Below are 461,373 nucleotides of genomic sequence, written 5' to 3' on the forward strand. Positions count from 1 at the left end.
AATGAGTAGTATCTCCTTGGGAAACCGGCTATACCGATGTAGTGCAGTGGAAAGAATACCAGGTATACTCCCACAAACGTCATCCAGAAGTGGATAAATCCTAGCCTGTTGTCCATCATTCTACCAAACATCTTTGGGAACCAGTGATAAACACCAGCTAACAAACCAAAGAACGATGCACTTCCCATCACCAGGTGAAAGTGAGCCACCACAAAATAAGTGTCATGTAATGAAATATCTACTGCAGAGTTTCCAAGAAATAGCCCTGTAAGTCCACCTGATATAAAGAAAGACACCAGACCTATAGAAAAAAGCATTGCCGGGGTGAAAACTATGTTTCCCTTCCAAAGTGTGGTGATGTAGTTAAATGCTTTCACAGCGGATGGCACCGCGATGATCAATGTAAGGAACATAAAGATAGATCCGAGGAAAGGGTTCAGGCCTGTTACAAACATATGATGCGCCCACACAATAAAGGATAAGAACGCAATAGCCAGGATAGAACCAATCATGGCCCTATATCCGAAAATAGGTTTCCGTGAGTTGGTAGAGATAATCTCTGAAGTGATTCCAAGTGCAGGAAGGATTACAATATAAACCTCAGGGTGTCCCAAAAACCAGAACAAATGCTGATAAAGAATAGGGCTACCTCCTACATTAGGAAGTGCCTCACCGTTGATATATATCTCCGACAGGTAAAAGCTTGTCCCAAAAGAGCGATCAAAAACCAATAGCAAAGCCGCAGCTACAAGTACAGGAAAGGATAACAGACCGATTACAGCAGTTATGAAGAATGCCCAGATGGTCAATGGCAAACGAGAGAAAGCCATGCCTTCTGTCCTCATATTGATGACAGTCGTGATGTAGTTAATTCCACCAAGTAAAGTTGACACAATAAAAAACACCATTGAAATCAACCACATAGTCATACCTGCCCCTGAACCCTGAATGGCCTGTGGCAAGGCACTCAATGGCGGATAAACCGTCCATCCCCCGGCAGCAGGTCCAGTCTCAAGAAACAATGAAATAAACATTACGAGCCCTGAGAGGAAGAAAAACCAATAGGACAACATATTCATGAAACCTGAAGCCATATCTCTGGCGCCAATTTGAAGTGGAATCAGGAAATTACTGAATGTCCCACTCAAGCCCGCAGTTAACACGAAAAACACCATAATGGTCCCGTGCATGGTAACAAGTGCCAGATAAAACTCTGAATCCAATTTTCCACCCTCAGTAATCCATTTTCCAAGAATTGGTCTCAACCAATCCAACTGCATTTCAGGGAAACCCAACTGCAATCTGAAAATAATGGAAAGCGCACCCCCAATAATGGCCCAGAAAATCCCTGTAATCAGGAATTGTTTGGCAATCGTCTTATGATCAGTGCTAAAGATGTATTTGCTAATAAAACTCTGCTCATGATGCTCGTGATCGTCATGTGCCAAATGTTCTTCTACTTGAATGTCTGCTACTGACATGTTAATTCTTTTTAATATGTACTGCTAACAACTGAATTTCCAACTTTTTGTATTCCGGCATTGTCTTCAATACCCGATGCTATTCTGGCCATTTCCTGCAACTCATCAGGTACCTGAGAAAGGTAGTCGGCATTCTGTTTCAACCAGGCATCCTGACTAGCATACCATTTTTCATATTCCTCAGGCTCCAGTACCTCGATTAAATATTTCATAGCAAAATGGCCCTTCCCACATATCTTATTACATACCAATTCATAGTTAAACTCAGGGTCTCCAGTCTCTGTACGCATTTCCTCAGTAGTCTTGGTGGGCACAAACCAAAACCTGGTAGGCATACCCGGCACGGCATTCATTTGCAACCTGAAGTGGGGCTGATAAACACTGTGTATCACATCTCTTGCCCGGATCTGAAGCAGCACAGGCTTTCCTTTAGGAAGATACATTTTGGTCGGGATGAAATCATCGAAAGAGGCTCTGTCACTGAAATCAATTCCCACCTGATTGACAACATCTATTTTCTTATAATCATAATCTCCCAATTTCTTGTCAGCGCCACCATATCTGATCGCCCAGGAATACTGATATCCCATCACTTCGATTACCTCCGCACCTTCCGGAGCTGGTCCAGTGATATCCACCCAGGCTTTCCATCCTGAAATAATCAGAATAGCCAAAACAACCGCGGGAACTGCTGTCCAGATATACTCGAGTTTACTGTTATGAGGGTAGAAATGTGCTTGATTACCTTCTTTGTGCTGATACTTGTAAGAAAACCCAAATAAAAAGATTTGCGTGACGATAAAGACGAAACCAGTAATGGCCATGGTAATCCAAAACAAACGATCTGTTACCACTCCATGCTCAGAGGCCAATGGCAGAACAAAACTCTCATCCAGACCGCCGAAAGAATAGTAAAAGAAACCTACTATTCCCAAAACCAGAAATACCACAAGTAAACTTGCCTGAAGCTTGTTACTGGCAGGTACCTCTTTCTTTGAGTCCCCCTTCACTATCCCAACCAAGGTAAATACCCTGAAAATAGAGATCAGGATGCCCACAACCAAGATAACCGCTAATACTATGATCAAATTCAACATATCGAATTACTTATCTTATCTCTGATTTTTTAAATATGATGATGTAAACTCTCCTCTAACATTGGGTGATTTTTGGCATACAGTGGCGCTTTAGCCATCTGATTCAAAACCACATAAATAAACGCACCTGAATACACGAACATTAGACCAAGCTCAAGAAATCCAAAGCCCCCGTTACCCTTAAGCGTTCCGGGAGTAATCATTAAGTAAAAATCGAGCCAATGTCCAATGATAATGACAGGGGCCACTACCTTAATGAACCTCGCATGTCTCTTGGCATTCCTTGTCATCAATACAAGGAAAGGAAAGAAAAAGTTTACGATCAGGTTAAGGTAAAACAACGGCGCATACTGTCCATTCTTCCATCTCTCCACATAATAAATGGTCTCCTCAGGAATGTTTGCATAGTAAATCAGCAGGAACTGCGAAAACCAGATGTACGTCCAGAAAATGCTGAAAGCAAAGATAAACTTTCCAAGATCGTGAATGTGGTTAGCATTCACTATGCTCAAGTACCCCTTGTCCTTTAACAAGACCACAATGAAAGCGGTTAAAGCCAATCCTGAAACCCACCAACTCGCAAAGTTGTACCATCCAAACATGGTACTGAACCAGTGTGTATCTATAGACAAAACCCAGTCCCATGCAGCCATAGAAGAGGACACCGCAAAGAAAATAATGAATATGGCAGACAATTTCCTCATCTGATACCATTTCTCTGTACCACCTTCTAAGTCTTCCTGATAAGCCAGGTTTTTCAACTTAGCAAAAAGCACGTACCATACGCCAAAGAAAATAACCATTCTGGCGAGAAAAAACACAGGAGTAGATCCACCGTGAAGTGGCCAGAAAAAGTAAGGTCCCTTACCCGCGATAATCGAATCGTAGTCCGGAGAGGAAGGATCATACAAATCATGATGAGTCCAGTGAAACAAATCGTGACCAGCCACCAAATAAGTTGCCAACATCAGAAGGCCGGCAAATGGAATCCACGCTCCAAATGAAAGAGGAATTCTCTTAATACCAGCAGACCAACCGGCCTGAGCAGCATATTGAATGGCAAAGAACAACACCCCAATGAGTGCTATTCCTGCAAAATATACGTTATTGATCCAAAGGTTCGCGTAGAGCCTCTGAGTCCAATGGAATGCATGACCAGCCTCTCCTTCCAACTCATGGTGCCCTCCACCCATAGATATAGAGAAAATACCCAGGAGAGCCAGAACAGCTCCTACTGCTATAAATATGAATAGATTCTTCTTGGTCTTTGCTGTAAATTCAAATGTTTCCTCAGCCATATCTAAAATGGATAAAAATCAGTTTTTTATTGTTGTTGCAGAGTTTGTACATAAGTAGTGATCTTCCAGCGATCTTCCACACTTATCTGAGACGCATGAGCACCCATACGCCCTTTACCGTTGGTAATGACCCAGAATATATGACCCGCCTTTTTATCCTTCACTGTTGCCGAATTATAAGAAGTTACCCCCTTATACACTTCACCAACCAGTCCGTCACCCTGCCCCTTTTCACCGTGGCAGTGCTCACAAAACCTTAGATAAAGAGCCTTTCCCTCTTTCAATGCCTCTTCACCAAAAGGATTGGTCAGTACCTCTTCGGCCGTGGCATAATCATCAGCCGCTATACCATTAGAAGCGATATAATCACCTCTCTTAATGGTATTGGCCACCGGTTCCCTCATAGTCATCTTGTAAGGATTATATGGGTTTGAGTTGTAAAACTCCCCATGTTCATCCTCAGGATTTGAATCCAACCAACTTCCCTTGCTCTCATCCGTGATTTGTGAAAGTGGTTCGTAGGGTGTAGAGTGATACATCTGTGGGGCATATTCCAACCCTGTGTCATCTACACCTGCAGCACATGCCCCTAACATGGCAGTAACCACACCTGCAACCAATATTTGATATGTATATTTTAACATCTTCATTAAAGTGTTTTCAGATTCACTTCAGAAGCTCCGCTTGCTTTTAAAAGACTGCTGATAGCTGCTTCTTCAACTTTATTTTTCCCAAGATCTATTGCCACGATGTGCTTATCGTCAGTAATGCGCTTGTCAAATAATTTCGGCTTTCCCCAGGGTTTCAGGTTACTAATAATCATGAAAGTACCCACCATCCCAAAAGAGGCCAACAAGACAGTCAGCTCAAATGTAACCGGGATAAAAGACGGGATTGGGGCATAGTCCTTACCCCCAATGATCATTGGCCAATCCACTGTCATCATTCCTAACTGCATGGTGAGGGCCAATGACGTGCCCAGCAAACCAAAAAGGAACGCCACAACAGATAATCTGGAACCCTTGTAACCCAGCACATCATCAATACCATGTACCGGAAATGGTGAATAAACTTCATGAATTTTGACTCCTCCTGCACGCACCTGTGTGATCGCCTTTAGGAGAACGTCTTCGTCTTCATATACACCGACTATATAATTGCTTTCGTGAGCCATTATGCTTTTTTGTTTTCGCCAGTTGCTTTAATAATACTTTTTACCTCCGCCATGTTGATCACAGGGAAGAACTTCGCAAACAGGAAGAACGCCGTGAAAAACAATCCGAAGGTGAATACATATACCCCTACATCATACATAGTTGGGTAAAACATTGCCCAGCTTGAAGGCAAAAAGTCTCTATGCAGTGAGGTTACGATGATCACGAAACGCTCAAACCACATCCCAATATTTACGATGATAGAAATCACAAATGTAGCTGCCAGGTTAGTTCGGATCTTCTTAAACCAGAAGAGCTGCGGAGAGATCACATTACAGGTCATCATGGAAGCATATGCCCACCAGTATGGTCCAGTAGCCCTGTTGATGAAAGCGTACTGCTCTGCTTCAACTCCAGAATACCAGGCCATGAAAAACTCTGTGATATAAGCCACCCCTACGATAGAGCCGGTAATAATGATTACAATGTTCATCAACTCAATATGCTGAATCGTGATGTAGTCCTCTAACTTATAAACCTTCCTGGTTATCAGGAGAAGTGTTAATACCATGGCAAATCCTGAGAAAATTGCACCCGCCACAAAGTACGGAGGGAAGATGGTTGTATGCCAACCAGGAATTACTGAGGTCGCGAAATCAAAGGATACGATCGTGTGTACTGAAAGCACCAGAGGTGTTGCCAAACCAGCGAGCACCAACGCTACAGTCTCATATCTCGACCAGGTCTTTGCTGCTCCATCCCATCCAAAGCTCAATGCACCATATACTGCCGCTGAAACTTTATTAGTGGCTCTGTCTCTGATGGTAGCGAAATCAGGAATCAATCCTATGTACCAGAAAACAAGAGATACAGAGAAATATGTTGATATCGCAAACACATCCCACAAAAGAGGTGAGTTGAAGTTTACCCAAAGAGACCCGAAAGTATTAGGGAGTGGTAACGCCCAGTAAAAGCCCAACCATGGTCTTCCCATGTGAAGAACAGGGAACATAGCAGCACAGATTACTGCAAATATGGTCATTGCCTCAGCTGCCCGGTTGATGGACATTCTCCAACGCTGACGAAAAAGCAACAGAATGGCAGAGATCAAAGTACCTGCGTGACCAATACCAACCCACCAAACGAAGTTGGTAATATCCCAGGCCCAACCTACAGTCTTGTTCAATCCCCACATTCCAATACCTTCCCATAGGGTCATGGCCACAGCATATGCTCCTATGGTCAAAGTACCAAGCGAAAGGGCCATGGCAAACAGCCAAAGCTTCGCAGGTTTTTCCTCTACTCTTCCGGCAATGTCCTCTGTAACGTCGTGTACTGTTTTTCCACCCGTAACTAAGGGCTCTCTAATTGCTGATTCTGCTATCATAGGATATTATGCTTCTGCTTTTTCAGTTTTAGACACTTCATCTTTATTTCTGACTTTAGTCAGATACCAAATATTTGGCATCACTCTTAATTCTTCCAATACGTGATAAGCTCTTGGCTCTCTCGCTTCCACACTCTTCTCATTCTGCTTGATCTGAAGCATCTGAGAAATACGGCTGTTTGGATCTTTCATGTCACCAAACACTAAAGCCTCTGAAGGACAGGCACTTGCACATGCCGATACCACTTCCCCATCCTCAGGTCTTCTTCCGTTTCGTTTGGCTTCAAGCTTTCCTGACTGGATTCTCTGTACACAGAAAGTACATTTCTCCATCACCCCTCTGGCCCTGACCGTCACATCCGGATTCAATACCATCTTGCCCAGGTCATTGTTCATGGCCATGTTCTTATCGAACTGCTTGTTATCGTGGTATTTGAACCAGTTAAATCTTCTTACTTTATAAGGACAGTTGTTTGCACAATATCTTGTTCCAATACATCTGTTGTAAGTCATTTGATTCAGCCCCTCGCTACTGTGCGTTGTAGCTGCTACCGGACATACCGTTTCGCAAGGTGCATTATTGCACTGCTGGCACATCATTGGCTGGAAAGTTACCTCAGGGTTTTCTGAAGGATCCTCCATGGCCTTGCCCTCAGTGGCATCAGAACTATAGTATCTATCGATTCTGATCCAGTGCATCTCCCTTCTGTTGAGCACCTCTTGCTTTCCTACTACAGGTATATTATTCTCAGTTTGACAGGCAATCGTACACGATCCACAACCTGTACATGAGTTTAAGTCAATCATCATCCCCCAATGGTGATTAGGGTATTCATGTCCCTTCCATAGGGAAACTGCGTAAGGCTTCTTATAGCCCTCTGCGGTAGCTATTTTAGGGAAATTTCTTCCAGCCTGATTGTCTTTTTGATAGTTCTTTAGGAGGGTTTCCTGAATCACAGTCTCACGCCCCATATAGGTCTGGTGTGTCTGTGTTTGAGCGATTCTATAAGGTGTACCTGTTGGCTCAGCGCTCACGCCTGTGGTGACCACAAAACTGACAGTTCCTTTGCTCACAGTACCAAACTGATAGGCGTTTACTCCAACACCATCAGCCACTTTTCCTGCTTTGGTTCTACCATAACCAATGGCCAAACCAACCGTTCCATAGGCCTGACCTGGCTGTGGAAGCACAGGAATCTCAGCGGTGACACCATTTGCGGTGAAATTCACCTTTTGAGTAGACATGTCTCCGATCTCTATTCCCCACTCTTCTGCCTGCTTAGGTGATACAGTTAGATAGTTATCCCATGTAGCTTTGGTAATTGGATCAGGCATCTCCTGCAACCAGGGGTTGTTGGCTTGAATACCATCTGCCACACTGCTATTTTGGTAGATTACCAACTCCAGCCCGGCATTATCAAGTGAATATGAAGCACCAATGGCAGACGCCACTGAACTTACCGCCACATCAGCAGATGCTGATTGAGCTTCACTCTTAATTTCATATACACCATCGTGCAAACACTTGTTCCAAAAGGCATCGAAGTTGAAAAACTCAATGCTATTGGCCTTGGCAAATACGTTAGAGTTCCAGGTTTCACGGACCAAATCGTAATAAGAACCCTCTTCACCAGCCCATGTCATAAATGACTGCTGTGCCTGTCGTGTATTAAAGATATTTTGGATTGCAGGCTGCGATAAACTAAAGAATCCAGTGACAGGCTCAAAATCATTCCAGGATTCAAGGAAATGGTGATCAGGTGCCTGGTATTTCACCAATGAAGAAGTTTCGTCAGTCCTATCACTGGTAGAAACGGCAAATTTAGCCTTGGCTAGACCGGCTTCAATTTGAGCCCCTAGTGGATGGTCATAAACCGGGTTACAGTTGTAGAAAACCACACCGGCCACAGAACCAGCATTCAATTTATTAACGAATTCAGCAAACTGAGCATCGTTTCCTTTTCTCAGATTCACGGATTTTGATATATCAAGAGTAGCACCGTAGTTGCCCAGCAAGTTATTAATGGCAATCACCATCAGCTGCACGTTGATGTCATTTGATCCACTCATCACCAAAGAGGCACCCTGAGTCTTCACCAAATCGGCTGCAGCCTTAGCCAACAGCTCATTGTCAACTTTAGTAACATTAACCTGGCCTGCTCCCATCTTTGCGGCCACGGCATTATAAAGATTAGCCACATAAAGTCCCTCCTGAGAAGGCTTAATAGCTACGCGATAATCCGCGTTGGCCCCTGTCAGGGATAAGTTTGATTCAAAAGCATAAGCTCTTGACATATCCGTTTTATCCTTGGAGAGCTTACGCCCCGCCGCAAATTGCTTGTTGTTAGCTGTCCTGTTTGGCCATGCTCCCAGGAAGTCTGCTCCGAAGGAAACCAAAGTTTTGGCTTTAGAAAAGTCATGATATGGCATCATTCTGTTTCCAAATGCTGACTCATAAGCCGAAAGCATTCCACTAAATGATACCTGATCGTAAGAAACATGTGTTCCCCCAAATTTCTCCGCCAGCTTACTAATAGTAGCCTGAGTGGACGGCGAAGCCACAGAATTACTTACTATGGTTAACTGACCATTGGCTGCAGCAAATTCCTTTGCCAAAGCACTATCCAAATCAGCCCATGAAACTTTTGCTCCATCTATTTTAGGGTCTGTAAGACGCTCCTGATCATAAAGTGAAAGCACAGAAGACTCTACCTGAGGAGTAGTACCACCACCACTAATGGATGATAGTTTGTTTCCTTCCAGTTTAATAGGTCTTCCCTCTCTTGTCTTCACCAATACACTGCAATAATCACTTCCACTGACGTAAGTAGAAGCATAGTAATTAGGAAGTGTGGGATCAACCGCTACAGGTTTCTTTACATAAGGAATGGCCTTTTTAACAGGGGTTTCACAGGCTGCCAATGACACTGCGGCAATACCAAAACCCATTAGCTTAAGGAAATCTCTTCGAGATGGCTCGCCACCGTCTTCACCACTGATTGGCAAATACTCCGGGAACTCCTTGTTAGCGTATTTTTGAAACTCAGCTTTGTTTTGAAGCTGCTCTAATCCTTTCCAGTATTTCTTAGTTTCCTTCATATTGATGGACTAATCTTTTTCAAGCTAGGTTGATTAATAATGACATTTTGAACACTCCAGACCTCCAATGTCCTCTACTTTAAGAGGTTCTTTGCTATGCTCAGCATGCAACTCCACTAACTTGGTGTAGTATTCGTTATCTTTTGTATTGACTTCAGTTTCTCTGTGGCAATTGATACACCACCCCATGGTAAGGGTTGAATATTGGTAAACAACATCCATTTCTTCTACAGGACCGTGACACGTCTGACATTCTAATCCACCTACTTCTACGTGCTGTGAGTGGTTGAAATATGCCAAATCAGGAAGGTTATGTACTCGTACCCACTCAATCGGTTTGGTATTGTCACCATACTCTCCGGTAGAAGGGTCATAATCAATGGCCGCATAAATCTTTTGTATCTCTGGAGACTCTGTCTTAATAGCCGTGTGGCAGTTCATACAGATATTTGCTGAGGGAATGTTGGCAGCTTTTGACTTTCTTACTCCGGTGTGGCAGTAGTTACAATCAATTTCAAACTGACCTGCATGAATCTGGTGTGAAAATGCAATTGGCTGATTCGGCTGATACCCCTGCTGAACGCCAATGGTAAACGCTCCATCGATGGCTGTCTTCAGTAAGAGGGCCACGAAAATGAACACCACAGACCCAATCACGAAATCACTCGTTAGTACTTTTTGAATGTCCGTTTTCTGATTAACCACCTCAACATCCTCAGGCGCCAACTCTTTCTGATCTTTCAGATACTTGGTCAGTACAGAGACCATCAATCCTAGCACAATGAGTATCAACACCAGCACAACCACCAATACAACCAGTATAGCAGTCAAATAGCCGGAAGAAACAGAATCTCCCTGACCCTGGGCCACCTCGCCGGTACTACCACCCTCTGCAGTCGCCACAGGTGCAGGCTCCTTATTTGATTCAACTTTTATATAAGAAAGGATAGAAGTGATTTCCTCGTCAGAGAAAGGATAAGCCGGCATAGCCGTCTTGTTGTATTCCTGCCATATCTGCACGGCATACTCATCACCACTTTGTATAAGCTTCTGTGAATTTCTAATCCAACTGGTCAACCATTCTTTAGATTGTCTCTCATGCACATTCTTAAGCGCTGGGCCTATCACCACGTCATTGATGGCATGACACTGGGTACAGTTGGCCTTGAATATACTGGCACCGGCAGACGCCAGGGCTTCATCTGTGGGAATACCATCTGCATCACCACCACCGGCTGCATCTTGCGCCAGTGCACCAAATGAGAAAAATAAGAAAAATGTGTAGGTGAGAGAGATTAAAACAAATCTGGTTGCTTTGGACATGGATTGTTTCTTTGTCAACATGTATTTTCTGCTGTTCTAAATCAGACGGGTACAAATGTAATACCGTGGGTACGTATTTCAAAGGCAGTTTTGCAACCCAGATGGCATTATCTCGTATGTGGATAACTTATGTTGATAAATTGAACTGATTATCAGCCCATTAGACCCCTCAGGAGACTAAAAAAAGTACTATTTAGAATCATTATAAATAAATTGATTGCTAACAATCATCTATTCAACGATTTTATCAATGTAGTCTGAATTTAGCAACCCTAAAGCTCCCATGTATTTCAGCTTAAATTTGACCCAATCTCCCACCTGATAATTTCGCTTGGTACTGCCCAGATCAATCACGATCATGTCAGAGCTGGCGCCGGTGATTTTCACACCCTTTTCCACAGGTATTAAGAAGTCTGTGGAGATATCGAGTAAGCCCAGATCCAAAATGGCGCGATAACTGGTTTTGCCATAATCCTCTTCATTGATTTCAAATTGTTCACCGGAAGGGTTAGTCGCCAGATCGCCTGAGGGCACTTTAGGTTTTTCAATCAATTCAATGATTTGGGCATGTAGCATGAAAACATCACTTTTCATGCCTTTGACTCCTTTGTTCGTAAAGAGGTTATTGCCAAAATACAACATCTCCCCTATCCTGAAATGATTGATTCCCTTGGGAAGTTGTCGGTTTAGTAGCAAAGGAAAAACTACCGAAGTACCCCCTGAAACCCACTCAATCTTACGGTTGAATTTGGCTTCAATCAGCTGTTTATAAAGACTTAGCTGAATTAGTTTATCCTGAGAGGGCATGACACCATACAAGCAATTAAGATTGGTACCCAAACCCACAACCGTGATATTAGGAAGCTGAAAGATCTGACCATAGAACTCCAAAAGCTGATCACCGAGAACACCCTCTCTCAGGTCTCCCATTTCGATCATAATAATGATCTTATGGAGCTTATTCTGACGTCCAGCTTCCTGGGAAAGCAGGCGAATGGTAGAAAGCTCCGTATTGAAGCTTACATCGGCATACTTAATAATACTGGGAATTGCCTTCTTTGCCGGGGGCTTAATATATACCGTTTGAATGCCTGTATCAATCTGCTTCACCGTCTTGAGATTACTCACTCTGGAGTCATGAATCTCACGTACTCCCAGGTCTACTAGTTCCTGTATATAGTTTTTGGTCCCACACAGAAGCTTTGATACAACACCCCACTCAATGCCTTCGGCATCCAGTCTGGAGGCAATGTACTGGTAGTTGTGTTGCAGCGATTTTCTCTTAAGCTTTAGATAAGCCATTGGTTGGTATTTGATTAGTTAACGCTTTGTTAGTAATGACTGTTCTGGGAATATTGCGTGGGAGTCTGGTGAGGAGCTCATAATTGAGTTGATCACTCAACTCTCCAAATGAAGATACCGAGATGGAATTATCCCCCTGATCTCCTATTAACACCACTTCGTCGCCTTTTTCAGCTCCGGGACATTCGGAAACATCCACTATTAATAGGTTCATGTTCACGATACCCACCACAGCCAGACGCTTACCTCTGATCAATACTCTTCCCTGATTACTTAATGACCTGGCATACCCGTGACTATAGCCTACAGGTACCGTTGCTATCTTCATATTTTCTGATGCCATAAAGGTAGTTCCATACCCTACAAATTCTCCGGTATTAACCTCCTTCACATCCATCACCTTACTCTTCCACTTCATCACTCGTTTTAATGGGTCTTCGCGAGAAGACACGTGCTTGATACAGTCAATAAAAGTTTCTTTGCTGGGCCAAAAGCCATACTGCAAAATACCTATCCGAACCATTTCCATTCGGCTTTTTGGGTAGGAAATGGCAGCAGCAGAACAAGCCGTATGCTTCACCAAAGGCTCCAGACCTGTGCCGCGGAGCCATTTATCCATTTTATTAAATTTTTTGATCTGATTCTTGACCCGTAAGTAATTGGCGATACTTTCTGCTCCTGCATAGTGTGTACAATCTCCCATTAACTCAAAATGGCCAAGGTTCTTTTTCAGAAACTCAACTGCCATCACAAGGTCCGTTTTATTAAACCCCGTACGATTGAGGCCAGTTTCAAACTCAAGATGTATTCTTGCTCTCTTACCAACCTTACGGGCTACTTCGATGGCCTTTTCCAGCCTATCGAGCTCAAACACAAAAAACTCCACCTCATTGAGCACAGCCCATTCGAGCTCTGCGTTATCCACAAAACCCATAATCATGACCTGAGACTTATGCATGCTGATGTTGGTCACTTCCAGAGCTTCGTCCGCACTAAAAACCGAGAAATGATCCACCCCCAGGGTTTCGGCCATCGGTACGAACTCAAAAATTCCATGTCCGTAAGCATTTCCCTTGACCACCGACGATAACCGAACATCATTACCAATGATCTTGCGGATATAACCAAGGTTATTGGCCAGGGCCGTCTGGTCAAGTTCTATTTCGGATGTTGCGAACATTTGTTTAGTCCTGAAGTTGTGAAATTATCTCTCTGAAAATAATCATTCCTGTTTGAATGAGCTCATCGGGAAAATCATAATCCGGGTTATGAAGTGCCGGACAATCTTTACCTGAGCCTATTCCAAACATGGCGCCGGGAAACCGCTCTGTGAATATCCCAAAATCCTCTCCCCATTTGAATGGAGTGGCACGCTGTTCGGTTTTCAACCCGCCAGCTACAGCTGCTCCCTTTATTGCAGTGATAACCCTTTCGTGATTAAAGTTAGCAAAGAAACTCTGAGTCCACTCGATCTGAATTTCAAGCTTATGAGCGCCAGCCACTTGTCTTGCAATACGCTCACATTTCTTTTCGTGCTCCCGAATGACCTGGTTTTCCCAGGCACGCAGTGTGAAATGCAACTCTCCGTACCCTGCCGAAACTCCGTAAGCCTGGTCACCCATGGTGGTATAGATAGGTGTTGCTATCCGGAAGTCATCGGCATTCAGATCAGGCTGGTTTTCTTTGAGTATCAACTGGGTGATTTCAGCCATTGCCAAGGCCGGGTTAATACCAAGTTCTGGTTCTGCTGCATGTGAAGTTTTGCCATTGAGTTTGATCACTATGCTATTTGCAGCAGCTGTGAACGTGCCGGATCTCCATACTACGGTGTGCAAATCATACCCGGGCAGGTTATGCAAAGCCACAGCATAGTCGGGTTTGATCGACTCAAACAAGGGGTCATTAATAATCCCTTTCGCTCCTGCTCCATTCTCCTCTGCCGGTTGAAATAACAATATCGCATCCCCTCTTTCCGGACGCTCCAGTGAAAGTTGTCTCGCCAGAGCATATAAGATGGATGCATGTCCATCATGTCCACATTTATGACTTACACCCTCATTGCGTGATTTGTGCTCAAAGTCATTGATCTCCTGAATGGGTAAAGCATCAAAATCTCCTCGTATCAATACGTTTTTTCCAGGTTCCTTCCCCCTGAAAATCGCAGCTATACCATAATGCTTAAAAACAATGAGCTCATCGGGCGAACAATCTGATTTTAACCTTTCAATCAAATGACGAGAAGTATTCTCTTCGAAACACGACAACTCGGGATGCTGATGAAGGTACCTGCGCAGGGATTTGGCCTCATCAATAATGTTGTGTTGCATTTGACTTACTTGGTTAACCGCATTTCGAGATATTTATTGGTAAAGCCCAGTTTCTCATAAAGACCTTTGGCCGGATTATCAGGCTCCACGTGCAAGGCTATATTTCCTTCTGCAGTGTTTATGGCTTTTTGCATCAGAGCCTTGCCGTATCCTTTCCCTCTTTTTTCTCTGTGGGTAGCAATATAAACAAGGATGTTTTCGGGTATGTAACCATCCATCCCCGTCTTATTGACCACCACAGCGCCTACTATTTCACCCTCGTCTTTCCCTACCAAGACAAACCCTCCTGGAGTAATTCCGGTGCTGAGTGAGTAGTTAATCGCTTTCATGATATCTTCCTTTTTGTCACCGTATTGATCCAGGTGGTTAAAAAGAAAGTCCCTTACCTGCTCTATCTCTATCAGGCCCACTGTATCCGATGGGCCAAGTATCTTGATCTCTAACATATATGTAATTGGTTATTGTTTGTTTTTGAATTGATTGATCATCACAAAGGTAATCAGTGACAGACCGATCCCATAGATATTGGCATCCAGACCTAAAGGCAAATCACTACCCATTAAAATTAACGAAATAGTAGTACCCCCGCCTATCAGCATAGAAAAGAAAGCAGCATTGGCACTGGGCTTCTTCATAAAAAGACCTCCTAAAACGGGTATGAACAAACCTGAAACCATAAAAGCATAAGAATAAAGCATAAGCTCAAGAACGCTCTGCATCATGGAGGCCAGCAGTACAGCAAAAACACCAATCCCTAGAGTAATGATTTGGGACAACCGCAGAAATTTCTTTTGATCGGTGCCATTGTAGCCAATAATATCAGTCACAAGGTTACCGGATGAGGCCATCAGGCAGCTATCTGCCGTGGACAGGACAGCAGAAAAATAAGCCGACATCATCAGTCCCATCAATCCGACGGGAAGGATGGTTCTGAGGAGCATAGGCAAGCCAATTTCAGCATCCATACCAATAGCACTCTCATACCCAAGGTAAGCAAACATCCCTGATTCAGCCCCTACCCTGGCAAACATCCCCAGGAGCACACCCATGAGCGCCATAACAGGCCACTCAAAAAGACCAGCGATGTACCATGCCTTTTGGGCAGCCTTTTCGCTCTTACAGGCATAGATCCTTTGATAGAGTGTCATCCCCACAAACCAAATCGGTATGATAGTAATTCCCCAGTTGACCATATCCTGCCATCTGATATTGGTCAATGAGAGAAACTCGGCAGGCAAAACCTCCCTGATTTTTTCATAGCCCCCAACACTTACATACCCCAACGGTAAACCTATAAACACCAGCCCGGAGAGAAGCAGCGCCCATTGGATGGTATCCGTATAGATGACGGCTTTGAGTCCCCCCATCACCGTATATACTACAGCAATGACTCCCATGATCACCAATGCGCTGGTCAGACTAAGATCTTCAAAAGTCGATGATGCCAATTTAGCTCCGGCCAAGAGCTGTGAACTTGTGAATCCGGCATAGCCTATAGCAGAAATGATCCCCGCGAGTAGGGCAGTTTTTTTATCATAAAAAATGCTGAAAATCTGAGGGAACGTAAATAGCTTTTTGAACTCAGGCAATGCACTAAGCTTTGGAATGAGGATAACTGCCGCCAACCACGCGCCTAATAAGCCTGTAAAAAGCATCCATGACCCAGACAAGCCCATGGTGAAGCCCAGCCCACCCAAACCAATGGAAAACCCACCACCTACGTCCGTAGCAACGACCGAAAGCCCCACATGCCAGGAGCTCATGGACCGGCCACCTACATAATAATCTTCTGTGTTCTTATTCTTTTTGAGGAAAAAGGCTCCTACCCCCAGCATTGCAATCATGTAGACAATAAATACCAGGAGGTCTATCCAGTGGATGCTCAAAACAATTAGTAGTGTTTGGGATTAAAAAAATGTACATCTGCTACGAAAGCAACTCAGAGTATTGCAAAATGTTCGGATCAATCACAATTATCTCTTCTCTGCGCAAGGTAATCATATAATGCCTGATGGATATCCGGTCTCACGTTGAGCTGATAAATGGCCTTACTTTCCCGTGAAGGATAGACGCGATTTGAAAGAAAAACGAATAGTAAATCATTCGCAGGATCAGCCCATACCAAGGTACCGGTATACCCCGTGTGCCCGTAGCTTTCGAAAGAGGCCGATTTTGCCACACTACTAATCAATGAGTCATATTCCAGAAGCGGTTTATCAAAACCCAAACCTCTCCGGTTTCCCTTATTGGAATACTGACAGCTTGTAAAATGGTCCACTGTAGCTGGTGTCAGGTATTGCTCATCGTTCAATCGGCCATTATCAAGCAGCATCTGCCACAAAGTAGCCACATCTTCCACTGCTCCAAACAATCCTGCGTTGCCTGAAACCCCTCTCATCAAAATGGCACCCTCATCATGTACCCTGCCGTGAATGGGTTCATACCTAAAGAAGGAATCAATTTCCGTAGGTACAATTCTGTCCAATGCAAATTTCTCCATTGGATTAAATGTGAGGGTACTCAGCCCCATAGGTTGGAAGAACATCTCCTGCAAATAAGTCTCAAATGGCATTCTGGTCAATCGCTGTACTATCTCCGGCACCAGATAAAAGAACAAGCCCGAATAGACATAATGTGGCTCCTTATTCACCGGTGCCTTCCTGATGTACTGCTTGATTCTTTTATAAAATGCATGATGAAGATACATTCCATCCGCGACCATGTAGGGATAATCTTCTGACTGGCTGCTTGATATAGTATGTCCCTTATAGCGACCGCTATTCTTTCTGATCTCTTCATAAAACTTGATCCAGCTCTGTAGCCCTGCCTGATGAGCCAGACACTGCCTCAGCGTTACCTTACTCACCTTTCGCCAGCCCAATCCGTCCACATAGTTATTGAGAGGCTCATCCAAATCTATCAGCCCATCATCATAAAGCTTCATCAAAGCCAATGTAGAAGCCATCACCTTGGTCACGGAAGCCATATCAAAAAGATCTGAAGTATAGACCGCATCAAGACTGTCATAAGTCTTATGACCATATGATTTTAATAAGATTGGGTTTCCCTTGTGTGAAGCGTACACCACACACCCCGGAAAAGCTTCCTGCTGAATTGCGTTAATTACAATCAAGTCAACCTTTTTTTGTAAATCTCCCAACAAATCCAAGGTGTCTTGTTGACTAAAACACTGATTTTGAAAAAAAATTGATAATAAAAATAAAATGATTGTTTTATATGCCATTTACGTGCTTAATTTTAAGCCTCAGAGAAAGCGAACTTATGGAAAATCACAAACATTTTGTAATTGATTTCGATAGCACGTTCACCCGGGTAGAGGCTTTGGATGTCTTGTGTGAGATCTCCCTCAGGGGTCAACCAGATGCCCAGGAGTCACTGGCGAAGATCAAAGAAATTACCGATCTGGGCATGGAAGGCAAAATATCCTTTCGGGAATCTCTTGAAAACCGATTGGAAATTCTCAGAGCACACAAATCTCATTTACCCGAATTAATCGCGAGACTGAGCGATCAGGTCTCCGATTCATTCCAGAGAAACAAAGAATTTGTAAGAAAATACTCCGGTCAAATTTATATTTTATCCAATGGATTCAAAGACTTTATTGTCCCCATTGTAGAGCATTTTGGGATTACCGAAGACCGGGTTTTTGCCAATGAATTTACCTATGATGAGGAAGGTAATATTGTTGGATTTAACAAAGAAAACCTGCTTTCTGAGAATAACGGAAAACCGAACAAAATACGTTCAATGAACCTCAAGGGTGAAGTATATGTGTTAGGTGATGGCTATACTGATTACGAAATCAAAAAAGCCGGAATCGCGCACAAGTTTTACGCCTTTACAGAGAATGTAAGAAGGGCCAATGTGCTCCAAAACGCAGACCATGAAGCGCCTAATCTAGATGAATTTTTATATGTAAATAAAATGGAAAGAGCACTCTCCTATCCCAAAAGCCGAATCAACGTATTGTTGCTTGAAAACATCCATGAGCATGGGATCAAGAAACTGCAAGAAGAAGGCTACAATGTCAAAGTGCATCCGGCTGGGATGGACGAAGACGAACTCATCGAAGCCATTAAGGATGTGTCCATACTTGGCATCAGGTCCAAAACACAGGTGACCAAAAAAGTACTTGAAAGTGCCAACCGACTGCTTGCCGTTGGGGCTTTTTGTATTGGTACTAACCAAATAGACCTTATTACTTGTCAGCGCAAAGGTGTGGCGGTGTTCAATGCTCCTTTTTCCAACACGCGCTCTGTGGTAGAAATGGCCATTGCTGAACTTATCATGTTGATGAGAAACCTTCCTGATAAGTCGGTTTCCATGCATCAGGGCAAGTGGAACAAATCAGCCAGTGGGAGTTTTGAAGTGAGAGGAAAGACACTTGGTATCATCGGTTATGGAAATATAGGTGCTCAACTTTCCGTAGTGGCAGAGTCCATTGGTATGAAGGTGCAGTTCTTTGACCTGGAAGAGAAGCTGGCACTCGGTAATGCTGTACAGTGCAAAAGCCTGGAAGAACTACTGGGCAGTTCCGATATGATCACGTTGCACATAGACGGCAGAAAGGATAACAACGGATTTCTTACTGAAAAGCACTTTTCTCAGATGAAAGACGGAGTGATCTTCCTCAACCTTAGCCGTGGGCCTGTGGTAGATATAGCTGGCCTGAAAAAATATGTACTGAGCGGTAAGATCAGAGGGGTAGGTGTGGATGTGTTTCCGGAGGAACCTTTGAGTAATGACGATGAATTTATTTCTGAATTACGGGGTTTACCTAATACCATACTTACTCCACACATTGGTGGGAGTACTTTGGAGGCACAGGAAAACATTGCGGATTTTGTGCCCGGGAAGATCATGGAGTATATCAATACAGGATCGACAAGCAATAGCGTTAATTTTCCGAATATTGTATTGCCTATGCTCAAAAATGCGCACAGGTTTATACATATTCATCGAAATGAGCCTGGAGTGCTGGCGAAAATTAACCATGAACTGGCCGCTCACAACCTGAATATTGTGGGTCAATACCTGAAAACAAATGAGGAAATTGGTTATGTAATTACGGATATCAACAAAGATTATGATGAGGAAGTAATTAAAAATCTTAAATCCATTAAGGAAACCATTAGATTCAGAGTTTTATATTAGTTTAGTCAGATATTTCAATAAAACCTAAGTCCCAATCCGCAATAACCGTTGTAATTAGTAAATTCGTGTTGTAGATTAGTTGCCAATGAATCACCATTCACCGCTTTGGAAATCGATATCATCTTTAAAAGACCTCAATCAAGTGATTGAAGGCTCCCGGCTGAAGCCAGCAATGGTTTTTAAGCACAGGGCCTCATCTCCTGAAAGTATCGAAAAAAAGATAGAGCTAGAAAATGGCTGGAACATATCCAGCGAGATGATAGACGTTTATCTTGTCGATGATATGAAATCCAAAGACGTCTCCAGAGAAATTTCAGAAATAGCGGGCATCAATCATGAATTCCCCCAGATTGTGCTATTTGCCGATGGCGTGACCATGTACGATGAATCACACGACATGATCAGCGTGAAGAAAATCAAACTCGCACTAAAAATCGTCAACAGAACCTTCAAGTGGATGGAGACCAGGGCATAAAAAAAGCTTTCGGAAACCGAAAGCTTAATGCCGTGAAGATCGTGTTGATAAACCCCTAAATAATAAGGATTTGAGCTGTGAAATAGGTCAAAGATCCACTGTTGTCCTGAAACCTTTCGATGACGAGGCCCTGATGGAAACCAACAGGGTGAGGCCCAATTTTGCTACCCCACTTGGCTCGGTATTGTTTTAGTGTTAGGTTTAAAAACAATATTACCTTCAATAGCGAAACAAACTTAATCAGTACTATTTCAAATTCTCAATGCAACATAAGATTTATTTCACACCGGGACCGTCACAAATTTTTTATACGGTAAATGACCACATGAAAGAGGCCTTTCAGAAGGACATTATGTCTATCTCGCACCGCAGTGCCACTTTCCAAAACCTCTTTGCTGAAGTAAAAGCCGATCTCAAAAGCCTGCTCAACGTTCCCGACAATTATGATGTCTACTTCATCTCCTCTGCCAACGAGATCTGGGAAAGAATCATTCAGAGCCTTGTCGGCAAGACGTCTCATCACTTCGTGAATGGATCCTTTGCTGAGAAATTCTATCAGTTTGCCACCGACTACCAAAAAGAGTCTACCATCACCCGAATGAGTGATGGTGAGGATTTTGATCACCTGGAAGTGCCGGAGAACACTGAACTTATCTCAGTCACACTCAATGAAACAAGCATTGGATACGCTTTCGATGCTGAAAGAATTTACCAACTGCGGGAGCAGTACCCGGATAAACTCATCGCTGTAGATGGCGTAAGTGCTTTTCCCGCTGTTCCCTTTGACTTTTCTAAAGTAGATACGGCCTACTTTTCTGTGCAGAAATGCTTCGGATTACCAGCCGGATTAGGTGTCTGGATTGTGAACCCCACGTGCTACCAAAAAGTGGAACAGCTCAGAAAAAGTGGTGTTGTTACGGGTAGTTATCATGATTTGCTACAGTTGAAAGCTTCAGGAGATAAAAATCAGACCCCAGAAACGCCCAATGTTTTGGGAATTTTCCTATTGGGAAAGGTGGTCAGGGACATGCTGTTCAGATCAGCCAGACTGATCCAAAATGATACCACTTACAAAGCCACCCTACTCTATCAGGCCATCGAAAAGTCGACGATACTGAGCCCATTTATTACCCACAAAATCAATCAATCAAAAACCGTGGTGGTAGCTAAGTGTGAGAACGGAAACAGTGACATTCTTGCCCGCTTCCTTGAACAGGGATGGGTCATAGGCAAAGGGTATGGTTCATATAAAAATGACCAAATACGCATTGCCAACTTTCCCGTTCATAGCAAAGAACAGATAGAACAGCTATCTGATTACATCAGTAAGACCTAATTTTCTTCTTAAAACCTTTCGATCAAGGTGATTATTCAGTATTTTATTGCGAAAAAGATTTATAAAATCATAAATCATTTTGAAACTTTCTTTCGTTTATAAGAATTGATAAATTGATTTCGATTTAATTTTGCACCCCAAGTCATCGCATTATAATATGTATAAGTACAATAAAATACTTGTAGGCCTCGATCACACGGAAACAGATCTGGATTTAGTGAAAGCTGCCTCAGATGTTTGTGAGTTATCCGGATCAAAGGTTGTCTACTTTGTAAATATCATCAGAGACATTAACCTGCCAGAGAAGCTCATGAAGGAGTTTCCTCACATTCTGGATCAGGCCATTGAAGAAAGGCGAAAGGACCTTCAGAAGACTGTTCACGATTATTTCAAATTCGAAGGTGCAGAGGTTGTCGTTAATGTGATTGTGGATCAGGGGCAGGTAACCAAAACCTTACTTAAGCATGCTTCTACTGAGAAAATAGATCTGGTCATTCTGGGCAGAAAAAATGAAAAAAAGGGTGGCGGAGTGTTGGTGAACAGAATTGCACGCCGGGTAGGTTGTTCGCTCCTCATTTTACCAAAGGGCTCTCAGTTTAGTGTAAGCAACGTTCTTGTACCCACTGACTTTTCGGCTTACTCCAGAAGTGCGTTGGAAAAAGCGACCATGTTGGTGAAAAAATCAAAAGCACCGGGCAAGATCATCGTTCAAAATGTCTACCAGGTGCCAGTGGGCTATCACTACACTGGTAAGAGTTTTAAGGAGTTTTCCGAGATAATGAAAGATCATGCCAAAAATGATTTCGCCAAGTTCACTCAAAGCATGAAATTGGACAAGGTGAATATGGAACAGATCTACACATTAGACAAGGATGAAGACATCATATCTGACATCTACAAAGCAGCCAAAAAGATTAAAGCCAGTCTCATCATCATAGGGGCAAAAGGCCGTACAGCCACTACTGCCCTCTTTATTGGCAGCAAAGCAGAAAAACTGATTCATGTGGATGAAGAAATTCCAATGCTGGTGGTAAGGCCGAAGGGTAAAAATGCCGGCATCATAGAATACATCAAGGAGCTTTAACAAGCTCCTTTTTTTTATGCCCTTAGTTTATCCAAAAGCACATTTAGCTGTCTCGCTTCTTCCTCCGAAAGGCTGACAAGTCCATCCTCCCACCTATCCATATCCAGGTCGGTTCTTGCCAGCAAATCAAGGCCCTGAGAAGTGATAATCACATCCACAGCACGCCTGTCATTCGGGCACTGCCTTCTAGCCACCAACCCTTTGGATTCAAGCTTATCCACTATTCTTGAAGCATTGGAGCTTTTGTCCAGCATCCTTTCTATAAGTAGATTGATGGTGGCAGGTTTTGGGTGCTGACCTCTGAGTATTCGCAAAACATTAAACTGTGGGGTAGTCAGGCCATAAGGCTTAAATAGTAGAACCTGTTTCTGGCTCAGCCAGCTGTTGGTATACAGTATATTTATGATGGCTTTACTCAACTCGCTTTTAAACTTCGACTGTTTGATATCTTCTCCTATTCCCATTTGGCGGTTAATTAACAACTACATTTAATGTAACGACATTTAAATTAAGGTGGTTCGATGAAATAAAAAAATCAACAGAAAAATTAAACCATCGGTTAATTTTAGACTCTAAACGGTAAATCACCTTTAGCCTACCTTGGAAGACTCCTTTATCATATCTAAAATTCAGGATCCCGAAACCATCAATTATGGCTTCAATTTACTGGTCAAAACCTACCAGGAACGTGTGTATTGGCATGTCCGGAAAATGGTAATCGATCACGATGATGCCGATGACCTTACCCAGAATGTCTTTATCAAAATCTGGAAATCACTGGGTAACTTCAGGGAAGAGGCGCGCCTGTATACCTGGATCTACAGGATAGCGACCAATGAATGCCTGAATTTTCTGAAAAAGAAAAGGCGCAAGTTTATGATCCCCATCCACGATGTGGCCGGGGAACTCTCCAATAAAATCGACCAGGGAACCTATATTTCCGGAGATGAAATTCAGCTCAAGCTTCAAAAAGCCATCCTGACTCTGCCTGACAAGCAGAGACTCGTTTTCAATATGCGGTACTTTGATGAGTTGAAATTTGATGATATAGCGGAGATTACAGGTACATCCGTGGGGGCTTTAAAAGCGAGCTATCATCTTGCTGCCAAAAAAATTGAGATTTTTTTAACTGAGCATTAAACCTTTGACAAACAAGAGCATCTAACCCTAAACAATGAAAAACCAACTGGACCATATCAACAAAACGCCACTGCCATTTGAGGTACCTGATGGCTATTTTGATCAGCTACAGGACAAGATCAGTGAGAAGGTCAGTCAAGCCCCGACTGCCTCGCCTATTCGTTTTCAGTGGGCCCTTGTGCCTGCCTTTGTTGTGACTGTCTTGGTTTGTTTTGCCATACTCAATACCGCTAATGAACCTGACAGGTCTTCCGATTTGCTTGCTTCCCTTACCAATGAGGAGATATTTTTCTACCTGGAAAATACAGAGATTTCGGAGGCTGAGATTGCCGCATTGAGCACTGAGCCCGAGACCTTACTGCGGGGCGTCAACATCATGGATCAAATGGATATTGATGAAGATGACTTCAGCCAATTGATGGAGCATTACGATTTGGATGATAATATATCACAGGACATTTAACTTATAAGCGATTATGAGACAGTTAATAACTTTAGTATTCATTCTCACTTCCATCGGGTTATGGGCACAAAGTCCCTCTACCATGGAGCGTGTGGAGGCCGCCAAAATAGCCCTGATCACCGAACGACTGGAGCTCACGCCAGAGCAGGCAGAAAAATTTTGGCCGATATACAGGGAATTTTCGGAACAGCAGCGAACCCTCAGAAAGGAGTTCAATGACCTGCGAACCAATCACAATCCTCAAACAGCATCTGAAGAGGAAAACAAAAAAATGCTGGAAATGGGGATGCAGATAAAAGAGCGTCAGCTTGGCCTGGAGCGCACGTACTCCGAACGGATGCAACAGGTAATCACCACGCGCCAGCTCATGAGCCTCAGAAAAGCCGAGGATGATTTCAAAGAAATGCTGATGAAGCGAATACGCGAGCAGCAGGGTCAGCGTGACCAAATGCGGCAGGATCGAATGCGCAACAACGATAATATGCAGCGAAAAAGAAATAATTAGCACCTACCCTACCTGATCTTTTGATAAAATACTTACTGACCATATGTCTGGCAATAACGGGGCTGCAACAGGCCTATGCACAAAGTGACTCACTCACCTGGGAGGAGAAATTTGCCCTGCTCGAAGCAGAAATGGACTCCATGTCGATTTTTTATCTTCTGGATAGCATTCTGAGCAGCTCCCCTCTGAAATACTCGGAGTTCAATGTTCGCATGAGCTACAACAGTAATGTGCTCAATGCCGGCCGAAACTATGGTGTCAATCAGCACAGCATTTCTCCCGGAATGTCCTATTATCACAATACCGGGTTATATGCTGATTACTCTGGTTTTTGGAACTCACAAACTACTCCCGAGTATAACCTTTCCATCTTTTCATTTGGCTATTTAGGTACCCTCAGTAAAAAATGGAGCTACTCCATGAGCTATGAAAGGTGGTGGTACCATGAAATCGAAAGTACCGGGCTAAATAACAACCTTGGTGGTAATATCACCTACCGAAACAAGCTGATCTATGCCACTATGGACTACAGCCTCCTGTTTGGAGAAAGGTTAGCCCACCGGCTGATCGGAAGCCTCTCCGGCAGCATTAGTTTGGGTAAATGGGCGTGTTTTAAAAGCATCAAATTATTACCCTCCATGTCCTCCATTTTTGGCAATTCACTGATCACGACCCGGTTCGAGGGCAACGTCATTGATGAATTCAGGTCCAATCAGGTACTCAGAACCAGTTTCCGTTCGGAAGAATTTCAAAGCTATGCCAATACGGTCCTCTCTGATCAGGAAAAGGAAGCTTTGAGGCAAATAAGAGAGAACAGAAACCTTACAACCAGAGAAAAAATTGGCCGGCAAATGAAAATATACCTTAGCAATGATGACGTATTGAACTACCTCTACTCCCTACTGGATACTACGGAAGAAAAATACGGAATCATGAACTACAGCTTCAGTCTGCCGCTCATGTTGGTCACCGAAAATTTTTCATTCCTTATTAGTTATACCTACAGTATCCCTGTCCAATTGCCCGGTGAAGACTATACGCTGGATCCTTTAGGCTATTTTGGAGCTTCTGTGATTTACCGGATTCCTTTCAACTATAAATAGAAAGATCAACTATTATTTGAAAGTAAATGCCCTACCTTTGCATCCCGTAACATCACCAAAGATCAAAGTAATTCAATGTCCAAGGTCAAATACATTTTCGTTACGGGAGGCGTAACTTCTTCGCTGGGAAAAGGAATCATTTCAGCATCTCTCGGCAAACTTCTACAGGCAAGAGGTTACTCAGTAACCATCCAAAAATTCGACCCTTATATTAATATTGACCCTGGCACCCTCAATCCTTACGAGCATGGTGAATGCTATGTGACGGATGATGGCGCAGAAACAGATTTGGATTTAGGTCATTATGAGCGTTTTCTGAATGTTCCTACTTCACAAAATAATAACGTCACTACGGGAAGAATCTATGATAATGTTATCCAAAGGGAACGAAAAGGTGAGTTTCTTGGAAAAACCGTGCAGGTGGTTCCTCACATTACAGATGAAATTAAGAATAACATCTTCAAGCTGGGTGAAACCGGCAAATATGACATCATCATTACTGAGCTGGGAGGTTGTGTAGGTGACATTGAATCCCTCCCCTTTATAGAAGCCGTGAGGCAGGTGAGATTTGAGCTTGGGCCTACCAACTGTATCTCCATTCACCTTACACTGGTCCCTTACCTCAAAACTGCAGGAGAGTTAAAAACCAAGCCCACACAGCACTCCGTAAAGGAACTTCTGGAAGCCGGAATACAACCAGACATCCTGGTGTGCCGGTCTGAGTACTCGCTCACTCCCGAAATCAGAAAAAAACTCGCCCTTTTCTGTAACGTACCGATCAATTCGGTGATAGAAGCACTGGATGCCGAAACCATCTATGATGTACCCATCCTGATGCGAAAAGAAAAGCTGGATGAGCGTGTACTGGCCAAATTCAAGCATTCGTACAAAAGGGAACCCAAAATTGACCAATGGAAAGAATTCCTTGGTAGGTTAAAGAACCCTACCAGTCAGGTAAGAATAGGCCTTGTGGGTAAGTACGTGGAACTAAAAGACGCTTATAAATCCATTGCTGAGGCTTTTGTTCATTCAGGAGCTGAAAACGAGTGCAATATTGAGATCGATTGGATTCATGCTGAGGAAGTAGATGAAGCCAACGCTAAAAAGCTATTCAAAAACCTTGATGGTATTTTGGTGGCACCCGGTTTCGGTGAACGCGGAATAGAAGGCAAGATCACCACGGTAAAATATGCTCGAGAGAACAAAGTTCCCTTTTTTGGAATTTGCCTCGGAATGCAATGTGCTGTAATAGAATTCGCCAGAAATGTACTAACCCTAAAGCAGGCCAATAGTACAGAAATGGACCCCAAGACCAAGCATCCAGTCATAGACTTGATGGAAGATCAGAAAAACATCAAAAACATGGGCGGAACCATGCGTTTGGGTGCCTATGATTGCAATGTGAAAAAAGGAACAAAGGCTTACAATGTCTACGGACATACCAAAATCTCCGAAAGACACCGACATAGATATGAATTTAACAATCAGTACCTGGAGCAATTTGAGAATGCCGGCATGATTGCCTCAGGAAAAAACCCGGACACCAACCTGGTGGAGATCATGGAACTGAAAGACCACCCGTGGTTCATTGGCTCGCAGTATCACCCCGAGCTCAAGTCCACTGTGGCCAACCCCCATCCCCTTTTTGTGAAATTCATTAAAGCTGCCATTGCACACCGAAAAGAAAAAGAAAGCATTTAACAAACAGAACTACGAGTAGTCAAATAAATTTATGGACAGAAATCAATTAACAGGTCTGATTCTGATGTTGGTGTTTATCACCATCTATTTTCAATTTTTCGCACCTGAGCCAAACCCCGAGCAAATCTCTCAACTCAACAAGAGCGATTCCTCACAAATCATAGATGACCCACAACAGTCAGCAATCAGTCAGCCCGGCACTACCGTACTTTCAGATAGTGCCAAAACCCGCCTGAGTGAAATGAAATTTGGCCTCTTCTCAGCAGCCGCTGAAGGGGAGGAAAAAGTCACTACCATTGAAAATGAGAAAATGATCGTTTCGTTTTCCTCAAAAGGTGGAGTGGTCAACAAGATCATTCTCAAAGACTTCAAGGATTTCAGAGGAGATCCACTGGTGCTGATAGACGATGCCCATGCTGCCCAGCACATTTACGTGGATCATTTGTCGAGAAAAGTTGATCTGTCTGAATTATACTTTACTGGAAGAGGCAAAAGCAACGTCACCAAAGCCGGGGATACCACAGTGCTGGAGTACCGACTTACCCTACCTGAAGGACAGTCTGTTACCTACAAATACACCATCCCTGGAGATGGCTATGAAATAGGCATGACGGTTGTTCAAAATGGACTGGAGTCCATTATTGGTCAGCAGGTGAGTTTCGCCTGGAACCAGCGTGCAAACAGGCTTGAAAAAGACTTCAAAGACGCAAGAAATCGCACCACTGTTAAGTACCGCTTTACAGATGGAGATGTAGACGAACTCTCTGCCACCTCTACGGAAAAAGAGGAAGAAACTATTGATCTGGCTACCAACTGGGTGTCATTCAGACAAAAATTCTTCACCAGCGCCATCATTTCGGCGACTCCATTCACCAATGGACAGGTAAGCAGTTACACCGATTTTGAGGATACCACATCAGTGAAAAACATGGCCATGACCATGACTCTGCCATACGCAGACTTCATTGGCAACAACTCTACCTTTAAGTTTTACTACGGACCAAACAACTACGCCATTCTGAAAGATGTCGCTCCGGACTTTTCAGAAAACGTAGATCTCGGATGGAGCATCCTTTCATGGATCAACAAATTTGCCATCATTCCGATCTTTCATTTTCTGGAGCAATACATTTCTAACTATGGAGTGATCATCATCATCATGGTGATCATCCTGAGAATAGTGCTGGCACCCCTTACTTACAAGTCGCACATGGGTATGGCCAAAATGCGGGTAATGAAGCCAGAACTGGACGAACTCAAAGCCAAGCACGGTGATGATGCTCAGAAAGCTCAGCAGGAACAGATGGCCCTTTACCAAAAAGTAGGAATTAATCCATTGAGTGGCTGTATCCCCATGCTATTACAGATGCCGATCCTCTTTGCCATGTTCTATTTCTTCCCTAACTCCATAGAGCTGAGGCAAGAAAGTTTCCTTTGGGCTACTGACCTTTCTACCTACGATAGCATTTTGGACTTACCTTTTGTAATTCCATTTTATGGCGATCACGTCAGTTTGTTCACTCTGCTGATGACTGCTTCTACCATTCTTTACACCTGGTCAAACAGTCAAATGACCACCGTACAAGGTCCCATGAAGTCATTGCAGTACATCATGCCGATCATGTTCCTGTTCTTTCTGAACAGCTACTCATCAGGTCTTACTTTCTACTATTTTGTTTCCAACATCGTCTCCTTCGGGCAGATAGCACTCTTCCGTAAATTCATTGATGAAGATAAGATCAAGAAAGTACTGGATGAAAACAGAAAGAAGAATGTAAATAAGAAGAAATCTTCCTTCCAGCAAAAGTTGGAAGAAGCCATGAGGGCTAAAGATCAAAAGAAAAAACCAGGCAAAAAATAAAGCCGGGTTAACAACTCTTTCGAGCAGGGAAGTCACTTAATCTCATGGTTAAGTGATTTTCTTTTTTCAGTGGAAAATTTACCGAAAGTGATATGAGCCAGGTTTATCCACAATTTGGCACTGCCAAAAAAGTAATCAACCATTTATACACAATTGAAATGTTAATTAATTGATTACTAACCTACTAAAGCTTAACACCGGGGGATGACGACTTTTTCTTTCTGGGCGCTATCTTTATCTTGTCTTTATGTTAAATATATTTGTGCGCTTTCTCTTTTAAGAAGGCGTGTAAAAGTTTCCAATTGAACTATGGGTAAAATTATTGCGATAGCAAATCAAAAAGGAGGAGTAGGTAAAACAACCACAGCCATTAACCTGGCTGCCAGTTTAGCCGCCCTCGAGTTAAAAACCTTAATAGTAGATGCTGACCCTCAGGCAAATGCTACCTCTGGTGTGGGTAAGAACCCAAAAGAAGTAGAAATCAGTATATATGAGTGCATGGTAGATGGCGCCGATGCTGAGAAAAGCATCGTGTCTACGGACATCAAATTCCTTGACCTGCTCCCCTCCCATATTGATTTGGTTGGTGCTGAAGTGGAAATGGTGAGTGTTGCTCAGCGAGAGGGCAAAATGAAGGAAGCTTTGAGTAAAGTGAAAGAGAAGTATGATTATGTGATCATTGACTGCTCTCCATCACTCGGCCTCATTACCGTCAATGCACTGACAGCCGCTGATTCAGTGATTGTACCCGTGCAATGTGAGTATTTTGCCCTTGAGGGGTTGGGGAAACTTCTCAATACCATCAAAATCATTCAAAACAGGCTTAATCCTGAACTGGAAATAGAAGGCATCCTGCTTACGATGTACGATCTCCGTCTCAACCTGTCCAATCAGGTAGTGGAAGAAGTGAGAACTCACTTCAAGAGCATGGCATTTGAAACACTGATTCCCAGAAACATCAAATTGAGTGAATCTCCCAGCTTTGGAGTGCCTGCCATTTCACATGATGCGGAAAGTAAAGGTTCATTGGCATACCTGAACCTGGCTCGGGAAATCATGCAGCGAAACGAAGTAACGGCATAACAGGAACATGACAGATAAAAAGTGGAAAAAGAAAACCGGACTAGGTAGAGGTTTAGGTGCGTTGCTGGAAGATTCCGAAGAAAAGGAAAACATCAGCGGATCCGGTGCCACCATCAGAGGAGCCATCAGTGAAATACCTGTTGATCAGATAGAAGTCAACCCATTTCAGCCCCGTACGGATTTTAATGAAGAAGCCCTGGAAGAACTGGCCGAATCTATCCGTGTACAAGGCATTATTCAGCCCATCACCGTTCGTGCACTTAGCGAGAATGAGTTTCAGCTGATCTCGGGAGAGCGTAGACTGCAGGCCAGTAAAAGAGCCGGATTAACGGCCATTCCAGCGTATATCCGTACCGCAGATGATCAACAGATGCTGGAAATGGCGCTGATTGAAAACATTCAGCGAGAAAACCTCAATGCCATTGAAATAGCCCTGAGTTACCAGCGTTTACTCTCCGAATGCGATCTGAAGCAGGAGGAGCTTGGAGACAGAGTAGGGAAAAACAGGACAACAGTCAATAATTACCTGAGATTACTTAAACTACCGCCAGACATCCAGATCGCTCTGAGGGATGGGAAAATCTCTATGGGACATGCCAGGGCCATTGTAAACATCGAGAATGTAGAACAGCAGTTGGCCATCTTCAAAAAGGCAGTCAACGAAGGGCTGTCGGTCAGGAAGGTAGAGGAACTCGTAAGAGACCTGAATTCTGAGAAGAAAGAAACACCAAAACCCAAGGAGCAAATTAATCCTGAGATCGCTAAATTGCAGGACAAATTAACTACACACTTTGGAACTAAGATTCAGGTCAAAGCAGATAGCAATAACAAAGGAGAAATCAAGATTCCATTTATTTCAGCAGAAGAGCTGGACAGGATTCTCGAATTACTCAATGTGTAACAACCCCTTGAAGTACTGGCTACCAATGGCGCTGCTATTGGTAGCATTTGGCAGCAATGCGCAGCGCAACCGGGCAGATTCACTTTTTTTGAATTCTGACCTCAGCCAGATAGAAACCATCAAAACCGTTTCTGAACTCGATCCCAACAAAGCAGCGCTTTTATCAGCCGTATTGCCTGGACTGGGACAGGCCTACAACAATCAGTACTGGAAAATCCCCCTGATCTATGGCGGTGGTCTGATCTTCGGTCATTACATCAATTACAACAATCAAATTTACAATGAGATGCGCAATTCACTCATTGCCGAAGTAGATTCAGATCCCAACACCGTCAACCCATACAAAGACAGGTTTCAGGAAACCGCACTCACCCGAAATAGAGACGCATTCAGGAGAAACAGGGACCTGCTTATTCTGATTGGTGCAGCCTTCTACCTACTCAATGTGGTGGATGCCCACGTATCTGCTCATTTGAACGAATTCGATGTGAATGACAACCTTTCTCTGAAAGTATCCCCATCTATTCAATCAACTCCATTATTTTCGCAAGCTTTAGGCTTTTCAATCTCACTAAGTATAAAATAATGCGCATCGCACTGATAGGATATGGTAAAATGGGCAAGTCCATTGAGCAAATTGCCAAGGCGAGAGGTCACGAAATCAGTTTCATCATAGACCAGGAGAACCACTCGGACATCCACAAGATATCACCTGATAATACAGACATGGCTATTGAGTTCTCACAGCCTTCTTCAGCTTATGATAACATTACCACCCTCCTTTCCAATAAGGTGAAAACCATGGCCGGTACCACCGGCTGGCTGGATCGGTATGATGAAGTAAAAACACTCTGTACAAGTACCAATGGCACTTTCCTCTATGCTTCTAACTACAGTGTAGGGGTCAATTTGTTTTTCGAACTGAACGAATGGCTGGCCAACAAGATGAGCCAACTGGAAGGATTTGTGCCGGAGATGGTGGAAGTGCACCACACGGAGAAAAAAGATGCCCCAAGTGGCACCGCCATTACCCTTGCTGAAGGTATTCAACAAAATGACCCCTCCGTAAAAAAATGGGTCAATGAGCCTTCTCAGGAACCCCAAACGCTGGGTATACTATCCAGAAGAGAAGCCAATGTGCCAGGCACGCACACTGTCACCTATCGTTCGCCACTGGAAACGATAGAAATCACCCATATAGCACACGACCGGAAAGTTTTTGCGGAAGGTGTAATAAAAGTAGCTGAGTGGGCAACTAACCAGACCGGAATCTTATCAATAAGAGAGTTTTTAAATAATCGATCATAAATGTATCTCAACGACTTTAGCCTGTCATTCACCCTGATTTTCGTAATCGGATGGTACTTACTGCAATCAATTGCTTATTACAAGTTTTTTGAAAAGGCCGGACAACCCTCATGGATTGGTTTTGTGCCTTTCTATAACTACTACGTTCACCTGAAGATTATCGGAAGGCCCTCATGGTGGCTATTCCTGCTCTTTGTGCCGGTGGTTAATTTCTTTATTGCACTGACCATCCACCTGGATTTGCTCAAGTCCTTCGGCCGATATTCATACAAAGATCAATCCCTTGGAGTGATCTTCGCTCCTGTTTACATGGTTTACATTGCCTTTAGCAGTGCCACCTATGAGGGTAAGGCCACAGAAATGCCCAAGAGAGTGCGCACGGTAGGTCAGGAATGGTTCGAGGCGATTGTCTTTGCTGTCTTTGCTGCCACTTTTATCCGATGGATTTTTATGGAAGCCTATGTGATCCCCACTCCTTCCATGGAGCGTTCATTATTGGTAGGTGATTTCCTTTTTGTAAGTAAGATCAACTATGGCCCAAGAACACCAAAAACACCCCTACAGATACCACTCACCCATGCCAAAATCTGGGGGACAGAAATCCCGTCCTACATAGAAGCCATCGAGCTTCCACAGTTCAGGCTGCCCTCTTTGGGGAAAGTGGAGCGTAATGACGTGGTGGTATTCAACTATCCCGTGAACGATACTTACAACCGAAGACCGGATGGAGATTTCCATCCACTTGACTTAAAAACGCACTACATCAAGCGCTGTGTCGCCATTCCCGGAGACGAAATAGAGGTTAGATCAGGTCAGGTATACCTCAACGGTGAGAAAGGAAAAGATCCTGAGATGATGCAGCACAAATACTTTGTAGAAACAGATCAGGTGATCAGGGATCGGGTATTCAGCAACTACAATATTTGGGAATATGGTCCTGCCGTTACCCCGGAGGGCAAAAAAGGATATGTGGTGCTTACTACAAAGTATGAAGCTGAACAGCTCACCCAGCTCGAATTTGTGAAATCTGCTGAGCCCATGTTCATGAATAAAGAAAATGCCGAACCACGAATCTTTCCGGACTCCAGGTACTTCCCCTGGAATGCAGACAATTTTGGGCCTCTGAAAATACCTGGGCGCGGTTTCACTATTCAGGTAGACGAATACAGCCTGGCCAAATATGGTTCTACCATTCAGGATTACGAAAATCTGACTGACGTTGAAATTGATGAGGACAAGCTCATCATTGATGGTCAGGAGGTGTCCGAATATACCTTTACCAAAGATTATTACTTCATGATGGGCGACAACCGACACAACTCTGAGGACTCCCGTTATTGGGGCTTTGTGCCGGAAGATAATGTGGTAGGTGAAGCTTCGTTTATCTGGATGTCTATGGATGAAAAAGGATCGTTCCTGAGCAAGATCAGATGGAGCAGATTATTCAATGTGATCGAATAATAATGCCCTGAGGTGTTTTAATTAACAAAAGATACTGCATAGGTTGGGCTCTTGTGTTAACTTAGGACCTTTTCTCAAGCTCTTGCGAAGAGTACCCTAAACAAATGATATGCTCGAACTAGCTAGTATTTTTGTGCTTGGTATTTTTGCTCAGTGGCTCGCCTGGAAAATCAAGCAGCCTGCCATATTACCGTTAATCTTAATAGGTTTAGCCATCGGGCCAATAGCTTCCCTCTTTACAGCGGACGGGAGCAAGTTGATAGACGGTGATGCTATTTTTAGTGGCGACCTGCTTTTCTCTTTCGTTTCTATAGCCGTTGGAGTCATCCTGTTCGAGGGTGGTCTGACTCTCAACCTTAAAGAAATCAGGAGCCTGGCCGGTACTGTCAGAAACCTACTCATCATAGGAGCCCTTATTACCTTCATTGGAGGGGGCGTATCTGCTCATTATATCATGGGCTTAAGCTGGCAGATGTCCTTTCTATTCGGTGCCCTCATCATCGTTTCGGGTCCTACCGTAGTGATTCCGATCCTCAGAAATGTACGGCCCAATACCAACGTGAATACCGTGCTCAAATGGGAAGGAATTCTTATTGATCCGCTTGGCGCCTTAATCGCGGTGTTGATGTATGAATTCATTCTATCTTCCAAGCATGGTGCTGACTACCCTACTGAAGTGTTTCAGGACTTCTTCATCACCGTATCAGCAGGCATAGTTTCAGGTGGACTTGGTGCTTTTTTTCTATACTCTCTTATCAAAAACAACGCATTACCGAGCTATCTCCAGAATGTATTTACGCTTGCTTTGGTAATTTTCACCTTTGCAGTATCGGAGATGATTCACGCTGAGGCAGGCCTGATGGCGGCCACGGTGATGGGAATTGCGCTCGCCAATGTGAAGCTGGAAGAGCTAAAAAAGATCCTTTCGTTTAAAGAAGACATCAGTGTGATTCTTATCTCAGTGCTCTTCATTTTGCTCTCTTCCAGGATAGACATCATTCAAATAGAGAAACTAGGTTGGGAGAGTCTGATTCTCTTCCTGATCATTATACTGATTGTGAGACCCCTGGGGGTTTTATTGAGTACCATTGGCTCCCACCTCAACTGGAGAGAGATCGTCTTCATCTCATGGATCGGCCCTAAAGGGATTGTCGCAGCGGCCGTGGCTTCACTCTTTTCTCTTGACCTGATCAAGGGCGACACGCAAATAGACCCAAAAGAAGCGGAGCTACTGCTTCCTCTCGTATTCCTCATTATCGTTGGCACCGTGGTGCTACAAGGCTCTTCTGCCAAGTATGTGGCTGCGCTATTGGGCGTGAAGCGTGCTGAGCCAAAAGGTATTTTAATCGTGGGTGCCAATGAGCTCGCCCGCAAGGTTGCCCAGGTCATTAAAGACCATGGTACCTATGTGCTGCTCGTGGATACCTCAGCCCCAAGTATCAAAGAAGCCAAAAAAGCAGGACTAAAAACCCTTCAAGCCAACATTCTGTCTGATCAGATCTTTGATGAAATAGACCTTTCCAAAATAGGCAAGCTTGTTGCCATGACGTCCAACTCCGGGCTTAATGACCTGGCCTGCACATGGTTTGAAAAGGAACTTGGTGAAACCAATGTATTCAGGCTGGCCAGCAAGGAAGAAACAGATAACACTAACCTTCCGTTACCTAAAAATGTTCTATTCAATGCCCGGGTTGATTTTGTTACATTGGTTCAATTGATCAGGGTGAAAAATCCATTCTCCGAGATGTCTTTTGAAAGTCAGTCTGAGTATGAGGATTTTAGAAAGGAGTATGCTAAGAGGATGATTCCTTTATTCTTAACCGGAGAGGGGGATGAGTTTCAGTTTATCACAGGCTATACCAGTAAAACTGACAAACTTACCTCGCTCGTGTATGTGAAAAAACCCAACTTTGATTCGGAAACCGTAGCGGATGACGATGAGGATGTTGAGTACATCCAATCATAGAAGCTATTGGATAGGAACCGGGGTGAGTAAATAGGCTATTAATCTGATCAACATGATCATACCGACGATAAATCCCACGAGCATCATGCATCCCGGTAGTGTGTTTTTTCTTTCCCGACGCCCCTCGAGATGATCGTAGTAACTCATATCACCAATTTATAGATTCCTTTCCATTTTTAAGCAAATAATTATTCGCTTTTGAGAACGGTTTACTACCAAAAAATCCCCGATGAGCGGAAAATGGTGAGGGATGTGGTGATCTGATCACAAAATGCTTTTGAGAATCAATGATTTCTCCTTTTCGCTGGGCATAAGCCCCCCATAAAATGAAGACCAGCCCAGTCTTTTGCTCAGAGAGCAAACGAATCACAGCATCCGTAAACTCCTCCCAACCTTTATTTTGGTGCGAGCCGGGCTGGTGTGCCCGAACCGTGAGTGTAGCATTCAGCAGGAGAATGCCTTGCTGGGCCCATCGTTCCAAACTTCCATGAGGGGGAATGTCTTTACCTAAATCTCCTTTCAACTCCTTAAAAATGTTCACGAGCGAAGGAGGCATAGGCACTCCCTCCCGTACTGAGAAACACAGCCCATTGGCCTGGCCTGGTCCGTGGTACGGATCCTGCCCAATGATAACCACTCGGGTATCTTCCACAGGACAAAGGTCAAAGGCATTGAATATATGCCCTCCAGGAGGATAAATCGTATGTTTTTGATACTCTTCTTTTATAAATCCGGTAAGTTCTTTGAAATAACTCTTGTCAAATTCTGTTTTTAATAATGACTTCCATGAAGGTCCGATTTTTACATTCATATGACTATCTGAAAACTTTCTTTTGATTGATAGTAAATTAAATGAGAAATCTTATAAATTTCTCTCCGAAAACAAAGCAATGACTACTGATACTACAAAAGGAATAAAGGTAACGGTTGATACCGAATATCAGCAGGAATACTCCAATCCCGTACAGCGTCATTATGTGTTTACTTACCAGATCACAATAGAAAACCTAAGTGATAAGACCATACAGCTCCTTTCCAGACACTGGGACATCATAGACCTTACCTTTCCAAAAAGAGAAGTGGAAGGTGAAGGTGTGGTAGGAAAGCAGCCCATCCTGGAACCCGGTCAAATGCACCAATATGTATCCGGGTGTAATCTAAAATCCGGCTTTGGTAAAATGTATGGGCATTATACCATGGAGCGCCTGGTGGATGGCAAACGATTCAAAGTAAATATTCCTGAATTTGAAATGGTTGTTCCATTCAAATTGAACTAACCCACTTGGCTTCCCCATTTTTCACTTTCATACAATATCTGAAATACAGATCTCGCGGACTCAATGCCCATGACCTGCACTCCCCTTTTGTCTTTGAACTGTACAATAAGGTCATTCGGAAGAATGTGAAAGAGCAAGAATCCGCCCTAAGGAAACTCAGGAAACAGATCACCAACTCAGATACTCAGATTGATTACCAGGATCCGAAAACAGGAGAACGGCGGCAAACTACCGTGAGAAAACTGGCCAGCAGAGTGGCCTCCAGGCATTCTTTTTCATACTTTCTCTTCAAGCTGATCAACCACCAGCAATACGAAACTGTACTGGAGACCGGCACATCCATAGGCCTGAACACCCTATATATGGCTCAGTCACAGGCCAGTAGTATATGGACCTTGGAAGGTTCTCCTGAAATCGCCCGCATCGCTAAAGGTCATTTTGAAGCCATGGGCCACACACATATCCATCAGGTAACTGGTCACGTGAGGGACACCTTTGTGCCAAGCCTCAGGGAGGCGCAACCTGATTTGATTTTTCTGGATGCCGATCACCGATCGGAAACCATCACATTCTACCTTGATGCCATTCAAAAATACTCGCCCGACACCCAGTGCATCATCCTTCACGACATTCATTGGTCTCATGACATGAGCAACAGCTGGAAAACCATCGTTGACGATCCGGCATACTCTCTGACCATTGACCTCTTCCAGGCCGGAATCATATTTCCACATCACCCTATGAAAAAGCAACACTTTGTGTTGAAGTTTTAAGGAGCGCAAGCGATTATTATTTTCGGGCCTATTCGCCTATTTTTGCGTGCAAATCAAAAAACAGCGATGGAAGTACAAAACGAAAATAGCACCCCACAGAGCAATCCGAAACCAAAAGACAGAACAGCCCTGTTCATTGGGTTAATTGTGGCATTGCTGGGGGTTCTGGTATTTTTATATTATAGCAATAACACCCTGGAGCAGGAGAAAGAAGCGCAAGCCCTCGAACTCAACAAAACATTGCTTCAGTTGGATAGTATTTCCAGTCAGTTGGACAGTAAGATCCTGACCATTTCCCAACTTGGGGGAGAAATAGACACACTATTGAAAATCAAGCAACAGCTGGAAACAGAAAAGAAACAACTCCTGACCAATCAGAGCAGACAAAAAGACCTGATGGCCTCCCTGAAAGACAGAGTAGACGGCTATCAGGAACTCCTGCTAGCCAAAGATGTGGAAATAGAAGAGCTGAAAAAACTCAACGATGAACTCCTCACGGAGAACGTGGAACTCAAAACAGAAAAACAGCAGCTGAACGAATCCATCCAGGAAATCAACAAAGCCAAAGAAGAACTGGCCGATAAAGTGGCCTTTGCTTCGAGGCTGAAAGTGGAAGGCCTCAAAGTATTTGCAGTAAGTGATGGTGGTAAAGAACGCGAGGGTGAATTCAGAAGCCGGCAGGTGGATCAGTTGAAAATTACTTTTACAGTAGCCGATAATAAAGTGGCTCCCATTGAAGGTAAAGACCTGCTGGTAAGGATCATAGCCCCTGATGGAAACGTACTATTTGATGTCACCAGAGGCTCAGGCTCATTTATATTCGAAGGCCGTGAGCTATTCTACTCTGCCAAACAGGAGATTCTCTATGACAAAAACAGCCAGCTAGTCACCGTCTTTTACAAAAAAGGAAGCGAATACGTCACGGGCAGTTATCAGGTGGAGGTCTATACGGATGACTACCTGATGGGCAAAGGAAGCTTTTTGGTGAAATAGAAAGGATCGTCGACTGTTGACAATTCGCCCTTATTCATTGCGCATTAGTATTTCTTTCCCTACTTTTGCACTTCGAAAAATTTTAGTTATCTATTTAACATTATTATGAAACGAGATTACGAGACAGTATTCATTTTAACTCCCGTTTTGTCTGAAGCTCAGATGAAGGATGCTGTCGAAAAGTTCAGAGGTGTTTTGAAAGATAGCGGTGCAGAGATTGTAAATGATGAGAACTGGGGTTTGAAAAAACTGGCCTATCCTATCAATCACAAGAGCACAGGCTTCTATCACCTTTTTGAATTTAAGGCAGAAACATCCGTAATCAACAAGTTGGAGACAGAGTATAGAAGGGACGAGAAGATCATGCGATTTCTTACCACCGCTCTTGACAAGCACGCTGTGACTTACAATACGCGAAGAAGAAAAGGAGAATTCAACAAGAAAAAAGAGGAAGTAGCATCATGACACTACAGAACGAACCGATCAACAGAGAGCAGAAAAAAGACAAATACTGCCGATTCAAGAAAAGTGGCATCAAATACATCGACTACAAGAATCCTGATTTCTTGCTAGCTTTTGTAAATGAGCAGGGTAAACTTCTTCCAAGAAGAATTACCGGAACAAGTCTGAAATACCAGAGAAAGGTTTCTCAGGCCGTTAAAAGAGCAAGACATCTTGCTTTCTTGCCATATGTTACAGACTCTTTAAAGTAATAGTGAGATGGAGATAATATTGAAAGACGACGTAAAAGGAGTAGGATACAAAAACGATATCGTGAGCGTAAAGCCAGGATACGGAAGAAACTATCTGATTCCTCAGGGTTTTGCAATCATCGCTAGCGAAAGCAACAAGAAGATGATCGCTGAAAATGTAAGACAAGCAGCTCACAAAGCTGAGAAGATAAAAAATGACGCTGAAGAAATCGCCAGCAAACTTGGAGACCTGAAATTAGAAATCAGAACCAAAGCTGGAGAAAGCGGGAAAATTTTCGGTGCTATCACTGCCCTTCAGGTGGCTGATGCATTGAAAGAAAAGGGATTTGATATTGACAGAAAGAAAATCAGTCTGGGCAGTATCAAGGAACTTGGAGAACATTCTGCTGTCATCGACCTTCACAAAGCTGTTCATCACGAAATTACCATTAGTGTAATCGCTGAATAAGCACAGTCATCAGAAGATACGAAAACCCTGATTTCGAATAGAAATCAGGGTTTTTTTGTTTTATTCTTTCCCTAACTTAGCTACTGTGTTTACCCTACCCTTCCAAATACCAGAAGCACCACATAAGATCAAGCTGAAAGATTCTATTTTCAGTATCGGCTCTTGCTTTTCGGACAACATTGGGGATAAACTCACCGCACACAAGTTTGATGTGGTCACCAACCCTCTGGGAATCCTGTACAACCCCTTTTCCATTTTCAAAAACCTCCGGCTCCTGCTCTCCGAAGGGCTGGACCCGGATAACTTCATTGAAGCAGGCGGCGTTTACTTTCACTGGGATACCCATAGTGCCATCTCCGGAACCGGACTGGATTCCTTCAAAGCTCTTCTGGAAACCAGAAGCCTCACCTCCAGACAAAGTCTGACCAGTGCTAACTGGCTGATCATCACCTTAGGTACCATCTATGTGTACAAACACCTGGAAAGCGGTAAAATAGTCGCGAACTGTCATAAGATTCCGCAGCGACATTTTGAGAAGTTAAGCCTCAGCCAGGCGGAGATTGAGGAGGATTTTTTCCAAACCATGGAACTGATCCGAACCATCAATCCTGACATAAAAGTAATCCTCACCGTGAGTCCTGTACGCCACATCCGGGATGGCCTCATCGAAAACAATGTGAGCAAAGCCACGCTTCTTCAAACCGTCAATAACATTGTGAAGAAGGATCCAAATACCTACTATTTCCCGGCTTACGAAATCCTAATCGATGAGCTTAGGGATTATCGTTTCTACAAGGAGGACATGATCCATCCTACCGATCAGGCCATCCATTACATTTGGGAGCGCTTCATCGGGGCTTGTTTAGATACGGATGCTATTGGTTTTATCAGTGAATGGACCAAGGTCAAAAAATCATTGGAGCATCGTCCCTTTCATCCTGACACCAGCGAGCATCAGCGTTTTCTCAGGTCTACACTCAAAAAGCTGGAAGGACTTAGCAGGCGTGTAGACGTCTCCGGTGAAATGGAGCAGATAAAAAACCAACTGACTCAGTGAGCATGAAGGCACACATCTACAGCTCACTGGTGATCAGCCTCTTATTCATTAAGTGTACCCAGAATATGACACAACAAGAAGAAACAACCCAGGAATACGAATTCACCAACCACCTGATTAACTCTACCAGCCCCTACCTCCTTCAGCACGCTCACAATCCGGTGGATTGGTATCCATGGGGGCCAGAGGCTTTGAACAAAGCGCAGGAAGAGAATAAGCCCATCCTGCTGAGCATCGGTTATTCCTCCTGTCACTGGTGCCATGTGATGGCCCATGAGAGCTTCGAGAATAAAGAGATTGCCAGGCTGATGAATGAGCGGTTTATCAACATCAAGCTGGATAGAGAAGAGCGACCAGACCTTGACAACATCTATATGGATGCCGTACAGGCTATGGGCCTGCGCGGTGGCTGGCCACTGAACGTATTTCTCACTCCAGATCAAAAGCCCTTTTACGGAGGCACTTATTTTCCCCCTGATCAGTGGAAAAAGCTCATCGTCTCTGTCAGTGATGCCTATGTACACAAATATGATCAGTTGTATGAATCAGCGTCACAGTTTGCAGCCAATATAGATCAGAGTGAGGCCGAAAAATACGGGCTTACAGAAGGCGGCGTGACCCTTACGTTATCGGATTTTGACAGTACTTACACCAGTCTGAAAGACAAATTTGATCCGAAATGGGGAGGAATGAACCGCTCACCAAAGTTCCCAATGCCGGCGCTGTGGAACTTCCTGCTCACCTACTCTCATATCAGCGGGCAATCGAAAGCTGAAGAACATTGTCTCTTTACGCTCGATAAAATAGCCGCCGGTGGCATATATGATCACGTCGGCGGTGGTTTTTCGAGGTACTCTGTAGATGGGGAATGGCATGTTCCTCATTTCGAAAAAATGCTCTATGACAATGGTCAGCTACTCTCTCTATATGCCAACGCCTATAAGCTCACCGGCAAAAGCGAGTATAAACAGGTCCTAATCGGCACGGCTCAATGGTTGGAACGAGAGATGCTGGATAGCAATGGAGGTTTCTATAGTGCCCTGGATGCGGACAGCGAAGGTGAAGAAGGTAAATTCTATGTCTGGACTTTCGACGAGGTGAAGGAAATGGCCGGTGATGATTTCTCAATCATTGCAGAATACTACAATGTCACAAAAGAAGGCAACTGGGAAGAAGGAAAAAATGTCCTGAGAAAGTTGGAAGAGGATAAGGTGCTCGCCGCAGAACTCAACCTTGACCTCACCAATCTCAGACAGACGGTTGACCGGTTCAATCAAAAGGCCCTAAAAGCCCGAAGTGGTAGAATCAGGCCCGGGCTGGATAATAAGCTCATCGCTGGATGGAATGGACTGGCATTAAGTGGTTTATGCCAAAGTTATCAGGCCACTGGTGACAACATTTTTGCCAAACTGGCTACTGGAAATGCGGCCTTTATCAGAAATCATCTGGTGACTAAGGATGGGCTGGTCAGAATATATGGGCTCGATACGCGAGGGTACCTGGAAGATTATGCTGCCGTTATCCAGGCATTCATCACTTATTACGAGACCTTCTTTGATGAAACTTATCTGAACCTGGCCCAAACAATGACAAATCAGGTGATTAGTGAGTTTTACGACCATAAAGAAAACCTATTCTACTACACGAGCAATCAGGCCGAAAGCCTCATCGCCCGTAAGAAAGAGATTTTCGACAATGTCATTCCAGCTTCCAACTCTATTATGGCTGAAAACCTGCAAAAACTAGGGCTGATGTATGACGATGAGTCATATAAGAAGATGTCTTTTACCATGGTCTATCAGCTCAATAAGCTCATTAGACAGGAGCCCGAGTACCTCTCCAACTGGGCATCTATTTCCTTGCTCAGGCTTAAGCCAACTGCAGAAGTGCTGCTGGTGGGCGAGCAAGCCCAAGAACAGGCTCTCCAAATTCACAAAGCCTATCTGCCCAATAAAATCCTCATGGCCAGCACCAATGGCAGTACCCTGCCTCTATTTGAATACAAAACCGCAATGAATAATGAAACGACAATCTACGTGTGCTTTGATAAAGTATGTAAGCGGCCGGTGAATAATATTGATACTGCAATGGCTGAGATTCACGATCGAAAATGATATGTTCACTCACTCACAATTCAGTTTCAGCCCCTAAAGAACTTTTATGTCTAAGGGATTGCCTAATTTAAAGCCACCAAACCATCAACCAACTACAATGGTCTTATATCAGGAAGAAAAAAAATATGTTGATAGTCTCCGAAAAAGTCTAGTAGAGGATAAGGAAATTTCAACTGAAAAAATTGAAGAGTTGCTCAATAAGTTTGAAGACATGATGGAAATGACCAGTGTCAGCATCAAAATGATCGATCGTCTGATGCAGAACTATGACAAACTAAAGCAGCAAAACGGAGCTGCCCCAGTAACCGTAAAAAACCAGTAAGCCCTTTCTAAAAAATTACCCTCGCATGCATTTCTGGTTTAGATTTGTATGATTGAGCTACCTTGAAGTCATATTACCTCTGCCTCTTCCAGGCACATTCACTTACAGATTTTCTGATTTACTTTATCCGAACCCTCAAATTGGGGCAAGAGTTGTCGTGCAGTTCGGGAAACGAAAAATCTACACAGGCATCATCCACAGCGTTCACGACGAAACTCCCACCAATTACAACCCCAAGGAAATCCTCGATCTGGTAGATCAGGAGCCGGTACTCACCCTTCAACAGCTTCAGTTTTTCGAATGGATGAGCAGTTACTACATGTGTACGCTCGGTGAGGTGATCAATGCTGCGCTACCTGCAGGGCTCAAAATCTCCAGTGAATCCATCTTATCTCTCCACCCTGAAACGGTGATTGAGGATTTGGACTTGACCGAAAAGGAACAATCGATCATCAATCACCTCCTCTCTGGTGATATCAAAATGAGTGAGGTCAATAAAATTCTGGACATCAAGTCACCGTACAACCATGTCAAAAACCTGAAAGAGAAAAACGCCATTCAGGTATTTGAGCAGGTAAAAGACAAGTACGCTCCGAAAAAGGAAACCTGGATCAGGCTCTCAAAACCCCACGCCACCGAAGACGGACTAGACAGCCTGTCTGCGGAGCTGGAGAAGAAGACCAAGCAGTTGGATGTACTACTGGCCTACCTGCGCCTTGTTCCCCTGTTAGAATCGCCCTCCTCCAATGAGCAGGGGATCAGTAAAAAAGAGTTAACCCAATCAGCTATCAGCCCATCCTCGCTGAAGACGCTTATCAAAAATGGGGTGTTCGAGGAATGGGAAAAAACAGTCTCACGATTGGATGGAATGAAAACATCCGGTCCTCAACAAATCAACCTCTCTCCTGCTCAGACACAAGCCAGAAAAGGTATTCTGGAGTCATTTCAATCCAAAGGTACGGTGCTGCTCAAAGGAGTGACCGGAAGCGGTAAGACCGAAATTTTCATTTCCTTAATCCAGGACATTTTGGAAAATGGCGGGCAGGTTCTGTACCTGCTACCCGAAATTGCACTGACTACACAGATCATTAAGCGACTCGCCAAGGTCTTTGGTGATCAGTTTGGTGTATTTCATTCCAGGTACTCGGATAACGAGCGCGTAGAGGTCTGGCAAAAAATTCAAAAAGGCGAATTCAACTTCGTGGTGGGCGTGCGCAGTGCTATTTTCCTGCCCTTGAATGACCTTTCGCTCATTATCGTAGATGAGGAGCACGAAACCTCTTTCAAGCAATACGAACCCGCACCACGCTACCATGCACGTGATGCAGCTATCTACCTGGCTTCCATCTTTCATGCAAAGACCCTGCTGGCTACAGCCACTCCCAGTCTGGAGAGTTATCATAATGCCCTGGAGGGTAAATACGGGCTGGTCAGGCTGGACGAAAGGTATAATGAAGCGATACTGCCCAATGTGACCCTGGCCAACCTGGTGAAGGAACGAAAGCAGCGAAAGATTAAAGGCAATTTCAGTTCGGTCCTGATAGAGGCTATTGAAAGGGTACTTGAAAAAGGTAAGCAAGCCATTCTTTTCCAGAACCGGCGTGGCTATGCCCCCTACCTCACCTGCCAAAACTGTGGATTCATCCCCAAGTGCCCGCATTGCGACGTGAGTCTCACCTTTCATATTCACCAAAACCTGCTGATCTGCCATTATTGTGGGCACAAATCAGAAATGCTCTCTTCCTGTGTTCAGTGCAATTCTCAAGAGCTGAAAACCATGAGTTTTGGCACTGAGAAAATCGAAGAAGAACTGCAGCTGCTGCTTCCCAATGCCCGGATAGGCAGAATGGACCTGGACACTACCCGAAGCAAATACAGCTATCAGAAAATCATCGATGATTTTGAGCGGGGAGACATAGATGTGCTGGTAGGCACACAGATGGTGAGCAAAGGCCTCGATTTTGACCATGTAGAGCTTGTAGGCGTATTTGATGCTGACCGAATGATCCATTTCCCGGATTTCAGGTCACACGAGAGGGCCTATCAGCTCATCCATCAGGTTAGCGGCCGTGCCGGACGCAGAGCAGATCAGGGTCATGTGGTCATCCAAACCAACGATCCGGAACAAGCCATTTTTTCACACCTGAAAAGACAGGACTATGAGAGCTTTTTCAATCGGGAAATCCTCGAACGTCAGCAATTTCATTACCCGCCCTTTTACCGGATGATCCGTATTACGTTTAAAGACAACGAGAAGCAAGTGGCTGGAAATGCTGCTCAATTCTATTCGAAACAGATACGTAAGCAGCTGGGTGATATGCGTGTGATAGGCCCGGTGGAGCCTATGATTGGTCGGATCAGAAATCAGTACCTGTTCGATATTACTGTAAAGTTTGAAAAACATGGACTCAATCTGACGGCCTTAAAAGAATTCCTGCTTAATTCGCGTAATATGCTGCTCAGTCAGCAGTTATATAAAAGTGTGAAAGTGATTTTTGATGTAGATCCGGTATAGATGAAGCAAAGCTTTTATATTCTTATTGGTTGGATGATCATGGCGTATGCCTGCGATCCATGCGCTGATTGTGGCGAGCCATTGCGCTATGACCCCACAGTGAAGATGGTCTTTATTAACCAGGACAGTGCAGATGTCCTCAATGACAGCATTCAGTTCAACAAAGACTCTATCACCACCAATACAGCCTTGCGCAAAGTTAACACAGACTCGTCACGAGTACTTCAGGACTCCCTGCTCATAGTGGACACACTGGTGGCTGCGGGTAAGGAAGAGTACGTTGAGGTTCAGACCCGGTTCAATCAAACCATCGATAGCCTCAAGATCGTTTCAGACAGTCTGTCCTCCTACTCCAAGCAGCTCACAGCGATCAATACTGAGCTCACTAAGATTCTGACTGTGATCAATAAAGGTACGGTGCAACTCCAGCAAACCAGCATTCTGGAAACCGGAGCAGCACTAATTTACGAAGACTCGATGACCTCTTTCAGGCTACCATTACTCCTCGCCAGTAGTCAGACGAGCTACCAGATCACCATCGATGGCATCGATTATGCCATTGCTTTCACGTATGAAACTTTCGAGTCCATTGATAAAGCCCGGGTGGCTAAGGTAAGTGCCGGGAATTTAGCTGTTCTGTCGCACTCCTTTGATTCATTAACTTTAAATTGCCCGTCTGACTGCATAAGTGATGATGCGACCGTTACTGTATATTTCTAGTTTTTTACTGATTTGGCAATGTTATAGCCAGGCAGACTCCGTAGCTGTGGACAGTCTACAGGAGGAAAAAGTGCGTTTTATTCAACCCTCGTTCAGTTTTGACTATGGGAAAGCGCTGGTGAGGGCAGCTGGATTTGAGCAAAAGTATGAAGGGGCTTTTACTCTGCTTTTCTTCGACAACTACTACCTCACAGGGGAAATTGGGACTGGAGATCTCGAACCCAAAAACGGAATTGAAAACGGGAAATACCGGTCAGAAGGTGATTACTTCCAAATCGGTGGCGGATACCTGAAAGCCATCAACAGTACCAGCAAGCTGGGGTTGGGCGTACGGTATGCCAAAAGTAATTTTAACGACCAGGGAGAGTATTATGTGGAGAGTCAGTCAGGTAGCCAGGATGACTATAGCGAACGATTTGAACGAAAGCAGCTGGAAGCCCGATGGGTGGAAATGGTCCTCACCTCGGAGAGCTTTGTCAGGTTCAAGAAATCAGAACCTGAAGCCAGGATCAACCGACTGTTTTCACTCGGATTTCATTTGAGACTCAGGGTGATGTCCTCCTATGATCGTTATTCTCCCATTGATGTGTATAGTGTTCCCGGGTTTGGTCGTACCGTCAATAACCCCAACTTGGCCCTCAACCTGTTTTTAAAATTCACACCTTTTTAAGAGATCATTATACCCACCTTACCAAGACACTAAGACCGGTAAGAATCAAATATCCCATTCGTCATTGAGCAGGCGAATGGCATGGTGTCCGGTGAGATCAAACTGACAGGGTACCAATGAAATGTAGTTGTTGGCAATGGCCCATTCGTCATTATCCTCCCCCTTATCGTGATTCACAAAGTTTCCGATCATCCAAAAGTACTTTCTCCCATGAGGATCTACCCGCTGGTCAAATTCCTCTTCCCATCTGGCATTGGCCTGACGACATACCTTAATCCCTTTTATTTTCTGGTTTTGGTGAGCCGGTATATTTACATTGAGGGCTATCCCTTTAGGAATTCCCCTGGTCAAGGCCTCGCGGGCAATCTTCAGAATGTATTCGTCCACATGAGACATCTCCGCATCCGTGTCGTAATCACAAAGTGAAAACCCAATGGCCGGAGTACCTTCTATGGCAGCCTCAATGGCCGCACTCATCGTACCCGAATAAAGTACGCTGATCGAGGTATTACTACCATGATTGATACCACTTACTACCAAATCGGGCTTTTTATCTTTCAGCAGATGATGCTTGGCCAGCTTCACGCAATCTGCAGGAGTGCCGCTGCATTCGTATGCCGGAATCTGATCTCCAAACAGTCGGTTTTCGGTGAGTCTGAGCGTATCCCCCACGGTAATGGCGTGTCCCATGCCGGACTGAGGACTGTCTGGTGCTACCACCAATACATCGCCAATCTGAGCCATCAGGGTTACTAGTTTCTTAATTCCATTGGAGGTAATGCCATCGTCGTTGGAGACGAGTATCAGTGGTTTGGACATGTAGTCTGTTTTTATATAGCGTTGTAAAAGGCTGTAATCCGGATGAGGTCTCTCAATTCATCTGTCTTCAGTCTGTTTTTCTTAATGAAGCTCTTCACTTCTGATGAATGCTTAGACATGATATTCATCAAATCACTTTTTTTGCCCAGGTAGAGATCTATCTTTCCATCCTTATGGAGAAAATAGAAGGTATAGTGCACCTTATCCTTTACAAAGGACCCACCCCAATACGCTGAGCTATTGGAGACACTTTCCTGCACGATGGCCTCTCTGGAAAGCAAGGAGAGCGGCCCTTCATACAAAACCTCAAAGATGATAGGAATCTCATAGTTGTAGTTGACATTATAGGGAATAGAATAGAACTGACGGTAGTTATCCACTATTTTGTCATATATCTCAAAATAGAAAACCTTATGACTACTGAAGGTTTTCACCACATTGCCCTTGATCAACTGCACAATGTTGGCCTCCATGTCATATTTAATCAATCCCCGTACCGTATCATCCTCTGTGGTGATCAGGTAACCGTCATGCCATACCTCGGACGAAAACTCCTGTGCGTGGCTTACAAACCCGGCAGCACAGAAGGTCAAAAATAAAAATAGTCTCCTCATCAACAGTTATTTTTTCAGAATCTCGTGCCCCATTTTATCCCGCTTGGTTTCAAGGTACTTTTGATTGTGGACATTTGGAACAACCTCTATAGCTACGTTCTCAACAATTTCCAGACCATAACCCATTAGACCGATGCGTTTTTTTGGATTATTTGTGATGAGTTTGAGTTTGGTCACCCCCATTTTCCTCAAAATCTGTGCGCCAACACCGTAATCCCGTTGATCCATATGGAATCCGAGCTTTTCATTGGCTTCCACAGTATCCAGCCCTTCTTCCTGGAGCTTATACGCTTTGAGTTTATTTAATAGACCAATGCCGCGCCCTTCCTGATTCATGTAGAGCACCACGCCCTTGCCTGCCTTCTCTACCATTTGCATGGCACTGTGTAGTTGATTGCCACAGTCACACCGATAGGAGCCGAAAATATCACCAGTCACACATGAGGAGTGTACCCGCACAAGCACAGGCTCATTTTCCTCCCACTCACCTTTGTAGAGTGCCAGGTGGGTCTCATTGGTGTTCTTTTGCTTGAAAGCCTTCAGGCGAAACATGCCATGCTCGGTAGGCATATCTACAGCAATCTCCTCTTCCACCAGGGACTCATGTTCCATCCGGTATGCAATCAGGTCCCTGATAGACACGAGTTTCAAATTGAATTTATCAGCGATAATCCTGAGGTCCGGTAGACGGGCCATTGTACCATCTTCCTTCAGTATCTCCACCAGCACGCCCGATGGGTGAAGTCCCGCCAATCTGGAAAAATCAATGGCGGCCTCTGTATGCCCTGTTCTTCTCAACACGCCACCTTCTTTGGCTTTCAGCGGGAAAATGTGTCCTGGTCTGCCCAGATCTTCTGGTTTGGTATCTTCATGAACAAGTGCCTGAATGGTCTTTGATCGGTCGGAGGTACTAATGCCGGTGGTGGTCCCATGACCGATAAGATCCACTGACACGGTGAAGGGGGTTTCATGCACCGCCGTGTTCTTTCCTACCATCAGGTCCAGACCTAATTCTTCACATCGTTTTTCCAGCAAAGGCACACAGATCAAACCCCGTCCCTCTTTGGACATGAAGTTGATGATCTCTGGGGTGACTTTCTCCGCTGCACAGATGAAATCGCCTTCATTTTCACGATCTTCATCATCTACCACGATGATAATTTCGCCATTCCTGATGGCTTCTATTGCTTCTTTTATTGGGTCAAGAAGTTGCGCTCTACTCATTCTAATTTATTTTCAGTCAATCTTAATACAAGTTATTTTACTGTGACGTTCCCCAGAAATTCCGCCAGACTCATTTCTATTTTTTTGAGTCCGTTGATTTCGTCCAGCAGAATGTCAATATCATCTTCATTGGTCGCTTCCTTTAGTTTTCTGTTTTCCTCCTCTATCAGGTGCTGTACGATCCTGAACTTCAACCTGAGTATGTTAGAATAGGTAACGTCCCTCAATTGTTCTTCCTCTTTGGGAATATATATCTGAAATTTCTTCTCCCAGTTCTCGCTTACCTCGTGTTTTGAGGTCATCAGGTTCACCACCTCGCGTTTGATTTCCTCTGTGCCATGCTGTATGAGATAGTCCCCATCAATAATGGCTCCTTCGTTTAGCTTCTGTTTGAAAATATCAAGGATACTTTTATACACCGGGTTGGTAAATTGGATTTCCTCTACCTCCGAAAGAAAGTATGAGATCAAATCTTCATCGACCAACTCGTGATTGGTGAAGTGACTCTTTCCGTAATTCACCAGGACCCGGATGCTCTCCTTCTCCTGAAGCTCTATGACCTTCATGATATCGAGCTCCTCCGGTGCCTCTGGCTGAGCCATCAACAGGTCCTGAGGGGTCAGGTTTTCACCTGCCTGATATCCCGTCTTGTCCTTGTCCCGGTTAAGCTGGATCAGGATCTTGTTTTGCTCCGCCACCAGCACTGCCTCAGCAATCCCCAGCAGGTCACTGCACTCCTTCAGATACACGGTCCGCTTTACGGGATCATCGATCTTAGTAATGGACCGTACAATGTCTTTGATCAACCCGGCTTTTTTAACCGGATCATCTTTGGCTTCAGCCAAAAAAAGCTTGGTTTTAAAGCGAATAATATCCTGAGATTCACTTTCAATGTAGTGGCTAAAAGCACTGGTACCCAACTGCTTGGCATAACTATCCGGATCTTCTCCTTCAGGTAGTGCCACGGCACGTACATTGAGGCCTCCTTCCAGCAACATATCTATCCCTCTGATGGATGCTTTGATACCAGCAGCATCGCCATCGAAGATTACGGTGACGTTTTCTGTATATCGTTTCAGTAGTTTAATCTGCTCTTCGGTGAGGGCCGTACCCGAAGAAGAAACTACGTTTCTGACTCCTGTCTGATGCATGGAGATCACATCCGTATAGCCTTCTACGAGGTAAACGTTGTCCTCCTTTCGGATGTCCTGCTTGGCTTGAAAGAGCCCGTAGAGAATTCGGCTTTTGTTGTAAAGCTCGGTCTCCGGGGAGTTGATGTATTTGGGTTGTTTTTTATCCTTGCCCAGCATTCGGGCTCCGAATGCCACCACTTTACCTGATACATTATGTATAGGGAAAATGACCCGGTTTCTGAATCGATCGTAGACCTTTCCCTCTTCCTTTACTACAATCAGGCCAGCTTCTGCGAGCAATTCCTGTCGGTACCCTTTGGCCGTAGCGGCCTTCAGCAAATGATCCCATTCACTCAGGGTATAGCCCAGCTCAAACCCTTTGATGGATTCGTCGGTAAATCCCCGCTCCTTGAAATAGCTCAGTCCGATGGATTTGCCTTCCTCACTCTCCCACAAAAGCTCCTGAAATGATTCTTTGGCAAAATTGAGCAGGATATAGAGACTATCCCGTTTGTTTTGAGCCTCCTGGGCCTCGTCGCTTTGCTCCTCTTCTACGATCTCAACACCGTACTTCTTTGCGAGATATTTCAGCGCTTCCAGATACGAAAGGCCGTCCACTTCCATGACAAAAGTGATACAATCTCCGCCCTTGCCACTGCTGAAATCCTTAAAAATACCTTTGGAGGGCACCACATAAAAAGACGCTGTCTTCTCGTTGGTGAATGGACTGAGGGCCTTGTAGCTACTTCCGGATCGCTTCAGGGTAAGGTAATCACCCACCACGTCCACGATATCCATGCGGTTTTTTATCTCATCGATGGTAGCAGGACTGATCATAGGTTAATCTTCGCAGTATCAGAGTGATTTTTCAAAGCACAAATCTAAGGCTTTACTCTGAAACGAAACGGCCTATTCCGCAAGGCTTATTGTGAACAGAAAGACAATGCTGAATCACAGGATCGCTTGCCCTCCTGATAGATGATATGCGTTTGACGATGGCGTTCATTCAGGACATCACTTTCCAGAAAATCATCGATCATACCAATATATTCGTCCTGAATGGGCTTACTCGCCCACTCATGTCCGCCTCCACAGTCCGTCACGAGATAATACTGCTGGTCGAGGGAGCGCAAACGCTCTGCCAGAGTATATGAGCCTGCGAGCATCATGAATCCGGTCTCATTTGCGTCACAATAATGATGTGGTGCATTGCCGTAAGGCACAAGATTGTCGCAGGTGCCATGAAAAAATGCCGTGGGGATGGCTGTTTCTTTGGTGATCCACCGGGCATCCAGAAGTGCACCGGCCATACTGATCACTCCTGCATATTCGAAGTTTGAAGGCAGTATACCTGCCATGGTCTCCTTCCAGTAAGCCGCATGGACTACCGCCTCGGCACCGGCACTACTTCCAACGATCACTATGCGAGAAGGGTCAATTCCAAACTCGGTCTGTCGATCAATCAGATACGCGACGGACTGGTGGATGTTTCTAGCTGCCTCAAATATGGTATTGATCTTATTCTGAACCGGCTGGTCGCAGCTAAAGGACTTGCCTTTCATGGTGAGGTGATAAGACATGGTAGCCGTGACCCACCCTTTTGAAGTATAGCGCTCGCAAAAAGCCAGATGACCAGCCTCATCCCGCTTTCCTCCGGAGAACCCCCCTCCATGTACATAGATCAGCAAGGGACTAGCCTCTGCCGCACCCTTCGGCGTAAACACATCCATGGCCAGCGTGTCTTCATAGACTACCGTTTTCTTTTGAAAGTCTGAAGCTGACTGAGCACTGAGAAAACAAGTAGTCAAAATAAAAACTGCAGCTAGAAAGTGTCTCATAGTTCAATAGGTACCTCTGTATATGTGATCAAATCGTTTTCCATGATCAGGCTTTAGTGGCATGGACTCACCTCCAGTTTCTGACAACCAGGTAAAGAGTGCTTCCCTCAACCCTTTCGCCACTTCCGCATAATCTTCATTTCTGATCAGATTATTCATTTCATTCGGATCGTTTTCAATATCGTATAATTCATTGATATCCCAAACTCCATGGTAGCGAATATACTTATACTGTGAGGTGCGCACTGCATGCACTGTTGGAGTTTGAGGGAATGGCCGCTCCCAGAAGTACTCATAATAGACCGTATCTCGCCAGGGGATGGATTCCTGATACAGTAGCTTTTTAAAAGAGCTCCCATCCATATGCGCTTTGGTCTCCAGACCCGCCAGGTCCATTACTGTAGGTCCCACATCCACATTTTGAACCACCTCTCTTACCGCGGATGCGGCCGGGATACCTCCACCCATGGCCAGCATCGGGACCCGCATGGATTCTTCGTAGGCCTGTCGCTTGTCTATGAGCCCGTGTTCGCCAAATGAGAACCCATTATCGCCCATGTAGATCACCACGGTATTCTCCAGTAAATCTTCTTTTTCCAGGTAGTCGAGTACGGTGCCTATGCTTTCATCTACAGAAAGCAACGTTTCGCAATAGCGTTTGTAAAAGTCCTCAAAATTGATCTGACCATGGTACATATAATCCACTCCATGCCAGCTATTGCGCTGTGCCTTGGCCCAGTTGGGTAGATCCTCATAATTGTACTCGTCCGCGGAGACAGTACTTCGTTCGTGCCCGGGAGGAAACATGGTGGGTGGGTAAGCTACAGGTTCATTCTCATATTTTCCAATATGCCTTTTAGCCGGCTTAAAATCGGCATGTACTCCCTTGTGAGACAGATATAGAAAAAATGGCTTTTCCTGATCACGATTGCTTATAAAATCAATGGCATAGTCGGTCAGCACATCGGTAACGTAAGCTGAATCCCCATGCACCTGATCCTGACCGTTGAAGTTGATGGTGGGGTTATAATAAACACCCTGGCCTTTAAAACTGGCCCAGAAATCGAAGCCCGGACGCTTGCCAGAATGATGCTCACCCATGTGCCACTTGCCGATGAAACCGGTTTGATAACCCGCCTCCTTCTGGAGGTACTCAGGGAAGAAAACCGTCCCCTCGGGAATCAGCGACTGATTGTCCACGACTTTGTGGTTATGGGCGTATTGTCCTGAGAGGATACTGGCACGGCTGGGTGAACACAATGAGGTACTCACAAAGGCATTTTGAACATGCGCTCCCTCTGTGGCCATTCTGTCCATATGAGGGGTCTCCAAAAAAGGAACCTTCCCCATGAATCCTATAAAATCATAGCGATGATCATCACTGAGAATAAACACCACGTTCTTACGACCCGCAGGATCTGGTTGTGGGGTGGTCTGTTCCCTCTGGCTACATGCTGAAACAATAACAGCCAGAAGTACAAGGTTAAAAGCTCGCTTCATTTTTTTCTTCTTTTGTGGTAATGTCAAAATACCCACCACCAGAAAAAATCGTCATAATCGCCGGCACAAGACTTATTCCCAGAAGTCTGATACCTTTAAAAGCGAATGGGTCAATGCTTCCTGAGTGGTGGGATTTTCTGAAGTGTGAAGAAGTAACAACTATGGGAATATCATTATCAATTTAGTTCGTCCAATTAATTTTCTGCCGTTGTACCTCGCTTGAGTTGGGGCCTGTCATGATCTCAAATTCACCAGTTTCCCAGGTGAAATCTAAATCCGAGTTATAAAATTTCAGGTCTTCAGTAGTCACCTCAAAGGTGACCATAACGGTTTCTCCCGCAGGAATTAACACTTTCTGAAAACCCTTCAGCTCTTGTATCGGACGGGTGATACTTCCCACCAGATCCCTGATGTATAACTGTACCACTTCTTTGCCATCCACCTCACTGCCATTGGTGACAGGCACAGACACCCGAAGTACCTCCGGCCCTTTTAGTTCCTGAGAAGACAGGGTCATTTCACCGAATTCAAAAGTGGAATAACTCAACCCAAACCCAAAAGGATACAAGGGTTCATTGCTTACGTCCAGGTAATTGGATCGAAACTTCTGAAACCACTGACCTTCCGCCAGGGGCCTCCCTGTGTTCTTGTGATTGTAATAGATAGGTACCTGCCCGATATTTTGAGGGAAAGTGGTACTCAACTTACCCGACGGATTCACCTCACCAAAAAGCACATCAGCTATGGCCAACCCACCTTCACTTCCTGCAAACCATGTGCTCAGAATCGCCGGGACGCTTTCAGACTCCCATTTGATGGTAAGCGGTCGGCCGCTTTGCAACACAAGGACCACCGGTTTACCTGTTTTCAGGAGTGCCCTAAGCAAGTGCTGCTGGCTCTCGGGTATTGATATATCTGATCTACTGGAGCTCTCACCGGACATCTCAGCAGATTCACCCAGCAGGGCTACAATTACGTTCGATTTTTGAGCAATGGCCAGCGCTTCATTGATGAGCGCTTCTGCGGAACGATCATCTCTGTACGTGGGCTTCCCGAAAATACTCACCCTGGCCTCCAGTTCAGCATCTTCATAAACGTTGGCACCCTTAGCATACAGAATATCCGTATTAGCTCCAGCCACGGTTTTCATTCCCTCCAGAAGTGAAATAGATTTGGAGAAATCAGCCGCCACACTCCAGGTTCCGGTCATGTTCTCTTTGTTACTCGCCAATGGCCCGATTAAGGCAATGGTACCGCCCTTCTTCAGCGGCAACACATTGTCTTCGTTTTTCAAAAGCACCAATGACTGAGCGGCTATTTCCCGGGCAACCTTCCTTTTTTCAGCAGTGTAAATCTCCGTCTCCGATCGCTGAACGTCACAGTATCGATAGGGGTCTTCAAAAAGGCCAAGTTCAAACTTCGCCCTCAAAATTCTCCTGCATGCTGCATCGATCTGTGCTTCCGTAATGATCCCCTCCTCCAATGACTTTTTGAGTGTTGACAGAAAGCCCTCGCCTACCATATCCATATCTATTCCGGCTTTCAAAGCCAGGGCAGACACCGTTTGCAAGTCGCCCATGCCATGGTCAATCATTTCATTAATCCCTGTGTAATCCGTGACTGAAAAACCACCAAAACCCCACTGCTCTCGCAACACCTCCGTCATCAGCCAGCGATTACCTGTTGCCGGTATCCCATCTATTTCATTGAAAGAAGCCATGACACTCCCCACACCAGCGTCCACAGCGGCTTGATAGGGTGGGAAATATTCGTTGTACATTCTCACGCGACTCATATCCACGGTATTATAATCGCGCCCTGCTTCTATGGCTCCGTATAGGGCGAAATGCTTAACACAGGCCATCATGGTGTTGTATGAAGAAAGGTCATCACCCTGATATCCCTGCACCATCGCCCTAGCCATCAGAGATGCCAGGTATGGGTCTTCGCCTACTCCTTCGGATATCCTACCCCATCGTGGGTCACGGCAGATATCCACCATGGGAGAAAAAGTCCAGGAGATGCCATCGGCAGTGGCCTCCTGAGCAGCTATTCTGGTAGACTGCTCGATTAATTCCATGTCCCAGACACATGATAGTCCCAAGGGAATAGGAAAAACAGTCTTATATCCATGAATCACATCCATTCCAAAAATCAACGGGATTTTAAGTCGGCTTTCTTCCACAGCTATCTGCTGGGTTGCCCTGATCTTTTCTACACCGCTGATATTAAATAAACCGCCTACCTGTCCGGCCTTGATCTTCGGCACTATTCCTGTATTGGAAGCCAGCCCTGTGCTGATGTCACCTGCCCCGGGAAGGTTAAGCTGTCCTATCTTCTCATCGATGGTCATGAGCTTTAAAAGAGAGTCTATCTGAGCCTCATAGGGCTCAACTGTTCGTTGCTGATCAGGTGCGGAGCACCCGCCCAAAAACAACCCTACCATCATCATCCCAAGCACTAATTGATCCCTCATTGTTCTCCTTTGGTGTAAAAATGTGTGTCTATTTTTCATACTCAAACCCTAATTTCTTCAGGCCATCCTGCACCTCTGGTGCAGACATGAACAAGTCCCAAAGCAGTCCACTCCTGTAATTTTCAATCATCACCGGGATAGGCCCCTGATCGATGGCCAGATACCTGGGCAGGTACCAGTCGGCGCTAAAACTAAAGGCATCATAAGGTCCATATTTCCCCACCAGAGAATCCCGCTCCGGAGCATACAAAAACTGCAACATCTGCATGCTCTCCTTAGGTGTATAAGGAAAAGAAGACAAGGCAGCGGTGGGCGAAATCACCCCTAAATCTGCTCCCGGTCTGTGTCCGGCGTAGCCCTTCATGGAATAGCTGGAGGTCATTCCCCAACAGTTCTCACCATACCCTTCATATTTTTCAGGATTTTCCAGGCAATATGCATAGTGGATTTTCGCATGATTCTGATTGAGCGGCCAATATTCTCCATACTGATCCTTGAGCCCTCTCGGATCCAAACCCAGGTAAGAGTAATGGGCCCAGAACAGTGGCCCTACTTTACTCTCATCATGCTCATAATGATTGAGCACCAGGTCATACCCGTAATAAGTTTCGTTTGATTCAATGCCCCCATCAAGGGCCCAGCCCTTGTGATACACGTCTGGTGTCACCGGGTGTGTGGGTGAAGAAGCTGCCAATACATACATAATCAACGCTTCATTGTACCCACCTACCGGAAAGTTCATCTCCCAACCATAGTTGGGTGACCAGTGCCAGTATAGAACACTCTCACCACCTTTGGTGTGCCAATCCCACTCTACCTCTTTCCAAATAGTATTGATGCGCCCGGCAATGGCCTTTTCACGCTCATTGCCATCTTTGAAGTACTGCCGGACTGCCAGAAGTCCCTGTATAAGAAAGGCTGTCTCTACCAAATCTCCACCGTCATCCTTCTTGCTGAAGGCCTTCGTTTTGCCGGTATCACCATACCACCAATGCGGATACACGCCATGGTAACGGTCGGCAGTTTCCAGGAAGTCAAGAATTCGTTCATACCTGCGAACAGCCTCCTCCCGTTCAATGAATCCGCGCTCAATGCCAACCAATATGGCCATAACACCAAATCCGGACCCGCCGGAGGTGACCACATTTTCATCATTGCTCGGGTAAATACCGTCCATGTGGACGCGCTCCCGGGCCAGGCCAGAGTTAGGCTCCGCTCCGTCCCAGAAGTACTGAAAAGTCTGATATTGCACTTTGTCCAAAAGAGAGTCTTCGGGAATGAGTGTGGTGACCACCTGCTCCTTCTGTCTGGAGCTGCACGCACCCATGAATACGAGTCCTATGAGTGCCCCTATTTTTAATAAATTATTCATAGTTAAATCCAAGTTTATCAAGTCCGCTTTGCACCTCAGGTGCAGACATAAAGAGATTCCAGAGTAAGCCTGTACGATGATTTTCGATCATTACGAGAATAGGTCCCTGGTCAATCGCAATGTATGAAGAGGCTGTCCAGCCTTCCGAGATGTTGAAAGCATCATAAAATCCATATTCGCCCCACAGCTTATCCCCCAATATGTAATAAAAGTGCCTCAAGGCTTCCATCGACTCCTCCGGGGTGTATGGAATAGAGGAAATGGCCGCTGTGGGGGTAATCACTCCCAAATCATTGTCAGGGGAGTGGGCATTGTACCCTTCGTGATTATCACTGGCGGTAAGTCCCCAGCTTTGTGCCGAGTACCCGACGAAACGTTTCGGGTTGGCAATACAGTAGGCCCTGTTGATAAGCGTGTGATTCACATTCTGGTCCCAGTAGTTGGCATACTGGTCAGTGAGGTTTCGCGGATCCAAGCCCAGAAAGGAATAATGCGCAAAGAAGAGGGGGCCACCCTTATCTGACCGCAGATCCAGCTGATATCCATAATAAGACGCTCCGGAGCTATTCACCATGGCACCATTGCGGGCCCACCCGGCAGTATATACCTCCTGATCAATGGGATACGTGGGTGAAGCTGCCGCCAGTACATAGACCATGAGGGCTTCATTCCAGCCGGAAATTTTGTGATTTTTCTGCCAGCCTACATTGGGAGACCAGTGCCAGTACAGAACATCCTGCCCATCCTGGGTATACCAGTCCCACTCAACCCCCTCCCAAAGGGAATTGATCCGTGCGATCAGATCGGCTTCTTCTGGATTGCTACTGTCCAAATACTGCCTTACCGCCAGAAGGCCCTGCACCATAAAAGCGGTCTCTACCAAATCGCCACCGTCATCATCACTACTAAACGGGATGACATTTCCTGTGGTACCATTGAGCCAATGTGACCAGGCACCATGAAACCGGTCGGATTCTTCATCCAGAAAAGTGATTATTTTATTCAGGCGAGTCACCCCCTCCTGTCGGGTAATAAAGCCACGTTCTATTCCTACGATAATGCCCATCAGTCCAAAACCCGAACCACCGGAAGTAACCGTTTCTCCACTGGTGTTACGCTCCCTGGCCAGGCCACTCACCGGGTGACCAAAGTCCCAGAAGTACCTGAAAGTCTGCTCCTGTACTTTGGTAAGCAATGCTTCGTCAGAAATCTCAGGAAATTTCAGTGAAGAATCTAATTCAGTGTAAAATGGAAGCTGGTAGCTTTCAAATTTCTTTCCGGAAACCGAAGTGAGTGCCGAAGAGATGAAAAGGGAATACCGCTCATAGCCCTCCAGGTTTTGGGTAACCGTCAGGGTAAAGGTGCTATCCGAGCCGCCATTTGCAACGTTGAATGCTGCCTGACTACTGCCACCAGACAGATTAATATTGTCTTTGAGTGATTCTAAATCCAAGGGGTCAGAAAACGTCAATTGAAAAACCGGTTGACGGCTGATGTTGATAATTCTTTGATTCTGATCAGGTGATGCTCCATCAATAGTAATACCTGATAGTATCATGGGTGGATTTTCTGTGAGGAAGATCACCTCATATCCGGGGAACGTTTCCCCTTCCGCTCCTTTAATGTCTTTGGAAATACTCAGGGTATAGGTAGAATTGATAGCCAATTCCTCAGTGTGAGCCATCGAAACTGTTTTATCATTATCCAGCAGGGAAAATACCAGCTCAACAGCCTGATCATTTTCATCGATGAGGGATATACTGGTTGAAACGGTGGTCTCATTCAGGGCATGAGAAAAACTGAGTAGGATACTCTTATCCACAGGTTGGGGAGCCTCCGGGTTGGACAGTAAATTACTTATACCGATCCGCAAAGCGGTCAATTGCATGGTGGCAGGTGTGACACCCCCCGGGGAGTCATCTCCGCAGCCAGCCAGACTGAAAACAAAAAGGAAAACTAACATAAGACCCGCGCCTGCCCGCATACCTTTTTGTATCATGATGTGAAATATTTTATGATTCTCAAATGAATCCATGAATCAGCAAAATGCTCATTGAAGAGCCAGATAGAATTATCTCAAAAAAGAAAAAAAGAGTCAGGAGCCTATGAGAACGACTCCTGACTCAACCACTATGTAACCACTAACCTAATTAAGGCTTTTCTGCATTGTACAGTTCAGCTACCTGAGTAGCAGAGAAAGATGCATGGAATACACGCACATCATCCATTTGTCCTTTGAAGTGATTGTTATCAGGGAAACCAACAGGGTTTGCCCAGTCATCTGTAATCACTCTGTTTTCGCTGCCCTGGATAAAACCAAAGGCTAATTTGTTGCCGGGTGCATCGTTGCCATTGTAAGCCACTCCTACTGCATTGTAAAGGGCATGAGTCTCACCATAAAGGTTGAAGTCCTGGCTCTTTCTCAGCTCACCGTTGATATAAATTGCACCAATTTTGGTTGCTGCATCATAGCTCACAATAACGTGCGCCCACTTGTCTTTGATGATAGCAGCCAAACCACCTGACGCAGATACGTCCTGATCGAAAGTCCATCCTTGCCATCCAAGGTTACCTGTGGTAGACCACCAAAGATCCTGTACGCCGGTAGTTCCTCCTGAAAGCGCATAAGTAGAGGCTAACTTGCATCCGCTGTAGTTGCCAAAGATTTCAAACTGGAAACCATTCCACGCACCTAAGCCCATTACAAACTGTCCACGGGTTTCGTCATTGTCGTTCACATCAGATCCGTCAGACTTAATCCAGAAGCTCAAGGTAAAATCATCGGTATCCATCAGCGCATCCGCACCTGGCACCTGGATCAAACTCTCATCACCGTCGAAAGAAGCGGTACTCTCTGCCTGACCGAATCTGTCAGTAACGTAGGTAATCTTAGTACGGCTATCCGCGTCGAAAGCACCCATTTCATCTGTATCATCTCCGTCAAACTTCCAGTAGGCTACCTGTGCATCGGCATTTGGCGGAGTAACCTCAGCTACACCACCTGTGGCAAACGATCTGCTGGTGGCTAGAAACTCACCGCCATCAGCCGCTACGATAGCGCCAATAGAAAGCGTATAGTCCGTGCCTCTTGCCAACTCTTCTGTTGCGGTTAGGGTCACTGTAGCGCCGCTGGCAGCTACTTCTGCTGCCACACCACTGATAGAAACTGTAGAAGCACTTACTGTGGCCGCGTCCACTTCTTTATCGAAAGTAAGCGTAACCACTAAATCAACAGGAACACCACTTGCTGAAGTGGCACCATTCAAATCCACGCTGGTCGCTTCACCTGAAAGTACATCAGTACCTGTAGCACTCACACTCACAAGTGCCAGTGCACTCGGACCTTCGTCATCTCCGCAACTGATAAAAACCATCGTACTGGCCAACAGCGCCAGAACCATTAATAATTTCATTGTTTTCATACTTACTTCATTTTAGGTTTAATAATCCTCTTTTACTTCTATTTACTTGTCATTGAATTCACTTAATAACCTTCATTTTGGGAAATCCTTCCTTCTGAAATATCCACTTCAGATTGGGGGATCGGAAAGAGTTCGTTCTTGTTTTTCACAAACCCCAGCGGCCCCAGGATGGTTTCCGCCCTATTGGTGCGCACCAAATCCCAAAACCTCAATCCTTCAAACGCCAGTTCATAGTTTCTCTCATTCTCTATGGCCAACCGAAGAGCAGCCTGGTCTGTCACAGTAACATCAGGCAGAATGCCAGCATTGCCCCCTCTGGCACGTTCACGCACCTCATTAAGGTATTCCAGCGCTTCAGCGGGCTTATTGTTTTCATTAAGTGCTTCAGCAGCCATCAACAGTACGTCAGCATATCGGATGATTCGCTTGTTATGGCCAAATGACTCATTGGTACCAGGGCCGGGATGCCATATCTTTTGGTTATAGACCTCTATTTCTACAATGTCCCCATCCACTCTGGTGGTATCGGGAGTGGAGGCGTCTCCACCGGTCTCCACACCATCCAGTACTTCACCCAGGAAAATAATACTGGCTTCCATCCTTGGGTCATTGTTGGTTTGCATCATCACTATCCACGGGTAAGCTGGTCTCCCAAAACCCCACCCACGATTGGGCGTTCCACGGATACCCATGGTGTTACCATACTGATTGCCCCCCTGATCAAATGGGAAGGGCAACGCTCCAATCTCAAAGACTGATTCCACCCCAAACTCATGATCATGACTAAAGGCATCGGCAAAGTTTGGTTCCAACTCGTATTGCGCAGATGCAATGACTTCCAGTGCATATTTCTCCGCATTCACAAAGTCACCATTAAAGAGGTACAGTCTGGCCAACAAGGCCTTGGCTGCCCCTTTGGTGGCGCGCCCAGCTTCGTCTGCTGAGTATTCCGATTTTTCAGGAAGAAACTCCGCAGCATGTAGCAGGTCAGGATAAATCACCTGGTTGAAAATTTCCTCTGCAGAGGTTTTACCCAGATCAAGGGCCGGATCCGTCACCAGTACCAGGGGTACTGCCCCAAAGCCCTGAACCAGCTGAGAATAAAAATACCCTCTTAAAAACCTGGCCTCTGCCACGATCCTCGCTCTGAGGTCTTCATCCATCACGATGGCCGCATTAGGTACCTCGTTAATTACCAGGTTGGCTCGGCGGATCGCCTGATAGAGCGTTTTGTACCACCTGTCACCAGAGCCTTCTGTGGCCGTGTGGGAAAAGTTATCATACGGAGCAATGGCCGTACCATCTCCGGGGTTACTTCCCTTGGTCATCTGATCGCTCATGATGTCCAAAAGTGGAAAACCACCTGTATGGATATTCCAAACACGAAGGGAGTTATACACTCCGTTTACCGCCAGTACGGCATCAGATTCTGACTGGGGAAAGGTGCCGGCAGTCAGGCTACCCAGCAAAGGCTTCTCCAGGTTCTCTTCACATGCAGAGAAGAAAAAAACAAGACTTATGAATGTATATTTTAAAGATTTCATCGCTTAAAAAGTTAAATTCAGTCCCACACTATATACTTTGGTAATGGGATAAACCCCCTTGTCAATAACCCCATCCAGGGCACTGGATGCTCCCAGATCCGGAGAATATCCGCTGAATTGTGTCTTGGTGAAAAGGTTAGTACCACGCACATACACTTTGAGTGACTGTGCACCCACGCTATTCAAAACGGCCTGCTGGAAATTGTAAGACAGTGTGACTGTCCGCAATCGCAGGTAAGATCCATCCTCTATGAAATAATTGGAAGGTGTGTAGTTGGTCCCTCCGGAAACGGCTCTGAAATTTTCATTGGAAGGGTTGGAAGGAGTCCAGTGATCCAAAAATCGGGTTTCATAATTGAGCAGCGAAAACCTCACTGCCTGCTTGCCATTGTAGATATCTACACCCGTTTGCCCTTGAAAATCCAACCCCACTCTAAACCCTTTGTACCCAACCTCTGTATTAAATCCATAAACCAGCCCGGGAATCGAATTCCCCAGCATGATCCTGTCATCTCCATCCAGTATACCGTCTTCATTGGCATCCCGGTAGATCAAATCACCAACCGTCTGCCCGAAAAGGTGCGGTGTGGCGTCCACCTGCTGCTGTGTCTGGAATACGCCAATGGCATCATAGCCATAGAAGAAACCAATGGGCTGGCCCACTGCGGTTCTCGAAACCTGCTGTCCGTTCCCAAGATCACCCGCTACAATGAGTGAATCCACACCAATGTCCTGCCCAAGCTCCAGCACGGTATTCTTGACAGTTGATCCCAAAAATCCGAGTTTGTAGTTAAAGTTGCCAATATCATCCTGCCAGTTCAGACTAAACTCAAACCCTTTGTTCTCCACAGAAGCCACATTATATACAATCTGCTGGAAAGCTCCGAGCCCTGAGTACCCTATGGGCTCCAGGTTGACCAGAATATCATTGGTTGTTTTCACGTAATAATCCATTTCGGAAACCAACCGACCACTGAACATATCAAAGTTTAATCCTACATCAAACTGTACGGTCTCTTCCCATTTCAGATTGGGATTACCCCCGGTCGCGTAAGCAGCCCCTGATACATACTGTTCGTTTTGTCCAAACACCGCCCCGAAATCCTGGTCGATTTGTGGAAACTGAGCATCGTAGCTGATCTTATCATTTCCCACAATTCCCCAACTTGCTCTCAGCTTCATGTTACCCAGAAAACTTACGTCAGGAAAAAATGCCTCTTCAGATAAGTTCCAACCAAGTGCCAACGATGGAAATACGCCATATCGGTTGTTAGGGCCAAACTTGGAAGAACCATCCCTTCTATAAGTGGCGGTAAACAAATACTTGTCCATCAAACTATAATTGAACCTGAACAAATAAGACTGGATGGCTGAATGGGAAGCATTGTTGGACACGTCCTGCAGCAATGGATCGCCATCAGAAGCGTCGATGTACCAGAAGGATTCACCATCACGGAGCAGGTTTTGAGCAGAACCCGATAAGAATTCAGACTTCACTCGCTGGGTGGTATAGCCCGCCACGGTATTGAACCGATGGACGCCGATCTCCTTCACATAAGAGATGGTGTTTTCCCATAGAATAAAACTGTTGTCATTATATTCTTGTGAAATATCGCTGGTCTCATTTTGCTGCAAGGGAGCTACAAAGTATTCAGGTGTGAAGCTCTTGTTTTTGCTCATGCCCAGTGAAAACTGCAAACTTGACTTCACCGAAAACCCATCCAAAAAAGCGTACTGAGCAAAAACGTTTCCGACACTCTCTATACTCTTATTGACATTATTGGTGTATTCGATGGCCGCCAGTGCATTTCCGCCACCCTGCACCTCAGCAAATATTTGCTCTCCGGTCACGGGGTCTGTGGTATAAGGCGCATCAATAGGCCACGCGCGTAGTGCCGTATTCACCACTCCCGGGCTGTTCTGTTTTTCTTTGAGTGCCACAGAAAGGCTGAGTCCAATGTCTAAATTCTTGGCTATTTCGTAATTGGTATTGATTTTGGTGGTAATCCGCTCCAGGCCTGACTTAGGTAAAATACCCTCCTGGCCGAAATAGCCCAGTCCGAAGTAATAATCCACCTTCTCATTCGCTCCCCCAAAAGAGAATGAATAGGATTGAATGGGCGCATAGTCATTGTATATCTCATCCTGCCAGTCGGTAGTAGGTAGCTGATCCACATTGTATGGGCCAGGTTCCGTCAAATCAATGTCATTGACATACTGACCAAACTCTTGACCATTCATCAAGTCAATTTTGTTGGCAACCCTCTGCCAACCCAGCTCTGCGCTAAAATTGATTCTTGGAGCGCCCTGCACTCCCCGCTTGGTGGTGATAATGATCACCCCGTTACTTCCTCTGGAACCAAAAATGGCGGTAGCCGAAGCATCCTTCAGTACTTCCACTGACTCAATGTCATTGGCATTCAGGAAGTCCAATGGCGTACCTGATCCACTGTTATCTGAAACTCCTTTCTCAATAATCACTCCATCCACCACAAAAAGCGGATTGTTGTTATTGAGCGTGGTAACCCCTCTTAACCGCACCACAGGTGTAGCGCCCGGGTCTCCACTGGGACTCAAAACCTGAAGTCCTGAAACCTTTCCCTGGAGGGCCTGCACAGGACTCGCATTGGGCACCTTAAGTAAATCCTCCCCTTTCACTGAAGCCACGGCTCCCGTAAGGTCACTTTTCCTCACCGAACCATACCCCACTACCACTACTTCCTCAAGTTCAGAAAAATCTATATCCAGAGAAGTGTTGATCACACTTTGGTTATTCACCCGAATTTCTCTGGACTTATAACCCACATAGGTAAAAACCAAAACAGCCTCCGAACCAGAGACCATCAGTTGGTAATTACCATCTAAATCCGTCACCGTGCCATTGGTGGTACCTTTCTCAATGATGGTGGCTCCAATCAGCGGCTCCCTGGTCTCAGAATCGAGGATTGTTCCGCTAATTTTAAAATCCTGAGCATCCACATAGCTGGATGTGAAAATCATTGCGATAATGACAATAAATAGCTTAGTAAAGTGCCTCATATTATAAAGTTGTCAATGAGATAACGATTGCATCTATGCAACTTTAGAGGTTTTTCCAGCTATTTCAAAAAAATTATCATTTTCATATCTAAGAATAATCCAATAAACATGAAATTAATATCCCGCAGCTCTTTAATCAATATATCGCTTTAATCTCATGAAAAATATTTTGATATAAATTCAAAACCAATTTACGACATATGATGGATCGCTTTAATCACAACCATAACCCCATTAAAAAATTCTTGATTTTATACAATAATTATTTTTGGCTTGGAACGAAATCTTCCAGGTTTTTAAAAATTTCGTGAAGGGCGCGTTTTTCCTCTTCTGTCAGCCCCTTGATTCGTTTCTTGAAATCCGAAATAGTGTTTTTCCTCAATTCTAACCTATCTGAGAATTCCACCAGCGAGTACTGGTCTTTGTTGAAACTGTCGTAGAGTATATAGAATGCTTTTTCCAGAGGAAATTTGATGCCATGGAAGAGCGTCTTGGTAGTAGGCGACTCCTGATAACCGCATTTGGTGCATCTTCTGCTAAAAGGGGCCGACCCCTCACTGTACACCGTGTTTTCACATCTCGCACAACTATAATTACTCCTCCATTTAAAATTACTTAGTGCACGCAGACAATCGTTTTTGTCCGAAAAGACCTCAACAAACTCTTTATAAGTGAGTTCCTTATTCTGAAGACGCTCCATCTGTATGGACTTAATGTTATTTCTAAGCCTCCAGTTATCCAGATCCAACAGGGAATTGATTTCAGAGATCTCCACTTTTTGTTGTGAGAGCAGCGTGTTTTTTTCCTTCAGCTCTGCAGTACGCTGCTCCACCAGTGACTCCAACTGAGCATTCATCCGATCCTTCAGCTTCGCATTCTCCTCATGCTGTAAAATGATTCTTTTGTGGGCACGGTCCCGGTTTTCTTTCAAAATCCTCACCCGATCGCTCAAAGCGAAAGAAAGGAAGAGCATTTCAAAAACAAAACAAATATGAAGACTATAGTAAGTCAGAGTGGTGAATGGGATTAGTGAAAGCATGAGCATGGCCTTGAGAATAAACCCAAGGAAGAGCACTCCGAAAGCGACGATAAAAAAGCGAGCCGGTTTGTATCCTCTGTTGAATACCGAGATGCTCCCTGCAAAAATGATGATCAGCGGGATCAGTTCAATGTTTCGATTCTGGAATATGGAATGATCAAAAAAGAGCGCGTAGACAAAAAGAAGGATTCTTAACCCAAACACCACATTTAACAGGTTATTGATTTTTGGAGCCCTGATTTTGAGGTTTAGAAATTTCTTGGAGAATAGGATCGCCCAGAAAATAATGGCAAACAGAGAAACCCCATGAGCCACCTGATTCCATTCGGGACTGTTGCGCCACAGGTATTGATACCCCACCCCATCCACACTCATGGCAAATACCCCCACACTGATGATGTAAAAAGTGTAGTAGAGGTATTTGATCTCCCTCATGGCCGAATAGATCAGCATGTTGTAGAGTGATATTATCAGAATCATCCCATAAAAAATGCCGTAGAGGTAATACTCCGCCAGGGCATACTCCACGAATCGGTTGTAGCTCCTGATGCCCACCCTTATATCCGCATACTCATGACTCACCACCCTGAAATAAAGGAGATACTCGCCAGATCCGGTCAACTGAATTTCAAAATTCTTGTGGGCCATGGGTTTTTCCTGAAAAGGAAGCATATCCCCCATGGTGTATTCCTTGAAAGCCCTCCCTTCATGGCTCAAATAGACCTGCAGGGTATCAATGGTCTGGTCAAAAAACTCAAGCAGGTAGTTGGTCTCGCCTTCAGGGATGACCAATTTTATTTTCATCCAGTAGGCCGAACCGGTGTTATAATCCTGAGGAGTAAAATTCAGGTTCTTGTTGAACTTAGTTTGAAAATCTGTGGCTGACACATCCTCAAAGGTGAGGGTGGTAAACCGATCTTCGTAAAACTCTATGTCCCTGATTTTTAGTTGCAGCTCATGTGTTCCCGGAGCGATCACAACGGGTGTAGCATAAAGAAGTAAATGAAACCACAAATAAATCATATCATCGGTGCTATGGAAACTTAAAGATAACCAACAAGAATTTCCCACAATTTGTCCTCTGTCAAACTATTTCGGGCAGAAACGCATTAATGAGGAGAGACATAAGTTTGAGGTCAGAAATCCCTTGATTAACATTGCACCTGAATTAAGTTAGGTAATGGAGATAAGCAGAGACAATATATTAATTGCGCTAAGTGAAGTTCAGGATCCGGATCTGAAGAAAGATCTGGTCACACTGAATATGATTCATAACATCCAGGCAGGAGAAAAAGCGATCAGGTTTACTGTGATGCTCACTACCCCCGCCTGTCCCCTGAAAGAACTTATCAGAAAAGATTGTGAAAAGGCCATTACCAAACACTTTGGTGAGGAAATCACCCTTGAGATAGAAATGTCAAGCACAGTGACCACCGTCCGGCAGAATGCGCCCATGCTTCCCGGCGTGAAGAATATCATTGCCGTGGCTTCTGGTAAAGGAGGCGTGGGTAAATCCACTGTAGCGGCCAACCTGGCTGTAGCACTGGCTAAAACCGGAGCCTCTGTGGGGTTGATTGATGCGGATATCTTTGGCCCATCGGTCCCCACCATGTTCAATTGCGAATTTGAGCAGCCAAGTGTGACACAGGTGGATGGTCAGAATAAAATCATACCCATCGAGCAGTATGGTGTTAAGCTAATGTCCATTGGCTTCCTGGCACCGCCAGAAAATGCTGTGGTTTGGAGGGGGCCCATGGCCAGTTCTGCACTGAAGCAATTTCTGGGGGATACCGTTTGGGGAGAACTGGATTACCTCCTGATCGACCTTCCTCCAGGCACCAGTGACATTCACCTTACCCTTGTGCAGAGTGTACCCGTCACCGGAGCCATTGTAGTCACCACTCCTCAAAAAGTGGCCCTCGCAGATGCCCAAAAAGGAATTGCAATGTTCAGACAACCCCAGATCAATGTACCTGTTTTGGGGGTCGTGGAGAACATGGCATATTTCACACCTGAGGAACTTCCCGATAATAAGTACTATATTTTCGGTGAAAATGGCGGCAAGCAGTTGGCTGATAAATTCAATATCCCACTGCTTGGACAGATTCCTCTGGTGCAGAGCATCAGAGAAAGTGGGGATGCAGGCTATCCGGCAGTACTCAAAGACGATGTGACTGCTGATGCATTCAGGAATTTATCTCAATCGCTGGCCCAGCAGGTGGCCATCAGAAATGCCTCAGAAGCAAAGACTAAAAAAGTAGAAATAAACGTTTAAAACATGGCTAATCTTGAATTATTGGAAAAAATAGAGTCTGCACTGGACACTATAAGACCGTATCTGGAAGCCGATGGTGGTAACGTCAAAATACTCGAGGTGACTGAAGATCAGATCGTCAAACTTGAACTTTTGGGCAATTGTGGCTCATGCCCTATGTCCACCATGACCCTCAGGGCTGGAGTGGAAGAGGCAATCAAAAGAGCAATTCCTGAAATCAGAGGAGTTGAGGCCATCAACATTACTACCCCGGATGATCCCCGTGCCAAATTACCTGAAACCATGATGTAAAATGCGGGGGGTTCTACTGTTCTTGCTGCTGTTTTCCTTTGGCATAAGTAAAGGACAGGAGAGATGTGCGACCAATCAGCTGAATGCCAATGTTAGAAGAACAGAAGTTCAATCTGACTTTGAAGGCTGGCTAAAAAAGTGTATTCAGGAAAAGAAAGCACTGCAATCTGTTTCCGCACAAAGAGCCACTGTGTATCAAGTCCCTGTTGTTTTCCACATTATACACGATGGTAGCCCGGTAGGCTCTGGCTCCAACATCCCCGATGACAAAATACTTGAGCAGCTGCAAATCATCAACGAAGATTTTAGCCGAACCAATGCTGACGCCTCTGAAACCCCTGCTGAATATCAGAGTGTGGCAGCCGATGCAGAAATTCAGTTTGTCCTGGCCAAACAGGATCCTGAAGGTCTGCCGACCAGCGGAATCGTGAGGCTTCAGGGCTCCAAATCCACCTACAGCCCCTCAGAGGATGCCTTGCTGACCTCAGAGAGCTACTGGCCACAAAATGACTACCTGAATATCTACGTTACCGATCTGAGCCAGGGCAACCTCGGCTATGCTCAGTTCCCGTTTTCCAACCTCCCGGGCATCGCCTCGGAGCTGGAAAACTACAAGTCTACGGATGGTGTGGTGCTGGATTATGCATGGACCGGTATCAATGAAAACACCGGCAGCTTCGATAGCAAAGGGCGTACCGCCACCCACGAGATCGGTCATTACCTGGGTTTGCGCCACATTTGGGGCGATGGAGGCTGTGGGGTCGATGATTTTTGTGAAGACACGCCACCTGCCTCAGGCTCATCCACAGGTTGCCCCAAAGATAAAATCTCCTGCGACACCAAAGACATGATCCAAAACTTCATGGACTATACAGATGACGTGTGCATGAACCTTTTTACCACCTGCCAAAAGCAGAGGATGCACACCGTACTGGAAGAAAGCCCCAGAAGGGCTTCGCTCCTCACCTCTCCGGGCCTGCTGGAGCCTGTACTCACCAATAACGACCTGGGAATACGATCGGCTATAGCTCCCACCCAATCTCAATGCGCAAGTACGGTAACTCCGGGAATTCAGGTGAGAAATTATGGCCTCAATGCCATCACTACTTTCAGGGTGGCTCTTTTCCATGAGGGCACTCTGCAAGAAACCCTCAGTTCAAACGTACCATTAACTACAGGCGAGACAACGGAAATCAATTTTACCCCTCTGTTTTTGAATGATCAGGAGGCTAATGAATTCACCTTTGTGGTCACTCAGGTAAATGGCGGCCCCGATGGAAATGATCAAAACAACAGCCTTACAGTAACCATTGCTCCGTTTCTCCCTAAGGTGGTTCCGTTTTTTGAAGATTTTGAGGCAGGCAACAGTTACTACAAGATCACCGAAACCGGAGACCAGTCGGCATGGACCTTCACCACAGCACCTGACTCCACACCTTCCAATCAGGCGGCAGTTCTTCCTTTTTACAATCAAACCGCCAATTTTGGTTATCAGGATTTCCTGATCACGCCCACCCTTGATTTCTCAGCACTCACCTCTGTACAGCTGGACTTCAGCTACGCATACGCTTCCCGTTTTTCGGAAAACCTGGATGGGCTCATTGTGTTGGTTTCCACCAACTGCGGGCAGGATTTTCTTCTTCAGGACATGGTATTTGAGCGCTATGGCAAAAACCTGCGCACCGCTGGCACCAGCGATTTCAGCTTCATACCCGATGAACTTTCCGACTGGGAAAGCGTCAACCTCAACCTGACGAAATTTGCAGGTGAAGAGCAGGTACAAATAGCCTTTGCAGGGGTAAATGGTGGGGGCAACAACATCTATCTGGACAACATCTCAGTGACGTCAGCAAACCTGCTGGCATATGATATAGGAATCAAATCAGTGGAAAACCTGCCTGTGGTAAGCTGTGAGCAATCGGCTTTCCCGCTGGTGGAGATCAAAAATTATGGGTATGAAGATGTCAGGGACATTGAGTTTCAGGTGGAAGTGAATGGGGTTACTTTTATGGAAGAATTCCATGACCTTTTCTTACCTTCCGGTCATTCAGAAACCTTTATGGTGAACACCTCTGAGTATATGGCAGAGGGCTTCAATGAGTTCATCTTCACCATTAGTCAGGTGAACGGACGGCAGGACGAACAGGCCGCCAATGATCAGAAAACTTTTTACGGGCTGGTGAATGACGCAGAAGACGCCATTCCCGTACAGGAAACTTTTGAAAATCAAAGCTGGATTGTTGTGGATCCTACAGGAGTTCCCCTATTTGAAGTATTGCGCGTGAATAAGGACACCGTGTTGGCTTCTATGAGCTATGGCAATGAAACCATCAGTAAGAGTTACCTGATTTCACCCACCCTCCAAACCGGCCCTTACAGCCAGGGGGCAATTCGGTTCGATTACTCCTATGGTCAGCGCACGGGATTTAATGACAACCTGAAGGTACTTCTGTCTTTGAATTGTGGAAAAACCTTTGAAAAAGAGCTCCTCAGCCTCAACTCTGAGCAGCTGGCTGTGAAGGTAAGCAACACCGAATGGGTGCCCGAATCAAGAGAAGACTGGAAGACGGCCTTTATTGATATCACTGAATACATGAACTGGCCGGAGCTCCGGATTGCGCTGGTCTTTTCCAACGGCAATGGCAACAGACTCTACCTGGACAACATCAATGTGCTCACCTCTAATGACCCGGGACTCCCTGAGTTTCAGAACCAGGTGCAACTTTATCCCAACCCTGCTACCACAGAGTTTAATGTCGCCTTTAACCTTCCAGACAAACAAACCATCAACCTCCAACTCATAGATATCAGTGGCAAAGTGCTCTTCGATCAGAACTTTAGCAACATCATCAATCAAACGATCAATCTCAAAGCACCGTCTCAAAGTGGCTTCTACATTCTTCATGTAAGTGGTCCTGATATTAGCTACACCAAAAGATTGTTTATCAGACAATAGAAATCCCAAATCAGGTTAATTTTACCGCCCATGAGGATAGGAATTATTTTTGGAGGTCAGTCTCGCGAAAGAGAGATTTCATTTGCCGGCGGACGTACCGTCTACGATAATCTTAACAAAACGCTTTTTACCCCTGTACCCATTTTCATAGATAGTCTGGGCAACTTCATACTACTGGACTGGCAATACCTCTACAAGGGTACAATCAGGGATTTCTATCCATCGGCAGAGCACCTGCCCCCCAGCCCCCATTTCTTTCAGGTATACGCCGAGTCGCTGCTGGAAGAACCAGATCGCCTGGAGAAAAGCATGGCAGCTGTCGGACAAAAAATTACTCCGGATGAGCTGTCAAGGCATATCGATTTTGCCTTTCTTGCCCTGCATGGGCCTTATGGTGAAGATGGAAACATTCAGGGCATTCTGGAGTGGTATGGAATCCCCTATTCCGGAGCAGGCATACTGCCCAGCAGTATCGGTATTGACAAAGAGGTGCAAAAACGGGTCCTGAAAACCGCTGGTTTTGAGACACCAAAGAGCACCACCGTAGAACGTTCCCTGTGGCTCACCAGCAAAAATACAGTCATTCAAAACCTGGAGCAGGAGTTTACCTACCCGATGGTCATCAAAGCACCTCACCAGGGCTCCTCCATTGGTGTGAGTATTGCCGAGGATCGAGTTACGTTACAGGCAGGGCTCAATCGGTCATTTTTTATAGAAACCATTGAGATAGCAAGTTGGAAAGCAAAGTCAGATGAACAAAAGCGCAACCTCCTGATCACATTTACAGACATACGGGAGGGTCTCGGGTTTCCTGTGCTGGCCGCCGGACAAATGGTTTATCACCCTGAGAAACTATGGCAGTTGCTCGATCAAAGCGAAGAAGCCAACCTGGAACTGGAGTCTCCCAATGGAGAGGCGCTCGTACTGGTAGAGTCATTCATCGAAGGCCGCGAGTTTTCGTGTATTGTCATCGAAAACGAGGCTGGCGCCCCAATGGCCCTGCCCCCGACAGAAATCAAAAAACGCACGGATCTCTTTGACTACCGCTCCAAATATCTTCCTGGAATTAGCCGCAAGATCACTCCCATAGACCTGCCTGAGCAGGACATTGTGAGGATCATGAGGAAATCAGAGGCCCTTTTCACGGCGCTCCACAGTCAGGTATATGCCAGGATCGATGGTTTTTTTACGGCTGAGGGTGCTATTTTTCTGAATGACCCCAACACTACCTCGGGGATGCTGCCCTCTTCTTTCTTTTTTCATCAGGCAGCAGAGATCGGTTTCAACCCCTCACAGTTTCTTACCTATATCATTTCCAGAAGTATCTCCGCCAGACTCAATGCTGGTAAAAAGATCTATCACCTTTTAACACTAGCACAAACCCTGCAGGCCAACCTGCTGCAGGCAGCGGCTCATCAGGGAGAGAAGATCAAAGTGGCAGTGATCATGGGTGGTTTCTCTTCCGAAAGACACATTAGTGTGGAAAGTGGACGAAACATTTACGAAAAGCTGGCATCCTCCGGTAAATACCTGCCCATTCCGGTTTTCCTGACCGGTGATGAATCACAGCACCTGCTTTATCAGTTACCGATCAACATCATGCTGAAGGACAATGCTGATGATATCCGTGAGAAAATCACCCAACACACTGAGGTCACCCATCCGGTAATTGCTGGGATCAGAAAAAAAGCCCATCACCTGATGACCCAGTTTGCCTATGAAGAAGCGCTGCAGCTGGAGTCGCTCACCTATGACCAGCTGGCTACCCGGGTAGATTTTGCTTTTATTGCTTTGCATGGCAGGCCCGGAGAAGATGGTGCGGTGCAGGAGCAACTGGAGCTGAGAAATGTCCCCTACAATGGCTCTGGAGTGGATAGTTCCAGAATCTCCATTAATAAATACGACACTAACGAGCTCCTCAGGGCCAATGGCATCCTGGTGGCCGATCATATGCTCGTCTATCAGGAAGACTACCAGCAAAACCCTGAAAAAACCATCGAATCCATCACTTCGCGATTCAGTCTGCCGCTCATTGCCAAACCGGCAGATGACGGGTGCTCCTCTGCAGTGAAAAAGATCAAAACCCGGGCGGAATTGGAGGCTTTCGCCGAAATGATGTTTAGAAGTGAAGAGGCCTTTCTTCCGCAGCCCATGAAGACACTGAACCTGAAGGCCAACGAAGAGTTTCCTCAGAAAAACTTCTTCCTTGTAGAGTCCCTGATCAGTGCTGAAGGAGCGGATAAATTTCTGGAGATCACCGGTGGCATGCTCACCCGGCTACAGCCAGATGGCAGTCTCCACTATGAAGTGTTTGAACCTTCTGAGGCCCTGGCTTCCGGGGAGGTGCTTTCCCTTGAGGAAAAATTTCTTGCCGGTGAAGGTCAGAACATTACCCCCGCCAGGTTTGCAGACACTCCTGAGGGATATGCCACCATTGCCCGATCCGTAAAAGAGACCCTGGAGAAAACAGCACGAACCATTCAGGTAGAGGGCTACTGCCGGATCGACGCTTTTGTGCGAATCACAGGGCAGAAAGTAGACACCATCATCATAGAGATTAATTCGCTGCCAGGAATGACCCCTGCAACCGCCATTTTTCATCAGGCTGCACTCAATAATATGAAGCCTTATGAGTTTATAGACCAGATCATTCAATATGGGTTTGCCAGACATCAGGTGGAAAAATGACAAGCCCTCAATGAAAGATTTACAGTTTGTTTATCTTCGATTTTCAACAAGACCAGAACGTATAGCTATTTATGTCCATTTTTAAAGTCGACTCCTGGAAAGACCTGGCGCTTCACGCTTTCATTATCGTTGGTTTGGGGGTTGTTTTCATCTTCATTTTCTTTTTCATGTATCTGCCTATGAGTACCAATCATGGGGAAACGATCACCGTACCAGATGTGCGCGGCATTACAGTGGATGAACTGGATGACTTTCTGGGAATCCGTGACCTTCGTTATGAAGTGACTGCAGATTCCGGGTTTTCTGCCAACATGCCACCATTGGCCGTCTTGAAGCAATTTCCTCAGCCCAATGCCAAGGTAAAAGAAAATCGAAAAATCTATGTGACCCTCAATGCCGAAAGGGCACCGCTGGTAAGGATGCCTAAACTGGTGAGCGGATCGGTGAAAAATGCTCAGCTCGTACTCAAGACTTACGACCTGGAACTGGGAGAGATCAGGTATGTACCAGACCTGGCCCTCAATTATGTACTGGAACAGAGAACTGATGGACGTGAGGTACTGGAGGGCGAACGCATACCAAAAGGCTCCGTTATTGACCTGGTGGTGGGTGATGGACTCGGAAAGCAATCCCTGGAATCACCTAACCTTATCGGGTTGGATCTCGAAAGTGCGCAATTTGCCATTGTGGGCTCCGGATTAAAAATAGGAGAAACGAAGCACGAGAAGGAAGGTGTGGCCGTTATAGAAACCGAAATGGAAGACGGAACTTTCACTTACAAAGAACAAAGGGTATCACCAGGGGCAGTTTTCAAGCAACAACCTAGCGCCGGAGTACGCATGCGCCTTGGCCAGATGGTAGACCTCTGGGTCTATAGCCCGGACTCGTTAAATACCAATCCTACCCTACTGGATCAATAGTGCGCATCTACCTCTATAGCATCCTTTTCACGCTGGCCTGTGTAGGACAAGCCCAGTTTACGATTAAAGGCATTCAAAATGCCAATCATCGTCAGCTCCGTTCGGCCTCTGAGCATTCACTGACCTTACCGTTTTGGGATGACTTCTCCACCTCGGATGGCACCCCGGATACGCTCCTGTGGATTACAGGTGGGGACGTGTTTGTAAATGCCACCCTGGCTCAAAACCCACCCACCTATCGGGTGGCGACGTTTGACGGACTGAAAGGAAACGGCTTGGCGCACGACATTGCCAGCGGTTTCAGCGGACCTGCAGACAGCCTTATTTCTCAGCCGATTGACTTAAGTCAGATCAGTAATTTCAAAAAAACCACCGTCTACCTCAGCTTCTACTGGCAAGCCCGAGGCAACGGCGAGATTCCTGACGAAAAAGACTCCATTCGTGTGCAGTTTGCCACCGTGGACTCGCTGTGGGTGACGCAATGGGCACAGGTCGGGGGGCTCGAAAATGCATCCGATTACTTTCAGCAGGTGATCATCCCTGTTTCAGGTAATGAGTTTTTCCACGAGCGGTTTCAGTTCAAATTTCAAGCTTTCAGCAGCCTGAAAGGCCCGTTTGATACGTGGCACATCGATTATGTCTACCTCAATCAGGACAGAAGTGAAACTGATCTTTCGCATTTCGACAGGAGCCTCTCCGGAAGTGCATCACTTCTGTTTTCACCCTACTATGAAGTACCGGCAGATCATTTCTTCCGAAACCCTACCAAATACCTGAGTGGACAAAGTGTACTGGCTACCAACCTCGACGCAGAAACGGCCGTGGGCCATCCGCTGGATTACTACTATCAACTGGAAAACCTTACGACGGGCGAGGTTTATGATTTTACCTCCATGGGCAATGGCGGCCTGGGTGGTCTCGATCCGCTGGAATACAGAACCGTCCTGGGACCTTCTGATATAGCAATTGAAGCTTATAACACCCCACTGGACTCTCAGGTGATGATGTCTACCTTTTATTACGAAACGGGCGACAAAAACCTGTTTGAAGTGGTGAATGGGTCAGACACGGTGTTTCTTCCTGTCAACCTGAAAGTGAATGACACCATTCGTACCCGATACACCCTGCACAATCACTACGCCTATGACGATGGTACGGCAGAATTCGCCGCAGCTATCAATCTGCTAAAAGGTCAGGTAGCGGTTAAATTTGCTCTGGAAGAGGCCGATACACTCACTCATGTGGACATCTACTTTCCTGACATTGCACCAGACCCATCGGGAAGTTCCGTGGACATCCTGGTTTGGGACCGCCTGGACGATGCCAGGATACTCTCCAGGCAGCCCTATACCATCCAAAGTCCAACCGGACTCAATGAATTTACCCGAATCAAACTCAGTCAGCCCGTGCTCACCAGAGATACTGTCTACGTAGGTTATCAGCAGTTTACGGACAATTACCTGGGCGTGGGCTTTGACAGAAGCAACACCATTGCCAGCAATAATATCTATACCAACGTGACGGGCGTTTGGGAGCAAAACACCCGACTAAGTGGGGTACTCATGATTCGTCCGGTCTTTGAATTTGATTCTACTTTTATCCTCAGTACTCCTACTCCCCTTGCGGAGATCACAGCCTATCCCAATCCCTCCACAGGTACGCTCAGCATTAATGGGAACTTCAATCAACTAACTATTTTCAACCTTTCGGGCCAGGCGGTCTATTCATCTGATAAGCGGTCATCCTATGATCTTTCATTTTTGGAGGATGGGATATATTTGCTAAAAATAAACAGCAAAAATTCCATTACCACCCAAAAACTGATCATCAGGAAATGAATGACATTACCCCGGAAGAATTAAAATCGAGACTCGAAAAGGGCGAAACCCTACCCCTGTTCGATGTGCGTGAGGATTGGGAGTACGATGAATCCAATATTGGCGCCGAGCTTCTCCCACTTGCCAGCATACCCCTCAGACTCAAAGAACTGGAACCCCTGAAAGCAAAAGAAGTGATTGTACACTGCAAAAGTGGATCCAGAAGCCATCAGGCCAAAAAATACCTTTCCAAGCAAGGCTTCAGACAGGTGAGATCGCTCATCGGAGGCATAGAAGCGTACCTAAACAACCAAAAATGAAAAAATTACTTATCACCGCATTGATTGCAACAAGCTTCACTGGTTATGCCCAATATCCTTGTGAAAACGGCCTGGCAGACGGGGCCTACCCCTGCAATCAAATCACCCTCATGGGTCGCCTGATTCCCGAGGAAATAGATGCTGTAGAGCATCATGGTAACTTTCTCAATGACATATGGGGTTGGACAGACCCAGACTCAGGAAGTGAATATGCACTGGTTGGATTGGTAGATGGAGTAGCTTTTGTGGACGTGACTGTCCCTACTAACCCACTTTACCTGGGTAAGCTGCAAGAGAGCGCCACCTCCAATGGGCGAGTGAGCAGAGTTGGTGATGTGCAGCACGGAAAATCGAGCTGGCGAGACGTCAAAACTTTCAATAACCACGCCTTCATCGTAAGTGACCTCAATGGAGCACATGGCATGCAGGTATTAGATCTGACCAAACTCAGAGGGCTGGATGGCAGCACCGCCGTAAAATTTAAAGCAGATGCTCAGTATGAAGAATTCGGTTCGGCACACAACATAGTGATCAATGAAGCAACCGGGTTTGCCTATGTGGTTGGGATATCAGATGGTGGCACCAAATGCAGTGGCGGTCTGCACGTGATCGACATCAATGACCCGAAGAATCCTAAATTCGAGGCTTGCTTCAGCACCGACGGATATACCCATGATGCCCAATGCGTCATCTATCAGGGAGCGGATGCAGACTATCAGGGCCAGGAAATATGCTTCAATTCCAATGAAGACACGTTTACCATCGTGAATGTGGATGACAAGGACAACATGTCCATGATTAGCCGCACCGGATATGATCGGGTTTCATACACCCATCAGGGCTGGCTCTCAGAGGATCATCGTTTTTTCCTGTCCAATGACGAGTTGGACGAAAACGCCCATGGATTTAATCCGCGCACACTCATATGGGACATAGAAGACCTGGACGCACCTGTACTCCTTGGCGAATATTACAACAATGCAGCGGCCATTGACCACAACCTCTATACCCACAACGGACTCGCCTATGAATCGAACTATTTTAGCGGCCTGAGGGTGCTGGATATGGCTCAGGTGGCTGACGGAAAACTGCGGGAGCGGGCATATTTCGATACCTATCCGGCAGCTGATGTGATTGAGTTCGGAGGTACCTGGAGTAACTACCCGTATTTTGAAAGCGGAACGATCATCGTATCAGACATGAACAACGGATTGTTTGTCCTACGGCTCGATTTGGACGATGACATCATAGCCACTCACCCTGGCGACAAAGAGGGTTGTGAGAATGAAGAAATCTCATTCGTGGTGGAAGCAACCGGAAGTGGCCATACCTATCAGTGGCAGTGGTTCAACGGCACAACATATGTGAATCTGGGTGACGACAATCAAATCAGTGGGGCTCAAACCAATGAGCTCAAAATCATGGCTCAAAACAACTACGAAGGAGATATTCTGAGGTGTAAAATCACAGATCCAAATGGTGCACTTCACTATTCTTTTCCCACCTCATATGCCATCAAAGGCGAGCCGCTGGTAGTTGCTTTCAACTTTACGGAGACCACACCCGGCACGGTGCAATTCACTAACGAGAGCAGCGGAGCACAATCTTACGCCTGGGACTTTGGAGATGGCAGTACCTCCGATGAGGAAAATCCCACCCACACTTTTGAATATGGCGTGTTTAATGTGACCCTCACCGCGACCAATGAGTGTGAAACAGCGGAGCTTACGAAGGAAACATTTGTAGTCACTGGTCTCGATGATGAATCAAAGTATTTCAATATTTTTCCAAACCCTTCATCAGACCTGGTCAATGTCTTCAGTCAGGAAAGCGGGATGCTGGAAATCCGGGACAGCTCTGGCAAGCTTTCACATCAGCAAGCCATTACACGGGGAGCCCATGTCATCGGACTCAATCACCTGCGCCATGGGCTTTACTTCATTTCGATCCAGACACCTGAAGCCTTCGTGGTGAAGAAACTCATCATTCAGTAAGCAACTCTGGTATCTCCAATATAAAGGGCTGGGGGCTAAAGCATAAAATGAATATGATCAATGCTACCCAGCCCAATAACTTCCTTTCTGCAGAGAGTGGGGTATTGTCGAGTACGGGAGGATGAACGACCCCCATAAACCTGCCCAATAGTAAACCAAACAAAAGCCAGCCGCTGTATCCTTCCCACTGAAAGAGGTAATGCACGATAAACTGAGTGGTAAACATAATGGCAGCGAACATCCATCGATCCTGTCTGCTCTTGAACATACTGGCCGCACAGATAAACAGAAAGTATAAATAGGCCACCATCAATATCAGAAAATGCAGGGAACTCTCCAGCCCCACATCTGCCAGGTCCTTCATGGTAATGAGCCCAAGGCCTGCGTAAAACAGGAAGAGCGCAAACAGTGCCTTTGATACCTTTTCATGCCGCCTGGCCCCTATCAGTCCAAACAGGATATGACCACCATCCAGCTGTCCGATGGGTAACAGGTTGAGTGCGGTAAAGAACAATGCGAGATATCCCGCCAGTAAAAAGGGATAGTGAATGATTTCATTCTCGTGGGGCATTCGCTCTGGATCCGCTACATATTCCTCAAAAAACCAGAAAATGGCATTCGAGCCAAAGCGAAATGTGGCGGTGCTGTCATTGTCATAAACATGATCGGCATAGTCCAGTCCGTACTGTTCATACTCAGGATGCACCTGATAGATGTACTCTGGTTCCGGAAGATTGGCAAAACCATACCAAATCACTCCAATAGCAATCACAAAACCAGCCAGCGGACCGGAGATTCCCACATCAAAATAGTGTTTCAGGCTGTAGATATGATCCTTGATGCGAATGAAGGCCCCCATGGTACCAAAGGACGGGGACAGGATGAACCCCAGCCACATGGGGATGTAGTATGGAAGAGTGACGCGGATATTGTGATGCCTGGCCGTGAAGTAATGACCAAACTCGTGAAAAGTCAGAATGAGAAGAAAAGGGATAGAAAACTGAAAGCCACCCATGAATTCGTCCCAGGTCATCAATAAATCATCATCCACCCACAACACATATTTGGAGTACATCCATTCTGCACCAGCCAGTGTGGTAGTGATGATCGTCAGTAAAAAAAGCGCTATTTGAATGAGGAGCTGCTTGTGTTTTTTAATCATGAATGAGAATTTCGAATATCTGATCTGGGAACTGTACCTGCTCGGCATTGATACCAACCTGTCTGGCAGCCTCTATGTTTTCTATTTTATCATCCAGGAAAAGCGATCGTTGCGGATCAAGGCCCTGTTCTCCTATGATAAACTCATAGATGTCGGCATTGGGCTTCCGGTAGCCAATCAAATGAGAATAATAGGCTGTGTGAGCAAAGTCCTTCATGGGTTTGCCCACCAGATTCATCACCATAGCGTCGAAGTAGCGCTCATGCATGGCATTGGTGTTGCTGAGGATGAGCACGCGGTGAGATTCCATGAGTTTTTGCATCAGCTCCAGGCGACCGGAGGATATCCCTTTGATCATCAGGTTCCAGGCATATTCAAAATCCGAAAGGGAGATCTCAGAGCGAAAGAGTTGATTGATCTCATGAACAAACTGCGCATCATCGATCTGACCGGTTTCATAGCGGTACAAATACGGAGAACCGACGATCAGCTCCCTCAGGTCCCTGCCACGACCGTTGGTCAGTCTGGAAAACTCCGCAATGACGGCCTGGGGATCCAGATCCACGATGACCTCTCCCAGGTCGAAAATAATTGTGTCAATTTCTGATAGTCTCTTTGGCACTTCGTTGTTTAATTAGCGGCAAATATCTAATATTGCACCTCCAAAACAAAGGCAGTCGTAAGGCTGTTTTTTGTTACAGTGCATCAAGCCGAAAGCGAGAAAGTGCTGGTTCGAGCTGACATCTCGGATAGAAAAAAACTGTAGGGCCTATAGCTCAGTTGGTTAGAGCACCTGACTCATAATCAGGTGGTCCCTGGTTCGAGCCCAGGTGGGCCCACAAAAACCAGCTTCCATATTCGGGAGCTGGTTTTTTTTATTATGGCTAATTTCTACTGTTACATCATTTACAGCCGTTCTTTGAATCGATTTTACATCGGTGAAACCGAGGACATTGATTTGAGAATTGATCAACACAATAGTGGTTTCTATAAGCACGCTTTCACCACACAAACTCAAGATTGGGAGTTGTTCCACGCCATAAAATGCACAGACAGAAAACAAGCACGGTTGATCGAACTTCATATCAAAAAGATGAAAAGCAGGAAGTACATCGAGAACCTGAAAAAGCACCCGGAAATAAGTGAAAAGCTCAAAATCAAATACCAATAGGTCCCTGTCCCGATAGCTATCGGGACGAGCCCAGGTGGGCCCACATTGATCATCAGGCAGTTACGTTTTTCGTAACTGCTTTTTTTATGCTTTTTTGGCTCACGGTATAGTCAGACGGTATAGTTGATCTGCTGAAACACTCCTCTCTCAAGCAATACCATACAGTAGATCGTATTTTAACACGACGAACAAAAAGTGATATTTTTTTGTATTTATATAAAATATTTAAGCACTTTGCAATCACAAACTCCCTCAGCAGATATGGCAATTGCTATTAAAAGCATACCAACTTTGGAAAATCAAGCGGCACAATCTTTTGTTAAAAAGGCTGAAAGTTCTGTGCAAAAGAGAGGTACCGTCGATTTCAGCAAGCAGATCAAGTCTGCCAGCAACATTCTCGCAAAGGCGCAATTAAAGTAATACCACAGTGAGTTTCCTTGAGGATCACTGTACCCTGCGCTTACTCAATCAAGAATTATTAGATACCTGCTCTCCATTCATCTGCGATGATGCTGATTTGAATGACTTCTTTATTAATGATTGCATTGCCTACAATAATGAGTTATTAGGCCGCACCTATTGCTTCACGTTGGATACAGACCCGTCTCAGATTGTTTGTGCTTTCACTGTTTCCAATGACAGCATAAAGGCCAGGTTGTTACCAAAACCCTCAAAGAATCGATTAAACAGAAATGTAAACAACCAAAAAAGGGGTTTAAAAAGTTATCCTGCGGTTCTCATTGGACGTTTAGGTGTAGCTCAATCATTTGAAGGGAGAGGAATCGGCAAGGAGCTAATGGATTTCATCAAAGCCTGGTTTATTGATGGTGCCAATAAAACAGGATGCAGATTTGTGGTAGTCGATGCTTACAATCAACCGAAAGTACTGTCATACTATAAAAAGAACGGCTATCAATCGCTCTTCCACTCTGAAGAGGAAGAAAAAGAATATTCCGCCATTCAGAGTGATGATCAGCTGGAAACCAGGCTACTCTTTTTCGATCTCATTCTGTTGATTAAGTAACCAGACATGACTCACTTCAGTTTTTGCGTAAAAAGCTGGCTTCTACATCCATACACATATTGAAGATGACACCTAAGTATTTCGGAAAAGTATATCTTTAACACCAACACCGGGAAGAATCCCACTCCAACCCTTCATTCACATGCAATCAGAAGAAACTGACCAGAAAAAAGGATTTAAGTATCTACTAAGGGAATTGATCGTTCCAAAAATCGAACGAATTTCAATGATCATCCTCCTGTTGGCACTTGTTTTCAGATACCTCCAAATTGGTGAAACCGCCGCAATGATCGGTATAGGCCTCACCACCCTGGCGGTGACCTCCTACCTGTACGCATTCCTTTACAAAACCGAAGGCCTGATGGAGACCCTGTCCATTAAACTGGGCCACATTGCCTGTGCGGTAGCGATCGTCGGCATCATGTTTCGACTCATGCAGCTGCCGGGTAGTGCGACCATGCTCCATATAGGCGCGGGTTCCCTCACACTAGGTGCCATTTTGGTGGGCTATCAATTGGCCACCAACCACACGAGTATGATGAAACAAGCCACCACCAGGTATTTGATTGTGCTGGTGCTTACACTGATCATAATTTTCCTTTGAGTCGTGCTCCACTTCGGAACAAAATCGTCACAGTAAAAGGATATAAATTAAGCCTTGAGTAATTGTATCTGCAAACACTATTTTACTCCCACAACCCCACCAAAGTCACATCCTTACCGTCTGAGGTCAACGAATAAGTAGCCACCTCCCCCAGCCCCAGAAACTTAAATCGCAACCCCACCAACCGGCCCATGGTTTTCTGATACGCCGACTGATACACTACCTCTCCGCCTACGGAAACAACCACATTCCTATCTTCTACTTCTATAGCCACCTCGGTAAAGTCCGACAGGTCTACACCAAACGCGGATAGGTCATTGGCCTTTCCACTCAGAAAAACATCATTGAGCATGAGGTTATTATCGGAGCTGCATCCCACCCTCGAAAAAGGAATGATCATGGCGCCTTTAGTGCCCAACACGTACACCCCAACCGATTGGCAAACCGCCCATTGATCATCATAAGTATTTCGCAGGGTGGCCTTCAGTGTGAAGTGATCCCCTGAGACTTCTCCCAGATCATCTACAAAGTGATATACTGTCATCAATGGATCTTTGGACCCTTTCACTTCAGTACCGATCTCCTCGGGATAAAAAAGCTCCTTCTGGTCGCTCATACCGAGCCTGAAGTATTTAGGAACGGGAGTGTACTCCACCGTCCCAATCCACCCATTGCTTTTCAGAAACAAATCATGCGATGCGACCACTTCATCGTCGATCAGGAGTTTGGCCCGAAAGTAACCCGGGAAGTAATAAATACCCGTCGCCTGCTGCTGGTCATCTGAGATGCTGATGGTCCTGGTAGGATCCCAATATTGCTGGATATGGATATGGTCAGATTGCACTCCCTGGAGATCCAAATCAAAGACCACCGAATTCGGGTAGGTCCTGGCCAAAGTCCTGCTGGAGAACGTAATTCCTTCCGGAAGCTCCTCCGCGCCGGGTCGTTTATTACCGATCAGTACCACAGTCAAAAGCGCCAATAAAAACCCGGCTGTCACGTACAGTGACTTTTTAGGGAAATGAGATTGCTTCTTTATTTTTCGGGAAGAATTCTGCTTGAAATCACGCCAGTTTTCATAACCACAAAACTGCGATAAGGTATCCAGTGTGCTAATGCTAGGCACACTATCATGATTGACCACTCCCCAAAAGCGCTTGAGCGTAGTAGCACTGAGCATGACCTGACACGCTTCAAAAACCTTCTCGCTGAGTTCAGAGAATACACTGCTATGCCAGTCCAATCCCGGCCCCCAACCCAGCTTTTGCTCGATTTCTGCTTTTAGTCGGCTCACTTCGTCACTATGCAGTACGGTCTTTCTCATTAGGTTTAAAGTTGGGCATTATTCACTTCCTGAACAATCATGAATCATTATGAACGAACTTGCTCCCGAAGGGTTTGTCCGTCATCCATGCTCCATCGTATCTAGTGGCATGAAACAAAACTTAATCATAACCCTCGCCCTATTGGGCCTTGCATCAATAGGCAACGCCCAAGTGATTCCCCTGGATACAGCACTTTGGGAAATCAATGCGCAATCTTATGTGCTGGAAACCTATAAAGGTCAGCAAGCCATCTACTTACAGGGTGGATCCATGTCCCCAAAGGAGGTCACTTTCCTCAATGGTACCATCGAATTTGATATCTACCTCAAAGAAGAAGCGGCATTTCCCGGAGTGAATTTTCGATCGGTGGACAGTGGAGACATGGAGCAGTTTTACCTGAGGCCCCACCTGCCCGGCAAGCCTGACGCCAACCAGGCGGCACCCGCTGTGAAAGGCGTAACCCCCTGGCAACTCTATTTCGGACCTAAGTATTCGTTTCCTTATGACTACAAATACGATGATTGGACCCATGTGAAAATAGTGGTGAATGGCGATAAAGCCCAGGTATATATGGATTATTCCGAAAAGCCACACCTGTCCTGGGTGCTGTTTCATCCCGCGCAGCCAGGTCAGGTGGTTTTTCGTGGTGGTGGCGCCTCAGGTATGCACCTGGCCAATATGAGTATTAATCATAATGAGTATGAACTCCTGGATTTCAAGCCCGGCATAAGGGAACCCATAGAAGGACTCGTACCCGCCTGGCAGGTATCTGATATGTTTGAGGAAAAACTGCTGGCAGACCCTGCGAGTCTCCAACAGCTGATTGCAGAGCGGAAATGGGGCGGCACCATAAAAGTGGAAGAAGGCGCTGCTGCAAACATCTCCAGAGTACAAACCCTCTATGACGGCTCACCCGGGGAGACCGTCCTTGCCCGGATCATCATTCAATCAGAAAAGGACCAGGTCAAATTATTTCACTTTGGGTACAGTGACCGGGTGGTGGCTATACTCAATGGCCAGCCCATCTACCGTGGCAATAACAGGTGGCACTCCAGGGATTACCGCTATTTGGGCACGGTCGGGTTGTTTGATGCCATCTATCTAAACCTGAAGAAAGGAGAAAACACCCTTTTAATGGCCGTATCTGAGGACTTTGGGGGCTGGCTGATCACGGGGAAATTTGACCACCCTGATGGTGTCATCGTCAGGGAGCCCTGAAAATGCGTGATGTAAAAACCGGCTCATGGCCCGCCTGCCGCTCAGGAATGACGTCCTTTTCTATGTCGTCATTCAGGTTTTGGACAAAGCTTAGCAATGGACAAATCCAGGATGCCCAACTCAGTGACCTCTATCACGTGCTATGCGACGCACTTAATTGCCGAGCAACATATATTTCGAGGAGAGATAACAAAAAAAGCCATTTCGATAATCGAAATGGCTTTTGCAACACGTTATAGCGTCCTTTCAATACCTAATGTTGGTATTTGAGTACGATCCTATGTTTAGATACCTGACCTGACTTATCCAATAGTTCGATCAGGTAAACACCGGCATTAAGGTTTGTTAAATCAACTTGAGCGCTTGTATCTGTAAGCACTAACCTGCCAGAGGTGTCAAATATTTTCACTTCCTCCACCTCTACTCCCATGATATTGAGCATCCCTTTTGTCGGGTTTGGATAAACCACAAGACCAACGTGATCAACTCCGCCCAAAATCAAAGGCTCCTCTATATCGATCAAACTGACCGTGATAATACCTGATGAAGTCAGGGTGCCATCAGACACCTCCAAAGTCAATACAAAAGTCGATTGGGTTTCAAAATCCAACTGAGAGGCATCGGCCACCGTCAATTCTATTCCATTCTCAATGGCAAAAGCGCCTGAGGCATCTCCATCTGTAATTGATATGGTCAAGTCGTCAGACTCAGGATCAGAAACCTCCAGAACACCTACTAGTGTTCCTCCCGGCGACTCCTCATCTACGATAAAACTTGTCTCGACAATAGTCGGGGCTTCATTTACATCCACTACACTGATTGTCACATTACCCTGAGTGAAAAGATCACCATCAGATACCGTCACGTTTAGCGTGAACTCCGGGTTGATTTCAAAGTCAATCACTTCAGCAGTAGCCACGGTCAGTTCGCCCGCTTTACTCAGGTTAAAAGCATCATTCGTATTTCCCGAAGTGATGAGATATTCCAACACATCACCCTCAGGGTCATTAGCGGCTAGTGTGGCTACCACTATGCCTACCGATACATTCTCATTAATGGTAAAAGCTTGATCAGACAGTGAAGGTGCCAGATTACCATCGTCAGTTACGGTGATCGTAATGTCCACAGACCCAGTGTTGCTGCCATCAGAAGCCTCCACCCCAATCAAGAACTCCTGCCGGGTTTCAAAATCCAGGGCCTCCGCACTATTTACCGTCAGCTCCCCTTCACTACTAATCGCAAAAGCGTCATCTGAATTTCCAGAGACAATGGCCCAGGTCAAAGGTTCGTCCTCCGGATCAAAAGCCGATATGAATCCTAAAGAAGCTCCTGTTGTCGCGTTTTCCGCTACGGTGAAGGTACCTGCTGAGAGCACAGGCTCTTCGTTGACATTCACCAGCTCAATGGTGATCAATCCGATGGCTTCTGAATTTCCGTCGCTTACAGACACTTCCAGTTCAAAAACTGGAGTCGATTCAAAATCCAGAGCTGTTCCATCCAACACTCCCATACTCCCGGTAGATTCGTCAATTTCGAATGCCCCAAGATCATTCCCGGATCGGATAGCAAAGGTAATCAGATCGCTTTCCGGGTCAGTGGCCACCACATCGCCTACCAAAGTTCCTGCTACGCTATTTTCATCAAGGGTAAAAGTCTGATCAGCTATTTGAGGAGATTGATTCGCAGGATTAACTGTCAAAGTAAAACCGGAACTTGCCGTATTATGCTCGGCCTCACCATCATCTGCTGTGACGATAAATTCCTGAGTGCCAAACGCACCAGTCACACTGGTAATCGTGATAGCTCCTGTTGCAGCATCGATCGCCACGTTTGCAAACTCAACTGAAGCCGGCTCCATGGAATAGGTTACCATTTGCTCCTCTTCATTGGCTGGTACAGCTCCAGGTGTCACGGTGACCATCTCAGTACCAGTAAAGTCCTGCGCTAAGTTTACATCTCCTGATAGCGCAAATACAGGCGCATCATTGACTGAGGTCACCTCAATAGACATGGTAGACGAACTGACACTAAGGGTGCTCGCATCACCTACTGTGAAATCAAATGAATCAGTCCCAGCAAAGTCTGCTCCACCGAAGTATTCCAATCGCTCAATGTCCGACACAAGTATCTCCTGATCAATAGAAACCAATTGCCCATCTAGTGACAACTCCCCATATGTTGGTAACAAATTGATTTGAAGACGGGTAAAGGTGGAACCATTTCCACTGGAATAATTAAAGTCATCAGCGGAAAAGGTCAATATAGAATCTTCCTCTACCGTCAGGGTGTTGTTTTGTGAGAGTGGCCCATTGGAGATGGAAAACTTTCTTCGCTCAGCAATGCTCCATTTCCCCAAATCATCCCTCACGCGTATGGAAAGCAAATAATCACCTTCCACTAAATCACTCACCACTATTTCCAGCTGTTCATCAATGGAAGCGCCATTCGCACTCAGGTCTAATGCCATAGCCTGACCCACACCGGGATCATCACCGATAAAATACTCCGCACTTACTATGAGCTCAGAAGTTGTCGCTGCTGAAGGTTGTGGCATGATGTAAAGCGTACGTGAAAAGGGAGTCCCCCAGGCACCCTGATCGTCTTTTACCCTAACCACCAGCTGGTGAAAACCAGCGGATAACGAAGAAACATCAATGGTTGTGATCAAATCCAGGCTGTCGCTGGCACTTACATCTATACTTATCCCATTACCCACCCCCGGGTCATTGTCAAAAAAGTACTCAATGCCAGTCACTGTACCATCCGTACCCCCTGTACCCTCAGCGATATCCATCAGGTAGAAAGTCCGATTGAAGTAACTGCTCCATCGTCCCAAATCATCCTGAGTCCTCACCATTAGCTGGTGAAACCCGGCAGATAATGCGGATAAGTCTATACTTTCCACTATCTCTACTGCGTCCGTAGCAGTAAATGAAATTGGGGTGCCGTTGCCAACTCCCGGGTCGGTATCAAAAAAGTATTCAACATACTGTAACTGAACATCAGCCACTGCCTCATGCGCCACTGAAATGAATGAGGACTGGCTCAACGTTCTTGATCGATTGTCAGCGTCCGTCACTGTCAGACTTACCTTATAGGTACCTGGTTGCGAATAAGTATGGCTCGGGTTGGCTAAAACAGAAGTTGCTCCATCTCCAAAGCTCCAGGCATAATTCGTAATACTGGCATCAGAGCTGGACTCGCTGGAAAAAACAACATCCAATGAGCCCGTTCCCGAATGGCTATCTACGGAAAAATCCGGGAATAGCACCTCACTATACAAGGCATCCACTTCTGCCGCACTAACAGATCTGTTGTAGATCCTGATGTCATCAATGGCTCCTTCAAAAGGATAGCCAACAGTGATGGCCCCAGAACCCAAAGCAGGTTGGCTCACAGCTTGTTCTGCTTTCAGATCACCATTCAGATATGCACTCAGGGTGGCCCCATCATAAGTCAAAGTAGCCATATGATAAAACCCTGGTTTTCCACTATTTGTGGTCATGGAGGTAGTATTCCCACTTCCATCCGAAGTGGTGAATTTTAACCCCTCATTGACGGCTGAAATGGTATACAAAGTACCGGCATCAATCATGGTACCCAGATCCAAAACTCCTGAATCATCATCGAAACCATCTACAATATTGTACCAAAAAGAAATGGTAAAAGACGAACTTCTCAAAGCTGCGTCGGAGGAGGTTAAAGCCGCGGCTACACTGCTCCCATTAGACCCTTTCGAAAATCTCCGGGTATTGAAAAGCCCAAATCTATCTGAAATCTCATAGTTGTTGCTTCCATTGGCGTAAATGCCATCGTATCCATTTCCTGACGCATCAGTCATGTCGCCTTCCATTTTGTAATGAGCCGTCAGGCCATTGTCAAGGTCAACCTGGGCAAAGGCATTTTGACCTGTCATTACAATTAGGAGCGTCAGAAAACCCAGTTTTCTAATAACTTTCATCACTATGTTGTTTTAAGTAATTACTGATTATTTGAAACTCTGGCTTTCAAATCTATTTCTATTGAACTGCCCTCTGGCACTGCTGCCGAACGAATATTGAAATCAGTTATCTTAGGAATCCGACTCTCTATCACAAGCACATTTGGCACATCTCCCGCACTTGGAAATGGATATGGACCTCCGAAAATCCCCATTTCAGTACCGTCTGATCCTGCACCCTTACAGGGAGAATCCTCCGCCAGCCTGTAATCATAGCTGAAATCAAGCGCATATTCAGGAACATCCACAAACTTCGGATTCACATTCTCAAGATTGTTACCAGTGCTGTTGGTTCCGTAATCAAAGGTTTGTCCCCCCTCGCTGGTCAGCACCAGGTTGTGTGTTAGTGCCATATTGCTGGCGCCTCCTGTGCCCCTGCCCCACAGAATATTGTTGCTAAAGACGATACCGCTCGCCTGGTTGACGATACCTACACCACTAAAAAACACATCATAGACCTGATCGCTCCCGATAAAAAGGTTGTTGATGAAAATCTGAGGGCCTTTGACCCGTGCTACCCCACCTGTGAAAATGTTATTTGCTACGAGTAGATTACTACCGAATGGGTAGTCTCCATATACACCGTTATAGTTTGGTGCATAACCTATGTTATCCAGAATGTTGTTGTAAATCTTAATGTTACTAAAGTAGCTGAGGTGAACCGACTCACATCTATTTCGGGTGAATGTCACATTGGTGAGCGTGTTGCTCTCAGTGCCCTCAAAGCCCACTGAAATGTATCGGTAGTTTCCACTTGCTGTGGTTACCACTCCATTCACATAAAAGCCTTCAATATGCGATCCTGAGGCATCCAGATCTAAATCCGGATTTTCATTTTTAATGATCATGTGGTTGACGTTGGTCGTAAAACCAAACTGAGCATCTTCTGTGGATTGGTAGCCAGCGCCGATCAACACCAGCCTTTTGTTTAAAGTAAACCCATCATAAGTAGTTTCTGATCCTGCAACTATTATGGTATCGCCCACAGCCGCATCGTCAATGGCTACCTGAATACTTGAATACAGCGCACCTGAATGTTCATTGTTATCTACCGTAATAACTGTGGCCAGTGAGGTGAAAAATCCTATGAGAACGAAGCAAATGGCCAAAGAATATTTAAATAATTGATAGGACAGATTGTGTTGAGCTAAATACATGTAAGAATGGTTTTATTTAAAGGTATGAATATGTATGGCAAAAAGAGTGAAATAAATATTCAATACCTATACCTTAAATTCGGTATTAGCCCTAAAAAAAACGGTAGTGTATAGCCCAAGCACCAACGATACGCCGAGCAACAGTACCTGGGGGTAAAACATCTCAAAAATCGCCTTTTAAGGTGGCCTATCGGCCCTGTCATGTTGATCTCCTGCTAGCCTGCCGAACCAGAAGATTCCGGCCCAAAACACGGCCCTAAGTCAGATAAAATAAACAAAAACAGACACCCCATAAAGACCCCCATTGGTGGTTGTTAGGCTGTTGTCTTCCCACCACTGTGTCACGTCCTCAATAGCTCGATCTAATACTTTTTCTAAACAGTACTGTTTAATTAATAATTCTAATATCTTTGCCCTAAACACTACCATTTTATAGTAATGCCTAAAATTGTTGCAGATAGAATAGATTGGATAAAACTGGGGTTTATACTATTCGCTAAAGATGGTATTTCTGGAATTGTGGTTGATAAAATGGCCAATAAACTCAAATGCAATCGATCTAGCTTTTACTGGCATTTTGATTCCAAAGAGAAATTCATTGATAAAATCCTCACGTACTGGATAGAAACGGATACGAATCAGATTATAGAGCAGACTCAAAAAATGAGTACTGCAGAAGAAAAATTCAAAGTCCTTATTGCAATTACTTTTAAGTCAGACCCAAATATAGATTTCATATTTCATCTCAAACGATATGCGATCAGGCGAAAAGACATTCAAAAAACAATAGACGAAATTGATGAACAAAGAATCAGCTTCGTGTCCTCAATGCTGGAAGATCTTGGATATGCCGAAGGTGAAGCATTGACCAAGGCCAAAATCTTCTACAAGTACTTAATTGGTTATCATGAAATGATCAAGTATAAAAAACAGCATAAAAACTACGTAGCAGACGTTTATCATGAACTCAAGCACTTTATAAACATATGAATAAAGCAATTTTCACAAAACAGTTACTGTTCTTCACACTCATCATCATCCAACATTCAAAAATTATGGCACAAAACGAATACACCATTCAGGCAGATTTTCAAGGATCAAAAGAAGTGGTATGGGAAGCCATTACTGACTTCCAGTCTTATGATAATTGGAACACAGTTCTCATGATGGAAAACAACGACCAGTTGGAAGTTGGAAAGAAGTTTAAAGTCACGATTATAGATGAAAAGGGCAAGCAATCTCAATTTAAAGCCCAGGCGCTAACCAATGAGCAATACAATTCTTTTTCCGCCAGACAAGTTATGCTTGGGAAATGGTTTTTTTCAGCCACCCATTATTTTATTGTGGCCCAAAAAAATGAATCCGAAACTACCCTGACACAGACCTGGAGATTCAGTGGTATTCTTTTTAGACCATTTAGAAAGCTCATATTTAATCAACTTGACAGGTTCAACCAAATGAATGATGACCTCAAAGAATATCTCAAAGCTAATTTGAGGGAAAATGTGGGTAACAATGGATAAAAAACATAAGGTTGATCTGTCATCCGAAAGTTTGTCGATTTCTGGCAAGTCTGCCGAGTAAAATATAAATTCATATAGGTTTTGGATCATTAGATTAAGGAAAAGCAAGGTGCATTTCAGTCCCTACGTTTTTTATCTAGGATGGATACTTTGGAAGCACCCTCTTGCCGGGCGCGGCAAATTCATTAGTTTTATCGGAACTTGCCAAGCCTGGGGCCGCGTAGACGCACTCCTGCTATTCGTTACACTCCACCCTCTTCAGGTCGTAGAAAGCTCATCAATAAAGTTTACTTTCAACGAAACTTTTTCTAAATTAGCTGAGTTTACATAAATATAAACTTGATGATTCAGCGATTTGAGGTTGAACTCCTTGAACAGGCTTATGAATTCCTAAGAAAACTTGACCTCAAGCACCGAAAGAAGATTATTCCGAATATGGATCGGGCTAAACTTCTATACCGACCCAAAACTGTTTAAGAAGCTTGACGGAGAGATCTGGGAATTCCGAACTTTATTCTCGGGAAAGCAATATCGTTTGCTCGCCTTCTGGGATAAGACCAAACAAACTGAGACGCTGGTTTTCGCAACTCATGGATTCATCAAGAAAACAAGTAAGGTTGACAAAAAGGAAACTGATAAAGCTGAACGAATTAGACAGCAATACTTTAAAAGTAAGGAGTCATGAAACGATACACACTTGAACAAACAAAGGACGACTTAATTGGGAAGGTTGGGACTCCTGAACGCGACCAGTATGAGTTTGAACTCAAATTGGAACTGATTGGAGACATGATCCAACATGCCAGGAAACAGCGCAACCTAACTCAGCAACAGCTAGGCGAACTCATTGGAGTGAAGAAGGCACAAATTTCAAGGCTTGAGAACAATACAGGGAATGTAACTATCGAAACGATTCTCAAAGTATTCAACGCTCTTGAAGCAAAGGTGAGCTTCAACGTTAAAATGCTGAAAAGTAGAATAAACGTGGCGTAAACGGTGTGTAACATGGACTGGCTTGACGAACAAGCAAAGAGGGAAATGCTGGATGACTGGCTATAGCAGTTGCTCCGAATGCGGAACTGTCAACACATTGCGATGGCCACACACCTAAAGAAATCGAGAGGTATGATTAAGGATAAAATAAAAACTCAAAAAGGTCTGGTGAAAAAGCTGAGGGCAATAAGGGACAAGTTCAACAAAGACATTCAAGACATGACCCTGGAGGAGGAGCAGAAGTATCTTGAAAAAATGTCTGCTCAATGGAAGAATTCCCCGCAATCGGACAGACTGCCGTAAGTCAACCCTGATATGCTAACAGCAGCTCCTTCGGCCCTCTTGGTATTTTTCCAATGTCTTTTGCCGCATAGGTCCTCCGACCTGAGGAGAAAACACTTCCAGTGGGTAAACCAACGGTGTGGATCGAAACGAATCATAACAGGGTGTATGAGCGCATGTGCAGAGGTTTCCATTTACTCCCTCCGTTTTTCATCAATCCACTAAATTTCATTCCGCGCTTCTGTCTCCAACTGCAAAATATTTTCAGAGTTTGTAATTTCTGGGCTGGACAATCCGTCATATTGGGCAGAATTAAAAAAGTAATTCATGAAAGACGAGTTTACAGATTTGCTGTATCAGAATCAGGGAATAGTCCATAAAGTATGTAATATCTATTTTAGAGATAGGCTCGAAAAAGAGGATTATCATCAGGAACTTATCATTCAATTATGGAAGGCTTTTCCTAGTTATCATGGTACGGCCAAATTTTCTACGTGGATGTATCGGGTTTGCATCAATGCAGCCATTGACATCATGCGGAAAGAAAAATTTCAACTGAAACAAGTAAAGTTATCTGAGGTTGAAATCGATCATATATCCAGTGCGGATGATACCAATCAAACCAATAAGGAAAAATTGTACAGCGCAATAGATAAGCTATCATCTATTGATAAAGCGATCATTGCCTTGTACCTGGACGAGTATACTTATAAAGAAATCTCTGAGATGATAGGTATTTCGGTCAGTAACACCGGAGTTAAAATACAAAGAATTAAAACGCAAATTTTAAAATCATTTGAAAATGGAAACCATTGAATTAAGAAGAATCTGGAACACGCTTGCCAAAGAAAAATTAATCGACAAGGATTTGGCCAAGGAGAATATTTTGGAAATCATCACCCAAAAAAGCAATGGAGTCATCAATAAACTACAAAGAAAGCACCAGCTTGATTTTAACCGCTACCTCGGTGTTGTGATCTTCATGCCGTTTGTCATATTATTTCTGATTCACCGTGATAGCCAGGGCCTGCTTACACATGGCAGCTCAGTGCCAGGAGGCCCGTATGTCATACCATGTCTCATTGAAGCCTTCATGATTTATGCGCTCTGGAGCATAAAAAGAAATATAGATTTTATGAAGCGCACTTACAATGCCGGCACATTGAAGGAATCCCTGGTGAAAATGAAATCCTATTTTGAAACCATAACAAAGAAGAGGACAGGAACAATATTATTGATGGCAATTTTGGCATTTATTGAAGTGGACACATTGATTAGAATGGGGGGAATCGAAAACATGAATTTTTCGCTTAATGGACCATACATCTTTGAATCCTACTTTTCGGTTTTCATAATACTTTTGACCATTTCTGTACCTTTTATCGTCAGACTGGACATCAAAAGATATACTGACCTTCTGCGCGATTTAGATCAAACACTTGAAGACCTGGATGAGAAAGAATAATCAGTGTATAGCTATCCAAATCACAACAACATAAGGGAAGCGAAAACTAATTGAGGTGTGGCCGTGCCTTCGGCCCCCTCTTACGCCTATGGGTGATTGAAGAAAGTGATGAAAATCAGATACCCAATCAACATGTTGCTAACGTCAGAGGTTTTGGATGAGAAAGCGGAACACAGAAAGGAAGGCGCTATATTTAAGGAGGAAACATAGGATCAGGACATGTATAATTTCTCATATTTCAAGGAAAAGGACAGAGCAGCCATATTGGATTTTGTTGAGCACAATCCGTTTGCATTTCTAACCGGTAGTAGCGCATCTGGCCATCAGGTGGCGACACAAATACCCATTCTCCCCGTCATGCGGGACGGTGACCTGATATTGCAGGGGCATATCATGAAGCGCACGGATCATCACAAAGCCTTTTCTGAAAACCCTAACGTGCTGGCCGTTTTTACAGGCCCACATGCTTATGTGAGTGCCTCCTGGTATTCCTCTCCTCAAATTGGTTCTACCTGGAATTACATGAGCGTCCATGTAGCCGGGAAAATGGAGTTTATGACTGATGCCATGCTGGTTGATTTTATGAAAAAACTGACCCTGAAGTTTGAAGGCGGGAATACCCACTCGCCCACATTTTACGATAACCTTTCAGATACATATTTGAATAAAATGATGCCTGCCATTGTGGGTTTTGAAATCAGAGCAGATAAAATCGACAATGTATTCAAGTTGAGTCAAAACAGAGATGAAAAAAGTTATCTGAATATCATTGCCGAGCTGGAAAAACAAGGTGGAAATAGCCTGCTCATGGCCAATGAAATGCAAAAGCGAAAAGAGGGATTATTCCCTCCGGGATCAACCTGGGATCCTAATCAATTTGATTCATGACAGTATCCGGAACCGCACGGCAAACAGCACTATCGAGCCCCTGACGTGCCCCTTGCGATCTATTGTAAATGATGGCAAGAAGTGTTAGTTTGTTTTAGCTAAAACCTAAGAGGGAAAAGTCCAGCTACAATTGTAAAACCATGATTAACAGGTTAAAATTTTCGATAGAGATTAAAGCAGAAAAAGCTGCGATCTGGGATGCACTTTGGAGCGATCGCTCCTATCACCAATGGGCCGGCGTATTCGCTGAAGGAGCTTATGCCATCTCCGAACACTGGGAAGAAGGCAGTAAAGTGCTATTCCTCTCACCAGATCAAAGTGGCATCTACAGCATCATCGAAACACACATTCCAAATGAAATAATCATGTTCAGGCATATCGGAAATGTGGTAAATGGAAAAGAACAACCCATTGATGATGAATCAAAAAAGTGGTCGGGAGCCACAGAAGTTTACACCCTTACTGAAAGCACCGAGACAAACACCCTGACCGTTGACATTGATGTCATGGATGAGCATTTGGATTTTATGTCAGAACGAATGCCCATAGCGCTGGAAAAGATCAAGAAGAACTGCAGCTAACACTCCCCTCGTTGGGGTCAACGTGCGAGATACAGCCAGCTGTGATCCCCCTCCCCGCTCAAATCCCTCCGCTACTACCATGATCCCCTATCACGTCTCATGCAACCTATTGCGAATGAGGTGAAGAAGTGTTAGTTTGTTACATTAAACTGAAAGGCCTGCTCCGCTAGTGATTACTTACTTCCGTACCACGGCCCTAAGTCAGATAAGGTAAACCAAACCATACACCCATAGCATAAAGCAGGCATCAGTCACTGGTGGTTGTTGGGCTGTTGTTAGTTGCAATATAGCTGCATGAAAATACTTCCACTCCTTCTTCTGTTTTCTCAACTTGTAACTCTCTGGACTCCATGTTTTGGTCAGAAGGATCTCCCTTTGAATTTCAATGATTCTTATATGCAGCCTCAAACGGATTTCAGGGCAATTAAAACACTCAGAACCTACAGTAAAGGAGATTATGAGTCATTACAAACTCACCTTTTTAACCTCAAGGGACTTAACTACAGAACTTTCAGTCATTACAAGGGGGAACTACAAAGTTTTACTCAGCTAAGCTATGACAGTCTGGATAGATTGATCAATATTGAGGAACATGGTCGGTGGATAGGTAACGACAGAAACCGAATTTGGGATAGCACTAAAGTGAGTTGGACAAACAAATACCTATATGACTCACAGGGCAGAATTTCAAAGTGCACTAACCTTTGGTTTGACGACAATCAAGAAGGGATAAGTTTCGTAGAAATGAGCTATCAATACAATGACTTAAATAAGGTCATAGTTGAAACTGAAACCTGGAAAGACTTGGACTCTTCTTCTATCCGCATAAGATTCGAACCAAATAGTGACATCATCTCTGAAAATCAGAACTTCCCAACTGTGAGTATCAATAAACGAATTTTTGAGTATGGAAATCAAGAAGATTTGATCAAAAGTTATAGTGACAATGAACTAAAGACTGTTCAAAAAATTCAGAGAATTAGTGATCGACTGCATATCGAGTATTTGCTAAACACCGAAGGTGATACTCTAAGATTTACCAAGATATTATTTGATCAAAACGGTCGTAAAATTTCCGAAATTGATTCGGGAGATTCAGATATATCTCTTTTCGGAACTTATGGAGATGGGGGAAGTTGGTCAACTAGAACGTTTACATACAACCAGTACGGGCTCTTAGAAAGAAAAATTTTCTCAAGCGGAGGCGAAGGGCTTTCACTGTTCATTGACTATCAATATTTAAAAAAATAAAGCAACTAACAGAGGTAGCTGTTGCGTAACTCATTCTTCGATGAGAATCACAGATTTGACAATTCAAAAACAGTTGAAATTTGGAGTTTACGAGGGTTTCGAAAAGTTGAATGTCACTATTTTAGTGCTATTAGCAAGCGGAAGGCATACAATCGCTAGCTAATCGGTGTAGACCATGAGCGGAACGAAAAAACTAGACTCCTTTGATCGCAGACGAGCAGGAATGCTGGACTTGGCAACCTGGATAGTTGTTCTGAACGGCCTAACTGTTCTGCTGTTTGGGCTAGCTTCTGACGAAACTGTGATACTCGTTGCTGGCTACCTGAACGCATCAACATACATCCTTTTTATTTCTAAAGACATATTTCAAGGACACTCTGTTTTCAAACTAAGTCACGGAATTCAAATTGTAGATTCTCGGACCGAACAGCCAGTAACTGAGCTGCGAACCGTACTTCGTAACTCAACGCTAATTTTGCTCTTCCCTATCGAATTTCTGGTAGCTGTAGTATCTCCTCAACGAAGAATTGGTGATTTGATCGCAGGAACCAAATTGGTTTCAACAGACAACAAGCAGAACGCTATCGAACGCATACGAACATTCCAACTCAGTGAACTAACAAAACCGAAAATCATATCTTTCCTGGTTGCAACTGGAATAGCGCTTTTATCATTCCAACTCTTGAAATATCTGATAATGAAGGCGTGAAAAACACGTTCTGCAACAATGTAAAGGCATGTGCATACGTTTCTACTGACTGAGGTAAGGGATCCGGTGTAAGATGGGTAACAAACATTTATGAAGGCACGGGAGATACAGCCAGCTACGATCCCCTCCCCACTCAAATCGACCCTTACTGCCATGATCCCCTATCACGTCTCATGCAACCTATTGCGAATGAGGTGAAGAAGTGTTAGTTTGTTACATCAAACTGAAAGGCCTGCTGCGTGAGTGATTACTTCCTTCCGTACCACGGCCCTAAGTCGGATCAAATAAACCAAAACAGACACCCATAACATAAAGCGGACATCAGCCACTGGTGGTTGTTAGGCCCTTGTTAGCATTAACACATTGATCGAATATAACTTCAAATACAAAGGTTTTAACGAAAGGACTTCCGTAAAAAGAGTTGCTCTGAATACCATTTCATATTTGTTGATTTGGTTATATGAACAGAAGTGGTTTCAAAAAATGAAACTGAATCGCAACTGGATGATTAGGTCGCATATACATGAAAAGGAAATTGACAGAAATATAGCAGCATCCCTAACTGACAAATTAGAACCAATAGAATTAGACCCTTTTCAGATTACCCTACTAGATGTTTATCCAACTCACGATCAGAAAAAATTTAAAAAACGTTTTGCATCGTTTCTCAATTCTCATAAACGTTATGGGTTTGAGAGTCAACCGGAAAGAAAGCTGGCTGAACTGATCGACAGCTTTGACTCATATAAGGGGATTGCTTGGGGTTCTATTTTTCACAATGATTTCAAAAATAACAATGAACTGGATCTTATAGACAGAGTCCAATACTCCTACATAAAAGGACCCTCTTCAAGTTTCTTAATACTTTTTAGAATCTCTCCTAGTGACATATATAAGAAACTCTTTAAACAAGCCCTGGAGATTGAACCCTACGATCAGCACACTTTTGAATATTATAACCTAACTCAAGCCTGGCGTAATAAAAGAATATTAGCAACCATTGCAGGCAAGCCCGTCTACCCCAATAAATATGTAACTAAAGTATCGAATGAATTAAAGTTTCAATTTCAAAAGTTGGCTAAGAAAGGAGTAGGAATGGGCACCTACACATGTAGCAAGAAGTATTTATATCCTTCAATATCAATTTATGAATATTCGGGAGTTACTGACCTTACCAATTGGAAGAATTTAGAACCGTATTTAAGAATAGGCTATCGAGATTTATACAAAACAAAGGACTCTCGATATGCTGTTAATTATCCCTATCCGGATCTTGTTAAAGAACCTAGCTATGACGTTATTGCTCTCTATCCCAAACTGGATGAAGAACAAGAGAGGAAGGATAGTTGGAACACAACATACAATCTATCTAGGCTTCTTGTTGATGGCATTGCCGCCAACTGGATGTTTACAAACGAGTGTGTTAGACATAGAACTCAATTGTCAACTCTTGATAGAAGTATTAGCAAATATTCAAACTCAAAACGAGATTCAGTTTTTCTAAAAAGAACATTGTATTTGAGCAAAAAACTGACTTACAGATGGTATTCTTTAAATCGGTTCGGAACAGATTTTAGCCATAGAGTTTTTAATAGGTATCATGACATCCCCGACTATTTCAACGATTCATTAAAGAGTATTAAAGGTGAAGAATTGACTCTAACAAAAGAAGTAACCAAATCGACCAAATATATTTTCGATGAGACTATGAAGACATATGACAACTTGCTTTCATATTTCAAAGTCTTGAGCCAGGATAATCAGACTAGAAGTTCTATGCGGCTTCAGGCAATATTACTGATAATAGCAATTATTGGAACTATATTGGCGCTAGCAACATCCGACTACATCATGCCATTTCTTAAACCCGTATTAGAAAAATGGCTAAATATTAAATTTCCGAAATAAGATAGACGAAAATAATGCTAACAGGTACTATCATCCATAAGCTAACTGAGTTATTTGCAAGGGCTAGACTGAGAGGATTAGGCTTGTCTCCAACCAGCGAGATACGGCTGGCTAGTTACCCACCTTCCCCCACCTCTATCCCCCTATATATCCTCGAAATCCTCCCTGGTAGTACCCGCACTGAAGTGTCGAATGTTATAGGTAAAAGTGAGCATGAAGTAGCGCTCCAGCACTGTGGACTGCTGATCTTCTATGTACAGCTCGGTAATATTTCTACGGGCGTTGTTGTTTTGCTGCAGCAGGTCATATACGTTCACACTGATCTCAGCCAGGTCATTTTTTAAGAACTTGCGCCCGGCACTCATGTTGAGCAGCATAGAGCTGTTGTCATAGCCCTCAGAGAGTCCGGTATTCAGCTGATGCCGCAGATCTGCCCGGTAGACAAACCCACCCAGAAAAACCCAGCGGTATTTTAAATGCGTGGTTTGATTGTAGAAGTTATTGTTAAGGGAAGGGCGCAGGGAGTTCTCCGCCACATGATAGCTGGACCTGGTGGAAATGTTGAAATCCAGGTTCTCGCTGATATTGGTATTGAGCGACACCCCAAGCCGGTAGTTCTGGGCATTCGAAAAGTTCAATACTTCGTTCACCATCCCGGGCTTTCGGGTGAAGTTCACTCCGCCATTAAACCTGATATTGGACTTGAGTACCTCCAGAGGATTTCCATAGCTCATATAATACCTAAACTGATAATAGCCATCCACATTGGCAGGTCTTGTAAACTGTGATCCTGGCTCCAGTATGACGCCCTCAGCCACCTCCTGAGGCTCCTCAGCTATGAAGGTAGAGTTGGTGATCAGGTTTTGTGCGAAGGATGATTCCACAGAAGCATATAGGGATTTGCCATTTTCCGGATCGCTCGACCAAAACCGGGCCCTGGCCCTGTGATTGTAGGTCTGGTTGAGGTCCGGGTTTCCGGCACTGAGTTGCAGCGCATTGGAATTGTCGATCACGTCCTGCAGGTCGCCTATGGAAGGCTCTCTGGTAGAAGTGCGATAACTCAGCTCTATGCGTTTGTCTTCCGATGGCCTGTAGTCCAGTCGTGCGGATGGCAGCACACTGCTAAATCCTTTTTTCAGATCCGTCTCACTGGGAAATACCTGATCGTTATACATGTTGGATCGCTGAAACTCCGTTTCCACCTGTAATTTTAAGCCTTCAACCTTCCACTGATACCCCAGTTCAAACTTCTGCCGCAGGTATTCACTCTTGAAGGTGTTGCTCAGTGCGGTATCGAGGGCATTGTACTCACCGGACGCATTGGCATCATAGGTCAGCTTATCCGAGTCGTCAATGCGGTCTCCAATTTCATACTCCAGCTCCATCATGCTGTGCTGGCCCAGTGGCTCGGTATAGGAGGTTTGCACCTCCCATGAAATGCCCGTGCGGGAGCGGGTTGTCCGCTGGTCAAGTATGCCCAGGCTGTCACTTTCATTGAAAAACTGGTTTTCGGCGTACCGCCTGGACCGGTCCTCATTGGTGTGCCACCCGGTGTGTAACCGGGAGGTGAAACTACGCCCTTCTTTGCCAAACTTCCGACTATAGTAGAGGTTATTGTCATAATCATAGTCCTGATAGCTGGCCGTGGCGGTATTGTCTGTCGCATTGATCGGGCCGGAACCGGAGGTCGTTTGGCCTAAAAAGTTATTGATGCTCTGTTCATTTCTAAAAGAAAGATTCGGGCGCATCAGCAACACGTTCTTGTCATTGATGGTATACTCCAGTTTTAAACCAAGTCGGTGGGCTGTATTCAGCCGGTTGGTATAGCGATCTTCAGCGTAAATCTGGCCGGAATCTGATGCCAGGGCATAATCCCTGAGCCTGCGCTGCGTTTGTTCATTTTCCTCTCTGGAAAATTGATAATTCCCGTTTAGCTCAAATTTTGAAGTCAGGTTATCGCTAAAGTTAATGCCCAGGTTATTGGTTTTGATCAGCCCATTGGCATTGATGTTATCACCCATGCTGCTGGGATCTGCGGAGTAGTTGGTCGTATTGATGTTGTTACTCAGTCCGGTGACGGTGATCCTCCGGTCATTGTTGAAAAAGTTCACACTGGCTCCGCCCTGGTAGGTGTTTCCGGTCCCCACTCCTATGGTGGATTTACCAAACTGCCCTACCCGCCGACTGGGCTTGGTAATGATGTTGATCGTCTTTTGCTGGGCACCATCATCAAAACCACTCAGCGCAGCTTTGTCGCTCTTCTTATCGAAAATCTGAATACTGGCCACTACCTCCGCAGGAAGGTTCTGAAGGGCCGCATTAACGTCCCCACCGAAAAAAGGCTTGCCATCTACCAGGATCACCTGAATATCCTCGCCATTGGCCTGCAGCTTACCATCCACGGTGCTGATGCCCGGCAATTTCTCTATCAGCTCCTGACTGGACGCATCAGGAGCCGTTTTGTAGGCCTTGGCGCTAAACTGTGTGGTATCACCCTTCTGCATAGACGCCACGGGTTTGCCCACGATCTCCACGGCCTCCAGCACCTTGGTGTCCTCCACCAGAGAGAGCATGCCCATGTCAAGGTTCTTACTCAGGTCTATTTTTTGATACAGGGTCTGATAGCCAATAAAGTCAGCCTTGACGAGATACGTGCCCGAACCAAGTCCGCTGATTTTGAAGTGACCCTCATAATCAGTGATGCTCCCCTTGATGATGGCTGAATCGCCCGGATTCTGAACCACCACTGTGGCACCCGGGAAAGTGGATTGATCTTCGTGGCTTTGAATATGACCACTGAGGGTAAATTCCTGCGCGAGGAGGAGTGGGAAAATAAAGCAATTGACCACAATGAAAATGAGGTATTTCATGGATTCCTTTTCATTTTTATGTGCTGACAAATCTGTCGGCATCAGTAATACATCAAAATTGGGGTGGGGTGATTAAGGGCAACGGTCATCAGAGCAGGCCCTGATACAAAAAACACTGAAACAAGTCATGTTATTGTGTTTTCAACACAAAATTAAGGGAACAATCTGAAGAAAACCTGAAGACGTGTGGCGAATACAATTATCACCCCTCTAAAATTCCCTGCTTCGACTGACATTGCGTGTGTGGTGGAGGTTCACTATTTTTATCCCATGGTCAGAGTACACATGCTCTTCAGACTTACACACCGCCAAAATGAGAATATCACAGTTAGTCACTGCCCTCCTGCTCCTATCTTGTACCAATAACAACCCAACGAACTCCTGGACGGTAACCCGACAGCCTGCTGAATATGAAGAACTGGATGCCATCTGGCTGATATGGCCGCCTACGGAGCATAAGAATGGCGAATCGGTTCAAAAGGTCACTATCTCAGTGATAGAGGCACTCATCGATGACCTGAACATTATCGTCACCTGCGGGGATAAAGACCTCTGTGATGAAGCCAGGAAGATCCTGAATTCACGGTTTAAGGAAAGTCAAAACCTAACCATTCGGGAAGTCCCTTCGGTGGAGATATGGGCCAGGGATACAGGTCCCACATTTGTGGAAACAAGTGATGGAAAGCACGCCATTGCCGATTTTAATTTCAACGCCTGGGGATATACCGACACCCTGGATGTGGACACTAAAACCGAGGAGTTATATGACACCCGTGTGGCGGATCTCCTGCAGATACCTGTCATTTCGAGTTCCATGATCAGTGAAGGTGGCAATCGTGAGGTGAACGGACGGGGTACTCTCATGGTAGCAGAGCGTGTGGAGCAAGGCCGAAACCCCCACCTGTCCAGGTCGCAAATGGAAGCAGAGTACAAACGGCTTTTGGGTGTGCAAAAAGTCATTTGGCTCAAACGAGGACTACAGGAAGATGATCATACTTTTTTGGGGCCATTGAATACCGCAGAAGGAACGAAAGCCTATACCGTAGTGACTACCAATGGGCACATTGATGAGTTTGCCCGGTTTGTCAATGATTCTACCATACTATTGGCCCAGGTGGATAGCTCAGCATTCGATGACCCCATGGCCCTGGAAAACCACCAGAGACTGGAAGAAAATTATCAAATCCTTTTGGAGGAAACGGATCAAAATGGAAACCCGTTCAACATCATCAGGATGCCTCTCCCCGAAACGGTCTTTGACAAAATGGCCCCCGGGGATTACGTGTATGATTACATTAAAACACTCGATTACCAGGACGGAACCAGCTTCCCGGATGGTGATACCATTACAGTTGTTGCGGCGGCCAGCTACCTGAATTTTCTGATCACCAACACCGTAGTGATCGGACAAAAGTACTGGCGTGAGGGTATGTCCGATGAAACCAACCTGAAAGACGAACGAGCAAAACGAGTGCTGGAATCGATTTTTCCAGACCGTAAGATCATCATGTTGGATGCCCGAGCTGTCAACCTGGGTGGTGGAGGAATTCACTGCTTCTCCATGCAACAGCCGAAACTGAAACCAAAAGGATAAACCAAAAATGGACTGCAAAAAATATAGGATACCTTCTGCGCTGCCCCTTGCAATATTGTTAGTATCCGGAATGTGCGGTTGCGTATCCGTGAATCAGCAGTTGCAAGACAGTCAGACGGAGAAGCTCAACCACCATGAACTCAATGATTTAGTCACCGGTAAGGATGAGTTCAATGAAACGTTAAACCCAGAGGTGGATCAGCGGGATTTTCCATATTTAGGCACTGAAGCTTTTGAATCCATGATGGGTAGAAGTTTTCAATCGCCATACACCATCCCCGGTCTGGGAACCCTCCAGGCTGGCCGCTATCTGGAACCAGAAATCAGGAATAACTTTTACCCATACGATGACGAACCTTTCGAGATTCTCCAGGACAACCTGCTGTTTACCATCAACTATGGAGGTGGAGGCGCAGATACTCGCCTTGTGGACTTTCAGCTAATATGGAATGGGGAATACTACCTGACCGACAACATTCCCACGGTCGATTTAGTCTTTTCATTCAAAGACCTGAACCATGAGAAGGCCAATGTGTACAGGTATTTGCGCTTCGACCTGGCGCCCCTCAAACTACCCAACGAACAATTGCTCTATATTCACTTTTTAGGCTCAGATGAGCTCATTCCCTATCGGTATTGAATCCTTATGAAAGCACCTCTCTTCCCATGTCCACGCACCCAATCATAGGCATATTTAATGCCATCGCTCCGCTCAATACGGAGATTCAATCACGCCTGGAGCAAATGATTGTCCACCAAACGTTCCCAAAAAATACTGCCCTGCTGGAGATTGGAAAAAAGGCTCAATCCATGTTCTTCATCCATAAAGGGCTGGCCCGGGCTTACTACTTCCATGATGGCAAAGACGTGACCGACTACTTCGCCACGGATGGGCAGTTCATTGGGGCGGTGCCCAGCCTTTTTACCGGCGAGCCGAGCAAAAAAGGGATTCACCTCATCGAAGAGTCGGACATCTATCACTTCACGGCGGTTGATTTTGAAAAGCTCTGTGCCGAATACCACGTGATTGAGCACATCGCCCGACGAATTACCAACTTTGCGATGATCCAGGAGCAGGAACGCATAGAAAGCCTGCGTTTTTACACCATGAAGGAGCGTTATGAACTCATGGAAAAAAAGTACCCTGGCATTATGAACCGATGCCCACTTCATTACATTGCCTCCTACCTTGGCACCACACAAGTGAGCATCAGCAGGATTCGTGCAGGCATCCAGTAGTTTTTTAACATATGTAAAGAGGTCTTCATTTTGGGCTGCTCAACTTTGTCACTATGAAACACCTCACCATCACCATCATTGGAGGCGGGATCGCCGGGCTGTGTACGGCCCTTGCCTTACAAAACCGCGGCATTCGAGCCGAAGTATTTGAAGCCAGTCCGAAACTGGAACCTGTGGGTGCCGGACTGGGGCTGGGTGCCAACGCCATGCTGGCTTTTAAAGAACTTGGTATTTATGATGATGTGGTCCGCATCGGCCGGAGCCTGCCATCATTTACCCTCTATGACCACCTTGGAAAACGCATTTCTCATACGTCTTTTGATCCCCATGATACCATCGGGAGCTTTACCATTCACCGCGCCAGCCTACATGAGCTGCTGCTCTCCCGGCTAGACCCTGCACAGATACACCTGGGAAAAAGAGTGGTGAAATACAATCCCGGAGACTTCTCCGTTGGCCTTACTTTCGACGATGGCAGCACGCACCTCACCAACTACCTGATCGTGGCAGATGGCATTCACTCCACCGTGAGACAAGCACTGCTACCAGCCTCCCTGCCACGCTACTCAGGCTACACCTGCTGGCGGGCAGTTATCGACAATCGCACCCTGGGTGTAGAACACAGTTCGGAAACCTGGGGCCCAAAAGGGCGCATCGGACTGGTACCTCTGCCAGATGATCAACTGTATTGGTTCATCTGCATTAATGCACGGCAAGGAGCCCTGAAACACTATGGGGTGAAGGAACTGTTTGACCAGTTGGGCCACTATCACGCACCCATTCCCGAGGTTTTGGCGGCTACAGAAGACCGGCATTTGATCCATAACGACATCATAGATCTTAAACCCCTGGACCAATTTGCCTTCGGGCGAACCGTCCTCATCGGGGATGCTGCTCATGCCACCACTCCCAACATGGGCCAGGGAGCATGCCAGGCCATAGAAGATGCAGTGGTGCTGGGCCAATGTGTGGAAAAGCTCACAGATACAGAAGAAGCCTTCCGGCTATTTGAACAGCGTCGGCTGAGCCGTACCCGATGGATCGTGGATACCAGCTGGCGACTAGGCAAAGCTGCTCAGTTGGAAAACGGGCTGCTGATTGGGTTGCGAAATGCTGCCCTCAGGTGCCTGCCCCCCTCTGTGAATAAACGCCAGTTGGAAAAACTAAAAGTCGTGGATTTTATGGATCAACACTGACCATGAGGGAGCCTGACTCATAGGATGGATGATCGGCCTGCTCATCCTTCCACACGGCGGTCTACGACCACCTGCTGCTTTGTCACCCTGAGCTCCGATTGCTTTGTCACCCTGAGCTCCGTCGAAGGGTAAGACAAAGCAGCAACCGAGTTCAAATGTGAAAAATACCCAATGATACCTACTCGTTATTCTGCCATGGGACGAATACTATTGGTGGGTAACATGTAAATTTGCCACACACATCCGAATGTGTCCAATTTTTGAAAAATAAAGCCATGTGGGAGCAAAATGTTTAGGCATCAGGGGAAGAGCAGAACCTTAAAACAAAATCTGCGAATTGCTTCTGTATTGTCTTTTGTGGCGGGGATCGTAAATGTGACAGGGTTTCTGTCCTTCAACCAATTGACCACTAATGTCACCGGACATTTTGCACTGTTTATCAATGATGTTGCCCATTTTGACTTCTGGCGTGGGACCATCTATTTCCTCTATATTTTTGTCTTTCTTATCGGCTCTTTCATATCCAGTTTTCTGATCGAACAATTCAACAGAAGCAAAAAGTTAAACGTCTTTGTATTACCCACCATTATTGAATGTCTGATCCTGGTTTTAATTCCCGTCTTCAGCCACCTTTCAGAAATAAAATATCCTGATTTGGTGATTTGTGCGCTGCTCTTCGCCATGGGGGTTCAGAACTCCTTTGTCACTAAGATCTCCAGTGCTGTGGTGAGAACCACTCACCTGACCGGACTCTTTACGGATTTGGGAATTGAGCTGTCGCAGCTATTTTTCCCTAAGTCTTACCCCAATAGGGGAAAAATCAAATCCACCATGAAACTGCGGGTTTACATCATCTCGTTTTTCTTTCTTGGCGGCCTGATTGGCGGCTATTTGTATTCAAGGATGGAGCTGGGCCTGGATACGCTCATTTTCGGAGCGGTGATTCTGGTCTTCAGCCTCTTTTATGACGGCTTGAAATACAAGGTCATCAGAAACAGAAGGAAATACCAACAAAGAAAAACTGCACAACTGAGCAGTGAGGCAGTGCACTAGAAGACAGCCCACTTCCCTTAAAAATAATACTTGACTTGGGATGGGTATTTTCTAACGCCTGGCGGATATTTGGCTCGAACTTGAGATGCAGGATTTTCTAAATATTTAAATACTTACCAACCCTATGATCTTTATCACCCAACTTATCTATGTCATCGAAGGTCAGGAGGCGGTTTTCGATCAGTTTGAAAGCATCGCCATCCCCACCATCCTCCAATACAATGGTCGGCTTCTCCTCAGGGTGAGACCTGATGACCAGGCCATCATAGAGCAGCACATTGACAAGCCATATGAGATCCACCTCGTGGAGTTCGATTCAGAGCAGGATTTCAAAAACTTCATGCAGGATGAAGAACGAAAGAAGTTTCTCCACCTCAAGGAGCAATCCATCAAAGCCACAATACTGGTGCAGGGCATCAGGCTGTGAGATGCCTCACATCCCTGCCGGGGGCTGGTGAAAGGCCACCCTGTTACCCTCCGTATCTTCAAAGTGTGCCACAAACCCATACTCCCCTATGCTCGTCTTAGCATTGAGCACTTTTCCACCAGCCGGCTCTATTTTAGGCAGCACGTCATCAATCTCGGCTACTCCAAAATAGACCAGCGAGCCCTCATAAGAGGGCACGTAAGATTCGGCTTTGATGAGGGTACCACCCGATCCGGGTTGAGAGGGCCGGGATGGAAACCAGGCCATAACAAAATTACCAAAGTCCCTGAGGTCCAGTTTTTGGTCAAGGATGGTTTCATAAAACTTTTGGGCCCGGGCCATATCTGTGACAGGGATTTCGAACCAGTGGACAGGATTGTTCATAGTCGTGGATTTTACGTTAGATCAATTTACTCAAACGGTGTGAAAAAGCAGAAATCAATCGCAATTGACCAAAAGCCTTGATTTGGATCAATGTTTAGGAAGCTAATCCTTCCCAATTTTGTAAAAAAAACAAATATGAAGACCCTGTCAGAAGACCTCATCCAGGACCTAATAGAGCGTACCAGACAAACACTCAATGCCACAGAAATCCTGAAGCAGGAGCCATTTAACCTGCTGAACTGGAAGCCGGCACCGGAGCGCTGGAGCGTGCTGGAGTGCATCGAGCACCTCAACCTTTACGGCGACTTTTACCTTCCTGAAATCGCCCGACGCATTCGCGAAAGCCAGAAACCCGCCGAGCCTTACTTTAAACCTGGCCTGCTGGGCGACTACTTCGCCAAGAGCATGCTCCCCAGGGAAAAGCTGAATAAGATGAAAACCTTCGCTGATAAAAACCCCAATGCGAGTGACCTGACCATAGACAGCATGGATCGGTTCATCAGCCAGCAAAAAGAACTACTTGTGCTGCTGAATAAATCACGCAGTGTCAGCCTCAGCAAAACCAAAACCGCCATCAGCATTTCCAAACTGATCACACTCAGACTTGGAGATACGTTCCGGGTGGTGATCTATCACAACCAGAGACACCTGGTACAAGCCAATAAAGTACTGAACTTACAGGCCCAGCCGGAAGTGGTCAAAGCCTGACCTGAAGCCAAAAAAGCGCATTTACATGCGCTTTTTGCCTTTTCCGTTTATCAACCCCCTGCTCATACCAAAGTAGCCGAAAGCGTGATTTTAGTATTGAGAAGCTTGGAAATCGGGCAAATCTCCTTGGCCTTTTCGGCGATCTCCTGAAACTCAGCAGCCGAAATTTTACTCACCTTACCCTTCAGTTCCAGGTGACTCAGGATGATGGCACCATCTTCAAAAGTGATTTTGGCAGCCGTATCCAGGTCCTCCGGAGGAAAACCCGCTTCACTCAGCAAAAAACTCAACTGCATGGTGAAGCACCCGGCATGAGCCGCACCTATCAGCTCTTCAGGGTTGGTGCCCACCCCATCTTCAAACCTTGTTTTAAAAGAATACTGCGTATCCTTCAGGGTGGTACTTTCTGTGGAAATGGTACCCTTTCCATCTTTGCCTGTTCCTTTCCAGTTGGCACTGGCGTTTCGTGTAAATTTCATATCGTGGTTATTTTTAGGTTATTAAAATCTCTTATCTGTGAAAGATACAATTTCGCCAATTGTTTGATCAGAACATCCATTTCTCCTCGATTTGTGTAAAGCATACACCTCCAAAAGAAAGAATGATGATATTTAATCTCAAAAACAGAAACATATAAATCTTTCCTCCGTATCTCTATATTATCTCACAAATAGAAACATACCATGAAAGGATACCTTGGCGAATTTGAAGAGCTTGTTTTACTGACCATAGCCAACCTGGGCAGCGATGCTTACGGACTGGCTCTGATCAGGGACATTAACGAGCGTGCCGGTCGCAACCTGAGCATGGGCGGAATGCACTCCACCCTCACACGACTGGAAGAAAAAGGCTACATCACCTCATACCTCGGTGAGCCCACCAATGAGCGTGGAGGACGAAGAAAGCGATACTTCGAACTGACCAGTAGTGGCATTGCCAGCCTGAATGACATGAAAGCGCTCCGTGACGAACTCTGGGCCAATGCCAAAGTGAACCTTTCTATATGAAAAATCAGCAACCACCCTCCCCGCCTCGGTTTGCCCAAAGGATCTTCCAGTGGTGGGCCGGTACCGCCGACACAGAAGACCTGCTCGGCGACCTGGATGAACATTTTCTTTACAACCTGCAATCCAGAGGAAAGCGCAAAGCACAATGGATATATGTCGTGCAGGTATGCTCACTCCTATTTTCCTATGCCCTCAGAAAGCGGAAAAGCGCTGCCTCCTACTCTACCTACTACCCTAACAACTCCCTGGCCATGCTCCAAAACTATTTTAAAATAGCCATCAGAAACTTTCAGAAACAGAAGCTCTTCACAGTCATCAACATAGTGGGCCTGGCACTGGGCATGTCTATCTGCCTCCTGGCACTTTCCATGTTCGTATCCATCTTCAGGTTTGATGAGTTTCACGAGAAGAAGGATCGTATTTTTCAGATCAACACTCAAATAGCCGACCGAAACCAAAAGGACCTGTATGCCTCCACTTTGAATGCCGTGGGTGATTATATGGAGGAAAAATATCCCTTTATAGAGCAGGTCATCAAGATCAGGAGCGGATTCAATCCTGAAATACACCATCAGGGTAACCTCATGTCTTTCCACGGCTACTACGCCGGACCATCCTTTTTCCAGACGTTCAGTTTCCCGCTCATCAGCGGAAATCCAGCGACCGCACTGGCGGAGCCTTTTAGCATTATTTTGACCCAGTCCGTAGCGGAAACGCTCTTCCGGGATGACAACCCCATGGGTAAAACCCTAGAAACAGCCACAGGCACCTACCGGGTCACCGGAGTGATGGCCGACCTGAAGCAAACCCATTTCTACTTTCAGGTGCTTACCTCCCATCAGACTTATGAAATGCTGCATGCCGGGGCCAACCTGCAATCTGACTGGAAAACCTATCGCAACAACTATGTCTACGTCCTACTCCGGCCTAATACCTCGCCGGAAACACTCAATGATGCCCTGGCTCAGGTGAGTGCGAATGCCTCAGCATTCAACCCCAACGAAAGCATCACGCTGGAATCAACGGCCCTACCTCAGATCATTCCTTCCTGGAACATCAGCAATGGACTGGGCGTTGGTTGGGACCTGCCCACCATGATTTTCTTCATGGTGCTGGGCCTGCTCATCCTGATGCCGGCCATCTTCAACTATACCAACCTCTCCATTGCCCGCGCACTTAAGCGGGCGAAAGAAATAGGCATCCGAAAGGTAGTGGGTGCCGAGAAAAATCAAATCAAAGCGCAGTTTGTCGTGGAAACCATCCTGCTCACGTTCCTGGCACTCATTGGTTCTATTTTTATTTTCAAGCTCATTCAGACGGAATTTCTCACCATGATCATGGGTGCGGATTCACTGGATACTTCTCTCAGCCTGTCTGTACTTGCTGTATTTATCCTTTTTAGTCTGATTATCGGGATTGTGGCAGGGATCTTCCCGGCGCTGTACTTCTCCCGGCTTAATCCCATTCATACCATCAAAGGGGAAATCAAAAGCAGGTCCGGTGGCGTATCAGGAATCAGAAAGGGGCTTTTTGTCTTTCAGTTTTTCGTCTCGCTGGTCTTCATTATTGGTGTCGGTGCCATCATCAAACAATACGCCTTCGTCCTTAATTACAACCACGGATTTCAGTCGGATCATGTGCTGGCCGTCCCCTTTCAAAGCATTGACAAACAGGTGGTCATTAACGAGTTCAGGACTCATCCGGATGTAAGTGCCGTAACAGCGGCCTCCAACCTGCCCGGACTCCGGCTACCCATCACGGTTGACATCACGCCCAATGAAATCGATACCCTCACTGTCAATCAGGTCTTCATAGGCGAGGACTTTATAGAAAATATGGGCATGACCCTCACATGGGGTGAGAGTGGCAACAAACAGCGGTCCACTCAAAACGAGGAGCTTGTGTTGGTCAATGAACAATTCATCCGCTCTACCTCTGTGTTTGCTGTTCAGAAGGATTCGCTCATTTTCTCACTTGCAGATGGCACCCGGTGCCGAATCGTCGGGATACTGAGAGATTTCAATTTTGAGCCACTGAATGAGCTTATTCATCCCCTCGTCTTCAGGTATTCACTCGCAGAGAGCAATTTTGCCCTCCTTACCGTTCATTCTGCGGACATCAAAAAGACGATCAACGAACTGGACGCCATCTGGACAGGCATCGACCAAAATGCTTCTTTTGAGGCCTCTTTTCTGGACGATAAAATTGAGCAGGCTTACTACTTTCTGGTCGTACAAATAAAGATCTTCGGGTTTCTGAGCGCTTTGGCCATCGTTATTTCCTGTTTGGGGCTGTTGGGGATGGTCTCCTACACCACCGAAAATCGCACCAAGGAGATTGCCATTAGAAAAATCATGGGCGCCTCCAACAAGAGTCTTTACTATACTCTTACAAAGGATTTTGTGAAGCTCATCCTCATCGCGGCAGTCATCGCTATTCCTTTCTCCTACTTCTTTTATGACATGGTATTGTTAAGGATCTTTCTCACCTACAGCGATGGACTGGGCCTGACGGAAATGGTTCTAAGCATCGCCTTTCTCTTTCTGGTTGGCTTTGCGGCCATTTACTGGCAAACCTTCCGCGTGACCAGGGATAACCCCGCTACCAATCTGAGGCATGAGTAGAAATTTTAATCCAAAGAAATCATCCACCTCACCATATCCGTGAAGATCGAGCGCCAATAGGCTTCATTGTGCTGCATATCTGGATGTACAGCCGTATGAATCTGATCTTTTGAGAAACCGCGGGAATCGAGCTGGTCAGCGACACGCCTCATATTGATGGCAGTGGCGGCCTCCTCAGCACCTCCTGCTGAAAAGTACAGTCGCGTCTGCGGATGAAGCGCTACGGTATCGGTAAAATCAAATATCTCTGGGTTAAACCAAAAAGCTGGTGACGGAGCACCCACCATTCCAAAAACTTCCGGATACTTCATGCCGGCATAGTAGGAAATCAGTCCACCCAAAGAACTCCCCACTATGGCGGTATAAGTGGCTTCGGGCTTTGTTTTGTAATGGCCATCAATGTATGGCTTCAGGGTGTGGATCAGAAAATCCACATAGGCTACACCCTCTCCTCCACCATAATCCGCATTGCACCATGGGGCATATTCATCTATTCGTTTATCCCCGCCATTGTCAATTGCCACCACTATCGCAGAAAAATCTGCCTCCGCATAAAGTTGGTTAAGGGCTTCATCCACTCCCCACTCTCCTGAGAAAGAAGTGGCTGCGTCAAACACATTTTGCCCATCCTGCATGTAGATCACTGGGTACCGTTGGTCTCCCGTGTGGTAATTAGGAGGCAGATAAACCCAAATCCTCCTGGACCTGCCAAGCTGAGGAATATCGAAATGATCATCGATGATCGCCACATTGGAAGCCCGGGTGGAAACCACCTCATCGAGGGGTTGATCCGACAGATCTTCCCAGGAGCCAATGCTAACCAAAACTGTGTCCTGCAATCCTGAGAAAGTATAACTCCTGTTTTCGACTTTTGCACCAGTCAGATCACCTTCTACTTTTGACCAGCTACCCCGGGTAAACTTAAACGCAATGCTACCTGTACCCTGAAGCTTGATGTATGGCCGATCATCTCCCTTCAATAGATAATCAGAATCGGCCGGATTCCAGCCATTAAATGAGCCTACAATATAGATAGTGTCCTCCGATGGGTGATTGTCCGGTAAGCTTTCAATGACAAATGTAACCTGCCCTGAGCCTGTGAAGCTCACAATCAAATTCATCAGGAACAGAAAAATGCTTAAGCGCTTCATTCAGAACATCTTTTCAAAGCACTCCTTTGGTACTTGGGAGGCTACTCATTTCATCAGGATTCCGCTTAATAGCCATTTTGATGGCTTTGGCCCAGGCCTTAAAAATCCCTTCAATTTTATGATGCTCGTTGTCTCCCTCCGCCTTAATATTGAGGTTGCATTTGGCTGTATCGGAGAAGGACTTAAAAAAATGCATGAACATCTCCGTAGGCATCTCACCAATTTTCTCCCTCTTAAACTCCGGCTCCCATACCAGCCAGGGACGACCTCCAAAATCGATGGCCACCTGAGCCAGCACATCATCCATAGGCAGCAAAAAGCCATATCGGTTAATCCCCTTTTTATCACCCAAAGCCTTCAAAAAGCATTCGCCTAGGGCCAGGGCTGTATCTTCTATGGTATGATGCTCATCGATGTGCAGGTCCCCTTTCACATTAACCGTTAAATCCATACCCCCGTGCTTACCCAACTGATCCAGCATATGGTCAAAAAAACCAAGTCCGGTTTCAATGGCCGTATTTCCCGATCCATCCAGATTGATGCTGATCAAAATATCCGTCTCCCTGGTGGTTCGCCTCACCGAGGCCTTTCGGGGGTAAAGAACCAAATATTCATAGATTTCTTTCCAACTGGTGGTTGTCAGTTCTGCATTGGTTACCGCTTTATCAGCGATATGAATGGCCTGACATCCAATATTTCTTGCCAGCTGAACGTCTGTGGTTCTATCGCCGAGCACAAAGCTGTTTTTGAGGTCATACGAACCGTCGAGGTACTGCGTGAGCATGCCGGTTCCAGGCTTACGGTTAGGGTGATTATCCTTTGGGAAATGTTCATCTATATGTACGGAATCAAACTTAATTCCTTCACTCTCCAGGGTGCGCATGATCAGGTTATGCACCGGCCAGAAAGTATCTTCAGGAAAAGCATCTGTCCCGAGACCATCCTGGTTAGTGACCATGGCCAGCACATAGTTGGATTCCGCCTGAATTTTTCTCAGGTAAAAAAACACATCCGGCAGGAAATTCAGCTTGTCTATGTGGTCTATTTGTTCGTCTGCTGTCTCGGCATTGATGGTGCCGTCCCGGTCTATAAAAAGGATTGGTCTCATGGGTACAAATTAAATGAACTAATTGTAAAACTGATTGCGCCTAAATTCCCGTAATTCAATGAGTCTCTAGGCAAATGAATGAAGCAATTCCAGCAGCCTATGGTTTTCCGCCGGAGTCCCGACCGTAATCCTCAGGCACCCTTTGCAATGAAGCTCCCTGGTTCTGTTTCTCACGATCACCTTGTGGCTGATCAGGTAAGCAAACAGCTCGTCTGAGCGATCGAACCTAACCAGCAGAAAGTTGGCATGGCTGGAAATTACTTCCTGTACCAGGGGAAAATTTAATAAAGCGGTCTTCAGCTTATCACGTTCCTCCAGCAGTACATTCACCTGACCGATCTTTTTCGCTTCATGAGCCAGGGCCTCAAGTGCCAGGGTTTGATTGGCCAAGCTGAGGTTATAGGGCGGCTTAATTTTTTCCAGCATGCTGATCACAAAGGGATCCCCCATAGCTACCCCCACCCTGATACCGGCCATGCCCCAGGCCTTGCTTAGGGTCTGAAGGACCACCAGGTTTCGGTGATGCTCCAGCTCCGCAATCCAGCTTGGCTCAGAAGAAAAATCAATATAAGCCTCATCCACCACCACAATCCCCGGAAAGCTCCTGAGAATATCAAAAATCACTTCTCTGGAAAGAAGGTTACCCGTTGGGTTATTGGGTGAGCACAGAAACAACAGCTTGGAACTACCGTTCCAAACCTCCTTGAGCTCTTTAAGGTCAATCTGAAAATCAGGAGTAAGCGGAACCAATACATTCTCCACGGCATTGATGGCTGCACTCACGCTGTACATCCCATAAGTAGGTGGCATGGTGATGACATGATTCTGTCTTGGCTCACAAAAGAGCCGGATCAGTAAATCAATAGGTTCATCACTGCCATTCCCGAAAAATATTCGATCTGTGCTGATGCCTTTAATCTCGGACCATCGCTGTTTCAGGGCCTTGTGATGCGGATCAGGGTATCGGTTGTAAAACGCCTCGGTGGCAGACCCCAGCGAGTTCTCATTGGCATCCAGGAAGACCTCAGCCTCCCCTTCAAATTCATCTCTTGCCGAAGAGTAAGCTTTCACCTCCTTCAGGTGATCCCTTATCAGGTTTTCTGGTGATCCCATCTTCTCTCAATTTATTTAATCTGACAGTAACTGCATTTTTGTGCGCATCCAGTAACTCGGCCTCCGCCATGCGCTCAATGGTAGGACCTAAAAGTAAAAGCCCCTCTTTGGTAATGCGCTGATAAGTAATGTTTTTCACAAAGCTATCCAGGGACACCCCACTAAACGACCTGGCCCAGCCGTTGGTAGGCAAGGTGTGATTGGTGCCTGAAGCATAATCCCCAGCAGACTCAGGCGTATATTCTCCTACGAATACAGAACCTGCATTCACCACTTTTTCAGCCATCTTTTCAGCCTTCTCAATACTGATAATGAGGTGTTCGGGTCCATAATCATTCACAATCTTTAACGCCTCCTTCTTCCCTTCCACCACAATAATGGCACTCTTGGCCAAGGCCTTCTCGGCAATTTTCTTCCGACTTAAAGTCGCCAGCTGCCTCACTACCTCGTGATTGATCTCCTCAGCCTTTTTCAGGCTGGTAGCCACCAATATCACCTGGCTATCGGGGCCATGCTCTGCCTGTGCCAGTAAGTCTGAGGCTGCATATACCGCATCAGAATTCTTATCCACTACCACCATGACCTCAGAAGGTCCTGCTGGCATGTCGATAGCTACGTCCTGCTTAGCCAGCATCTGCTTGGCCACAGTGACGTACTGGTTTCCAGGGCCAAAGATCTTATCCACTTTGGGAACAGTAGCCGTGCCGTAACCCATGGCCGCAATGGCCTGGGCACCACCCAGCTTCAATACTTTGCTCACCCCCACCAGCTGTGCAGTATAGAGCACCACCGGATTAATCTTACCCAGTCGGTTGGTAGGTGATGAAATGATGATCTCTTCGCATCCGGCTATTTTTGCCGGGATAGCCAGCATCAGCACCGTAGAAAACAACGGCGCTGACCCTCCGGGAACATAGAGGCCAACCTTCTGAATGGGGACCGAACGCCGGCTGCACATCACGCCAGGCATCACCTCCATCACCAGTTGCTGCTGACGCTGCGCTTCATGAAATTTCTTCACATTCTGATAGGCAATCTGTATGGCCTCCTTGAGCGTGGCGGGCACTTCATCAGCCGCTGTAGCAAACTCCGCCTCCGTGATCCAAAGATCCTCCAACTCTACATGATCATACTCAAGGGCCAGCTTTCGCAAGGCTTTGTCACCACCTCGTTTTACCTTTTCCAGAATAGGTTCAACCACTTTCTCTATCTTGGAAAAGTCATAGGACGGTCGCTGCAGTATCTCTACCAGTTGCTCGCCCTCCGGGTTTTCGTAAACAGGGATCATTTGATCATTTTTTCAATTGGAACGACTAATATACCTTCTGCACCCGCTTCACGGAGCTTCTCTATGTTTTCCCAAAAATCATCTTCGTTGATCACCGAATGAATGCTGCTCCATCCCTCCTGCGCCAATGGCAATACCGTAGGGCTACGCATTCCGGGCAGCAGGCTGATGATTCTGTCCAGTGAAGCATTCGGAGCATTCAGCAAAACATATTTATTGTTTTTTCCCTCCAGTACGGAGTTGATCCTGAAAATGAGCTGGTTCAGCAACACTCTTTTTTCGTCGCTCAGCTTGCTATCGGCTACCATCACGGCCTCCGATTTCATCACGGTTTCTACCTCCTTCAGACCATTGCTGAGTAAGGTACTTCCGGAGCTCACAATATCGCAGATTCCCTCTGCAAGTCCTATACCCGGTGCTATTTCTACTGATCCGCTAATCTGATGGATCTCGGCGGTGATCCCTTTAGTGTCCAGAAACTTCTTCAGGATATTGGGATACGAAGTGGCGATATTTTTACCTTCAAAAAATGAAATATCAGAGTATTTCTCCTCCCGGGGTACTGCCAGAGACAGGCGGCATTTGGAAAACCCAAGATGTTTGACAACTTCTATTTGCTTCTGATACTCTTCATGAACATTTTGACCTACGATACCAATATCGGCAATTCCATCCTCCACGTACCCCGGAATATCATCATCCCTGAGGAAAAGGAATTCAATGGGAAAATTAGAAGATTGTGCCTTCAGCTTCTTGGCACCATTGTTAAACTTGATACCACATTCTTTGAAGAGCCTCAATGAGTCTTCGCTTAGTCTGCCAGATTTTTGAATGGCTACTTTTAGATTCGACATAAGGAAAATTATGAAATGAAAAGAGTTTGTATGAAGGATATATGCGCAATTGATCTTATTTACTCAGAGAGAGTATGCCTTAAGAGCAATGATGGGGGTGATGATGTAGCGCGTATGTCATGGCAGCAAATGTATAACTGAAATCTTGATAAAATCAATAGTATATAAAAAAACCCCGTCGATGCGGGGTTATTTTTTCATTAAGCGTTGTCCAATCCAAAGGTCCAAACAGGCACCTGAGAGTGATTGACCACATCTTCAGCGATGCTCCCTGCCAGAAAATGCCCTACTCCTCTTCTTTGCCGCGTACCAATAGCAATCAGGTCTGCGTCGATATCTTCAGCAAAGGCAATCACGCCATCTTCTTCATTAGAGTAGTTATAGCTCTCGTGCGTGAAGTTTTCAATCCCAAACTTGGAAATAAAGTCTTCCATCTGCTTCCTGTCGTGCCGGGTGGAAGTGAAGCTCGCCGGGGTATTGATTTTAACCAGCCTTAGTTTCGCTCCAAACACTTTCTGTAGCTTCTTCACATGATCCACAAATGAAACAGGTACATCATGATAGTTGGATGCCAGCACAATGTCTTTTATGTCGTTGGCACTGGTGGCTCTTGCAATGGTGATCACAGGGCATTTGGAATAACGTACCATCCGCTCGGCATTGGATCCTACAAAAAACTCCTCAGCTCCGGACGAACCGGATGTACCCATCACCACCAGTTCAATATTAGAAGTTTTGATTTCCTCAGAAATTTCCTTGAAGGGCTGACCAAGGACAATCTTGTATTTCAGGGTAATGTCTTTATAAGTGGAATCCGCCATAATGGCCTCCATTTTCCCTTTTACAGTATCAATCAGCATTTTGATGTAAAGGCTCTCCATCGGGTCGTGTCCTACAATCCCCATGGTCTTGATGGTATCAGGAGTAGGTTGCTCTATGACGTTGATCAGGGTAACCTTACAATCACTGCCCTTCCTAGCCAACTCAGTAGCAAAGTTAAGTGCATGGTGAGCGACATCTGAAAAGTCATATGGTACTAGAATATTCTTCATGGCCTGCTTTTGATTATTTTAAAATTTGGATTTGATTCTAAGTTAATCAAATCTCGGTGTTTTACAATTTGATATTTATCAGCTAAACACCACCTGACCCAGCCCAAACAATATGACAAAAATCAGTGTGGTTAAAGCCAACTGCTTCAAAAACGGGTCAAGGCCCTGGGATGTTTTCATTATTTTCACGGCTCTGGCATTGGAATAGAGCATGGGGAGTACCAAAAGAAAGAGAAAGGAAAACCCCCTTGGGTTAACAATAGCCACATAAACGCAACTGGATATCACGGCCATACTGAGCAGAAACCAATGATACAAAACGGCATTTGACCTGCCAATCCTTACCGGAATGCTATACTTACCCGCTTTTTGATCTGAATCAATGTCACGAATGTTGTTCACATTGAGCACTCCCACAGCCAGCAGACCACAGCTCAGAGCTGGCAGGAGGATCAAAGAGTCCAAAGTATTTGCATACAGGTAATAACTACCGCCCACTCCCACCAGACCAAAGAAAATGAGCACAAACAAATCACCAAAGCCCGCATATCCATAGGGCTTTTTGCCCACCGTGTATTTGATGGCTGCTACAATAGCCCCCAACCCCAGAATGAGAAAAATGATGATTTCAGTCCATCGGTCGCCAAAAGACAGAAAGATCAGCCAGAGGCCTGAAAACAGGGAGAGTAAGGAAAATACAATCAGCGCCCTTTTCATTGCGCTCAAAGAGATCAGCCCGGATGATACGGTACGTTTCGGGCCAGTGCGCTGGACTCCGTCTACACCGGAAGTGGCATCACCGTAATCATTGGCCAGGTTAGAAAGCACCTGCAAAAACAAAGTGGTCACAAGGCTCCATATCAGAATAGGCCAGCTAAAACAGCCATTAGCAGCTGCAAGAAAGGCACCCATAAAAATACAGGAGAATGCCAACGGAAGGGTCCTGAACCTAAATGCCTGTAGCCATGCTTTGATCTTTTTCATACGGTGTATATGTTCATCACATGCGATCTGGTACAGCGATTCCTAACAGGCCCATCGAGCGCTTGATCACCTGAGCTACCGATTTAGAAAGGGCAATTCTCAAACCAACCACCTCTTTTCGTTCTTCATTGAAAATGGGTACCTCCTGATAAAAACCATTGTACTCCTTGGCCAGGTCATAAACGTACTGAGCCACCAGTGCAGGAGAATAGTCCCTGGCAGCGGCCGCTATTGTTTTGGGGAAATCTGTGAGTTTATGAATGAGCTCCAACTCTCTCGGATGAAGGGAAATACCGGCAGCGTCAAATTCTGTAGACACCTCCAGAGTCCGTGCTCTTCTCAAGATCGCCGATATACGTGCATGGGTATATTGAATAAATGGACCTGTGTTTCCCTGAAACTCAATGGACTCTTGCGGATCAAACAGCATCCGCTTTTTGGGATCTACCTTTAACAGGAAGTATTTGATCGCTCCCAGTCCCAATGTCCGATAAAGTGCCTCGGCTTCCTCTTCTGTAAGTCCTTCAATTTTACCCAGCTCTCTGGTCTGACGCTCTGCGGTATCAAACATCTCCTGCATGATGTCATCCGCATCTACCACAGTCCCCTCACGGGACTTCATTTTGCCCGTTGGCAGGTCTACCATCCCATAAGAAAGATGATACAGCCCGTCTGCATAAGGTCTCTGAAGTTTCTTCATGATACTAAAAAGCACCTTGAAGTGATAATCCTGCTCATTGCCCACTACGTATACAGATTTCTCAAACGGAAAGTCATCATGTTTGAGCTCACAGGTACCAATGTCCTGGGTGATGTACACCGAAGTGCCATCTCCGCGCTGCACCAGTTTTTCATCCAACTTTTCATCCGCCAGATCCACCCATACAGAGCCATCTTCCTTGGTGAAAAACACTCCCTTCTCCAGTCCTTCCTGAATGATGTCCTTGCCCAGGAGATAAGTCTGTGACTCGTGGTAGATCTTATCAAACGAGATGCCCATGGTCTGATACGAAGCATCAAAACCCTCAAACACCCAGTCATTGAGTTTTTGCCAAAGGGCCACAGTCTTTTCGTCTCCGTCTTCCCACTTCTTCAGCATCTCCTGAGCTTCCAGAATCAATGGCGCTTGCTTTTTCGCCTCATCCGGATCCATTCCCTGATGAACCAGCCCCTCTATTTCTTTCTTATACTCCTTATCAAAAAGCACATAATACTTCCCGATAAGGTGGTCACCTTTCAAACCGGAGCTGTCGGGAGTCTCTCCATTTCCTAACTTTTCATAAGCCAGCATGGACTTACAGATGTGTATGCCTCGGTCGTTCACCAAATTCACCTTCATCACCTCACATCCGCTGGCCTCCAGGATTTTGGCTACAGAATCTCCCAAAAAGTTGTTTCTGAGGTGGCCCAGATGAAGGGGTTTATTGGTATTGGGTGAGCTGAATTCCACCATCACCTTTTGCCCATTTCCGGCCAGGGTACCAAAACGCTCATCCTGATGAATCTTTTCGAAAGCAGACAACCAGGTGGCATCGGATATTGAAAGATTTAGGAACCCTTTTACCACGTTGTAGTCGCTGACCATCGAAGTATGATTTTTGAGATACTCACCTATCAGCTGACCCGATTCCTCAGGTCCTTTTTTGGTTTGCTTCAGGTAAGAAAAAGTCACCAGCGTGTGCGTGCCTTCAAATTCCTTTCGCGTGGGCTGCAGCGAAAAGCTCTCAACATCCAATTCAAATTGAAATAAGCTTTTGAATGCTGATGCGATTTCCTGCTTTAATTCCTTCTCAATTAACTCCATTCTTGTTTTTTATTTCTTCGGCAAAAATACCTCTGCCATCATACATCTGGCGCTGCCTCCACCCAGGCACTCAATGGTATCCAGAGAGCTGTACAACAGTTTTCCGTGTTGGCTCAACTGACCCTTCTGGGCTTCATCCAGAGACTTAAAAGCCGACTCTGACATGACGATGTATCGCTCATTTTTATCATTTAATACCTGAAGCATGTTCCCTGCAAACCGCTCCTTTTGCTCTTCCGTGATAAAAATCACTTCCTTTCCGGTGTTTTCAAAAGAACGAATCACCGCACTCTTTTCCAGTTCATCATCGATGCTCTGAGCACATATAAGCGCAAAGCCCTCACCCAGGCACATCATTACATTGGTGTGGTAAATGGGCAAGCGCTCACCGTTTACGGTCTGGTTGGCCTGAAAAGAGACAATATCAAAGCCGGTGTGCTCGTGAAAATCCTTCAAAACATCAGGATGAGTACGCTCAGAAATGGCTGCGTAAGCGATCTTATGCTGGCGGTCGAGAATCAAACTTCCAGTGCCCTCCAGAAACTTATGCTCAGCCTCCCAATCCAGGTAACCTGAAATGGAAGTGATGTTGAATTTTTCGCCCAGATCAGCCAGCAGGTCATCCCGTCGCTCCAGTCGGCGATTCTGTGCATACATGGGATACAGAATCACCTCTCCCGACTCATGGAAACTCACCCAGTTGTTAGGGAAAATAGAATCAGGGGTTTCGGGCTCCAGTGTATCATCAAAGACGATCACCTGTACACCTTCAGCACGTAGCTTATTTACAAAGCTATCAAACTCAGCCAGGGCATTTTCCTGAATCTCCTCCTTTGATAAGCCCGCAATGGTTTTTTGGTAATAATTATTCACTGCCGTCTGCTCGTTCATATGAAAAGCTACCGGCCGTATCATCATCAGGGTATTTGTAATCTGCTTGCTCATTTTCTTCTCAGAGGTAAAGTAGAACATCTCAACAGTCCTTCCTGCTTGGCGATTTCCGCATAGGGAATCTCCTCCACCGTCATCCCGTGACTTCTCAGCCACTGATTCAGACGGGTGAAGTTTCGCTCGGATACCACCACATTCGGGGCTATGGAAAACACATTACTCATCATGTGGTACATTTCCCGCTTGCTGATGTGAAAAAGGTTTTCCATTCCGAACAAATCTACCAAATACTGATAGTCCGACTCCTGTCTGAACCCTTCTTTGTGGATGATGGCCTTGTCCTTCCCTACCGGCTGAAAGCAGCAATCCAGGTGGAGGGCATTATCCTCAGCAATGGTATTGGATTTATTCAGATCAAACTCCCTGACGATCTTATCCGGAAAAAAATCCTTCAGAAACTGAACGCCTTCCATATTGGTCCTGGCGGTAATAAAGCCGGGATAGTCGGGGCCTTTATAAGTACCCACAAACAGATGATCTCCGTGAACCATCACATCACCACCTTCCACGTGCACCTCCGCCGGAGGTTTGATCACTTTATCAGGATCCATTTGGCCGATGACATATTCAATGGCTTCCAACTCAGGCTCCCTATCGGGAAGAATATTGGATTTGAAAAAATAATCATCCACCACAAAGGCAATATCTCGTGCAAATATCTGATTGAGGTCGACCCGTAATTCCGGGCGATAAACCTTCACGTTGTATTTTTCAAATACCTGCCTGAAGGCCTCCATTTCAGGAACCATATCAGTCTCCTTTGGATAGGTTCCGGCCCTGATATGCTCAGCAGACTTGGGGTCATATGCGTCTGCTAAATTGGGGGTGCCGCCGAAACTATCCGCTATGCCTAAAATCACAGCTTCAAGGGGTGAAGTTTCGTCTTTAATGTTTAGCTTGATCATGGGGTCATGTTGTAAAACAAGACCGCAAAGCTAAATGATCGAAAACATATTCGGCAGACATCAATTATTAATATTGTTAGGGGTGAGAATTGTGATTTTTTTGTGATCATTGTGCCTCTTTATTTAAAAGACTGAATTAATCCGAAATGAAAAGCTACTCTGATCTAATTGAGCAAACCTTCTACTTCCCTACGAAAGAATTCCGTGTGGAGAATAACCTGCTCTGGTTTCACGATGTAAACCTGATGGAGATCATCAATCAATATGGCACGCCCTTAAAGCTGTCATACCTGCCTAAGATCAGCGAGAACATTCAGTTTGCTAAGAAGATATTCAATGACGCCATTCAGAAAAATTCTTACGATGGCACTTATCGGTATTGCTATTGTACCAAATCCTCACATTTTCAGTTTGTGCTGGAAGAAGCATTGAAAAATGACATTCACATAGAGACTTCCAGTGCCTACGACATTCCCATCATCCGAAACCTCAATAAAACAGGACTCCTGAGTAAAGACCGGATGGTGGTTTGTAATGGTTTCAAAAGGCCCCTCTATCTGCAATACATTTCTGAGCTGATCAATGATGGGTTTGAAAATACCGTCCCTATATTGGACAACCTCAACGAGCTGGCGCATTATCACCAAAACATCAAGGGAGATTTTAAAGTAGGAATCCGCATTGCCGCCGACGAAGAGCCCAATTTTGCGTTCTATACCTCGAGGCTGGGCATCAGATACCACGACATTGTGCCCCATTACAAAGAAATGATCGCCGGATCAAAGGCCAAGTTGAAGATGCTTCACTTCTTCATCAATACCGGGATCAAAGACAGTGCCTACTACTGGAGTGAACTGAGCAGGTTTATCTACAAATACTGCGAACTAAAAAAGATTTGTCCTGATTTGGACACTGTGGATATTGGTGGCGGGTTTCCTATCAAAAACTCGCTTGGTTTCGAATTTGACTATGCCTATATGGCCGATCAGATTGTGGCCAACATCAAGTGGATTTGTCAGAAAAACCATGTGCCTGTACCTAATATCATCACAGAATTTGGGTCATTTACTGTGGGTGAAAGCGGAGCTACCCTGTACTCCATTTTGGATCAAAAACTTCAGAACGATAAAGAGCTCTGGTATATGATGGATGGCTCGTTCATCACGCATATGCCGGATGTGTGGGGGCTGAATGAGAAATTCATCATGCTCCCGATCAACCACTGGGACAATCCACACCATCGGGTAAATATAGGTGGACTCACCTGCGACAGTCAGGACTACTACGACTCTGAGGCTCATATTGGGGAAGTTTTCCTCCCCCGGATAGACGATGAAGAAACCCTGCATTTTGGCTTTTTCCACACCGGAGCTTATCAGGAGTCACTGGGCGGTTATGGTGGGATCCAGCATTGCCTCATCCCTGCACCCAAACATGTCATCATCCGAAAGGATGCCGACGGACAGGTAACCTCTGAGCTTTTTGCACCAGAACAGGAGAGTGAATCAATGATGAAAATTTTGGGATATACGAAGGGGTAATTCTTCTATATTTTGTTTTATTTGAGTAAACGTGTTTTGCCTCAAAGTATTTTTTGAGACATGGCGCTATGTTGTCCCCTGTAATTTAATTTGTAACGTGCACAAGAACCTTGTCATCATACCAACCTACAATGAGAAAGACAACATCCGGGACATCACATCCGCTGTGATGGACCTGGCTGTTCCTTTTGACTTGTTGATCATTGATGATGGGTCTCCAGACGGCACTGCTGAGATCGTACGGGAACTCCAGGCACAATGGCCGGATAAACTTCATCTGGTAGAACGAGCGGGTAAACTTGGGCTAGGCACCGCCTATATCAGGGGTTTTCAGTATGCACTGGATCATGGTTACGAGTATGTCTTTGAGATGGATGCAGACTTCTCGCATAATCCCCAGGACCTCATTGCACTCTATCGGGCCTGTGCAGAAGAAGGAGCGGATATGGCCATAGGTTCACGATACATCAAAGGTGTGAACGTAGTGAACTGGCCTATGGGCAGGGTACTCATGTCCTATTTTGCCAGCATTTATGTCCGGTTGATCACCGGCATTCCGATCATGGACACTACAGCCGGCTTCAAGTGCTATCACCGATCGGTACTGGAAACCATCGACCCTGAGAAAATCAGCTTTATAGGCTACGCTTTTCAGATCGAAATGAAATTTACGGCCTGGAAGCATGGCTTCAGGATTGTAGAAGTGCCCATCATCTTTACTGAGCGGGCCAAAGGCAGCTCAAAAATGTCCAAGGGAATCTTCAAAGAAGCAGTTTTCGGAGTACTGGAAATGAAGATCAGGAGCCTTTTTAGAAAGTACGAGCCCCATCGGAGCTTAAGTCATTAGGCCTAGTCAAACCGAATGGACTTAATCGGATTGATCCGGGAAATCACTGAAAGTGGAATAAACAAGGCGAAAGCCGTCATAAGGACCACAAAAAGGTTCAGTAAGATAACCGCCATGGGATCAAACTGAATGGGGACATGGTTCATGTAATAATTGGCCGGATCCAGCGGAATCACTTTGTACTTATCCTGAATCCAGCAAAACGAAAGCCCGAGTAAATTCCCCCAAAAGACTCCCCTCACAATTAATCCCAACCCATTAAAAAAGAAGATCCTCCTGAGTAAGCCATTGGCAGCTCCCAGGGACTTCAGCACGCCAATCATCTGGGTACGCTCCATGATGAGAATCAAAAGGATGGACACCATATTGAAAGCTGCTACAAACAGCACAAGGCTGAAAAATATGACCACATTCCTATTGAGCAACCTCAGCCAGTCAAATATCTGCACATACTTATCGCTGACCTTGTCTACATAGAGGTCTGAGCTGGTCTCGTCAAAAACCATCCCCTCAGCGTCATCCATCGTCTCAGGATCGTCCAGGAAGATCTCAATACCTCCGATTGTATTTTCTCTCCAACCATTGATACGACGTACCAGATTGATGTCCCCCAAAATGACTTTTTCATCAAAGTCCTCAAGGCCGGTCTCATAAATACCGGTGATTTTCAGGTTGCGGTAGCGGGGTGGGTTTTGAATGAAAAAGACAAGCACCTCATCTCCCACTTTCAGACTCAGGTAGTTAGCTATTTTAGTACTCAGCGCCACCTCTGTACCATAGCCCTCCTCCGGGAATTTGGGAAAATGACCGTCGACCATGTGCATGGTGAATGCAGAGGTATCGAAGCTTCTGTCCAGCCCTTTGAGGATCACTCCCTGTACTTCGTCATTGGTTTTGAGCAAGCCGGCTTTGTACGCATAAGTTTGCAGATAATCCACTCCTGGAAGCGCCCTCAGCCCATCCATCAGGGAGTCTTCCACTACGATGGAAGAATTCTCAAAAGAAGTGGACAGGGTGTACTTGCTAATGATCAGGTGTCCGCTGAAGCTATAAATCTTCTGCTTGATGGTATCTTCAAATCCCCTCAGAATCATAAACGTACAGATCAGCGCCGCCAGGGCCACCGCAATACTCACCACAGCTATCTTATTGATCACCGTGGAGAAGGATCCGGTCTTATTTTTGGAGATACGTCTTGATATAAAATATGGAAGACTCAAAGATGACTATTTTTGACTGTGCAATATTACAAGATATCTATGGTCAAGCAGTTTTTGGTACCGATCTTTTTACTTTTCTTCCTTTCATGTGAAACAAAGTCTCAGGAGACCCTTCAGATTCTGTCCGGTGCCAGCCAGCTGGACCAGTACCTGCCGCAGCTTGCGGGTAAAAAAATCGGACTTTTTGCCAATCATACCTCACTGGTAGGCCAAACACACCTTGCCGATACGTTGCTGGCGCTGGGTGTCCAGATCAGTACAGCTTTTAGTCCGGAGCATGGTTTTTTGGGCAACAAACCGGATGGTGAAAAAATCGAAGGTGAGCACACCGATCGCTTCAAACTAATCTCACTTTACGGTGCACATCGCAAGCCAACCAAAGAACAGGTAGCATCATTGGATCTGCTGCTCATTGATATCCAGGATGTGGGGGCCAGGTTTTATACCTATGCCAGCACCATGACCTACCTGATGGAGGCCTGTGCCCGTCAAAATATTCCGGTGCTTATCCTGGACAGGCCCAATCCCAATGGGAGCTACGTCGATGGTCCCGTTCTGGATACCGCTTTTGCTTCTTTCGTTGGAGCCCATCCAATCCCAATCGTCCATGGCCTTACACTGGGTGAGTTGGCTGGTATGATCAACGGAGAAGGCTGGCTGGGCAACGGGATCACATGCGACCTGAGGGTCATTCCGGTAGCCAATTGGGACCATAGCATGCCTTATAGCCTTCCCATAAGACCCTCTCCCAACCTGCCCAATGACCTGGCCGTGGCACTTTATCCTTCCCTGGCCCTGTTTGAAGGTACGGTGGTCTCCGTGGGGAGAGGCACCGATCATCCGTTTCAGATGATTGGACATCCACACTACAGTGACTCCAGTTTTTCTTTTACGCCCGCTCCAAATGAGGGCTCCAGGTACCCTCCGCTAGAAGGTGAAGAATGCTATGGCCATAACCTGACAGATGAAAAGACCACCTACGAGTTTACCTTGAAGTACCTGATTGAATTTTATCAAAACCTAAACGGAAAAACGGAAAAGCCTTTTTTTAATGACTACTTCAAAAAACTCGCAGGGACCAGCACGCTTCAAATGCAAATAGAATCAGGCTGGACTGAGCAGGAGATAAAGGCCAGCTGGGAAGAGGAGCTGGTGGCTTACAAGCAACTCAGAAAAAGATATCTCCTGTATGCTGAATGAAACCTAGTGATAGCGGGTCCAGTTTTTGGCTTGAATGGCGGCTCCATGATTTTCAATCAAATCCACCCAATATTTATCTGCCTCCACACTCCGGGCAATAGATGAGGCCTCTTCAGAAGCCTGGAGTGACTCTTCAGGCCGGTCTTCCAGATAGAGCATCCAGCTATACTTGTCCCAGGTGATGAAATCTGTGTCCCGCTCCACACTGTACTTTAAGTTGAGGATAAAATAGCGCTCACTTCTATCCATACCAAACCTAAAAACGACTGTTAATAAAACCGCCAATAATGCCGTGTAATGCGTAACAACTAACCGCTGTTTCTTGCTGCTCACGAGGTATAGCATCCATAAAATAGCCAAACCAGCCAGCAGGAGTACGTAATCATGGATCGGGAAAAACTTGATCACACAAAGTAAAGCGGCCAGCGATAGTATGCTCGTCAGTCTGCTGGTCAGCCTCTTTGGCACATTCTCCCCGCCCCGGATAGCCCCCAGCAGCGATAACAAAAGGCACCCCAGGCCCAAAAGCATGAGGACAGCATTGTGAGGTATATGGAAGAATTTTAAAGCAAATCCTACGGAAAAAATCAAAATACCAGGCAACTCTAGTCTTCTCAAAGTCATCATGGCTGGTCAGTGGAAGCTTTGTACATTCTAAAGAAAAGGAAAGGCAGGAACCCAAAACCAAACACAAAAAAGCTCAGCCCCAGAATCACTCCTGCACCCATCAGGTGGGTCAATTTCATCCATAAAGCCACCATGAAAAGGACAAGGGAGAGCACACCAAAAATCCATTTGAGCCTTTCTGAGAGCACCTGAACAGCTAATTGCTTATATCGAATCACGATAAGCATAGGGAGAAATACGAATAACATTCCACACATGCCCACGGACAGCAAACCTGATGCCCCAGATAAATGCAGCAGTTTGAAGAAAGTCCCTGCCGTTAGTGACAGTGCAAAAACAAACCCCGAAATGTAGGTAAATCGCTTCATGTTCATGATTTTGTTATAGTTAAGTAAAAAGACAGTTTCTCTTTGAATCTCTCCATACCCATTCGGAGAGGTCTGATTGAATGCACGCCCATAAGCCTCCTCAAATGATACTCCCCGGCCCATTTCTATTTCCACCAGGCAACACATGTGATCTATCAGATCATCGCGCAACTCCACACTTTTCACATGGGCCTTTCTGATTTCCTCTGCGATAAAATCTACTTGCTCCTCACTGATCATGGCACTAATCCCGGGTTAAACTCATTGAAAATCACTTTCTGAATGGTCAAAATAAAATCCTTCATCTCAGCCATTAAAACATCCTTCTCCTTCTTCCCTTTGGTAGTGAGGTAATAGTATTTGCGTACGCGCTTGCCGATGCGCTGCTCCTCATACCCCAGAATTCCATCTTTGAGAAGCTTATGAAGTGCCGGATAAAGGGAGCCATCCTTGAGGAGGATTTTACCATCTGTAAGTGCCTTCACATGTTGAGAAATCTCATATCCGTACATCCGGTCATTTTCCTCGAGCAACTTCAGTACCATCACCCCTATTGTCCCTTTTAGCAATTCCTTTGAATACATAGGGTTAATATACATAGATATATGATATATCAAAATATGATTTATTAGAAATTTATTGAATCCACTAGCTTTGTCGTGATGAAGGATAAGTTGAGAATTGTGTTTATGGGTACGCCTGAGTTTGCCGTACCTGGCCTGAAAAGACTCGTAGAAGAAGGTTTTGACGTAGTAGCTGTGGTCACGGCACCTGACAAACCCCAGGGAAGGGGTAAAAAACTGGGCACTTCTCCTGTTAAAGATTATGCAGTCAGTCAGGACATTCCCCTGCTCCAACCTACCAACCTGAAAGATCCCGCTTTTCAGGAGGAATTGAAGAGCTACCGGGCAGATGCACATATAGTCATCGCCTTCCGCATGCTTCCTGAAACCGTATGGAATATGCCTCCGCTGGGGTCTTACAACTTACATGCATCACTCCTCCCCGATTATCGCGGTGCGGCACCCATCAACTGGGCCATCATCAATGGGGAGACAGAAACCGGAGTGACCACCTTCAAGCTACAGCACGAAATAGATACCGGAAACATCCTTTTTCAGGTAAAGGAACCTATTCACCCAAACGACAATGTAGGCTCCCTTTATGAGCGCCTGATGAATATTGGCGCTGAGCTGGTCGTGAAAACAGGGCGGGCACTTGAAACAGGTGATTACCAGTTGAAGCCACAAGAGACACCTGAAGCAACCAAACACGCGCCCAAAATTTTCAGGGAAGATTGCGAAATAGATTGGGACAAACCATCAAAGGAGGTTCGAGACTTCATTCGTGGCCTTAGCCCATATCCTGCGGCATGGACCACCCTGGATGGTCTCACTTTCAAAATCTATGGCGCTGAGCTATCGCCGAGAGCATATCAGTCTCCTCCGGGCACCTTTGAATCAGACGGAAAGTTATATCTGGACGTGGTTACTGCGAAGGATACCCTTACGCTTACTGAGGTTCAGCTTCAGGGGAAAAAACGAATGAGCGTGGGAGAATTTCTGAGAGGATATCACTGGACCACCCCTTTGTCCAGCTAATCTCAACGAGCTATTCCAACAAACCGTCGATAAGAAGTGTGGTTATCGCCGTGTTTACTTTTCTTTGAACCTGAGTCACTCATTATAAAGTTATTTATGATCATTTCCATGATAGCCGCTATGGGCACCAACCGGGCAATAGGGAAAGACAACGACATCCCCTGGCACCTGCCGGATGATTTTCAGTATTTCAAACAAACTACCGCAGGTCATCATGTGATCATGGGCAGAAGAAATTTCGAATCCCTTCCTCCCAGGTTTCGTCCCCTACCCAACAGACCAAATGTGGTAATTACGCGCAAAGACTTTTTTGATGCGGAAGGCGCGCAAGTAGTCAATAGCCTGGAAGCAGCTTTGCAAATAGCGCGTGAAAACCACGAGCCGGAGGCATTTATCATTGGAGGCGGCCAAATCTATCAGATGGGTCTGGCGATAGCGGATAAAATCTACCTTACGGAGATCGATGGTGCGTTTGACGGGGATACTTTTTTTCCTGGATTTGACCATGACCTCTGGAAAGAAACGTCCAGGTCACATCATCCGGCAGATGAAAAGCACAAGTTTGCTTTCGATTTTGTAATTTATGAGAAAAAGTAACATTATGGACGCTCACAAAAGACTTCTCGCCATCCTTCATATCGTATATGGAACTATCCACATACTCATCTTTGCATTTATCAGCCTGTTGGCCAATACCCTTCTGCCCTTCATTCTGGCAGAGATAGGTGACAACAGCGAAGAAACGATGCTTCTGGTAAATGGCATAATGCTGTTAATCAGGAGTGTAATGTTCGTGCTATTTGTGATCGTACCCCTACCATCGATCATCGGCGGTATTGCACAACTCAACAATAAGCAATGGGGACTGACTACCATGATGGTTTCAGGGTGTCTCTCACTTTTCAATATCCCCATTGGGACAGCCCTGGGAATATATACCATCTGGGTGTACCTGGAAAACAAAAAGACTAAACCGGAATGACCAAAATAAAAGGCAAGGTAATCATGATCACAGGAGCTTCCTCTGGTATAGGTGAGGCTGTGGCCTATCAAATGGCCGAGATGGGCGCCAGGCTGATTCTTTCTGCGCGAAGAAAAGAAGAGCTCGAGCGGGTAAAATCCGCATGTAGTCACCCCGAAAATATCCGCATTTTACCATTGGACCTGGCAGATGCTTTCGCCATCTCTCAAAAGGCAAAAGAGGCAGAATCATTTTTTGAACGGGTGGATATTCTGGTCAACTGTGGGGGGATCAGTCAGCGAGATAAAGTCATCAACACCAAAATGGAAGTAGACCGCCAAATCATGGAGGTTAATTATTTTGGAACCATTGCCCTCACAAAAGCGCTGCTGCCAGGAATGGTCAAAAGAAAATCAGGCCATCAGGTGATCATCACCTCTGCGGTTGGGATCGTCAGCACCCCATTCCGATCGTCGTATGCTGCCTCGAAGCACGCATTACACGGTTTTTACGATGCCTTAAGAGCAGAGCACTATGCAGACGGGCTCAAAGTGAGCATCATTTTACCTGGCTATGTAAAAACCAAAATCAGCTTCAATGCGTTGATGGGGGACGGTAGCAAACAAGACAAAATGGACGATGCCCAGGACAATGGACTCACACCCGAGGAATGTGCTGCTAAGATCATTAAAGCCGTTGAGCAGGACAAAGAAGAAGTTTATATTGGAGGGTTCCGGGAGGTCACAGGGATCTACCTCAAACGCTTTCTGCCTGGCCTCTTTTCCAAAATAATAAGAAAAACTGCTGTCACTTAATACTTTGATACGCCGCCCAACATACTGGTTAACACTCCTTCTCCTCCTGATTTCCACTCACGGTCAGGCCCAGGAGAACAATGTAATGCCGGGAGTACTGTATATCAAGATAAAGGCAAATGCATCGGCAGCAGAACCAGCAACAGACCTGTTTCATTTTTCTCAAATGGAACACCTGAAATCCTATGCTCCGCTCAGAAAAAATGCAACCGGAGGACGGCAGCAACCCTCCATTTTGGATGGACTCTACAAAGTAGAGGTGCAGGAGTCTACCAACATACCTGCACTGTGCGCTTCCCTTTCGGAATATGCCAATGTGGAATACGCTGAACCTGTCTTTCGCGAAACCCTGCTTTATGTCCCCAATGACCCTGAATCCACCACGCCCAACCAGGAATATTTGAGTGTGATCAGAGCCTTTGAGGCCTGGGATGTGACCAAAGGATCAGCTGATATCGTCATCGGAATCTCAGACACCGGACTTAACCTGACTCATGATGACATCAAAAGTAAGCTCTACACCAATACCAGTGACCCCATCAATGGCCTGGATGATGATAACAATGGTTATGTGGATGATTTTCAGGGTTATGATTTCGCTGACAATGATAGCTTACCCAAATGTGATGATAGCTTTCACGGTAACCGTGTGGGAGGCCTTGCTGGTGCTGCCACTGATAATGGTTTTGGTATTGCCGGAGTAGGCTTCAATACCATGATCAGTGCTCTTAAGGTTTACAGCACAGATTTAAAATTCATTAATTCAGGGTATGAGTCCATTCTATACGCCGCAGATAATGGCTATGATGTGATCAACCTCTCTTGGGGGGGACCTAACAGCTATAGTCAGGCCAATCAGGACATCATCACCTATGCGGCGGTGGAGAAAAATGTAGTAATTATAGCCGCTGCAGGCAATACCCCGGAGGACATTCGCTTCTACCCGGCTAGTTATGACCATGTACTTTCCGTAGCTGCCAGCAACCTGGATGACACCAAAGCTTCATTTTCTACCTACAATTATGATGTAGACCTGATAGCCCCGGGAAATACCATTTATTCCACAGACAGTGGCAATGGTTTTGCAAAAGACAATGGCACCTCGTATAGTGCCCCCATGGTGGCCGGTGCTGCAGCCCTTGTGAAGAGTGTTTTTCCAGACCTGAATGCCCTTCAGATCATGCAGCAACTCCGGGTCACCTCTGATGCGGTCTACACTATCGGCTCCAATCAAACTTATGAAGGTAAACTGGGATATGGCCGGCTCAACGTCAACAGGGCTGTACGGGAGGATAGCGCCAAATCCATAAGACTCGAAGATGTATCCTATCACAATGGAAGCGGGAATTACGCCTTTTTCGGGGATACCATAGCCCTCTCGTTCAACGTGAAAAATTACTTGTTCCCTGCGGATAGCGCCACACTTACATTTACTTCCGGGTCATCATTTGTAGACATCATTCAGGAAACCATTCACCTGGGAGCAATGAATTCACTGCAATCAGACTCCATCCATGAAAAGATCTTTGTGGTCCATGAAGATACTCCCCCCGGCACGGACCTTGAAATCAAGGTAAGTTTGGCTGATGGGAGCTATACGGATTTTCAATACATTGAATTAACCACAGAGCCGGATCGACTCGACCTGAACAATGACAAATTCTCTATCACCCTAAGTGGAAATGGCGATCTCGGATTTATCTCGGATGGCTTTTACGATGGAGTGGGATTTCAGTGGGATGATCAACTTATCTCCGCGAAAATGGGAGTTGCGGTATCTCTGGATAGAGATCACGTTTCAGATAACTACCCAGACAGCATCTATACCAACACCAAGGCCAATGATTTTGTGGCCATCAGCCCGATCAGGTTTGCTCACCAGACTACTCCAGACCTACATGCCACCAGCACCTTCAGAGATGACTCAGCCTCTGCCCCGCTTGAGATGGTTATGCAACAAAATACGCTAACGAATAAGGACGCTAATTTTCTGATTCAGGAGTATCGCCTCATCAACAATTCAACTGAAACAAGAGAGGGATTGGCCTGTAGTTTCTATCTGGACTGGGAGATATTTAATACCATGCAAAACCGATCTTTTTACAATCATGAATCCAAAACCCTCCTGACGTATAACCTGGACAGTTCTGTGGTGGTAGGACTTAGCACCTATTTCGATGGCTTTCCCTGGAGTCAATCGTTGGATCTGGATATTTACGATGGAAACGAGCAAGATGTGCAGATGCATTTCACCGACAGTGTGAAATACGCCTTGGCCAGAGAGGTTCGTTTTGACAGTGCCGGATGGCTGGGGAATGGCAACAATGTCTCTGTGATGCTCACTCATGATTCCATTGATCTCGCCCCCACCAGAAGCCGAAGAGTCACCTACATCATGGGGTTATCACACAGTTTTGATGGACTTGCTGCTGTGATGGATAGTGCCAGGCAAGCATACGATGCCTACCTGAAACAACCAGTGCTTTTGGAACGGTATGTGAGTTGCGAAGGAGCTTCGGTGTCTGTTGCCCCTTCATCCGGGGAAACGTTTCGTTTTTTCAGTGACCCACTCGGTGAAAACATAATCGGTGAGGGAGACACCCTGAAAACCGGCTCCATTACCAGTGACACTACTTTCTACGTTGCCAGCCTGGACTCAGGTTATGAAGGGAGCCTGCAGCGAATAGATATCTCTCTATTGGAACAGATCGCTGATTTTGAAATGTCCACCGACACACTCTTCCTTGATAACCAGGTCAACTCTGTCACTTTTACAGATTTGAGCTTCGACCCTGCTTCCTGGTATTGGGATTTTGATAATGGAAGCCAGATTAATACCCAAAACCCTACGGTCTACTTCAGAGACCCCGGTGTATACACCATCTCTCTCACTATTGAGACAAACTCTGGTTGTACTCAAACCATCACCAAAGAACTACTGGTAGCCAACAGACCCCCGCTTCCTGACATTGAGGATCAGCTGGTTTGCACCGATCAACCCTTCACAGTAACCGCTGCAATTACTGACAGCATTGCGGTTTACCTCAACGACAGTACCTCCATCCCCCTGCAGGAGGGTTCATCTATCACCTTTGAGGGAGTTTCCACAGACACTGCCTACTACTTCACCAATACCTCCGGGCCATTTGAAAGCTTAAGAAAACGGGTGAATATCAGCATTAACAATGCCAATGCAACATTTGAATACCTGCCGGATACCATCAATGAAGCCACGGGGGTCGTCTTCATCAACACCTCCATGGAATCCGCTTCGGCTCAGTGGCATGTGGATGGGTTGCTGAAATCTGAGATGGATACTTTTTACATGGAAGTAGAAAAAGCCAGCTACGAGTTAATACTGAGCATCACCAACACCACTGGTTGTACCCATTCAAATGAAAGCACAGTAACCTTTGCCACCTCACCCCTGCCTGTAGCATCGGATCAGGTGATCTGCACGGGAAGTGATCTTCTGTTGAAGCCCTCTAATGGCACATGGTTTGCATTTTACGCAGACGAGACACTGTCTCATTTGATAAGCAAAGGGAATACACTGACGATTGCTGAGTTGACAAAAGATACCGTCATCTACCTTACTGGTCTCGATAGTATCCTTCCGTCTGCCGCCATACCGGTGGAAATAACCGTAGGCTTACCACAATTCAGGATTGTTGCCAATCCTGACACGCTGTTCCTTTCTGAACGTAGCACCACCTCATTTAGCGCAGATAATAGTGAATTGATCAGCTGGAACTGGTTCATCGACAATTCACCCACTGAGGTAACCAGCAATCCTATACTCTATTTTGACACTGAAGGTATTTACGATATTGTATTAAATGCAACGGGCCCAATGGGATGTGTCAATAGTGATACGCTGAAGTATCCGGTGTATCGTTCCAGACCCGAGGTGGCTCTGGGCGTGAGCAACGAAAACCAGATGATTTACCCCAACCCGACTACAGGAAATCTTTTTATTGTGGTGACTGCTCCGACAGAAATAACGATTAGTGATATCTCCGGGAGAGTCATTCAAAAGGGCCAGATAGAAGCCAGTACTCAGATTGACCTGCACCATCTCCCCAAAGACATTTACCTCATCACGCTCGAATCTCAAAAGGAGATCAGCTATCATAGAGTCGTATTGAAATAATCACATTGATTATAAACAAAGTATAAAAATTGCCATTCAGCGTGTTGAGCACCCTGTTCATCGAGTTAACCCACCTCCCTACCTACTATTTCGCTCTCCCGGCCCTGTATAGAGGATATTTGTCTCATGAAAGGACTTATTCTGGGCATATTTATCATCATTCTTCCCATTACTGCATTGGCACAAACCCGCACAATTACCGGATCGGGCGAATGGAGTGACATCACCAACTGGGATGGACTGCTGGTGGGCGGAGCATTAGATGACAATGACGATGTGGTGATGAATGATAACATTGACATCACCATTAAGAACGGTGAGTCCTATACCATTGCTTCTTTAGATGTTTCTAAAGATGGATCATTAACCATTGAAGTAGGCGGAATACTCATTGTCACGGGGTCCGTGAATGTAGACAAAGACTTTACGATCAATGTTTTGGGAGACTTTACAGTCGACAATGACCTGATCGTTGCCAAAGACCTGACCATGAATGTAGGTACGGATGGAAACTTCAATGTAGGGGGTGATGTGACTCTGGCGAAAGATGCGTCATTGGATATTTTAGGGGAGATGACTGTAGCCGGTAGTCTGACATCTGCCAAGGATGCTACCATCAATGTTGGTTCATCCGGAATTTTAGATGTGGGTGAAGAACTTAACCTGGGTGCTGGGTCCGTGATTACTGGAGTCGGCCCGGTGGTAGCAGGCAGTTGCACCGGAGCCGCTTGTGAAGATGGGCAACTCAATCAGCCTGTCCTGCCCATTACGTTGGGAGCTTTTGAGGTACATAATCAGAATACCTCTGTATTGCTCAAATGGACTACCCTGAGTGAGCTCAACTTTGAATACTTCGAAATTCAGCGTGCAGATGCAGGTGGAACATTTGAGACTATCGGGGAAGTAAGTGGGCATGGTGACTCCAAGATTGCCATTGACTATTCGTGGGTGGATGAAAACCCTCAAATAGGGATCAATTACTACAGACTGGTGTCTAAGGATTATGACGGCTATACAGAAGTATTTCCTGCAACCCAGGTTGTTTTTGAACCCGCAGATCAGGAGTTGGCCATTTACCCTAATCCTGCAAGGGCTGGCCAGCAAATCACGATAACCGGCATTTCTATGGAAGTTGTCAATGTCAAACTGTACAGCTCCACCGGTAATATGATCAAGGAGATCACAACCAGTACAGGAACCTTCGAAACACCTGGTGAAGTAAAGTCCGGGATATACCTCGTCAGTCTTGAGGTGAATGGGCTTCAGAAAAGGATGCGACTTATTATCAGATAGGAGTATTCTACTACTTGACTACAAACCTATTCGTATAGGTATCACCTTCGGAGGTTTGCAACCTAAGTATGTACACACCGGAAGTCAATTGGTTAACATCGAGCAAATAGGTATTCATCGTATTTTGCTCAGCGTGCCCTACTGACATCAGGGCTCCTCCCTTCATGCTGTATACAGTTAGATCATGAATGTAAAGAGGTTGGTCCGAAGTAATGTTCAATTGACCATTTCCCACCACGGATGGGTATAAAGAAATCTTATGCTCAGGTAAAACACCTGATGCTTCTACCCGAATGGGCTGAAAGGTCTCTGATACCCCATCAAAATCAACCTGCTTTAACCTGTAATACTCCACAGCTGCCTGAGGTTTTTTATCAACGTATTCATATTCCAACAGTCCATCGTATGTACCATTTCCTACAAGTGTAGCTATCTGGTAATAATCGATGCCATTTTCAGATCGTTCGATCGCAAAATAATCATTATCTATTTCAGAAGCAGTGGCCCACTGAAGGACGACTCCTGATGATACCTCTGCCCTGAAGTACAATAATTTTACCGGGAGGGGTACATCCTGATCTCCATTTACATAATTAGCTACCTCCTCAAACTGAGAGCTATTCTCAAGCGCGGTTAAGTCGCCACTTTCTCCCGTATTATTGCCAGCCATATTGCTGGTACCTGAGGTGAATACACTCCCAGGCCCGGTAATTACCCCGTTATTCCCATCGGCAGTGATATTTCCCATCACCACCAATATCCCCCCCGCTCCTATATCCACCCCGGCATTATTCTTACCCATTTCCAAATCACCAAAAATGATCAGCACCTTCCCAGCTCCTATACTAACTGCTGCATTGTTCTTAGTTATGTTGAAAGTAACATCTCCAAAAACGATGAGGGTATCATTTACAGTAAGAGATCTTCCATTATCATTGGCAAAAGTCAGACTTTGATTAGCTGCATCTGATCCCACGGTGACGTAAGAGTTGACGATTGGGGTACCCAAGCCAGTGAATCCTGGAGAAGAAGCGGGTGCCCATGTGGCATTACTTCCCCATGGCCCATCAGCTGTACTTGTTTGGGCGGAAGCGATGTTGAACATCGCAAAACTGATGCATAAGCAACAGATGTAGTATTTCATAACAGTCGGTGGACTAGTGCTTTCCCTAGGTGATTCACTTAGACATCAGTATGTGATTCCCGCAAAACTCTTCTAGGTACTTCACGCAATCTACGACTAAAAAGGCCTCACTGGATTTTATTGATTCATATTTTCGACGAAAGCCTCCATTTAAGGCATCAAAAAACCCAGTTTTTCAAGAAATCAACATCTATTTCCTTTTTGATTTAATATATTAGGCAGTTACACACTATCATCGTTCTTCAAATATCTGCTGCAAAATGCTCCTTTGGGTTTTGTCTTTCCTCCTGATTGTTATTGTTTCTATCCTTTCTATTGGCTACCGCATCGGCGCACCGGGTTATTCAGGCCCTGAAACCAAACACTTTAATGGTGAAAAATTCGTAAACACCTCTGGCGTTCAGGCAAAAGGTATGATCGAAGCCTTCAGGTGGATGGCACAAAGAGACCACGGGCCCTGGACCAAAAACTATGAAACAGAGGTCGGGCCCAAACCCACCACATCATCAGAGCATCTCATTATTACGTTCATTAATCATAGTACTTTTTTGATTCAGTGGAATCACCTGAATATTCTGACGGATCCCATCTGGAGCGAACGTTGTAGTCCATTTGGCTTTGTCGGCCCACAGCGAATGCGCCCTCCCGGTATTCACTTTGAGGATCTGCCACATATAGATGCAGTACTCCTCAGTCACAATCATTACGACCACCTGGACGTTCCTACCATTAGGCAAATTCAATCCAAATGGTCCCCTGTGTTCATTGTTCCTTTGGGTGTGAAAGCTCATCTGGACCAGTTAGGAATACAAAATACCATAGAGCTTGATTGGTGGAAGGAGACCAATATGGGCATTACCATCCGCTCAATGCCCGCCCAACATTTTAGCGGACGAGGTATGTTCGATCGGGACAAAACCCTCTGGTCTGGTTACCTGTTGGAGCACGAGGGGCGAAAAGTATATTTTGCCGGTGACTCTGGGTACGGAGACCTCTTTAAGGAAATCGGCAAAAAAGAGGGCCCCATTGACGTGTCATTAATACCCATAGGAGCTTACCTCCCCACCTGGTTTATGTCTCCCATACACATTTCTCCAAGAGAAGCTGTAAAAGTGCATCAGGATGTGAAATCAACAGTGAGTGTTGGCATGCACTTCGGCACCTTCCCCCTGGCCGACGAAGGACAAGGCAAAGCAGAAGAGGACCTGATCCTTGCATTGGAGGAAGCGGGGGTCAATCAGGGTGCGTTCATTATCCCTGAAGAGGGCAAAGCCATGAGTTTTTAATTCTTCAGGTAGGTCTCCCAAAAACCAAAGAGCCAGTTTCCTGCGGCTTCCTTATCATCGCTCCTGAAGAACTCCTTGATACCACTCAGCAGCTCATCTCTGCTGATCAGATCATCCTGATTGAGGTCTAATTTAGTGAAGGCTCTGGCCGAATAACGAATCTCAATGCGGTAAGCCATGAAAAGGTCAATGTATTCATTCAATGAAATGTAGCCGTCCCCATCCAGGTCAAAAAGATTGAAAATCTCGCGCATGACTTTGTTGACATGCTTTTCGTAAAGTTCTTCATCACCATTCACGACCACCATATCTGCAAATTCGATCCATTCTTCAATGGTTGCATGGCTCTCATCAGATTTGCCTATAAAATTGCGAAAGGCCGTCCAGGTATTTCTGCATCGATCGATACTCGCTGCATACTCAGGTGTACCTTCTTTGAAACCCCATAGGATGCTCAGGTTTTCTCCAATATTGAGGAAATCAGCCTTTTCAAGGGTCCCGCTTTTATCAAAGTCCAGCACATTGAAGTAGTGAACCAGTTTCTTTTCCTGCAGGGGTGTTAGCATAGCTTTTTCATTAATCTTGTTGGGCAAAAACTTTCTTTAAGAGCTCAGTGGTTCTGGCTCCCGGATTTGCCCGAATCTCTTTTTCTTCTTCCGCCACCAATGTGAACAATCCATCCAGTGCCAATGACGTGGCGTATGATTCCAAATCAGGGTTTACTTTGTCCACGAACGGGATTTTATTGTAAGTATTGATGATATCTCCATAATACTTGGTTGCACTGGTCTTATCCAAGGCTTGCTTAATCACAGGCTGAAATTTAGCAGTCAGCTGGGCTGATGTTTTGGCTTTCAGGTACTGCGTGGCCTCATTATCAGAGCCTTTCAAAATGCCCCAGGCATCCTGCACGGTCATTCCTTTAATCGCATCCACAAAAATGGGCTTGGCTTCCTTTGCTGCTTCTTCCGCGCCCCTGTTGAGGGTCTCTACAAACTTATCCACCTCACTACCCAGCCCAATGCTCCTCAGCTTGTCCTCTACCCGCTGTACGTCCGGAGGAAAAGGGATTTTGATTTTAGGATTTCCAAAATAACCATTAAGACTGGAAGCTTTGCCCGTACCGCTGGTTACGCCCTTCACCAAAGCCTCCTTAAGGCCTGCTGTCACCTGCTCTGTAGTCAGCTCATCTGTCTCCAAATAATCCCCCAGCGTCTGCTGAATCTGCTGAACGGTACATCCGGTCAGAAAAATAATTGTGATGTATAAACAAACAAGTCTCATTGATCAAAGATTATATATTTTGCGTCCTTAAAAGTAACTCAATAAGCCAGAATATATTGGTACAAATCAATTCCCTATGTCAAAATATGCAGAAATCATCTCAATCGGTGATGAAATCCTCTACGGCCAGACGTTAGATACCAATTCGCACTGGATCAGTGGGCGCCTGGATGAAATTGGCATTAAAGTAAGAAGGAAAATCACCATAGGTGACGAACGCGAAGAAATCCTCAACTGTCTGAAAGAATCCTCAGAAAGGTCGGACATCATTTTGATCACTGGCGGACTTGGACCTACACGGGATGACCTCACCAAACCTTTGCTGGCGGAGTACTTTGGGGTAGGCCTCAAAATGAATAATGAGGCCTTCGAACACATACGCACCCTGTTCGAAAAAAGAGGTCGGGAAGTAACGGAGCTCAACAGAATGCAGGCCGAATTACCCGAAAATTGCATCAAGATTGATAACAGACTGGGCACCGCACCAGGCATGTGGTTTGAAGAAAAAGGTACGGTCTATGTCTCCATGCCGGGTGTTCCCTATGAAATGGAAGCGATGATGAACGATATCATCCTGCCCAAACTCAAAGAAAAATTCTCCGGAGGGGTGATTTACCATAAAATCGTCAAGACCGTGGGAATAGGTGAATCTGCACTGGCTGAGAAAATCACCGATTGGGAAGACCACTTACCCAAGAGTATCAAATTGGCCTACCTTCCCACCTTTGGGCAGGTAAAACTGCGACTGACAGCTCTTGGTTCGGACAAAGGCGTTCTTGAAAAACAAGTAGGTCAGGAAGTTGATAAATTGATTCCCCAGATTGCCTCATACGTCTATGGATACGACAGTGATGAACTTGAAAAGGTAGTGGGCGATATTCTTCTGAAAAACAATAAAAGTATTGCTTTCGCGGAAAGCTGTACCGGGGGCTACATCTCCCACCTGATGACCAAAGTACCGGGCAGCTCCAAGTACTACAAGGGCAGCATCGTTTCGTACGATTATGATGTGAAAGTGAATTCACTGGATGTGGACAGAAAGGTGATGGAGGAAAAAGGTGCGGTGAGTGAAGAGGTGGTTTTACAGATGGCTCGCAGTGTCAGATCAAAGCTGCAAGCGGACGTTGGAATCTCTGTAAGTGGCATCGCAGGCCCCGGAGGAGGCACCGAAGGAAAACCTGTAGGAACCGTCTGGATCGGATACTCTGATGAGCAAAAAACGATTGCGAAAAAATTTAATTTCTCTAAAGACCGCAATGTCAATATAAAATTAAGTGCCTTATGTGCCCTAAATATGTTCAGAATTAACTTTCTGGGGAATTAACGGAATTATTTAACTTTGTATCACCCAAAAATGAACAACAAACAAAATATTCTATGGCGCTAGTAGAAATGGTAATGCCCAAAATGGGCGAAAGTGTAATGGAAGGTACCGTCCTGTCCTGGCTTAAAAATGTAGGCGATCCCATTGAGGAGGATGAGTCTATTCTGGAAGTGGCTACCGACAAGGTAGATACCGAAATTCCCTCTACTCATGCCGGTGTGCTGAAGGAAATTCTGGCTCAGGAAGGAGACGTGATAGAAGTGGGTAAACCCATAGCCCTAATAGAAACAGATGCAAGCGCTGCCAGCACCCCATCGGCATCAGCACCTTCTGAAGAAACACCGATCGTTCAGGAAGCAGAGAAAATCATGGAATCTGCCATGGCAACTGCCTCTGCTGCAGAAATACCGGTCAAGTCAGGTGATAAATTCTATTCACCACTCGTACGGAGTATTGCAAAGGAAGAAGGCATCACTCTTGCCGAACTGGAGAGCGTGCCCGGCACCGGCAAAGACGGACGAATCACCAAGCAAGACATATTATCCTATGTGTCCACCAAAAAGGCTGGCAAAGCCCCTGCTGGCGGCACAAATGGCCAAAGTAAACCAGCTACCCCCAGGCCTGCTCCCGAGCCCATGCCCGTCACTGTAAGTGGGGAGGATGAAATCATTCAGATGGATCGCATGCGCAAAATGATCGCAGAGCGTATGCTGGCGTCCAAACAGATAGCCCCGCATGTCACTTCATTTGTAGAAGCTGATGTGACCGACATGGTATTTTGGAGAAACAGGATGAAGAATATCTTCAAAGAACGGGATGGACAGACCCTTACCTTCACTCCCATCATCATTGAGGCCATCGTGAAAGCCATCAAGGACTACCCGATGATCAACATACAGGTAGATGGAGATAAGATCATCAAAAAGAAAAGTGTAAACATAGGGATGGCCGTGGCCCTTCCGTCTGGCAACCTCATTGTGCCGGTGATCCACAATGCCGACCAGCTCAACCTGGTGGGGATCACCAAAAAAGTGAATGATCTGGCGCGCAGAGCCAGAGAAAATCAGCTGAAGCCGGACGACCTGCAGGGAGGCACTTACACCGTATCCAATGTGGGTTCTTTTGGTAACGTAATGGGTACACCCATTATAATGCAGCCTCAGGTAGGTATATTAGCCCTGGGTGCCATACAGAAGAAGCCTTCAGTCATAGAGACTCCTCAGGGTGATTTCATCGGCATCCGGCATAAAATGTTTCTGTCCCACAGCTACGACCACCGGGTGGTAGACGGTGCCCTTGGCGGGATGTTTGTCAGAAGAGTCGCAGACTACCTTGAGGGATTTGATAAGGATCGAACAATTTAGCACTCAGGTGCCTGATGTTGAAAAGGCACCTGCTTTATATTTTGAATGAGCACATTTTATGCTCACCTTGCCCAGAGTTTTCATCGTTCATCTCCCTGGTGGAGATGAGCCCAAGTGAACCTTCTGTGTTTTTATTGAATTACTATTAGAAAAGGAAAAGAGAATGTCAACAGCATCAAGCGAACCGCGAGTTTTAAATAAGCCTAAGATCAAGAAGGAGATCAGCTTTACGCTTATGCATTTTATTCCATTTGCAGCGCTGCTCACCGGTGCCACGCTTTTTGACTGGATGATATGCATCTTCTTGTATTTTTTCAGAATGTTTTGGATTACAGGTGGTTATCATCGGTATTTCGCACACAGATCTTATAAAACTTCGCGATGGTTTCAGTTTGTGATCGCCTTCATGGCACAGACTTCAGCTCAGAAGGGAGCGCTGTGGTGGGCAGGGCATCACCGCGTGCATCATCGGACCAGTGATACTTATGATGATCCTCATTCGATGAAACATTACGGTTTTTGGTACTCGCACGTGGGTTGGATCATCGGACCTGATTACAAAGAAACCGATTATAAGATCATTGGAGACTATGCCAAGTATCCCGAGTTGGTTTGGCTCAATAAGTACTATTTGGTGCCTCCCGTGGTACTTGCCCTAACAGTGATGGCCCTTGGGGGAATCGTGAATGGTGGCGGCATTGAGATGATGTTTACCGCAGCAGGGTTTTCCACTTTGTTCATTGGTTTCTTTCTGAGTACTGTGGTACTGTATCACGGTACTTTTAGCATTAATTCCATCATGCACAAGTTTGGCAAGCAGCGATATAAGTCCAATGATGAGTCTAAAAACAGCTTATGGCTGGCCCTCCTCACCATGGGCGAAGGATGGCACAACAACCATCATTACTATGAAACAGCGGCACGTCAGGGCTTTTTCTGGTGGGAAATTGACATTACCTACTACATCCTGCGGGTTTTCGGTTTTCTGGGATTGATCTGGGACATCAGAGAAGTACCTGATCACATCAAATACTCCAAAGACAAAGAAGAAGCCAAAGAGCTGGCCAAGAAAGCAAAGGCAGCTTGATATTTAGGGACAATTTGAACAAAAAAGGGTGGTCATTTAAGCCACCCTTTTTTACTGATTAAGTAAGAACTACAACACTAATATTAATACTGTCTATTTCAGAAAACGATATCGATTTCTCTAACATTTAGGGAGTCAAGATTAAAATCAAAAATAGCCTCACCAAACTCCAGATCTCCATCCACAGTAATAATGAGGAAGTCATTTTTAACCCCATCTACACTGACCATTTTCTCTATAGAAGTGCTATCACTACTGCTATTAACGTAGTGTAGGACGGCATGAATGGTCAGCTCACATGGTATGAAGTATCCCTTTCTTGTCTCATTTTTTCCAAAATACAACGAGCCGGAATGTTCATCAAAAACTTCAACATGATAATCATAGAAGAGAGTCTGCACGTTTTCAGAATAGTTCACTTCTACTTTAACAGAATTAAGTCCCAGGTCAACCTCGACATGAGTCAAAGAATCATCTCCGATTGGAAACCATTCAGAATTACCCACATAAGATGCAGCATCAAATGCCGGTAATGGAATGCTATCAGTATAGGCATGAACGTAATAGTTTCCTACTTCGAGCTCAACACTATCCGGTACATCGCCAATACTCGCATATTCAACATTCTCCCCACCACTGAGAGAAATAATAGAAACATGGGCATCAGTGTAGTCCTCTGTTTGTCGACCATGAGATATATCAATGTCTGGTTCTCCCATTGCGATGGCTAAAAAACCATGATTATCTAGCTCAGTAACTGGCTCAATCCTATCGGATTTTGTACATGATTGCCATAGCAACCCGCACATCACGAGGTAAAATGTGTGTCTTTTCATTAGTTTAACATTAGGCGTTTGTTTAAATAAAGATAGGGCTTAACCGTTGCAAAAAAAACACAATACTGTTACTTCTAAGTGAAGACTCTTTCAAAAATTCCTATTAAGAAACAACCACTTCTTTCATAACTTTATCTCTCCTTATGGATTAAAGAAGCATGGCCCACGATCATCACCATTCTCATGACCACTCTACAGGCAAGATCCGAATTGCTTTCTTCATTAATTTGGGGTTCTCCATCATTGAGCTGATCGGGGGACTTTATACCAATAGTGTGGCCATTCTCTCCGACGCCCTGCATGATCTGGGTGACAGCATGAGCCTCGGCGTGTCGTGGTATTTTCAGAAGGTAGCCAGAAAAGGACGTAACAAAGAATTTAGCTATGGCTACAGACGCTTCTCCGTACTTGGGGCAGTGATCAACTCGCTCGTGTTGGTAGTGGGCTCTATCCTCATCCTCACAGAGGCCATCCCCAGGCTCTTTGATCCTGCAACTCCCGATGCTCAGGGTATGATCTATCTGGCCATTGGAGGAATCATCGCCAATGGGTTAGCGGCTTACAAACTGCACGGGGGGCATTCTTTGAACGAGCGAGCAGTATACTTACATCTGCTGGAAGATGTGCTGGGCTGGGTGGCTACGTTGATCGCCGCTATCATCATGCTCTATAAAGACTGGCCTATGGTAGATGCGCTGCTGGCCATATTCATCTCAGTATTTATCCTATTCAATGTGTACAAAAACCTGAGTAAGGCCCTCAAGATCATTTTGCAGGGGACACCCGAAGAAGTAAACCCCAAGCGCATCGATGAACTGCTCAGGGAAATACCCAAAGTAAAAAGCACACATGACTGCCACATCTGGTCAATGGATGGTCAATACCACATTTTATCCATTCACCTGGTGGTAGAAAAATACAATAACCTGGCTGAGCTCTCTGCAATCAAAAGCCAGGCGAAGGAGCTTCTCCGGAACGAACACATAGATCACGCGACGATCGAGTTTGAAACGGAGGACGAAAAGTGTGATCCCTGTTAGTGCTTCCTCCCCTCAACACAAACCGATCTTTGATAAGTACCATCTCCCAAAGTAATTGATCAGAGGGTTTCGGATTACCCCAAATTTCACACTATTTTAGGCGGTCAACCTTAAATCATCACCGTAAAAATCCTATGTTTTCAACTCATGCACTCTCTGATTCTTTTCTAAGTACCAAAAGACAAGAAACAGACCCACTGGCCGACCAGGTAGTGTCCACCATCATTGATGAAGGTTTTGAAGAAAGAATCAACGAAATCTTCTATACCCTGGCCAGAAACGATAGTTACACTCCCGGGTTGCTCAGCCACTTTCCCGATAACATACAGAAAGTAGTCGGCGATTATTTCTCGGAATCGGCTAAACTACCTACCTGGGCAGATGACGAACTGATTGCTAAAGGACAGGAGGTATTTGGGATGTACGGCCCAGAGGTTTTCATGCTTTTGAATGTAAAGTCTCTGCCCATGTGCTACACCTGTGCCAATGGTGCTCAGGTGCTGTTCGATACAGGTAGGCTCGTTGAGAAAAAAGGAAACATAGACCCTCTGGTGCGACGCCTCATGGAAACTGCCCAGATGGTGGTGAATGTACTCGAACCAGGGGGCCTGGCACCCGGAGGAAAGGGTATCGTTACCATTCAGAAAGTACGGCTCATTCATGCCTCTATCCGGCACTTTCTCAAATCAGAAAAGTACAATCCTCAGGGATGGGATACTTCTCGTCTCGGAGAGCCCATCAATCAGGAAGACCTGGCTGGCACTTTGATGTCCTTTTCGCCCATCATATTGAGCGGGCTAAAATCACTCCACATCAACCTGACCGATGAGCAGATAACAGGCTACACACACTGCTGGAAGGTGATTGGCCATATGATGGGACTGAATGACGATCTGCTGGCCGATACTTTTGAAGACAACTGGACCCTGGCCTGTAAAATACTCAGCCATCAATCGGAAGCTTCCCCACAGGGAAAGGCCCTTGCAGCCTCCTGCATGGCATTTATCCAGCACATGATACCGGGTACATTATTTGATGAGGTTCCTGCCTATATGATTTGGTACTTTTTTCAGGATGTGGAGAAAGCCGTCGGGAAACCGCTTTCAGGTATGATTGGCATTCCCGATCACGCTGACCTCAAAGATCATTTGGTCATGAGAATTTCTCAAATCATTATTGGCGGTATCAATAAAGCCGAGCATTCGCACGTCATCAGCAAACTGACAGAGTCATTTAACAAACTCCTGCTACAAGGCTACCTGAAACATTACAATGAAGGCAAGAATGTCCGGTTTTTCATCCCGCCCTCCCTCCAGGCCAACTGGGGTGTGAACGAAATCTAAATCAACTTAAAATGATCACAACTAACAAAAAACTTACCTGGTTCATCGTCATCACACAGGCCATTTTGATGGCATGGTCTATCGGTAGTTCAGTACTTGAGGCAGGACCCCTGTCTGCTTCAATTATCTCCTACGGCCTCTTTGGCCTATACATTCTATACGCGGTGATCACCAAAGACAGTACCCTGAGCCGGCTGATCCTCTTTGGTTTGGCCGCCGGGGTTATGGAGTTAATTACGGATCACTATCTGGTAGACACCATCAATAGCCTGGTATATCCCGGCAAGGAAGCAATGATTTGGAGCTCTCCTGCTTACATGCCTTTTGCCTGGGCCAATGTGCTCATCCAACTAGGTTATTACGGATTACTCCTTTCCAAATGGAAAGGCTGGCTGGTGGCGTCAATAATTCTTGGGGTAGCCGGTGCCATGTACATCCCCTTATATGAGCACCTGGCAAAGGATGCCGGGTGGTGGTGGTATCATCCCAATGCACCCATGATTTTCAATGCTCCTGTTTATGTGATCATCTGTGAAGGGTTGATCTCCCTGTCCTTACCCCTCCTATTGACCCGTTCATCGAATAAAGGAGCAATCTCCGCCAGCGTTCTGGGGATCATTTGCGGGGGGTGGATATATTTGAGTGCCCTCATTGCTTACTGGATAGGAGGATAAAGCCCCGTCATGAAGATTTTAGAAAGAGCATCCAAGATAGCCGAAGGATTTAATTCCTCAATTTACCAATTGAGCGATGACACCTATGGCCGGGAGGTTATTCTAAAAGTAATGAAGGAGGACTTCAATTACCATCCCCACTCCTCCCAGTTATACAATGAGGACAAATACCTCCGGGGCGTAAGTACGAAGGGCGTGAGAGGCTCTATCGATCTGATTGAAGATAGCCAGACACCCATTCTGGTACTTGAGTACTTTGATGGTATTTCCCTGAAAGACTGGGTGAAAGAAAAACCACGCACTTTTATCGATTGCCTGAAAGTGGCCATACAGATCTGTGAAGCCCTACACGAGGTACATAGCCAGTATAACCTCATCCACAGAGACATTAGCGCCCATAACATCCTGATCAATGATCAGATGGTGACCAGCATCATCGATTTTGGGTTGGCCATCAATGTGGGCACCAAATTGAACATCAAAGGGATGAGCGATCAGCTGCTGGGCACCCTCCCTTACATCTCTCCTGAGCAAACAGGACGTGTCAACCATGCGGTGGACTATCGATCGGACCTGTACTCTTTAGGGGTGGTACTTTACGAACTATTTACCGGCCAGCTGCCCTTTAATGCAGCGGATCCTCTGGAGCTGATTCATGCCCACCTGGCAGTTGCTCCTCAGCCGCTAACAAGCATCAATCAGGAAATTCCCACGGTCTTCTCTGACATCATTCTCAAACTCTTATCAAAAGATGTAGAACGAAGGTATCAGTCAGCAAGGGGATTGCTGGAGGACCTCAAAAAGTGCATGAATCAGGTGGCGCTCAAGGTAGAAATACAACACTTTGCACTGGCACAAAATGATGAGTCAGGAAGGTTTCTCATCCCCTCCAAAATCTATGGGCGCGAGGTACAAATCGCTCAGCTACTCAATGCGGTGGAAAGCATGGGCACAGGGCAAAAGGAAGTTACCCTTGTTTCCGGGAAATCCGGAACAGGAAAGACCTCATTGCTCTATGAGATTCACAAACCCATCACCCGTAAGAAGGGATACTTTATCAAAGGAAAACATCAGCAATTTCAAAAGGACAGACCTTATCAGGCCATCAGTCAGGCCATCAACTCTTTTTTTTCGCTTATCCTGTCTGAAAATGAGCAACGACTGGCTCAATGGAAGCATCTGCTGCAAGAAGCCCTGAAAGATCAGGGGAAACTGATCACCGACCTCATTCCACACCTGGAATTAATTATTGGTAAACAGGAAAATCTTCCCGTGCTAGGCATCAATGAGGCGCAAAACCGTTTCAATTATGTCTTCACCCAATTCATAAAGGTACTGGCCACCAGGGAACATCCGCTGGTACTTTTCATCGATGATCTGCAATGGGCAGACAACGCTTCTCTGAAGTTGATCAGGAATATGGTCACCGATAGGGAGTTGTCGCACTTCTATTTCATCGGTGCATACCGCGACAATGAAATAGATTCGAAACATCCCTTCAACGTGATCTTTAGCGAACTCCCCAAGCTGGGAGTGACCATCCAGCAGATCCACCTCGATGATCTATCCTTCGCGGATACCCAGTCCATGATCATGGATACCTTCTCCTGTAATGAGCGAAAGGCGAGAGAACTCACCCATATCGTGCAGACAAAAACTGCCGGGAATCCATTTTTTGTCAATCAATTCCTGAGGGCCATCTATGAGAAAGGATTGATCACGTATCGCCATGGTACTGAAGCAGGCACTGGAAGCTGGGAATGGGATCTTGAGCAGCTGGAAAGCACTAATTACACTGAAAATGTGGTGGACTTCATGGTGGATAAGCTCCGCAAAATGAACCCGGGGACTCAGCAACAACTTACGCTGGGAGCCTGTATCGGAGATCGATTTCACCTTAAAACACTCAGTTACATTCAGGATCCCGGCAGCAGGGATATGATGGATGACCTCTGGCAGGCCGTCATAGAGCAGTTGCTTTTTGTAGAAGAAAGTCACGGGGATGTAGCACTGGTCTCGCAGCTCAAAAACCCCGAAGCTGACACCATGCTGACCTATCGTTTTGCTCATGACAGAATCAGACAGGCAGCATACGAGCTGATTCCCGACAAGGAGAAAGCAAGGGTGCATCAGCGCATTGGTGAACTGCTGCTTCAAAACATTGATCTGGAGAAACACAGTGACCAGGTATTTGAGGTGGTCAATCAGCTGAACAGGGGTATCCGAAAGAAAGACGACTCCTACAGGATCCGGCTGTGCGAACTCAATTACCTGGCTGGCAGCAAGGCGAAAGCTTCGTCCGCTTATGAGTCTGCCATCGACTACCTGGAAGCTGCACTCAACGGATTAAAAGATACCGACTGGCAGGCAAAACATACACTTCTTTATGCATTGCATCTGACCACCATGGAGACTTACTACATCCTTGGGCAATACAATCAGATGGAAAGTATTGGCGATTTGCTCCTCACGAAAGCCACTTCCAAAATGGAGTTCCTTCAGGTCCACAATGTGCTGGTGCAGTCTTACATTGCCAGGAGTAAGCATCTCGATTTGATTACTTATGGACTATCCATCCTGAAAGATGTGGGCATCAATCTTCCCTCCAAACCAGCTGACACTGATATACTGATAAGTTTGGTGCAGACCAAACTCAAATTGATTGGAAAGAAAACCGGGTATTTTGAGGCGCTGCCCGAAATGCAGGATGAATTCATGGCCTTGGCCATCAATATGATGACAAGCATAAGCACGGCCTCCTACCATAACTTCCCAAAGCTCTTCCCCATTGTCATCCTAAAATCCATCCGCTTATCCATCCAACATGGTAACTCCATTGACTCCATTCCATTTTACGGTGGTTATGGCACCATTTTATGTGGAGTACTTGGGGACTACACTACAGGATATGATTTTGGTCAATTATCACTGACCCTGCTTCAGAAATCACCTCGCTACAAGACAGTGGTTCCCAAGACACTGGTGATATACTATGGCTTTATCAATCACTGGAAAGATCCTCTGAGAGGTGCACTGGATCCGTACGAAGAGGCCTACCTGGCAGCTATGGAGATTGGTGACAATCAATATGCCGCCAGCGCAGTATTTCTCAAGGCTTGTACCGGGTTCCTCTCAGGACTCAGACTGGAAGAGCTCGCGCCTGAAATACAGTATACTCTGGAACGGATGCCTTCCCTGAAGCAGGAAAGCTATCATCAGTACATGAAGATCGTTTTCCAGGGCATCCAAAACCTGCATGCAGGATCAGACGACCCCTGGGAGCTGGAGGGCACTACCTTTAGCCTGAAGGCTTTCATGGCAAGTGATTACAAAAAAGAACTCAGAGAAGACGACACGGCACTCTTCCACATTTCATTCTATCAGCTCTATCTCAATTTTCTATTCGGAAGATATGAAGAAGCCTTTCAGGGAGTGATTTCCACAAAAAAGTATCTCGAAGTGGTAGTGAGTACAGCGTATATACCGGTCGTGAATTTTTATGACTCGCTGGTAAGACTCAAACTTTGTAGCAACGCCACCCCTTCCCAAAGAAAAAAGCATTTGAAACAGGTAAAAGCCAACCAGAAACAAATGAAGCGTTGGTCTGAGCATGCACCTGACAACTACCTCCACAAATACTTACTGGTAGAAGCCGAAATCTTATCCGCCACAAGCTCCGACAAACCCGTCTCAGCAGCCTATGATCAATGCATCAAAACTGCGGAAGCCAATGAATACCTGAATGAACTGGCCCTGTGCTATGAGCTGGCGGGTAGGCATTATGAGCAGCGCGGCGATGAAGAACTTCAGAGTCACTACCTCGGCAAGGCATTGAAGACCTACCGAAAATGGGGCTCCAAGGCCAAAATCAACCAGCTGAAGGCTGAGTTTCCTTACCTGGAGGAACGGAAGGACAGGTCCATTCACACCACCTTTACCGAAGGCTCATTCTCCTATGGCTCCCTTAGCGGAAATAACCTGCTGGACCTGGCTTCTGTGCTGAAAGCCGCCACCACCATTTCCAGTGAGATCAAGCTCAGTAAGGCCATCCCAGCCCTGCTGAATATACTCACCGAAAATGCCGGTGCCCAGTCCGGTGCCTTTGTGCTTTTGAACAATGACGTGCTGGAACTCCATGCGAGAAGTTCAGTGGACGAGGAGGCTAAAATGGTGCCGGTGCAAGAAATATCAGCGGTTGCTGATTTGCCCATTTCCGTGATCCAATATGTATGGAGAACACAGGATACCGTACTCCTCGACCATGCCGAAAACGATGAGCGCTTTCATCAGGATGAGTACCTTCAGACCAATGCCGTAGCGAGTATCTTATGCATGCCGGTAATCCATCAGCAGGCCCTGTTGGGGATCATCTACCTGGAAAACCGCCTGACCAAAGGGAGTTTCACAGCGGAGCGCACCGACCTTCTTTCTTTGCTTTCAGGACAAATAGCCATCACCCTTCACAACGCCCTGCTGTATGACCTGCTGGAACAAAAAGTAGATGAACGTACCCGTGAAATCGAAAAACAAAAGAATATACTCAACCACCAAAACCTACAGCTAACGGAGCTAAACGAAGAAAAGGACTTTCTGATCAGTGTGGTATCCCACGACCTGAGAAACCCTTTGCATTTGATAAAAGGATATACCAACCTGGCCTTAAAAAATAAGGACCCCAAAGAAACGGAAGAGTTTCTGGGGTATGTGATTGAATCCAGCAATCGCATGGAAGGGTTTATCAGTCGCATTCTCAATGTAAGTGCCATCAATTCCAGGGAAATCAATGTCACCTACAGTGACGTGGAGATGGTGGCCCTGCTGGAGCAAGAGGTGAAAGTTTTTGATTCAATGGCCGCTGAAAAGGAGATTGACTATTCCTATCAAAGCATTGAATCACATCTCGATACAGCCATCGATCCGGGATATTTCAATCAGGTTATTAGTAACCTCCTGTCCAATGCCATCAAATACACGCAGCCCAAAGGCCGGATACAGGTACGCCTGGAGCTCATAACCGGGGGTGACTACTACCGCATTTCCATAGAAGACAATGGACAGGGAATCAGCACCCGTGACCAGAAATTGCTATTTAGTAAGTTTCAAACGCTGAGTGCTAAGCCTACGGGCGGGGAAGAAGCCACCGGACTTGGTCTGGCCATTGTGAAGAAATATGTAGAAGCCATGGGTGGTCGCATCTGGTGCAAAAGTGAATATGAAGTAGGCTCACAGTTCTTCGTGGAGTTTCCGGTAGACCGAAACTGACAATTCTTCATTGCTACTCCGATTTTTCATTTCACCAGGTACTTTGCGCAATACTCTCGTTTAGCCGGTGACCAGTTTCCCTGAAAAATAAACTCACACAAATCAATGTGGCAGGCGTATATTTGCACCTCGTTCTATGTCTATTGTACGCAAGGTGAGAGCGGTCGAACGGTTGTTCGGGCGCCTCGATGAGGAGATTAACCAGTTTCGTGCTGGTACCGGGGTGCATTGCATCTCAGGATGTGGGAAATGCTGCACCAAGCCTGACATTGAAGCCAGTCCGCTTGAATTTCTGCCCCTCGCCTTCCATCTTTTCCTTACGGGAAAAGCAGAAGCCACATTGGAACAAATCGCACAGGAACAATCCCCCATTTGCCTGGTTTATTCACCTCTGTCAGTCGTCGATCTCACCAAAGGCAGCTGTGGAAACTATGCCTATCGTGGCCTCATCTGCCGACTCTTTGGCTATGGCTCCTCCAGAGACAAGTTTGGAGAACTGAAAATGGTTACCTGCAAACTCATCAAAGAGCAGCAGGCAGAAAGTTACGAAAAGGCCGTAGCCATGCTCGCTCGGCATGAATATGTGCCGGTCTTCTCTGATTACTACAAAAAACTCATGCAAATTGACTTCCAGCTCGGCAATCAGATTCTGCCCATCAATGAAGCCATCAAAGAAGCCATAGAAGCGGTGCTACACCATTATGCTTACAGGCCTTTTCCCAGAATAAAAGGGGCGGCTTAAAACTCCGCTTATAGCGGAAAGATTGGCCTATTCCTTTGTAAAAACTCTGTTCATTTGGTAGTTTCACCACAAATGTCACCTACCATGAAACATCTGATACTCCCATTCTTTTGCTCAGTTATCGTTCTGGGACTAGGACACACGCCCTCATTTGGGCAATACAGTTCTTCCTCCTCTGTCAAAATAAGCGCCGGTACCGTATACGACAAGGAAAGCGGAAGACTACTGAGTGAAGAGGAAATGATGGAGCTAATGACCAATGGAAATCCTGCTTTTGAACCTCAGATGGATAAATACGGGCGGGCAACTACCTTTCTGATCGATACGCCCAATCCCTATGCTCAGGTAAGCATGAGGGACATCTCCCGGCGTCCTCAGGTCGGGGACATTGTGCCCACATTTGTCATGAACTCCATTACTGGTGACCCAACTCGATTTAGAAGAGCTTAGTGGCTCCTTCGTTATCCTTCATTTTCAACTCACCGCTAATCCCCCCATATTCAACCAATCAAGATTCGAAGCATTTGACGCTCAGGTCACAGCCCTTAAAAAGAGCATCCCTTTAGAATCAATCACCATTTTTCAAAGTGGTCAAAGGGAAATAGAATCCGCTCTTGAACCGGGCCAATATCAAAATCAAATAGTCCCTGATGGCAGAGGGTTTGCCATGCGGTACCAGATCGTTGATTATCCTTCTTTTATACTCATTGACCAGCAAGGCCGCTTAAGGGGCTATTATGGAGGTAGTGAATGGGAAAAGTTGAAATCAGCGTTAGGCAAAGATTAGATCATCCATACGGGTTACTTCACCACCAGCTTTGAACTGAAGGATTGACCTCCTTCACTCCATGAGACCAGATATACTCCTGCCGGAAGTAACTCAGGAAGCACAAAGCATCCTCCTTTGTTTTGATCAATCACCCGAATAATGCCACCACGCATGCTGCGAAGCACTACTGATATCCTCAAAGTCAGTTCAGGACTGCACCATATTAGATACCATTAGCTTGTAGTAACAATGACATTATAGCATTATTTTCCTTAAGCTGACCTTTAAAAACAGAGGACACTGTAGCACTCCCCAAATCCTCAACACCACGACATGAAATACAGCTGTGTGTGGCTTTCAGCACAACACCTACATCCTCTGATCGAAGTGTGATTTGCAACTCCTGTGCTATTTGCATGGTCAACCGCTCCTGAACCTGGGGTCTTTTTGCATAAAAATCCACGAGTCTGTGAATCTTTGATAATCCAATGACAAACTCTTTTGGTATGTAAGCCACATTGGCAAATCCCTGAATTGGGATCAAATGATGTTCGCAAAACGACGTAAATGGAATATTCAATTCGACCAATGGGGTCTTGTAATTGTACTCGTTTTTAAAAACTGTAATTTTAGGTTTGTTCTTGGGGTTAATCCCTCTAAAAACCTCATTTACATACATTCTGGCCACTCTGTCTGGTGTTTCTCTTACACTATCATTGGTTGGGTCCAGTCCCAAAATATTAATGATCTCTGCAACCTTCTTAGTAATGAGCTCGATTTTAATGTGATCCTCAACATCAAATGCATCATCGCGCAGTGGATTGCTAACCACTGCGTGATGATTGTTGATGTCTTTGGCAATTGTTGCTACTCCATTCAACTTCTCCATATCAGTTACCGACTTGATCAGAACTGCTTTCTGACAGTTTCGCCAAGGAAAAAGCTGCAATGGCCATTACCAAATCCCTTACGGCCACATCTACATAACTCCAGCTAGCAATAAGTGTCAGCGCAATAGCTACCAACCAGGCCGAAACTACGTAAGCACCTATTTTAGTTTTGGTGAATACCAGAATTCCAGCCACAACTTCTATGACACCAACCACCATCATAAATGTTGAAGGTTCCAAAGGGAGCATCCCGGCAAATCCTTCGGATATATACTGACTCCAATTGGTTAAGAGATTGGTAAATTTGTCTAGTCCTGCTACAATGGGTACCAGCCCGAAAGTGTACTTCAACACATTTTTAACAAGTAGTAAGTTCGTATTCATGATTTTAAATTTTGATTGTTTGTTAATCTGTTACACCCATTGGATAGCTGACTCCAAAAAAGGATACAGTATTTTGTATCTTTTTTAGAGTTTCGGCATCTAAAAAGCAAACGAACTGCAAAATGGAAGCTCTAAACATCAACGATTTCAGTAATCATAAAATAGAAGATGCAGACGTCATAAAACGCATACTGGGAGGCGAAAAGGAACTATATGAAATTTTGGTGAAGAGAAACAACCAAAGACTCTATCGCGTAATCAGAAGCTATTTGAAAGACGAAAGCGAGATAGAAGATGTGATGCAGAACAGCTATATCAAAGCGTATAGTAAGTTGTATCAATTCAACCTGGCATCTCAATTCTCTACCTGGCTCATTCGCATTGCCATTAACGAATCCCTCACAGCTCTGAAAAAGAAAGGAAAAACACTGTATTTAAATAATCAGGATCTGAACATCAATAATGACCTCATTCTGGAAATTCCAGACCATAAACAACTCAATCCTCAAGAAAAGATGGCACAAACCGAAACAAAACGTCTGCTGGAAAATGCTATTGACCATTTGGACCTAAAATACAGAACCGTTTATGTGATGAAAGAGATAGAAGAAATAAGCCTGAAGGAAATTGCCACAACTTTGGACATCAGTCTTGCCAATGTGAAAATCAGGTTGCACCGTTCCAAAGAAATGCTCAAAGAAACCTTATTCAAACTCTCAAATACCACAGACATTTTTGAATTCGGCTACAGCAGATGCGACAGGATCACTGAAAAAGTAATGAGAAGCATATAGCAATTGATGTACCTACCTTCCCGGATTATGCCAACCATGGAAAGAGCTCCTACTGGTCAGCCCTTCGCTGGCCCCCTCTGGTGATCCAAACCATATAGATTCCCTGATTCAAGGCAGAAAGATCCACCCTAACCTGACCCTTAAAGAATGGTCACCGTTGTACTCAGATCGGCCTTACCCTCACCCTATTTTCTGAAACTTTGCCTGGCTCAATGCAGTCTTGACGCGCTTACCCGGCAGAAAACCCACCTTCACTCCGGTAATGTCGCGGCTGGTCACCTGTGCAGGCAGCTCCCGGCCCACACCAGAGACATGAAGGCTAAAAACCCCCAGTCCGTCAAGCTTTACACTGTATCCGCCCAGGAGTAACTCCGGCACCAGATCAATGAGGGACTCTACCACGCCCACCACATCCGCAGCATGGAGGGTGGACCGCTCACTGATCATTTCACATACGGCCCTCAGGTCTGCTGACTGCCTGTTGGTGACCATTGGATAATAGCGTGGTGTGTTCTCTCCGGCCATGCCGCCGGGTTTCTTGGATACTACTTTGTAGGAAATAGCCATATTATCTGATCGTTTAGTGGTTTTGACAGGTGAAGTTTGTCTGCTATTGCGGTACTTCCGCTAAAAATGACGCATTGTTTTGGGTAAAACATCGTTATACTTTATTATTTAGATACGTATCTTATAAAATTTAGATACGTATCTCATATAAATTAGATACGTATCTAAAATTATTTTAATACGTATCTTTTTAATAAAAGCACAGCACAAACCAACCACCTGATGCTGATGCGTGAAGTAAATCATGCTGTCCTCTTATCCCAATCCACACTAAAAAAAGCCCCTACCAACATTTGCATGTCAATAAGGGCTCTTTTCAGATCAAAAGCAGGATAATTACTTCACCACCAGGCGCTGTGTTATCCGCTGGTCCCCTCTGGTGATCTGTACCAGGTAGATTCCCTGATTCAAGGCAGAAAGATCCATCCTCAGCAGACCGGCTACGAGTTCCATCTTTTGCATAGCTCTACCCTGCAGGTCAGTCACCACCAGCTGAGCGCCATGCCATTCGCTGCTCACCTCCACTGTCGCCAGTCCCTTCACCGGATTGGGATAGAGTATTACCTGAGGTGTGGCAGGTACTATAGCCGCAGTGCGGGAGCCGCCACCGGGAGCTGTGCCCCATACCAGGGTGTTATTTTGATAAAGAGTGATCTTGGAGTATTCTACATAGCTACTGATGGTACCATCAAATGAGTAATCATTGGTCTCATCGTGGTTTGACCAGTCGCTTTTGTTGATCCTGAGTTTAATATTACCTGAATCATCATTGGCTGCCAAACTGCCCGCTCCGCTATCAAAAGTCACTTCCAGGTAGTAGTCAGAGCCACTGGTATTCACAAAAGCACCATTCACATTGGAGGTACCAATACTCGCATAGTCACACGTAAAAGTGGGTGTAGCTGTCCCCTCCATTGTAAAATAGTAACGCAGCTTCAGGTCGGTATAGCTCACCGCGGCACTTCCGTCATTGACTATTATCACATAAGGTTTGATCTTGTTATTGGAGGTATTGTCATCACCACACTCGTAAAGCACGCTCAGATCACCGCTACTTCCCCCACCCCCGGAGCTATTGACGGTGATGCTCACTGAAGAAGAAGTGGTGGATGCACTTTCATTATCTGTGGCTACGGCAGTCAGGCTATAACTCCCTGCAGCCACCCCGGACCAGGTCACAGCATACGGACTGGACGTATCAGTGCCTATGAGGGTGCTGCCATGATAAAATTTCACACTGGCCACCGAGCCATCGCTATCACTGGCAGAGGCCGTGATCGTCACATTGTCACCAGCTGTGTAGGTAGCTCCACCTGAGGGTGAGCTGATGCTGACAGTCGGGGGCTGATTGCCTCCACCCCCACAGCCGCTGTACCACGACGGGCAAGAGGTGGTAGAAACGCCGGAGTTGTACATATCACCACTCGGATTTCTGGTATTGTTCCAGGCGTGCACATCTGAGGTGCCTGAGTATGCTTCCACGATGTTATCAGATGAGGCATCCATATTGAAGGTATTGTCATGCACCGCATGCTCATAGCAGGATAAGCTCACACTCCTGTCGATGGCCGCTATACCTTTTGTGATGATCGACTCCCCGTTCTGATTGAAGGTATTGTATCGCACATAGGTTCTTGTTCCTTTCAAATCAATGAAGGAATCGGCATAATTAGCTCCAGAGATTCCGCTTCCGTCTATGGCGTTGTACTCGATCACCGTTTCCTGGGTGCCCTCCTTAATGTCAAAAGCCTCAGCCCTCACATCCGGACCGATACTGCAGTTTTTGACTGTGGTATAATCCACATAGGGATCGTAAGAACTCCAGGAGCCTTTGTCGGTACCAATGTATATGCCCTCACCAAATCCGGCGTTGACATTGCCCGTATTGTAAACCGAACAACCGTCTATGGTCACGTGATCTGACCCATCCCGGATGTGAATGGCTTCATTGCCCACATTGTGAACCGCACAATTGATGGCCTGGCTGTAATTGGAGTTATCAAAGACCAGCCCTTTCTGACCATAAGAGATCTCCAGATCTTTCACGACCCAGTAATTGCCCTCAATCCGGAGGACGGTCTTGCTGCTGATTGAATTTCCCTTCAGGTGCGCTTTATTGGAAGCGGAGGCACTCCTGATGGTAATCGGGTTGGCGGCGGTGCCATTGGCACCCCCATAATAGTACGCTGCATTCACCGAGGCGGAAGACTCATAAGTACCCGATGCAATGATGATCTCATCACCCGCCTGAGCATTGGCCAGTGCATTCTGGATTTCGCTGACGGTGCTACAGTTGTACACCGTGGCATAAGTCAGTTGATAACTGGCCACCATCAGGGCCAGTGCAAAAAGTTGTTTTAATTTCATAATCTTGTTTTTAGGTTGAAATACTTCGGTTGGTTTGCGCAAAACCATGCTCAAGGTAGAATTTGCCTAAAAACAATCGTTCGGAAAGAGGGCGACAATGGTACATTTCGGATACCGGGAAAGGCCGTACTAAATGGTTGCCAAGGATAGAAACAGGCTATTGCCTGATTTTTCAAGATTCAATGGAAACCAGCTTTAGCGTTCAGAAAGGCCTTGCAAAAAGAATTTGAAACAGATACTTTTATAGCCATTAACCATGGTACATAGGGCAGTCAGAGATACGATTCATACCTCTAAATGGACTCCGTTCTTGGGATTCTTACATCTTTAATACATCTATTTAATCAGTCTTCTGTGAGACCGTGTCAATCTGAACATTATCGAAGGGTAAGACAAGACTTTGGCTCATTGCGGGTATTCCTACGTTTAAGAACAATCTGATAGAATATCCGTAACTTTATCCTATGGACTGGCGTGACAGCATTATATCCGACAATGCCGTGCTTTTAGGCAAACCGACGATCAAGGGAACCCGTATTTCTGTAGAACACATCGTTGGGTTACTTGCACAAGGGTGGACAGCACAACAAATTCTAGAAAATTACCCTCGCCTGACGCATGAGTCTCTGCAAGCAGTGTTTTCTTACATTCAAGAATGTTTGAAAGACGGACTGCTGCATTCCAACGCTTAGAATTCCCTACATTGAGATTTTTAGCCAACGAGAACATCCCTGTTTCAAGCATTACTTACCTAAAAGCTCAGGGTTTCGATATAACTGCTATTGGCATTGACAATCCAAGCATAACTGATGAACAGGTCATGCAAATTGCCATAGATGAGAATCGAACCATCGTCACCCATGATAAGCGATTATGGTGAACTGATTTTTAAATACGGTTACAAACCACACTCAGGCGTTATTTTCATTCGATTTCAACCCAGTGAACCACTTGAAACAGCTAAAATAATTGAACACATTACTTCCAATATCGATATTTCATTCGAAAGAACCTTAACCGTCATAGACTCCAACTCCATAAGACAAAAAAATATTAAAGCCTCAATCTATGAATTACCCGCTTCGGGTTGGCCCTCACAGCTCCAACAGAAAAGCATCAATGGCCTTGTACAACCGCTGCAGCTCCTGGTCGGTAATAATATAGGGCGGCAGGATGTAAATCACATTTCCCAAAGGCCGCAGCAGTAAATCCCTGGCCATAAAGAAATCATAAATTTTCTCTTTCAGGTTACTGGTGTAGCCCGCGTCATCCGCATGCAACTCAATCGCCAGAATGGTGCCCAGATGCCGGATTTCCCTGACCTTATCATGAAACCGGAACTGCTCCCTGTAGGCCCGGTGAAGCTCAGCTATTCGCTGAATGTCCTGCTGGCAATTTCTCTTCAGAAGCAGTTTCATACTGGCATTGGCCACCGCGCATGCGAGGGGATTGGCGGTATACGAATGCCCGTGAAAAAAAGCTTTGGTCCGATCTTCCACATTAAAAGCTTTCACGATGCGTTCATTCACAGCCGTGATACCCATGGGCAAATAACCGCCCGTGATCCCTTTGGAGAGGCAAAAAAGATCTGGATCATTCTGGAGATAGTCACAGGCAAACATCTTACCTGTGCGCCCAAATCCGGTCATCACTTCATCTGCAATGCACACCACCTCGCGCGTTCGGGCAATGCTGATGAGTTCATCCAGCACCTCAGGCACATACATCTGCATCCCGCTTGCCCCCTGTACCAAAGGTTCGAAGATGAACGCGGCCGTTTCATCCGTGACAAGTTCCTTCATCCTGGCAATGGACTCTGCCCCGTCTCCCTTGGGCAAAGGCACGAAATCTACCTCAAATAATAATTCATTGAAAGGAGCAGAAAACAGATTCCGTTCGGCCACCGACATGCTGCCGAATGTATCTCCATGATAGGCCCCCTCCAGCGCAATGATCTTCCTGCGGGGCTTTCCCTGATTGTACCAGTATTGCACTGCCAGCTTAATGGCTACCTCCACAGAGGTACTCCCATTGTCAGAAAAGAAAATCTTATCAATGGATTTGGGCAGTATCCGTTTGAGTGTTTTGGAGAGGTCCACCGCCGGCTTATGGGTGAACCCGGCGAAAATAACATGCTCCAGTCGGGCGGCCTGCCTGCTCAGGGCCTTATTGATTCGCTTATGACTGTGACCATGAATATTCACCCACCACGAGGACACCGCATCCATAATCTTGCGGCCATCCTGGGTGTACAAGTACACACCCCTGGCCTTTTTGATCCCTATCGGCTTATTTCCTGCCAGTGGAGAAAAGGGGTGCCAAATGTTCTTACGATCGGTTTTTTCAAAATTATTTAGTCCCAGCATGCGCTTAGCTTTTCAGCGTATTTCTTTACAATGTCCTTATTCACTTCTGACTCCTGCTCCACTTTCAACAACTGCCTGTACCCGGTTCTGAGCAGAATTATCCTTTCACTCTCTTCGTTACCCGGACCATTGAAAATGATCCCCTTCACCCGATAACCCCGGCTCTTGATTGCCTCGGCTGTGAGTAACGTATGATTGATGCTCCCCAGGTACAGGTTAGACACCAATACGATTTCAGCATTCAGATGTGGCACCAAATCCAGGATCACATCCTGATCATTCAATGGCACCATCACCCCGCCGGCGCCTTCTATGATCAAATCCCTATTGGAAACAGGCGGTATGATGTGATCAATAGTGATTTCTACTCCATCGATGTGTGCGGCAGCATGTGGTGAAGCCGGGGTTTTTAGCAAGAAGGCCTCCCGGTAAAATTGGCTTTGCGCATTGGTGACCAAAGACCTGACGGTCTCTGTATCCCTGGGCTCACCGGATTGGATGGGCTTCCAATAGTCGGCATGCAGCATCTCAGTCAGTATGGCACTCACCAGGGTTTTCCCACTATCCGTCCCTATGGCCGTCACAAAGTAGTTCATGAAGCGAAGTTAATATGCAAGTCCTTATATCCCCTACTCTTTGTGGTGGTCTAAAACAAACCCCGACAGGAAGAATGAACAGACTCATTAATAGTGTTTTATCAATTTCAAAGTCGCAAACTCAGCTTTGGTCTTTGGTAGTACCCCTGAAATCAATAATTTCACCAAAAAATAAACATCATGAGCAAGCCCAACTGGAAAGTAGTCAGAGAATTTGAAGACATCACCTACAAAAAGTCAGGTGGCGTGGCACGCATTGCCTTCAACCGCCCGGAGGTGCGTAATGCCTTCCGACCTAAAACTGTAGGCGAGCTCTATCAGGCTTTTTTGGATGCCCGTGAGGACACCTCCATCGGGGTGGTGCTGCTCTCAGGAGAGGGTCCTTCCAAAAAAGACGGAGGATGGGCGTTTTGCTCCGGTGGCGATCAAAATGCACGCGGACACCAGGGCTACGTGGATGATGACGGAATGCCCCGACTCAATATCCTGGAAGTGCAGCGCCTGATCCGGTTTATGCCCAAAGTGGTGATAGCCGTGGTGCCGGGCTGGGCTGTGGGGGGCGGACACTCTCTGCATACCGTATGTGACCTCACACTGGCCAGTAAGGAACACGCCATCTTCAAGCAAACAGACGCAGATGTGACCAGCTTCGACGGGGGCTACGGCTCGGCCTACCTGGCCAAGATGGTTGGTCAGAAGCGAGCCCGTGAAATCTTCTTTTTAGGAAGAAACTACTCTGCACAGGAAGCCTTTGACATGGGCATGGTCAACGACGTGATTCCCCATGATGAGTTGGAAAACACTGCCTATCAGTGGGGGCTTGAAATCCTCCAGAAATCCCCTACTTCTATCAAAATGCTCAAATTTGCCTTTAACCTGACCGACGATGGCATGGTGGGGCAGCAGGTTTTTGCCGGAGAAGCTACACGTTTGGCTTACATGACAGACGAGGCTAAAGAAGGCCGAAATGCGTTTTTGGAGAAAAGAAAGCCTGACTTCAAAGACATCAAGTGGATCCCATGATCCACCAGTCTCAGTTTACACCAGCTCACTGAGCAAGTCCGTCAACCGAACAATCTCTGCTTCTGTATTGTGAACATGCAGGCTGATCCTCAATCGTTCTGTGCCTCGCTGTACAGTTGGTGACAGGATGGGTCTTACATCCAGGCCAGCTTCCTGAAGGCTCAGGGAAATCTCACGGGCCCTCTTGTTGCTACCAATCATCACCGGCTGAATAGGTGTGTGACTCAAAGATTTGGGCCAGAGGTTCCTGAAAAGATTGATTCTGGACTGCAACTCATCCTGTAGGACCAGGTGCTGACCAAGGTACCGAAAGCTCTCTTCTATGGCCAGCACACTGTGAGGTGGCAGAGAAGTGGTGTAGATGAAAGGCCTTCCGAAATTCACCAAATAATCCACCAGCACCTTTGCTCCGGCCACACAGGCGCCATGCACCCCCATGCCTTTACCAAAGGTGTAAACCCGGGCAAAAATCCGGTCGTGCAGGTTTTCCTGAACCAACAATCCCGATCCATTAATTCCTGACACACCCGTGCTGTGGGCTTCGTCCACGATCAAATAAGCCTCGTACTTTTCGCAGACTTCCACCAGTTCAGCCAGGGGCGCCATGTCTCCGTCCATCGAAAAGACCGTTTCCGTCAGTACAAAGACCCTACCCTTCGCTCGCTTGATTTTAGCTTCCAGGTCATCCAGGTCGTTATGAAGAAAACTCACCGTTTCGGCCCGGCTGAGCCAGGCACCTTCTTTCAGGCATACATGCGATAGTTGGTCATACAAGATGGTGTCACCTTTTTCGGCCACCGCAGATACCAGGGCCTGATTGGCGGCATAGCCTGAATTAAAAACCAGTATAGACTCGGCTTTGAAAACATCCTGAAGATACTGCTCCACTGCTTCATAAAATCGATGGTTGCCAGAGAGCAGCCGACTGCCAGTGCCTCCATTAGGAACGGATCCTTCGCGCTGCATTCTTTCACTGATCCGGGCTGCCAGTGTTTCATTTTGAGATAGTCCCAGGTAATCGTTGGATACAAAATCAACCAATCCGGCATTGCCTCCCAGCGTACGAAAATTACCCTTTTCAATTCTGTCCTGAAGTTTTTCTTTTAGAAAGTCCAATGTCATGTCTGCAATTTTGTAAATATCTATCTTTGACCCTCAATGCGAAAATTATTCATTACTATCATTGCTCTGTTGCTCATTCTCGAACTCTCCGCACAGGGCAAATCTCAAAAAAAATACCTCACCTTCGATTATCAACTGGTCGTGGATAATGATGCCTTCACCTTTGACCTCACACAAGATCAGTATTACAGCAGCGGCATTTTTGGAGCAGTCAGGGTACTTAAAGACAGCATCTCCAACGCCAAGGTGATTCAGTCCTACCAGATCAACCACCGGATGTACACGCCCAAATGGATCGGATGGGATAGCCAAAATCAACTTGATCGGCCATACGCTGGTATGATATCTGCCTCTATTTCCAATGAATATTACTTTCACTCTAATCAATACCTGAAAGCCCAGTTGGAGCTTGGCTGGCTGGGGCCCGGAGCTTTGGTGGGTGAAACCCAGGCCACCTGGCACAGATGGTTTGGCATGCCACAGCCTTTGGGTTGGAAATATCAGATCAATAACACACCCATCATCAACCTCCACCTTACATACATAAAGCCGCTTTACTCTTCATACAACTTTGAACTGACCAGCGAAACCAATGCCAGTGGTGGCACCGTCTACAACAACATCAGGCAGGAACTCATGGTCCGTGTAGGTGAGCTGAAGCCTATCCATAAATCTGCTTATGTGAGTTCGTCCCTCGGCAACAAACGAATCAAACTCCCTGAACCCAAAATCAGTGAGATTTATTTCTTCTACTCGCCCGGAGTGGAATATGTGTTTTATAACGCCACATTAGAGGGGAATTTCATTGGTGAAAAATCCATCTACACCGTGGATGCCATCCGATGGGTGTTTCAACACCGCGGAGGGGTGATGCTCAGCTGGCCCAGGTTTGATCTGGGCTTTATTGCCTACTGGAGGACACAGGAAAATGAAACAGCCACCCGACATGATTATGTAGGGGTCAGACTTAATCAACGGTTCTAAACCTCAAGAACTATCTTGCCGGACACACGTCTGTTCAACAAATCTTCGAGGGCTTTTTTCGCTTCTGCCAGCTGATAAGTCTTGGTGACATTCACAGTCAGCTTACCTTCCGAAAACCATCGGAGGAGCATCAGCACGTTTCTCCGGTTGTCAGCCGGAGCATTTCGCCAAAAGGCTCCCCAAAACACCCCCACAATAGCAGCACTTTTGAGCAGTGGCAGATTAAAAGGAATGGCTGGAACCTCTCCCGAGGCAAACCCAACCACTAAATGCCGCCCACCAGGCTTCAACGTGCGAAATACCATTTCGGCCTGAGCCCCACCAACCGGATCAAAAATCACATCCACCCCACCCAGCTGTTTGATTTGTTCTTTCAGTTCTTCACCGGGAGCCATCACCTGATGGGCTCCATTTTTCAAACAAAATGCTCGCTTTTCCTCCGTGGAAGCCACTGCAATAACCTTACTCCCAAATACGCGTCCTAGCTGAACTGCCGCTGTACCTGTACCACCAGAAGCTCCCAACACCAGCAGCGTTTCACCTGGTTTCATCATGGCCCTGTCCTTCAAGGCATACAAAGCCGTGGCATAAGACTCCAAAATCACTGAAGCATCCTTCATGGATAAGTCAGGTGGTATAGGATAAGTGTTGCTCCCCTTGGCAACTGCCAGCTCCGTGAAACCACCCCACCCCATGGAAGCCATGACACGGTCCCCTACCTGCACATGATCCACCCAGGTACCTACAGCGACCACTTCACCCGAAACTTCCTGACCCGGAGAGAAAGGCAAATCCGGCTGAAACTGATACTTACCCTGTGCGATCAGCACATCGGGATAATTGACCCCACAAAATGCCGTCTTGATCATCACCTCGTCTTGTCCAAACCTTGGGAAATCGATCTCTTCAAATGTCAAATCAAACGATGTGCTGAATTGATTGACAAGGATGGATTTTGTAATCATAAGATATTGAGTACGGTTTCCGGAGGGCGGCCTATCGCGGCCTTTCCATTTTTGATCACAATAGGTCGCTCGATGAGCTTGGGATATTGTATCATAGCGTCAAGCCATTCATCATCAGACAATGTTTTCCCTTTAAAAAGCTCCTTGAATTCAGTTTCTCCCTTCCTGATGAGCTTTTCAGGAGTAATCCCCAGCATATTGACAATTTCCGACAGCTCAGCCTTTGTTGGGGGAGTATTCAAATACTCTATGACAGTGGGTTGCTCACCTTTCTCTTCCAGCAAGCTCAGCGTTTCCCTGCTCTTTCGACACCTCGGGTTATGAAATATTTTGGTCATCTTTGGGTTCATTTTCTTCAACCCGAAATTTAGTATAATTACACCTCCGTCAAAAACATTACGCATGAAAAGCCTACCCCTGATTTTACTGCTCTCCTTTACGCTGGTGGCCAGCCACCTCACAGCGCAAAAACTCAAAGTAAACGATGTCCCTGCCGCCACCTCCGCCACAGACCGATGGCAAGGCTTTTTGCAGAGACAACGTCTTATGGAAAACTCCCTGGTCAAAAACCTTCCCTTCAGAAATATCGGCCCCACTATCATGAGTGGAAGAGTGGTTGATCTGGAAGTGGACCCGCAGGATCCCACTCACTTCTATGTGGCTTACGCCTCCGGTGGACTCTGGGAAACAAAAAACGAAGGTGCCTCTTTCAGTCCTTTATTTGACAATGAAATCGTCATGACCATTGGCGACATTGCGGTGGACTGGACTGAGAAAATCCTCTATGTAGGTACAGGTGAAAATAACTCCAGCCGCTCCTCTTACTCGGGTTATGGATTATTTAAATCCACAGACAATGGCCAGTCCTGGTCACATCTGGGCCTTCCCGAATCACATCACATTGGCAGAGTGATTGTACATCCCGACAATCCGAAAATGCTCTGGGTAGCAGTTTTGGGACCGCTATACTCCTCCAGTGAATCATCGGGGGTGTACCGAACGGTGGATGGTGGTGTTTCATGGGAAAAAACCCTCTATGTAGATAAGAAAAGCGGTATTGTAGAATTGATTTTAAATCCAAGAAATCCTGATGAACTCATTGCTGCTGCCTGGCAAAAAGACCGTAAAGCCTGGAATTTTGAAGAATCCGGCAAAGGATCGGCCATGTTTAAGTCCACGGATGGTGGCATCACCTGGCTCAACATCTCCTCAGGAGACAATGGTTTTCCTGACACTGAAGGTACAGGCAGAATTGGTTTGGCTTATGCTCCCTCCAACCCCGAGATCGTCTACGCCATACTGGATAATCAGGACCGTCGCGATGAGGATGAAAAGGAAACCCATACGGTGACCAAAAACCTACTCAGAAACACAACAATTGATGCCTTTCTGGCTCTTACAAATAATGAGCTGAATGATTTTCTGGATCGGGAGAACTTCCCTGATGAATACAATGCCGTGGACATCAAAGAAGATGTAAAAAGTGGCAAAGTCAAACCCCAGGACCTGGTGTCTTACCTGGAGGATGCCAATTCGCTTCTTTTCGACACCCCGGTAAAAGGTGCAGAAGTGTATCGATCCGATAACGGTGGAGAGACCTGGAAAAAAACACATGCTGATTACATCGATGCCCTGGTATTCTCCTACGGTTACTATTTTGGACAAATAAGAGTGGACGGTCAAAATCCTGATATCCTGTATACCATGGGAGTACCCCTGATCAAGTCGACAGATGGAGGTAGCACCTGGAGCATTACCGATATGGAAAATGTGCATGCGGATCATCATGCACTTTGGGTCAACCCCTCCAGACCAGGCCATTTGATCAACGGAAACGATGGTGGGGTCAACATCTCCTATGATTTTGGGGAAACCTGGGTCAAATGTAACTCAACCGCAGTAGGTCAGCTCTATACCGTCAACGCAGACATGGCGGAGCCCTACAATGTATATGCAGGTCTTCAGGACAATGGGGTTTGGAAAGGCCCGAGCAACTATACCTACAGCAGAAGCTGGCTGGAAGAAGGAAAATACCCCTATGAGCGCCTCATGGGTGGAGACGGCATGCAGGTGGTGATAGATACCCGAACCAACGACCTGGTGTATACCGGCTATCAGTTTGGCAATTACTTCAGAATCAACACATCCACCGGAGACCAAAAATACATCACCCCTAAACACAAGCTGGGAGAGGCTCCCCTTCGCTGGAACTGGCAGTCACCCATCCTGCTCTCCAGTCACAATCAGGACATTGTCTATTTCGGTAGCAACAAGTTTCATCGGTCCATGAACCAGGGTGAAGATTTTGAAACACTCTCAGATGATCTGACCCTGGGCGGCAAAAAAGGTGATGTGGCTTATGGCACACTCACAAGCATTACCGAATCACCCATAAGGTTTGGACTGCTGTATGCGGGCAGCGATGATGGACTCATCCACATGAGTAAGGATGCCGGACAAACATGGGAGAAAGTTACCACAGGCCTTCCCACCAACCTCTGGGTGAGCAGGGTGAGCGCATCGGGCCACGCTGAAGGCCGGGTATATGCCAGCCTGAATGGGTACCGCTGGGATCATTTTGATGCCCTGATCTATAGCTCCGATGATTATGGAAAAACCTGGACACAAATCGGTTTGGATTTGCCCAAAGAACCTGTAAATGTGATCAAGGAAGACCCGGAAAATGAAAACATTCTCTACGTGGGCACTGATCACGGAGCGTATGTCTCTCTGGACAGAGGTCAGACTTTCATGGCTTTTGCCGAAGGCCTCCCCGCCGTGGCGGTTCATGACCTGGTGATCCACCCCAGAGACAAAGACCTCATACTCGGTACCCACGGGCGTTCAATCTATGTAGCTGATATTGAATCTTTGCAGCAGCTACCCGGACTTAATGATCATGTCAAAGTATTTCCGATCTCCGAGAAGAATTTTTCCGAAAGGTGGGGCACCAAAGGGAGCTGGCATTGGGATGGCTATAATGAACCCAAAACCGTCATAGAAACATATGTGAGCAACGGAGGCACGGCTACATTGGACATTTCCATGGATAGCCTGACTTTGAAATCATGGACTGCTGAGCTGGACAGGGGGCTGAACTATATAGAATATGATTTCACGTTGGACAGTTCACAGGTCAAAGACTTGCAAATGAAGCTGGAATTGGAAAACACTTTGGAAGCAAGAGACAATGGCAAGTACTATCTCCCCGCAGGTGAATACACACTCACTTTGGCCACCGGTGAACTGAAAACTTCAGCCCCTTTGAAGGTGAATCCTCCAAGGGAAGCACCTAAGAGAAAGGGCAGCGAATAGCTGCCCTGATGTTTGTTTTCACTATGAAATAGTCCGTTAGTACCCGACCTTCACCACAGGAAAAACCCGCCTGGTATGCTGGCCACGCACGGTGACAAAATACTTACCCGGACGTAGCTGATAAGTCTCCCAGTCAATCTGCTGGTCTTTGGAGATACTTCCCCTGTAAATGGACTCAATATGCTTTCCACTGATGTCTATCAAATCGATAGCCACGGGCTCCGCCACGGTATCCACTTGGATGGTAGCCCTTCCATTGAGTGGGTTGGGATAAACCAATAACCCCCGGCCTTCCGGAGATTGAGCGGCCAGTGTTTTTTCACGTTCGCCTATGATAGAGACCGTCTCAAAATCTCCAAATAAAAAATCCTGAGTGGATGGAGCCCCCAACCATTGCTCCAGCACAGAAGCGTAAATTTGTCGAAAATCAAACTCCCATTCGAGATTGTCATCATACTTGGAATTACTGGAAATAGTAGGGTTCGTACCCGTAACCCCTCCCATCACGGCATTTCCAAAAAAGAACATCGGAGCGGCAGCACCGTGATCTGTGCCTAAGCTGGCGTTGGAAACAATGCGTCGTCCAAATTCTGAAAACGTCTGTCCAATTACTTTATCATCTGTTCCCTGCATTTCCAGGTCTTTCATAAAGGCCATAATACCATCATTCAAGTCCTTGAGGAGCGTGGCATGCTCGCCTTTTGTATGATCAGATCCCTCTACCTGAGCGTCATGCGTATCAAAACCACCCAATCGCACCATGTACAATGGAGTTCTCAACCCTCCGGCAATCAGCCGAGAAACAATCTTCAGTTGCTGTGCAATATACGTTTGCGGATAGGTCGCCTGATTTTTCACCTTGGAAGCCGCCGTTTTCACTACCTCCCCATATTGTTGGGATTGCTTGGCAATCAGTCGCACATACTTCAATTTTTCTCCCGCGGGTGTGTCTGGCACCTCACGCTCTTCATTCTCTATCAGGTCATAGAAAAAATCCGGGTCGCTAATAACCATGCTCATGGAGGACTGAGGGCCCTGAAAAAGCAAAGAGCTGCCATAGCCAATCTCAATCGACAATGGATCAGTCATGTCGACATTGGGGAAACTCTCAGGGTAACCGGGATAGGAATCACTCAAAAAGCGTCCTGTCCACCCTGAATTGACCAACTCATTAGAATCTGAAGCACTCATCCATATATCGGTGGACCGAAAATGGGAATAGTTTTGTTGTGGGTAGCCCACATTTTGAATGACCTGAAACCTGTTCTCTTCATATAAAGATTTCAACCCATCAAAAGAGGGATGAAACGCCACATCAGCATCTGAAAGGGTCAGAAGCTTGTTCTCAGGCATAATCACATGCGGTCTTACTTTGTTCAAAGCAGAAAGCTGATCCATGGGGATGATGGTATTTAACCCATCATTTCCGCCTTCCAGAAATATCATGACCAATACGCGATCGGTATCGGCAGCCATTCTCAATAATGAGGTCAGGGAATTGGGTCCTGGCATGCGGAAGCCCATAGCACCCAGTACACCTGGTACCGCCAGAGAATGAGAAACGTGTCTTAAAAATGATCTTCTTCTCATAATAAATCTACATTAGCTGGGCTTCTCCCAATTGTAACAAATGCTGAAAAGTGGGTTTCAGACGATTTTCAACTACCATTCTGTACTCATCATCTTCAGGGTTTTCCATGAGCTCACCCCAGGCCGTGGACCAGTAGCTATCCGTTTGCTGGCCGGACAATAAAATGCTTTTCAAATTGTCCAGCATCTCTGTCTCCAGTTCCATTCCCAGCAAGAGCCTGCTACTTTCCCTGAGCATCTGGTTAGGATCTTCCGGGTGATTGAGTCCACTGATGAATTTGATCAGATCTGCGGGAATCTGAATTCCCTCCTTGATCCAAAATCCCCAATAAACCAGTGAATCGCTTGCAATCGCGCGGTTGGCAATGGTGTCTGTAGTCAACCAATACTTATCGTAAGAGGGCATCTGGTAATAAGCCGGCCACCCCGATACGCTCGGTGGATCGCCTATTTCCATACCCAGATTAGCCATATTCCATAAGAAGCTGTTATGCTGTGTATAGCCCAGTAACAAATCTTCAGCATTTACACCCTCTACTTCCAGTGTTCTCCATAAGCCCAGGATGTACTCTGAAGGGCTTTTGATGATGGCTCCCCGATTGGCTTCATCATGAAAATGAGCACTTTTGAATAGCGCCTCGAGTACGGGCTTTACTTCATAATCATTGGTTCTCAATATATCAGCAAGGGGCGCTATCACCTGACTTTCAGCCGCGTCATCTATCTCCGGATACACGAAAAACTGATACAGTCGTCTGCACAGGTAAAGAGCTGTTTCGTTGTTATCAAAAATCATATCCAGCAATTCATCCAGCTCCTCCGCTCCCGCCTCTCCGGTTCTGCCCAGTATAACCCTGTTGCCATAAAATGCTGAAAACTGTTTATTGCCGGTTTCATGAAATGGGCTATAGAAATAAGACGGCAAAATCCCAGACTCTTCAAACTCCTCCCAACGGACCACCCATCCGGTGAGCACACGGGCCGCGGACTGCACATCCTCTTCTGTAAAGTTGGCATTTGGACCCTTGCCAATACAAAATAGCTCCTGAAGTTCACGCCCATAGTTCTCATCCGGAGCTTCCTTGTTATTGAAAGTGCCGTTCAGGTAGAGAAGCATGGCCGGATCTAGGGTCAGTTCTTTGATCATCGTTTTGAAATTGCCAAAGAGGTTTCTTCTGAGCATCTCAAAATAGCGGTAGCTTAACTTGGCGTAGAAAACTCCCCAGGTTTGTATGGGCAGTAGGTTATGCCAAAAAAGAAGCATTTTCTCCTCCAGCGTAGTGTCCTGATTGAGCATATTCTTAATCAGCCACCCTTTGAGTGAATTGGTCCTGGGTCCTTCATATTCATCACCATGAGCGGCATTAACCCAGGTTTCGCCAAAGGCAATCTCAGGGTCCACTACCCCGTTTTCAGGATCATTGTAATTGTTCACAGGGAGCGTCACATCCCCTTTGGTCAGCAACAGGTCAACAGCCTGTGATACGTCCAAACCAGAAAGTGCTTGTAAATCACTTTGTCTGGTTCCAAAAAGTGTTCTCCTGAGTAAATGAAGCTTCTGCACATCACCCCATTCCCCGGTGTAAACCTCCAAACCTGTAGCCAGGGCACTGCGCCTGGGCGAAGCAGGATGATTGGTGTCCAACAATACAGGTGGCACTTTACGGTACTTCGCCAGTAGCTCCTGATAGTTTTTTGGTAGATAATTCCTATCTTTTGAATTATTCATAGAAATTTTTGTATTCTTTAAAACTAATCATTTCCTCCTTTATAGTCAAAATCACTAGATTAACTTTAAAATCCCTTTGATCATATGTTCATTCATAAGATAGTAATCCCTGGGCTCATTTTGGTACTGTATGCCTGCCAATTTCCCGAAAAAGAACAAACCAACCTGCAAACACCAAAGGCTCTGGAGTATGATTCGCTGCTCGCCGCTGAGGTAGGTGCAGATGACTATGGTATGCGGTCTTACGTCATTGCCAATCTGGTAGCGGGCCCGAACAGAAGTCAGGATTCTCTGGAAGCCTCGCGCCTTCAAAGAGCCCATCTTGATAATATCACCCGAATGGCTGAGGAGGGTACCCTGGTACTTGCAGGCCCTTTTCTCGATGATCAGGAGATACGCGGCATCTACGTTTTTGCGGTGGAAACCATAGAAGAAGCAGAAGCACTGACCAGCACAGATCCGGCCATTCAGGCTGGTAGATTAAAAATGGAACTGAGGCCATGGTATGGCAGTGCGGCGCTCATGAAACTCAAAGACCTACACACTCAGGTAGCTCGGAAAAAGATCTGAGGATTAACAAAATGAAAATATTTCGACACATCTGGGGATGAAAATAGTATGCTTGCATAATAATTTTATCTAACTTTATGTGTTCCATAAAAATGAGAGATTGGAATTAAATTACACATTAAACAAAATCGAAGAAGATGATGATGAAAAATTCAATTAACCCATTGAAAGTCCTGGCTTTGCTTGCCGTAGTAATTGGCCTGGCATTCACCACCAGCTGTGGTGAGGATGAACCTTCATGTACTGAAACTACCTGGTATGCGGATGCCGATGCGGATGGTTTGGGTGATGCCAATACCTCTGTAAGCGCCTGTGAGCAACCAACAGGATATGTAGACAATAGTGATGATGACGATGACACTCAGGGTGAACCTACCAAGACCATCTGGGAACTTGTACAAAGCACTGAAGGTCTGGATTCACTCGAGAAGTACCTGGGTGTTTATCCTGATCTGGTAGCTACTCTGGGTGCAAGTGGTACTTTTACCCTATTTGCTCCAAACAATGATGCGTTTGTCAACTTGCTGGCCACTCCTGGATTCCCAGCTCAAATAACTTCCATCAATCCAGATATTATCAAAAATGTACTGGCTTATCACATTTCGGTGACTTCTTACCTCAAAGCAGATTTGACTTCAGGCAAACAGGTAACCACACTGGCTACTGGGCAGGGTGTAGATGTGAATAGCACAGATAAAGTTGTGGTGAATGCAGATGGAACCTTGCTTACAGGTTCTTCTAATGCTGCCATTGCCATCACCAGCGCAAACAAAAAAGCAACCAATGGTGTGATGCACGTGGTAGGATCTGTATTGATACCCCAAACAGTTGGCGCACAGCTGACTCCTATCCTTGGTACCAATGCAGGTACATTGCTATTGGGTGCTGATTTCTCACTGCTTGCTCAGGCAATCTTCAAAGCTGATACATTTGCGGCTCAAAATTCTGCAACTACGATCTACTCCATGCTTTCAGGTAATGCCACGCATACAGTATTTGCTCCAAGTAATGGAACCTTTGAAGCCGGAAGTATTACTGCTGCTTCATTTACTGCACAGCAATGGTATGGCATTATCACCACCCATATTGTTTTGTCTGAAGTGCTTTCTTCCAACATGACTCAGGGTGCACAGTTCTCTGCAGCTTCAGGAGCTACCTTGACCGTGTTATCAACTGAGGCGCCTACTGATCCATCAAAAGGTATTTTGACCGGTATTGTCATTGATTCAAATGGTGATACCACCCCAGAGGCCCAGGTGGCTGTACCTGCAAGTGCAAGCTCATCACTGGTTACCGCTAATGGGCGTGTACACGTGATTGCCGGTATATTGACACCTCCGCAATAGACCAAATCAATTGAATTTATAAAAAAAACCTCCCTGATGACTCAGGGAGGTTTTTTTATGTCTTGTCATATTGCTCCAGCCGTTCTCCACACTTAGTGCAGTAATTGGATTGACGTTCATTTCCTGTAGTACACCGCCCACAAATCTTATCTTTGATAGACCCACGACGCTCTACCTTATTGATTTCAGAAGTCATAATCCCCGTGGGCACCGCCAAAATCGCATAGCCCGTAAGCATCAACATCGTGGCAAACGACTGCCCAAGTACCGTATGAGGTGCAATGTCACCGTATCCCACTGTAGTCACCGTCACCACTGCCCAGTAGATACTTCGAGGTATACTGGTAAACCCATTTTGTCCACCTTCAATGAGGTACATCAGCGTGCCAGTGATCATCACCAAAGTAAATACCGCTCCCATAAATATCAGGATCTTGCGCTTGGCCCCTTCCATGGCCTCACCTAGCACCCTGGCTTCATTGATGTATCTGGTGAGCTTCATGATTCGGAAGACTCTCAGCAACCGTATCGCCCGGATCACTACCAGGTAGCTACCGCCTGTCACAAACAAACTAATATAAGTCGGCAACAAGGCGATGAGGTCTATCGCGCCAAAAAAGCTAAAGACATACGTCTTTGGTTTTTTACTGATAAAAATCCTCAGCAGATATTCGATGCTGAAAATGATCGTAAAGGTCCATTCGAGTATGTAGAATATCTCTTCAAACCTGATTTTGATATCCCTTACACTCTCCAGCATGACCACAACAATACTGAGTACAATGGCCACAAGCAGTACTAAATCAAAAGCCTTGCCTGCCGGTGTGTCGGTACCAAACACGACGACATAGAGCTTGCTTCTCAGTCTGCTGAAATGTTTAAAATCCCCGTTTTCCATATCCTAAATATCGCAAATCCACTAAAAAAGCCCTATCCAAATGGAAAGGGCTTCGGTTAGATTGGTGATAAAACCGTTTAGTTCATTAATTCATCAAAACTAATGGACACATAATAGATGGAACCAATATTGGGTCCTCCCAGACTTTGAATATAGTAATTATTCAGCACATTGGACCCTCCAATTTTCAAAATTGATCTCAGATTATCCAATTTTAAAGAAACCTGGGCATCCAGGGTGCCATACGATGGCACTGGCCCCCGGGCAAATGAAGACTCCCATCTGAAGGCTTCCTGCCATCTGTAGGTGACATTGAACCCAAATACATCGGTCACTTTTCTGTTGCCAAAATTGACATTGAACTTGTGTTCAGGCGTATTGAAATCATTCAGCACATTTTCATCATAGCCGCTGATGAACTTGCTCCAGGTATAGTTTCCCCCCAACTGATACCCCTTTACCAGGCTATAGGTCAGACCTACAGCCGCTCCATGGGTAGTCACTTTGCTGTCCAGATTGGTATAGATAGAAAACGCATTGTCTGCGTTACTTCTTAAAATGGTGAGATAATTGGGTTCGCCCTCGGTATCCTTGTCAGCTTTTACTACCAACTCCTGTGTGATAAAATCTGAATAACTATTGTAATAATAGACCATGTCCACCAACAGTTTATTCTGGATGAGGCTCTTATACCCCACCTCTATGGACTTTACCTGCTCGGGCTTTACGGGACTAAAATCTGTCCGTCTCACCAAAGCGGTGGCCGCCTCCGACATCTCCTGCCCGGCAAAAATATTGTTTCGAAATGCGTTCACAGAGGCCCCAGAGTAGTAATAGTTGTTTTCAGGATCAGGGAGGTACTGCTCATAAAACTGCGGTAATCCACCCAGCAATCTGCTGGAAAGCACATCCAGGTTGATGTATTGACCCTGGGTAGTAGGGAACCTGAAACCAGTCTGTACCGAAGCCCTAATATTGTGAGTTTTATTAAATGTAAATACCCCTGAGATTCTTGGATTTACCTGTCCTTTGAAGTTTTCGTTTTTGTCATAGCGCACAGACCCTGAGAGCTTGAAGTTGTCAGTAAGCCTCTTACCCGCCTGAGCATAAACGCCATATTCTTTAATAGCGATTTCATTCCCTACAGTATCCGGAAAAATAGTGCCCTTAGAGCCCAGATCATAGATTCGGAAACTGGCGCCCATCTGGAGCTCCATGAAATCAATCTCATTTTTAAAATCGTACTGCCCTTCTGCATGATACATGGCAGACTTATCTGCGAAACTTGGGCCATTCGGAATGGTTCCTTTGAGCGCCTCTTTCTTCACATCTTCAAAAGTAAGCGTATTGCCTTCCCCGTCTGTCACTGTGCCGGTTTTAGGGTCCATAATGTATCGATCATCCACTGTAGACCGGGCAAACTGGTGAGCCATCTGCTGCACCTGAAGCCGCTCAGCGTCACTCAATGAGGCAATTTCACCCGGCTCATAACCCTGATCACTGATAGAACGAAGGTACTCTATACCATAATCCACCAGATATCCCGTGAGGTCACCCTTCCCTTGATTCTCAAACGGGTTAAACCCATTGTGATAATCTCCGAAATTATAACCAACCATCAGGTCATTCACTCTCTTAGCTAAAAACTCGGTGATATAGGAGTCTCCCGAATTCTCAAAGGTGCCGTAGGCCCGAAAGAAAAAATTGTCTCCACGCAGCTGCAAACGATGTTGCTGGATCCCAAAATTGGAAAGTGAATAACGTTGAGCACCGGTATAGATACTGGTACCAAAACCTGCATTATACAAGTAACTAAGCTCCATATTATCAGTGATCCTGTAGTAGAGACCAGTATTCACTTTCATATTTTCCGCACCATAGTTGATTAAATCCACTTCCTTGTAAGGGGTAATCGTGGCCACATGGTTGGGCAGATCCCCGGCATTCATGTAGTTGGAAGCAAACCTTCCGTTCTCAAACTGAGTGGTTCGTGCAATGGTACCAAACGCCGCACTAAACGGGAATATGGCCAGGTTAATACCTGCCTCATCTCCATGGAAGTGCAGCCTGTCAGCCCCCGGATTTTCACCACCAACAGATGCCAATGGATTGAACTCAGCATTCCGGTCAGAAGCGTCCGTCCCATGCCAGTCATCAGCTTTGGAGTAGCTACCGTTAATCTTAAAAGCGAATTTGTTATTAAAGGCTTTTGCATAGCGAATGGAAGCCTCTTTCATGAGCGCCGGCCCCTGGTCTGCGGAGCTACCCACATGGTTCACTCCTGTTTTCACAAAAGCACTGGCTCCCTGATAATCAAATGCATTCTTACTATTGATAAGCAGCACACCATTAAACGCACTTGGGCCGTACAGCGCTGACGAAGCCCCTGGAATCAATTCTACACTTTCTACATCCAGTTCAGAGGGTCCATTAAGGTTACCTATCGGAAAATTAAGAGCGGGCGCCTGTGTATCCATCCCGTCTATCAGTTGTACAAATCGGGTATTACCAGTATTCCCAAAACCTCTGGCATTGATAATCTGAAAATTGATACTACTGGAAGCCACATCCACTCCCTTCAGGTTGGCAATTGCTTTGTAATAAGTATCTGACGAGGTATTTTGAACAGCAAGTATGTCCATTTTCTCAATACTCACGGGAGATTGGAGTATGCTCTCCTCCACACGTGAGGCGGAAACCACTACCTCCTGCCCCAGCATGAAAGATTCCGTGAGCTTCACCTGAAGGTTTGAAATAACCGCCTGATCAATCTCTATTTCCTGACGCTCAAATCCCACGAAGGAGATCACCAAAGTCACCGGAGGAGGTGAGGTGATTTTCAAATTGAAGTTTCCCTGAACATCGGTAATGGTACCCAGTACCGTCCCTTTTACCAGCACGTTTACTCCGATAAGTGCTTCTCCTGTTCGGTCGTCTGTCACCTGACCAGCGATGTTAACCTGACCGTATGCATGCATACCAATTAAACAAAGAAGAAGGAAACTCAGATAAAATTTGATCCTAGAAAGCGTCATTAGGGTAGAGGTTAATGTAAGTATGATAGTAAAAGCTAATATTAGATAAAAATATCAAGATTTTCTCCCTAAAACCATAGGTATTCTGATCAAACAAACAATTTCGGGCATAAAAAAGCCTGTTGGTGTCAACAGGCTTTACCTTCATATCTCTTTCGTATTCTTTCTAACCCACCTCATCCTTCAGATGAGTTACAAACCGGTCACAAAGTGCATTGAGCTCGGATGACATGTATTCATCTCCGGTGCTGTTCAGCACAGACTGAGCTAACCCACCCAGGCAATCGATGTAGAACCGCTTCATGTCTTCCACAGGCATGTCCTTAGTCCAGAGATCTATCCGCAGTGTGTTTTTGGTCTTTTCATCCCAGAGTGACAAGCTCATGGATTTCGTCTCAGAAGCTCCCGGCTGATCCTTTTCGTCTGCATCCCAGGTTATTTTTTCCGGGATGTTCTGGTCATCCAGCTCCACCGTAATATTGATGTCTGATTTTTTCATTCAGGTAAACTATTTTTAAAATCTTGGTATGTAAATCCGCTCTCGGTAATGTTGCCGGTATCGCACGCCAGCTTATCCGCTTTGGCATTGATATCGGCTACTCTGTTGTCAGGAGAAGGGTGGGTACTCAAAAAAGCAGGCGTGCTGCCCCCCTGCCCTTCATCCAATAACTTTTGAAAGAAACTGGCGGCACCATTACAGGCGTAATCTGTATTGGACAGGTACTGCACCGAAAAATCGTCTGCTTCCGTCTCAGCGCTTCTGCTAAATGCTAAAATAGCTCCGGTACCTGCAATCTGACCAGCCACCTGAGCCAGCTGCGAGGCATCCTCACCCAGGGCGATGCTCAAAAGAATCTGCACCCCATAGGTCTTTTGTAGCTGCTTGGAGCTGTGCCGCTGATCCGAATGAGCGATCTCATGGCCCATCACTCCGGCCAGGTCATCGGCTGTTTCCAGGTATTTAATCAACCCGGTATACACATAGATGTAACCACCCGGAGTGGCAAAAGCATTGAGCACATCATCCTCAATGATGTGTAGTTTCCAAACAAACTCGTCTTTGTAGCTGACTTTACCCGAATTGAGGATGGCATTTTTCATGCTCTCCAGATAGGCATAAGCCTCCGGATATTCTGAGGCTGACAATATATTGAAACTGGTATCTGAGGCAATCTGAGCCGCCACCTGTGCACCCAGCTCTTTGTCTTGCTCTATCGAAAAAAAACTGACGTCTCCATTCTTATCGCAGGCCATCGAAAACAGCAAAAGAAATAAGACCAAGGCTCGGGATAAAATTTTCATCGTTCTCATAGTTACTTAAGGAAGGCTGGCTTTAAACTGCGTATAATTCATACCAGTCTCTTTGATGAGGTCCGTGCTGCACGCTGCTGACTGTGCGGTGGCATTGATGTCACTCACTCTGCTTTTGGGGCTGGGGTGCGTACTCAGAAACTCCGGTGTACCGCCAGCTTGCCCCTGATCCAAAAGCTTTTGGAAAAAAGAAGCGGCTCCATTGCAGGCATAAGGGGTATCACCCAGGTACTTCACAGAGTACTCATCGGCCTCTGATTCGGCACTTCTGCTAAATTTCAAAATAGCCCCAGTGCCTGCCAGCTGTGCTGCAATTTGAGCGAGCTGAGTTGGTTCGTTGCCCAGTGCTATACTCAGAAGGATGTTTAACCCATATTGTTTTTCCAGTTGCTTGATAGAATGCCTCCTGTCGGCATGTGCAATCTCATGGCCCATCACACCTGCCAGGTCATCTGCTTTTTCAAGGTATTTGATCAGGCCCGTATAAACATAGATATAGCCTCCTGGGGTGGCAAAGGCATTAAGCACTTTGTCATCCTGAATGATTTTCAACTCCCAGGCAAACTCCCTTTTGTAGTCGATATCATTACTGGCCAGTATTTTGTCTCGCATGGCATTGAGGTATTGGTAAGCCTGAGGATATTTACTCTCAGATAAAACCGGATATTCAGCAGGGTTGCTGGCTATCTCCTGGCTCACCTGCTCTCCCAACTTCTTGTCATCCGAAGGGGCAAAAAGCAAAGAAGTGACTTTTCCTCCTGAAGCTACGCACCCCGACAAGAGGACCATGATGATCAACGATGCGTTTAACTTTAGTACATTCATGTCTGTTGGTTTAAAATCCGAATTGCTTCTAATTTATCCAGGGAGAGTTGTTCTTTCAATCGTTCAATGCTTTCAAACTTTCTCTCCGACCTTAATAACTTAATGAACTCAATAGTGAGGCGCTGATTATAGATATCTGCATCAAAATTAAACAGATTTACTTCAATCCTTCGCTCCTCACCAGAAACTGTAGGTCGCTGCCCAATGTTTAGCATGCCCTGGAATTTCTTTCCCTCAAGGCTAACCAATACGGCGTAGGCCCCATCGGCAGGAATGAGCTTGTAAGCCTCCGGTACATCAATATTAGCGGTAGGAAACCCAATACTACGACCTATCCGATCCCCGTCTTTCACAAAACCGGAGAGACTATAGGGTCTTCCCAAAAAATCATTGGCAATGTGAATGTTGCCCTCGGCAAGGGAGTTTCTGATCAGCGTGGAGCTCACACCCACATCCTCAATGTCCTTTCTGGAGATCTCCTTTATGGCAAAACCATACGCTCCTGAATGTTCCATCAAGTAGTCAAACCCCCCTTCCCTGTTCTTCCCAAACCTATGGTCATGACCAATCACCAAAAGTTTGGTGTTGAGCTTTTCCACAAGAACCTGTCGGATGAATTGGTCCGAAGTGAGTTCCGAAAATTCTTTGGTAAAAGGTATTTTGACTAAATAATCAATTCCATTCTCAGCCAGCAACTCCACCTTTTCTTCAAAGGTGGTTAGCAACTTAAGGTCTCCGGCATCCTTTTTCAACACAAATCGGGGATGTGGCCAAAAAGTAAGCACGATGCTCTTTCCTCCTTTTCTCTTCGCTTCGTGGACGATTTTTTGAAGGATTTTCTGATGTCCCACATGTACCCCGTCAAAAGTGCCACTGGTCACCACAGCATACGCCGGCGCTTCAAACTGAGAAAGATCATCAATCAGCTTCATAAGCTCGAACTTTGGCAACAAATGCTTCCAATTCCTCAGCATCACTCACCTGATACTCACCAATACTGGTTCGCCTCAAACTTGAGAGGTGTCCCCCTACTCCAAGTAACTCACCAAAATCACGAGCGATGCTACGGATATAAGTTCCTTTTGAGCAACTAATATGAAAATGGACATTAGCACCCTCCACCTTGAGCAATTGAAACTCATGAATGGTAATGCTTCGGGGGTCCAGCTTTACTTCGATATTCTTTCTGGCCTTCTTGTATGCCCGTTCGCCGTTTACCTTCACAGCAGAGTGAGCGGGTGGCACCTGCTCTATGGGGCCTGTAAGCTTCAGCGCAGCACCCTGAAGGTCTTCCATAGTCAAGTGACTAATATCAGCCTCAGAGTCAAATTCAGTCTCCAGGTCATAAGATGGAGTGGTTTTTCCTATGGTGATGACTCCCTCATAGGTTTTATCCAGGCCCTGTAGCTCATTCAGCTTTTTGGTGAACTTACCTGTGCCGATAAGTAGTAAACCTGTAGCCAAGGGATCGAGTGTCCCTGCGTGCCCGATCTTCTTGACTTTAAGTGCGTAACGCAGTTTTTTCACCACATCGAAAGAGGTCCATGTGAGTGGCTTATCTATAAGCAGTATTTGTCCTTCTGTGTAGGCATTTACATCCATATCTGAGAAATAATGGCAACAAGTCCGATGACCAGACAATATGCCGCGAAGTAAGTGAGTTTACCCTTTCTCACAATACCAATCATCCATTTACAAGCCACGTAGCCAGCCAGAAATGCTGCCAGAAACCCCACCACCATGGAGGGACCAGACAGCCCCTCGTGAGCCGCAGGTGCTTCAAAGTAGTCCTTCAGCTTCAGCATGCTGGCTCCCATAATAGGAATAAGCACCATCAAAAATGAAAAGCGGGTGATTTTGTTCTTTTCAACCCCCAAGAGTAATCCGGTTGCTATGGTGGCACCGGACCTGGAAATACCGGGTAAGATGGCCACGGCCTGGGCCAGTCCAATGATGAGGGCGTATGCTTTGCTCACCGGTTTCTCGTTATCCTTCTTAAAATGAGAAAAAAACAAAAGTGCAGAAGTAACCAAAAGCATGCTCCCCACCAACAACAGATTGCCAGTGAAAAGGGCTGTAATCTCATCTTCAAAAAACACACCCACAATCCCAACAGGAATCATGGAAATAATGATTTTGAGGGCAAAATCCCAGGAATCATTCCAGCGAAACTGAAACAACCCTGCAATGATCTCTGCTATATCCTTCCTAAAAACCACTATGGTACTCAATGCAGTGGCCGCATGTACGATCACCGCAAACAGCAGGTTCTCCTCTGATTTCACCCCCAACAACACGGTGCCCATCTCCAAATGCCCGCTGCTGCTGACTGGTAAAAACTCAGTTAATCCCTGAATAACTCCAAGAATTAACGCCTCAATCCAGGTCATAGGCTATTATTGGCTATCTGATTCTGATTTCTTTGATTTGTAAAAGATGGCTACAAACTCAATCAGGAATCCAAGCATCACCACTATGGGTCCAAGTGTAAGGCCCAGAAAACCAAATCCGTAAGGCTCACTATCGGAGGCCATGATGAAAAAACCCAACACCAGGGTCAGTACGCCCGCGAGCATGATGATATAATTGGCCTTTTGAAAGGCGAATTTATGTTGATCTGACATAAGCTAGTAAAGTTCGTCTAATGACATTTGTAAATATTTTTTGACTGCCCGGTAGGTACTTAAAAAACCTACGGTAATTCCAAGAACGATTAATCCCCCGAAAAGTATTCCTAAACTTTCAAAATCCTGGAGCGCTCTGATATCTTCTATCCGCTGGTTGGCATACATCATCAGCGCCAGCAGCATCAATGATGAAAAGAGTCCTGCAAGAAAACCATACCAAATGGAGCGTCTGAGGAAGGGCTTTCGAATGAACCCGGACGTGGCTCCCACCAGCTGCATACTGCGAATAAGAAAACGCTGGGAAAACAAAGCTAATTTGATGGTATTATTGATGAGAATAACGACCACAATAAGCAGAATAGTAAAAAAACCAATCAGAATCACTCCAATCTTGGCTAGGTTTTCATTGATGCTTTCTACCAGAGATTCTACATAGGACACTTCGTAGACGCCGCTCATCTTCTCTATGTCCTTTTTAATCATCTTCAGGGAATCTGCAGACTGGTAATTCGTTTTCACATTGATGATCAGTACATCTCGGAGCGGATTATCTCCTAAAAACTCTTTGAAGTCTTCTCCCGTATCTTCTATGAACTGTGTAGCCGCTTCGTCTTTCGTAACAAGCCTTATTCTGGGCTCGTTGTTTTCTTTGATCACATAGTCCTTGGAACCGATGGTGCGATTGATCTTACTCACCTCTCCTGTGGAAATCTGCTTATTCAAAAAAACCTGCAGCTCTATGTTTTCCTGGATAATGCTGGTCAGCTTATTGGCATGCAGAGCCATGAGACCAAATAGTCCGATCACAAAGAGTGCCAGCGTGATGCTAAAAGTAACACTCACGAAGGGATAGCTCCCTAATTTCCTTTTTGTACGGGTTTTCTGTTCCATCCCGCCCCAAAACTAAATAATGTAACCCGAAATGCAGAGAATGCTAGAGCTTATTGTTTCTGACTATTTCCAACTCCTGAAGAAGCTGCTGATCCGCAATTGGAGATAGCTCCTGCACCTTGTCGCTGACAATGATGGAATAGTACTCCTGATCATAGTAGAGGTATAGTTTTCGCTCCGTGGGTCTGTTGATTTCTATGATTTCGTAAGGCGCGCTATTGAAATCTCCATACAGGAAGAGTTTCCCGTCGAAATACTTGTATTTGATGGTTTCGGAGTTGCGTTGAATGGTCTCTACACTAATTGGACTTTCGTTTTCGGGAGAAAGGACGTCCATTTCCGTCATCTCAGGCAGGTTGGCATCCTGAACTTTCAACCCTTTCTCTTCACTCAATTCGCCCAGATCCGGCAAATCCACCACTGGCAGGAATTCAACTTCTTTTTCAGCTGATACTTTTGATTTCTCGGATCCTCCGGATTCGATTTTCTCTTCAAAGATGTTACTCTTTTCGGCCACTTTCTTAGAAGGTTCGGCTGTAACACGTGTTTCCTCCACACCAGATAACTCCGGGAACTCAAACTGATAAACCTCCGACTGCTCGGGAGTATTAACCTCCATAGGCTCCAAAGCCACTTGCTCAGGAGTCAGATCCTCATTGCCAGTGAAAACCAAATAGGCAGATACACCAATAAGTGATGCCACAAGCACCCCTCCGACACTTTTCAGTACTGTGCTACTCCCCAACTGGCCGATACCCATCCAGCCTGACCCCACTTCAATGGCATTCAGCCTGGCTTTCAATTCAGCCTTTCGATACTGTGAGATGCCTTCTACAACAGATTGTTCAAAACGAACCTGTTCCATCAGTTCAGGGCTATTGGACATTTCTGCTTCGAATGCGCTGCGTTCGGATGAACTGAGCTCATTTCTTAGGTAGCTATCTATTTGGTGCGGCGTTGGATTCATTAATCAAAAAAGTCGGTTGTGGTATATCGTGCTTTTATTAAACTATCTAATTTCTTCTTACACTTATATTTTTTGGTCTTGGCTGTATCCGTGTTAGCAAAATTCAACTTTTCCGCTATATCGGTCATGTTCAGACCATCAAAGTAATAATATGTTAATATTCTCTTACAGGTATCGCCAAGTTCACTAATACATTGCATGACTATTTTATATCGCTCATTCTCGTCATGCCCCTGAAACTCTTCGCTATCCACCTCTTCGTTGGATAACCTGCTCTTCCTGTCTAATTCCTTTCTCCACTGGTTCAGACAAATACTATAAAGAAAGGTGCTAATCTTTGAAGTCAGCACCAGCTTCCCACTAATAGCCTTTTGCCAAAATGCCAAAAGCGCCTCCTGATAAACATCCTTGGCTTCTTCTTCTGTACCATTGTTTTTCAGGACGAGATTAGTCATCATCCTGTAGTACTTCTTATACAGATAGTCAAGGGCGGTTTCGTCTCCTTTTGCAATTTTCTCAAGAATCTCACTATCCTTCATAGCATCAGGAGCTCGCGCTCTGTCATTAAATACCTCATTTCGTAATAAAGTAACCGCATTGTCGATGAATTGCTCGTTTCTGGCTGTAAAATTAGTGATTTACCCCACTAACCCTATCAAAAGGTCCTCGCCAATTGCAAAAACCTGATCTCCTGCCTTGGCGCGAATGGGGTGATTTCCTGTAAATTCCCCAAAAGCCGGAAGTAATCCATGATCCTGCCCAAAGTAAAAACAAGGTAAAGTTACCCCTTGCCTGGCCAGTCCGCTGAGCCTGATGGATGGGTGTATATGGCCAGAGATGTTGTAAGCTTTGGACTGACGTGTTTCATGGGTGAATTCGAAGGGTCCATGCAGGTATTCTTCACACAGCTGAACTTTTGTCCTTTCATACTGAGCGTGATCCAAAATGTCGTGATTCCCCAAAATCAGGATCTGTTCGAGGTTGGAGTGAAAATTGGACCAGTGGGTAAAATCCTGCCACTCCTCGTTTTGGTCGCTGTGAAAAAGATCACCAAGAAAGAGTATGCGTTGGGGTCTGTAGCGTTCAATCAAGGAGTTGACCCGTTGGAGGTCTGAGATGTGAATCTGCGAGGGTACTGGGATTCCGTGTTTTCTGAAATGTCCGGCTTTGCCCAAATGCAGATCGGACACCACAAGTGCTGAATGATCCTCCCAGAAAATGGAACGGTCACAACTCAACACCAAGGATTGTCCCTTGTGGTGAAATGGATATTCGGAACCTTTTATTTCCAGATCACTCCGCATAAGGGAGCCAGGTCTGTGTGCGGAACAAAAACATGACGTATCCGCGCACCTTGAGGGTCCCCTCCTCACTTAACCATATTTTGCAATCATATACATTACCACTCTCCGGGTCCAGAATCTCTCCACCACTGTACTCCTCGTCATCCTGATCATACCTGAGTCCATTGATGATTTCCATTCCGATAATTTTCTGGTTTTTGCGCTGCCCGGGGCACACCTTACAAATGGGATCCTGCTCCTCATCAGGCGATCGGAACAAGCGAACAATAGAGCCGAAAATCTGCCCGTTTCGCTCTTCTATTTGCACGATGGATCGCGGCTTTCCGGTTTCGTCATCTATGGTTTTCCAAAGTCCGGTTGCGGACTGAGCCTTCACTGTGAACAGGCCAAAAAAAAGGAGTAAAATGAAAATGGTTCTCATATTCAGGATTTTCCGCAAAGTAATGAAAATACCCTATTTGGCCGCCGCACGCTCCAGTTGTATTTGCATTTTCCGGATGCGATCGGCCAGCTGCTCGGAGGTCAGTTTTTGCCTGCGAAACATATCCACCAGTATAGGAAAGGCAAACGGTGTAGGCTTATCGGTCTCCTTCAGGACGATGGTTTGCTGGTTGATACGTCGGACGGCCTCAAAAAGCCGGGAATGCTCCAGCTGCAATGTCATCACCTCCTCCATGGACTGACGAACAAGCAGATTCCCCTGGTCGTACTCTTCAAAGACTTTGAACAAGATACCGGAAGAGGCCTGCAAATGACGGGATTTAATGTTTTTGCCAGGGTAACCCTGAAAGATAAGCCCGGCTATTGTAGCCACATCACGAAACTTTCGCTGAGCCATCTCAGTCATATTGATGGACTCGTAAATATCGGGCATCAGGTTTTCTTCCGAAAAGAGGTCTAGTTCAAGGGCCTCCTCTATGGGTATTTCCTGATCTGATAACATTTCAAACCCATAATCATTCATAGAAATGGAAAATGAAATGGGCCTGATCCGACTAATCCGCATGGCGATGACGCCAGCAAGCACCTCGTGAACAAACATTCCTTCAAATGGAAAAATGAAGATGTGATGACCAAACCGGGTTTTGGTTTTCTCTATGAGGAGCTGATCGGAAGAGGGAATCATAGACCATCGGCTTTGAAGGTCCAGAATGGGACGAATGGTTTGCATCTCGACAGACGAAAAATCGCCCCGAATGGCCCCATCCAACTTCTCTCTGATTTTGGATGCCAACATGGAAGAAAGGGGTAACCGACCTCCCATCCACTGAGGGGTGAGTCCGCTTTTCTTGTTGGATTTCCGCACCAGCACGGTCAGGTCTTTGATTCTCACAAACTCCAGGTTTCTGCCCGAAAACCAAAATGTATCTCCCGCATTCAGACGTGACACAAAACTCTCCTCTATGGTGCCGATGTACCCTCCGGTAATAAACCTGACTTTAAGGGCAGGATCACCCACTATGGTCCCTATAGAAAGCTTATGTCGGGTTGCGGCCTTCTTATTCATGATTTTGTAAACCCCATCATCGTTGTATACCCTGGCAAATTCATCATACTGCCCTAATGTTTTACCTCCGGTAGTGATAAAATCGAGGCACCAATTCCACTCCTCGGCGGTCAACAACCGATAACTATACGTTTGTCGCACCTCTTCCAGTATCTGAAGTGGCCTGAATCCCCCGCTCACTGCGAGGGTAACCAGGTACTGCACCAATACATCCAGACTCTTTTGCAAGGGATTTCTACTTTCAAACATTCCCTCTGCTATGGCCTCCCTTAGGGCTGCACCTTCTATAAGTTCCAGGGAGTGTGTGGGCACAAAATAGATCTTACTGGTAGCTCCCGGTTGATGGCCACTACGCCCGGCCCTTTGAAAGAAACGCGAGACACCCTTGGGCCCACCGATCTGTATGACAGTGTCCACTGGACGGAAATCTACGCCCAGATCAAGACTGGAGGTGCACACCACCAATTTGAGTTTTTCTGCGTGAAGGGCATCCTCTACCCACCCCCTGATGTCATGATCCATGGAACCGTGATGCATGGCAATGGTACCCGATAGTTCTGGCGCAAACTTGAGAATGGCCTGATACCAAAGCTCCGTTTGAGAGCGGGTATTGGTAAAAAGCAAGGTGGTTTTGCTCCTGTGAATGATCGGAAGAATTTTGGGTAGTAGCTTGGTGCCCAGATGACCCGTCCATGGAAATTTTTCCACCTCATCGGGTAATACAGACTCCACCTGCACCTTCTTATCCAACCGGGATTTAATCACCACACCTCGCCTGTAGCTGTCTTCGCCCAAAATCACACGCTTGGCCTGGGGCAAATTGCCAATGGTGGCTGAAATCGCCCAAACCTTAAGCTGTGACTCAGTGAGGTGTTTAAGCCTGGAAATGGCCAACTCCGTGGCCACCCCACGTTTGGTCCCCAGAATTTCGTGCCACTCATCCACTATGATGGCCTTTACTCCTTTGAAGAAATTGGGGTAGTCACTCTGACTTAGTAAAACATGAATACTTTCCGGAGTAATGACCAAAGCCTGCGGGGCAATTTTCTTTTGCCTTTGACGCTCTGTGGTGGTGGTATCTCCGGTTCTCAGGCCAACTGTCCACCGAAGACCCATGTCATCACAGACGGTTTGCATGGCACGTTGTATATCCTTGGCCAGAGCCCGGAGTGGGGTCACCCATAAAATCCGCAACTCAGGAGTGACCTCTGAGGGATGATGATCCCTGAGAAACTCCAAAATACATGGAATCCAGAGTGCGTACGTTTTTCCACTACCGGTTGGCGCGTTGAGTAACCCACTCTGACCACTGAGATAAGCCTGCCAGGTCTCCTTTTGGAAGGCAAATGGCTCCCATCCCCTGGATTTAAACCAGGAATGTGCGGGTTCTAATTCACCTTCCAATATACCTTTTGCTCAGAAATGATCCGGATGCTCAAAATCTCTGTCCAATCAGTGGAATATCCTTCTTCCGCATGATCAGGAGTAGTAAACAGCTGATAAAAACAGTAAGCGCATAGTAGAACAGCCGTCCATCATCTCCCAACACCTCAATACCGAGAGAAGTCAGGTGGAAAAACAAAGCTCCCGAGATGACCCCCAGACCCAATATGGCACCATATGCCCTATATTTTTGGGAAAGTAAAAGGACACCTGCCAAAAGTTCCACTATTCCAGAAGCATACCTTCCCCAGGGTTCCATGCCCACCTGAGTGAAGATATATACACTCTCATCGCTCCCCGAAAACTTGTAAAAAAGGGTCTGCAAAAGCAGAAACGCTGCCAGGATACTCAGCAGCCATTCGAAAAGTATTTTCATATTGAACTTGAATTAGTGATAGGATAAGATAAAATAAATCCCCTTCATTCCCTCAACCCGGGAACAAAAAAAAGCCCCCCTCAAAATTGAGGGGAGCTTATCACCAACCTAACCTAACTAAAAAGTTTCTTCAGAGCTAAGATCATTTTCTGATGTTAAACTCTGAATACTTATTAGCTATAACTATGCCAAAAATTAAACTTCTGTAAAATTTTCCGGGAAATATTCAAACAATGTATAAGCCATTAATCGAAATGACTAAAATGGCATCAACGAACGTCTTCTTTCTCTCAGAACGAGGAAAAAAGTCTCAATTTGACAATGAAATGGTCTTGAGGGGACGACTAACTCAGTCGTAAATGATGTGCTCAGATTTCTCTTCTGTGAGTAACCTCTCGAAGATTCCTTGTAAATGATCAAAATCCCAAGGCTTGGAGATATAAGCATGGATCCCAAACTCTTCATTCGCTTCCTGCAGATCCTCCTTCTTCACAAACCCGCTTAAAATGATTCTGCGGATAGTACCGTCGTGCTCATATACTTTTCTAAGAAAATCAGTACCGATCAACTCGGGCATCCGGTGATCTGACACGACTATGTTGATTTTATTCTCCTTGATGATCTCAATACCTTCCAGGGGACTATCAGCTATAATCACGTTGTAAATTCTTCGAAACGCAGACTTGAAACTTCGAAGATTCGCCCGCTCATCGTCTACGTACAGTACCGTATATTCTTTTGATTGTCTCATGTTACCCTAGAAAGCACCAAGATAAATCAACTATCGCTTAGTTAGAGATTTTTTTGCGTGATTGGGACTTTTTCCTGAATGAAAATGTCAATTTTCATCTGGTTTGGTTTGATTGTTACGTGAACAGGAATTTTCAACGTCATTTCAAGCCACCTGACCACTGGCCTCCGATCTGGTATTGCGGTTTTTTCGGTGAACGACAAATGACATCATCGATCCGAAAATAAGCCCACCCGCCGTAATGGCATCATAAAAGCTCCTTGAAAAAGAAAGTCCCAAATAGTGTTCAATCAGATAACCAATGAAAGATCCGGACATTCCTGTCTCCCCCAGCGCACGTTTGACATCCCAGTGCCAATCGGTAAGGGGGCAGTAACCAATCACTCCTTTATACAAGCCAAGAAGCATCCAGGCCAAAAATGTAAGCAGTAGCGCTGTTATGTGTGCTTTCCGGGTTTTGGAATGAGCCCAACCAAACAACACAAACAGAACAAATGCTGAATGAAAAACGGTCAGAAAAGTATCTAAATACTGTAGCATGGAAGCGTATTATCTAAAAGCATGCCAAATCATTCGTTAGTCCTGCTTGAGCAGGATCTCCAGTGCATTCAAATTTCCGTCTATGGGCTCAGAAATGGTCAGACCAAGAAGTTGGGCAATAAAAGGATAAATATGAATATTTTCCACGGGGGGCATTTCCAAACCCGACTTCAACTTTGGGCCCGTGGCGTAAAAGATCGCACCCATATTCTCGTCGGTATAGGGATTGAAGCCATGTGTGCCGCCGGTGACCGGCATGGGTTTTTCCAAAATGATCGTAGGTGCATCAGTTACGAGTATAAAATCGCCAATCCGGTCATTATTTTTAAAGGATAAGTATTCAGGGATGTTTTTTCTCGTATACACATTCATATTTGGCACCTGAAGCAGCTGATCATAAAGTTTCAGCCTTTTGGTACTGTCTGGTTGATAAATCATTGGTGGAAAGCTGTAGGAAACCTGTGCATCATCAAGATCCACCACCTCCGGCAGCACAATCCCATGACTAATGGCTGACATGCCATGATCTGAAACCAGCACGACGTGAACCGGCAAATTCAATTGATTCAAAGAATCCATAAAATCTCCGATAAGGGAATCCACTTTCAATACCGCCTCTCCTGTTTTGGGGTGGTCGGGCCCGTACTTGTGCCCTACATCATCTACGAGTGAGAAATACACTGCCATCATGTGTGGACGCCTGGCCTCCGGCAACCTCAGCCAATCGAGCACCTGACGCAGCCTGTATTCATTGGGCATGCTTCCGTCGTAGGCATAGTTGTAGGTAGGTTTTACTCCGCGGACAGGTGATTCCGCACCCACCCAGAAGAAGCTCGCAGAAAGCATCCCCTGCTTCTCCGCCAATACCCATAAAGGTACACCGGCGTACCAGCTCGCATCCCTGACCGCCTCCCTATCCCACACATGATACCAGGCTTGCCTTGACCTGCTGTAAAAGCTGTTTCCCACCAGGCCATGGTTGCCAGGTAGTAATCCTGTGACGATGGTGTAGTGATTAGGGAACGTCTTAGATGGGAATGAAGGCAACAATCGTTCTGATTTGACGCCTGAATCCCCTAGCTTTTGTATGTGCTCAGCGCCGTACTTCTTGGCATAATCAAATCGAAAGCCATCAATGCCCACAAGCACCACGTACGCCTGCTGCAGCGCCCAGTCACTGTTATATCGATCTATGACCTGCTGCTGAGCCTGAGCATCCTTGTAAGAGATTCCCTGTGCCTGCGTAAGCAGGATGGTACCTAATACTGAAACATAAAAAAGGAATGATCTTTTCAAATGATGCTTTCTCTAAGTGGGTTCACCAAAGCCCCTTTATTGAAAGGTGCCCGGATGTCTGCAAAACTCCGAAATATTATGCAGTTACAAATGAGTCAAGAGTAATTTTACAGGAGTGGTCCCATAAAAAAATCCTCCTGATCTGATATCAGGAGGATTCTAACTACAGTAACCACTAAAAAATCAGGAGAGATCGATAAACTCCTTCACTTCAGTTTTTATTCTTTCAGACTTCACCCTCAGAGCGGCAGGTGATATATCCACCAACTCCTTCAGCGAATCATATAATTCGGTTTTCCGCGCCAGCTTCTTTTCAAATTCAGCAGGATCCAACTCCGGTGACTCTTCCCGCTTCAGTTCTGAAAGTGTTTTCTTATCCTTTTTTAGTTCCTCTTTCATCAGAGGCATCAGCTCCTCTATGGCCTCTCTGGCCTCATGAAAGTTCCTCCCTTCTATCGCCTTTTCCAGCTTTTCGGAGAGTAATTGAAAATTCGCTTCTTCTCCTCCACTCAGACAAAATGCAGGAAATGCATAAGTCATGAACATGAGGGCAACGGTAATTAGACGGCTGGATTTTCTCATACTTTTTTCGATTATATCCTGCACAAATATAGATAAATTATTTAAACACCTATAAAACAGTCATTTAGATATAACTAATTAAAGTTATAATTGTAATATTCAACCTAACACACTAGCATAAAGGGCATAAAAAAAGCCCCGCTTGAATATCAAGCAGGGCTCTGACTTATTTACTACTTTAAAATCTTAGTCTAATTCTTCAATCTTCTTTTCTATCTCCTCCTTAGAACCTTCCATAGTCTCGGTAGAGGTGTTTTCACCGTCAGTGATGGTGATCTCGGCTTTCATATTAGCTTCATCCTCACCTTCCACTTTTACCTTTACCTCTTTCCTGATGACCACCTCATCTACAATTTCAGTAGAAGTTTTGCTATGGGCACCAGCACCGTGAATCTCACCCAAAATAGGCGCAATCACCAATCCAACCAGACAGGTTAGTTTGATCAAAATGTTCATAGATGGTCCTGAGGTGTCTTTGAATGGATCACCAACAGTATCCCCGGTTACAGCAGCTTTGTGAGCCTCTGATCCTTTGTAAGTCATCTCCCCGTCGATCATCACTCCGGCTTCAAAAGACTTTTTAGCATTGTCCCAGGCACCGCCAGCGTTGTTTTGGAAAATAGCCCAAAGCACACCAGATACGGTAACACCAGCCATGTAAGCACCGAGTGCTTCTGCCTGCATGAAGAAACCAATCAAAATAGGTGTAATAATAGTGAGCGCCCCCGGGAGCATCATTTCTTTGATGGCCGCTTTAGTTGAAATGTCGACGCATTTACTATATTCAGGCTGCCCTGTACCTTCCATGATACCCGGTATCTCTCTGAACTGACGTCTCACCTCTTTTACCATTTCCATAGCTGCTTTTCCTACCGACCTCATGGCCAGCGCTGAAAACACAACCGGAATCATGCCTCCAATAAACAATGCTGCAAGGACTTTCGCTTTGAAAATATTGATTCCATCTATTCCTGTGAAGGTCACATAGGCAGCAAAAAGCGCTAAGGCGGTCAACGCTGCAGATGCAATGGCGAATCCTTTACCAACAGCCGCTGTGGTATTTCCTACCGAATCCAATATATCTGTACGCTCACGGACTTCCTTAGGAAGTTCACTCATCTCAGCAATTCCACCCGCATTATCTGCTATTGGTCCGAATGCGTCGATGGCCAGCTGCATGGCTGTGGTAGCCATCATGGCAGAAGCAGCAATACCAACTCCGTAAAATCCTGCTAACTCATAGGCTCCCCAGATCGCTCCCGCAAAAAGAAGTATAGGCGCAAAAGTGGAAATCATCCCTGTAGAAAGTCCGGCAATGATATTGGTAGCTGCACCAGTAGATGAATTTCGAACAATGTCCATCACCGGCTTTTTACCAAGACCTGTGTAGTATTCGGTGAAAAACGAAATGGCCGCTCCCACGAAAAGACCAATCAATACTGCATAAAAAACATTGGAAGAAGGAATGTCAATGACTCCCATCCCGAAAAAATCCATCTTCATGTTTTTAGGAAGAAGGATATCTATCACGAAATAAGAAGCAATACCTGTAATAATGATCGAACTCCAGTTGCCTTTATTCAGTGCTGCCTGCACCTGAGGCTCCTTGGCATTTTCATCTTTTACACTGATAAACAAGGTACCGATAATAGAGAAAATAATACCTAATCCGGCAATGACCAATGGAAGGAGGATAGGCCCGATACCGTTAAAAGAATCCTCTATGGATCCACCCATATCGCGAATAACATAATTACCCAACACCATGGAAGCCAATACCGTGGCTACATAAGAGCCAAAAAGGTCAGCACCCATACCGGCTACATCTCCCACATTATCACCCACATTGTCGGCGATGGTGGCCGGGTTTCTCGGATCATCCTCTGGGATTCCAGCTTCTACCTTACCAACAAGGTCAGCCCCTACATCAGCAGCCTTAGTGTATATACCACCGCCTACTCTTGCAAACAAAGCAATGGACTCTGCGCCTAACGAGAAACCAGCCAGCGCCTCAAGTACAATGGTCATGTCATCGGTATTGGTCCACTGACCACCCATCAACCAGCCAAACAGGAGGATAAATAACATACTCAAACCAAATACAGCCAAACCAGCTACACCAAGTCCCATGACGGTACCACCTGTGAAACTTACTTTCAGTGCTTTTGATAAACTGGTACGCGCTGCCTGCGTGGTCCGCACGTTCGCCGAGGTGGCAATGCGCATCCCAATATTACCAGCTACGGCGGAGAATATGGCCCCGATAACGAATGCCACCACGATGAACCAATGTGTGGTTTCCACCAGGGCTGAAATCACTCCTAACAAGACACCTGCAATCACCACAAAAATGGCCAGGACCCGGTATTCAGCACTCAAAAAAGCCAGGGCGCCTTCCTTAATGTGATTGGCGATGGTTTGCATTTTTTCTTCGCCTGCATCCTGCTTATTGACCCATCGTGACTTCACGATCATCACTAGGATTCCTATCAATGCCAGTACTGGCACTGCGTATATCAAATAACTCATATTGTTGTATTGGTTTTTAAAAAGATGTGCAAAGATAACCGACTCGTGAAATTATAAAAATGTAAAATCAGATAGGTTTTTTTGGCCATTCATTGCCGCTAATCCAATTAATTGAGGGGATAATTTGGTTGAACCACAATCGGCAAGGTTCAGTGCCAGACAGGAACAGCTCACAACCCTGTCTGAAGATAACAGGAGCTCAAAGAGGGCGTAAAGAAGACATCCCTCCATCTACATGCATAACCTGCCCGGTCACCCTTTGAGCAGCGTCCGACAGCAGGTAAATGACCGTACCAGCCAGCTCCTCAGCGGTACTGATCCCTTTTAATGGATGGCGTTCTTCGGAGGCTTTTCGCTTTTCATCTGTAGAAAGTAGGTTTTGGGCCATCGGGGTATCCGTCAGACTCGGTGCTATGGCATTCACTCTGATCCCTGACCTGGACCACTCAGCCGCCAATGACTTCACGAGTCCTTCTATGGCCCCTTTGGATGCTGCTACTGAACTGTGAAAAGTCATGCCCTGAACCACGGCTACAGTACTAAAAAGGATCACACTGGAACGCTCCGCGGCTCTGAGATTCCTGAGACAGGCCTTCAGCACCTTGACCGCTCCCAGAACGTTAATTTCAAAATCTCGCAAAAAGTCGTCGATCTTCAAACTTTGAAAAGGCTTAAGGTGGATGCTACCCGGGCAGTATACCAATCCGTCTAACCTGTCCGGCAAACCTTCTATGACTGAGAAATCCGACAAAACATCCAGCCAGATATCGGTTACTCCCTGAATCCGACTGGACGATCTGGAAACATTATAGACTTCAGCTCCTTGCTCCCGGAGCTTTAACACCGTGGCTTTGCCTATGCCGCTGCTACCACCCACCACCAGCACATTCTTCCCGTCAAATGTTCCCATGGGAGTCAATCACCTTAAATCGGTTTTGGCATTGATGTAATTGAGGAACTCCGTTTTTATATTCTGGTCTCTAAACTTGCCATCGAAGAACGCCGTCCCGGTCATGCTATTGGTATCGCTCACCCCCCGGGAGCTCACACACATATGTGTAGCATCCAACACCACAGCCACGTCATCAGTCATCAGGATATCTTTCAGCTCATTGGCTATCTGCATAGTAAGACGCTCCTGCACCTGGGGTCTTTTGGCATAGTATTGCACGATCCTGTTGATCTTGGACAAGCCAATTACCTTCCCACTGGAGAAGTAAGCCACATGTGCCTTGCCATAGATAGGTACAAAATGATGCTCACAATGAGAGTAAAACGTGATGTCCTTCTCCACGAGCATTTGGTCGTACTTATATTTATTTTCAAACAGACGTACTTTCGGCTTATTCTTAGGGTTCAGACCACTGAACACCTCCTGCACATACATTTTGGCCACGCGCTTGGGACTCCCCTGCAGACTGTCATCTGTAAGATCCAGCCCTAAAATCTGCATAATCTCTTTGAAATGCTTCGCAATCAATTCCATTTTCAGGTCATCATCCATTTCAAAAGCATCCGACCTCAAAGGAGTGCTGTCTGATGTACCTGCATGATCCTCTGCAAAATCCTCTTCCAAATGATCCATATTAAGCGGGGTATTCAACGAAGTTCCTTTCTGTTTCATAAAGTATCACTTTCAGTTCCAATGTATGATCAATCTTATCTCTCAGAATATTGTAGATCACTACCGCAATATTCTCCGCCGTGGGATTGATACTTTTAAATTCTTCGGTGTCCAGATTCAGGTTTTTGTGATCAAATTTTTTTAGCACATGTATTTTAATGAGATCACTAAGTTCCTTCATATCAAAAACGTAACCGGTAGCCGGATCGGGCTCTCCTATTAGTTTCACCACTAATTCATAATTGTGGCCGTGCCAATTTGGATTGTTGCATTTCCCGAATACCTCCTGATTACGTTCATCTGTCCAGTCAGGATTGTATAGACGATGGGCTGCATTAAAATGTTCCTTACGGAAAACTGCTACTCTCATTCAAATGTATTGTTTAGGCAAATAACTGACTAAAAAATCAAATTACATCCATCAAACATATTCCAAATTGCTTTTGTTTAATGTTTTAATAAAATATTTAAACATTAATTCATGGAGGAAGTGATCGTCATTGGGAGTGGGTTGGGTTCATTAACCGCAGCGGCTCTGTTGGCCAAAAAAGGGCTTAAACCCACTATCCTGGAACAAAACTGGATTCCCGGAGGCTGTACCACCTCCTATTCACGTAAAGGTTTCGTGTTCGAGGCTGGGGCCACCACCCTGGTAGGACTGGATGAAAACATGCCGCTGCGTCAGTTTCTGGATCAGACGGGAATACAAATCGAGACAAGAAAACTGAAGCTACCCATGCAGGTGCACTTAGCCGATGGACGGATTGTCAACAAGTATCAAAATATTAAAAATTGGATTTCAGAAGCTGAAAAGCACTTTGGTGGGAATCAGAGGACATTTTGGGAAAACACATACCAGCTGAGCCAATTTGTCTGGGAGGCCTCCACCCGGTATCTGGATTTTCCACCCTCAAAGCCCGTAGATTTTCTTCGGCTTGCGGCTAAGGCTCGTGTTCAGGACATTCTCAAAGCCCGATATTCACTTGTAAGCACAGCATCCCGGCTGCCCCGGAATCAGCCTGATGACCAATTCAAACAGTATATAGATCAGCAGCTGCTCATTACTGCACAAAATACAGCCCGGGAGGTTAACTTCCTTTTTGGCGCTGCTGCACTCTGCTATACCAATTACTCCAACCACTATATTGATGGGGGACTCATCAATTTGGTCAACCCCATCCTGAAATATATCCGATCAAGAGGAGGTACCATATTCTGTCGCAACGGCGTACAACAAATCATCAAAAAAAAGGATCATTACATCATTCACACCAAAACCAACACTTACAAAAGCAGGTTTCTAATCTCCGGAATTCCCATTAACAACATGATGACCTTGGCACCGGAAATCATCTCTCCCGGTTCGAAGCGAAAAATTTTGACCCCAGACAAGCTTTATAGTGCCTTTCAAATGGGGATCGTATTTAAAAGTCAACGGCACTTCGAGAGCATCCATCATCAGATTCACTTGAGCGAGCCCTTACCGGAAACACATTCAATCAGCATCTTCATGAGTCTCAATCATGAAGCTGACCTGACCAGAAGCAGTGTGCCTGAAACAAGAGTGGCCTCTATCAGTACGCACATTTCCAATCCATTATCACAGGTCAATACGGCCTGGTTGGGAGCAAAAATCATTGATGTACTTGAAGCCAGGGGCTTTCTTCGCAAGACCGACATCATCTACGCCCATTCCAGCGGCCCCAAATCCTGGGCAAAGTGGACCGGACGGGCGCATGGTTTCGTAGGAGGGTACCCACAATATCATCAAACCAAACCCTGGCAGATGATTGGAGCCAGGCTGGACGGTTACAGGGCCTACCAATGTGGAGACACGGCCTACCCCGGACAAGGAATTCCAGGGGTGACATTGAGCGGCATGACCGCTGCCAAAAGACTCATCAATGACTGGATTTAAGGCCTATTTTAAGTCAATATGACTTTTCTCATTATTTTTTGCATTTATCTATTGCATCCTTCGACTAATTAGCTATATTTATAGACGAAACAACCAAAAAACCAGACAAAATCATGGGATGGATAAATAGTTTATTCACCAACAGGAGTGAAAAAGAGCATATCAATAAGCTCGTAATCATTGCTCATTCAGAGCACATCATTGACCAGGAAGACATCCTTCTTCTCAGGCAGGAGATTGGCTATATCTCTATAGAGAGTAGGATGGTCGAAGTGGAGAAAATCAGGAAAAATTTACCGAAGACAGCCAAGGAGCGATTCAATCTTGTCTTCTTTCTGGTGAATTCGCTCATGGCCAATGGAGCCCTCTCGGATAGAAAAGAAAACATTATTGCCAAACTTCTTCAGGTATTGGATCTCTCAAAAGAGAAGGCAAAAGAATTAACGTCATTCCTGAAACTGAACATCAGGAATGGTTTGAGTATGGAAGATTCGTTCAGTCGACTAGGTTATTTACTGGAGCCGTCAGTATACGCCTAGCGAAAACTCACTTATCTTAAAGTTAGCGGTTAGTTGTGGGCTATTTCCAAAGAGAATTTATTCTCAGGAAATAGCCCTTTTTATTTTTACAATTTCGAAAAAAACCGACTTTCATTTGAATTTTCAACAGCTCCTTATTGTTTTGTATACTAATTTCGAAACATGGAGATATCTGAAATCAAAGCAAAGCTGGAATCTTACAAAGCTGATGGGAAAAAGATGTTCACCACATCCTCCTTTCAGACCCATAGTCTGGTAATGCTTCACATATTAAGCAGGATAGACAATACCATTCCCGTTTATTTCCTCAACACAGGCTATCATTTTCCAGAGACGGTCTCCTTTAAAGATCAGGTGGGTGAAGCCTTTGGGCTAAACATAATAGAAACCCGTTCGTCGGTTCCCAGATATATGCAGAAAGATCACGGTGGGAAACTCCTTTTCACCTCAGATCCGGACCACTGCTGCTACATCAACAAGACGGCCCCAACCGAGGAGCTGCTGAGGACCAACGATGTATGGATCAATGGGGTGCGTGGTGATCAAAGCTCCACCCGAAAAGCGATGAAAACCGAACAAGAAGCTCCTTTCGACACCATCCGTTTTCATCCCATGCTCGATTGGAATATGAAAACCATTTTTGCTTACATAAGAGAGCACAACCTCCCAAGACATCCCCTGGACTCCAAAGGGTACCTGAGCATCGGCTGTGAACCATGTACCCGAAAACTCGACCCTGAGATGCAGGAACGTGAAGCCAGATGGTTTGGCCTCAATAAAGTAGAATGTGGTCTGCATACCGACCTTGTGAAAAAATAATTCCAACCGAAAATTACGATCTATGAATGTATTGATTACCGGAGGCGCAGGATATCTGGGTACGGAACTAATCAAGGAACTTTCGAAAAATCCGGAAGTCAAAGAAATCAGGATTTATGACAACCTGAGCAGGGACAATTACGCCCTGTTCACCGGGCATAAGTACGACAACAAAGAAAACATCTCCTTCATTCATGGAGAACTGCTGGACTCCAGAAAGCTCCGAAAGGCCCTGGACGGTGTAGATGCGGTCTTCCACCTGGCTGCAAAGGTTACCAGTCCTTTTGCCAACACCGACCCCCATTTCTTCGAACAGGTCAATCACTGGGGTACAGCCGAACTGGTGTATGCGGCAGAGGAAAGTGGTGTTAAGCATTTTATCTATAGCAGCAGTGTAGGGGTATATGGCTCCTCCAGCAGCGAGATGGACGAAAGTACTCATCCCAACCCGCGTACGTTCTATGCCATCTCCAAGCACCGGGGTGAGGAGCATGTAACCCGCCTCAACGAAAAGATGAAAACTCACATCATTCGTTGTGGAAACATCTTCGGGTACAGCAGAAGCATGCGTTTCGATTCGGTGATCAATAAGTTTGTTTTCGAAAGCAACTTCAGCAACCGGATTTCTATCCATGGAAATGGAAAGCAATACCGATCATTCGCCCACGTGGATTATGTAGCGGATACCTTCAATCGCCTGCTCACCTCCAACGTCCCGTCAGGGGTTTACAACCTCGTAGAACTGAATATTTCGGTATTGGACATTGTGGATGTGCTCAAAGAAGTAAACCCAGAACTGGAGTTTATCTTCATCAACCAGCACCTGAAGCTGCGAAACATCAAAGTGAGCACAAACCTGAAACTTGCCGGGTTCATGGAGCTCAAAGAAAAGACCGATTTTAAGGAAATAATCAGTTCTTTTCACGATCGGTTTTCCTTTTAAGAAACCATGTAAAAAGGCTCCCAAGGGAGCCTTTTTACTATTTCATCTTTCGTCTTTTATTACTCCTTACATCCAGAATAAGGCATACAGGATGACCACCATTCCGACAATTCCGATGGCGCCCACATTGAAAACCACATCGGTCTTGAAAAGGGTCGGCTGCACCGAAATGGCATGAGCATCCTGCACATCCATTTTTGCATTGGTATAAATCACCATCCCCAACATCAGAAACAAAGTACTAATCACGAATATTGCTTCAAAGCCATACCTGGCCAGAGGCGCTGATAAAAAGACGCCTGCCAGCATAGCCAAAGCTCCTATCGCAAACAATAAGTAGCTGGTATTGACCAGTTTTTTCTGAACACTGCCTGTAGGCACCACACTGGAAATTTTCACCCCTCTGTCCATAAAGCTAATCACTGATGCCACTACGCAGAGAATCATGAATACATAGCCCATCCGAAGAATGAAGGGCAGCTCTGGAGTTACGAGGTAAAAGAAAATCCCGGTGGGCAAAGTCAAAATCGCAGTCCAAAGGGCTGCCTTGTTGGTAATCTGCTTCCAAAATAAGCCCAGGCCAAACACCACCACTGCCCCGGGATAGACAAAACCGGTAACCATCTGAATGTACTGAAATACCTGATCCAATGATTTTAGGGCCGGAGCTACGAGCATGGCTATCACCATCGCCGAAACGGCCATTAAACGACCCGTGCGTATCAGGTGCTTGTCATCGGCATTCGGACTGATATAAGCCTTGTAAATATCCATGGTGAAAACCGTGGAGGTACTATTAATCATGGAAGCCAGGGAAGAAACAACCGCCGCCACCAGTGCAGCAAAAGCCAATCCTCTCACGCCCACGGGCACAAAATTTTGCAACAACCATGGATAAGCTTCATCGGACTTGGTGATCTCCCCTACCGTGTTTTTAGCCAATTCAGGGTCGTTGGTAATCACATAAGCGGCTATCCCTGGTATCACCACTAAAAGCGGGATCAGTATCTTCAAATACCCGGCGAAAATCAACCCTCTCTTGGCCTCCTGCAATGTCTTTGCTGCCAGTCCTTTTTGAATAATGTATTGGTTGAACCCCCAATAGCCAAGGTTAATCAGCCACATGGAACCCAAAATCACGGCCAGACCAGGCAGGTCATTATAGGCATCCTTCTGCCCCCCACTACCGTCAGGAACAGACTTCACACCCTCCGCTATGATCATGGAGAAATGTCCTCTGGCTCCTTCATACAAATGAGCGAACCCTCTAAAAACATCTCCATTGCCCACCACATCCAAAGCAATGAAAGTAGTCACCAAACCACCGCCTACAAGGAAGATCACCTGAATCACATCTGTCCAGGCCACGGAAGAAAGTCCTCCGTATATAGAATAAATGCCTGAAAATACCAGCAAACCGATGATTCCATAAGTCAACGGTACGCCCATGATTTTCTCCATGGCCAATGCCCCCAGGTAGCTCACCGAGGTAAGGTTCACGAAGATGTATACCAGGATCCAGAACCCCGCAAATAGCGAGCCTACCAATTTGCTAAAGCGATCATTGACAAACTTTGGCATGGTGTAGATCTTCTTCTCCAGAAAAATTGGAAGGAAATACTTGGCCACAAGGATCAGCGCGATAGCTGCCAACCACTCATAAGCCGCGATCCCCAGCCCGATGGCATAGCCAGACCCAGACATGGCAATAAAATGCTCCGCGGAGATATTTGCTGCGATGAGGGATGCGCCAATGGCCCACCAGGTGAGGGAGTTACTGGCCAAAAAATAGTCATTGGCTGTTTTTTGGTGCCCCTTTTTATCTCTGGATACATAAAGGCCCATAAATAGAATGGCCGCACAATAGATACCAAAAACGACGTAATCCAATGTAGAAAAACCCATAGTGATTGAGGTTAAGTGGAAGGTGATGACCTCCTGACGGGATCACACCCAAACATTATTTTCAAGGTTCCAAACGAGGATCCATTAATTAGTGTTAATAATACATTTATTAATTAATCAAATAAAAACACCCTGATGAGTACCAGGGTGTTTTTACCCCAACTGAAGTCAACTTCAGCTATTATTATTTACCGAGATACTTTTTCACCTCGCCATATACCTGAGCTCCGGTAAACCCGAACTTCTCATCCAGTACACCGGCAGGTGCTGAGTACCCGAAATGATCTAATCCAAAGACTGTTCCGTTGGCGCCTACCAGCTGTGCCAGAGTCACCGGCAAACCTGCAGTCAGTCCAAATACCGGCTTGGAGCTATCCAGCACCGAACGCTGATAATCAGTAGACTGGTCCCTGAACAGGCCTTCTGAAATTACTGAAACGATGTTGACATTGATTCCATCTTTCTCCAGTAGTGCGGCAGCTTCCACCAGGGTGCTCACCTCAGAGCCATTGGCCAGGAGTGTCACCGCTGCATCAGCTGAAGATTTTACCACATAGGCACCCTTTTCTGCCTGAAGGGCATCCTGATACCTGTCTCCATCCGAGGGCACATCAGTGATTCCTTGTCTGGACAGGATCAAACCTGTTGGTGTCTCTGTATTTTCGAGGGCCATCTTCCAGGCTACAGTGGTCTCTGCGGTATCTGCCGGTCTCAAAGCCAGCATACTGCGTTTTCCTTTGTGGTTTTTCAACTGCTCCATCAGTCGCAGCTGAGCTTCCTGCTCAATTGGCTGGTGGGTAGGTCCGTCCTCTCCCACTCTGAATGCGTCGTGCGTCCAAAGGTAAATCACTGGTAGCTCCATCAATGATGAGAGTCTGTAGGCTGGCTTCTGATAATCCGAGAAGATAAAGAAAGTACCTACCACAGGAATTACACCACCATGTAGCGCCATACCATTGGCCATAGCGGCCATGGAGAATTCACACACCCCTGCATGCAGGAAGTTGGCATCAAATTCACCCGGTGTGAACGCTTTTACATTCTTCAGGTAACCATCTGTTTTGTCACTATTGGCCAAATCTGCAGAAGCCACAATGAGGTTTTCTACTTTACCAGCCAGGTAACCCATCACCGCTGCGGAGGCATCTCTTGAGGCCACGTTGGCTTTTTGAGGGATGGCTGAAAAATCGATATCCGCAGGTATTTTTCCGGTAAGGAAATGATCCAGCTTAGCGCTCAACTCAGGGTTGGCAGCTCTCCACTCAGCTTCTTTAGCTTTTTCAGCTTTTACTTCTGCACGTTTTCTCGCCAGGATTTCCTGATAGGTCTCCGCCACATCCGGGAAAATCACAAACGGATCTTCCAGTGAACCACCAAGTCCTTCAATGGTCTTCTCGTAAGAGGCCTTCGTAGCGCCTATGGGCTTACCATGAAGCTCAGACTGACCTTCATACGGATTGCCTTCCGCATCTTTGCAGCCTTTGCCCATGATGGTCTTCCCGATGATCAGGAATGGCTTCTCTGTCTCCGCGTTTGCTTCGGTCAGTGCCTTTCTGATCTGGTCATGATCGTTGCCATCGATAGAAACAACTTTCCATCCCCAGGCTTCATATTTCTTAGCGGTATCCTCTGCAGTCACCTCCTTGGTATAGGTAGACAGCTGTACATCGTTGGAATCATAAAACATGATGAGGTTATTCATTTTCAGGTAACCGGCAATACGGCCTACCCCTTGAGAAATCTCCTCCTGAATACCGCCATCAGAAATGAAAGCGTAAATCTTGTGATTCATCCAGCTGCCAAACCTGGCACCCAGAAACTTGGCCGCCAGTGCCGCACCTGCGCCCATGGCATGTCCCTGGCCGAGTGGACCAGAAGTGTTTTCCACACCGCGGGCCACATCTACTTCCGGGTGTCCGGGAGTTACTGATCCCCACTGACGGAAATTGGCAATGTCCTCTTTGGCGTAATTACCTAAAAGATAGAGCTGCGAATACAGCATAGGTGACATATGACCCGGATCCAGGAAAAACCTGTCTCTGAATGGCCATTGGGTATCATCGGGATCAAACTTTAAAAATTCGCTGTAAAGGATATGGATATAATCCGCTCCGCCCATGGCACCTCCGGGGTGTCCGGATTTTGCCTTTTCTACCATAGCTCCCGATAACACGCGAATATTATCAACTGCTCTTTGATCTTTTTGATGATTACTCATTGCCTTAATTAGGTGATTTATTTATACAATTTACTTAGTTGAAAACTTCATCACGGTGCTGGTGCGATACGTCTCACCAGGGCTAAGCACCACATTTGGAAACTGGGGTTGATTAGGTGAATCGGGGTAATGCTGTGTTTCCAGACATAACCCGTTTCTTTGGTTATAAACCTTGCTGTTTTTACCGGTGATGGATCCATCCAGGAAATTGCCTGAATAAAACTGAATCGCCGGCTCCTCTGTGAATATCTCCATCAACCTGCCGCTGACCGGCTCATATACAGAGGCTGCAAAATTCAACTTCTTATCTGACTTCTCCAACACCCAGCAGTGATCAAATCCCAAACCATAGGTGAGTTGGGTATTTTCCTTCATTATATCCCTGCCTATCGGCTTTCCGGAAGTAAAATCAAACGGTGTATCTGCTACTGGTCTCAATTCACCTGTAGGTATAAGGGTGCTGTCTACCGGCAGAAAGGATGGTGCATTCAAAACCAACTCATGATTGAGGATGTCCTCTTTCATAGAAGTAAGATTGAAATAGGTATGCTGGGTAAGATTCACCACCGTACGCTGATCCGTAGTGGCTTCATAGCTTACCTTCCACTCATCCTCGTTGCTCAGGGTGTAAATCACCTGTGTGGTCAAAGTACCGGGGTAACCTTCTTCACCATCAGCACTTACATAGCTGAGGCCAAGTGCCACGCCGCCTTCCACTTCCACGGGTGCGGCCGTCCAGTTTACTTTATCGAAACCGACCGTACCGCCGTGCAGGTGGTTTTTGCCATTGTTCTGCACCAGGGTGTATTCCACACTATCTAAAGTGAACCTGCCATCGGCAATCCGGTTTCCGTACCGACCGATCAGAGCCCCAAAATAGGGCGAGGATTCCAAATACCCATCGAGGTTGTCATAGCCCAGCACCACATCCTCCAGCTTGCCATCGCGATCCGGTACCCTCAGGGCGGTAACGATCCCGCCATAAGTCATCACGTCCATGGATAGTCCATTGACATTGGTGAGGGTAAAAAGGGTCACTGAATCTCCATTGGGAAGTATTCCGAAGGGTGCGCTGGTTAAAGATGCCTTTGGTGCCTCCTGCTGAGCACATGCAAATCCAAGAATAATTAATGCAAGAAAAAGGGTATTTCTATTTTTCATTTGGCCGCAAGTTAATAACGATTACATTTTATTTTGAAAAAGGTGATAATATACTTCATTCCAATGTAACTGATCTTTGAATTGACGGGGCCTCGTTTCTTTGTCAATCACCACCAACTCTACCCCGGCCATTTCGGCAAAATCCTCAATGTACTCGGTATGAATGGCTTTGCTAAAGACTGAGTGATGCGCCGCTCCTGCCAAGATCCAGGCCTCCGCTGCCACTGGCAGATTGGGCATAGGATCCCAAAGCACACGGGCCACCGGCAACTTTGGCAACTCATGCTCAGGTTTCACAGCTTCCACTTCATTGACAATCATTCGAAACCTGGTCCCCATATCAATCAACGATACGTTGATCGCGGGCCCGGCATCCACATCGAAAACCAGCCTGGCCGGGTCTTCTTTGCCACCAATACCCAATGGATGCACCTCACACCGGGCTTTGCCCATGGCAATGGACGGACAGATCTCCAGCATGTGTGAGCCCAAAACGCGGCTTCTGCCATCACGGAAGTCATAAGTATAGTCTTCCATAAAAGAGCTGCCCCCTTCCAGACCCTGATCCATTACTTTCACCGCTCGCAATAAAGCTGCCGTCTTCCAGTCACCTTCACCGCCAAATCCATACCCATCGGCCATCAGGCGCTGTGAAGCGATGCCCGGTAGCTGCCTGAAGCCATGTAAATCCTCAAAGGTATCCGTATAGGCTCCGAACCCTCCAGTCTGAAGAAAACTCCTCAGCCCCAGCTCGATCTTAGCGGCATCCTTTAGCGACTGACTACTGAGGGTTTCGGCCGATATGATGTACTGGTCGCCGTATTCCTGCACCAACGCCTCTACCTGTGCATCGGAAACTTCATTGAGGTGGGCAACTACATCGCCTATGCCATAGCCGTTCACTGAAAAGCCAAAGCGAATCTGAGCCTCTACTTTGTCCCCTTCGGTCACGGCCACTTCCCGCATGTTGTCCCCTATCCTGGCTACTTTGGTAGTCTGCCATACGTGCCAGCCGGCCGCAGCCCTTGTCCATACCCCCAGTTTTCTGCGGGCAGACTCATCCTTCCAATGACCAACGATCACTTTTCTGTTTTTTCTCAATCTGCTGGCCATGAAGCCAAACTCCCGCCCCCCGTGGGCCGATTGGTTTTCATTCATGAAGTCCATATCGATCTCGCCCCATGGAATCTCCGTGTTGTATTGGGTATGAAAATGAGCCAACGGCTTTTTCAGGATGTCCAAGCCCCTGATCCACATTTTGGCAGGTGAGAAGGTGTGCATCCATACGACCAGACCGATGCAACCGTCCGCCACATTGGCCTGCTGGCAAACCTGATAGATTTCGTCAGGGCTTTTCACCACTGGTTTATACACCACCTTCACGGGTATCTGCGCACTGTCACTAAGTCCTTTGGCAATTTCCTCTGAATGTACCGCTACATTTTTCAGGTTTTCCTCCCCATATAAGTCCTGGCTGCCAGTGACAAACCACACCTCGTATTCATTCAATTTCTTCATTCTATTGTTATTTCTAGTTTTGTCCGTAATAGGCGTCTTTGCCGTGTTTTCTTTCCCAGTGTTTGTTGATCAGGGCCTCCTTGAGCCTAGGCGCTGCCGGGTTGATCTGCCGGGTGAGGTAAGCCATGCGAGCGAGCTCTTCCAGTAGTTTGCTGTTAAACACCGACTTGGCGGCCGTTTTACCCCAGGTAAAAGGCCCATGATTGCCCAGAAGCACCATTTCCACCTCCTGATAAGAGAGTCCTTTTTGTGTAAAGCAATCCACAATCTGCTGGCCTGTCATGTGCTCGTAGTTGCCTTTGATGAGTTCGTCGCTCATAGGCGGTGCGCAAGGAATGTCTGAAGTGAGGTAATCTGCGTGAGTGGTCCCGAAAATGGGAATGTCCTGCTGTGCCTGCGCCCACGCCACTGAATAGGTGGCATGTGTATGACTGATGCCCCCTATCTCGGGCCATTCTCTATAGAGGAAAGCATGTGTTTTAGTATCGGATGAGGGACGCATTTTTCCCTCTACTGTCTGGCACTCAAAGTCCACAATCACTATGTCCTCTGGCTTCAGTACGGCATAGTCTACCCCACTGGGCTTGATGGCAAACACACCCTCTTTGCGATCTACAGCGCTCACATTTCCAAACGTGAAAATGACCAGCCCCTGTGCCGGAAGCTCCATATTGGCTTCATAGCACGCTCTTTTAAGTTCTGCGTATTTAGACATCTTACTTGTTGTTGATGTTGGTTTCTACAAAGGCGCCAAGGGCGTCATATTGCGTATAAAGTTTCTCGTATATCCTGACCATATCCGGTCTGGGGTGGTAGGTCTTTTCAAAACCATTGCCCATGGCCGCTACCGATTCCTTCATGGAGGGGTAAATGCCCGCGGCAACCGCCGCATACATGGCCGATCCCAATGCCGGAGCCTGATCTGACACGGCTATTTTGATGGGCATATTCAGTACATCTGCGAGTGTCTGCATCACAAAGCCTGATTTTTTAGCCACTCCCCCGATGCCCACTACGGTACTGATGATGACCCCCTCCTCGGTAAAGCGATTGACAATTTTTTTGGACCCAAAGCAAATGGCTTCTACCAACGCACGAAAGATGTGCGGTGCGCCCGTTCCCAAACTCAGGTTGACCATGGCGGCCTTCAGTGACTGATTGGCATCCGGAGTACGTCTGCCATTTACCCAATCGAGCGCTACCGGTGCACTCTCACTCACAGGTGTCTGCTCTGCCTGCCGGGAGAGCTCCGCGATCACGTCGCCTTTGAGCTGTTCGATCTGCTCTGGTGTGAGCAGACTGGACTTGGCAATGAGCTGGTCGATAGGCCAGGAAACGATGTCCCTGAACCACGCCAGTACATCCCCAAATGCGGACTGGCCGGCTTCCAGCCCCACCATACCCGGCAGTACCGAACCATCCACCTGTCCGCAGATGCCTTTGACGGTGCGCTCACCGATCACGTCCTGGCCGGATACAATCACATCGCAAGTGGAAGTACCCATGACACGCACCAGTGTATTCTCCTCTACCTCTGCACCCACCGCCCCGGAGTGTGCATCGAAAGTGCCGACAGCTATCGCCACCTCCGAGGTGAGTCCCAGCCGCTCTGCCCACTCAGCACTCAGCTTACCTGCTGCCTGGTCTGAAGTGTAAGTCTCCTGATAAAGGTGTTTTTTCAGGGTGACCATATGCGGATCCAGTTTGGCTAAAAACTCATCTGGCGGCAACCCGCCCCAACTCGCATGCCACATGGCCTTGTGCCCTGCGGCACAGCGCGATCTCCTGAGCGCACTCAGATCGCTGGCCCCTGTGAGCAGAAACGTCATGAGGTCGCAATGCTCCACCCACGAATGCGCGGCCGCTTTCACGGCGGAATCCGCTCTGGAAATGTGTAATATCTTGGCCCAAAACCACTCCGATGAGTAAATGCCCCCTTCGAAGCGGGTAAAGTCTTCCCCACCCCAGGTGCGTGCCAGGGTGTTAATCTCGTCAGCCTCCGCTATGGCTGTGTGGTCCTTCCAGAGTACCATCATGGCGTTGGGGTTTTCTGCAAAGCCGGGAAGCAGCGAGAGCGCCGTGCCACTGGCATCCACGGGGACAGGCGACGAGCCGGTGGTATCGATACAAATACCCTTCACAGAAGCCGGGTGCACCCCTGTCTGCTTCACCACCTCCCTGATGGTGGCCTCCATGCCTTCGATGTGGTCCAGAGGGTGCTGTCGAAACCGGTTGGTGGCGGAATCACAATAGCGTCCTTCCCGCCAACGCTGATACCAATGCACCTGGCTGCCCAGGGTGCTGCCGTTGGCACTATCCACCAGCACAGACCGGACAGAGTCCGTACCAAAGTCTAATCCAATTACATACTGTTTTTCCATATGGATGCTGCGATATTTTTATTTAAACACTAAAGTAATCAAAATATTCTAATAAGTGTATTTCAAACACTTATCAATAGTTAATGCCCCCCTGCACCGGAAAATCATTGGATGACTGGCTGCTCGGTGTGAGCGCAGATGCATGCCAGGGCCTCCTGGCAGAGGTAGCGAAAAGGCTGGAAGTGGTGAGCACCCGCCTACCCTGGAAACAAAGCTGCTGCAAGTCGCATGGGACTTGCTAACCCTCTGGCAAACGTGCTGCAAGCTGCACGACGAAATCTCCGGGGCTAGCAAGGCTGTCGCTATTGTGTTTGGTGTTTGCTAACACCCGAGCAAACGTGCTGCAAACTGTAGGGAGCTTGCTAACCTTTTAGCAAACGTGCTGCAAGCTGTAGGGAGCTTGCTAACCCTCGGGCAAACGCCCTGCAAGCTGCAGGGCGAAATCACCGGGGCTAGCAAGGCTGTCGCTATGGTGTTTGGCGTTTGCTAATACCTATGATTGCGGGGGCAGACCGGGTGCACCCCTTATAGCCAACAATGGTTTGTTCAGGATGAAAAAACTGCTAGATTTGGTACAAGCGGTGGCAGCCAGGAGGTTGTTAGCCGGTGGTTAGACACAATAAATCTTCACGTATGGGAGAACCAGAAATAGAAAAAGATTTAGGAAAAGGTCAAGAAGAATCTACCAAGGGGTATATTCCGGGAAAACCATATTCAAAGCTAAGACGAGAATTAGCTGATGAAGATTTGTCAAATCCTGCAGTCCAAAAGTTATTGCTTAGCGAAATTGATAAACTAGAATTGCGAGTTTCAGATTTAGAGATAATTGAGCAAAACTTCCATAGTCTGGATAAGGACAAAGCAGTCCTGGTTGAAAAACTTAAAACCCACAATTCATTAGAAATTCTTTATGGTTTTTGTTTATCTATTGGTTCTGGATTACTAGGATTATCTTCTATGTTTAAAATCAATGAACAGGGTTGGATTTTTTTAGTTGTTGGTGGAATTTTGATAATTGGTGGAATTCTCTCAAAATATGTGAAATGGAGTTAACGATAACAGGAATCGGGGATAAAGGAAACCTTGCCAATGAGAGAATTGGACTTAAGGCGATAAAAGATTGTGAACTAAAGTTTTATCAACTTTTTCGAACTGAATTTTTTGATGCAGGAGGTTTTAGCAATCGATCCAAATCCTCGTATTGGTTCGCTCCTAAAAAAGTCAAAGCAGGTGACAAAATCATCATTTATACTAAACATGGAACGGACAACTTTGAGATTAAAGAAGACGGTTCAACAATACATTGGTACTATTGGGGATTAGACCAACCAATTTTTATAAATGATAAACATGGTGTTGTTTTAGTAGAAATCAACAATTGGCAAATGTCGAAGGATAAATAACTGTGTCTAACAAACGCTCATCCGCCATGTGTCAAAGTGCCTTCTGAAAGTGCATCGGGACTCGCCCGCTACTCTGCCCATTCTGAAAGTTCATCGCTCGTATCAGCTTCTGTGATTCTAGACTTAGACTTGTGGAGCGCAGTGCATCGTGGATACTGTTGTAGTGGTTGGGCAGATTCGCTACTTTAGTGCTTTCTATCTATCTCGGGACACACGGCGGATAGCTGGTTAGGCTTCATCCCGCGAACTGCATAAATTAACTGAAATGGCAATAGAGTTCAACGTATTCCTCGGCGAACACTTGATCGGAACAACTTCTTTCGAACACGCTGACCCAACAATGGGAGTAGTTTATGGAACTATCAACTTCTTGGAGAGCTCATTTAACTATGACTTCTGGGTTAACTATTGTCGACAGAACTCTATTGAACTATTGGCGAACGAACCAGATGATCGTCTGGTGTCAACAGCTAATATCGATAAACTGCTTGCCGTCAACCCGAACTCTGGCGAACGCCTGAACCCACTTTCCAACCAGATCACAGGAATGGATTCAGATGAATTTGAGATAACACTAATGGGAATCGATTCAGATCAATACGAACGAACGTTTCCAGAACATATGAAGGAATACGAGGAGAGGTTCAAATAATGACGAAAGCCTAACAGACGCTGATCGGGCATATGTCTCCTGATAGCTATCGGGACTGGATACTTTGGAAGCACCCCTTGGTCAGGCAAGGCAAATAATCTACTTTTAATGTAAGAATTAAGCTCGGAGGCCACAGTGCCATATCTGGGGTGTTATCTGGCATAACCTCTATGAAAATTTTCATCACCTTTTTAACAATTGTGCTTTCATTTTGCTCCTTTGCTCAGGGAGATAGGGTTCAAATAAATGAACTCTTTTCAGAATTGGATTCGCTCTTACCAACTGACCAAACAATTACCATAACAGAGACTTATGAAGAATCAGCACCTCAGTTTCCAGGTGGTATCGTTGAATTTTACAAATACGTCCAATCCAGTCTTGAATATCCGGTAATAGCTAAGTCTTTGAATATTGAAGGTAGAGTTATTTTATCCTTCGAAATTCTTGCTGACGGAACTGTTAACAAAGATTCTGTAAAGATCCTGAACTCACCTAGTGAACATCTTAACAAAGAGGCCATACGATTAATCGCTAACTCTCCTGAATGGATTCCTGCCACCAGATCGAAAGCCGGAAACACTCCCATTCCAATAGCTGTAAGAATGGCACTTCCAATACTTTTTAGGATAGATTAACGCCAGTAACAAGCGCCAGCACGAATGCCAAACTGCCATTTTGCCAATTTCATTAAAGGTTAGAGCCCATTTGAAGACTTCATGAAATACCTCACAATTTTAATTTTAGCCATACTTTTCTCATGTTCAGCTGCAAAATTGCCATCAACAAATAAATCCATAAAACTTCTTGAAGGCATGTGGACCATAGCCCCAGCAGATGGTAAATCTGACACTATTGGGATGGATTTTGATGTGGATATAAATGGCGGTTCCAGAATAGTCAATAACCGTATATTGACGGATTCTGGAATGTACATTCATACTTACAACGATTCTAACGAATTAACTAAAGTGACAAAACTTGAACAGGTTCAAATTATTGAATTCATATTTGATGATCAAATTAAGGGCAGTCAATATCAATATGAAATCAACACAAAAGACTATAGCAACTTAGACCCAAGAAATAGCGGTCAAAAATATGATATTGAACTTTTTGAAGAAGACAAACAACTCTATCTCAAAACAATCTATCCTAAAGGTAGATCAACTTTAGTCCCTTTTATCGAACTTAATGCTCAATATTTCACCTTAAAGCGCAAAGATAAAAACGTAAGGTTCAAGAAAATACAGGCTCTAGTCGAGTAGACGGCCATGAGCCACTAGGCGTGCCCCTGGAACACTAGCCCAGACATTTCCAGCCTCTTCGTCTCACAGGGTTGTTCTCTTTCTCAGCGCAGCGGCATATCCGGGTTTCACCCGGACTCATTAGCAACTCTCCTCACAACTTTCTAACTTTATGATCATGAACGTCAAAGAAAGAATAGTGGAACGGGTCAATGCTATTAACGACCCCAGATTGTTGGATGAACTTCTTAAAGCGGTCGAGCTCGAATATGAAATCGAACATATTGATGAACTAACAGAAATTGAGAAAAAAGCCATAGACGAAGGGATCTCGGATGCAGACGCCGGGAAATTACATTCAAGCTCAGAAGCAAGCCAACTGGTTAAGAAATGGCTAAAAAAGTAAGATGGACAACAAAATCCATCATTGATCGAACGAATATTTACAAGTATTGGCTCGAACGTAACCAATCCGATAGCTACCCAGAAAAACTAGAACTGCTATTTGAAAAATCGGCAGAACTCATTGCCATCTTCCCAAACATAGGCACTCAAACTGACTACAGGAATGTGTACTCGAAAGTAGTTGGAGATTATAAAATTTTCTACCGTACTACAACCACTGAAATTCAAATCCTTAGAGTTTGGGATACCCGGCAACATCCTGACGCAACTGGATTATAATGAAAATTTTATCGGTCACTGCCCCTTTCCCGGCATTAGCGAACATCACCATGAATCTACCGTCCCAAATCGTCCAGTAGGTCTCAATACCAGGTTGCTTGGATCAATAGCTGACTTTCCTATCTTTAAGTTAAAAAAATGAGCTTCTTTGGAATATTTATAAGCAAGGGAAGTTAAAGGTTACCCGCAATCAGAATCAAATAGGGAAAAATGATAACATATCAAATCGAGAATAATCTTTCGCCGGAGGAATTCAAAGATGTACTCATAAAATCAACACTTGGTGAAAGAAGACCAGTTGAAGATTTTGAAAGAATTAAATCAATGGTTGAAAACGCCAACTTGATTATTACTGCAAGGGACGGAAACAGATTAGTCGGAGTGGCCAGGTCAGTGACCGACTTTGTTTATTGTACATATCTTTCTGACTTAGCTGTAGACGATGAGTATCAAAAAAAAGGAATTGGAAAAGAATTGATTCGTTTAACTAAAAAGGAAACCCAAAAAGCTATCACAATTCTTTTAGCCGCACCAAAAGCAGAAGGTTATTACCCGCACATTGGAATGACAAAACATAATGCCTGCTTTTTATTAGCTGATGAGACAGATTTAAAGTAATGAGTTCTAAATAAATCCTGATGAGGGATAGAGGGGAAAATTTTGCGTTTTCGGTTTTTGGGAAAGTATCGTGCTCATTTCCTGAGTGCTGTTCCACTAGTTTTTGATCTTCATACCTGTCTATCCGGCAGGAAGGCGCAATGCTCCCGATAACTCTCGGGGCTGGATACTTTGGACGCACCCCCTTGCCGGGCGCGGCGGATTCATTAGTTTTATCAGAACTTGCCAAGCCTGGGGCCGGGCCGCGTAGGGACATTGATTTAACAAACTCATACTGAATGAATTTGGAGGTTTTAGAAATGCGTAAAAACGAATATCTGATTTCAACTGACAAACAGAAATTGGACATAGAATCAATCCATAACTTTTTGACCTACGAATCGGGATGGAGCAATGGAATTCCAATTGAAAAAGTCGAAAAATCAATTGACAATTCCCTGAATTTCGGGGTTTACCTTGGACAAAAACTAATCGGTTACGCCAGAGTAATTTCTGATTTTTCTACCATAGCATATTTAGGAGATATTTTTATTCTGACAGAATATAGAGGACTTGGGTTAAGTAAATGGCTGATGGAAACGATCATGGACCATAAAGAATTGCAAGGTTTGAGGCGTTGGATTTTATTGACAAGCACCGCGGAATGGCTTTATGAAAAATATGGATTTACAAAACTCCCAAAACCAGAAATCTATATGGAGAAATATAATCCGAAGATTTACCTGAATAAAGCGTGACATACCAGACCTGCACAGAAGCCGGCTTTCGGATGAATTGGGCAGAGACCGCATCAAGTAATGTTTCGATAAGAGCATACTTAATTGACTTCAAGACAAATTCAGAGTAGGCTGAACCGCTCACCTATTCATTATGCAAAATCCAGGAGGGATTTAGGCGGGCCGCCCTCAGCGCCACAAACAACACTACGGTAAACATCCCCGCCAGGAGTAGGCCAATGGGAATCAGGTGTATGGTCCAGTGCAGGTCCACCTGGTAAGCAAAAGCAGCCAATAGCTGGTCTTTGGTCAGCATGGCAATGGGAAGCGCCAGGAGGAGCGTGAATACCGCTACGGAGACAAACTCCCTGCCAAACAAGACCACCAAACTTCTGAAGTCAGCACCCATAATCTTTCTCATGGCTATCTCAAACATCCTGTATCTGAAAAGATATGCCAGCACAGTATAGATGCCCAAAGCTGCCAGTACCAGTCCCATCACCATGAAGCTACCCAGCAACAGCAGCACGCTTTGCTCCCGGCTGTAATAAGCCTCCAGTTTTTGATCCACCGGCATGAGGTCGATTACGTCCTCCGCAAACTGATCCTGCAATATTCTTCTGATGCGAGGCATCTGATCCATCCTGGTGCGGATGTATAAGCCATTCCATGTGTTACTGATTTCCGGGTCGACCACCATCACCAGCGGCTGAATCCTACTGTGCATAGACTGGTAATGAAAGTCAGTAACCACTCCGGCCACTACCCCACCGGTGCCCCATTGATATTCAAATTTGGCCACCCTCCCATCATATACTATCTGGTCTATCAAGGTCTGGTTGAGGTAGGCCATCGGCTGGCTGGAAAGCTCAGGTGGCAGCTCCTCCTTCTTTTTGTGTATCCCCAACACCTCAAAGTAGTTTTCATCTATGATCATGTCATTTGATACTACCTCCTGAGACTCTCCATCCTCAGAAATAAGTTTGATAGACGAAAACATTAATTCATCCTTCCCCATCTGAGGTTGCCAAAACGCAGCCACATGTCCGGCTCCCAGGTATTGCTCCAGCTCATTGATGATAAACATTCGCTGTTTCGTTTGATCATTGACCCTGAGGAGCATCAAACCCTCCGGGTTATAGCCCAGGTCCTTTTTATTGATAAAAGCCTGCTGGAGTAGCAGTACCGTGAAAGTAGTAACCAATACAGAAGCCACCACAAACTGAAAAGTCACGAGTCCTTTTCGGATAACATCTCCCGGGAGGGCGGGGTTATAAAATTTTCTCAGTCCCTGGGCAGGCCGGGCACTCAATATGTAAAAGATGCCGATCATTCCAGAAAAAAGGCACAGGAACAGGGTACCGAGGTAAAACATCCCGATGTATATAAAATGTACCGGGGTAAGGACGATACCTGTCATGGACGTGAAGCTACCCTCACCCAAATCCAGCAAAAACACCGATCCGATCACAGCCAAAACCCAAATAATCAACAGCTCGAGCATAAAGTTCATGATGATCACCCTGCGCGAAGCTCCCATGATCCTGTGAAGCGCAATCTTTTTAAGCCCTTCTAAGGATTTGACCATGTTCAGGTTGGTCAGGTTGACTGTCACAATGATGATCAGTAGCAGCCCTGCCAGTATCATGAGTTTTACATTGGTGAGGCTCCCTTTAGGATTGTCCACCTTTATGTCATTGATGAAATGCAAGCCATTCAGGCTCTCAGCTTTCAGGCGAATGTCCTCATCGTATTTGGGGTTATCCCCAAAAAGCTGAATGGAAGTTTCTGCAAGGGCACCCTCCAGTTCTGTTTCCGTGGCATCCTCCTGCAGGAGCACGTAGGTATAAAAAGCAAACTGATCGTAGCTGCGCTGGTCGAAAGACTGGTACATCAGTCCGTTAATATTCAGGTCTACATTTTGTGGAAAGTCCTCATAAACCCCGGTGATTTGGAGGCTTCCCCCGTCTGTTTCGATCCGCTCCCCGAGGCAATCCGTGGTTCCAAACATTTTCAAGGCATAGGACTCGTTGATCATCAGGTCGCCAGGTTTGCTCAATGCCTGCCCGACAGATCCATTGATCATTTTAAAAGTAAAAATATCGAGCACTGAAGGCTCTGATCGGTAAAAATCTTTGGTCTCCAACTGCTGTTCCCTCCACATGAAACCCGGGTTCTTCCCGATCAAAGAAACCCGAGCCGAGCGGCTGACCAAGGAATAGTTACTTTCGAGGTACTCACCCACCTGACCATTGGTTATGGCCATTTGATCCGTAGAGGTCGGCGAATTCCACACAGATGAAATTCTGTAGATCCTTGAGTGGTTTTGATGATGATGATCATAAAGCAGCTCGTTGGCTACATAGATCAATATAAACGAGCAACTGCTAATCAATATAATCAGGGAAAACAAGCTGGTCAATGTGTATAGCCTGTCTCGATACAACTTACGAAGAGAGATGAATAAGCGCATAGGACAAAGGGTTATAGAAATTTAGACAATTCAAACATGCCAAACTTGATGCCAAGTAAAAAAACGCCCATTTTGCAGGATTAGAAGTTATTTTGCCATTCGGTTCTGCCCGTATGCGGACAATTTTTGTCCGATTAGCCGTATAACACCTGACCAGTCTTTCAAAAGATACCAAAAGAATATCCAATGGAAATAAAACCCTACCAAGAGCCCTATAGGGCGCAAATGCTCGCCGTTTGGGAAAAATCCGTGCTCGCCACTCACCAGTTTTTAAGTCAAACCGACTTCATCGCCATCAGGCAATTGGTAGGAACCATCGATTTCAGCCACTTTGATGTTCATTGCCTGGTGAATGACTCGCAGGTAATTGGATTTATAGGTGTGGCGGATAAGAAAGTGGAGATGCTCTTTTTGGATCCTGCATATTTTGGTCAGGGATTGGGTAAAAAACTAATGGAATTCGCCATGATTCAGCTAAAAGCCAACAAGGTGGATGTCAATGAGCAAAATGGGCAGGCTGTGGCCTTTTACGAGCATCTGGGTTTTGAAACTTATAAAAGAAGTGCCAAAGATGATCAGGGCAATGATTATCCAATCCTGAGAATGAAACGAACGACACAAAATATTTGAATGGTTGGGATAACCAAACACAAAAAAGCATGACAGTGCAACGCAGGTTTGACAAGGAACGTATAGGCACGGAACGCTCAACGTATCTGACAACATGCGAAAATTAATCCTTTACATCGCCTCATCGCTTGATGGCTACATCGCCAAACCCAATGACGACCTGAGTTTTTTGAATCTGGTTCAAAAAGAAGGGGAAGACTATGGCTACAATGATTTTGTTGGCACGGTGGACACGGTGATCATTGGCCGAAAGACCTATGAGTGGGTGATCGGTCAGGGATATGATTTCCCCCACGCAGACAAGGAATCATACATCATCACCAGACAGGAAAGACCAAAAGAGGGGAACCTGACTTTCTACACCGGCAGTCTCAAACAACTGGTGACTGACCTCAAAAAGAAAGCGGGTAAGAACATTTTCTGTGATGGTGGATCAGAAATCGTCCATCTTTTGCTCAAAGAAAAACTCATTGATGAGTTGATTTTGTCCGTCATTCCCATACTTGTAGGTGACGGAACCCCACTGTTCAAAACGGGTAGGCCTGAGCAGCTGCTGGAACTTAAGGAATCCAAAAGTTTTGAATCCGGCCTTGTTCAACTACATTATCACATGAAAGGATAACTATCCGCGGGGAGCACCACGCTACACAGCAAGATCCACTCCCCTTTTTCAAGATCAATCAATGACTGTGCATGAGTCCCGCTAAGTTTATCATACAGAGAAGCCCGCGCTAAAGAGCATCCGGTCATCGGAGCGCTCATGGTGGAGGTCTACTCACAGCTGGAGGGCTTCCCTACCCCCGAGGAGCAACCCAAATACTACGAAATGCTCACCAATGTGGGTACGCTTACCCAAAAGCCACAGGTGCACCTGCTGGCGGCCTACTCACCAGCTCAGGTACTGGCAGGATGTGTGCTGTACATTGGCGACATGCAATATTACGGGTCAGGCGGTACGGCTACCCGGGAAGAAAATAGTGCGGGATTTCGATTATTGGCAGTGGATCCCCGCTTCAGAGGTCAGGGCATCGGAAAGCTCCTGACGAAGTTTTGTATGGAGAGGGCTCGTGAAGAGAGGCGTCAGCAGTTGATTATTCATTCTACCAAGGCCATGCAGGTAGCCTGGGCAATGTATCAACGCATGGGTTTCCGTCGGTCGGAAGACCTGGATTTTATGCAGGGGACACTGGAAGTCTATGGCTTTCGACTGCCTCTTGGTGATTAAATTTAGGTAATTCTTAATGTCTCAGCTTATCACTCAGCATCTTCAGCTCGATCATGGAGGCTATACCCGAGATGGACATGGCACACCCGATGAAAGTAATCATCAAGGAGATCACCAGTGAATTTTGCTGACTAAAAACCAGGAAACCGATGGCAATAAAACCAATTCCGAAAAAGGCCAGGATGGCATTCACGATTTGAAATTTTCTAATCTTTTCCATATTTCATTGATATTTTCAATACAAAGGAAGGGCATCTATAAATATTTCTCAATAGCAGCTTAAATATTTAGACACGAGTTACTTTTAAAACACTCCCTTTGTAAATCGTGCATTTTGGAGGTCGCTTTTTACCAGAATATTGCCAATTCATTTAACGGTTCATCCCCTGACAACCCGGGCAGCGATGCCTCGTTACATGCAGAAGGATCAATCCAACCTCTCACCTGTATGAAAAACCTCCTGAAACTTGAAGAAGCGGCCATGTTTGGCCTCTCTATTTATCTTTTTACGTTGACCTCATTTAGCTGGTGGTGGTACCCTGCGCTCCTGTTGCTGCCAGACATTGGCATGATCGGATATGTCATCAATACCCGGGTAGGTGCACTTACTTACAATGTGCTCCATCACAAGGGACTTGCAGTGGTCATACTTTTGGCAGGATGGTACTTTGCAGCGGATGCACTGGCCCTTTCGGGGATCATACTCTTTGGACATGCCAGCATGGATCGTCTGTTTGGCTATGGACTGAAGTACCCGGATCACTTCCAGCATACCAGCCTGGGGTGGATGAAGGCTCAGTCCGTGCCTAATGATGAAAACTAACCTCCAGGTCCCGGATTTCATCAAGTATGGCCGCCAGCCTTTCTGCGGTCTCTTCATGGGATACATTGGACTTCAGTAAATCAAACATCTCAGCGTAGATGCTGATCTCAAAGTCTCTTTTGGTGCCATCTGAAAGGAAAAGTGCCCTCCGAATGATGGACATGGCGGTACGAAGTGAAGTGTGTACCTCCGCGGTTTTCTGCTGGGCACAGGCAGTCTGGGCATATCGCACCTGCACATAGGAAAGTGCCAGCAGCATCTTCACAAAGCGCTCATTCATGTCAACATGTCCCGTATCAGCCTTCAGGTCATAATGAAGCTGAACCAGACTGGGCAGTGCCATGTCTATTACCTCCCTGCTGTCTTTGTTATGCAACTTATCCCTGAGCAGGTAAATCTGGCGAATGGTGGTAGAGAGCTCTTCCTTACTGCGATCCCGGGCGCTCTCCTCATAATAGAGTTTCGTATTGGCAAGCCTCACGACCGGTTCCCGGGCCAAATTGGTCAAACTCACCGGCAGGTGATGCGTCTGATAGGCGTCAATGGCAAAAAGCACATTGAAGAAAAACAAGATAAAACTGACATACCTGACCAGCGACATTTTAGCTGTTAGTTATCCGAAAGTAATTGTAGTGGCCTGATCTGATCGGGGTGAATGCGATGAACATGCTCATCTACCAGCACTACTTTCTTATCAATGTGTTTTAAAAATTTCCCCAGCTGAGTTTCCAGCATCAACAATTGCCCGTCATAGGAATACATGCCCGATTCCTTTTTCAGATCCTCCTTGTCACGCTCCAGGTCTCTGCGTGTGATGCATGATGTTTTCAGAAATGAAATGAAGGTTTTCATGTCAAAGTCCCCCTCCAATTTTTGAATATCTGCCAAAGAGCGCTTGTATTCATGATGGCTAATACCGGTGTTGACTGTAGGATCCTGAAGCAGATCCAGCACCAATGAATCATAGTGGTGAAGATGCTCCAGCACAGCTATGATATTAGCCCGGTAGTTGTTGTTGGTACAAAACTCTGAAAGACCTTCATAAGTCTTCAGTCCATCGGACACCTCCAGCCACTTGGCTGTTAACCGATCATACTCAGCTTCGATGCTCACAGGGAAATCCTGAGCCTGGAGTGACCATACCAACGAAATGCTGAACAGGACACTAAGACATAAATGTGGGTTCTTCATTTTACAAAGCTAGAACACCACACCACGCGAAAGACTCGCACAAATTCTGTAATCTCTTATCCGTAAAAACAACTAGAAGGAGCCTTACGAAACCTCATGGGTTTGGGGCGTCACATTGGGCATCACCATTACGGGGGCATTGGCCTGAGTGATGATATTGGCGATGTGGCTCCCGGGTTCATTGTCTACCCCGTTGCTGTTCACCCCCAAAATAATCAGGTCGAAGGCGTTTTCCTGAATAAACCTAAGCACCTCTCCCCTCACCTCTCCGCCAAGGATCACCGGTTGAATCTTGGTTTTCTGACTTCTTTCCAGCGTCAGGCAAAAATCATCCATTTGCTTCCTGAGCCCCTCCATGAGGCGAATATCACGGTTCTTATCTAAGGGTCCTGATGGAAATACGTGAAGCAGGGTAAGTCTTGAATTCTCTGGAGCAATGAGCTGAAGGCCCAGCTGCACGGCATGCCAGGCTGCCTGAGAAAAGTCTGTTGGGATAAGTATCTGATGGAATAAATTCATAGCAACAATGGCAGAGTATCTCACAAAAGTACCCTCGCATCTTTTGGGGGCACGTGATGATAGTCAATCCAAAAAATGAAATAAATCAGTACTTACCTAGGGCTTCTCTCAGGCACCTTTTGTAGGTTTATATTTCAAATAGCCAAATCTGGAAATCTCACATTTATGCCCATAAGCAGCGAATACCTTACGTCCTCCAATGGATTACAATTGCTCAATAAGATCTTTCTCGGGGCTGGAGAGGGCATAATCATTGTGGACAGTGAGGGTAAAATCAGGCTCATCAATAAGCGAGCGGAAGAGATTTTTGAATACGAGCAAAACGAACTAATTGGGAGGGTCATTGAAGACCTCATTCCCCAGAAGTACCACAAGCAACACGTGCCGCACCGTACTAAGTACATCGCCCATCCTGTGACCAGGCCTATGGGCATAGGGCGTCATCTGACCGGACAAAGAAAATCAGGAAGCGAGTTTCCGGTAGAAGTGAGTCTCAGTTATGTCATGCACGAAGATGAAAAGCTGGTAGTGGCCTTCATTTCGGACATTACGAGAAGAAAAGAACAGGAGGATGCACTGAAACAGAGCGAAGAGAAGCTCAAGCAGTACACCTCTGAGCTGGAGTCTAAAGTGCAGGAGCGAACTCAGGAACTGGAACACCTCAACCTGGGGCTCAAGAGCCAGATAAGAGAGCGTAAGCTGGCTGAAGCTGCCTTACAATCCAGTCTGGAAGAACTGAAGAAGGCCGAGAAGGAAATTCTTAATGCACTGGAAAAAGAAAAAGAACTCAATGAGATGAAATCGCGGTTCATCTCCATGGCCAGTCATGAATTTCGCACGCCCCTCACCACCATCCACTCTTCGGCCAATCTGGTGGCCAAATACACCGAAGCTGAGCAGCAAACCAATCGTGACAAGCACGTGAACCGAATCAAGTCTGCTGTCAATAACCTCACCAATATTCTCAATGACTTTCTCTCCCTGGAGAAATTGGAAAGTGGTGCCATCACCATGAAAGTAGAGCCTTTCAAAATGACCAGTTTATTTAGGGAAGTGGAAGAAGTATTTGAGCAAGGCCTGAAAAAAGATCAACAGCTGAAAATCACCATTGAAGAGGAAATTACTGAAGTAGTTTCTGATCCACACATTCTGAAAAACATCATCATCAACCTTATTTCGAATGCCATTAAATATTCGGATGAGGGAAAGACCATCACCGCCACCACCTCCAGGGTGAACGACCACATTCAGATTGCGATCAAAGACGAGGGGATTGGTATCCCGCTAGACGAGCAAAAAAACCTCTTTCAACGGTTCTTTCGGGCCGACAATGCCTCCAATATCCAGGGTACCGGCCTTGGACTGAATATTGTCAAAAGGTACCTTGACCTGATCAACGGAAGCATTACTTTTACCAGTAAGGAAAACCAGGGCAGTGAGTTTGTAATTTCTTTCCCCATCAAGCCCTGATCCATCAATGCCATGAAAAAGAAGATACTCATCATCGAAGATCAGCTGGAAGTACGGGAGAACATTGAAGAACTCCTCCAGCTCTCTCATTATGATCCCATCACCGCATCAGACGGCAAAGAGGGTGTAAAAAAAGCCCTGGAACACAAACCAGATCTGATACTCTGCGACATCATGATGCCGGAGATGGATGGCTATGAAGTGCTCTACCTCATTAGCAAAAACCCCGAGATTGCTTCCACTCCCTTTATTTTCCTGACCGCAAAAGCAGAAAAGACCGATTTCCGGAAAGGGATGAACATGGGCGCAGACGATTATATCACCAAGCCTTTTGAAGAAATGGAGCTCCTGGGCGCCATAGAACGGAGGTTGGAGAAATTCAACCGGCTCTCCAACAATGAGTCTCTGCAGGAATTTGTGGCCCGTGCCAAAGAATACCATGAACTCAAAGACCTGGAAAACAGTGGCAAAACACGGTCCTTCAAAAAGAAAGACATTATCTACCGGCATGGGGACTTTGCCTCCTACGCCTACAAAATCAAAAAGGGAAAGGTAAAGACCTACCAGATCAATACCGACGGTAAAGAATTCATCCTTGATGTGCTCTCTGACGGAGATTTTCTGGGCGAAAACGCCCTCATTCAGGACACCGAACGTACAGAGTTTGCCCAGGCACTGGAAGAGACCGAGCTCATTTTAGTCCCCCGCAAAGACTTTCAGGATCTGATTTTCCAAAACCGTGAAGTTTCAGGGCAATTCATCAAAATGCTTTCTAAGAACCTGCTGGAGAAAGAGCATGGGCTCGTGGAAATGGCCTACGATACCGTGAGAAAGCGTACCGCGGATGCACTGATGAAACTCTATAACAAGTATGAGGAAGACCACTTTGATGTGTCACGCTCAGACCTGGCCAGTATGGTGGGCACAGCCACCGAGTCGGTGATCAGGATTCTTTCTGAGTTCAAAAAAGATGGGTTTGTCAAAATAGAGGGCAGCACCATCCATGTGCTACTCCCTGAAAAGCTCAGCGCCATTCGATTCTGATGAACCGGACCCTGTACACTGTCAGGGTCTACGCTGACAATTGTCATAAGACTTTTTCGACGTGAGGTATTTCTTTGTAAGATGAGATATGCCTTGTTTTTCCACGTATTTATTTGGAGTGGTCTGCTGTATGCGCAGCCATCACATCATGAAGTGACTATTAGTTCAGGACACTTTGTCCTGCAAGGCACCACCAATCTCAATACCTTTGAATGTACACTCAGCCAAACCCTGCCGGGCAAGCCAATGGTAATTAAAACCACCAGCGAAACCCGTGAGGTTCGCTTTGAGGGCTTGGAACTGAGGTATCCCGTTGCGGAGTTTGATTGCGGCCTGGAGGCGATGAGTCAGGATTTAAGAAAGACACTGAAAAGCGATACTTACCCCAATCTACTCCTCCGCATCAATGACATCAGGATAAAAAATGAGCATCAGGAAGTGGCAAAGCTTACCGTCATTTCCTCTGTCTCGATCACCTTGGCCGGAGTATCTCACCATGCACTGGTGGAGAATGGATTGGTGATTAACCACTCCGAGGGTGCACTTACCCTGGCTGGTACACAGCACCTCAGTATGAATGATTTTAATCTGGAAGCTCCCACCAAGTTTTTTGGGATGGTGAAAGTAAACGATGAACTCAATGTCTCGTTTGAACTCAGAATGGAAGTGAAATCGCTCGACTGAGTGCAGTCGTGCGATTCCCTTTTAGTTGATTTAGTTTGAGCGCCTTCTGCTCGTGTTGCTTCTGTTTGGTCTCCTAAAGTTTCCTTTATTTGGATCCCTCGGTTTAGAAGATTGAGATCGCTGAAATGATCCTTTTTTCGGCTCCTTTTTGATGTCGGCAGCCGTCTCCGTGGGCTCAAACCCGTTTAACACCTCACTGGGAAGCGTCAAGCCTAGCAACTTCTCTATGCCTTTCACATATTCCATCTCATCCAGAGACACCAATGAGATGGCCTCTCCACTTGCTCCTGCCCTGCCCGTACGACCTATTCGGTGCACATAATCTTCAGGCACATTGGGTAGCTCGTAATTGATCACGTGTGGCAGAAGTGGAATATCTAATCCCCTGGCCGCTATGTCTGTGGCTACGAGTACACGCACAGTGCCTTTTTTGAATCCGGCAAGGGCCTTGGTACGCGCTCCCTGGCTTTTGTTGCCATGAATCTCAGCGGCCGTCAGTCCGTTTTTGGTCAGTATCTTTCCCAATTTGTTGGCTCCATGCTTCGTTCTGGTAAACACCAGTACCTGCTGCCAGTCACCTTCCGATATCAGCTTGGTAATCAACTGCGCCTTCTTGTTCTTGTCTACCCTGTAAATTTTTTGATCCACCTTCTCCGCTGTGGTATTCTCGGGCGTGGCCTCTACCAGCACCGGGTGATTCAGGATGCCATTAGCCAGCTGTTTGATTTCTCTTGAAAAGGTGGCTGAAAACAACAGATTTTGTCTCTTCTCTGGTACCAAAGCAAGAATTTTCTTGATATCCCTCAGGAAGCCCATGTCCAGCATACGATCTGCTTCATCCAGCACGAGGATCTCTACTTTGGCCAGCGACACGGCTTTCTGATTATACAGATCTAACAAACGCCCTGGAGTAGCCACCAAAACATCCACGCCATTTCTGAGCGCCCTGATCTGTGGATTAGCATTGACACCTCCAAAAATCACCGCAGATCGCAGATGAAGAAACTCACCATAAGTGTGCACATCCTCGTGCACCTGTGCTGCCAGCTCTCTTGTGGGTGTGAGAATGAGTGCCCGCACCACTGGTCTGCTCTGCTGCCGGCCTTCGGCCAGAATCTGTAGCATCGGCAACGCAAACCCTGCGGTCTTGCCTGTGCCTGTCTGAGCAGATGCTAAAATGTCTTTTCCTTGCAAAATGAGTGGAATGGCCTTTTCCTGAATTGGAGAAGGGGTATTATATCCTTTTTTGTTGACTGCATGCAACAGGGATTCGGATAGTCCCAAAGCTTTAAACGACATATAAATTGTTTGTGAAACGACAATTTATTTTAAATGTCATTTCTTGTAAGCCACAAAAGTACACCTTATTTATTCAGCATCAGGTTAAGATTTCATTTACACGGGGAATAATACCGTTTCTGGGGAGTATACATAAAGGAAGAAGCGGAGAATCTACTGACCCAACCCGCCAGTAAACACTCCGCTCTTACAACTAAAATGAGAAGCCACCTCCCGCAGGAGGCGGCCACTCAACTAAACAGGCTACTAAAATCCAATGGTGGCTTCAATCACTACACCACTAAATTCTGCTCCCTGATATTGGCTTCCATTCCATCCGGCTCCATCATATGATTGTTTCACATATTCCACTTTCGCCAGCACGTTTTTGGTCATGAACCAACCTCCTCCAAAATTGATTCGCTGCGCATCCCGAGCAGCAGCTGCATCGGCTACTTCCCCACTTACGCTATTGAAACGTCCACCAAGGTATAATTGCTCTTCACCACCAAATCTGTAAAGGGCTTCTGCTCCAAGCTGTGTGAAGCTGCCGCCTACGGCATCATCACCATTGCTCGTTACTTCAAACACTCCGAAGAACTCAAGGCCTTTGAATTTCACAAAAGGGTTGATCTGAAAGGCGGTCTGGTATTTAAAACCAGGATTGAATCTTGGGGAAAAGTCACTACTGGAAATGGTCTGAGTGCCCAACAACTGGTAGTATCGGCCCCCGGCACGGTCACCGTTGTACAGGTAATCCCTTGTTCCTTTGTCGGAACTGCTATAGAAAGATCCTGTCAAACGAAGACGTAGGTCATCATTGATCTGGTCATCATAGCCCAGCTTACCAAAGAGTACAAAGCCATCATCACCTGGCAGTGGACTTTGATTAAGTCGGCCATTGGTCGCTCCCAACACGCCTATGAAACCTGAGGTATTGATGGTAAGCTCTGCAAATGGCTCTGTGGTAAAAGAGTCCATGATGTAGTTGCCCACAAAAGGATTGAAAATAGCTCTGGCATTATCAGATCTTCTAAAGTGTGCATCACCATAGTTAAACTCGTCCATACCCACACGGATGGTGGCTACATTCATAAAGCCACTCATGAAATCCTTGCGGATAAAATCCAGCTTATCGATCTGTATGTATCCACCCTTCACATAAGCCTCTGTGTGGTGTCTGGAAGAAAGGTAGGTACGCAAATGCATTCTCATTCCATCAGCCAGCTGCACATCCAGATTCAGATTGGCAGTAGGCAAATTGAAATTATTGGCTAATTCTGTTAAAGAATCTCCTGCGTTACTTTGAGAAAGTCCCTGGAATTGCATGGCGAAATCACCGCCCACACGCACCTTTACACCGGTAAATTCTACATCATTCTGCTTTGAAGTCTCGAATACATTGAGACCATCTTTGTCATTGGCTCTGAAATACTGCAATGCTGGTTGCTGAGCGTAAGCGAACACCACCCCTGTCAAAAACAGGGCTGTTAAGATTGATTTGAGCTTAAAATTTTTCATGATCGATTCGTTTAAGTAGTCTGTTTATTTGTTGAGTAAAAGTTGATATTGGATGGTCACCTGATCGCCTGTAATGAGGGTTCCAAACATGGCCGTCGGTGGGTCTATCCCATAGTCCGACATTTTGATAGATACTTTACCGTCCACCTGCACGGCATTGGCTCCTTTGGGAGCGGTTTCTGCCTCCAGGGTGATGGTGCGCGATTCACCCGCGAGGGTGAGCACCCCAAGCCCTGTGGCTTTGCCACCAGATAGCGTCAGAGATTCTGCCGCGAAATAGATGGTGGGAAACTTTTCGCTTTTCAGCGCGTCGTAGGTCTTGTCGTCCATAATAGATTTTCCACTTTTGATGGACTCCACATTCACCTCTACTTTGAGGTTTGAAATGAGATTTTCTGCCATGGTACCAGAGACTACAAAGTCACCAACTTCAGACTCCCAATCGTGAAGGCTGGAAGTGCCTAAAATGGTCATGCTGCTCTGCGTTGGAGCTGACTTGAACTCCCACTGTCCGGTGGTCAGGCCTGATATAAGGAGGAGTGCTAATAGAAACTTCATTGTGTTTTTTTGTTTTAGTTGATAAGGCAAAGCTAGAGGACCAGGTGCACGCCAGGTATGACAAAACAACCGAGACTGGATGACCTTGATCACCCATTGGATTGACCCTTGTTAGGAGAAGAGCTGACGAAATACAGCAATTGGTGATCTGCTGGATTTTGGTTTATCTTAAGTCTAAAAAAAGAACCGAATGAAAGGGAATGATTCAAAAAAAGCACCACAGGACATTGAGGAATACATAGCCGGTTTCCCCATAGAGGTACAGGGAATTTTGAAAGCAATAAGAAAGACCATTCAGCAAGCCGCACCTGAGGCTACTGAATCCATCAGCTATGGGATACCCACCTTTTCTCAACATGGTGCACTTGTTCACTTCGGCGGATATAAGCAGCACATAGGCTTCTACCCCGCCCCAAGGGCAATTGAGGTATTCAAGGAAGAGCTGGCGGGGTATGAAGGTGGAAAAGGAACGGTTAAATTCCCAATAGACCGGCCGATCCCCATGGACCTGATCCGCCGAATTGTGCAGTATCGGCTAAAGGAGAATCTGGCCAGGTTAAAGAAATAAAAAAGCCAGCGCCTGATGTGATCAGAAGCTGGCTTCACTCTTCATTAGTGGTTATTATTTCTTCATTACACCTTTGCCCGTAGCTGCCCAAAAAATACCTCCGTAAATGTGCTCAAGAAATATAGCATCAGAGTAGGTTTCCGCCATGTGACCCATTGCGGTGTAGAAGGCTCTGCCCCCATCAAAATCGTGATACCAGGCTACAGGGTGAAAGCCATTCATTCCCTTGGCTTCCTTCTCACCCCATTTAGCCTTTACATCGTAAGTAGACTCATCCACCGTGATTAGGTAATTGAGATTGTCCACTTTTTCCTCCCCAAACTCGTACCATTCGTCTGTCCACCAACGCATATCAGGCATTAGCTGCATCCCCGGAAAGTTGCGATCCTCTACATTGATGGCGGCAGTCTGACGGTGTGGATGAATGTAGAACATGCGACCGATGAGCTGATTGTACCATGGCCAGTCATATTCGGTATCTGAAGCTGTATGAATGCCTACAAAGCCGTTTCCAGATTGGATAAACCGCTTAAAGGCCTCCTGCTGCTCGTCATTGAGGATGTCCTGAGTAGTCATCAGGAAAATGACAACATCATATTCAGCCAAAGCTTTATCATTAAACACCCTGGAAGCATCCTGATGCCAGTCCAGAGCAAAATCATTTCGCTTGGCAAGCCAGCGGATGGCATCTACCCCCTCATTCACCGCTTCATGATGGTATCCTGCCACTTTGGTAAAAAGCAGGGCCTTAAACTGCTGTCCAAAAGCGGTGAGTGACACCATGGAAAAAAGGACAAGCATTATCGTGACTTTTCTTTGCATAATTTCTGATTGTTTGAGTTTATGGAGTTTAGAATAAATTCAACCTCGAAAAGGTATGGAGGTCGAAAATAAAGAAAAATATGGACGGGGACGGAATAAAACAGCTGCTTAATCAGAGAATAGCCAAATGATCCATTAGCTATCAACATTTGGTTCCTTATTCCATTTCCCTCCGCCGGTTTTTCATTTCGAAATCCGGAAGGTGGTTAGCTTTGCACATTCAACATGAAAAAGAAGAATACAAAAACCATAGAAATTGAAATCATTAACTACGGAGCTTACAGCGAGTGGGATCGCGAGAGCAGTGAGCTCCCTAAATTCATAGCCCTCACAAATACCGTAAATGCAGTCATTGGTGCGGAGTTTGGAATGATCGTGGAGATCAGAAAGGCTAAAGGTCGGTACCTCGATTTTCTGATAGAGCATCCACCGTTTACTGACGCAACCGGAGAGGTGGAACCTCCCTTCAGGGGTACGTTCCGAGTGAAACACAATCCCTTTCAGTTTTTCCTGGGCGACTCCATATGGGCACCAGTGGAGGATAAAAGAGGCCCCTGGAAACTCTCTATCTTGCTGGAAGATGAAGTGCTCATTTCCAAAACCATCGTGATCAGCTGAGAGGGGTCAGAAATTACCTTCCGAAAGGAAGAGAAACTCATCGGTCACAAGCGATATTATTCGAAAATATATTCATCACTATATGCCACCTCATAAGCCTTAAGAAAGCCAATATATTCCTCTCTGAATGTTTTATGGCTATGGTGCTCTTCCTGATGTTTAATATAGTTAATCACATTTTCTTTCTGAGATTGCCCCACGGTAAAGGCTCCAAAACCATTCTGCCAGCCAAATTTTCCAGTTGCCAGTCCTTTTTCATTGATGAACTTAGAGGAGTTAGCCTTAATGTCCCGGATCAAATCAGATAGTGCTAAATCGGGTTTCATACCAATGAGCATATGCAAATGATCAGGCATACCATTGATGATCATTAATTTCTGTCCCTTGTTGGTAACAATACCGGTAATGTATTTATAGAGCTCCTCTTTCCATTTTGGGGAAATCATATTTTGGCGTCCTCTGACGGCAAAATCCACATGAACATAAAGTTGGGTATAGGTATTGGCCATAATGAGCTAGGTTCAATACGAAGAGGTTAATCTATAACAAATTCATGATTTTTGTTTCATTAATCGTTCTCCTGGTCGGTGGAGATGACATGTCGCTGCTACGCAGCTCTTCTAGAAACATTCCGCTCCTACGGAGCTAAATAGAAAGCCATATTCGAAGAAATCATCAGCACCAGAGGTGCTGCTAAATATTAATAGATAAAACCGTAAAGACATCCCCCGAGCTCCAGAGGAGCGACATTTTCATCTTATCATTCAATCAAATTGCATATCATCGAACTACATATCGCTGCTACGCAGCTTTTCTAGAAACATTCCGCTCCCACGGAGCTCTATTTGCAATCTGCTCTCGGAGCATAAAGGCATTCTTGCCAAATCATTAGCACCAAAGGTGCTTTATGTTATAGATCCCAACAACAACCACCCCTAGCTCCAGCGGAGCGACATTCATTAAACGTCATCTCCCAAATGTCCGTCAACATATCGCTGCTACGCAGCTCTCATTTGATTCATACGATTCCTATTAATATTAGGCTCCTACGGAGCTAAACCAACGTATTCCTGTACAATCATCAGCACCAGAGCTGCTAAATGTTAATAGATAAAACCGTGAAAACATCCCCCGAGCTCCAGAGGAGCAACATTTCCAATCTTAATATCATTCAATCAAATTGCATGTCGCTGCTACGCAGCTCTTCTGGAAACATTCCGCTCCACGGAGCTCTATTTGCAATCCGCTCTCGGAGCATAAAGGTATTCTAGCGAAATCATCAGCACCAGAGGTGCTTTATGTTATAGATCCCAACCACCACCACCCCTGGCTCCAGCGGAGCGACATTCATTAAACGTCATCTCCCAAATGTCCGACAACATGTCGCTGCTACGCAGCTCTTTTCTAATTCATACAATTCCTATTAATATTAGGCTCCTACGGAGCTAAACGAACGTATTCCATACAATCATCAGCACCAGAGGTGCTAAATATTAATAGATAAAATCGTGAAAACATCCCCCGAGCTCCAGCGGAGCGACATTCCCAATCTTAATATCATTCAATCAAATTGCATATCATCGAACTGCATGTCGCTGCTACGCAGCTCTTCTGGAAACATTCCGCTCCACGGAGCTCTATTTGCAATCCGCTCTCGGAGCATAAAGGTATTCTAGCGAAATCATCAGCACCAGAGGTGCCGGAATCATCAACACCGACTCGAAATATTAACAACCCAGCGGAGAGAACAACATCATGGACATTTGAGCCTCAAAACTGTGCATTTCGATACCGACACATTTAATGTTTCTCTTTTATCTTGACCCTCAAATCAAAAAATGAATATCGATGAATCTCCTATTGACAAAAAGAATCCTATTTGTGATCATCTTATTGGCTACCCTAGAGGTGAATGCACAAGACTATAAACCTCAGGTGAAGACGGATCACATCGCGATCGTAGTAGCCGACCTACCAGCAAGCGCTCAATTCTACTCCGAAATACTCGGTCTTGACGAAATCACCAACCAAACTAAGAAAACCAATATCCGTTGGTTCACCTTGGCTGACGGTGTGGAGTTGCACCTTATCAACAGAAGCAAAGAAGGCATCCAACTTATAAAAGATGTACATCTTGCCCTGGCTGTAAATGATTTTGAAGCCTTTGTGAACATGCTTAGGGAGAAGAAGGTGAATTTTGAGAACTGGCCCGGAGAGGCCAACAGCACCAACTCCAGACCTGATGGTGTCAGGCAGGTTTACATTCAGGATCCGGACGGATACTGGATTGAGATCAATGATGCCGCAAGATTTTGAACATATGGAAATTGTACCCTTTAACCACTCAAACATCGATCAGCTGACAAAGCTGATCATAGCGTTGTGGCCTGAGTGTAAATTTGATCAGGAGTATGCCAACTGCGTAAGAATCCTCGAATCAGACAAGGAATGCTACTTTCTGGCAAAAAACCACGATCAGTACATCGCATTTATTTACCTCAATCTCCGGTCCGATTATGTGGAAGGTGCCAACACATCTCCCGTCGGGTACATAGAGGGGATTTATGTGCAACCAGACTTCAGAAAACAAGGTGTGGCCAAAAAACTGATAGCAAGAGCGGAGGAATGGTGTAGGGAAAAGGGTGCGAGTTTTCTGGCATCGGATACTGAAATTGACAATTCAGGCAGTATCGCTTTTCATCAGCAAATGGGATTTGAAGTAACCAACCGGATAGTCACCTTCATCAAGGAACTCAAATAAAAAAGAGCGTCACATGTCCGGTGCGACGCTCATTCAACCCAAAACAACAACCTCAGAGTACTCTGAATCGCTCAAATGCCTCCTCCTCCAACCGCGCTCTATGATCTGGATGCGCGATCCTTATCAATGCCTTGGCTCGTTCCCTGAGATTCTTTCCATAAAGGGCTGCCACGCCATACTCCGTGACAATGTAATGAACGTGTGCTCTGGTGGTCACTACTCCGGCACCCTCTTTCAAAAACGAGGTGATCTTACTCTCACCCCGGGCTGTGACAGAAGGCAACGCAATGATTGGCTTACCCCCCGGTGAGAGTGAAGCACCCCTGATAAAATCCATCTGTCCTCCTACCCCGGAGTAAATCCGGGTTCCTATGGAATCCGCACTCACCTGGCCGGTGAGATCCACCTCAATGGCACTGTTCACACTGATCATATTGGGCATTCGCCTGATCACAGCGGTATCATTCACATACTGAATGTCCAGCATCCGTACAATCGGATTGTCATCCACAAAGTCATATAACTTCCTGGAGCCGATCATAAACCCCGACACAATTACATCTTTGTGCTTGGTCTTGTATTTATTGGTGATCACCCCATTCTCTACAAGAGGAATCACTCCGTCTGAAAACATCTCTGTATGTACGCCCAAATCCTTGTGATTGCCCAGACAGGAGAGCACTGCATCTGGAATAGCTCCTATACCCATCTGCATGGTGGCTCTGTCAGGAATCATTTCGGCTATGAGCTCTCCCATCTTTTTCTCCTCAGGAGTAATGGGGTGAGCTATTAATTCAGGCAGTGGCACATCCACCTCCACACAAGCTGTAAACATATCCTTGTGCAATAACCCATCTCCGTGAGTCCTTGGCATCTGTGGGTTCACCTGTGCGATCACCACTTTGGCCATATCCACTGCCGCCTTGGTAGCATCCACAGAGATCCCCAACGAGCAATATCCATGAGCATCGGGCGGCGAAACCTGCACAAGGGCCACATCCACCTTAATAATGCCCGATCTTATCATTAACGGAATTTCGCTTAAAAAACATGGGATGTAATCAGCATACCCCTCCTGGGTAGCTTGCCGACAGTTGGCTCCCAGGAAGAAGGAGTTCACATGAAAGCTATTTGCGTATTCAGGCCTGGCATAGGGGGCAGGTCCTTCCGTGTGTAAATGATATATTTTAACCCCCTCCAACTCCGAATGCCGTTCGGTCATAGCCTGTACCAACACATTGGGAGTGGCTCCGGCGGTGTGAATAAATACATGGTCACCAGATTTGATGTTGCGGACTGCTTCTACAGCAGACATTAAGTTTCTCATTATTCGATTATTTGATTGAAGCAATTATTTGATTGACTGGCCCCTGGCCAGATTCATTCGTTATCTTTCTTTCAGCAGGAACAAAATAGGAACAGTCATATAAACGCGTACGTTATTTCCTCGCTGCTTACCAGGAATCCAATTGGGACTGTTCTCAAGCACTTTCACAGCCTCCTCATCACACCCACCTCCTATGCCTTTTACCACCTGCACATCGGTGATACTCCCATCTTTCTCTATGACAAACCTCACAAACACCCGCCCGCTAATATCAAGTCTTTTCGCTAAATCGGGATACACAATGTTTTCGGAAACGAAAGTATAAAACGCCTTCAGTCCACCTGGAAATTGTGGCTGATCCTCCACAATCTGAAAGATCTCTTCCGCCTTCTCTTCCTCTGGCTCCTCCAGTACCACATCGTACATCACGTCTTTTACGGCCATATCCTCGGTTAGCTCCACATCCAGATCAAATTTCACCTCTTCCAGCACCTCAGCATCATCTATCTCCCTGAGCACAAAAACCTCAACCTTTCTAGGAGGAGGTGGTGGAGATTGTAAACTCGGAGGCACCTCCAGTATTTCGTCAAAATCAGAATTCACATTGCCCAAATCCACCAGCCGGGTCTCGTCATAAATCTTCCAATTGAAAGCAATAACCACAAACAGAAGGCTCAAACTCAGACCGATAAAAAAGAACAAGGGTCGGCGTTCGGCTTCCATTTTCTCGCGAGACCGTTTGATATCCAACAAACTCTGGTATTCATTAACGCTGTCTTTCTTGTGGAGCACTTTATTGGCTTGAATAGCCTCTGGCAGGCTGCCTTCCCGAGGGTCTACATGAGGCTTTGGAGGTGTGAGCGTCTTCATGATTATTGTTGATTAAATAATAAGCTAAGATCAATGGAAATGCTCCGCATAACTATGACGAACCTCACACCTAAAACTGATAGTCGTCAATCAGACCATCGATTTTTCTCACTTCATATACGCTGTTAGGTTTCTTTTTATTTTCTTTAATTCGTGAATTCTACCAAAGCTGTTTTTGAGCGTTTTGTCCCGCAAAACTCAGTGACCTACTGTTGTAAACTGCTCGACTATTTTGGTTTTGAATTTAAAATCAAAAAAAGCCGGCAAACCAAACTGGGAGATTACCGGTACACCCCAAAAACAAAGAAACACACCATCACCATCAATAATGATCTGAATCAATTCTCCTTTTTGGTCACCTTCCTACATGAAGTGGCTCATCTGGTCACCTTCAACGCACACGGACGAAAAGCAGCCCCTCATGGGCAAGAGTGGAAGGATAATTTCAAAAAAGTAGCCTCTCCGGTACTTAACGAATCTGTGTTCCCGGCACCTGTACTGCTGGCCCTCACCAACTATTTTAAAAACCCGAAAGCTGCCAGCTGTTCGGACCCCATTCTTTATAACGTCCTTAAGAAATTTGATGGTCCCACCAACCTGATTCCTCTGAGCAAAATATCGATTGGTCAGTCTTTTGAATTCAATGAAAAAGTCTATAAAAAATTGGAAAAAAAGAGAACCAGGAGTCTCTGTATGGAAGAACGATCCGCCAGACGCTATCTCATCTCTGAAGTTGCCCAGGTCACGCTGATTGAAGACTCGCTTGCGATTGGAGATTAAGTCTATATAACTATTCAATTATCAGATTGATATATTCCAAGGTTTATAGTAAATTGAATGCTTTGTTACCAACCATGCATAATTAATGTCCAACACAGTTTCCATTTACAACTTTAAGGGAGGCGTAGGGAAAACCACTACCGCACTCAATCTTGGAATCAGTTGGTCGAGATCATTTAAGGTGCTTCTGATAGACTTTGATCCTCAGTGCAACCTAACCAACGCCATCACCATCGAGGAGCCCAGAAATACCATCTACGACAATATCAGGAATTTGCTGCATGACCATGACCCGGATATCGAACCACTGGAGATCGCACCCTACCTGCACATCATTCCGGGAGATTTTCAAATGACTCAGATTGAATCTAATAATCAGTTTATCTCCTTTGGTACAGGGATCATTGCGCGCCTTCTGAGCACCCAGCGAAGAGAATACGATTTTATCATAATGGACTGCCCTACCAACTTTGGCGTGTTGGTGAAGGCCATCCTTGGGAGTTCTAAAAACATACTGATCCCGGCCCAGGCAGATAGTTTTTCTATCACAGGCATACAAACCCTGATGGGTTACCTGAATATGGTGGAGAATAGTCTCCTGAATATTCTGGGCGTATTTTTCAATATGTACAATGGCAACCTCATCCTATCACAGGAAAAGTTTAATGAAGCTAAAAACTCCTTTGGAAACCTCATATTAGACACTACAGTGAGCCGATCCATCAAGGTGGGTGAAGCTCTGGACATCGGCCAGGCCATCAGTGATTACTCTCCTGACAATACTGCTGCGGTTGAGTTTATGAAATTGAGCGATGAGCTGTTAGCTAAGTTTCTGGGGAATGTCTCCAGCCATGTGGTATTGGAGAACCTTAACCTTCAGGAGTAATCCCTGAAAAGCGTACCCGCCTATTCAACAAAAAAGGAATCCCCACAAGTGAAGATTCCTTTCTTTCAACAGTATATTCTAAAGCTTAATTTTTTCCTCCCTCTACGTCAAGTTTCTGACTCTGAGGTTGCAATACGTTTCCATCGCTATCTATGGCAATCACTTCACCATAACCAAGTGCCTTGATTTCTTCCATAATTTTCTTGCTATCTCCTACCACCAGCCAGGTCATCTTCTTCGGGTCTATGATGTCCTTGGCGAGCTTCTGCACCTGAGAAAGCTCAAGGTTTTGAACCGCTCCGGCATAGGTCTGATAGTAGTCATCCGCCAGGCCGTACCGCACTATATTGGCGATGGACCCCTCTACGGCATTCATGGTTTCCCATTGGCCCGGAAGGCTAAGTATCTCATTGGTTTTGGTCTTTTCAAACTCCTCTTTAGTGGCCGGGTTATCACCTACATATCCTGTAAGCTCGCCCATAATTTCCTTCATAGAAGAGGCCGTCTGATCGGTCTGCACGGGGGCGTATGCCAGGAACGGACGCTGGCCTTTAGCAGAATAAAGGAAGGTAAATGCTCCATAGGCCCAACCCTTATCCTCTCTGAGATTCATATTCACTCTGGAAGTAAACTCCCCGCCGAGTATATTATTCATCATGCTCACGCCTATCTCGCTTACTTCGCCATAAGGTTTGGTCAGGTGTCCTGTGATGATCACAGACTGTAGGGCGTCCGGTTTATCCATCACGTATATCTTGTTCTTATTGGGGGCGCCCACCATTTCCAGATTCTTCTTGGGTATCTCTCCTGATTTCCACTTTTTAAAATTCAATTCCAGTTTCTGTTTGAGATCATCCATGGAGATATCACCCACTGCCACGATCGTCGCATTGTTAGGCTTAAACCAGGTCTCATAGAACTTCATCAGATCTTCACGGGTCATGGCACTTACAGTAGACTCATATCCAGATCCGGTCAGCGGACTCCCGTAGGCATGCCCCTCACCATACAGAAATTTAGGCAGGGTACGAAGCGCCATAGACACCGGACTTTTCTTTTCGTTTTGTATGCCGACTATCTGCTGCTTCTGCAATCGCTCAAAATCCGCCTGCGGAAAAGCCGGGTTTAACACTACATCTGCAAAAAGAGCCAGCGACTGATCGAAATTATCTTTTAATGAAGAGAGGGTAACGTATGACTGGTCCAGATTAGCGCCGGTGTTCAGGTTAGCGCCCAGGAGTGCCAGCTCCTCATTGATCTGCAGGGCTGAACGGGTTTTTGTACCCTCATCCAGCATGTCCATGGTAAGGTTAGCAGTGCCAGCCTTCGCATATTGGTCAGCGGCATAGCCTGCATCAAATATCATTCTGAATTCAATGAGCGGAACAGTATTTCTCTGAGCAAGTACGACTTTCATGCCATTAGAAAGTGTTGCACGCTCCAGTTGTGGAAAAGCCACAGTAGCCGCCGGACCTACTTCAGGTAGTGCAGAGCGATCCACATCCTTGCCTGTGGTCTCATAGTCTGGAAAGGGGTTGATGTGCAATACGTACACACCATCACTCAGCCATTTATTAGCCACGGACTTAACACTACTGATCGAAGCATCTTTCATCCCCTTCAGCCGGGTTTTATAGAAATCAGGTGCCCCCCCAAAAACAGTGTTCATAGCGAGGATATCTGATTTTCCACCGAACCCTCCGATGCGCTCAATCCCACGGGTAAACCCGGCAAAATAGTCAGTTTTGATCCGCTTCAACTCTCCTGAGGTAGGACCATCTTTCAGAAATTTGGCCAGTTCCTCTTTGATCGCATTCTCCACCACCATATTGTCCACACCAGGCTTCACATTGGCCTGGATAACAAATATGCCAGCTATCTCATTCTCCCAGTTATAAGCACTCACACTCGTAGCAATCTGCTCATCATAGACCAGGCGTTTATAAAGACGCGAATTTTTCCCTTCGGCTAGTGCACCCGCAACAAAGTCAAGATCAAAAGCTTCGGGGTTACCCCACTCAGGCACATTCCAAACCATGTATATCCGTGACTGTGGTACTCTGTCTTGCTGCACCTGGCGAATTTCTCCGGTTCGTTTGGCCACATATGAACCATAATGCGTAACCGGAGGGCCGGATGGAATGTCTCCGAAGTGATCGACTACCTTTTGATAAATCTCTTCAGCATCGACATCTCCGGCGATCACTACCACCGCATTAGCAGCACCATAATAATCATTGAACCACTGCTTCACATCATCCAGAGCAGCAGCATTGAGGTCCTCCATAGAGCCAATGACCGTATGATTATAGGGATGCCCGTTTGGAAAGCAGGACTGTGTCACCAGGTCAAAAAACTTACCGTAGGGTTGATTCTCGCCCTGGCGCTTTTCGTTTTGCACCACTCCTCTTTGCTCATCCAGCTTTTCCTGAGAAATGGCATCCTTGAAGTGCCCCATGCGGTCAGACTCCATCCACAAGGCTACATCCAAGGCCGATTTTGGCACATTTTGAAAATAATTGGTACGGTCAAAATTGGTAGTACCATTCAGGTCTGTGGCACCAATTCGCTCCATGGCCTGGAAATAGTCGTCATCAAAGTTTTCACTTCCATTAAACATCAGGTGTTCAAAAAGATGTGCAAAACCAGTTTTACCAAATTTCTCGTTCTTCGAGCCCACATGATACCATACATTCACCGCTGCAATGGGTGCCTTATGGTCTTCGTGTACGATAAGTGTGAGTCCATTGCTAAGCACAAACTTTTGATACGGAATATCAAGTTGCGACAGGTCAAAGTCAAACTTTTCAGTTTCCTGTGCTGAGAGGGCATTCACTAAGAACAGCCCCACTAAAAACATTAGGTGAGTAGTTTTTTTCATAATCATGGGTTTTGATAATGTATCACAGATTTAACGCTTTAAATCTGGAAAGGCAAGTACTGAACAGCAAACGGTAAAATCACCTGTCAAATGGTTACAAATCACCCATTTGCAAACGCCTCTGCATCAACTGGTTCACTCCAACAAAAAATGCCAGGGGCGTCATTGTCCGCCAATTGACCACCTGAAGATGACCACCGAAATTGATGTAAGAATCTATTTCAAACCTGGCCATCTCTTCCTCCACAAAATCACGAAAATTGATGGCGGCAATCCAACCATCTTCTACCTCCTCAAACCACTCCTCATAGTAGCTATCGTCGCTCCCATGAAAATTCAGAATGTTCTCGCCGATCAGGATGAATTTATTAATACCAGTGTCAATCACATGCTCCACCACATTTCTTTTCAGGTGCATAATGTCATTGTTGATGGCATCATTCCATTCCCCTATCAATTCGATGATGATGAATCCTTCCTCATAATTCGCAAAAAGCACCTTCATGTAGAGCGTCTCCGAACCAAAAAAGTCCCAGGCCGGATCTATGAAATAGCCATAGATATTCTCAGAATACAGGTCATAATTGTACTCCTTTCCGAAAAAAGGTGACTGAGGATCTTCACTGGCGTCGTAGTACTGCTGCCAACTGTGATATGGTTCTATCTGATGCAAATCATTCCACTATTATTCGGTTATAAAATATTCTCCCCTCTTTATAAAGTGTAAGCAGATACATGCCAGATTGCAACTCCTCTACACTAAGCGTTCCTTCTGTTACCCGGGCTGTTTTTACCTTCTTGCCCTGTAAATCAAAAACAGATAAGTCCACCGGGAAGTTGACTCCCTCGGGCAAATGCAAATGCAGCAACCCCGAAACAGGATTGGGGTACACAAGGTTCAGTGAAAGACGAGCATCTTTTACCCCCAGCACCTCCTCCAAAAAGGTAAGGTCCTCTGACCCCCTTACGAATACCTGATAATCAGCATTGGACTGTCCTACATATCCGATAAGATCCACGGGCACTTGTGGAATACTCGTCCCCACCAGAGGATGCTCTATAGTACCTATTCTAAAAACCACCTCGGAATCATCTCCGGTCAGTGTATAATTGCCTACGGCAAAATCACCAGTTTCCACAAAGGAAACATCCTTGAGACTGATCAGTTCTGATTCGTATTCTTCACCCACTGCAGATAAGAGAATCTCCTGAGGCTCGGGAAGGGTATTTCCACTATTAAGAATATCAATTAATACAGGAGATTCTTCTATCTCAAAAAGGCCATTGTAGTCAAGAATTCCGCCAGTTACCACCACACTATCACCCTTCACAAGTACGGATGAGGCATTACCCAGATCAAGGCTTCGGACCACAAGCCCGGCAGTGCCGTCAAAGACCACCCGATTGTCCCGGTTGTTATTTTCACCGCCAATCACGATGCCCTTCACCGTGACAACACTTCCCTCAGCCATGGTGCGAGCCTCGGCAATGCTAATTACCGGCGGACGTTCTTCCTCCTCCTCCTCTACCAAAACCATGTCTTCCAAATCCCTTACTGAAACCTGATAGTCCCCTGAAAATTCCCCTACAAAGCCAGTGATGTCGAACAAACCATTCGGAATGCGCGTGCCCACCAATGGGTGTCCGGACGATCCTATTCTAAAAATCATAGTGCCCGTACCATCCATGATGTCAAAATTGCCTGCAGAGCCTCCCCCCGCAAAAGTGCCACCGGCATCTTTAAAAGCCACGTCTCTGATCACCACCAGCTCCGACTCATACTGCTCTCCTACTTCTGCAATGGTCACCTCCTGGGGTTCTGGCAATTGAGCTCCCTGAGCCTCCAGTGTAATGGTAATGGGGGATTGTTCTATCTGGAGTACACCAGCGTAGTCTGATAAGCCTCCGCTGACTACAATGCTATCTCCCTGCACAAGACCAGCAGATTCATTACCAGCATCGAAGCTACGTACCACAATGCCAGCCGTCCCATCAAATATCACCCGGCTATTTCCACTGTTATTTCCTGCGTCTATCACTACCCCGGTTACATAAGCCATGCTCCCCAGTTCCTGCTGACGAGCTTTTGCAATGGTGGTAACCGTGACCTCTCCTTCCTTGCCCTGCACATTCAATTCAATGGAGGTCAGGTTAGCTGAGGAATGAGTAACTGTACTTTCATAACTACCACCGTCAGCCTGCTGAGGCTCAAACTTGAGGTAAATCGTGAAAGTCTCAGAGACCACACCATCCGTATGGGCAAAAGTGCCTGATCCAGAAAAAGTAGCATTGTCTGAAGAAACATAAAACGGAGCATCAACCGTCACAGTCAGATCCGCCTCCAGATTATAGGCATTGACCTGGTACTGTTGGACAAGTGATTGACCAAAAGGTAGGGTGCCAAAGTTTTCACTGAAATTAGACCGGTCCAGTGAAATGAACGGCTCTGAAGCGGTTCCCCAAATTTCTCCCACCCATTCCGGGTGGTCCACAAATGGGTTTCTGTTGTTTTGATAGCCATAAGCCTTTTCATGCCTCGCGATCTCAGCAGCGTCTACCGGATCCTGCGCATGCCACCTCAGTAAAGTGAACAATACACCCAACTCGGGATCACCGGAAAAACTCTTGTGATCAACTAATTCAAGATCAAGCGCAGCACTTTCGTAGCGCATGTCCATATAAAACAATATACGAGCTACGTCTCCCTTGATTTCATCTCTGGGATCCCAAAAATCCGCATTGGTATAGGTATCTGGCGCCTCGCCTTCTGCATTGGCAGCGATGTTTTCCACATCGTTAAAGTCTTTATTGCTCTTGGATGTGTTCACGGTAGCATCCGAGGGCCTCAGGTTATGAACATCCGTATATGCTGTGTCTGAGAGGTCCGGAAACCCATGGGATTTGGGCCAGGTGTGCTCTCTGTTCCAATAATCAGGCTGGTTATTAGAAGCAAAATTAGCCTTTGGAATGGAGGCATTTTTATAGAAAAGAATGATATTATCCGGGTTATCAGGGTCTTCATCCAGGTCTGGTAAGATGGTATCACGAAAATCGCTATAGGCCCATACTTTGTGACCACTCGATATCCGGTGAAGTTGCTTTTTGAGTGCCTCGCCTGTGAGTCCCTCTGTGCCATCATAGTAGCCACTGGGGGCCTGGCCGTGACCTAAGAAACCCAAAAGGGCAAAAAGAAGAATGAAGGTATGCTTTTTCATAATTGGATTAAAGAAAAAAAAGGGAAGTATAACTTCCCTTTTTTATAAGTGTGAATCTAAATCTTAAAGTTTCTCCCAGGTACCGCCCTGGTAAATCACTGCAAGTGAAGGTTCAGTAGAAGCTCCACAGTAGATCGAGTAAGTCACCTGATACTTCTGTCCCTCTTCGATGCTTGAGTAGATCACCTCAAGTCGTGAGGTGATGGCGTCAAAGATTTGATCTTCTGACCACTCGAAGCAGCTAAAGTTTCCATAAGTACCCATGTTGCTCGCGCCGCCAGGGTTTATGTCTGCGAAATTATCAGAGATCCAGGTATAATCCGGTGCTCCGAAAGTCAGCTTAATGGTATTATCAGGAACCCAGGTAGTACCATCAAAAGCAAACAACAATGTTGCATCTATTACGGCAGTGTATGCTGTCCAGCTTCCACCCACTACTGTGTAAAGGTTGCTTCGGGTTTGTGTTGACCCGGAAGAACTGGAAAAGTACTTATACACAACCACCATTTCGTCCTCTTCCTGAGCATAAGGATAGTTGGTACTCAAATAGGTAGTAATGTAACTATCAGCGGGTAATGAGCTGCTGAAGTTATCATACTGACCTGGCGCACCCATAGCATCATAATCAGAAGCAGTCAGGTAATAGGCACTTGTCACCAACTCCCAGCTGCCAGATGAATAAGTGAAAAAGCTTCTGTTTGACTCAGGTTCTTCCAGAACGGTCACAGATACGTCTACCAATGCTTCCAGGATCACTTCTCCAATTTCCCAGGTAGGTGCATCTAATGTTTCAGTAGTTACATATTGAAAAGCCACATTGACAACCTGTCCATCAAATGCGCTGATGTCCATAGTTGACCAAACTTCTTCGCTCCAGCTGTTTCCGGCAGGCCACTGATCCACTGTAAGTTCAGTCCAGGTAGCAGCTGTTACATCTCCTGAAAAATCAGCTGAAATCTTTGCTTTGAGGATCAGGGCAGGATCTACGTCCAGAAAATTAATCACCTGATGGAATTTCAGTTTAGATTCGGTCACTTCAGAAAGGTCTATGGAAGGAGAAACCAACCAGTCATCGTTTGGAATCTCAGATCCTCCGGAAAATCCAGACATAGCCGCATTACCATTGAAAAACTGATTGTACCCAAAAGTCTGATCACCTACCAGTGAAATGGCAGTGTATCCGTCAATGTCCGTTTCGAAAACTTCACGGTGTATATTCTGAACACCAGCGTTTGAGAAATCTACTACAGGATCCTCAGAAGCATATTGGTAGTTGATGCCGTAAACATCACCATCAGTAGCATCTTGCACCTTAGCTGATAAAATTGTTGATAAAACTGCTTCCTTGTCATAAGATGGAGACAGGAAGCCTGCAGCTACCAGTACTGAATCCGCAGCGATAGTACCCGTATAATCCTCAGCTTCTACATCATACAAAGACGCACGGCTGTAAGTGTTGGCTTCAGCACTGTTTCCCTGGTACTGAGCGTAAGTCACATTTGCTGAAGATCCTTTAGCCAACTGTGGAAACTTCTTGCTCAAAATGTACGGAATGTACTTACGAGCCTGGTCATCAGAAAAGTTGTAGAAACTATTCATGCTGGATGAATCACTACCGTTCTCCGCTATTGGCAACGCCAATTCGAAATCGTCTTCCGTCATGGTGAAGGCCACATCTGAGGTCACACCACCTGTACTCCCCTTATCCAGGTCATCGTATACGTCCTGCATAGGATCGCATGCAAATACCCCCACTAATAATAAGGCGTAAATGAATTTTATATTTTTGAATATCATCTTAAATATTTTTCAGAGTCGTTAATTAAAAATTGATCTTCAGACCTGTAGTCCATGTTCTACCTACACCGTAGAATACGCTTGCCCCTGCTGCGGTAGAATTGGTATCCTGTGCATCTGAGATGTATTCCACGTCAAACAAGTTGTTGGCATTCACGAACAAATTGGCATCCAGATCACCAATTTTGAAGTCGTATCTGGCTTTCACATCCAGCAATCCGTAAGTAGGTACTTCCCATGCCTGTACGCCGGCTATTTCAGAGCTTGTTCTGTTCGTAGGATCGTAGTCCGCATAGAACTTAGAGAAATAAGTATAAAGTACGCCTACCTTGAAAGCAGGTATGATGTTATAATCAATACCCAAAGCTGCTGTAGTTTGTGCTGAACCTCCCACTTTGATGTCTGCGATGTACAGCTGATCAATTGTTTCGATGATGTTCTGCTGCTCATCAAATACGTTCACACTGTTCACGTCATCAGACCATGTCCAGTCACCGAGTGAAAGCATACCTAAAACTTTCAATGATTTCATCGGAGTATAAGTGAAGTCTATCTCCACTCCCTGGTGCAAAGCATTCACACCCAAAATGTTGGCATAGTATAGTTGATCATCCTCCCCCTGGAAACTCTTTGTAAATGTACGGTCGCTCCATCCTGTTCTGTACAGGTTCACGTTTCCTGAAAACTTAGGGCTTCTGTATCCATAACCCAGCTCATAGCTAAGAATCTTCTGGTTTTCTGCCTCTGAGTTGATGTCGTTTCTAAAGTTTTGGAATACCGCATCGAAATCCGGTGCTTTCTCGAAGTAACCTACATTGGCGAATACATTGTGATTTCTGTCCAGTCTGTAGTTGGCACCACCTTTTACCTGGTAGCCAAAGAAGTTCTGCCATGGTGTGGCCTGATCTTCTGGAGCATACTGGAAGTAATCAATTCTTTGGTAGGATGTATTAGAGGCAGAAAGAGTTAAAAATGCATCCAGAGGTCCTTTTTCATACTCTGCCTGCAAAAAGGCTCCTGCCCACCCTACTAAACCGTCATTGTAGTAATCTCTTTTGTCTCCTACGTTCAATGCTGCGTCCGGGCGGTTCATGTTGTTGTCATCATAAACATACTCAGCTCCGAGTAGGTCATACACCTCAGAGAAGTGAATACCCTTGTAGAAGCGACCATCCAAACCAGCCAGAATGTCAACATTGTCATTCAACTTATGGGTAAATGTAGAAAGTACACCATACCACCTGTGGTCATTTCTGGAAGCTCTCAGGTAACCAAGTGCTCTGCCATCAGATGAGGTCTGGTTAAGGTCCACGATTGCATCCAGATCATATGGGCTATAAGTACCACCTGTCCTGTAGTTGTTAAATGTAGGCTCAAATCCTGTAACAGCATCTTCTTCAGTGGCGTATCCACCTCCTCCACCAGTACCGGTAGAGTAATATACGGCTGTAGACAATTCTGACTTGTTGCCGATGGTCCAGTAATGGTTCAATGAAAACTGCGGTTTGTGGTAGAAGTTATCTTCCACATTCACTACATCCCCGTTCAGTACACCCCAGTCAGCATTGTACCTCAAGCCTTGTGGTGCGTCTCTGAATTTGGCGATAGACTGCATGTTTTGTCTCTGGCCGTGAACCTGTGGCGCGCCGAATCCTGTGAAAGAAAGGGTATGCTTGTCGTTCAGAACTTTAGAAATGTTCATGAAGTAGTTATAACCTACAAACTGTGTACCGTCTGCCCATCCGTCTCCGGTGATTTTAGCACCTGATACAGAGATGGCCCAGTTGTTCTCAGTAAGACCAGTATTCAAAGAAAAGGAAGTCTTCAGGTAGCCGTTGTTACCAAATCCCTGGTACACGTTACCACCTTTTTCCAGCTCCGTTGTTTTAGTGATGATGTTGATTGTACCTCCAATAGAAGGCACAGCAACTTTGGAAGCACCCAGACCTCTCTGCACCTGCATGAAAGTCGTCACATCGGTCAGACCAGCCCAGTTAGACCAGTAAATGTTTCCATTCTCCATGTCATTCACTGGCACACCGTTGATCAATACGGCTACGTTTTCGTCGTTGAAACCACGAACGTTGATTCGTGAGTCACCGTATCCACCACCCTGCTTGGTCGCATATACTCCGGGGGTACTCTTTAGCAACTCAGGAAACTCCTGATTAGAAGCACCTTCTTCAATCATCGTTCTGTTGATGGTCGAAACAGCCACTGGCGTCTTACGATCCACTGCCACAGAAGCAATTACTTCCAAAGGGCTCAACTCATTAGCACCTGGTGCTAACTCGATTCTGCCCAGGCTTTGTGTTTCGCTAAGGTTGATTGTTTTCTCAATAGTCTGAAATCCAACAAATGAGATCACGATGGTAGCCGTGCTCTTATCTACTGTTAAGCTGAATTCTCCATTGAAATCAGTAATGGTTCCGTTGGTCGTTCCTTTTAGAACAACGCTCGCTCCTGGTAGCCCCTCTCCGTTCTCAGCATCCACTACAGTTCCTGTAATTTTGCTTTGCCCGAAAGATGCCACCGATGCCAGAAGCATCGAAGCGACAAGTGCATAATTGCGTAAAGTTTTCCTCATTGCGTTTACTTTTTGTTTTTTAAACTCCCGGCAAAAATAGGCTTTCGCCCGACCAGTGAAGTTCAGGTTTTGGTTAATTTTTCTAGTCGATTTGACCCTCCAAGTTAACACCATGTCTCCTTAGATATAAATGGTCTTAAAAATTTCTTAATATGACAGTGAAGAGATTCTGATATTACATTTATTGTAAAAAAGTCTTTGCTAAAACCGCTCATAATCAAAATATAATACGTAACATTAAATTAACATTAAGTTAACACATCAACTTAATGAGTTGCCATAATTTTCAAGCACTGCCCGTACCGAGCCGTAACGTTTCAATTCACTTTCGGCCTCTTTTTGACCTATTTTCAGCTCGTTCATCAACATTCTCACGCCACGAGCCACCAGCTTTTGATTGCTGAGCTGCATATCCACCATTTTGTTACCTCTCACCCTGCCCAGCTTGATCATTACCGAGGTTGAGATCATATTCAGAATCATTTTCTGAGCAGTTCCCGATTTCATCCGGGTGCTCCCTGTGACAAACTCAGGCCCCACTACCGCCTCTACGGGATATTCCACAGCTTTGCCCAGAGGAGAATCTGCGCTACAAGCGATACAGCCGGTCAGCAGTCCATGGCTACGAGCCTGACGAACTCCGCCGATCACATAAGGTGTGGTACCGGAAGCCGCCAAACCAATCACCGTATCTTTTTCATCTGGCAAATAAGCTTTCAAATCCTCCCATGCCTGATTCTGATCATCTTCCGCAAACTCCACGGCCCTGCGGATGGCGCCATCACCGCCTGCGATAATGCCTACCACCAGATCATGTGGCACCCCAAAAGTGGGCGGACATTCGGAGGCATCGACCACACCCAGTCGACCACTTGTGCCTGAACCAATATAAAATAATCGTCCCCCTTCCTGCATTCGAGCAACAATGGCATTGACCAGCTTCTCTATTTCAGGGATGACCCTGGCCACGGCTCCTGCTACTGTGGCATCTTCGTCATTAACGCTTTTCAAAATGTCCGCAGTAGACATCTTCTCTATGTGTTCGTATTTTGAGGTCTTTTCGGTATCTGGTAACCTATCCATGTTTTTGATGATATAAAGTGAGTCCCGCAATGGGGCTTTGCGCAATCAGGTCGATGCGGTATCCGTATCCCGAAGCAACGCGACGAAGAATATTACTTAAAAGATGAGCCACAGAGCCTATGAACCTAAATGATGCTCCCAGATATTTTTCCCGCTCGGGAAAAAAAGCCTGAAAATAGCGATGAAAAGCTCCGGCCACCAACTGATAAATAAAAGGGTGATTTTGATGTTCAACAATAAAAGGGACCAACTGAGCCAGAAAGGTATTGGCCCCGGGTTGCTTATAAACAGTCTCCAATACGGAAGCTTCATTCATTTCAGGGTATTCTAGGCCAAACAGGGCCCGAAGGTCGTCCGGTAAGCCATGCCGAAGATGAGATTGTAACAGCGATCTGCCCAGGTCACAGCCGCTCCCCTCATCTCCCAAAACATATCCGAGAGACGGGATTCGCCTGCTTATTCCCTGCCCATCGTAAAGTGCAGCCCCTGATCCGGTACCTAATAAACAAACATATCCGGGCTGTTCCGCGAAAAGAGACCGGGCAGCACCAAGTGTATCCGGATACGATCTGGACTTAGCCCCTGGATAAAACAGCTCCAACAGAGCATTCAAAGATGCTGCTTCTTGCTCCGACACGATGCCAGCACCGTAAAAATAGACATTGGAAATACCCTTTAAGCTTGCAAGCTCCCGTGGTAACTCTTTCAGGTAAGCATCAAAATCCTGAATTTTCAGATTAAAGCCCTTTGAAGTGAACTGCGATATCTGCTGACCATTCAGTAGCCTCCAGTCTGTTTTTGTGCCTCCTGCATCTGCTATCAATATCATGGTACTAAGATGCCAATTTGCGTGAACCTCTCAAAGACTTTTTCTGTATGTGGAGCATCTGGGAGCTCATCTGTAAGGTCCTGGCCCGCCCAATGTTCGTAATGTTTGCCATCTCGCCACATTCGTGAGATCGTCACGTCATATACCCGACCCTGGTAAGCAATCCATATTTCATCCTTGTCCTGCCCGTTTCTCAGAGCGAGCTGCGATCTGGTGATTTCCTTCATCTAGCGAAAAGTCACCAGGGTAATGCCACTGCCTCCAAACTCAATGTGTTCATCCACCGCCTTATCTATGCTTTGGTGGCTCTTCAGATAATTTCTGATCACATCTCTTAAGATACCATGCCCTTTGCCATGAATGATCCGCACCTGATCTGTACCCAACAGCAGCGCCTGATCGATGTACTCATCCACCTTCTGCAAAGCCTCATCAGCCCGCACGCCCCGCACATCTATCTCGCCATTGAATTGGGACATCTTGTCAATCATATTAATGCCTCCGATTTTGCGTGCTCTCGACTCCTGTTTGACCGCCTGAGCGCTGGCCCGCCGGAGTCTGCTCAATTCTATAAAGGAAATGATATTGCCAAAACGAACCTGCGCCTGCTTGCCTTTTACATTCATCACCTCCCCTGAAGTGTCCTGTCCCTCTATGGTCACGTGCTGACCCACTTTTATTTCTTCGGCCTTCTTCCGTTTTTCCTCCTTCTTTATACTTTCCTCCTGTGTTTTTTTGTAGTGCTCCAGATCAGACCGCAACCGGCGGGTCTTCTCCTTGTCTGCACTACTTTCTTTTATTCCCCGTATGGTGTTTTCAATTCGCTGATTGGCCTCCTCCACAATTTGCTTGGCTCTGGCTTTTGCTTCTTTGATCAGTCGCTTTTGCTCTTCCTGGAGCATCTCTTTGAGCGCTTGATAGTCCGTTTTGATGCCAATGACCTCTTTCTCTTCCTTTTCCAACTTTTTGGTGAGCTTCTGGAATTTATTCCGTTCAGATTCGAGGCTGTTCAGAAGCAATTCATAATCCACCTGACTGGTCCCCACAAAGCTTTTGGCATTCTCAATGATCTTAGCGGGCAGGCCTATTTTCCTTGCTATCTCAAAGGCGAAAGAGCTCCCCGGCTTACCTACTTCCAGCTCAAAAAGTGGCTCCAAAGCGCCCACATCATACTTCATGGCGCCATTCACCACTCCGGGGTGATTCTCGGCAAATTTCTTAAGGTTCTGATAGTGCGTAGTAACCACCCCAAAGGCCTTTCGGTCATTCAACTGTCCCAGTATAGACTCAGCGATGGCTCCTCCAAACTGTGGTTCTGTACCCGTACCAAACTCATCGATCAGGAAAAGGCTATTTCGATCAGCCATTTCATCAAAGTAACGCATGGCTGTAAGGTGCGAGCTATAGGTACTCAGGTCGTTTTCCAGTGACTGGGTATCCCCAATATCCAAAAAGATACTTTGGAAAACACCAAACGTGGATGCCTCGCTGGCCGGCACCAAAAAGCCACACTGAAACATATATTGTAGTAACCCGACCGTTTTTAATGCTACAGACTTACCGCCGGCATTTGGTCCGGAAATGACCAAAATCCTATTTTCCTGTCTACTGAGCTCCAGAGACAATGGAATGGTGGGCTTACCCGAAGCAGTATGAGACAACCAAAGCAAGGGGTGCCTGGCACCATACCATTTAACCATGGGATTTTTAGTCACTCCCGGCTTTACAGCATCAATGGTTTTGGAGAATACAGCCTTGGCATGAATGAAATCCAACAGACCTATGAAAAAAGCCCCTTTGTCCAAATCCTCCACTGACTCCCTCACAAGGTCAGTGAGCCTGGTTAATATCCGCGCAATTTCCCGCTTCTCCTGGTACTGCAACTCACGCACTTCATTGTTCAACTGCAGGGCCTCTGTAGGCTCCATGTAAACGGTTTGTCCGGTAGCAGATTCATCATGGATAAATCCCTGAATTCGCCTCTTATGCTCTGCCTTCACTGGAATCACCAGGCGGCCTTCCCGGATGGTAACCGAGCTGTCCTCATCTGTGAGTTTGTCCTGGATAGCCTTACGGAGCACTTTATTAATGGCTGTACGGACGGCGCGCTCCTTCTGAATAAGCAGAGCACGGATGGAAGCCAGTTCGGGACTGGCATTGTCCCGCACCACTCCTTTCTCATCCACAATGAGTTCTATGGCCTTAATCAGGTTTTGATCTGCAATGAATCCGTACGTCAGGCTACACAACTCGGGATAGACCTCCTGATGTTTTTTGAGGTATTGAGTCCAATCATAGAGCAGAGCGAGTAGTGACTTCAACTGTGCGAAATCCTCAGCCTGCAGAAAGGTACCCTTGACTTTAATTTTCTTCAGAAAAACCCGCAGGTCCTGAAAATCTCTGGAGGGAAGATTATCTCCTGATGAAATCACTTGCAGCATTTCATCGGTCTGATCAAGCCATTTTGTGATCTCCTCTATTCTGGAGGAAGGCCGGGCCTTTTCTAAAAATTCTACGGCAAAGTCAGACTTGCACCGCTGACGGATCAGTTCCATGAGCTGGTCGATCCCCAGTTTTTCCTGTATGTCTTTTGGATAAATCAGCATTATCGAATGTCCTTTGCTTTTTGACGTGCCAAAAGGCTGTCTACGACCTCATCATAGATCGCCTTGTAGTTCTCTATTTCCTCCACATAAAACTCCATGCTCCTTCGGTATTGCTCCCGGGTAATCTCCTGCTCCTCAAAAAGCATTTTTTCAAAATGATTGTAAACCAACTGGCTGCTATCACCTCTGATGTAAAGCTTCTTTACTTTGGCTTCCAGCAGGTGCACCTCTATCAATACCCTGACCATTTGATCATGACTCAACACATCTGCCGGAATTTCCGTTTGTTTCTTCGAACAGCTCCCGAGCAGCACGATCAATATGACAAAAAAAGATTTTTTCACAGGGTATAATTCTAAGTGTTCTTATAATTTTGAACCCCAAAATTACTTTGCATGAAGGACATCCTCAAAAAGCTGAGAAAATATGAGATCAGAGTGCGCAAAGCCATCAATTCTCAGATGCAAGGTGACTTTCACAGCATCTTTAAAGGGTCGGGGCTCGAGTTTGATGACGTCCGGGCCTACCAGTATGGTGATGATGTGCGCACGATCGACTGGAACGTAACCGCCAAAGGCCACGGAACGTTCGTAAAAACTTTCATAGAAGAAAAAGAGCAAACCGTGCTCTTCATGCTGGATGTATCGGCATCCGGTGAGATTGGTAAAGCCAATCATCAAAAAATTGATCTGGGAAAAGAAATCACCGCACTGCTCACCATGTCAGCGGTAAAAGAAAGCAGCTCGGTGGGGTTGCTGTCATTCAGTGATCAGAAAGAGACTTACATCAAACCCGGAAAGGGAATGAAGCATTCTTATGAGATTCTCTCGAGTATCTTTTCATTGAATCCCATTTCCAAAAAAACCAATCTCGATCACGCCATTCGGTTCGCACTGGGCATGCTGAAACGCCGGGCTGTGATTTTCCTGATTTCAGATTTTATAGATGAAGATTATCTCCATAGCCTCAAAGGCATGGCCAGAAAACACGATCTGGTGGTGATTCAGCTATTTGACAAACGAGAATCCAATATGCCCAGTCTGGGTATAGTTCCGCTCCTGGACAAAGAATCCGGAAAAACCATCTGGATCAACACTTCTTCGGGGAAATTCAGAAATGTGCTGGATAAAACCTATCGGAAAAATACCACCGAACTGGAAGATTTTTGCCGGCGCAATGACGTCAACTATCTTTCGGTAGAAACCGAAGAAGATTACGTGCCCAAGCTGGTCAAATTATTCAGACACAGGAACAAAATGAATTCGCAACGTGCAAGGTAGATTATTGATTTACATACTCGGTCTGTTGATAATGGTGGGGATCAACGCCCAGAAAATCACGGTAAAAGGTGGTTTTGTGGAGGACAGCCTCAAAATCGGTGAAGACATTCACTATTGGATCTCAGCCGAGTACCCGGATCAGTTGGAACTGATCCTGCCGGATACCCTTTACGATTTCTCCCCTTTCGAGTTTTCAGGGAAGAAATACTTCCCCAGTAAAATCAAAATCGATCGGGCCTTTGATTCTGCGGTGTATACACTTCAGAGTTATGAGATAGATGCCGTCCAGTCGCTCTCCATTCCGGTATTCATACTTAATCCAACCGGCGACAGTACCCGTATAGACGCTGAAGTTGATTCGATCTATTTCAAGCAGCTACTGGAGGTGGTGACGGACACTACCAGCCTGAAGACCAACCTGGCTTATCAAAACGTATCTACACAGTTTAATTTTCCACTCCTATGGATCATCCTCGGAGTCCTGCTAGTACTCACACTGACCATCTACCTGATTTTCGGAAAGAAGATCCGAAAAACAATGAGATTGAGAAAACTGAAAAAAGACTTTATCACCTTCTCGGAGCATCTGACCATGGACATCAGAAGCCTGAAGGAGTCACCAAACCAAAAAATTGCTGAGCATGCCCTGACGGAATGGAAGATTTTCCTTGAAAGACTTGAACAGCGACCGTTCTCCAAATTGACCACTAAGGAAATCATGGCTTTGGAATATACCGGAGAACTAAACGGCACCCTCAAAAATATTGATCGCTGCGTCTATGGCGGGCGCTCCAATGAGGAGCTATACAAGGATTTTCAGGCCATAGAGGACTTCACTCAACACAGATATTCAGTGATCACCGACCAAATTAAAAACAGCTAACACGTATGGAAAGTACAAATCCCTGGTTTTCTGTGAACTGGTTCACCTGGTCAAAGCTCCAGTCCTTTGATTGGGAGCAACCGTTGTGGTTCTATCTGTTACTTGTTATTTTATTCGTCCTGCTTATCCGAGGCCTGGTGATGGCCCGTTTTCGTCAGCGCCTCCCAATAGCACTCACCAAAAAAGACATCAAAAGTGACCCGGTAAGCTATTTGAGGATTGTCCCCCCTATTCTTTTTTTCATTACCATCAGTCTGCTGGTGACGGCCCTGGCCCGACCTCAGTCTACCAACGAGCAGGTGGAGCAGTGGAGCGAGGGTATTGACATTATGATGACCATTGACATCTCCGAATCCATGCAAATTGAAGACTTCAGACCTAACAGGCTGGAGGCAGCCAAGGAAGTAGCAAGAAACTTTGTGGCAGGCAGGTTTCAGGATCGGATCGGGCTGGTGGTATTTTCCGGAGATGCCTTTTCCAGGTCTCCCCTCACCTCTGATTATGAGCTACTCAACTCTTACATTGATGACATCTCCTTTGATCTGATAGAAAACCGGGGAACCGCGATCGGCAGTGCACTGGCTGTAGCTACTAACAGGCTCAGGGAGTCAGATAGTAAATCAAAGGTACTGATACTGCTAAGTGATGGTGACAACACGGCTGGTAACATAGATCCCATTACTGCAGCCAAGCTGGCTCAGGCCTATGACATCAAAATTTACACCATTGCCATTGGCAAAGAAGGCAAAGTTCCTTTTGGCACCGACTTCTTTGGGCGCCCCAGGTATGTGGAAAACACCCTGGATGAAACCAACCTGAGGGAGATCGCCAAAATAGGAAGAGGCAACTTCTACAGAGTCTCCGACAAAGAAGCCCTTGAACAGGTATTTGGAGAAATTGACTCCCTGGAAAAAGCCGAGATCAAAGAAACCCGTTATAAGGATACCACGGATTACTACACCATCTATTTACGCTGGGCCATGGTATTCTTTGTGCTATGGCTTCTGACGAAATCCACCTTTGTCACCAGCGCACTGAGTGACTGAGCGGGAAGTAGGTGCAGCATTGGCCTGCGAATGAGGGAATCATTGGTAAGCCAGCAGAAGAAGGAATATTCTGATGAAAAATTGATGATTTAAACTGTCATTTTTATGAATATTTCAAATAACGAGAAATATTCCCTACTTCATTTACAAATAAAGCTTGACTTTATTGAAAATATTCTCAACACAGATTAACTTCCGCCCTTGAAAAATAAACACCTGATATTTATTCTGCTCAACAGGTATTTTACAGAATAAATAGAAGGAGAAAAAGCGAAAATATGTGCGGAATTGTATGTGCTTTTGAGTTAAAGCAGAAGGCGGAAGTACTCAGACCAAGGCTATTGGAAATGTCCAAGAAATTGAGACACAGAGGCCCTGACTGGAGTGGTATATACAGCAGTGAAAACGCTATACTGGCACATGAACGCCTGGCTGTGGTAGACCCGGCTTCCGGCAAGCAACCCCTCTACAGTGACCATCAGAAAATCGTGTTGGCTGCCAATGGGGAGATATACAATCACCGCGAACTCCGCAAGCAGTTTGAAGGAAAATACCATTTCAGCACAGCATCAGACTGTGAAGTGATCCTGGCCCTTTACAAGGAAAAAGGGGCAAGCTTTTTAGATGAACTCAACGGAATATTCGGATTTGCGCTTTATGATTCTGAAAACGACGCTTATCTGGTTGCCCGAGATCATATGGGCATCATACCCCTCTATATGGGATGGGATGAGGACGGCACCTTCTATGTGGCCTCTGAGCTCAAGGCCCTCGAAGGAGTGTGTACCAAAATCGAGCTTTTCCCTCCCGGACACTACCTACACAGTAAAGAAGGCACCCTTGTGAAGTGGTATGAACGTGACTGGACTTCATACGAAAATGTGAAGGATAGTCAGACCAGCGTAGCAGAGCTTCATGATGCGCTGGAGGCGGCTGTAAAACGTCAATTGATGTCGGACGTACCCTATGGTGTGCTGTTATCCGGTGGCCTGGACTCATCCGTCACGTCGGCCCTTGCTAAGAAATTTTCTCAAAACAGAATAGAAACTGACGGCAAGACTGGTGCCTGGTGGCCCCAGCTTCACTCATTTGCCGTGGGTCTGGAGGGCTCTCCCGATTTGGCGGCAGCCAGAAATGCCGCTGAACACATAGGCACTGTGCATCACGAAATTCTCTTCACCATACAGGAAGGTCTGGACGCCATCAGAGATGTCATCTACCACCTGGAAACTTATGACGTGACCACCGTGCGGGCCTCCACCCCGATGTACCTGATGGCGAGAGTGATTAAGTCCATGGGGATCAAAATGGTACTCTCAGGTGAGGGTTCGGATGAGCTCTTTGGCGGATACCTCTACTTCCACAAAGCTCCGAATGCTAAAGAGTTTCATGAAGAAACCGTGCGCAAGCTGAGTAAGCTGCACCAGTATGACTGTCTGCGCGCCAATAAATCGCTGGCCGCCTGGGGCATAGAAGGTCGTGTTCCCTTCCTGGATAAAGAATTTATTGATGTGGCCATGCGCCTGAATCCTCAGGACAAAATGATCACACCTGAAAAAATGGAAAAGTGGGTGGTGCGTAAGGCTTTTGAAAATTACCTGCCAGACAGTATCGCCTGGAGACAAAAAGAACAATTTTCGGACGGTGTGGGCTATAGCTGGATAGACACCCTGAAACAGGTGGTGGGTGAAAAAGTTACCGACGAGCAGCTGGCCAATGCCAAATATAAATTCCCGGTGCAGACGCCCCGCAACAAGGAGGAGTTTTACTACCGAACCATCTTCTCTGAGCATTTCCCGTCGGACACAGCAGCACTGTGCGTACCCTCAGTACCATCGGTAGCCTGCAGCACTCCGGAAGCGCTGGCCTGGGATGAGTCTTTCAAAAACATGAATGACCCCTCAGGAAGAGCGGTGGGCGTGCACACAGATAAGTACAAATAAAATCGAACATTGGACGATAAGAAATCCCTCCTTCGGGGTGTTTAAACTAACTTCGAGGTATGGAAGATTACTTTGAAGAACAGGTCTTTAATGGCGTAAACTTCACAGAACAGCGTCTTGACAAAGGAGAATACAACCTTTGCAGATTTGTCAACTGCTCATTCTCAGGAGTGGACCTCTCCTACCTGGTCTTTTCTGAATGTGTGTTTGAAAACTGTGACCTGAGCAATGCCCGAATGAATAGCTCCTCATGGAAGGAAGTTCAATTTAACGAGTGCAAGCTCCTGGGGCTGATCTTTAGTGACTGTAATCCCTTTCTCATAGCCATGAACTTTCGTGGGTGTCAGCTGAACTTCTCCTCCTTCTATCAGCTCAATCTTAAGGGAAGTAAATTCGAACAGTGCAGTCTTCACGAAGTGGATTTCACCGAAACAAACCTCACCGGTGCCAGCTTTTATCAAAGTGACTTGTCAGGCGCCATTTTTGAAAATACCATCCTGGAGAAATCTGACTTCAGGTCAGCTCAAAACTATGCCTTAGACCCAGAACTTAATAAGCTCAAAAAAGCTAAGTTCTCCATGCCTGAGGTGGTCGGGCTCCTCCACAAACTTGACATACATATCTCTTAATCTTGAGTTTTATTCAATCATGAAATTATTGAAGAGAAAGTAGATCATCTGTAGGCCAAACAAGATCAGGATCACTCCAACGGACCGATTAAGAATCAAAATCTTCTTGGGGGTAACCATGGCCCGTAGCCGGTAGGCAATGAAGGCCTTGGTAACATCAGATACCAGAATGGTGGTGAGTACGCCCACGAAAAAATAAATCTGCTGGCCACCGTTGTAGTCATAATTAACGGCCACCAGGCCTATAATCCCCAGCCAGAATATCACGATAAAAGGATTAAACCCATTGAGCACAAATCCTTTCAGGATGTATTTGAGGTACGAAAGTTCGGTGTCCGTTTCCTGCTTTTCCTGATAGATTTTAGGCTTTTTAAACCATGAGTACAACCCGTATGCGATGAGTATTACTGTACCCACTATGGCCATCCACATTCGGGCGGTGGGCTTTTCGAGCAAGGATGCGAGCCCCATAATAGCCAGAGCAACATAAAGCATATCACTCAGGGAAATGCCAAAGGCAAGAAAAACAGCCTTCCTAAAGCCTTTTTGAACACTGGTTTGCAGGAGTGCGAAAAAACCGGGGCCAAAAGAAAAAATAAAAATCAATCCAAATAATAATCCTGTAAAATATGATGGCATCAGCTAGGGTTCATAATATTTCTGGCTGCAACGAAATCTTTCCACTGCTGCGATTTCTCATTTTTGAGTACTCTTGGAAATTTATTCTGACCTCCCTCTTTCCCTTGTTCTTTCATCCATTCATAAAAAAGTGATGTTGGAAGTATTCTTGCAGTCACCTCCCTGAGGGCATGCCCTCGCTCCACTTTATAGTCGTCATTCAGCTCCATCAGTTTCAGGTCCAGTTGCTTTTGCACTGTCTCCTCATCCACCGTGTCGTCAGTGCCCAGATACCACCTGTGAGCAAACCGACCACCTACTGACTCTCCCAACACCGTAAACTCACGGATATCGATATTGAATGCTGCACTCACCAACTCCACGGCCTTATTCATGTTATCAACAGAAAGATGCTCTCCACACAAACTCAGGAAGTGCTTGGTCCGACCAGTAATGTATATTTCCGAGTCCTCTACAGATGCAAACTTAATCACATCTCCGATAAGGTACCTCCAGGCGCCGGCATTTGTGCTGATCAGCAAGGCATATTCCACCCCTGCCTTCACCTGATCCATATGCAGGGTCTCGGGGCTTTCTCGCATCATACCGTCTTCAGTGAAATTTTTAGGTGTGAAGGGCACAAACTCATAAAAAATTCCATTATTCAAGACAAGTTTCATGGACCGCTGTACTGGCTGGGCCTGAAACGCAATAAACCCCTCACTGGCAAGATAGGTTTCCATATAAATCAGAGGGTGCTCGAGCAGCTTTTCAAAGCCTTTTTTGTAGGGTTCGAAGGACACCCCCCCGTGGACGAAGATTTTCAAATTGGGCCAGATGTCATGAATCGTTTTGACCTCATAGTGTTTCACTATTTTTTCCATCAAAATCTGAAGCCAGGCAGGGACACCTACTATAATTCCAATGTCCCAATCCCTGGCACGCCGAGTGATTTCGTCCAGTTTATCCCCCCAGTCAGATGTTTTGGCTATTTTCTTTCCGGGTTTATAAAAATGCTGAAACCAAAATGGTATCTGCGCGGCAGTGATCCCACTCAGGTCCCCTTCGAAATAGGTGCCGCTTTTACGGAGATTGGTACTCCCACCAAGCATTAGAATCCCTTTGGTAAACAGATCCGTAGGGAGATCATACTTAGAGAGTGTAAGTATCTGCCGCATACTGGTCTTTCTGATCGATTTGATCATCTCCTTTGTGATCGGAATGTACTTGGAGGAAGCCCCTGAAGTACCGCTACTCAGCGCGAAATATTTCACCTTACCGGGGTAACAAACGTCTTTTTTACCTGCTTTGGCCAAATGCCACCATTCATTGTGGATCTTGTCATAGTCAAACACCGGGACGTTTCTGGTGAACTCAGCATAGAACTGATCCCTGGTACCTGTTTTGAAGGTTTTAAGGATATTAGCAAACCCATAATGCTTACCAAACTCTGTATGCTGTGCGTGGATCATCAGCTTTCGGAGCTCTCCTTTTTGCAGATCAAAGGCAGATGTATATTGCTGCTCCATGCTCTCCCCCAGCATTATCCCTTTCTTCAAAAGTGTTCCTAATATTGCCATAATAGAGTATTTATGAAAGTCATGTGATTTTCACTGATGACTTACCAACTTTGCGCTAGTTTTAAAGTTAACGATAGTCGAGAATTTAGCACTCCACATGAGCGACATAGCAGCAAATATTAACAAAATAAAAACAGAACTCACCGGCACTAATGCCCGACTGATTGCCGTAAGTAAGACCAAGCCAATATCGGCCGTGCAGGAAGCTTACGACAGTGACCAACGGGACTTTGGTGAAAATAAGGTGCAGGAAATGACTGAGAAGTACGAGTCGCTTCCCAAAGACATCAGGTGGCACATGATCGGTCATCTGCAGCGGAATAAGGTTAAGTACATTGCTCCGTACGTGCACCTCATTCACGCAGTGGACAGTGTGAGATTGTTAAAGGAAATAAACAAAGAGGCCGCCAAAAATGACCGAATCATTTCGTGTCTCCTCCAGATTCATATCGCTGAGGAATCCACCAAGTTTGGCTTTGACAAAAATGACCTTCAGTATTTTTTGGAAAATGGTGAACTCGAAAACCTGACCCACATCAAGGTGTGCGGACTCATGGGAATGGCCACGCTTACCCCTGATACCGCTCAGATCTCAAAGGAGTTTGAAGGACTTAAGCTTCTGTTCGATGAGTTCTCTTCGAAATTTCATATCAGCAACTTTGAGCTCACCGAACTATCCATGGGGATGAGTGGAGATTATCGGCATGCCCTGGATCATGGCAGCACCATGATCAGAGTGGGTAGTTCTATCTTTGGAGAAAGAAATTATGGATAAAAAACACTTACTAACAGGGAGCGTACTGGCTGTCACGGCTGTGGGGTTGGGAGCCTTTGGTGCACATGCACTGTCGGCAACACTGGAGGCTTTCGGGAGAAAAGATACCTACGACACTGCCGTTCAGTATCACATGTTTCATGCAATCGCTATTCTTTTTGTTAGCCTTATCAATAAAAATGGCCCACATCAATTACTGACATGGGCCATTCGTCTCTTTCTGTTTGGCACCCTGATATTTTCGGGTAGCCTCTATGTGCTTTGTATGACCAACCTCTCTATACTGGGAGCTATCACTCCTATTGGAGGTCTCCTGTTCATTGGTGGATGGATCACACTGATTATTTATGCTTTACGTCACTGATCTACAGGGGCCGGAGCCAATACATTGGTGGTGATTTTCACCCGCTCACTGCTATTGACGGCATTTGAAAGTATCGTTACCACCTTATTTTGCATTCCCATTTTACCCCGGCTATTGAAATTCACTGTAATTTCCGCGGAAGCTCCGGGAGCCAAAGGCTCTCTGTCCCAGTTGGTCGCTGTACAGCCGCATGTGGTACGCACATCCGAAAGAATTAAAGGTTCGTTACCCGTGTTTTCATATTTAAAAACATGAGTCACTCTGTCACCCTGCGTGATGTCACCAAAATCATGAGCAGACTCAGCGAAAGTGATCCTGGGACCATTCTGCACTTCTTCTGCACCTGTGGTTTGTGCTACTACGCCGAATCCTACACAGAGTATGAATAAACTTGCTAAAACTCTCATATATATTTTTTTTTGAGTAAAGTTAACGTACATCGATTTAATATGTTAATAAAACCATGGCAGATTCCGGCACCAAAAGCATTTTTGAAGGGAGAGTAAGGGCAAGAGTATGTGGAATTCTTCAGGAAGAAGGCGCCATATTAATGCTGAGGCACAAAGGGATCGGACCTAATGGTTATCTCTGGTCACCTCCCGGAGGTGGTATAGAGTTTGGCGAAAGTGCTGAAGGAGCACTGAAAAAGGAATTTCTTGAAGAAACAGGGCTGAGGGTCAGTATAGGACAGTTTTTGTTTGTGAATGAGTACCAGGACGATCGACACCATGCCATTGAACTCTTTTTTGAAGTGACCCGGATAGCCGGAGAAATCCAACTCGGACAAGATCCTGAATTACCCAAAAATGAACAAATACTTGAAGAACTCAAATGGCTGAGCTTTGCTGAAATCAAAACCATGGATTCAGGTTTCCTGCACAATGCTTTTCGCCTGACACAGGAACCAAATCAAATAACTGAATTGCGAGGGTTTTTTAAATTTGGGAATATTTCCATAAAATAGCGTTTCGCTAACAGTCTAATTATCTTTATTATTGCAAAAAACCCTAACATCAATGACCAAAACAAAAATCTTTACCATAGTTTTCGGAATCGTCGCATTGTGCTTGTCGTTCTTCCTTTATTACTCTATCAACTCTAGTATAGAAGAGTCTCAGAGAATCGCTAAAATGGAAGCACGCATCATTGAGCAATTAAAAATGATTAGAGAAGCGGAGCTGTCGTATCTCGCTGTAAACGGGCGATATACCAGCGATTGGGATAAACTATTGGCATTCGTGGATTCCGGTAAGTTTTACCTTACTGAGAAAACCGAATTTGTAATCACCTTGGATTATGGTGCAGATAGCACCTACGTGGAAATAGACACCTTGGGTACAGTTTCTGTTAAAGATTCGGTGTTTAAGAAATCGGTTTGGCCGAGGTTTAATCTTTCTACCCTTCCATATGTACCAGGCGTAGAGCCTCCAACCAAATTTGATATTTGGGCTGATAAAATTGAAAAGAGTGGGGTTTCTGTAAACGCAATAGAGGTGAAAAACCCGAAACCTATCAACCCAATTCGGGATGAAGAAAGTGAGTATAACACAAGAAAGCCTTTGAGATTTGGCTCTAAAACAAGTGTAACTACAGCAGGTAACTGGGAATAAATTTTGACAAAAACCGCCACATCGACTTTCAAACTCATTAAAAGAATTAAGGCTGGCAGCTTTGATGAATCAAAGCTGCCATCTTATTCTCTGTGCCTGCAAATAGGCATTCGCGATTTTCAATTTTGTGTGGTGAATAAGCAGACAGGCACCTGTCTGGCGATGGAAGATTACAAGCTGGAGAACATCAAAACCATCAACACCCGGCTGGAGGTAATCAAAGAAATAGTCAACAAACACAGTTTTATTGGGTCCAATCTTTGGGACAACATCAAGGTGAGCTTTAAGACTCATAAGTTCTCACTGGTTCCCGGTTCACATTTTCTACCCGAGGCCTCCAGTGACTACCTGGCTGTGAATTCAGAGATCAAAACCAAGATTGAGGAAGTTTACTATTACAAGCACATAGCAAGTAGTGCGGTGAACATCTTTGCCTGCGATAAAAAGGTCATTTCCTGGTCCAAGGAGCGCTATCCCAATAAAAGTTTGCAAGTTATTCACCAGGGTAGTGCGCTTATTGAGGGTATTCTCAAATATGACGATCACTCCAAGGAGAAAACCATGTTTACGTATTTTGACAGAGGTATTCTCCACATCATGGTCTCTCAGAAAAATCAGTTGCTCTACTACAATCAGTTTGCGGTAAGAAAAAGCGAGGATTACCTCAAGTACATCATGCTTGTTTTTAAAGAAATTGGTCTTTCTCCAAAAACAAGTAGCCTGGTGGTATGGGGTCTGCTAAAAAATGACGCACCACAAATTGAACTACTGAAAAAATACATCCGAAACATCTCTTTCGGTACCAAGCCAAACTTTCTGAAATTTCCGTCCGAATTTGAGGACATAGCCGATCATAGATATTTTGACCTGTACAGCATATTTCTCTGCGAGTAATGAACAAAACAGCCATTTTCCCAGGTTCGTTTGATCCATTCACCAAGGGGCATGAAGACATTGTGCTGAGGAGTCTGGAACTCTTCGATGAGGTGATCATCGCCATGGGTCATAACTCCAACAAGAAAAGGTATTTCGAAGTGGACTTCATTATCGACAAGATCAATGTGGCTTTTGAGGGCAACGAACGCGTAAAGGTCATTGTGTATGACGAACTCACGGCCATCCTTGCTCAGAAATACAATGCGCGCTATCTCGTTCGCGGGTTGAGAAATACCACGGACTTTGAGTATGAGAATAGTATTTCTCAGATTAATAAGTACCTGAATGCGGGTCTGGAGACCATTTTCTTGATTACTTCTCCTGACCTGGCACCTATCAGCAGCAGTATCATCCGGGAGGTACACCGGTACGGGGGAGATGTCGCCCCCTTCCTTCCTTATAAACTCTGATCGTGTATTTTCAGTAATTTGTGATACTCCTGTATCACCACCCGAATGGATCGGTAGGAATTATAAAGTGCTGCCCGTAGCTCAGTCAAAGTCATCCAGCGAACCTCATCAATGCCTTCTTCAGCCTGGGGTGCCAGATGAGTATCATCCAGACAACGCATCACATACCAATGCGTCTTTTTGAGCACATATTTCTCTTTGTTGATGTAGGTGTGCCAGGTAGCATTGATCTTCTTCTCAATGGTCACCTTCACACCTGTCTCCTCCTCCACCTCACGAATGGCACAATCACGCTTATTCTCCCCTTTATCCAGCTTCCCTTTGGGGATATCCCACCTGTCCTTCCTGTAGATCAGGAGAATTTTTCCTCCCTTATCCACTACTCCACCAGCTGCCTCTATCACTTTGAACTTCTTCTTGATGTAGCGGATCACATCCCGCTTGTCGGTACTGCAAAAAGTAATTGAATCCACTTTTTTCAGCTTATTATCCGTCATCACGTGTAGCAGATCATCCACCTTATCAGCTGCAGCATCAGTGATCAGCACATCATCGATCAATGACTTTGGTTTTATTTTAGTGATGGCTCCATCAATCACCAGGTCAAACTCTTTGGTGGGATCAAGCTCTTCAGGACTTACAATACTTACCGGGATATCATTGATGAATATTTTCACAAGAAGTTTAGCTTTGCGTACAAATAAAACACATAAATATTGGGGTATAAAAGCGCCTTCTAATATTTTTAAAAAACTTATCGACAAAGCATGCCTGTACAACAATACGACAATCAAGTCGCAAAAGAAATCGCTAAAGCCCTCGTAAACATTGAAGCCATCAAAATCAGCCCTCAAGCCCCTTTTACCTGGGCGTCTGGCTGGAAATCTCCCATTTACTGCGACAACAGGCTCAGTCTCTCCTATCCGAAAACAAGAAGCCTGGTGAAGAATCATCTTGCCAAGGTGATCAGAGAGAAATTCCCAAATGCGGAGTGTATCGCTGGTGTAGCCACGGCAGGTATTCCTCAAGGTGCTCTTGTCGCTGACGCACTTGATTTGCCTTTCATATACATCAGGTCCACTACCAAAGGACATGGAATGGAAAATCAGATAGAGGGCGTGGCGTCTAAGGGCACCAAAGTAGTTCTGATAGAAGACCTGGTCTCCACTGGCGGGAGTTCCTTACAGGCTGCGGAAGCCGTTCGGACGGCAGGTATGGAAGTACTGGGCATGGTCGCGATCTTCACCTATGGGTTTGGGATCTCCGAGGAAAACTTTAAAGACCACCATGTGGACCTCTGGTACCTGAGTGACTACTCCACCATGATAGCGGCAATGCTGGCCGATGGCAGTATCGCTCCTGACCAGGAGGCCACCCTGAAAGCCTGGCGCAGCAACCCTGCTCAGTGGAATCAGTGAAATTTCTCTTCTACGCCCAGTCCAAATAACGCAAAGTCATACTTCACAGGATCTTCCGGATCAAACGCCTTGAGCTGATTGGTCAGCTCAAGGGCCGTTTGCCAGTCGGTTTGCTTACGGGTGATGAGACCGAGTGACCGGGCTACCCTATCCACGTGCAAGTCACACGGACACACCAGTTGGGAAGGTTGTATCTTTTTCCAAAGTCCAAAATCGACACCCGCAGTATCATGCCTCACCATCCAGCGAAGAAACATATTCAGACGCTTGCAGGCTGATTTACGGACGGGGTTTGAAATGTGCTTGTAGGTACGTCTGGGATGATCGGGTAAAGAAAAAAAGTATTCAAAGAATCCCGCCAGATGGCTAAAGGTATCACTGGCACCCACCAGTGAGTTACGAACGAAAGCATTCTCGAGGCTCTCGTGATGGGAATAATGGTGACGGAAAAACTCAATAAAGTAGAGGGCGTCTGTAGGATTGAAGGTGCGGTGCTTGAAATCCAGAAAAGCTTTCAGGTCTGATTCCGAATAATTTAACACAAAATCATACGGAGCGTTATCCATTCGATCAAAAAACTCCCGGCACTTATTGATGATGGTCACACGCTGGCCCCACGCGAGTACAGAAGCCATGAAACCGGAGATCTCAATATCCTGCAGCCGGGTATACCCATGCGGAATAGTGATGGGGTCATTTTCAATAAAACCTGGCTGATTGTATTGAGTGACCTTCTGATCCAGAAACGCTTTTAACTCAGATTTTTTGGTCAAAATGTCTAATCCAAATAATAAGAAACCTCCACCCGGGTTTTGGGGTCAATCACACCCAGCCGCTCAAAGCAAATAGGTGTCAGCCTGATCATCACGTTCTCATTCAGTCCGGTTTCCGGAAGCTTTCCCACCACGCGAACGAATATCTTTTGATTGTTCATCAGGTTGCGAACCTCTATGAGTGCCCCGACCGAAAGGGTACGATGCAGCGCCAGGTACTTTTGCGTTTCCATCCCATCCTCTATCTTTCTGGCCGTGCCTTCCTCAAACACCCGCGTAAACCCGCTTTGATCCTTAACAGTCTTACGCTGACCATAAGGGAGTACCTCCACTGCATCACCCTGAGCAATCCGAGCCGAGTCTGGCTTACCTTTCACCAGGAGCTTTTGACCTATAGACAAATAAGCATTGGGCAAATGATTCCAAACAACAATGCTATCCGGTTTTACCTGAAACTTGGTGGCAATGGTTTCCAGTAAGTCTCCGCTCTGCACATAATACTCCGTGAAGCCCGGAGGCACCCTGGATTTAGGGGCTTCTTTGACGGGCTCCTTTACCTCTACTGGCCGAGCCACTACCTGATCATCAGAAATACGGATAATCAGCTGCTGATCAATGGAAATCTCATTGGAAGATAAAGCATTCCATTTTTTCATATCTTCCACAGCCACACCATATTTTCGGGAGATGGAGTACAGGGTTTCCCCTTGCGCCACCGTGTGGGTGATCTCCTCCAGATTGGAGGATGCCTTCTGTTCAGCGGGCTTGACTTCCGATGCTTGTTTGCCTTTGATCTTATCTATCGGTAGCCTAAGCTCCTGTCCCAGTGAAATCTGATTATTTTGAATGTCATTGAGCTTGACTACCTGCTCCAGATCAGCACCATATCTTCTGGCAAGGCTGTACAGGGTTTCACCCTTTTCCACCCGATGAATAACAACATACTGGCCTTTACTTTTTTCTACCCTTAGAGAATCTAAGCCTCCAGCGCTAACTGCCGATACCCCTAAAGTCAATACTAAAATGAATCCGATTTTATAACTCAATTGCATGAATTTGATTTCCATTCTGAATAAATACCAAAAGATTTTTGAAAGTAAAAAAGCTGCCGGAAGCATAGCCATTCAATCCTGTATCTACCACCTCATGGTAAAGCTCGACATCTCCCTGCATAACCAAAAGCTTTCTATCAAACTTTGTACCTAAACGCTCATAATAGCTGATTATGATATATTCTCCATACTCATCATACTCAAAACCCTGTGGTGCCTCATCCACCTCCAGAAACTCCTTCACCAGATTAAAGTGCTCAGAACCAGGAGCATAGTAAACCGGATATCGCACATTATCCTCAGGTAATGCCTCTGTGAGGGCATCAAGGTTCCATCTCTGTTCGTTTGTTTGATCCCCGGGCACATGCCCAATGAGCACAGCCCCTTCCTGCTGTATAAACTGAAAGTCGGTAAGCACATGGTTGAGACTGAGCGAATGAGTATCATACACCAGCAGGTCCTTACTCAGAGGATTTTGAGGGTCATTGTAGCGTTCCAGCAGCAGATAGGGATGATAAAACCTCAACACAGTAGTCCACCAGTCGGCTTCTGGTATGTCGAATGACTTTTCGCTCCCTAAAGACCCCAGGTTAATCATCTGATATTTGATCTCCTGAGTGTCCTCATTCCTAAGCTCCAGCACCAGGTGTCCGGTACCGGCATCCAGTACGACCTGCCAGATTTTAGAGGTAAAAGCGAAAGAAAAAGCGAAAGAAGGTCCAGCCACGAGGATGATTGAAGTATTTTTAGTTCAAATTTGTTGTAAAGTTAGGACAGCCACTATGCTTAAAAAATATATCTTCTCTTTCTTCATCATTTCTGGTCTCTTCGCTTTTGGTCAGGATAGCACAGGTACAAAGGTGCTCCACCTCAAGGTGCTTGACAATATCGATCCCAGAACCAACAGATATACGGAACTCGGGCTTGAAAAAGCCAAAGAATTGGAAGTGGACTATGTGATATTAGAGCTGGACACCTATGGTGGAGCGCTCAATGATGCAGATGAAATCAGAACCCGCATCCTCAACTTCGACCGGCCGGTTTATGCCTTTATCAACAAGGATGCAGCTTCAGCTGGCGCGCTCATTTCCATTGCTTGCGACAGTATATACATGGCCAAGGGATCCAGCATTGGTGCAGCCACTGTGGTCACTCAGGATGGCACAGCCGCTCCTGATAAATACCAGTCTTACATGCGGTCTATCATGCGGTCCACAGCGGAAGCCAAAGGAAGAAACCCACACATTGCCGAAGGCATGGTGGATGAAGATATCGACCTGGACAGCATTGCCACAGAAGGAAAAGTGGTCACATTTTCAGTTTCTGAGGCTATCAGATATGGTTTTTGCGAAGCTGAAGTGAGCAGTATCGATGACATCATGTCCAGATCTGGCATTTCCTCCTATGAAATCACGGAGTTTAAACTTGGCCTGACCGATCGCATCATCGCCCTGTTTTTGAATCCATTCGTCAGCGGAATTTTAATCCTCGTGATTATTGGTGGTATTTACTTCGAGCTGCAAACGCCTGGAGTGGGTTTCCCCATACTGGCCTCGGCCATAGCGGCCATCCTCTACTTTACCCCTTACTACCTCAATGGCCTGGCCGAAAACTGGGAAATCATCATTTTCTTTGCCGGAGTACTGTTGATCGCGGCAGAGATTTTCGTCATTCCCGGGTTCGGTGTGGCGGGTATTTCAGGTCTCATCCTTACGCTGGGGTCATTGATCCTGGTTATGTTAAACAATGACACTTTTGATTTTTCATTTGTGCAGGTAGATGATATTTTCATTGCTGTGGCTACCACACTTGCCGGACTGATGGGCTCCATTGTGATCATGTTTATGGCTGGCGCACGGCTCACCAATTCCCGTTTTTTTAGTCGAATTGCCTTGCAGGACATTCAGGATCAAACAGAGGGTTATACTTCCAGCTTCTACAAAAGCAAATCGATGGTAGGCAAAAAGGGCACGGCGTACACCATACTAAGGCCAAGTGGTCGTGTGGAGATAGAGGGAGAGATATACGATGCCTACACACGCGGAAATTACATTGAAGCCGGAGTAGAAATAGAAGTGATCTCAGATGAAGGGACCTCTCTGAAAGTGCGGGAAGTAAAACCATGAGGATATTAGGGATCATACCAGCCCGGTATGCTTCATCCAGATTCCCTGGAAAAGCACTGGTCGACATTCATGGCAAAACCATGATCAGGAGGGTTTATGAGCAAGCCATTAAAAGCCAACTGGTAGACAAAATCATAGTGGCAACCGATGACCGTCGCATCTTTGAAGAAGTGGAGCATTTTGGCGGAGAAGTGGTGATGACCAGCGCTGCACATCGCAACGGTACCGAACGATGCGCGGAAGTGATCCGGGAGCATGCCGGATACGATTATGTGATCAACATACAAGGGGATGAACCTTTCATTCACCCGGAGCACATAGACAGTGTAGCCACCCTGCTGGATGGCAACACCCAACTGGCTACCCTGATCAAGAAAATTACTGATCCGGCTGTACTGGACGACCCATCCGAGATGAAAGTGATCTTTAATCAACACCAGGAAGCCATCTATTTTAGCAGAACCTGCATTCCTTACCTTCGCGATGTGAAGCCTGAGGACCGCCTCAAAAAACATACTTTTTATAAGCACATAGGCATCTATGGTTATAGAAGAGACATACTGCTGGAAATCACCGGGCTTCCTCCAGGCACCCTCGAAATGGCAGAAGCCCTGGAGCAACTCCGATGGCTCGAAAACGGATATACCATCAAACTCGGTTTGACTACTCTGGAAAGTCAGATGATCGATACCCCAGAGGATCTGGCCAAACTCACGCAGGACATGACATTATGAGAAAGACTTTAAAATTTACCACCTGGACTTTCATGGGGCTTGCCGTGATCTTCTTTTGGCTTTCGCTTCGCAGCACGGCCGATAACCTGGAGTACACCATCGTGGCCATGGTGATGATCGTGATTGCCTGGGGCAGCAACTATTTTCTAAGGAAGTATGAAAAAGGAGAAAAGGAAGACTAAAAACTGCCTCAATTGCGAATTTCCGCTCAAAAGCACCTTTGAATATTGCCCTCAATGTGGTCAGGAGAATACCGACAATCAGATTTCCTTTGGCAAGTTGATCAAAGACTTTTTTGCTAATTATTTCTCTCTGGACTCCAGATTTGGCAGGAGCATTCATCCGTTCTTTCTGAAACCGGGCATCCTAACCAGAGCATTCATGGAGGGTAAAAGGGTGAAATACGCTAACCCCATTCGACTCTACCTGGTGGTCAGTCTGATTCACTTTTTCTTCTTTTCCATTAATATGGATGGGAAATCAGACAAAAATGAAGGGATCATTAAGCAAAACACTTCGGACTCATCGGACAACGCACCGGCGATAGTGACGGAGACCGACGACCTGGATTCGCTGGATAGCAGCTGGCCCATCTCAGGAAAAGAATGGCGGATTATCAGCCGAATGTCGAGGGATAAGGCAGCGGACTACAGCATCCGGCAAATTGAAGATTCAATTCACAATGAGCTGAAACCATTTGCCGCAGCCTATATCAACCGGCAGATTATCAAACTTTCGAAATCTGACATGCCGGCCATCAATCGCTACATTGTCAAAAACATTCCGATCCTGATGTTCTTTCTCCTGCCTGTATATGCGCTGCTGTTAAAAGTATTTTTCAGAAAGCGACTCTACATTAACCACATTATTCACAGCTTACACCTGCATTCCTTTGCCTTTATTGCACTGACTTTTTTATGGATAATTGGACTCATCAGTTCCTCGTGGGCTGATACTGTTGACATTGTGTTTCTTATAGCAATCATGGGATACCTGGTGATCTCCTTCAAGAACACCTATCAACTTAGTCTGATGAAAGCCTTTTACAAGGTCTTTCTGAGTGGCTTCCTGTACACCATCATTATGGGAGTCAGCTTGTTCTTTGGTGTAGTTATCAGTCTGTTGTTTTACTAAACCCACGTATGTCCGCAACTATTTTTCAAGGCCGTATCACCCATTTTGAAGAAGAATTGGCCAAACATAGCCATCTGGCCACGCGGTACTCGCTCCTCAGGGCCTTGGCGTTCCTTTCGGGAGTAGCATTTTTCTTGTTCTTCCTTAATCAAGATCACTGGATATTTGGTCCATTCCTTCTGGTAGCTGTGGTCGGGTTTATATTTTTTGTAACCAGGCATCAACTCCACGAAGGGAGAAAAGCCTTTTTCACTCAACTGATCCTGATCAATCAGGAAGAAATGGATCGGTTAGCGCTGAACCTTTCAGGATTCGGGACAGGCAAAGCTTATGGCCAAAAAGACCATCCGTATCAGGCTGACCTGGATATACTGGGACAGCACTCCCTGTTTCAGCTCCTCAACAGGTCCGCCCTGCCGGATGCTGAAAAATTACTGGTAGAATGGCTATCCGAATCGGCCGATGCAACGACTGTTGCAAAGCGCCAGGAGTCCATCCGGGAATTGAGCAAGGAAGTGGACTGGTTTCAGCGCTTTAGAGCTACTGCCCGGGTGGCAGTGAATCAGAAGCGCAAAGAAGCGCCACACATACAAGCCACTCACCTCAACCAGTGGGCATCGAAGCAGCTCATCCTTCGGATGAGTCTTTGGAAAGCAGTCGCCGTTACCCTGGTGGTGGTTGCGCTTGGTCTCGGTGCTGGTATTTTACTTCAGTGGCTACCTTATCAGGTAATTTATATTTCCATTGTCTTGAATGCGGGCTTTCTGGCGCTGGTCATCAAAAAGCTCAACCATCAGATCACAGGTATTGACAAAGCGCATTACATGGTTTCGACGTACAGTCACATGATCTCCGAAATCGAGAAGCAGACCTTCACCTCGGAGGAACTCTGCCGCTTGCAGGCTCAACTCACCTCACCCAACAGCGCCTCTCTGGCCATCAAAATGCTATCAAACCTGACTTTGCGAATCAGCGCCAGAGGCAACATGTTCTATATGATCGCGGATTTTCTACTGATCCTGGATGCTTTTTTACTGTTGGATATTTTAGAATGGAAACGGACAAACGCTGACCATATGAATGAATGGCTGGATGCGGTGCATCACCTGGAGTGTCTGATCAGCACGGCGGCTTTTACCCACGCCAACCCCCATTACGTTTTTCCCGAGATTGGTCTCACAGATCAAAACCTGAAAGCATCCGATATGGGCCACCCGCTGGTTTCGGCAGCCGAAATGGTCACCAATGATTATGAAATTTCAGGCGCAGGATCCGTAGACATCATTACAGGATCCAATATGTCAGGAAAGTCGACCTTTCAAAGGACCCTTGGCATCAACATGGTACTGGCCGGAGCAGGCGCACCCGTCTTCGCCTCAACGTTTAGTTTTACCCCGTGTCGCCTATTCACCAGCATGCGAACCCGTGACAACCTGGAGGAGCACACCAGCTCCTTCTATGCTGAACTCAAAAGAATTGCCCAGCTGCTCGAGATGACAAAAAAAGGGGACGTGGTTTTTTTCCTGTTGGACGAAATACTGAAAGGAACTAACTCCCAGGACAGACATACCGGGGCAGTGGCATTGGTGAAGAAACTTACCAAAACTGAAGCTTTCGGGCTGATCTCTACCCATGACCTGTCACTTGGACAACTTGAAGAAACAGAACCAAAGGTGAGAAACTACAGCTTCAACAGTTCAATTGAAGGAAACAGAATCATTTTTGATTATCAGCTCAGTACAGGAGTTTGTCGCAGCTTCAATGCTTCGCAGCTGATGCGAAACATGGGGATTATTGACTAGTCGCCTTCTCTAGTTCCACAAGTTGCAGTAAAATGCGCTGGGCTTTACGCCGGGTGAGCTCTGCAGCCTTTAAATTGGACATTTCTAACTCATATACGCGCTCCATGAGTTTATCATATCGATCTTGCAGGAGCTCCCTTTTGGGTCTTGGACTAAAGATATTGAATATATTCATGATTTTTTATAATTATAAAAAGAACTTGTTTAACCACGAAATGTTTTAAAATGGGCCAGGTTTCCATCATCATGCCGGTGAAAAATGCTGCCAAATACCTCGAAGAGGCTATTCAAAGTATTCAAAATCAAACCTCAGGCGATTGGGAACTGCTGGTTATTAATGACCACTCAACCGACTCAAGTGACCAAATACTACAGGAGTTCAAGGCCAAGGACTCTCGCATCAGGCCTTACCAAAATACAGGTACAGGTATTGTGCCGGCACTGCACCAGGCCTTTGGGCTAGCCACCGGTGAGTATGTAACCAGAATGGATGCAGATGATGTGATGCCCGCTGACCGCATACAAAAAATGAGTGCACTTTTGGAGGCTTCGGAGCCCAAAACCATCGTTACCGCGCTGGTCAGGTACTTCTCTGGGCAGCCCGTAAGTGGTGGCTATCAGAAGTACGAGCAGTGGCTCAATGAGGTGAATCGCTCGGGCACACAATGGCAAAATATCTACCGTGAGTGCGTCATTGCTTCCCCCAACTGGATGGCCCGAAGGGCGGAACTGGAAGAAATCAAAGCATTCGAAGACCTGCAGTATCCCGAGGACTATCACCTCACCCTTAAATGGTATCAATCTGGATTTAAGGTAAAGACCCTACCAGAGGTGATGCTCCTATGGAGGGAACACAGTGCCCGTACCTCCAGAACCTCCGATCACTATACTCAAAAGGCTTTTTTTGAACTGAAAATCAAGCATTTCATTGAGATGGATTTACACACCCCTCACCTGGTGGTTTGGGGTAAAAATCCAAAGGGGAAACTAACAACAGAAATCCTGAGCCGTCACGGAATTCCCTTTATCTGGCATGACCTGAAAAGCTATCGCAAAATAGAAAACCTGGAAAACCCTCAGATCATAGTGGCGGTGTACCCGAATCCTAAGGAAAGAGGCCAAATAGAGAAATACCTTACGAACCTGGGCCTGATGCCCGGTAAAAATTGGTGGTATGTCTGAGATTTTAGTTCTTTACAGTTTCTGAAACCCATCAAATATTCAAACGATGAATAATGCCATCTACCTGCAAGCCCTTACCGAAGATCAAAAAGGAAACTGGGAGCAGGCGCACGACTTGATCCAGGACCTGAGCAGTCCGGAAGCTGCCTGGATTCATGCCTACCTTCATCGCAAAGAGGGTGATCTCTCCAACGCCCGGTACTGGTATCACCGGGCAGGTAAGCCATTCCCCACGGTAAGTCTGAGTGAGGAATGGGAAATAATTTATCAAACCCTTGACAGGAGATAATTCAATTAACCAGGGATTTTAAGCTCTCATCATTGGCCCGGATAATCTGATCAATGTCATCATCAGAAAGTACCGCTGACACAAACAGGGTTTCGAACTGTGATGGCGCCAGGTAAATCCCCTGATCAAGCATTTTATTGAAGTAGCTTCCGAAAAGTGCGGTATCGCAGCGCTTGGCAGACTCGAAATCCACCACCTGCTGATCCGTGAAAAACAGACTATACATACTCCCTATCTGGTTGATGGTATAATTCAAACCCAGCACGTTCAGGGTTTCGCGATAGCCGGAAACGATTCTTTTGGTATTGGACTCGAGTTTACCATAAGTTTCCTGGTGCTCACTCAGGTACCGAAGCATCGTGTATCCTGCCGCCATGGCCACAGGATTTCCCGAAAGGGTACCTGCCTGATATACGGGACCCTGAGGTGACACAAAATCCATTATTTCCTTCTTTCCTCCGTAGGCCCCCACCGGCAGGCCTCCACCTATAATTTTCCCCAAAGTAGTCATGTCAGGGATCACTCCAAGCCGCTCCTGAGCTCCACCCCGGGCGAGTCTGAACCCCGTCATTACTTCATCAAAAATGAGGACGATGCCTTCTTGATCACATATTTCCCTGAGTCCTTCCAGAAAACCTGCCGCAGGCAACACGCAGCCCATATTACCGGCCACAGGCTCAATAATAATGGCTGCTATTTCACCTTTGTGATTGCTCACAATTTCCTTCACTGCCTCCAGATTATTGTAAGGGGCGAGTAGCGTGTCTTTGGTCGTACCGGCCGTTACTCCCGGACTGTCCGGCGTGCCCATCGTCATGGCACCGCTCCCGGCAGCGATCAGAAACGAGTCCCCATGCCCATGATAGCACCCTTCAAATTTGATGAACTTATCTTTCCCGGTGTATCCCCTGGCCACTCTGATGGCCGACATGGTGGCCTCAGTCCCTGAGTTCACCATTCTTACTCGCTCTATGGATGGCACCAGCTCACAGATCAGCTCGGCGATCAACACCTCGCGCTCTCCCGGAGCACCAAAAGATGGTGAATTTTGAATCGCCTTGATCACCGCTTCCTCCACCAGTGGATTGGCATGACCAAGAATCATCGGCCCCCAGGAGTTGATCATGTCAATGTAGGAGTTTCCATCCTCATCCATCATGTGTGCTCCCTTGGCTGATTTGAAAAAGATGGGATCTCCACCTACTGCCTTGAAAGCACGAACGGGTGAATTAACTCCACCCGGTATGTAATTTTTTGCCCTGCTAAAAAGCGATTTACTCTTTTCAATCTTCATACATTTCCCTGTTGACTACTTCTAATTTTGCATCCTTGAACCGTACCATTGGCACCACCTGATTGTCATTGGCCACACCATACCTGAACCCCTCAAAAATTCGCCCTTTTCTATACACTCCACTGCGTAAATCGGTCTGGAAGTACTTACCATAAGTGTGCATCATATGCCCGGCAAAATAAACCAGTTCATACCCCCTCAGGTGGTTCACGGATGGCCTGGTTTTATATTTGGCGATAAACCGATCCTGAAAGTCACGGTAGTAAAAGCTGTTTCGATCCTTGTAATCGGGATCACTCAATGCCACACCCAGCCTGTCGAGCTGATTAAACGAGAGCATGGTAAAGTCCAGCCAGTCGCCATAGCCATAAAGACGCATGCTGTCCCCACGGGTCTCCACGGCGCTGATCAGGTTATTGGCAAAAAGGTTACTTCGTGTAGCTGCAAGAATGTGACCGATACTGTCCGGTGCAATGCGGAAAAGTTTCTCATAATAGACAATCCGATTCTGATCATCATCATAGCTGATGGGTAACACAAAGTCTGGATTACGGGACATTCTTTCCATTTCATCCCTACGAATTCTTCTGCTTTTCACAAACCGTCCCCGGATTTCCTGAATTGAATCGGCCTCTTCCCGGCTCATATAATGATCATACTGTGCCCACAGGGTATCGAGGAGCTGGCGAGAGTTATCCCTCGTGATCTCCCGAAAAAGTACTACCTCAAATCCGGCATCTTCTAACTGCTGCTTATAGACAGCCGCAAAGACGGAATCCCGGGCTGATTGCTCATAAAAGATCATGGCATAAGGGTTCTTATTTTCAGCAATGGCAAACTCAGCACATTTCACAGCCATCGTTTCATAGCTGGGACGCATCAGAAATGAAAACGGATTGTCCCCTACCACATCTGAATTGGAAGAAAGCGGATTGAATTTATTGATCTTATTAGCTATAGAGTATTGATCCACTAAGGCATTGGGCTCCGGATAAAGGGGGCCAATGATCAAATCGGTATTCTCAAATCCTTTGCTTTCCAGAATTCTTCGGGTCTCCGACGCCTTCCTTTTGGTATCATAAGGGAAAATATTCACCGGCTCCCCTCTCCTGGTCAGGTCTTCCGCTGCCATCAACATCCCCTGATACATGTCCATCACCAGGCTGTTTTGAGTAATCACCGATGTATTTTCCAGCGACTCATACAAAAAAGGCATGACTACTGAGATATTGTACACTTCCTTCCGCACGAGGGGTAATTCGTACGCCGCAATGGTATTAATATCAAAACCCCACTCCGTGATTAGCGCATCGATGCGTTGAATGTCACGTTCGGAATAGGTGGCCGCATTCAGTTTCTTCACCAATACCTGAGCCAATGGCTTACTTTCCGGGTACTCATTATACAAAGAATCTACCTCAGCAAGGTCCAATGGTGAAATAAACGTAGCAATCATCTGCTCCTCAGCACCGGCATTGAGGGACTCATTGGTCAGCTGAGCACTGTATTCCAGGGCTTTACTGAAATCCCCCGTCTTGAAATTGGCGTAAGCCAGCCAATACAAGACTTCTGGTTTCTGATCCCACGTAGGAAACTGGATGAGTACCTGCCGCCACATATCCTTGGCTACCGCAAAGTCTTCTTGCTGAAAGGCGCAAAGTCCAAAATAAAAAGAGGCATGCCTGCCAAAAACTTCGCTTTGTGACAAAGCCGAAAAAGCCGCCTTTGCACTGCTATATTGAGCATTATTGAAAAGACGCTTGGCCTCCAGGTATTCCGCCTGTTCACGCTGTGCATGCACAAGCACACAAACCAATAACATCCCGGATAAGAGCAAATACTTCTTCACAATAGCGCTGGTTTAGATTCAATCAAAATTATTCCCACTCGATGGTCGCTGGTGGCTTGCTGCTAATATCGTACACCACTCTGTTTACGCCACGCACCTTGTTGATTATTTTATTGGACACCTCAGCCAAAAACTCGTATGGAAGGTGTACCCAGTCGGCCGTCATACCATCAAGGCTGGCGACCGCTCGCAATGCCACCACCTGCTCATAAGTACGCTCATCACCCATTACTCCTACTGATTGCACCGGCAACAGCATGGCCCCTGCTTGCCACACCTGATCATAGAGTTTGGCTTGTTTAAGACCACCGATAAAGATATCATCTACTTCCTGAAGGATTCTTACTTTCTCTGCAGTAATGTCTCCCAGAATCCTGATCCCCAGCCCAGGCCCGGGAAAAGGATGCCTTCCTAAAATATTATTGGAGATTTCCAGCGCCCGACCCACATTTCTTACTTCATCCTTGAAAAGCAAATTCAGCGGCTCCACCACTTTCAAATTCATCTTCTCAGGCAATCCACCTACATTGTGGTGTGATTTGATGGTAACGGAAGGTCCATTGACAGACACAGACTCAATCACATCAGGATAGATGGTGCCCTGCCCCAACCATTTCACATCCTTAATCTTATGCGACTCCCGGTCAAAGGTCTCAATAAACACCCTACCGATGGCTTTTCTTTTATCTTCCGGATCAGTGAGCCCCTTCAGGGCTTCATAAAATTCCTCCTTGGCATCTACTCCCTTCACATTGAGCCCCATACCTTCATAGGACTCCAGCACCTGCTCGAATTCATTTTTCCTGAGTAAGCCATTATCCACAAAAATACAATAGAGGTTCTTGCCGATGGCCTGGTGAATAAGCGTGGCTGCTACCGAGGAGTCCACTCCACCGGAAAGTCCCATCACCACTTTGTCATTGCCCAGTTTGGCCTGCAGCCCACGTACCGTATTTTCCACGAAAATATCCGCTGTCCAGTCCTGCGAAGCAGCGCAGATATGCACTACGAAGTTTCGAAGCAGCGTCTTACCATCCAGGCTATGTGTCACCTCGGGGTGAAACTGAATCCCATAAATGGGTTTGTCTTCTACCTTGTAGGCTGCCACTGGTATACTCTCCGTATTGGCAATTACCTGAAAATCCTCAGGAAGTTCTGTGATGGTATCCCCATGAGACATCCATACCTGACTTCCTATTTCTATTTCTTTCAACAGATCAAAGTGCGCATTGATGTGCGCCAGCTTAGCCCGGCCATACTCCCGGTGCTCTGAGCGTGTCACCACCCCACCGTGCTTGTGCGCCAAGAGCTGAGCGCCGTAGCAGATGCCCAAAATGGGATATTTCTCCAGGGCTTTGATGTCCAGATCAGGAGCACCTTCATCCAAAACCGAGCAAGGACTCCCCGATAGGATGATTCCCTTGGTAAATTCGTCCGGGTCGGGAAAGTGATTGAAAGGATGAATTTCACAATAAACATCGAGCTCGCGTACCCTGCGAGCGATGAGTTGTGTATATTGAGAACCAAAGTCCAGAATGAGAATCTTGTCTGTCATCCCGCAAAATTAGCAGATTCAAGCAAACGCTAAATTGATTTTTTACTTCGATTTGAATTATCCCCAAATTTACTTTGATTAGCCCGCTGAAAATTGACGTATGACACAGGAAGAAAAACGGTTAGAAGAGTGTAGGAAGGGTATTTCCTGGAAAGAATGGGGTCCATATTTATCTGAAAGACAATGGGCCACTGTGCGCGAAGATTATACTGAATCTGGCAACGCCTGGGAAAGTATTGTCCACGATCAGGCCAGAAGCAAGTCTTACCGATGGGGTGAAGACGGTATCGGCGGATTCAGTAATTCGGATCAGCGAATTTGCTTTGCGTGGGCCTTCTGGAATGGGAAAGATCAAATCCTTAAGGAACGATTATTTGGCCTCACAGGTCATGAAGGTAATCACGGCGAGGACGTAAAGGAACTCTACTTCTACCTGGACAGCACGCCTACCCACTCTTATATGAAGATGCTCTATAAGTATCCTATCAATGAGTTCCCTTACTCAGATATGGTGGTGGAGAATCTGAAGCGGACTAAAAAACAACGGGAATATGAAATCCTGGATACCGGAGTATTTGATAAAGACGAATATTTCGATATTTTTCTGGAGTATGCCAAAGGTGCCCCTGATGATTTTCTCCTGAGAGCAGAAGTGCACAACAGAAGTGATAAAGAAGCAGAGCTGACCCTACTCCCCACATTCTGGTTTCGCAATACATGGTCTTCCGGCAGGGACTCCCATATCCCTGAAATTTTGCAAGTGAGCGCCACAGAAATGCTCATCAAACACCACCTGCTGGGAGACTATCATGTCTACTTTGGCGGGGAAGTGAAGGAGCAGATGTACTGTGACAATGCCACTAACAGAGTGAGGCTCTATGGGGTTCCTAACAAGCAGTCCAACTATCCCAAGGATGCAATCAATGATTACATCGTCAACGGAAAGAAGACCATTAACCCCCAAAAGAAGGGCACCAAAGCAGCTGCTCACTTTAAAGTAACAGTGCCCGCTAAGGGTTCTAAAACTGTGGAGATAAGGATGTCTGCCAAAGCCCTGGATCAGCCATTCTCAGACTATCAGGAGCTGCTGGAAAAAAGAATAGCAGAGGCGGATAGTTTCTACAGGTCCATCCAGGCCAGGGTGATCGACAAAGACCTTAAAAACATACAGCGCCAGGCCTTCGCGGGTATGATGTGGAGCAAACAATTCTATTACTACAACATCAAAAACTGGATACACGGCGACCCGGGCAGAATGAAGCCCTCCGCTTCCCGAAAAAAGGGGCGAAACTCCGACTGGCAGCATGTATATAACTATGATATTCTCTCTATGCCGGACAAGTGGGAGTACCCCTGGTTCGCAGCATGGGATTTGGCATTTCATTGCATACCCATCACAAGGATAGACCCTGACTTTGCCAAGGATCAGCTCCTGCTCCTTCTAAAAGACCGCTACCTGCACCCGAATGGTCAAATACCCGCCTATGAGTGGAATTTTAGTGATGTGAATCCGCCAGTACATGCATGGGCAGTCCTGCGTGTTTTCCAGATTGACCGGGAAACTACCGGAAAACCCGATTTTGACTTTCTTCAAAGGGCATTTCACAAACTCTCCATCAACTTTACCTGGTGGGTGAACCGAAAAGACAAAGAAGGAAACAATGTGTTCGAAGGTGGCTTCCTTGGATTGGACAACATTGGGGTGTTCGACAGAAATCACCCAGTGGTGGAAGATGCCAGGCTGGAGCAGGCAGACAGCACCAGTTGGATGGCCATGTTTTCACTGAACATGCTTCGCATTTCTTTGGATCTGTCCATGGAGTACCCTGTGTACCAGGATATGGCTGTGAAGTTTTTCGAACACTTCCTCTACATAGCCGGAGCCATGAACAGCATCGGAGACACAGATGTGGACCTTTGGGATGATGAAGATAATTTCTACTACGACGTGATGCACACGCCGGACCAACCCAACCAGCGGATGAAGGTGCGCTCCATGGTAGGATTGATCCCTCTGTTTGCGATTGAAATTCTGAGAACTGAGGTTTACAGCCGATTGCCGGAGTTTAGAGAACGGCTGGATTTCTTTCTGAAAGAACGTCCGAAACTGGCCTCCCTGGTGGCCCGCTGGGAGGAACCAGGGGAAGGTGAGCATCGCCTGCTCAGCATCCTTAGGGGTTTCCGAATGAAAAGAATCATTGAGCGAATGTCTGACGAAAACGAGTTTCTCTCAAAGTATGGTATCCGGGCACTCTCAAAGTTTCACCTCAAAAATCCATATAAACTTGAAATAGACGGTCAAAAACTGGAGGTGGCTTACCTGCCTGGAGAGTCTGACTCCTCATTCTTTGGGGGTAATTCCAACTGGCGTGGCCCCATCTGGTTTCCGGTTAATTACCTCATTTTGGAGTCTCTGTTGAAATATTCGCATTACTATGGAAAAGACTATTTGGTAGAATTTCCTATAGGCAGTGGAGTGAAACACACCCTGCTGGATGTCACCCGTGAGATCTGCTTGAGATTAATGAAAATTTTCATGAAAGATGAAAATGGGGAGCGCCCAGTCTATGTGGGCAACAAGAAGTTTCAAACCGATCCCCATTTCAAGGACTACATTTTGTTCTACGAATATTTCAATGGTGACACAGGTGAAGGACTTGGCGCCTCACACCAGACCGGCTGGACTGGCCTGGTGGCCGAACTCATTCATCGCTATCACAATTAAACATTTAACCCTGTAATCACCTATAAGTAATACGAGCTTCCTAGTTTTGTACAAAAAAAAAGAGCCGATGCGAAAACTCATCCTGATCCTTTTTCTATTGCCCTCCCTTGGGGTACTTGCTCAGACCAAAAAACCAAAGCTGGTCGTTGGAATCGTCGTAGACCAAATGCGGCATGAATACCTCCAGCGATTTGAATCCAAATATGGAAACGACGGATTCAAAAGGATGATCAGAGATGGATTTGAAGCCCGAAACAACCACTACAACTACATACCAACCTACACTGCACCAGGCCATGCCTCCATTTACACGGGCACCACGCCGCGGTATCACGGCATCATTGGCAATGACTGGTACAGCCGGGTGTTGGGTCGCTCTGTGTATTGCGTGGGCGACACTGCTGCCAACAACGTTGGCGGAAGTGCCCTGAGTGGCAAAATATCACCCAAAAACCTCTTCGTCAACACCATCACCGATGAGCTTAAGTTAACCACCAACTTCAGATCCAAAGTGGTAGGAGTTTCCATCAAAGATCGCGGGGCAGTCCTTCCTGCCGGCCACTCCTCTGATGGGGCGTATTGGTATGACTCCCGTACGGGAGAGTTTATGACCTCAGACTTCTATATGGACGCCCTCCCACAATGGGTGGTAGATTTCAACCAAAAGAAGCTGGTAGATAAATATTCCAATCAAACCTGGAATACCCTCCTGCCCATAGCTGAGTACACAGAAAGCACTCCTGATGACAGCCCTTATGAATATGGCTTTGAAGGCAAGGATACCCCTACCTTCCCATATGACCTGAAGGTACTCAGAGAACAAAATGGCCCCTACGGACTTATCCGCTCTACACCTTTTGGTAATTCGCTGGTACTCGATTTGGCGAAAGCTTCTATTAAGGGTGAAAAACTTGGTACTGACCAGATCACGGATTTTCTAGCAGTCAGCCTGTCATCCCCGGATTATGTAGGGCACAACTTCGGTCCCAACTCGGTAGAGGTGGAAGACACTTACCTGAGACTCGACAAGGACCTTGGGGACTTCCTGGCTTATCTTGATAAGGAAATAGGTGCCGGTGAATATGTGGTTTTCCTCACTGCAGACCACGGAGTAGTGGCTAATCCTCAGTTTTTATTAGATCACGGCCTTCCCGGCGGGTACATCGATACCGATGAGGTAAAAGAGATTTTTGCAGATGCAGTAGCTCAAAATCTGGGTGAAGGAGATTATTTACTCAGCATGTCCAATGACCAGATATTCCTCAACCGCGACCTGATCGACTCAGCCGGACTGGACCTGGAAATCATCCAAAAAGCGTTTGCGGAAGCGGCCATGAAAATCCCTGCTGTTGCGGAGGCTTTCACCGCCACGAGCCTGGCTACCATGGACTATTCAGACCCTATGCGTACCAATTTGCAAAATGGCTATAACCGTAAGCTCTCCGGAGACGTACTCCTGTTCATGAAACCTGGCTACCTTACTAACACCTACGGGCTAAAAGGCGCTTCACATGGCACCGGATATTCCTATGACACCCATGTGCCCCTGCTCTTTTTTGGGGCTGGTATCAAAAAAGGAGCTACCGTAGAGAAAACCTACATTACTGACATTGCCCCTACACTAGCGATGTTGCTGAATATTTCCATTCCCAATGCCGCCGTGACCGGCGCACCTATAGAAGAGATTTTTGAATGATCGGACTGATATTTGATATGGACGGTGTTATTGTGCACAACAATGAATACCATTATCTGGCCTGGCAAAAACTGGCCAAAAAGTACAATGTGAAAATTACCCGAAAGTACTATCGGGAGAAAATGAACGGCCGCACCCTCATGGAGCTAATGGAAATCATCTTCGATGGGGAACTGGACAAAAGTCAGGCACTAAGTGTCGGGTTAGAAAAAGAGGCCATCTACCGGGAGCTTTATGCCGAGCACAGGGAAGCCACCAAGGGGCTGATCCCATTCCTGGAACTGGCCAGATCGAAAAACATTCCAATGGTCGTAGGCACCTCCGCTCCAAAAGAAAACGTGGATTTCACCCTGGACGGGCTAGACCTACGTAAGTACTTTGTGGGTGTGGTAGATGATAGTATGGTTACAAAGGGTAAACCCGAACCTGAAGTATACCTGAAGTGTGCAGAGATGATCAAGAGAGAACCTCAGAAGTGTATCGTATTCGAAGACGCGCTCTCAGGCATCAAAGCGGGTCAAAGAGCGGGTGCCAAGGTCATTGCACTGGCCACCTCTCATGAACGTAAAGAACTCTCGGCGGACCTGATCATCGATGACTTCACACAACTGAAGTGGGAACAGGTAGAAGCGCTATTAGGCGTGTAATCAAAGTTCCCTAAACGGTTAAATTTGAGTAAATTCTGCCCTCGTATGTGGAAATGTCTTTTTAATACCTTATTCTCCTGCCTGTTGGTACTTGCCACGCAACCCGTGGAGGCACAAACGCTCAGAGTGGCCAAGCTGAAATATGATGGCGGAGGGGACTGGTATGCTAACAAAACTGCCTTGCCCAACCTGATCGCGTACTGTAATGAGTATCTGAAAACAGACATTGCCCGGGAAGAAGAAATTGTGGAAGTGGGCAGCCCTGACCTGTTTCTGTTTCCCTATGTGTACATGACCGGGCATGGCAATGTGGTGTTCAGCAGTCAGCAGGCCGAGAATTTAAGGAACTACCTCACCTCAGGTGGGTTTCTGCATATAGACGACAACTACGGGCTGGATCCGTACATTCGACTGGAAATGAGTAAGGTTTTTCCAAACCTCAACTTTGTGGAGCTCCCTTTTGACCATCCCATCTACCATCAGAAATATGATTTCCCGGAAGGGCTTCCTAAAATCCACGAGCATGATGGCAAGCCAGCTCAGGGGTTTGGTATTTTCCATGAAGGTCGTCTGGTGTGTTTCTACTCCTACGAGAGCGATCTCGGCAACGGTTGGGAGGATCAGGTGATCTACAATGATCCGCAGGAAGTACGCTTAAAAGCCCTCAAAATGGGCGCTAACATTATTAGTTACGTATTTACAACGGAGAATTAAAGGTTGATACTCTATTAATACCATGTCATTTCTCTCCACCCATCGCCTTATCATAGAAAAAGTTACCCTCAGCGATGGTCCGTTTGTCCTGGAGCTGATGAACACCCCCACATGGATCCAGTACATTGGGGACAGATCCATCAGAAATCTGGAGGATGCCAATGCCTACATTCAAAATAATTATCTCAAAACCTACGAACAGTATGGCTATGGCCTCTATAAGATGGTACTCAAAACCAGCCTCACGCCCATCGGCATGTGTGGTTTTGTGAAAAGGGACTACCTGGATGCCCCAGACATTGGGTTTGCGGTGCTCCCGGCATATGAAGGAAAGGGATATACCTCTGAGGCAGCTCTCAAAATCATGGACTATGGCCTCCATACACTCAACCTGGAGCTCATCCTGGGAATCACTTCACCAGAAAATATCAGATCACAAAGCCTGTTGGAGAAACTGGGACTCAAAAGACAAGGCACCATCGCCTCAGCAGACATAGGCAAAACGTTGTATTTCTATTCCACCGCAGACTCCTGAGGCATCATCAGCCCCCTTGGTAGGTGGAATACGCCCAAATTATCAGCAGAAACAATAGCGAGATTAAACCTCCCAGCACCCCAAGGATAATGCCCAGGATCGGGAGTGTTTTTCCTTTCTTATTGGCCGTTTTCTGGTACGATTTCAGGGATAAGGCCCCGGTAATGATACTGACCAGAAACAAAGGAAAAGCCCATGAAGTCCAAAATGATACGTGACCGAGCGTTCTTGCTTTTTTGTAGTTAGGGTCTACAGGAATTGGTTTGAGTGTATCTGCCACTACTTTCAGTGGCTGGTTCATCTCTTCTGTTTCGGGATCATCTGGCTGTGTGCTGAAATCAGACGCTTCATGCGGCAGCAACTGTAAGTACACACTGAAATTTGGTTCGGGAGGCTCAATCATGAATTGACCTGATGCGGACGCGAGCATCGGATACTCATCCATTCCCCTGGATGGAATGGGTCTTACTGGCCTGTTGATGACCCGTGACCTTGCAAACAACTGTCGGGGTGGTCTGTCCCGCACTTGTTTTTTGACAAGAAACACCTCCGGACATGCCGCTCGCTGCAACGGAGCCTTGCAATGCACCATCAAAAAGAGGAACAACAGTAGGTAAAACGCCCTGATCATCACAAACAATGCTATTGATAAATGTAAGCACTTCGTGGATGTAAATCAATTCGGGGTTACCATGATCTGAAAGTTTTAAAAATAGAATTGACCAGTCATTAACTCAGAGCCTACCTGCAGTTTTTTTCCTCCTGATATTGGCACATTCAAAGCCCTTCCGGTAACTTTCTCCGTAGATCCATTTGAACCAACCAAACCAGCAGCTAAAACCAGCCTATGTCCCAGCCCCTCCTAAGTCCGGCACCTACCTCCTCATCAGAAAGAATCGGCACATTGGATTTTTTGAGAGGTCTGGCCATCCTCGGTATCCTGGTCATCAATATTGAGAGTTTTTCCTACCCGGACCCCTGGAGTCCCTTTAAAAATGGTTTTAGTGGCCCTGAAGACCATACGGTTCGTTTCTGGGTTTATTTTTTAGCTCAAGGCAAATTCTTCAGCATGTTTACCCTCCTATTTGGTGTGGGCTTCTATATTTTTCTGGAAAGACTGGAAGCAAAGGGAGTTGGACTTAAGGCCCTGGACATTTACGCACGCAGACTACTTTGGCTTTTTATAATAGGTGTCATACACGCCTACCTGATCTGGGATGGAGACGTACTCTACCATTATGCAGTTTGCGGCTTTCTCCTCTTTCCATTCCGGTCCTTCTCCATCAGGCAGCTATTGATGGTGCTCTGCATACCTATTGGCATTTTGCTTTTCAACGATTATCAACACACTCTCCGCGCTCAAAACTCACTTCAGGCCTATGAAGCGGCCATTCAGATAAGTGAGGATGAACGTACCCCAGATGAGCAGCGCTCCGTGGACCAGTGGATCAGACAAACCACAGAAGGGAAGTCGGAGCTGAGAGTAGATGAAACACCCCGCCAGACTCTCCTTGAGAGCTGGGCTGCCAATGCCACCCACACCAGGGTACACAAAGGGGCCATCCTCTATCAGGGCATCTTCTTTCGTACCCTGATTATGATGATTTTAGGTATTCTTCTATATAAATCGGGGATTTTCGAAGACTACCGGTCAGTGAAGTACTACTGGCCACTTACCATCACCATCCTGATACTGGCCCTTGTCATTAACTACCATCGCTATCAGCACTGGACGTACGATTTCTACCATCCGGTCACCAGCATCTGGAAAGGTTGGCTCTTCACTTTCCCTAAGGAAACGCTTGGATTGGCATACATTCTCGTATTTAATGGGCTCTATCAAAAGTGGCTCAAAAACAGCCAGTTCAAAATCATTTCCATTGCCGGAAAAATGGCCCTCACCAATTACATCTTTCAAAGTATCCTCTGTGGGCTGATATTCTATGGGTATGGGCTGGGCCAGCACAACGAACACTCCAGATCTGAACTCTTATGGATCGTGCTCGTTGTATGGACCATCCAGCTTGGTCTGAGCTGGTGGTGGATGAAAAGAAATACACAGGGGCCCCTGGAATGGATGTGGCGGAAGTTGACCTACAAATCATTCAACTAACTGATAGGGTCCAAAGGTGTAGTTGACAATATGCTCAGGTTTTTCTACCTTGTATCACCTCAAGTCCCCTAGTCACTTATGCGCATGGCCAGGTCATGCTCTGACTCTCTCTCCTATTATTCAGTATCTCTTGTATCCTCCAATAATGAAAAAACACCTTACACCTCTAGTGTGTCTTTTAAGCACCGCCCTGTTTGCCCAGTCCCCCCCGCTCCCCATCATTGATATGCATGTACATGCTAATCATGCTGATTTTACAGGTATTGTTCCTATGACCATATGTGTTCATAATGAAAAGTGGCCCACAGTGGCTGCCGGATCTGATTGGGCTGAGACCTTAATACAGGCCAGCCAAAATTGCGACTACCCTCTGGTTTCTCCACCCACCGATGAGGAGGTGATGAATCAATCCTTAGCGATCATGAAGAAATGGAACATCTATTCAGTGACGAGTGGTAGACTCACCGAAGTGTGGAAAGACGCCGCTCCCGAAAGAATCATTTCCAGCTTTTACTACCGTGGGGATGGCCTGGATCCATCCCCCGATTCCCTACGCTCACTATTTGAGAAGGGGATCTTTGAAGTACTCGGCGAGATCGCCACACAGTATAATGGCATCAGCCCCGACGACCCTTCTCTGGAACCTTACTGGGCATTCGCCGAAGCACTTAATATCCCTGTTGGGATCCATATAGGACCATCACCCATTGGGGCGGCTTATCTGGGATGGGGAAAAAACCGTGGACGCCTGCATAGTCCATTGCAACTGGAGGAAGTATTGGTCCGCCACCCAAAACTCAGGCTGTATGTGATGCATGCCGGCTGGCCCATGATAGATGAACTACTTACCCTGCTCTGGAATCACCCACAAGTGTATGTAGACATCAGTGGCATCATTACCGATCTTAATGAACCCGCCTTTTATGATTATTTAAAAAAGATCATCCTGGTGGGCTTTGGTGACAGAATTATGTACGGATCGGATCAGATGATTTGGCCTCAATTAATGGAAATCTCCATCCAAACTATCGAGTCAGCACCTTTCCTATCCACCACTGAAAAACGAGACATTTTATACAACAATGCCGCCAGGTTTTTACAGCTCTCCGAGGAAGAAATAAGGCGTCATCATGGCCAATAAGACACCCTCAACGCACCACCATCTTCATGGTCTTTGCATAGTGGGGATACTGTAGCCTGACAAGGTAAATACCCTCATGCGAAGGCATCTGCAGTGGGTCTCCTCCTCTGAAAACCCTTACTATTTTGCCATTAAGGTCATAAACAATGGCCTCCAGGCAACCCGTCGGCATAGTCAGAACAGACATTGGTGCCACCGGATTGGGTAAGTGAATAGGTTCCGTATGGGGTACGCCCAGGGTCACTCCCTCAAAGTAAGATTTAGTCACTTCAAAGGCCCTTTTTCCCACTTTCTCACCAATCAGGCGCCCGGGAATGTCATCCACCGGGGGGTGTATACCTCCCCATATCCGGGAAAGACTGCACTGGTCGCTGGCATCACGGTAGGTAGCCCATTGTAGCACCACATCCACGCTTGGGCCCTCTTCAAATACCAGGAATTCATTCTTCTTAGCCACAAACTCACCCATTCCCCCAGGAAAAAAAGCACTTCCTGTGAGGGCGGTGAGTACCTCAGCAGCGGCTCTCGAATAAGTAGAATGACCAGACACGTACCCTGCAAATGGAGGCGTCACGAAGGTAGGTCTCTGATAAGGCCACCAGTTCTCTGCCAAAATCCACCCAACCCCGGCATCATCCGTCTCAGGGTTTTGAATGAAAGTGGGGCCCCGCCAGGCGTACAGTTTGATCTTACCGATGTGCTGGCCCTGCAGCCCCGAAAGTGGATCGTTATTGCCCCTTACCACTTCCACCTTGCCCGGAGCCAGCTTGATTCCCGCCGGATGATAATTTCGTAAGGTCTGATCCGATGACTGTCCCAAAGAAGCCATGTACCTGATCGCCGATATCGGTCGGATGTAATCATAATACCCCTTGATCCCCCAGGAAGAAATAGCGGCATCATGCATGGCCCCACCGAGTGTGAAATAAGCTTTGACATCCCACTCCAGAGCATCCATCACCGGCCCCCCACCCTGGTATCGTTTCTCAAACTGAGGATGATCACTCACATAATTAAGAATGGTAAACCAATGCCCTGGTGGGGTTTCAGAATGGGGCCCATCTGCCCAAAACTCGGCCAACACCCGGGTATAGTCACCACGTGGCACCACCTGAGGGGCATATGGCTGACGGGTAACTGGATTGACGGGGTGGCCTGAGCTGCGATCGCCTCCCTCACGGGCATCATAGAAAGTTTTCATTTCCTCCACGTTTTCAGGAAAATGGCGGATATCCAGGTTTCCAATAGCTCCCGGAGAAATATCCCAGAGCACTCCGTCCGTGGGATCGAGATGTGCCGACCACAAAGCCACCATTTCATGACTCCATACATAGTCCGCACTTTTTTCCTTGCTTTTAATGTCGAGTTTTGGCGGGGCTCCGGGATCATGATAGACCCAATAAGTCTGATTGTCTCGTTTTTTGACCGACAAATGGCTCTTGTTCAGTGCAAAGGGAACGACATACCCCCATTCAGCACTCAAAAACTCCGGCACAATGTTATAACTCACGTGGCCTGACTGATCAATAAATGCCCCAAAGGCCAAAGGTTGCCACCGGTTGGGATCGGTCATTTTCCGGACACCAGACAGCTCAGGGGCCATCGGTTCATTCACAGGTACATAAAACTGATTATGGTAACCAGCAGATTCAAAAGACCCATCCTGATCACCAAAAGCCAAAATCTGACTGGCAATGTAATTTCCCAAAGCCGAAGGTGTTCCATTGAGGTAGTCCGTGGACACATTGGCCGGATCATAACCCAATGAAGCCATCAGGGCATCCATTTCCGCTTTGATCAGTGAAAAACCCGGTGAGTTACCAAACCGATGTTCCAGTAACCGATAAACCGCATAGCTCAGAGCCTCCTCCTGCGCCAAGGTAATGTTTTCCGGCATGGGGACTCCCGAAAAAGGAATATGAAAACCAGCATGCAGGCGACCGAGAAAATAAGGAGACGCCTGCAGGTCATAGGCAGCCCAGGCATCATACATGGCCGTGGATATATGAAATAAATTTCGGGCATGTACAGTGGGCCTGGCGAAATCATTTCTGATGGCATCCAAAACTACTTCATTCCACTGCCGCGCTACGGAATGCTGAGCAACCCCCGTGGAACCCAGGCCCACAAGGCAACTGCATATAAGGAGACGATAAAAAAGAAATTTCATGATCAACCAGGCTTGTTCACACAACAAACATCAGACAATAATCCCCCATTTTCATTCTGACAGAATGAGTATAATTTCAAAGGTTTACCCTTTGGTATTATTCCACCTCCGGCAGCGCAAACGCCACATACTCATCCCCCTTTTCCGGAGTATCCTTGCCACCACTGGCCGCCACTACCACATACTGTCGGCCATCCACCTCATAGGTAGCTGGTGTGGCCAGTCCGGGTCGGGGGAGCCTTCCCTTCCAGAGTTCAGCTCCGGTTTCCTTATCAAATGCCCGAATGAATGGGTCTTTCGTTCCGGCAATAAAAATCAATCCACCTGCGGTCACTACTGGTCCGCCATAGTTTTCAGTACCTGTTTGGGGAATCCCCCGGGCAGTTAGTTCTTCAAACTCGCCCAATGGCACTTTCCACTTGATGGTACCATCATTCAGGTCTATGGCATTCAGGTGCCCCCATGGTGGTTTCACTGCCGGGTAGCCATCCCGGTCCACGAAACGCTGATAGCCTTCCATGCGATACTGTAAAGCTTCCAGGTTGGTCTTTGTTTCAGATTCTGCTGCTGCCTGGTCTGAGGCTGTCCAGTTGAGCAGATAATCGATGAGGGCAGTTACCTGATCATCATTCAGGTAGCTGAATGCCGGCATACTGCCTTTCCCTTTTCGGATTCGCTCAGCCATCTCCTGAGGTTTCATCCGTGACTTTACATCGGTGAGCGAGGGCACGGCACCATGAAAGGTGGAGCCGCTCAGGTCAGCCCCATGGCAGCTCATACAGTTGGCCTGATAAAGGCTTCGGCCCATGGTAAGCGGATCCTGATCGTCGGTATCCAGCTCTATCATCTTGATGATCCAGGCCATCTCATTTCCGTTGACATAAAGTATCCCGGTGGTAGGATCATAGCCTGCTCCACCCCACTCACCTCCTCCATCCAACCCCGGATAAAGCAGCGTACCCTCGGTACTTGGAGGAATAAACTGCCCACCATACCGGTAACCTCTTAGCCGAGTCAGGAGCTCTTCCTTATGGTTTGAGTATGGATTTAAATCCTCTTCGGTCAACGTTTGTCTGGAAAATGGTGGTGGCTGAACAGGCAGCGGCTGGGTAGGCCAGGCAGCCTCTCCCGGGAGTTCAGAGGGTGGATAGGGCTTTTCTTCAATCGGGAAAAGAGACTCCCCTGTCTCCCTGTCAAACACATACACGTGCCCCGACTTGGAAATCTGAGCCACCGCATCCACTGATCTCCCATCCTTTCGCACCGTGACCAACGTAGGCGGTGCCGGGAAATCCCGATCCCAGATATCATGATGCACGGCCTGAAAATGCCAGATACGCTCACCGGTATTGGCGTTGAGGGCAATGAGGCTATTGGCAAACAGGTTGGCGCCCTTTCTATTGGCTCCATAAAAATCATAGGATGCCGACCCGGTGGGTACAAACAGAATACCACGCGTCTCGTCCACGGTCATTCCTGTCCAGTTGTTAGCCCCGCCAATAAAACGGTATGCGGTAGTGTCCTCCCAGGACTCATAACCGTACTCTCCGGGGTGCGGGATGGTATGAAAAATCCACTTTTGCTCACCTGTGACGGCATCAAAGCCCCGGATGTGACCTGGAGCCGCCGGCAAGGTTTCGGCAGTAAGAGAGCCCATCAGTATAAGGTCTTTATAAACCGTGGCCGGGGCATGGTACTGGTAGGTAAGACCAGTAATGTCTCTATCGAGTCCTTTGGTCAGATCAATCCGTCCTCCATCACCAAAAGAGGCCACCAGCTGACCGGTTTCTGCATCCAGGGCGTAGAGATACTTATCCGCCGTGAAGATGATTCTCGTTTGCTCACCGTCGGTCCAGGCAGCCAATCCGCGGGCAAAATCTTTTTTATCCGTGCCTTCGAAAGGATCAAACTTCCATTTCTCCACACCAGTTGCCGCATCAAGTGCAAAAACCTTGAAATGTGAAGAAGCAGCAAAGAGTGTACGCCCGATGATCAGTGGGTTACACTGGCTGTAGCTCTTGCCATCATCATCTCCGGGCTCATAGCTCCAGGCCTTTTGTAGCTGTGTCACATTTTCCCGATTGATTGCTGTCAGGGAGGAGTAGTGTGTGCGTCCGGCATCTCCCAGGTAATTATCCCATGTCCTGTATGGGTCGCTGGAGGTAGTAGCACTGTCTTCACAGCCGCCCCCAAAAAGGGAAGCCAGAATGACTATAAATCCCGTAATTCTGTTCATGGTTGGTAGTTTAGTCCTTATGGAAAGGTAAACAATACCCACCGATTCCTAAACCCGTTGCCACTCAAAGCATTTTTTTTCATAACTTCTGGTGACTTATTTCAAACCAGTTTTAGATCTCCGTAATCCAACCCTCTATGCGAAAACACTTTGCCCCTCTTTTTATTCTGCTCACCTTCCTCATCAGTTGTAATAATCAAGAGGCATCAGACAAGGAATCATCTGGTGACCTCCCCAGAAGCACGCCGGAGGCACAGGGTATCTCCTCTGTCGCCATTGCCGCTTTGATCGATTCGATGGCGCAGAGTGGCCTGGGCTTTCATAGCGTTATGATCATTCGCCATGGGCAAGTGGTAGCAGAAGGTTGGTGGAATCCTTACCAGAAAGAGTTGAAACATTCACTCCATTCCCTTAGCAAGAGTTTCACCTCCACGGCCATAGGATTTGCGGTGCAGGAGGGATTGCTGACGGTGAATGATCCTGTGGTCTCCTTTTTCCCTAATGACTTGCCTGCTGAGGTATCTGACCGGTTGGCCTCTATGACCATTAAAAACCTGCTGACCATGAATACCGGACACGCTGAGGGCACACTCAATGCCATGCGAAACGACTCCACCGGCAACTGGGCACGTGCTTTCCTGGCACAGCCACTTACCCATGAGCCCGGCACCCATTTTTTCTATAATACCGGAGCCACCTATATGCTCTCCAATATTCTTCAGCAGAAAACGGGCATGACGGTGCAGGACTATCTGACTCCACGCTTGTTTGAGCCGCTGGGCATCTCCGGTATGGACTGGGAGGTGGATCCAAAGGGTGTGAACGTGGGTGGATACGGTCTTCGGGTGAAAACAGAAGACATTGCCAAGTTGGGGCTCCTCTACCTGAACAAAGGTGAATGGAAAGGTGAGCAGCTGCTGTCGGCAGACTGGGTGGAAGAAGCCACCAGCAAACAAGTAACCTCACAGGAAGGCGACAATGACTGGTCACAAGGCTATGGTTACCAGTTCTGGAGGTGCAAACCTGCCGGGCTCTACCGTGGAGACGGAGCCTTTGGCCAATATTGCATCGTGATGCCGGAGCAGGATGCCGTGGTGGCCATCACCAGCGAAACTTTTGATATGCAGGCCTGCATGACCCTGATCTGGAAGTACCTCCTGCCCGAAATGAAGCCCGACGAACTCGATGAAAACGAACAGGCCTTTCAGGCCCTGCAGACCAAAATGAAAACGCTCACCTTACCCGTGCCTACCTATCGTGCTTCCTCTCCCATGACAAGCCTGCTTCAGGAAAAAGTCATAGCGCTAGAACCCAATGAATTTGACATTGAAGCGCTGGCTTTCTCCTTTGGTACCGGGGAGGTCTCTATGGAGATTTACAGGCCTTATGGTCAAAGCAGTATGATACTGGGTGTCAATGAATGGCGCTCAGGTGACCTGGATCGCTATAACCTCTTTGAACGTCCCGCTCAACAGCCCATCAGGTCATTGACCGCCGGCACTGCGGGCTGGAAGGACGACAAAACCATGGTGATCAACGTGCGATACCTCGAAATGACCCATGGAGACCAGATCACCCTTACCTTTGATGAAAAAGGGAAAGTAACCCTCTCCTTTCTGGGGAGCGTGGCTGCAGGGCGACAGGATGGATCAGAAAACCGAGCGCCTATCACTGGTGTAATACAACAGAAAGAAACCCTCTAAACCATGAAAAACACTTTTTTGATCAGCCTGCTGCTCGCGAGCATCCACCTGCAATACACCCACGCACAAACCATTCAGGAGCAACTGGGGTATTCCCCAAACACCAAACTTCTCATCATCCATGCGGACGATCTTGGGGTGTCCCATTCCGAAAATATGGCCTCTTTTCAAGCCATTGAAAACGGAGTGGTCACCTCCGCGAGTATTTTGGTGCCCACCCCCTGGTTTTCAGAGGTTGCCGAGTATGTGAAATCCCACCCTGAAGCAGATTTCGGGATTCACCTGTGTCTCAACAGCGAGTGGAAACACTACAAATGGGGTGCGGTGAGTGACCCTTCTCAGGTGGCTTCCCTACTTGAAAAAAACGGCTTGTTTTCTGATAACGGACAATGGGTGGCGGAACATGCCGACATCAATGAGATGGAGCTGGAAATGCGCGCTCAAATAGATCGGGCCATCGCCTCAGGTATCACCCCCACCCACATAGATGCACACATGATGACTGCCTATCGAAGGGCAGATTTCGTGCAGGTACTTTTGAAAATCAGTCAGGAATATAAGCTCCCGATCGGTGTGGATGTGAAGGAACTGAAAGCACGCTATCCGGAGCTGGACTTTCCGGAAATGATCTCTCTGGACAATCTGTATGGCGCCGGACCGGAGGACTTTGAGAAAGCTCTGGCTGAATACTATACTTCCGTGCTCCGGGGACTCACTCCGGGACTTCATGAAATCCTTGTGCATACGGCCTATGATGATGCCGAGATGCAGGCCATCACCGTGGAGCATGTCAATTGGGGATCCGATTGGCGTCAGCAGGACTTTGATTTTTTCACCAGTGAAGCTTGCAGGAAGATACTCGCAGAAGAAAAAATCCAGCTCATTACCTGGAAAGAAGTGCGAGACAAACTCATGAAATAGTACCAGGGAGAAGAACCGTTTAAAAAAAACACCGGCGTGGGTGCAACTTTTTGTCAGAAAGAGCATCTAATAGGTATCCCAATTAGAAATCTAACTAACACGCTCAGCCATGCTGCGAAACTATTACATCACTGCCCTTCGAAACCTCCTCAAGCACAAGAGCTATTTCATCCTCAACATGGGTGGACTGGCCATTGGCATCACCAGCTTTATCTTCATTGCCCTCTACGTCATCAATGAGCTGAGCTACGACCGGTTTCATTCAAAGCACGAAAATACCTATCGCGTGCAGGTGCGGGGGCAGATGATGGGCCAAAACCTGAACATGGCCGTCACAGCGTCACCTATGGCGCAGGCCCTCCTGCAAGACTATCCGGAGGTCTCCACAGTGACACAGGTCAAAGAAAGTGGCGCCTGGTTTATAGGCCAGGGAGAGAAAAAATTCAATGAGGACGGCGTACTCTTTGCTGATTCCTCCTTCTTCGAGGTGTTTGACTTTCCGCTCATCGAGGGAGACCCTAAAACGGCTCTGGTGAAGCCCCGATCGATGGTGCTTACGGAAACCTTCGCAAAAAAATACTTTGGTAACGAACCGGCGCTGGGCAAGCGAATCACAGTGGAGCAAGACACGGTTTTCTATGAAGTGACTGGTGTAATGGCTGATGTGCCGGACAATTCACACATCAAATTTGACATGCTGGGCTCCCGCAGCACCTACAAGGTGTGGGACAATAACCACTGGGTGAGCCATAACGAATACACCTACATCGTACTGAATGAAAATGCCGACCACAAGGCCTTTGAGAAAAAACTGGAAGAAGTGGTCAAAAAGTATGTAGGTCCACAGATTGCACAATACCTGGGCACTACCATGGAAGCATGGGAGAGCGCTGGCAATTCTTTTGGCTACTACCTCATGCCCATTACGGACATTCACCTCCACTCCAACGTGGAGGATGAGCTGGAGGCCAATAGCCACATCTCCTACATTTACATTTACACACTCATCGCCTTTATTCTGCTTTTCATTGCCATCATCAACTTTGTGAACCTGGCCACGGCACAGTCCGCTGCACGGTCCAAGGAAGTGGGCATCCGCAAGGTGATGGGGTCTGACCGGCAGGCGCTGATCTACCAATTTATTTTTGAGTCCATCCTGATTGCCATAGCCGCCACCCTCATAGCGGCACTGCTCGTGGCGCTGCTCACCGGGCAGTTTGAAAGCCTCGTGGACAAAGGGCTGGCCATTAACCTGACCAGTAGCTTCCTGAGCCTCTTCATCCTGCTGGGGCTGGCCATTGTCATCGGGGTGATGGCGGGTTTTTATCCTGCGTTTGTGCTGGCAGGCTTTCGTCCGGCGGAGGTACTCAAGGGCCGGGTAAAAGCTGGTGCCAAAACGGGCTGGCTGCGAAACCTGCTGGTGGTTATACAGTTTACCGCCTCTATTGTGATCATTGTGGGCACCATGGTCGTATACCGTCAGATTGATTTTATGCTGAACAAAAACCTGGGGTTTGACAAGGAACAAACCCTGGTGATCAGAAGGCCGGATGTGCTTCGCCAGAACCTGGAAACCTGCAAAAACGAACTTCTGAAAAACCCTAACATCCTGGCTGTAGCCAATGCCACCTCACTGCCCGGCAAAGACCGCTACAACAACAACGCCCACATGACTGAAGACAGCCCGGACTCCCCCTACCTGCTGATGGAAAACTCTGTGAGCTTTGGCTACGCAGAGTTGATGGGACTGGAACTGGTGGCCGGTCGCCTGCACTCCCGACAGTATGCTTCTGACTCAACTGCCGTGGTGATCAACGAGACGGCCGCACGTACCATGGGCTATAGTGTAGAGGAAGCCGTGGGGAAAAATTTCGTTGACAAGGACCGTGACGGGACTGTCTGGCGCAAGCCCATCATTGGAGTGGTAAAAGACTATAATATCCAATCGCTGCACCGGCCCATAGAACCCACCATGCTGCGACTCATGCACGGCAACTGGGAAGGATTTATGTTGGTGAAAGTGAGCAACACCCAGAACATCCGGGAGACGCTGGCCTATATGGAAGAAACCTGGTTTAAATACTCCTACAATAAGCCTTTTCAGTATTTCTTTTTTGATGATGACTATGCCGATCTGTATAAGTCTGAGTCCACCACCGGACGGGTATTTCTGGTATTTGCCGGCCTGTCCATCTGCATTGCATGTCTGGGTCTCATAGGGCTGATCACCTACACCACGTCCATTCGCAAGAAGGAAATAGGCATTCGCAAAGTGCTGGGTGCGGGTACGGCCACGCTGGTGACCCTCCTCTCCAGTGAGTTTGTGAAGCTGATCGTGATCTCTACACTTATCTCATGGCCCGTGGCCTATCTGGCCATCAACTACTGGCTGCAGAACTTTGCGGACCGCCTGGCTATGAGTCCGTGGTACTTTGTGCTGTCCACCCTGGTGGTGGTACTCATCGGGAGCCTGGCCATCAGTTTCCAGACCATCAAGGCCTCCCTGAGCAACCCCGTTGACAGCCTGCGGCAGGAGTAAGCTGCTGGTTGATTATGCCAAAATGAGACCTTCTGGTACGTAAAAAAACCAGCCCCTATGGGTGAAACAGGCTCCATGCCAGTGAACAAGGGCTCCATGGTGATCAATATGCCTCCATGCCAACCAAATACGTCTCCATGCCCAACATGGAGGAAGTCAGCAATAACATGACGGAATATTATTTGGCATGAGTGTGTATAAATCAGCATGACAGAATAATATTTGGCATGGGTAGTAATCTCATTACAGCTGCAAAAATTAATGCTTGACTCGTAATGGTTAATGGGTTATTTTGGTGGGAAGATTCCGGTATTCCTCGTGCCTCAGAAACCGGAATGACAATCGTTAACCGTTTCGTCATTCCGGTTTTGGACGAAGCACAGCGATGGACAAATACCGGAATCCCGGCCAACCTCCTCCCCTTGTTGCCATTTCCAGCTAATCACCAACCATCAAAACACAAGCTCTCAATAAATTCAGTGTGACAATGCATGGCGTGAAACCTCCAGTCCCCCCTCTAATCTGTTATGGGCACACTGAGCCACTGGTTGTGCTTCTAACCCAATTCTCTTACTTTAGTACGCCTGGCAACTACTGCCCTTGTTGGAGTTGTTTCCAACAAGTGAGATAGGGCTGGCGAGTTAGAGAATTACTATTCATGAGTATATGGAGCACAGTTCTAACAAAAAAGGATATGGATAGAATAGTATTTTTTGCCCTCATAGGCATTTGGTCCCTCATCAGTTGTACCGATCATTCTTCAATTATTGAAGGGAATGAGCCAGACACGTTGCTGCTCTCCAAAGAAGATAGCCTGAGTTTTTTGACAGACAGTATGGCGCTGGCTCAGGAAAATTTACGTGATTCTCTAAGGAATGAAGGATGGTATTCTTTCAACAGTTTTAGTGTTAATGAAGCAGGCATCTTGTACCAGGATAGTATTGGAATATTGAAGCCTGATTTTGCAGATTCAATATCTAGGGGTTATTTGGTTTACTTACCAGCATTCGAATACCAAACCGAGCAAGGTAATAGCTTTACAACAAGTTACCCCTGCATCTCTGACTCACCACCTGAAATGTGCAAGATAAAATTTGAAAAACGAGATATTCCTGATGATGGGCAAATTGTATTACAGAACCTAGATACAATAGGAGTATTTTTTAATGAAAATTCATCTTATAGCACTGGAATATCGTTGTACCTTCTATCCGCATCTAGCCCGAACACTTTCGAAATGTCCTATTATATAAGATACACTGAGGAGTGGAAACACGCCGCTTGGTGTATCGCGTATTCTGCACATAGATATAAATAGTATGAGAGTCCCAAGTGACTCTGGCGACCCTCGTCTGTTCCTGTTTCCCACTCACCAACAAGATGAAATTAGCCCCTAGAATGTAGCGTGATGATATGATTCCCGCCTGCGCGTGAATGACGATCTGGGTAGGAGTAAACCAGTAATGTCAACCCATCAAATGCGGGTATGGAAGTGCCCGGTTTTGAAACTTGAGAATGTAATCATTCACGCTACAATTTAGGGATAGTGAGACAGTTGAAACCTACCCAAGTGGGTTTATGACGGTTCCCCCTCACGAGTTCACTCCAGATTCAACCTATACAGCCAAAACAAATACTGATAACGACTCAAAGTTTTCAGTTCACCTGACCTGAACAATAATACCTCGTCCCCTACACCGTTATTGTTAACGCACACTTTAAGTCCTCGCATATAATCTTTTTCCACCTTAGTTAATGAAAGCATCCCATCAGTATCAAACTTAACCTGAGTTAGATTTGATTCGAAATTTCTATACACAAGGTTCAGCCTGGACCTGTCTGTGTTAAGCATGACAAAGGGGTATGATCCGTCAAATGATCTAGACCATTTCATTTCAAAATCCATATTAATCCCGTATGCGTATATTTTTCTGCGCAGGTAATTATCATCGAATTTGTATCCAATCAGGATAAACTCTTCACCAATCTTATATAACCCGTAGATCAAGATTTTATCCTTGGCAAAGGGTACTCCGGAAGAAATTGACCTCTCCAATTTCTTGTGCTTCTTCTCAGGGGTATGGGACTTGAAATAATCAATATCGAAATTAATTACATGAGATTCTATGTTGATGGGCTCGTTAAGATCTTGAGATTTAATCAACAGACCTCTGGTCCCACTATTTGTGTGCAATGCAAATGAAGAGAGTAAATAAAGTTGATCATCCACAACACCCATCAGCACATTATCCACTTTCTGAATCCTATCAACCAACACTGCCTCTTTACCCAGTGTAAGACGATAACACTCAAAATAGAATCCAGGAGAGCTCTTGACCTTGACCAAAACGTAAGCATCACCATTGTTGCAATAATCAACATCCAATATGGAAAGGACATTTTGACTCCTGCCTAAGTCAAAATCATCCGTACGTGAGATGTTGAATTGATCGTTAAACTCCACTATTCTAATCTTTTCATTCTCTGAAAATGAAACTGGCACCGAATAGATAAAAGCCAATTTTGAAGTGTCGTTAGAAATATGGAAGGTTTGAAACTCACTCTTCCTACCCGTTTCTTTTTTAGCAAAAGCAGTAAAGAACTGATTCTTTGACTTCACCAAATTATTCAAATCGATGGATTGAGCGTAGAATTTCAGGCTGTCCTTCTCCTCAACCTGAGTGATGTGGATAAGATCATCTTTGAAGTAGGCGGACCCCACAGAATTGAGATTTTCCAAATGACCATCCAGGTAAATCACCTCATTTATGGGATTCATATTCCGATCAAACCGATGGAGTTCGTGTGTGAGCTTTCCTTCAATAAATACCTTAAAACTCACAAAAAAGGAGCTGTCCTTTTCAAAAGACAATGAAGGGATATAATGTTTGTGCCCAGTTAAGACACTGTCCCCTTTTACTAAAACCTGACCATAAACACCTCTTGCAAAGCAATAGAGTACGACGAGCAGGCACAAATACTTATTCCAAATCATAAAACTCAATACTTTAGTCGGTGGCATAACCACCTGAGTTTTTCCAGATACCACATTATTAAGATACAATTATCTACCATTCACGTGACATTCACGACAAGTAGGATAAAATTTGCCTCTTGAAGTAAAGAAACCAGAGCCCTTGTTGGAGTTGTCTCCAACAAGTGAGATTGGGCTTCTTCCCGATGATGTTTCACCAACAATCAGGATGACCTTGACCTCTTGAAGTAAAGAAACAAAGGTGATAATGCGATTCCCGCCTGCGCGTGAATGACGATCTGGGTAGGAATAGCACCAGCATCGTCATTGCGAGTATCCGGATAGCAATCGGGGACGAAGCAATCCTCCGTTGTGTCCCCTTTGTACCTATCATTCCATCCTTCTACTCGGCAGTTTACAACTGCCTGCTAAGGATGATAAGTCGGGAAGTCGGCATGCTTTATAAGCCTGACAGGTCCTTTAGCCTGTCAGGGTTCGCACTTCGAGATGCGCAGCCTGACAATGCCAATCGTGAAAAACCACAAAATCACCTTTCAATCTGTCAGGTTGAGCTTTCCCCTATCCTATCAAATGGGGATATAGAAGCGCCCGGTTTTGAAACCTGAGAATGGAATCTTTTTGGATCACCCCCTGATCAATATTAATGGCCTGATGAATGGTTTCATTGGCTTTCCACGCAGCACGCCCGCTTAGCACCGTGGGGAGGTGAACGATGAGTGCTGCAGAAATGGACCTGGACGCACTCTCCCACAAATAGCTGGGAGTATGGTCTACGGCATAGTAATCCGCACTACCCACTGCGAACATCGGCTCTTTGAAAGAGGTAGGTTTGGCAAAGTAAAAGCCCATCCCCTCGTCGCAGCTCACGTCTATGATCAGGCACCCTTTCTTCAATATCGCTTGCTCCTCTTCAATGATAAAATCGATCGGGTCGTTGGTGTCCTGATAGGTGCCATTGATGATGATGTCCGATTCGTGGATCAACTCCGACAAAGGCCGCTCAGAGCCGTCGTGCTCCACGAGCAACATGCGCGGCTCACCTGCGCGCCCTTTCCTGATCCTTGAGTAATTCACATCCAGGATTTCCTCACGCACCTCGTGATCGGGCCTTTGAATACAAATGGTGATGTCTCTAAAGCCATGCGCCTTCAGTGCATAGATGGCTCCACGGCTTACCGCCCCAAAGCTAAAAATGATCACTTTTCGCTGATTGCCATAATGCCCGTCGATCCCTTTCAGTTGTAAAGCATGGATCACCGCACAGTAGCCGGCCATTTCATTGTTTTTGTAGAAAGTATGCCTACCCTGCAGGCCTGCCGGCGACCAAACAAACATGTCTTCAAAAGCGATCAGGGTCAACTTACGATCGATGGCACATTGAGTAATAGAGCTTTGCTGAGCACAATGCGGGTATCCCCAGATCACGCCTCCTTCACGTAGTTCCTGCAAGTCGGAGATCACGGGCTTGGCTATTATCACATTGCCTACTTCGCCTAGTAGCTCCTTTCTGGAAGCGAGCCCTCCGGAAAGAGATGCCATCTCCTGATCATCTATACCAAACGACACTCCATAGCCTTTTTCAAAGATGAGGTGCTTTCTTACTTCCTCAGGTAACCGTAGTAAATGTTCCGGGTGGATCGGTACCCTGCGTTCATCGGCTTTTTTAGAGGTGCCAATCACTCCCATATCTGTCATGTTCATAATGTTCGGTTTTAAGGGCCTACCAAGCGATAGACAATGAATCCACTGAGATGCTGATTCGTTGGAAATAATGGCGGTACACACATCAAAATGGATCGCCAAAATTCAAAACCGGAATGATTCGTTAAAAAAGACGGAAGGATTCCTAAAGGAGATGAGTAGAATTGAAAAGATTCCATATCAAAGATACCATTAATAAAACTGACATGTTTGGACCCTCATATCCATGTGCACTTAACCATGCATCTGAACATGCGGTCTTTAAAATGATTACTTGGACGATCATTCAACCAGAGTAGCGTTGCCTTACACTTCGACGATGCTCAGTGTGACAATGCATGGGGCCTCCAGTCTCCCCTTAAATCTGTCATGGGTACACTGAGCCACTGGTTGTGCTTCTACCCCATTTCTCTTACTTTAGTAGTCCTGGTAACTAATCAGACAAGCACCATGAGAAAGATCGTTTATTACGTGGCAAGCTCCATAGACGGATTTATATCCGGCCCCAATGAAGACATTGCTGGCTTTGTACAGGGTGGTAACGGGGTGGACCAGTACCGGGCAGACCTGGCCAGCTATGACACTGTGATCATGGGCAAAAACACCTATGAATTTGGGTATCACTATGGACTCCAGCCGGGACAGCCCGCATATCCACACATGAAGCACCTCATCTTTTCTAATACCCTGACCTTTGAAAATGCAGATCCACGTGTGCAGGTAAAGAAAATTGACCTGGCAGAGATTGAGAAAATCCAGAAACAGACCGGCACGGACATATACCTGTGTGGTGGTGGGGTATTTGCCGGATGGCTATTAGATCACCAAAAAATTGACATCCTCAAGCTCAAGCTGAATCCCTTGATTTTGGGACAAGGTATTCGCATTTTTGGGGAATCCCCTCAGAAGTTCAGGCTGGTGCTCATGGACACTTCGCCTTACGGAAATGGTCTGCAGATCATGACCTATCGCATTGATTACGAGAACAAAATCTAACCTCAGGAGCGTGTCCAGAACTACCGGATGAGCAGAAATCAGATGAAATGACAAACAAGCAAAATGAATCCCTCCTTGTGCTGAGTGTCCGGGAATGGAGAGATTGGCTGGAGCGTAATCATGCCGAAAAGCAATCCATATGGCTCATACAGTACAAGAAGCACTCCGGCATGCCCGCCGTTTCGTGGAGTGAGGCCGTAGACGAAGCGCTTTGTTTTGGGTGGATAGACAGCACCAAGCGGCCAATAGACGAAGAAAAGTACATGCAATACTACGGCAAGCGAAAACCCACCAGTACCTGGTCAAAAGTGAATAAAGAAAAGGTAAAAAAACTCATTGCCGACGGGCGCATGACCAGTGCCGGACTGGAAAGCATAAAGATCGCCAAGCAAAACGGCTCATGGAACATCCTGGACACTGTGGAGGCACTTATCATTCCCGATGACCTGGCGGAGGCCTTCAAAACCACACCCGGCTCCAGGGACTTTTTTCTGGGTTTGAGTAAATCTGCAAAAAAAAGCATCTTACACTGGCTGGTGATGGCCAAAAGACCTGAAACCAGGCAAAAGCGGATCAAAGAGACAGTGGAAGGTGCTGGTGAGCATCTTTTGCCCAAACCACTCAGGTAGCAAATGGCTTCCTTGAAAAATCTCCCACAGATCATTTTGCTTCACATTTTGTAAGGTTGGACTATCGGTGTTTTGTTGTAAATTTTCATACAATGCTTTAAGCCCAACATGATGTTTCTCAAAAAATCATTCGCACTAATCCTCCTCCTGATTTCAATACTTTCTTGTGAAAAAACATCCCTATTGGAAGAAACCAGCAAGATCATGGCGCTGCACCGGGCGCAGAGGGAGTACCATTTTGGCAAAGATTCTGTGGCCTTTGCACACCAACTCTCCGATCAGTTTATCTCTGTGAACAGAGGCTCAATCAGCACACCGAAGAGACAAGAAACCATTTCCAGGTACCATGGCTACTTTTCATCCGTTGAATTTATCAAATGGGATGATTTAGCTGAACCCATTATCAGGTTCTCAGACGATGGCAGCATGGCCTACACGATCGTGGATAAAATAGTGGTGACCACTTATGAAGATGAGAATGGAGACACGGTAGAGGGTAGTACGCACTTTGCCTGGACAGCCATTTACAAGAAATATGGTGATGAATGGAAAATTGATTGCGTGACTTCAACAGAGGAACCGGTTCTTTCCAAGTGATGGCCTAAGAGATGGGTATGTAGAATTAGAAATTGAAAATAGGGTATCAACCTCCAATCATTCGCACGGCTCCAATTCCCAATTCTAAGCTAACTTGACCCCCTCAAAAAGTAAAGCAAACATCAAATGAAGGCCGCTACAGTAAGCGAAATTAAGAGGGAGTTAAAAACCAAAACCACAGGGGAGCTTTCGGAGCTCTGTCTTCGGCTGTCCAAGTTCAAAAGGGAGAACAAAGAGTTGCTGACTTACCTCCTTTATGAAGCTGCGGATGAGGAGGGCTACATCCAAAGTGTAAAAACCGAAATGGATGAGCAGTTTGATGAGATCAACACCACCAGCTACTACTTCATCAAGAAAAGTGTGCGCAAAATCCTGCGCATGGTCAAAAAATACATCCGGTACTCACCACACAAAACCACCGAGGTGGAGCTGCTGATCTACTTCTGCTCCAGCCTGAAAGAGATGAGCCCGGCCATCGGCAGGAACGTGACCCTACAAAATCTGTATGATCGCCAACTGGCCATGATCAGAAAAAAGGTGGTCGCCCTCGACGAAGATCTCCAGTATGACTATGGTGTGCTGCTGGATGAGATGGAGGGCATCGGTGGGTGAAAGGTGCGGCTTTCACTACATAAAGGCACCTACTCTCCCAACATGGGCAAATGTTTGATCCTGTGATACATTAACGCCAGACCGATGCAGCGCTTGAGTGCCTCCACAGGCACAGGCTCATCCAGATTCAGCACAATGGCCCGATCGCCTTCAAAAGTTAGTTCATCACCCAGCACCAGCCGAAATGTACTGACAAGCTCCGTACTACAAATAAAATACAGGAAATACTGATCGGGGGTCCGCGCCTTCCAGTCCATTCGAATCGTGCTGCCAGTCTTGGTCACATAACTAGGCTCCCCCCACTTGGTGGTTTCCATTAGTTTGCCAATCCCCTTCTCCACAGCCGTGTCTCGAATCAACTATCGCAGTTGTTGAAGCTTTTCGGAGGCTTCTCGTGGATATTCTGCCAATAACTCCTCCACTTTCTGACTACTAATAAATTCCATAAGTTGAATGGTTGTGGTTTCTTCCGATAAAGATACCCGCTCTCCGTGACAGCCCTATGTCACTCAGGTAATTCCCCGAAACCAACTTGCTGACAGAAAATCCGGGTTGCAGGAAACGGTAGTTCTTATTACTTTCCAACAGCAGCGAAAGGTTAAAGACCCTGACCCAATGAAGTAAAGGTCTGTTCATAATTATAAAACCGTGTTTCGGTTACAAGATCATCAGATTTTGATACAGTCCGCTTGTCATCCTACGTCAGCTTTGTATCATAAAACCAAAACATATCATAATGACAAAGAGAAAAATAGCCCTGGTGACTGGCGGAAGCAGAGGACTGGGCCGTGACATGGCCATCAAAATAGCCAGGAAAGGATTGGACGTGGTGATCACCTATCATACCAACCAACCGGCTGCCGAAGGAGTAGTAGCTGAAATCGAAAAAACAGGCAGTTCGGGGTTTGCCCTGCAGCTGGACAGCAGCAATACGAAAAGCTTCGAGGCATTCTACCAGAAACTCTCTGACTATCTGACCCTCAAAACGGGAAGTGCGCATTTTGATTACCTCGTCAACAATGCCGGCACGGGCATCTATCAGCCTTTTAGTGAAACCACCGAAGCGCAATTTGACGAAATGATGAACATCCACCTGAAGGGGGTATATTTTCTTACCCAAAAAGCACTGCCATTTCTCAATGACGGGGGCAGCATTGTCAATATTTCGTCAGGATTGGCCAGATTCACCTTCCCCAATTCATCAGCCTATGCCTCTATGAAGGGTGCAATTGAGGTTTTTACCCGCTACCTTGCCAAAGAGCTGGGACACAGAGGTATCACTGCTAATGTGGTAGCTCCGGGTGCTGTAGCCACAGACTTTGGGGATGGCATCAACAAAACCAATGAGCAGAAGAGGAAAATCGTGTCCAGTGTTACCGCTCTGGGCCGTGTAGGTGAGCCGGAAGACATAGGCGGGGTGGTCGCCTTCCTATGTAGTGAAGACGCACACTGGATCAATGCTCAGCGAATAGAAGCTTCCGGTGGAACATTAATTTAACATGCACATTATCAAATCCATTAGTGAGTATCACCAACTGGCCAACCTGCCCAAACCGGAGCATCCGTTGGTCAGCCTGGTGGACTACAGCCAGGTCAACTATCAAACCGATGGTGATGAGATCAGCATCGTTTCAGGCCATTATTCCATTGCACTAAAAAGGGGCATGAACGGTAAGTTCAGGTATGGTCAGCAGCCCTATGATTTCGACGAAGGGCTGATGTCCTTTGTATCGCCAGGACAGGTCATCACGGTGAAAGTACACCGGGATCCACACCCCCATCCTACTGGTTGGATTTTGCTCGTGCACCCCGACTTTCTTTGGGGTACACCCCTGGCTACTCGCATCAAAAACTATGAGTTCTTTGGGTACCACATCCATGAGGCCCTTTTCTTATCAGAAAAGGAGGAAAAGTCGATGATTGGTATCATGGAAAACATCCGGGAAGAATACCACGCCAACATCGACCAGTTCAGTCAAAACATCATCATTTCGCAAATAGAAGTACTGCTCAACTATGCCGAACGGTTTTATCAGCGGCAGTTTATCACCAGAAAAATCTCCAATCATGAAATCCTGAATAAACTGGAAGCAATTCTTACGCGGCACTTCTCCCGGGACAACCTGGCCAGTATTGGGCTCCCTACCGTGCAGGAAATAGCCGATCAACTGAATGTATCGCCCGGTTACCTCAGTAGCCTTCTCAAGGTACTCACAGGTCTGAATACTCAGCAGCACATTCATGAAAAGCTCATAGAAAAGGCCAAGGAAAAGCTCTCTACCACTCAGCTCTCGGTCAGCGAAATCGCCTATGGACTCGGATTTGAACACTCCCAGTCGTTCAGCAGACTGTTTAAGAGCAAAACCAACCTTTCACCACTGGAATTCAGGCTATCGTTTAGTTGAACCTTATCAACTATCTATTCATCCAAAACTTGCGCAGTTACTTGACTGCATATATATTTGCAGTCAAGTAACTGCATAAATGGAACTAAGAAGAGATGTATTTCAGGCCATCGCCGACCCCACCCGCCGGGCAATCATTGCATTGGTGGCCATGCAGGCCATGACACCCAGTGCCATTGCTGAAAATTTCCAGTCCTCCAGACAGACCATTTCCAAACATATTCAAATCCTGACGGCCTGTGAGATTCTGGAGCAGGAACAAAGCGGGCGCACCATCCATTATCATTTGAATCCTCAAAAAATTAAGGAAATCGCAGATTTCATAGAGCCATTTCGACAGTTATGGGACAATCGGTTCAACAAACTGGAGTCTGTGATGAAAAACTATCAATCCGATCAATAAACCATACTATGGAGCTTAAAACCAAGATCCACGCCGAAGACGGCAAACAGGAATTGTTCATCACCCGAGTATTTGACCTCCCCCTGGAGTTACTCTTTAAGGCCTATGTGGAGCCTGAACTGGTTGAGCAGTGGATGGGCACCAAGGTGCTGAAGCTTGAAAACAAAAGGCATGGCAGCTGGCAATTTGAAACCACCGATCCGCAGGGCAATAAACATGGCTTCAACGGCACGATCCATGAGTTTGTGCCCAACCAAAAAATCACCCGCACATTTGAAATGGAAAGTGCATCATTTGGTGTTCAGTTAGAATTCCTTGAATTTGAAACGCTAACTGACAAAACCAGCAAGCTCACCATGCATGTGATATACCGCTCAGTGGCCATCAGAGATCAAATCCTCCAGCTGCCTTTCGCCCAGGGAATCAATATGGCGCACAATCGCCTGGAAAAAATTCTGACCAACTTAAATTAACCAATCATGAAAAAGAGAGACAAGATCATTTATTGGGTAGCCACTCTTTGGCTGGCCCTGGGCATGACCTCCACGGGAATCGTTCAGCTCATCAAAATGGACGAGGAAGTGGCTAAAATCACCCAATTGGGCTACCCGGAATACCTACTGACCATACTCGGTACCTGGAAGATATTAGGGGTGGTGGCGATTCTCACCCCGCGATTCGCATTGCTCAAGGAATGGGCCTACGCCGGGTTTTTCTTTAACATGTCGGGGGCTGTATATTCTCATTGGGCAGCAGCAAGTGACCCCACAGAACTCTTCGGGCCCGTCCTTTTGATTGTACTGACCGTTACATCATGGTATTTCAGACCAGCTGATAGAAAACTATCTTTGAACAACTCCATATACTCATGAATCCCAAGGTTGACTTCTTTTTCAACAAAACCAGCAAATGGCAGCAAGAATACGCGTATCTGAGAAAAATCATTCATCAGACTGAGCTCACAGAAGAATTGAAATGGGGATGCCCCTGCTATACTTTCCAGAAAACCAATGTGGTATTGATCCACGGTTTTAAGGAATACTGTGCGCTTCTGTTCCACAAAGGGGCTTTGCTGAAAGACACAGACGGTATCCTCATCCAGCAAACAGAAAATGTACAGGCTGCTCGCCAGACTCGATTCACCAGCCTGGAGCAAATAGAGGCTATGGAATCCACACTAAAGGCCTACATCTATGAAGCCATTGAAGTGGAACGTGCCGGCCTGAAAGTGGAACTTAAAAAAACCTCGGAGTTCAGCATGCCTGAAGAATTTCGGCAGGTATTGGGCGAATACGCTGAATTAAAAACGGCTTTTGAGGCGCTTACCCCTGGCAGACAGCGGGGGTACCTTTTGCACTTCTCTCAACCCAAACAGGCCAAAACCCGTGAGTCAAGAATAGAGAAATGCATTCCTCAAATTCTGGAGGGAAAGGGATTAACTGATTAGAAACTTTCTAACCTAAAAAGCATGAACACCAATGTGGATACCTATTTCTCGGATGGTTGCGGGCGTTGCTCGTTTTATGGCACCCCACAGTGCAAAGTCAGAAATTGGCCAAAGGAACTCGCACAACTACGAAGAATAGTTCTGGAGACCGGGCTCATGGAAGAATCGAAGTGGGGAGTGCCCTGTTATACCTTTCAGGGTAAAAACATCGCCATTGTAAGTGCTTTCAAGGAGTACTGCGCCCTCAGTTTTTTCAAAGGGTCACTACTCCAGGACACGCATGGACTACTGGATAAGCCAGGTGAGCATACGCAGAGTGCCCGCCTCATCAAATTCACCCATTTGAAAGAGGTGCTGGATATAGAGGCCACACTCAAAGCCTGGATTTATGAAGCCATAGAAGTAGAAAAGGCAGGATTGGAAGTGATTTTCGAGGAAAATCCGGAGCCCATACCAGAAGAACTACAGCTGAAAATGAATGAAAATTCAGACCTGAAAGCAGCCTTTGAAGCCTTGACACCCGGTAGGAAAAGAGGCTACATTCTTCACTTTTCGGCACCCAAACAGTCCAAAACCAGGGTATCAAGGATTGAAAAATGTATCCCGCAGATTCTCGATGGCAGAGGTCTAAATGATCGCTACCAGTAAAATCACATTTCCAGGCACACCCAATCACCCCTCCTATCCGTTAAGTAGCCAAATACTCGGCTTATATGATAGAAAACGTAAAAATCCTGAACACGGAAATACTCTCTGACAACTGGTACATACTCCGCAAAATCACCTACGAATACCTCAAAAAGGATGGATCTCTGCAAACCCAAACCCGCGAAGCTTACGACCGGGGCAATGGCGCCACTATACTGCTTTACAACAAAGCCCAGAAAACCGTCATTCTCACCCAACAGTTTAGGCTTCCTACTTTCATCAATGGAAACGACAGTGGCCTACTGATAGAAGCCTGTGCCGGCCTGCTGGATAAGGACAATGCTGAGGACTGCATCAGACGAGAAACGGAAGAAGAAACGGGCTATAAAGTATCCTCCGTTCACAAAATTTTTGAAGCCTACATGTCGCCAGGTTCCGTGACGGAAATATTACATTTTTTCATCGCAGAATACGCCAAAGAAATGAAAGTGAGTGATGGTGGCGGTGTGGAGCATGAAGAGGAAAACATTGAAGTAATGGAGGTAGCCTATGAAAAAGCACTGGATATGATCGGCTCTGGCGAGATCAAAGATGGTAAAACCATCATGCTGCTCCAACACCTGAGACTGCATCAAATCTTATAACCTGCAATGAACCCCGGGTGGGCAAGCCCACCCGAAAATTCTATTCCTCATATTGGAAGACCTCCTCAATGGACAGTTGAAACAGGCCTGCCAATTTGAAGGCCAGCGGTAAACTGGGATCAAACTTTCCCTTTTCTATCGCATTGATCGTCTGTCTGGATACCCCCAGCTCATCAGCCAACTGGGCCTGGGTGATGTCCCGCTCTGCTCGTAGTACTTTGATTCGATTTTTCATTTGTAACGGGTTAGACCGATCACGGTAGATACCAAATAAGTGAGACCGATCAGAATCACAAGGTGTGAAATCTCTGCATCGAAGCTTATCACATTGGCAACATCCAGCATGGAGTAACTCAGCCCCCCTACTACTGCCACGCCCAGTGCCAAAGCCATCGATTCAAGCTGCACTTTTCTGTACAATTCATCCAATCCATTCAGATGTCTCTTATTCGCCAAAATCATTCCCACGCCTATGGCAGTGTTGATCAGGATTGCGATCAATGATAAGGTAGCATCATTTCCCCAAATGAATTTCGGACCAAAGGAAACCACCGCCATGGTGAGGGTCCAGGCCAGTGTCCATACAGCCAGATTCGCTGTATTTCGCTTGTTGACCTGCTTCCAATTTTGAGATTGCTTATTCATAAGTCAAGTAAATTTTAATTTTAGTCAAGTTTATTTGACACAAATAAAGCTTAAGCGAATCAAATTATCAAACTTATTAGACAAAAAGCTAAGTAAACTTTACATTTTTAACCAAAACTCCTCCTCCGGGTACTTCACTGCCCCCATGATGTAGTATTGATGTACCACATGTAGTGGTATTGATGTGTTGTGTTCTCCACCCCTCAGGGATTTATTAGAGTAATTTTAAAAAATCAACCAACAAAAAATAAAAACCATAAAAATAAGGATTTCATGTAGTCGCATTTTGCGATATATTAAAAATAAACTAAACCTTAAATCAACTACGGCTTTCCTTATCTCAACCATCACTTACTAAAACCAATGTTATGAACAATCCAACCAAATTCTGGAAAACGACCTGGCTCGTGCTGGTCTTTATTTCCTCTTTACTATTATATCCGAGTGCACAAACCGTCCCGGTGGGGAGTGGTAGCTACACCACCGTATTTCCCGGCACAGATGCCGCGGGACGCAATACCTTTCCCAGTGGATCTCCGCAGCTTTCCGGAACCGCTGGCACCAAGCCTGTACCTACCAACGACTGGTATTCTAATATGATCAAAGTGGATCATGGCGGGCAGGCGTTTAACTATCCTTTGTCTTATAAGTCGCTCAGCAGTGGCCTGGTTATCAACTACACGGTGCCTCCCGCAGCTGGCCCCACAGAATACCGCCAGCCCATGGGTGATGTCAATGGCATAGTCATGGGCGTGAACGGTCTCAGTGCCAGTCAGTCCACAGCATCCAACCATTCAGACTGGACTGTCACCATGAACTGGGCCGGTGCCGGAAAAAGCTTTAACGCCACTATGGGTATTGGCATGCCGTTTACCTATTTCACCAAAGGCAGCGGTGACGTGGCAAAAGTTTCCGTGAACCATAATCCTTCCGGAGCCACTGTCAGTGGAAACAAAATCATCATCACCAACAACTACAACGGCGCCAACTTCGTGATTTTCGGCCCTGCCGGTACGGTATGGTCCGGCAGTGGTGGACAGTACACCTCCAGCCTGAACGGCAAGAACTACTGGTCCATGGCCATGCTACCACCTGGTGCTGATGTGAATACCGCCATTGCGGCTTTGGAACCACACGCCTTTGTCTTTCCCGGCAATACCCTCTCTGACTACAGTTACAATGAGTCCACCGGTACGGTCACAACCACTTTCACCATCACTCCGGATGTAAAAGAAGGGGGAAACAATACGTTCGTGCAAGGACTGCTCCCACACCAATGGTCACGACTGGCTTCAGGATCTGCCCAGCCTACTGGAATGAGCTATCCCACGGTGCGTGGCGAATTAAAACTGCTTCATGGCAATACTTTCTCGGTGGCCAATAAGTTCGGAGGAATACTGCCCACTCTGCCCGACCTGGGGAAATACAGCAATGGATTTGATCCCGGAGCACTCTATCAGAAAATAGAGGCCATCAAAAACGACGGGCTGGCAGAATGGACAGACTCTTACAATGAAGGGCAGGCCATGAATCGCCTGATTCAGGTCGCTCACCTGGCAGACCAGATCGGACATACAGAAGCCCGTGACCAACTGGTCAATACCGTTAAAAACAGACTGGAAGACTGGTTCCAGGCGGAAGGTGGCGAAGTGGCTTTTCTCTTTTACTATAATGATACCTGGAAGACCATGATTGGCTATCCTGCCGGGCACCGCCAGGACCAAAACTTAAACGATCACCATTTTCACTGGGGCTATTTTATCCACGCCGCAGCAGCCATAGAGCAGTATCAGCCAGGCTGGGCTGCCCAATGGGGTGGCATGGTAGATCTCCTGATCCGCGATGCCTCCAACCCTTCCCGAACAGACGCTATGTTCCCATTTCTGAGAAACTTCAGCCCGTTTGCAGGCCACTGCTGGGCCAATGGCTTTGCTACAGAGCCTTTCGGCAATGATCAGGAATCCACTTCAGAATCCATGCAATTCAACTCCTCCCTGATCCATTGGGGGTCGGTCACCGGAAATGATGCGGTGAGAGACCTGGGTATTTATCTCTACACCACAGAGCAGTCCGCTATAGAAGAGTACTGGTTCGATCAGAATGACCGCACTTTTCAGCCCGAATACCAGCATGAGATGGTAGCCCGCATCTGGGGTGGCGGCTATGACAATGGCACCTGGTGGACACAGGACATTGCCGCGTCTTATGGCATCCAGCTTTACCCCATCCATGGCGGGGCGCTCTACATGGGGCACAATACGGCTTATGTACAGGAAGTATGGAACGGCATGACCGCCAAAACGGATGTACTCAACAACGTATCGAATGATAACCTGTGGTATGACACGTATTGGAGCTTTCTTTCATTTTTAGACCCGGCCCAGGCCATAAGCTTATATAATGCGTATCCCGACAGAAACATCAAGTTTGGCATATCGGATGCCCAGACCTATCACTGGCTGCATACCATGAATGCCATGGGACAAGTGATGGAAGAAGTGACGGCAGACTATCCCATTTCGGCAGTATTCAATAAAAATGGTGTAAAAACGTATGTAGCCCACAACTACGGCTCCAGCACTATGACCGTTCATTTTTCTGATGGATTCAACCTCAGTGTGCCTGGTCGTACCATGGTGACCAACCGGGACATCACACCGACAGCCACCATCTCAGCCAGTGCCAGTGAGATTCCAGCCAATGGGTCCGTAACGCTGAGTGCCTCCACCTCAGGAAGCGGTATTACCAAAGTAGAATTCTACCGTGGAAGCCTACTCGTTGGCACAGATACCTCTGCTCCCTACTCCGCAACAGATAGTAATGTACCAGCCAGCCTGGTCAGCTACTACGCGAAGGTATATGTGGGCACCAGTCTGAACGTTTCAAATGTGGTTCGGGTGCAAGTCGGCTCACAACTGCCCTATACTGGCACCCCGGCAGCCATCCCCGGCACCGTGGAGGCTGGCTATTACGACAGTTTTGAAGGTGGAAGCGGCCAGGGTATTTCTTACTCCGATGCCACTCCATGGAATGAAGGAGACTTTAGACAAAGTGAAGCGGTAGATGCCGGCAGTACGGCCAGTGAAGGATTTACCGTCGGATGGATTGATGCCGGAGAATGGCTGGAATACACGGTGAACGTGGCTCAGTCTGGAAACTACAACGTCCAGATTCGCTATACCTCGGGCAACGCTGCAGGCGGTGGTCCGTTCTGGTTTGAGCGCGAAGACGGCACCAAAATCAGTGAAGACATCACGGTGACCATGAATGACGCCAGTTGGACCAATTATACCAATAAGGACATTACTGGTATAGCACTGGGGGCAGGTACTCAGGTGATCAGAGTCCGTGCCGGTAACGGTGGCTTCAACCTCGGCAGAATGACTTTTGAATATGATGGTACCCCTACACCGGTACTAACGACCATAGTGGTGAGCCCTGCTAATGCATCGATCGCGCAAAACGACACCCAGCAGTTCACCGCACAGGGTTATGATCAAAACGGGGACCCCATAGCGATGACACCTACCTGGAGTACCAATGGTGGGAGCATCAATGGCTCGGGCCTCTACACAGGATCTACGGTTGGTAACTTCACAGTGACCGCTTCATCCGGCGGAGTGTCAGGCACTGCAAACGTGTCAGTCAACAGCCAGGCTCCGGTGCTCACCTCCATTACAGTGAGCCCATCAAGTGCTTCCATCAGTCAGAACGGCACCCAACAGTTTGCCGCACAGGGTTATGATCAGAATGGCAACCCCATGAGCGTGTCCCCAACCTGGACCACCAATGGCGGCTCCATCAATGGATCCGGACTATACACGGGTAGTTCTGTTGGTAGTTTCACTGTGACCGCTTCCGCTCAGGGCATTTCAGGAACTGCATCCATTTCTGTGACCGGTGGTGGTGGAACAGGCTGTTCTTTTCAGGCATCTACCGGAGATTACACAGCTGAGGTATCTTCTGATTCCCCCAACCCTACGATTACTTTCATACCGTCGGTGAGTGGTGTGGGTGATAACGTGACCATTCTCTATTACGGTACGTCCCCTACTGGTGGGTATCCCGGCTACATTGTTTCGCCAAACACTCCATACCAGATCAATGCAGCAGCCGGACAAACCATTTACTTCTATTATACCTACAGTTTGCCTCAGGGTGGAGAAAACAATACCTCAGCGAGCAGGCACTCATTTGAGGTAGGTAATTGCGGCAGTAGTACCCCTACCCCCGTACTCACCACCATCACTGTATCTCCGGCTTCTGCTACCCTTGAGCTAAATGATACCCAGCAGTTCTCCGCTCAGGGTTTTGACCAAAACGGAAACCCAATGAGTGTGTCCGCCGCATGGTCTGCAACTGGAGGGAGTATTAACGGATCGGGGCTATATACCGCCAATTCGGCCGGGTCATTTACCATCACGGCTTCCTCACAAGGCGTGTCCGGCAATGCAACGGTTACCGTGAATACTTCAAGTGGGGGTGGCTGTACGTTTACAGCCTCCACAGGTGATTACACGGCTGAGGTGTCGTCAGATGCGTCTAACCCGACCATCACTTTTGTGCCTTCAGTGAGCGGTGTGGGCAACAACGTCACGATCCTTTACTATGGCACCTCTCCCACAGGTAATTACCCCGGATATATGGTAAGTCCGAATACACCTTACCAGATCAATGCGGCAGCTGGTCAGACCATTTACTTCTACTATACTTACAGTTTGCCTCAGGGAGGAGAAAATAACACCTCCGCCTCCAGACATAGTTTTGTGGTTGGTAATTGCAATTCCGGAGCTCGATGGGCACCGGAAAGCACTGCACTGAACGCCCTCTCTGATCTGGTGCTTTATCCTAACCCGGTGAATGACAAGGTCATCATCTCAGGGCTGTCCGGAACAGGAGAATTGGAACTGGTAGATGTAAGTGGCAGAATCTGTCAAAAGTGGGTCATCGACACCATCGACGGGCGTCAGGAACTGGACATGAAACACCTGGCTTCGGGTACCTATCTCCTGAGGGTCAATACCTCTCAACCAAAAACACTTAGACTGCTAAAAGAGTAAATCAAATCTCATATACTATCGACTAAAAGGTTGCCTCATTGGGGCAACCTTTTTTTATTTCTTCGTCTGGCTCACTAATTTATTCATGACCCTTTCCGACAAGAGAATTTTCCGCTTTCTTTATGATCAACTCTCCGTCTCCAACGTTTATGCCCAATAAAAGACATGGCTCTTAATTACGAATATGACCGAATACCGGAAATTGATGAAATCATCAAATTATATGCGCAATCAGGCCTACCAAGGCCCATCCAGGACCGAAGCAGAATGGTCGAAATGTATGAAAATTCAGACCTGATTATCACTGCGTGGGATCAAGACAAGTTGGTTGGAATCTGTCGCTGTGTTACTGACTGGGTATGGTGTTGTTATCTCTCAGACCTGGCCGTGAGCCCGGATTATCAGGAATCAGGAATTGGTAGAAAAATGATTGAAATGACCCGGGATAAGGTGAGCCATCAATGTATGATTTTGCTTCTTTCAGTACCAACTGCCATGGACTACTATCCCAAAGTAGGATTCAACAAAGAAAACCGTGCTTTTAGTATCAATAGAGCCGAGTAGTCATCCTCGATGACCTTTAAAAAGCAAAATCACAGATTCTTACTCCAGGCTTCAAAAAGCATTTTCTGACTGGCATCCATCTCCTCCATTTTGGTAACACTGAAACCGGTCTCACCTCTCGTAAGTTTCAGGCCTATTTTAGCCAGATACTCCTCATGTGGTAGCGGATTGGCTTCCAAAATGTACTGATCGAAAAAGTCCCTGATTTCAGGATACGTCATGGCAGTGAGGTCATCAAAAAAAGTCTTTTCTGAAACCGGCTTTCCTTTGCCGTATTGATCAATCAATTTTAGCATGAGTTCACGCAGGCCTGATTGCCCTCCCGAGAGCTCCAGAAGTCTGATGTCCAAAAGACCTGCCACCAAAGAACCACGGAAATAGATATTAGCATATTGTCTTGAGGCCTCGCCACCATTGAATGACTCATCCGACAGTTTTTTCAAGCTCCAGGATTCATCAAAGTACTTCTCATCCACCAAAATCTTATAGGCAATAGCATTCTGCAGATAATCTTCCTCCTGCACTACTCCACCCCTGTAAAGCAGCATATTTGATGCCCATTCAGTCACTCCTTCATACATCCAAAGGTGGACAGAGGGTGTCGGGCTTACGAAATTGAACGATTCTACAATTTCACTGTGGATATTGAGGGGTGTGACAATATGGAAAAACTCATGTGAAGCAATATCCGTCACACTTCTCATATACTCGGGTGTGGGCTCCTTCTCCTCCAGCACATACTCCGAACTGTAAGAGTGCTCCCAGGCACCGGTGGCTCCTATAGGATCTGGTTCGAAAAAATACAGGAACGTGTATCTGTCCACAGGAAGCTTTACCAAAAATTGAAGTGTGGCATCCAGCATATCCGACATACCTGTGAGCAGGCTTTTTGAGTCAAATTTTCCCTGCTGCGAATAGGTATAAATCTCTACGGGAGTATCGGCGATGGTGGTATCCGCAAAAGAAAGCTCACCCATCAAAATCGGAGAATCCACAGCATGATCAAAATTGGAAGCCAAGAAGTAACCATCCTTCCTGGAAAGTGCCGTCCCCACCTTCCAGTTATCTTTTCCTTTGACAGATATTCTCAAGGGGCTTTTTTGGTAACCTTCGAAATACCCCATGATCGTATGTGCGTTGATGAGTGCATGATCTTCCTCTATGGAGGAGCCGCACATTAGGTACACAGGGAAGTCCTCCACCTGCGTATCAAAGGTTTCGGCCATCTGATAGGTGATTTTGGTGAGCTTGTGAGGCTTGTCTATTTCAAATTGATTTACGGACTTTCTGGTCACTGATAGCTCCCTTCCTTTCTTGTCGAAAGCACGAAACGAACTAACAAACCGGCCCAGATTCATGGTCTGATAGGTGCCCGGAGCTGTCGCTGCAAACTGATAGATGTTTGTCGATTTATCTAAAGCTGAGGCTGGTGAAAGAGTCACAAAAAAAGTGTCAAGATTTTGACTAATGTCAATATCATAGGTCATCTCAGGCAAATCCTGAGCCGTCATCAGTGTGCTCATGGCCAGGGCACCACAAAGTATCAGAAGCTTTTTCATTTTGGGGATCATTTATATCTCCAAAGAAACGCAGGGTATCACAAAGAACGACAGAGCTTTTTACTGATGGTTGCAAGTGGTTATAATCGGAAAAAAACTCAGGCTTGAAGAAGATTAGAAAAACCACATCATTTGCTTATGATCAGTTTGTGGGTAGCGTATCCTTCCTGATATTTGACATGGATGATGTACAAACCTCCGTCCAGTTCCGAAACATCGATTTCCCGACTTAAAAAGCCCTCCGGTAATTGCATGACAGATACCCCGGCCAAATCGAATATCTCAAGTCTCAACACATAGTCATCTGATTGTACGGTCAATACATTTTGAGCCGGATTTGGATAGATTCTTAGTTGGTCTCCAATACTCAAAACGTCAACCATTTTTATTTCCGAATACTCATATTTCCCATCAAAATCAACCTGTTTGATTCGGTAATAGGCATTTACCGAAAGGGGTTGCTGGTCTGAGAAGGTGTAATGAACCTTCTCTTTACTGTTCCCCTGCCCGATTACTTTACCCAATTCCTTCCAGTTTTCACCATTCTGGGATCGCTCAATAATGAAGTGACTGTTGCTCAATTCTGATGCTGTCCCCCATTTAACGACCACCTCAGATTGGTTCCTCTTTGCTATGAAATACAGCCAGGTGACAGGCAATGAATTATCTAATGACGAGGATCCATGGGTGATGGGACTAAACGAACTCACCCCGGATGCTACGATAGTACCATCAGTCTCATTTCCGGTCGTGCCGTTATTTCCGTAATTATCCCAACTCGAACCATTCCAATGAGCAACCCGCAGGTCATCCAGTTTCTCTACTTCGCTCTGTGCATCCCAACTTAACGTGACATCCACAGTAGGGCTGCCATTGGTAACATTCAGCGTCCAGTACTCTAAGGCACTTACCCTTTCTAAGCCGGGTTCTCTGGAGTTGATGGGATACGAAGGGTGTGGGCTGGAACCAAAATAGCGCGCTTGGAATCCATCCGTAGCGGTACCAGAAGCCGAGATGCTTATGGGCCTGTATGACCCTCCATCTCCTACCGGAAAAGTAAATGCTGTTCCTCCAATCTTTTCGATCTCTCCATCAATAAAACTGGCATCAGAAACCGAGACTATATAAGATCCGGCATTCATGGTAATAATCTCTGCTCCCTGCTGGGTTACAATCCCATTCTGCAGATCGACCGAATTTTCAATTGTTAAATTATCTGCCAGGATCACACCACTGGCATTATTCACAATCAGGTCGTAGATGAGTGGTGTACTCCCACCGAAATCCAAAACCTGTTGTGCAGACCCATCAAGAATGAGTGATCCATTGCGAAAATCGATCATTCCTGACCCGGTTATCAAAAGGTCACCCTCCAGATCGAAAGTGTAATTACTAGCTGTCAGATCCATCGTATTGGCATCCCCGATATTTAAATCACCACGAATATCTAAATCACCCCCAAGCGCTTTGATCCGCTGAACACCGGAAGCATTCGTTAGTGTGAGATTTGCATAACTACTATTTCCCCCTCCATTCAGTGCTTTGATCACCTGGGCATCATCCTGCCCGGAGGCATAAATAATCTCTGAATTGGCATCAATATTAAAAGAATCATGACCTGTAGGAAATTGAGTAGTAGTACTACTCGTACCAATGGTAAATGAGCTGTTAGCGTCCATTCTGAAAGTTTGGCCTGAAGCTCCGGTTATCTGATAGCCATTATCAAAGAAATCGTTATAGTCATCGATCCGCAACTCACCGTTCACAGTGATAGGCCCCTGTAGCACTTTGGACCTGGAAGCATTCCCGCCTCCAGCCATGAAAATTCTACCATAGGTGATGCCTCCTTCCACATCCTGATCTACCCTGCTCCTATACTCCACGATACTCTGGTTGCTCAGGCTCAGACTCCCAAACCCTATGGGAAATAAAGTGGCCACGGTATTTGATCCAAGTCTTAACCATTCACCGTTTTGAATCGTCAAAGTACCTCCAGCACTCCCGGTAATCTGAAAGCCATCATCCTCCAACCGTCCCCTCTGTATTGTTAAATCGTTATTGATGGTAATATCCGACAACAATGCGATAGCAGAGCTGCCACCACTACTCTGTCTATCAATGGTTAGGTTATAAAACGAACTACTTCCGGCATCCACCTCCTGATCTCCGCTTGAATTTTGACCGTCAAATAAAACTGTACCGGTTCCGGCTGTAAAAGCTCCTCCTGCAGATACTGTCCAATTATTCTGCAGAGAAATGGTATTGCTTCCCGCGCTTAACGTTCCATTGGTAATCGTCAGGTTGGCATCATCTCCATTGATATCCAGATCATCCACAAGCGTCCAGGTACCTCCGGAGAAATCAAACTCGACAGTTCCCATCAACGAGACACCATTGCTGGTAAGGTAATTGGTAGTGGCAGAAGACATGGTAAAAACAATGGTTCCCAGATAGTTTGAAGTCACATCGGCATCCAGAATCAGGTCACCATAGAGGTAAAGCGAGTTGGTGGCCAATCCCTCCCACCTTACAGCCGTATTCACGCCAGACCAATCCATATCCTGTACTTCTGCTAGTGCCAAATCCAAAGTCACAGATGGATCAACCCCGGAAAAGGAATTCGCATCAAAATAAACATTGTCCGCACCTGATGGGATGCATATCCCAGAGGATCCTCCACTGGTTGTCGACCAGTTGCCTTCATCAGACCAGTTGCCAGAGTTTCCTCCAATCCAATACAGACTAGCTGGTGAGTGGCTGCCACTGAATGTGATTCCTGAATTGTTGCCTTTATCAATTCCTGAATTGTCCGTGAAGGAAGCTCCTGACACTGCAATGTCCTGGATCACATTCGCATCCACAGTCTGAACCCCACTAAAGGAAAGATTGGCCTGTACCCCTGGTGTATTAGATTTTATTGTTCTCCAACTGGAACAATCCCCGTTTGAAATCAGGTTTCCTGAAAAAGAGGTTCCACTGCCGGCACTGTTAAACTTGACAATATTAAAATCTCCCATCGTGAGACTTGCCAGGGATACACTCTCAGCACCATTATCAAAAGTAAGGTCAACCGACGAACCACAGGTAATATTGCCCATGGTGTAGGGTGCATCTACACCATCACCCAACGTCAGAACCACATTATCACTTAGATCAACAGTTCCTGATATATTCAAAGACGGACTATTGTCACTGGTATTTGTAAACGAAAGAATAGCGTCTGTGCCTACGGTGAGGTTTCCCGCCACCGTAGTGGCTCTGTCAATTCTGATGGATGAGACCGTGCCCGTCGTAACCACAATATCTCCTCCAATGGTAGCTGTTCGGTCGAAAACCACAGTGGTGCTCCCGGTTAGATTCAAATCACCATCCAGCTCCATATTCTGACTAAATAGAATATCGCTACCAGAGGATCCCTCAATGGTCAAATGTGAATCAAATTCCACCTGATCCTGCCACCTAACTTCTCCATTGGCCCCCAAATCAACGTTCCCCTGAAAAACCGTATAATCACCTCTGAAGTTTCCATCTCCATTGGCCCCCACTATAAAGTCACCCGAAAAAACGTTTCCGTCACCAGCTCCAAATCCACTTCCATTTGGGCCTCTTATGTTATAAGTGCAGTTTGCCGGAAGGGAAATCTCCCCAAAAGTTTTGGCATTGCTGTTGACATTATTGCCTTCTACCGTAAAAGTAACTCCAGCAGTAGAAACGGTGACAGCACCGAAAACCACTCGATCTGTGGTATTTGCAGAGCTTCCTGTGTTGATTTGAATGGTACCCGAAGTATTGGGAAAATAAAAGTCGGGAAGTGATCTCGCGATACTCCCCAGTTCAATCGTAATATTTCCGCTTGAAGAAAAAGTCATATCGCCAGTAACCGTAAAAGTGAGATCATCATCCAATGTGAGATCCCCGGCTATGGTCATATCATTACTCCCTGTAAACGTAGGAGAATTGGTCACACCACTAAAACTGATATTATTTACACTACCTACCTGATCAAGTGTAACTATCTGACCTCCTATGGTAAACGAATTAGCATCAAAAAAAACATCATCACCTGCGCCAGGCACATTGGGATGAAAAGTGCTTCCCCCTGAGGTGGTAGCCCAATGCGCGGAATAGTCACTCCAGTTTCCACCGTCCCCGACCCAATAAAATTGGCCAAATGCAGTAGAGGAAACAATCATAAATAAGACAAAAAAAATTGGTTGGGTTGTCTTCATTGTTTGCTGGAAAATGCAAATTATTCATCAAATTATAACAACGAGGGCCCATATCAAAGAAGAAACTAACGAAATAGCCAAATAGATAAAAACGTCAAATATTTTTGCCCATACCTTATTAATGATTTGAGATAAACCATTATATAATGCGCTCACAAGCAATTGCATTACTTAATGGATTAACTTTCAAACAAAAATCATGAACGTGATCCTCCAATTTTACGAAGCTTTCAGAAAGCTGGATGCAGAAGCCATGGTTGCATGCTATCATCCGGATGTGACTTTTGAAGATCCGGCATTTGGAGTGCTTAAAGGCGTCCATGCCGGTAATATGTGGCGAATGCTTTGCAAGACTCAGACGGGCAAAGATTTTTTGGTGGTATTTTCCGGAATAGAAGAAGACGAGGAGAAAGGAAAAGCCCACTGGGAAGCGCATTACACCTTCAGCCAGACAGGGCGGCGCGTTCACAACATTATCGAAGCCAGTTTCCGCCTAAAGGATGGCAAAATTATACAGCATACTGACCATTTTCCTTTACACCGCTGGGCTCGGCAGGCCATGGGCTTTTCAGGATTCCTCATTGGGTGGAGTGGGTTTTTTAAGAAAAAATTGAATGCTAAAACCACCAGACTGCTGGCTAAATTTGAAGCCAATCTGGATTAAAACTATAGATGTATGAACCAAAGCATACAAAAACTTGAGCGCCTCCTTGCTGAAACAGAGCGCTACATGAGTAGCTGTACTCCGGAGGACCTTTCCAAAAAACCGGCACCCAACAAGTGGTCCAAAAGAGAAATCCTGGGGCATCTGATTGATTCGGCCATCAACAATCTGCAGCGATTTACTGAGATTCAGTATGCTGAGAAACCCTACCTGATCAGAAACTACCGTCAGGACGACCTGGTGCTGGTGAATGACTATCAGCACGCTGAGCTACAGGAATTGCTCACTCTTTGGAAAGCACTCAATCGCCGGATTGGGATCCTGATGGCAGCACAAACTGAATCCACGCTGTCTTATCAAATACAATTCGCAGATTACAGCACTTCGGACCTGAAGTTTCTGATGACCGACTATGTGGAACACATGGAACATCACATTCTCCAGATCAGACGAGTGCATTAAATCATTTGGTGGCAATGGGCGCGGCCAGGCAGCTCTCCGGTATTTCAAAGGCATTGACGAGCGGCACGGCATTTTCTCTTACCTCCAGGCAAAGCTGATTGATCATTTTACGAATCGCCTTGGTCTTCGCTCCTGCCATGTAATCATGTTCCAGGTACCAGCCTTTGTTTTTTTCCATCTGAGACAATGCAAAGAGCTGACACAGCTTCGTCAGGATTGACTTGCAGCCCTCATCTTCGGTCTTTCTCACCTGAGCAATAAATTGCTCCAGAATCAGTCGCTCAATGTACGCAAAGCCCACATTCACCATGTGGTATTGCGTCTGATTAAAAGCATCAAAAGAATCCATGCCATTATCGAGGTGCTTCTTGATGCGTCGGGCCGCCGAAGTGAGTATGTCACGTTCGCGATAGCGAAATGCATTGAGATAAAACTCAAAATCCAGCAAGTGCTCAGGGTCTGTATTGCGCACGGTGATCGGATTCATTTCCGATAGACTCGTTTTAGCCTGTGAGGCCACATAGCTGAGCACCCCAAAAAGGTTAATATCCGAGAACTCCTTTTTAAACTCTGACAAACGGCTTTTGGCCACGAGCTGCATCAGTACAGTATTATCTCCTTCAAACGTAGTGTATACGTCGGTATCATTTTTAAGTCGGTCTATTCGGTTTTCAGACAAATACCCCTTACCCCCGCAAGCCTCTCTACATTCCTGCAGGGCATGGGTCGTTCGCCAGGTGGCAAATGATTTCAGTCCGGCGGCCATCGCTTCTATTTCCTGCATATCCTCTTCGCTTCGATCCAAAAAACGATCGGTGAGGTACTGTAGTGAAAAGTGGATGGCATAGCTTTCTGCCAGCAACGGCATGAGTCTCCGCTGATGAGTTCGGTAATTCAGAATAGGTACTTCTGCCCCATTCTCAGGTCCAAACTGGCGGCGCTTATCTCCGTATCGGATAGCTATGGTCAACCCCGATTTCATGGCGCTAAGACCTGAGCGCGGGATGCCAATTCTGCCTCCCACCAACGTACCCAGCATCGTGAAGAATCGCCTGTTATCACTGGTAATCGGGCTTTTAAAATTCCCGTCAGCGTCGATAGACGCAAACTTGTCCAGCATATTCTCCACTGGTATCACCACCTGGTCAAACCAGATCTTGCCATTGTCTACGCCATTCAGACCCATCTTATGCCCGCAATCCTCTATAAGCACCCCACTAACCGTGTTACCTTCCTCATCCCTTAGTGGCACCACAAAGGCATTCACCCCATAGTCTACCTCATCGATAATCAGTTTGGCAAAAACGGTAGCCATTCGGCCATGCACGGCGGCATTTCCAATATACTCCTTGCCAGCACCATGGTGTGGTGTATTGATCACCAGGGTCTTATTACTATGATGATAGGTGGCAGTGGTCTCTATGCCTTTCACATTAGAGCCATGGCCTGTCTCAGTCATTGCGAAACAGCCCGGAAGCTCCAAAGAACCTACATCCTTGAGGTACCGCTGATGGTGTTTTTCTGTACCTAAAAAGTATACACTCATCCCCCACAGGCCAAACTGCACGCCAAACTTGATGACCATGCTCAGGTCATGATAAGAAAGTGTCTCCATGATGGCAAAGTAACTGGCCATGTCATCCTGCCCACCAAAGGCCTCGGGATAGGCCATACTACCAAATCCCTGGTCCGCCAGGTACTGACACCATTTTAAGACTTGCTCCCGATACTCCGCAGTACTTTCTCCTTTGTAATATTCAAACTCCGGATCGGAGAGTATTGTCTTGACCTTTCTGATCACCACCCTGTTTTTTCCATCCAGCAGTTCACTCATTTTGTCCGGGTCGAAATGAGCCTCTGTTTGCTGTCCCCCAGTCTGGGTAGTTCGCTCCTGTGACCTTAGGTGAAAGGCCGCTTCTCTGGACAGAATCCCCAGTGCCTCTTCAATATCTGTAAGTGGGGCCCTGGCAGCCTCCAAAGTCTTATCATCCTGATTTCTGGCATTCAGCCGGGCAAGCTCAATACCAATATCCACCAAACTACGCTTCATCTGTGGGGTGAGGTCCTGTGACACCCGCCTGATTTCGAAAAGCCATTCTTTCAGCTGACCAGGTGTTGGTGGGTGCTGAGGATCGAGGTGGGAAAGCAAAAAGGTGCGTTCCTTCTGAGTAATCCAGACCTGCTGCTCGATCAGTTCCCTGATCTTCAGAATCTCACTGGGCGTGAGAATGGCATCGGCCCACACCATGTAAAACATAGGAACGAACGAGAAGAGAAATGGGTTTTTCTTTAAATATTCAGATTGAATCATGGGCCTGTCGTTTAAAATCATGAGAAAGTTACATCTGTTCTCATAAAAAGTAACTTCATAATATTTGTTAAAATGGCTGTTGAGCAAAAATGTTTCTGAGGCTTTCTGTGTTTCTTTGTCACGTGAAAAACTGGTTTTTTACCATTTTATTATTCCAAATCACAAGCATATCAGCTCAGCATGTGATTTCAGGTACCGTTCTCAATGAAAGTGAAGAGCCGGTGGGTTTCTGCCATGTGTATAATCAAACCATGGGTCTGGGAAAAGTCAGTGACATCAATGGCAACTTTAAAGTCACTGCCAGAAAAGGAGACACCTTGCTTTTCTCCTATGTTGGATACCAGTCTCTTACCCTTCCTGTCAACTCCGTGCACCTGGTCAATTACCTGAAAGTGACTCTTCCAGAAGACTCCATTTTATTACCTTCCATTACCATCTATGCAGACCCCAACTATCGGGTGCCTTTGAATGTGCATGGCGAGCCCATCATTATCCCGGGGGTGAGTATTACGGAAAAGACTGATGGCATCCAACCCGGTGATGTGGGATTTGGAGCCACCGGTGTAGGTGGTGTGCCAGTGCCGGCAGTCACCATTTACGGCCCCATTACCTACTTCAGTAGGGACGAAAGGGAAAAACGTCAGGCGGTAGAGGCTTACAAAGAAACCCGTGAAACCATCACTTACCAGAAATTCATTGTACAGGACTCGGTAAAGCAGAAGCTTTGTGAACTTTATCAACTCAACAGTGACCAGTATGACCAGGTGATCGTGAGACTCCACAATCAGTTTCCGGGTATTCAAAAACAGTATAATCCCATGGAAATCTGGAACTGGTTACTCATGCATTTCGACCGATCCGCCAATATAATCAGGGATTATTAGCCTGAGGCCTTCTCATGAGCACATAGCCAACCTTCGCAGAAAAAGTAGGCTGAAGTCTGAGCCCCCTTTCATTGTTGAAGAAAAAATCATCCCGAAAGAAATAAGTAACGTTCTCCTCCTGCCGTCTATCCAGAAGCAGGTACATCATGTTCATTCCAATGTCCCCTTCCAGTGTCAGACGTGGACTTACACTTTTGGTGATCCCCAGCCGGAACCCACCTCCATACCGATGTGAGCGGGTCTCTTCATCATAAAACCTCAGGTAATCACATGAGCCTGTCCAGCTGGAGGTGCACCCATAACCTGCTGTCAATCGCTCGTCAACCTTCAGGTACCGATACATGGCATTGACACTAAAGTACCAAAGAGCCTCCTCCGAATTGCCGGGTTGATAATAAAAGCGCAGCTCTTCCCGCACTTTGAACCCCAAATACTCATCCTCTGTGGACTCGTTGTTCCGTACATCGGCTACCATGCCCACTTCCTGAGTGAAGCTCACCCAGGTCCGAAATTGATATTCTAAGGACAACAGCACGGATGGATCTTTGGGATTCACGGCATTGGCGAAATCGCCCTTCAGGATCAATCGATTAGCGGCCAGTGGATGATCCTCCTTTTGACGGTCCTGGTATTGAGCAGAAAGGCTCGTTACCAGGAGCATGAGCAAGCTTACTAGCAGATACTTCATCATTGGATAGGGCTGAATAACTCCAGGTCTTCATCTACACACCCAAACTGGTAAATACCATCATCTCTGGTGATGATCATGGTGTTTTCCAGTGCAATCATATCGTTTGCGGCAATTTCTGTGTAAAAATGAATCAATTCAGGTTGTGCGGGATTCTCCAGACTAAATTGCTTCAGACCACTGCTCCCTTCTGCCACAAAGAGATCGCCCTTAAAAAATGCCAGCCCCCGTGGATTAATCATCTGCTGCTGGTCCACATCAAACGGATTATCCAGGTTCGATACATCGAGTGTTATCAATCTGTTCGCTTCAAACAGCGTGTTATTGCATCCCTCACCTGATCTGGTGGTTACATAGGCGTATTCATCATTGGCGATAACCGGGTCACAAGCTGTGCGGTGTACAAACTCTGAGCGGTAGGTAGGTTTACCCAGGGCATCCACAGTGTAAATTTTCATTCCACTCTGCCCGCCGATAAACAGGTTTCCCTTGAATCCAAAGATTGTTTCTATGCCCGTGCCAATTGGAGTGGAGCTTTGGTACTGCGGATCAGCTACGCTGCTGATATTGATAACCTTCAGATCGGTATTGCTCACGATGTAGAGAAACTCACCATTGATGGCAAAACGAGCGGTAGAACCACCCACACCTGCACCACCTCCATCGATGAAGCCTACATCACCACTTTCATCAGTGCAGGACCAGCAAAGCGATACAACGAGTAATAAAAGCAGCTTTCTCATGGCTTGTAGCATTTAGGTTTTTCAATCATCGTTTGTTCCCAACCGACCACTATCCCTTTGCCTTCTTCCACACACTCAAAATAGACGTTGTTTTGTGCAGGAAACTCAGCCGTAAAGCCAATCACATCCTCCAGCCGCTTCAACACTATCACCGTATCACCCGAAACCTGCAAAGCGAGGAGATCATCGTAATTATCCGCGTAGAGTACTCCGTCCTTCATGGCCATGTCATGGTTACCAGGTATGGTCACGAAAAACTTATTCACCGGTTTTCTGGGATCTGTATTGTCGTAAACGTGCAAGCCCTTGCCTACTTCATTGACCAGAAGGAGGTTACCGTAACTATAGATTTTCCCAGCCGAAACAATATTTCTGGCACTTTCCAGGCCTATAGTCAGCTCGGAGCTATCTGCATATATGGGTCTGAAACCCAAAGTTGATTCCTGATTGAAATCAGGATGGAAGTCGTCCGGGCCACAGGCCAGGACCAGCATCGAAAGGAGTAAAAGTGTGTAGCGCATGATGGGTCAGTGTTAGTGATGATATGCCTTATGACACACCATCACTAAAAACCGTTGGATGTAGGTGCGTCAATAATCAGCACTTCGTCCACCCTGATCTATCAATTGGCGGAGGAAAGAGTTGAATCCTTCTTCCTGCAACAGATCTTCCATATTCATATGAAAGCGATACTTCCAATAATGTTGGGGATTAGCGGGCACATTGATACGTTCCTTTTCGGGTGTATCAGATCGCAAGGCACCATCCATGGCTACCAGGTCCTGAATGGGAAATATCGCCAGCATACTCGGAGAGTGCAGGTGCTGATTGATGACCTGATGGGCCACCCATGGCTCACAGAAGTAGGGGGCTTTGCCTTGCTGTCCCAAAATATGGTTATAAAACCGCTGGGTTTGTGTCTCGTCCTCTTGCCACCACTCCCTCAGGGTGGTCATATCGTGGCTTCCGGTGCTGGTTACACTGAGGTACGGCGTATCTGCCGGGTGCCAAAACTCCCTGTCGTCATTAGGCATTCGCTGAATGGCCAGACTCAATATTTGCAACTCACTCATCACCCCAGGCACACTGGCTGGGACCATACCCAAATCCTCGCCGCAGATAAGCATGTCTGTGGCCGCTTTGAGCATGGGCAGCTTGCGCATGGCACTTTCCCTCCAAAAATCATTGTGACGCTGATAGAAAAAATGAACATACAACTGATCCACCTTCTGCTGGGTATCATAATCCAGCTCTCCATAAGAGTAGGTGCTGTGCATTCCAATCCGGGGATTGAACGCCTGACCGTCTGAAAGCGGAGCTTCCAGAAACAGTACCTCACTGTGAAGTCTGTAAAGGCTGTTTCTGATCCAGATGTTAAAATCCGTGCTCTCAGAATCTTTTTTCACCAATTCATCAAAGTGTGCTTTAATTTTTCTTTGAGTATCAAAAGGCTCTTTCAGCGCATAGCATCCGGCCTTGTATTCATGGAGGTACTCTTCCAGCACTAAATCAGCGTAGTTCCCAAAAATATCATAGATCATGTGTCGCCTGATGTAAGGACGACAAAAGCGATCATAATCAAAATGGATTCCTCTCTCCCTGAACTCATTCAAGTGCACCGGAAGCGCCGGATTAAACCTTCCCAACAACCCCTCCACATGTTCCCATGGAATTTCCCAAATCCTGAAAAATCCAAGAATGTGATCAATGCGGAATACGTCAAAATATTCAGACATTTTCACCATGCGATCTCGCCACCAGTGATAGTCATCCTTGGCCATTTCCTCCCAATTGTAAGTGGGGAAACCCCAGTTTTGACCTGAAATAGAAAAATCATCAGGTGGTGCCCCGGCCTGGGTGTCCATGTTAAACAGGTGCGGCAGCCTCCAGGCATCTACGGAGTTTCTGTATATGCCAATAGGAATGTCCCCCTTCAGCACCACACCCTGAGATCGGGCATAGGCCGTTGCTTCTTTGAGCTGCTTGTCCAGGTGATACTGGATATAATAATGAATGGCCACATCCATGTAGTGCTTTTGTGTGGGTGCCACGAAAGCTTCCAACTCATCGCCGCTCATCTCAGCACAGCCACCCCACTGGGTGAAGTCCGGGGTGCCATGTTTATCACGCAGATAACTAAACGCAGCATAATCCGGCAGCCAGTTTTCATTGCTTTTGAAAAACTCCTTAAACTCTTTACTCTTCAAAAAAGCTGCACCATGCTCTTCGAAGCTCTGTTTGAAGAACCGGGTTTTCAATGCCATCACTCCTTCATAGTCTACCTCAGGTAGCGCATTCAGTCGTCCGCCCTCTTTGTCGATTTCCGACTGTACCTTCTTGTCTTTTAGCTTCCCCATTGACCGGAGGTTGGCATAAATCGGATGAAGCGCCTCCACGGAGATTGCTGCGTATGGGTAAGAGTCTACCCAGGTATGAGTAGCCACCGTATCATTCACAGGCAGAATCTGCACCACTTTCAAGCCGGTCTTCACTGACCAGTCCACCAGCTTCTTGATGTCAGTAAACTCCCCCACTCCCGAACCTTCCCTGGATCTGAGCGAAAAAACCGGAATGGCCACTCCGGCGGTTTTCCAGTTACCCACCGGGTAATGGAAAAACTCTTCAGAATGTACAATAAGCTTGGACTCATCTGATAATGTATACAGCGGGAAATATCTGTTATCACCACCTTCCCAGGTGACCACCCTACCTTCTTTGTGGCTGTAGATGACAAATTTGTATTCAAAAGGCACCTCTTTGGAAGAGGTTGGAATGTCCACCTTCCAAACCGGAAAATCCTCATCACTCATCAAAACTGCTTTGGACTCATCCCAGACCCCAAGGGATCTGGTGCTCCCCACCACAGCCATTTGATAATCCCTGCCGATACGGGGAGCCCGCAATTGTATGCGAACAAAATGTGCCGATGACTTTAAATCCACCTTATGTTTCACTGCCTTACCCCGTGCAAAGAATGCCTTAGCGAAGGGTGCTGTATAAAGCGAGTTCTCAAAGGCATGCTGTGGTCTCCAGTAATCACGCAAATGAATTTTACCAAAGTGCTTGTTGACCTGCAACTTTCGCTCCTCACCAAACTCATGATACTCCTGACCACCGTCTTCATCTCTGAGGAAGTAGTGATATGTGAAATCACCGGGAGATTTCAACTCCACCTCTGCAGTCCACAAGTCCCCTGAGGATGGTTTCATCTTCACGGCCTGACTCACGTCTCCTTTTCCCAGCTCCTTAGCTGATCCTGTCACATATACATTCTGACCCCATTGGGTTCTATAACCCACTACAAATTTCAGCTTCATGCTACTACCTCGTCTTTATCGTCTACAAAATTTACTGTCAGAGCTGCGATGAGCAGACACCCCCCCGCGATAATGAGCGCGAAAATAGCCTGAGAATCAAACAACCTCTTAATGATCGGGCCGCCAATTATGCCATTGACAATCTGCGGCATCACAATGAAAAAATTAAAAATCCCCATATAGATCCCCATTTTCCCGCCGGGAATGGCTCCAGCAAGAATGGCGTAAGGCATGGAGAGAATACTGGCCCAGGCCAATCCCACAAAGGCCATGGCCACCAAAGTGACCGGTTGAGTGGGGAAGAAATAAATAGAAAGTAATCCAAGTCCACCCAATGCCAACGCTATGGCATGGGTTCTCTTTCGTCCCACCCTGGCGGCGATGGCAGGAAGTAACAGTGCTACCAGAGCGGATACCGCATTGTATACGGTAAACATCACTCCTACCCAGTTTCCTGCGTCATTATAAGCCACTGAGGAAGAATCCTCCGCACCTGCCCCGTATACATGTTGTGCAATAGCGGGCGTGCAAAACACCCACATGGAAAAAAGCCCAAACCAACTAAAAAACTGAACCAGCCCCAGCTGTTTCATGGTTTTGGGCATAGCGGCAAAATCTTTAAAAATATCCAGAATGCTTCCCTTCTCTTGAGACTCTTCCTGACCATTGTAGGCCGCGTACTCCTTTGGAGGATATTCCTTAGTCTTAGCCAGTGTCCATAAAATGGTGGCAATAAAAACAACTGCTCCAAAATAAAAGCTGAAAATCACATTATCCGGCACGGTACCGGCCGGAGCTACTTTAGAGACGCCTACCCATTCTGCCAGCATGTATGGAAGGAATGACCCCACCACAGCGCCCAGCCCAATGAGGGAGGCCTGAACCGAAAAGCCCTGTGTGCGCTGCTCGGTAGGCAACATATCACCCACCAGGGCCCTGAATGGTTCCATTGAGATATTGATGGAGGCATCCATGATCATCAGCATACCCGCTCCCACAAACATCGGTGGTATAAATGAAGCCAGTGCGCCTGAGTTGGGCATGAGGCACAGGGCGATGGATGCCAGGATGGCTCCTGCGAGGAAATAAGGTTTCCTTCGACCCATTCTGTTCCAGGTACGATCACTATAATGACCGATGATCGGCTGGACAATAAGTCCTGTGACCGGTGCGGCCAGCCAAAACCATGACAAGTGCTCCACATCCGCTCCAAAATTCTGGAGGATTCTGCTCGCGTTGGCATTTTGCAATGCAAACCCAAACTGTATCCCCAAAAAGCCCATGCTCATGTTCCAAATTTGAGCTGTACTAAGGCCTGGCTTCTTCATATTTTTCTCTCTTTTATTTTTTCCTAAAAACCGGAATTTTTTTGATCTGAAGACTGCCGCGGAGAATATCTCTTGAAAAATGTCAAAAACTTCTCAAAACTCTCCATCATAGGATTAAGAGATACAAACGATTGCAAGCTCCCGATTCCAAGATTATCTTGCGTAATCTTCAAAAAACGGCCTTTTCACGGCTTTAAAATAGAAAATTCCCAATAATTAACAGGCTCTGATACAAGAATTTAAAAGGTAGCCATTGGTATCCCACGAACGACTTATATTTGCCACTAATTAAAAGCAACCTAAATACTTACTTATGAAATTCAGACCTGGTGTACTTACTGGAAAAGAGGCAACAGACCTTCTTAACTATGCTAATGAAAATGGATTTGCACTGCCTGCTGTGAATACCATCGGCACCAACACGATCAACGCAGTACTGGAAGCAGCACGTGAGGTGAATTCTCCAGTGATTGTTCAGTTTTCCAATGGCGGAGCTGCATTCATTGCCGGTAAAGGCTTGAGCAATGATAACCAGGCAGCAGCGGTGGCTGGTGCGGTAGCTGGTGCAAAGCACGTACATCAAATGGCAGAAAAATATGGTGTTTCTGTCATCCTCCACACCGACCATGCAGCACGCAAACTCCTTCCCTGGGTAGATGGCATGCTCGATGCGAACGAAAAGCACTTTGCTGAAACAGGTTCTCCACTTTTTAGCTCCCACATGATCGATCTTTCTGAGGAGCCCTTAGAAGAAAACATCGGCACTTGTAAGAAATACTTTGAGCGCATGGCCAAAATGGACATGATTTTGGAAATAGAACTGGGAGTAACCGGTGGTGAAGAAGATGGAGTAGACAATACTGACATTGACAACAGCCGACTCTATACCCAACCGGAAGAAGTGGCTTACTGCTACGAGCAGCTAATGGAAATCAGCCCTAACTTCACCATTGCCGCAGCGTTTGGTAATGTGCATGGTGTCTATAAGCCGGGTAATGTAAAGCTTACACCAAAAATCCTTAAAAACTCTCAGGATTACATTCAGGAGAAATTTGGCACAGGTAAAAACCCTGTCAACTTTGTATTCCATGGTGGATCAGGATCTACCAGGGAGGAAATCAGAGAGGCTATCTCTTACGGAGCCATCAAGATGAATCTGGACACTGACTTGCAGTGGGCATTCTGGGACGGAATCAAGAATTACTACCAGGCCAAAGAAGGATATCTTCAGGAGCAGATCGGTAACCCTGATGGGGATGACGTGCCAAACAAGAAGCACTATGACCCAAGGGTATGGCTGAGAGAAGCTGAAAAAAGCTTTATCACCAGATTGAAAGTGTCGTTTGAAGATTTGAACAATATCAATCAAAACGCATAATCATCCGTAAAAACTAATGAAAAGCCATCCTTGCGATGGCTTTTCTGTTTTAAGGACTCCGGAGAATCAAAAACCGGTTACTTCGGGCGCTACTAAATAAATCAATCGAAAACACCTATTTTAGACCCATGAAAACACCCCTGTTAACCCTGATTTTGATCGTCTGCATGTTAGCTTGCAGCACCAAAGAATACAACTACAAAGGCGTGCATCCGATGAAAAAAAGCGATGAAAGAATGGTTCTGTATCAGATGTTTACCCGTCTGTTTGGTAATACCAATACCACCAACAAGCCCTGGGGCACTTTAGAAGAAAATGGGGTGGGTAAATTCAAAGACATTAATACAAAAGCCCTCGATGAAATCAAGAAAATGGGATTTACACACATGTGGTATACAGGTGTGATCGAACATGGGGTTCTCACAGATTATACTTCCTTTGGCATCCCGCTGGATGATGCGGATGTGGTGAAAGGCCGTGCGGGTTCACCGTATGCCATTAAAGACTATTATGATGTGAATCCGGACCTGGCCGAGTCAGTACCAGACCGAATGCAGGAATTTGAAGCGCTGATCAGGAGAACCCATGCAGCCAACCTGAAGGTGATGATTGATTTTGTACCCAATCACGTGGCCCGGGCTTACCACTCCGATGCCAGACCCGAAGGCATCATCGATTTTGGAGAGGATGATGATACCACAAAATCGTTTGACCCCAATAACAACTTCTATTACCTTCCCGGTGAATCCTTCAAAGTGCCGGAAGGCTACCAGTCCCTTGGAGATAACGAATTCCCAACGAAGGATGGCCTGTTTGCGGAGAGGCCCGCTAAAGCAACAGGAAATGATGTGTTTTCTGCAACACCCTCAGTATATGACTGGTTCGAAACGGTGAAACTCAACTATGGTGTGGACTATCAGAACAACCGCGCAACCCACTTTGATACAGTGCCGGATACCTGGAGTAAGATGCGCGACATCCTCCTCTACTGGGCTGCCAAAGATGTAGATGGTTTCCGCTGCGATATGGCAGAAATGGTACCTGTAGAGTTCTGGCAGTGGGTAACCAAAGAAGTGAAAGACCAATATCCGAATGTGGTATTTCTGGCAGAAATCTACAACCCTCATGCCTATCGGCAGTACATCCAAACAGGGGGCTTTGACTACCTCTACGACAAAGTGGAAATGTATGACACACTGAAATACATCATACAAAATAAAATGACCACAGATGCCATCACAGGTATTTGGCAGCGACAGGATGGGATCTGCCCCAACATGCTCAGGTTCCTTGAAAACCACGACGAACAGCGCATCGCATCGCCGGATTTTGCAGGCGATATGTGGAAGGGCATACCCATGATGGCCGCATCGGCCTTCATGCATACAGGTCCTGTGATGCTTTATTTTGGTCAGGAAGTGGGTGAACCCGGCCTGGGGGCTTCAGGGTTTGGTGGAGATGATGGCAGGACCACCATTTTTGATTACTGGGGTGTACCAGAGCATGTGAAATGGGTAAACAATGGAGCCTATGACGGGGGCCAATTATCAGAAGATCAGAAAGCCTTACGAGAGGAGTACATCGAAATCCTAAAAGCCTGCAATGACCTGGAGGCCATCCGAAAAGGTCAATTTTATGACCTTCATTATTACAACCGCAACGACGATTACACCGGCTATAGTGATAAAGTCTATGCATTTGTCAGACATGCGGCAGGTGAAGTATTGCTTATTGTGATCAATTTTGACGAAAATCCTCAAACGGCCAAGATAAAGATTCCGGCACCTGCCTGGGAAACATTTGGGGTCAACACTCCTTTAGCACAAATCAACGGACCAGTACAAATTAGCATTGAAGTGGCTTCCACGCTGGATTACACCAACGACACTGACCTGGTCATTAAGGTACCTGCTATGAACTATGCCATTTATCAGATAGAGGAAAAACAATAACATGAGGACGTATCTATGGTTATTCTCAATGGCCCTTATCACCCTTGCCTGTAGTCCGATGGAGAAAGAGTTGACAGAGACTTTACCCAACCGCTGGCCACAGGCAGTGACTTACGAGATCTTTGTGCAGTCCTTTGCCGACAGTGACGGAGACGGAATCGGAGACATCAAAGGGATGACCTCAAAGCTGGACTACCTTCAGGGCCTCGGGGTGGAAGCCGTCTGGCTGATGCCCATCAACCCTTCCCCTTCCTATCACAAATATGACGTTTCCGACTACTATGGCATACATAGCGACTATGGCACCATAGAAGACTTTCAGGCTTTCCTTGAAGAAGCGCACAAACGAAACATCAAAGTCATCATCGATCTGGTGATCAATCACTGCTCCAAACTTCACCCCTGGTTTCTGAATGCCCTAAAGGAAGATGGTGAATACAGAGACTATTTTGTGTGGGCAGATAAGGCTGGAATTGAGGCTGAAGGAAATCTGCTGAAAGCCAAAACCGGAGACAGTGATAACATCCACCAATGGAATGAAGTAACCGGGCAGGATGAGCTTTACTTTTCATTCTTCTGGAGTGGCATGCCAGATCTCAACTATGACAATCCCAGGCTGCGGGAGGAAATCTATCAGATAGGAAACTTCTGGCTGACCAAAATAGGTGTAGACGGATTTCGGCTGGATGCCGCCAAGCACATCTATCCGGACCATCGTGCAGCGGACAATCACGCCTTCTGGAAGGAATTTAAAACTAAAATGGAGGCCTTCAAACCCGATGTATACCTGGTGGGAGAAGTATGGGCAGACCTGCCCACTCAGGCACCATTTGCTCAGGGATTTAGTGCCCTCTTTAACTTCGATCTGGCCTTTTCCATCATGGAAACAGTGAAAAACGGCAAAGTAGTCAGCGCCACCATATACGAACACGCCTGGAAAGTCCTCGAGGAAGGCTCTCCGGTCGCACTTTTTAACCAAAGTGAGAAAGCATTTAAGCAATACAATCCCGATTTCATCAATACCACTTTTCTCACCAACCATGACCAGAATCGGGTCATGTCATTCTTCGGCAATCACGAAAAGAAAGCAAGACTCGCGGCTTCCATCCTGATGACACTGCCCGGAGCACCTTACATCTACTATGGAGAGGAGATTGGCATGCGCGGATTAAAACCTGACGAACTCATCAGAGAGCCCTTTCTTTGGGAAAGTAAAAATGACACGATGCGGACCCAATGGATGGAACCCACCTACAACACAGTGGATGTGATCTCTCCGCTAAGCGTTCAAATGAAGGACTCCGGATCAATCTACCATCATTATAAATCACTCATTCATTTCAGGAGAAAATCCCCCGTAATGACTTATGGAGCGGCGGAGCAGGTAGACCTGGCCAATGACGAGCTACTGGCATTTACCAGGTCCTATGACGGTGATACGCTGCTGGTGGCTCACAACCTGAGCAGCCGGGTGAAGCGCATTCGCCAACTGGAACCCTACTCCCAGATACTTTTTACCACTTCCAAAAAGGTAAGACAAACTGAGGATGTTTTAGCTTTGCCCCCATACCAAACAATCATTTTATCAAAACCCCAAAAATAATTTTTCAATGAACAACATCTCAGTAATAGGCTCCGGCACCATGGGCAATGGAATCGCACACGTGTTTGCTCAATATGGCTATCAGGTGGCCCTGATTGACATTTCGGAAGAAGCCCTGAAAAAAGCACTGGCTACGATCAGCAAAAACCTGGACCGGCAAGTCGCTAAAGAGAAAATCACGGAAGCCGATAAAACGACCACCCTTTCCAACATCACCACCTTTACCCAGGTGGAACAAGGGGTGAAAAATGCTGACCTGGTGATAGAGGCAGCCACTGAAAATTTTGAGATCAAAAAGCAGATTTTCCAGTCGATGGACGCGCACTCACCAGCCAATGCCATCCTGGCGACCAATACCTCCTCAATCTCTATTACCAAAATAGCGGCTGAGACCAAAAGACCTGCTCAGGTAATCGGTATGCACTTTATGAATCCTGTACCAGTGATGAAACTGGTGGAAGTGATCCGGGGCTATGCTACCAGTAATGAAACCACTCAGGCCGTCATGGAAGCTTCAGCTAAGCTTCAGAAATCGCCCGTAGAAGTCAATGACTACCCTGGTTTTGTGGCCAATAGAATCCTCATGCCCATGATCAATGAAGCCATTTACACCCTTTTTGAAGGAGTGGCAGGTGTCGAGGAAATTGACACGGTGATGAAGTTGGGCATGGCACACCCCATGGGGCCGCTACAGCTGGCAGATTTCATTGGACTTGACGTGTGCCTTTCTATCATGAAAGTACTCCATGAAGGTTTTGGCAACCCCAAATATGCTCCTTGTCCCCTACTGGTAAATATGGTCACCGCAGGCTACAAAGGGGTGAAGACGGGTGAAGGATTTTACCAATACACCCCCGGCTCCAAAGACCTGGTAGTGAGTGGGATGTTCAAATAGAATCTATCGAATCACCGACCGCCCCGAACTCCGGGGCGGCTTGGTATTCGCGTGATCCCCACTTCCCAGGCCTGAGGTGATAAGGAGCCAGGGAATGGCTGACAGACCTTATGAATGCGAGTTCCAAATCCTCAGCGCCCTCCTTTTTACCTAATTCATTACCTTGCTGACTCCATTAAACTTCATTCCATGAAAAACTACCTCCTTGTCTTCATCCTATTGCTGGGCCACACCACTTATGCGCAATCCGAACTCGACTGGTGGAATGATGCCGTATTTTATGAAGTGTTTGTAAGGAGTTTCTATGACAGTGACGGTGATGGCGTGGGTGACTTCAAGGGACTCACCGAAAAACTGGATTACCTCAACGACGGTGACCCCAATACGGATACTGACTTAGGTATCACTGGTATCTGGCTAATGCCCATCAACCCGTCGCCCAGTTACCATGGGTATGATGTTACAGACTACCGCGGCATCAATCCCGATTATGGTACTATGGAGGACTTCAAAGCTTTTCTGGCCGCAGCTCATGAGCGAGGGATAAAGGTCATCATAGACTATGTGATGAACCATTCCTCCGCCCAGCACGAGTGGTTTGTAGACGCCAAAAGCTCGGCATCCGCTGAAAAACGGGACTGGTACCGCTGGGAAGACACCAAACCCAACTACAGCGGCCCCTGGGGTCAAAATGTATGGCATAACTCCAGCACCGGATACTACTATGGCATATTCTGGGATCAAATGCCAGACCTCAATTATGAAAATCCGGATCTGAAAGCCGCCATGTTTGACCATGCTGCTTTCTGGATTGATGACATTGGGATCGATGGCTTTCGGCTGGATGCCGTCAAATACATTTATGAAAGTGGCAGTCAACTGGAGGATCTGGAAGCCACACACACGTTTTTCAAAGACCTGAGCGCCCACATCAAATCATTCAATCCGGATGCCATCACTGTGGGTGAAGCATGGACCAGCACCAGTAAAGTGGTTCCGTACGTAATCGATGAGCGCATTGACTTTTGTTTTGAGTTTGACCTGGCCACGAGCATCATCAATGCGGCCAGATCGGGCAGTATCACCAATCTTACAGACCAGATCACCAATGTAATCGACGCTTACCCGTGGTATCAGTTTTCTACTTTCCTGACCAATCATGACCAAAATCGCATCATGAATGAGCTAAGCTCAGACATGGAAAAAGCTAAAATTGCAGCGTCTATTTATCTCACACTACCAGGTGTGCCATTTCTCTATTATGGAGAGGAAGTGGGTATGCTGGGAGCCAAGCCAGATGAAAACATTCGTCGTCCGATGCAATGGACTGGCGGGCGGAATGCCGGATTTACCACAGCCAGTTCCGCCTGGAATGCTCCGTCATCCAATTACAGCGACAACAATGTAGATGAACTGGAGGATGAACCCTCCTCCCTGCTCAACCATTACAAAAAGCTTATTCACACCCGTAACGATTATGCAGCGCTGCGTACCGGAGATTTCGTGGCTCTGAACGCCTCTCTGGGTGGAGTACTTACCTACTTGCGGCAGTCCGGCGATGAAAAAGTGGTGGTGGCCATCAACACCTCTGCCAGCAATAAAAGGTTCGACATTGATTTTTCATCTTATGCCGATGCTGCCGACCACCCACCTTATGACCACTTAAGTGGCGAATCTCTCTTATCTGTAGCCTCTTCAAGTGGTGACCTTGAGGGGCTCTTTTTATCCCCATATCAGACCATGGTGCTCACATTTGATCGGGAGGCCACCGTCCTCAGCGCCTCCTCCTTTTCACAGGTTCAGGTCTTCCCCAATCCGGCAAGCGATATCATTAGGATCAACACAGGTACTCAAAACCCCGTACACTATGAACTGGTGGCCCTAAATGGTGCCGTCATCCAATCCGGAGTATTCAAAAAAGAAATTTCCGTGGCGGAGTTGAACGAGGGGCTGTACGTGCTGAAACTATCTATAGATGGTGGAACGCAGCAGCAAAAAATCATGGTTACACATTAGACTGATGGCGAATTTGTTAATAATGACATAAAACTAACGATCAAATGGAAAAACTGGGGATTTGGCTAGTCGCAATATTCGGTGTGTTTCTCATAGGCTGTGGCTTGCTCATGCTTTTATATCCGGAAAGAGCCCGGCGATACCTCAGTACCGCAGGGAGTACTCCTTTTATCAACTACTTTGAGATCAGCCTGCGTATGATCCCGGCAGCAGGTCTGGTATTGGCAGCTGATGCCTCTTTGTTTCCTGAAGCATTTCGTTTGGTAGGATGGTTTATGATCGGCACCTCATTGGTGTTATTTCTAATACCCAGAAAATGGCACCATGCCTATGCCCTCAATGCCGCTAATCGCCTAAAACCAATTTATCTGCGCCTTCTATCTCCCATCTCTTTCGCAGGAGGTGGATTACTTATTTATGCAGTTTATTAAATACATCGACTGATTCTTTCTCAATTGGCACTAGGTAGATAAATCTCGATGGTCGTTCCTTGATTGGGTTGACTTCTGATGTTTAATCTTCCCTTGCACTCCTTCAGAAAATCCTTTACCAGGTTTAGACCCAAACCGGAGCCATGCTCATCATCCGTACCTTTTTGGGTATTCAGCTCGTTTCGAGACATTATCAGGTCCAGCTGTGAGGGTGTCATACCAATGCCCGTATCTGTCACATACAAGACCACCATGGCTTGAGTCTCTTTGGCACCACTGAGGGTGATTGCTCCACCCTTTTCAGTAAACTTAATGGCATTAGAAATGAGATTTCTGATGATGGTGGAAACAGCCTTTGCATCAGCAAAAGCCTTGATCTCTGGGGGTACTTCATTTCTGATACAGATCTCTTTACTCTTCGCATGAAGCTCATAGAGGTCCGCATTTTTTTGAGATATCTCCCTTAGATTAACCGCCTTAGGTTTAAAATCATAGCCGTGCTGCTGTGCGATGGACCACAGGAGAACATCCTTCAATAAAATCAGCACCGAACTAGCTGAGTTATGCATGTCTCGCATCATGTTGTCCCGTTCCTGTTTGGTCAGATCAAAACCCGAATCAGGTGAAAGCAAATCCGCTAATGACTTGATAATGCCCATTGGACTTATCAAGTCATGGGCGATAAAGCCGAACATCTTATCCTTCGTTTTATTGGCCCTGGATAGCAGGAGCTTGTTTCGGTAAAGTTTAATAGACAGATAAATCGCTATGAGCAGGAGGACAACCAGTAGACCGCCCATAATATACTGTTTCCTGATGGTAGATTGTTTGACCGCAAGCTGTTCTTCCTTGGCTTGATTTTCCTTGGCCAGAAAGAAGTTTTCCTGCTCTTTCTTTTCCAAATCGTATTTGGCCTTGATCTCCTCTAACTGATTGTTCTTCGTGATGTTAAACAGGGAATCCTTGGCGGCAGTATGGCGTTTGTGGTAGGCAAAGGCCTCCTCAAATTTATTTTGCGCAGCGAAGTTTTCAGCCATCAAGCCATACACCATCTGCTTTTCGCGGGTTTCGCCGGACTGCTCCATCAGGTTCAGGCTTTGCTGATAAAATTCAATTCCCAGATCATATTGTCTCAGGGAAGTGTAGGTATCACCCATGGTATAGTATACAAAAATGAGACCTGAGAGAAAGTCATATCGTTTCATTACTCTTTCACCTTTTTTCAAATATTTGAGTGCTTCCCTGTATTCTCCGAGTTTGTTTAGGGACTCAGCTATGTTGCTGTAATTGATGCCCGACTCCAGTCCCCTATCCATACTCAGATTGATCAGTAATGCTTTCTCGTAGAGGTCAATGGCCCGATAGTAGTCCTCGCGAAAAAATTCCAATACGCCCAGGTACTCATACGACTGTGCAATATTCAGGGAGTCCCTATTGTCCAACGCCATGGACAGTGCCTCCTGATAAAGTTTGCCGGCATCATCCAGGTTGCCAACACTCATATAGATACCCGCCAGTATGTTGGAGGAGGTAATCATGGCCGTAGTATCCCGCTGCTTTCTGGAAAGCTCTATACTTTCGATGATGAAAGTCGTGGCCTTGATGTTTTCACCTGTTCGCCACAAAATATGGGCAAGACCTTTCAGGGCTAATGCCTTTTCGTAGTCCAGCCTCATGCTTTCGGCCATCTTATGCGCTCCCTCATATTGGACATAGGCCCGATCAAACTGCCCCAGCTGATACCTGATATCTCCCAGTGCTAACAGTACGGTGAGTGAGTCACGGGAGTCTATACCTAAAGCCAACGCCTGCTCATAAAGCCTTAAAGCACACTGAAAATCGGGTACTTTGGCGCATGAATCTGCCTGACTGATCAGCGTCTCCGGTGAACCTGTAGGTGGCTGAGCAAAAACCTGTGCAGGCCACGAAATACTAATGAACAAGCACATGAGTACTATGATGCAGGTCGCTTTCAATCTGTAGTGGTTAGATCAGTAAATTAAACCCAATCTCAGTGAATGACAAAACTGAAGAAGTCACCTCAAACCTTTACTCCATGTCTATTTGAGTACGATTGCCTAATTTAGAATGTGCTAACCAATCCCCCGACTATACAAGATGCTTAAAAGGGAAATCAGAAGATGGGACCTTGTGCTTCTGCTGATCAATAGCATCATAGGTGCCGGTATATTTGGGTTGCCTTCTAAAATATATGCCTTATCAGGGATCTACAGTCTTGCCGCACTGCTCCTCTGTGCGGTCATTGTCCTCATTATTGTATTCAACTTTGCCGAAGTAGCCAGCCGGTTTGACAAAACCGGTGGACCTTACCTCTACACCCTTGCTGCTTTTGGTCAAATTCCAGCCTTTATCATCGGTTGGATCCTTCTGATCACCCGCATATCCACCTATGCAGCACTCATCAATCTCCTGGCCACTTATATGGTGTTTTTTTACCCCCCGTTTCAGAGCCAGGCATGGCGAGCAGTCATCATTACGATGGTAACACTCCTACTCACCCTCATCAATTTCATAGGTGTAAAAAATTCCACCCGCTTCTCCAACGGATTAGCCATTGCCAAGGTGCTTCCGCTCCTTATTTTTGTGGGTGTTGGTTTCTTTTTCATCGATACCAGCCTCGTTCAGGCACCGGAATCTTACCCTTCCTCAGCCGAATTTGCTACTTGCGTGCTGGTGCTCATTTTTGCTTTCACAGGTTTTGAGTCGGTCCTGGTTAATACTGGGGAAATCCAAAATCCGGCTAAAAACATCCCTTTTGCATTGATTCTCTCTATATTAATTGTGGCTGTCTTCTATGGCCTCATTCAGATGGTAAGCATGGCCACCTTACCCGGCCTGGCTACATCCAATACGCCCATCAGTGATGCGGCCGAACTGTTTATGGGAGTTGGCGGAGGTTTATTAATCACCGTGGGTGCCGTAATCTCCATCAGTGGCACGCTGAACAGCGTGATGTTGGTGGGTTCCAGGGTACCCTATGCACTGAGCGAGGAGCATCAGTTTCCGGGTATTTTTGGACGTCTCAACAGGAAATATCAAACGCCAACCCAGTCTTTGTTGCTCTTTTCAGGTGTTGCCCTACTGGCTTCATTGTCGGGCTCTTTTATCTACGCGCTTTCCATCAGTGTGATTAGCAAAATCCTCATTTTCCTCACGGTCTGCCTGGCACTGATCAAGCTGCGTCGCAGCGAACACCAACCTACAGGTTATTTCAAATTACGATGGGGATATCTTTTTGCCTTTGGCGGTATATTCGCCTCCTTATGGTTACTTTTTAGCTCAAAAACAACCGAATTGACAGATGTACTCCTCACCATAGCCATCGGACTTGCGCTGTTTGGAGTGTACAAGCTATTGACTCATCCCGGAAAGAAGCCTAAATAACCACGAGGAAAAACCAAATCCCTATGACTGAAAATAAAAAAATCAAGATCAAACCTTATGTGATCTACTTGTTTGTGGGCATGTTCGTCATGTTTGCCCTCAATAAGCTGTTGCTCCGACCTTTTGTTCTGCAAAACGATCTGGCCAATGCCCTTCAGGTCATGGTGTTGTCATTCCCCAATTTCGCAGAGGCCGTCATGGGCACTATGGTCCTTACAGGAATACTTTTCAGAGTCAAACATATCACTTTGCAAAAAGTGACGTTGCTTCAGCCCGGCCATGTATTTCTGGCTGCGGCGATCCTGGCAGCCATCTATGTCATATCCGGAGAACTGAGGGTACATAACCTCGGGAATAATAACACCTATGACCCTAACGACCTGATCGCTTCAGTCATAGGACTAAACCTGGCCTATTTCACGGTGCGAAAGTTCGGTTTTGCAACGATACATGAGTCGGCTGAAAACTAACAATATGTAAAAAGGGGCGAACGTGGTCCGCCCCTTTATTAACTGCCAATATGCACCGGCCAACCGATGACCGATGAATGATGGCCTGAAACTATTTTAAAGCCCATATTTTCTCATAACCCTTATTGGCTTCATCCGCTTTGAGCCCTTCCATGGCCTCTGTAAACAACGCAATCACCCGATCCACATTCATGATTTGATTGAGCTGATCAGTGATATCGGCTGCACTCTTTGAAGTCTCACTGATCCCTTGTCCGGGACCTGCTATGAGACCATTGGCATAAGTAGTCGGGCCCACTTTCCATCCATTGGTGGGTCCGTTGATCCGGAAAGACATCCGCGGACTCAGCGAGCCATCCTCCCACGACATGGCACAGTCTACAGTCACAGAGATGATTCCGTCCACACCAAGCTCTTCCAAAAGTTTAATTTCCGGCTTGTCCGAGGGAAAGGTACTGGTTCGGCTGGCCCATGTTTCACTGAATGTGGTTGGCAAGAGCAGTTTACAACCTTTATATGGCTTCACAACGATCTCCTCAGATACCGTATCCATCGTGGCAAACAAGTGCTGATATTGACTGGCCTTCATGGTGGTTTCGATCGGCACCAGTTGCACATTCATCTGAGCAAGCAAAGCTGCTTCGAATTTCTTGTAAAACTCATTGACAAGCTGATCCCAGTAAGCCTCCGGCACCTCAGGAAAGGTTTTGGTGGTGGTAGTGGTGGTGGTAGTGGTCACGTTGCCAGAGGTGGACGTGGAGGTCTTGACCTGCTGCTGTTTTAGCTGTGTAGCCCTAACCACAAAGGAGGCCATAGCCAGTTTTTTAGGCTCTGAGAGCGGCGGCCCCCAGAAGGCATTGGGCTTATTGGCGTTGACTTCAAAACCATCCTTGGTTTTGGCTTTATAAGCAGCATTGAACTCATCTGTACCTATGCCCAGGAAAGTTTTCTGATCTCCCACCAGATTGATCGGCGACCAGTCCATCGCACCAGATATCACCTGAGCAGCTCCCAGGGCGGGCAGATTGACTACTTTTTCCTTCGTGCGCTGCACAAGCAGGTAGTTACTCCCCTGCTCAAACTTATAGGCGGTAGTCGCTGTATGCCTGAAAGCCTCCTTGGGAATGATGATTTTGGTAGTGCTTTTGAAAAAACCAATTTCGTTAAAACCCCTTATGCCCATCACTTTACCCAGCACGGCTACATAAAAGTCTGCAGTGCCACCCTCCGGATGGTTGAGCTCCAGCACTAAATCTTCATCCATATTAACATCCGCTACTTCACCCCGGGGTTTTCCATTAATAGAAATGATTTCAATGGGCTCAATAGGATCTGCGGTCAGCTCAGCCTGATCTCCCCGCACGGTGGACACGTTCACCGTATGTGCTCCGCTATTTTGAGACACAATGCCTCCATAAAAACCATTGGCCACATGTTCTGTGAGGTTTCCGTCGATATTCACGGTGCCATCAATCTTACTCATCCCAACACCCTCCTTTTTCAGAAACAGGACACCAGCCATGTCCATACCGGGCTCCCAGAAACCAAAATATTCGGTTTCGACCGTCTCGGTTTCACTCGGATAAAGGTTTTGCATGTAGATCACCTGCATAGACAGGGTGGACAAGTCATCCGTGGTAGAGGTAAGCAGATTGCCTGCAAGCTTGCCAAGAGATTTCATGACATTGAAATTTTTGGCTTTCGCCTTCAGTTTGCCGCCAAAGCCCCCGGACTCCTCTTCTGAGGCCTCCTCTTTCGGATCGTCACTGGTATCGTCCTTTTTGCCAAAAGGCAGCTTTTGTGCTTCTGCATGGAAGGCAAGAAGACCACCCAGGGCCAAGTAGATGGTGAATAGTTTGATTCGGTTCATGTGCGTAATATTTTTGGATAAAGGTATCTCTACCTATGAGCGCAGAACATACCCTCCTCTTGGTATATTGTCCTACACACTTCCCGAAACCGCTCAAGCCAAATGACTACCTCTTATACAGCTTTCAGGCTGTCATGAACTGTTTGTCCATTACCTTTATAGTTGCATACTGGCAGCACTTGCGGTCAGCATAAGGAAGAACCCCAGACAACGTTATTTTCATGAATAAGAACATCAAAAGGATTCTGTACATCATCATTGCTCTCGTAATACTGGGTTTGATTGCCTATCCGAAAATTCCGAAGGGTGGTAGTGAAGCCAGTGAAGTGGCTCAGCCTGTAAGTGCACAGATCACAGTGGATGCAGTCATTCTAAAGAAGGAAGAGCTTAAAAACCAGGTAAACACCACGGGAAGCCTGCTGGCAGATGAGTCAGTGGTACTGAATGCCGAGGTGGCCGGAAAAATAGAGACCATCTCCTTCACCGAGGGTCAAAAAGTGAAAAAGGGTGAGCTTTTGCTCAAACTGAATGACGAAGAGATTCTTGCAGAGATCGAGAAATTGCGATTTACCGTAAAGCTCAATGAAGACAACGAGTTTCGTCAACGTCAGCTTCTGGAGAAGGAAGCCATCAGTAGCGAAGAGTATGAAACGGCCCTCACTACCCTCAACACTGTAAGGTCGGAGATTAAGGTTTTACAAGCGAGACTTGAAAAGCACTATATCCGTGCACCCTTTGATGGTACCGTTGGCCTTAGAAACATCTCCGAAGGTGGCTACCTGAATCCCGGAACGCGTGTGGCCGAGCTCTATAAAATCAATCCGATCAAACTGGAATTTACCATCCCCAGCAAATACATCGGAGTGGTCAACGTGGGAGATCGGATAGACTTCTCGGTAGACGCTTATGAGCAAAAGTTTGGTGGGTCAATCTATGCCATAGAGCCACAGATTGACCCACAAACCAGGAGTATTCGCTTGAGAGCAAAAGCGGATAATACTGCAGGCCAGCTTTTCCCTGGCCAGTTTGCACGGATCGACCTGACGCTGGAAATCATCCCGGATGCCCTGCTGGTGCCCACGGAAGCGGTGATTCCAGAGCTTAATGGAAAGAAAGTCTATCAATATCAGGCAGGTGTGGTCAATTCACAACAGGTGACTTCCGGTATTCGCACAGAAAACCGACTACAAATCCTGAGTGGTCTCAATGAAGGGGACACGGTGATCACCAGCGGAATCCTTCAGATCGGGCAAGGGATGGAGGTAAAACTTAACATCAAATAACGATGGCCAGTATCTCAAATATCAGCATCGAACGCCCCGTATTGGCCATAGTGATGTCCGTGATCATCATTCTCTTTGGTGTGATTGGATTCAATTTCCTGGGCGTCCGGGAGTACCCCAGTGTGGATCCACCGGTCATCACCGTTTCCACCAGCTACACAGGAGCCAGTGCGGATGTGATAGAAACACAGATCACCGAGCCGCTGGAAGAGTCTATCAATGGCATAGACGGCATCAAAACCCTCTCGTCGATCAGTGCCGATGGTAGCAGCACCATCACCGTAGAGTTCAATCTGGAAGTAGACCTGGAAGCCGCAGCCAATGACGTGCGCGACAAGGTATCACGGGCCATCAGAAACCTCCCCCCGGATGCCGATCCGCCGATTGTTACCAAAGCGGATGCCGACTCCAGCCCAATCATCGCCCTGAGAATTTTCAGTGAGAAGCGCAACCTGCTGGAAATGACGGAAATCGCAGACAACATCTTCAAAGAAACCTTTCAGACCATCCCCGGGGTGAGTGAGGTCAGGATCTGGGGTGAAAAGAAATATTCGATCCGGCTTTGGATGGATCCCGATAAGCTGGCGGCCTATGGTCTCACCCCTTTGGATATTCTCAACTCTGTGGGTGACCAGAACATTGAACTCCCCTCCGGGCGCATCGAAGGATCGGCCACAGAACTTACCGTACGCACTTTTGGGCGACTCTCCTCTCCTGAGGAATTCAATGACTTGATTTTAAGGGAGGCTGACAATGACATTGTGCGATTCAGGGACATTGGCAGAGCAGAGTTTTTCCCGGAAAACGAGCGCACCGCCCTGCGAAACAATGGCATCCCGCTGGTGCTCAATGCCATCGTACCACAACCAGGCTCCAATAACCTGGAAATAGCGGCTGAGTTTTACAAGCGACTGGAAGCCCTCAAGAAAAATTTACCCGAAGACCTCTCCACAGAAATAGCCTTTGACAATACCCAGTACATCAAAGAATCCATCGCGGAAGTACAGCAAACCATTTTTGTAGCCTTCGGACTGGTGGTGCTGATCATCTTCGCCTTTCTGAGGGACTGGCGTACCACCTTTATTCCCGTGATCACGGTGCCCATAGCCCTCATCGGATCATTTTTCGCCATGTATGCACTGGGCTTTTCCATCAACGTACTCACGCTGCTGGGCATTGTGCTGGCCATCGGACTGGTAGTGGATGATGCCATCGTAGTGCTGGAAAATATCTATACCAAGATAGAAGACGGCATGGAGCCCGAGGAAGCCGGTAAAAAAGGAACCAGAGAAATCTTCTTTGCGGTCATTTCTACCACCGTGGCCCTGACCTCCGTATTCTTCCCCATTGTGTTTCTTCAGGGCCTCACAGGACGTCTTTTCAGGGAATTTGGAATCACCGTGGCTGTAGCTGTGGTTATCTCCTCCTTCGTGGCACTCACGCTCACCCCTATGCTTTCGAGTAAAATGCTCAAAAAGCGCGAACAAAAACAATGGTTTTATCGCAAAACAGAGCCTTTTTTCCTCTGGATGAACAATGGATACAACAATGCCCTAGACTCCTTTATGGATAACAGGTGGCTATCAGGACTGATCATTGTTATATCCGGAGTACTCATCTACGTTTTTGCCCTTACTCTGCCTTCAGAACTCTCGCCACTGGAAGACAGGGGGCAATTCAGAATATTTGCTACCGGGCCGGAGGGAGCCACCTTTGAATATATGGATGCCTACGCTACAGAAATGACCTCTGTACTTTCGGAAAAAGTGCCCGAAGCCCAATCGATCATCACCATTACCTCACCCGGCTTCTCTTCCGCAGCATCCGTCAACGCTGCTTTCATTATAGTAAAGCTGAAAGATGCGAAGGACCGGAAGCGGACGCAACATGAGATTGTCATGGACATACAGCCTGAGGTGGCTAAAAATACTAAAGCACGGGCATTTGTCTCCGAGCCAGAGTCTATCGGGAGGAGTTTTGGTAGCATGCCTGTGAGCTTCGTGATTCAGGCCAGAAACCTCGATCAGCTCAAAGAAGTACTGCCCGCCTTTGTGGAAAAGGCTTCCGCCAATCCGAATTTTAGCTTTGTGGATTTGAACCTGAAATTCAATAAACCTGAACTAGGAGTGCGAATAGACCGGGAAAAAGCCCAGACGATGGGTGTTTCAGTAAAAGATATCGCGCAGACCCTTCAGCTGAGCCTGAGTGGCAATCGGTTCGGTTATTTCATCATGAATGGAAAGCAATATTATGTCATTGGTCAGCTGGAAAAAAGTAACCGAAACGAACCCCTGGATCTGAAATCGATTTATGTAAAAGCCAGAAATGGAGAGCTGGTACAGCTGGATAATCTGGTGACCCTGGAAGAACGCTCCACTCCACCACAGCTCTATCACTACAACCGATTCACTTCCGCCACTGTGTCAGCCAAACTGGCCGAAGGGGTTTCTCTGGGTGACGGCCTGAAAGAAATGGATCTGATTGCAGATGAGGTGCTGGATGATCGCTTTCAAACGGCCCTCTCCGGGACGTCTCTTGAGTTTCAGCAAAGTGCCAGCAACCTCTATTTTGCATTTGCCCTGGCGCTCATATTGATATACCTGGTGTTGGCAGCCCAGTTTGAGAGTTTTCGCGATCCGCTGATCATCATGTTTACCGTTCCTCTGGCACTATCAGGCGCGCTCTTCAGCCTCTGGTATTTCAATGAATCACTCAATATTTTCTCTCAAATCGGGATGATCATGCTGATCGGATTGATCACCAAAAACGGAATTCTGATTGTGGAATTTGCCAACCAGCGAAAAGCACAGGACTATTCCATCATGGAATCTATCAAAGGAGCGGCGAAAATGAGGTTCAGACCTATTCTGATGACCAGCTTGTCCACCATTCTGGGCATACTCCCTATTGCTCTTGCGTTAGGTGCTGGTGCCGAAAGTCGCGTATCCATGGGGATAGCCGTTATCGGTGGTATGATCATCGCCACTTTTCTGAGCCTATTTGTGATCCCCGCCATTTACTCATTCCTTACCAGCAAGCAAAAAAGATTAAGCAGAGTATGATAAAAGGACTTTTCATTCTGATTGGCACCATTTCATTTGTTCAGGATCCTCATCTGGCGATGGATGAAGAAACGGCCGTATCCATCGCCCTGGAGAAAAACTTTGACCTCATCCTGGAGTCCTATCAGGTAGACTTGGCAAAAAATGACAACACTCCGGGAAATGCAGGAATGCTCCCTACCATCGACCTGAGTGGGGAAGCCCGGCAGAGTATTCAAAACACTGAGCAGCAGTTTTTCTCTGGCGATGGACAGTCCCGGACCGGGGCTAAAACCACCAATTACAATGCAGGCGTCAATATGGTCTGGACACTTTTTGATGGGCTGAAAATGTTCGCATCAAAAGAACGACTGGAGGAAATCCAAAAAACCAATGAATATGCCTTCAAGGCGCAGGTACAAAACGTGTTGTCGGATGTGATGAAAGCTTTTTACAACACGGCCCTGGAGCAGGAACGCCTGGCACTACTCCAAAGTACCCTGGCCCTCTCCGAAGAGCGTGTGAGCATCAGTAAAGAGAAATACGAAGTGGGCAAAGCCAGCAAGCTGGAATATCTGCAGGCTCAGGTGGACTATAACACAGACCAGTCTGCTCTGGTGCGGCAGCAGGAAGTCATCGCCAGAAGCAAACTGGCGCTCCTTCAGCTCCTGGGTTTGGAAACGTCAGATAGCCTCTCTCTTCAGTACAGCTATAAACTGAATGGCCTGATGACTCTTCAGGAACTGGAAGAGACTGCCCTGCAGCAAAACCCGGACCTGCAATATCTCCAAAGTCAACGGGAAGTAGCCATACTCACCACCCGTGAGCGCGAGCGCGAGCTGTACCCCTCGCTTGACTTTAACCTGGGCTACAACTACTCCAACCTGAAGGCCGAGGCGGGCTTCCTGCAGAGCAACCGCACCAATGGCGTTAACTATGGGCTCTCAGCCACCATGACCCTCTTCGATGGCCTCAACCAGCAGAGAGCCATACAGAACTCCAAAATACAAAGTGAGTACGCCATGACTGCTTATGAACAGGCCAAAATGCAACTCCTCACCGCGGTAAGGTCAGGTTTTCTGACCTTGAAAAATTCACTTACCCTCGTGGCATTGGAAGAACAGAACCTGGCAGTGGCCCAGGAAAACGTGGAGATCGCTCTGGAGCGGTACCGAATTGGTAAATCCAACCCACTTGAAATAAGAGAGGCACAAAACAATGCAGTGAACGCCCAAATCAGACATCTGGAAGCACTGAATTCGGCCAAAATAGCCGAAATTGAACTCAAAAGACTCAGCGGTCAAATCATTAATTAGTCATGAAAAGATCAATTATTCTACTCCTGATTGGTTTATGTATGTCGTGCCAGACAACCAAAAGCTGGTATGAACTCACCACAAACAAGACAGCCCTACAGCCCTCAGAATTGGACAATGTGCCAGACAGTAGTCAGGTCATCATGGCCTACTCATTTCTGCCTGCTCCACAACTTATGAACAGAATGCTGGAGGTACTGAAAGAGCAAAACATTGACCTCCAGTCGTCTGATTCTGAAAAGCTTACTTTCAGCACCTCACCCACATTTATCGGGCAAAATACCCAATATAGAATGGAGGTGAGACTGGAGCCCAGTGAGGTGGAGCTCTTCAAGGGCAAAGCCACGATCAGGACTTTCTACAAAGAGGGTGGTGAAGTAAAAGGACAAGCCTATGCCGAAGACAGCAAGGGTACTACCTTTGCTGCCAACTCGATGTGGCGGCTTGCAGAGAAATCAGACAGCCGGTCGGGTTATGCGTTTTTTCATGCCTACCAGTTGGCCAAATCCTCTGCAAACCTGATGAAATTCGAATAAAATCACCGTCCGTTCTTACGTTCGAAGTGCTCGGTGATTACTTTGGCGATGTATTCATTAACCGTGAGGCCCACCCTATCGGCAGCAGCCGAAACCAGTTTGAGGTATTCAGGGGTTAGTTGTATTTTCATCCTTATTGAAACGATTTCTGGCTCTATGATGTTGTAAGAGCACAAAAGATAAAGTTTTCAAATATTTCGGTAGAAGGCTTTGCAAATCTAAAAGACTGTACTACTTTTGCAGTCCACATCGCGGGATGGAGCAGTTGGTAGCTCGTCGGGCTCATAACCCGAAGGTCACAGGTTCGAGTCCTGTTCCCGCTACTACAAAGCCTCAGATTCATTTCTGAGGCTTTTTTTGTGCTCGTTTTAAATAAATCGCTGTTCTATTCTAAATAATCTAATGCGCTAATCCTGTCGAAACAATGGATCAATCCGTATTTCTGGGGTAAGTCCATAAGATTATATTTTTACCAATCTCATTAATGGACTCGTAATTCAGAAGACTATTGGGCGCTAAGGCGGGCGGAGCATCCAAGCCTTGCCCGGCCGGGACAAGTGTGAATCATTTTGACTTGAAGATTTCCAAAAAAAGACCTCAGCACTTACTAAGTCAAAATGATTTTTTGCGTGCGACCGGCTAGGTTGGTGCCTCTGTCATCTAACCTATTGTTTTCTTTGCCTACGCGGCCCGACCTACGCGGCTCGGGGCAAGCAAAGAAAATGAAGGGTTAGCGGCTCAGCCGTTAGCTGGACTATACAGTGAATCAGATCACTAGTGCCAACATCCAACTTCAATGCAATTCCCCCATAGGTTTTCGGATTGATCCCTTTTTTATTTCAGTGAAACATCAATTCATCTTTCCCCCCAACTTTCCAGATTGATCCGAAACAATGACAGAGTGTGTGGTATGAAGGTCACAGGTTCGATCATTCCATGACGGGTCTGTTCCCGCTACTAGTTTAAAACCGGATTTAGGATCAAATAATATTTTGGATCAATTCAGAATCAATTTGTAAACCCGGCAATCCTGTAGAACGGTTAGCCCAACCGCAGAAACACATTGGCACCGAAAGGTGTTGTTACACGAAAGAGACAACCATGTGAGCTCTTTGTGAATACATGTTTCATCAAAAAGGAACCCAATGAAATACACCAAAAAAATAAAGACTCTGGACTGGCTGGCGCACAATGTGGTGAGACTGGAGGTCAGTAAACCCACAGGTTTTGAATACCATGTGGGAGACGCTGTGGAAATTCAGGTGGGAGCACATGAACCGGGCCCTTTCACTATGACGAACCTCCCCAGCGAAGACACGCTGGAATTCATCATTCGAATCTATAAGAATCACCATGGCAAGACAGAAGCCATCAGCCAACTGAATGTTGGCGATCAGATTGGCTTTACAGAACCGTTCAATACTTTCAGACCCAAGGAAAACGCTGTTTTTCTGGCTGGCGGAACAGGGATCACGCCATTCGTTGCCATCATGCGCTACATGCACCAGAAAGGTACACTGAACGATTGCCTGTTGATTTTTTCAAACAAAACCCGGAAAGACCTCTTTCTCGAAAAAGAACTTCGTGAGATGCTGGGAGACAAATACCTCAATGTCATCACCAGCGACCCGGCAGATCCGGCGTACTATGGCAACATCGATGCTCCATTTCTCAAAAAGCAAATAAACCATTCACGCCCTGTACTGGTCTGTGGTCCACCCCCATTTAATGAAGCCATGGAAAAGGCACTGAGAAGTATTGGGTTAAAAGAAGAGCACATTGATCTGGGAAGCTAAAAATCACTTTAGCCCGGATCAGTCTTACTTCCCCAACCTGGATCCATCAGCATCATAAATGTCGGTCATACTGAAGGCCTTACTGGAAGAACCCGACTGGTTGAGTAAATCCAGTTTTGCCTTGGCTTCTGTCAAAGACGGAATCTGACCTTCCTCCACGTACCACATGACCGCTCTGTGCCCCTCGATTTCCAGAGACCATTTTTTTCGGCTCTTCAGAAAATAGCTATGTACTGTCTGATAGGTGTAAGCTTTCAGGTAATCATAGTTCAGCCAGACCGACATGTTCACAAATATCAATTCATCCTCATAGGGCGTTTCCACGTTGGCTGCACTTTCACCCTGGTCATCCTTCAGCCTCCACACAAAACCCGGGCTTTCTTCTGCCAGCTGGTTCACCGGCGCCAGAAAATCCCTGAATTCCTTGACAACAGGAGAATCCAGCTGATCCTTTAGTTTTATGATATTGAATTGCGCCAGATGGTAGTTGGTACTGCTCATAACTTTCTATTTCATTGTTAACTTTCTGCAATCTTTACCTCAAATCAGTCGAACCCTAAGCTATTCAGGTACTCACGTTGGATGGCTGCCACATTACCCCCATACCTTCCAAACCAGATAAAATGCCCAGCCCCTTCTATGGTGCTGAACGTAACTTTATTGTTCAACCTTTCCGACTGTGAGACAAAGTATTCGGCTGACGAATAAAGACAATTTCTGTCATTTTCTCCATGAATAATGAGCATAGGTGGCAAATCCTCTTTGATCAGGTGATTGGGGGAAATCTCCTTTACAAGCTCCTTATTATTGAGGGTTTTTACAATCCATTTTGAATTGTCCACCGTCAGGTCAAAAACCCCGGAAACCACCATCAATGCGTTGGGCTTCGCGCTAACGCCAAGGTCATCTGATTCCTCATTCCAGTTTTCCACCAGGGCAGTTGCCAGCGCTAAGTGTCCCCCGGCTGAATTTCCAGTGGCTACAATTTTATCCGGATTTATTTTGTATTTCACCGCATTTTCCCGGAGCCAGCGCACCGCTGATTTAGCATCTTTCACCGCCTCAAAAGGCAATGTTCCGTGCCTTCCTTTTATCCTATACTCAATGGCCGCAGCCACCCAGCCCTGTCTGGCGAACTCCGCTCCCTCTCCAAAAAACCAATCTGGTTTTCCCTCTGACCAGCTGCCACCATGAAAATAGATGATGGTTGGTCGAGGCCCTGCAAAGACCTGCGAGTCGGGTAGAAAGAGGTGCATCTCCAGCTCAAATCCATCCACAATCTTATAGGTTTCAATCAGGTGTGATGCTCTTGCGCTTTCAAATTTTTCGTAAGCCGCCCTGGCTTTACTCACCGCTTCCTCCTCTTGGCAGGTGGTGATAAACTCGTCATAGATGGAGCCAATGTTCCTGACCCCATAGTTGTCCATGTGATTCATTAAGTATTCTCCGCGCCAATAGTCCCTGACCTGCGGGTTGGTGAAGCGTTGATCCATACAAGCCCAAACAGCTTCCAACTGCTGATTATCACTTTTGTCATAGGCTCCGGTAGCTATCGCCTGGTTCGCATCTATGGCCAGTAGCGCCTGCACATATTCACGAAAATCCCGGTTGGTGAGTAAAGCGGCATCATTTAGGTCTGCGGTATGTGCAGTAAGTCTCGCCTGCTTTTCGGGAGTGAGCGACACCAGCTCGCCCGTGTAGTCCTGATGATGAGCAGGGTACTCCAACAAAAACTTATCGAAGAAGTATTGAATGCCAATGTTTTCATCCTGAATAACCGAAGGATCCAGCCGGTCGCTGTATTTACTGAGATGGGCGTGGAAGATGCTTTCCAGAGAGTCAATGGAGCTACCGAAACGAATGGGATCCATCGCGTTGAATGAAGCGAAATCGGAATAGATATTGTTCCTGATTTGTCTTGCAAAGACTTGCTGTTCTTCAAAATATTGATCCTTGATGGATGGCGCCTCACTGGTCTGCGCCATAGCAAATAGACTCATAAAAAACAGGGTGAGAAGGGCTAACGATTTTTGCATGCGAAAAGATAATGATTTGCACCGTATCGGCATTGCATTTCACTTCCAAGGAAGGTCACGCGCCTGATCATCATTCAGTCTGGATTTTCTGTACCACATAAGAGGTTATCGACTTTACTTGTGAGCCTTTGGCACTGGTGAATTCATAGAAATCGGCAAATCCAAAAACACTCCCGTCGCTCATCACCATCTCGCCATTGATGGCAGCTTCCTTGCCATGGGTAACTATGCTGTGAATGGTGAGCTCGGAGGCCTTATTATGCGCCATTTCCATGAGGGCAGCAGCAAATTGCTCCCTGCCCATGATGGGTTTATCCCCTACCAAAGTCCATATCACATCGTCGGCCAGGTATTGCATGGCCTGCGGAATATCGTAGGAAGCAAAAAAGATCGTGAGGTTTTTTATCAGCTCCTTTTTGGGAGCATTTTCACAACTGGTAGCAATGTTTAGTTTCATCTTTTTCTGAGTTAAATGAGCATTTTTGGGTAAAAAAGTAGTGAAAAGCACGATTTTTCTGCAACGGGCTATATGCCTAGGTACTTGAGCAATCGCTGAACTACGAGAGCAAGAGTTTCATTAAAGCATATACTGAGTAAAGGACTTGCACACAATTATGGGTGAACACATAAAGCCATTATAAGAACCATAATGGCTAAAACTCCTCGATATAGTTTTGATCCAGCATTTACTCTTAGTTATAACAGTTCCTTACCAAAGAGCCCATTCATATTACCTCGCTGACTTACAGAAACTGGAATTTCATCACCATTGGTCAAAACCACAACAGCTTTACCATTCTTTGTTTTAACATACTCTTTTATATGATCTTTATTCACCAAATGTGACTGATGAGTACGGGTAAATCCATCAAGAAGGTCGTCATAGTGCTTTAATGTTTTCGAAAGCACATATTTTTCACCATTCAGCAAAAAAATTGTGCAGTAGTTTCCGAGCCCTTCAAAACGAATGATCTCTCCCATTTTGTAGTTAAGCATTTTTACTGTCTTTCCCCGTGTTACTGTCACTACTAGTTTACTGTCAGTAGAGCTATGCGCTTGCTGGTTATGGATCAGTACATCAAGACGTTTGCTTGTTTCTTTTGCACTTAAATTATTAACACATCTGCTGATGGCATTTTCCAAATGCCCGGGATCAATGGGTTTCAGCAAGTAATGCATAGCGCTATATTCAAAGGCTTCAACGGCATACCCATTATGTCCAGTAGTAAATATGATGTCGAACTCAGGGTCACTAATGTTTTGAAGCAGATCAAAACAAGTACCATCCTTTAGCACCACGTCAAGGAAAACGAGATGAGGTTTAAGCTCGATCAACTCTTTAGAAGCACGCTCTACGCTATCAAATTGTCCGGTTACACTGACCCGGTGAGAAGTCTTCTGAAGGAGCCTTTTCAACCTCTCCGTGCAATGTGGTTCATCTTCTACAATAACTGCGGTTAACATTAGCAAATGGTTTTAAAAGGAATTGTGATTGTAACATTTACACCATTGTCTATATCTCTTATTTCGAAATAGGTCTTCGTATCTGTCAGCTCATTCAAATACCGAATGCGGTCCTTCACCATTTTCATCCCGCTTGGCCTACCATTTTCCGATATTTTCTTTCCGGCCATCCCTACCCCATTATCTTCAATAATGAAAGTCAATTTTTCAAAATCATCAGGGAAAACCCTCACTGATATTGTTCCCGGGTAATCTATTTTCATTATTCCGTGCTCTATACTGTTCTCAATGATAGGCTGAATCAGCCATGAAGGGATCAAAGTAGTCTCTGGATTAATACCCGGATCAATGTCAACAGTTAATTTTATGGAATCTTGCAGCCGGAGCCCGGCAATTTCCACATACAGACTGGTCATCTTGATCTCTTCAGATACGGGTATCCAATCGTCCTGGGAGTTGTCCAGAACATTTCGCATTAATGATGCAAACTTCACAAGATAGTCGCTCGCCTTCTCCACACCATGGGTCATCATATACTGATCAATGGCATTCAAAGCATTAAAGGTGAAATGTGGATTTAATTGTGCTCTTAAAGCCACCAGTTTTGATTCGATGAGGTTGGTTTTGAATTCCGCCTCATTGGCTTTGGTAATGGCTGCGCGCCTTTGCCAAAATAGAAATGAAATCAAGGAAATAGCGAAAATGACCCCTCCACCTGATGCCAGATATATTTTGCTAATTAATTTATGTTTGGAGATTTCTGCTTGGGCAAGAAGTTCCTTTTGCCTTGCTTCAAATTCAATTTCTTTTTTAGCGGTCTCTAGCTTTCGGTCATTATTGGTAAGACTATCATTAGACTCAATATACTTTTCAAGGGCGTCAAGTGCTTCACTAAACTTGCTACTCTCTTTATAAACCTCATAAAGCGTACCGTACAAATTTCTCCTGCTGAAATGATTAGAAGGCCCTACCGCCTCAAGGGCCTTTAAAGAATAAATTTCGGCTTGATCAAAATCTCTGGCTTTTTGATACACCATCGCGGCATTGGAATAGATATTCTTATTGAGAAACGCTATATCATATTCGATTAACAACGACAAGCTTTGTTCAATATGACTTACGGCTTCATCCGGTTTACCTGCACTGCTAAGCCGGAAAGACAAAGCACTATGGGAATAGGCCAGTGCGGCATGATTTTTTAAGCGCTCAGCCTCCACGATGGCAAGTTTAAAATAGTGCATGGCTGAATCATACTGCTCCATGTCAACATAGACATTCCCTATTCTATGAGCAACTACATCATTGTCTTCAAATTCAAGGTGCAATCTCTTAAATAGCCTCAGGGCTTTTTCATGATCGCCCTGACCAGTGTATACATTAGCGAGGTTGATCAGACTACCAGGGGTGTATTTAATGAGTTCAGGATGGCCATTTAAAATTTCCAATGCTTTTTGATAATAATCAATTGCTTCTACTGGTTTTCCTTGCAAATAGTGAATTACTGCTCCTATCCTTTGCAGGGCCAGTACCTGACCCTTGGGGTAGTCTATTTCGTTTGATATTTCTAGTGTTTCCTGCGCATAGGACAGAAGGGCTGAATCTGTGGGATCATATAATATCTTCTGACGAACATAATCATTCCTCATATCGAGATACAAAGTATCAGTACGGGTTGGATAATTTTCTATTCGTCTGGCCAATGAATCTATCACCTGTGGCTGAGCGGCCAGTATCTGACATGCAAAAACTAGCATATAAAGTAGTTTCTTCATAGGAGTAGCTATCAGTTTGGAAGGGTAAATATGTTAAAATAATTTGACTGTTGATTTCACAAGATGCTCTCACTCAAAGTTCTGATGCTTTAGGCTACCGCTCAGGTCAAACAATTACACGCCATTCTGCAACGAATATCCTCTGAATCCCAATGATTAGTAACTAGTCCCTGACACCATCAAAATCAGGAAAAAGATTGCCCTTTATTTGTAAGGAGACTGAAAGCCATGCAGACGTCTTATTTAGAACCTCGAAGCATACTTCTTAAAAAATGAATATCACAGGAGCAATAAAGCCATTTTCGATCCTCCTCACACTCATTATTTGGATGATCACCCCGTGCCCAGCACAAGAAACGGCAGACATTAACACAGGGTATAATTGGGTACGCGAACAGGCGCAAGCGCAATGTGCTAATGGAGTCTTTAAGCACAAATTCCAGGAATATGACTGTCATTGTATAGCCTTGCTCTATATAGAACAATTAAGAGCAGGAAAGATCCGGCCCACTCCTTTCCATGCTCCCAAATCTATACTTCAATCCTATAAAGATCTGTTGATCAGTGCTTGCAAATCCGAAACACCTGTTTACGTAACGGGAGGTAAAGGCCCGAAAAGCAACCTGATAATTCTGGCCAACTCTCTGGATCTGGAAGAAAAACTCACAAAGGAAAATTATAGAGGGCCTCTCAGCGCATGCGCCCTATTAGACAATCTCCACTTAAACCTCTCTTCTGAGTGGTTTTTAAAAGAGGGAGGCATGGACTATTCGCTCAAATTCTTTGAACCTGGTAATGATTGTAAAAATTAAATTCTAAAGATATGAAAGGACAAGTAACCAAAATACCATTATTCCTGATCGCCATATCCTTATCACTATCCTTTCAGATGGCTGCCCAGGATTTTAGAAAACTGAAAGACAAAGTAGGCAAGGCTGCCAGCGAGTTAAAAAAGGAATCGAAATCCAGGCAGGGTAAAGATGCCGGGGATAAAGAACCAAACAGTAATGAGTCTGGTAGAAACGTCTTTGACAGGCATTCTGTGACGTTTTCTCACGAGCATCTTGTAGATTTTGATATTGCCACCTACCATGGAAAATACATCAGGGGATTATCAAGCAGAAGCCGCAATGCGCTACAGGACGAGGCTTTCTTAAATAGTATGAAACTTCAGAACCTGAAGAAAATCCAATCTTTAGAAATGGATGATGTGGAATATCGCAACCTTCTTCGGCGGTTGATGACCGGGGACGGGGTAGACACCTATTTTGGTGGTAGTCATTCCAACGTTTGGGGAGGTTCCAGCAGTGATGAATTTAGCAAGCGCAGGGCTTTAGAAAGCTATAAGAAATCGGGCATCCCAGAGGCACTTAGGAAAGCCTATGATAACCTACCCAACGAGAAAAACTATGCGATCATCAATTTCGAACGTTTCCCTGAATATAACTTCGAAAAGGAAGTTTATGTATTCAAGCACCAATTCAGTAGAAATAATTACCTCTACAGTTGTGAAAGCTGCCTCTATGAGTACAAAATAGCTCCGGAAAAGGCGGAGCAGCTTCATACAAAAACACAAGGCGGCTATATTCTGATGGAGGAGGAAAAGGGCGGATTGCCTGCATATAGCTTGTTTGATGAGGTGTCCTTAAAAACCCCTTTTATTCAATATACCCCACAAGACTTACTGGAGATAGTAAGGGTGCCAGGGGGCACAGGGGACATCGTACTGCCCTGGGTGGCAAATGATTTTAATGAGGACAACCTGTCTGAATACCTCACCAAAATGATCTATGAAAGTTGCGAGAAAGACCCATATGGTGCGGTTGGTAGGTTGTTTGACTGCAACTGCCTGAAACCAGCATATCTGAATTACCTGAAAACCAGGGTATCTAGCCCCAACAAGATACTCGCCTGGAACCAACCAGTTCTGAACGAGGCATGTGAGAGCGGGAAGAAAGTCAGCATAGACCAGTTCCAGAAGGTAATAATCGCCAGAGAAGGAACCAGCTCCCCCACTTTTGATCCCTGTCAGTTATCAGAGGACCTAAAAAAAGGGCAGTCAACGGAATATTTCATTGATGTGGAAATGACGAATCTGCATGTGCCTTCCCGCTTTATTGACTATTCGGGTTGCCTGAGCGATGAGAAGCTTAGCAAGATTGCTAATATTAAGGCAGAAAGCTCCTACAATAATCGTGGAGCAAGGGCAGGAAAAGAAAAGGAAGCCTACAAATCCTGTTATATCGCTGAATTTATTCAGATCGCCAAAGAAATTAAAGTTTCTTTAGGAAGTGGCCTAGGTGCCTTGAATCAGTTCATAGACCATGACGCTGAAAGCAGGGTTTCCCTGACGTGTGTGGAATAGCTGTTTAACTATTGGAAAAATGAGCAGAAGATGAATGGTTCGATGGTAGGCCTGAGACGGGCAGAAGGTAGTAGATGAAAATAAAAACGGGAAAACTGGGTTTTTGATGAGTAAATAAATTCTGATGGGTTGGGTAATATTTATTGTTGTCATCATTGTAATAGGTGCACTTCTTGGAGGCAATAGCTTAGGCGAAACCATTCGTGAGGGTTGTGGATTCATTATTGGGGTGGTCATCCTATTGATTATTATTATATTAATTGTGTCGAATTCCTAAAAAATTGAAATTGTTTTTCATCGCATTGTTATGGAAATAGCACACGTTAATTGGAGTCCTAAAACATATCAAGAATTTAGAGAAATGGTTTTTGTGGGTAGGATCCAAATCAACATTGGCCCTTCGTGGGACGCTGTTACCAGAGTTGTACCGTACAACTTGATCAATTTGTTTTGCTATAACAAGAAAGTATTGCGTGCAATGATGGATAGTGAAGAGATCTTTTGGAAGCTTCATCGCGATATTGGGGTGGATTTAATACTTTTAAAATGAAAGGAGGGGGAATTGGCATCACAAATGAACTTCCTTTTTTTGAAAGAGATCACACATCCATTTCATCAGTTGACAGGTGCTCTTTGTACACTGATGCGGTACTTTTCCTGTAAACAACGCTATGTTTTCACATTTAGATACGTATCTAAATTCATTGTAATACGTATCTAAATTTATTATGATACGTATCTTTTTCATTTTAGATACGTATCTTTTTTACAATAAGACCGCATAAATCACTCACCTGATGCTGATGAGTAGAGAAAGGGCTGCGGTATGCCCTTGCAGAACCACCCCACTATCAATAAAAAAAGCCCCTACCGGAACTTGCATGCCAATAGGGGCTCTTTTGTAAGACTGGTTACTCCAATGCCTATCAGGCTATGCCGGCACCATTCTCTGCGTCCTTATCCGGACTGACTGCCTTGAGAGAACCATCTGCATTCTCGGCAAAGAGGAGCATGCCCTGAGACTCGATGCCCATGATCTTCCGTGGTGCCAGGTTAGACATCACCACCACTTTCTTGCCGACCATCTCCTCAGCGGTAAAGTGCTTAGCCACACCGCTTACTATGGTGCGCACATCCAGGCCAGTGTCTACGGTGAACTTCAACAGCTTATTAGACTTCTCCACCTTTTCGGCCGTCTTGATCTCTCCTACCCGCAGGTCCATTTTCATGAAGTCATCAAACACCACCTCGTCTTTGGCCGGAGCCACTTTGGGCGCCTCATTCGCTACCTCGTTTGCTTTCTTTGTATCCATTAGTTTTTGTACTTGTGCTTCTACTGTTTCGTCTTCTATTTTATCAAAAAGCAACACGCCTTCATTGATCTGCTGACCCTCGGCCAGCAGTCCCAGACCGCCAGCCATCGACCAGGCCACTTCCTTCTGGTTAAGCATCTTCCTCAGCTTATCTGAGGTGAAAGGCAGGAAAGGCTCAGACAAGATGGCCAGGCTGCCTGCCAGCTGCAGTGCGATGTTCATGATGGTCTCCACCCTGCTCTTGTCTGTTTTGATTAGCTTCCAGGGCTCTGTGTCAGCCAGGTACTTATTCCCCTCGCGGGCCAGGTCCATCAGGTGGGTGGAGGCCTCTCTAAACCTGAACTGTTCCAGCGACTTCTCTATCCGCTCAGGATAGGTCTTAATGGCAGCGATGACTTCTTCATCGCGCTCGGTGAGCGCATTGCGTGAAGGGATCTTACCTTCAAAATACTTGTGAGTGAGCACTACTGCCCGGTTGATGAAGTTACCAAAAATGGCCACCAGTTCACTGTTGTTACGGGTCTGGAAGTCCTTCCAGGTGAAGTCATTGTCTTTGGTCTCCGGTGCATTGGCCGTAAGGACATATCTCAGCACATCCTGCTTGTCAGGAAATTCTTCCAGGTACTCATGCAGCCACACCGCCCAGTTTCTGGAAGTGGAAATCTTGTTGGACTCCAGGTTCAGAAATTCGTTGGCCGGCACATTGTCTGGCAGTATATAGTCTCCGTCGGCTTTCAGCAATGCCGGGAATATCACACAGTGAAATACGATGTTGTCTTTGCCAATAAAGTGAATCAACCGGGTGTCCTCAGACTTCCAGTAATCCTCCCAGTTTTTCCCTGCCGACGCAGCCCAGTCTTTGGTGGCTGAGATGTACCCAATGGGGGCATCAAACCATACATAGAGCACCTTCCCTTCTGCGCCTTCCACAGGCACAGGAATGCCCCAGTCCAGGTCGCGCGTCATTGGCCTTGGTCGCAGGCCATTGTCCAGCCAGCTTTTGCACTGACCCGCCACATTGGGTTTCCACTCCGGGTGCTCCTCCACGATCCAGTGTCTCAGCCATTCCTCATACTGATCCAGCGGAAAATACCAGTGTTTGGTTTCCTTCATCACCGGCGATTCACCACTGAGCATCGATTTGGGATTGATGAGCTCAGCCGGGCTCAATGTGGAGCCGCAGTTCTCACACTGATCGCCATAAGCTTCCGGAAAGCTACAAGTGGGGCAAGTGCCTTTGATGTATCGGTCTGCCAAAAATTGTTTGGCTGTGGGATCATAGAACTGCTCAGAGGACTGCTCCACAAATTTCCCATGGTCATTCAGTTTCCTGAAGAAATCCGAAGCTGTTTTGTGATGTGTAGGTGAGCTGGTGCGAGAGTAGATATCGAAGCTAATCCCAAATTGCTCAAAGGATTTTTTGATCTGCTCATGATACTTGTCCACCACCTGCTGAGGAGTCACCCCCTCCTTGCGGGCTCTGAGCTCTATGGCCACTCCGTGCTCATCAGAGCCACAAATGAAAGCCACATCCCGACCTTTCAACCTCAAAAAGCGCGCATAAATATCCGCTGGCACATACACCCCTGCGAGGTGACCAATGTGCACCGGACCATTGGCATAAGGCAGCGCCGAGGTGATTGTATATCTTTTAAATTCTTTGTTTGACATGTTTGTTGGTAGAATTGACCGCAAATATAGAAAGATTCGAGAGGGAGCATAAGCTAAAACATGAATCCTTTGAGCCGGGATGCACTAAGCTACCATTTGTCAGTAGGCCCAACCATTGGAATAAAACATCCCTTTGAATGCTTCAAAAATTATATTTCTTTGCGGCACTCTAAAATCAAAAGAACAACATATGAAAAAGTCTGTGATAGCGGCGTTGATGCTACTGACGCTGAGCTGGTCATTTGCCCAGTCTGAAAAGTACAAAGTGGAGATAGACCTTACGGCCACTGCCAATGATCAGGTACCGGTGACCATCTACACCCCTGCATCGGATGCTGAGTATTTGGAATATCACATGGCCAAAGTGGTGCCCGGAACTTACAGCATATCCGATTTCGGAAGGTTCGTTTCCGATTTCAAAGCCTTTGACAAAGACGGAAACCCACTGCAGGTAGACACCCTCTCTATCAACAAATGGAAAATAGCCAACGGTGGCCAATTACATAAAATCACCTATCTGGTAGATGACACCTGGGATGAATTTGATGGGTACGGAGACAACATCGTTTTTGAACCCGGCGGTACCAATATCAATGCCGAGGAGAAAGTTTTCGTGATGAATACTTTTGGTTTCATCGGTTATCTGGATGGGCTGAAGTTTTCTCCCTACGAAGTGAGTATCACCCATGGTGAAAATACTTTCGGTGCTACGGCATTAAGAAAGAAAACAGTGAGCACCAGTGAAGACCTATACTTTGCTGACGACTTCAATTTTCTGGCAGACGGGCCCATCATGTACAGTGTACCTGATACGATCTCCAGAAAAATCGCCAATGCCAACGTGCTGGTTTCTGTGTTTTCACCCAATAAGGCCCTCTCTGCTGCCGACGTGATGGATAAGATCTATGACCTCATGCAGGCACAGAGTAAGTACCTGGGCGGGCAACTGCCAGTGGACAGGTATGCCTACCTCATTTACCTCAACGATGGGGGCACCCTGTCTGGTTCTATGGGTGCGCTGGAGCACAGCTACTCGTCTGTCTACTCACTGCCCGAAGCAGGTGCAGACCGGATCGGCCAGACAGTACGGGACGTAGCTGCTCATGAGTTTTTTCACATCGTCACTCCGTTGAATATCCACTCTAAGGAAATCGGTGAGTTTAACTACATAGAACCGGAGATGTCGAAACACCTGTGGCTATATGAAGGTGTCACAGAATACAGCTCTATGCATGTGCAGGTGAAGTACAACCTCTACGGCCCGGAGACATTCATGGAGGAGATTCAGGACAAACTCAGGACTGCAGATCGATTCCCCAATGTTTCCTTCACGGAAATGAGTGAGCGCATACTGGAACCCGAATTCGAAAGAATGTACACCAACGTGTACTACAAAGGTGCCCTGATCGGAATGTGTCTCGACCTCTACCTTATCAAGTACTCCAATGGTGAAAAAGACCTGCAGTGGCTCATGAGAGAGCTGGCCAAAAAGTATGGCATGCAGGTGTCTTTTGATGATGACGAACTTTTTGGTGTGATAGAAGCCCTTACCTACCCCGAGGTGGGTGAGTTCCTTAGAACCTATGTAAGTGGCGACACGCCATTGCCTATCGCTGAAGTACTCAGCTGGGCTGGCATAGAATACATTGCTGAGAAACCTGCCCGTGAGATCACCTTTGGGGACATTGGAATCACGCTCACTGAGGACAGAGAAATTATGGTCGATGACCTTTCGGAGGCCAACGCTTTCGCCAAAGATCTTGGGTATGAGGAAGGCGATGTGATCACCGAGTTCAATGGTCAGGCTTTTGAACTGTCAGCCGTGCGCCAGATCATCAGCGACTTCAAAACCAACACCACTCCGGGCTCCAAGGTGACTGTGGTGGTCAGACGTGAAAAAAATGGCAAAGTGAAAAGTAAGAAACTCAAAGCCAAAGCACTGGAAATCGAAAAGATGGATCAGCACTTCCTTGAATTCATGGAGGAGCCTACCGAAAGCCAGTACAAGGTTCTTCAATCCTGGATTGTGGCTGGTAAGTAATCGAAATCAGCTAATCAAAAAAGGGGAACATGAAAGCTTTTCATGTTCCCCTTTTTTTGTGGCCTTAGTTCTTATAGGTAAGCTCAATGCCTGAGCCATTCGACATATAGCCAACAGCACCTTCCCTATTTACTCTAAAGCGAATCACCAGCTCCTTTTCATGATCCTGAAGGTAGCCGGCTATGTTTTCGGTCTTGCGGGTGTGCATCACATAACCTATCACAGACTCCACCCGGGTAAGTGGTATGGCCTGCTGACCGTTGATATCATAGAGCTCAGCCTCCAGTATATCCCCGCCTCTTGTGATCCTGACGGAGTAGTTCATGACGGCACTTTCTATGGGGAGTCCGGTCAGGTTCACATTGACGGGTGTACAATATACCCACTCAGTGGTGGAGTTGTACTCATCACAAAAGCAGTTGATAAATTCCGTACGTGGTCTGGGCATGTCATCCGCGGCAGGGCCGTCTATGGCACCGCAGGAAGTCAGGAAAATAAGCAGAAGGGCTGAGGTCGATGTTTTCATACTGCCAGATATACGAATAGAACCCCCGGAGCAGATTTTTTGTTCACACCCTCAGGTTTGGGTTTCGACTTTGACTGCTTGATTCAGCTTGGGCGCAAATAGCGAACACCGCGGTAAGTCAGCAGAACTATGAACACCACCCATGGCGAACCATGCAGGACTAAGTCAAAATAATCCATTGGCTGCATTCCAACCGCTCCGCCTAAAACCCATTGGATTTTTCCCCAAACATGAGGCTCCGGCACAAAGGGTGCCAGCCCCAATGTCAGGGACAAAAGGCCCGAGGTACGAAACAGCTGATTATTTTCAAGTATTTTTTTCATTCGTCAAAGGTAAGTGAGTGGTGCAGGGGCTTAAGTAACCATTGTTACCAAACGTCATTCAGAGAGCCTATTCCTTTGCAATAAAAAACAAAATGAATATTTCAGAACTTATGGCTCAGGGAGCTACCGTAATAGATGTAAGAACACCAGGCGAGTTTCAGGGTGGAAACGTAGCAGGCTCCATCAACATCCCCCTTAATGAAATTCCACAGCGGATACAGGAAATCAAAGAAATAAAAGGCACCATTCTGCTCTGCTGCGCCAGTGGCAACCGCAGTGGTCAGGCGCAGAATTACCTGAGTCATCAAGGCGTGGATTGCGAAAACGCCGGCTCCTGGTTAGAGGTAAACAGGCTAAAAGCCATGGCCTGATGTTGATTGGAAAGGTGATCGGCTGGAAGATTTTTCAAATCTTCCAGCCGATCACTCATTTTCCAAATTTCATCTTGCGCATGCCATTCAGGTAAGCCCACATCATCTTCAGCTTGGAACCTCCCTTTCTGGACATCTCCATAGCATCCCATAGTTCCTCGGGCACCTGATCCAGCTGGTTCATTTCTCCGGCTCCTTTGAGCCACTCCCCACCATCTATGGTCACTACTTCACCATTCACGTAGGCCGAATAATCTGACACCAGGTAAGCAGCCAGATTGGCCAACTCCTGATGCACACCTACTCTGCCCACAGGCACTTTGTTGGCCGGATCAAATTTCTCTTTCAGCCCTCCGGGCAGCAATCTGTCCCAGGCGCCCTTTGTGGGGAATGGTCCGGGTGCGATGGCATTGGCCCTGATGCCGTAGTGTGCCCACTCTACTGCCAATGACCGGGTCATGGCCAGCACACCTGCTTTGGCACAAGCAGAAGGCACCACGTAGCCCGAGCCGGTCCAGGCATAGGTAGTCACTATACTCAGAATATTTCCAGGATGCTTGTCTGCTATCCAGTCCTTACCGAGGGCCAGCGTAAAGTTGTAGGAGCCTTTGAGCACGATATCCACTACCGTATCAAAAGCCCGGTGAGAAAGGCGCTCTGTGGGGCTGATAAAATTACCAGCGGCATTGTTGAGTAACACATCGATGTGTCCAAACCGGGCCTTTGAGTCTGCAATGGCTTTTTCCACCTGCTCATACTCACGTACATCGCAGGCCAGTGGAAGCACAGGATTTCCTGTCTGATCAGAGATCTCTTTGGCTGTTTGCTCTAACACATCCAGTTTTCTACTGGTGATGATAAGGTTGGCGCCCAACTCGGAAAAATAGGTCCCCATGGATTTACCCAATCCGGTACCCCCACCGGTTACGAGGATGGTTTTTCCTTTTAGTGCGCCCTCACGGAGCATGCCTTCTGTATATGTCATATCATTTTGGGTTTTGGTCTGTGAAAGATAACCAAAAATGATTGACACCAACCGCTTACCGCTGCGGAAGCTTATTCATCACCAGGCCATACACAAAGGTGCCCAGTACGGCCGCCAGAAAAACTACTCCAAAGGCCATAAATCCATTTCCAATCAGAATATAGATGGGACCCGGACATGCACCAGTCAGTGCCCAGCCCAGACCGAAAATGGTACCACCAATGAGCGGTGGCCAGAACCTTTTAGCCTTCTCCTGTATCACAATGGGATTGCCGGAGATATCCCTGATATTGAATCGCTTGATAACCTGAACGGCAATAATTCCCAATATGACGGCAGAGCCAATCACTCCGTACATATGAAACGACTCAAACCTGAACATTTCATAAATGCGATACCAGGAGATCACTTCTGCCTTGGTCAATACGATGCCAAAAAACACGCCTGCCAGTAAAAATCTCAATCTGCTCATAGTAAACCAGGTAAAATCAGATGTGTAACAATGAGGCCGCCAATAAAGAAGCCAATCACGGCTACCAGCGATGGCCACTGGAGGTTGCTCAAACCACTGATGGCATGACCTGAGGTGCAGCCGTCGGCATAGCGGGTACCAAAGCCCACCATGAAACCACCCAGTACCATAAAGATGAGTCCCTGAGTGGTCAGCAGGTTTCCGAGATTAAAAATATCTCTGGGTAGAAACTCGGCACCAGCATTGTCTATACCGTATGCCTGCAAAGAAGCCACCGTTGCGGGATTGAGCGCAATAGCCTGCTCTGGCGCCATAAAGGTGGAAGCTATGTACCCACCAATGATGGCCCCCGCAGCGAAAAAGAGATTCCAGGAGGCGGACTTCCAGTCGAACCGAAAAAAGTCACTCCACTTTCCCGCCCCTCCAATGGAACAAACAGTTTTAAGTGTAGAAGATATGCCGAAGCTTTTGCCAAACAAAAGCATCAGTACCATCACCAGCGTGATCAATGGCCCGGCCACATACCAGGGCCAGGGTGCCGTTATCAATTCTTTCATAGATTTTTCAGATTCTTAATAATTCAGAACATCACTGGCGGGTGAAAAGATTTGCTAATGTAAAAATTAACCTCATAATTGTCGTCCTCCATCCATTTGAGCAATCCATTCTCGGATCAGGGAAATACCTTCTTCATCTCTCATTTTGCGACCTACCTCCGGCATCATTACTCCTGGATCCAATGACTCAATGCGATGAACCAATATGGACTGATCCGGCTTCCCCGGCACAATGCCGTAGGTAAGACCTCCAGAACCTCTGCCTGCCGCCACTGGAGGCTTGTTGATGCCCAGTTTGTACTGATCGGTCTCGTTATAAGTCAGATAAAGTCCGGTGTTTTTGGCAGGCCCCTCCGCACGATGGCAGTGGGCGCAGTTGGTCTCCAGCCAGGCCCTGGCCCGGAGGTCGAGCGTGCCAGTGCGCTCATCATCCCACACAGGAAGCTTTGGCCTGTGATCCCCACCGGGCAAACCGGAAAGCAGCCCCGCTTCTTCCCAATGATCCAGCTGATTCTCCACACCTGCCTCATAAGTGTAATCCCGGTTGAGCTGCCGGGCAGTGGGTCCGATGGGAGACATCTGGCCGGAGCGCTCATGGCAACTCTTGCACTGCACCAGGTTGGGTACCGAATAGTTGACTCTTTTTAAAACCCCCGCCTCGTCCGTCCATGATATGGGTACAGTCTTTCCTGCTATTTCCAAAAAGGCTTCGGTCTGCTCTTCATTCCAGACATAGGTGAGTGCATTCCATCCCGGTGGCTCGTGAATCAGCAACCTTGTTTCTATGATCCTTCGCTCTCCATCTGATTCCCTTAAATCATTGGCATAGTAAAAATTCTTAATCAAAATGGTCTCCACAGGGAAGCTCATCACCTCCGAAGAATCGTAGGTAGCCCTTGTACCATCTGGTACTTTCACGAATCTGGCCTTTTGCGCATAGTCAGAAAAAAGTGGCGCGTTGAGGTCATATGGAACCACTCCAAGTCCAGGTGAGAGCTCCTTTAGAGGCTCCAAAAACAGGCCCCATTCGGAGAGTCTTTCAGGCTGATCCAGTCCTACTGTCCCTACCAGATTTACTTCCTCAATCACAGGCTTCTTGCGGGTGGAATCACAACCGAGAAAAGCCATGATCAATAATAGAAAGATGATACCTTTCATATTCAAAATACAGGGTCAACGAACTTTCCCACACAGCTAAACTTCCCCAAGTCTGTGGTGAGATTTTCAAAATCATTAGCCGCATCCAGGTTAGCAAATTTCACATTTTCCTGCTCTATACATAGCGCGAAATCAGACCCCGCTGGTGAGATCCCATCCCATGCAATATCAGGCGTACCAAAGGGAAACTTCATGGTGAACAGCAACCCAAAATCATTCTTCCAGGTAGGAAACCAAAAGCCATTCGAGTAAACATTATCATGAATATAAACCTCATTTGGATAGGGATTATAGCCTTCATCCTTTTTGGACTTTTCTATGTTTTCATTCAACTGTGACTCCTCGGTAGTGGCCATAGCTTCCACCAGATCATAGCTGACTATGGCTGTACCAATCGTCCGATTGTCAGCAATGATATTATCAAAAATCTCAATGTTTCGGGTAGCCAAAAGCATCACTCCGGTACCCGGCGGCACAGTGGCCACCACGTTGCCTTGCGGTGCAAAATTTCTGAAATTATTCTCGCTGACATTGTTGCTAAACACCCGGGTGGTATGACCATATTGCGTAAGCCCCGGAAGATCAAATACCAGGATGCCGCCCGTGTTATCATGGGCCAGATTTCCGTAGATTTCCACCCACCGTGAATTCTCACTCTCTATGCCTGCCACATTGAAGTAAGCCTCATTATTTCTGATGATCACACTGTCGGACTGTCCCACATAAATGCCCGCATCCGACGCCCCAATGGCAATACAATTTTCCACCAACACATTGCTGGACAGGACCGGGTAAAAGGCGTAGGCACCATTGGATTCTTGAGGGGTGCCAGTCCACTGAGACTTGATGTTTCGCAGGGTGATTCCCCGGGTATCGGTGACCTTGATATTATCCCCCTTAGCATTCTCTATTGTGAAATTTTCAACGATAATGCTAACCCCATTAGCAATTTTAAGGCCCTCAGCACCCTCTTCCTGCATCTCAAAAGAGAGAATTGTTTTATCAATACCTTGTCCTTTGATAATCAGGTATTTATTACCATCCACTAAAAGTGATTTTGTAAACATAAAGTGGCCTTCAGGCAGTTCTATGACCGCACTATCTCCTGCTGTAATCAGCTGAGTCTGCAAATCCCGCTCAATAGATTGCCATTTTTCACCCAGTTCCTGAACACTGGGATTATCGCATGAAACGAGGGCAATGGCCCATGCAATTATTAGGTATGTTGTCTTCATTCTCAAAAGATAACCAAACCCTCAGGATAAATGAAATGAGTACCCCATTACTTCAGCCAGTCAGGCTTGGTGGTGTATATCCTCGCCCCCAACATATTAAGCAACTGATACAACCCGAAGTAGGTGCGATTAATGTAAAGTCCGTGTCTGGAACCCCGCGCATGTTTGGAGTTTCTAAGCTCCTTCATACTCCCCAGACGCTCACTGAGCTCGTAAATTTTCCTGAAGTACGAATCATCAGAGAAGTCAAAATCATCGGTATGAAATGGCCGACCGAGAAGCCCCATCATTTCCTTAAAGAGAGTCAAGTAGAGTTGTTTATCATCATCAGAATCATCGGCATAGATGAAGCTCAAATCATAAAGCACCGGCACCAATTCCTTGTCGTCCAGCAGGAGACTTTTATTCATCAACTTGAAGTAGGAAATATAGAAGTCTTCTGGAATTTCCTTCACACAACCAAAGTCTATAATCCCCAAAGTGCCATCGGATCGCATTAGGAAATTTCCGGGATGCGGATCCGCATGCACAGACTTGATGTGATGAATCTGATGATGGTAAAATTCCCACATAGCCTGCCCTATCCGATCACGTATTTCCTGAGAAGGATTGGTAGCCAGAAACTCCCGGATGTGCTGACCCTCCAGCCAGTCCATGGTGATGATACGCGCGGCAGAATGCTCCTCATAGTAGCGCGGAAAAATCAGGTCGGGAATGTGTTTACAAGCTTCAGAAATTCGCTTCGAACGAGACACCTCCAACTCATAATCCGTTTCCTCCAGCAGCTTCCCTTCTACCTCATCCATGTACTGATCGAGTTCTCTTTCATTCAGTCCAAAGAGGCGCAAAGCAAAAGGTTTGACCAGCTTCAGATCGGACCGAACGCTATCTGAAATGCCCGGATACTGAATCTTAACAGCGAGTGTTTTATCACCCAATGTAGCCCGGTGTACCTGGCCTATTGATGCCGCGTTTACAGCATTTTTAGTAAAGGAATTAAACCGCTCAGTCGGAGCCATCCCGAAGTACTTCTGAAAGGTCTTTACCACCAGCGGATAGGAAAGTGGAGGTGCACTATACTGACTCATCGCAAACTTATCCTGGTAGGCTGTAGGTAGCAGATTTTTGTCCATGGCCAGCATCTGAGCCACCTTCAGCGCACTCCCCTTCAGCTCACTGAGTGAATCGTAAATGTCCTCTGCATTGTCCTGATCCAACTGCTCACGTGTGGCATTTCTGTCCATGATCTTTCGCCCGTAATGCTTCACATAATTGCCACCTACCCTGGCGCCCGTTTTTACAAATTTGGCTGCCCTTGATACTTTCCCTACGGGAATTCTTCCTTGCTCTTTCATATCTCTGTTAATTGCAGGTAGAACTTCGCGTGTATCTAAAAGGTTGGATTATTTTGAAATAAAGTTTGAGGGAATCTACCTTACTTAACTGTTTAAAAAGAAAACAAGCTTATGCTTAGGTCACTCTTCCTACCTTCACTTTTATCCGTATTGATACTGCTTAGTTCCATTTCATCCAGCAGTCAGAACCTGGAATACCCCCCGACCATTAAGCGGCCTACGGTCAACGAATACCACGGATACAAAGTAATGGATGAGTACCAATGGCTGGAAGAAATTGACCGACCTGAAGTACGTATATGGGCAGACGCTCAGAATGATGTATCCACTAAACATCTCAGAAAGCTCGCCAACCGGAACAATACCATCAATATGCTCAATAAGTATATGGCACAGGAAAAAAGATGGAGTACTTACGCCAATATCAACTTCAGCAGCAATCATGAATCTAATTATCGCCTGTTCTACGATGATAATTTCTCAGCACCGAGCATTTACTATCGCGAGCGATCCTTCAACAACTACAGGGTACTGGTAGACCCCAAATTCATTTCAAATAGTGACCGTATCGTCGTGGAAAATTTTGCGCCCTCAAAGGACGACCGATACCTGGCCTACCTCTACAGTAGAAATGGAAGTGACTGGCGGGAGATCAAGATTCAATCTACAAAAGGGGGTATTTCCCCGCCAGAGGTGCTCACTGGAGTTAAATTCTCAAATGTCCGCTGGTTCAACAATGGTTTTTTCTATAAAAGATACCGGGAAGGCGCCATTACAGACCAAACCCTGGATTCCGAAATTTACTACCACCGACTTTTCACCGAGCAGAAAGAGGACTCTTTGGTTTTCAAAACCAATTCACCTCTTGATGATTTTCACCTGTCAGGTACCTATCAAGAGGATATGTACGTGCTGGAAATTGATAATCCGGCCAAAGATCACTACAGCTACCTCTACTTTGATCCAGCTGGTGATGTGAAGGCATTCAGGCCCCTGCACTATAAAGTCAATTATTCCCTGGAGTTTATAGATTATAAATATGGACGCTTCTATATGGAAGCAACCATTCATAACAAGTCCCAAATCATCGCCTTCACCGCTCAGAATCCTTTGGAGATAAGCAGGATCACACCAGAGTACCAAGACGCTCAGATCACCGGATATGAGCTTATGGATGATAAAATAGTGGTCTCCTACCAGGCATTGAGCAAGCCGTTTATGACTGTGATGGATCTGGAGGGAAATGTCCTGAAGGAGATAGACTTACCCGGGGGTGTCTCAATATCCAATATGAGCTACCAGAAGGCTTCCGGAGATTTTATTTTTCTTTTGCAGTCCTTCACCATACCACCTGTGGTTTGCAAGCTGGATCTGAACAAGTTTGACTACAGTGTGGTAGAGCGCACGGGTGTCAACTTCGATTTTGAATCCTTCAAATTCTCCACAGAATATTTCCCCTCCAAAGATGGCACCATGATTCCAATCTTCATGGTCTATAAAAATGAACTCAAAAAGGATGGAAAAACTCCTTTTCTGCTCTCCGCCTACGGTGGTTTCGGCAAAGTGAGCAACCCCCGCTACGATGCCGGCATCATTTACTTTATAGAGCAAGGAGGGGCCTTTGCCTTTGTGCACGCACGTGGAGGTGGTGAACTCGGGTACGAGTGGTGGAAAAATGGAAGACTCGATAAGAAGCAAAACACATTTGACGATGTGATTGCTGCTGCGGAATACCTCATTGACGAAAATCACACGCAACCTGAGAAGATGGGCTTTATTGGTTCATCCAATGGCGGGCTGGTGGCAGGTGCTGTACTTACCCAGCGCCCGGAGCTTTTTGGCGCAATGGTGCTAAAAGTAGCCGCCCTGGATATGCTGCGTTACGAAAGTTTTACTGTCGGGCCCAAATGGGTAAATGAGTTTGGGTCCGTCGCGGACTCACTTGAGTTTCTCAATCTGGCCTCCTACTCTCCATACCACAACCTGAAAGAAAACATTCAATACCCGCCCACACTCCTGGTGACCGCCCATACCGATGACCGGGTACCACCACTTCACTCGTTTAAGTTTGCTGCTGCCATGCAGGGGCTTTCTGATGCCAATCCGGTGCTCTTATGGACACAGCAGGGAACGGGCCATTCCGGAGCTGCCAATGTTTCAGAACAAGTGGAAAACAAGGCGTTTATCTATGGATTCCTTCATGAATACCTGCTCAGAAAGGACTGATGAATCTATTTGTTTTGAAAAAGAAACTTGGCAAAGTCGAGCATCGAATCCAAGGGCCCCTTACCTACCAGATCGAAGGCCAGGTTCACGGACTTCTCAATGGCCGCGTCTGTCTTTTCAAAATCGGAGCTATCATCATTGACCCAAAACCGGGTGATAAATAGAAAATGGAGCCAAAAAGCCTTCTCGTATTGATTGGTAAATGGTCGTTCGGCCACTTCTGTAGTGTCCTTTCCTTCGGTAATCAGGTCATTCACATAAGCCTTAAAATGTGGATGAACCCCTTCCAGAAAGTAGGGATTGAGTTCCTTTCTACTAATCTCCTCAAACCTCTTCAGCACAAAGCTTCGGTTATTTCTGAGCACTTCCAGCCAGGTGAAGTAAAAACCCAATAGCTTCTCCCTCACGGTATATTCAGCATAGGCAGGATCTTCCTCTATGGTTTTGATGGTCTGATCAAACCAGTCGGTCCAGATGGTTCGTTCCAGAGCTTTGAAGGAGTTAAAAAAGGTGTAGTACTCCGCTTCAGTGCTTTTGAGTGCTTTCGCAAAAGCAAAAACAGAAGCCGGATTGGTGCCGTGTGTGAGCACGTGATCTATATACGCCAATTTGAAGTCGTCCTTGCTGACTGATTTTTTCCTTGATTTGGTGGCTGTCTTTTCCATAAAAGGATAAACCTGAAGAACTCAAAATTGTTGGGGGTTGCCAGACAATTTCAATAAAAAAAGCCTCCCAAGAATGAGAGGCTTTTAACCAGCGGTGAACAGATACAGAAGTATTCTCTGAATTGTTAAGGCTAAGATAAAGTAGTGAGCCGCCGGTGGCAATACCCTATTTATGGTATTTTTCAATCCCCTGTTTTTGCATATATGCCTCCAGTGGGTTAAAATGGCCTTTTTAAAAACAAAAAGGTCCCGAAAGCCAGAGCTTTCGGGACCGATATTTCATGATAAATGGCTTTATTTTTTGCCCACCTTGACTTGTTGTCTGAAAGTACCCGCCTCATCCGTGAATACCACAAAATAAACGCCACTTGAATAAGTCGTTAAATCTATCTCCGTACTTTGAGCACCCAGTTTCGGATCCAGGGTCTGCTCGAAAAGCTTCACACCGGATACATCCAAAACTTCCATTTTAAGGTCTCTGAGTTTTCTATACACGAAAAATTCAGCGCTCAGCACCCCGGCTGTAGGGTTAGGGTACAGCTGAAGGTCCTTCAAATAAGGCTTCATGGTATAAAGTACTTCGGTGGCTTCCACGACAATACCATTTTCGGTAATGGTGGCGGTCAACTGAAATTTCTGATTTTCCTTATCCCCACCGATGATAAACTCAATGTCCGAATTAGGATCCATCGGTACACCTGGATATTGAATATTCAACAAGTACTTACCTTCAGGAATCCCTTCAAAATTGAATACCCCTTCATCATCAGACTCTACATAGGCATACAACTCGTAGATATCCTCTTCTGTCCTTCCGGCTCTTACAAAGCGTCTCATCGAACAACCGGCACGCTTTACCTTTCGTCGGGAATCTATGCGTTCATCCTCTTCCCCTATGATGTCCTCAAAATCAGACTCAAGGGTTCCGACGAAATCAGCTCCTCCAGGTGTAGGCGTCTTTTCATCGTAAAATACCATCTGAATATCTATTCCTTCCGCTTCTTCATAGAGGAAGAGCGTATCTGCTTCATCCCAATCGGTGGTACTCACATAGTAGGTCTGCAATACATCCGGAAAGACCGTTCGGTTAGGCTTGACCAGAAGAATAAAATCACCCAAAACCACATCCTGAATCACATAGGTACCATCTGCTGCCAGAGAAGCACTGTCTGTGATCTGGAATGGCCCGTCAAAAATCCTGAATATATCCACTTGACCATTGTTCAGTACGGCTCCCTGCGAATTCGCAAATACCTTCCCAAACACATCCGTGGCTGCCCACACCGAAAAACGCCGCGTATTCAATGTCAATTGGGGAAGCAATGGGTTTTTGATTTCAAGTGAATAACGACCCATGCTATTGATATCTATAGCATTGATCATGTAAGTCATGGAATTGGCTCCAGGGATGCTAACATCCTCCAGGTACCACTGATAACTATTGCCGGCATTCGTTTTTACCTCTGCGATTGACACCTGGTAATCATCTCCGGCCGGAATGGTATCATGTCTGACCTCCCCATAGCGTTTCTGAGGTGCATACGTATAGGTGGTTAAACTGGTATTCTTTAATAGATCCGTGATTCCCAACCGGTTCTCGGAAAGGTTGAGTGATGGATTGCCAGATGAAGAGACATTGGGGAAGCCATTAATTTCATTCCCACTCAAATCAATTACAGTTAATCCTGTCAAATCAGCAAATGATTCAGGAACACTACCTGCAATGTTATTATTAGGCAACCTCAGACCTGTGACTCTGCCACCGGTCACCTCAATTCCTGACCAACTTGCGGATACGGCGTTGGCACTGCTCCAGTTGGCATTGGCTGTCCAGTTAGCTCCATTCGTGGCTGCGAAAAACTCCAGCAATGCTGTTTTATCACGTTCCAAAGTGGTTACCCTCACGGAAACTTCGGTTCCTGCGGATAGCTCACCATCGGACACATTAATTTCCAGACTGAAATCAGGATTAACGTCAAAATCTATGGCGGATGAATTGCTGACTGTCAAATTACCCGTGCTCGGGTTAATGGCAAAAGCATTGCTCACATTACCATCCACGATGGTATAAGTCAACTCATCCTCATCAGGATCGGTTGCTTTGATCACCCCCAGGGAAGCACCATTCTCAGTGCCCTGCTCGATCCTAAATACCTGATCTTCCTCTATCACCGGAGTTTCATTGATGTCAATGATACTCACCGTCAGGATGGCTGTAGTGGTTTCAGACTGATTGGTGGCTTCCACCGTGAAGGACATTTCTGGAGTCTCCTCAAAATTGAAGGCCGATGCGTCATTGACCACCAGCTCATTTCCATTGGTAATAGATACCACACCATTTTCATTCCCGGCAGTTATCGTAATTTCCAAAGGAAGTTCCATAGGATCTGTGGCCTCAATCACCCCAATGAGTGCTCCTTCTTCCGGGTTTTCCGGGATTTGAAAAGTTTGATCAGCAATCATCGGCGCGGTAGACTCATTCAAGTCATTGATGTTAATGGTCACATTAGCTTTTGCATCAAACTCACCATCTGACACCTGTACTTCTATAGAGATGCTTTCCTGCAATTCAAAATCAAACTGCACACTATCTGCTATTGTTAAAACGCCGGTCTCGGTATTTATCAAGACTGATCCATCATCTCCCGAAGAGATGGTATAGGTAAGCCCGTCACCCTCCGGATCACCAGCCAATACAGTACCTATTACCGAACCATTTGGTGAATTTTCATCAATGAAAAAACTCTGTTCCGATATTTCAGGAGTCTCGTTGAGGTCATTCAAATTGATGGTGGCAGTAGAAGTTACAGTTAATACTCCATCAGAAGCTTCTATGCTGAAGACAAACTGCTGGATGGATTCAAAATCCAGTTGTGAGCTATCTGCCACCGAAAAGGCTCCATTTTCACCATCAAAGCTAAAAGCCATGCTCTCATTTCCTGAAATGAGGGTAAAGGTAACGGCATCTTCTTCCGGATCAGTAGCCAACAATGTTCCTGCGGAGATACCGTTGGCAATATTTTCATTGATAGAAAACACCTGATCTTCGAAAACAGGAGCTTCATTGACATCATTCAGGTCAACCGTCACCGATTGGACAGATGAATTGTTCAAATCAGCCACCCCAACCTGCAATACAAACTGGGTCGCTGACTCATAGTCAAATGCAGCAGAATCATTTACTGAAAGTGCGCCACTAGAAGGATCCAGGGCAAATGCTCCACTTTCATTCCCTGATACTATCTGGAAAGAAATATCATCTCCCTCAGGGTCTGTAGCCACAAGAGTACCGACAAGCGTACCGATTGCCACGTTTTCATCAATGGAGAAGCTGTAAGGCTCCATAGCAGGTGCCTCATTTACATCATTAATATCTATGGTCACTGTGCTCGTGACACTATTGACACCATCAGATACCTGTACGGCCAGAACATATTGTGTGATTGCCTCAAAATCCAATTGAGCAGAATCCAATACACTAATGACCCCTGATTCGGGATCAATGGCAAAAGCACCCGATTCATTACCTGTGTCAATATTATAGGCCAAAATACTGTCATCAGGGTCGGTGGCTTCTATAGTACCCACTACAGTACCATTAGGGGTATTTTCGTCTACTGTGAATGTGTAATCCAGTACTTCGGGAGCCTCATTAAAGTCACTCACATCAATGGTGATGATGCCCGAAACGGTGGAAGTACCATCGAATACTTCAACGGTAAGAAGATACTGTGGCGTGACAGCAAAGTCCAACTGAGTGGAGTCTAATACTGAAATCACTCCCGAGTTGGAACCAATCTCAAACGCACCACCTTCGTTTCCTGAAGAAATAGTAAACAAAAGCGTTCCTTCCTCCGGGTCAACAGCGACCACAGTGCCAACCACCGCAGAGTTTGATGCATTTTCAGCAACAGTAAAGCTCTGATCAGTCACTACCGGTGCTTCATCGATATCAGCCAGATTAACCGTAACAGTGTTTGAAGAGGTATTATAACCATCCGACACCTCTACTTCCAGACTAAATAGTGTGGTAGTCTCATAGTCAAGGACCGCAGAATCCAGAACTGTTAACTCTCCACCAGCACTCATGGATAATGCTCCACTTTCGTTTCCAGAGGAAATGCTAAAAGTAACAGGTTTCCCTTCAGGGTCGGAAGCCAATACTGTGCCCACTACCGATCCATTGAGACTATTTTCGTTAATGGTAAAGGTCTGAGCCAAAATCACAGGGGCCAGATTAGGCAATTGATTGATAAGTAGTCTTACCCGCCCTTTTTCCGGTCCTTCGGTCACGAACAAATCTATGTCTCCGTCTCCATCCACATCGCCCACGGAGATACGATGTGATGCATAAGGAGCCGGCATCACTTCCACAAAGCCACTGCCGGTATTCTCCATAAAAGTATCACCGTACTCCAGGCTTGCAAAAACAATATCCTGATCGCCATCATTATCAAAATCAGCAAAATGAGCGTCTGAAATCTCTGCCTTATTAGTCAATATAACATCCTGAGTCACCCAGGAAAAAGCCAGGGTATCAGATCCATTATAGGCAATTCTCTGTTCATAAGAACCAGGTGAATTAAAGGCAATCAGTAATTCATAATCTCCATCACCATCAAAATCAGCGGTATCCAGAGAAATCACATAGGTTCCTCCATCAGCAGCGTCTTGTTGCTGAGTGAACAAAGTAGCATCTCCATTCGTGTTCTCAAAAACGCTCACACCGGAATACCCTGTACCGATCACCACATCATTGACACCATTTTTGTCCACATCAAAGATCAGAATGCTCTCAACTTCAGAGTTGGCAACTGAGGTCTCGGAAATAGTGGTTGGAGAAAAATTACCACTCACAAAATCATGTATCTCCAGGTACTTGGTCGAGAAAGTCTTCTGGTTCACAATTGCCAATTCCAACTCAGGATCCGCATCCAGGTTAGCCAGAGCCATGACATTAATCTCAAAGGAGTATTGCGAAACGGCAACTTCTACCGGAGCCAATGACGAAAACTTTCCATTGGAAAATTCAAATGGATAGACCGATGTATAATAATTCTCATCCCCTAAATGGGCCTCTCCGGCAAACACCAAATCCAGGTCTCCATCATTGTCAAAATCACCGATGGCCACCAAAGGAGAAGCAAACCCCAGGGAATCTGAAAGGTTTTGTGAAAGGGTGAAATTACCCACCCCATCGTTTACCAAAAACTGCCCCATTTCGTTACCAATGGCATCCAGGTCTCCATCTCCATCCACGTCCATCAATTCAAAATCATATGCCCAAATGGGCTGAACAAGGTGATTGGTGACTACATTAAAGATGCCACTTTGTACATCAAACTGAAAAGCCTCAAAGTCATTGGTTGCGATCAGATCATCGTCGCCATCATTGTCGAAATCTCCGGCCACAAAATCATCAAAAGTGCCCACATTGGCATTGAGTGTAGCCAATGAAGTGGTGAAGGAGTTTGTGCCAAAATCAAATACCTCTGTGATTTGCGAATAGGGACTGAAAATCTCTGTGCTCTTAACCAGTAGCTCCAAATCGGCATCATCATCAAAATTGGCCACCGAAAACCCGTTGAGTTCACCATTAACCACCACGTCATTTATAGGCCCAAACAATCCAGAACCGTCATTTAAGCTGACACCCACCCGATCATTATTAGGGTGATCAATATTAAGACCGACGATGACATCCAAGTCACCGTCATTGTCTACATCGGCTACTTTAATATCGTGAAAAAACTTCCCCGAGTACCAAACCTCCAAATTTACATCAAACCTGGTGACAACCGAAGAACCAAACCCGCCTGCACCATCATTCAAAAACACCTCAAAGGCCTCATAATAAGAGGCACTGTTATAATTCACGGCGAAATCACCATTAGGCATGGTCAGAATATCCATGTCGCCATCCCCATCAAAATCCCCAAGACGTACCACATCAGAATACGAAGAATAGGCCTGGTAATAAAGTGATTTTGGGAGAGGTGTTCTGGTAAACCCGGTTCCATCATTGACCAAAAACTCATATCTAAATGACCCGGAGCCATACCATATGGCTGTTAACACATCCAGATCACCATCAACGTCCATATTACCGGTCTGTAGCGTGCGTATGTACTTGGGGTCGTCAAAAATGATTGAATCTCCCTGAAAGTTGCCAGCACCATCGTTCTCCAGAAAGCGAATGCGTGAACTGGAGTATCCCATGATATCTTCCAGAATTAACAAGTCAAAATCACCATCCGAATCCACAGTATCTGCTACTGCAGCCCGAAACCTCGCATCGGCCGCCGGAGTGAAATGAAACCTTTCGAAATTAGCAGAGCCGTCATTTACATAGAGCCCATGCTCGTTATAACCAAATCCCACAAAATCAACGTCCCCATCGTTATCAAAATCGGCTGCCACCTTCTCCTTCAGTACCAAACCATCTCCAAGGTAAGGACCTGCGCTCAGATCGGAAGCTGTATCCCCCTGCACCATCATGTTGGGTGCCATCTGGTACTCCACCAGATCATTTCTCCTGTGATACCATGAATTGTAGTCCGTATAGGAACCCCTGGCTTTTGATTTAAAGGAAGCTGCTGTGGTAATGATCCCAAGGGTAGCTGCCAGTGCCCAATGGCGTAGACTGAGACTGGAATGGATTCCCAGTTGCCGTTCCAACTTGCGTAAACGATCCACTAGCTGATGGGCTGATCGGTCAGAAGAGGCTTGGGCTGACTTTAGTTTTTTTAGAAATCTGCTTTTCAGTTTTTGATAGGCGGATTTCTTACGGTTTTGAAGACAATTGGCGAGTGATTTCAAAATAGTTATATTTTTACTAAGAATAATCCTAAAATTGGTGGAAATTTACACATAATTAAGCATTAATACAATGACGAGAAGGGCATTCAGATAATCTTCATGATTTGTTATCATCCGCCTCTGTCCAGAATACCTGGTCGGATGTGACAATGGTCTGCTGATGCACCCCTTTGTCCATGTTCAGCACATTAGGCCTAAGGGTGTTCCGCAAGGCCTTTACCTCAAAGAGTTCTTCAACGGTGTTATTATAGACGATAAAGCCCACCTGCTGACCAGATGGAATATAAATGATGCTAATCCCACAATGAACTGACTCTTTGGCAATGGGCGCTTCCTTGAACAGAGAACTGCCCTGACGGAGCCGGGACATGGCCACAAAGAGATAATCTCCTACTCTGTCCATCCCTCTTAAAAAACCATTCAACTTAGTCAAGACATCATACTTCCCGGTTTCAGGATTCACTTTTACCACTTCACCGGTAGCTGACAAGAGCATAAACAAACCATCCGAATACAATCTTGGACTATGTGGAACAGGAAGGTTGTTGCCAATGATTTCATTACTGTCTACATCCATCAGGATGCCGGAGGTAAGCATTCCATCCTTCCAACCTCGAGGGGTATTCGTTGCTCCCAGTGCGGTCACGTATTTTGGTTGTTCATTTTTTAGTGCCATCCCATTGAGGTGGCACCTGTCCTCAGGCATTAACTCGGAGATAAAATGCGGCTTCCAAATAGGGGTGAAACTGAACTCATCGCTATTCTCCATGAGACAACAAAAGAGGGTATTAACAGCAATCAGCTTTTCCTTTGCCCAGCTCAGGTCATGGATATCCAGTGTGCCGGTATTGTAGCTAACCCGTGGTACATAAAGTGCATCATAAGTGTTAGGATTGGGCTTGTAATTCGCTGCAAGTCCTGGTGCATTAGAAGTTACCAACAATTGATCCCGGGTAGCGATGGCCCACTTATTACCACTAATGGCCATTCCCATGGGGCGATTAAAGTTTCTTGGCAACTGTACCAGACTATCCTGGTCTTTTGGTGAGAAAATAATCACTTTGCCGGTTTGATAGGTACTAATGGCCAAAGAGCACTTCAGCGCTTGCAAAAGTTCCGGGACATTAGGGCTAAAACGGTAACTAAATGGAGGTGGTACATTAGGCGATTCTTCCATGGCGCCAAGATAAAAAAAACCGCCCCGATTACTATCGGGGTGGAAGTTAAAATTGCAACCTAAAATGTAAATCAGCTGCAAAACGGTTATTTATTAACTTTCTTCACCCGCTGACGAAAGGTTCCGGCAGCATCTGTGAATACCCCGGATTTAAAAAAAACGCCCTCTCAGATACTGAGAGGGCGTTTTTTTAACCAGTTGGAAAACTACTTCTTACCAATCTTCACTTGCTGCCGGAACGTTCCAGCTTCATCAGTAAACACTATGAAGTATACGCCTGTAGGATAGGTAGTTAAATCAACCCTGGTATTTTGAGCACCCATTTTAGGGTTAAGCTCCTGTTCCCAAAGCTTCACGCCTTTCACATCCACTACTTCTAACTTCAGATCGTTAAGCTTTCGGTATACGAGGAAGTCAGCCGTAAGTATGTTTTCGGTAGGGTTTGGATACAGCTTGACATTTTTGATATATGGCTTGAGGGAATACAGGACTTCTGTAGCCTCCACCTCAATTCCGTTTTCAGTAATCACGGCTGTAAGGGTAAACAACTGATTCTCCTTATCTCCACCCACTATGAACTCAATGTCAGAACTTGGATCCATCGGAACTCCGGGGTATTCGATGTTGAGCAGGTATTTACCTTCTTCCACACCTTCGAAATTGAACCTACCCTCGTCGTCCGATTCAACGTAAGCATAGAGCTCATAAATATCCTCCTGAATACCTCTTCCGCTCCTGACAAACCTACGCATCGAACAGGCGGCCCTTTTCACCTTTCGTCGTGCATTCACCCTGGAGCCTTCTTCGTCCACTATCCCTTCATCCTCTATATCGGTAAACAACTCCCCTACGAAATCTGCGCCGGTTTCCTTCACGTCAGGTTCCTGATAAAAGATCATCTGGATGTCAACACCCTCGATCCGCTCTCTTACTTCTATTGTGGTGGCATCACGATAAAGCTCAGCCTGCTCGTAATAAGTAGGGATGGTGTTTGGGAAGATGCTTCGAACAGGTCTGGCCAAGGCAATGAAATCTCCCAAAACCACGTTACTAAACCCATATAAACCGGTGGCATCTACCTCAGTAGTATCCTCAGCCACAAATGGTCCTGCCGGGGTTCTTCTGTAGATAATCACCTGGCCATCAGTAAGCAAAGTATTGCTATTGTCAGCAAAGACAGTCCCAAAGATGTCTGTGCTCGCCATGATGTTCTTATTTCTACTGGTGATAGTCAAATCAGGCACCTGAGGATGAGTCACCTCCACTCTGTAAGTACCCATTTTGCTATAGTCAATACTCTCAATTTGAAGAACCCTTGAATTGGCTCCCGTAATATTGGCCACATCATTATTATAGGGTTGTCCCGGGATATAAGCTCCGAACTTCCATTGGTATTGAAGACCAGTTCCGCTCATCTGGATGCCCAACTGTAGGTTTTCTCCTGCCTGAATGGTGTCATAGACTGTCTCATCATACCTTCGCTGAGGAACATAATTGAATGTGGCTGTGCTCGTAAGACCCAGGTTTGGAATGATGTCTTTGAATGCCAGTCGATTGTTACTAATATCTACTGAAGTAATGGAAGGCCACTTGGAGATGTTTTGGAAAGACCTTAAGTAGTTGCCTTTCAGGTCCAAAGTAACGAGACCGCTCAAGTCAGCAAAAGATGCCGGCACACTGCCCTCCAGGATTCTGCTTTGATCTCCATCCGTCAGGTCTGTATCAATCTCAGCGGGCAAAGACAGGGCAGTAACCCTATTATCCTCCACAGTCACTCCCTCCCAACTGCTGGTCAGATCTCCTGTCCATGTTGTAAGATTGAATTTAAAAGCCCCCTGATCAACAGCGTCTTTGAAGGCCAGTAATGCTCTTCGGTCCCTCTCCAGCGAAGATAGCTTCAGGTTAAATGGCCGGGTTACCAACTTCACATCAGGGAAACTCTCATTAGTAATTTCCAGGATATATTCACCTTCGTTGGGGGTATCCGGACTCGCAATCAGCACCGAACTCTCGAAAACATCTACACCAGTACTGGATTCGAGCACCTCGCCGTTGAACTTCCATGTATAGGTATTAGAAGCACCTCCAATTTCGAAGAATATCTCAATTCCCACCCCAACATTGTGAAGGGAGTCTACACGGGCAAAAAGAGAATCCTGTGGGTTAACCAGTAGTCTTCCACCCTGAATCAGACTCGCATTCAACTCAAACCCTTCGAAATCAAGGGAGTTATTCCTTACAAAAATGGTATCAGCAGAATTTGAAGCAAAATCCGGAAGGGCGGTAAACCTGTTCTTGTCCGCATTGAGATAGTAAATGGTGTCCAACTCAGCCAGAGGACTCAATGAACCGGAAAACAGGTTATTGCTGATGTCAATGTACTGGATACCAGTGAGCGCAGACAAGCTAGCAGGTAGATCACCCGAAAACTCATTGTTCTGAACTTTCAACTGCAACAACTCACTAAGACCACCCAATGAAGCAGGAAGTGACTCTGTGAAATGGTTGTCGTTCACATAAAGTACCTGCAAACTCGCCATCCCTCCAAGCCCTTCAGGAAGAGGGCCTTCAAAGTCATTGTTATCCAGGCGCAATACCTGCAAATTGGTCAACGTGCCTATGGTTTCCGGCACGAAACCAATAAACCCATTGTTGTGGATTTCAAACTGTCTCAGTTCTGATAAGCTACCTAAAGTAGCAGGCAGTTCACCCAGGAAATTATTATTATACAAATCCAGATTTTGAAGGTTTACCAATGATCCTACAGAAGCTGGTATCGTTCCTTGCAGTTGATTGTCATTTAAGGAAAGATTGTACAGGGTAGTCATGTTACCCAGTGCCTCCGGGATTTTTCCTGTCAGTTGATTCCCGCTAAGATCCAGCACCTCCAATGAGGTAAGGTTGGTAATCTCTGTAGGAATGGCACCGACCAGATTATTATCATTCAGAATCAGTGAAACCAGTCTCCCATTATCATCAAAATTAGCTCCTTCCCATGCCAGTGGCGATCCTTCCAGCCAACCTTCACGCTTAATCCAATTGGCACCTGCAGTAGCATTATAGAGTGCCACCAGGGCCGTAGAATCATCCTCATTCACTGTAGGCCCTGATGCAACAGGAACCTCTACCATAGTCATGAACTTATTAGGCGTCACATTCAGTGCGTAAGTGGTTAACCCAGATGGCCAATCCACAGCTATACTATCGATCACAGTGGCCGTACCTACTCCGAATTCTGTGCGCAAACTATTGCCACTGCTAATTCCATTCTGTGAAGTCACAGCCTGAACCTGCCAGGCATTGTTGGCCTTCACCCTTACGCGACCACCAATACCGGACCTGTTGGATTCAATCCCCTTTAGTTTTACACTGATCCAGTTATTGGTTTTCACATTATTCACGTAAATGAAGTTGTGACCATTGAAATCCTGATTCGGCAAGAAGATATCCAGTGCGCCATCACCATTTATATCGGCCAGAGAAATGTGCGAAAATAAGTTGGTTTCTGGAAATGCCTGCTCATCTACGTCCACCAGATCAAAGGTGAGATTACCGGCATTATAGAGGATATAAGCCCTGTCTTCTATGGTCCAGACCAGATCCTGCCAACCGTCATTGTTCATGTCGCCACTGGTGTAGCCTCTTCCAAATCGAACATTGTCATTACCATCATAGTCATTGGATATCGCGGTAATGTGCAAAAACTCAAAATCACCGTTTTGATCATTGAGGTATAAACCAAGAGCTTCTACATTCCGGTCTCCAGTCATCAAATCAAGGAAACCATCATTATTGAAATCTGCCCACGTGTAGCCACGCCCTCTGACAAAATCATTAGAAATGGTGTTCTCTACGTAGGACAACTGACCAGTACCATCGTTGACAAAGAACATGTTCTGTTGATCTCCTGTAAAATAGATGTCCTGATCTCCATCATTATCAAAATCGACATTACTTACCGTCCAGATAAGGATGGGTAATTCAGGGAGCAAACCATCCTGAGACTCCAATGTCGCGGATAGAGTCAGTGCTCCGGCGCCATCATTGGTGAACACAAAACCTGCAGAAGTAACAAGATCCAGGTTTCCGTCATTGTCCAGGTCCACCCAGGCACCTGCTTCTGATCTGTAATCCAATGTGGCTGTTGCTACAGCGGTGTTGGTTTTTACAAAACTCTTACTTCCTGTGTTCCTGTAGATACGGTCGCCCTCTCCATTGAAAGGCACAAAGAGATCTGTAAAGCCATCATTATCGTAGTCTCCCCATGAGGACGATCTTGTAAATCCAATTTCTGTAGTGGCTATGGTCCCAATGATCTTCTTGAAGGTGCCATTTCCAGTATTTTCATACAAGAAGTTAGCTGCCAGATCGAAAGCATTGGTGACATAAAGATCGTCATCTCCGTCTCCATCAAAATCTGCCCATGCCCCACCATAACTTGTTCTGGTAATGTCTTCGGTCACCGCGTTGGAAACAGGCTCAAATAACGCCGCCTTGTGAATGATGTTCGCTTCCTCAGAAGGGTATGAGATGAGGTTACCCGCCTTAGCTATAACCCTGTAGTAATAGTGTCTCCCATCGAGCGTATTAACATCTGCATATTTTTGCTGGTTGATTACTGTATCAACATTCACAAAATTAGTAGCGTCCCCTTCTGATCTCTGAACGATAAACTCGTTAGAACCATCTGATGTATCCCAGGTAAGGCCAATTGACGAACTGCTTATCAAATAAGCCGTGACATTTTCAGGCTCATACAATTCATACAACTCGTTTTCTGGAGCATCGCCAATCACATAGAATTTAGATATTACATGAAAGTTAAATCCGAAATCTTTCCATTCCAGGTAGAGCGTGTCATTTTCATATGTAGCATTGACTTCAGGTATTTGCCCATATTGTGAATAACCAACCACATTGTCACACTTCTCTCTGAAAAATCCAAGTTCTTCATGGTAACCCCAGAATTGATCGTACCAGCCAGCTGAAATGTCTGATACATTGAAGGAGCCATAGCTCCAGGACTCATAAATGAACACAGAATCTCTGGTACTCGTGATTCCTTCATAGTCACCTAACCCTGTGCTTATTCCTGCCCAAACCTTATCCAAAGGAATGACAGGCTCGCAATTTCCTGTCTTGAGAACATTAGAGTATCCACTTTCTGCTCCGAATGCAGTATATCCTGCCTTTGCTCTGTAATGGTATGTGCCCGGTGAAACTTCATCGTAATACCAACCGGTATAGCCGATTGTATCAATCACATCAAAATTCACCCCGTCAGTGCCTCGCTCCAGCACGATGTAGTCCGCAAAACCAGGATTAATCACCTCTACATAAAGATAATCTCTGCCTATTTCAGTATAAAAATCACTTAGAACCGGAGGATCTATCTCATCAGATCCGGTATCACCAATTTCTATTGCATCCACAGAGCCATTGGTCACGGCAAAATCTATCTGATTCACAGCAAAACTCGTTTTCGGAAATTTCAGCTGATTTTCATATCCGTAAATCTCACGATATACAGGTACTTCAATTTTCTCACCTCCGGCACCATAAAGCGTCATTGTGGTAACATTCAGTTCACCGCCAGGAGAATGCAATCGGACATAATTGATCGCAATAGCGCTATCAGTGTAATACATTTTGAGGGTGTCCAGATCGGGTTCAATGGCATTGTGCCACCAGCTATCATATAGCCACCATTCCCATCCATCACCATCCATAATAGGTGGCGTATCCGGTGTTCCCACGCCTCCTAAGTCAGATCCCAAACTGCTAATGTCAATAGGAATGGCCGACATTGAGGACGCAAATCTCTTTTTGAAAGGATCTACAACTAACTGGGTTGAGAGAAACCGATAGTCACCATTTTTATAGCCAGAATTTCTAACCACAGCCATGTACTTGGTCTGATCCCATTCAGAATCAATGGTAAAGGTGTAGGTGGAATCAGTTCCTGTATATCCAAACTCGTCATAAAAGGGCTCATAGTCACCCTTTCTAGCCCTATACCAGTAAAACTCGTCATTGGGATCCTGACGTTCAGCATGAAGTGTGACTGTACCACCAACGGTAGCATCACCTGTGAAATAAATCTCTCGTGTGCTTTCCTGAGGTGCATAAGAATAATCTGAATATACAGCATTACCAGATCCCCTCGCGAGATCTTCATAGTCAAACTGGTTATATTCAAAGTTCACGTGATAGGCATACATCAAAGCCGTATCCAACCCAGAAGGGAGATCCGTCAGGTGGTTTCTGTCTAATCCAAGAGCACCCCACTGAACCTGATTAAAACTCTCAGGCACGGCTCCGGTTAGTCGATTATTATCTAAGAACAACTCATAAACATTAGGGATCTGACCTATTTCTGAAGGAATACTTCCAGACAGGAAGTTTCCGGAAAATCCAATAAAGCCCAACTGAGAGGCGTTGCCAATTTCTGAAGGAATACTTCCAGTAAGTCGGTTATTTCCCAAATCAATAAACCCAAGATTGGGCAATGAGAAAATTTCAACTGGGATACCTCCCTCGAGGTTTCCACCGTAAAGCTGAAGGAAAGTCAGCGCATCCAAACTTCCCAAACCTGTCCCGGATATGGTGCCTTCCAATCCATAAAGGCTCAGTCCTTGTACACGCCCACCGTAGGCCTCTACACCATACCATGTCTCCACCGGACCCTCGAGCCAGTTATACAGTTGATCAGATGAATTGCTAATCGCATTATAAAAAGAAACCAAAGCCGTAGAATCGGCCGCCAGCACTGTCTCCACCACCTGTACATCAACTGGTGTATTGTAAAGCTGCAATCCCACGAGTGGCGAGATTACATCATGGTATAGATAGGCTTCGTAGTACCCATCTGAATTTGGATTAGTCACCGAATCTATTGTGAATGTAGAACCCGACCCCACATAGGATCCATTCTGATACCAATCAATATAAGTGATGCTGTCAGCCGAAATATCCACTGTGAGGTTAAGAGACTCTCCCACAGACAGCTGAACATACTCAGAGGAAACCGGTAAGCTCTGCTGATAACCAACATCAAACTGCTGATTGTTTTCAAAATATGGGATTAACGGGATGAGATCTGCAAAATCCAGACGGTTGTTATACCCGATCAAGGTTTCCAATAAGCCGGCATTTTCCAATACCGAAATATCATCTATATCATTGTTTTGGAAGTAGATATACTTCAATTGATCCACTTTCATATCTGCAGGAAGTCCACCTGTGATTGAATTATTCCCAATGTTAAGGTATTCCAGACTCACGCCAGATAGCTCAGTCGGGACTTCTGTTAGCTGCATATAAGCTAGTGTCAGTCTCTTCAGTTGGCTGAACTCCCAGATCACAGCAGGCAATCCCGCTGAAAAGTCTCCACCACTCATATTGAGACTCTCCAAATTGGTCAGGGCTGATAAACTTGACGGTAATGTAGTCAGTGCTAATGGGCTGTTATACAGGTATAATGATGTCAGGCTGGTAACCCCGGCAATATTTTCCAATCCACCGGTAAAAGGTGTCCCGGATATATTCAAATAAGCCAATTTAGACAGGGACGACATTGATGCAGGAATATCACCCCTTATCTTTGGCATATTACTTAGCCACAAAGCTTCAAGCTCTGTTAATGATCCTATTTCATCAGGAATAGTTCCCCTGAATCCAGCACCAGCCATTTCAAGGGTTTTAAGTTTCGTGAGGCTGAAAAGCTCTGCAGGAATTTTAGTTTCATAATTATTGCCTCCAATCCAAAGCGTATCCAAATTGGTCAGAAGGCCAATGGAGGGGGAAATTTTATCAATGCCTGTGATATCTAAATCCAGATAATGAAGATTCGTGAGTGTGTATAACTCTCCGGGGATAGATCTCAAGCCAGGGTTATAATACAAACTCAACCACTCAAGTGCATCCAGATCTCCTATAGAAGGAGGTAGCCCACGCTGCAGGTTTTTATCATACAAATCCAACTTGGTCACTCTGCCATCTTTCAAAAAAACTCCTTCCCACATGGCTACTGGTGCTTTCAGCCAGTTATTGGCATTGTACCAATCTCTTCCGCGGGTGGCTTTATAGATATCCACCAGGGCAAGAGAATCACTTTCTGTAACCGGTGCGGAAATCCAGTAGGTTCGATCGCCGCTGTATAAGTGGAGACCGGTCTGGTTAGTAACGGAATCATTATAAATTTCACACCAGTAGGTACCTGCTGTGGAGTTGCTCAGACTAGGAATCACCAGCACAGAAGTATCTCCCGCATCCAGCCATTCACCGTTGAAGTACCACTGGTAGTGATTTGTGCTTCCACCAATGGTAGCATCGATTAATACTTCAGTCCCTTCAGATACGATCTCAAAGGTAGGCTCAGGGGTATACTGAGGTTCCAAATTAAAGCTTGCATAGGTTTGCATCAATGGCTCAAAGTCGTCAAACTCAAAGTAATTGTTGTAGCCCCAAAATCCATACATAGAGGATAGTCCGCTTAAATCAGGAAGACTGGTCAGTTGGTTATTATCTATCCAGAGTTCCTGCATATACATCAGGTTATTCATTGAAGCAGGCACTGCCCCAACGAAACCATTTCTCGAAATACTGAAGATGGTCAGCTCAGTCCAGCTCCCTATCGCAGATGGTAACACTCCATCAAAGAGGTTATCATCTAACACGATTTGGCTCATATGAATCAGGCTGGAATATGAATCAGGAATGGTACCAGTGAACTGATTTCTGTAAGCATAAAAGTTAATTAACGCGGTATCTGCACTTAACTCTTCGGGTAAGTTTCCGGCTATCTCGTTGAATTCGATATAAAGGGAGTTCAGGTTGGGGAAATTACCAATGCCTGAAGAAAGTGCAGTGATTCCATTGTGAGCTAACCTCAAATAGGACAAAGATTCTGTTCCGGTGGTCACGGGGAACTCACCTGTAATCTGATTAGAGGAAAGGTCTATTTCAATAATGGCCGGTAACTCGAAAAGTTCGGCAGGAAGTGAACCACTCAGCTGATTATTATCCGCCCACAGGTAATTCAAATTCGTTAGTGAGCCTATTTCGGCTGGAATGCTACCACTGATTTGGTTAGACCCAATGGAAAGCTGATAAAGATTTGATAACCCTGAGACACCATCCAGGGTACCTGTGAGTTGATTATTATAAATAACCAATGATTGCAAAGTGCTTAACCCAAAGAAATCAGAAATATCATTGGACAGGAAATTACTCCAAAGACCAAGGTGTTCCAGCTTGGTCAAATTGCCGATACTGCTAGGAATGAAAGTAAGTTGATTGTCGTTGGCATATAAATATCTCAGCGAATCCAGGTTTCCAATGGATTCTGGAAGATCCGTGAGTTGATTGTCTGCCAAGCCCAATTCCCAGAGAAGTGATAAATTACCTATCTCCGTGGGAATCGAAGTAATTTGATTACTACCTAAGGCCAAGATTTTTAGCAAGGATAAGTTCCAAACAGAAGCAGGGAGACTCTGAAGATTGTTTCCCCATAAATATAGGTACTCCAGATTTGTAAGGTTGCCCACACTTCCTGAAAGGGCACTAATCTGATGTCCTCCCAAATCCAAGCTATAAAGGTTCAGAAGCGTCCATAGGCTTGCGGGTAAATCTGTAATCCCGTCTGTGATAAAATTACCATAATCGTCATAGGTTCTATTCCAAAGCGAAATATTGCCAAGATCAGTGAGGTTACCTATACTACCAGGTACTGAGGTTATGAAATTACCCCCAAGGTCAAGGTTATCCAATCTGGTAAGGTTACCCACTTCTTCCGGTATGTCACCTGTGATCATGTTGTACCCCAGACTGAGATAGAACAAGGAATCCAAATCACCTATAGAAGTGGGTAAAATTCCCGACAAATTATTATCATATAAGTTCAATCCTGTCACATACACCACTGTCTTAAAAGTGGAACTTGTATCGCCTACCTCTTCATATTCGTAACTACTCCAATCGACACCCACCCAGGTATTCACCGGGCCAGACAGCCAGTTGGAATTGTCATACCAAAAATCACCATTCATGGCGTAGTAAAAATCCACCAAAGCCAATGAATCGGAAGTAACCGTAGAGTCAGCCTGAAAGCCAATTCGCTCGGCTTGTCGTGAGTTCCGCACAGTAGCCCTTTGCCGGGACCTTTCTTTTGACTGCTGCTTCAATTCTTCTATTCGCTCTTCTGGCGTGACCTCATAAGATTTAGAGCTGCCAGAAAGCGACTGGTACCATGAGTCATCTTTGGTATTGGTTGGTTTAATCTCAGCAGCTTTAGTATTTCGCACTGAGGTACGCTCATTGGCCGACCCAAAACCATTTTCAATCAGTCTTTTCTGATCCTCTATATTTTTCTGATGAATGGAAAGTTTGAGGGCTTTAAGGTCTGCATCTTCCAAAAATTCATCATTTACTTCCTCAAGGTCCTCTTCAGATCTCGGAGCCACACGCTCAAATGAAGGCTGGCCAACATCCTGCATGGGTCTTTGCTTTTTCTGGTTGAACTCCCTAATGAAACGTTCCAGTGCCAACTCCCGGTATTCAAGAGACTTACTGGCATTTTCACTGATCACTCTCTCCTCAATCTTCTGAGCAGAAGTCTTCTCCTGAGTATCAGGGGTAGGCTGGGCCACAGTAGGCTGAGCCACATTCGTGCCATTCACAGACGGTTTAGCCAGGTCAGTCCTGTGCTCCTTCGTCTTTTTGCTCAGCTCTTCCTGATAGGTGGAGATTTCAGCCTCAGTAGCTCTCCTGATTTCCTGGGCACCCAGTACAAAAACATTAACAAAAAGGGATAAAACTACAAACGATGCGGTGATTATTTTGGTCATCATAGAATTGGCTTCTTGGGTAGAATTCTTAATAAAGTACTAAGTACCTTAAAAATAATTATAATAACAACCCCCAAAACTGGGTATTATCAGGAACCAAAGCAGCTGAATGTCACTGAATTATCCTTGCAAGCAATGGATGGATAAGTGCTTGGTGCTCAGAATGAGAGTGTTACCCCCATGGATAGTAAATCTCTTGAATTTCCTCCGACCATCACATCGAACGCGCCGTCCTCTGCATAGAACTGATAGTTTTTGTGATAAAACCCAAAGTCCTGCTCTGACAGGTCAAAAGTAACTTTTCTGGTCTCTCCTGCGGATATCTCTATTTGCTGAAAATCCACCAGACGCCTGATCGGTTGTGTCACAGTAGCCACCATATCCCGAACATAAACCTGGACGGTCTCTGTACCAGCTACATTGGATGAATTGGTAACCTCTACAGTGATGGTTGCTCCTTTCTCCTTTGGGGTGATTGAAAAATTAGAATATTCAAAGGAGGAATAACTCAGTCCGAACCCAAACGGAAGCAACGCTTCTGTGGGCGCATCTGTATAGTGTGACCAAAACACAAGCCCATTGTCAAATTCATTGGTCACCGGACGGCCGGTATTCTTTCTGTCGTAGTGCAAGGGCTCCTGACCTACATGGTACGGGAATGACACAGGAAGTTTCCCGGACGGGTTATAGTCACCAAAAATAACATCTGCTATGGCATTGCCAGCCTCAGACCCCGCAAACCATGCTTCAATGATCGCCGGAGCCTGGTCCATTACCTCAGGTATTGCCAGAGGCCTTCCATTCATCAATACCACAACCACGTTTTTGTTGACCTTCAAAATTTCCATCAGCAGTTGCTGCTGATTTCCCTTGAGGCCGATATCCGCCTGACTCCTTCCCTCTCCTGTTTGGTAACAGTCTTCACCCAATGCCATGATCACCACCTCCGAGGATTTAGCCAATCTGATTGCCTCAGGAAATCCATCTTCATTTCCAGGTTGAATGTCCAACTCATGAATAAAATCTCTCGTGCCCTTGGAAAGGACGTACCCTTCTGCAAATGACACTTTTGATTGCGTGCTCAGCGCGCTTTGTACTCCTTCCAATAACGAAACGGCAGAGTTGGACACGGCCTGACCTCTCCAGTTTCCAAGTGGAATGTCTTTGCTGGCAGCCAGTTGCCCTATCACGGCGATGGATTTCACTTCTTTAGACAGAGGAAGAACATTGCCCTCATTTTTGAGTAAAACCATTGTTTTTTGTGCCACCTCCCTGGCACCCTTCAGGTTTTCCCTTGCCAGCAGGGTATTCTTCTCCCGCTCCTCATCACAGTACCTATAAGGATCTTCGAATAAGCCCAGCTCATATTTCAACTTCAAAATACGCCTCACTGCATCATCGAGTGCCACTACATCCACCTTACCCTCTGTTATAAGTGCTTCCAGTTCGCGCTCGAATGCCCGAGATTCCATATCCATATCACTTCCGGCATTCATGGCCAGCTCTGCTGCGTGCTTATTATCACGGGCAAACCCGTGAGTGACCATTTCTCCTATCGATCCCCAATCTGAAACCATGAACCCCTGAAAATCCCAGGCTCCTTTAAGAATATCGCGCTGGAGAAAAGTACTCCCTGTGGCCGGAACTCCATTAATTTCGTTAAATGCATTCATAAATGTGGCTACACCTGCATCGGCTGCCGCCTTGAACGGAGGAAAAACCACATTGAACAACGTCTGATCAGAGATATCCACCGTATTGTAATCTCGCCCCGCTTCGGCAAAACCATAGGCTGCAAAGTGCTTGGCACAGGCCGCTATGGTAGCAGGATCCGCCAGGCTTTCCCCCTGATACCCCTGAACCCAAGCCCTGGCCATCACGGAGCTTAGGTACGGGTCTTCTCCCGCACTCTCCATGATACGTCCCCATCGACCGTCACGGCTCACATCTATCATAGGTGAAAATGTCCAGTGTTGACCCGCTGAAGCAGCCTCCCGGGCAGCTATTTCTGCTCCCTGCCGCGCTGCAGACTCATTCCAACTGGCCGCTTGCGCCAGCGGAACGGGAAGCATGGTTTTGTACCCATGTATGACATCATATCCAAAGAGAAGTGGGATACCCAGGCGACTGTTTTCTACAGCCATTTTCTGGGCCTCTCTGGTAGCTTTTGCAGAAAGTACATTGATCATGGCTCCCACCATTCCATTTTTGATTTGCTCGGCCTTTTCCTGACTGCCATTGTCGGCGGGAACAGGGCCCGTAAACTCCCATGTGCCATTATACATATTGGTCTGACCGATTTTCTCGGTGAGTGTCATGAGCGACATGAGGCTATCCACCTTGTCGGAAATGGTCTGATCTGAAGGGGTATTTGTTTCCACAGAAGGTTGGCAACTCACGGAAATGATCGCCATAATGATCGCCAGGCTTAGGTATCTTATCATGTTGTCTATTGGTAAATTTTTACAAAATCTATTTCAAGGGTTTGAGGCCAGATGCTGTCTTCCACACCATACTTTCCGCCCCAATTTCCACCCACTGCCAGGTTTAAAATCAGGTGAAAAGGCTGATCGAAAGGCCACCCTTCATAGCCTTCTTCCCCCTTTTGAATGGTATAATAAGGTTGTGAATCAATGGACCAGGTCATGGACGTTTCGGTCCACTCCAAACTATAGTCATGAAAGGTTTCATGAGCATCAGGCAAGGCGATGCTGTCTACCTTTTGGGTACCGATGAGGTGGTTATATTTCTTGGAATGAATGGTGCCATAGATCACTCCCTGATTGTAGCCTACATGCTCCATGATGTCTATTTCGCCATCCAGGGGCCATTTCCTATCTCCTTCCATAGTTGGCAGCATCCATATGGCAGGCCAGGTGCCCCGGCCGTAAGGAACCTTTGCCCGAACCAGTATTTTTCCGTATCTCCAATCTCCTTTGCCTTTGGTGACGATCTTTGCACTTGAATAAGCGCTATTGCCCAGCGTATCCTTGACGGCCTGAATGATGAGCTTGCCGTCTTTGATTCTAAGGTTCTTCTCCCGATCAGAATAATATTGGAGTTCGTTGTTACCAAAGCCACAAAAATCCGGACAGCCATCACCAATCATAGCGGTCCACTTCTCTTCATTTAAGACCGGATCGGTAAAATCATCCTCCCAAACCAATTTCATCACCTTCTCCTCAGGTTGATCCGAAAGGTTTCCGCTTTTCACTTGCGAACAACTGTACCATACTTGCGAGATAACCAGCAACCCCAGAATGCTTTTCATTAAATTAATCATTACGCTATGTTTAGTTTCTATTGTGTCTGAAAGACGCGAATGTAGTCTACAATCATATATTGGGGAAAAACGGTGCTCGAATTGGGACTCCCGGGCCAATTTCCTCCTACAGCCACATTGAATATGAGAAAGAAATCGTTTCTGAATTCAGAAAGGTCTGCCGGAGTAATGTCTATCACATGAAACTCTACGCCATCCAGCAGCCAGGTAATAGAATTTTCATTCCAGATAATAGAAAACACGTGATACTCATCTGCGAATATTCCGGAACTCAACTTTTTACTGCCACCATAGTTAGCATACCCATTGGCACCACTCCAGTGAGCAGTTCCATGTGTGGTGTTATCACGATTGGTTCCACCAATCAACTCCATGATGTCAATTTCACCACATGCAGGCCAGCTAACCTGGTCGATATTAGCCCCCAGCATCCACAACGCAGGCCATATTCCCTGACCAAATGGTAACACTGCTCTGATGTCTACACGCCCATATTTAAATTCCTGTTTGTCTTTCGTGATAATTCTTGAAGAGGTATAATGGTACCCTCCTTTGGATTCCTTTTTGGCTGTAATGACCAGGTTTCCGTCCACCATAGACGTATTCTCGTCGGTATAATATTCCAGTTCATTATTTCCCCAACCACTATGACCATTGCCTATTTCGTAAGTCCAGTCAGCGGTATTGAGGGATTCCTGGTCAAACTCATCCTGCCAGACCAGGTTCCAACCCTCATAACTCTCTGGCGACATATATCCCTGAGTGGGGATCACCAGCTCGTTCGGAGGAGGCGTAGTGTCAAAATTTTTGATGACAATCGTCGCTGAACTGTCATTCATTACGGCATTTGCCGGATCAAAGAGTCGGATTAAGAAGGACTCATCTTCCTCCATTTTTTCATCACCCAGTATAGTGAGCGTAATGCTTTCACGTTTGGAACCAGCCTGGAAAATAAGCTGTCCGGTGATATGTTTAAAGTCTTGATTGGCCATAGCAGACCCCTCCACGGTTTCGTATGAAACAACGATTAGGTCGGCTGAAACCTCAGAAAGTGCAACATCCAGGGTGATGTTAAAATCTTCCTTTTTTTCGGAAATTTCCAGGTCATTGATAGAAATACCGGGCAATTGAGGTGAGGGCTCACCTTCTCCGGAATCACAACCGAAAAGTGACAAAATGAGTATTGAGGGCAAGAAAAGTTTTATAAAAACCTGCATTTATTCTAATATCAATTGTAAAAGGTAAAAAAATCGGGTGTTTCAGAAACACCCGATTTGAAGTAAATATGAAGAAGTGATTATTTCGCTTGTAAAATCATTGTCCACCAGGCAGTTCCGTTCTGCTCAGCAGAGATATCTACAGCCACATCCACTCTCTCCACGGTACCATCGTTGAAGTAAGAGAAAATTTTGTACGTGGTAGCCCCCTGAAGCGCAGCATCTGTACCATTGTACTCTCCGCCATTATAGCCCTTATTGAATCCCAGGAATGCTCCATTTCCAGTTACTGTGATAGAAGCTCGCTCCGTATCTGTAGCATCTGTAGTGGTGAATGTGTAACCAGTACTGGTCACAAATCCTGCGTAAACTCCTCCGATATCACCGTCATCCACACATCCTGCAGGATCCACTCCCATGAATCCTTCGCCATACATGGCCCCCTTAGAATCAAAGGTGAAAGAACCATCAGAGGCGAATACGAACTCATCATCATACTGACAAGCACGAGCCGTGGCATCATCAGCAGAACTTGCAAACCATTCTCCACTGCCTATGCCAGGTCCAACTCTGAAAGCACCGGCCACTGGCGCCAGCGTCCATACTTTACCTTCTGCTGATGCCCATACATCTGATGAATAAGAAGCGGCACTCACAGAAACTGTTTGAGTGACACTAGAAGACAGTCCTCCATCATCCGATGCTGTAAGTGTTACATCATAATCACCGCCTTCTGCATAGGTGTGTACAGGGTTTTCATCAGTGGAAGTACCACCATCGCCGAAATCCCAGGCGTAGGTTGTAGCATTTGCGGATGAATTTGTGAAGGTTACTACAAGGTTCTCAGCGGCAGATGAAAATGCTGCTCTAGGCTCAGCCGAAGGAATCGGAGGGATCAAAGAAGCATCATCATAATGCACAAGGAAGAAATTCCAGTAGACGGCCTCTCCATTCACTTGCATAGCCAGGTGCAGAGAATCCACGTCATCATTATCTACCAATTTAACGATTGTATAGACGATCTGATTTTGCGGACTTGAAGCAGTGCCTATATCACCGGCATTCGTTTTATTCGCCAACCCAATGTAGACACCATCACCAGATATAGTCAGGGTATTGGCGCTCAACTCAAACGAGTAGTCTCCGCCATTCTTGTAAGCACTCATATCAATACTTCCCTCTGACGTCCAATCCACGGTAGATTCACTATTACACACATCCGGCACTGCATTATTCCATCCGCCGTTACCGGTTCCGTCTGTGAAGAGGGTTCCATTGGTGTTTTTATCAAACGAAAGGTCAGCGCGATTAAATGTGTACTCATCATCCAAAATACAAGGACGATCTCCATGTGGAGTCACTCCACCAAAACTCCACCAATCCGTATTCCCGGGATCGGGTCCTATACCCAATACCACTCCTTCTCTTTGTAAAATCCATGTCTTAGATTCTACACCTGCTAGTTTGGTCAGTTCTTCATCAGGATCAGAAAGAGTGATTGACTGTGTTCTTGTTGCAGATTCACCAGCGTCGTTCGTTGCTGTGAGTTTTACCTCATAAGTATCGGCCGATGCATAAGTGTGTACCGGGCTTTCCTCTGTAGAGGTCTCACCATCACCAAAATCCCAGGCATAAGTTGTGGCATTTTGAGAGAAATTTGAAAAGGTTACTTCCAGGAAATTGGTTTCCCCTACTTCGAACTGAAAGCTCGCCACCACTTCTTTGGGTTCCGGATCGTCCTCATTACATGAGGCGAGAAAAACGAGTGTCAGCGCACTCATTAAAAGCCATCCGTTTCGGATATAATTTTTCATTTGCTTCTTCATTAGATTTTTAGTTTAGATTAATTGATTTATGTTCTTTTATCATTGGAAAAGTTCATTTTCAGGATAAGTGGAAATCTGATGTGCTACACTGGTTTCTTCCAATGCCACTGGAATCCATACCTTTTGGGCGTCGAGATTGCCTGACCTGATCGGGTCTCCACTGAAAAGATCCGATGTAGCTCTGCCACTTCTCACCAGATCATACCAGCGGTCTCCTTCACCTGCAAGCTCTGCCCTGCGTTCATACCAGATAAGATCCAGTAGCGTCCAGCTTTGCTCCGTCATGATGGTCTGTCCGGTCTTGAAACTTCCGGTATTGTCACCAGGACCAGCAGCCCGCTCACGCACCAGGTCGATATAGGTGAGTGCATTCGCATCCGAGCCTGAACCCCTGTGCAAAGCTTCTGCCAGCATTAGGAGCACGTCTGCATATCGGATGGCATAAGTATTCGCATCTTTAGTCAGGTTAGGGTCTCCCCCGTTCACATTATTGCCATTGTAGGCTTTGTAGTTGGAGAATTTCTGCTGCCAGAATCCTGTATGATCCTGTGGATTTACCTGAGTAATGTCTACCACCACACCACAATCAGGCGCTCCTGCATCTGCCACCTCCTGAGTAAGCTCGGGTATGGACACGATCGCCACATCTCTCCTATACTGATCATCCGGAAGGAAATGGTCATTCAAATCCTGGGTAGGTAGCATGAATCCCCACCCGGCGGCATACTCCGGATGGCCTGAGCAGAGTCCGCGGATCCCGCACAGTTGTAGTATCCCATTCGCTTCAATCCCTTCGAACCAGCCCCAATCGCCTGGCCACAGATTCGTATGCTGTATTTCCAATACAGATTCTATTGGGTTTTTGGTGCCGTAATCAAACAAAGTAGAAAAATCATCTACCAAATCGTACTGACCTGAATTAACCACCTCCTGAAGATACTGGGCTGCCAGGTCAAACTTGGCCGGATCATCGCCATCCAGATCGGCCCAGTACAAATACACCTTGCCCAGCAAGGCTTGTGCCGTCCCTCTGGAAGCTCTCCCAACTTCTACATCCGATAAAGTAGTGGGCAGCACATCAATGGCCGCCTTCAGGTCATCAGTAATGGCCGTCATCATCTCCGCCATGGTGCTTCGCTCCAGGTTGATATCATCCGGTGTTAGCAGCTCAGTGACTACCGGCAGAGGACCGAAATGTCTGAACAGTTCGAAGTGATAATAGGCCCTTAAAAACCTCGCCTCAGCCTTATATCGTTCCACCTCAGGGGTGGTCAATTCTGTCTGAAGAATGACCAGATTAGCTCTGAAAATCCCGATATAGTGCTTGCGATAAATTGGCTGCAGAAGGGTATTGGTATTGGTCTCCCTAAAATCATCCAGTTCCTGCCATGCAGGCTGATCATTGTCGGAAGGATCCCCACCTGCATTGGCATTATCAGATCTGATCTCGCCAAACATCACAGGTGATACCCACTGACCAAAGGCCATAGACCACCCAATGGGATCATATGCCGCAATAAGGGCCGCATAAACCTGTTCATTCGTGGAATAGAAATTCTCCGACAGGTATTGATTGACCGGCTTCACTTCTAAAGTCTCCTCACTACAAGCGGCACATAGAATGAGGGCGATAATAAATATTTTAAATGCTTTCATGTTTTTTGATTTTTCTTAACCCGTAGTTCCTTTTTTGAATTACATGGTGATTTTCACTCCTGCACCGATGGTCTTGTTGGATGGATAATATCCCTTGTCAATCCCTGAGTCCAGAATCCATCCGTTGGTACCGATCTCAGGATCGAACCCGGTGTATTTGGTGACCGTCAGCAGGTTGTTTCCTGAGAGGTATACCCGCACACCGGTGAGTTTAATTTTCTCTAAAAGGGAAGCTGGAATATTGTAACCAATCTGAATATTTCTCAATCGGAGAAACGAGCCATCTTCCACATAGAAGTCAGAAGGTCGCTGATTACCATTCGGATCATTGGAAGTCAACCTTGGGTACTTCGTGCTGTGGTTCTCTTCTGTCCATCTATCCAGCCAAAAGGTTTGATAATTGGTGAAAGTGATGTCGGATCGCTCATAGGTACGGAAGATATCATGCCCTATTTGTGTGGAGAAAAGAGCGCTAAAATCGAAGCCTTTGAAGTTGGCTGAAAAGCTAAGTCCGATGATGTGATCCGGCCACGGAGATCCTATAGAAGTAATATCATCCGTATTGATCACTCCGTCTTTGTTCACATCTGAAAAAATCAAATCTCCGGGCGCTGCATTAGGCTGTAAAACATCCCCACTGCTACTCAGGTGAGAAAACACATCCGCTTCGCTCTGGAAAATACCCAGGGTTTTGTAGCCAACAAAGTGGCCAACAGGCTCACCTTCAGACATTCTGGTAATGGCTGCATTCCGCACTGGCCAGCTCCACCCGTTGATAAAGGTAGATGAGCCCGGTACTTCATTGACGGTATTCTTAAAGGTGGTGTAGTTCAAGCGAGTGTTCAATGTAAGCGCTCCGATTCGCTGCTTATAGGCCACTGATGCTTCCAGTCCCTTATTCTGAATCTCTCCAAGATTGGATAGTGGAAAGTCGGTAACACCCAGGTATCCGGGTACAATTTCATTACCCAAAAGATCCCGTGTGGTTTTTACGTAGTAGTCAAATTCTGCTGAAAGCTGATCATTGAAAAACTTCAATTCCAAGCCCACATCGAACTGCACACTCTCCTCCCATTTGAGATTAGGATTAGGCACTGTGGCCAAAGCAGAACCCCGATTGAGGGCATGGTCTACGCCCAGCGCATAACTAAAGGCATTCACCACCTGAGAAGAGTACCCCAAATCGCCTATCCTGTCATTACCATTCACACCCCAACTCGACCTGATCTTCAGGAAACTGATGGGACTGGTAGGGAAAAAGTTTTCATCAGACACCACCCAACCCAAAGACATAGAAGGAAAGAACCCCCAGCGGTTGTTAGATCCAAACCTGCTCGAGCCATCACGTCTGAGGGTAATGCTAAAAAGGTACTTGTCACGGTAATCGTAGATGACCCGGCCGTAGTAACTCAATAATCTATAATCCACACTGGCTCGGCCAAAGGCCAGGTCGCTGGTATCCTGACCAGCATCTATATACTGAAACTGATCATTGAATTTAGCAGCATCCGGGATGTTCAGCGTCGAACCTCCGGCAGTGCGGAACTCCGATCCCAAATAGGAGGTTCCCAGCACTACGTTCAAAGAATGATTGCCCAGGTCCTTCGTATAGTTGGCATAGTTCTCAAACTGAATTCTTTGTCCAAATCCATACCCCTGTGAAATGCCATTATTCACACTAAAAAAAGAGGGGTGATAGTTGTAGTCGGGTGTAAAAGACCGGTAATCATACCAGCTGAAATCAATACCCAGGTCACTTTGAAAAGTAAGTCCCTTGATGGGCTCGAATTTCACATATACATTGCCCTGAATCTGATCGGCATGGCCCGCATTGTCTGCCAAAAACAGACGGCTCAGAGGATTGATGTATTCTTTTTGAACCCAGTTCGACTGAGCAAATCCGTACTCAGCATCCGCATCGTACACATCCGTGGTGGGGTCATACGCAAATGCGTCTGCCACCATCGTTCCAAAAGCGTTATTCACACCGAGGTTTTGATTTTCTGTTCGGTTGAGGTAAAGATTCTGACCTACTGTGAAGTAATCGTTGACGGGCTTGCTGCTATTCAACCGGATGGCATATCGCTTGTAGTTTGACTTGTCACCCCCTATCACACCCTGCTGATCCCAATAGTCGAGTGATATATAGGAATTATTCAGAGTGGCCGTCAAACGGTGATTGATCATGGTCGCCTGATCGGTGATCACGTCCATCCAGTTGGTGTTTGGTGTTGCGTCGCCTACATTCGGAAACCCAAGGTCGTTCAAGGCGGCTGTTCTGTTGCTATTGGCAAACTTTTCACGTGTGAGCTCTATGTATTGCTCAGAGTTGAGCATTTCGGGCATTTTCCAGGGGTTAGAAAACGAGGTAAACCCCTCGTAGGACAGCACTCCTGTACCATCCTTCCCTTTTTTGGTGGTGATAATGATTACACCATTGGCGGCTCTCGCACCGTAGATCGCTGTGGATGCGGCATCTTTCAAGACATCCACAGACTCAATGTCCGAAGGATTCAGGTTATCAATGCTGCTCACCGTAAGACCATCCACCACGTAGAGTGGAGAATTGTCACCGTTTGTACTGATACCCCGAATGAACACTGACTTACTCGACCCGGGCTGACCGGAAGACTCTCCGGCCATTACTCCTGATACCTGACCGTCAATGGCCGAAAGCACGTTGGGTACCTTGTACCCTTCAATGTCCTTGGCATCCACCTTGGATATGGAACCGGTGGCGACACGCTTCTGCTGAACACCGTATCCAATCACCACCACCTCACTGAGCTCAGACAAAGAAATATCCAGGGCCACATTGATCACAGATTGTGCTCCCACTCTGATCTCCTGAGCTTCGAAGCCTACAAAAGAAACAATGATCACAGGATCATCTCCTGTAATGGTCAGTTGGTACTTCCCATCGATATCTGTAATGGTGCCATTGCTGGTACCTTTTTCAAGAATGGTAGCGCCTGGCATCTCTGAGCCATCACCTCCATCCGTCACGATGCCGGAGATGACTCTTCCCTGAGCAGTAGCCGTAAGTACAGTCACACCTAGCATCAGAAAAGTGAAAAATCCCCGAAAATGAATGATTTGTAAAATTCCCATCTAATCGACTTTAATAATTGTGTTTTTAATAATTAAACGATGACGTTCCTGAGGACTTTTGCCTGAAAACGTTTGCACAATTTATCTGAATGGGTTGCTCAAAAGCTGAAAACACAATACATCAATACTACATCACACTACATTTCACACCTCATCAATACCACAACAATGAGGTACAAAAAATGCCTTTGAGAAGAAATAATGGGTTTTTCTAACTTTTCCTATTTATATTCATTTTCATAGATAACACAACATGCCTCAAAAGTTCAGCTTATTCAATAGTCAACCTCACGTTCACTACTCATATTTACTGGTGATAGGTCTATTATTGGGAAATATTGCAATGTCTCAGCCAGATTATTATCAATTTTCCAAAATACCACTCACCAATACCTACAATACCAACGACTATCAGGGTGGTATTCAAAACTGGGACATTAGCAGGGATAGCAGGGGTTTCATTTACGTTGCTAACAATTTTGGACTGCTCGAGTATGACGGAAATAGCTGGAGAAGGTACCTGGTAGAAAACAACACACGCCTCCGATCCGTGTTTGTGGATGCCGACAACAGGATCTATATAGGAGGGCAAAATCAGATCGGTTTTTTTGAGGCGGATGACCAGGGCAATCTCCGTTTTGAAAGCTTGTTAGGACAGCTAGAGGAAAAAGACAGGAACCTGGAGGATATATGGAAGATCATCAAGTACGAAAACAACATCTTCTTCTGCTCCTACCTGGGTCTGGTAGTTTATGACGGCAAGACTGTGCGTAAACTGCACCTTGACATAGACTTTAATCTCGTTTTTCAGGTGGCCAACGGGTTGTATGCCGCATCCCTTTCATCAGGACTAGCCAAATGGAATGGTCACTCCTTTACGATAATACCAGGGAGCCAAGTCCTGGAACATAATGAAATCACAGCCATCATTCCTTATCAAAACAACAGTCTCCTCATTTTTCAAAAAAACGGAACTGTCTACCACTACAGGGACGGGTCTTTCAGAAAATGGGACCTTCCAATCACTGAGTTTCTCGCAAACTCCCTGATCAACAAAGCCATTCTTCTGGAGAACAACAACATGGCCATCGGCACCCAAAACAATGGACTCCTAATCCTTTCTCCCAATGGCACTGTGGTCAACCACCTCACCAAAGGAAAAGGTCTGAACAACCGGACGGTTCTGGCGCTGCATGAGGATCAATTCAATAACCTTTGGGTGGGACTCAATAACGGAATTTGTATGGTAGAACTGGCCTCCCCTTTTTCCATGATCGATGAACAGTCCGGGCTTCCCGGCACCGGATATTGTGCCACGCTGCACAATAACAAACTCTACCTCGGCACCAGCAACGGCCTTTTCTATCAGGAGGCCAACCCCAATCCCATCACTGAACTTGCCGACTATAAGCTGGTAAAAAACTCTGGCGGACAAGTATACAATGCTCAAAACGTCAACGGAGATTTACTACTGGCTCACCACGGTGGAGCTTTTCTGGTGGAAGATGACCAGGCCACCAAGTTCTACGACCATACCGGAACCTGGAAATTCGAAAACTCCATAGGAACCAACCGTGTACTGGCAGGTACCTATGATGGTTTTGTGATTTTCAGAAAAAACAATGGACAATACACTGTGGAAAATGAACTTGAGGAATTCAGGGAATCAAGCCGTGTGTTTGAGTTTGCGGGAGATTCCGTCCTATTTATGACTCATGGTTATAAGGGGATTTTCAAAATCAATTTCAATCAGAAAAGAGATCGCATTCAGAATATATCCTTCTATGGGAAAAACAAAGGACTCCCTTCAGACATTCTCATCAACGTTTTCGCCCTGGGTGGGAATAAGCTGGTATTTCCTGCTGAAACTGGTATTTTCAACTATGACCCTTCAAAAGATGCGTTTGTCAGTGATGCAGATATGGAGCCCTACTTCTCCAAAAACGTTCACGTCCGTGCCATGGCGCACGACCTGAGCGGCAATGTCTTTTTTCTCAATGACAATGAACTGGGCTACCTGGAAAGAACCCAATACGGAAGCTACCATAAACACACCGCTGCTTTTACCAAAATACGAAAGTACCTCTCGGATGACCTGGAAAACATAAGTGTCATTGACCACCAGAATGTCTTCTTTGGTGCAAAAGAAGGCTTTGTACATTTCAACCCCAGCGTAAAGTACCAGAGAGATCAACCCTTCAGAACGTTTATAAGAAGCATTGAAGCTACTACAGACGAGGAGCACCTGATCTATGGAGGCACCGGCCAATTGGCTTCAGACGAGCCTGTTTCGCTCTCAGCTTATTTTTCGTCGCTCAAGTTTAGGTTTGCTTCACCATACTATGACGGGCAGGATCAGATTCTCTTTCAGTATCAACTTGAAAATTTTGAGAAGGACTGGTCTGAGTGGAACACCGTGACCGAAAAGGAATACACCAACCTCTCTGAAGGGTTGTACACTTTTAAAGTGCGTGCCAAAAACGTATTCGGGGACATCAGTGAGGAAGCGAGCTTCCAACTGAAGGTATACCCACCCTGGTACAGGTCTAAGCTGGCATACGGGTTTTACGGACTTGGTCTGCTGGTCATTTTCGGAGCTTCTATGCTGGTGCTGAGCATGAGGCACAGTTATGAAAAAAAGAAACTTACTTTAAAGCAAAAGCGCGAACTCTTACAAAAGGAAAATGAAATCGTGGAGGTCTCCAAAAAATCGGAAGAACAGATCACTAAACTCAGAAATGACAAACTCCGCTCAGAAATCGATCACAAGAACCGTGAACTGGCCACTACCACCATGCACCTCATCAATAAGAACGAGTTTATGCTCCAAATAAGAGATGCGATCAAAGAAACTTCCAAGTCCGGATCAAAGGACAATTTCAAAAAGATCATCAGAGACATAGACCGAAACCTCTCGGAAGACGAGGGCTGGGAACAGTTCACCAAGCATTTTGATCAGGTACACGGGGACTTCCTGTCCAATATTAAAAAAGACAACCCATCCCTCACTCCGCAGGAAATCAAACTATGTGCCTATCTGAGAATGAATATGAGTTCGAAAGAGATTGCCAACTTACTGAACATCTCCGTACGCGGAGTGGAGATCAGCCGATACAGGCTCAGGAAAAAACTGGACATTAGCAGAGAGACTAACCTCGTGGATTATATGTTGGAATATTCCTGATTCCAAAAAATCAATTGAACTGAGGGAAGTTGGCCTTTAATATATTCATCAGACTTTCTTCATCCAGGTATTTATTGGCAAAAGCGCCCACATTCGGGTCCGCCTCAGCCTTTTTCTTGTCATCGGGGTTCAGAGAAGTGGTGAGCATCACCACCACAATTTGCGCTTTCTGATCCTCTGAGAGCTTATTATACTCATATAAGAAACTCCAACCATCCATTCCCGGCATGTTAATATCCAGCAAGATCAGGTTGGGTCTTGGATGCTCTCCATTCACCGAGGTTTTTAGAAAATCCAGGGCATCGTACCCGGTTAAGACGGTTTCGACACGACCAGCGCACTGCATTTTATTAATCAGGCGCTCGTGAAAGAAATTACAATCCTCATCATCATCTACAAGAAGAATACAATCAACTTTCGGTTTCATTTTTTATCTCGTTTGTATCAATGGTAAAATAAAATACACTCCCTTCTCCGGGTTCTGATTCTACCCAAATCTTCCCATTATGAAGCTCAACGATCTTCTTACAATGGGACAGCCCTATCCCCGTACCATCAAATGTCTTTCGGGAATGTAGGCGTTTGAACATTACAAAAACCTCTTCAATATATTCAGGGCCTATCCCAATTCCATTATCCCTTACGGAAAAAATCCATGCACGACCATGTTTCTTGCTTTTTATCTCAATAACTGGTACTCTATCCGGCTTTCTGAACTTAATGCCATTGGTGATCAGATTTTGAAGCAGCAACTCAATCTCAGTGGGGTAACCTGAAATCGTTGGCAATTTACCAACTGTAATTGTAGCCTGGCTATTCTTAATTAAAGAATCTAAACTCAAGAGAACGTTTTTCATGGATTGATTTAAATCCACAGTCTCAAACTCCTTTGGACTGCTCAAACGCGCATAATCCAATAACCCGGCAATCAATGTTTCCATTCTGTTCAATGCGCTCAAAATGGTATCCGAATATCTCCTGGCACCAGTATCCAGGTTTTCACCGTAATCTTCAAAAAGAATGTTTAAGTAGTTCTTTATGGTCAAAATCGGTTCTCTCAGGTCATGGGACGCTATATAGGCAAACTGTTCCATCTCAGCACTCTTAGATTCCAATATGGCATAATTTTTTAATTTTTCCTCATTTCGCTTTCGTTCGGTGATGTCCACGCTTACGCCTAAAAGTCCTGTCACGTTACCCTCAGAGTTCACAATGGGTATTTTGGAAGTCAGAAACCAGTGTTTGTTGTTTTCACCCAAATCCATACTTGTTTCCCTGGACAATATGGGAATGCCGGTCTTCATCACCTCCACGTCTTCCTTTCTGGAAATATCTGCAGACTCCTTTGGAAACAACTCATGGTCCGTCTTCCCTATCACGGTAGAAGAATCCTCCAGTCCCATCAGTTCCAACTCACTCTTATTGATCATCGTCTTGCGCGAGAGAAGATCCTTGGTGTAAATATTAATAGGAATGTTATCTATCAGCATCTGAAGCAAAGCGCTTTCTTCAGAAATTTTGATTTCAGCCCGCTTCCTCACATCAATGTCCTGAAAGGTACCCCTCAACCTTATCACTTTGCCATCCCTGAGAATGGGGGTTCCGATCGACTTGACCCATTTATCCTCTCCAGTAGCCGTGACAATCATCAGTTCCACATCGTAGGGTTCTCCTGTGGCAATACACCGCTCCACGGTAGTTTCAATATTGGCCCTATGTTTCCCTTCTTTGAAAAAATTAATACCCGTAGCCAAATCAGGCTCAAAATCCGGGGGCACCCCATGAAGCTCCTTGGTCATATCAGACCAGGCTACTTTCTGAGCTTCCAAATCCACCTCCCAGGTGCCGATTCTGGCCGCACTGGTGGTCGCATTCAAAAGTTCCACTTTCTCCGCCAAAAGGGCCGTTCGTTCTATCACTATTTTCTCCAGGTTCGCATTGGTATCTCTCAGTGCCCGGGCAACCTGAGACCTTCTGATGTCTGTGCTGTTCAGTTCCATAGCAATGATGGAAATGAAGACCAGTGCAATCATAAGAATGGACAATCCGAAAATGGTGAGACCAGTCTCGGGGCTTATCTGCCCGGTCTCCCAGTAGTTAATCACCAGATAGCCCAAAACGAGTATGGATCCACCTATCAGCGGAAACATTCGCTTGGCAAGTAGATTGCCTGGCTTTTTACCTATCAAAAGTCTGGTAAAGCCCAGTGAAGGGTGAATCAATGAAGACACCATAGAACCCAGAAAAAATAAGACAGAAGTATGGATGGCCATGGATGATATAAACACGAGCTTTCCCTCCCCGGAAATTCCGTATACAAATCCTATAATGGCAAAGAAGGAAATTACTGTCACGCAATGAAGCAGATACTGGCTCACTTTACGCCATATGAGAGCTTCAGTGTAGATACCGATGTGAGCCAGTGCTAAAAGCATGAAACAGAGGGCTGTACCTGCCGACATAAGTCCGGGAACAAAAAAACTTTGAAGACCTATTTGAAGCCCTGTGAGGTTTTCGAGAAACGACAGACATGCAACAACAAGCAGAATGCCTGCAAGAGGGATTTTGAAGAAGTCTTTCCTATAATAGGTACTTAGGAGCACCCCGCCTGTTAAGAAGAAACAGAGGGCTGTATTGAACTTCATGGAGGGCCAAGACTGGACAATTATCTGAACTGACTCTATGCCCTGCAGCCAGCCGTACATTACCACCAAGGCGGTCAGAAGGGTGAGGTAAGCTGCGCCTCTGTAGATTAATGAAAATTGGTAATTCATCTATTTTGTTTTCACCAGAACAGCATCTGTAATATACAAAAAGCCATTGACTGGAATTCAAAACTGCAAGATGAGCAAAAACTTTACCTTTTCTAAAAATATCGGGGGGTTACGATCTTTGACTTAGAGAATACAAATCGGTAATTGAGCATTATCTCATGAGAGCCGGTGGTTACCTGACTTAGCTCGGAGAGGGTATAGTCATAGGCATACCCCAGCTTGAGTTGAGGAGAGAGCTGAATATCCAGCAAAAGGCTGAGTGCGTCAAATGATCGGTATGAAACACCGATCCATAGCTTATCATCCAGGATCAGGTTGGCATTAAAGTCGAATTCAACAGGTGCCCCACCCACAGATTTCACCAGCACACTGGGCTTCAATTTTACCAGTGGAGATAAGTCCACCAAAAACCCGAAGGTTCCAAAAAAGTGAGGAACTTCCACGGAACTGAAGCCATCAGCATTATTAGCATCTCCCTCTCCTGCCCAGGAGTTTTTGAGGGCGGTGGGTACTGATATACCTGCATAGTAGCGTTTGCCATATAGGTAAAGCCCCAGTCCAAAGTTTGGCAAAAGAGCCGAGCCACTATACTGGAGATTGGGGTCATTGGCTCCTATCTCATCATAATTCACCTTTGAAGAAGTTAAACCTCCCTGAAGCCCCATGGAAAGCATGGCATTACGCATCTGAATTCTGTACGCATACGACAAATTCAAAGTGCTTTGGGTGGTAACTCCTATTCGGTCGCAAGAAAAAACAGCGCCCAAGGCGATGTTTTTATCTGGAATCGGTGAATGAATGGAAAAGGTGTGCGTCACAGGTGCTCCATCGATCCCCACCCACTGGATCCTGGAAAGTGCCGTGGCACTGATAGACTCATGACTCCCAGCGTATGCGGGGTTGAGCACCAATCCATTAAACATATACTGAGTGAACATGGGACGCTGCTGGGCCCGTGTTGTGAGATTTAAGAAGAAAAAAAATAATGCAAAAATGGTGATTGTCCGCAAAAAGTTCATGAGGACGAAGCTACCCTCAAAGCAGATCAACAGCTCCTGATTTTCGACAACAAGGGGTACTTTCGGGTTAGAAATAGTTATTTCAGCGGTGATTCACAAAATACTACCGTCGGGCTGCGGGTTAGCTTCGGCGAATGGTTATTTCATCTCAAATTTGATTAGGATATTTCCTGGCAAATCCCGGTCATTCTCAGGAGGCCATCATCCAAAAACACCTTGCCGTGCTCCTTAAATTTCTTAGTCCCGGATTTACAAATCACCCGGTACTGGGTGTGATATTCGCCCCTGTCTGCAATCGCGCGATTAAGCAATCCCCGCACTCGTGTGACGTCATCAGGGTGTATCACATCGAAAAATGCTTCTCCATCTCCAGTGAAATCTGATTCGTCATACTCGAAAAGCTCAAACATCTGATCATTCCACTCCAAACGGTTGTTTCGCTCTATCCAATGCCAGAAACCAATCTTTCCAGTCTCAATGGCCATTTCCAACAGTTGCTTACTCTTTCTATGGTCGTCCTCAAGTCTCTTTCTATCGGTAATCACTTCAGTGGACATAATAACTCCACCTATCACTCCGAATTTATCAAACCAGGGTAGAATCTCCCACTTAAGCCAAATGACGCTCCCGTCTTTTTTGATCAGTCGATCTTCCTCATTTCGAAGCTTCTCACCCTTCAGCGCTCTTCGGTGATAAGATGCCCATTTATCCATGTTCTCCGTTCCGTAGAACACCTCATAGTAACTTGAGCCTGTAATGTCATTCTCAGCCAACCCATAATCTCTGTACCACCTGTCACTGACCACCAGAAATTTCATCTCGCGATCAAACAAAGCAATTGCGCCAGGCGCATATTTCACAAATACAGACAGTAGATTTTGGGCGTGTTTCCGCTCCGAAATCTCCTTGATGAGCTCGATAGAGAGCATCTCCGAATGTCCATTAAAGGGTTTTCTTTCACCAATTTCTTCCATAATGTTCCTTTCGTCTAACGACATACGCAACTAAAGCAGCCCGATAGGGCGCCAATCTTACACCATGGTTGGAAAAATGGTCAGGGAATTACAGGGTCTTAATACTCTCCATCAGATGTGCTCTGTATGAAGTACTTACAGGGATGATTTTATCCGCTATCTGAAGATTTCCCTGGTCAATATTTTTTATTTTATCAATACGAACGATGAAGGAGCGATGCACCCTTACAAACTCACTATCTGGGAGGCTTTCCTCGGTATCTTTCAGTTTGCCGTAGACTACGTGCGTTTTCTCCTTGGTATGAATCTTCACATAGTCCCCGTATGCTTCCACATAAAGAACATCCTTCAGATCAAGGTTAACCAGCAGTGAATCTGATTTCACAAAAAGATGTTTGGAGTCTGAAGTGACGGGCGCCTTGCCATCTATGTTGGCTTTGGCTTTGGTCACGGCTTTGAGAAACCTTGCAAAATTCTCTATGGGCTTAACCAAATAGTCGGCCACATCAAACTCAAATGCCTGCACGGCAAATTTCTCCTGTGAGGTAATCAAAATAACCTGAGGCTTCACCTGAAGGCTTGCCAAAATTTCCATACCCGTCAGGTCTGGCATCTGAACATCCAGAAAAACAATGTCTGGCTTCAATTCGACTATAGCCGTCGCGCCTTTGATTGAATTTTGATAGGTGCCTACCAACTTTAGAAAATCGGTTTTTTCAACTAGTGAAGAAACGATCTTCAATGCCACCATATCATCGTCTATTGCAATACAAGTAAGCCGTTCCATTATATCAAATCTAATAAGTTTTCATTGCTTGATCCACCGCTTTTGTGAACATTTCCAAACTTTCCACTGGCTTGTAGAGGTATTCAGAGATGCGATTCTTGAAGAGTTCTGATTTATAGTTCCGTTCTGTGGTAACCACGATGATTTTGGGCATATAATCCAGCACCTCCAGCATTTCGTAACCATCCAGCCCGGGCATCATCAAATCGAGAAAAATCAAGTCAGGCTTATGTTTGGTAACGGCTAGCGCACCATCCGCAGATCCTGAACTCTCTTCTACAAGAATGAGTCTTACATCCTGCCTGATCAATCCCTTTAGGATCGCTCGTGAGGCAAAATCGTCATCTATTATTACACATCTGATTTGCTTAGTCATACTTTATATTTCTTTAGATTTTCCAGTGCTTCATCAGCACTTTCCATGAACTCATTTAGCCTGGTTTCCAGTTCGGTATGATCCTCGCCAGTAGTAATTTCTTCTATGTACTGCAGCGCCTCCGCAATATCCTGTCGCTGAAGGCTCGCAAAATTGGGTTTCATCTTATGGGCAATCCGGCCAATCAACTCAGCATCCTCCTGGATCATGGCTTTCCTGAGATCATCCATGTCCATGGTAAGGGATACCAATATAGTCTGAAAAATATCTTTCACAAGTGAGAAATCCCCACCAGTAATTCCAAACAGGTAAGGAAATTCATTCTTACTCAAGGTTACACTGGCCTTGAAAACCGGTGTTTTGTAAGCCACTACTCTGCAATCAAATAACAAACGCAGGGTGGCTTCACTCTCAATGCTAAATTCACGTTCGCTCCCCATCCTATCCGCCAACACTTTATAGCCCGCCGGTTCCGGGGCGCCAGAGATTTCGATTTCCAGTTGTTCTTGTTTCGGCAAATAGTCAAAGGCCACCTGCACATGCCCGCTCTTCTGCTCCGTCAGCAGGTATCCTAACGCCTGGAAGACTACCTGGAGGATGCCTAAGCGATCCCCAATCAGGAACTTGGATTCAAAACTCACCACCGAGGTAAGCTTTAGCCCTCTTGATTTCATCATATTTGCGAAACACATCTCCACAGCCACGCTAATGTGTTCTACCCTAAAAGGCACCTCCTCCCTTGGGAAATTGATTTGTGAGTGGTGAACACCATGGATAAACCGATCGAAATAAGCCATAATGAGCCCTCTGGCAGGTGATACTTCCTTCTCACCTCTTTCAGATAACGACAGCTCTTTCAGGATATCCAGCGGCGTAGAGATTTTCAGGATAAACTCACGTAATTTCTCTTCGCTCTCTTCATCCTCAATAAAGGTAACTGATTGTGTGCGATCTTCTATGAAAAGTATAATCTGAGCCCCATTTGATCCCTTGGAGGAGTGGGTCAACTGCAAATCATAAACGGCCTCTGTGCCTCCCATATTCAGGCGAACACCGTGCATATTAAGATCCTCATTCAGGAGCAGTTGATCTCTTAGGGACGGTTTTTGGAGAAATGATTCAGTATCAAAAAGATCATACCCGACCGGGATGGGTGCCAGGGTATCGCATGATGCCAAAACTTTACCATCGGAAGATGCCAGAATAATCTGAGCGGAACCTTTCAGGTGTTGATACTTTATTTCTTCTAGGCTTAATGGCATCTCCTGCTTTTTTCTTCAAAAATACCCCTTAGATACTCTTTATGTAAGGATACTCGGTGAGTGTTACTCAATGCATGTTCAATACCTATCATTTCCAGTTCAAGTCTCCTGTATCCCGACATGTGTCAAAGCTTCTATTAAGCCCCCAAGTAAATCAGAAAGGCGACTGAAATCTACCGGGGATATATCCCCTCTTAGTTGCTTCAAAAGAGGCGTCAAATCTGGTATGATACCACCGGTATTGAGTTTGGTCAGCGCCTCAACCCTGGCCTCTCTCATATGATGGTCGCCACCTTCCAGGGCAAAACGCAGATCACTGAGCAATCTGAGAAACTCGACCGAATAATAAATGAAAAGCTCCCTTTTGAAATCCTCATCTCCAAGACTCATCTGTGCGATAGCTTCCTGACTAATCACCTCCCTGATTATCGTAGAATCCGCCTGATCATACCGAATGGATTCGCCAACAATTTTCGAATAAAGTTCATCCGGATCAAACGGCTTGCTAATGTACCCGTTCATTCCGGCCGAGAGTGCCTTCTCCTGGACCCCAAGCAAAACCGAGGCTGTGAGTGCATAAATTGGAATAGCTTTCAAATGAGCGTTATTCAGTTTCCTGATTTCTCTGGTTGCTTCAAACCCATCCATGATGGGCATTTGGATGTCCATGAGAATCATGCTGTAATCCTTTTTACCCGCCATCTGTAGGGCTTCCAACCCATTGACAGCAAAATCATATTTAAACCCCCATCTGTCCAGAAATTTGGCAAGAATCTCCCGGTTTGTTTTGTGATCTTCCGCCACCAATAACTTGATTCCGGTATTCGAATCTGGTGATGGAACCGCACCTACTTCTGAGTAGTCCTGCTTAAGTGACTTCAGAGAACCGATAGGCAGCTTCAGGTCAAAGGTGAAAACGGACCCATTATCCACCTCACTTTCCACTGACACGTCCGAATCCATCATTTTAAGCAATTCCCTGGTAATGGCCAGTCCCAGCCCGGTTCCTCCAAATTTTCTGGCGACATTGGTGCTGGCCTGGGTGAAATTTTCAAAAATAGTGTCAATCTTGTCACCTGGGATTCCAATTCCTGTATCCGTGATAGTGAAACACAGCACTATCTCCTTTCCCACTCGCTCCTTTTCTACGATTTCGAACTTGACCATGCCTTCTTCTGTGAATTTGATGGCATTGCCCAGGAGGTTAGTCAGGATTTGAGTAATGCGAACAGGGTCTCCTACAAAGTTTTCAGGTAAGCCATTTTGATAATCAAGCAAAAACACCAGTCTCTTCTCATTGGTGCGAATAAGCATGGTCTGATAGACGTTCATGGCCACTTCCTTGAGATTGAAATCAATCAATTCAAGCTCCATCTTACCCGCCTCTATTTTGTTAAAATCGAGAATATCATTGATTAAAACCAAAAGATTTGAACTGGAAAACTTCAATAGCTTAAGGTTTTCCAACTGATCGGGCCTTGGATTTTCATATAACATGATGTTAGAAATACCAATGATGGCGTTCATCGGGGTCCTGATCTCATGGCTCATGGAGGATAAGAAGAATTCCTTCGCCTGTGACGCCTTTTCAGCCTCATTCTTTGCCAACTTCAGCTCTTCCTCCTGGGTAATCTGCCGGGTAATGTCTTCCGTGAAAACAATAATTCCCCCGATTTCTTTGTTGGATGCATACCATGGACGCACTTCCCACCTGAGCCATCGGCTCTGTCCATCCTCCATCTCAAACAGCTCTCTTTCCTTTCGGGATTCCTTGCCCTGAAGCCCGGCTTCATAGGCCCTCTTCCAGGTATCGGGTATCTTGGGAAACACCTCATAATGGTGCAACCCGATGAGGTCACGGTCTCCCAGGTGATAGTCCGCCTTCCACTGACTACTCACAGCCAGATAAGTGAGGTTTTCATCTAACATGGCAATAGCTGCCGGGGCAGAAAGCACAAAAGCCCGCAAGACATCCTGCTCTGACCGTAATCGACGCTCATATAGCTGCTTCTCAATATTAAATCCTATCCAGCCAGCCAGAATATTCACAAAGTCCGTCTCATTAGAATCGAAAAATTCTGCACGCTGCTGGGTAGAACCAAAACTTATCGTCCCATAGAGTGTCCCATTCACCGAGATACTGGTTCCAATGAAGGACTGTACATTGAATGCCTTGAAGGTGCTGACCTCATTGAACTCAGATTGGCCTACATTCTCCACGGCTATGGTTTTCCCATGATCGTAGATCAGCTGACTGAAAGTATTCTCAAAGGGAAACTTGTCCCCTTCTTTGATCGGTACGGGCTCAACTGAATAATACTTTCTAATCGTCACATAATCCCCAGCTACATGACTAATGATCCCGGAAGGCATTTTGAGGTACTCGCATGAGATCTTCAAGGCCTCTCCAATCTGCTGATCCATTGTCAAACTTGTATTGGAAAATATGATATTCAGGAGCTGTAATCCTTCCCGATACCCTTCGGCATTACTCAGGATCTTCTTCTCGTAGGAGATGTCCCGCGCAAATACGGACACCCCTGTAATGTCGCCCTCTTCATTTTTGATGGGGTTAAAAAACTTCTGGAAATATCGCCTTACTCCATTATGCGTCAGCTGGTATTCAACATTAAATTTTTTCCCATCAAGAGATTTCATGTAATGCTGAAGCAGGTCCTGAAACATTTTATCACCAACATCCAGGCCACTTTCACCAATTTGGGGTTCACGGCCAACCAGCCATTTAATCAATGCTTTGTAAGTTCCGTTGGCAATTTTGTATCGCAGCTTTCTATCCACCGACCAGATGGCATCCTCAGTGTTTTCGATGAGCGCCTCAATGTTTTCCTTACTTTTTTGAACCTGCAGCTCATTGAACTTTCTCTTAGAAATATCTCTGGATGAAGTCTGAAAAGACATCACTTCCCCATCGACGATAATGGGTTTGGTATAGGACTCCAGCCACAGATAATTGCCGGCGCTGGTCCTCATGCGATACTGAACCCCGCCTACTTCCTTTCCCTTGAGCGTTTGCATGTGCGGGTTTTCCTTTAAGCGCTCAGCATCTTCGGGATGCATGAAATCATAGGGGTTCTTTCCGACCATTTCCTGCTGATCAAACCCTAACAGTTCTTTTACGGATGAAGACACATAGATATAGGTGGCATCAGGTTCATGCAGGCAAATGAGGTCCTTTGAGTTTTCTGAAAGCAGCCGAAACACACGCTGTTGCTCATTCAGCTCAGTGACATCCCTGGCCACCGCCATCACCCGAATGAGTTTCCCTTGCTCATCAAAATCTATCACCACATTCTGACCAATCATTCGCTCCTCACCCCACCGTGTGATCATTGGGAATTCATAATAGCTTTTAGGCTGTCTGTTTTTTCTCTGCTGGTCATAAAATGCAAGCATTGCTGACCTGGTGCTTTCTTTAACCAGCTTTAGGTAATTCATTTCTGCCAACTCCTCCGCGCTATAGCCACTAAGCTGCTGAAGTTTGATATTCGAAAACTTGAAGCATCCTTTTGAATCCAGCTCATAGATCATATCATCCATGTGATTCACCAAATCCTGAAACTTCTGCTGGCTTTTTAACAGTTCGACATTCTTACTTCTCACGTTCAAAATAGCCATCACATGCTGAGCGAGCGTTTTCAGCGCCTCCCTCTGGCCCACAGAAAGCTGATTGGGCTTATGGTCTATCACGCATAAGGTACCCAGTGCATGCCCCTGTGGATCTACCAGTGGTACGCCGGCGTAGAACCTTACATAGGGTTCACCGATGGCCAGAGGATTATCATGGAAACGCTCATCTTCAGAGGCATCCGGCACCTCCAGAATTTCCGCGGGGTTGTTGATCGCATGAGCGCAATAAGCCACATCCCGTGAGGTGTACTCCACATCCAGGCCGTAGTGTGATTTAAACCATTGCCTTTTTTCATCTACAAGTGTAATGAGGGAGATGGGCACCTGACATATTTCGCTGGCCAATTTGGTGACATTATCGAACTCTTCTTCCGGGAGGGTATCTAGAATCTTCAGTTCCCGGAGGGCTTCCAGTCGGCTGTGTTCGTTGGCAGGTATTTCAGGTATTCGCATTCAATAGTCTTCGCTGAAGATTTAAAGATAATGCGCACCAAACAATTAGGATAATATTAATGGATATATAAAAAAAGCCTTCCGATAAATCGGAAGGCTCCATTAGTCCCAACCATAGATCATATCCAACCATGAATCTATAAGGCAAAAGTATGGATTCCCCCTTGCCGGAAAATCATTCACTCGTTGAGTGGGTGGTTTTACTCGTTGAGTCACACACGGCATTCGGTGGGTAGGTTTGGCTGGCTTTATCTTATTCCAATGTTTCTTTAGCAAAGACCATAAAAAAAGCCCCCTGATAAATCAGAAGGCTTTATTAGTCCCAACCATAGATCATATCCAACCATGAATCTATAACCCAAATGTAGGGATTTCACTTGCTGGAGAATCATGCACTCGTTGAGTGGCGGATTTTACTCGTTGAGTCACCCACAGCATTCGGTGAGTAGGTCTGGCTGGCATTATTCTTACCCCAGTGTTTCTTTAACAAAGACCATAAAAAAAAGCCCCCTGATAAACCAGGAGGCTTTATTAGTTCCAACCAACAGATTCTCATATCCAACCATTCGAATCTGCGTTACGAAAGTAACTTATCCTTTTCTTCATTCCGGAGGACTCGATGAAGGGCCCGTTAAGTCGTCGGAAGCAGTTATCTATTCACTACGACAAACCCTGAAATCGCGTCACTTCCATCCCCTAATTGAATCAGGTAATAATAAGTACCCGATGGCACATTGTTACCAGTACCTATTCGCAAACCAGCGTTGACTTCACTCGCCCATACATTGTTCTGATTGTCATACCCCCTGATTTCAAATACTTTATTTCCCCACCTGTTGAAAATCTGAACCGTGTTATTCGGATAGTTTTCAATGTCTTTGATATAAAAGAAGTCATTGATACCGTCACCATCGGGAGTAAAGCCTTTACGAGGCTCAACTTTGGCACACTGATCCGTATCCAGATAGTTGGGAGCACCATCGTCATCACAATCATCATTCCTCGGATCTCCATCATCATTCGTGTCTTCATCCTTAGTGTCTATCCCGTCGCCATCGTCATCTGTATCCAGGTAATCAGGAGTGCCGTCTCCGTCAGAATCATCGTTGGTAGGGTCTCCATCACCATTCACATCCTCATCCGAATCGAGCACCCCATCTCCGTCCGTATCACAGCTATCATCATCCTGGAAGTTTGGAGTGCCATCGCCATCGCAATCGTCGTTGTATGGATTACCATCTCCGTTTGTATCTTCCTCATTATCATTCAGGCCATCTCCGTCCGTATCACATGGATCTGAGTCAAGGTAATTTGGTGTACCATCTGCATCACAGTCGTCGTTGGTAGGATCACCATCTCCATCAGTATCTTCATCCTCATCCAAAATTCCGTCTCCGTCAGTGTCACAACTATCACCATCCTGGAAGTTTGGAGTGCCATCGCCATCGCAATCGTCGTTGTATGGATTGCCATCTCCGTCTGTATCTTCTTCAGTGTCATTCAGGCCGTCTCCGTCTGTATCACATGGATCTGAGTCAAGATAATTTGGCGTACCATCTGCATCACAGTCGTCGTTGGTAGGATCGCCATCCCCGTCAGTATCTTCATCCTCTGTGAGGATGCCATCGCCATCGTCATCTGTGTCCAGGTAATCAGGGGTTCCGTCACCATCAGAATCGTCGTTATCAGGATCGCCATCACCATCTATATCTTCTTCTGCGTCAGTAACTCCGTCACCATCAGTATCGGTGCCATCATCACAAACATCCGGATCCTGGAAGTTGGGAGTACCATCGCCATCGCAATCGTCGTTGTATGGATTGCCATCTCCGTCTGTATCTTCCTCACTATCATCCAGGCCGTCTCCGTCTGTATCACATGGGTCTGAGTCAAGATAATTTGGCGTACCATCTGCATCACAGTCGTCGTTGGTAGGATCGCCATCTCCATCGATATCTTCATCCTCTGTAAGTATGCCATCCCCATCGTCATCTGTATCCAGGTAATCAGGGGTTCCGTCACCATCCGTATCGTCGTTATCAGGATCGCCATCACCATCCAAATCTTCTTCTACGTCAGTAACTCCATCACCATCAGTATCGGTGCCATCATCGCAAACATCCGGATCCTGGAAGTTGGGAGTACCGTCGCCATCGCAATCGTCGTTGTATGGATTGCCATCTCCGTCTGTATCTTCCTTACTGTCATCCAGGCCGTCTCCGTCTGTATCACATGGGTCTGAGTCAAGATAATTTGGCGTACCATCAGTATCACAGTCGTCGTTGGTAGGATCGCCATCTCCGTCAGTATCCTCATCCTCTGTAAGGATGCCATCGCCATCGTCATCTGTATCCAGGTAATCAGGGGTTCCGTCACCATCCGTATCGTCGTTATCAGGATCGCCATCACCATCTATGTCTTCTTCTGCGTCCGATACACCATCACCATCGGTATCGCAAAACTGCAGATCACTTAAGGAAGCGTCTATGTCGCCGGTAGATTTACAGCTCCCAACGATCACCCTCAAATCATTATAACTGCCCGCAGTTAAGCCGCTGATATTGGCCGATCCGGAAAGAATGGATACACCGCTAAACACTTTTTCATTTAGGTTTTCATCCGAATAAGTGATGCTATACGATCCATCCGGAATATCCTGGAAAGTAAGAGCAAGGTTTCCATCCATCCCACCACAGGTAGTTGGATTTACCGCGTTTACCGAGACTATAACCATCTCCGGAGCCTGACCTACGATCACGCTACTCAAAGTATTAGATTGACATTCCTTTGAAATTACATAAATGGAAGTGTACTCCCCTGGCGCAAGGTTTGATATCAAAATATAACCAGATCCATCACTACGCACATAGAGGGTGTCTTTTTGACTATTACTGGTGTAATGCAGCTCATAATCAGTACTCACCTCAAGGCCGGTCAACTTAATACTGCCGTTATCAGCCTCGCAAGACAATGGAACGGTTACGTTCTCCAGAGCGATCACCGCATTGTCTGGACTGTTCAAGTCCACCGAAAGGGCATTTGAAATACATCCGTCAATTTCAACAGTGATGTCGGAATAATCCCCTGCTGACAAGTCTTCCAAAGCATAGTTACCCCAACTATCAGCGACTATATTGTCATTGATCTCAGCACCCGAGTTTATCCGATAGCTCAAGGTATAACTAACTCCTGGGGTTAGGCCTTCAATTTCAATCTTACCGTCGGTACCATTACATGTTGTTGGGTGGACATATGCCCAGATGCTGATATCCGGTGGGTTGAGTGCAATCGTTTCGATTGTATTTGACCTACAATTTGATTCACTTTCAGAAACAGAGAGATTGCTATAAGAACCGGACGTCAGGTTACTGATTTCAATTACTCCTGCAGCATCGGCTAACAACGGCGAGTCAGAAGTCACTTCAACTCCATTCTTGAAATATGCGTAGTTGTATGAAACCGAAGGTGTCAATCCCGATAGTTTGATAAATCCATCAAATGAAGCACAAGAGGTAGGATTCAATTGGCTATTAAAACTTATTTCAGGACTTCCCGGATCATTCAATGAGATCGGAGATCGGACAATATTAGATGAGCATCCTGAAAGCTCAATGCTAAAATTTTGGTAGGATCCGGCGCTAAGGTTATTAATCAACAAGACTCCTGATGAAGAGACTATAACGCTCGATATGATGGAACCATTAAAATCATATTGCACATTATAACTACCATCCGGGATAGTACCACCCAATGAAATCCAGCCATCTGCTTCGCCACATATAGATGGGTTTGCAAAGTCGGTCACCGAAATCACCGGAGTTACTGGTTCATCGAGATCGATAACGGCGGATAATTGATTCGAAACGCATCCAACTCGATTTACCGTGAAGTCTTTGTAAGTACCTGATCTAAGCCCGGTTATTTCAATTACTCCACTTCCATTACTCGTTATTGTGGTTGAAACATTTAAGTCATCCGCCAAAAATGAAACTCCATACTCTCTGTTAGCACTTAATCCGGTCAGTCTGATAAAACCATCGGCCCCATCGCAAATCGTTGGATCACTAGTGGTACCAAAAGCTATCTCAGGAGCGCCAGTATCCTCGATCTCTGCAGATTCAATTGTATTAGATTGACAACCAGAAGACTCATTTGTTAAACTAATAAATTGGTAAATACCCGCAGAAAGTCCAGAAATTTCCACTATTCCTGCTCCACTGGCTGTAATCGATTGTGTAGATCTTAGAATTCTCCCTACGTAGGTATACTCGTAGGTATATTTAGATCCGGGTATTAAACCTCCAATTTTGATCACTCCATCGGAGGCGTTACAAGAACTGGTCGAATTGACTGAATTCAAGTTAATCTCCGGGGACGCAGGATCAGTCAGAACTACTGATTCAGAAATAGTGTTGGACTCGCAACCTGATATTTTAACTTTAAAGTTGCTATAATAACCAACCGATAGATTCTCAATTTCTATTCTTCCCGAAACAGCCAGCATTGAACCAGATATGATTCTTCCATTGTACAGATAGGATACGGTATATCGAGCAGAGTTCAATAATCCGTCAAGGATAATTACTCCATCGCTTGTACTACATGCTGAAGGATTTGTTGAGCTTAACACACTAATGGTAGAAACAGCTGGTTCTTCCAGGACAATGCTCCCACTTAGCTCATTTGACTGGCATTCATTGGATTGAGAAACCACGAAAATGTTTCTGTATTCACCAGCTCCGAGTTCTCTGATCAACAAGGTTCCGCTTGCATTGGAACTTATTGTTGTAGATATATCCACACTGTTCACTGTATAATTTACAGTATAACTTGAATTTGCACTTAGGCCTATAAGCTGAATACTGCCATTGAGTACATCACAGTTACTAGGATCGCTTGTAGTTCCCTTAGAAATTGTTTCAGGGGAAGGAGCTGACATAGTGACGTCCACATCTTCCAGGGAAGTGCAGCCATTTACAGATATGGCGATATCATTATACACCCCAGCTTCAATATTGCCAATAGTAGCCGCATTGCTCACTACGCTGACATTGTCAAATGTTTGATCTGAAGCTGATCCATCTCTATAAGTGAGCGTGTAGATGCCGTCAGGCACATTGGTAAAACTTAGAAGAAGGCTACCATCAGTACCTGAGCACGTTCCTGGATCATTGCTACTGTCCAGCGCAATTGTTGGCGTTGTATTGACCGTGACCGTAACCTCTAATCGCTCAGAGGATTCAGCACCATCCTCTGTCTGACTTGCATAATATTTTGTTCCGCTTACTAAACTGGTGGCCTCTGATAAGGGTGAACCACCTGTTGGGTTAGAATACCATTTTATATTCGATCCAGTTACCACCAGATTAGCGATCGTTGGGTTATCTGCTGTACAGAAACTCTGCGAACTTTCACCAGTTGGTGCCAATATTGAAGTATTGACAATTAGCTCACCTGTGGTCGAATCACTGGTGCTGTTGCCTGCCGCATCGGTTACTGTGGCAGTCACCGAATAGGTGTTTTCTGCCAAAGCATCACCCGCAGGAATCGTCAGACTCCAAGTGCCATCGCCATTGTCAACCAGGTTGCCATCTCCAGCCGTATAGGTGACTCCATCTACGGTGACCGTCAGGGTTTCTCCTGCGCCAACGGTCGCTGTGCCCGTGATCGTAGGGGTAGTGTCATTCGTCGTCTGACTCACTACCGTCGGAACCGTAGACGGGGCAGTCGTGTCAATCGTTAATTCATTGGTGGTCGCATCACTGGTGCTGTTGCCTGCTGCGTCTGTAACCGTGGCGGTCACCGCATAAGCTCCTTCGGTCGTGATCGCATTGCCACCTGGAATGGTTAAACTCCAGCTCGTTCCTGTCAACGTCAGGTTGCCATCTCCAGCCGTATAGGTGACTCCATCTACGGTGACCGTCAGGGTTTCTCCTGCGCCCACAGTCGCTGTACCACTGATGGTTGGAGTGGTATCGTTGGTGGTCAGGGCCGTAACTGTTGGCGCGGTGGCCGGGGCAGTCGTGTCAATCGTTAATTCATTGGTGGTCGCATCACTGGTGCTGTTGCCTGCTGCGTCTGTAACCGTGGCGGTCACCGCATAAGCTCCTTCGGTCGTGATCGCATTGCCACCTGGAATGGTCAAACTCCAGCTCGTTCCTGTCAACGTCAGGTTGCCATCTCCAGCCGTATAGGTGACTCCATCTACGGTGACCGTCAGGGTTTCTCCTGCGCCAACGGTCGCTGTACCCGTGATCGTAGGGGTAGTATCATTCGTCGTCTGACTCACTACCGTCGGAACCGTAGACGGGGCAGTCGTGTCAATCGTTAATTCATTGGTGGTCGCATCAGATCTGGAACAAGACCCATTGGAGGCACCTACTACAACTTCGTTGACACCATTAGTATTCGGAGAAAAGGATCCACTATTTGGACTAGCTGTGTCAATACTCCAGTTGCCCGATGCATTTGCCACTGTGACATATGTAGCACCTCCTACTACAACTGTGATTGAATTCCCACTGTCCGCATTTCCGGAAATTATGGGTTCCGTATTATTAGTCACCTGACTATTAACAGTCGGTTCAGTTGGCTGAGCCACAACCGTCACAGTAGCGGTGCTGCTGTTCGCTGAGCTACAGGATCCACTTGTGACCACTGCGCGATAGCTCGTCGTGGCGGTCAGGTTGGTAGCCGTCTGGCTAGTCGTCGTATTGACTATGTCATTGATGTCAGAAGCAAAGTTGTCCGTCGATGACTGCCATTTGGTGATGCTGCCAGTGTGGCCACTCAGCGTTAAGGTCGTGCTGTTCGTGCCGCTACATACCGTAGCGCCACCTGAAATACTTCCTCCCACTGAGGCCGGACTTACCGTAATCGCATCGGTGTTCCCACTGCTGGCAGTTGTACTACAGCCACTCAGCGTCAGACTGTTGATCGTTAAATTCGTAGTCCCCGCACTCGGCAGACTGCTCGTCGTGAAGGTGCCGCTGTTTCCACTGCTTACCACCATCGTCGTATTCGTCGCAGACTGGGCATTTGTGCCGGTCAGCGTGTAGTTCACTGTATAGGTGCCATTCGGTAAGTTCGTCGCACTTACAGTCACGGTAGAGTTGTTTCCTATACACTCATCACTCGCCGAGGTGCTTAAACCACTCAAATCAGGACTTCCTGTTACCGTGATCGTAACAAGGTTGCTTTCATCTTCACAGCTATAACCATTTGCTGTACTTGTAGCCTTCCTCAAATAATATTTGGTGGAGGTTAAACTTCCAGGAGCGTAAGTGCTGCTAGTAGCTCCGCTAATATTAGTGAAACTAAATCCATCATTACTTACCCTCCACTGATAAGTAACCGCCGTACCCGTGGCATCTGAAGTAGATGTAAGCAGGGAAGGTGTATCCCCAGAGCAAATTGCCTGATTACTCCCTATTACCCCAGCATCAATCGCAACCACGGTAAGTGTGGCATCATTTGAATAAAGAGGGATAGCATCATATCCAACCACTTCTACTCTGTAAACATTCGCATTGAGTCCGGTATTGTCCGAAATGTTAAGGTTTGAGCTGGTGACACCTGAGTAAATCCCGCCATCAGACAGGTTATCATATGTGGAGCCATTGTAAAGCTGCCACTGATAGCTCTGTACATTGGAAGCACTCACCGAAAACGAAACACTTTCACCTGAGCATTTGGTATCGCTCGCAGGGTGGGTAGCTATGCTCGCCGCAGCACCGGCATCATAAATGGTAATCGAAATATTGTATAGACTCTCACATGCTGTAGCGCCAGTAATGGTGAGCTGCGCAGTATAGGTTCCACTGGCAGCAGCAGCCGGTACTGTTACCACGATTGGTGATGAAGGAAGTGTGGTAGATGAAACATCTGCGAATCCTTGATTTTCAGCTGCAATAGGAAAAGCGATCGAATAGTCTGATGGTGAGTTTTGCGGGTTGGTATAAGTAAAACTCGCTGTAGTAGAGCCGCTTACCACATCCACATTGGTAGATGTGAGGTCAATGGTTGGTGAAGGAAGCTGATTGTCAAAATCAACGCTATTTGATGAAATCACGTAACAACTTGCATTAAGAAGCTTAAAAGCCTTCACATACACTTCAAGCAAATTGGAAGTAAGCGCATTGGTGTATAAAGTCATAGACGACCCTGTACCAATAGACTGCTGGCCAATGGAGGCTCCAGTATTATCCACCATTTCATAGATAACCAGGGATTCGGATGTAGATAAGGTGAGCTCCCCCTGACTACCATAACAGTAAGAAAGATTGGTATCCGAAAAGCTGGGGGTAGCCGGCGTACTACACACAACCTCCACGGCAGCACTCGGTGAACTTTCGCAACTCGACCCTGAAGTAGCTGTAACAGTCACTTGAGCACCAGCATACAGGCTGTAAGTTTCTATGCCAGTGATAGTCCATTGTCCTGGTGTACCTGTACCAACTGTTGCAGTCTTGCCTGAAATTTCTGCATCATCCACATAAAGTTTGATCACATCACCATCCACTCCGGTGCCGGAAATAGAAGTAGATCCTTCGACGATGGGATCAGTGGTAATTGCTACCGCGTTAGTATTAACCGCCAAAACCGTTACCGGATCAGAGTCTCCACTGGTCAAACTGGCAATGGTGGCTCTAGCTGTGATCACATCACCAGCAGCAAAACTCCCACTCGCTGACCAGGCGCCTGAAGAAACCGTAACCGCACTCCCATGAGAAACACTATTTTTAAACAGTTGAATACTTGTGCCATCTGCATCCACTGATGACCCTGTAATGGTCAATGTTTGAGTTCCCGTTACACAGTAGCTTCCAGAAATCGTGGGTTTGTTGGGGGTTACAGGGTCGGCCTGAACAACTTTTGCGGCCGAAGTGGCTGGACAGGAAGTAGCAGTATTCACAGCCACAACCGTTAGGGACTGACTGGCTGAAAGACCTGAAACCGTAAGGTTCTGAGCACTCCCCGTACCTGTGGCAGTGAAGTTACTAGCCACTCCGTTAATCCAAAGTCTGAGCGATGCACCACTCGCTCCGGTAATAGAAATCGTTGTGGTAGACTCATAAATGGTGGCAGTATTGATGGTGGGTGTGGTGGAGGCTGTACAATTATTATTTTGTACTGCGGATGGAAGTGAATTACATCCTGACAAACTAATCACCACATAATAGGCACCATCAGGAACTTTAGTACCCCCTGTGCCATGTGTGTAAGTAAACGTTGTTCCGCTGGCTGAGAACGGATTGCTCGTAATTCCACCAGTCAACAAAGTGCCATCCGCTTTATATATGTACACATCGTGTGTTCCAGTCACCTTCGTTCCTGTTAATACCTTGTCGCCATTTCCTATGGCAGTCAACGTGGGAGTACCTGGAGGCGTACAGGAAGTAATTACTGTTTTGGAACTACAGTTCGCAATAGAAGCCCCCTCTCCGGGACCGGTGGCTGTAGCGGTAATAACATCACCAGCAACAAGTCCGGAAACTCCGCTCAAACTCCATGAGGCATTATCTACACTGGTGATAACCGGAGCCCCAAGAGATGCACCGTTCTTATAGACCTGAATGCTGGTTCCGGCCAGTTCGGTGGTCGTTCCGTTAATGGAAGTAGAACTGACGGTAACAGGACCAGTCAACGTAGGGCAGTCTGATCGATCTTTGGGTGTTACACCATTTTGAATATCATCTGCTGATGTTGGGGTATAGTTATCAATAATATCCAACAAACAGCCAAACAGGCTGCCACATGCGGAATCATCCACCCCACCAAGATCCGAAGTAGCATTGTTACAGAGCGCTGGCGATGGGTTCATTTGGGTGATAATGATCATCCGCAAGGGCGTGCTTGACGTAATACCTAGTCCTAGTCCTTCTAAATCCGAAAACGGAACATAAAAATCATAAAAGGAGTTACGAGTCCCGGTAATTGTAGAAAGTGTAAAAGATTTTTGATAGTTGGTATGACCTGTATGAGAAACCGCAGCCGCCCCAGGACAGCCTCCATCAACATTATAAACATAAACTCCAAAATTTGTCTGTAAGTTGATCTCTACCTCGAAACCAGGGTTACTCGTCGTAGCAGTTGGGTCAGCATTCGGACCAGTAAAACCGAATTTTTGATCGGTATCGATCAGGATACTATAGCCCTTTGAATTGGGAGCTGAGCTTCCTATTCGCAGCCTAAACATTAGATTATTACTCGCATCCAGGTAATACTGGGCTGGATCTTCCACACCACTGTCCACAAAATCTGAAAACCCTCCCGAAGGACCTTTTGTCAAATCCGCAACAGGCTCAGCACCCGGAAAAATCATTTTTTGATAGGGTATTTCGCTTTCGGTCTGATCACTGTAAACAAATCCCTTAGATGGGGCATTGATATTGACTGAAACAAAACCATCGCCATCCGGGTCCAGCACGGTATTACCTGGTGATGAGGCTGGATCATAAATAAGACCGGGAGTTTGGGCGTGCAGCTGAGCCATCAACCCAAATGAAAATAAAACAGCTAGAACTAAGATTTTGGATTGCATGGTACAGTTTGATTTGGAGACGCACGCAAACCTACCTATACTTTGGCTTGGGGATGAATCTTTTCGGTGATCAATTGAATAAACCAGACGAAATTGATCCTTGGAGCGCTAAAGGAAAATCTCGTATAGCCGGTTAACTTTTACATGTGTTATACTAGTAAATAATAAAAGCCCATCAAATAATGAAAATTACATCGCCAAAATAACGAGCTCGGTTCTTCTATTCTCTTGATGTTCATCCGCAGAACAATTGACCCCATTTGTGCAACGATTAACTGGCTTGGATTCCCCATAACCCTTTGGAGTAATTCGTTTTTTATCTATCCCCTGATCTATGAGGTATTGAGTGGCTGAATCTGCCCGCTGCTGAGAGAGGCGCAAATTATAAGCATCTGTTCCACGCGAGTCAGTATGCGAACTAAGTTCAATATTAATGTGTGGATTATCTGTCATAAAGGCCACTACCTTATCCAGCTCTTTCTCCGATTCCACCCTTAAGCGTGCACTGTTCACATCATAATAAATATGATCTAGTCGGATACTCTCGCCAATGACCACTTTCTTTAAGCGCACTAAGTGCTGTCCGTTCCCTGCAAAGTCATCAGGTATCTGAAAAGTATCTCTTTTAGAATAGAATCCATCAGCCGCGGCAAACAGTTCGTAAGTTTTGCCGGGAACCACTCCATAGAGAAGGTCCTCCCCAGGCAAAGGCTGAAGGGGCTTCTGTGCGGCAATGAGTCGAAGGTAATGAACCGCACCTGCTATTACTTGGTCAGATTCATCCAGAATTATCATCTCCAGATCCGGTACAAAAAGATATAAATCCATCTTTTGCATACCCACAAAGTCGGCACCAATATCTACCTTGAGGCTATCCTGTATCAGATACCCACCTTTCCTTGCGTAGACTGTCAATTGCCCTGAATAAGTAGAATTGGCCTCAAATGAATTGGATGCACCCGTACTGAAGATGTCCAGTACACGCCCCAATGAGTCCAGAAAGACCACTTCCGCTTCTTCTATTGGTGCATCACTATAAAGATCTTTGACATCTCCAGATAAGGCGTAAAATTTAGCATCAAACCTATAGATATCGTCATTGCCCGAGCGATCTGATGAAAAGTACCCGCTCCTCTGGGATTCACCCGTGATCAAGCCAAAATCATCCTGGCTGCTATTGATGGGAGCGCCTATATTCACTGGCTCTCCCGAATCCGCCCAGGGGCTGGTGAAAAACAAATCCAACCCACCCAGGCCGGGCCAGAAATCACTCGCGAAATAGAGTTTTTGTCCCTGCCAAAATGGGAACATCTCATTTCCTTCGGTATTTATCCTGTCGCCAAAGTTTGCAGGCACTGACCAGCCACCTTCCCGGGCCACGCAGAAGTAAAGATCCGTGCCACCGAAACCGCCGGGCATATCGGAAGCAAAAATGAGCGTATCTCCAGCCATATTGATGGTAGGATGGCCAAAAGAGTAGCTTGGTATATTCTGTTCAAAGGGACTCACGTCCGACCACTTGCCGTCCTTGGACCGGGTAGCGAAGTAGAGTTGCAATTTTGAAATTCCATCTTCCTGTCGGCCCAATTTATTCTTGATCAAATGGTTTCTTGTAAAGACAATCTTCTGGCCCTTATCATAGAGCTGACCAGGTCCTTCATGATAGGCGCTGTTTAATCCGGAAATGGGCGTGACATCAGTCGCACTATCAGGACTGAAGCTGTAGAAATTTAGAAATTCAGTACCGTCCCAGCTAAAGCTGGAAATCACCCATTTGTTCTTCTGCCTGGCTGACAAAAAAGCGATCTGATCGCCATAGTACATGGGCCCAAAATCACTGCTTGGGCTATTGACCTCCAGGGAGGTAACTTCATAAAATTTACTCGTCGCAAAAAACTCATCCAGTCTGGATAAAGACTCAGCCCTAAAATCCTTTGCTTTTCCAGCGTTCAACTTTATCAATACATCAGCTGTCTCATCATATTTTGTGTTTTTACTCAACTGCTGGGCCAGTGCATAATAAATATCATCAGACTGCACACTGTCAGACTGTATCAATTTCGTGAGCCATCGCTCTGCCTCTATCGAATTATTCAGCTTCAGATAGCATTTTGCGATCTGACCAATGACATCCACCTGTGTAGAATCCTGCACGTATGATTCCATGTACAAGTCTTTGGCTTTGGAATAACTAAACTTGTCAAATTCTACCTCCGCCCTCTTGTTCAGATTAAGAATCGGTAGATTTTGCGCCTGAGCAAAATAATTGAGGGTTAATAAAACAAGCATGAATAATAATCTGCCGGTTCTCTGATTGGATTTTGAACTCATTTCTGAAAGCTATGATTTTATTGCTACGATTAAAAATTAGGGAAACCGTTTAGTCATTTTCCGGTCCCCGAAGAATTTTTTCCATTTTCCTCCCCTTTGCCAACTCATCCACCAGCTTGTCTAAATAGCGCACCTGTTGCGTTAAGGGATTTTCTATTTCCTCCACCCGATAGCCACAAATTACTCCCGTAATGAGATGAACATTCGGATTAAGCGTGGCGGTCTTAAAAAATGTTTCAAAGGTTACCTTATCCCGAATGAGCGCCTTCAGTGTTTCTTCTTCGTAGCCAGTTAACCATTCGATTACCTGATGCAATTCTTCTACGGTTCTGCCCTTTTTCTCCACCTTGGTGACGTAATGCGGGTAAACCGAGGCGAAGGTCATTTTTGCGATCCGCTCATCATGATGTGCTGTGTTGGTCAATTGTCCCATTCTTTTTTAAAGTTTAAGTTCATTTTCGGTTGCCATCGTTGCACCTGAACATCGATAAAATATACTAAAAAGTGACTTACCATTCATAATCTCCCTCTGCCTGAACAGTATTGGCCAATAGGACTCATCAGTTGAAAAAATATCAGCACGCTTTTCATTTTGCACTGGTTGAATTTTGCCACAAGTTAGCTTTATAAAAGAGGGTACCCGGTATTAATCGATGAGCGGGGTAATATATCGGGTGAGATCAAAAAAAAATACCGATGGTGCACCATCGGTATTGATATTCATTGAAATGTAAGATACTTATATCAAAGGTCAAACACGCCCGGGAGCCAAAGACTCAGCTCTGGGATGTAGGTCACCAGCATCAGCACAAGGATCATCACTGCAAACAATGGAATAAGTGGTTTCAGTACCTTTTGGAGGCTCACTCCGGCCACACTGCACCCTACAAACAATACGGAGCCCACAGGTGGTGTACATAGCCCGATACAAAGGTTAAGCACCATCACTATCCCGAAGTGAATGGGATCCATACCCAGGGCCGTCACCACGGGCAGGAAGATGGGGGTAAAAATGAGCACAGCAGGTGTCATGTCCATGAAAACGCCTACAAAAAGTAAAATCAAATTGATAATCAGCAGGATCACTATGGGGTTATCACTTAGGGTCACCAGGAAGTTACTCACCTCCTGAGGAATGTTCTCATAAGCCATCACCCAGGACATCCCCATCGAGGTACCTATCAATAACATGATAATGGCTGTGGTCTTTACTGTATCCAGAAGTACGGAAGGAAGTTCAGCCACTTTCAGTTCTTTGTAGATAAAGGTCAAAACAATGGTGTACAGCACGGCAATGGCAGAAGCCTCAGTGGCCGTAAAAAAACCAGCAACGATACCTCCGATCACGATAACCAGCAAGAACAAACTCGGAATAGCGTCGAGCAATTTTCTGGCTCCGGCCTTAATTCCGACCCATTCTCCGGTTTTATATCTTCTTTTGAAGGCAATAGCTCCTGAAACCATCATCAGGCCCACGCCCAGAATGATACCAGGTACGTAGCCTGCCAAAAACAAAGCCGCAATACTCACCCCACCACTGGCCAGAGAGTACACGATCAGAATATTACTTGGCGGGATCACCAACCCAATGGTGGCACTGGTGAGGTTCACCGCTGCACCAAAACCTTTATCGTAACCCTCTTTTTCCATCCTGGGTGTCATAAATCCCCCGATGGCCGAGGCTGCCGCAGCAGCTGACCCGGAAATGGCCCCAAAGAACATACAGGCGATGATGTTAACAAACGCCAATCCTCCGGGGAGACTGCCCACCAGCACTTTGGCGAAATCTACCAGCCTTCTGGCTATCCCGCCCCGGTTCATTAGCTGTCCTGAAAGGATGAAAAACGGGATGGCAAGGAGCGCAAAGCTGTCAAGTCCCGTAGCCATACGCTGTGCGATGGTGGTGAGCGCAGGCATGGCGGGTATACTCACCATCAGGGTAAGGGCTGTGGACAGCCCGATACTCACAGCGATGGGCACACCTATGGCCAACAACAATAAAAAGCTTGCTACAAGTAGTAAAATCTCAGTTACTGCCATTGGATTCTGTGAATATGAGGTAATAAATACTATAATAAATCATTAAAATTCCACTCAGTGGGACTGCCAGGTAAACATAGCCCATGGGTAGCTGCAAAGCCGACGAAAGCTGCTCCAACTCCAATGTGACATAGACCAGATTACTCCCACCTATGATCATGACAAGCAGCGCAAAGAGCGCCACAGAAAAATGAATAAACCGCATCACCCAAAGGAACCTGGCTCCCTCCAGGGACTTTGGAAGTATGTCTATGGCCATATGCAGTCCCTGCCCGGTGGCATAGCCTGAGCCAATGAGCCCTACCCATATCAGGAGGAACCCGGCCAGCTCATCGGTAAAGCCACTGGGCGAGTTGAGTAAAAACCTGGAAGCTACCTGCCACAGCACATTGAGCACCATAATGGCCATCAGGAGAACCAATATTTTCTCCAAAATCTTGTCTATCTTATTTTTCATCTGCCAGTGCTCTAATCTTCATGATAAGTTCAAATTTCTCCGCATCATCTTTATAAGCTTCATAAATCGGATTCACAATAGAAGAAAAATCCTGCTTCTCGGGGATAATCACTTCCACACCAGCTGCCTTCACTGCGGCCAGTGACTCCAGTACCGACTCGGCCCATACCTTTCGCTGATAACCCACCGACTCAGTAGCCGCCTGCTTCAGCCATGTCTGCTCTTGCTCACTGAGTCGATTCCACCACACCATACTCACCAGCAGCACATCCGGCACACTGGTATGCTCGTCGAGTGTATAGTATTTACACACCTCGTAGTGTCTGCTGGAGTAAAAGCTGGGCGGATTGTTTTCGGCTCCATCTACCACTCCCTGCTGTAGGGCAGTATAGAGCTCTCCGAAGGAAATAGGTGTGGGTGACCCACCCAGTTGATTCACCATGTTCACTGCCGTGTTGCTTTTCATCACCCTGATTTTCATTCCCTTGAGGTCCTCCGGCGTATATACCGGCTTGTCTTTAGTGTAAAAACTTCGTGATCCAGCATCGTAGTAACACAATCCCCGAAACCGGTATTGCTCACCTTGGCCCAATAACTCCTCTCCAATTTCTCCATCCAGTACCCTATACATGTGGTCCTCACTTTCAAAAATATAGGGCAACCCAAGTACCCTGAAATTAGGAGCAAAATTCTCCAACACAGCTGCCGATACTTTGGTCATAGCCAGGCTTCCAATCTGCAGAAGCTCCAACGTCTCACGCTCATTGCCCAGCTGACCTGAAGGGTAAATGGTCATGCTCATTTTACCTCCAGAGATCTCTTCCAGGCGCTCAGCCATATAGACCATCCCTGTATGCACAGGATGACTCACAGCCAGACTATGGCCAAGTTTGAGCTCGCGTGTCTCAGAAGAAGTGGCGCAGGCGCTCACAAGTGCTGCACAGATCACAATCAGTAAATACCTCATCGAGTGTTTATTTCTTTTATCAGTTGATGGCATCTTTTGCCGACTTTATACTACCTAATAATCTTTCCGGAAGTATTTCCTTCCATTAAATCAATCACATTCTCCCGTGAAACCATGTTCACATCCCCCTCCACCGTGTGCTTAAGTGCACAAGCTGCCGTAGCAAATTTAAGTGCCTGAAAATCATCCTGGTACGCAAGCAATCCATAGATCAATCCTGCAGCAAAGGCATCGCCTGTACCCACCCTGTCTACGATATGTGTCACATCCAGGGTATCGGTCTTCAGGTAACGCTTACCATTCCAGACTTTCCCCTGAATACTATTGTGAGAAGCACTGACTGTCTCTCGTTTCTTGTCAAAAACCTTTTTTACTCTCGGGCATTTGTCCATCAAAGCCTGGGCTGCAGACTGAAACTTACCGTCCTTTTCTGCCTCCACGTCAATGCCAAAAATTTCAGCTATATCGTGCCGGCTGGCCAACACTATGTCACATCCGGCTACCAGTTCGGGCATTACTTCCTGCTGGGTCTTACCATAGTTCCAAAGATTTTTTCTGGAATGGATGTCCGCAGAGACCATGATTCCCATTTCATTAGCCGTTTTGATCGCTTCTGCACAGCAGGCCAATGCACCTTCTGAGATGGCAGGTGTGATACCCGTCCAATGAAACCAGTCAGCTTCTTTAAACACCGACTTCCAGTCAATCATCTCCGGCTGGATTTTGGCAAAAGCCGACCCATCGCGCTCATACACCACCTGACTCGATCGATGAACAGCTCCTTTCTCCAGAAAGTACTTGCCCATCAACTCTCCACCGTAGAGCACCCATGAGGTGTCCAGCCAGTGCTGCCTCAGAAATTGTGTCGCAGACCTGCCAATGATATTATCCGGAAATCTCGTGACATGAGCGGCTTGCATGCCCAGGTAAGCCAATGACATAGCCACATTAGCTTCTCCACCTCCGTATGCCAACTCCAGATTGGTCGCCTGGGAAAATTTGGCAAAACCCGGTGGGGATAAGCGCATCATCACTTCTCCAAATGTGATTACTCTGCCTTGTTTCATATGTCCTGTTGTCTTTTCATTTTAATGGAATGATTCGACACTTACCTTTCTAATATCATGCTTCAGGATATTACTGCCTTTTTTTTATTTTCAAACCCCAAAAAGGCTAGAAATTGAAATAATTTTTAGCATTGTGATAACAGATATTCTGTACCTGGGCTCCCAGCCACTCCAAATCGTTGGGTAGCTCTCCATTCTCCACATCTTTTCCGATCATGTTGCAGAGTATCCGTCTGAAATACTCGTGTCTCGGGAATGAAAGAAAGCTGCGACTGTCGGTGAGCATACCTACAAAACGACTCAGTAGTCCCATGTTGGACAGCGCGTTCATCTGCTTCTCCATACCGTCCTTCTGATCCAGAAACCACCAGGCAGATCCGTACTGTAGTTTACCTGCCACAGAGCCATCGTTGAAGTTGCCTATCATAGTGGCCATGGCCTCATTGTCCGCCGGGTTGAGGTTATAAAGGATGGTTTTCGCCAGTTGGTCCGTATTGTCCAGTTGATCCAGAAAGCGACTAATGGCCTTGACCTGTGAGAAATCACCAATGGAATCAAATCCGGTATCCGGACCCAAAGTCCGCATCATCCGGGTATTGTTATTGCGTATAGCCCCCAAATGAAACTGCTGTGTCCATCCTTTGGCATGGTACATCTTGCTCAGCTCTACCAGCAATGCCATTTTGAACTGCTGAATCTGATAACCTGAGAGGGTCTCTCCACTCAAGATCAGGTCGAAAAGCTCTGAAGCATCCGCTTTCCCAAACTCATACAACTGCTCCAGGCCGTGATCTGATAATCGGCCGCCCACCTGATGAAAAAAATCAATTCGTTGCTGAGAGGCTTTGAGCAAATCTTCAAAAGAAGAAATGCTAAATCCGACCAGTCCTTCCAGCTTTTTCAGATAGCTCTTGTAAGCCTCGGGATTCTCCACAGCATAAAGGTTATCCGGACGGAAAGTGGGCAACACTTTGATGGGAAAACCCTCCTGCTGAAGTTGCAAATGATACTCCAACTCTGAAATAGGATCATCAGTGGTACAGACTACCTCCACATTCATTTTAGCCATCAAGCCCCGAACCGAAAATCCAGAGGAGTTGAGTTTAGCTGAGGCTTGTTGATAAACCTGCTGACTTGTAGCTGTATTCAGGATGTCCTTAATGTCAAAATAGCGCTGAAGCTCAAGATGGGTCCAGTGATACAAAGGATTTCTGAGGGTATCAGGCACGGTAGACGCCCATTGTCCGAATTTCTCTTCGGGCGTTTTGTTTCCTGTCACAAACGACTCGTCTACCCCATTGGTGCGCATGGCGCGCCATTTGTAATGATCTCCCTCCAGCCAGGCTTCCGTGAGGTTGTTAAACACCCGATCCTCGGCTATGTCTTTTGGAGATAAGTGACAGTGGTAATCTATAATTGGCATTTGCGCAGCATAGTCATGATATAGCTTTTGCGCAGTTTTAGTTTCTAATAAAAAATCCTCACCAAGAAATTCTTTCATTTCCAAAATTTATTATTGACTGTTAGTGAAAAAGGGGCCGGTGAAGAACTCGTATGAAGTATGAAGAAGTAATACAATTTTATCTCCTCACCAGGCCACTTTTAAATCTTATTTATCGTCCCATCCAGCCGCCATCCACGGTGACTATCGATCCATTCATATAGTTTGACGCCTCGCTGGCCAAAAACACAGCTGGCCCTTTAAAGTCTTCCGGGTTTCCCCATCTGGCCTGAGGAATTCTGCTCAGGATAGAGTCACTGCGCTCCGAATCAGATCTAAGCGCTTTGGTGTTGTCAGTGGCTATATAACCGGGCGCAATGGCATTTACATTGATCCCTTTTGAAGCCCACTCATTGGACAAGGCCATATTTAGCTGACCTATCGCACCCTTGCTGGCTGCATACCCGGGTACTGTAATCCCTCCCTGAAAAGTAAGGAGTGATGCGATAAAGATAATCTTCCCTTTACCATTGGCTATCATGTGCTTACCTACCTCACGGGAGATCACAAACTGAGAATTCAGATTAACCTCTATCACTTCGTCCCAATACTCGTCAGGGTGCTCTGCTGCAGGCTTTCGCATGATGGTGCCGGCATTGTTCACCAGGATATCAATCCGATCATTCTCATCCATTAACTTTTTCAAAAAAGTATGCACAGAGTTTCTGTCAGAGAAGTCACTCTGGTATGCCTTGAATGATCTACCCCGGGCCTGAATGGCTTGCTCCACTTCACTACCGCTAAGCTCTAATGATGCCGAAACACCAATAATGTTTGCTCCTGCCTCTGCCAATCCCTCGGCTATGGCCTTGCCAATACCTCGCTTGCAGCCCGTGACCAGGGCCGTCTTCCCGGCCAAACTAAATGAATCTAATACCATTATCGTATTGCTTTAACATCCTGACCATCCATATCTGTGAACGCTTTGTTTTCACCAGCCATGGCCCATATAAAAGAATAATTGGAAGTGCCGGCTCCTGAGTGAATAGACCATTCCGGCGAGATCACGGCCTGCTTGTTATGCATGGCAATGTGGCGTGTCTCCTGAGGATCCCCCATGAAGTGCATTACCAACTGATCATCTGCCAGATCAAAATAATAGTAAATCTCCATACGTCTGAGGTGTGTATGTGGTGGAAATGTATTCCAAATACTCCCTGTTTTCAATGCAGTGAAGCCCATCACCAACTGACAGCTCTGGATGCCTCCTTCGTGTATGAACTGATAAATGGTACGCTCATTACAGTTTTCCTTGCTTCCCAGGTTGACCTCATTGGCATCCGCAAGGCCGGCTTTTACCGTAGGGTATGCATGATGGGCTGGGCATGAATTCACAAAGAATTCTGCCGGGGTGCCTGCATCACTACTCGCAAAAGTGACGTCCTTTTTGCCTTTTCCTACATAGAGACATTCCTTATTGGCCAGCGTAAACGACTCTCCGTCTACCGTCACCACACCTTCACCACCTGTATTGATAATACCCAATTCACGTCGCTCCAGAAAGTAATCAGCTTTGGTCAGGTCCTCGTATACCGGCAATTTGATTGCTTCTTTTAAGGGCATCGCACCGATGGTGATCATCCGGTCGTACATTGAATAAACAGATGTGATCTGACCTGGCTGCATCACCTCAGGAATCAAAAACTCTTGTCTGATGTCCTCAGTAGTGTAATTAAGAAAGTCATTGGGATTGGTAGAAAAGCGTATTTGATTCATCCTTTAATATGTTTTATAAATGCTCAATTGATCTCAGGCACGTGATGTAGCAGAGATAGATAACATGAGGCTTATCGCCTGTAATTTTTATACTGTGTAATTTATACACAGTTTAATGAATTCACAATAACTCGATGCTTTTTATGGCCGTTTTTATCATTATTTAAGAAAATCTGTTAAATACCTATTTCTTGATTCTATAAAGTTCTGGTCCGCCCTTCACACCCACTTTCTTTTCGTTGGTCGGGATCACCAGCCCTGATTGCAGAATTTTTTTGCGAAAATTTCTCCGGTCCAGTGTCTCATCCAGAATGCTTTCATAGAGGTCCTGCAGTTCTTTTAGTGTAAACTTATCTGGAAGCAACTCCCCAAAAATGAGGTTCTGATCAAGATTACCCCTCAATTTATGTAAGGCATCTAAGGCCAGTTGATCGTGATCAAATCCCAGCCCGGGAAGTTTTGAAAACGAATACCACTGCACATCAGACACGTAGTTTTTAGCGATCACCGGGTGATTTTCGGGCTTAATCAGTGCATAAAAACATACGGTGAGCACGCGCTTCACGGGGTGCCTGTCTACCCGACTATACGCCTTCACCTGCTCCTGATGCACATCATGTATTCCCGTGAGGTTAAACAGTACGTTATTCACAGACTCCTCTAAGGTGTGCCCTTCTTCCATGATCCCCCCCGGTAGCATCCACTGATCTTTAAATGGGTCTATGGCCCGCTTGACCAAAAGCAGTCTCAGTTCATTGTCCTGAAATCCAAAAATGGCACAGTCCACGGTGATGGTACACTCGTAAGAGCTGGTGGATACGGTTGTAATGGTTAGAGATTCCAGTGTCTTGTTATTCAGTTAGTATTCGATCAAAATTAAGAAAAAAGATTTCCCACATCCTAATTCACCCTGTTTGGCCCCGGGAATACAGGTATTTCATACATTTCCAGGACAAAAATCCATAAAACCCGGCTCCCTGGGAGCCGGGTATGTGACCAACCAAAAAGGCTGATCTGCCTTAGTTTCATACTTCTAAAGGGCTCAATCAACAAATCATTCAAACTCAAAAGCTCCGAGATCCGGAGCTGTTCCGGAATAGTCCAGACCAACATCCACTCCCTTGTCTATCAGATCACTCTCCGCCTTCAGGTGGAGATACTCCACATCCGGCAGGCTGCCATCCGCCTTTCTTGGTGCGGAAAGTGCCTCCAGATCAATACTTACAAAATCTGACGAAGAAGCCTCCAGACCGTCCTGCCAACTGTTATTGGTAATATCAGTGCTGGTGGCCTGATAACTATCGCCTCCTCCTCCGGCAAATGAAAGGCTGTTTTTGATGGTGAGCGAGGCAGCAATGTTGGAGCTTCCAAAATTGATGTTTCGGCCATTGCTGTGAGCTGAGCAATTGTACATTATGACCGCACCCCTGTTACTATTATGATCAAACCCATCAACAACATTCCCGGCAGCTATACAATTGGTATACAGAGCATTATGTTTTAGCAGCTTATCATCACTGCCTCCGGTTTTGAAACCATTGCCGTCTCCACCGCCAGTGGTTCCGTCCTTCAGCATTCCATTTTTGAAGGCCCAGCAATCCTCATAAGTGGTGGTGATATTATCCGCCCCTCTAAGGTAGCCATCCCACCCATCATCGAGGTTTTGCCATGCCCTGCACCCGACAAACTTATTACCATCTCCGGCATCCAGCTTGCAGGCAAATCCATCGGCATTTTCTATAGAAGAATCTGCGTTGTAAAACGAATCACAATTCAATACAGTGTTGTGGCTTGCGCCATTGCCAATCTGAAGTCCGGTATCTGCATTTTCATAAAAAGTGCAAAATTCAACCAGATTGTTGTTTCCACTGATAAACATCCCATTATCTCCGGCGCCAAAAACATCAATGCCCTTTACATGCCAGTAGTCTCCGGAGAGCTGAAGTCCCCGGTTGCTGGAGTTTTCAGTCATTGACGAAAAGTCAAACAGCGGTCTTTGGGTATCCTGAGGATAAGCAATGAGTGAAATAAGGTTGCCCTCGGTACCATCGCGGCTCAAATTAATCTTGGCAGAGAAGGTGTAGGTGCCGCCCCGGATGTAGATTTTGTCTCCGGCATTCGCATTGGCTATAGCGCTGAGAATGTCCTCCGCCGTACCTACTATGGTTCCGTCTGTACCTTCGTCAACCCCTGAGATAGAAATGATTTTCTCACCCACCACCCCAGAGGCATCGGTGGCCGATGCCCGTACTGTGACAGAACCATTCTTAATAGGAGTCAAAACACCTGATGCGGAGATCTCAGCCAGAGCTTCATCCGAAACAGACCAAACTACCGCCTGGTTGTCGGCATTGACCGGCAAAACTTCAGCACTAAAGGCTTGGGATCGGCCATCGCTAATATTATTTCCTTGTATTGAAATACGTTCTACCAATACCACCGGAGCCATTATACCCGACACATTAAATGATTTCTGAGTGGCTACTCCAGAGCCATCCTTGGCAGACGCTGTGACGGTAACCACCCCATTGGATACGGCAGTCAAAAGGCCATTTTCACTGATAGTAGCCACCGACTCATTTGATACTTTCCATTCAACCATTTGATTGGATGCATTGGCAGGAAGAATGACAGCCGTAAGCTGACTGGTTTCCCCATCTTCTATAAAATCGCCTTTGATGGAAATGTGGCTAACAAGTATCTGAAGCTGTTCCTCATTCTCCTTGCAGGATACAAAAATGACCATCAGACCAAGTAACAGACCAACTATGACTCCCGAATCAACCGCTATGCCTCTTTCTATATCCATTTAAGCTTAATTATCATGCTCTAAAATTGTATCATTTAAAAATTTGATCACCTCCGCCACAGTGGCATCAAACCAAGGTGACAACAACCAAAAGGAATGAGGAGCATCTTCGAATACCCTAACTGCTGCATAGGTGCCGGCTTTTTCCAGAACCTGCATGTATTCCTGTCTTCCAGCAAGAAATCTTGGGTATTTGCTCCCCAAAAATAAGGTAGGTGGTGTAGAGGCTGAGACATGTGTCAGTGCCGAAGCTTCCTGCCATAACTCAGGCACTTCTTCGTAGGTACCTCCAAGCCATTGTGCAGCCATAGCTCCTTCCTCGGAATCAGGATGTTTAAAAGCCAAAACACCATCTATATCAACTATCGCCTGAACGTCGGTCGTAATTCCCAGGAGGGTCGCCAACTGTCCACCGGCAGAACATCCCAGTATAACCATACGGTTCGTATTCATACCCATTGCTTTCGACCGATCTCGCGTCCATTGCAGCGCATCCTTCAAATCTTCAATGGCTGCAGGATAGAGTGCTTCCATCGACAGGCGATATTCAGGCACCATAACCAAATAGCCTGCTTCGGCCAGTCGCTCAGCCATGGGAGTCATTAAGCCAGGGGATCCCGCTCTCCACCCTCCTCCATGAATCATCAAAATAGCGGCGGAAAACCTCCTCTCTTTAGGTGTGAATAGATTGGCCACCAAACTTCGGTAACCCAGATCCTTGTAAACCACGTCAAAAGTGGACATCACCGATTCTGGATAGTTGGGTTCAACTCCCTGAATATCCAAACTGGGATAATGTCTGAGCGCTTTGGCAACTGTATGTGCTACGGTATAGCTGGTGTCCCGGGGCACTTGTCCGGCAACAACCCATCCTGCGGCCAAGAGAAGGATTAACAGACTAGTCCTGAACCAACTCATTCAAATAGACCTCAATGTTCGTATAATGCTCCATCAATCCAATCTCCGCAGAATCATCTTTTTTCTTATTCAAATGCTTTCTTTTTTCCCATTTGTCCGGCATACCATCCTGATCGGTGTCCTTTGAGGCTTTGCCTTGCTTGAGTACGGGCCATCCCCCCACCTGATCAGGGGTGTCTATGATCCCTGTACCAAAAGTAGCCGTCCCACTTCGGGCCTCTCTGACAATGCGAAGGTCTATCTCATCCCTGCATAAGCTGGCGCCCGCTTCATTCAGCACCTCATCAAAAGCTTCCCTGGCTGATGTTTCAGGTATTTCCGTTACCGACACAGGATTATCCAGCCTGACTAACTTCTGTTCGTCGTCCTCCACATTTACACCTTCCCAGTTGTCCTTGGTCACCTCATCATCATCTGCCAGAACATTCCCTTCCACGTAAAACTGCCCAAAAGGCTCATATGGATCAAGGATCTTATCCTTTTTAGACCGGGTAGCCGGCCCCGGCTTGTAGTAATTACTGACCACATTGTGCTGGCCTTTTTCCCCGCCATAGGAGTTGTTTTCCTGCCAATTGTAGATCACATTGTTTCTGAAATCCACAATCTCCTCAGCTGGCTGTTTATGGTACCTTGACCCATTGAAACGAGGGTTTCTGCTCTTGTGATGTGCGAACAAATTATGATGAAAAGAGGCTTTTTTGCCTCCCCAAATTCCCCCATAGCCATGTTCTCCCTTCTTATGAACTGATTTGTTCAGACTCTCTGTGATCATACAGTACTGCACCGTGAGCCATTCATTATCATAAAAAGTAGCACATTCGTCCGTACCCCAGCTAAACGTACAGTGATCTACTATGATGTTTTTATGTCCGATAATGCTAATGGCATCATCCTGAACACCTTCCACATCCCCCATTCTGGAGCGGATATAGCGGATGATCACATTGTCGGCGCTGACTTTTATGGGGTAGTTTCGCACGGTAATACCACTCCCGGGCGCACTCTGACCCGCAATGGTCAGGTCACCATTATTCACTTTGAGTTCAGACTCTAACAGAATGGTACCTGAGGTAGCAAATACCACGATCCGCGGTCCCTCAGACTCTAACGCCGCCCTGAAACTGCCCGGACCACTATCGTTCAGATTACTCACCACCAGCACCGCACCTCCCCGACCGCCGGTAGTATATTTACCAAAACCCTCGGCACCCGGGAAAGCAAGATCCTGAGATCGACAGATCAGGTGAAGCCCAAAAAACAAAAAGAAAAACAATGTACGATATCTCATGCCCACTCTACTACCCAAACTCAGGATTTTGATTCAAAAAATTAGAAGCCCAACACTGATAGCGGTAATAGCAGGAACACCACTAGGATGTTCCTGTTACTATTACCGGGGACTCTCTTATTCTTTCCAGAATTTTCTGGTCACCTTCTTACCTTCAGCGGTAAATTCAATCACATACATGCCCTCCGACAGGGTAGTAAGATCTATTTCCACCCCTTCACTGTTTTGCAAAAGCTTATATGAATTCACTCTGACTCCACCCAAGGTATAAAGTGATAGTTGCTGGTTATTTTGCAGGGCCTTACCTTTTATGAAAATTCTATCCGTGGCTGGATTGGGCCACATTTTGAATAGATCATCATCGAAAGAGGCCCCTAAAACCACTCCTGCTTCTGTACTTCCTGATAATGAAAAGGAAACGGCATCAACTCCTACGCTGCTATGTACAAGACTGCCACTATGGCTACCTTCTGTAAGTGCATTGAGCCTTATGTAAATTGTAGTGCTTGCAACGTTTCCATCCAGAGGGGCAAGTGAAAGTGAACTCAACCACAGCTCTCCGTTAAATGAAATCTCAAAGCCTTGTGGCACTGAAATCTCGAGTTTGCTAGCAAGATTAGTGGCTGACACTATATAACTCTGAGGATCTGATGGCTGATTCAGGTTTTGAGAAAAAGCAACAAACTCCCCTGAAGCAATAATTCCGGGATCAGGAATCGTCTCTCCCGTTACAGCAAGCAGTACATCGGTCGCTCCGGTAGATGAATGAACAATATTTCCATTGTACTGTCCCGTTTCAGTTCCGTTCAACCTCACATAGACACTGGTTGAGTTAATAACTCCCTCGCTATCCGGAGCAATACTAATGGTCTCACTCCAGATGGTGTTATCGAGGGATACCTCGTAACTATCCGGAGCAGTAATAGTCAGGTCTGCAACCAGGTAGACCGCAGTGATGGAGTAAGATTGCGATTCGGAAACCGAGCTCACGCTTTCTTTGAATGGCTCAAGCGCTCCGCTCACGCTGATTTCAGGCACTATTGTCATTCCGGTAAGGGAAACAGCCTTTGTGGTACTGCCACTCACCAAAGTAACAGCTCCGTTAAATGTGCCAAGCTCGGCAGAATTTAACCTGACGTAGATGGTGGTCTCGGCAACTGTACCTTCAACATTGCTCAAGACCAAAGGATCTGTGGTAAACGCATCCGTCTCACTCAGTGAAAGTTCATACCCATTGGATGCCGTAATGGTCATATCCGTACTAAGATCACTACCCGATACACTAAAAGACTTAGCGGCAGTTGGTGTTCCCAGATGTTGGACGAATTCAGAAAGAGCAGCCGGGGCAGTAATCACCGGTGTAGGGCCCTCATCGTCACCCGTAAACTGTGCTGGCAGTCGTGATTGTGAGGGGGAGTAAGCCCCTGTCACATCATGAATGACATAATCCACATAGGCCGAGTAAGTCGGACTACTATTTCCATCTCCAAACCGGTAGTAATTAGAGCCTGTCGTGGTGGTGGTAGTGGCAGTGAGTACTGGTAAAGGATTTTCATTTAAGTAAATTTTCACAATACCTTCTGTTCCACTACTCGCGTCTATAGTCATGCGATATACATTCCACTGAGATACGTTTAGCTCCTCGGAGAGGTCCACAGAAGCTCCCGAGCGCTGTAAGCTAAGCTCTCCGTTAGATCGGATATTCAGCTGATCCCGAAACCCATTGATGTGCATGTCTATGTCCGTGAGACGATCTGCAGTCAGATCCTTTGCTTTCACTCTCATCACCACGGTAGCCGCTGTTGGTACAGGGTCAAAATCAGAAGTTTTGTACATACCTGAGGCATCTGCTCCATCTAATGCCAGTAAGTTATTGCCAACGCTTACCGGATCAGCTTCTATGGCCCAGATGGTACCAGAGCCATTGCTGGCACTCCAGGCTGGGTCAGCTGCGTCTGGCAGTTCATTAGCATTATAAATAGCCCACTCACCCACGGGTGGCTTTGTTACCTCATTAGGCAATCTGGTTTGTTCAGGAGAAAATGCCCCGGTAACATCATAACTTACATAGTCCACATATGCCGAGTAGGTTGGGCTACTATTGCCGTCTCCGAAGCGGAAATAATTGGAGCTAGTAGTGGTAGTGGTAGTGGCAGTAAGCACCGGATAAGGGTTCTCATTCAAGTAGATCTTTACAATCCCCTCTGTACCACTACTCGCATTGATTGTCATGCGATATACATTCCACTTATTCACGTTTAAAACTCCGGATAAATCTACAGAAGCACCGGAGCGCTGGAGACTCAACTCTCCAGAAGATCTGATATTCAATTGATCTCTAAAACCATTGATGTGCATGTCGATATCGGTCAAACGATCCGCAGACGGATCTTTGGCTTTGACACGCATCACCACTGTCACACCAGTAGGTGTCGGGTCAAAATCTGAGGTCTTGTACATCCCTGAAGCATCCGCTCCATCCAGCGAGAGAAGATTATTGCCCACCCTTACCGGGTCTGATTCGATGGCCCAGGTAGTTCCTGATCCATTGCTGGCACTCCAAGCAGGATCGGCCGCATCTGGCAATTGATCCGCATGATAAATGGTCCATGCCCCCACGGGAGGTTTGGTCAGATCATTGGGTAAGCGAGTTTGTGCTGGTGAAAATGCTCCTGTGACATCATAGCTCACATAATCCACATAAGCGGAGTAAGTCGGACTACTATTTCCATCTCCAAAGCGAAAGTAATTTGAGCTTGTAGTGGTAGTTGTAGTGGCTGTAAGAACCGGAAAGGGATTTTCATTTAAGTAAATCTTCACAATCCCCTCAGTACCACTCGAGGCATCTATGGTCATACGGTAAACATTCCATTGGGAGGTATTTAACAGACCCGATAAATCTACAGAAGCACCTGAGCGCTGTAAGCTCAACTCACCAGAGGATCGGATATTCAATTGATCCCTAAAACCATTGATGTGCATATCTATATCTGTCAATCGATCAGCCGTAAGGTCCCTACCTTTGACCCGCATGACAACCGTCACTCCAGTAGGTACCGGATCAAAATCTGAAGTTTTGTACATTCCTGAAGCATCCGCCCCATCCAACGCCAACAAGTTGTTGCCTACCCGAACCGGGTCAGACTCTATCGACCAGGTAGTACCTGATCCATTGCTGGCACTCCAGGCCGGGTCAGCGGCATCTGGCAGCTCATCAGCATTGTAAATTGTCCATTCACCAACTGCAGGTTGGTTTGGGTCATCCTGAGACCATGCTCCCGTAACCGACAGGGCACATAGCATTAGAATTGATAATATATTGGATAACAGTTTCATAATATCATTGAATTTTATGTCCATTAGTGAATATCACTGTTTCATATTGTTTGATTGAAGGGCGTATTGGCCTTATCATTCTTATTGTCTCCAGCGAGATGGTCCTACTTCTTCATCAATCAGGTTCTGATTGGTAATAGTAAAATCTGCATTTGCCGGATCTACAAAACCAGGGTTAGCTTCTGTCGCATCCACTTCACCCGGATCAGTGTATTCACCTTCCCATAAACCAATTGTATTGAAGTAGTAATTATCTCTGTAATTCAATGACACTTCCTCGCTGATATCGCCTTCCCTTGAAAAGTTTCCATAGATGGCTCCACCACTACCCTCAATACCCGTTTCCACAAACAGACATTTGCTAACCTCAAGCGAGGTGCCACCTCCGGACATTCTAAAGAACCCTCTGTTGTTGCTATTGTCGGCGATACAAGCCCTATAGAAAGTACAATTCCTAAATGCCACATCAGCTGCCACTTGCATTCGCAGGAGTGTTCGTATGCCATTGGCAATGGTGGAATTCTCTATCGTAAGAGATCCGACAGCTCCTCCCCTGAAGTCGAAACCATCGCCTCCTCCACCGGGAATATCATGGATGTAGGTGTCAGAAATGACAATGTCTCCATAGGTTCCTCCACTGTTGCTATAGAGGATATTGTTGCTATAGCCACTGATTTCACAGCCTTGAACAACCAGGGTACCCAGGTTGCACTCTGAGGCAGAAGCATTGAACATTTGACCATAGTCATCTTGCCCTTGTATATTGAGATACCTCAGTGTAATGGAGCTTACTGGAGTACCACAAGAAAACTGCCCAATAATCACTGGCATGTCGTACCATTTCTGCCCTTCGATAACTATGGACTTTGTAATCTCTTTTCCTCCAAGGTTATAGGTGCCTGCTGCTAATATAAGTATCGCCCCCTCTTCCGAGGCATCAATAACGGCACTTAGGTCATCATTAGCGGTAACATTGGCCTCCTTCAAAGTAGAAAAAGTCACTGTCCCTCTTCTTTTGATGCCGTTGTACAAGGTCACGATATAATCCGTTGCTCCAGAAAGCCCATCGATTCTGGCTTCTCCTGCGGCTACCTGAGCCGCTGAAATCTGTACCAATGTATTGCCTGGCACCACTAACAGGTGAGTTACTTCACTTCCTGGCTGCCAAACTACCGTAGCGTAAGTGTCCTGTACATTTTCACCTGGCAGTGGGAGGAAAATCTGCTCCGCATCCGTCCGCGCGGTGACGATGGCCCAGTTAGACTCTTCCAGCCCTTCAGTCACTGCTCTCACTCTGGCCGAATAGCGGGTCTCACCCGAGAGGGATTCTGTATAGGTAATGGTTCCGGCTGTGGGTATATCGTCTACTACAGCAGTGCTGACGGGATCACCAGAAAACCGAAGGCTATCCTGAAAGAACTCAATAACGTATTGGTCAACATCAGGATCTGCGGTCCAGCTAAGCTCTATATCTACCTGGTTACGCACCCGGGCTTCAAGTCCTACCGGAGCAAATGCCCTCGATTTTGTGAGTTCTTCAATGACCGGATCTATGTCATCCTCGCAAGCCATAGGCACCAGTGAAAGTGCGCATAGCAAGATTCCTGTGAATTTTTTAATTCTGGTATACATATTCATCCTTTTTTAATTCAGTAAATCGTTGGTCAACTGTCCATTGCTACCATCTATAAAAACTTGCCAGATCGGCCAAAACTGGTTTTCATCGGGGTTTCCAACATAGATGGTTTCAATTTTTTCATCATCCAATTCATCCACTACCGCCCAATCAATGTTGTCACTATACTCACCTGACTTATTGTCTGTTTCACCCCTCTCCAATCCATAGAATTCCAGGGTTTCGTTATTTTCTGCAAGTCTGTAATACAAGGTGGAAGGTACATTTGAATATTCACCTGACTGACTTCTCAGGTCGTACATCTTTTGTTTCGCTTCATCCAGTTTTGTCTTTAGCAGATTCCATCTGATGAGGGCCTGCTTTCGCTGCATTTCACCGCACAGTTCGAGTTTGTGCTCTTCGACGATCGCATCAAAAACAGCTGATCCGGATAACCCACCCAGATAGGCATCCACTTGAGTAGGCCAGTCCGCCTGATCGAAAGCGCGCTGGCGAATTTCTTTCAAATAGGGTTTGGCGGCATCAGGTCCCTCAAGCTCATAGGCAGCTTCAGCCGCCATGAGTAAAATTTCCGCATAGCGCATGTACATAAAGTTGGTTCCGTCATCGTTGGATGCAGTCACACGAATGTTTTTCCATTCATATCGGTATTTACCAAACATCCACTGATCCAGGCCGGTAGGCTCTTGCTGAGCAATGTCCTCTGAAGGGCTCACGTCTTTCCATTGGTATGGCACACAAGTGACATCTCTACGCAAATCATTGGGAGCATAATCATAAAACACAAATGGCAACGGACCACCCTGACCACCTCTGGCCTGACCGGTGTACTTATCAGCACTCAAATGCCTTACGGCAAATGTGAATAACCACCTTCCTCTCCCTGCGGCAAATGGAATTTCCCATAGCGATTCCCCTCCGGCAGTTACATCATCTTGGTTAAACTTTCTCCACAAGTCCTCAAACGAAGTTTCGAGACGTGCTGTACCACTTGCGATCACATCTCTGCATTCCTGCAACGCGATTCCATACATGGTTGCGCGATCCAATTCCGGGTCAGTACTGAGTCGTACACCGTCGGCATACTGCGAGTACCCCCCCGCAGCTAAAGCCAGTCTGGCTCTTAGTCCTTTGACAAAAGCTTTATTTACCCGCTCAACAGAAGCGGTGCTTGATGTTTCGTTTGGCCAGGGCACCACTGTAGCGGCCTCTTCCAAATCTGCCAGTAGCTGTTTATAAATGACATCCCGGCTGGATCTCGGTAAGTACAGGGTTTCCGTAGTGATTGGTTCAAATCTTGCTGGCACGTCTCCCCAGGATTTGACCAGGTCTGCATAATATACAGCTCGCAAGGTAAGGGCCTCTCCCAGTAAGTAGGCCATATTTTCATCGTTCTCTACATCCCCGTAGTTACGCAGCCCACGAATACAAATATTTGCTCGTTCAATACCTGAATACATCATGGCCCAGGCATTGTTGGTTGTATTCATTTGGTCATTATTGGGCTTCGCGTTGTATTTCACCAAGTCGTAGTTGTCATCAGAATTATTGGAGTTGTTGTTCCACTCCACATCTGTGTTCATCCCATAATAGGGCAGAAAGCGACCTCTGTATGAGTTAGTCTGCCCAAATGGTTCCTTAATGCCATCTACGGCACCCTTAGCCAGGGTATAAACCGAAAATATCTTCGATTCATCCAGAGTAGATTTGGCCGGTGCTTCCAGG

The 461,373-nt window shown here is 46.0% G+C and carries 381 protein-coding genes and 2 tRNA genes (2 of these 383 only partly in view); 184 read left to right on the forward strand and 199 right to left on the reverse strand.

Annotated features, from left to right (window positions below; translation table 11 throughout):
* The 14 genes from RIH33_RS03085 to RIH33_RS03150 all read right to left on the reverse strand — a co-directional run.
* Window positions 1-1,481, reverse strand: the 5' portion of a protein-coding gene (locus RIH33_RS03085; RefSeq protein ID WP_406653597.1) for a cbb3-type cytochrome c oxidase subunit I. It extends 376 nt beyond the left edge of the window; the window shows 1,481 of its 1,857 coding nt (coding positions 1-1,481); its start codon is at window positions 1,479-1,481; its stop codon lies beyond the left edge, outside the window.
* Window positions 1,482-1,492: 11 nt separating this feature from the next.
* Window positions 1,493-2,578: a cytochrome c oxidase subunit II gene (locus RIH33_RS03090; RefSeq protein ID WP_406653598.1), complete on the reverse strand. Its 1,086-nt coding sequence runs from the start codon at window positions 2,576-2,578 to the stop codon at window positions 1,493-1,495.
* Between the two features lie 29 nt (window positions 2,579-2,607).
* On the reverse strand, window positions 2,608-3,876 hold the full coding sequence (locus RIH33_RS03095) for a quinol:cytochrome C oxidoreductase (protein ID WP_406653599.1): 1,269 nt from the start codon (window positions 3,874-3,876) through the stop codon (window positions 2,608-2,610).
* A 26-nt stretch (window positions 3,877-3,902) separates the two neighbouring features.
* Window positions 3,903-4,520: a c-type cytochrome gene (locus RIH33_RS03100; RefSeq protein WP_406653601.1), complete on the reverse strand. Its 618-nt coding sequence runs from the start codon at window positions 4,518-4,520 to the stop codon at window positions 3,903-3,905.
* 5 nt (window positions 4,521-4,525) lie between these two features.
* Entirely contained in the window at window positions 4,526-5,050 is a 525-nt protein-coding gene (locus RIH33_RS03105) for a DUF3341 domain-containing protein (RefSeq protein ID WP_159580193.1), read from the reverse strand.
* Entirely contained in the window at window positions 5,050-6,417 is a 1,368-nt protein-coding gene (gene nrfD / locus RIH33_RS03110) for an NrfD/PsrC family molybdoenzyme membrane anchor subunit (protein ID WP_406653602.1), read from the reverse strand. The genes RIH33_RS03105 and nrfD overlap by 1 nt, the downstream gene beginning before the upstream one ends.
* Before the next feature lie 6 nt (window positions 6,418-6,423).
* Window positions 6,424-9,516 carry a TAT-variant-translocated molybdopterin oxidoreductase gene (locus tag RIH33_RS03115; protein ID WP_406653604.1) on the reverse strand — a complete coding sequence of 1,031 codons (3,093 nt, stop codon included), beginning with the start codon at window positions 9,514-9,516 and terminating at the stop codon, window positions 6,424-6,426.
* Window positions 9,517-9,549: 33 nt separating this feature from the next.
* A complete protein-coding gene (locus RIH33_RS03120; RefSeq protein ID WP_406653606.1) occupies window positions 9,550-10,839 on the reverse strand; it encodes a cytochrome c3 family protein in 1,290 nt (429 codons plus the stop codon).
* A 231-nt stretch (window positions 10,840-11,070) separates the two neighbouring features.
* Window positions 11,071-12,141: an alanine racemase gene (locus tag RIH33_RS03125; protein ID WP_406653608.1), complete on the reverse strand. Its 1,071-nt coding sequence runs from the start codon at window positions 12,139-12,141 to the stop codon at window positions 11,071-11,073.
* On the reverse strand, window positions 12,122-13,321 hold the full coding sequence (alr, locus tag RIH33_RS03130; protein ID WP_406653609.1) for an alanine racemase: 1,200 nt from the start codon (window positions 13,319-13,321) through the stop codon (window positions 12,122-12,124). Before alr ends, RIH33_RS03125 begins: the two co-directional genes overlap by 20 nt.
* 4 nt (window positions 13,322-13,325) lie before the next feature.
* Entirely contained in the window at window positions 13,326-14,468 is a 1,143-nt protein-coding gene (locus tag RIH33_RS03135) for an amidohydrolase (protein ID WP_406653610.1), read from the reverse strand.
* A gap of 5 nt (window positions 14,469-14,473) precedes the next feature.
* A complete protein-coding gene (locus RIH33_RS03140) occupies window positions 14,474-14,914 on the reverse strand; it encodes a GNAT family N-acetyltransferase (protein ID WP_406653611.1) in 441 nt (146 codons plus the stop codon).
* Between the two features lie 12 nt (window positions 14,915-14,926).
* Window positions 14,927-16,348 (reverse strand): sodium:solute symporter, encoded by a 1,422-nt coding sequence (locus tag RIH33_RS03145; RefSeq protein ID WP_406654033.1) that lies wholly within the window; start codon window positions 16,346-16,348, stop codon window positions 14,927-14,929.
* An 83-nt stretch (window positions 16,349-16,431) separates the two neighbouring features.
* On the reverse strand, window positions 16,432-17,601 hold the full coding sequence (locus RIH33_RS03150) for a serine hydrolase domain-containing protein (protein ID WP_406653612.1): 1,170 nt from the start codon (window positions 17,599-17,601) through the stop codon (window positions 16,432-16,434).
* A gap of 149 nt (window positions 17,602-17,750) precedes the next feature.
* On the opposite strand from RIH33_RS03150, the gene serA reads away from it, so the two are divergent.
* The 4 genes from serA (at window position 17,751) to RIH33_RS03170 (ending at window position 22,538) form a co-directional block, all read left to right on the forward strand.
* Window positions 17,751-19,643: a phosphoglycerate dehydrogenase gene (serA, locus tag RIH33_RS03155; protein ID WP_406653614.1), complete on the forward strand. Its 1,893-nt coding sequence runs from the start codon at window positions 17,751-17,753 to the stop codon at window positions 19,641-19,643.
* 85 nt (window positions 19,644-19,728) lie between these two features.
* Window positions 19,729-20,118 carry a monothiol bacilliredoxin BrxC family protein gene (locus RIH33_RS03160; protein ID WP_406653615.1) on the forward strand — a complete coding sequence of 130 codons (390 nt, stop codon included), beginning with the start codon at window positions 19,729-19,731 and terminating at the stop codon, window positions 20,116-20,118.
* A 262-nt stretch (window positions 20,119-20,380) separates the two neighbouring features.
* Window positions 20,381-21,454, forward strand: a complete 1,074-nt coding sequence (locus RIH33_RS03165) for an aminotransferase class V-fold PLP-dependent enzyme (protein ID WP_406653616.1) — start codon at window positions 20,381-20,383, stop codon at window positions 21,452-21,454.
* Between the two features lie 157 nt (window positions 21,455-21,611).
* A complete protein-coding gene (locus RIH33_RS03170; RefSeq protein ID WP_406653618.1) occupies window positions 21,612-22,538 on the forward strand; it encodes a universal stress protein in 927 nt (308 codons plus the stop codon).
* A 14-nt stretch (window positions 22,539-22,552) separates the two neighbouring features.
* Here RIH33_RS03170 and RIH33_RS03175 read toward each other — a convergent pair whose 3' ends face one another.
* The gene (locus RIH33_RS03175; RefSeq protein ID WP_406653619.1) at window positions 22,553-23,002 is read right to left on the reverse strand and encodes a MarR family winged helix-turn-helix transcriptional regulator; all 450 of its coding nucleotides are present in this window, start codon (window positions 23,000-23,002) and stop codon (window positions 22,553-22,555) included.
* Between the two features lie 136 nt (window positions 23,003-23,138).
* Between RIH33_RS03175 and RIH33_RS03180 the strand changes: the two genes are divergently transcribed.
* From RIH33_RS03180 to RIH33_RS03235, 12 genes are all read left to right on the forward strand, one after another.
* The gene (locus RIH33_RS03180; RefSeq protein ID WP_406653621.1) at window positions 23,139-23,678 is read left to right on the forward strand and encodes an RNA polymerase sigma factor; all 540 of its coding nucleotides are present in this window, start codon (window positions 23,139-23,141) and stop codon (window positions 23,676-23,678) included.
* Window positions 23,679-23,712: 34 nt separating this feature from the next.
* A complete protein-coding gene (locus tag RIH33_RS03185; protein ID WP_406653622.1) occupies window positions 23,713-24,141 on the forward strand; it encodes a hypothetical protein in 429 nt (142 codons plus the stop codon).
* A 13-nt stretch (window positions 24,142-24,154) separates the two neighbouring features.
* On the forward strand, window positions 24,155-24,646 hold the full coding sequence (locus tag RIH33_RS03190) for a hypothetical protein (protein ID WP_406653624.1): 492 nt from the start codon (window positions 24,155-24,157) through the stop codon (window positions 24,644-24,646).
* Between the two features lie 20 nt (window positions 24,647-24,666).
* The gene (locus RIH33_RS03195) at window positions 24,667-25,749 is read left to right on the forward strand and encodes a hypothetical protein (protein WP_406653625.1); all 1,083 of its coding nucleotides are present in this window, start codon (window positions 24,667-24,669) and stop codon (window positions 25,747-25,749) included.
* 75 nt (window positions 25,750-25,824) lie between these two features.
* Window positions 25,825-27,450: a CTP synthase gene (locus RIH33_RS03200; RefSeq protein WP_406653627.1), complete on the forward strand. Its 1,626-nt coding sequence runs from the start codon at window positions 25,825-25,827 to the stop codon at window positions 27,448-27,450.
* 31 nt (window positions 27,451-27,481) lie between these two features.
* Window positions 27,482-29,311, forward strand: a complete 1,830-nt coding sequence (gene yidC, locus RIH33_RS03205; RefSeq protein ID WP_406653628.1) for a membrane protein insertase YidC — start codon at window positions 27,482-27,484, stop codon at window positions 29,309-29,311.
* A gap of 309 nt (window positions 29,312-29,620) precedes the next feature.
* Window positions 29,621-30,394 carry a ParA family protein gene (locus RIH33_RS03210; RefSeq protein WP_406653629.1) on the forward strand — a complete coding sequence of 258 codons (774 nt, stop codon included), beginning with the start codon at window positions 29,621-29,623 and terminating at the stop codon, window positions 30,392-30,394.
* 7 nt (window positions 30,395-30,401) lie between these two features.
* Window positions 30,402-31,295, forward strand: a complete 894-nt coding sequence (locus tag RIH33_RS03215) for a ParB/RepB/Spo0J family partition protein (protein ID WP_406653630.1) — start codon at window positions 30,402-30,404, stop codon at window positions 31,293-31,295.
* 7 nt (window positions 31,296-31,302) lie between these two features.
* The gene (locus tag RIH33_RS03220) at window positions 31,303-31,881 is read left to right on the forward strand and encodes a DUF5683 domain-containing protein (RefSeq protein ID WP_406653631.1); all 579 of its coding nucleotides are present in this window, start codon (window positions 31,303-31,305) and stop codon (window positions 31,879-31,881) included.
* Window positions 31,881-32,603, forward strand: coding sequence for a 4-hydroxy-tetrahydrodipicolinate reductase (gene dapB, locus RIH33_RS03225; RefSeq protein ID WP_406653633.1), 723 nt, complete (start codon window positions 31,881-31,883; stop codon window positions 32,601-32,603). Before RIH33_RS03220 ends, dapB begins: the two co-directional genes overlap by 1 nt.
* A complete protein-coding gene (lepB, locus tag RIH33_RS03230) occupies window positions 32,604-34,064 on the forward strand; it encodes a signal peptidase I (protein ID WP_406653634.1) in 1,461 nt (486 codons plus the stop codon).
* Between the two features lie 109 nt (window positions 34,065-34,173).
* Window positions 34,174-36,030 carry a cation:proton antiporter gene (locus tag RIH33_RS03235; protein WP_406653636.1) on the forward strand — a complete coding sequence of 619 codons (1,857 nt, stop codon included), beginning with the start codon at window positions 34,174-34,176 and terminating at the stop codon, window positions 36,028-36,030.
* A gap of 3 nt (window positions 36,031-36,033) precedes the next feature.
* Here the strand turns inward: RIH33_RS03235 and RIH33_RS03240 are convergent, their stop codons facing one another.
* Together RIH33_RS03240 and RIH33_RS03245 are read right to left on the reverse strand one after the other, a co-directional pair.
* Window positions 36,034-36,177, reverse strand: coding sequence for a hypothetical protein (locus RIH33_RS03240; protein ID WP_406653637.1), 144 nt, complete (start codon window positions 36,175-36,177; stop codon window positions 36,034-36,036).
* A 1-nt stretch (window position 36,178) separates the two neighbouring features.
* Entirely contained in the window at window positions 36,179-36,841 is a 663-nt protein-coding gene (locus tag RIH33_RS03245; protein ID WP_406653639.1) for a uracil-DNA glycosylase, read from the reverse strand.
* Between the two features lie 79 nt (window positions 36,842-36,920).
* Here RIH33_RS03245 and apaG point away from each other — a divergent pair, with 79 nt between their 5' ends.
* The 12 genes from apaG (at window position 36,921) to RIH33_RS03305 (ending at window position 47,632) form a co-directional block, all read left to right on the forward strand.
* Window positions 36,921-37,307 carry a Co2+/Mg2+ efflux protein ApaG gene (apaG, locus tag RIH33_RS03250; protein WP_159580227.1) on the forward strand — a complete coding sequence of 129 codons (387 nt, stop codon included), beginning with the start codon at window positions 36,921-36,923 and terminating at the stop codon, window positions 37,305-37,307.
* Window positions 37,308-37,312: 5 nt separating this feature from the next.
* The gene (locus RIH33_RS03255; protein ID WP_406653641.1) at window positions 37,313-38,080 is read left to right on the forward strand and encodes an O-methyltransferase; all 768 of its coding nucleotides are present in this window, start codon (window positions 37,313-37,315) and stop codon (window positions 38,078-38,080) included.
* Between the two features lie 66 nt (window positions 38,081-38,146).
* Entirely contained in the window at window positions 38,147-39,073 is a 927-nt protein-coding gene (locus RIH33_RS03260; RefSeq protein ID WP_406653642.1) for a chromosome segregation protein SMC, read from the forward strand.
* 105 nt (window positions 39,074-39,178) lie between these two features.
* Window positions 39,179-39,538, forward strand: coding sequence for a 30S ribosomal protein S6 (gene rpsF, locus RIH33_RS03265; protein WP_370519053.1), 360 nt, complete (start codon window positions 39,179-39,181; stop codon window positions 39,536-39,538).
* Window positions 39,535-39,786, forward strand: coding sequence for a 30S ribosomal protein S18 (rpsR, locus tag RIH33_RS03270; RefSeq protein WP_159580230.1), 252 nt, complete (start codon window positions 39,535-39,537; stop codon window positions 39,784-39,786). The genes rpsF and rpsR overlap by 4 nt, the downstream gene beginning before the upstream one ends.
* Before the next feature lie 7 nt (window positions 39,787-39,793).
* Window positions 39,794-40,234, forward strand: coding sequence for a 50S ribosomal protein L9 (gene rplI / locus RIH33_RS03275; RefSeq protein ID WP_406653644.1), 441 nt, complete (start codon window positions 39,794-39,796; stop codon window positions 40,232-40,234).
* Window positions 40,235-40,319: 85 nt separating this feature from the next.
* The gene (locus tag RIH33_RS03280) at window positions 40,320-41,291 is read left to right on the forward strand and encodes a GSCFA domain-containing protein (RefSeq protein ID WP_406653645.1); all 972 of its coding nucleotides are present in this window, start codon (window positions 40,320-40,322) and stop codon (window positions 41,289-41,291) included.
* Window positions 41,292-41,293: 2 nt separating this feature from the next.
* Window positions 41,294-43,405, forward strand: a complete 2,112-nt coding sequence (locus tag RIH33_RS03285; RefSeq protein WP_406653646.1) for a thioredoxin domain-containing protein — start codon at window positions 41,294-41,296, stop codon at window positions 43,403-43,405.
* A gap of 46 nt (window positions 43,406-43,451) precedes the next feature.
* Window positions 43,452-43,727, forward strand: coding sequence for a hypothetical protein (locus RIH33_RS03290; protein WP_406653647.1), 276 nt, complete (start codon window positions 43,452-43,454; stop codon window positions 43,725-43,727).
* 52 nt (window positions 43,728-43,779) lie between these two features.
* Entirely contained in the window at window positions 43,780-46,242 is a 2,463-nt protein-coding gene (gene priA, locus RIH33_RS03295; protein ID WP_406653648.1) for a primosomal protein N', read from the forward strand.
* Window positions 46,243-46,962, forward strand: coding sequence for a hypothetical protein (locus tag RIH33_RS03300; protein WP_406653649.1), 720 nt, complete (start codon window positions 46,243-46,245; stop codon window positions 46,960-46,962).
* A complete protein-coding gene (locus RIH33_RS03305) occupies window positions 46,934-47,632 on the forward strand; it encodes a DUF6048 family protein (RefSeq protein ID WP_406653651.1) in 699 nt (232 codons plus the stop codon). The genes RIH33_RS03300 and RIH33_RS03305 overlap by 29 nt, the downstream gene beginning before the upstream one ends.
* Window positions 47,633-47,677: 45 nt before the next feature.
* Here the strand turns inward: RIH33_RS03305 and surE are convergent, their stop codons facing one another.
* The 13 genes from surE to RIH33_RS03370 all read right to left on the reverse strand — a co-directional run bounded on the left by surE (window position 47,678) and on the right by RIH33_RS03370 (window position 68,675).
* Window positions 47,678-48,451: a 5'/3'-nucleotidase SurE gene (gene surE / locus RIH33_RS03310; protein WP_406653652.1), complete on the reverse strand. Its 774-nt coding sequence runs from the start codon at window positions 48,449-48,451 to the stop codon at window positions 47,678-47,680.
* Between the two features lie 11 nt (window positions 48,452-48,462).
* Window positions 48,463-49,065, reverse strand: coding sequence for a hypothetical protein (locus RIH33_RS03315; protein WP_406653654.1), 603 nt, complete (start codon window positions 49,063-49,065; stop codon window positions 48,463-48,465).
* A gap of 6 nt (window positions 49,066-49,071) precedes the next feature.
* Window positions 49,072-50,289, reverse strand: coding sequence for a bifunctional 3,4-dihydroxy-2-butanone-4-phosphate synthase/GTP cyclohydrolase II (locus tag RIH33_RS03320; RefSeq protein WP_406653655.1), 1,218 nt, complete (start codon window positions 50,287-50,289; stop codon window positions 49,072-49,074).
* A 32-nt stretch (window positions 50,290-50,321) separates the two neighbouring features.
* Window positions 50,322-52,259: a DNA primase gene (gene dnaG / locus RIH33_RS03325; protein ID WP_406653656.1), complete on the reverse strand. Its 1,938-nt coding sequence runs from the start codon at window positions 52,257-52,259 to the stop codon at window positions 50,322-50,324.
* Between the two features lie 86 nt (window positions 52,260-52,345).
* Window positions 52,346-53,260: an alpha/beta hydrolase gene (locus tag RIH33_RS03330; protein ID WP_406653658.1), complete on the reverse strand. Its 915-nt coding sequence runs from the start codon at window positions 53,258-53,260 to the stop codon at window positions 52,346-52,348.
* A 3-nt stretch (window positions 53,261-53,263) separates the two neighbouring features.
* Window positions 53,264-54,760, reverse strand: a complete 1,497-nt coding sequence (locus tag RIH33_RS03335) for a sulfatase (RefSeq protein ID WP_406653659.1) — start codon at window positions 54,758-54,760, stop codon at window positions 53,264-53,266.
* Between the two features lie 181 nt (window positions 54,761-54,941).
* The gene (gene bglX, locus RIH33_RS03340) at window positions 54,942-57,236 is read right to left on the reverse strand and encodes a beta-glucosidase BglX (protein ID WP_406653660.1); all 2,295 of its coding nucleotides are present in this window, start codon (window positions 57,234-57,236) and stop codon (window positions 54,942-54,944) included.
* A gap of 28 nt (window positions 57,237-57,264) precedes the next feature.
* On the reverse strand, window positions 57,265-58,608 hold the full coding sequence (locus RIH33_RS03345; protein WP_406653661.1) for a glucoamylase family protein: 1,344 nt from the start codon (window positions 58,606-58,608) through the stop codon (window positions 57,265-57,267).
* Complete coding sequence (locus tag RIH33_RS03350) at window positions 58,601-60,607, reverse strand: glucoamylase family protein (protein ID WP_406653662.1); 2,007 nt, start codon at window positions 60,605-60,607, stop codon at window positions 58,601-58,603. Before RIH33_RS03350 ends, RIH33_RS03345 begins: the two co-directional genes overlap by 8 nt.
* Window positions 60,608-60,758: 151 nt before the next feature.
* Window positions 60,759-62,030, reverse strand: a complete 1,272-nt coding sequence (locus RIH33_RS03355) for an Ig-like domain-containing protein (RefSeq protein WP_406653663.1) — start codon at window positions 62,028-62,030, stop codon at window positions 60,759-60,761.
* 62 nt (window positions 62,031-62,092) lie between these two features.
* A complete protein-coding gene (locus RIH33_RS03360) occupies window positions 62,093-63,574 on the reverse strand; it encodes a RagB/SusD family nutrient uptake outer membrane protein (RefSeq protein WP_406653664.1) in 1,482 nt (493 codons plus the stop codon).
* Window positions 63,575-63,577: 3 nt separating this feature from the next.
* A complete protein-coding gene (locus tag RIH33_RS03365) occupies window positions 63,578-66,613 on the reverse strand; it encodes a SusC/RagA family TonB-linked outer membrane protein (protein WP_406653665.1) in 3,036 nt (1,011 codons plus the stop codon).
* Between the two features lie 262 nt (window positions 66,614-66,875).
* Window positions 66,876-68,675, reverse strand: coding sequence for a 7TM diverse intracellular signaling domain-containing protein (locus tag RIH33_RS03370; RefSeq protein WP_406653667.1), 1,800 nt, complete (start codon window positions 68,673-68,675; stop codon window positions 66,876-66,878).
* 157 nt (window positions 68,676-68,832) lie between these two features.
* Here RIH33_RS03370 and RIH33_RS03375 point away from each other — a divergent pair, with 157 nt between their 5' ends.
* The 8 genes from RIH33_RS03375 (at window position 68,833) to RIH33_RS03410 (ending at window position 80,913) form a co-directional block, all read left to right on the forward strand.
* On the forward strand, window positions 68,833-69,927 hold the full coding sequence (locus RIH33_RS03375) for an Mrp/NBP35 family ATP-binding protein (protein WP_406653669.1): 1,095 nt from the start codon (window positions 68,833-68,835) through the stop codon (window positions 69,925-69,927).
* 3 nt (window positions 69,928-69,930) lie between these two features.
* A complete protein-coding gene (locus RIH33_RS03380; RefSeq protein WP_406653670.1) occupies window positions 69,931-70,218 on the forward strand; it encodes a NifU family protein in 288 nt (95 codons plus the stop codon).
* A 1-nt stretch (window position 70,219) separates the two neighbouring features.
* On the forward strand, window positions 70,220-73,174 hold the full coding sequence (locus RIH33_RS03385) for a choice-of-anchor J domain-containing protein (RefSeq protein WP_406653671.1): 2,955 nt from the start codon (window positions 70,220-70,222) through the stop codon (window positions 73,172-73,174).
* A gap of 30 nt (window positions 73,175-73,204) precedes the next feature.
* Window positions 73,205-75,862, forward strand: a complete 2,658-nt coding sequence (locus tag RIH33_RS03390) for a D-alanine--D-alanine ligase (protein ID WP_406653672.1) — start codon at window positions 73,205-73,207, stop codon at window positions 75,860-75,862.
* A 71-nt stretch (window positions 75,863-75,933) separates the two neighbouring features.
* Window positions 75,934-76,782 carry a PASTA domain-containing protein gene (locus tag RIH33_RS03395; RefSeq protein ID WP_406653674.1) on the forward strand — a complete coding sequence of 283 codons (849 nt, stop codon included), beginning with the start codon at window positions 75,934-75,936 and terminating at the stop codon, window positions 76,780-76,782.
* Complete coding sequence (locus RIH33_RS03400) at window positions 76,782-78,620, forward strand: T9SS type A sorting domain-containing protein (RefSeq protein WP_406653675.1); 1,839 nt, start codon at window positions 76,782-76,784, stop codon at window positions 78,618-78,620. Before RIH33_RS03395 ends, RIH33_RS03400 begins: the two co-directional genes overlap by 1 nt.
* Entirely contained in the window at window positions 78,617-78,919 is a 303-nt protein-coding gene (locus RIH33_RS03405) for a rhodanese-like domain-containing protein (RefSeq protein WP_406653677.1), read from the forward strand. Before RIH33_RS03400 ends, RIH33_RS03405 begins: the two co-directional genes overlap by 4 nt.
* Window positions 78,916-80,913 (forward strand): choice-of-anchor B family protein, encoded by a 1,998-nt coding sequence (locus tag RIH33_RS03410; RefSeq protein ID WP_406653678.1) that lies wholly within the window; start codon window positions 78,916-78,918, stop codon window positions 80,911-80,913. The genes RIH33_RS03405 and RIH33_RS03410 overlap by 4 nt, the downstream gene beginning before the upstream one ends.
* On the opposite strand, the gene RIH33_RS03415 is transcribed toward RIH33_RS03410, so the two are convergent.
* Window positions 80,903-82,075 carry a site-2 protease family protein gene (locus tag RIH33_RS03415; protein ID WP_406653679.1) on the reverse strand — a complete coding sequence of 391 codons (1,173 nt, stop codon included), beginning with the start codon at window positions 82,073-82,075 and terminating at the stop codon, window positions 80,903-80,905. The genes RIH33_RS03410 and RIH33_RS03415 overlap by 11 nt on opposite strands.
* Window positions 82,068-82,697, reverse strand: a complete 630-nt coding sequence (locus tag RIH33_RS03420; protein WP_406653681.1) for an HAD family hydrolase — start codon at window positions 82,695-82,697, stop codon at window positions 82,068-82,070. The genes RIH33_RS03415 and RIH33_RS03420 overlap by 8 nt, the downstream gene beginning before the upstream one ends.
* 143 nt (window positions 82,698-82,840) lie before the next feature.
* On the opposite strand from RIH33_RS03420, the gene RIH33_RS03425 reads away from it, so the two are divergent.
* From RIH33_RS03425 to RIH33_RS03445, 5 genes are all read left to right on the forward strand, one after another.
* A tRNA-Ile gene (locus RIH33_RS03425) sits at window positions 82,841-82,914 on the forward strand.
* 41 nt (window positions 82,915-82,955) lie between these two features.
* Window positions 82,956-83,246 (forward strand): GIY-YIG nuclease family protein, encoded by a 291-nt coding sequence (locus tag RIH33_RS03430; RefSeq protein WP_406653682.1) that lies wholly within the window; start codon window positions 82,956-82,958, stop codon window positions 83,244-83,246.
* 261 nt (window positions 83,247-83,507) lie between these two features.
* Window positions 83,508-83,666 carry a hypothetical protein gene (locus RIH33_RS03435; RefSeq protein ID WP_406653684.1) on the forward strand — a complete coding sequence of 53 codons (159 nt, stop codon included), beginning with the start codon at window positions 83,508-83,510 and terminating at the stop codon, window positions 83,664-83,666.
* Window positions 83,667-83,673: 7 nt separating this feature from the next.
* Window positions 83,674-84,270, forward strand: a complete 597-nt coding sequence (locus RIH33_RS03440; protein ID WP_406653686.1) for a GNAT family N-acetyltransferase — start codon at window positions 83,674-83,676, stop codon at window positions 84,268-84,270.
* Between the two features lie 142 nt (window positions 84,271-84,412).
* Window positions 84,413-84,874, forward strand: a complete 462-nt coding sequence (locus RIH33_RS03445; RefSeq protein ID WP_406653688.1) for a hypothetical protein — start codon at window positions 84,413-84,415, stop codon at window positions 84,872-84,874.
* An 82-nt stretch (window positions 84,875-84,956) separates the two neighbouring features.
* Here the strand turns inward: RIH33_RS03445 and RIH33_RS03450 are convergent, their stop codons facing one another.
* On the reverse strand, window positions 84,957-86,198 hold the full coding sequence (locus tag RIH33_RS03450; RefSeq protein WP_406653689.1) for a hypothetical protein: 1,242 nt from the start codon (window positions 86,196-86,198) through the stop codon (window positions 84,957-84,959).
* Window positions 86,199-86,247: 49 nt separating this feature from the next.
* On the opposite strand from RIH33_RS03450, the gene RIH33_RS03455 reads away from it, so the two are divergent.
* Window positions 86,248-87,417, forward strand: coding sequence for a hypothetical protein (locus tag RIH33_RS03455; protein ID WP_406653691.1), 1,170 nt, complete (start codon window positions 86,248-86,250; stop codon window positions 87,415-87,417).
* A 253-nt stretch (window positions 87,418-87,670) separates the two neighbouring features.
* Here RIH33_RS03455 and RIH33_RS03460 read toward each other — a convergent pair whose 3' ends face one another.
* Together RIH33_RS03460 and RIH33_RS03465 are read right to left on the reverse strand one after the other, a co-directional pair.
* Window positions 87,671-91,378, reverse strand: coding sequence for a cadherin domain-containing protein (locus tag RIH33_RS03460; RefSeq protein WP_406653693.1), 3,708 nt, complete (start codon window positions 91,376-91,378; stop codon window positions 87,671-87,673).
* Between the two features lie 20 nt (window positions 91,379-91,398).
* On the reverse strand, window positions 91,399-92,574 hold the full coding sequence (locus RIH33_RS03465) for a hypothetical protein (RefSeq protein WP_406653694.1): 1,176 nt from the start codon (window positions 92,572-92,574) through the stop codon (window positions 91,399-91,401).
* A 438-nt stretch (window positions 92,575-93,012) separates the two neighbouring features.
* Here RIH33_RS03465 and RIH33_RS03470 point away from each other — a divergent pair, with 438 nt between their 5' ends.
* The 12 genes from RIH33_RS03470 (at window position 93,013) to RIH33_RS03525 (ending at window position 102,174) form a co-directional block, all read left to right on the forward strand.
* On the forward strand, window positions 93,013-93,564 hold the full coding sequence (locus RIH33_RS03470; RefSeq protein ID WP_406653695.1) for a TetR/AcrR family transcriptional regulator: 552 nt from the start codon (window positions 93,013-93,015) through the stop codon (window positions 93,562-93,564).
* 65 nt (window positions 93,565-93,629) lie between these two features.
* Entirely contained in the window at window positions 93,630-94,097 is a 468-nt protein-coding gene (locus RIH33_RS03475) for an SRPBCC domain-containing protein (RefSeq protein WP_406653697.1), read from the forward strand.
* 400 nt (window positions 94,098-94,497) lie between these two features.
* Window positions 94,498-94,782 (forward strand): type II toxin-antitoxin system RelE/ParE family toxin, encoded by a 285-nt coding sequence (locus RIH33_RS03480; RefSeq protein ID WP_406653699.1) that lies wholly within the window; start codon window positions 94,498-94,500, stop codon window positions 94,780-94,782.
* Window positions 94,779-95,090 (forward strand): helix-turn-helix domain-containing protein, encoded by a 312-nt coding sequence (locus RIH33_RS03485; RefSeq protein ID WP_406653700.1) that lies wholly within the window; start codon window positions 94,779-94,781, stop codon window positions 95,088-95,090. Before RIH33_RS03480 ends, RIH33_RS03485 begins: the two co-directional genes overlap by 4 nt.
* A 102-nt stretch (window positions 95,091-95,192) precedes the next feature.
* Window positions 95,193-95,393, forward strand: a complete 201-nt coding sequence (locus RIH33_RS03490) for a hypothetical protein (RefSeq protein ID WP_406653701.1) — start codon at window positions 95,193-95,195, stop codon at window positions 95,391-95,393.
* 306 nt (window positions 95,394-95,699) lie between these two features.
* Window positions 95,700-96,188, forward strand: coding sequence for an RNA polymerase sigma factor (locus RIH33_RS03495; RefSeq protein ID WP_406653702.1), 489 nt, complete (start codon window positions 95,700-95,702; stop codon window positions 96,186-96,188).
* Entirely contained in the window at window positions 96,175-96,837 is a 663-nt protein-coding gene (locus RIH33_RS03500) for a hypothetical protein (protein WP_406653703.1), read from the forward strand. The genes RIH33_RS03495 and RIH33_RS03500 overlap by 14 nt, the downstream gene beginning before the upstream one ends.
* Before the next feature lie 219 nt (window positions 96,838-97,056).
* The gene (locus tag RIH33_RS03505) at window positions 97,057-97,725 is read left to right on the forward strand and encodes an FMN-binding negative transcriptional regulator (protein ID WP_406653704.1); all 669 of its coding nucleotides are present in this window, start codon (window positions 97,057-97,059) and stop codon (window positions 97,723-97,725) included.
* 140 nt (window positions 97,726-97,865) lie between these two features.
* A complete protein-coding gene (locus RIH33_RS03510) occupies window positions 97,866-98,306 on the forward strand; it encodes a hypothetical protein (RefSeq protein WP_406653706.1) in 441 nt (146 codons plus the stop codon).
* Between the two features lie 294 nt (window positions 98,307-98,600).
* Window positions 98,601-99,557 carry a hypothetical protein gene (locus RIH33_RS03515; protein WP_406653708.1) on the forward strand — a complete coding sequence of 319 codons (957 nt, stop codon included), beginning with the start codon at window positions 98,601-98,603 and terminating at the stop codon, window positions 99,555-99,557.
* 175 nt (window positions 99,558-99,732) lie between these two features.
* Window positions 99,733-100,266 (forward strand): hypothetical protein, encoded by a 534-nt coding sequence (locus RIH33_RS03520; protein WP_406653710.1) that lies wholly within the window; start codon window positions 99,733-99,735, stop codon window positions 100,264-100,266.
* Window positions 100,267-100,749: 483 nt separating this feature from the next.
* Complete coding sequence (locus RIH33_RS03525) at window positions 100,750-102,174, forward strand: hypothetical protein (protein WP_406653712.1); 1,425 nt, start codon at window positions 100,750-100,752, stop codon at window positions 102,172-102,174.
* Between the two features lie 143 nt (window positions 102,175-102,317).
* Here RIH33_RS03525 and RIH33_RS03530 read toward each other — a convergent pair whose 3' ends face one another.
* Entirely contained in the window at window positions 102,318-105,044 is a 2,727-nt protein-coding gene (locus RIH33_RS03530; RefSeq protein ID WP_406653714.1) for an outer membrane beta-barrel protein, read from the reverse strand.
* A 313-nt stretch (window positions 105,045-105,357) separates the two neighbouring features.
* Between RIH33_RS03530 and RIH33_RS03535 the strand changes: the two genes are divergently transcribed.
* The 6 genes from RIH33_RS03535 (at window position 105,358) to RIH33_RS03560 (ending at window position 110,553) form a co-directional block, all read left to right on the forward strand.
* A complete protein-coding gene (locus RIH33_RS03535) occupies window positions 105,358-106,638 on the forward strand; it encodes an agmatine/peptidylarginine deiminase (protein WP_406653715.1) in 1,281 nt (426 codons plus the stop codon).
* A gap of 7 nt (window positions 106,639-106,645) precedes the next feature.
* Window positions 106,646-107,278 (forward strand): hypothetical protein, encoded by a 633-nt coding sequence (locus tag RIH33_RS03540; protein WP_406653716.1) that lies wholly within the window; start codon window positions 106,646-106,648, stop codon window positions 107,276-107,278.
* Window positions 107,279-107,304: 26 nt separating this feature from the next.
* A complete protein-coding gene (locus RIH33_RS03545) occupies window positions 107,305-107,877 on the forward strand; it encodes a Crp/Fnr family transcriptional regulator (protein ID WP_406653717.1) in 573 nt (190 codons plus the stop codon).
* A gap of 53 nt (window positions 107,878-107,930) precedes the next feature.
* Window positions 107,931-109,073 (forward strand): FAD-dependent monooxygenase, encoded by a 1,143-nt coding sequence (locus RIH33_RS03550; RefSeq protein WP_406653718.1) that lies wholly within the window; start codon window positions 107,931-107,933, stop codon window positions 109,071-109,073.
* A gap of 288 nt (window positions 109,074-109,361) precedes the next feature.
* Window positions 109,362-110,126, forward strand: coding sequence for a YoaK family protein (locus RIH33_RS03555; RefSeq protein WP_406653719.1), 765 nt, complete (start codon window positions 109,362-109,364; stop codon window positions 110,124-110,126).
* 124 nt (window positions 110,127-110,250) lie between these two features.
* Window positions 110,251-110,553, forward strand: coding sequence for a DUF1330 domain-containing protein (locus tag RIH33_RS03560; RefSeq protein ID WP_406653720.1), 303 nt, complete (start codon window positions 110,251-110,253; stop codon window positions 110,551-110,553).
* Between the two features lie 6 nt (window positions 110,554-110,559).
* Here RIH33_RS03560 and RIH33_RS03565 read toward each other — a convergent pair whose 3' ends face one another.
* Entirely contained in the window at window positions 110,560-110,937 is a 378-nt protein-coding gene (locus RIH33_RS03565) for a VOC family protein (RefSeq protein ID WP_406653721.1), read from the reverse strand.
* A 135-nt stretch (window positions 110,938-111,072) separates the two neighbouring features.
* Between RIH33_RS03565 and RIH33_RS03570 the strand changes: the two genes are divergently transcribed.
* On the forward strand, window positions 111,073-111,645 hold the full coding sequence (locus tag RIH33_RS03570) for a DinB family protein (RefSeq protein ID WP_406653722.1): 573 nt from the start codon (window positions 111,073-111,075) through the stop codon (window positions 111,643-111,645).
* Window positions 111,646-111,707: 62 nt separating this feature from the next.
* On the opposite strand, the gene RIH33_RS03575 is transcribed toward RIH33_RS03570, so the two are convergent.
* The gene (locus tag RIH33_RS03575; protein WP_406653724.1) at window positions 111,708-112,124 is read right to left on the reverse strand and encodes an OsmC family protein; all 417 of its coding nucleotides are present in this window, start codon (window positions 112,122-112,124) and stop codon (window positions 111,708-111,710) included.
* Window positions 112,125-112,328: 204 nt separating this feature from the next.
* Here RIH33_RS03575 and RIH33_RS03580 point away from each other — a divergent pair, with 204 nt between their 5' ends.
* The gene (locus RIH33_RS03580) at window positions 112,329-112,652 is read left to right on the forward strand and encodes a PadR family transcriptional regulator (RefSeq protein ID WP_406653725.1); all 324 of its coding nucleotides are present in this window, start codon (window positions 112,329-112,331) and stop codon (window positions 112,650-112,652) included.
* Window positions 112,649-115,276, forward strand: coding sequence for an ABC transporter permease (locus tag RIH33_RS03585; RefSeq protein WP_406653727.1), 2,628 nt, complete (start codon window positions 112,649-112,651; stop codon window positions 115,274-115,276). The genes RIH33_RS03580 and RIH33_RS03585 overlap by 4 nt, the downstream gene beginning before the upstream one ends.
* Before the next feature lie 5 nt (window positions 115,277-115,281).
* Here RIH33_RS03585 and RIH33_RS03590 read toward each other — a convergent pair whose 3' ends face one another.
* The 10 genes from RIH33_RS03590 to RIH33_RS03635 all read right to left on the reverse strand — a co-directional run bounded on the left by RIH33_RS03590 (window position 115,282) and on the right by RIH33_RS03635 (window position 126,486).
* Window positions 115,282-116,427, reverse strand: coding sequence for an alpha/beta hydrolase (locus RIH33_RS03590; RefSeq protein ID WP_406653729.1), 1,146 nt, complete (start codon window positions 116,425-116,427; stop codon window positions 115,282-115,284).
* Between the two features lie 13 nt (window positions 116,428-116,440).
* Complete coding sequence (hisB, locus tag RIH33_RS03595) at window positions 116,441-117,535, reverse strand: bifunctional histidinol-phosphatase/imidazoleglycerol-phosphate dehydratase HisB (protein ID WP_406653730.1); 1,095 nt, start codon at window positions 117,533-117,535, stop codon at window positions 116,441-116,443.
* Between the two features lie 66 nt (window positions 117,536-117,601).
* Window positions 117,602-118,648, reverse strand: a complete 1,047-nt coding sequence (gene hisC, locus RIH33_RS03600; RefSeq protein WP_406653731.1) for a histidinol-phosphate transaminase — start codon at window positions 118,646-118,648, stop codon at window positions 117,602-117,604.
* On the reverse strand, window positions 118,578-119,933 hold the full coding sequence (gene hisD / locus RIH33_RS03605; RefSeq protein ID WP_406654034.1) for a histidinol dehydrogenase: 1,356 nt from the start codon (window positions 119,931-119,933) through the stop codon (window positions 118,578-118,580). The genes hisC and hisD overlap by 71 nt, the downstream gene beginning before the upstream one ends.
* Window positions 119,933-120,790: an ATP phosphoribosyltransferase gene (gene hisG / locus RIH33_RS03610; protein WP_406653733.1), complete on the reverse strand. Its 858-nt coding sequence runs from the start codon at window positions 120,788-120,790 to the stop codon at window positions 119,933-119,935. The genes hisD and hisG overlap by 1 nt, the downstream gene beginning before the upstream one ends.
* 200 nt (window positions 120,791-120,990) lie before the next feature.
* Window positions 120,991-121,842 carry a universal stress protein gene (locus RIH33_RS03615; RefSeq protein ID WP_406653734.1) on the reverse strand — a complete coding sequence of 284 codons (852 nt, stop codon included), beginning with the start codon at window positions 121,840-121,842 and terminating at the stop codon, window positions 120,991-120,993.
* 78 nt (window positions 121,843-121,920) lie between these two features.
* Complete coding sequence (locus RIH33_RS03620; protein WP_406653735.1) at window positions 121,921-122,826, reverse strand: 1,4-dihydroxy-2-naphthoate polyprenyltransferase; 906 nt, start codon at window positions 122,824-122,826, stop codon at window positions 121,921-121,923.
* Window positions 122,827-122,842: 16 nt separating this feature from the next.
* Window positions 122,843-124,630: an arginine--tRNA ligase gene (gene argS / locus RIH33_RS03625; RefSeq protein ID WP_406653736.1), complete on the reverse strand. Its 1,788-nt coding sequence runs from the start codon at window positions 124,628-124,630 to the stop codon at window positions 122,843-122,845.
* 9 nt (window positions 124,631-124,639) lie between these two features.
* Window positions 124,640-125,575 carry a citrulline utilization hydrolase CtlX gene (gene ctlX / locus RIH33_RS03630; protein ID WP_406653738.1) on the reverse strand — a complete coding sequence of 312 codons (936 nt, stop codon included), beginning with the start codon at window positions 125,573-125,575 and terminating at the stop codon, window positions 124,640-124,642.
* Window positions 125,572-126,486: a dimethylarginine dimethylaminohydrolase family protein gene (locus RIH33_RS03635; protein ID WP_406653739.1), complete on the reverse strand. Its 915-nt coding sequence runs from the start codon at window positions 126,484-126,486 to the stop codon at window positions 125,572-125,574. The genes ctlX and RIH33_RS03635 overlap by 4 nt, the downstream gene beginning before the upstream one ends.
* 146 nt (window positions 126,487-126,632) lie before the next feature.
* Between RIH33_RS03635 and RIH33_RS03640 the strand changes: the two genes are divergently transcribed.
* Together RIH33_RS03640 and RIH33_RS03645 are read left to right on the forward strand one after the other, a co-directional pair.
* The gene (locus RIH33_RS03640; protein WP_406653741.1) at window positions 126,633-128,027 is read left to right on the forward strand and encodes an arginine decarboxylase; all 1,395 of its coding nucleotides are present in this window, start codon (window positions 126,633-126,635) and stop codon (window positions 128,025-128,027) included.
* Window positions 128,028-128,124: 97 nt separating this feature from the next.
* Window positions 128,125-128,874, forward strand: coding sequence for a polyprenol monophosphomannose synthase (locus tag RIH33_RS03645; protein WP_406653743.1), 750 nt, complete (start codon window positions 128,125-128,127; stop codon window positions 128,872-128,874).
* Between the two features lie 2 nt (window positions 128,875-128,876).
* On the opposite strand, the gene RIH33_RS03650 is transcribed toward RIH33_RS03645, so the two are convergent.
* Window positions 128,877-130,094, reverse strand: a complete 1,218-nt coding sequence (locus tag RIH33_RS03650) for an ABC transporter permease (protein WP_406653745.1) — start codon at window positions 130,092-130,094, stop codon at window positions 128,877-128,879.
* Between the two features lie 39 nt (window positions 130,095-130,133).
* Between RIH33_RS03650 and RIH33_RS03655 the strand changes: the two genes are divergently transcribed.
* Window positions 130,134-131,294 (forward strand): exo-beta-N-acetylmuramidase NamZ domain-containing protein, encoded by a 1,161-nt coding sequence (locus RIH33_RS03655; protein WP_406653746.1) that lies wholly within the window; start codon window positions 130,134-130,136, stop codon window positions 131,292-131,294.
* Between the two features lie 3 nt (window positions 131,295-131,297).
* Here the strand turns inward: RIH33_RS03655 and RIH33_RS03660 are convergent, their stop codons facing one another.
* From RIH33_RS03660 to RIH33_RS03670, 3 genes are read right to left on the reverse strand one after another with little or no spacing between them, the layout of a single operon-like run.
* Window positions 131,298-131,912, reverse strand: coding sequence for a hypothetical protein (locus RIH33_RS03660; protein ID WP_406653747.1), 615 nt, complete (start codon window positions 131,910-131,912; stop codon window positions 131,298-131,300).
* Between the two features lie 5 nt (window positions 131,913-131,917).
* On the reverse strand, window positions 131,918-132,529 hold the full coding sequence (locus RIH33_RS03665) for a hypothetical protein (protein WP_406653748.1): 612 nt from the start codon (window positions 132,527-132,529) through the stop codon (window positions 131,918-131,920).
* Window positions 132,526-132,873, reverse strand: a complete 348-nt coding sequence (locus tag RIH33_RS03670) for a PadR family transcriptional regulator (RefSeq protein WP_406658515.1) — start codon at window positions 132,871-132,873, stop codon at window positions 132,526-132,528. Before RIH33_RS03670 ends, RIH33_RS03665 begins: the two co-directional genes overlap by 4 nt.
* A gap of 78 nt (window positions 132,874-132,951) precedes the next feature.
* Between RIH33_RS03670 and fmt the strand changes: the two genes are divergently transcribed.
* The 6 genes from fmt (at window position 132,952) to RIH33_RS03700 (ending at window position 141,112) form a co-directional block, all read left to right on the forward strand.
* On the forward strand, window positions 132,952-133,890 hold the full coding sequence (gene fmt, locus RIH33_RS03675; protein WP_406653751.1) for a methionyl-tRNA formyltransferase: 939 nt from the start codon (window positions 132,952-132,954) through the stop codon (window positions 133,888-133,890).
* Window positions 133,891-133,986: 96 nt separating this feature from the next.
* Window positions 133,987-134,487, forward strand: a complete 501-nt coding sequence (locus tag RIH33_RS03680) for a dihydrofolate reductase (RefSeq protein ID WP_406653752.1) — start codon at window positions 133,987-133,989, stop codon at window positions 134,485-134,487.
* A complete protein-coding gene (locus RIH33_RS03685; protein ID WP_406653754.1) occupies window positions 134,474-134,872 on the forward strand; it encodes a hypothetical protein in 399 nt (132 codons plus the stop codon). The genes RIH33_RS03680 and RIH33_RS03685 overlap by 14 nt, the downstream gene beginning before the upstream one ends.
* The gene (locus RIH33_RS03690) at window positions 134,869-135,666 is read left to right on the forward strand and encodes an SDR family oxidoreductase (protein WP_406653755.1); all 798 of its coding nucleotides are present in this window, start codon (window positions 134,869-134,871) and stop codon (window positions 135,664-135,666) included. The genes RIH33_RS03685 and RIH33_RS03690 overlap by 4 nt, the downstream gene beginning before the upstream one ends.
* 166 nt (window positions 135,667-135,832) lie before the next feature.
* Complete coding sequence (locus RIH33_RS03695; RefSeq protein WP_406653757.1) at window positions 135,833-139,819, forward strand: S8 family serine peptidase; 3,987 nt, start codon at window positions 135,833-135,835, stop codon at window positions 139,817-139,819.
* Between the two features lie 126 nt (window positions 139,820-139,945).
* Window positions 139,946-141,112 (forward strand): T9SS type A sorting domain-containing protein, encoded by a 1,167-nt coding sequence (locus RIH33_RS03700; protein WP_406653759.1) that lies wholly within the window; start codon window positions 139,946-139,948, stop codon window positions 141,110-141,112.
* A gap of 10 nt (window positions 141,113-141,122) precedes the next feature.
* On the opposite strand, the gene RIH33_RS03705 is transcribed toward RIH33_RS03700, so the two are convergent.
* On the reverse strand, window positions 141,123-142,256 hold the full coding sequence (locus tag RIH33_RS03705) for a T9SS type A sorting domain-containing protein (RefSeq protein ID WP_406653761.1): 1,134 nt from the start codon (window positions 142,254-142,256) through the stop codon (window positions 141,123-141,125).
* Window positions 142,257-142,516: 260 nt separating this feature from the next.
* Between RIH33_RS03705 and RIH33_RS03710 the strand changes: the two genes are divergently transcribed.
* The gene (locus tag RIH33_RS03710; RefSeq protein WP_406653762.1) at window positions 142,517-143,542 is read left to right on the forward strand and encodes an MBL fold metallo-hydrolase; all 1,026 of its coding nucleotides are present in this window, start codon (window positions 142,517-142,519) and stop codon (window positions 143,540-143,542) included.
* On the opposite strand, the gene RIH33_RS03715 is transcribed toward RIH33_RS03710, so the two are convergent.
* The gene (locus RIH33_RS03715; protein ID WP_406653763.1) at window positions 143,539-144,108 is read right to left on the reverse strand and encodes an EF-hand domain-containing protein; all 570 of its coding nucleotides are present in this window, start codon (window positions 144,106-144,108) and stop codon (window positions 143,539-143,541) included. The genes RIH33_RS03710 and RIH33_RS03715 overlap by 4 nt on opposite strands.
* A 10-nt stretch (window positions 144,109-144,118) precedes the next feature.
* On the reverse strand, window positions 144,119-144,826 hold the full coding sequence (locus tag RIH33_RS03720; protein WP_406653764.1) for a DUF4197 domain-containing protein: 708 nt from the start codon (window positions 144,824-144,826) through the stop codon (window positions 144,119-144,121).
* Between the two features lie 76 nt (window positions 144,827-144,902).
* Between RIH33_RS03720 and RIH33_RS03725 the strand changes: the two genes are divergently transcribed.
* From RIH33_RS03725 to RIH33_RS03735, 3 genes are all read left to right on the forward strand, one after another.
* Entirely contained in the window at window positions 144,903-146,150 is a 1,248-nt protein-coding gene (locus RIH33_RS03725; protein WP_406653765.1) for a competence/damage-inducible protein A, read from the forward strand.
* 53 nt (window positions 146,151-146,203) lie between these two features.
* Window positions 146,204-147,514: a dihydrolipoamide acetyltransferase family protein gene (locus RIH33_RS03730; RefSeq protein WP_406653767.1), complete on the forward strand. Its 1,311-nt coding sequence runs from the start codon at window positions 146,204-146,206 to the stop codon at window positions 147,512-147,514.
* A gap of 163 nt (window positions 147,515-147,677) precedes the next feature.
* Window positions 147,678-148,601, forward strand: coding sequence for an acyl-CoA desaturase (locus tag RIH33_RS03735; protein ID WP_406653768.1), 924 nt, complete (start codon window positions 147,678-147,680; stop codon window positions 148,599-148,601).
* 98 nt (window positions 148,602-148,699) lie between these two features.
* Here RIH33_RS03735 and RIH33_RS03740 read toward each other — a convergent pair whose 3' ends face one another.
* The gene (locus RIH33_RS03740) at window positions 148,700-149,437 is read right to left on the reverse strand and encodes a DUF4493 domain-containing protein (protein ID WP_406653770.1); all 738 of its coding nucleotides are present in this window, start codon (window positions 149,435-149,437) and stop codon (window positions 148,700-148,702) included.
* A gap of 158 nt (window positions 149,438-149,595) precedes the next feature.
* On the opposite strand from RIH33_RS03740, the gene RIH33_RS03745 reads away from it, so the two are divergent.
* From RIH33_RS03745 to RIH33_RS03770, 6 genes are all read left to right on the forward strand, one after another.
* Window positions 149,596-150,477, forward strand: a complete 882-nt coding sequence (locus RIH33_RS03745) for a cation diffusion facilitator family transporter (protein WP_406653771.1) — start codon at window positions 149,596-149,598, stop codon at window positions 150,475-150,477.
* A gap of 134 nt (window positions 150,478-150,611) precedes the next feature.
* Window positions 150,612-151,820, forward strand: coding sequence for an oxygenase MpaB family protein (locus tag RIH33_RS03750; RefSeq protein WP_406653772.1), 1,209 nt, complete (start codon window positions 150,612-150,614; stop codon window positions 151,818-151,820).
* An 11-nt stretch (window positions 151,821-151,831) separates the two neighbouring features.
* Window positions 151,832-152,494, forward strand: coding sequence for a DUF6989 domain-containing protein (locus tag RIH33_RS03755; protein WP_406653773.1), 663 nt, complete (start codon window positions 151,832-151,834; stop codon window positions 152,492-152,494).
* Between the two features lie 9 nt (window positions 152,495-152,503).
* On the forward strand, window positions 152,504-157,756 hold the full coding sequence (locus RIH33_RS03760) for an AAA family ATPase (protein WP_406653774.1): 5,253 nt from the start codon (window positions 152,504-152,506) through the stop codon (window positions 157,754-157,756).
* A 136-nt stretch (window positions 157,757-157,892) separates the two neighbouring features.
* Window positions 157,893-158,498 (forward strand): YkgJ family cysteine cluster protein, encoded by a 606-nt coding sequence (locus tag RIH33_RS03765; RefSeq protein ID WP_406653776.1) that lies wholly within the window; start codon window positions 157,893-157,895, stop codon window positions 158,496-158,498.
* Window positions 158,499-158,582: 84 nt separating this feature from the next.
* Complete coding sequence (locus tag RIH33_RS03770) at window positions 158,583-158,948, forward strand: hypothetical protein (RefSeq protein WP_406653777.1); 366 nt, start codon at window positions 158,583-158,585, stop codon at window positions 158,946-158,948.
* 351 nt (window positions 158,949-159,299) lie between these two features.
* Here RIH33_RS03770 and RIH33_RS03775 read toward each other — a convergent pair whose 3' ends face one another.
* Genes RIH33_RS03775 through RIH33_RS03785 form a run of 3 tightly spaced genes read right to left on the reverse strand, consistent with a single transcriptional unit; the run spans window position 159,300 to window position 160,541 of the window.
* Window positions 159,300-159,467: a hypothetical protein gene (locus tag RIH33_RS03775; protein WP_406653779.1), complete on the reverse strand. Its 168-nt coding sequence runs from the start codon at window positions 159,465-159,467 to the stop codon at window positions 159,300-159,302.
* Window positions 159,468-159,490: 23 nt separating this feature from the next.
* Window positions 159,491-160,156, reverse strand: coding sequence for a GTP cyclohydrolase I FolE (folE, locus tag RIH33_RS03780; RefSeq protein WP_406653780.1), 666 nt, complete (start codon window positions 160,154-160,156; stop codon window positions 159,491-159,493).
* Between the two features lies 1 nt (window position 160,157).
* On the reverse strand, window positions 160,158-160,541 hold the full coding sequence (locus RIH33_RS03785) for a DoxX family membrane protein (protein WP_406653781.1): 384 nt from the start codon (window positions 160,539-160,541) through the stop codon (window positions 160,158-160,160).
* Window positions 160,542-160,663: 122 nt separating this feature from the next.
* Between RIH33_RS03785 and RIH33_RS03790 the strand changes: the two genes are divergently transcribed.
* Window positions 160,664-161,335, forward strand: a complete 672-nt coding sequence (locus RIH33_RS03790; protein ID WP_406653783.1) for an RNA polymerase sigma factor — start codon at window positions 160,664-160,666, stop codon at window positions 161,333-161,335.
* A 180-nt stretch (window positions 161,336-161,515) separates the two neighbouring features.
* Here the strand turns inward: RIH33_RS03790 and RIH33_RS03795 are convergent, their stop codons facing one another.
* Together RIH33_RS03795 and RIH33_RS03800 are read right to left on the reverse strand one after the other, a co-directional pair.
* The gene (locus RIH33_RS03795; RefSeq protein WP_406653784.1) at window positions 161,516-161,902 is read right to left on the reverse strand and encodes an HU family DNA-binding protein; all 387 of its coding nucleotides are present in this window, start codon (window positions 161,900-161,902) and stop codon (window positions 161,516-161,518) included.
* 336 nt (window positions 161,903-162,238) lie between these two features.
* A complete protein-coding gene (locus tag RIH33_RS03800; RefSeq protein ID WP_406653786.1) occupies window positions 162,239-164,269 on the reverse strand; it encodes an Ig-like domain-containing protein in 2,031 nt (676 codons plus the stop codon).
* Window positions 164,270-164,733: 464 nt separating this feature from the next.
* Between RIH33_RS03800 and RIH33_RS03805 the strand changes: the two genes are divergently transcribed.
* The gene (locus tag RIH33_RS03805) at window positions 164,734-164,961 is read left to right on the forward strand and encodes a DUF433 domain-containing protein (RefSeq protein ID WP_406653787.1); all 228 of its coding nucleotides are present in this window, start codon (window positions 164,734-164,736) and stop codon (window positions 164,959-164,961) included.
* A complete protein-coding gene (locus tag RIH33_RS03810) occupies window positions 164,925-165,149 on the forward strand; it encodes a DUF5615 family PIN-like protein (protein ID WP_406653788.1) in 225 nt (74 codons plus the stop codon). Before RIH33_RS03805 ends, RIH33_RS03810 begins: the two co-directional genes overlap by 37 nt.
* Before the next feature lie 214 nt (window positions 165,150-165,363).
* Here RIH33_RS03810 and bioA read toward each other — a convergent pair whose 3' ends face one another.
* Window positions 165,364-166,635, reverse strand: a complete 1,272-nt coding sequence (gene bioA / locus RIH33_RS03815; RefSeq protein WP_406653790.1) for an adenosylmethionine--8-amino-7-oxononanoate transaminase — start codon at window positions 166,633-166,635, stop codon at window positions 165,364-165,366.
* Window positions 166,623-167,231 (reverse strand): dethiobiotin synthase, encoded by a 609-nt coding sequence (gene bioD, locus RIH33_RS03820; protein WP_406653791.1) that lies wholly within the window; start codon window positions 167,229-167,231, stop codon window positions 166,623-166,625. Before bioD ends, bioA begins: the two co-directional genes overlap by 13 nt.
* A gap of 180 nt (window positions 167,232-167,411) precedes the next feature.
* Between bioD and RIH33_RS03825 the strand changes: the two genes are divergently transcribed.
* Window positions 167,412-168,254 carry a 1,4-dihydroxy-2-naphthoyl-CoA synthase gene (locus RIH33_RS03825; protein WP_406653793.1) on the forward strand — a complete coding sequence of 281 codons (843 nt, stop codon included), beginning with the start codon at window positions 167,412-167,414 and terminating at the stop codon, window positions 168,252-168,254.
* 15 nt (window positions 168,255-168,269) lie between these two features.
* Here the strand turns inward: RIH33_RS03825 and RIH33_RS03830 are convergent, their stop codons facing one another.
* Window positions 168,270-169,376 (reverse strand): aminotransferase class I/II-fold pyridoxal phosphate-dependent enzyme, encoded by a 1,107-nt coding sequence (locus RIH33_RS03830; RefSeq protein ID WP_406653794.1) that lies wholly within the window; start codon window positions 169,374-169,376, stop codon window positions 168,270-168,272.
* A gap of 36 nt (window positions 169,377-169,412) precedes the next feature.
* On the opposite strand from RIH33_RS03830, the gene RIH33_RS03835 reads away from it, so the two are divergent.
* Window positions 169,413-170,360, forward strand: coding sequence for a lipid A deacylase LpxR family protein (locus RIH33_RS03835; RefSeq protein WP_406653796.1), 948 nt, complete (start codon window positions 169,413-169,415; stop codon window positions 170,358-170,360).
* Here RIH33_RS03835 and RIH33_RS03840 read toward each other — a convergent pair.
* Together RIH33_RS03840 and arsC are read right to left on the reverse strand one after the other, a co-directional pair.
* Entirely contained in the window at window positions 170,357-171,325 is a 969-nt protein-coding gene (locus RIH33_RS03840) for an NADPH:quinone oxidoreductase family protein (RefSeq protein WP_406653798.1), read from the reverse strand. The genes RIH33_RS03835 and RIH33_RS03840 overlap by 4 nt on opposite strands.
* Window positions 171,322-171,663 (reverse strand): arsenate reductase (glutaredoxin), encoded by a 342-nt coding sequence (arsC, locus tag RIH33_RS03845; RefSeq protein WP_406653800.1) that lies wholly within the window; start codon window positions 171,661-171,663, stop codon window positions 171,322-171,324. Before arsC ends, RIH33_RS03840 begins: the two co-directional genes overlap by 4 nt.
* Window positions 171,664-171,727: 64 nt before the next feature.
* Between arsC and RIH33_RS03850 the strand changes: the two genes are divergently transcribed.
* Window positions 171,728-174,640: a WD40/YVTN/BNR-like repeat-containing protein gene (locus RIH33_RS03850; protein WP_406653801.1), complete on the forward strand. Its 2,913-nt coding sequence runs from the start codon at window positions 171,728-171,730 to the stop codon at window positions 174,638-174,640.
* A gap of 36 nt (window positions 174,641-174,676) precedes the next feature.
* On the opposite strand, the gene RIH33_RS03855 is transcribed toward RIH33_RS03850, so the two are convergent.
* Window positions 174,677-176,230: a DUF1501 domain-containing protein gene (locus RIH33_RS03855; protein ID WP_406653803.1), complete on the reverse strand. Its 1,554-nt coding sequence runs from the start codon at window positions 176,228-176,230 to the stop codon at window positions 174,677-174,679.
* Between the two features lie 7 nt (window positions 176,231-176,237).
* Window positions 176,238-177,959: a DUF1800 family protein gene (locus RIH33_RS03860; RefSeq protein WP_406653804.1), complete on the reverse strand. Its 1,722-nt coding sequence runs from the start codon at window positions 177,957-177,959 to the stop codon at window positions 176,238-176,240.
* An 84-nt stretch (window positions 177,960-178,043) separates the two neighbouring features.
* On the opposite strand from RIH33_RS03860, the gene RIH33_RS03865 reads away from it, so the two are divergent.
* Window positions 178,044-178,529 (forward strand): YciI family protein, encoded by a 486-nt coding sequence (locus RIH33_RS03865; RefSeq protein WP_406653805.1) that lies wholly within the window; start codon window positions 178,044-178,046, stop codon window positions 178,527-178,529.
* Window positions 178,530-178,672: 143 nt separating this feature from the next.
* Window positions 178,673-179,875 (forward strand): fasciclin domain-containing protein, encoded by a 1,203-nt coding sequence (locus RIH33_RS03870; RefSeq protein ID WP_406653806.1) that lies wholly within the window; start codon window positions 178,673-178,675, stop codon window positions 179,873-179,875.
* Window positions 179,876-179,930: 55 nt separating this feature from the next.
* Here the strand turns inward: RIH33_RS03870 and RIH33_RS03875 are convergent, their stop codons facing one another.
* From RIH33_RS03875 to RIH33_RS03990, 24 genes are all read right to left on the reverse strand, one after another.
* The gene (locus RIH33_RS03875; RefSeq protein ID WP_406653808.1) at window positions 179,931-180,773 is read right to left on the reverse strand and encodes an ion transporter; all 843 of its coding nucleotides are present in this window, start codon (window positions 180,771-180,773) and stop codon (window positions 179,931-179,933) included.
* Window positions 180,774-180,850: 77 nt separating this feature from the next.
* On the reverse strand, window positions 180,851-183,751 hold the full coding sequence (locus RIH33_RS03880; RefSeq protein WP_406653810.1) for a TonB-dependent receptor: 2,901 nt from the start codon (window positions 183,749-183,751) through the stop codon (window positions 180,851-180,853).
* Between the two features lie 223 nt (window positions 183,752-183,974).
* The gene (gldC, locus tag RIH33_RS03885) at window positions 183,975-184,307 is read right to left on the reverse strand and encodes a gliding motility protein GldC (protein ID WP_159580609.1); all 333 of its coding nucleotides are present in this window, start codon (window positions 184,305-184,307) and stop codon (window positions 183,975-183,977) included.
* Window positions 184,304-185,110 carry a M48 family metallopeptidase gene (locus tag RIH33_RS03890; protein WP_406653812.1) on the reverse strand — a complete coding sequence of 269 codons (807 nt, stop codon included), beginning with the start codon at window positions 185,108-185,110 and terminating at the stop codon, window positions 184,304-184,306. The genes gldC and RIH33_RS03890 overlap by 4 nt, the downstream gene beginning before the upstream one ends.
* Before the next feature lie 15 nt (window positions 185,111-185,125).
* Window positions 185,126-185,944 (reverse strand): M48 family metalloprotease, encoded by an 819-nt coding sequence (locus RIH33_RS03895; RefSeq protein WP_406653813.1) that lies wholly within the window; start codon window positions 185,942-185,944, stop codon window positions 185,126-185,128.
* Window positions 185,941-186,876 (reverse strand): bifunctional riboflavin kinase/FAD synthetase, encoded by a 936-nt coding sequence (locus RIH33_RS03900; protein ID WP_406653815.1) that lies wholly within the window; start codon window positions 186,874-186,876, stop codon window positions 185,941-185,943. Before RIH33_RS03900 ends, RIH33_RS03895 begins: the two co-directional genes overlap by 4 nt.
* Window positions 186,863-187,546 carry a tRNA pseudouridine(55) synthase TruB gene (truB, locus tag RIH33_RS03905; RefSeq protein WP_406653817.1) on the reverse strand — a complete coding sequence of 228 codons (684 nt, stop codon included), beginning with the start codon at window positions 187,544-187,546 and terminating at the stop codon, window positions 186,863-186,865. The genes RIH33_RS03900 and truB overlap by 14 nt, the downstream gene beginning before the upstream one ends.
* Window positions 187,537-188,334 (reverse strand): undecaprenyl-diphosphate phosphatase, encoded by a 798-nt coding sequence (locus RIH33_RS03910; RefSeq protein ID WP_406653818.1) that lies wholly within the window; start codon window positions 188,332-188,334, stop codon window positions 187,537-187,539. The genes truB and RIH33_RS03910 overlap by 10 nt, the downstream gene beginning before the upstream one ends.
* 6 nt (window positions 188,335-188,340) lie before the next feature.
* Window positions 188,341-188,568: a DUF3098 domain-containing protein gene (locus tag RIH33_RS03915; protein WP_406653819.1), complete on the reverse strand. Its 228-nt coding sequence runs from the start codon at window positions 188,566-188,568 to the stop codon at window positions 188,341-188,343.
* A 3-nt stretch (window positions 188,569-188,571) separates the two neighbouring features.
* The gene (locus tag RIH33_RS03920; protein ID WP_406653820.1) at window positions 188,572-189,462 is read right to left on the reverse strand and encodes a cell division protein FtsX; all 891 of its coding nucleotides are present in this window, start codon (window positions 189,460-189,462) and stop codon (window positions 188,572-188,574) included.
* Window positions 189,463-189,505: 43 nt separating this feature from the next.
* Window positions 189,506-190,429 carry a hypothetical protein gene (locus RIH33_RS03925; protein WP_406653822.1) on the reverse strand — a complete coding sequence of 308 codons (924 nt, stop codon included), beginning with the start codon at window positions 190,427-190,429 and terminating at the stop codon, window positions 189,506-189,508.
* Window positions 190,429-190,968 (reverse strand): RNA polymerase sigma factor, encoded by a 540-nt coding sequence (locus tag RIH33_RS03930; protein ID WP_406653823.1) that lies wholly within the window; start codon window positions 190,966-190,968, stop codon window positions 190,429-190,431. The genes RIH33_RS03925 and RIH33_RS03930 overlap by 1 nt, the downstream gene beginning before the upstream one ends.
* A gap of 99 nt (window positions 190,969-191,067) precedes the next feature.
* Window positions 191,068-191,733, reverse strand: coding sequence for a ligase-associated DNA damage response endonuclease PdeM (gene pdeM, locus RIH33_RS03935; RefSeq protein ID WP_406653825.1), 666 nt, complete (start codon window positions 191,731-191,733; stop codon window positions 191,068-191,070).
* Window positions 191,723-192,154 (reverse strand): DUF2147 domain-containing protein, encoded by a 432-nt coding sequence (locus tag RIH33_RS03940; protein ID WP_406653826.1) that lies wholly within the window; start codon window positions 192,152-192,154, stop codon window positions 191,723-191,725. Before RIH33_RS03940 ends, pdeM begins: the two co-directional genes overlap by 11 nt.
* A gap of 33 nt (window positions 192,155-192,187) precedes the next feature.
* Window positions 192,188-194,644 (reverse strand): ligase-associated DNA damage response DEXH box helicase, encoded by a 2,457-nt coding sequence (locus RIH33_RS03945; RefSeq protein WP_406653827.1) that lies wholly within the window; start codon window positions 194,642-194,644, stop codon window positions 192,188-192,190.
* A gap of 31 nt (window positions 194,645-194,675) precedes the next feature.
* A complete protein-coding gene (locus tag RIH33_RS03950; RefSeq protein WP_406653828.1) occupies window positions 194,676-195,059 on the reverse strand; it encodes a DoxX family protein in 384 nt (127 codons plus the stop codon).
* Window positions 195,060-195,408: 349 nt separating this feature from the next.
* The gene (locus RIH33_RS03955; protein ID WP_406653829.1) at window positions 195,409-195,810 is read right to left on the reverse strand and encodes a response regulator; all 402 of its coding nucleotides are present in this window, start codon (window positions 195,808-195,810) and stop codon (window positions 195,409-195,411) included.
* Window positions 195,811-195,954: 144 nt separating this feature from the next.
* On the reverse strand, window positions 195,955-196,350 hold the full coding sequence (locus RIH33_RS03960; protein WP_406653831.1) for a DUF2784 domain-containing protein: 396 nt from the start codon (window positions 196,348-196,350) through the stop codon (window positions 195,955-195,957).
* A gap of 36 nt (window positions 196,351-196,386) precedes the next feature.
* A complete protein-coding gene (locus RIH33_RS03965; protein WP_406653832.1) occupies window positions 196,387-197,646 on the reverse strand; it encodes an ectonucleotide pyrophosphatase/phosphodiesterase in 1,260 nt (419 codons plus the stop codon).
* A gap of 183 nt (window positions 197,647-197,829) precedes the next feature.
* Complete coding sequence (locus RIH33_RS03970) at window positions 197,830-198,228, reverse strand: hypothetical protein (protein ID WP_406653833.1); 399 nt, start codon at window positions 198,226-198,228, stop codon at window positions 197,830-197,832.
* Between the two features lie 186 nt (window positions 198,229-198,414).
* Window positions 198,415-200,757 (reverse strand): sodium-translocating pyrophosphatase, encoded by a 2,343-nt coding sequence (locus tag RIH33_RS03975; protein ID WP_406653834.1) that lies wholly within the window; start codon window positions 200,755-200,757, stop codon window positions 198,415-198,417.
* A gap of 199 nt (window positions 200,758-200,956) precedes the next feature.
* Window positions 200,957-201,667, reverse strand: a complete 711-nt coding sequence (locus RIH33_RS03980) for an SDR family NAD(P)-dependent oxidoreductase (protein WP_406653836.1) — start codon at window positions 201,665-201,667, stop codon at window positions 200,957-200,959.
* 9 nt (window positions 201,668-201,676) lie between these two features.
* Window positions 201,677-202,381, reverse strand: a complete 705-nt coding sequence (gene folE, locus RIH33_RS03985; protein WP_406653838.1) for a GTP cyclohydrolase I FolE — start codon at window positions 202,379-202,381, stop codon at window positions 201,677-201,679.
* Window positions 202,344-202,751: a 6-pyruvoyl trahydropterin synthase family protein gene (locus RIH33_RS03990; RefSeq protein WP_406653840.1), complete on the reverse strand. Its 408-nt coding sequence runs from the start codon at window positions 202,749-202,751 to the stop codon at window positions 202,344-202,346. The genes folE (RIH33_RS03985) and RIH33_RS03990 overlap by 38 nt, the downstream gene beginning before the upstream one ends.
* Window positions 202,752-202,862: 111 nt before the next feature.
* Here RIH33_RS03990 and RIH33_RS03995 point away from each other — a divergent pair, with 111 nt between their 5' ends.
* From RIH33_RS03995 to RIH33_RS04010, 4 genes are all read left to right on the forward strand, one after another.
* Entirely contained in the window at window positions 202,863-204,299 is a 1,437-nt protein-coding gene (locus tag RIH33_RS03995; protein WP_406653841.1) for a phytoene desaturase family protein, read from the forward strand.
* A gap of 113 nt (window positions 204,300-204,412) precedes the next feature.
* Window positions 204,413-204,838, forward strand: a complete 426-nt coding sequence (locus RIH33_RS04000; protein WP_406653843.1) for a hypothetical protein — start codon at window positions 204,413-204,415, stop codon at window positions 204,836-204,838.
* Between the two features lie 162 nt (window positions 204,839-205,000).
* Window positions 205,001-205,657: a phosphoadenylyl-sulfate reductase gene (locus tag RIH33_RS04005; RefSeq protein ID WP_406653844.1), complete on the forward strand. Its 657-nt coding sequence runs from the start codon at window positions 205,001-205,003 to the stop codon at window positions 205,655-205,657.
* 22 nt (window positions 205,658-205,679) lie between these two features.
* Complete coding sequence (locus tag RIH33_RS04010) at window positions 205,680-206,600, forward strand: NAD-dependent epimerase/dehydratase family protein (protein ID WP_406653845.1); 921 nt, start codon at window positions 205,680-205,682, stop codon at window positions 206,598-206,600.
* Window positions 206,601-206,666: 66 nt separating this feature from the next.
* Here RIH33_RS04010 and RIH33_RS04015 read toward each other — a convergent pair whose 3' ends face one another.
* The 6 genes from RIH33_RS04015 to RIH33_RS04040 all read right to left on the reverse strand — a co-directional run bounded on the left by RIH33_RS04015 (window position 206,667) and on the right by RIH33_RS04040 (window position 215,783).
* Entirely contained in the window at window positions 206,667-208,505 is a 1,839-nt protein-coding gene (locus RIH33_RS04015) for a sodium:solute symporter family transporter (RefSeq protein WP_406653847.1), read from the reverse strand.
* Window positions 208,506-208,689: 184 nt separating this feature from the next.
* The gene (locus RIH33_RS04020; RefSeq protein ID WP_406653848.1) at window positions 208,690-210,723 is read right to left on the reverse strand and encodes a transketolase family protein; all 2,034 of its coding nucleotides are present in this window, start codon (window positions 210,721-210,723) and stop codon (window positions 208,690-208,692) included.
* A 30-nt stretch (window positions 210,724-210,753) separates the two neighbouring features.
* Window positions 210,754-211,884: an aldose epimerase family protein gene (locus RIH33_RS04025; RefSeq protein WP_406653850.1), complete on the reverse strand. Its 1,131-nt coding sequence runs from the start codon at window positions 211,882-211,884 to the stop codon at window positions 210,754-210,756.
* A gap of 21 nt (window positions 211,885-211,905) precedes the next feature.
* A complete protein-coding gene (gene araA / locus RIH33_RS04030; protein WP_406653851.1) occupies window positions 211,906-213,402 on the reverse strand; it encodes an L-arabinose isomerase in 1,497 nt (498 codons plus the stop codon).
* Between the two features lie 13 nt (window positions 213,403-213,415).
* The gene (locus RIH33_RS04035) at window positions 213,416-214,117 is read right to left on the reverse strand and encodes an L-ribulose-5-phosphate 4-epimerase (RefSeq protein WP_406653852.1); all 702 of its coding nucleotides are present in this window, start codon (window positions 214,115-214,117) and stop codon (window positions 213,416-213,418) included.
* 1 nt (window position 214,118) lies between these two features.
* Window positions 214,119-215,783, reverse strand: a complete 1,665-nt coding sequence (locus RIH33_RS04040; RefSeq protein WP_406653854.1) for a ribulokinase — start codon at window positions 215,781-215,783, stop codon at window positions 214,119-214,121.
* 83 nt (window positions 215,784-215,866) lie between these two features.
* On the opposite strand from RIH33_RS04040, the gene RIH33_RS04045 reads away from it, so the two are divergent.
* From RIH33_RS04045 to RIH33_RS04090, 10 genes are all read left to right on the forward strand, one after another.
* Complete coding sequence (locus tag RIH33_RS04045) at window positions 215,867-216,025, forward strand: hypothetical protein (protein WP_406653855.1); 159 nt, start codon at window positions 215,867-215,869, stop codon at window positions 216,023-216,025.
* A gap of 391 nt (window positions 216,026-216,416) precedes the next feature.
* A complete protein-coding gene (locus RIH33_RS04050) occupies window positions 216,417-216,836 on the forward strand; it encodes a hypothetical protein (protein ID WP_406653856.1) in 420 nt (139 codons plus the stop codon).
* Window positions 216,827-217,186 carry a hypothetical protein gene (locus tag RIH33_RS04055; protein ID WP_406653858.1) on the forward strand — a complete coding sequence of 120 codons (360 nt, stop codon included), beginning with the start codon at window positions 216,827-216,829 and terminating at the stop codon, window positions 217,184-217,186. Before RIH33_RS04050 ends, RIH33_RS04055 begins: the two co-directional genes overlap by 10 nt.
* A 265-nt stretch (window positions 217,187-217,451) precedes the next feature.
* On the forward strand, window positions 217,452-217,838 hold the full coding sequence (locus RIH33_RS04060) for a hypothetical protein (RefSeq protein ID WP_406653859.1): 387 nt from the start codon (window positions 217,452-217,454) through the stop codon (window positions 217,836-217,838).
* Window positions 217,839-218,008: 170 nt separating this feature from the next.
* A complete protein-coding gene (locus RIH33_RS04065; RefSeq protein WP_406653861.1) occupies window positions 218,009-218,473 on the forward strand; it encodes an energy transducer TonB in 465 nt (154 codons plus the stop codon).
* A gap of 81 nt (window positions 218,474-218,554) precedes the next feature.
* Window positions 218,555-219,103 (forward strand): hypothetical protein, encoded by a 549-nt coding sequence (locus tag RIH33_RS04070; RefSeq protein WP_406653863.1) that lies wholly within the window; start codon window positions 218,555-218,557, stop codon window positions 219,101-219,103.
* A 157-nt stretch (window positions 219,104-219,260) separates the two neighbouring features.
* Window positions 219,261-219,488 carry a hypothetical protein gene (locus RIH33_RS04075; RefSeq protein WP_406653864.1) on the forward strand — a complete coding sequence of 76 codons (228 nt, stop codon included), beginning with the start codon at window positions 219,261-219,263 and terminating at the stop codon, window positions 219,486-219,488.
* Window positions 219,473-219,766, forward strand: coding sequence for a type II toxin-antitoxin system RelE/ParE family toxin (locus RIH33_RS04080; protein WP_406653866.1), 294 nt, complete (start codon window positions 219,473-219,475; stop codon window positions 219,764-219,766). Before RIH33_RS04075 ends, RIH33_RS04080 begins: the two co-directional genes overlap by 16 nt.
* Window positions 219,767-219,976: 210 nt before the next feature.
* Window positions 219,977-220,384 carry a GNAT family N-acetyltransferase gene (locus RIH33_RS04085; protein ID WP_406653867.1) on the forward strand — a complete coding sequence of 136 codons (408 nt, stop codon included), beginning with the start codon at window positions 219,977-219,979 and terminating at the stop codon, window positions 220,382-220,384.
* Between the two features lie 278 nt (window positions 220,385-220,662).
* The gene (locus RIH33_RS04090; RefSeq protein ID WP_406653868.1) at window positions 220,663-221,121 is read left to right on the forward strand and encodes a GNAT family N-acetyltransferase; all 459 of its coding nucleotides are present in this window, start codon (window positions 220,663-220,665) and stop codon (window positions 221,119-221,121) included.
* Window positions 221,122-221,245: 124 nt separating this feature from the next.
* On the opposite strand, the gene RIH33_RS04095 is transcribed toward RIH33_RS04090, so the two are convergent.
* Window positions 221,246-223,573 (reverse strand): ABC transporter permease, encoded by a 2,328-nt coding sequence (locus RIH33_RS04095; protein ID WP_406653869.1) that lies wholly within the window; start codon window positions 223,571-223,573, stop codon window positions 221,246-221,248.
* 186 nt (window positions 223,574-223,759) lie between these two features.
* Between RIH33_RS04095 and RIH33_RS04100 the strand changes: the two genes are divergently transcribed.
* The 3 genes from RIH33_RS04100 (at window position 223,760) to RIH33_RS04110 (ending at window position 225,428) form a co-directional block, all read left to right on the forward strand.
* Window positions 223,760-224,203 (forward strand): GNAT family N-acetyltransferase, encoded by a 444-nt coding sequence (locus RIH33_RS04100; RefSeq protein WP_406653870.1) that lies wholly within the window; start codon window positions 223,760-223,762, stop codon window positions 224,201-224,203.
* A gap of 94 nt (window positions 224,204-224,297) precedes the next feature.
* Window positions 224,298-224,825 carry a dihydrofolate reductase family protein gene (locus RIH33_RS04105; protein WP_406653872.1) on the forward strand — a complete coding sequence of 176 codons (528 nt, stop codon included), beginning with the start codon at window positions 224,298-224,300 and terminating at the stop codon, window positions 224,823-224,825.
* 138 nt (window positions 224,826-224,963) lie between these two features.
* Entirely contained in the window at window positions 224,964-225,428 is a 465-nt protein-coding gene (locus RIH33_RS04110; RefSeq protein WP_406653874.1) for a GNAT family N-acetyltransferase, read from the forward strand.
* Window positions 225,429-225,441: 13 nt separating this feature from the next.
* Here the strand turns inward: RIH33_RS04110 and RIH33_RS04115 are convergent, their stop codons facing one another.
* Window positions 225,442-225,648, reverse strand: coding sequence for a hypothetical protein (locus tag RIH33_RS04115; RefSeq protein WP_406653875.1), 207 nt, complete (start codon window positions 225,646-225,648; stop codon window positions 225,442-225,444).
* Window positions 225,649-225,876: 228 nt separating this feature from the next.
* On the opposite strand from RIH33_RS04115, the gene RIH33_RS04120 reads away from it, so the two are divergent.
* Window positions 225,877-226,251 (forward strand): DUF4260 domain-containing protein, encoded by a 375-nt coding sequence (locus tag RIH33_RS04120; protein WP_406653877.1) that lies wholly within the window; start codon window positions 225,877-225,879, stop codon window positions 226,249-226,251.
* Here RIH33_RS04120 and RIH33_RS04125 read toward each other — a convergent pair.
* The 3 genes from RIH33_RS04125 to RIH33_RS04135 all read right to left on the reverse strand — a co-directional run bounded on the left by RIH33_RS04125 (window position 226,235) and on the right by RIH33_RS04135 (window position 227,961).
* Window positions 226,235-226,852 (reverse strand): hypothetical protein, encoded by a 618-nt coding sequence (locus tag RIH33_RS04125; protein WP_406653878.1) that lies wholly within the window; start codon window positions 226,850-226,852, stop codon window positions 226,235-226,237. The genes RIH33_RS04120 and RIH33_RS04125 overlap by 17 nt on opposite strands.
* Before the next feature lie 8 nt (window positions 226,853-226,860).
* Entirely contained in the window at window positions 226,861-227,442 is a 582-nt protein-coding gene (locus RIH33_RS04130) for a hypothetical protein (RefSeq protein ID WP_406653881.1), read from the reverse strand.
* A gap of 84 nt (window positions 227,443-227,526) precedes the next feature.
* Window positions 227,527-227,961: a universal stress protein gene (locus tag RIH33_RS04135; RefSeq protein ID WP_406653883.1), complete on the reverse strand. Its 435-nt coding sequence runs from the start codon at window positions 227,959-227,961 to the stop codon at window positions 227,527-227,529.
* A gap of 165 nt (window positions 227,962-228,126) precedes the next feature.
* Between RIH33_RS04135 and RIH33_RS04140 the strand changes: the two genes are divergently transcribed.
* The 3 genes from RIH33_RS04140 to RIH33_RS04150 all read left to right on the forward strand — a co-directional run bounded on the left by RIH33_RS04140 (window position 228,127) and on the right by RIH33_RS04150 (window position 231,159).
* Window positions 228,127-229,431, forward strand: coding sequence for an ATP-binding protein (locus RIH33_RS04140; protein ID WP_406653885.1), 1,305 nt, complete (start codon window positions 228,127-228,129; stop codon window positions 229,429-229,431).
* Window positions 229,432-229,443: 12 nt separating this feature from the next.
* Window positions 229,444-230,475 (forward strand): response regulator, encoded by a 1,032-nt coding sequence (locus tag RIH33_RS04145; RefSeq protein WP_406653887.1) that lies wholly within the window; start codon window positions 229,444-229,446, stop codon window positions 230,473-230,475.
* A gap of 81 nt (window positions 230,476-230,556) precedes the next feature.
* Complete coding sequence (locus RIH33_RS04150) at window positions 230,557-231,159, forward strand: hypothetical protein (RefSeq protein ID WP_406653888.1); 603 nt, start codon at window positions 230,557-230,559, stop codon at window positions 231,157-231,159.
* Between the two features lie 30 nt (window positions 231,160-231,189).
* Here RIH33_RS04150 and RIH33_RS04155 read toward each other — a convergent pair whose 3' ends face one another.
* From RIH33_RS04155 to RIH33_RS04165, 3 genes are all read right to left on the reverse strand, one after another.
* A complete protein-coding gene (locus RIH33_RS04155) occupies window positions 231,190-232,458 on the reverse strand; it encodes a DEAD/DEAH box helicase (protein ID WP_406653889.1) in 1,269 nt (422 codons plus the stop codon).
* Between the two features lie 246 nt (window positions 232,459-232,704).
* Window positions 232,705-233,958, reverse strand: a complete 1,254-nt coding sequence (locus RIH33_RS04160) for a hypothetical protein (RefSeq protein WP_406653890.1) — start codon at window positions 233,956-233,958, stop codon at window positions 232,705-232,707.
* 24 nt (window positions 233,959-233,982) lie between these two features.
* Window positions 233,983-234,516 carry a YceI family protein gene (locus tag RIH33_RS04165; protein WP_406653892.1) on the reverse strand — a complete coding sequence of 178 codons (534 nt, stop codon included), beginning with the start codon at window positions 234,514-234,516 and terminating at the stop codon, window positions 233,983-233,985.
* A 190-nt stretch (window positions 234,517-234,706) separates the two neighbouring features.
* Here RIH33_RS04165 and RIH33_RS04170 point away from each other — a divergent pair, with 190 nt between their 5' ends.
* Entirely contained in the window at window positions 234,707-235,084 is a 378-nt protein-coding gene (locus RIH33_RS04170; protein WP_406653893.1) for an iron chaperone, read from the forward strand.
* A 54-nt stretch (window positions 235,085-235,138) separates the two neighbouring features.
* On the opposite strand, the gene RIH33_RS04175 is transcribed toward RIH33_RS04170, so the two are convergent.
* Entirely contained in the window at window positions 235,139-235,906 is a 768-nt protein-coding gene (locus RIH33_RS04175) for a ThuA domain-containing protein (protein ID WP_406653895.1), read from the reverse strand.
* A 225-nt stretch (window positions 235,907-236,131) separates the two neighbouring features.
* On the opposite strand from RIH33_RS04175, the gene RIH33_RS04180 reads away from it, so the two are divergent.
* Window positions 236,132-236,524, forward strand: coding sequence for a DUF3859 domain-containing protein (locus RIH33_RS04180; protein ID WP_406653897.1), 393 nt, complete (start codon window positions 236,132-236,134; stop codon window positions 236,522-236,524).
* Window positions 236,525-236,580: 56 nt separating this feature from the next.
* Here RIH33_RS04180 and tnpA read toward each other — a convergent pair whose 3' ends face one another.
* Window positions 236,581-237,033, reverse strand: a complete 453-nt coding sequence (gene tnpA / locus RIH33_RS04185) for an IS200/IS605 family transposase (RefSeq protein ID WP_406653898.1) — start codon at window positions 237,031-237,033, stop codon at window positions 236,581-236,583.
* Window positions 237,034-238,372: 1,339 nt separating this feature from the next.
* Between tnpA and RIH33_RS04190 the strand changes: the two genes are divergently transcribed.
* Both RIH33_RS04190 and aac(6') read left to right on the forward strand, forming a co-directional pair.
* Window positions 238,373-238,840: a VOC family protein gene (locus tag RIH33_RS04190; protein WP_406653900.1), complete on the forward strand. Its 468-nt coding sequence runs from the start codon at window positions 238,373-238,375 to the stop codon at window positions 238,838-238,840.
* 4 nt (window positions 238,841-238,844) lie between these two features.
* Entirely contained in the window at window positions 238,845-239,285 is a 441-nt protein-coding gene (gene aac(6') / locus RIH33_RS04195; protein WP_406653901.1) for an aminoglycoside 6'-N-acetyltransferase, read from the forward strand.
* Window positions 239,286-239,337: 52 nt separating this feature from the next.
* Here aac(6') and RIH33_RS04200 read toward each other — a convergent pair whose 3' ends face one another.
* Together RIH33_RS04200 and RIH33_RS04205 are read right to left on the reverse strand one after the other, a co-directional pair.
* Window positions 239,338-240,612 (reverse strand): acetyl-CoA hydrolase/transferase family protein, encoded by a 1,275-nt coding sequence (locus RIH33_RS04200; RefSeq protein WP_406653902.1) that lies wholly within the window; start codon window positions 240,610-240,612, stop codon window positions 239,338-239,340.
* Window positions 240,613-240,672: 60 nt separating this feature from the next.
* On the reverse strand, window positions 240,673-241,482 hold the full coding sequence (locus RIH33_RS04205) for an energy transducer TonB (protein ID WP_406653903.1): 810 nt from the start codon (window positions 241,480-241,482) through the stop codon (window positions 240,673-240,675).
* Window positions 241,483-241,635: 153 nt separating this feature from the next.
* Here RIH33_RS04205 and RIH33_RS04210 point away from each other — a divergent pair, with 153 nt between their 5' ends.
* Together RIH33_RS04210 and RIH33_RS04215 are read left to right on the forward strand one after the other, a co-directional pair.
* The gene (locus tag RIH33_RS04210) at window positions 241,636-242,262 is read left to right on the forward strand and encodes a SprT-like domain-containing protein (RefSeq protein WP_406653905.1); all 627 of its coding nucleotides are present in this window, start codon (window positions 241,636-241,638) and stop codon (window positions 242,260-242,262) included.
* Window positions 242,263-242,347: 85 nt separating this feature from the next.
* Window positions 242,348-243,148 (forward strand): ParA family protein, encoded by an 801-nt coding sequence (locus tag RIH33_RS04215; RefSeq protein WP_406653906.1) that lies wholly within the window; start codon window positions 242,348-242,350, stop codon window positions 243,146-243,148.
* Window positions 243,149-243,233: 85 nt separating this feature from the next.
* Here RIH33_RS04215 and RIH33_RS04220 read toward each other — a convergent pair whose 3' ends face one another.
* The 10 genes from RIH33_RS04220 to RIH33_RS04265 form a co-directional block, all read right to left on the reverse strand.
* Window positions 243,234-246,029 (reverse strand): M16 family metallopeptidase, encoded by a 2,796-nt coding sequence (locus RIH33_RS04220; RefSeq protein ID WP_406653907.1) that lies wholly within the window; start codon window positions 246,027-246,029, stop codon window positions 243,234-243,236.
* Window positions 246,030-246,123: 94 nt separating this feature from the next.
* Window positions 246,124-246,702 carry a hypothetical protein gene (locus RIH33_RS04225; RefSeq protein ID WP_406653908.1) on the reverse strand — a complete coding sequence of 193 codons (579 nt, stop codon included), beginning with the start codon at window positions 246,700-246,702 and terminating at the stop codon, window positions 246,124-246,126.
* 1 nt (window position 246,703) lies between these two features.
* On the reverse strand, window positions 246,704-249,244 hold the full coding sequence (locus RIH33_RS04230) for an endonuclease (protein ID WP_406653910.1): 2,541 nt from the start codon (window positions 249,242-249,244) through the stop codon (window positions 246,704-246,706).
* Between the two features lie 63 nt (window positions 249,245-249,307).
* Complete coding sequence (locus tag RIH33_RS04235; RefSeq protein ID WP_406653911.1) at window positions 249,308-251,041, reverse strand: hypothetical protein; 1,734 nt, start codon at window positions 251,039-251,041, stop codon at window positions 249,308-249,310.
* A gap of 25 nt (window positions 251,042-251,066) precedes the next feature.
* Window positions 251,067-253,628: a TonB-dependent receptor gene (locus RIH33_RS04240; protein ID WP_406653913.1), complete on the reverse strand. Its 2,562-nt coding sequence runs from the start codon at window positions 253,626-253,628 to the stop codon at window positions 251,067-251,069.
* Window positions 253,629-253,889: 261 nt separating this feature from the next.
* Window positions 253,890-254,711, reverse strand: a complete 822-nt coding sequence (gene murQ / locus RIH33_RS04245) for an N-acetylmuramic acid 6-phosphate etherase (RefSeq protein WP_406653915.1) — start codon at window positions 254,709-254,711, stop codon at window positions 253,890-253,892.
* The gene (locus RIH33_RS04250; RefSeq protein ID WP_406653917.1) at window positions 254,704-255,540 is read right to left on the reverse strand and encodes an N-acetylglucosamine kinase; all 837 of its coding nucleotides are present in this window, start codon (window positions 255,538-255,540) and stop codon (window positions 254,704-254,706) included. The genes murQ and RIH33_RS04250 overlap by 8 nt, the downstream gene beginning before the upstream one ends.
* Window positions 255,537-255,767 carry a cytochrome b5 domain-containing protein gene (locus RIH33_RS04255; protein ID WP_406653918.1) on the reverse strand — a complete coding sequence of 77 codons (231 nt, stop codon included), beginning with the start codon at window positions 255,765-255,767 and terminating at the stop codon, window positions 255,537-255,539. Before RIH33_RS04255 ends, RIH33_RS04250 begins: the two co-directional genes overlap by 4 nt.
* A complete protein-coding gene (locus RIH33_RS04260; RefSeq protein ID WP_406653919.1) occupies window positions 255,768-258,146 on the reverse strand; it encodes an endonuclease MutS2 in 2,379 nt (792 codons plus the stop codon). It lies immediately after the preceding gene.
* On the reverse strand, window positions 258,146-258,490 hold the full coding sequence (locus RIH33_RS04265) for a DUF4296 domain-containing protein (RefSeq protein ID WP_406653921.1): 345 nt from the start codon (window positions 258,488-258,490) through the stop codon (window positions 258,146-258,148). Before RIH33_RS04265 ends, RIH33_RS04260 begins: the two co-directional genes overlap by 1 nt.
* 51 nt (window positions 258,491-258,541) lie before the next feature.
* Between RIH33_RS04265 and RIH33_RS04270 the strand changes: the two genes are divergently transcribed.
* The 5 genes from RIH33_RS04270 to RIH33_RS04290 all read left to right on the forward strand — a co-directional run bounded on the left by RIH33_RS04270 (window position 258,542) and on the right by RIH33_RS04290 (window position 263,927).
* Window positions 258,542-259,426: a DUF58 domain-containing protein gene (locus tag RIH33_RS04270; protein WP_406653922.1), complete on the forward strand. Its 885-nt coding sequence runs from the start codon at window positions 258,542-258,544 to the stop codon at window positions 259,424-259,426.
* Window positions 259,416-260,309, forward strand: coding sequence for a hypothetical protein (locus tag RIH33_RS04275; RefSeq protein ID WP_406653923.1), 894 nt, complete (start codon window positions 259,416-259,418; stop codon window positions 260,307-260,309). Before RIH33_RS04270 ends, RIH33_RS04275 begins: the two co-directional genes overlap by 11 nt.
* A 5-nt stretch (window positions 260,310-260,314) precedes the next feature.
* Window positions 260,315-261,355 (forward strand): vWA domain-containing protein, encoded by a 1,041-nt coding sequence (locus tag RIH33_RS04280; protein ID WP_406653925.1) that lies wholly within the window; start codon window positions 260,315-260,317, stop codon window positions 261,353-261,355.
* A 278-nt stretch (window positions 261,356-261,633) separates the two neighbouring features.
* A complete protein-coding gene (asnB, locus tag RIH33_RS04285; RefSeq protein ID WP_406653927.1) occupies window positions 261,634-263,298 on the forward strand; it encodes an asparagine synthase B in 1,665 nt (554 codons plus the stop codon).
* A 59-nt stretch (window positions 263,299-263,357) separates the two neighbouring features.
* Complete coding sequence (locus RIH33_RS04290) at window positions 263,358-263,927, forward strand: pentapeptide repeat-containing protein (RefSeq protein WP_406653928.1); 570 nt, start codon at window positions 263,358-263,360, stop codon at window positions 263,925-263,927.
* A gap of 9 nt (window positions 263,928-263,936) precedes the next feature.
* On the opposite strand, the gene RIH33_RS04295 is transcribed toward RIH33_RS04290, so the two are convergent.
* Entirely contained in the window at window positions 263,937-264,566 is a 630-nt protein-coding gene (locus RIH33_RS04295) for a LysE family translocator (RefSeq protein WP_406653929.1), read from the reverse strand.
* The gene (locus RIH33_RS04300) at window positions 264,566-266,125 is read right to left on the reverse strand and encodes a GH3 auxin-responsive promoter family protein (protein ID WP_406653930.1); all 1,560 of its coding nucleotides are present in this window, start codon (window positions 266,123-266,125) and stop codon (window positions 264,566-264,568) included. Before RIH33_RS04300 ends, RIH33_RS04295 begins: the two co-directional genes overlap by 1 nt.
* Before the next feature lie 97 nt (window positions 266,126-266,222).
* Here RIH33_RS04300 and RIH33_RS04305 point away from each other — a divergent pair, with 97 nt between their 5' ends.
* Window positions 266,223-266,900, forward strand: coding sequence for a YggS family pyridoxal phosphate-dependent enzyme (locus RIH33_RS04305; RefSeq protein ID WP_406653931.1), 678 nt, complete (start codon window positions 266,223-266,225; stop codon window positions 266,898-266,900).
* Window positions 266,893-267,264, forward strand: coding sequence for a DUF423 domain-containing protein (locus RIH33_RS04310; RefSeq protein ID WP_406653933.1), 372 nt, complete (start codon window positions 266,893-266,895; stop codon window positions 267,262-267,264). The genes RIH33_RS04305 and RIH33_RS04310 overlap by 8 nt, the downstream gene beginning before the upstream one ends.
* Here the strand turns inward: RIH33_RS04310 and RIH33_RS04315 are convergent.
* Complete coding sequence (locus RIH33_RS04315; protein WP_406653934.1) at window positions 267,258-267,671, reverse strand: DUF1573 domain-containing protein; 414 nt, start codon at window positions 267,669-267,671, stop codon at window positions 267,258-267,260. The genes RIH33_RS04310 and RIH33_RS04315 overlap by 7 nt on opposite strands.
* 56 nt (window positions 267,672-267,727) lie before the next feature.
* Between RIH33_RS04315 and RIH33_RS04320 the strand changes: the two genes are divergently transcribed.
* Genes RIH33_RS04320 through coaD form a run of 4 tightly spaced genes read left to right on the forward strand, consistent with a single transcriptional unit; the run spans window position 267,728 to window position 270,220 of the window.
* The gene (locus tag RIH33_RS04320) at window positions 267,728-268,228 is read left to right on the forward strand and encodes an NUDIX domain-containing protein (RefSeq protein ID WP_406653935.1); all 501 of its coding nucleotides are present in this window, start codon (window positions 267,728-267,730) and stop codon (window positions 268,226-268,228) included.
* A gap of 52 nt (window positions 268,229-268,280) precedes the next feature.
* Window positions 268,281-268,874: a hypothetical protein gene (locus RIH33_RS04325; RefSeq protein ID WP_406653936.1), complete on the forward strand. Its 594-nt coding sequence runs from the start codon at window positions 268,281-268,283 to the stop codon at window positions 268,872-268,874.
* A 3-nt stretch (window positions 268,875-268,877) separates the two neighbouring features.
* A complete protein-coding gene (locus RIH33_RS04330) occupies window positions 268,878-269,768 on the forward strand; it encodes a DUF3822 family protein (RefSeq protein ID WP_406653937.1) in 891 nt (296 codons plus the stop codon).
* Window positions 269,768-270,220, forward strand: a complete 453-nt coding sequence (coaD, locus tag RIH33_RS04335) for a pantetheine-phosphate adenylyltransferase (RefSeq protein ID WP_406653939.1) — start codon at window positions 269,768-269,770, stop codon at window positions 270,218-270,220. The genes RIH33_RS04330 and coaD overlap by 1 nt, the downstream gene beginning before the upstream one ends.
* Here coaD and RIH33_RS04340 read toward each other — a convergent pair.
* Entirely contained in the window at window positions 270,208-270,897 is a 690-nt protein-coding gene (locus tag RIH33_RS04340) for an NUDIX hydrolase (RefSeq protein WP_406653940.1), read from the reverse strand. The two genes, coaD and RIH33_RS04340, sit on opposite strands and share 13 nt — an antisense overlap.
* Before the next feature lie 90 nt (window positions 270,898-270,987).
* On the opposite strand from RIH33_RS04340, the gene pyrE reads away from it, so the two are divergent.
* Window positions 270,988-271,638, forward strand: coding sequence for an orotate phosphoribosyltransferase (gene pyrE, locus RIH33_RS04345; protein WP_406653942.1), 651 nt, complete (start codon window positions 270,988-270,990; stop codon window positions 271,636-271,638).
* Here the strand turns inward: pyrE and RIH33_RS04350 are convergent.
* From RIH33_RS04350 to RIH33_RS04360, 3 genes are read right to left on the reverse strand one after another with little or no spacing between them, the layout of a single operon-like run.
* Window positions 271,632-272,411, reverse strand: coding sequence for a TIGR02757 family protein (locus RIH33_RS04350; protein WP_406653944.1), 780 nt, complete (start codon window positions 272,409-272,411; stop codon window positions 271,632-271,634). The two genes, pyrE and RIH33_RS04350, sit on opposite strands and share 7 nt — an antisense overlap.
* A 5-nt stretch (window positions 272,412-272,416) precedes the next feature.
* Window positions 272,417-273,457 carry a LysM peptidoglycan-binding domain-containing protein gene (locus tag RIH33_RS04355; RefSeq protein WP_406653945.1) on the reverse strand — a complete coding sequence of 347 codons (1,041 nt, stop codon included), beginning with the start codon at window positions 273,455-273,457 and terminating at the stop codon, window positions 272,417-272,419.
* The gene (locus tag RIH33_RS04360) at window positions 273,447-274,190 is read right to left on the reverse strand and encodes a DUF4905 domain-containing protein (protein WP_406653946.1); all 744 of its coding nucleotides are present in this window, start codon (window positions 274,188-274,190) and stop codon (window positions 273,447-273,449) included. Before RIH33_RS04360 ends, RIH33_RS04355 begins: the two co-directional genes overlap by 11 nt.
* Before the next feature lie 55 nt (window positions 274,191-274,245).
* Here RIH33_RS04360 and RIH33_RS04365 point away from each other — a divergent pair, with 55 nt between their 5' ends.
* The 5 genes from RIH33_RS04365 to RIH33_RS04385 are packed head-to-tail and all read left to right on the forward strand — an operon-like array spanning window position 274,246 to window position 279,259.
* Window positions 274,246-275,589: an NfeD family protein gene (locus RIH33_RS04365; RefSeq protein ID WP_406653948.1), complete on the forward strand. Its 1,344-nt coding sequence runs from the start codon at window positions 274,246-274,248 to the stop codon at window positions 275,587-275,589.
* Window positions 275,586-276,323, forward strand: a complete 738-nt coding sequence (gene kdsB, locus RIH33_RS04370) for a 3-deoxy-manno-octulosonate cytidylyltransferase (protein ID WP_406653949.1) — start codon at window positions 275,586-275,588, stop codon at window positions 276,321-276,323. The genes RIH33_RS04365 and kdsB overlap by 4 nt, the downstream gene beginning before the upstream one ends.
* Window positions 276,320-276,505, forward strand: a complete 186-nt coding sequence (locus RIH33_RS04375) for a hypothetical protein (protein ID WP_406653950.1) — start codon at window positions 276,320-276,322, stop codon at window positions 276,503-276,505. The genes kdsB and RIH33_RS04375 overlap by 4 nt, the downstream gene beginning before the upstream one ends.
* Window positions 276,480-277,457 carry a DUF3667 domain-containing protein gene (locus RIH33_RS04380; protein ID WP_406653951.1) on the forward strand — a complete coding sequence of 326 codons (978 nt, stop codon included), beginning with the start codon at window positions 276,480-276,482 and terminating at the stop codon, window positions 277,455-277,457. Before RIH33_RS04375 ends, RIH33_RS04380 begins: the two co-directional genes overlap by 26 nt.
* An 8-nt stretch (window positions 277,458-277,465) precedes the next feature.
* Complete coding sequence (locus RIH33_RS04385) at window positions 277,466-279,259, forward strand: MutS-related protein (protein WP_406653952.1); 1,794 nt, start codon at window positions 277,466-277,468, stop codon at window positions 279,257-279,259.
* On the opposite strand, the gene RIH33_RS04390 is transcribed toward RIH33_RS04385, so the two are convergent.
* The gene (locus tag RIH33_RS04390) at window positions 279,249-279,434 is read right to left on the reverse strand and encodes a Lacal_2735 family protein (RefSeq protein ID WP_406653953.1); all 186 of its coding nucleotides are present in this window, start codon (window positions 279,432-279,434) and stop codon (window positions 279,249-279,251) included. The genes RIH33_RS04385 and RIH33_RS04390 overlap by 11 nt on opposite strands.
* A 50-nt stretch (window positions 279,435-279,484) precedes the next feature.
* Here RIH33_RS04390 and RIH33_RS04395 point away from each other — a divergent pair, with 50 nt between their 5' ends.
* Window positions 279,485-280,441, forward strand: coding sequence for a glycosyltransferase family 2 protein (locus RIH33_RS04395; protein WP_406653954.1), 957 nt, complete (start codon window positions 279,485-279,487; stop codon window positions 280,439-280,441).
* A gap of 46 nt (window positions 280,442-280,487) precedes the next feature.
* Entirely contained in the window at window positions 280,488-280,730 is a 243-nt protein-coding gene (locus tag RIH33_RS04400; RefSeq protein WP_406653955.1) for a hypothetical protein, read from the forward strand.
* A gap of 1 nt (window position 280,731) precedes the next feature.
* On the opposite strand, the gene hemL is transcribed toward RIH33_RS04400, so the two are convergent.
* Genes hemL through guaA form a run of 3 tightly spaced genes read right to left on the reverse strand, consistent with a single transcriptional unit; the run spans window position 280,732 to window position 285,428 of the window.
* Complete coding sequence (gene hemL, locus RIH33_RS04405) at window positions 280,732-282,024, reverse strand: glutamate-1-semialdehyde 2,1-aminomutase (RefSeq protein WP_406653956.1); 1,293 nt, start codon at window positions 282,022-282,024, stop codon at window positions 280,732-280,734.
* Complete coding sequence (locus RIH33_RS04410) at window positions 282,014-283,873, reverse strand: hypothetical protein (RefSeq protein WP_406653957.1); 1,860 nt, start codon at window positions 283,871-283,873, stop codon at window positions 282,014-282,016. Before RIH33_RS04410 ends, hemL begins: the two co-directional genes overlap by 11 nt.
* 28 nt (window positions 283,874-283,901) lie before the next feature.
* Window positions 283,902-285,428 carry a glutamine-hydrolyzing GMP synthase gene (gene guaA / locus RIH33_RS04415; protein ID WP_406653959.1) on the reverse strand — a complete coding sequence of 509 codons (1,527 nt, stop codon included), beginning with the start codon at window positions 285,426-285,428 and terminating at the stop codon, window positions 283,902-283,904.
* Between the two features lie 100 nt (window positions 285,429-285,528).
* On the opposite strand from guaA, the gene RIH33_RS04420 reads away from it, so the two are divergent.
* The 5 genes from RIH33_RS04420 (at window position 285,529) to RIH33_RS04440 (ending at window position 291,745) form a co-directional block, all read left to right on the forward strand.
* The gene (locus RIH33_RS04420; protein ID WP_406653960.1) at window positions 285,529-288,153 is read left to right on the forward strand and encodes an MGH1-like glycoside hydrolase domain-containing protein; all 2,625 of its coding nucleotides are present in this window, start codon (window positions 285,529-285,531) and stop codon (window positions 288,151-288,153) included.
* Between the two features lie 67 nt (window positions 288,154-288,220).
* Entirely contained in the window at window positions 288,221-289,849 is a 1,629-nt protein-coding gene (gene pafA / locus RIH33_RS04425; RefSeq protein WP_406653961.1) for an alkaline phosphatase PafA, read from the forward strand.
* Window positions 289,846-290,496, forward strand: coding sequence for an HAD family hydrolase (locus RIH33_RS04430; RefSeq protein WP_406653962.1), 651 nt, complete (start codon window positions 289,846-289,848; stop codon window positions 290,494-290,496). The genes pafA and RIH33_RS04430 overlap by 4 nt, the downstream gene beginning before the upstream one ends.
* Before the next feature lie 45 nt (window positions 290,497-290,541).
* Window positions 290,542-291,210, forward strand: a complete 669-nt coding sequence (locus RIH33_RS04435; RefSeq protein ID WP_406653963.1) for a DUF4159 domain-containing protein — start codon at window positions 290,542-290,544, stop codon at window positions 291,208-291,210.
* Window positions 291,211-291,232: 22 nt separating this feature from the next.
* On the forward strand, window positions 291,233-291,745 hold the full coding sequence (locus tag RIH33_RS04440; RefSeq protein WP_406653964.1) for a GNAT family N-acetyltransferase: 513 nt from the start codon (window positions 291,233-291,235) through the stop codon (window positions 291,743-291,745).
* A gap of 7 nt (window positions 291,746-291,752) precedes the next feature.
* Here the strand turns inward: RIH33_RS04440 and RIH33_RS04445 are convergent, their stop codons facing one another.
* The gene (locus RIH33_RS04445) at window positions 291,753-292,376 is read right to left on the reverse strand and encodes a hypothetical protein (RefSeq protein WP_406653965.1); all 624 of its coding nucleotides are present in this window, start codon (window positions 292,374-292,376) and stop codon (window positions 291,753-291,755) included.
* A 216-nt stretch (window positions 292,377-292,592) separates the two neighbouring features.
* Between RIH33_RS04445 and RIH33_RS04450 the strand changes: the two genes are divergently transcribed.
* Window positions 292,593-293,858: a DUF418 domain-containing protein gene (locus tag RIH33_RS04450; RefSeq protein ID WP_406653966.1), complete on the forward strand. Its 1,266-nt coding sequence runs from the start codon at window positions 292,593-292,595 to the stop codon at window positions 293,856-293,858.
* Between the two features lie 145 nt (window positions 293,859-294,003).
* Window positions 294,004-294,999: an amidohydrolase family protein gene (locus RIH33_RS04455; protein WP_406653967.1), complete on the forward strand. Its 996-nt coding sequence runs from the start codon at window positions 294,004-294,006 to the stop codon at window positions 294,997-294,999.
* A 7-nt stretch (window positions 295,000-295,006) separates the two neighbouring features.
* Here the strand turns inward: RIH33_RS04455 and RIH33_RS04460 are convergent, their stop codons facing one another.
* Window positions 295,007-297,169 carry a DUF6851 domain-containing protein gene (locus tag RIH33_RS04460; RefSeq protein WP_406653969.1) on the reverse strand — a complete coding sequence of 721 codons (2,163 nt, stop codon included), beginning with the start codon at window positions 297,167-297,169 and terminating at the stop codon, window positions 295,007-295,009.
* Between the two features lie 97 nt (window positions 297,170-297,266).
* Window positions 297,267-299,405: a PQQ-binding-like beta-propeller repeat protein gene (locus RIH33_RS04465; protein ID WP_406653971.1), complete on the reverse strand. Its 2,139-nt coding sequence runs from the start codon at window positions 299,403-299,405 to the stop codon at window positions 297,267-297,269.
* A 137-nt stretch (window positions 299,406-299,542) separates the two neighbouring features.
* Here RIH33_RS04465 and RIH33_RS04470 point away from each other — a divergent pair, with 137 nt between their 5' ends.
* From RIH33_RS04470 to RIH33_RS04485, 4 genes are all read left to right on the forward strand, one after another.
* Window positions 299,543-301,108, forward strand: a complete 1,566-nt coding sequence (locus RIH33_RS04470; protein ID WP_406653972.1) for a serine hydrolase domain-containing protein — start codon at window positions 299,543-299,545, stop codon at window positions 301,106-301,108.
* A gap of 3 nt (window positions 301,109-301,111) precedes the next feature.
* A complete protein-coding gene (locus RIH33_RS04475) occupies window positions 301,112-302,029 on the forward strand; it encodes a polysaccharide deacetylase family protein (RefSeq protein ID WP_406653973.1) in 918 nt (305 codons plus the stop codon).
* Window positions 302,030-302,138: 109 nt separating this feature from the next.
* A complete protein-coding gene (locus RIH33_RS04480; RefSeq protein WP_406653974.1) occupies window positions 302,139-304,568 on the forward strand; it encodes an ABC transporter permease in 2,430 nt (809 codons plus the stop codon).
* Window positions 304,569-305,262: 694 nt separating this feature from the next.
* Window positions 305,263-305,886 (forward strand): hypothetical protein, encoded by a 624-nt coding sequence (locus tag RIH33_RS04485; protein ID WP_406653975.1) that lies wholly within the window; start codon window positions 305,263-305,265, stop codon window positions 305,884-305,886.
* A gap of 282 nt (window positions 305,887-306,168) precedes the next feature.
* Here RIH33_RS04485 and RIH33_RS04490 read toward each other — a convergent pair whose 3' ends face one another.
* Complete coding sequence (locus RIH33_RS04490) at window positions 306,169-307,590, reverse strand: hypothetical protein (RefSeq protein WP_406658693.1); 1,422 nt, start codon at window positions 307,588-307,590, stop codon at window positions 306,169-306,171.
* 531 nt (window positions 307,591-308,121) lie between these two features.
* Window positions 308,122-309,264, reverse strand: coding sequence for a N(5)-(carboxyethyl)ornithine synthase (locus RIH33_RS04495; RefSeq protein WP_406653977.1), 1,143 nt, complete (start codon window positions 309,262-309,264; stop codon window positions 308,122-308,124).
* A gap of 450 nt (window positions 309,265-309,714) precedes the next feature.
* On the opposite strand from RIH33_RS04495, the gene RIH33_RS04500 reads away from it, so the two are divergent.
* The 4 genes from RIH33_RS04500 to RIH33_RS04515 all read left to right on the forward strand — a co-directional run bounded on the left by RIH33_RS04500 (window position 309,715) and on the right by RIH33_RS04515 (window position 312,098).
* Window positions 309,715-310,260, forward strand: a complete 546-nt coding sequence (locus RIH33_RS04500; protein ID WP_406653979.1) for a dihydrofolate reductase family protein — start codon at window positions 309,715-309,717, stop codon at window positions 310,258-310,260.
* 47 nt (window positions 310,261-310,307) lie between these two features.
* A complete protein-coding gene (locus RIH33_RS04505; protein ID WP_406653980.1) occupies window positions 310,308-310,889 on the forward strand; it encodes a YdeI/OmpD-associated family protein in 582 nt (193 codons plus the stop codon).
* Window positions 310,890-311,072: 183 nt separating this feature from the next.
* Window positions 311,073-311,486, forward strand: a complete 414-nt coding sequence (locus RIH33_RS04510) for a nuclear transport factor 2 family protein (RefSeq protein WP_406653981.1) — start codon at window positions 311,073-311,075, stop codon at window positions 311,484-311,486.
* 126 nt (window positions 311,487-311,612) lie between these two features.
* On the forward strand, window positions 311,613-312,098 hold the full coding sequence (locus tag RIH33_RS04515) for a hypothetical protein (RefSeq protein WP_406653982.1): 486 nt from the start codon (window positions 311,613-311,615) through the stop codon (window positions 312,096-312,098).
* Window positions 312,099-312,127: 29 nt separating this feature from the next.
* Here the strand turns inward: RIH33_RS04515 and RIH33_RS04520 are convergent, their stop codons facing one another.
* Window positions 312,128-312,457 carry a DUF1801 domain-containing protein gene (locus tag RIH33_RS04520; protein ID WP_406653983.1) on the reverse strand — a complete coding sequence of 110 codons (330 nt, stop codon included), beginning with the start codon at window positions 312,455-312,457 and terminating at the stop codon, window positions 312,128-312,130.
* A gap of 377 nt (window positions 312,458-312,834) precedes the next feature.
* Here RIH33_RS04520 and RIH33_RS04525 point away from each other — a divergent pair, with 377 nt between their 5' ends.
* The 8 genes from RIH33_RS04525 to nudK all read left to right on the forward strand — a co-directional run bounded on the left by RIH33_RS04525 (window position 312,835) and on the right by nudK (window position 317,645).
* The gene (locus RIH33_RS04525; protein WP_406653984.1) at window positions 312,835-313,596 is read left to right on the forward strand and encodes an SDR family oxidoreductase; all 762 of its coding nucleotides are present in this window, start codon (window positions 312,835-312,837) and stop codon (window positions 313,594-313,596) included.
* Window position 313,597: 1 nt separating this feature from the next.
* A complete protein-coding gene (locus RIH33_RS04530) occupies window positions 313,598-314,503 on the forward strand; it encodes a helix-turn-helix domain-containing protein (protein ID WP_406653986.1) in 906 nt (301 codons plus the stop codon).
* Between the two features lie 79 nt (window positions 314,504-314,582).
* Window positions 314,583-314,906 (forward strand): ArsR/SmtB family transcription factor, encoded by a 324-nt coding sequence (locus RIH33_RS04535; RefSeq protein WP_406653987.1) that lies wholly within the window; start codon window positions 314,583-314,585, stop codon window positions 314,904-314,906.
* 8 nt (window positions 314,907-314,914) lie between these two features.
* Window positions 314,915-315,379 (forward strand): SRPBCC domain-containing protein, encoded by a 465-nt coding sequence (locus tag RIH33_RS04540; RefSeq protein WP_406653989.1) that lies wholly within the window; start codon window positions 314,915-314,917, stop codon window positions 315,377-315,379.
* A 6-nt stretch (window positions 315,380-315,385) separates the two neighbouring features.
* Window positions 315,386-315,778: a DoxX family protein gene (locus RIH33_RS04545; RefSeq protein ID WP_406653990.1), complete on the forward strand. Its 393-nt coding sequence runs from the start codon at window positions 315,386-315,388 to the stop codon at window positions 315,776-315,778.
* On the forward strand, window positions 315,775-316,353 hold the full coding sequence (locus RIH33_RS04550; protein WP_406653991.1) for a YdeI/OmpD-associated family protein: 579 nt from the start codon (window positions 315,775-315,777) through the stop codon (window positions 316,351-316,353). The genes RIH33_RS04545 and RIH33_RS04550 overlap by 4 nt, the downstream gene beginning before the upstream one ends.
* 21 nt (window positions 316,354-316,374) lie before the next feature.
* Window positions 316,375-317,001: a YdeI/OmpD-associated family protein gene (locus RIH33_RS04555; protein WP_406653992.1), complete on the forward strand. Its 627-nt coding sequence runs from the start codon at window positions 316,375-316,377 to the stop codon at window positions 316,999-317,001.
* Window positions 317,002-317,066: 65 nt separating this feature from the next.
* On the forward strand, window positions 317,067-317,645 hold the full coding sequence (gene nudK / locus RIH33_RS04560) for a GDP-mannose pyrophosphatase NudK (RefSeq protein ID WP_406653993.1): 579 nt from the start codon (window positions 317,067-317,069) through the stop codon (window positions 317,643-317,645).
* 40 nt (window positions 317,646-317,685) lie between these two features.
* Here the strand turns inward: nudK and RIH33_RS04565 are convergent, their stop codons facing one another.
* On the reverse strand, window positions 317,686-317,880 hold the full coding sequence (locus RIH33_RS04565) for a helix-turn-helix transcriptional regulator (RefSeq protein ID WP_406653995.1): 195 nt from the start codon (window positions 317,878-317,880) through the stop codon (window positions 317,686-317,688).
* Window positions 317,877-318,290, reverse strand: coding sequence for a hypothetical protein (locus RIH33_RS04570; protein ID WP_406653997.1), 414 nt, complete (start codon window positions 318,288-318,290; stop codon window positions 317,877-317,879). Before RIH33_RS04570 ends, RIH33_RS04565 begins: the two co-directional genes overlap by 4 nt.
* A 368-nt stretch (window positions 318,291-318,658) precedes the next feature.
* On the opposite strand from RIH33_RS04570, the gene RIH33_RS04575 reads away from it, so the two are divergent.
* Together RIH33_RS04575 and RIH33_RS04580 are read left to right on the forward strand one after the other, a co-directional pair.
* Window positions 318,659-323,350 (forward strand): glycosyl hydrolase, encoded by a 4,692-nt coding sequence (locus tag RIH33_RS04575; protein ID WP_406653998.1) that lies wholly within the window; start codon window positions 318,659-318,661, stop codon window positions 323,348-323,350.
* A gap of 165 nt (window positions 323,351-323,515) precedes the next feature.
* The gene (locus tag RIH33_RS04580; protein WP_406653999.1) at window positions 323,516-323,914 is read left to right on the forward strand and encodes a GNAT family N-acetyltransferase; all 399 of its coding nucleotides are present in this window, start codon (window positions 323,516-323,518) and stop codon (window positions 323,912-323,914) included.
* Between the two features lie 29 nt (window positions 323,915-323,943).
* On the opposite strand, the gene RIH33_RS04585 is transcribed toward RIH33_RS04580, so the two are convergent.
* Together RIH33_RS04585 and RIH33_RS04590 are read right to left on the reverse strand one after the other, a co-directional pair.
* A complete protein-coding gene (locus RIH33_RS04585) occupies window positions 323,944-325,473 on the reverse strand; it encodes a peptidase (protein ID WP_406654000.1) in 1,530 nt (509 codons plus the stop codon).
* 128 nt (window positions 325,474-325,601) lie between these two features.
* Window positions 325,602-329,666 carry a T9SS type A sorting domain-containing protein gene (locus RIH33_RS04590; RefSeq protein ID WP_406654002.1) on the reverse strand — a complete coding sequence of 1,355 codons (4,065 nt, stop codon included), beginning with the start codon at window positions 329,664-329,666 and terminating at the stop codon, window positions 325,602-325,604.
* Window positions 329,667-329,901: 235 nt separating this feature from the next.
* Here RIH33_RS04590 and RIH33_RS04595 point away from each other — a divergent pair, with 235 nt between their 5' ends.
* Both RIH33_RS04595 and RIH33_RS04600 read left to right on the forward strand, forming a co-directional pair.
* Window positions 329,902-330,366, forward strand: a complete 465-nt coding sequence (locus RIH33_RS04595; protein ID WP_406654003.1) for a nuclear transport factor 2 family protein — start codon at window positions 329,902-329,904, stop codon at window positions 330,364-330,366.
* A gap of 12 nt (window positions 330,367-330,378) precedes the next feature.
* Window positions 330,379-330,828 carry a DinB family protein gene (locus RIH33_RS04600; RefSeq protein ID WP_406654005.1) on the forward strand — a complete coding sequence of 150 codons (450 nt, stop codon included), beginning with the start codon at window positions 330,379-330,381 and terminating at the stop codon, window positions 330,826-330,828.
* Window position 330,829: 1 nt separating this feature from the next.
* On the opposite strand, the gene RIH33_RS04605 is transcribed toward RIH33_RS04600, so the two are convergent.
* Window positions 330,830-333,139 carry an acyl-CoA dehydrogenase gene (locus RIH33_RS04605; RefSeq protein ID WP_406654006.1) on the reverse strand — a complete coding sequence of 770 codons (2,310 nt, stop codon included), beginning with the start codon at window positions 333,137-333,139 and terminating at the stop codon, window positions 330,830-330,832.
* 182 nt (window positions 333,140-333,321) lie between these two features.
* Here RIH33_RS04605 and RIH33_RS04610 point away from each other — a divergent pair, with 182 nt between their 5' ends.
* The gene (locus RIH33_RS04610) at window positions 333,322-334,023 is read left to right on the forward strand and encodes a carboxypeptidase-like regulatory domain-containing protein (protein ID WP_406654007.1); all 702 of its coding nucleotides are present in this window, start codon (window positions 333,322-333,324) and stop codon (window positions 334,021-334,023) included.
* Here RIH33_RS04610 and RIH33_RS04615 read toward each other — a convergent pair.
* The 5 genes from RIH33_RS04615 to RIH33_RS04635 all read right to left on the reverse strand — a co-directional run bounded on the left by RIH33_RS04615 (window position 334,010) and on the right by RIH33_RS04635 (window position 340,099).
* Window positions 334,010-334,714, reverse strand: coding sequence for a hypothetical protein (locus tag RIH33_RS04615; RefSeq protein WP_406654008.1), 705 nt, complete (start codon window positions 334,712-334,714; stop codon window positions 334,010-334,012). The genes RIH33_RS04610 and RIH33_RS04615 overlap by 14 nt on opposite strands.
* Window positions 334,711-335,454: a hypothetical protein gene (locus RIH33_RS04620; RefSeq protein ID WP_406654010.1), complete on the reverse strand. Its 744-nt coding sequence runs from the start codon at window positions 335,452-335,454 to the stop codon at window positions 334,711-334,713. The genes RIH33_RS04615 and RIH33_RS04620 overlap by 4 nt, the downstream gene beginning before the upstream one ends.
* On the reverse strand, window positions 335,451-335,975 hold the full coding sequence (locus RIH33_RS04625) for a hypothetical protein (RefSeq protein WP_406654012.1): 525 nt from the start codon (window positions 335,973-335,975) through the stop codon (window positions 335,451-335,453). Before RIH33_RS04625 ends, RIH33_RS04620 begins: the two co-directional genes overlap by 4 nt.
* A 69-nt stretch (window positions 335,976-336,044) precedes the next feature.
* A complete protein-coding gene (locus RIH33_RS04630) occupies window positions 336,045-338,771 on the reverse strand; it encodes a 4-alpha-glucanotransferase (protein WP_406654013.1) in 2,727 nt (908 codons plus the stop codon).
* Window positions 338,768-340,099, reverse strand: coding sequence for an MFS transporter (locus RIH33_RS04635; protein ID WP_406654014.1), 1,332 nt, complete (start codon window positions 340,097-340,099; stop codon window positions 338,768-338,770). Before RIH33_RS04635 ends, RIH33_RS04630 begins: the two co-directional genes overlap by 4 nt.
* A 313-nt stretch (window positions 340,100-340,412) precedes the next feature.
* Between RIH33_RS04635 and fbaA the strand changes: the two genes are divergently transcribed.
* The 6 genes from fbaA to RIH33_RS04665 all read left to right on the forward strand — a co-directional run bounded on the left by fbaA (window position 340,413) and on the right by RIH33_RS04665 (window position 348,374).
* A complete protein-coding gene (fbaA, locus tag RIH33_RS04640) occupies window positions 340,413-341,477 on the forward strand; it encodes a class II fructose-bisphosphate aldolase (protein WP_406654015.1) in 1,065 nt (354 codons plus the stop codon).
* A 128-nt stretch (window positions 341,478-341,605) separates the two neighbouring features.
* Window positions 341,606-343,429 (forward strand): alpha-amylase family glycosyl hydrolase, encoded by a 1,824-nt coding sequence (locus RIH33_RS04645; protein WP_406654016.1) that lies wholly within the window; start codon window positions 341,606-341,608, stop codon window positions 343,427-343,429.
* 1 nt (window position 343,430) lies between these two features.
* Window positions 343,431-345,032 (forward strand): alpha-amylase family glycosyl hydrolase, encoded by a 1,602-nt coding sequence (locus tag RIH33_RS04650; RefSeq protein ID WP_406654017.1) that lies wholly within the window; start codon window positions 343,431-343,433, stop codon window positions 345,030-345,032.
* A gap of 7 nt (window positions 345,033-345,039) precedes the next feature.
* Window positions 345,040-345,927 (forward strand): 3-hydroxybutyryl-CoA dehydrogenase, encoded by an 888-nt coding sequence (locus RIH33_RS04655; protein ID WP_406654019.1) that lies wholly within the window; start codon window positions 345,040-345,042, stop codon window positions 345,925-345,927.
* A gap of 189 nt (window positions 345,928-346,116) precedes the next feature.
* Window positions 346,117-347,943, forward strand: a complete 1,827-nt coding sequence (locus tag RIH33_RS04660) for an alpha-amylase family glycosyl hydrolase (RefSeq protein WP_406654020.1) — start codon at window positions 346,117-346,119, stop codon at window positions 347,941-347,943.
* 44 nt (window positions 347,944-347,987) lie between these two features.
* Window positions 347,988-348,374 (forward strand): hypothetical protein, encoded by a 387-nt coding sequence (locus tag RIH33_RS04665; protein WP_406654021.1) that lies wholly within the window; start codon window positions 347,988-347,990, stop codon window positions 348,372-348,374.
* A 20-nt stretch (window positions 348,375-348,394) separates the two neighbouring features.
* Here RIH33_RS04665 and RIH33_RS04670 read toward each other — a convergent pair whose 3' ends face one another.
* Window positions 348,395-350,350: a tetratricopeptide repeat protein gene (locus RIH33_RS04670; protein WP_406654022.1), complete on the reverse strand. Its 1,956-nt coding sequence runs from the start codon at window positions 350,348-350,350 to the stop codon at window positions 348,395-348,397.
* 142 nt (window positions 350,351-350,492) lie between these two features.
* Between RIH33_RS04670 and RIH33_RS04675 the strand changes: the two genes are divergently transcribed.
* Both RIH33_RS04675 and RIH33_RS04680 read left to right on the forward strand, forming a co-directional pair.
* Complete coding sequence (locus RIH33_RS04675) at window positions 350,493-351,779, forward strand: APC family permease (protein WP_406654023.1); 1,287 nt, start codon at window positions 350,493-350,495, stop codon at window positions 351,777-351,779.
* A 23-nt stretch (window positions 351,780-351,802) separates the two neighbouring features.
* Window positions 351,803-352,249, forward strand: coding sequence for a hypothetical protein (locus tag RIH33_RS04680; RefSeq protein WP_406654024.1), 447 nt, complete (start codon window positions 351,803-351,805; stop codon window positions 352,247-352,249).
* A gap of 91 nt (window positions 352,250-352,340) precedes the next feature.
* On the opposite strand, the gene RIH33_RS04685 is transcribed toward RIH33_RS04680, so the two are convergent.
* Window positions 352,341-354,119, reverse strand: coding sequence for a hypothetical protein (locus RIH33_RS04685; protein WP_406654025.1), 1,779 nt, complete (start codon window positions 354,117-354,119; stop codon window positions 352,341-352,343).
* Between the two features lie 221 nt (window positions 354,120-354,340).
* Here RIH33_RS04685 and RIH33_RS04690 point away from each other — a divergent pair, with 221 nt between their 5' ends.
* From RIH33_RS04690 to RIH33_RS04705, 4 genes are read left to right on the forward strand one after another with little or no spacing between them, the layout of a single operon-like run.
* Entirely contained in the window at window positions 354,341-355,402 is a 1,062-nt protein-coding gene (locus RIH33_RS04690) for an efflux RND transporter periplasmic adaptor subunit (protein WP_406654026.1), read from the forward strand.
* 2 nt (window positions 355,403-355,404) lie between these two features.
* Complete coding sequence (locus RIH33_RS04695) at window positions 355,405-358,464, forward strand: efflux RND transporter permease subunit (protein ID WP_406654027.1); 3,060 nt, start codon at window positions 355,405-355,407, stop codon at window positions 358,462-358,464.
* Window positions 358,461-359,759: a TolC family protein gene (locus tag RIH33_RS04700; RefSeq protein WP_406654028.1), complete on the forward strand. Its 1,299-nt coding sequence runs from the start codon at window positions 358,461-358,463 to the stop codon at window positions 359,757-359,759. The genes RIH33_RS04695 and RIH33_RS04700 overlap by 4 nt, the downstream gene beginning before the upstream one ends.
* A gap of 2 nt (window positions 359,760-359,761) precedes the next feature.
* Window positions 359,762-360,295 (forward strand): hypothetical protein, encoded by a 534-nt coding sequence (locus tag RIH33_RS04705; protein ID WP_406654029.1) that lies wholly within the window; start codon window positions 359,762-359,764, stop codon window positions 360,293-360,295.
* 2 nt (window positions 360,296-360,297) lie between these two features.
* Here the strand turns inward: RIH33_RS04705 and RIH33_RS04710 are convergent, their stop codons facing one another.
* Complete coding sequence (locus RIH33_RS04710) at window positions 360,298-360,426, reverse strand: hypothetical protein (RefSeq protein ID WP_406654030.1); 129 nt, start codon at window positions 360,424-360,426, stop codon at window positions 360,298-360,300.
* Window positions 360,427-360,545: 119 nt separating this feature from the next.
* Between RIH33_RS04710 and RIH33_RS04715 the strand changes: the two genes are divergently transcribed.
* Both RIH33_RS04715 and RIH33_RS04720 read left to right on the forward strand, forming a co-directional pair.
* Window positions 360,546-360,618, forward strand: a tRNA-Met gene (locus RIH33_RS04715).
* A gap of 822 nt (window positions 360,619-361,440) precedes the next feature.
* Window positions 361,441-362,091, forward strand: coding sequence for a flavodoxin reductase (locus tag RIH33_RS04720; RefSeq protein WP_406652533.1), 651 nt, complete (start codon window positions 361,441-361,443; stop codon window positions 362,089-362,091).
* Between the two features lie 24 nt (window positions 362,092-362,115).
* Here the strand turns inward: RIH33_RS04720 and RIH33_RS04725 are convergent, their stop codons facing one another.
* The 5 genes from RIH33_RS04725 to RIH33_RS04745 all read right to left on the reverse strand — a co-directional run bounded on the left by RIH33_RS04725 (window position 362,116) and on the right by RIH33_RS04745 (window position 367,363).
* The gene (locus tag RIH33_RS04725) at window positions 362,116-362,592 is read right to left on the reverse strand and encodes a DUF3291 domain-containing protein (RefSeq protein WP_406652535.1); all 477 of its coding nucleotides are present in this window, start codon (window positions 362,590-362,592) and stop codon (window positions 362,116-362,118) included.
* Window positions 362,593-362,636: 44 nt separating this feature from the next.
* Window positions 362,637-364,127, reverse strand: coding sequence for an alpha/beta hydrolase (locus RIH33_RS04730; RefSeq protein ID WP_406652537.1), 1,491 nt, complete (start codon window positions 364,125-364,127; stop codon window positions 362,637-362,639).
* A gap of 70 nt (window positions 364,128-364,197) precedes the next feature.
* Window positions 364,198-364,584: a nuclear transport factor 2 family protein gene (locus RIH33_RS04735; RefSeq protein ID WP_406652539.1), complete on the reverse strand. Its 387-nt coding sequence runs from the start codon at window positions 364,582-364,584 to the stop codon at window positions 364,198-364,200.
* Window positions 364,585-364,823: 239 nt separating this feature from the next.
* Complete coding sequence (locus RIH33_RS04740) at window positions 364,824-365,591, reverse strand: LytR/AlgR family response regulator transcription factor (protein WP_406652540.1); 768 nt, start codon at window positions 365,589-365,591, stop codon at window positions 364,824-364,826.
* The gene (locus RIH33_RS04745) at window positions 365,591-367,363 is read right to left on the reverse strand and encodes a histidine kinase (RefSeq protein ID WP_406652541.1); all 1,773 of its coding nucleotides are present in this window, start codon (window positions 367,361-367,363) and stop codon (window positions 365,591-365,593) included. Before RIH33_RS04745 ends, RIH33_RS04740 begins: the two co-directional genes overlap by 1 nt.
* A gap of 272 nt (window positions 367,364-367,635) precedes the next feature.
* Between RIH33_RS04745 and RIH33_RS04750 the strand changes: the two genes are divergently transcribed.
* Both RIH33_RS04750 and RIH33_RS04755 read left to right on the forward strand, forming a co-directional pair.
* On the forward strand, window positions 367,636-368,175 hold the full coding sequence (locus tag RIH33_RS04750) for a hypothetical protein (RefSeq protein ID WP_406652543.1): 540 nt from the start codon (window positions 367,636-367,638) through the stop codon (window positions 368,173-368,175).
* A gap of 11 nt (window positions 368,176-368,186) precedes the next feature.
* A complete protein-coding gene (locus RIH33_RS04755; RefSeq protein WP_406652544.1) occupies window positions 368,187-369,728 on the forward strand; it encodes a hypothetical protein in 1,542 nt (513 codons plus the stop codon).
* Window positions 369,729-370,654: 926 nt separating this feature from the next.
* On the opposite strand, the gene metG is transcribed toward RIH33_RS04755, so the two are convergent.
* The gene (metG, locus tag RIH33_RS04760) at window positions 370,655-372,712 is read right to left on the reverse strand and encodes a methionine--tRNA ligase (protein WP_406652546.1); all 2,058 of its coding nucleotides are present in this window, start codon (window positions 372,710-372,712) and stop codon (window positions 370,655-370,657) included.
* Between the two features lie 190 nt (window positions 372,713-372,902).
* Between metG and RIH33_RS04765 the strand changes: the two genes are divergently transcribed.
* A complete protein-coding gene (locus tag RIH33_RS04765; RefSeq protein WP_406652548.1) occupies window positions 372,903-374,753 on the forward strand; it encodes a peptidase M61 in 1,851 nt (616 codons plus the stop codon).
* 64 nt (window positions 374,754-374,817) lie between these two features.
* On the opposite strand, the gene RIH33_RS04770 is transcribed toward RIH33_RS04765, so the two are convergent.
* A complete protein-coding gene (locus RIH33_RS04770; protein ID WP_406652549.1) occupies window positions 374,818-375,279 on the reverse strand; it encodes a hypothetical protein in 462 nt (153 codons plus the stop codon).
* 83 nt (window positions 375,280-375,362) lie between these two features.
* The gene (locus RIH33_RS04775) at window positions 375,363-375,602 is read right to left on the reverse strand and encodes a hypothetical protein (protein WP_406652551.1); all 240 of its coding nucleotides are present in this window, start codon (window positions 375,600-375,602) and stop codon (window positions 375,363-375,365) included.
* A gap of 92 nt (window positions 375,603-375,694) precedes the next feature.
* On the opposite strand from RIH33_RS04775, the gene RIH33_RS04780 reads away from it, so the two are divergent.
* Window positions 375,695-375,973 carry a rhodanese-like domain-containing protein gene (locus RIH33_RS04780; protein WP_406652553.1) on the forward strand — a complete coding sequence of 93 codons (279 nt, stop codon included), beginning with the start codon at window positions 375,695-375,697 and terminating at the stop codon, window positions 375,971-375,973.
* 55 nt (window positions 375,974-376,028) lie between these two features.
* Here RIH33_RS04780 and RIH33_RS04785 read toward each other — a convergent pair whose 3' ends face one another.
* The 6 genes from RIH33_RS04785 to RIH33_RS04810 all read right to left on the reverse strand — a co-directional run bounded on the left by RIH33_RS04785 (window position 376,029) and on the right by RIH33_RS04810 (window position 381,735).
* Entirely contained in the window at window positions 376,029-376,958 is a 930-nt protein-coding gene (locus RIH33_RS04785; RefSeq protein ID WP_406652555.1) for an SDR family oxidoreductase, read from the reverse strand.
* 55 nt (window positions 376,959-377,013) lie between these two features.
* On the reverse strand, window positions 377,014-377,430 hold the full coding sequence (locus tag RIH33_RS04790; protein WP_406652556.1) for a DUF6691 family protein: 417 nt from the start codon (window positions 377,428-377,430) through the stop codon (window positions 377,014-377,016).
* The gene (locus RIH33_RS04795) at window positions 377,427-377,987 is read right to left on the reverse strand and encodes a YeeE/YedE family protein (protein WP_406652558.1); all 561 of its coding nucleotides are present in this window, start codon (window positions 377,985-377,987) and stop codon (window positions 377,427-377,429) included. Before RIH33_RS04795 ends, RIH33_RS04790 begins: the two co-directional genes overlap by 4 nt.
* 72 nt (window positions 377,988-378,059) lie before the next feature.
* Window positions 378,060-379,145, reverse strand: coding sequence for an SO2930 family diheme c-type cytochrome (locus RIH33_RS04800; protein WP_406652560.1), 1,086 nt, complete (start codon window positions 379,143-379,145; stop codon window positions 378,060-378,062).
* 2 nt (window positions 379,146-379,147) lie between these two features.
* The gene (locus RIH33_RS04805; RefSeq protein WP_406652561.1) at window positions 379,148-380,380 is read right to left on the reverse strand and encodes a parallel beta-helix domain-containing protein; all 1,233 of its coding nucleotides are present in this window, start codon (window positions 380,378-380,380) and stop codon (window positions 379,148-379,150) included.
* 47 nt (window positions 380,381-380,427) lie between these two features.
* Window positions 380,428-381,735 (reverse strand): ABC1 kinase family protein, encoded by a 1,308-nt coding sequence (locus tag RIH33_RS04810; RefSeq protein ID WP_406652563.1) that lies wholly within the window; start codon window positions 381,733-381,735, stop codon window positions 380,428-380,430.
* A 111-nt stretch (window positions 381,736-381,846) separates the two neighbouring features.
* Here RIH33_RS04810 and RIH33_RS04815 point away from each other — a divergent pair, with 111 nt between their 5' ends.
* The gene (locus RIH33_RS04815) at window positions 381,847-383,961 is read left to right on the forward strand and encodes a prolyl oligopeptidase family serine peptidase (RefSeq protein ID WP_406652564.1); all 2,115 of its coding nucleotides are present in this window, start codon (window positions 381,847-381,849) and stop codon (window positions 383,959-383,961) included.
* A 5-nt stretch (window positions 383,962-383,966) separates the two neighbouring features.
* Here the strand turns inward: RIH33_RS04815 and RIH33_RS04820 are convergent, their stop codons facing one another.
* From RIH33_RS04820 to RIH33_RS04865, 10 genes are all read right to left on the reverse strand, one after another.
* The gene (locus RIH33_RS04820; RefSeq protein ID WP_406652566.1) at window positions 383,967-384,626 is read right to left on the reverse strand and encodes a TetR family transcriptional regulator C-terminal domain-containing protein; all 660 of its coding nucleotides are present in this window, start codon (window positions 384,624-384,626) and stop codon (window positions 383,967-383,969) included.
* 294 nt (window positions 384,627-384,920) lie between these two features.
* Window positions 384,921-391,445, reverse strand: a complete 6,525-nt coding sequence (locus RIH33_RS04825) for a cadherin domain-containing protein (RefSeq protein ID WP_406652568.1) — start codon at window positions 391,443-391,445, stop codon at window positions 384,921-384,923.
* Window positions 391,446-391,542: 97 nt separating this feature from the next.
* Complete coding sequence (locus tag RIH33_RS04830) at window positions 391,543-392,622, reverse strand: TIGR03032 family protein (protein ID WP_406652569.1); 1,080 nt, start codon at window positions 392,620-392,622, stop codon at window positions 391,543-391,545.
* Window positions 392,623-392,828: 206 nt separating this feature from the next.
* A complete protein-coding gene (locus tag RIH33_RS04835; RefSeq protein WP_406652570.1) occupies window positions 392,829-403,472 on the reverse strand; it encodes an FG-GAP-like repeat-containing protein in 10,644 nt (3,547 codons plus the stop codon).
* A gap of 155 nt (window positions 403,473-403,627) precedes the next feature.
* Window positions 403,628-405,913, reverse strand: a complete 2,286-nt coding sequence (gene bglX, locus RIH33_RS04840) for a beta-glucosidase BglX (RefSeq protein WP_406652572.1) — start codon at window positions 405,911-405,913, stop codon at window positions 403,628-403,630.
* A 5-nt stretch (window positions 405,914-405,918) separates the two neighbouring features.
* On the reverse strand, window positions 405,919-406,752 hold the full coding sequence (locus RIH33_RS04845; protein WP_406652574.1) for a family 16 glycosylhydrolase: 834 nt from the start codon (window positions 406,750-406,752) through the stop codon (window positions 405,919-405,921).
* Between the two features lie 17 nt (window positions 406,753-406,769).
* On the reverse strand, window positions 406,770-407,945 hold the full coding sequence (locus RIH33_RS04850) for a family 16 glycosylhydrolase (RefSeq protein ID WP_406652575.1): 1,176 nt from the start codon (window positions 407,943-407,945) through the stop codon (window positions 406,770-406,772).
* Window positions 407,946-408,049: 104 nt separating this feature from the next.
* The gene (locus RIH33_RS04855; protein ID WP_406652577.1) at window positions 408,050-409,795 is read right to left on the reverse strand and encodes a PKD domain-containing protein; all 1,746 of its coding nucleotides are present in this window, start codon (window positions 409,793-409,795) and stop codon (window positions 408,050-408,052) included.
* 39 nt (window positions 409,796-409,834) lie between these two features.
* Window positions 409,835-411,451, reverse strand: a complete 1,617-nt coding sequence (locus RIH33_RS04860) for a RagB/SusD family nutrient uptake outer membrane protein (protein WP_406652579.1) — start codon at window positions 411,449-411,451, stop codon at window positions 409,835-409,837.
* 39 nt (window positions 411,452-411,490) lie between these two features.
* Window positions 411,491-414,562 (reverse strand): SusC/RagA family TonB-linked outer membrane protein, encoded by a 3,072-nt coding sequence (locus RIH33_RS04865; RefSeq protein WP_406652581.1) that lies wholly within the window; start codon window positions 414,560-414,562, stop codon window positions 411,491-411,493.
* A gap of 343 nt (window positions 414,563-414,905) precedes the next feature.
* Between RIH33_RS04865 and RIH33_RS04870 the strand changes: the two genes are divergently transcribed.
* A complete protein-coding gene (locus RIH33_RS04870) occupies window positions 414,906-417,746 on the forward strand; it encodes a triple tyrosine motif-containing protein (RefSeq protein ID WP_406652582.1) in 2,841 nt (946 codons plus the stop codon).
* A gap of 10 nt (window positions 417,747-417,756) precedes the next feature.
* Here the strand turns inward: RIH33_RS04870 and RIH33_RS04875 are convergent, their stop codons facing one another.
* From RIH33_RS04875 to RIH33_RS04995, 25 genes are all read right to left on the reverse strand, one after another.
* A complete protein-coding gene (locus RIH33_RS04875) occupies window positions 417,757-418,173 on the reverse strand; it encodes a response regulator (protein ID WP_406652584.1) in 417 nt (138 codons plus the stop codon).
* Window positions 418,157-420,520 (reverse strand): ATP-binding protein, encoded by a 2,364-nt coding sequence (locus RIH33_RS04880; protein WP_406652586.1) that lies wholly within the window; start codon window positions 420,518-420,520, stop codon window positions 418,157-418,159. The genes RIH33_RS04875 and RIH33_RS04880 overlap by 17 nt, the downstream gene beginning before the upstream one ends.
* A gap of 92 nt (window positions 420,521-420,612) precedes the next feature.
* Window positions 420,613-421,539 carry a type IX secretion system membrane protein PorP/SprF gene (locus tag RIH33_RS04885; RefSeq protein ID WP_406652587.1) on the reverse strand — a complete coding sequence of 309 codons (927 nt, stop codon included), beginning with the start codon at window positions 421,537-421,539 and terminating at the stop codon, window positions 420,613-420,615.
* 158 nt (window positions 421,540-421,697) lie between these two features.
* Complete coding sequence (locus RIH33_RS04890) at window positions 421,698-422,537, reverse strand: PAS domain-containing protein (protein WP_406652588.1); 840 nt, start codon at window positions 422,535-422,537, stop codon at window positions 421,698-421,700.
* Window positions 422,538-422,601: 64 nt separating this feature from the next.
* Window positions 422,602-423,300 carry a LytR/AlgR family response regulator transcription factor gene (locus tag RIH33_RS04895; protein WP_406652589.1) on the reverse strand — a complete coding sequence of 233 codons (699 nt, stop codon included), beginning with the start codon at window positions 423,298-423,300 and terminating at the stop codon, window positions 422,602-422,604.
* Between the two features lie 10 nt (window positions 423,301-423,310).
* Window positions 423,311-423,676: a LytR/AlgR family response regulator transcription factor gene (locus RIH33_RS04900; protein WP_406652590.1), complete on the reverse strand. Its 366-nt coding sequence runs from the start codon at window positions 423,674-423,676 to the stop codon at window positions 423,311-423,313.
* A complete protein-coding gene (locus RIH33_RS04905) occupies window positions 423,673-424,938 on the reverse strand; it encodes an Hpt domain-containing protein (protein WP_406652591.1) in 1,266 nt (421 codons plus the stop codon). Before RIH33_RS04905 ends, RIH33_RS04900 begins: the two co-directional genes overlap by 4 nt.
* A gap of 99 nt (window positions 424,939-425,037) precedes the next feature.
* Window positions 425,038-429,039 carry a PAS domain S-box protein gene (locus tag RIH33_RS04910; protein WP_406652593.1) on the reverse strand — a complete coding sequence of 1,334 codons (4,002 nt, stop codon included), beginning with the start codon at window positions 429,037-429,039 and terminating at the stop codon, window positions 425,038-425,040.
* A 649-nt stretch (window positions 429,040-429,688) separates the two neighbouring features.
* Window positions 429,689-439,582, reverse strand: coding sequence for an Ig-like domain-containing protein (locus RIH33_RS04915; RefSeq protein WP_406658694.1), 9,894 nt, complete (start codon window positions 439,580-439,582; stop codon window positions 429,689-429,691).
* Window positions 439,583-439,771: 189 nt separating this feature from the next.
* Window positions 439,772-441,871, reverse strand: coding sequence for an OmpA family protein (locus tag RIH33_RS04920; RefSeq protein WP_406650865.1), 2,100 nt, complete (start codon window positions 441,869-441,871; stop codon window positions 439,772-439,774).
* Between the two features lie 91 nt (window positions 441,872-441,962).
* Window positions 441,963-442,346 (reverse strand): DUF2200 domain-containing protein, encoded by a 384-nt coding sequence (locus RIH33_RS04925; protein ID WP_406650864.1) that lies wholly within the window; start codon window positions 442,344-442,346, stop codon window positions 441,963-441,965.
* Window positions 442,347-442,657: 311 nt separating this feature from the next.
* Entirely contained in the window at window positions 442,658-443,953 is a 1,296-nt protein-coding gene (locus tag RIH33_RS04930) for a TRAP transporter large permease (RefSeq protein ID WP_406650863.1), read from the reverse strand.
* Entirely contained in the window at window positions 443,940-444,410 is a 471-nt protein-coding gene (locus RIH33_RS04935) for a TRAP transporter small permease (protein ID WP_406650862.1), read from the reverse strand. The genes RIH33_RS04930 and RIH33_RS04935 overlap by 14 nt, the downstream gene beginning before the upstream one ends.
* Window positions 444,400-445,377: a TRAP transporter substrate-binding protein gene (locus tag RIH33_RS04940; protein WP_406650861.1), complete on the reverse strand. Its 978-nt coding sequence runs from the start codon at window positions 445,375-445,377 to the stop codon at window positions 444,400-444,402. The genes RIH33_RS04935 and RIH33_RS04940 overlap by 11 nt, the downstream gene beginning before the upstream one ends.
* Window positions 445,378-445,427: 50 nt before the next feature.
* Window positions 445,428-446,444, reverse strand: coding sequence for a sugar kinase (locus RIH33_RS04945; protein ID WP_406650860.1), 1,017 nt, complete (start codon window positions 446,442-446,444; stop codon window positions 445,428-445,430).
* Between the two features lie 106 nt (window positions 446,445-446,550).
* Window positions 446,551-447,945: a glucuronate isomerase gene (gene uxaC, locus RIH33_RS04950; RefSeq protein ID WP_406650859.1), complete on the reverse strand. Its 1,395-nt coding sequence runs from the start codon at window positions 447,943-447,945 to the stop codon at window positions 446,551-446,553.
* A 112-nt stretch (window positions 447,946-448,057) separates the two neighbouring features.
* Entirely contained in the window at window positions 448,058-448,825 is a 768-nt protein-coding gene (locus RIH33_RS04955; protein ID WP_406650858.1) for an SDR family NAD(P)-dependent oxidoreductase, read from the reverse strand.
* On the reverse strand, window positions 448,825-449,661 hold the full coding sequence (kduI, locus tag RIH33_RS04960) for a 5-dehydro-4-deoxy-D-glucuronate isomerase (protein WP_406650857.1): 837 nt from the start codon (window positions 449,659-449,661) through the stop codon (window positions 448,825-448,827). Before kduI ends, RIH33_RS04955 begins: the two co-directional genes overlap by 1 nt.
* A 184-nt stretch (window positions 449,662-449,845) precedes the next feature.
* Complete coding sequence (locus RIH33_RS04965) at window positions 449,846-450,448, reverse strand: NUDIX hydrolase (RefSeq protein WP_406650856.1); 603 nt, start codon at window positions 450,446-450,448, stop codon at window positions 449,846-449,848.
* Window positions 450,449-450,715: 267 nt separating this feature from the next.
* A complete protein-coding gene (locus RIH33_RS04970; protein WP_406650855.1) occupies window positions 450,716-452,470 on the reverse strand; it encodes an Ig-like domain-containing protein in 1,755 nt (584 codons plus the stop codon).
* Window positions 452,471-452,476: 6 nt separating this feature from the next.
* On the reverse strand, window positions 452,477-453,352 hold the full coding sequence (locus tag RIH33_RS04975) for an alpha/beta hydrolase fold domain-containing protein (protein ID WP_406650854.1): 876 nt from the start codon (window positions 453,350-453,352) through the stop codon (window positions 452,477-452,479).
* A gap of 16 nt (window positions 453,353-453,368) precedes the next feature.
* Window positions 453,369-454,676, reverse strand: a complete 1,308-nt coding sequence (locus RIH33_RS04980; protein WP_406650853.1) for a polysaccharide lyase family 1 protein — start codon at window positions 454,674-454,676, stop codon at window positions 453,369-453,371.
* Between the two features lie 117 nt (window positions 454,677-454,793).
* Window positions 454,794-458,012 carry a T9SS type A sorting domain-containing protein gene (locus tag RIH33_RS04985; RefSeq protein ID WP_406650852.1) on the reverse strand — a complete coding sequence of 1,073 codons (3,219 nt, stop codon included), beginning with the start codon at window positions 458,010-458,012 and terminating at the stop codon, window positions 454,794-454,796.
* 81 nt (window positions 458,013-458,093) lie between these two features.
* Window positions 458,094-459,644 (reverse strand): DUF5123 domain-containing protein, encoded by a 1,551-nt coding sequence (locus tag RIH33_RS04990; protein ID WP_406650851.1) that lies wholly within the window; start codon window positions 459,642-459,644, stop codon window positions 458,094-458,096.
* Window positions 459,645-459,656: 12 nt separating this feature from the next.
* Window positions 459,657-461,373 carry the 3' portion of a RagB/SusD family nutrient uptake outer membrane protein gene (locus tag RIH33_RS04995; RefSeq protein WP_406650850.1) on the reverse strand. It continues 71 nt past the right edge of the window, so the window shows 1,717 of its 1,788 coding nt (coding positions 72-1,788); the start codon falls outside the window, past its right edge — the gene reads right to left on this strand; its stop codon occupies window positions 459,657-459,659.

This window comes from Marinoscillum sp. (assembly GCF_040222955.1).
In the GTDB taxonomy this organism is placed as follows: domain Bacteria; phylum Bacteroidota; class Bacteroidia; order Cytophagales; family Cyclobacteriaceae; genus Marinoscillum.

Coding starts and splice junctions, on each gene's coding strand:
- RIH33_RS03585 (WP_406653727.1), top strand. CDS start 112,649: ATGAAAAATCAGCAACCACCCTCCCCGCCTCGGTTTGCCCAAAGGATC.
- murQ (WP_406653915.1), bottom strand. CDS start 254,711: ATGGATAGGTTACCAGATACCGAAAAGACCTCAAAATACGAACACATA.
- rpsF (WP_370519053.1), top strand. CDS start 39,179: ATGAAACGAGATTACGAGACAGTATTCATTTTAACTCCCGTTTTGTCT.
- RIH33_RS04935 (WP_406650862.1), bottom strand. CDS start 444,410: ATGAAAAATAAGATAGACAAGATTTTGGAGAAAATATTGGTTCTCCTG.
- RIH33_RS04380 (WP_406653951.1), top strand. CDS start 276,480: ATGAAAAAGGAGAAAAGGAAGACTAAAAACTGCCTCAATTGCGAATTT.
- nrfD (WP_406653602.1), bottom strand. CDS start 6,417: ATGATAGCAGAATCAGCAATTAGAGAGCCCTTAGTTACGGGTGGAAAA.
- RIH33_RS04575 (WP_406653998.1), top strand. CDS start 318,659: ATGAACAATCCAACCAAATTCTGGAAAACGACCTGGCTCGTGCTGGTC.
- RIH33_RS04970 (WP_406650855.1), bottom strand. CDS start 452,470: ATGGATATAGAAAGAGGCATAGCGGTTGATTCGGGAGTCATAGTTGGT.
- kduI (WP_406650857.1), bottom strand. CDS start 449,661: ATGAATCAAATACGCTTTTCTACCAATCCCAATGACTTTCTTAATTAC.
- fmt (WP_406653751.1), top strand. CDS start 132,952: ATGAAGGATAAGTTGAGAATTGTGTTTATGGGTACGCCTGAGTTTGCC.
- RIH33_RS04045 (WP_406653855.1), top strand. CDS start 215,867: ATGCCCCCCTGCACCGGAAAATCATTGGATGACTGGCTGCTCGGTGTG.
- RIH33_RS03590 (WP_406653729.1), bottom strand. CDS start 116,427: ATGAAGCGCTTAAGCATTTTTCTGTTCCTGATGAATTTGATTGTGAGC.
- RIH33_RS03850 (WP_406653801.1), top strand. CDS start 171,728: ATGAAAAGCCTACCCCTGATTTTACTGCTCTCCTTTACGCTGGTGGCC.
- RIH33_RS03165 (WP_406653616.1), top strand. CDS start 20,381: ATGCAACATAAGATTTATTTCACACCGGGACCGTCACAAATTTTTTAT.
- RIH33_RS04645 (WP_406654016.1), top strand. CDS start 341,606: ATGAAAACACCCCTGTTAACCCTGATTTTGATCGTCTGCATGTTAGCT.
- RIH33_RS03655 (WP_406653746.1), top strand. CDS start 130,134: ATGGTCAAGCAGTTTTTGGTACCGATCTTTTTACTTTTCTTCCTTTCA.
- RIH33_RS03170 (WP_406653618.1), top strand. CDS start 21,612: ATGTATAAGTACAATAAAATACTTGTAGGCCTCGATCACACGGAAACA.
- RIH33_RS04920 (WP_406650865.1), bottom strand. CDS start 441,871: ATGCTTGTTTTATTAACCCTCAATTATTTTGCTCAGGCGCAAAATCTA.
- RIH33_RS04375 (WP_406653950.1), top strand. CDS start 276,320: ATGAGAAAGACTTTAAAATTTACCACCTGGACTTTCATGGGGCTTGCC.
- RIH33_RS04860 (WP_406652579.1), bottom strand. CDS start 411,451: ATGAAAGCATTTAAAATATTTATTATCGCCCTCATTCTATGTGCCGCT.
- RIH33_RS03375 (WP_406653669.1), top strand. CDS start 68,833: ATGGAGATAAGCAGAGACAATATATTAATTGCGCTAAGTGAAGTTCAG.
- RIH33_RS03870 (WP_406653806.1), top strand. CDS start 178,673: ATGAAAAATTCAATTAACCCATTGAAAGTCCTGGCTTTGCTTGCCGTA.
- nudK (WP_406653993.1), top strand. CDS start 317,067: ATGATAGAAAACGTAAAAATCCTGAACACGGAAATACTCTCTGACAAC.
- RIH33_RS04855 (WP_406652577.1), bottom strand. CDS start 409,795: ATGAAGAAGCAAATGAAAAATTATATCCGAAACGGATGGCTTTTAATG.
- RIH33_RS03495 (WP_406653702.1), top strand. CDS start 95,700: ATGAAAGACGAGTTTACAGATTTGCTGTATCAGAATCAGGGAATAGTC.
- RIH33_RS03990 (WP_406653840.1), bottom strand. CDS start 202,751: ATGAGAGTAGCAGTTTTCCGTAAGGAACATTTTAATGCAGCCCATCGT.
- RIH33_RS03460 (WP_406653693.1), bottom strand. CDS start 91,378: ATGAAAGTTATTAGAAAACTGGGTTTTCTGACGCTCCTAATTGTAATG.
- RIH33_RS04200 (WP_406653902.1), bottom strand. CDS start 240,612: ATGAGAAACTTAATGTCTGCTGTAGAAGCAGTCCGCAACATCAAATCT.
- RIH33_RS03685 (WP_406653754.1), top strand. CDS start 134,474: ATGAGAAAAAGTAACATTATGGACGCTCACAAAAGACTTCTCGCCATC.
- RIH33_RS04020 (WP_406653848.1), bottom strand. CDS start 210,723: ATGAGTAATCATCAAAAAGATCAAAGAGCAGTTGATAATATTCGCGTG.
- RIH33_RS04895 (WP_406652589.1), bottom strand. CDS start 423,300: ATGGAACGGCTTACTTGTATTGCAATAGACGATGATATGGTGGCATTG.
- RIH33_RS04505 (WP_406653980.1), top strand. CDS start 310,308: ATGACAAACAAGCAAAATGAATCCCTCCTTGTGCTGAGTGTCCGGGAA.
- RIH33_RS03745 (WP_406653771.1), top strand. CDS start 149,596: ATGGCCCACGATCATCACCATTCTCATGACCACTCTACAGGCAAGATC.
- RIH33_RS04470 (WP_406653972.1), top strand. CDS start 299,543: ATGCGAAAACACTTTGCCCCTCTTTTTATTCTGCTCACCTTCCTCATC.
- RIH33_RS03095 (WP_406653599.1), bottom strand. CDS start 3,876: ATGGCTGAGGAAACATTTGAATTTACAGCAAAGACCAAGAAGAATCTA.
- pdeM (WP_406653825.1), bottom strand. CDS start 191,733: ATGCGGAGTGATCTGGAAATAAAAGGTTCCGAATATCCATTTCACCAC.
- RIH33_RS04310 (WP_406653933.1), top strand. CDS start 266,893: ATGGATAAAAAACACTTACTAACAGGGAGCGTACTGGCTGTCACGGCT.
- RIH33_RS04815 (WP_406652564.1), top strand. CDS start 381,847: ATGCTTAGGTCACTCTTCCTACCTTCACTTTTATCCGTATTGATACTG.
- RIH33_RS03405 (WP_406653677.1), top strand. CDS start 78,617: ATGAATGACATTACCCCGGAAGAATTAAAATCGAGACTCGAAAAGGGC.
- RIH33_RS04220 (WP_406653907.1), bottom strand. CDS start 246,029: ATGAAAAAAACTACTCACCTAATGTTTTTAGTGGGGCTGTTCTTAGTG.
- RIH33_RS03465 (WP_406653694.1), bottom strand. CDS start 92,574: ATGTATTTAGCTCAACACAATCTGTCCTATCAATTATTTAAATATTCT.
- RIH33_RS03285 (WP_406653646.1), top strand. CDS start 41,294: ATGAAGGCACACATCTACAGCTCACTGGTGATCAGCCTCTTATTCATT.
- RIH33_RS04690 (WP_406654026.1), top strand. CDS start 354,341: ATGAATAAGAACATCAAAAGGATTCTGTACATCATCATTGCTCTCGTA.
- RIH33_RS03670 (WP_406658515.1), bottom strand. CDS start 132,873: ATGTATTCAAAGGAATTGCTAAAAGGGACAATAGGGGTGATGGTACTG.
- RIH33_RS04535 (WP_406653987.1), top strand. CDS start 314,583: ATGGAACTAAGAAGAGATGTATTTCAGGCCATCGCCGACCCCACCCGC.
- RIH33_RS03700 (WP_406653759.1), top strand. CDS start 139,946: ATGAAAGGACTTATTCTGGGCATATTTATCATCATTCTTCCCATTACT.
- RIH33_RS03865 (WP_406653805.1), top strand. CDS start 178,044: ATGTTCATTCATAAGATAGTAATCCCTGGGCTCATTTTGGTACTGTAT.
- RIH33_RS03175 (WP_406653619.1), bottom strand. CDS start 23,002: ATGGGAATAGGAGAAGATATCAAACAGTCGAAGTTTAAAAGCGAGTTG.
- RIH33_RS04085 (WP_406653867.1), top strand. CDS start 219,977: ATGATAACATATCAAATCGAGAATAATCTTTCGCCGGAGGAATTCAAA.
- RIH33_RS04765 (WP_406652548.1), top strand. CDS start 372,903: ATGAAAAAGTCTGTGATAGCGGCGTTGATGCTACTGACGCTGAGCTGG.
- RIH33_RS03665 (WP_406653748.1), bottom strand. CDS start 132,529: ATGATCAGTGAGGAGCAAGTAGATTTTATCGCAGAGGAAATCAGAAAG.
- RIH33_RS03715 (WP_406653763.1), bottom strand. CDS start 144,108: ATGCTAACACCCCTGCAGGAAAAGAAACTGGTTCACTACTTCAATGTG.
- RIH33_RS03825 (WP_406653793.1), top strand. CDS start 167,412: ATGAGCAAGCCCAACTGGAAAGTAGTCAGAGAATTTGAAGACATCACC.
- RIH33_RS04665 (WP_406654021.1), top strand. CDS start 347,988: ATGGAAAAACTGGGGATTTGGCTAGTCGCAATATTCGGTGTGTTTCTC.
- RIH33_RS04710 (WP_406654030.1), bottom strand. CDS start 360,426: ATGAAAATACAACTAACCCCTGAATACCTCAAACTGGTTTCGGCTGCT.
- RIH33_RS04455 (WP_406653967.1), top strand. CDS start 294,004: ATGAAAAAACACCTTACACCTCTAGTGTGTCTTTTAAGCACCGCCCTG.
- RIH33_RS04585 (WP_406654000.1), bottom strand. CDS start 325,473: ATGAAAAAGCTTCTGATACTTTGTGGTGCCCTGGCCATGAGCACACTG.
- RIH33_RS04315 (WP_406653934.1), bottom strand. CDS start 267,671: ATGAGAGTTTTAGCAAGTTTATTCATACTCTGTGTAGGATTCGGCGTA.
- RIH33_RS04025 (WP_406653850.1), bottom strand. CDS start 211,884: ATGAAAAATAGAAATACCCTTTTTCTTGCATTAATTATTCTTGGATTT.
- RIH33_RS04870 (WP_406652582.1), top strand. CDS start 414,906: ATGTCTCAGCCAGATTATTATCAATTTTCCAAAATACCACTCACCAAT.
- RIH33_RS04215 (WP_406653906.1), top strand. CDS start 242,348: ATGTCCAACACAGTTTCCATTTACAACTTTAAGGGAGGCGTAGGGAAA.
- rpsR (WP_159580230.1), top strand. CDS start 39,535: ATGACACTACAGAACGAACCGATCAACAGAGAGCAGAAAAAAGACAAA.
- RIH33_RS04320 (WP_406653935.1), top strand. CDS start 267,728: ATGGCAGATTCCGGCACCAAAAGCATTTTTGAAGGGAGAGTAAGGGCA.
- RIH33_RS03760 (WP_406653774.1), top strand. CDS start 152,504: ATGAAGATTTTAGAAAGAGCATCCAAGATAGCCGAAGGATTTAATTCC.
- RIH33_RS04745 (WP_406652541.1), bottom strand. CDS start 367,363: ATGAAGAAACTACTTTATATGCTAGTTTTTGCATGTCAGATACTGGCC.
- lepB (WP_406653634.1), top strand. CDS start 32,604: ATGTATCTCAACGACTTTAGCCTGTCATTCACCCTGATTTTCGTAATC.
- RIH33_RS04550 (WP_406653991.1), top strand. CDS start 315,775: ATGAATCCCAAGGTTGACTTCTTTTTCAACAAAACCAGCAAATGGCAG.
- RIH33_RS04545 (WP_406653990.1), top strand. CDS start 315,386: ATGAAAAAGAGAGACAAGATCATTTATTGGGTAGCCACTCTTTGGCTG.
- yidC (WP_406653628.1), top strand. CDS start 27,482: ATGGACAGAAATCAATTAACAGGTCTGATTCTGATGTTGGTGTTTATC.
- RIH33_RS03615 (WP_406653734.1), bottom strand. CDS start 121,842: ATGAAGAATATTCTAGTACCATATGACTTTTCAGATGTCGCTCACCAT.
- RIH33_RS04770 (WP_406652549.1), bottom strand. CDS start 375,279: ATGAAAACATCGACCTCAGCCCTTCTGCTTATTTTCCTGACTTCCTGC.
- RIH33_RS03470 (WP_406653695.1), top strand. CDS start 93,013: ATGCCTAAAATTGTTGCAGATAGAATAGATTGGATAAAACTGGGGTTT.
- RIH33_RS03860 (WP_406653804.1), bottom strand. CDS start 177,959: ATGAATAATTCAAAAGATAGGAATTATCTACCAAAAAACTATCAGGAG.
- RIH33_RS04100 (WP_406653870.1), top strand. CDS start 223,760: ATGGAAATAAAACCCTACCAAGAGCCCTATAGGGCGCAAATGCTCGCC.
- RIH33_RS03960 (WP_406653831.1), bottom strand. CDS start 196,350: ATGCTACAGTATTTAGATACTTTTCTGACCGTTTTTCATTCAGCATTT.
- RIH33_RS04940 (WP_406650861.1), bottom strand. CDS start 445,377: ATGAGGTATTTACTGATTGTGATCTGTGCAGCACTTGTGAGCGCCTGC.
- RIH33_RS03890 (WP_406653812.1), bottom strand. CDS start 185,110: ATGAAAATTTTATCCCGAGCCTTGGTCTTATTTCTTTTGCTGTTTTCG.
- RIH33_RS04475 (WP_406653973.1), top strand. CDS start 301,112: ATGAAAAACACTTTTTTGATCAGCCTGCTGCTCGCGAGCATCCACCTG.
- RIH33_RS04190 (WP_406653900.1), top strand. CDS start 238,373: ATGAATCTCCTATTGACAAAAAGAATCCTATTTGTGATCATCTTATTG.
- RIH33_RS03980 (WP_406653836.1), bottom strand. CDS start 201,667: ATGGGAACATTTGACGGGAAGAATGTGCTGGTGGTGGGTGGTAGCAGC.
- RIH33_RS04130 (WP_406653881.1), bottom strand. CDS start 227,442: ATGAAGAACCCACATTTATGTCTTAGTGTCCTGTTCAGCATTTCGTTG.
- arsC (WP_406653800.1), bottom strand. CDS start 171,663: ATGACCAAAATATTTCATAACCCGAGGTGTCGAAAGAGCAGGGAAACG.
- RIH33_RS03320 (WP_406653655.1), bottom strand. CDS start 50,289: ATGAGTAGAGCGCAACTTCTTGACCCAATAAAAGAAGCAATAGAAGCC.
- RIH33_RS03620 (WP_406653735.1), bottom strand. CDS start 122,826: ATGAAAAAGATCAAAGCATGGCTACAGGCATTTAGGTTCAGGACCCTT.
- RIH33_RS04165 (WP_406653892.1), bottom strand. CDS start 234,516: ATGAAGTTTCTATTAGCACTCCTCCTTATATCAGGCCTGACCACCGGA.
- RIH33_RS03300 (WP_406653649.1), top strand. CDS start 46,243: ATGAAGCAAAGCTTTTATATTCTTATTGGTTGGATGATCATGGCGTAT.
- RIH33_RS03445 (WP_406653688.1), top strand. CDS start 84,413: ATGCAATCAGAAGAAACTGACCAGAAAAAAGGATTTAAGTATCTACTA.
- RIH33_RS04400 (WP_406653955.1), top strand. CDS start 280,488: ATGAATAATGCCATCTACCTGCAAGCCCTTACCGAAGATCAAAAAGGA.
- RIH33_RS04500 (WP_406653979.1), top strand. CDS start 309,715: ATGAGAAAGATCGTTTATTACGTGGCAAGCTCCATAGACGGATTTATA.
- ctlX (WP_406653738.1), bottom strand. CDS start 125,575: ATGAGCAAGCAGATTACAAATACCCTGATGATGATACGGCCGGTAGCT.
- kdsB (WP_406653949.1), top strand. CDS start 275,586: ATGAGGATATTAGGGATCATACCAGCCCGGTATGCTTCATCCAGATTC.
- RIH33_RS04460 (WP_406653969.1), bottom strand. CDS start 297,169: ATGAAATTTCTTTTTTATCGTCTCCTTATATGCAGTTGCCTTGTGGGC.
- RIH33_RS04985 (WP_406650852.1), bottom strand. CDS start 458,012: ATGAAACTGTTATCCAATATATTATCAATTCTAATGCTATGTGCCCTG.
- pyrE (WP_406653942.1), top strand. CDS start 270,988: ATGCCTGTACAACAATACGACAATCAAGTCGCAAAAGAAATCGCTAAA.
- RIH33_RS03580 (WP_406653725.1), top strand. CDS start 112,329: ATGAAAGGATACCTTGGCGAATTTGAAGAGCTTGTTTTACTGACCATA.
- RIH33_RS04600 (WP_406654005.1), top strand. CDS start 330,379: ATGAACCAAAGCATACAAAAACTTGAGCGCCTCCTTGCTGAAACAGAG.
- RIH33_RS03190 (WP_406653624.1), top strand. CDS start 24,155: ATGAGACAGTTAATAACTTTAGTATTCATTCTCACTTCCATCGGGTTA.
- RIH33_RS03940 (WP_406653826.1), bottom strand. CDS start 192,154: ATGAGAACCATTTTCATTTTACTCCTTTTTTTTGGCCTGTTCACAGTG.
- RIH33_RS03115 (WP_406653604.1), bottom strand. CDS start 9,516: ATGAAGGAAACTAAGAAATACTGGAAAGGATTAGAGCAGCTTCAAAAC.
- RIH33_RS04835 (WP_406652570.1), bottom strand. CDS start 403,472: ATGATGACCAAAATAATCACCGCATCGTTTGTAGTTTTATCCCTTTTT.
- hisB (WP_406653730.1), bottom strand. CDS start 117,535: ATGAGACCAATCCTTTTTATAGACCGGGACGGCACCATCAATGCCGAG.
- serA (WP_406653614.1), top strand. CDS start 17,751: ATGGAAAATCACAAACATTTTGTAATTGATTTCGATAGCACGTTCACC.
- RIH33_RS03525 (WP_406653712.1), top strand. CDS start 100,750: ATGAAACTGAATCGCAACTGGATGATTAGGTCGCATATACATGAAAAG.
- RIH33_RS03395 (WP_406653674.1), top strand. CDS start 75,934: ATGTCCATTTTTAAAGTCGACTCCTGGAAAGACCTGGCGCTTCACGCT.
- RIH33_RS04140 (WP_406653885.1), top strand. CDS start 228,127: ATGCCCATAAGCAGCGAATACCTTACGTCCTCCAATGGATTACAATTG.
- RIH33_RS04615 (WP_406654008.1), bottom strand. CDS start 334,714: ATGATGAAGTATCTGCTAGTAAGCTTGCTCATGCTCCTGGTAACGAGC.
- RIH33_RS03315 (WP_406653654.1), bottom strand. CDS start 49,065: ATGAGGAGACTATTTTTATTTTTGACCTTCTGTGCTGCCGGGTTTGTA.
- RIH33_RS03830 (WP_406653794.1), bottom strand. CDS start 169,376: ATGACATTGGACTTTCTAAAAGAAAAACTTCAGGACAGAATTGAAAAG.
- RIH33_RS03490 (WP_406653701.1), top strand. CDS start 95,193: ATGGCCACACACCTAAAGAAATCGAGAGGTATGATTAAGGATAAAATA.
- RIH33_RS03415 (WP_406653679.1), bottom strand. CDS start 82,075: ATGATTAAAAAACACAAGCAGCTCCTCATTCAAATAGCGCTTTTTTTA.
- RIH33_RS03565 (WP_406653721.1), bottom strand. CDS start 110,937: ATGAACAATCCTGTCCACTGGTTCGAAATCCCTGTCACAGATATGGCC.
- RIH33_RS03335 (WP_406653659.1), bottom strand. CDS start 54,760: ATGAAGCGAGCTTTTAACCTTGTACTTCTGGCTGTTATTGTTTCAGCA.
- RIH33_RS04135 (WP_406653883.1), bottom strand. CDS start 227,961: ATGAATTTATTCCATCAGATACTTATCCCAACAGACTTTTCTCAGGCA.
- RIH33_RS04325 (WP_406653936.1), top strand. CDS start 268,281: ATGACCAAAACAAAAATCTTTACCATAGTTTTCGGAATCGTCGCATTG.
- RIH33_RS04785 (WP_406652555.1), bottom strand. CDS start 376,958: ATGACATATACAGAAGGCATGCTCCGTGAGGGCGCACTAAAAGGAAAA.
- RIH33_RS03930 (WP_406653823.1), bottom strand. CDS start 190,968: ATGAAGGATAGTGAGATTCTTGAGAAAATTGCAAAAGGAGACGAAACC.
- RIH33_RS04990 (WP_406650851.1), bottom strand. CDS start 459,644: ATGTATACCAGAATTAAAAAATTCACAGGAATCTTGCTATGCGCACTT.
- gldC (WP_159580609.1), bottom strand. CDS start 184,307: ATGAAAAAATCAGACATCAATATTACGGTGGAGCTGGATGACCAGAAC.
- RIH33_RS03355 (WP_406653663.1), bottom strand. CDS start 62,030: ATGAAAACAATGAAATTATTAATGGTTCTGGCGCTGTTGGCCAGTACG.
- RIH33_RS04925 (WP_406650864.1), bottom strand. CDS start 442,346: ATGGGACAATTGACCAACACAGCACATCATGATGAGCGGATCGCAAAA.
- RIH33_RS04260 (WP_406653919.1), bottom strand. CDS start 258,146: ATGCTGATTTATCCAAAAGACATACAGGAAAAACTGGGGATCGACCAG.
- RIH33_RS04120 (WP_406653877.1), top strand. CDS start 225,877: ATGAAAAACCTCCTGAAACTTGAAGAAGCGGCCATGTTTGGCCTCTCT.
- RIH33_RS03560 (WP_406653720.1), top strand. CDS start 110,251: ATGATCTTTATCACCCAACTTATCTATGTCATCGAAGGTCAGGAGGCG.
- RIH33_RS03505 (WP_406653704.1), top strand. CDS start 97,057: ATGTATAATTTCTCATATTTCAAGGAAAAGGACAGAGCAGCCATATTG.
- RIH33_RS03090 (WP_406653598.1), bottom strand. CDS start 2,578: ATGTTGAATTTGATCATAGTATTAGCGGTTATCTTGGTTGTGGGCATC.
- RIH33_RS03835 (WP_406653796.1), top strand. CDS start 169,413: ATGCGAAAATTATTCATTACTATCATTGCTCTGTTGCTCATTCTCGAA.
- RIH33_RS04105 (WP_406653872.1), top strand. CDS start 224,298: ATGCGAAAATTAATCCTTTACATCGCCTCATCGCTTGATGGCTACATC.
- RIH33_RS03520 (WP_406653710.1), top strand. CDS start 99,733: ATGAGCGGAACGAAAAAACTAGACTCCTTTGATCGCAGACGAGCAGGA.
- RIH33_RS03380 (WP_406653670.1), top strand. CDS start 69,931: ATGGCTAATCTTGAATTATTGGAAAAAATAGAGTCTGCACTGGACACT.
- RIH33_RS04010 (WP_406653845.1), top strand. CDS start 205,680: ATGAATGTATTGATTACCGGAGGCGCAGGATATCTGGGTACGGAACTA.
- RIH33_RS03695 (WP_406653757.1), top strand. CDS start 135,833: ATGGAACACCTGAAATCCTATGCTCCGCTCAGAAAAAATGCAACCGGA.
- RIH33_RS03720 (WP_406653764.1), bottom strand. CDS start 144,826: ATGAGACTTGTTTGTTTATACATCACAATTATTTTTCTGACCGGATGT.
- RIH33_RS04240 (WP_406653913.1), bottom strand. CDS start 253,628: ATGAGGAAAACTTTACGCAATTATGCACTTGTCGCTTCGATGCTTCTG.
- metG (WP_406652546.1), bottom strand. CDS start 372,712: ATGTCAAACAAAGAATTTAAAAGATATACAATCACCTCGGCGCTGCCT.
- RIH33_RS04865 (WP_406652581.1), bottom strand. CDS start 414,562: ATGGGAATTTTACAAATCATTCATTTTCGGGGATTTTTCACTTTTCTG.
- RIH33_RS03725 (WP_406653765.1), top strand. CDS start 144,903: ATGTCAAAATATGCAGAAATCATCTCAATCGGTGATGAAATCCTCTAC.
- RIH33_RS04695 (WP_406654027.1), top strand. CDS start 355,405: ATGGCCAGTATCTCAAATATCAGCATCGAACGCCCCGTATTGGCCATA.
- RIH33_RS03765 (WP_406653776.1), top strand. CDS start 157,893: ATGTCTATTGTACGCAAGGTGAGAGCGGTCGAACGGTTGTTCGGGCGC.
- RIH33_RS03710 (WP_406653762.1), top strand. CDS start 142,517: ATGCTCCTTTGGGTTTTGTCTTTCCTCCTGATTGTTATTGTTTCTATC.
- RIH33_RS04440 (WP_406653964.1), top strand. CDS start 291,233: ATGTCATTTCTCTCCACCCATCGCCTTATCATAGAAAAAGTTACCCTC.
- RIH33_RS03545 (WP_406653717.1), top strand. CDS start 107,305: ATGTCCACGCACCCAATCATAGGCATATTTAATGCCATCGCTCCGCTC.
- RIH33_RS04955 (WP_406650858.1), bottom strand. CDS start 448,825: ATGGTATTAGATTCATTTAGTTTGGCCGGGAAGACGGCCCTGGTCACG.
- RIH33_RS04740 (WP_406652540.1), bottom strand. CDS start 365,591: ATGTTAACCGCAGTTATTGTAGAAGATGAACCACATTGCACGGAGAGG.
- RIH33_RS04705 (WP_406654029.1), top strand. CDS start 359,762: ATGAAAAGATCAATTATTCTACTCCTGATTGGTTTATGTATGTCGTGC.
- RIH33_RS04080 (WP_406653866.1), top strand. CDS start 219,473: ATGGCTAAAAAAGTAAGATGGACAACAAAATCCATCATTGATCGAACG.
- RIH33_RS04655 (WP_406654019.1), top strand. CDS start 345,040: ATGAACAACATCTCAGTAATAGGCTCCGGCACCATGGGCAATGGAATC.
- guaA (WP_406653959.1), bottom strand. CDS start 285,428: ATGACAGACAAGATTCTCATTCTGGACTTTGGTTCTCAATATACACAA.
- RIH33_RS03475 (WP_406653697.1), top strand. CDS start 93,630: ATGGCACAAAACGAATACACCATTCAGGCAGATTTTCAAGGATCAAAA.
- dapB (WP_406653633.1), top strand. CDS start 31,881: ATGCGCATCGCACTGATAGGATATGGTAAAATGGGCAAGTCCATTGAG.
- asnB (WP_406653927.1), top strand. CDS start 261,634: ATGTGCGGAATTGTATGTGCTTTTGAGTTAAAGCAGAAGGCGGAAGTA.
- RIH33_RS04685 (WP_406654025.1), bottom strand. CDS start 354,119: ATGAACCGAATCAAACTATTCACCATCTACTTGGCCCTGGGTGGTCTT.
- RIH33_RS04790 (WP_406652556.1), bottom strand. CDS start 377,430: ATGAGCAGATTGAGATTTTTACTGGCAGGCGTGTTTTTTGGCATCGTA.
- RIH33_RS03770 (WP_406653777.1), top strand. CDS start 158,583: ATGAAACATCTGATACTCCCATTCTTTTGCTCAGTTATCGTTCTGGGA.
- RIH33_RS03540 (WP_406653716.1), top strand. CDS start 106,646: ATGGACTGCAAAAAATATAGGATACCTTCTGCGCTGCCCCTTGCAATA.
- RIH33_RS03185 (WP_406653622.1), top strand. CDS start 23,713: ATGAAAAACCAACTGGACCATATCAACAAAACGCCACTGCCATTTGAG.
- RIH33_RS03515 (WP_406653708.1), top strand. CDS start 98,601: ATGAAAATACTTCCACTCCTTCTTCTGTTTTCTCAACTTGTAACTCTC.
- pafA (WP_406653961.1), top strand. CDS start 288,221: ATGCGAAAACTCATCCTGATCCTTTTTCTATTGCCCTCCCTTGGGGTA.
- RIH33_RS03995 (WP_406653841.1), top strand. CDS start 202,863: ATGGAGGAAGTGATCGTCATTGGGAGTGGGTTGGGTTCATTAACCGCA.
- hisG (WP_406653733.1), bottom strand. CDS start 120,790: ATGTCGAATCTAAAAGTAGCCATTCAAAAATCTGGCAGACTAAGCGAA.
- RIH33_RS04305 (WP_406653931.1), top strand. CDS start 266,223: ATGAGCGACATAGCAGCAAATATTAACAAAATAAAAACAGAACTCACC.
- RIH33_RS04555 (WP_406653992.1), top strand. CDS start 316,375: ATGAACACCAATGTGGATACCTATTTCTCGGATGGTTGCGGGCGTTGC.
- RIH33_RS03800 (WP_406653786.1), bottom strand. CDS start 164,269: ATGAAATTAAAACAACTTTTTGCACTGGCCCTGATGGTGGCCAGTTAT.
- RIH33_RS04110 (WP_406653874.1), top strand. CDS start 224,964: ATGGTGGAGGTCTACTCACAGCTGGAGGGCTTCCCTACCCCCGAGGAG.
- RIH33_RS04145 (WP_406653887.1), top strand. CDS start 229,444: ATGAAAAAGAAGATACTCATCATCGAAGATCAGCTGGAAGTACGGGAG.
- RIH33_RS04675 (WP_406654023.1), top strand. CDS start 350,493: ATGCTTAAAAGGGAAATCAGAAGATGGGACCTTGTGCTTCTGCTGATC.
- RIH33_RS04900 (WP_406652590.1), bottom strand. CDS start 423,676: ATGACTAAGCAAATCAGATGTGTAATAATAGATGACGATTTTGCCTCA.
- RIH33_RS03200 (WP_406653627.1), top strand. CDS start 25,825: ATGTCCAAGGTCAAATACATTTTCGTTACGGGAGGCGTAACTTCTTCG.
- RIH33_RS03555 (WP_406653719.1), top strand. CDS start 109,362: ATGTTTAGGCATCAGGGGAAGAGCAGAACCTTAAAACAAAATCTGCGA.
- RIH33_RS04930 (WP_406650863.1), bottom strand. CDS start 443,953: ATGGCAGTAACTGAGATTTTACTACTTGTAGCAAGCTTTTTATTGTTG.
- RIH33_RS03160 (WP_406653615.1), top strand. CDS start 19,729: ATGAATCACCATTCACCGCTTTGGAAATCGATATCATCTTTAAAAGAC.
- RIH33_RS04620 (WP_406654010.1), bottom strand. CDS start 335,454: ATGAGAAAGCTGCTTTTATTACTCGTTGTATCGCTTTGCTGGTCCTGC.
- RIH33_RS04490 (WP_406658693.1), bottom strand. CDS start 307,590: ATGCCACCGACTAAAGTATTGAGTTTTATGATTTGGAATAAGTATTTG.
- RIH33_RS04605 (WP_406654006.1), bottom strand. CDS start 333,139: ATGATTCAATCTGAATATTTAAAGAAAAACCCATTTCTCTTCTCGTTC.
- RIH33_RS03345 (WP_406653661.1), bottom strand. CDS start 58,608: ATGAATAATTTATTAAAAATAGGGGCACTCATAGGACTCGTATTCATG.
- RIH33_RS03235 (WP_406653636.1), top strand. CDS start 34,174: ATGCTCGAACTAGCTAGTATTTTTGTGCTTGGTATTTTTGCTCAGTGG.
- coaD (WP_406653939.1), top strand. CDS start 269,768: ATGAACAAAACAGCCATTTTCCCAGGTTCGTTTGATCCATTCACCAAG.
- RIH33_RS04540 (WP_406653989.1), top strand. CDS start 314,915: ATGGAGCTTAAAACCAAGATCCACGCCGAAGACGGCAAACAGGAATTG.
- RIH33_RS03510 (WP_406653706.1), top strand. CDS start 97,866: ATGATTAACAGGTTAAAATTTTCGATAGAGATTAAAGCAGAAAAAGCT.
- RIH33_RS04720 (WP_406652533.1), top strand. CDS start 361,441: ATGAAATACACCAAAAAAATAAAGACTCTGGACTGGCTGGCGCACAAT.
- RIH33_RS04595 (WP_406654003.1), top strand. CDS start 329,902: ATGAACGTGATCCTCCAATTTTACGAAGCTTTCAGAAAGCTGGATGCA.
- RIH33_RS04660 (WP_406654020.1), top strand. CDS start 346,117: ATGAAAAACTACCTCCTTGTCTTCATCCTATTGCTGGGCCACACCACT.
- RIH33_RS04915 (WP_406658694.1), bottom strand. CDS start 439,582: ATGCAATCCAAAATCTTAGTTCTAGCTGTTTTATTTTCATTTGGGTTG.
- RIH33_RS04625 (WP_406654012.1), bottom strand. CDS start 335,975: ATGCGCTACACACTTTTACTCCTTTCGATGCTGGTCCTGGCCTGTGGC.
- RIH33_RS04040 (WP_406653854.1), bottom strand. CDS start 215,783: ATGGAAAAACAGTATGTAATTGGATTAGACTTTGGTACGGACTCTGTC.
- RIH33_RS03100 (WP_406653601.1), bottom strand. CDS start 4,520: ATGTTAAAATATACATATCAAATATTGGTTGCAGGTGTGGTTACTGCC.
- RIH33_RS04480 (WP_406653974.1), top strand. CDS start 302,139: ATGCTGCGAAACTATTACATCACTGCCCTTCGAAACCTCCTCAAGCAC.
- RIH33_RS03840 (WP_406653798.1), bottom strand. CDS start 171,325: ATGATTACAAAATCCATCCTTGTCAATCAATTCAGCACATCGTTTGAT.
- RIH33_RS04235 (WP_406653911.1), bottom strand. CDS start 251,041: ATGATATTCAAAAATATAAAATTCATTTACGCCTTATTATTAGTGGGG.
- rplI (WP_406653644.1), top strand. CDS start 39,794: ATGGAGATAATATTGAAAGACGACGTAAAAGGAGTAGGATACAAAAAC.
- RIH33_RS04700 (WP_406654028.1), top strand. CDS start 358,461: ATGATAAAAGGACTTTTCATTCTGATTGGCACCATTTCATTTGTTCAG.
- RIH33_RS04175 (WP_406653895.1), bottom strand. CDS start 235,906: ATGCAAAGAAAAGTCACGATAATGCTTGTCCTTTTTTCCATGGTGTCA.
- RIH33_RS03900 (WP_406653815.1), bottom strand. CDS start 186,876: ATGAAGCTGATTGATGATCTTTCTCAGTTTGAAGCGCCGGCGTATGCT.
- RIH33_RS03385 (WP_406653671.1), top strand. CDS start 70,220: ATGCGGGGGGTTCTACTGTTCTTGCTGCTGTTTTCCTTTGGCATAAGT.
- RIH33_RS04525 (WP_406653984.1), top strand. CDS start 312,835: ATGACAAAGAGAAAAATAGCCCTGGTGACTGGCGGAAGCAGAGGACTG.
- RIH33_RS04845 (WP_406652574.1), bottom strand. CDS start 406,752: ATGATTAATTTAATGAAAAGCATTCTGGGGTTGCTGGTTATCTCGCAA.
- bioD (WP_406653791.1), bottom strand. CDS start 167,231: ATGAACTACTTTGTGACGGCCATAGGGACGGATAGTGGGAAAACCCTG.
- araA (WP_406653851.1), bottom strand. CDS start 213,402: ATGAAGAAATTGAATGAATACGAGGTGTGGTTTGTCACTGGCAGCCAG.
- RIH33_RS03105 (WP_159580193.1), bottom strand. CDS start 5,050: ATGGCTCACGAAAGCAATTATATAGTCGGTGTATATGAAGACGAAGAC.
- RIH33_RS04580 (WP_406653999.1), top strand. CDS start 323,516: ATGGCTCTTAATTACGAATATGACCGAATACCGGAAATTGATGAAATC.
- RIH33_RS03370 (WP_406653667.1), bottom strand. CDS start 68,675: ATGATTTATTTGTGGTTTCATTTACTTCTTTATGCTACACCCGTTGTG.
- RIH33_RS03125 (WP_406653608.1), bottom strand. CDS start 12,141: ATGGCTTATCTAAAGCTTAAGAGAAAATCGCTGCAACACAACTACCAG.
- RIH33_RS04880 (WP_406652586.1), bottom strand. CDS start 420,520: ATGAATTACCAATTTTCATTAATCTACAGAGGCGCAGCTTACCTCACC.
- RIH33_RS03245 (WP_406653639.1), bottom strand. CDS start 36,841: ATGAATGTAAAAATCGGACCTTCATGGAAGTCATTATTAAAAACAGAA.
- RIH33_RS03635 (WP_406653739.1), bottom strand. CDS start 126,486: ATGATCAAGCTAAACATTAAAGACGAAACTTCACCCCTTGAAGCTGTG.
- argS (WP_406653736.1), bottom strand. CDS start 124,630: ATGGAGTTAATTGAGAAGGAATTAAAGCAGGAAATCGCATCAGCATTC.
- RIH33_RS04070 (WP_406653863.1), top strand. CDS start 218,555: ATGAAATACCTCACAATTTTAATTTTAGCCATACTTTTCTCATGTTCA.
- RIH33_RS04290 (WP_406653928.1), top strand. CDS start 263,358: ATGGAAGATTACTTTGAAGAACAGGTCTTTAATGGCGTAAACTTCACA.
- RIH33_RS03530 (WP_406653714.1), bottom strand. CDS start 105,044: ATGAAATACCTCATTTTCATTGTGGTCAATTGCTTTATTTTCCCACTC.
- RIH33_RS04445 (WP_406653965.1), bottom strand. CDS start 292,376: ATGATCAGGGCGTTTTACCTACTGTTGTTCCTCTTTTTGATGGTGCAT.
- RIH33_RS04365 (WP_406653948.1), top strand. CDS start 274,246: ATGCTTAAAAAATATATCTTCTCTTTCTTCATCATTTCTGGTCTCTTC.
- hemL (WP_406653956.1), bottom strand. CDS start 282,024: ATGAAGATTGAAAAGAGTAAATCGCTTTTTAGCAGGGCAAAAAATTAC.
- RIH33_RS03215 (WP_406653630.1), top strand. CDS start 30,402: ATGACAGATAAAAAGTGGAAAAAGAAAACCGGACTAGGTAGAGGTTTA.
- RIH33_RS04155 (WP_406653889.1), bottom strand. CDS start 232,458: ATGTCGTTTAAAGCTTTGGGACTATCCGAATCCCTGTTGCATGCAGTC.
- RIH33_RS03435 (WP_406653684.1), top strand. CDS start 83,508: ATGGCAATTGCTATTAAAAGCATACCAACTTTGGAAAATCAAGCGGCA.
- RIH33_RS04650 (WP_406654017.1), top strand. CDS start 343,431: ATGAGGACGTATCTATGGTTATTCTCAATGGCCCTTATCACCCTTGCC.
- RIH33_RS03910 (WP_406653818.1), bottom strand. CDS start 188,334: ATGACCTGGATTGAGGCGTTAATTCTTGGAGTTATTCAGGGATTAACT.
- RIH33_RS04755 (WP_406652544.1), top strand. CDS start 368,187: ATGAAAGGACAAGTAACCAAAATACCATTATTCCTGATCGCCATATCC.
- folE (WP_406653780.1), bottom strand. CDS start 160,156: ATGGAGAAGTTGAATGGAGTAGCAACAATTGCCAAAGACATCAACAAT.
- RIH33_RS04885 (WP_406652587.1), bottom strand. CDS start 421,539: ATGAACTTTTTGCGGACAATCACCATTTTTGCATTATTTTTTTTCTTC.
- RIH33_RS03430 (WP_406653682.1), top strand. CDS start 82,956: ATGGCTAATTTCTACTGTTACATCATTTACAGCCGTTCTTTGAATCGA.
- RIH33_RS03785 (WP_406653781.1), bottom strand. CDS start 160,541: ATGAATACGAACTTACTACTTGTTAAAAATGTGTTGAAGTACACTTTC.
- RIH33_RS04630 (WP_406654013.1), bottom strand. CDS start 338,771: ATGAAGCTGAAATTTGTAGTGGGTTATAGAACCCAATGGGGTCAGAAT.
- RIH33_RS03705 (WP_406653761.1), bottom strand. CDS start 142,256: ATGAAATACTACATCTGTTGCTTATGCATCAGTTTTGCGATGTTCAAC.
- RIH33_RS03915 (WP_406653819.1), bottom strand. CDS start 188,568: ATGTCAGATCAACATAAATTCGCCTTTCAAAAGGCCAATTATATCATC.
- RIH33_RS04205 (WP_406653903.1), bottom strand. CDS start 241,482: ATGAAGACGCTCACACCTCCAAAGCCTCATGTAGACCCTCGGGAAGGC.
- RIH33_RS04055 (WP_406653858.1), top strand. CDS start 216,827: ATGGAGTTAACGATAACAGGAATCGGGGATAAAGGAAACCTTGCCAAT.
- RIH33_RS04160 (WP_406653890.1), bottom strand. CDS start 233,958: ATGAAAAATTTTAAGCTCAAATCAATCTTAACAGCCCTGTTTTTGACA.
- RIH33_RS03680 (WP_406653752.1), top strand. CDS start 133,987: ATGATCATTTCCATGATAGCCGCTATGGGCACCAACCGGGCAATAGGG.
- hisC (WP_406653731.1), bottom strand. CDS start 118,648: ATGGGATCACCAGAAAACCTGATAAGGGATCACCTGAAGGAGGTGAAA.
- RIH33_RS03305 (WP_406653651.1), top strand. CDS start 46,934: ATGATGCGACCGTTACTGTATATTTCTAGTTTTTTACTGATTTGGCAA.
- RIH33_RS04150 (WP_406653888.1), top strand. CDS start 230,557: ATGAGATATGCCTTGTTTTTCCACGTATTTATTTGGAGTGGTCTGCTG.
- RIH33_RS04435 (WP_406653963.1), top strand. CDS start 290,542: ATGTGGAAATGTCTTTTTAATACCTTATTCTCCTGCCTGTTGGTACTT.
- RIH33_RS04750 (WP_406652543.1), top strand. CDS start 367,636: ATGAATATCACAGGAGCAATAAAGCCATTTTCGATCCTCCTCACACTC.
- RIH33_RS03570 (WP_406653722.1), top strand. CDS start 111,073: ATGAAGACCCTGTCAGAAGACCTCATCCAGGACCTAATAGAGCGTACC.
- truB (WP_406653817.1), bottom strand. CDS start 187,546: ATGGATGTAAATGCCTACACAGAAGGACAAATACTGCTTATAGATAAG.
- apaG (WP_159580227.1), top strand. CDS start 36,921: ATGACTACTGATACTACAAAAGGAATAAAGGTAACGGTTGATACCGAA.
- RIH33_RS03640 (WP_406653741.1), top strand. CDS start 126,633: ATGAAAAGCTACTCTGATCTAATTGAGCAAACCTTCTACTTCCCTACG.
- RIH33_RS03140 (WP_406653611.1), bottom strand. CDS start 14,914: ATGTTAGAGATCAAGATACTTGGCCCATCGGATACAGTGGGCCTGATA.
- RIH33_RS04125 (WP_406653878.1), bottom strand. CDS start 226,852: ATGTCGCTGGTCAGGTATGTCAGTTTTATCTTGTTTTTCTTCAATGTG.
- RIH33_RS04800 (WP_406652560.1), bottom strand. CDS start 379,145: ATGAAAGGTATCATCTTTCTATTATTGATCATGGCTTTTCTCGGTTGT.
- RIH33_RS03360 (WP_406653664.1), bottom strand. CDS start 63,574: ATGAAATCTTTAAAATATACATTCATAAGTCTTGTTTTTTTCTTCTCT.
- RIH33_RS04050 (WP_406653856.1), top strand. CDS start 216,417: ATGGGAGAACCAGAAATAGAAAAAGATTTAGGAAAAGGTCAAGAAGAA.
- RIH33_RS03350 (WP_406653662.1), bottom strand. CDS start 60,607: ATGATACAAAAAGGTATGCGGGCAGGCGCGGGTCTTATGTTAGTTTTC.
- RIH33_RS03135 (WP_406653610.1), bottom strand. CDS start 14,468: ATGCAACACAACATTATTGATGAGGCCAAATCCCTGCGCAGGTACCTT.
- surE (WP_406653652.1), bottom strand. CDS start 48,451: ATGTCCAAACCACTGATACTCGTCTCCAACGACGATGGCATTACCTCC.
- RIH33_RS03755 (WP_406653773.1), top strand. CDS start 151,832: ATGATCACAACTAACAAAAAACTTACCTGGTTCATCGTCATCACACAG.
- RIH33_RS03390 (WP_406653672.1), top strand. CDS start 73,205: ATGAGGATAGGAATTATTTTTGGAGGTCAGTCTCGCGAAAGAGAGATT.
- RIH33_RS03210 (WP_406653629.1), top strand. CDS start 29,621: ATGGGTAAAATTATTGCGATAGCAAATCAAAAAGGAGGAGTAGGTAAA.
- RIH33_RS04060 (WP_406653859.1), top strand. CDS start 217,452: ATGGCAATAGAGTTCAACGTATTCCTCGGCGAACACTTGATCGGAACA.
- RIH33_RS04255 (WP_406653918.1), bottom strand. CDS start 255,767: ATGAAGGAAATCACCAGATCGCAGCTCGCTCTGAGAAACGGGCAGGAC.
- RIH33_RS04450 (WP_406653966.1), top strand. CDS start 292,593: ATGTCCCAGCCCCTCCTAAGTCCGGCACCTACCTCCTCATCAGAAAGA.
- RIH33_RS04065 (WP_406653861.1), top strand. CDS start 218,009: ATGAAAATTTTCATCACCTTTTTAACAATTGTGCTTTCATTTTGCTCC.
- RIH33_RS03790 (WP_406653783.1), top strand. CDS start 160,664: ATGGAAGCTCTAAACATCAACGATTTCAGTAATCATAAAATAGAAGAT.
- bioA (WP_406653790.1), bottom strand. CDS start 166,635: ATGCTGGGACTAAATAATTTTGAAAAAACCGATCGTAAGAACATTTGG.
- RIH33_RS04095 (WP_406653869.1), bottom strand. CDS start 223,573: ATGCGCTTATTCATCTCTCTTCGTAAGTTGTATCGAGACAGGCTATAC.
- RIH33_RS03330 (WP_406653658.1), bottom strand. CDS start 53,260: ATGAGACACTTTCTAGCTGCAGTTTTTATTTTGACTACTTGTTTTCTC.
- RIH33_RS04810 (WP_406652563.1), bottom strand. CDS start 381,735: ATGAAAGAGCAAGGAAGAATTCCCGTAGGGAAAGTATCAAGGGCAGCC.
- RIH33_RS04495 (WP_406653977.1), bottom strand. CDS start 309,264: ATGAACATGACAGATATGGGAGTGATTGGCACCTCTAAAAAAGCCGAT.
- RIH33_RS04635 (WP_406654014.1), bottom strand. CDS start 340,099: ATGAAGAAGCCAGGCCTTAGTACAGCTCAAATTTGGAACATGAGCATG.
- RIH33_RS03805 (WP_406653787.1), top strand. CDS start 164,734: ATGGACTGGCGTGACAGCATTATATCCGACAATGCCGTGCTTTTAGGC.
- RIH33_RS04565 (WP_406653995.1), bottom strand. CDS start 317,880: ATGAAAAATCGAATCAAAGTACTACGAGCAGAGCGGGACATCACCCAG.
- RIH33_RS04945 (WP_406650860.1), bottom strand. CDS start 446,444: ATGAAACAAGGCAGAGTAATCACATTTGGAGAAGTGATGATGCGCTTA.
- RIH33_RS03290 (WP_406653647.1), top strand. CDS start 43,452: ATGTCTAAGGGATTGCCTAATTTAAAGCCACCAAACCATCAACCAACT.
- RIH33_RS04035 (WP_406653852.1), bottom strand. CDS start 214,117: ATGTCTAAATACGCAGAACTTAAAAGAGCGTGCTATGAAGCCAATATG.
- RIH33_RS04005 (WP_406653844.1), top strand. CDS start 205,001: ATGGAGATATCTGAAATCAAAGCAAAGCTGGAATCTTACAAAGCTGAT.
- RIH33_RS03260 (WP_406653642.1), top strand. CDS start 38,147: ATGGAAGTACAAAACGAAAATAGCACCCCACAGAGCAATCCGAAACCA.
- RIH33_RS04980 (WP_406650853.1), bottom strand. CDS start 454,676: ATGAGATATCGTACATTGTTTTTCTTTTTGTTTTTTGGGCTTCACCTG.
- RIH33_RS04090 (WP_406653868.1), top strand. CDS start 220,663: ATGAATTTGGAGGTTTTAGAAATGCGTAAAAACGAATATCTGATTTCA.
- RIH33_RS03810 (WP_406653788.1), top strand. CDS start 164,925: ATGTTTGAAAGACGGACTGCTGCATTCCAACGCTTAGAATTCCCTACA.
- RIH33_RS04875 (WP_406652584.1), bottom strand. CDS start 418,173: ATGAAACCGAAAGTTGATTGTATTCTTCTTGTAGATGATGATGAGGAT.
- RIH33_RS03880 (WP_406653810.1), bottom strand. CDS start 183,751: ATGCATGCATACGGTCAGGTTAACATCGCTGGTCAGGTGACAGACGAC.
- RIH33_RS04725 (WP_406652535.1), bottom strand. CDS start 362,592: ATGAGCAGTACCAACTACCATCTGGCGCAATTCAATATCATAAAACTA.
- RIH33_RS04430 (WP_406653962.1), top strand. CDS start 289,846: ATGATCGGACTGATATTTGATATGGACGGTGTTATTGTGCACAACAAT.
- RIH33_RS04795 (WP_406652558.1), bottom strand. CDS start 377,987: ATGAAAGAATTGATAACGGCACCCTGGCCCTGGTATGTGGCCGGGCCA.
- RIH33_RS03500 (WP_406653703.1), top strand. CDS start 96,175: ATGGAAACCATTGAATTAAGAAGAATCTGGAACACGCTTGCCAAAGAA.
- RIH33_RS04890 (WP_406652588.1), bottom strand. CDS start 422,537: ATGTCGTTAGACGAAAGGAACATTATGGAAGAAATTGGTGAAAGAAAA.
- RIH33_RS03735 (WP_406653768.1), top strand. CDS start 147,678: ATGTCAACAGCATCAAGCGAACCGCGAGTTTTAAATAAGCCTAAGATC.
- RIH33_RS04385 (WP_406653952.1), top strand. CDS start 277,466: ATGTCCGCAACTATTTTTCAAGGCCGTATCACCCATTTTGAAGAAGAA.
- dnaG (WP_406653656.1), bottom strand. CDS start 52,259: ATGATCAGTCCTGCTACCATCGATGAGATAAAAAACCGCATGGATATC.
- bglX (WP_406653660.1), bottom strand. CDS start 57,236: ATGAGGGATCAATTAGTGCTTGGGATGATGATGGTAGGGTTGTTTTTG.
- RIH33_RS03920 (WP_406653820.1), bottom strand. CDS start 189,462: ATGGAACAGAAAACCCGTACAAAAAGGAAATTAGGGAGCTATCCCTTC.
- RIH33_RS04295 (WP_406653929.1), bottom strand. CDS start 264,566: ATGCCATCATATTTTACAGGATTATTATTTGGATTGATTTTTATTTTT.
- RIH33_RS04075 (WP_406653864.1), top strand. CDS start 219,261: ATGAACGTCAAAGAAAGAATAGTGGAACGGGTCAATGCTATTAACGAC.
- RIH33_RS04300 (WP_406653930.1), bottom strand. CDS start 266,125: ATGGCAATATTAGGAACACTTTTGAAGAAAGGGATAATGCTGGGGGAG.
- RIH33_RS03120 (WP_406653606.1), bottom strand. CDS start 10,839: ATGTCCAAAGCAACCAGATTTGTTTTAATCTCTCTCACCTACACATTT.
- RIH33_RS03925 (WP_406653822.1), bottom strand. CDS start 190,429: ATGAATCCAACGCCGCACCAAATAGATAGCTACCTAAGAAATGAGCTC.
- RIH33_RS04515 (WP_406653982.1), top strand. CDS start 311,613: ATGAAGGCCGCTACAGTAAGCGAAATTAAGAGGGAGTTAAAAACCAAA.
- RIH33_RS04780 (WP_406652553.1), top strand. CDS start 375,695: ATGAATATTTCAGAACTTATGGCTCAGGGAGCTACCGTAATAGATGTA.
- RIH33_RS03970 (WP_406653833.1), bottom strand. CDS start 198,228: ATGAGAAAATCCAGCCGTCTAATTACCGTTGCCCTCATGTTCATGACT.
- folE (WP_406653838.1), bottom strand. CDS start 202,381: ATGAAACAGAAAGGAACTTCGTTGAATACCCCGCTTAATATGGATCAT.
- RIH33_RS03690 (WP_406653755.1), top strand. CDS start 134,869: ATGACCAAAATAAAAGGCAAGGTAATCATGATCACAGGAGCTTCCTCT.
- RIH33_RS03895 (WP_406653813.1), bottom strand. CDS start 185,944: ATGAATGTACTAAAGTTAAACGCATCGTTGATCATCATGGTCCTCTTG.
- RIH33_RS04910 (WP_406652593.1), bottom strand. CDS start 429,039: ATGCGAATACCTGAAATACCTGCCAACGAACACAGCCGACTGGAAGCC.
- RIH33_RS04170 (WP_406653893.1), top strand. CDS start 234,707: ATGAAAGGGAATGATTCAAAAAAAGCACCACAGGACATTGAGGAATAC.
- alr (WP_406653609.1), bottom strand. CDS start 13,321: ATGTTCGCAACATCCGAAATAGAACTTGACCAGACGGCCCTGGCCAAT.
- RIH33_RS04465 (WP_406653971.1), bottom strand. CDS start 299,405: ATGAACAGAATTACGGGATTTATAGTCATTCTGGCTTCCCTTTTTGGG.
- RIH33_RS03795 (WP_406653784.1), bottom strand. CDS start 161,902: ATGGCTATTTCCTACAAAGTAGTATCCAAGAAACCCGGCGGCATGGCC.
- RIH33_RS04180 (WP_406653897.1), top strand. CDS start 236,132: ATGAAAAAGAAGAATACAAAAACCATAGAAATTGAAATCATTAACTAC.
- RIH33_RS03950 (WP_406653828.1), bottom strand. CDS start 195,059: ATGAAAATACTTTTCGAATGGCTGCTGAGTATCCTGGCAGCGTTTCTG.
- RIH33_RS04905 (WP_406652591.1), bottom strand. CDS start 424,938: ATGCCATTAAGCCTAGAAGAAATAAAGTATCAACACCTGAAAGGTTCC.
- RIH33_RS04590 (WP_406654002.1), bottom strand. CDS start 329,666: ATGATTGTTTCCTCTACTGCATTTGGCCAATTTTATTGGGTCGGGGAC.
- RIH33_RS04735 (WP_406652539.1), bottom strand. CDS start 364,584: ATGAAACTAAACATTGCTACCAGTTGTGAAAATGCTCCCAAAAAGGAG.
- RIH33_RS04820 (WP_406652566.1), bottom strand. CDS start 384,626: ATGGAAAAGACAGCCACCAAATCAAGGAAAAAATCAGTCAGCAAGGAC.
- RIH33_RS03855 (WP_406653803.1), bottom strand. CDS start 176,230: ATGAGAAGAAGATCATTTTTAAGACACGTTTCTCATTCTCTGGCGGTA.
- RIH33_RS04390 (WP_406653953.1), bottom strand. CDS start 279,434: ATGAATATATTCAATATCTTTAGTCCAAGACCCAAAAGGGAGCTCCTG.
- RIH33_RS04485 (WP_406653975.1), top strand. CDS start 305,263: ATGGATAGAATAGTATTTTTTGCCCTCATAGGCATTTGGTCCCTCATC.
- RIH33_RS03455 (WP_406653691.1), top strand. CDS start 86,248: ATGAACGAACTTGCTCCCGAAGGGTTTGTCCGTCATCCATGCTCCATC.
- RIH33_RS04250 (WP_406653917.1), bottom strand. CDS start 255,540: ATGATATTGATAGCAGATGCAGGAGGCACAAAAACAGACTGGAGGCTA.
- RIH33_RS04530 (WP_406653986.1), top strand. CDS start 313,598: ATGCACATTATCAAATCCATTAGTGAGTATCACCAACTGGCCAACCTG.
- RIH33_RS04270 (WP_406653922.1), top strand. CDS start 258,542: ATGAAGGACATCCTCAAAAAGCTGAGAAAATATGAGATCAGAGTGCGC.
- RIH33_RS04280 (WP_406653925.1), top strand. CDS start 260,315: ATGGAAAGTACAAATCCCTGGTTTTCTGTGAACTGGTTCACCTGGTCA.
- RIH33_RS03875 (WP_406653808.1), bottom strand. CDS start 180,773: ATGGAAAACGGGGATTTTAAACATTTCAGCAGACTGAGAAGCAAGCTC.
- RIH33_RS04115 (WP_406653875.1), bottom strand. CDS start 225,648: ATGGAAAAGATTAGAAAATTTCAAATCGTGAATGCCATCCTGGCCTTT.
- RIH33_RS04000 (WP_406653843.1), top strand. CDS start 204,413: ATGGGATGGATAAATAGTTTATTCACCAACAGGAGTGAAAAAGAGCAT.
- RIH33_RS03730 (WP_406653767.1), top strand. CDS start 146,204: ATGGCGCTAGTAGAAATGGTAATGCCCAAAATGGGCGAAAGTGTAATG.
- RIH33_RS03550 (WP_406653718.1), top strand. CDS start 107,931: ATGAAACACCTCACCATCACCATCATTGGAGGCGGGATCGCCGGGCTG.
- RIH33_RS04395 (WP_406653954.1), top strand. CDS start 279,485: ATGGGCCAGGTTTCCATCATCATGCCGGTGAAAAATGCTGCCAAATAC.
- RIH33_RS03535 (WP_406653715.1), top strand. CDS start 105,358: ATGAGAATATCACAGTTAGTCACTGCCCTCCTGCTCCTATCTTGTACC.
- RIH33_RS04570 (WP_406653997.1), bottom strand. CDS start 318,290: ATGAATAAGCAATCTCAAAATTGGAAGCAGGTCAACAAGCGAAATACA.
- RIH33_RS03365 (WP_406653665.1), bottom strand. CDS start 66,613: ATGAGGCACTTTACTAAGCTATTTATTGTCATTATCGCAATGATTTTC.
- RIH33_RS03750 (WP_406653772.1), top strand. CDS start 150,612: ATGTTTTCAACTCATGCACTCTCTGATTCTTTTCTAAGTACCAAAAGA.
- RIH33_RS04420 (WP_406653960.1), top strand. CDS start 285,529: ATGACACAGGAAGAAAAACGGTTAGAAGAGTGTAGGAAGGGTATTTCC.
- RIH33_RS03975 (WP_406653834.1), bottom strand. CDS start 200,757: ATGAGTTATTTGATATACGCAGTGCCAGTACTGGCATTGATAGGAATC.
- RIH33_RS04830 (WP_406652569.1), bottom strand. CDS start 392,622: ATGGAAGAATCGCCTAATGTACCACCTCCATTTAGTTACCGTTTTAGC.
- RIH33_RS03410 (WP_406653678.1), top strand. CDS start 78,916: ATGAAAAAATTACTTATCACCGCATTGATTGCAACAAGCTTCACTGGT.
- RIH33_RS04730 (WP_406652537.1), bottom strand. CDS start 364,127: ATGCAAAAATCGTTAGCCCTTCTCACCCTGTTTTTTATGAGTCTATTT.
- RIH33_RS03575 (WP_406653724.1), bottom strand. CDS start 112,124: ATGAAATTTACACGAAACGCCAGTGCCAACTGGAAAGGAACAGGCAAA.
- RIH33_RS03240 (WP_406653637.1), bottom strand. CDS start 36,177: ATGAGTTACTACGATCATCTCGAGGGGCGTCGGGAAAGAAAAAACACA.
- uxaC (WP_406650859.1), bottom strand. CDS start 447,945: ATGAAAGAATTTCTTGGTGAGGATTTTTTATTAGAAACTAAAACTGCG.
- RIH33_RS03450 (WP_406653689.1), bottom strand. CDS start 86,198: ATGAGAAAGACCGTACTGCATAGTGACGAAGTGAGCCGACTAAAAGCA.
- RIH33_RS03485 (WP_406653700.1), top strand. CDS start 94,779: ATGAAACGATACACACTTGAACAAACAAAGGACGACTTAATTGGGAAG.
- RIH33_RS03955 (WP_406653829.1), bottom strand. CDS start 195,810: ATGAGACAATCAAAAGAATATACGGTACTGTACGTAGACGATGAGCGG.
- RIH33_RS04680 (WP_406654024.1), top strand. CDS start 351,803: ATGACTGAAAATAAAAAAATCAAGATCAAACCTTATGTGATCTACTTG.
- RIH33_RS04230 (WP_406653910.1), bottom strand. CDS start 249,244: ATGAAAAAGCATACCTTCATTCTTCTTTTTGCCCTTTTGGGTTTCTTA.
- bglX (WP_406652572.1), bottom strand. CDS start 405,913: ATGATAAGATACCTAAGCCTGGCGATCATTATGGCGATCATTTCCGTG.
- tnpA (WP_406653898.1), bottom strand. CDS start 237,033: ATGGCCAATACCTATACCCAACTTTATGTTCATGTGGATTTTGCCGTC.
- RIH33_RS04775 (WP_406652551.1), bottom strand. CDS start 375,602: ATGAAAAAAATACTTGAAAATAATCAGCTGTTTCGTACCTCGGGCCTT.
- RIH33_RS04015 (WP_406653847.1), bottom strand. CDS start 208,505: ATGGGTTTTTCTACATTGGATTACGTCGTTTTTGGTATCTATTGTGCG.
- fbaA (WP_406654015.1), top strand. CDS start 340,413: ATGAAATTCAGACCTGGTGTACTTACTGGAAAAGAGGCAACAGACCTT.
- RIH33_RS04805 (WP_406652561.1), bottom strand. CDS start 380,380: ATGAAGACAACATACCTAATAATTGCATGGGCCATTGCCCTCGTTTCA.
- RIH33_RS03740 (WP_406653770.1), bottom strand. CDS start 149,437: ATGAAAAGACACACATTTTACCTCGTGATGTGCGGGTTGCTATGGCAA.